Genomic DNA, 455,688 nt, shown 5'->3' on the forward strand with positions numbered 1-455,688 from the left:
TCTCACCGTCGCCGAGGTGGCCGCCCTGATGCGGGTCTCCAAGATGACGGTTTACCGCTTGGTGCACAACGGAGAGCTGCCGGCGGTGCGAGTTGGCCGGTCCTTCCGCGTGCACGCCAAGGCGGTGCACGACATGTTGGAGACGTCCTACTTCGACGCCGGCTGAGCCGGACCCCGCCGCGTGACGCCGGCGGACGGATCGGGACCGACGCGTGGGGCGCGGCCACTCAAGCGGCCGCGCGACCGGCGGTTTGGTGTTCGGTGCGGCCCGCCGGGTAAAGTGACCCCGGAAGTTTTCAAGTCCTTTAGCAGTCCTTAAGAAGCGGTCACAGGTCAGATAGCGGAGTTCATGGGTTCAGTAATTAAGAAGCGGCGCAAGCGTATGTCGAAGAAAAAGCACCGCAAGCTGCTGCGCCGCACGCGAGTGCAGCGCAGAAAACTCGGCAAGTAAGCCCCGCTTCGCCACACTCATGTACTCGCCGACCACTGCGCGGCCGTAGCGCCGCGGATCAGCTCGGCCGTTAGGCTGTTCGGGTGGATTCGTCGAGCGGGGGCGGTGCCGGAACCGGCGACAACGCGGATAACAACGTGCACTACCCGAAGGTGGTGCTGGTGACCGGTGCATGCCGGTTTCTTGGCGGCTACCTGATTGCCCGGCTGGCGCAGAACCCGCTGATCCAAGGAGTCATCGCGGTGGACGCGATTGCCCCGAGCAAGGACATGCTGCGCCGGATGGGACGGGCTGAGTTCGTCCGCGCCGACATTCGTAACCCCTTCATAGCCAAGGTAATTCGCAACGGCGACGTCGACACGGTGGTACACGCCGCCGCGGCGTCATACGCGCCACGCTCCGGCGGTACGGCGGCGCTGAAGGAACTGAACGTGATGGGCGCGATGCAACTCTTCGCGGCCTGCCAGAAAGCGCCGTCGGTCCGACGTGTCGTGCTGAAGTCAACCTCCGAGGTATACGGGTCGAGCCCGCACGACCCGGTGATGTTCACCGAGGACAGCAGTAGCCGTCGTCCGCTGCGCAATGGTTTCGCCAAGGACTCCCTAGATATCGAGGGATACGCGCGCGGACTGGGCCGGCGTCGCCCCGATATCGCGGTGACGATTCTGCGGCTGGCCAACATGATTGGCCCCGCGATGGACACCACGCTGTCGCGGTATCTGGCGGGCCCGGTGGTCCCGACCATGTTCGGGCGCGACGCGCGATTGCAATTGCTACACGAGCAAGACGCGTTGGGCGCACTGGAGCGGGCAGCGATGGCCGGCAAGGCCGGCACCTTCAACATCGGCGCCGACGGCATCATCATGCTGTCGCAGGCGATCCGTCGAGCGGGCCGGATTCCGTTACCGGTACCGGGTTTCGGTGTGTGGGCGCTCGATTCGCTGAGACGAGCTAACCGCTACACGGAGATCAATCGTGAACAATTCAATTACTTGAGTTATGGCCGAGTCATGGACACCTCGAGGATGCGTAGCGAGCTCGGCTACCAGCCGAAATGGTCGACTGCGGAGGCGTTTGACGACTACGTCCGTGGTCGTGGCCTGACTCCCATAATCGACCCACATCGGGTACGCTCCATGGAGGGTCGCGCCATAGCCTTAGCGCAGCGCTGGGGAAGCCGAAATCCAATTCCATGGGGTGGGGTCAGGTAGATATCGTGGCGGGTGAAACCAGAGCGAATGTCATTCCCCTGCATAGCAATAGGAGTCGCGTCGCAGCTCGCCGGAGAGCCGAAGCCTCGCGTCAACATCCTTCCCTGATGTCCGATCCGCACGGCCCGGCATCGGCCGAACAGATCGCCGCGGTGGTCCGCGAGATCGACGAGCACCGTCGCGTCGGCGGGGGGACTTCGTCAACTGAGGCCCCGCTCAACGAGTTTGCGCAACAAGTCGCCGCGGTTGCCGGATTTCTCCGGCAGCGGCTGACGGGTGATTACAGCGTCGACGAATTCGGGTTCGATCCGCACTTCAACAACGCGATCGTTCGGCCTTTGCTGAGGTTCTTTTTCAAGAACTGGTTCCGCTGCGAGGTCAGCGGTATCGAGAACCTGCCGACCGAAGGTCCGGCGTTGTTGGTCGCCAATCACGCCGGGGTGTTGCCGTTCGACGGACTGATGTTGTCGGTGGCCGTACACGACGAGCATCCGGCGCGGCGGGACATGCGGCTGCTGGCCGCCGACATGGTGTTCGACCTACCTCTGGTTGGCGAAGCCGCCCGCAAGGCGGGTCACACGATGGCCTGCACGACGGACGCGCACCGGCTGCTGGCCGCGGGCGAACTCACCGCGGTGTTCCCGGAGGGCTACAAGGGCCTAGGCAAGCGCTTCGAGGACCGTTATCGGCTGCAGAGGTTCGGTCGCGGTGGCTTCGTGACGGCAGCGCTGCGTACCAAGGCGCCGATCATTCCGTGCTCGATCATCGGCTCCGAAGAGATCTACCCGATGCTGACCGACGTTAAGCTGCTGGCGCGCCTGTTCGGCCTGCCCTACTTCCCGCTCACCCCACTGTTCCCGTTGGCCGGTCCGGCCGGCCTGGTGCCGCTGCCGTCGAAGTGGCGCATCGCGTTCGGTGAGCCGATCTACACCAACGACTACGCCGCGTCCGACGCCGAGGACCCGATGGTCACCTTCGAGCTGACCGACCAGGTGCGCGAGACGATCCAGCAGACGCTGTACCGGCTGCTGGCCGGGCGTCGCAACGTCTTTCTCGGTTAGCGCCGAACGTCGACTTCTTGGGCGCCTCGACCACATCTACGCGCAGAAACGAAAACGCCCCGGGCCGAATGGTGCCGGGGCGTCTTGCGTTACGAGTTACTTGACCAGAGTGAACTGGCAGACGTTGGTGTAGCCGTCGCGGAACAGGTCCGAGCAGCCGCGCAAGTACTTCAGGTAGATGTCGTAGGTCTCCTGCCCCTTCAGGGCGATCGCCTCTTCCTTGTGGGCTTCGAGGGCATCGGCCCACGCGGTCAGCGTCGGGACGTAGTTCTTGCCGATGAAGTGGTGTCGCTCGATCTTGAAACCCGCGTCTGTCGAGTATTTGTCGACCAGATCGACCTGGGGCAACTTTCCGCCCGGGTAGATCTCCTTCAAGATGAAGCTGATGAACCGCAGCAGGGTCATGTTCACCTTCAGGCCCATCGCGTTGCCCTCTTCGCGGCTGGGGACCACGATCGAGTGCAGCAGCATGCGGCCGTCGTCGGGCAGCAGGTCGTAGTACTTCTTGAAGAAGGTCGCGTACCGCTCGTAGCCGGCGTCACCGGCACCGTCGGCGAAGTGCTCGAAAGCGCCCAGTGACACGATGCGGTCGATCGGCTCGTCGGGGAATTCCTCCCAGCCCTGGATCCGCACCTCTTTGCGGCGGGGGCTGTCCATCTTGTCGAACTCAGCCACGCAGTGGGCGTGCTGGTTCTCGCTGAGCGTCAGGCCGATGACGTTGACGTCGTACTCGGCGACCGCGTGCCGCATTGTCGAGCCCCAGCCACTGCCGATGTCGAGCAGCGTCATGCCGGGCTCAAGGTTCAGCTTGTCCAGGGCCAGCTTGCGCTTCGCGTACTGCGCCTCTTCGAGCGTCTTCGTGAGATTCTGCGGATCCGGATTTTCGTCGAAATAGCCGCAGCTGTAGGTCATTGACGGGTCAAGCCAAAGCTTGAAGAACTCGTTCGACTTGTCGTAATGCGACCGGACTGCTTCGACTGGCGGCTTGAGCTGGGTGCCACCCGTTTCCCCCTGGGACGTCATTAAATCGACCCTACTTTCGTGCAGATATTGATGCAATCGCGGCGACGGTTTCTTCAGCGCGCGCGTCTGGATGTGAGGCTTCACCGAGCATCGTAACGATGCTGGTGACGATCGGTTTGCCCGCGGCGTCTGTCACCTCACTGCGGATCTCCGCGATGACAGTGCCGTGTGACTCGATGACCGAGTCTAGATACGTATCGAAGTACAACTTGTCGCCGTCCAGGATCGGGCGGTGAAAGGTGAATTTCTGGTCGCGATGCAGCACCCTGGCGATGTTGATCGGGATGCTGAACTTCGTGAAGATATCCAGCTGCACCCGACGTCCGGCGATTGCCAGGAATGTCAACGGGGCCACGACGGCCGGATACCCGGCTTCAGCGGCGTCAATCTCGTTGAAGTGCGTCGAGTGGTCGTCTTGTACCGAGGCCGCGAACTCCCGGATCTTCTCGCGTCCGACCTCGAAGTAGTCCGGCGCCCGGTAATGGCTGCCGATGAGGCCTTGGGTGCCCTCGGGAAGGGTCGTGGCCCCCTCTGATGGTGTCATGGCGTTGCGGACTCCCCACTTAATCGATGCTCAGCGGCGCAGCCTATCAGCGGGATTGGCGCCGGGATGCCAACGCGGCCAGCGCACCGCCCGCGGCGCCGAGCGCCAGTGCCGACGGCACCCCGATCCGCGCGGCCTTGCGAGCGGTCCGGAAGTCGCGGATCTCCCATCCCCGTTCCCGGGCCAGGCTGCGCAGACGGGCGTCGGGGTTGATGGCGACCGCCGTGCCCACCAGCGACAGCATCGGCACGTCGTTGTAGCTGTCGGAGTAGGCCGTACACCGTTTGAGGTTGAGGCCCTCGCGGATCGCCAGGGACCGCACGGCGTGCGCCTTGCCCGGGCCGTGCAGAATGTCGCCGACGAGCCGACCGGTGAAGACGCCGTCCACCGACTCCGCGACGGTGCCGAGGGCGCCGGTCAGGCCGAGCCGACGCGCGATGGTCGCGGCGAGCTCATACGGCGTTGCCGTGATCAGCCACACCTGCTGGCCCGCGTCCAGGTGCATCTGGGTGAGCTCCCGAGTGCCGGCCCAGATCTTCTCGGCGATGATCTCGTCGTAGATGTCCTCGCCGAGACTGACCAGCTCTTCGACCGAGCGGCCTTCGATGAAGGTGAGTGCTTTGCGTCGGCCGGCGGCGACGTCGTTGCTGTTCTCCTTGCCGAGCAGCTGAAACTTGGCCTGCGCGTAGATGAATCCGATCACGTCGCGATAAGTGAAGTAGTTGCGAGCGGCCAGACCGCGACCGAAATGCACCGCGGAGGAGCCCTGCACCAACGTGTTGTCGACGTCGAAGAACGCCGCGGCGGTCAGGTCGATCGGCGGTTGCGGGCCACCCTCCGCGGCGGTCGCCTCCTGCAGGCCTTCGAGCGCGCGGGCGGCACTGGCATTAGCGGCCACGGACTCCAGGTCAACTCGAGTGGCGGGGTCGGCGTTGTCCGACTCATCCGACTCTGAGGAAGTCATCGCCACACCTCCTAGATCGCCGGGCCGCCTAGTGGCCGGTGCTGCGGCCGCCATCAACCCTATCCGGCAGGTGTCATGGTCGGGTTTACGCCTCTGGCATGGCTTGCTGTCACGACGGATGTCGGCGTGGTGACGATCGGTTGACTATGTGAAATAGCCTCGTGCCCTTAGCGTTTGGCCCCGACAGTGCCGATGCGCAACTTGTCGTGCACGCCGGGTCGACACACCGTCTATTCCGGTGGTGGGGCCGGCCCTGTCATCGTCAGGGATGCATTGTTGGACGCCACACCGCCCGTGCTCGAATTAGTACCATTAGCTCACGACCACATCGCCAAGTTCGTCGACATGGCGCCGGTGTAGTTGCTGTGCGCCGTCGCACCGGCCGTTCGCAGCCGAGCCAGCGCCTCACGCATCATCGCCTCGCCGCGAGCCCAGTGTTGATGGGCCTCGGCATGGGCAGCCGCCCCCACACCCGTCCACGTCGTGTGCAGATTGCTTACCAGAGAGTCGATTTCGCTCAACATGCTCTCGGCATAGCGTTGAAATTCCGCCATCCGCTGCACGGCATCCGCCAATGTCTGCGGATCCACCCGAAACGCCTCAGCCACGGTGCACCCGCCGAACCAGTTGCGCGGAGGCGGCCTCATTGTGCTGATATCCCTTGCCGGCTTGGTCTACCGCCTCGGCCAAGACCGACAATCCGGTCTCGACCTCGCGGGCCCCGCGATGCCACAGCTCCCATGCGGCCGAGTAGGCGCTTCCTGATCCGCCCTGCCAGCCGCCGAGCATTTCGCCGACGTGACCGTCCAGCTCGGCCAGCTGATTCCGGAGGCTTTCGGCGCCACCCAGCAGCGCCTGGGCGAATCCAGCCATCATCTGCGGGTCGGCGCGCAGGTCGTTGTCGGCAGCCATAGCCGAAACTTAATTATTGCCGGAGCGCGCCACAATTCACCGTGAGGTGCCCGAGGTCGGCCGGTGACCCAGGGCCGATGCCACACTGGTGCCATGACTGAGCGCCCGAAGGTGGAGCTGCTGACTCGCGACGGATGCACCATCTGCGAGCGGGCCCACACACGGCTGACGGAATTAGCCGGGGAGCTGGATTTCGACCTGGCCACCACCGACGTCGACGCCGCCGCGGCGGCCGGCAACCCCGGGCTGCGGGCCGAGTTCGGCGACCGGCTGCCCGTGATTTTGCTGGATGGCCGGGAGCACAGTTACTGGGAGATCGACGAGCCGCGGCTGCGCGCCGACCTGACTCGATAACGCTGCGGGCTGGCAGCTCGGTGGCCGTGGACGCATTATTTGGTAGCCCACCGAATAAACGTTTACCGTAGACAGCAGTTCAGTTACTGGAGTAGCGAGGGAGCTGGCCAGGTGATGCTGCCGTGAGCATCTTGCTCTTCGGGGTTTCGCACCGTAGTGCGCCGGTCTCCGTTCTGGAACAACTCAGCATCGACGAATCCGATCGCAACAAGATCGTCGACCGGGTTTTGCAGTCGCCGCTGGTTACCGAGGCTTTGGTGCTGTCGACATGCAACCGGGTCGAGGTCTACGCGGTGGTTGACGCGTTCCACGGCGGTTTGGCCGTAATCGGGCAGGTGCTGTCGGAATACTCCGGAATGTCGATGGGCGACCTGACCAAATACGCCTACGTGCGCTACAGCGAGGCCGCCGTCGAGCACCTGTTCGCCGTTGCCAGCGGTCTGGATTCCGCGGTCATCGGCGAACAGCAGGTGCTCGGGCAGGTGCGCCGGGCATACGCCGCCGCCGAGTCGAATCGCACGGTCGGGCGGGTGCTCCACGAGCTGGCCCAACGTGCGCTCTCGGTCGGCAAGCGCGTGCATTCCGAAACGGCGATCGACGCCGCCGGCGCCTCGGTGGTATCGGTCGCGCTGGGCATGGCCGAACGCAAGGTGGACGGACTGGCGGGCAAGACTGCGGTCGTCGTCGGCGCCGGCGCGATGGGCGCACTGTCGGCTGCCCACCTGATCCGGTCTGGTGTGGACCACATCCTGGTCGTCAACCGGTCGCTGTCCCGGGCACAACGACTGGTCCGCAAGATCCGCGAATCGGGCGTGCGTGCCCGGGCGATGACGCTCGACCGGCTCGCCGACGCACTGGCCGACGCCGACGTGGTGGTCAGCTGTACCGGTGCGGTGAGTCCGGTGGTGTCGCTGGCCGACGTGCACAACGCCCTGGCCGCAGCGCCGCGCGACGAAGCGGGCCGCCCGCTGCTGATCTGCGACCTGGGTATGCCCCGCGACGTCGACCCCGCGGCGGCCGGATTGCCCGGCGTCTGGGTCGTCGACGTGGATCGCATCCAGCACGAGCCCTCGGCTCACGCCGCCGCCGGCGACGTCGACGCCGCACGCCACATCGTGGCCGCCGAGGTTGCTGCCTACCTGGCCGGACAGCGGATGGCCGAGGTGACCCCGACCGTGACCGCGTTGCGCCAGCGCGCCGCCGACGTCGTGGAAGCCGAGCTGCTGCGGCTGGAGAACCGGCTCCCGGGACTCGAGAGCGCCCAGCGCGAAGAGGTCGCTCGCACCGTCCGGCGCGTGGTGGACAAGCTGCTGCATGCTCCGACCGTGCGAATCAAGCAACTCGCCAGCGCCCCCGGCGGCGACAGCTACGCCGAGGCCCTACGCGAGCTTTTCGAACTCGACCAGACCGCCGTCGATGCCGTGGCTGCGGGTGAATTGCCAGTAATCCCAACGGGATTCGACGCCGGCACGCAGCAATCCGCCGAGTAACCCGATTGGTGCATGTGATCCGGTTAGGCACGCGGGGCAGTCTGCTCGCTACCACTCAGGCCTCCCTCGTTCGAGACACCCTGATCGCCAACGGCCACCCGGCGGAGTTGGTGATCATCAGCACGGCCGGCGACCAGTCGTCGGCGCCCATCGAAAGTCTGGGTGTGGGCGTGTTCACCACGGCACTGCGCGAGGCGATCGTGGACGGCCGGGTCGACGCCGCCGTGCACTCGCACAAGGATTTGCCGACCGCCGACGACCCGAGGTTCACCATCGCGGCCGTCCCGGCACGGAACGACCCGCGCGACGCGCTGGTCGCGCGCGACGGGCTGGTGCTCGGGGAGTTGCCGGCGGGTTCGCTGGTGGGCACGTCCTCCCCGCGACGGGCCGCGCAGCTTAGGGCATTGGGTCTCGGTTTGGAAATCCGCCCCCTACGAGGCAACCTAGATACCAGGTTGAACAGGGTAAGTAGTGGTGATCTAGACGCCATCGTGGTGGCCCGGGCCGGACTGGCCCGCCTGGGCCGGCTCGCTGATGTCACCGAGACGCTAGAGCCGGTGCAAATGTTGCCAGCACCGGCTCAGGGTGCGCTCGCCGTGGAATGCCGCGCCGGTGACAGCCGGCTGGCGGCAGTGCTGGCGGAGTTGGACGACTCCGACACGCGCGCAGCGGTCACCGCGGAGCGAGCCCTGTTGGCCGAACTGGAGGCGGGTTGCTCCGCACCGGTGGGAGCGATCGCCGAGGTGGTCGAGTCCATTGATGAGGACGGCCGGGTCTTCGACGAGCTGTCGCTGCGCGGTTGCGTGGCGGCGCTTGACGGATCCGATGTGATCCGCGCGTCCGGCATCGGCGCTCCCGAGCGGGCCCGAGAGCTAGGGCTCTCGGTGGCATCGGAGCTGTTGGAGTTGGGCGCGGGAGAGCTGATTGGGGGAGCGCGGCAACACCCCGCGCACGAGAACTAAATGACGTCACAAGGGATGTGTTGGGAGCGACAATGACGACGCGAGGGCGCAAGCCGAGACCGGGCCGCATCACGTTCGTGGGTTCCGGCCCGGGTGATCCGGGATTGTTGACCACGCGGGCGGCCACAGTGCTGGCCAATGCGGCCCTGGTGTTCACCGATCCCGACGTACCCGAACCGGTGCTGGCGCTGATCGGCAAGGACCTGCCGCCCGTTTCGGGCCCGGCGCCCGCCGAACCACCACCCGCGACGAGCGATGGGTCACCCGGCGCGGATCCGCCACGGGCGGCGCCGACCGTGCTGTCCGGTGGTGCCGACATCCGCCCGGCGCTCGGCGAGCCCGCCGAGGTCGCCAAGACGCTGACCGCCGAGGCCCGCACGGGCGTCGACGTGGTGCGGTTGGTGGCCGGTGACCCGCTGACGCTCGACGCGGTGATCAGCGAGGTGAACGCCGTTGCGCGGACGCACCTGCACGTCGAGATCGTGCCGGGGTTGTCCGCGACCAGCGCGGTGCCGACGTACGCGGGTCTGCCGCTGGGCTCCTCGCACACGGTGGCAGACGTGCGCGACCCACATGTGGATTGGGAAGCGCTGGCGGCGGCTCCCGGCCCGCTGATCCTGCAGGCCACGCCGACGCATCTGGCCGACGCGGCGCGCACGCTGATCGAGCACGAGCTGGCCGAGACCACCCCGTGCGTGGTGACCGCGCAGGGCACCACCTGTCAGCAGCGGTCGATCGAGACCACGCTGCACGGGCTGACCGATGCGGCCGTCGTGGCCGGCGCCGGCGACCCGGCGGGCCCGCTGACCGGGCCGCTGGTGGTGACCATCGGCAAGACGGTCAACAGCCGGTCGAAGTTGAACTGGTGGGAGAGTCGCGCCCTGTACGGCTGGACCGTGCTGGTGCCGCGGACCAAGGACCAGGCCGGCGAGATGAGCGAGCGGCTGACCTCCTACGGCGCGCTACCGGTCGAGGTGCCGACCATCGCGGTCGAGCCGCCGCGCAGCCCCGCTCAGATGGAGCGTGCCGTCAAGGGACTGGTTGACGGCCGCTTCCAGTGGGTGGTGTTCACCTCCACGAACGCCGTGCGTGCGGTGTGGGAGAAGTTCGGCGAGTTCGGGCTGGACGCCCGCGCATTCTCGGGCGTGAAGATCGCCTGCGTCGGTGAGTCGACGGCCGACCGGGTCCGCGCCTTCGGGATCAGCCCCGAGCTGGTGCCGGCCGGGGAGCAGTCCTCGCTGGGTCTGCTGGACGACTTCCCGCCCTACGACAGCATTTTCGATCCGGTGAACCGGGTCTTGCTGCCGCGTGCCGACATCGCCACCGAGACGTTGGCCGAAGGTCTGCGCGAACGTGGTTGGGAGATCGAGGATGTCACCGCGTACCGGACCGTGCGTGCGGCACCTCCGCCGGCGTCCACCCGCGAAATGATCAAGACGGGCGGCTTCGACGCGGTGTGCTTCACCTCCAGCTCGACGGTGCGCAACCTGGTCGGCATTGCCGGTAAGCCTCACGCGCGCACCATCATTGCCTGTATCGGCCCCAAGACCGCCGAGACGGCCGCAGAGTTCGGCCTGCGGGTGGATGTGCAGCCCGATACCGCTGCCATCGGCCCACTGGTCGACGCGTTGGCCGAACACGCCACGCGGTTGCGCGCCGAGGGCGCGCTGCCACCCCCGCGTAAGAAGAGCCGCAGGCGCTAAATGAGCTTCCCGCGGCAGCGCCCGCGTCGGCTCCGTTCCACCCCCGCGTTGCGTCGCTTGGTGGCCCAAACATCGTTGGAGCCAAGGCATTTGGTGTTGCCAATGTTCGTCGCCGACGGGATCGACGAACCACGGCCGATCCCGTCGATGACCGACGTTGTGCAGCACACCCGCGAATCGCTGCGCCGCGCGGCTGCCGATGCGGTGGCAGCCGGAGTGGGCGGCCTGATGCTGTTCGGTGTGCCGCTCGACGAGGACAAGGATCCGACCGGCTCGGCCGGTACCGACCCCGACGGCATTCTCAACGTCGCGCTTCGGGACCTGGCCAAGGATCTCGGTGACGCAACGGTATTGATGGCCGACACCTGCCTCGACGAATTCACCGATCACGGTCACTGCGGCGTCCTCGACGCCCGAGGTCGGGTGGACAACGACGCCACGCTAAGGCGATACGTGAAATTAGCTGTGGCGCAAGCGGAGTCAGGCGCTCATGTGGTGGGTCCGAGCGGCATGATGGACGGGCAGGTGGGCGCCATTCGCGACGGCCTGGACGCGGCGGGCTACACCGATGTGGTGATCCTCGCCTACGCCGCGAAGTTCGCTTCGGCGTTCTACGGCCCGTTCCGGGAAGCGGTGAGCTCCAGCCTGTCCGGCGACCGCCGTACCTACCAGCAGGAACCCGGCAACGTCCGAGAAGCGCTGCGTGAGATCGAGCTGGACATCGACGAGGGCGCCGACATCATCATGGTCAAGCCCGCGATGAGTTACCTCGACGTGCTGTCCGCGGCGGCGGAAGTCTCGCCGGTGCCGGTCGCCGCCTACCAGGTGTCGGGGGAGTACGCGATGATTTGTGCTGCGGCAGCGAACAACTGGATCGACAAGCGGGTCGCGGCGTTGGAATCGCTGACCAGTATTCGCCGTGCGGGTGCCGACATTGTGCTGACGTATTGGGCCGCGGAGGCGGCGGGTTGGCTTTCCTAACGGCCACATCGGCGGTAGACAATCAGGGATGAGGCTGCAATGACGACAGCGAGCGATGCTGATCCCGGGCCGTTGTTCTACGAACCCGGCGCCAGCTGGCTTTGGGTGTTGAGTGGCCCGGCGGCGGCGGTGTCGATGGTTCTGATCGAAATGTGGAGTGGCGCAGCGATATCGCTGTGGGTCCCGGCCATTTTTCTGGTGATGGTGTCGGGGTTCATCTCGTTGCAGATCAAGGCGGCGCGGATCCATGTGTCGGTCGAACTGACCCAGGATGCCTTGCGTCAGGGCACCGAGACGATCTTGGTCCGCGAAATCATCAAGGTTTACCCCGAACCGGAGCATCCGGAGAATTCCGACAAGGAGTTGGCGCGCTGGCAGTCGGCTCGGGCGCTCGGCGAACTGTTCGGCGTGCCGCGCGGCCGGACCGGAATCGGTCTCAAGCTCACCGGGGGTCGCACCGCGCAGGCCTGGGCGAAACGCCATCGTCGTCTTCGGGAAGCGTTGACCCCGCTGGTACAGGAGCGCGTGGAGCCGGCCCGATCGGACGCCTGGGACATCGACGACGATGAGCCCGAGCTGTGAGGGCCCGATATCGCGCCGTGGCCGAACTCGTCGTCGCCTGTGCGGCGCTGGTGGGTGTCGGGGTGAGCTGGCTGCACGCGCGACACATCGTCAACGTCGCGCCGATCACCGACGGCCAGCCGTCCACGACGGCGCTGGTGTACAACCCTCAGCTGCTGCTGGTGGCCATGCTGCTGGCGATGATCGCCGGAGTGCTGGCCGTCCTCGGAATCGCCAGGCTGTGGCGCGCTCGACGCGCCGCTACGCCGTCTTCCTGAACAGCGGCAGTGTCAGCCGGCGGCGGCAGACGACCGCGTCGGCCAGGTCGCCGAATGCCTCGGGCACCGAGCCGGCGATCGGATACGCCGCGTCGCCGTCGCTGGCGACCACCTGCTCGATCACGCCGTCACCGGCGACCAGCGTCCACTGGACACCGGCGCGGCGGCAATCCTCGTCGAATGTGTACAGCAGCGAGAAGCCGGCACCGGCGAAGTGGGTCACGGCGCTGATGTCGAGCACCAGGGGATTGTCACCAACGATGAAACGGCGAACGCAGCCACTGACCCGGTCGACATTGACGGCGTCGATCTCTCCCCGGATGGTCACCACCGTGGCGAGGTGGCGGCAGTGAGCCCGAACTTCGGCTCCGCCGCAGTCGAGGCTGCCCTGTCGAGCCGTGGTCATCGCGATCGTCATGAACGCCCCCATTTCGGTGGTGGTGCGAAGGCCGCCCGCAATGCCGACCAAGCTAGTTACTACCGTGCCTGCCAAACTTAAGGAGACCGACAGTTACGTCTAACTGTTTGCTAAAAAGCTGACGGCGACTGTGCCGGCGGAGGTATACGAGCGGGCGCACCGTCGCCATCACGAGATCCGGGCCGCCGCGCTGTTAGGCTGCTCTGGCTACCGGTTGCGAGTCGGGGGGCTTGGCATAGGGCGAAATGCCCGGTCAGCCGGGTGAGAAGGCCAACGAAACTGCAGGGTCCAGAGCGAAAGAGCGTCGTGCGCAGCGCAGAGATCAAGGGTGAGATCAAGGCCCTGACGGGACTCCGCATCGTCGCCGCGGTGTGGGTGGTGCTGTTTCATTTCCGGCCGATGCTGAGCGACATCTCGCCCGATTTCCGCGAGAACCTGGCTCCGGTGCTCAATTGCGGCGCCCAAGGCGTCGACCTGTTCTTCATCCTCAGCGGGTTCGTGCTGACCTGGAACTACCTGGACCGGATGGGCCGTTCCTGGTCGACGCGCGAGACCCTGCACTTCCTGTGGCTGCGGTTGGCTCGGGTGTGGCCGGTTTACCTGGTCACCATGCACCTGGCCGCGCTGCTGGTGATCCTGTCGCTGCACGTCGGCCACGTTCCGCTGCCCGAGGCGAACGACCTCACCGCGGTCAGCTACATCCGCCAGGTCCTGCTCGTGCAGCTGTGGTTCGAGCCGTTCTTCGACGGAACCAGCTGGGACGGACCGGCCTGGTCGATCAGCGCGGAATGGCTGGCTTACCTGCTGTTCGGCCTGCTCGCCCTGGTGGTCTTCCGGATGAAGCTGGCCACTCGGGCGCGGACCCTGATGTGGCTGGCCGTCGCGGCGTCGCTGCCGCCGGTGCTGATGCTCTTGGCCAGCGGCCACTTCTACACGCCGTGGAGTTGGTTGCCGCGGATTGTGACGCAGTTCGCCGCCGGGGCGCTGGCCTGCGCGGCCGTGCGCCGGTTGCGGCTGAGCGATCGCGGTCGCCACATCGCCGGATACCTCTCGTTGCTGTTGCTGGCCGCCGTGGTAGGCGTCCTGTACTGGTTTAACGCCCATCCGATCAGCGGGGTCGAGGAAAACGACAGCGGCGGCGTGGTCGACGCGCTGTTCGTCCCCCTGGTCATCACGCTGGCGGTCGGCGTGGGCAGCCTGCCCAGGCTGCTGTCGACCCGGGTGATGGTCTACGGCGGGCAGATCTCGTTCTGCTTGTACATGGTGCACGAGCTGGTGCACACGTCCTGGGGATGGGCGGTCGAACAATTCGAGCTCACGCCGTGGGAGTCCGATTCCCCCTGGAAGTGGAACGTGCTGGGCCTGTTTGCGATTACCGTGGCGCTGTCCAGCCTGCTCTATCACGTCGTGGAGGAGCCCGCCCGTCGCTGGATGCGCAGGATGGTCGACGTCCGTCCCGCCGCCCAGCCCACCGAGCCGGCCCCGGCCAAGGTTCACCAGATCGACGGTGGACTGGAACCGATCGCCGAGCGCACAGCGTCCTGAGTGCCCGCGAATCATGCTGTGCCGCATAACCTCTCGGACCAGGAGTTGGCCGTGTAGTGGCGCCGCACTGGTAGCTTGGGGCATGCTGGTCGACTCGGTCCCGGATCACGCATGTGCAACATCGCGTTGACCACCGGTTCGGGTCGGTTATTCGTACGATTTCCGTTAGTTGGGGTGCACTTCCGGGCCACGCCGTGTACAGGGGGGAGGTAAGAGTGAGTCGTCTGGCCGCGTTCGTCGTCAACCTCGCTCTGCTGGTAGGCCTGGGCTGTGAAGCCGTGGCACACCCGGCACCCGTGCGGCCCTACCAGGCATTGACGCTGGATGGCCGGCTGACCCACATCGCGGTGGTCGGCGACTCCTACACGACCGGGACCGACGAGGGCGGCCTGGGCCCGAACGCGTGGACCGCCCTTGCCTGGCAGGCACTCACCAAACGCGGCCTTCAGATCGACGCCGACGTGGCGGCCGAGGGCAGGGCCGGTTATGCCGTACCCGGCGACCACGGCAGCATCTTCGAGGATCTGACCGTCAGGTCGGTCAAGGCCGACGACGTGCTGGTGGTGTTCTTCGGCTCCCGCAACGACCAGGGCACCGATCCCGGCATGCTGGCCGGCCGGGCGCGCGACACCTTCCAAGTCGCGCGGATCCTGGCACCGACGGCGAGATTCCTGGTGATCGGGCCGCCGTGGCCGACCGCCGATGTGCCCGAAAACGTGTTGCAGATTCGTGACGTGCTCAACTCCGAGGCGCGCGCCGCGGGCGCGGCGTTCGTCGACCCGATCGGCGCCCACTGGTTCGTCGACAGGCCGGACCTGATCGGCCCAGATGGCGTGCACCCCAACGACGCCGGGCACCGATACTTGGCTGACAAGATTGCGCCGCTGATTCGCACGCAGCTATTCAGGTAGCGAGACACCGAAAGTTTCGGCGGGCTGGCCCCCTCAAAATGCCAGCCGCGCAAGGCTTTACGCGCCAACCCTGAGCGCTTAGTCCTCTGCGTGCCGTTCGTAGTCCCACTGCTCGAGGCGTGCTTGTAGCTGCATCAAGCCGATTCCGACGACTGGCGTAGCAGCCGCGATGCAGACCAACAACAGCGGGGACATTTCAAACCTCCAAAACCCTTATATTCGTAACACGTTCGGATTCGCGGCGGGGTTCATTCGCAAAGAAAGTCATCGCAACGTCATCCGTCCGTTATGGCTCCGTCTGCCAGTGCGCCCAGCACTGGTGCCAACAACTGCGCATATTCGGTTGTGACGTGGTTGTCGTCGCGAAACACCAGGGTGTTACCGACGATCATCGGGCAACGCTGCGCTGTGCAGAACAGGTCGGTGAGGTCGGCGTAGTGGCCGCCATTGCCGGTGGCCGCGGCCCGCTCCGCGGAGATACCGCCGTCGTTGACCGCGACCGAACGGCTTGGCGCGCAGGCGGTGGCGTCGTCCAGGTGTCCGGATAGGCACGTGGGCACCGGGGACTGCGGATCCGGGGCGGGGCCGAGAACCAGGACGGTCGCGCCGGTGCGCCGCAGTTGTGCGACGGTGCGACCCAGCGTCTCGATCCACGCCGGGTCGTAGGACACGAAGCCGAAGTCGCCGCCGTAGCGCCGGCTCATGTCCAGCACGACCAGCCGCGGATGCTCGGCGGCCACCCGGGCCAGGACCTGCGCGCGCCACTGTTCGCACTCGGTGTACTCGCGGCCCAGATACGGGCTGTCGATGGGCAGGTCCTGGATCGGGCAGGTCACTTTGGCCATCGTTTCCAGTCGCCAGTGCCGCTGCTCGGCGACCTGCGCAAAGCCCGGGTTCCACATCGCGGCGTGCGAGTCGCCGATCAGCGCGACCGTCGTCGGCGAGCCGACGTCGCCTGCCGCGCACTCGCTTTGCCCGATGTCGCGCCAGGAGCGCACGCAGCCGTTGACGAAGACGGCGGCCTTGTCGGCCTGCGCGTGGGCCAGCGGCGGATCCAGGTTCGACGGGACGGCCCGCAGGCCGGCGGCCTTCGCGACGGCGTCGCGCACCTGCGCCAGGGCCTGCTGGATGGCTGTTTGCTGCACATCGGCGTTGGGGGCCGCGGTGGGCAGCGCCATGATGGTGGCCTTCGCCGCGGCCGGGCCGTGGCCCACCGGAACCGGTATCACCGTCAGCAACAGCACGCAGGCGGATGCGGTGGCGGCACTGGCGATCCCGGCCACCGCCAGGCTCGTCTTGGCCGAGCGGCGCAGCGCAGCGGCGAATCGGCCGGGATTCTCCACCAGATGGAACGTGATCACTGCGAGCCCGGCGGAGACGGCGGTCGCAGCCAATCGGGCCGCCAGGCCGGCTTCGCCCAGCAGCCGCGGCATCAGCAGCAGCACCGGCCAATGCCAGAGGTACCAGGAGTACGACACCCGCCCGATCGCGCGCATCGCCGGCCGGCACAGCAGCCGGCCGACCCCGAGGCTGCGGGTGACGCAGCCGCCGCCGATTACCAGCGCGGTGCCCAGCACCGGCAGCAGCGCCGCGGTGCCCGGGTACGGCGTGGCGGGGCCCAGCTGCGTGCAGGTCAGCAGGATCAGCGTCAGGCCACCCCAGCCGGCGATCGCCGCGGGCAGCACCGGCAGTCGGCGCCACTGCTCGATCGACAACGCGACGAGCCCACCGACGGCCAGCTCCCAGGCGCGGGTGGGCAACGAGAAGAACGCCCACGGCGGCGAACTGCGGGTCCACAGCACGGCCGTCGCCAGCGAGGCCGCGGCGACCAACGCCAGCACCGTCGCGTACGGCGCCGCCTTGGCCCCGGAATCAGATTCAGCGTCGCGCCGCATGCGCCCGACCAACCATGCGGTGCCGATGATCAGCACCGGCCACACCAGATAGAACTGCTCCTCGACGCCGAGTGACCAGTAGTGCTGGAACGGCGAGGGCGCCTCGGCGTTGAGGTAGTCGGTGCCTTGGTGGGCGAACCGGTAGTTGCCGACGTAGAGCGCACTGGCGATGCCGTCGAGGAATACGCTGCGGGCCTGCAACGGCGGCAGCACGAGGGCCGCCGCAATGGCGGTGGCGACGGCGACGGTGGCCGCTGCCGGCAACAGCCGGCGGGCCCGCGCGCCGTAAAAGCGGCCCAGCGCAATGGTTTTCGCGGTGCTGACTTCGCGCCACAGCAGGCCGGTGATCAGGAAGCCGGAGATGACGAAGAAAATGTCGACGCCGATGAAGCCGCCGGCGGTACCGGGAATGCCCGCGTGGTACAGAACTACGGCAACGACCGCGACGGCCCGCAGGCCCTCGATGTCGGGGCGGAAGCCGCGTCGCCGGATTTGTCGGGTGGGGCTATCGCCCGCTGGTGAGGGCGGGCTCGACGCGGTTTCCTGCCGGACTGCCATGCCTTTGTTGGGATGCCTCGCTAGGTCGCCAGCCAGGAAAGCTCGCCGGGTAGTTGCAGACGCCACCACGTCATGTCGTGGCCTCCGACCGTGAAGCTTACCGCCGGTGGCGTTTTGAGTTGGCTCACGAATTGGCGTGTCGCGGGATAGAAACGGTCGAATGTCCCGCAGTCCACCCGCAGCGGAATCTGGGACAACGCCGGCAGGCCCATCACGCTGTTCGTCATCCAGTCCTCTTCGCTGTCAAACGCTTTGGGTGCCGAGTCGGCGTAGGACATGTACAGCGCCGGGCTGATCGCGCAGATCCCCGCGGTCCGCGTCGGCCCCAGCATGGCGCCCAGGCGCAGTGCCCCGTATCCACCCATGGACCAGCCCATGAAGCCCACCCGCGACGTATCCATGCCCATGGAGCCCAGCATCGGCAACAGCTCGTCGAGGACCATCGCACCGGAGTCGGTGCCGTCGGCCCGCTTATGCCAGTAGGAGTCACTGCCACCGTCGACGCCGACCACCGCGAACGGCGGTTTGCCCTCCTTGACCAGTCGGGCCAGCGCGTCCTCGACGCCGCAGTCCAGCATCATGTTTGCGTCGCCGTCCTTGCCGTGCAGCGCGATTACCGGCCGCAGCAATCCGCTCTGCGACGTCTGCCCGGGCGGCAGCGCGATCACCCAGTTGGTCTTGACCCCGCCGCGCGCCTTGGAGATGAACGAGCCCGTCAGTTTGGTGGTCAGGTTGCTGCTCGCGGTCGACGGTTCGAATGGGGCGGGCAGTGGCGCCGCTTGTGGTTCGAGCGGATCCAGCCAGGCGCTCAACGCCCAGGCACCCGCGGCCGCAACGGTGGCATTGGCGCCCATTCGCAGCACCGCGCGGCGGTTCGGTTCAGGCACGAGCGTCATAATGCCGCGCCCCCAGCGTCATTCCGACCCCGTCGCGGCGTTTGGAAGGGCATTGTGATGCGGCAGTCATCGAGCAGTGACGTGCTGCGCGTCACAGTCGGGCGGATGGAATCTGCGAGGTTTCAACCCTCGCGCGGCGCAACATGCTTCGCGACGCTGGAGCTTTCGTGCACGGTTTCGAAACGAATGCTGACAAGAACGGAAGAGGATTCGATGACTCTGGCATTTCACTGGTTTTTGCCGACGTACGGGGATTCGCGCAATCTCGTCGCCGGCGGGCACGGCACGTCGATGCACGGCGACCGGCCCGCGACTTTGCGCTATCTGCATCAGATTTGCGCCGCCGCCGAGGACAACGGTTTTGAGGCGGTGCTCACGCCGACCGGATTGTGGTGCGAGGACGCCTGGTTGACGACGGCCACGCTGATCGAGCGCACCGAGACGCTGAAGTTTCTGGTCGCCTTTCGCCCGGGCCTGTTGAGCCCCACCCTGGCCGCACAGATGGCCGGCACCTTCCAGCGACACTCGGGTGGACGGCTGCTACTCAATGTCGTCACCGGTGGCGAACCCCACGAGCAGCAGGCCTATGGGGATTTCCTGGACAAGCAAGCGCGCTACGCACGCACCGCCGAATTCCTCGACGTGGTGCGCCAATTGTGGACCTCGAAAGAACCGGTGACGTTCGCCGGTGAGCACGTCCACATCGAGGGCGCACAACTGAACAATCCGCCCGACCCGATTCCCGCGGTGTTCTTCGGTGGCTCGTCCGGGTCGGCCGGGCCCGTCGCCGCGAAGTACTCGGACGTCTACCTCACCTGGGGTGAACCGCTGGCGGCCGTCGGCGAGAAATTGGATTGGGTGCGCGGCCTGGCCGCCGAAGCTGGGCGGACCCTGAAATTCGGGTTGCGGATCCACGTGATCAGCCGTCCGAGTGCCGAGGAAGCCTGGGCCGAAGCCGATCGGCTGCTCGAGGCGATCGACCCGGCGGACGTCGAACGCGTGCAGGCGAGCCTGGCACGCAGCGAATCCGAGGGACAGCAGCGAATGCTGAAGTTGCACGGCGGCAACAGCAGTCAGCTGCTGATCGCGCCCAACCTGTGGGCCGGCGTCGGCCTGGTGCGCGGCGGTGCGGGAACCGCGCTGGTCGGGTCACACGAGGAGGTCGCCGAGCGGCTGATCGAATATGCGGAGCTCGGCATCGACCACTTCATCTTGTCCGGATACCCGCACCTGGAAGAGGCGTATTGGTTCGGCGAGGGCGTGCTGCCGCTGCTGGAGAGTCGGGGCGTCTGGAAGCACCCGAATCGCACGTCCCGGCAGCCGGCCTCGTCGACGCCGTTCGCGGCCGCCTCGGCGCAGTAGCCGTGGCGACGACGCTGCCCGCCCCCGCACCGGCGGACACCCTCGACGAATCCGACGCCGACCGGCGCCGGCGCCTGCGCACCGTCGTCGCCGCGAGCCTGCTCGGCACGACGGTCGAGTGGTACGACTTCTTCCTCTACGCCACCGCCGCCGGGCTGGTGTTCAGCAAGTTGTTCTTTCCCAATGCCAGCTCGCTGGTGGGCACGCTGCTGGCGTTCGCGACGTTCGCGGTCGGGTTCGTCATGCGGCCCGTCGGCGGCCTGGTGTTCGGCCACATCGGCGACCGGATCGGGCGCAAGCGCAGCCTGGCGCTGACGATGCTGATCATGGGAGGGGCGACGGCGCTGATCGGCGCGCTGCCCAGTGCCGCTGCGATCGGGGTGTGGGCGCCGATCCTGCTGCTGGTGCTGCGTGTGCTGCAGGGTTTTGCACTCGGCGGTGAGTGGGGCGGTGCGGTGCTGCTGGCCGTCGAACACAGCCCCGGCGACCAGCGCGGCCGGTACGGGGCGATCCCGCAAGTCGGCCTGGCGCTGGGCCTGGCGCTGGGGACCGGCATCTTCGCGCTCCTGCAGGTCGAGTTGGGTTCGGCGGAGTTCCTCGCCTACGGCTGGCGCATCGCCTTCCTGCTGAGCCTGGTGCTGGTCGTGGTCGGCGTCCTGGTGCGCTGGCGCGTCGACGAGACGCCGGCGTTTCGGGAACTGCGCGACCTCGAGGCGGCGTCCACCGTGCCGATCCGCGAAATTTTCCGCGGCGCCCGTGCTAGGCGAAACACCCTGCTGGGACTGCTTTCTCGGTGGGCCGAAGGTTCGGCATTCAATACCTGGGGCGTGTTCGCAATCAGCTATGCCACCGGTGCGCTGGGTTTCCACAAGGTGCCCGTCCTGGTCGTGGTGACCGTCGCCGCACTGGTGATGGCGGTGCTGTTGCCCGTGTCGGGCGCGCTGACCGACCGGTACGGCGCCCGGCGGGTCTACCTGGTGGGTGTGGTGTGCTACGGGCTCGCGGTGTTCCCGGCGTTCGCGCTGTTCGGCACCAAGAACCTGGTCTTGTTCGGGTTGGCGATGGTCATCGTGTTCGGCGTCGTCCACGCGCTGTTCTACGGCGCGCAGGGCACGCTGTTCTCGTCGCTGTATCCGACCCAGACCCGTTACACCGGCTTGTCGTTCGTCTACCAGTTCTCGGGCATCTACGCCTCCGGGGTGACGCCGATGATCCTGACCGCGCTGATCGCCGCGACCGGAGGCACGCCGTGGTTGGCGTGCGGGTATCTGGTTGCCACTGCGTTGATTAGCGTGATCGCCACAGCGTTGATCCGCGACCAGGATCTCTACCTCTAAGCGCCGTGCACAGTCGCTTTCCTCAGTAGGCTGCACTACTGGAGTTGTCGTTCCCGTCGGCAGCCGCCCAGGAAGCGAGAAGACAGTGACTGACGCGAACGTCGGCGGTTTCGAGTCGTTGTACGACGAGGCAGAGCACACCGACCGGCGGATCCCGTGGGACATCGGCGGCCCGCAGCCCGCCGTTGAGCAGCTGGTGGCCTACGGCGGGATCCGCGGCGAGGTGCTCGATCCCGGTACGGGTCCCGGCTACCACGCCATTCATTTTGCAGCGCAAGGGTATTCGGCAACCGGGATCGACGAGTCACCGTCGGCTATCGAACGCGCCAAGCGAAACGCGGAGCGGGCCGGGGTCCAGGTGGATTTCCAGGTGGCCGACGCCACCAGGCTGGACGGTTTCGAGGGCCGATTCGACACCGTGGTGGACAGCGCGTTTTATCACGTGTTTTTGAATGACGAGGGCATCCAGACCCGGTACGCGCAAGCGCTGCACCGGGCCACCAGGCCCGGGGCTCGGCTGTACATGTTCGAATTCAGCCCCCACAACGTCAACGGCCTGCAGTGGACGGCTATACCGGCCGACAACTTCGAGCGGGTGCTCGGCGGCAGCGGATGGCGTATCGACTACCTGGGCGCCACGACCTATCAGGCCCGCTTCCTGTCCGAGACGTTCGAAGCGATGAAGACGATGGCGTCCGAGCAGCAGGGCGAGATTCTGCAGCGGATGCGGCCCCTGGCGCATCGACTGAGCGTTATCGACCCCTTATTGGAAGATCACCGGGTACACCTACCGGTCTGGTCGGTGGTGGCGACCCGCATGGACTAAACAGGTTCAAGGGCGGGCGCTTGCAACGGCATCGGGACACCGGCGTCGGCCTGGCCCAGCAAGTCGGCGCGGGCCGGCGTGCAGACCGTCTCGCCCAACAGCGCGCTGGCGTTGAGCTGGGGCTGGATTCCCGAGGTTCCCGCCAACCCCGGTGAGCCGCTCGCGACCGCAGCCGTCGGCGCCGCCGGGGCCGTGCCGGGGGCGAGGGGCGTCGCGGCCGGGGTCAGGGAGGTGATCACGAATCCGTCACTCCCGCTGATGTTGGCCGTGCCGCTGCCGACGTCGACGACGGCGGAACTGCCGGCGCTGAGCATCACTGGGGCGTTCGGCTGGACCGCGGTTGGGACGCCCTGCACTAAAGGCATTGTGAAGCCGTCCCCCAGCAGGATGACGCCGTTGCCGCTTTGGAGGGTGACCGTAACGGTGGAGTCGGCTTGCGCCCCGATGATCGCCACGCTCCCTTCGCCGAGGGGGGTTGTCACGGTGTAGGAGCCGGGACCGATGGCGGGGTCGGCGTAGGCGGCGGCGCTCGAGGCGAGCTGGTTGGGGACGCCGCTCGAGTTGAGTTGCTGTGTGGTGGTACTCGAGCTGAGCTGTACCAGGGATTGGGTGCGGGCGCTGGTGGTGTTGCCGGCGGCCTGGGCCACGGCGCGAGTCTGGTCCAGCTGCCCGTCCGGCCGAGCGGTCTGTTGCGGTTGGTCAAAGGGTTGCAGTGCGCTGGCGGCCTCGGAGTCGGCGGCGTAGGCGTACATCGCGGTGGCGTCTTGGACCCACATCTCCATGTACTGGGCTTCGGTGGCCGCGATCGCCGGCGTGTTCTGTCCCAGGAAGTTGGTGGCCACCAACACCATCAGCTGCGCCCGGTTGGCCGCGACGACCGGCGGGGGCACCGTCATCGCGTACGCCGCCTCGTAGGCGGCTGCGGCGGCATACGCCTGTGCGGCGGTTTTCGCGGCCTGAGCGGCGGTGGCGTGCAGCCATCCGACTTGGTGGGCGGCCGCGCCCGCCATCGTCAGCGACGAAGGGCCCAGCCAGCGGCCGGTCAGCTCCGCGACCTGCGCGGTGCAGCCACTCGCGGCCAACTCCAGCTGAGTGGCCACCGCATCCCAGCCCGCTGCCGCCGCCAGCATCGGTCCCGCCCCGGGGCCGGTATACATGAGCCCGGAGTTGACCTCGGGTGGCTGCAGGGCGAAATCCATGGCATGAGCCTCTTTTCGGCCATAAGCGTGCTTTTTTGCGGAGCTACATGCATGCGCAACGGATCTAACGCCGCGCACGTAAACGCGCGGCGACAGCGTGCTTAAGCTCCGTCATAGACCACGGGATTCACGCGTGAAAAAGTCCCCGCTACTGGAATTCCGCAGGCCAGAGGGTTGAATTACGTTCTGTCCCAGCATTTCACGCGATATTCTCAACGCACGTCGAATCCAGCTCGAGCTAACACACCGCGGGTCCGGCTAAGGGTGAGTGGGCCCCGCTCGCATGCCTGAGGCGTGGCGGCTGCCTGCGTATGCTGAGCGCACGTGGTCGGGCGCTTCCGGTTGATGCCACGGCACCCATGTGCTGTGGTTAATCTCCAAGACTAGCCGGGGGCGTGCCGGGAGGCCCGTAGACATGGCAAGACGTGAGTAGCACTGCGCAGCTACGCCAAGGGCTTTCGCAGCGACAGCTGAGCATGATCGCGCTCGGCGGTGTGATCGGCGCCGGATTGTTCGTCGGGTCGGGCGTGGTGATCCGGGACACCGGCCCCGCCGCGTTCCTGACGTATGCGCTGTGCGGCCTGCTGGTTGTCCTGGTAATGCGGATGCTGGGCGAGATGGCCGCCGCCAACCCGTCGACCGGATCATTCGCCGACTACGCCGCCAAGGCGCTGGGCGGCTGGGCCGGGTTTTCGGTGGGCTGGCTGTATTGGTACTTCTGGGTGATCGTCGTCGGATTCGAGGCGGTCGCCGGCGGCAAGGTCCTCAACTACTGGTTCCACGTGCCGCTGTGGGTGCTGTCGCTGTGCCTGATGGTGTTGATGACGGCGACGAATCTGTTCTCGGTGACATCATTCGGCGAGTTCGAATTCTGGTTCGCCGGAATCAAAGTCGCGACAATCATCGCTTTCCTCTGCATCGGCGCGGCGTTCGTCCTCGGGCTGTGGCCGGGCCATCACGGCGGGTTCGCCAACCTGACGTCGCAGGGCGGATTCTTCCCCAAGGGGGTCGGCGCGGTGTTCGCCGCGATCGTCGTGGTGATCTTTTCGATGGTGGGCGCCGAGATCGTCACCGTCGCCGCGGCCGAGAGCCGCGATCCCGCACTTGCGGTGCGGCGGGCGACCAGGTCGGTGGTCGCGCGCATCGCGATCTTCTTCGTCGGGTCCGTGTTCCTGCTCGTGGTGATCCTGCCGTGGAACTCCGTCGAGCTCGGCTCGTCGCCGTACGTCGCCGCGTTCAAGCACATGGGCCTGCCCGGCGCGGATCAGGTGATGAACGCCGTGGTGCTCACCGCGGTGCTGTCCTGCCTCAACTCCGGCCTGTACACGGCGTCGCGCATGCTGTTCGTGCTCGCGGGCCGCGACGAGGCACCCAAGCGGCTGGTCAAACTCAGCGCCCGCGGGGTGCCCGCGGCCGCGATCCTGTTCTCGTCGGCGATCGGTTTCGGCTGCGTGCTGATGTCCTGGCTGGCGCCGCGCACGGTGTTCCTCTTCCTGCTCAACTCCTCGGGCGCCATCATCTTGTTCGTCTACTGGCTGATCGCCCTGTCGCAGATCGTGCTGCGCCGCCGCACACCCGACGACGAGCTTGCCCTGAAGATGTGGTTTTTCCCGGTGCTGTCGATTCTCACGCTGGCCGGGATCACCGCCGTGCTGGTGCAGATGGCGTTCGACCACTCGGCGCGCAGCCAGCTGTGGCTGTCGTTGCTGTCGTGGGCGGTGGTGATCGGGTTGTACTTGGTCGGCCGTGCCCGACGCGCTAAGACGTCTTGCTGAACAGCACCGCCTGCTCGAACGGCAGCCGCCCGAATACCTTCTGCACTCCGCCGCTGACATGCTCGGCGGCCTCGTCACGGCTGACGACCTGCGGGTTGGTGATGCCGAACGTCTTGCCGTGGCGCCGCATCTTCCCGCCGCCGGCGGCCTTGAGGTTCTTCAGCCAGTCGCGATCGGGGCCGTAGGTCAGCAGCACCGCGATGCCGGGCTGGCCGTCGACGGTGGCGTCGAACGCGCTCACCGGCGTGCGGAACTCCTTGCCGGACTTGCGTCCGGTGTGCTCGATGATGGCGAAGGACGGGGCCCAGCCGGCCCACATCTTCTGAATGGGGTTGGTGACGTGGCGGTTAAAGCGGGCCAGGCCTTGAGGAAGTTGCATAACCACCATCCAACTCTTCGTCGGCGGCCGACTTCAAGGCGTCGTCGCTTAATCGGGAGCAAACGGTCGAGGCGCGCAGGCATCCGACCACCAGGACGCCGACTGCTACACCCTGTAGTTGAGCGATCGGCAGAGACTGGGACACTGGTCGGCATGGGCAGCACTGATCAGGCGACCGCGTCGGTGCGCACCTCGGCGCGGCTGTTCGACGACGCCTGCAGGGTCATCCCCGGCGGCGTGAACTCGCCGGTGCGCGCGTTCACCGCGGTGGGCGGCACGCCGCGCTTCATCACCGAGGCGCACGGCTGCTGGCTCACCGATGCCGACGGCAATCGTTACGTCGACCTGGTCTGCTCCTGGGGGCCGATGATCCTGGGCCATGCGCACCCCGCCGTGGTCGACGCGGTTGCCAAGGCCGCGGCGAACGGTCTGTCCTTCGGGGCGCCCACCCTCGCGGAGTCCGAACTGGCCTCCGAGATCATCGGCCGGGTCGCGCCGGTGCAGCGGCTCCGGCTGGTGAACTCCGGCACCGAGGCCACGATGAGCGCGGTGCGGCTGGCCCGCGGCTTCACCGGCAGGGCCAAGATCATCAAGTTCTCCGGCTGCTATCACGGCCACGCGGACGCGTTGCTCGCCGACGCGGGATCCGGGGTGGCGACGCTAGGACTGCCGTCCTCGCCGGGTGTCACCGGCGCCGCCGCAGCCGACACAATTGTGTTGCCCTACAACGATATTGATGCGGTGCGCGAAACGTTCGCACAGTTCGGCGACCAGATCGCCGCGGTGATCACCGAGGCCAGCCCCGGCAATATGGGCGTCGTGCCGCCCGGTGCCGGCTACAACGCGGCGCTGCGGGCGATCACCGCCGAGCACGGCGCCCTGCTGATCGTCGACGAGGTGATGACCGGCTTTCGGGTCAGCCGAAGCGGTTGGTACGGAATCGATCCCGTCGCCGCCGACCTGTTCACGTTCGGAAAGGTGATGAGCGGTGGGCTGCCCGCCGCCGCGTTCGGCGGGCGGGTCGAGGTGATGGAGCGGCTGGCGCCGCTGGGGCCGGTGTATCAGGCCGGCACCTTGTCGGGTAACCCGGTGGCGATGGCCGCCGGGCTGGCCACCTTGCGCACCGCGGACGACGACGTCTACGCGGCGCTGGACGCCAACGCCGACCGACTGGCCGGACTGTTCTCCGAGGCGCTCACCAATGCTGGTGTGCCGCATCAGATTCCGCGAGCCGGCAATATGCTCAGCGTGTTCTTCACCGATACGCCGGTCACCGACTTCGCGTCGGCGCGCAATAGCCAGACTTGGCGCTATCCGCCGTTCTTCCACGCCCTGCTGGACGCGGGGGTCTACCCCCCGTGCAGCGCGTTCGAGGCGTGGTTCGTATCGGCGGCACTCGACGACACCGCGTTCGCGCGAATCGCGGCTGCGCTGCCCGGTGCCGCTCGCGCAGCCGCGAGCGCGACCCAAGAGGGAGAATCGTGATGGCCGAACAAACCCGGGTGCATGTGATGCGCCACGGCGAGGTGCACAACCCCGACGGCATCCTGTACGGGCGGCTGCCCGGATTTCATTTGTCCGACAGGGGGAAAGCACAAGCGGCCGCGGTGGCCGACGCGCTGGCCGGCCGCGACATCGTGGCGGTCATCGCCTCGCCGCTGCAACGGGCCCAGGAGACCGCGACCCCCATCGCGTCCGGGCTCAACCTGCCCATCGACACCGATCCCGATTTGATCGAGTCGGCGAACTTCTTCGAGGGCCGCCGGGTCAGTCCCGGCGACGGCGCCTGGCGCGATCCGCGGGTGTGGTGGCAGCTGCGCAATCCGTTCACGCCGTCGTGGGGCGAGCCCTATCGCGAGATCGCGGATCGCATGTCGACCGCGGTGGACAAGGCGCGGGCCCGCGGCGCGGGCCATGAGGTGGTGTGCGTCAGCCATCAGCTGCCGGTGTGGACGCTGCGGCTGCACCTGACCGGCCGCCGGCTGTGGCACGACCCGCGGCGGCGCGAATGCGACCTCGCTTCACTGACCACCCTGGTCTACGACGGCGACCGGCTGGTCGACGTCGAGTACTCCCGACCGGCCTGCGGCACTTGACCATGCTTCGGCCGATGATCGCCGTGGCAGTGTTGGCAATCTGCGGATTGCTGACCGGCTGCTCGGCTGGTCATGACGCCGTCGCGCAGGGTGGCACCTTCGAATTCGTCTCTCCCGGAGGCAAAACCGACATCTTCTACGACCCGCCTTCGAGTCGCAGCCGCCCCGGCCCGCTGGCCGGACCGGACCTGGCCGACCCGTCGCACACCATGTCGCTGGACGACTCGATCTTCTCCGGCAACGTCGTCGTCATCAACGTCTGGGGCCAGTGGTGCGGGCCGTGCCGCGCCGAAGTCACCCAGCTGCAGCAGGTGTACGACGCCACCCGCGAATCCGGTGCGTCATTCCTCGGCATCGACGTGCGCGACAACAACCGCCAAGCGGCCCTGGACTTCGTCAACGATCGGGCCATCAGCTATCCGTCGATCTACGACCCGGCGATGCGCACCCTGATCGCTTTCGGCGGCAAATACCCGACCACGGTCATCCCGTCGACGCTGGTGCTGGATCGCCAGCACCGGGTGGCGGCGGTGTTCCTGCGGGAGTTGCTGGCGTCCGATCTGCGGCCGGTGGTGCAGAAGCTGACCCAGGAAGCGCCGCCGGGCGTGCAGCCGCCCGGGCAGCAGGGTTCGTCTCGATGACCGGGTTCGCACAGACGGCCGCCGCCGGGCCCTTGCTGGTGGCCCTCGGTGCCTGCGTGCTCGCGGGGCTGGTGTCGTTCGCCTCGCCCTGCGTGGTGCCGTTGGTGCCCGGCTACCTGTCTTATCTGGCCGCGGTGGTCGGCGTGGACGACCAGCCGGGCTCGGGCCCGGAAGCGGGAATGGACGCGGGAATGGTGAAAGCCCCGCCCGCGGCCCGGTGGCGCGTCGCCGGATCGGCGGCACTGTTCGTCGCCGGATTCACGACGGTGTTCGTCCTGGGCACCGTCGCCGTGCTCGGAATGACGACGACGCTGATCACCAACCAGTTGGTACTGCAGCGCGTGGGCGGCGTGCTGACCATCGTGATGGGCCTGGTGTTCGTCGGCCTCATTCCCGCTCTGCAGCGCCAGGTCCGGTTCAGCCCGCAACAGCTGACGACGGTCGCCGGGGCACCGGTGCTCGGCGCGGTGTTCGCGCTGGGGTGGACGCCGTGTTTGGGCCCGACGTTGACCGGCGTGATCACCGTGGCCTCGGCCACCGAAGGCGCGAATGTCCCCCGCGGCATCCTGCTGGTGATCGCCTACTGCCTGGGGTTGGGAATCCCGTTCGTGCTGTTGGCTTTTGGCTCGGCCCGCGCCGTCGCCGGCCTCGGCTGGTTGCGCCGGCACAGCCGGGCCATCCAGGTCTTCGGCGGCGCGCTGCTGATCGTGGTAGGGGTGCTGCTGGTCACCGGCGTGTGGAGCGATTTCATCTCCTGGCTGCGCGACGCGTTCGTCAGCGACGTGAGGTTGCCGATTTGAGACACGTTCTGGCGTGGACGCGCAACACCTGGCGCGCGCTGACCTCGATGGGCACCGCGCTCGTGCTGCTGTGTCTGCTGGCGCTTGGCGCGATCCCCGGGGCCCTGCTGCCGCAGCGCAGCCTCAACGCGGGCAAGGTCGACGAGTACCTGGCCGCCCACCCGACCATCGGCCCGTGGCTGAATCGGCTGCAGGCCTTCGACGTGTTCTCCAGCTTCTGGTTCACCGCCATCTACGTGCTGCTGTTCATCTCCCTCGTCGGCTGCCTGACCCCGCGGATGATCGAGCACGCCCGCAGCCTGCGCGCCACACCGGTTGCCGCCCCCCGCAACCTGGCCCGGCTGCCCAAGCACACCAGCGCGCAGCTCACCCTGGCCGACGAGGCCGACCTGAACGCCGTGGCGAACCGGATCGCCGGGCGGCTGAACGGCTGGCGCACCGCGATCCGCCACGAAGGCCACGCCGTCGAGATATCCGCCGAAAAGGGCTACCTACGCGAATTCGGCAACATCGTCTTCCACTTCTCGCTGCTGGGGCTGCTGGTCGCGGTGGCCGTCGGCAAGCTGTTCGGCTACGAGGGCAACGTCATCGTCATCGCCGACGGCGGCCCCGGGTTCTGCTCGGCCTCACCGGCCGCGTTCGACTCGTTCCGCGCCGGCAACACCGTCGACGGCACCTCCCTGCATCCAATTTGCGTGCGGGTCAACGACTTTCAGGCCCGCTATCTGCCGTCCGGGCAGGCCACGTCGTTCGCCGCCGACATCGACTACCAGGACGGCCGCGATCTGGCGGCCAACAGTTGGCGGCCCTACCGCTTAGAGGTCAACCACCCGCTGCGGGTCGGCGGCGATCGGGTGTACCTGCAGGGCCACGGTTACGCACCCACCTTCACGGTGACCTTCCCCGACGGGCAGAAGCGGACGTCCACCGTGCAGTGGCGCCCCGACAACCCGCAGACCCTGCTCTCGTCGGGAGTGGTCCGCATCGACCCACCGGGCGGCAGCTACCCAGCCGCGGCCGAGCGGCGCAACCACCAGATCGCGATCCAGGGCCTGTTGGCGCCGACCGAGCAACTCGACGGCGTGCTGTTGTCGTCGCGGTTCCCGGCGCTGGACGCCCCGGCGGTGGCCGTCGACATCTACCGTGGCGACACCGGCCTGGACACCGGGCGTCCACAGTCGTTGTTCACCCTGGATCCGCGGCTGATCGAGCAGGGCCGGCTGACCAAGGAGAAGCGGGTCAACCTGCGCGCCGGCCAAGAGGTGCGCATCGACCAGGGTCCCGGCGCGGGCACCACGATCCGGTTCGACGGCGCCGTGCCGTTCGTCAACCTGCAGGTCTCCCACGACCCCGGCCAGGCCTGGGTGCTGGTCTTCGCGATCACGATGATGGCCGGGCTGCTGGTTTCGCTGCTGGTGCGCCGGCGCCGGGTGTGGGTTCGTCTGAGGCCGGTGGAATCGGCCCCCGGTACGGTGAACGTCGAGCTGGGCGGCCTGGCCCGCACCGACAACTCCGGTTGGGGCGACGAGTTCGAACGACTCACCGAGCGCTTGTTGAGCGGGCTGGACGAATCCGGCGCCCCGGCCCCAGACCCAGCGTCCAGAAGGAGTTCTGAGGTGGACGTCACGTGAACACCACACACGTCAATATCGGCCTGGCGCGCTACTCCGACTGGGCGTTCACCTCGGCGGTGGTGGCCCTGGTCGTCGCGCTGCTGCTGCTGGCCTTCGAGCTCGCCTACGCCGGCAGTCGGCGATCCGACAACCGCGAACGGGTGCTGGCCGGCGTTGCCGCCGACAGCGCCACCCCCGGCATCGTCGAGGACGTCGATCGGCGGCCGGTCGACGAACGGGCCGGGCGGGCCGGGCTTGCGGTCGTCTACCTCGGCATTGGCCTGCTGCTGGCCTGCCTGGTGCTGCGCGGCCTGGCCACCATGCGGGTGCCGTGGGGCAACATGTACGAGTTCATCAACCTGACCTGCCTGTGCGGGCTGATCGCCGGCGCCATCGTGCTGCGCCGCCCGCAATTCCGCCCGCTCTGGGTTTTCCTGCTGCTGCCGGTGTTGATCCTGCTCACGGTGTCGGGGCGCTGGCTCTACACCAATGCCGCACCCGTGATGCCGGCGCTGCAGTCCTACTGGCTTCCCATCCACGTGTCGGTGGTCAGCCTGGGCTCCGGGGTGTTCTTGGTCGCCGGCATCGCCAGCATCCTGTTCCTGCTGCGCACCTCGCGGCTGGGTGACCCCGATCAGCGCGCGCAGGGAGCGCTGGCTCGAATCGTGCAGCGGCTGCCCGACGCGCAGACGCTGGACCGCATCGCCTACCGCACCACGATCTTCGCGTTCCCGGTCTTCGGTTTCGGGGTCATCTTCGGAGCGATCTGGGCCGAGGAGGCCTGGGGCAGGTATTGGGGCTGGGATCCCAAGGAGACGGTTTCTTTCATCGCCTGGGTGGTATACGCGGCGTACCTGCATGCCAGGTCGACCGCGGGGTGGCGGGACAGAAAGGCCGCCTGGGTCAACGTGGTCGGTTTCGTGGCCATGGTCTTCAATTTGTTCTTCGTTAACCTGGTGACCGTGGGCCTGCATTCGTATGCCGGCGTGGGCTGACAGTTAGGAAGCGACACCGCAACAAGGGGGAAATGCAAGTGGCTGAGCAGTCATCGAGTGGCGTGGGGGCGCCGGAACATCCGACGGCTGATTTGAATCCGCAGGAGCAACCGCCGGCCGGCGAGACGTCTGCCGATCCCAACGCGGAGGCACCGACGCGGGCCTTCGCCGGCTTCCGCACCGAGCGTCGGGTCCCGGCGACCGAGCGGCGCGAAGCACCGGCGCCGCCCCCGGCCGGGATGCCGCCCTGGGATTCCACGCCGGTGACCGGCATCCCGCGCGTCGACCCGACCGCATACGGCGCCTATTACAACGGCCCCGCCGACGCGCCCGCGGCAGCCCCGGCCCCGTACCGCCGCGAGCACCTGCCGCACACGCCGTATCCGGAACTGTCCACCGGTATGCTGCTGCGCCCGATCAAGCCGCCGCCGTCGGAAGGCTGGCGCCGACTGGTCTACGTGCTGTCCGGCCGGACCATCAATCTGGGGGAGAGCCCTCGAGCCGCGCGGCAGAACAACTTGGTGGCGTCGGTCAACCGGCCGTTGCGCGGCTGCTACCGGATCGCGGTGATCTCCCTGAAGGGCGGCGTCGGCAAAACCACGATCGCCGCCACGCTGGGTGCCACCTTCGCGCAGATCCGCGGCGACCGGGTGGTGGCCGTCGACGCCAACCCCGACCGCGGCACCCTGAGCCAAAAGGTCCCGCTGGAGACCGCGGGCACGGTGCGTCAACTGCTGCGCGACGCCGGAACCGTCGAGCGCTACAGCGATGTCCGCCGCTACACCTCGAGGGGCCCGAGCGGGCTGGAAGTGCTGGCGTCCGAAAGTGATCCGGCGGTATCGGAGGCATTCAACGCCGACGACTACACCCGCACCCTGGGCATCCTCGAGCGGTACTACGGTCTGGTGATCACCGACTGCGGGCCCGGCCTGCTGCACTCGGCGATGTCGTCGGTGCTGGAGAACGCCGACGTTCTTATCGTGGTGAGTTCCGGTTCCATCGACGGTGCGCGCAGCGCCTCGGCGACGCTGGACTGGCTCGACGCGCACGGCCACGAAGCGCTGGTTCGCAACTCGATCGCGGTCATCAACGCGGTGCGCCCGAAGACCGGCAAGGTCGATATGAACAAGGTGGTCGATCACTTCTCGCGGCGCTGCCGCGCGGTGCGGTTGGTGCCCTACGACGCTCATCTCGACGAGGGCGCCGAGATCCATCTGGATCAGCTGCGGCGGGAGACCCGTGAAGCTCTCACCAGCTTGGCTGCCGTTGTCGCCGAAGGGTTTCCGGGAGACCAGCCGAACCTCGGCATCGCTTAAAGGAAGGGTCAGCGGGGGCTGTCGTCCCCGCTTCCCAACCGCCGCATGAAGTCTGGATCGTCGTCGGGTCCGATGACGCGCGTCTTCGGCCGGTGCGCCTGTGATCGCGCCGCGCGCCAGCCAATGTAGATCAGCGTCCCCAAGACCAGGACGACCACCAGGTAGAGCACTGCACACCTCCTGGGAGCGAATATACTCGCGCCGTAGGCTCGAGCTGTGTCAGAAAGGCCGAGCGACAACAGCACTGGGAACCATCCCTCGGACGATGCGCAGCAGCACACCCGAGACGGCGCGCTTGTCGACGTTTTGCTCTACGCGGCGGCGCGGCTGCTGCTGGCGGTCGTGCTCACCGCAGTCATCTATCTCGCGGCGCGGCTGCTGGGGGTCAACCAGATCCCGATCGTCGTCGCGGCGCTGTTCGCGTTGATCATCGCGATGCCGTTGGGCATCTGGCTGTTCGGCCCGCTGCGCCGGCGTGCCACGGCCTCGCTCGCGGCTTCCGGCGAACGCCGGCGCGCCGAACGCGAACATCTGCAAGCCCGGCTGCGCGGTGAGGCGATCGACGACGAACCCTCCGAGAGCTGAGGTCAGTAGTTGGGCATCCGCACGACCTGCGCGGCGTAGCTCAGGCCCGCGCCGTATCCGATCAGCAGGGCCAGATCACCGGGCTGGGACGTCCCGGTGGCGAGCAGCTCGGCCATCGCCAACGGAATGGACGCCGCGGACGTGTTCCCGGTGTGCTCAATGTCATTGGCGACGATCGCTTCGGGGCGCAGGTTCAGATTCTTGGCCAGTACCTCGTTGATCCGGGCGTTGGCCTGATGCGGGATGAATACGTCGATCTGATCGGATCGCACACCCGCGGCGTCCATCGCCTGCCGCCCGACCTTGCCCATTTCGAATGCGGCCCAACGGAAGACAGCGCTGCCTTCCAGCCGGAGAAACGGGCGCGGGCCGGTCGGGTTCTCGGTGTAGGCGATCCAGTCGATGTCCTGACGGATGGCCATGGCCTGCTCGCCGTCGCTGCCCCAGACCGTCGGCCCGATACCCTGCTCGGGCGTCTCGCCCACCACGACCGCGGCGGCGCCGTCGGCGAAGATGAAGCAGTTGCTGCGGTCGAGCATGTCCACGGTGGGGGACAGTTTCTCCGAACCGATGACCAGCATCTTGGCCACGCTGCCGCCGCGGATCATATCGGCCGCGACGCCGACCGCGTAGCCAAAGCCGGCGCACCCCGCCGAGATGTCGAACGCGGGCACACCGGTTGCGCCCAGCGCCGAAGCGACCGCCGGTGCGCTGGCCGGGGTCTGCAAGAACTGGGTGCTGGTGGCGACGATGACGCCGTCGATGTCGGTCGCGTCCAGCGCGGCCTTCGCGATCGCTTCGCGGCTGGCCTCGATCGACATGGACGCGACGGATTCGTCGGCGGCGGCGAAGCGGCGGGTTTTGATGCCGGTGCGCGAGTAGATCCACTCATCGGAGGAGTCGATGTTGCGGCACAGCTCCTCGTTGGTGACCACGCGTTCGGGGCGGTATGCGCCGACGCTGAGCAGTCCGATGTTCCTGGGCCCGCTGGTCGCGGCGATCTGCTGCATTGCGCTCCTCGCTCGGTCTAGCGGTGTAAGGCCTGTCACGTCGACGCTAACGCGTGTTATCGGAATCCGACGACGTCTTCGCGAAGGAATCCCATTATCGGTGTGCGGCTACGGCGACGACACGCCGCCGAAGTCCGCCCTCAGCGCACAGTCACCGCGTCAAGCAGGGTGGGCCAGCGCCAGTGCCGCGGCCACGGCGAGCGCCCAGACCAGCATCGTCAGCCCGGTGTCCCGCAGCACCGGGATCAGCTCCGGGCCGCCGCGCCCGGATCGCACCGGCCCGGCGGCGCGCAGCGCCAACGGGGTCGCGATCAACCCCACCCCACACCACGGCGTCGCCAGCATCAGCACCACGGTCAGCACCCCGGCGGTCGCCAGCAGTCCCTGGTAGAACACCCGGGTGCGGGTATCGCCGAGCCGCACCGCAAGGGTGATCTTGTGCGCCTGCGCGTCGGTCGGGATGTCTCGCAGATTGTTGGCCACCAGCACCGACGACGACAGCGCGCCGGTGGCCACCGCCAGCACCAGTCCCACCCAGTCCACCCGCAGCGCCTGGGTGTACTGCGTGCCCAGCACGGCGACCAGCCCGAAGAACACGAACACCGCGACCTCGCCGAAACCCGCATACCCGTAAGGCCTCGAGCCGCCGGTGTACAGCCAGGCCCCGGCGATGCACACGACACCGACCGCGATCAGCCACGGTGCGCTGAGCAGGGCCAGCGCCAGACCGGCCGCCGCGCCCACCGCGAGCGACGCCACCGCGGCGCTCAGCACCGCTCGCGGCGTCGCCAGTTTGGAGCCCACCAGCCGTGCCGGGCCGGTCCGGACGTCATCGGTGCCCCGGATGCCGTCGGAGTAGTCGTTGGCGTAGTTGACGCCGACCGTCAGAGCGACTGCGACGGCCAGCGCCAGCAGCGCCTTCCACCACACGGCGCCGTGCAGCCATGCCGCCGCGCCGGTGCCCGCGACGACCGGCGCGATCGCGTTGGGCAGCGTCCGCGGCCGGGCCCCCGAAATCCACTGCGCAAAAGTGGCCACCAGGGCATCCTGCCCTATGCACCACAATGGGCGAATGCCCGCCGGCGACGATGCAGAGCGGAGCGTTGAGGAGGTACCTCCCGCTCGCGGGGGAGAGGAGCGGCGTAGATGCTCGGAGTGATCGGCGGCAGCGGCTTCTATACGTTCTTGCACTCCGACGTTCACCACGTCACCCCGGACACCCCGTACGGCCCGCCCAGCGCCCCGCTGACGGTCGGCACCATCGGTGCGCACGAAGTCGCCTTCCTGCCCCGGCACGGCGCCAAGCACGAGTACTCCGCGCACACCGTGCCGTACCGCGCCAACATGTGGGCGCTGCGCTCGCTGGGTGTGCGGCGCGTGCTCGCGCCTTGCGCGGTGGGCAGCCTGAATCCCGCCTACGGGCCGGGCTCCATCGTGGTGCCCGATCAGCTGGTGGATCGCACCAACAGCCGCGCCGACACCTACTTCGACTCCGGCGCGATTCACGTCGACTTCGCCGACCCGTATTGCCCGGCCTTGCGCGAGGCGGCCACCGGCCTGCCCGACGTGGTCGACGGCGGCACCATGGTGGTGATCCAGGGCCCGCGATTTTCCACCCGCGCCGAGAGTCAGTGGTTCGCCTCGGCGGGCTTCACGCTGGTCAACATGACCGGATATCCGGAGGCGGTGCTGGCGCGTGAACTTGAAATATGCTATGCGGCAATCGCTTTGGTGACTGATCTGGATGCCGGTGTCAGCCACGGTGAGGGCGTGAAGACGGTCGACGTGATGGTGGAATTCGAGAAGAACATCGAGCCGTTCAAGAAGTTGGTGCGCGAGGCCATCGCCCGGGTGGCCGTCGAGCGCGACTGCACGCACTGCCTGTCACACACCGGCGTCACGCTGCCGTTCGAGCTGCCGTGAGGGTGCTGCTGACCGGCGCCGCCGGTTTCATCGGGTCGCGGGTGGACGCGGCGCTGCGCGCGGCGGGTCACGAGGTGATCGGCGTCGACATGCTTCTGCCTGCCGCGCACGGCCCAAACGCGTTGCTGCCCAACGGATGTCACCGGATCGACGTCCGGGACGCCGATGCGCTGGCCCCGTTGCTCGACGGGGTGGATCTGGTGTGTCACCAGGCCGCGATGGTGGGCGCCGGCGTCGACGCGGCCGACGCGCCCGCCTACGGCGGCCACAACGACTACGGCACCACGGTGCTGCTGGCGCAGATGTTCGCCGCCGGGGTGCGGCGCCTGGTGCTGGCGTCGTCGATGGTGGTGTACGGGCAGGGCCGCTATGACTGCCCGCAGCACGGGCAGGTCGACCCGCTGCCGCGACGGCGCGCCGACCTCGATGCCGGAGCGTTCGAGCACCGCTGTCCGCTCGGCGGCGAGGAGCTGGCCTGGCGGCTGGTCGACGAGGATGCCGCCCTGCGGCCGCGTAGCCTCTACGCCGCCAGCAAGACGGCCCAGGAGCATTACGCGCTGGCGTGGTCGGAGTCGACGGGCGGCTCGGTGGTGGCGTTGCGCTACCACAACGTCTACGGTCCCGGCATGCCCCGGGATACCCCCTACTCCGGAGTGGCGGCGATCTTTCGCTCGGCGCTGGAAAAGGGCGAGGCACCAAGGGTTTTCGAAGACGGTGGCCAGATGCGTGACTTCGTCCACGTCGACGACGTGGCGGCCGCCAATCTGGCGGCCACCGCTGACCGCGAAGGCTTCACCGCGGTCAATGTCTGCTCGGGACGGCCGATCTCGATTTTGGACGTGGCCACCGCGATCTGCGAGGCGCGCGACGAGGCGGTGTCCCCGGTGGTCACCGGGCAGTACCGCAGCGGCGACGTGCGCCACATCGTTGCCGACCCCGCTCGCGCTGCCGAGGTGTTGGGCTTCCGCGCGGCGATCGATCCGCGTGAAGGCCTGCGCGAGTTCGCGTTCGCGCCGCTGCGCTGACCCGCGCTACGACGGGTAGTGCGGCGGCCGGTAGATCTGCGGCTTGGCGACCGGTAGCTGGCCGCCGGCCGAGTCTTGGTTTTCCGGGCCGCGGAAGATCCGCGGCGCACCGGCCAGTTGCGGTATTGCGGTGGTGGGTGATTCGCCGGTGTGGATCCGGGTCGTCGCATCGGCCGAGGCGGGGGGAGCGCCGGTCGGGATGTGGGTCGTCGGCGCCTCCGCATGCTGCGCGACGGCACGCCTGCGGGCGGCGCGGCGGCGCCGCCGCAGCCGGCTGAAGTGTCCGGTGATGATCGCCGCCACCAGGATGCACACCGCCAGCGCGGACAGCACGACGTCGAAGGTGCTGGTGATCTGCTGAGCGAGATCGTTTCCGTAGACCGGGTTCTGCACCGCATTGGGCGCTTCCTGGAACCGCGGCGCCAGCACGACGCCCACGATGACCCGCGAAACGCTCAGTGTGGCAACAAGTCCGCTCAGCGTCGTGATCAGCCGAGCGGAGGCTGACGCCTTGCCTAGATTGATCCGCAGCCAGCTGGCCAGCGCGGCGGTGGCCACGTCGAACACGGCCAGCACGACGCTGTCGTAGCGCGAGTAGGGGTAGTTCAGGCTCACCGCGACGGCCAGGTCGGTGATCCGCATCGCCACCGACCCCAGACTCCAAATCACGATCAGCAGCAGCCCGGTTCGGGCCGCCGCCCGCCACGCCCCCTCCTCGGACGACACTGTGCGGGCCCGCCCGAACAGCGTGCGCGGCACGAAGATCGCCGCGGCCGCGGCCCACGCCAGATAGCCCTCGAACCCGACGCCCGCCGTCGACGTGTTCTGCGCGATGCCGTGGAACGCGTCGATGTCACGGCCGACCGGGAGCAGCCAGACGATGATCCCGGCGACCAGCGTCGAGGCCCCCAGCGCGATCGTCGCCAGCCGGGACGCCCTGGTGCCGCTAAGCAGCCACCGCGAAGCGACCAGCACCGCGATCAACGCGACCAGGCCGTACACCGTCGCGGTCACGATGACCGCGATGTTCTGCTTACCGAAGTCGCCGGCCGCGTCGCCCAGCGCGTACTTCACCCGCCAGTACAGCGTGAAGCCGACGCTCGAGGCCGCGGCCAGCATCGAGACGTAGCCGATGATCTGGGCGGATCTGGACCGCCCGTCCGCGGTGTCGTCGTCGGTCGCGGCGGCGTAACCGCCCGACTGTGTGCTCAGCAGCGCGCCGGCCACACCCAGCCAGGCGCCCGGCCCGACACCGCCCGGCACGGTCACGGTCCCGCCGAAGCGGACGGTCTCGAACGCGTCGAACCCGACGAAGGCGAGCACCAGTGCCAAATAGGGAACGTTGAGCGCCAGCCGAAGCCCGCTGACCGTCCGCCCGAAACCGGGCAACGCGATGGCGATCAGCGAGAGCAGCGTCACCCCGATCAGGGCCGCGAACACGGACGTGTTGCTGTCGGCGATCGCGATGCCGAAGTACAGGTTCCACGGCAGCAACGCCGCCGCGAGGAGCAAGACGGCGGCGGTCAGGTCGGCCACGACGTTGCGTCGCGGGGCTGGTGCCCCGGCAACCTGCGGGCCCGCGGCCGGCACACCCCTGATGGGGCCGGTAGGCGCCTCGTCGTTGCTCTGGCTCACGGTTCCCCCCGGGTATCGAGGACGGTTACTGACGGCGCACATTCGCTTTGGCGGCCAGGGAACCCCCTGCCGAGGCGGCTTCGTTGCTTACTTGGAAACATAATCTCCGTTTGGACGACGCGGGAGTGACCGCCCGGTTTGGGAACGCGGTTACGCTGCGCCTGTAGGCGAACGGGGTCGCCCGAATGATTGTTACTGCCGACGGTACCGAAGTGTAATGATGCCGGGACAAGCTGGTTGCGGGGTCGGCCAGCCGAAGGAGAGCAGGTATGGACGTCGTTTTGGGGGTCGCTGTCACCGGCCCCGTCGCCCGCTTGGCGCTTGTCGGAGCGGGTGCCGGCGGTAGTGACGTGATCGACCAGTCCGTCGTCGACCTGGCTAACAACCCCATCGAACAACTCACCGAAACCGTGGTCGGGACGAATCGGCTGCTGGCGAACGAGCACCACCGCCTGGTCGGGACCCGGCTGTGCTGGACCGACCATCCCAGCGCCGACCAGCTGCGGCAGGCGCTGGAGGATTCCGGCGTCCACAACGTCGCGGTGCTGTCGCAGTCGCAGGCGGTGACGGCGCTGATGCGCGCGGCGGGCCGGTCCGGCGGCGCACTGGTGGTGGACGACAACACGGCGACGCTGTCGGTGGTGGGCTCGGCCGACGGGGATCCGGACGCGCCGCCGACCATGTTGGCCAGCGAGCTGCTGGGCGGCGACGCCACCGGCACGCTGGACACGATGATGGCGCGCCTCGGTGAGTACCCCGACGCCACCAACGACGTGTTTCTGGTCGGCGCCTCGCCCGATCTGACCGGGGTCGCCGACCAGCTCCGCGACGCGACGATGCGGGTGCAGATTCCCGAAGATCCCACCTTCGCGCTGGCCCGCGGCGCCGCGATCGCCGCCGCACCGCCGCCCGCAGACTCCACCGCAATGGCTCCGGCCCTCGGGCTGACCGGCGACGCGACCGCGATGGCGCCCGCGGCCGGGCTGACCGGCGATGCGACCGCGATGGCCCCTTCCGCCGGGTTGGCCGATCCCGCCGCGGTCGACCAGCTGGCGTACTCGATGACCGACGATGACGACGACCTGTTTGCGGGCGAGGTCGACGATTTCGACGACTTCTACGACGATGACCCCGACGCGGAGACCGGCCCGCTGAAACTGAGCCGCCGGTCGTTGCTGCTCGGCAACGCCGTGATCGCGTTCGCGGTCATCGGGGTGGCCTCGCTGGCCGTCGCGGTGGTGGTCGCGGTCCGGCCGACCGCGGCCCAGGAGCCGGTGGTGGGACACCAGAACGCCGCGCCGGGCAAGTTCATGCCGCTGTTGCCGACCCAGCAGCAGGCGCCGGTGCCGCCGCCGCCGCCCGAAGCGCCCAACGCGGGCTACCAGGGCGGCGTCATTCCGGCTGTGCCGCGGGCGCCCGTGGGCCCGGCACCGGTCGCTCCCGCTCCGGAAGCGCCGGTCGCGCCGGTTGTTCCGGGTCTGGTACCCAACCCGGATGGGCCGATCCCGATTCCGGTGCCGATCATCGTCCCGTACCCGGGCTGGCGGCCACAGCCGCCGTGGTATCCGCCGTACACGCCGCCGACATACACGACGCCGACCACGCCGACGACGCCGACCACGCCAACGACGCCGACCACGCCGACGACGCCAACCACGCCGACGACGCCGACCACGACTCCGTACACGCCGCCGACGACACCGACGACCACGCCGATTACGCCGACGACGACCGTCGCGCCGACGACGACGCCGTACACGCCGCTTACGCCGACGACGACCGTCGCTCCCACCACGGTCGCTCCCACGACGCAGCAGACCCAGACCCAGCTCACCCAGACGCAGCAGACGCAGACACAGCAGCCGACGGTCCAGCCGACGCAGCAACCCACCCAGCAGCCGACGCAACAGCCCACCCAGCAGACGGTGGCGCCGAAGCCGCCCACGCAGCAGCAGACCGCGGCGCCCAAGCCGCCGCCGCAGACCGTGGCCCCCAAGCCGCCATCCAGTGGCGGGGGCGGTCACTCGTCTTCCGGGTTCTGATCGCGGCTCATGGCCGGCGATCTGGTCACGGTGGTGCTGCCGTGTCTGAACGAGGAGGAGTCGTTGCCGGCGGTGCTGGCGGCCATTCCCGCCGGCTATCGGGCACTGGTCGTGGACAACAACAGCACCGATGACACCGCGGCCGTCGCCACCCGGCACGGCGCTGACGTCGTCGCCGAACCACGGCCCGGATACGGCTCGGCGGTGCACGCCGGCGTGGTCGCCGCGACGACTCCGATCGTGGCGGTCATCGACGCCGACGGCTCGATGGATGCCGGCGAGTTGCCGCGGCTGGTCGCCGCGCTCGAGCAGGGCGCGGACCTGGCAACTGGCCGGCGGCGGCCCGTCGCCGGGCTGCACTGGCCGTGGGTCGCGCGGGTGGGCACCGTGGTGATGAGCTGGCAGCTGCGCACCCGCCACGGCCTGCCGGTCCACGACATCGCGCCGATGCGGGTCGCCCGCCGGGATGCGCTGCTGGGTCTCGGGGTCGTCGATCGACGCTCCGGGTATCCGCTCGAGTTGCTGGTGCGTGCCGCGGCGGCCGGCTGGAGTGTCGTCGAGCTCGACATCAGCTATGGCCCCCGCACCGGTGGTAAGTCGAAGGTCAGCGGTTCACTGCGGGGCAGCATCACCGCGATCCTGGACTTCTGGAAGGTGATTTCATGACCGACCTCCCGGCGACGCTGCTCGTGGTCGCCAAGGCGCCGGAGCCCGGCCTGGCCAAGACCCGGCTGGCGGCTGCGGTCGGCGATCGGGTCGCGGCCGAGATCGCCGCGGCGGCGTTGTTGGACACGCTCGACGCGGTGGCCGCCGCCACGGTGAGCTCGCGGGTGGTGGCGCTGACCGGCGACCTGGATGCGGCCGCCGGTGCGGCGCAGATCCGGCAGCGGCTCGAGGCGTTCACGGTGATCGAGCAACGCGGTGACGACTTCGCCGACCGGCTGGCCAATGCCCACACCGACGCGGGCTTGCATTGCGGTGGCCTTCCGGTGCTGCAGATCGGCATGGACACCCCGCAGGTGACGGCCGAGCTGTTGACCGGCTGCGCGCGCCGGCTGTTAGGGGCGCCGGCCGTGCTCGGCCCGGCCGACGACGGCGGTTGGTGGGTGCTCGGGGTGCAGAATCCGGCGATGGCCGAATGCCTGCGCGCCGTGCCGATGTCTCAACCCGACACCGGGGAGCTCACGCGAAAGGCGCTGCACGACAACGGTATTGATGTGCTGCTGGTGCAGCAACTGAGCGACTTCGACGTCGCTGCCGATGTCGCCGCGGTACGAGAGGGCTGCGGGCACGCTAGTCGCTTTGCTCGCGTCACCCGCGCGGCGGGACTGTAAGCCACTGTAAGCCGGCGCTGACGGCTCGGCCTCGGTCGAGGGTGCGCCCCGGGCGGCGACTCGCCGCACTGTCCCGCCGCTGGGGCACCCTCAACGCCGTGCCCAACGTCAGGCGGTATATCCGCCGTCGACGTTCCAGTTGGCTCCCGTCACGAATCCCGCCTCCGGGCCAGCCAGGAAACTCACCACTGCAGCGACGTCACCGGTGTGCCCGTAGTGGTCCAGCGCCATGACTTGCCGCATGGCGTCAGCGAATTCGCCATCGGCGGGGTTCATGTCGGTGTCGATCGGACCGGGCTGCACGTTGTTCACGGTGATTCCGCGCGGACCCAGCTCGCGGGCCAGGCCCAGGGTCAGCGATGCGACCGCGCCCTTGGTCATCGCGTACACGGCCAACCCCGCCACCGGGACACGGTCGGCGTTGATGCTGCCGATGTTGATGATCCGCGAACCCGCGCCGAGGTGACCGATCGCGCTGCGGATCGCCGAATAAACGCCGCCGATGTTGATCGCCACCACGCGGTCGAACTGCTCCTGCGGGTATTCGTCGATCGGCGCCAGGTACGCGGTCCCGGCATTGTTGACGAGGATGTCCAATCCGCCGAGGTCGGCGACGGCCTGCTCGACCGCTGCGCTGACCTGTGCCGGATCGGCGCTGTCGGCGTGGATAGCCACCACCTTGGTCCCGCTGGCGGTCACCTCGGCGGCGAGCTTGTCCGCCGCGGCGGCCGATGACGCGTAGGTGAACGCGACCGCGGCACCGTCGGCGGCGAGCCGGCGCACGATTCCCGCGCCGATTCCGCGCGCGCCTCCGGTCACCAGCGCTCGGCGTCCGGCTAGGGGTGCTGTGCTCATGTCGCTACCTTTCATCATTTCGAACCGATTGGTTACAAAGTATGATCAGCTCAAGCCGGTTGTCGAGCGAAAGATCCCGCTGTGATGTGGATCACGAAAGGCAGAGCATGGCGGTAGGGCGACCCCGGCAGTTCGATTCCGACCACGTCGAAGACATCGCGATGCGGTTGTTCTGGTACCGCGGCTTCGACGGAGTGTCGATCAGTGATCTGACCGAGGCGACGGGGGTGAATCGTCGGTGCATCTACGCCGAGTTCGGCTCGAAAGAAGGCCTCTTCGAACGGGCCACGCGGCGCTACATCAATGGTCCGGGCGGCTACATGGCAACGGCGCTCACCCGCGCGACCGCCCGCGAGGTCGCCGAAGCCATGGTGCATGGAGCGGCCGACGCGACATCGGGTGACCCGGATGGCTGCCTGCTGGTCGGAAGCGCGGCGGGACTGGCCGAGTTTCGTGACGCAGCCGCGCGTGAGCTGGCACGCCGGTTCGACAAGGCGGTGACCGCGGGCGAACTCGGCGATGTCGACACCATGTTGCTGGCTCGCTGGATTAGCGCTGTCTGCCAGGGGATTGCGATCCAGGCCCGTAGCGGTGCCGATCGCGCGCAACTGCACGCGATCGCCAATCTGGCCTTGGCGGGCTGGCCGAAGTCCCAGCAAAGTTAGCCGCGTCCGCCCTTGCCAGTTTCCTCGAGTTGCTTCGGGCAGTATGACTTCGCGGAAATCGTCGCGAACTGGACGGCACCACTGGTGGTCAGCGCGGGATTGTTTTCCTTGAGGTCGTTGAGTAACTGCAGACCGGAGACGCCGCGAGAGATCAATCCGCACACCGACTTTCCGGCGCTTATCGCTTGGCCGGGGTCCTGAAAGCTGATCCCCACCGCGTGCAGGTCCGCCAGGAAGACTTCGTTGTTGTCATCGACGGCCGCTTCATCGACGCCGGTATCGGCATACGCCGGCACCGCGATGACGAATCCCATCGAGATGCCGAGAACGGCTAGCGCCAGCTTCATAATTCCTCCGTCGGTGTGCTGATGTTCCTCGGCGACAAGGGCTTTCCCGCCGCTAAGATTCGGTCGAAATGGCCGGCGCCGGTACGTCGTCGCTGACGTGCACCGCGTGGACGCCGGGCGTGGTCGTCAGCCTGGCAACCAAGTCGTCGAGCCCGGCTTCGTCGACGCTCCAGTGCTGCACCTGGTCGGGCTGTTCCTGCAGTTGCGCGATGACGCGGTCGAGTTTGACCGGACCCACGCGGCGCTCGCCGGTGATTGCGCGGGCCTGGATGCCGGTTGCGCTGACGACGCGAGAGACCGGGCTGCCCAGCGCACCGCCCGCCAAACTGCCCAGGGTCGCCTCGTTGATCAGGCCGGCCGGGAACTCGGCCGCAGGCGCCGTTGCCACGCTGGCCGGCAGCGCGGTGGCGGCCAACCTGATCGCCGGGGTGGCGGTCGCCCAGCTTGGCGGCACCGACATCGAGCCCACCGCCGGCGCGCCGCCCAGAACCGCCGACACCGGCCGCACCGCGCCGACGGCGGCAAGATGCCCCGGCGAAGCCAGACCGGCGCCCAGCGACGACTTGGCCATCGCGGCACTCCACGGCGCGTAGATGAAGAAGTTCTTCCACTGCGAAACACCAAGGCCGATACTGGCATTGGCGACGTTGGTCCACGTGCCTTGACTGCCGATCGACGAAATGGCGGAGTACAGCGCCTCCCACATCGGTGCGACGTCCGAGCTCCCCGTCACTCCCGTGATCAGTTGCTGCCAAAATGTCGCGTACTGGCCGGTGAGCGAATTGATGTAGCTCTCCAGCTCCGTCAGCCATGACGACAGGGATTGAGGTGATGCCGCTGCCGCCGTGGCTGCCTGCGCGGTCGCGGCGGTGGTTTGCGGCGCCTCGCTGAACGCTGTCAGCTCACCGGCGGATTCCGAGGCGCTGGCGTAGCTGAACATCACCTCCACGTCCTGAGCCCACATCTGGGCGTATTCGGCTTGGTTGGCCGCGATCTCGCCGTTGTTTTGACCGAGGACATTGGTCGCCAACAGCTCTTCGAGCTCGACACGATTCTCGATGATCAGCCCCAGGGGCACGGCCGCCGCCAACGCGGCCTCGTAGGCGCGGGCCGCGGCCAGCGCCCGCGACGCGGCCTCCTCGGCCTGAGCCGCCGTGGTCGACATCCACGTCACATACGGTGCCGCTGCGGCCGCCATGGCCTCCGACGACGGACCTGCCCACGACTCGTCGACCAGATCCGAGATCACCGCTGCGTACGAGGCCGCGGTGGAATGCAACTCGGCGGCCAGCGCCTCCCAAGCCGCGGCGGCGGCCAACAATGACCCCGAACCCGGGCCCGCGTACAGCAGACCGGAGATCAGCTCCGGTGGCTGCACTGCGAAATCCCCGAAAACCATTGCCGTGCCTCTCCTTATTTCGCGTTCGGCGGTATGACGATGACCGTGGAGGTCGTCGCGATGTCGTCGAGTGCCACCGCACCGGGAACACGCACGGCGGGGGCAACGGCGCGAGTGGCAGTCCCGCCGACAGCGCGTCCGGCCAGGCTCGACAGGGCCGTCGGGGTGAACATGCCTTCATTGGCGGCCACCGCGGGCGCGGCCTCGAGCATGGTCTCTGGCAGCTCCGAGGCAACCGTCCTGATCGCCGGGACGGCCGACGCCCAATTCGCCGGCACCGACAACGCGCCGACCGTGCCGGCGCGACCGGCCGCGGCCGCCACCGCACCCGCCGGGTGCAATGCGCCGGCCCCGGTCAGCAGGTCGCTGTGCAGCAACGGCGCCAGCACACCGAGGAGCGGCTTGGGGTGCAGTAGCGGGCCAATGCCTTGGATACCCGTGCCCACGGACGGGATGCTGATCGCGACCTGGTACCAGTTCCGGAACAGGCCCGCGATCCCGAGCGGGTTGTATGGCCCGGCGACGAAGTTGGTCATGAATCCGTTGAACGTCTTCAGAATCCCCGTGATGTCCTTGACGCCCAACGGAACCTCACCGGCTGCCGCGTTCGCGGCGAGGGCCTGCACCGCGGCCGGAGCCTGAGCCGATGCTTGTGACAACACCAACTCCACATCGGAAGCCGACTCCACATCGGAAGCCGACGACTGGGCCGCGGCGATGACCGCGGCGGACTGGTCGGCCGTCCCGCTGTCGTTTGTCGTCGTTGGGGGTGCAGTGAACGGAGTCAGCCGAGTGGCAACTTCACAGGCCGCGGCGTAGCCGTACATCGCGCCGGCGTCCTGGGCCCACATCTCGGCGTACTGAGCCTCCGTGGTCGCAATCGCCGGCGTGTTCTGGCCCAAGATGTTCGTCGCGATCAGCGACGCCAACAACGCCCGGTTGGCCGCGACCACCTGGGGAGGGACGGTAGCCGAGAAGACGGCCTCGAACGCGGCGGCCGCGGCCTTGGCCTGCAGTGCCGTCTGATCGGCTTGTGCGGCAGTGCTTTCCAGCCACGCGATGTACGGCGCTGCCGCGGCCAACATCGACATCGACGAGGGCCCCAGCCAACCACTGACCAGCTCGGCGATTATGGACCCGTAAGACGTTGCCGCTGAACGTAATTCGCTGGCCAACCCATCCCAGGCAGCTCCGGCGGCCAGTAGCGGCGCCGACCCTGGACCAGCGTAGATCTTGCCGGAGTTGATCTCCGGAGGTAGCGCTCCGAAATCCATTGCCTTCCCTCCGCCGGCTGCCTGATCACCACGTTCCGCGCGTGTCCTCGCCGACATCGTTGAACGTCAACAACATTGAGTGACTATCACCATCGCGAGACCGCGATTGGTTGTCGGTCGTTGAGCTGCTCTCGTGGCCAGTACGCTAGCCAGCCCCGCCGGAATACTTGGCCGTCGACTTTGGCCGTCGCGACGGTGGCTGAGCATGGGTCGAGAGTCGGCGGCGGGGCATGCCAGACGCCGATGACCCCGTCTACCTCGCGTTAACGTCGAAGCTCGGCAGGGTGAACACACACAAAACACATAGGCGACTTATGCCTGCCGATGATGTCGTTAATTTAAATCTGCCGACCAATAATCCGGATCCTCGCCAGCAAAGGCATCGAACGGTTGGTGCGCACCCGATGGTTCGCCACCTCGGCAGCGGATCCGACGCGCGGCCCGGGACCTTCCGGACCGGCAAAGGCCAGTTGAACACCCCAATACGCGTCGGCCAATGGCACGACGTTGGCTGCGTGTCAGCCGATGGGAGCCGGCTGGCCGGCCTATTGTTTTTCGGCTGTGGTTAACTGCCCGAAGCTCCGTCGCGTCGGCTCAACACGGCCGCGCGCACGGCGATCCCGACGGCGAATACCGCCAGCCCCGCGGCCGCCGATTCCCACGGCAGGGTGGCGACCAGCAGCAGGCACCCGGCCAGTCCACCGGCATTCAGCACGCGGCGCCGGCGCAATGTATACGCGGCGGCGTTGGCGATCGCGTAGTAGATCAGCACCCCGAACGACGAAAAGCCAATCACCCCACGCAGATCCACCGCACTCACCAGAATGCAGACCACTACGCCGACGGCGATCTCGGCGTGGTGTGGCACTCGGTGCTCCGGGTGCACCGCCGCCAGCCAGCCCGGCAGATCCCGGTGCCGGGCCATCGCCAGTGTGGTGCGCCCGAGCCCGGCGATCAGCGCCAGCAGCGCACCAAGGCTGGCCAGCGCGGCCCCGACCGAGATGACCGGAACCAACTCCGGGGCGCCGGCCGCCCGCACCGCCTCGGCCAGTGGCGCAACGGCATTCGCGAGCCGGTCGGGTCCCGCGGCGAGCAGTGCGGCCACCCCGACAACCAGATAGATCACCACTGCGATCGCCAGGGCAACGGAGATCGCGCGAGGGATGGTGCGGGCCGGGTCGCGGACCTCCTCACCCATCGTCGCGATGCGGGCATATCCGGCGAACGCGAAGAACAGCAGCCCCGCCGACTGCAGCACCCCGTAAATCGAGCCGGTGAACCACGAGCCGCTCAGCTGTGCGAGGTCCGGCTTGCTCATCGCGATGCCGATGACCACGGTGGCCAGCGCAATCAGGGTGCACACCAACAGAATTCGAGCCAGCATCGCGGTCTTGGTGACGCCGCGGTAGTTCAGGGTGGTCAGCAGGACCACGGAGGCGATCCCGACGATGCGCTGCACCCACACATCCGCCCCGGGAACCGCGTAGGCGGCGACGGTGAGCGCCATCGCCGCACATGACGCCGTCTTGCCGATCACAAATCCCCACCCCGCGATGAAGCCCCACCACGGGCCGAGGCGTTCCCGGCCGTAGATGTACGTTCCGCCCGACGTCGGATACTCCGCGGCCAGTTGCGCGGACGAGGTGGCATTGCAGTAGGCGATCACCGCTGCCAGCGCCAGCCCGATCAGCAGACCCGCGCCCGCGGCCCGCGCGGCCGGGCCGAATGCGGCGAACACGCCGGCCCCGATCATCGAACCCAGCCCGATGACGACCGCGTCGGTCGTATTGAGTCGGCGCGCCAGTTCGGGTTGGTGTTCCATGTCCGCCTACCAGTGGGTGACCATGACGGTATTGACCAGGAGTGCACCGGCCGCGTTGATCGCCAGCCACACCCGGTGCGACCGCACCGGCAGCAACGCGGGCGCCGCCGTTAGCCAGATCGTGAACGGCAGCCAGATCCGTTCCACCTCAGCCTTACTCAGCATGCTCAGGTCGGCGCAGACGATCGCGGCCAGCATGGCCAGTAACACCAGGTGAAACCCGGAGCGGCGACGGATCGCGGCACCGTCGAACAGCCGGGTGATGCCCGCGACACCGCCGAGGCCGATCGCGCACACCGCGCACGCCAGATTAGCCCACCACCAATACTGGAACGGCCGGTCGTGGGCGATCCCCTGCCAATAGCGTTGCTGGACAAGGGTATAGCCGTCGAACCAGTAGAACCCGGCGACGGCGAAGGTCACCGCGACCATCAACGCGGTCAAGGTGGCCGGGCCAAGTGCCCGCAGCGCCGCGCGAAAATCCTTGGCGGAAACCAGTACGGCCGCCGCGGCGAGCCCCAGCAGCGCCAAGCCGTAGCTGAGGAACACGCACCAGCCGAGCAGCAGCCCGGCGGCGGCCGCGATCAGCGCGGGAAAGCGAACCGGTCGGTGCACCGCCACCGCCAGCAGCGCGATGCCCCACGCCGCGACGCCGGCGAAGTAGCCATCGGCCGAGACCGCCACCCAGATCGCCGTCGGCGCTATCGCGACGAACGGCGCCGCCAGCCGCGCGGTCTGCTCGTCGGCCAACGCGCGGATGGCGATCACCACGGCCGCCGCCGCGCTGGAGCCGACCAGCAGGCACAGCAGTCCCGCCCACGCGCCGCCGTGCAGGCCGAGCCGGTCCAGCCAGACGAACGTCAACAGCGCGCCCGGCGGATGCCCCGAGACATGGGTGATCCAGGAGTTGGGCTGGTAGTCGAGAATCCGGGTGGTAAACGTGCGTACCGTCGCCGGAATGTCGGTGATGCCGGGCACCTGGGTCACATATTCGTCCCGGGTGGTCAGCCGGCCCGCGAAACCGCGCTGCCAGCCGTCGATCATCGCCAGCGCGAATGCCCACCCGCAGGCCACTGCCCAGGTGCTCAGCGTCAGCGTCCGCCACGAAAGGCGTTGAGCGACAACCGGCCCCCACGTGACGGCGGCGATTGCAAGCAGAATCGCCGGACCGGTTCCCCAGCTGGCGTGGAGCTCCCAGGCGCCGAACAGCGGTGCCGCTTGCGCGTGCGTGGCGAAGCGCTCGGGACCGAGGTCCAGCCGCGGCCTGACGCCCAGCGACGGCAGCACCACCGCGGCAGCGACCAGGGCGGCACCGGCCGTGGCGGCCAGCATTTCCCGGCGGGCAATCCTCACGATCGTCCAGCCTATTGATCGGCGCCGAACCGGCGCGCCAGCGCCGCTCGGTCTACCTTGCCGATGCCGCGACGCGGCAGCGCGTCGACGATGTGCAACTCGCGCGGCGCGGCGGTGCCGTCCAGGGTGTTCGACACATGTGCGCGCAGCGCGTCCAGCGTCGGCGGTCCGACGCCGTCGCGCAGCACGATCGCCGCCACCACCCGCTGCCCCAACCGGTCGTCGGCGAGTCCGAACACCGCGCAGTCGCCGACCGCCGGGTGGGTGCACAGCACCGCTTCGACCGGTTGCGGCAGCACCGTCAGCCCGCCCGTACTGATCGCGTCGTCGGCGCGGCCCAGCACGGTCAGGACGCCCGAGTCGATCGTGCCCAGGTCGTCGGTGCGAAACCAGCCCGGCTCGGCGAACGGGTCGGGATCAACCGGGTTGCGATAGCCCTTAGCCACCGTGGCGCCTCCGATTACGATGCGCCCGTTGTCCACCCGCAGCCGCACGCCCGGCAGCGCGACACCGTCGTAGACACAGCCTCCCGCGGTCTCGCTCATCCCGTAGGTGCGGACTACCGCGATCCCCGCGGCCGCCGCGGCCTCGAGTACCGGTCGGGGAGCCGGGCCGCCGCCCAGCAGTACGGCGTCCAACTCGGCCAGCGCGGCGGCTGCCGGCGGATCGGCCAATGCCTTGGCCAGTTGGGCGGCCACCAGCGAGGTGTAGCGCCGGCCGGCGCCCAATGTGCTTATCGCACGCGGCAATTCGGCGGTATCGAACCCCGACGAGACGTCCAGCTCGACGGGCGCCGAACCGGCCAGCATGCTGCGCACCAGCACCTGGATGCCGGCGATGTGATACGGCGGCAGCGCCAGCAGCCAGCTACCCGGTCCGCCGAGACGGTCATGCGTGGCGGCCGCGCTCGCGGTCAGCGCGGCGGCAGTCAGCAAGGCGCCCTTGGGTTTTCCGGTGGTGCCCGACGTCGTCACAACCAGCGCCACGTCGTCGTCGATGACTTCGCCCACCCGCAACGCGCCCAGCTCGCAATTCGGCGGCGCTGCAACGAAAGCCGACTCGCGACCGGCCAGCACCCGCTCCAAAGCAGGCAGCAGCACTGCGGCAGCGGAGCCGGGCGGGACAACCAGCGCACGCAGAACGGCTATGCGTGCGCTCCGCCCTCGAGCTCGTCGTCGTCATCGTCGTCGTGCGGGTCGTCCAGCGGCCAGCCCTGGGCGGCCAGTCGCGCACGCACCCGCTCGATGTCCTCGGGCGACGGCAGCTCGTCGGTGAGCTTGCTGATCATCACGCCGATGTCGATGTTGTCGAAATCGCCGCGTTCCATCAGCGCGTTGGCCACGAGCCGGACCTCATCGTTGGACAGTCGGTTGGCCAACAGCGCCAGCAGGGCGAAGGTATCCGTCGGGGGAATGCCCTCCGGATAACCCGCGCGCAACCACGAGACGACCGAGGTAAGGAATCGGTTCATTCGACAACTCCGCCCGGGGGCTCGGTAGTTCGGTGGACAACGATTCGATGTTACTTAAGCTCGTTTACTTAAGCTTGGCCCCTAGGAAGGGGTACCCGGTGTGATGGGCGATGAAATCGCGCGCGATGAACAACACGCCAATAATGATCACCGTTATAACCAGGGCGTAGATCAGCCAGGCCAGGACGGATAGCACCGGGTTCGGGTGCGACGTGCTGCCGTCGGCGCCGACATTGCCGGAGCCGAGCGCTTGCAGCCGGATGCCCACCGCGAACAGGCCGGGCAGGAAGGCGCCAGCCAACATGCTGAAGAGCAGGATCTTCAGCGTTGCCTCGTAGTTGAACCACTCGCTCAGTTGACTCATCGGACGCTACCCCACACTCACGTCGTCGGAACCGGCAGCGGCGCCGACCTTGGCCCCGCTGGACGGGCTGCTCTCATCGAGGCCGGCGGTCAGGTCGCCCTTCCATTCGTCGTTGACGTTGTGTTGGTCGACCTTGTTCTTGCGAGACCGGATGTAGATGGCGGCCGAGGTCGCGACCAGGAGCCCGAAGCCGACGACGGCGCCGGGGTACCCGCCGATGTAATGGACGATCCAGTAGGTGACCGCACCGACCAGGCCGGCCAGCGGAAGCGTCACCACCCAAGCAACGGCCATCCGTCCGGCGACGCCCCAGCGGACCTCACCGCCGGGCTTGCCCAGCCCGCTGCCCATCACCGAGCCGGTGCAGACCTGGGTGGTCGAGAGCGCGTAGCCGAAGTGAGCGGACAGCAGAATCACTGCGGCAGAAGATGATTCGGCGGCCATGCCCTGCGGCGAGGTGATTTCGACGAGTCCTTTGCCCAGGGTGCGGATGATCCGCCAGCCGCCCAGGTAGGTACCGGTGGCCATCGCTATGGCGCAGCACACGATGACCCACATCGGTGGGACCGCGGCGCTCTTGCTGACCGAGCCGTAGGACATCAGCGCCAGGAAGATGATGCCCATCGTCTTCTGGGCATCGTTGGTGCCGTGCGCCAGCGAGACCAGCGACGCCGAGCCGATCTGGCCACGCCGGAACCCGGCTTCGGTGCGCTCCTTCTGCAAGCCCCGCGTGATCCGGAAGACCGCCCAGGTCGCGCAGGCGCCGACCAACAGAGCCACGAACACCGACACGACGGCCGGGATGATCGCCTTGGACATGACGCCCGACCAGATCACCCCGTGCGCGCCGACGGCCGCCATCGTGGCACCGATGATGCCTCCGATCAGCGCGTGCGACGAGCTCGAGGGGATACCGAGCAGCCAGGTCAGTAGGTTCCAGACCACGCCGCCGACCAAGCCGGCGAACACCAATTCCAGTGACACGATGCTGGAATCGATGAGGCCCTTGGCGATGGTGGCCGCAACGGTGGTCGACAGGAACGCGCCCACCAGGTTGAGCACCGCCGAGAGCGCGACGGCTGTTTTGGGCTTCAGCGCACCGCTGGCGATCGAGGTCGCCATGGCGTTCGCGGTGTCATGGAAGCCGTTGGTGAAATCGAATGCCAATGCCGTGACTACGACAATGATTAGGAGGAACAGTTGTATGTCCACAGCGCCTGATTCTGATGGTTGGGGAATTAAATTGTCGAATGCTCGACGAGGTGAATCGCAGGTATATCATGAGTCGTCGCCAGATGTTACCTGTCAGTTAACCAGCCGTTCCCTGCTGTTCACCTCGGCTGTCGCGGCGTAACGGGTGGTCGCCCGGGACCTCGACAAAGATGAGCGTAATGCCATCCGGATCGGTCACGTGCATCTCTTTGAGGCCCCACGGCTCGCGGCGGGCCTCGCGGGCAATCGGCACCCCGCGGCCCGTCAGTTCGGCCTGGGTTGCCTCGATGTCGCGGACCTGCAGCCACAACGCGCCGGGGAAGGGTCCTATAGCACCCTCGCCGTCGCTCCAGCCGGCGAGCTCCAGCAAAGATTGACCCGCGAAAAACACTGTGCCAGCGCCATAGTCGCGATAGATGGCCAGGCCGATTTCGTCGCGGTAGAACGTCAACGACCGCTGATAGTCAGCCGGCCGAAGCAGCATTCGGCTGAACAGGATCTCCATAAGCTCGTGTCTATCACGTCGCCGAGGCGCATCGGCTTTGCAGCGCGGCCACGCCCGGCCCGGCGAGCTCCGCGCACGCGTTGGCGCGTCCGGTCATGGCAAGCAGCAACGACAGCAGTGGGCCTTCGACGGTGTCGCCCTGTCCGTGCTGCCAATCGCAATCCGTGGCAGACAACCTCAGCCCCGCGATGCGCTTCTTGGCGCCGATGAGCATGTTGGAGCCCTTGTAGAAGTCGATCACCTGACGAACGGTCGCCACGTCGTAGGTGTGCGGGATGCCCAGCGGTCGGCGGATATCGGCGCCGTGGATCACCACCTCACCGAGCCAGGAGGTTTTGGGACCCGGCGGCGCGGAGGTGGAGTGCTGCACGCCGCGGAATTCGCTCAGCGTGGCTGCCGCGTCCCGCCCGAGGTGCTTGGCGATCTGGTCATTGGCGAACCTGTCGAAGTTGAACCGCGCCTTCGCCATTCCGGCAAAGAACGAGGCCGGATTCAGCGAGGCCGTCGCCGACAGGTGCGCGACCACGTCGCGGACGGCCCAGCCCGGGCACAGTGACGGCTGATCCCATTGCGTAGGCGTGAGGTCGGCGAGATCCGTCGCGAGCGCACCGCGCTCGGCAGCAATGGTGGTCCAGAGATCCGACATAGTACTGAGAGGGCAACGCTAACACTTCTAAGACGGTCAGCTCCCGTTATCGCGATTGGGCTGCAAATTCTGGCGCTGCATCAGGGTGTTCACCCAGCGGGGCCCGATGGTGTCCAGTGCCCGGGCCGCGATCGCCATCCGCGGGGCGATCCGCACTGGCCGGGTGCGGGCGGCGGTGACCATCCACTCGGCGGCTTCGTCTGACGTCAGCGCGGGCAACCCGTCGTAGGCCTTCGTCGGCTCGATCATCGGCGTGGCCACCAACGGGTAGTACAGCGTCGTCGAGTGCACACCCCGTCGGCCCCACTCGGTTTCGGCGACGCGGCTCACCGCGGACAGTGCCGCCTTGGATGCGTTGTAGGGCGCGAACAGCGGCGATGCCTCGGACAGCACTCCCCAGGTCGAGACGTTGATGATGTGGCCGTCGCCGCGCTGCAGCATGCCCGGCGCGAAGCCGCGGATCAGCCGCAGCGGCGCGTAGTAGTTGAGCACTATGGTCCGCTCGACGTCGTGCCAGCGCTCCAGCGACTCGGCCAGCGGCCGGCGGATGGATCGGCCGGCGTTGTTGATCAAGATGTCGATCCCGCCGAGACGTTCGTCGACGTCGGCGACCAATGCATCCACGGCATCCATGTCCGACACGTCGCAGGGGATCGACAGCGCCGTGCCGCCCGCCGCGGCGACGCGGTCGGCGAGCGCGTCGAGGCGGTCGCGGCGGCGGGCGACGACCACTACGGTGGCGCCGCGCTCGGCCAGCCGTTCGGCGCCGGCTTCGCCGATGCCTGACGACGCCCCGGTCAGCAGGATTCGCTTGCCGTCCAGGTCGATCGGCTTGATCGCGGGCCGGTTGACCAGCACTTGGGGAGACATGGGCGGTCGCATGCTGGCCAGCACGATCTGGTCCGCGATCCGGCGAATCGGGCTCTTGCTCACGGGGGGAGTCTAGGGGCGGCCCGGAACCCCACCAGCGTCACGCCAGCGTGGCGTCGGCGGCCCCGAACCCGACGAGCGTCACGCCAGCGTGGCGTTGGCGGCCGAGTGCCACGCCAGCGTGACCCCCTAGAAATAGCGCGGGAACGGGCTCCAATCCGGCTCGCGCTTCTCCAAAAACGCGTCGCGGCCTTCGACCGCTTCGTCGGTCATGTACGCCAGCCGGGTGGCCTCACCGGCGAACAGCTGCTGACCCACCAGGCCGTCGTCGAGCAGGTTGAACGCGAACTTGAGCATCCGTTGCGCCTGGGGGGATTTGGCGTTGATCTCGGCCGCCCACTGGATGCCGGTGCGTTCCAGGTCCACATGGTCGACGACCTCGTTGACCGCGCCCATGTGGTGCATCTGCTCGGCGGTGTAGGGGCGGCCCAGGAAGAAGATCTCCCGGGCGAACTTCTGGCCGACCTGACGGGCCAGATACGCGCTGCCGTAGCCGCCGTCGAAGCTGCCGACGTCGGCGTCGGTCTGCTTGAAGCGGGCGTGCTCGCGGCTGGCCAGCGTCAGGTCGCAGACCACGTGCAGGCTGTGCCCGCCGCCGGCGGCCCAGCCGTTGACCAGACAGATGACGACCTTGGGCATGAAGCGGATCAGGCGCTGCACCTCGAGGATGTGCAGCCGGCCGGCGCGGGCGGCGTCGACGGTGTCGGCGGTCTCGCCGGAGGCGTATTGGTAGCCCGAGCGCCCGCGGATGCGCTGATCGCCACCGGAGCAAAACGCCCAGCCGCCGTCCTTCGGGGACGGGCCGTTGCCGGTCAGCAGTACGACGCCGACGTCGGGGGACATCCGGGCGTGGTCGAGCACCCGGTACAGCTCGTCGACGGTGTGCGGCCGAAACGCGTTGCGCACCTCGGGGCGGTCGAACGCCACCCGGACCGTCGCGTCGTCGACGTGGCGGTGGTAGGTGATGTCGGTCAGATCGCCGAAGCCGTCGACCGTCCGCCAGGCCTGGGCATTAAATGGATTGTCGCTCAAGGCTTTTCAACTCCTATACGGGTCCAGGCGGAACACCGCGCAGCGGCCCGCCAGACGCTCGAACTCGTCGGGACTGCCCTCGGTGACGAGTCCGGCCCGCTTCATGAATCCCACACCCGTGGGCACCTCTTGAGGGAACACGCGCAGAATCGGCCGGGCCTCGGCCGCGGATAACTCCACCATCCGCACCCGCTCGGTGCGCCGGCCGCGAGCAACGGTCGCCTGTTCGGCGGCTCGCACGTTGGCCACCCAGTCGGCGCCGGGGAATCCGGCGACGACGTACCGTTTGCCGTCGACGGTCATCGGTGTCACCGGCGTCGAACGTTCGCGTCCCGATTTGCGCCCCGGCACCGTCAGCACAACGGGGCTTTCGCCGCCGAAACTCATTCCCAGCCGCGACATCTGGATGAAGAGTTTGTTCGCCGGCTTCAGCCACCAGGGCGGCTTGATCGGTTTGCCCATGCGACCACAGTAGTCAGCGCTGCGTCGCCTCCGAGAAGGGTTCCACACCGTGCGCCCACGGGTCCGTCCCCGGGGTGGTGATGGCGTCCAGCGCAGCGATCGCCTCGGCATCGAGTGCGACGTCACCCGCGCCGATGTTCTCCTCGAGATGGGTGATCGAGCGTGTCCCCGGAATCAGCAACGTGGTCGGCGCGTGCGCCAGCAACCACCCCAATCCGACCTGGGATGGTGTCGCGCCGATTTCGCCGGCGATGTCGAGCACGACGGGATTGTCGGAGACCTTGGGAAAGCCCGGAAACGCCGACCCGAGGGGAAAGTACGGCACCCAGGCGATGCCCTCGGCCGTGCAGACGTCGATCATGTCCTCCTGCGAGCGGTCGAGCAGGCTGTAGGCGTTCTGCACGCACACGATGCCGGCGGGCAGGGCGCGCCGCAGCACGTCGAGCGGCACGCTGCTGATCCCGATCGCGCCGATCTTGCCCTCGTCGCGTAGCGCGATCATCTCGGCCAGCTGGTCGTCGAGTTCGACGATCTGGTCGCCGTCGGCGCCCACGGCGGGACCCAGGTCCATCCGCCGCAGGTTGACCACCGGCACGCAGTCCAGGCCGAGTTGGCTCAGGTCGTCCTCGACCGCGGCGCGCAGTTCGGCGGGGCGTTGCGCCGCGGCCAGCGGTATCGGCTGTTCGCCGGTGTACCGCGCGCCGACCTTGCTGACGATCACGAGGTCGTCCGGGTAGGGCGCCAGCGCCGCGCGGATGCGCCGGTTGACCTCGCCGGGCCCGTAGAACGATGCGGTGTCGATGTGGTTGACGCCGAGCTCGACGGCGCGACGCAGCACCGCGGCGGCGTCGTCGGGCGAGGTCTCGAACAGCTGCATGGCGCCGTACCCGACGCGGGCGACCGCCGCCGTTCCGATACTGCCCAGGCCGCCGGGCTGTGGTTTGTCCGTCATGGTGCTCCTTATCCCGTGAGACACTGGAGAATGCGGAGGCCCCTCCGCTTGGTCGAGAGTAGCAGAAACGGAGGCCCCTCCGCTTGGCTGGCAGCACCCGGTCCGACGCGCGCCGGAATCGCGAAAAGCTCCTCGAGGTGGCGACCGCGGCGTTCGCCACTGCCGATGGGCGCGCGGTGTCGCTGGAGGCGATCGCGCGCGCCGCCGGTGTCGGAATCGGCACGCTGTACCGGCATTTCCCCAGCCGGGAGGCGCTCGTCGAGGCGGTTTTCCGCGCCGAGCTCGCCGAGGTGGCCGCGGCCGCCGAGCAACTGCTGGACAGGCATCCGCCCCGCATTGCCCTGCGACGCTGGATGGACCGCTACGCAAGCTTCGTGGCCGCCAAGCGTGGCATGGCCGAGACGCTGCACGCGATGTTCGACTCCGGTGCCGTGCAGCGCAGCCAGACCTACGACAGCGTCGTCGGTGCCGTCGAGAGGTTGTTGCGGGCCGGAGCCGACGACGGCAGCCTGCGCGCCGACGTCCGGGCCGACGACGTGGTCAGCAGCCTGATCGGGATCTTTATGGCCACCGGCTCACCGGAGCAGACCGGCCGCATGCTCGACCTGCTGGTCGCCGGCATCGCCAGCTAGCGCCGTCTCACCGTCGAGTGTGCGGCCAGCTTCACACTCGGTCGCGAGTGTGCGCCCAGCTTCACACTCGGTCGCGAGTGTGCGCCCAGCTTCACACTCGGGGCAGACTTCAGCCGACCGAACGGCCGGCGCCCTCCCAGAACTGCGCGCGCACGGCCTTCTTGTCCGGCTTGCCCAGCGCGGTCACCGGGACCGACTCGACGACGATCACCTGCTTAGGCGACTGCACCGAACCCTTGCGCTCCTTGACCGCAGCCTGGATCTCGACGGTCACCTGCGCCACCGACTCCTCGTCGGACGGGTGGTCGGGTCGCAGCACGATCACCGCGGTGACGGCCTCGCCCCACTTCTCGTCGGGGGTGCCGATCACGCACACCTGCGCGACGGCCGGATGCTCGGCGACGACGTCCTCCACCTCGCGGGGGAACACGTTGAACCCGCCGGTGACGATCATGTCCTTGACCCGGTCGACAATGAACCAGAAGCCGTCCTCGTCCTCGCGGGCCATGTCGCCGGTGTGCAGCCAGCCGTCTTTGAACGTTTTGGCCGTCTCCTCGGGCAGGTTCCAGTAACCGCCGCTTAGCAGCGGCCCGGACACGCAGATCTCACCCACCTCGCCCTGCGGCACCGGCTTGCCGTCGGCGTCCAGCAGCGCGGTGCGGGCGAATAGGGTGGGCCGTCCGCAGGAGGTGAGCCGCTTCTCGTCGTGGTCCTTCTTGGCTAGATACGAGATCACCATCGGGGCTTCGGACTGCCCGTAGTACTGGGCGAAGATCGGCCCGAAGCGGCGGATGGCCTCGGCCAGCCGCACCGGGTTCATCGCCGAGGCGCCGTAGTAGACCGTCTCCAGCGAGGACAGGTCGCGGGTGTGCGAGTCGGGATGGTCCATCAGTGCGTAGATCATCGACGGCACCAGCATGGTCGCGGTGATCTTCTGCTCCTCGATCACCCGCAGCACCTCGGCCGGATCGAACTTGGTCAGCACCACCAGCTCGCCGCCCTTGATGATTGTCGGCACGAAGAACGCCGCCCCGGCGTGCGACAGCGGGGTGCACATCAAAAAGCGCGGGTTCTCTGGCCACTCCCACTCGGCGAGCTGGATCGTCGTCATGGTGGTGATCGACTGCGCGGTGCCCAGCACGCCCTTGGGCTTGCCGGTGGTGCCGCCGGTGTAGGCCATCCCGCCGATGTGATCGGGCGCAAGGTCGGCGGCCACCAACGGCTTCGGCGGATACTTCGCGGCCTCGGCGACCAGGTCCACCGCGGAATCGCCCAGCGCTTCGGGGACCGGGCCGATGGTCAGGACCTGCTTGAGGCCGGGCACTTTGTCCAGCAGGCCCAGCGCCCGCTCGACGAACATCGGGTTGGGGTCGATGATCAGCGACGTGACGCCGGCGTCGCCCAGCACGTAGGCGTGGTCGTCCAGCGAGCCCAGCGGGTGCAACGCCACGCGCCGATAGCCCTGGGTCTGCCCGGCGCCGATGATCATCAGCACCTCGGGCCGATTCAGCGACAGCAGCCCGACGGTTGCGCCGGTGCCCGCGCCGAGCGCCTCGAACGCCTGGATGTATTGGCTGATGCGCTCGGCGAGCTGTCCACCGGTCAGCGTGGTGTCGCCGAGATGCAGCACCGGCTTGTCCTTGTTGCGCTTGAGCGCACCGACGGTCAGGTGTCCGGAATGAATGGGATGGCGCAACAGATCGTCACCCATGGCGTCGCTCCTCCTCATCGCTTCGCTCTGCATCGTCGCCGACGCGACTCATGGGGCAAGACTAGAACGTGTTGCAATTCTTGTCTGCCACCCCCTCGGCAGGCGACGGCGGCACTAGGCTTTCTGCCCATGGCGCAGGCAGATCTCGTCGTTATCGGAACCATCCTCACCGTTGATGACGCGAAGCCCACCGCGGCGGCGCTCGCCATCGCCGATGGCCGCATCGTCGCCGTCGGCGACCGGTCCGACGTCGAGACGCTCATCGGCCCGGCCACCGAGACGATCGACGTCGGTGACGGCTGCGTAATGCCGGGATTCGTTGAGGCACATGGTCATCCGCTGATGGAGGCCGTCGCGCTGTCGGACCGGATCGTCGACATCCGACCGGTCACCATCCCCGGCCCCGACGACGTCGTCGCGGCGATCCGTCGCGAGGTCGCCCAGCGCGGATCGACGGGCGCCTATCTGAACGGCTGGGACGCGCTGCTGCAGTCCGGCCTGCCCGACCCGACGCTGGCGTGGCTCGATGACATCGCGCCGGACGGTCCGCTGGTGATCATTCACAACTCCGGGCACAAGGCCTACTTCAACTCGCAGGCCGCTCGGCTTAACGGCCTGACCCGCGACACCCCGGACCCCAAGGGCGCCAAGTACGGTCGTGACACCCGCGGTGAGCTGGACGGCACCGCCGAGGAGATCGCCGCGGTGTTCCCGCTGCTCGGTGGCGCCATCTCGGCCGACAGCTACCCGGCGATGCTGCTGGCCGAGTGTGCCCGGCTCAACCGGGCCGGGCTGACCACCTGTTCGGAGATGGCATTCGACCCGAACTTCGCGCCGATGGTGGCGCAGTTGCACGACCGGCTGACGGTCCGGCTGCGCACCTACGAGGTCTCCAACCCAAAGATGGCGACCGCCGCCGTCCCCGGCCAGGGTGACGACATCGTGCGCCAGGTCGGCATCAAGATCTGGGTGGACGGTTCGCCGTGGATCGGCAATATCGCGCTGTCCTTTCCTTACCTGGACACCGCGGCCACCCGCTCGATCGGTATCGCGCCCGGCTCGTGTGGCTGCGCCAACTACACCGCCGAGGAGCTGCGTGAGATCGTCGGCGCATACTTTCCGCTGGGCTGGCAGATGGCCTGTCATGTGCAGGGCGACGCCGGCGTGGACACCATCCTCGACGTCTACGAAGAGGCGCTGCGCGCCCATCCGCGCGACGACCACCGGCTGCGCCTCGAGCATGTCGGAGCCATCCGGCCCGAGCAGCTGCAGCGCGCCGCCGACCTCGGCGTGACCTGCAGCATCTTCGTCGACCAGATCCACTATTGGGGCGACGTGATCGTCGACGGGCTGTTCGGCGAGGAGCGCGGATCGCGTTGGATGCCGGCAGGATCCGCCGTTGCCACCGGCATGCGGATCTCGTTGCACAACGACCCGCCCGTCACGCCCGAGGAGCCGCTGCGCAACATCAGCGTGGCCGTGACCCGCACGGCGCCGAGTGGCCGGGTGCTGGGCCCTGAGGAGCGGCTGACCGTCGAACAGGCGATCCGCGCCCAGACCATCGACGCCGCTTGGCAGCTGTTCGCCGACGAGGTCGTCGGTTCGCTCGAGGTCGGCAAGTACGCGGACCTGGTGGTGCTGTCGGCCGATCCCCGCACGGTGCCGCCCGAGCAGATCGCCGATCTCGACGTGCGGGCGACGTATCTGGCAGGCCGCCAGGTCTACGGCCAGTGAGGCCCGCTTTAAGCGATCTGCTGGAGCGCCTGCACGTGGTGGCGCTGCCGATGCGGGTGCGGTTTCGCGGCATCACCACCCGCGAGGTCGCGCTGATCGAGGGACCGGCGGGGTGGGGTGAGTTCGGAGCCTTCGTCGAATACGGACCGGCCGAGGCGACGGCGTGGCTGGCGTCGGGCATCGAGGGCGCGTACCGGGCGCCACCGCCGGTGCACCGCGACCGCGTCCCGATCAACGCCACCGTGCCGGCCGTGCCAGCGGCCGAAGTGCCCGAGGTGCTGGCCCGCTTTCCCGGCGCCGCGACGGCCAAGGTGAAGGTCGCCGAGCCCGGGCAGACGCTGGCCGACGATGTCGCCCGAGTCAATGCGGTGCGCGAACTGGTCCCGACGGTGCGGGTGGACGCCAACGGCGGCTGGACGGTCGACGAGGCGATGCTGGCCGCGGCGGTGCTGACCGCCCACGGCCCGCTGGAATACCTCGAACAACCCTGCGCCACGGTCGACGAACTTGCCGAGCTGCGGCGGCGGATCGACGTGCCGATCGCCGCCGACGAGAGCATCCGCAAGGCCGACGACCCGCTGGCGGTGGTCCGCGCCGGCGCCGCGGACATCGCGGTGCTCAAGGTCGCTCCGCTGGGCGGGATTTCGCGCCTGCTGGACATTGCCGCGCAGATTGACATCCCGGTCGTGGTCTCCAGCGCGCTCGACTCGGCGGTCGGCATCGCGGCCGGGCTGACCGCCGCGGCGGCACTACCGCAACTGCGGCACGCCTGCGGCCTGGGCACCGGCGGGCTGTTCGCCGAAGACGTCGCCGCACCCGCCGCGGCGGTCGACGGCCAGCTGGCCGTCGGGCCGGTTGCACCCGACCCGGAGCGGCTGCGCGCGCTGCGGGCATCGCCCGAGCGTCGGCAGTGGTGGATCGACCGGGTCACGGCCTGCCATCCGCTCCTTGTACCGTCGATCGAGTGATCAACCTGGCGTATGACGACCGAGGCAGCGGTGAGCCCGTGGTCTTCATCTCGGGCAGCGGCGGCCCCGGACGCACCTGGTTACCGCATCAGGTCCCGGCGTTCATGTCCGCGGGTTATCGCGTGATCACCTTCGACAATCGCGGGATCGGCGCCACCGAAAACGCCGAGGGGTTTACGACGGAAACCATGGTCAACGACACCGCGACCCTGATCGAGTCCCTGGGTGCGGCCCCGGCGCGCATCGTCGGGGTGTCGATGGGGGCGTTCATCGCCCAAGAGCTGATGCTGGCGCGCCCCGAGCTGGTGACCGCCGCGGTGTTGATGGCCACCCGCGGCCGCCTGGACCGCGCCCGGCTGGGCTTCCACGAGGGCGAGCAGGAGCTCTACGCGTCCAGCACCGTACTGCCGCCCGCTTACGAGGCGAAAGTCCGTGTGCTGGAAAACTTTTCGCGCAAGACGATCAATGACGACGTGCTGGTCGCCGATTGGATCACCATGTTCCGGGCCTGGCCGGTCAAGCGCACGCCCGGGTTGCGCACTCAGCTCAGCGTGTCCCCGCAGACCAGCCGGCTCGCGGCCTACCGCGGCATCAACACCCCGGTGCTGGTGATGGGTTTCGCCGACGACGTCATCACACCGCCGCACTTGGGGCGCGAAGTCGCCGACGCCTTGCCCAACGGCCGCTACGTGCAGATCCCCGACGCTGGCCATCTCGGGTTCCTGGAGCGGCCCGAGGCGGTCAACAGCGTGGCGCTGAAGTTCTTCTCCGACGTTTGATTCGTCGTCCCAACGTCGGCTTGTCGGGCGAAATCACGTCGATTTGCCCCGACAACTCCACGCTCGGCGTGCGGTGAGCGCCCTGTGACACCCTGTAGGAGTGAACCCCTCGACGACACAGGCTCGCGTCGTCGTTGACGAGCTGATTCGCGGGGGTGTCCGCGACGTGGTGCTATGCCCCGGCTCGCGCAACGCCCCGCTGGCGTTCGCGCTGCACGACGCCGATCGCTCCGGTCGGATCCGGCTGCATGTGCGAATCGACGAACGCACCGCCGGCTATCTGGCTATCGGGTTGGCGATCGCGGCGGGCGCGCCGGTCTGCGTGGCGATGACCTCGGGCACCGCGGTCGCCAATCTCGGTCCGGCCGTCGTCGAGGCGAACTACGCGCGGGTGCCGCTGATCGTGCTGTCGGCGAACCGGCCCTACGAGCTGCTGGGCACGGGGGCCAACCAGACCATGGAGCAGCTGGGCTACTTCGGCACCCAGGTTCGCGCCACGATCAGCCTGGGTCTGGCCGAGGACGCGCCGGAGCGACTGGATTCGCTCAATGCGACTTGGCGGTCGGCCACCTGCCGGGTATTGGCCGCGGCCACGGGTGCTCGCACCGCCAACGCCGGGCCCGTGCAGTTCGACATCCCGCTGCGCGAGCCGCTGGTGCCGGATCCGGAGTCGCACGGTGCGGTGACGCCGGCCGGCCGGCCCGACGGTAGGCCGTGGACCTACACGCCGCCGGTCACCTTCGACCAGCCGCTGGAAATCGATCTGTCGCCGGATACCGTCGTCATCGCCGGCCATGGCGCCGGCGCGCAGCCCACTCTCGCGCAGCTGCCGACGGTGGCCGAACCGACGTCATTTTCTGGTCGGCCGCCGCCGAACCCGTTGCACCCGCTGGCCCTGCCGCTGCTGCGTCCGAAGCAGGTGATCATGCTCGGCCGCCCGACGCTGCATCGTCCGGTCTCGTCGCTGCTGGCCGATCCGAAGGTGCCGGTGTACGCGCTGACCACCGGACCGCGCTGGCCGGACGTCTCGGGTAACTCGCAGGCCACCGGAACCCGCGCGGTGACCACCGGGACACCCAGCCAGGCGTGGCTGGACCGCTGCGGCGAGATGAACCGGCACGCGGTGGCGGCGGTGCGCGGCCAGCTCGCGGCGCACCCGTTGACCACCGGTCTGCACGTCGCCGCCGCCGTGGCGGACGCGTTGCGACCGGGTGATCAGCTCGTGCTCGGGGCGTCCAACCCGGTCCGGGACGCCGCGCTGGTGGGGTTCGACACGACCGGCATCCAGGTCCGGTCCAATCGCGGCGTCGCCGGTATCGACGGCACCGTGTCCACCGCGATCGGTGCGGCGCTCGCGCATGAACGCAACGGCCCCGCCGACAACCCGGCCCGCACCGTCGCCCTGATCGGCGACCTGACGTTCGTCCATGACAGCTCCGGGCTGCTGATCGGTCCGACCGAGCCGACGCCACGGCATCTGACCATCGTGGTGTCCAACGACAACGGCGGCGGCATCTTCGAATTGCTGGAGCAGGGCGACCCGAGGTTCTCGGACGTGTCCTCGCGGATCTTCGGCACCCCGCACGATGTGGACGTCGGTGCACTATGTCGCGCCTACCACGTCGAAAGCCGTCAGGTCGAGGTCGACGGGCTCGACGCGGCGCTCAACGAATCCTGCGCCGGCATGCGGGTGCTGGAGGTCAAGGCGGACCGATCGTCGCTGCGCGGACTCCATGCCGCCATCAAGGCTGCCTTGTGAAGTCGCCAAAAGCATTGCTGCGCACTCTGATTCACGGTCGCAGCGATGAACCGCCGAGCACGCCGGCGCGGATTGGGTTGCGGCTGACCCGGATCGCGGTGCTGGTCATCGCCGGGCTGGTGACGCTGCAGTCGGTGTTGCTGGTAGCCGGCGCCTGGCGCAACGACCTCGCGATCCGGCACAACATGGGTGTGGCGCAGGCAGAGGTGCTCAGTGCGGGGCCACGCCGGTCGACGATCGAATTCGTCACACCTGAGCGAGTTACCTATCGGCCCGAGCTCGGCGTGCTATACCCGTCCGAATTGGCCACGGGTATGCGGATATACGTCGAATACAACAAAAGTGACCCGAACCTGGTGCGAGTCCAGCACCGCAACGCCGGGCTGGCGATAATCCCGGCGGGGTCGATCGCGGTCGTCAGTTGGCTCGTTGCACTGGTTGTGCTGGTAGGCCTCGCGCTGATAGACAAGCGACTGGACCGGCGCGACGTGGCCAAAAGTACGGATAGCAAAGCCACATAACGCTTTAAGCAGCAAATTTCGCGCCCCGTATGCCAGTCGGCAACCTTGGCGACAGGCAGTGCTGACAGTATGACCCTGTGCGCGTTGCGATCGTCGCAGAATCCTTTCTGCCACATGTCAACGGTGTCAGTAATTCAGTAATCCGCGTACTAGAGCATCTGCGCCGAACGGGCCATGAAGCTCTGGTGATCGCCCCCGACACCCCGCCCGGTGAACCTCCCGCCGAGCGCATTCACGACGGCATCCGGGTACATCGGGTGCCGTCGCGGATGTTCCCGAAGGTCACCACGTTGCCGCTTGGTGTGCCCCGGCCGCGACTGCTCAAGGTGCTGCGCGGATTCCAGCCGGATGTGATGCATCTCGCATCGCCCGCGCTGCTGGGCTACGGCGGCGTACGAGCAGCGCGCTACCTCGGGGTACCGACGGTCGCCGTCTATCAAACCGACGTACCGGGTTTCGCCGAGAGCTACGGCATCGGGATCACGACGCGCGCGGCGTGGGCGTGGTTCCGCCACCTGCACCGCCTCGCCGACCGCACGTTGGCGCCTTCCACCGCAACGATGGAATCGCTTGTCGCCCATCGAATCCCGCGGGTCCATCACTGGGCGCGCGGTGTCGACATCATGGGATACGCGCCATCGGCGCGCGATGAGGCACTGCGGCAGTACTGGTCGCCCGAAGGCAAGCCGATCGTCGGTTTCGTGGGCCGGTTGGCGCCGGAGAAGCATGTGGAACGCCTCGCCGGCCTAGCCGCCGCCGGGGACGTGCAGCTCGTCATCGTCGGAGACGGCGTCGACCAGCAAAAGCTCCAATCGGCAATGCCCACAGCGCGATTCACCGGTGCCATGTACGGCGCCGAGCTCGCCGCGGCGTACGCGAGCATGGACGTCTTCGTCCACACCGGTGAGCACGAGACGTTCTGCCAAGTCGTGCAGGAGGCGTTGGCGTCCGGGTTGCCGGTGATCGCGCCCGACGCGGGGGGACCGCGTGACCTGGTCACCCCGTGGCGCACCGGATTGCTCCTGCCGGTCCACGAATTCGAGCAGCGGCTACCCGAGGCGGTGGGACATCTGCTGGCCGAGCGGCCGCGTTATTCGCAAGCCGCACGCAAGAGCGTCCTCGCCCGCACCTGGCCCGCCATCTGTGACGAGTTGCTCGGCCACTACACGGCCGTGCAATCACCTATCGCCAGGGCGCGCGCCCGCAACGCGCAACGCAAACTCGCCCAAGGCGAGTGACACTGCGCCGCTGGCCCTGGGCTAGCACGCCGCTCGGCGCACCTTTCCCGACCGGCGCGAACCGGGCCGGGTAGCGTCTTCGTCGTGAGTCGTGCGGCCTTGGACAAGAATCCCCGGGAGGTCGCGTCGATGTTCGACGGCGTCGCCCGTCGCTATGACCTGACCAATACCGTGTTGTCGCTGGGGCAGGACCGGTATTGGCGACGGGCGACCCGCTCGGCGCTGCGGATCGGACCCGGCCACAAGGTGCTGGACCTGGCCGCGGGCACCGCGGTGTCCACGGTGGAACTGGCGAAATCCGGGGCCTGGTGTGTGGCGGCCGACTTCTCGGTCGGGATGCTCGCCGCAGGCGGTGCGCGCAAGCTGCCGAAGGTCGCCGGCGACGCCACCAAGCTGCCGTTCGGTGACGGCGTATTCGACGCCGTCACAATCAGTTTCGGGTTGCGCAACGTCGCCGACCCGCTGGCGGGGCTGCGGGAGATGGCCCGGGTCACCCGGCCCGGCGGACGCCTGGTGGTATGCGAATTCTCCACACCCACCAACGCGCTGTTCGCCACCGTCTACAAGGAATACCTGATGCGGACGTTGCCCCGGGTGGCGCAGGCGGTGTCCAGCAACCCCGATGCCTATGTGTATCTCGCGGAGTCGATCAGGGCGTGGCCCGATCAAGCCGCACTGGCTGAGCAGCTGGCACAAGCGGGATGGTCGGGCGTGCGGTGGCGCAACCTGACCGGCGGAATCGTGGCCCTACACGCGGGGCATAAGCCCCTGCGCTGACGACTAGTTCGGGTGTTGGCCCGCGGCCTGGACGACGCCCACCTGGTCCGGGCAGTAGTGATCGACGGCCGCACCGAGGAACTGGAACGCCTGTCCCTGGCTGGTGCCCCGCGGCAGGTTGTGCTGGATGAAGTTGGCCGACTGGTACGCGTCGTGGTCCACGCCCCTACCCAGCCGATCGCAGGCGATCTTGCCCAGCCAGGCGAGCTGGTCCTGCGGCTGGTAGATGCCGAAGCCGTTGACGGTTTGCTTGAACGGGGCGTCGTAGTCGCTGGGCGGCGACGGCGTCCGCAGCGGCGTCGGAGCCGGAGGTGGCAGCGGCGGCGTCGTTGGGTCGGCCATGGCCGGCGCTCCCAGCGATGCGCCCAGCGCAATGGCGGCCGCCGCCGCGGCGACGCTTGCAAGCAGCTTGGTACCCCTCATTAGCCGGACTATACACCGCGATAACGACTGGTTCACGGCCGATCAGCCAAGATGGGCGGTCAGCAGCCAGGCGCCGACCGACTTCAGACCGGTGGGCTCGTCGCGAATGTCGACGATGCCGGGCATCCCGACCGAATCGTTCGGGAGCTGGGCGTGCAAACGGGCCGGCCGGATCTCGTCGACGACCCAATACTTGGACACGGCGTCGCGAAGTTCGTCGGCGGTCACCGCATTGATCGGGCCGTCGGGCACCGCGGCCTTGTCGAAGACCAGGGCGAAGTAGGAGGCGCCGGGGGCCGCGGCGCGGCTGATCGACTGCTGGTAGCCCTCGCGCGCCTCGACCGGGATGGAGTGGAACAAGGTGCTGTCGACGATGGTGCCGAACCGGCCTTCCGATCCGGGTGGGTATCCGGCGAACGCGCTGATGTCGGCGACCTCGAAGGCGGCGTTGGTCAGTCCGCGTCGCGCGGCCTCGCGGCGGGCCAGGTCGATCGCCGTGGGCGACAGATCGAGGCCCACCGTGTTGTGGCCGCGTTCGGCCAGCGTCAGCGAAATGGCGGCCTCGCCACAACCCACGTCCAGGACGTCGCCGTGGAACCTGCCCTGTTCGATCAGGGCGGCCAGCTCGGGTTGTGGGACGCCGATGCTCCAGGGCGGACGCAGTCCCTCGCCAAACGTGGTGGATTCGCCGCGGTAGGCCGTTTCGAACTCGAAATCAGTTGGCTGAGTCATGCCTCCAGCTATATCAAGTGTGCTGATATATGTCAACGAGATTGATACATTGCGTACGGTGGCTCACCGAGACAAAAGTCGGTTCAGCTGAACGGTGTTCGACGATCGATGAGTCGCGAGAGCCGACCGCCGCCGCGCCAGGCCCGCGCCACCCAGTCCGCGTCGTCGTCGGTGACCAGGTTGGCCATCACCCGCACGGCGATCGTCATCAGCGTGGTCGAACGCATCGCGATGGGGCCGGTGGCGGGCAGGAACCGCTGGAAGGTCAGCAGCAGCGCCAGTCGGCGCGCGACCGAGAATCCGCGGCCGTAGTGGTCGGATAACAGCGACGGCCACACCTTCGACATATCGCCGGAGTCCAGCAACTCCACGGCTAGCCGCCCGGTCTCCAAGCCGTAGTCGATGCCTTCGCCGTTCAACGGGTTGACGCAGGCCGCGGCGTCTCCGATCAGTATCCAGTTCGGCCCAGCCACTCCGGAAACGGCGCCACCCATCGGCAGCAGCGCCGACGAGATCGCCCGCGGTTCACCGCTAAAGCCCCACTCGTCGCGGCGCAGGTCGGCGTAGTAGGAGATCAGCGGGCGCAGCGACAGGTCGGCCGGCCGCTTCGACGTCGACAGCGCTCCGACGCCGATGTTCACTTCGCCGTTGCCCAGCGGGAAGATCCAGCCATACCCCGGCAGCACGGCGCCGTCGGGGGAGCGGAGCTCGAGATGCGATGTCAGCCATGGGTCCTCGCTGCGCGGGGTGGTCAGATACCCGCGTGCCGCGACGCCGTACACCGTCTCTTGATGCCAGCGCCGGCCCAGCTTGCGGCCGAGCGGGGAGCGGGCCCCGTCGGCGACGATCAGCTGCCGGCAACCCACCTCGGTGCCGTCGGCCAAGATCAGCGAGGTCACCTTCCGTGACGAGTCATGATGTGCACCAACGGCTTTGGTGCCAAGCAGCATGCGCGCCCCGGACTCCTCGGCGACCTTGCGAATTCGGTCGTCGAGTTCGAGGCGCGCCACCGCGCTACCGGTCGACGGGAACGAGGGGCCGGGCCAATCGACTTCGACCTCGCCGCCGAACCCGCTCATCCGCAGGCCCCGATGCCGGATGCGGGTGTCCAGCCAGTCGCCAAGACCCAGGTTTTCCAGTTCGGCAACCGCGCGCGGGGTCAGCCCGTCACCGCACGGCTTGTCACGGGGGAAGCTGGCGGAGTCGATGACGAGGACGTCGCGGCCGGCGCGCGCGGCCCAGGCGGCGGCCGCCGAACCGGCAGGTCCGGCTCCCACGACTACCACGTCGGCCCCCGTACCAAGCCTGGTCTTCACGCTCACCAGTATGTTGGTCGCGTGAGTACTCCGGCGAACATGGGTGGTCGGGTCAAGACTCCCGCGACGGTGGTGGCGGGAATTGATTTTGGCGACGCCGCGTTCGCCACGACGGTGCGCGACGGCGTTGCACAGATCGAGCAGCTCATGGATGTCGAGTTGCGCAGCGCCGATGAGATCATGACCGATTCGTTGACCCATCTGTTCAAGGCCGGCGGCAAGCGGTTCCGGCCGTTGTTCACCGTGCTGTCGGCGCAGATCGGGCCGCACCCGGATGCGCCGGAGGTGACGATCGCCGGTGCCGTCATCGAGCTGGTGCACCTGGCCACGCTGTACCACGACGACGTGATGGACGAGGCCGAAGTGCGCCGCGGCGCTCAGACGGCCAATATGCGCTGGAGCAACAACGTCGCGATCCTGGCCGGCGACTACCTGTTCGCGACCGCGTCGCGGCTGGTATCGCGGCTGGGGCCCGACGCGGTGCGGCTGATCGCCGAAACGTTTGCTCAGCTGGTTACCGGGCAGATGCGGGAGACCCGCGGGCGGGCCGACGGGGCCGATCCGATCGAGCACTACCTGAAGGTGGTCTACGAGAAGACGGCTTGCCTGATCGCCGCGGCCGGCCAATTCGGCGCGATGTTTTCTGGGGCCGACGACGAGCAGGTCGCCCGGCTGAGCCGGCTGGGCGGCATCGTGGGTACCGCGTTTCAGATCTCCGACGACATCATCGACATCGACAGCGACTCGCATGAGTCGGGCAAGCTGCCCGGCACCGACATCCGCGAGGGCGTGCACACCCTGCCGATGGTCTACGCGCTGCAACAGCCCGGGCCCGACGGCGACCGGCTGCGCGAGCTGCTGTCGGGTCCCGTCGAGGACGACGACGCGGTGGCCGAGGCGCTGCGGCTATTGCGGGCGTCGCCGGGCATGGCCCAGGCGAAGGAATTTCTGGCGCAGTACGCCGCGAAAGCCCACCATGAGCTGGGGCTTTTGCCTGATGTCGCCGGTCGGCGCGCGCTGCAGACGCTGGTCGACTACACGATCAGCCGACACGGTTAGCGTGAGTCGCGGAACTCGGAAGGTCATCCCGGGCGTTCAATTGACAACAGTCATGCAATGAACGAGTTCTCCCACGTCTTTCTCAAAGGAGGACACCACCGATGACCTGGCATCCGCATGCCAACAAGCTGAAGACCTTCCTGCTGTTGGCCGGTATGTCCGCGATGATTGTGTTCGTGGGTTCGCTGTTCGGCAGGACGGCGATGTTCCTGGCGCTGATGTTCGCCATCGGCATGAACCTGTACACGTACTACAACAGCGACAAGCTGGCCCTGCGCGCGATGCACGCCCAGCCGGTTTCCGAACTTCAGGCTCCGGTGATCTATCGGATCGTGCGCGAACTGGCCACCACCGCACACCAGCCGATGCCCCGGCTGTACATCAGCGACACCAACGCGCCCAATGCTTTCGCGACCGGCCGCAACCCGCGCAACGCCGCGGTGTGCTGCACCACCGGCATTCTGGACATCCTCAACGAGCGTGAGCTGCGCGCCGTGCTGGGCCACGAGCTTTCGCACGTCTACAACCGTGACATTCTGATCTCCTGTGTGGCCGGCGCGCTGGCGGGCGTGATCACCGCCCTGGCCAACATGGCCATGTGGGCCGGCCTGTTCGGCGGCAACCGCGATGGCGAGAATCCCTTTGCGCTGCTGCTGGTTTCGCTGCTGGGCCCGATCGCGGCGACGGTGGTCAAGCTGGCGGTCTCGCGATCCCGCGAGTACCAGGCCGACGAGTCTGGCGCGGTATTGACCGGCGACCCGCTGGCCCTGGCGTCGGCCCTGCGCAAGATTTCCGGCGGCGTGCAAGCGGCCCCGTTGCCTCCCGAACCGCAGCTGGCCAGCCAGGCCCACTTGATGATCGCCAACCCGTTCCGCGCCGGTGAGCGCATCGGCTCGATGTTCTCGACGCACCCGCCGATCGAAGATCGAATCCGCCGGCTGGAAGCGATGGCGCGCGGCTAAGGCCTGGCCCGGCCCAGACCACCAGAGTGGTCTGGACCATGCGTGCCTTTTCATTTCCGATATCGCATGCGCTATCGCGTTTGAAAACGACCGCATGGTCGGAAAGCGGGCGCTCATGCGCATGGTCGGCACAGAGCCGCCAGAACCATGCGTGCCTTTTCATTTCCGGTATCGCATGCGCTATCGCGTTTGAAAACGACCGCATGGTCCGAGAGCGGCGCCGACAGTTCTCCCCAGGTGTGACTGCCGAAATCGATGGCGCTGTGCTACCCGTTCTGCGTGAACCACTACACCTACCGCGCCGAATGGTCGCCCGACTACGACGAGTACATCGGCGTCTGTCTCGAGTTGCCGTTCCTGCAAGAGCGCGCCCCAACTGCGCACGGCGCGATCGCTGCGATCACCGCGACCGTCAATCAACGACTTGTCGAGATGCAGGAGTTGGAACAACCGGTGCCGCCGCCGCTGAGCGAACGCAGCTACAGCGGCACATTTGTGGTCAGGACATCACGGGCACTACACGCCCGCCTGGCCCGCGAGGCTGTCGAGCAACACGTCTCGATGAACCAGTGGGTGGTGCAAAAGCTGAGCGGCCGCGAATTGCCCAGCGGCTTAAGCTTATTCGGGATCGACTAGAACCCAGAGCCGTGCACCTCGTGCCCCGGCACCTCGGCGATCAAGCCGCTGTAGGCCTGCTCGACCGTCGAGCCGTGGTTGATGACACCGTCGACTTCGCGAGCGATCGGCATGCTTAGCCCGAAATCGTTGGCGAACTCCATGATCACGCTGGCGGCCTTCACGCCCTCGGCGACCTGGTTCATCGACCCAATGATCTCGTCGATGGGCTTGCCCGCGCCGAGTTGTTCGCCGACGTGGCGGTTGCGGCTGCGCTGACTGGTACAGGTGACGATCAGATCACCCAGGCCGGCTAGCCCGGGGAAGGTGTCCGGATCCCCGCCCAGTGCCACGCCCAGCTTCGTCATCTCGCGCAAGGCGCGGGCGATCACCAGCGCGCGGGTGTTCTCGCCGATGCCCAGCGAGTAGCCCATCCCGACCGCGATCGCATAGACGTTCTTGAGCGCACCCGCCATCTCGACGCCGACGACGTCGTCGGTGGTGTACACGCGGAATCGCCGGGTGCGGAACAGCCCCGACAGTCGGGTCGCCAGATGCTGGTCGGGCATCGCCAGCACCGCCGCGGCCGCATAACCCTCGCCCACCTCGCGTGCGATGTTCGGTCCGGCCAGGATGCCCGCCGGATGACCCGGCAGCACCTCCTCGATGATCTGCGACATTCGCATATTGGTGCCCTGCTCAAGCCCCTTGACCAACGACACCACCGGAACCCAGGGCCGAAGTTCCTTACTCAGTTCGGTCAGCACGCCGCGGAAGCCATGTGAGGGCACGCCCATCACGAGAACGTCGGCACAGTTGGCGGCCTCGGCGAAATCGGTAGTGGCTCGCAGCGTCTCGCTGAGGATCACGTCGTTACCGAGGTAGCGCGTGTTGCGGTGGTGCTCGTTGATGTCATTGGCGGTCTCCTCGGAGCGCACCCACTGCAGCGTCGGTCCTCGGCGCGCGCAAATGGACGCCACGGTGGTCCCCCAGGAACCACCGCCAAGGACAACGACTTTGGGTTCGCGCTTCTCGGCTGCCATGAAGCTCAGCGTATTGCCGAAACCTCACATTTAGTAGCAGTTCACTCGGAGTGTGGGTCGGCCCCGAGCCGCGGCCTCCGGATGAAGTTAAAACCAACGACCTCCGAGCATGGGACTTCGGTCCCTACCCGATGGCGCTCCGGCACCGGATCGTCAAGGTCATCGCTTCATCGAGGAGGAATTATGTCCCGACGAGCGGACCCGGCGAAAAGACGGTTCGTATCGCGCGGCGGCCGGGCGTTCGCGGCTGCTTTGGTGGTGCTGGCCGGATCGCCGGGCAGCGCCGTCGCCGATGGCGACCGGCCCCAGGTCAACCCGGAGGAGAGGGCGGCGGCGATGATACGGCCCGCCGTGGTCTATCTCGCCGTCGAAACCTTCGGCCAGGTGCAGCTGCCCGACGGGCAGACGTTGTCTCCATTCGGCGCAGGCCTGAATCTTCCCTTCGATGCGACGTGGTCCTGCACCGGTTTCGTCGTCAACCCCGACGGCTGGGTCGCTACGGCCGGCCACTGCGTCGACCCGGAGACCGCAAAAGATGCCATCGCCAAGAGTGCCGCGGACGCCTACATCGAACAGTTTCCGGACTCGCCCACCGGGAAGGACCCCGTCGCAACTGCGGCATGGCTGCGCAAGAACGCGCGAATCGAGGGGAAGAGCCCCGACCGGGGTCCCGAGGTCAGCCTCACGGTGCTCTACGGCGCGGGGACCAAGCTCACCGGGAAGCTGCCCGCCAATGTCGTCGATTTCCGGCCCCTCAGCAAGGGCGACGTCGCTCTGCTAAAAGTGGAACAGCACAACATGCCGTCATCGGAGCTGGCCGGCGACGGTGATGTCAGCATCGGCACACCGGTTCTCGCGGTGGGTTTCCCCGAAACCACCCAACGGGTCACCGGTCCCTCGTTGGATCCAACGAACAAGAGCGGCAAGGTGAATAAAAAGTCGACGATCCGCACCATGCCGGAGTATGAAATCGACGCCGCCGTTTCCGAAGGCATGAGCGGCGGCCCGACGATCGCTCTGGACGGAAATGTGATCGGCGTGAACAGCTTCGCCCCCGTCGGCGAACCGCAGGCGTTCAACTTCATCACGCCGGTGGATCGTCTTTCGGTGATGCTGGCCGGCAAGGCGGTGAAGCCGGAGCTCGGTCCGGCCGACGTGTACTACCGCAAAGGGCTCAGCGATTACTACTCCGGCCGCTACAGCGACGCGATCAAGAACTTCGACCAGGCCGCCGCGTTGTCACCCGATTATCCCGGGCTGGCCGATCTGAAGACGAGTGCGGTGAATCTGCGCCAGCGGTACGGTGACGTATCGGTGTTCCATAGCTCAAACCTGTTGTGGTACATCGTCAGCGGGATTCTGATGATGCTCGTCGTCGGAGGCTGGGTCGCATTCATGGTGCTCAAGAGCCGTCGGCAGCGTCGCGCGGAAGCTGGTGTGGCGGGCTTGCCGGAGGTTGTCGGCAGGCATGAACGCATCGATAGCCTGGTCGCCGAACCTCACTTGGCTGCGACGGAGCCTCACTACTGTGCCAATTGTGGAGCGCAGCACCACCCTGCCGAAAAGTTCTGTCCCAGCTGTGGCAAGCACATCGACTTCTTGCAACCCGAGTCGGAAACCGGCCAATTATTTTGACGACCAGGCCTTTTGGGCAGGTGGAGCTAACCGGCTACCGACGCCCGGTCGGCCACGCGGCCGAATTCCATTGACTCCTCGATCCGGTCGAACCGGTAGTCGAGCGCGTCGGCGAGGTAATTCTGCCGCACGTTCCACGGTCGCTTGGTGCCCGACTTGGGTAGCTGATGCGCGGAACGCAACACGTAGCCGGCGTTGATATCCCAGGATGGCTTCTCCGTCATTTGCTCGTCGCCCAAGTGCGGATAGGCGTGCGTGTAGCCATGAGAAGCCATGTGCGCCATCAGTTTTGCGGTGGCACGGGCGGTGATGTCGGCCCGCAGCGTCCACGAGGCGTTGGTGTACCCAACACACCAGAACAGGTTCGGCACGTCTTCGAGCATGTGCGCCTTGTAGACGAAACGCTCACGGTGATCGACCTTTTCGCCGTCCAGGCTGATCGTGGCCCCGCCCAGCGCCTGCAGTTGCAGGCCGGTGGCGGTGACGATGATGTCGGCGTCGAGATGCGCGCCGGACTTCAGCGCGATGCCGGTGGCATCGAAGTGGTCGATCTGATCGGTCACCACCTCGGCGCGGCCCTCGGTGATCGCGTTGTACAGGTCCGCGTCGGGGATCATGCACATCCGCTGGTCCCACGGGTTGTACCGCGGTTTGAAGTGGACGTCCACCTGGTACCCGTCGGGCAGATTGTCCACCGCCTGACGGCGCAACAGCCGCTTGATCAAACCAGGCAACTTGCGTGACAAGAAGAAGAACACGGCCTCGGTCAGGGCGGTGTACATCCGGATCACGATATGAGATGCCTTGCGGGGCAACAAAGCACGAATGACAGCGTCGAGCGTTCGATATTTCGTTGCAGAGACCAGATAGGTCGGCGAGCGCTGCAGCATGGTCACTTTCGCGGCCCGCTCCGACAGCGAGGGGAGCAGGGTGACCGCCGTGGCACCGCTACCGATCACCACGATCTTCTTGCCGTCGTAATCGAGGTCCTCGGGCCAGCGCTGAGGATGGATGACGGTGCCGCCGAACCGCTCGATGTCGGGGAATTCCGGGGTGTAGCCCTCGTCGTAGTTGTAGTAGCCGGAGGCGAAGAACACGAACCGGCTGCGGTAAATCGTGGTGGCGTCGCCTTGGTCGACGCTGATCGTCCAGGTGTCGGTGGACGAATCCCAATCCGCGGAACGAACGTAGCTGTTGAACTGGATGTGGCGATCGATGCCGTACTTATGCGCGGTGGCCGACAGGTATTCGCGGATGTGCACGCCGTCGGCGACGCCTTCCCTGCGGGTCCAGGGCTCGAAGGGAAACGACAGCGTGAAGATGCTGCTGTCCGAGCGCACTCCCGGATACCGGAACAGATCCCACGTACCCCCGATCTGTTCGCGGCGCTCCAAAATCGCGTACGTCATATGGGGGTTGCGCTCGGCGATCCGGTACGCCGCGTCGATGCCGGAGATCCCGGCACCGATGATGACGACGTCGAAGTAGCCGGCCTTGGCCGGTGGGCGGCCGGTGGCTTCCTGGGGAGTCACGGTCATCGTGAACCTCGCTTGCAGTGTGGGACTCGTCACTACATTAGGCACCGACTGGTTGGTGGAGCTAGCAGGCCGGACCTGTGCGTGTTACGAGGGCTCCATCAGCACGTCGACGTGCAGCGGTGCGCATCGATCGATCAGCCAGAGTTGGTCGGCCGGGCTGGCGAAGATGCGCGCGTGCGACGCGTCCTGGCTGAAGCCCCGCGAGCACCTGTCGCCGAAGAAGACGTATGCCTTGGTGTCGTTGCATTGCCGCGACATCCACACCAGCCCGTCGAACCCGGCGGCATGGGCGGCCTGCGCCCAGCGCACCGTGGTGGCGTAGGTCGATGCCGGGCTGGACGTGAGGTCACCGGCGGTGACCTTGAGCCGGCGCAGCCCGGTCCCGTGCAGTACGGCGAGGCGCAACTCTTGCTCGACTTTGAGCCGGACGAGCACTTTGGTCGCGTACTGGTCGTACGGGAGCAGACCGCCGTCGGCCGGAATATCGTGCAGCAACGTCTCTGCGATCCCCGCGTCTTCGGTGTCCGCCGCGTACATGATCGGCACCACCGGCTTGCCGAAGAAGCCGAACCGCGTTCGCGCACCGAAACCGGGATTGAAGTCGGTGGCGGTTCGGGTGGCCGACAGGACCCGGTAGAGCAGATGGCCCTCCGGCAGCGTGGCGGTGGCCGGGTCGAAGGGGTCCGGCGGACGTCTCACCACGAAACGTTCAGCGCCTCCCCGGCGACTGCCACGACGCGATCCGGATCCGTCGCGAGGTGGTCGACGGGCCGGTCTCCGTCCAGATAGGTGGTGGGGGAGCAGAGCCACTGCACCAGGCCCGCCTCCGACCAGCCACTGTCGTCGGCCACTGCGAGCAGGCGTGCGATCACTGGTAACGGCTTGCCGTCCGGCCCGAACTGGAAGCCGGGGTAGGACAGGTAATTGCCCTGGCGGACCGCGAGCAGCGTCTTGTTGCGGCGCGCGGTGGTGGCCAGGTTGCGCGGGGCGCTGGACCGCGACCCCATCCGCTTGCCCGCTTCGGTGCTGGTCAGCATCCCGAACTCGGCCTCGATGCGGGCATACAGGTTCAGTTCGGCCTGCACGGCCCGCGCGACAGCGGGCTCGGTGTACCCGGTGACCGACGACAGGGCGACGCCCACGGCGTGGGCGCTCTCGCGAAGCCGCCGGTGGGCGGCGTCCAGCTCGGCGACCGTGGGGGTCATGAGCAGCTCCTACGTTCGGTTCGTGCAGTCCAGTTTACCGCACGAATCGAACGCTAGCGGTAGTTGACGAACTGCAGTGCCACGTCCAGGTCGGCGCCGCGCAGCAGCGCTTGGACGGCCTGCAAGTCGTCGCGCTTCTTGCTGCTGACTCGAATCTCGTCGCCCTGAATCTGGGTCTTGACGCCCTTGGGTCCCTCGTCGCGGATCAGCTTGGTGATCTTCTTGGCGTTCTCGCTGTCGATGCCCTGCTTGAGAGTGCCGGTGACCTTGAAGGTCTTGCCGGAGGCCTGCGGCTCGCCGGCGTCGAAGGCCTTCATCGAGATGTCGCGACGAATCAGCTTCTCCTTGAACACGTCGATGGCGGCCTTGATGCGTTCCTCGGTGGAGGAGGTCAGCTCGACGCCCTCGTCGCCCTTCCAGGCGATCGTGGTGTCGGTGCCGCGGAAGTCGAAGCGGGTGGCCAACTCCTTGGCGGCCTGGTTAAGCGCGTTGTCGACCTCTTGCCGATCGAACTTGCTGACGATGTCGAACGATGAGTCCGCCATGCGAACGCCCTTCCTCGTTGCTCCTAGCCGTTTGTGATCTGTCTACCGGTTCGTTGTAACCTGCTAGGCGGCAGGTTGCCCGAGTGGCCAATGGGAGCGGACTGTAAATCCGTCGGCTTACGCCTACACTGGTTCGAATCCAGTACCTGCCACGCTGGTCAGGCCCCGTCATCGAAGGGGCCTGATGCATCTGCGCAGATGGAATTCTCACAGCCTAGGGGTTTCCGTGGTGGCGAATGAGGCGATGTGATCGATGGTGGTGTTCAGCGCGGTTCGTAGCGGCTCACCGTCGCGCAAGGCCTTGGCCAGCAGCAGACCGCCCTCCAGGGCGGCCAGCAGTGCCATGGCCAATTGGTCGACGTCGGCGCTGTCGATGAGTCCGCCGCGGACCTTCATCGCGAACAGGCCGTCACGGATGACGCCCTGCCATCGCCGGTAGCCGGCCACGACGTCGTCCCGAGCCGCATCGTCGCGATCGGCGAGCTCGCTAGCCAACGAACCCAACGGGCAGCCGCCCCGAAAGTCGTTGGCCCGCGCCGTTTCCACGATGGCCGCGGCCCAGCTACGCAATGCGTCGATGTCGTCGAGGCGCGCGAGCAGGGGTTCGTGAAACATGAGGATCGTGTCGCTCCAATGCCCGATGACGGCGCACGTGAGGGAGTGCTTGTCGCCGAAGTAGTGGTAGATCTGTGATGCGCTGACGCCGGCGGCGGCCTGGAGGTCCTCGGTACTGGTGCCAGCCACACCCTGCTGATACATCAGGGCCGCGGCAGCGCCCACGATGCGGTCGCGCGTCGCCTGTCCCTTGCGCGTGATCATCATTCGATCGTAACGGATTTTGGTGTTGACATTCCAGAGTAGCTGAGGTGGGGTGGAATGATCAATCCAAAATACAGAGGGCGATTGTTGGCAACGCACGCCCGCCGACCGTGAGTCGGGCGGCAACGACGGGGGAATTCTCGCAGCTTAAGGGCTGGATCACGGCAAGCAGAGATGTGGTCCGGGGTGGATTGGACCGTGCGTGTAACCACCGCTGCACCGTGAATTTTTGGAGTTGACATTCCAGCGGACGTGGGCAAGGGTTGTGGAGTGACCAATCCAAAATCTCGAAAGACGGTCGCCTGACGACGCCGACACCCGTCGCCAAGACACGACCTCACCGACACCTAAACCAGGGCGCAACGCCCCCGATCTACACACCAACAACCGCACGATAAGGAGACTTCAATGAGCAAGAACCCCTCCCCCAGCGGCCGTTTGCGGGGCCAGACCGTCCTGGTCACCGGCACCACCAAGGGTGGCATCGGGTACGAGACCGCCCGACTTCTCGGCGACGAGGGAGCCACCGTCCTAACGCACGGCCGTACCCAGGAAGCGGCGCGCGCCAGCGTCGAAAGCCTCGTGGGCGACGGCAACGGGGCGGGCAGGTTCATCCCGGTCGCCGCCGATCTGAGCTCGATCGCCGGCGCCCGGCAGCTGGCAAACGCCGCCCGCGCCGCAGCCCCCCAGGGCATCCACGGTCTGGTCAACAATGCCGGTGCCGGGTTCACCGCGCGGCGGCTGTCCCCAGACGGCATCGAGATGACCATGGCCATCAACCATGTCGCGGTAGCCGCCCTGACCGACGCACTCTTGGACCTGCTGCACGCGGGTGCGGACTCCTTGGGAAGACCGTCGCGGGTAGTCAGCATGACCGCGTTGATCGAGGGGCGCGGGAAAGTCGAAACCGACTGGTCCTTTCCGGGCAAGTACAGCCAGACTCAGGCCTACTTCAACGCCAAGTTGACCAACCTGCTCTGGGTCTATGCCCTGGCGCGCCGACTCGACGGCCACGGGATCACCGTCAACGCGGTCAGCCCCGGCAGCGTGAGATCGGGTTTCGGCGCCAAGGCCGGCGGAACTTTCGGGCTGATGGCACGGTTCGGCGCACCGCTCTACGGACCGCCGAGTAAGGGCTCCCGCGGGGTGGTGCGGATCATGACCGATCCCGGCCTGGCCACGGCCACCGGCGGCTACCACACGCCCGCGAAACTCAAGAAATCCTCCAAGAAATCCCGCACACAGCACCTGCAGGAGCAGGTGTACCTGCAGACCGAACGCCTCCTCCGCGCCCACTGCGACAACCAACGGGTTTGACCCCCGGGGCCGGGTGCCGCGGTTCGAGCGTCAGGCGCCGCCGATTTCCGCCACGATCTTGCCGAGGACTTTGCGCCCGCCCAGCCGCGTGAGCGCTTCGGGGATGTCGTTGAACGACACGGTTTCACCGACCGTGTTCGCGATGGCGCCGGTATCGACCAATTCCTCGAGGCCGCGCAGGATCCCTTCGAGATGCGCACGGCTGTAGCCCGCCGCGAGGACGCCGACCAGTGTGGTGTTCGTCATGACCATCATGGCGACGTCGGGGGTTGGCCACGTGCCGCTGGCGAAACCGACGGCCAGATGCCGGCCGTCGCGGGCCAGGGCGCCCATGGCCGCGGTGCCCTGCGCACCGCCGACCGGATCGAAGATCATGTCCAGACCGGCCCAGTCGGTCGCTTCGCGCAGCGCATGTCCGAGTGGTGTTCCGTCAGAAGCGGTTTCGCCGTGGGCGACGACGACGTGGTCGGCGCCCAGGGACCGGCAGTATTCGCCCCGCTGCTCGTCGCTGACGACGGCGAGGACCGTCGCGCCCGTGGCCTTCCCGAGTTGTACCGCCGCGATGCCGCTGCCCCCGGCCGCGCCCAGCACCGCGAGGTGTTCTCCCGCTTTGAGTCCGCCGCGATCGACCAGGCCGACCCATGCCGTCATGTTCGGGATCCAGAATCCGGCCGCGGCGGCGTCGTCCATGCCGGCGGGAGCGGGGAAGACGGTGCTGGCGTGCGCGAGAGCTTCGGTGGCGAAGGACCCGTTGCCGCTGACAAAGTCACTGACACCCAGTACGCGGGTGCCGAGTGCGACCTCGGCGCCCGGCCCGACCGCGGTGATGGTGCCGACCAATTCCTGGCCGGGGGTAAACGGCAGTGGCGGCGTCAACGGGTAGCTGCCCCGACACATCAGCACATCCGGTAGGCCGAGGCCGGCCGCCGCGACGCGGATTCTTACTTGCTCGGCGCCGGGCTCCGGCAGCTCCCGGTCCACTTGGCGTAAGACGTCGGCCGGCTCACCGCTGCCGTGGACCTGCCAAGCTTTCACGTTGTCTCCTCGGCCGGCCGGTGCGTTAAATCAAATAATTACACCGTAATTTCGCGACGAGGAAGGGTGCGCAGGCTCGGTGTCCGGCGCCCTCAACTCCCCGTCGGCACTTCCGCGAATCCGGGAACTCCGGCGTCCGCAACGGAATTGAACCGATGGCGGGTGTCGAGGCTCTCGTTGATGTCGTTGATTGCGCTTTCGGGAAGTGCGGTGACATCGAAGTTTTCGCTGATCCGCCGGAGATTGACGGACGGTCACCTATCTTTGGGTGACGGTGCTAGCAGCGTGCGCCAGGCCCATCGACCACCAAGCCGGAGCAACCACTGCGGCAGCGCATCCGGTAGATGACGCGTCCGACTGTGTTCCCCCGCGAGGAGTATTGATACCAGACCAGCGCGTCGGCTTGGCCCTGGCACTTTCGGCATTGTTCGGTTTCACGTTTGTACATTGGCGTCCTCCATCCAGCGGAGCGGGGGGAATCGTCCAACGGTGGGCGACTTGAATTTAAATTACCGGAGCGTCATTGTTGAGGCGCTTTCCCATGCCGAGAGTTTTACAATCGTAAACCCGCGGCGACACCATCGCAGCTCAACCGCAACATATTTGATACATAGCGCGGCGAAAGGCTATGGGCCTCTGCGGCCTTGAGTGTGCGTCCAGGGTGTTCTCCGTCGGCGTGTCCCCGCCGCCAGTGCGCACTCAAAGCCGGGGGTGCACACTCCAGCCGCGGCGCGGCGTCAGAACCAGGGGCCGGGGTAGTGGCCTTCCTGATCTTGCACCATGACGATCTCCTTGCACTCGCCGCCCGCGGTGGTCTCGCCGCGGCAGACCAGCGTCCAGCCCGATATGCGCTCGAACGGCCGGATGGACCAGTTGGTCGCGACCGGATCCGCAGCGGGCAGTGCCAGCACCGAGTACGTTCCGCCGATGTTCGAGATGTAGAGGTGGTTGCCGAAGAACGCCATCTTGGCGATCGGCATCTTCTTGGCGTCCTCTCGGTTCTTCAGCAGGTCCCAGTGCTGGGTGCGCAGGTTCCACACTCCGAAGCCGAACTGTGAATCGGCCGAGTCGCGGCCGTCGACGAATAACTGTCCGTCCGACAACGTCGCTGTCAATCCGCCACCGGAGATCCGGTCGGTGTCGCCGACCTTGATGATGGCTTTGGAATTCAGGTCGAAGAACATGGTCGACACGGCGGTGGGGGAGTCACGATGAGTGATCTTCACCAATTTGTCTGGCCCGTCGGATAATTCGGCATCGACGGTAACGACATCGTTATCCTGATAGATCGGTTCTCCCGACGGCCGGCGCAATTCTGCTCCAGAGGCATTGCCGGGCGGGGTGTTTCGCTGAAACGACAATACATCCGGCCACACTCGACCGGGTTGCGGGTCGTTCCACGGCATGGACAGGTCGGCGCCGGAAAGAATGACGGTCCGCGGCGGCGACGCGGTCGCATGCCCGTCGGTGAAGGCGTTGAGCCATGCGGCACCGGATGTCGTTGCGCCAAGCCGCCATTGCTTCGGTTCGCTCAATTTCAAGTCGGGCGTTGGTGCTTGCAGGTCTTTCGTCGCCGCCGGCTTTCCGGTCTTGAAGTCGAGGGCGTAGGCGGTGGTCTTGGTGATCTCGGGTGCCGGCGCCTGCGCCGGTTTGAGAGTCGTCACCACATAGATGACTTTCATGTCGTCTGCGGTGCCCGAAAGCGCGCAGATGGCTCCGGTGACGTTCTCGCCGGCGGGAATCGTCGGCAGGGACGGCGCTACGTATTGGCCTGATTTGGTGTCGAATATTTTGGGGCGAATGTCCTCGAGTGCGGATTTGCTGACCGAGAATTCCTCGGGACAGCCGAAATAAGCGGTGCCGCCGTAGCTTTTCCAGTCTTTTTCCAGCGGGCCGGTGATCGGCGGCGGTGGTGGCGCCGAACTGGTGGCGGTCGTCGAAGTAGAAGTCGAGGTCGTCGGCGTTGCGGCTGGTGGGGACGCGGTCTCCGAGCAGGAGGCAAGGACCAGGCAGATTGCCGGCCCGAGTAAGGCAAGCCGGTGTCCGGGCACACTTCGGCCCTTGAACCCACGCATCAGTGAACCCCCGTTAACTTCGTGTAACCAAGGAGCGTAAGGCGGGTTCGCTGGGGCCGCGACTCGTGGGGTCTTTCTCACAATTGCACGATCACGAAACCGGTTGGGCCTCGGGGAATGTCCGCTGCCCATCGAGGACCTCTTGTTGCGGCCCCGGCGAAGTTGTCCGGTGAGACCGGCACCGCGCCGTCGAGTGTCGTCCGCTCTGCCACCATTCGGACCCTACGCGCGCAGCACAGTGCGGACTATCGCTGCATATCGAACTCGATGGGCAGGCTCGTCGGCCCGCTCAAACTCACCATCGGCTTCCACGGCACCGGCCCGGTGATGCGCGGGTGCACCAGTCGCTGAGACAGAACGGTCAGCGCCTCGGCGAGCTCACGGCGGGCCAGGTTGGCGCCCAGGCAGTAGTGAATGCCGCCGCCGAAGGTAAGGATGGGCGGTGCTCCGGCGCGGGTGATGTCGACGCGATTCGGGGCGTCGTACACATCGGGATCGCGGTTGGCCGCAGCGGTGTTCACCAACACCATGGTGCCGGCGGGGAAAAGATAGCCGTCGAGGTCGGCGTCCTCGACCACCAGTCGCAGCGTCCCGCAGGCGATCGGGGAGTGGCGCATGGTCTCCTCGACCGCGCGCATGGCCAGTGCTGGATTCTGCTTAAGCAACTGCCACTGCTCAGGGTGCTCGCACAGGACTTGCACCGAGGCACCCACCTGGTTGCGGGTGGTGTCCGTCCCCGCCAACAACAGACCTCCGGCAAGCATGCGCAGTTCGGCGGCGTTGAGGCGATCGCCGTCATCCTCGGCGCGGATGAGGTCGGACAGCAGGTCGTCGGTCAGGCTGTGCCGGCGCCGGGCGACCATGTCGTCGACGTAGTCGTCGAGCTCGGCCCAGGCACGCATGACGCCGGGCTCGAGCTCGCGGATGTCGGCGCTGAAGGTGAAGGCCTTGAAGATTTCGTCGGCCCACAGCGAAAACTGTTGCCAATCCTCACGCGGTGCACCGAGCAGCGCGCAGATGATCGGGACGGGGTAGGGGCGGGCGATGTCGGTGACCACGTCGCAGCGCCCGGCGTCGGCGACCTGATCGACGAGTTCGTTCATCAGGTCGGCCATCGTGTCGTGCAGGCGCAGGGTCGCTTTGGGGGTGAACGCCTTGGACGTCAGACTCCGCAGCCGATGGTGTTGGTCGCCTTCCAGGCACAACAGGCTGTTGACCACCTTGTCCCACAGCGGGCCCGACGTGATGCCCTGGACCAGCAGATTGATGCCGGGTGGGATCTGGAACCGGGTGTCGCGTAGGACGGCGCGCACCAGCGGGTAGGAGAGCACCTCGGGTCCGAACGGCCCGATCGCGACGGGGCTCTGTTGTTGGACCGCTTCGATGCGCGGGTAGATGTCCGCCGGAGTTTCCGCGGCGTCGTAGCTCAGGGTGGGGAGGTCAGCGTCGAAAACACTTGGGGGAGCAGTACCGACGGCCATGGCGGTCTCCTTAGCCCGGAATCCGCGGGGCACCAGCTCGCGGACAACTTCCGGATAATGTATGGCCATGTTGTACGAGTGTCAACGAGGCGCGTGCCGGATTCGTGCGTTCCATGAGCAGTTTTGGGGCGAATGCCTCATGCGTCGGTGCGGCGTGGAGCCGACAATGGCGTCATGATTGTCAGTAATTTCGAGCCCGTGGCCGCCGCGGTGGCTCCAAAGCGGCGGTGGGACAAGGTGTTAACGGAAGGGCACGCTCCGCTGGTGAGGGCGCGACGAGTGTTTCGCTACCTGCCATCGGCTCCGCGCTGCAAGGTGTGCAACAACCCCTTTGGTGGGCCGGCAGGACGCGTATTGGCCGCGGCAGGGTTCAGTCCGTCGCGCAAGAACCCGAATCTGTGCAGTCGCTGTTGTGACGTTCTTCCCCCCGGTGGCGCCGAGGTGGACATCGCGGTGTTGTTCGCCGACATTCGCGGTTCCACCGCGCTGGGTCGGCACGGCGCGGCCGCGGACTTCGCCGGGCTGCTCAACCGGTTCTACACCGCGGCGACTCGCACGCTGCTACGCCATGACGCGGTGCTCGACAAACTCATCGGTGACGAGGTCATGGCGTTTTTCGTGCGCGGCATCAGTGGGCCCCAATACCGGCGTCGCGCGGTGCTGGCGGGAATGGAGCTCCTTCGGGCGGTCGGGTATGGCGAGGACGAGAAGCCTTGGCTGCAGCTGGGTGTGGCGGTCAACGCCGGGGTTGCGTACGTCGGCAACGTCGGCGGAGCGGTGGTGGATTTCACCGCCCTCGGTGATCCGGTCAACGTCTCGGCCCGAATGCAACAACACGCCGCCGGTGGGGACTTGCTCGTCGCATCCGGAGTGGCCGACGAGATGATGGGGGCCGCACCGCGGCGGCGGTTGGATCTGCGCGGGTACGACCGGCCTATCGAGGCGTACGCTCTCAACGCGTGTAGTCGACCTGCCAGTGTTTGATGCCGTTGATGAACGGTGACCGCAGCCGCTGCGGATCTCCCGCGGAGACCAGGTCGGGCAGGTGGTCGGCGATCGCATTGAACATGATGTCGATCGTCATCCGGGCCAGGTTGGCACCGATGCAGTAGTGAGCGCCGGTACCACCGAATCCCAGATGTGGGTTCGGGCTCCGTAACACGTTGAACACGTAGGGGTCGTCGAAGACCTCTTCGTCGAAATTGGCGGAGCGGTAGAACATCACCACCCGCTGACCCTTCTTGATCGTCACACCGCCGAGCTCGGTGTCGGCCAGCGCGGCGCGCTGAAACGCAGTGATCGGGGTGGCCCACCGGATGATCTCGTCGGCCGCGGTCTTGGGTCGTTGCGCCTTGAACAGCTCCCACTGCTCGGGGTAGTCGGTAAAGGCCATCATCCCCTGCGTGATCGAGTTGCGGGTGGTCTCGTTGCCGGCGATGCCCAGCGTGACCACGAACATGCCGAACTCCGCGTCGGAAAGCCCGTCCCCGTCGGCGCCGGCTGCCACCAGCGCCGTGACGATGTCGTCGCCCGGGTTCTCGGCCTTGCGAGCCGCCAATTGCATTGCATACCACATCAATTCGCCCGCCGAGGTGAGCGCGTCGTGGTCGGCGAACTCCGGGTCGTCACTTCCGATCATCTTGTTGGACCAGTCGAACAGCTTGCCGCGGTCCTCGGCCGGCACCCCGAGCAGCCCCGCGATGGCCTGCAGCGGCAACTCGCAGGCCACCTGCAACACGAAGTCGCCCGAGCCTTCCGCCTTGGCTTGCTGGGCGATCTGCCACGCCCGCTCATTGAGGTCGGCACGCAGCCGCTCGACAGCCCGCGGGGTGAAGCCGCGCGCCACGATCTTGCGCAACCGGCTGTGTTCGGGATCGTCCATCATGATCATCGACGCCCGGCCGGCTTCGATCTGACCCTGCGCCTGGTCTTCCCGGTAGCGCGGCACGATGGATTTCGATGCCGACGAGAAAACGTCAGTGCGCAACGACACCTCGCGAATGTCGCGGTGTTTGGTCACCACCCAGTAGCCGCCGTCTGCGAACCCACCCCGATCGAGCGGCTGCTCATTCCACCAGATCGGCGCCGCCCGGCGCAGTTCGGCCAACTCCTGCACCGGTAACCGGTGGGCGTAGATGTCGGGATCGGTGAAGTCGAACCCCGGCGGGAGGTTGACACTAGCGATGGATGTGCTCCTCGGGGGATCGCGGACCGTGAGGAGATGCTAGCGCTTACCCGCGCCTGGGCATACACATCAGACTAAATGTCGGCTATTTGCCGTGCGGGTCGCTGGCGGTGAGCGCCGCGATCACCTTGTCCTGGTACCCGACCCCGCTGGTCGAGCCCGGGATGAAGATGGTGTTGCCGGAGATGTCCATGCGCTCGCTGCCTTCCTGGTGTAGCTAGAGCTTGCCAACTCCGCGCGTGCGCGAGCCCCGGGGCTCAGCTCGTGGTCGAGCCGGACAGTTTTGGGGTGTCGTGCGCGCCGAGGTTGGTCGCGGCGGTGATGATGGCGCGTTCGATCTGGCGAAGCGCGTGCACCGCGGTGAGGAATCGCCGGGTGTCGGGATGCGGCCCGTCCTCGCCGTCTTGGTGGCGGGCCAGCGCCTCGGCGGCGTCGAGCGCATCGGTCGTGGAGTCGACCGTCACCGCGGTGGCCCCGTCGACGAGGGCGATCAGCGCGTCGATGTTGTGCCGGGTCTGATCGGCGGCGGCGGTGAAGGCTCTACCCAATTCGAACGCGAGCTGTTGGGATCCGACGGTGTCCTGGTAGCGCTCGCTGCTGCGGGCCAGGCTGCGCCCGTAGCGGTCGCACGCGGTGAAGATGCGCAGGCCACGCCGAATGCTGCGGCGCCCGGCAAGACCGGCCACCCCGGCCAGCAGCGGTTTGGCGGTAATCCGGAACTGCTGCAGGTTTCGGTCGAGCTCGCGGGCTTGCGCGGTCGGGCTGACGGCTTCGTCCTCGCCGAACATCGTCGCGGTGGAGATCTCGATCAGCGAGTCCAATGCCTGCAGGAAGGCCCGAGTGTCGTCGCGGATCGCGGTTCTGGTGTTGGTCGGCAGCACCAGGATCGCCACCGTCACTCCGATCACCGCGCCGATCGCTGTTTCTTCGATCCGCAACATCAGTACGCCGACCGAGAATTGGCCCATCAAGCCGTACAGCAGCGCCAGCGTGGTGGTGATCCAGAAGGTCATCAGGCTGTAGGTGACCGGCATGAAATAGAAGGCACAGAACAGGCAGACAAAGATCGCGGCCAGCGATGCGGTCTTGTCACCGGCGAACAGCGTGGCCGCCAGCATGCCGCAGGGCACGCCGAGCATGGTGCCGAACAGCCGCTGCCAGCCCTTGGTCAGCGTTTCGCCCCAGGAGTTGGTGCCGGCGAAGATCACGAATGCCGCGATCACCGCCCAGAACCAGCGGGCCGGCGAAACCAACTCGCCGGTGATGATGGCCAACGACGCGGCGATCGTCACCTGGATGGCTTGCCGGGTGGTCTGCGGCAGCCCACCGTCGGCCTTTTCGGCAACGGCGTTGTCTTCTTGCGGGTCGTCTTGTGCGTCGTCCGGTTCGGGCGGCTCGGTGCTGCCGGGGCCGGACACGGCACCGGTGGTGGCGTGCTCGACGATCGCGCGGACTTCAGCAGTTGCGTTGGCGGCGTTGATGATTGCCAGCGCAAGGCGGCGCACCGCGAATTCGCCGGCGTCGTCGTCGGCGGTGGGCCCGGGCTGCTGGTCGAGGATCCGCTGCGCGCGATTCGCGGCCTGCTGCAGACGGCCGGGCGCCGGAATCCGGATCGCTCGCGCGAGTTCGTCGAGCGCCCCGACCAGTTCGAGGCGGGTGCCGTCCGGGATGGCGGTGGGATTCTCCGCGGCGACGGCTGTCACGGTCCGCCCGGCATTGGCGACCCATTCGATCGCGAGTTCGGCGTCGAACAACCACGGCGCCAGTTGCTGGCTGGTGACTCCAGGCCACAGGACGGCGGGATCGGCGTAATCCTCGATCTGGCCCTGCACCATCAGCGCGGTCTCGTTGAGCCGAATCGTGCGGGCCCGCATGTGGCGTCGGCGCCGTTCGTCGAGCCGGCCGGTACGAACCGCCTCGGCCGTGGTGCCGACCAGGATGGCCATCCGCGCACGCAGCGCCCGAATTGTGGCGCGCAGCACGCGTTCTGGCCGATCGGGCATGACGTAGGTGCTCATCACGAACGTGCACACCGTTCCCACCACCACGGCGCCGATCATCCACGGCAACTCCGAAAGGCTTGCTCGCAGATACAACGTGAAGAAAAAGGCCATAAACGCGACCATGCCGAGCGCCCGGCCGCGAGGCCCGAAGCGACGGACGTAGACCGCGGCGAAGACGACCGCCACGAACACGGCGTCGGCGGCCACCGGGTATGGGGCGAGCACCGCGGCGGCGGTGATGGACAGGGCCGCGGGCACCGGCAGCAGCGCCATCGTGATGCGCTGTTGACGTGGATCCGGTTCGTTGACCGATCGGGCCGCGATCATCGTGATCACGACGCCCAGCAACGCGACGGTCAGCGGCTGCCCCGTCGCCCGAGTCAGCACGAACAGCACCCCCAGCGAGCAGGCCAGCGCGGCCGTCGTGCGAGTCGCCATCCGCAGCCGCAGCAGTCCAGGATCGGAGCCGATCCACCAATTTCGCGCTCGCTCGTAGTGCAACATCGTGGCTGCGCGCAGCCCGCCGGCGGCGTCGAGATCTCGGGTATCGCCGAGGCCGCGCTCGTCCACCTCGCGCCCACCCGACACCCGCTACCGCCTCTCCTCTGCTCCCCCTATGGGCCGCGCCGCTGCCTGACCACTGCCGACCAGGCTAGTCTTCGAACTCGTGACAGCGCCGACGCGGGCGAAACTGGCCGACGGCCGTGACCTGTTGTTCTTCGCATTGCCGGGACACTCGCCCGAACCGGTCGCCGATCGCAGACCCTTGCCGGAGCGCAACCCCGACCAGTCGCAGTTGCGGTTCGACCGCTCGACCGGCCAGTGGGTGATCATCGCCGCGCTGCGCCAAGACCGCACCTACAAGCCGCCCGCCGACCAGTGCCCCCTGTGTCCGGGACCCACCGGACTGACCAGCGAGGTGCCCGCGCCGGACTACGACGTCGTCGTCTTCGAGAACCGGTTCCCCAGCCTGTCCGGCGTCGGCCGGCCGTTGGGCGCACCCGGCGGCGACGGCTTCGTCTGCGCACCCGGCCACGGCCGCACCGAGGTGATCTGTTTTTCCAGTGACCACACCGGTTCGTTCGCGGAGCTGTCGCCCGCGCACGCTCGGCTGGTGGTCGACGCCTGGCGGCACCGCACCGCCGACATGTTGGCCACCCCGGGTATCGAGCAGGTCTTCTGCTTCGAAAACCGTGGCGAGGAAATCGGGGTCACGCTGAGCCATCCGCATGGGCAGATCTACGGCTACCCATACCTGACGCCGCGAACCGCCACCATGCTCGAGCAGGCGCGCGAACATCGAAAGCTGCACGGCGACAACCTCTTTGCTACCCTACTGGCGCATGAGGTCGCCGACGGCAGCCGCATCGTCGCGCGCACCGAGCTGTTCACGGCGTTCGTGCCGTTCGCGGCGCGCTGGCCGGTCGAGGTGCACATCTACCCGAACAGGTTTGTGCGCAACCTGCTCGCGTTGACCGACGACGAACTCGACGCGTTCGCACGGCTGTACCTCGACGTGCTGGGGCGGTTCGACCGGATGTATTCGGCGCCGCTGCCTTACATTTCGGCACTGCATCAGTACACCGACAGCGATGCACAGGCGGACGGCTACTGCCACGTCGAGCTGATGTCGATCAGGCGCAGCGCCACCAAGCTGAAGTACCTGGCGGCTTCCGAATCGGCGATGGGTGCGTTCATCGGCGACGTCCTGCCCGAAAGCGTGGCCGAGCGCTTGCGGGAACTCGCATGACCGTGCGTTACGCGGCGCCCGGCCGGATCAACCTGATCGGGGAGCACACCGATTATAACCTCGGATTCGCGCTGCCGATCGCGCTCCCACAGCGCACGGTCGTGACCTTTGCCCCCGACCGCGGCGATGCGATCACCGTGACCAGCGACCGCGCGGACGCCGCGGTGCGCATTCCGCTGGCCACGGCTCCCGGCGATCTGGTCGGCTGGGCGAGTTATGTGGCCGGGGTGATGTGGGCGCTGCGCCAGGCCGGCCATCCGGTGCCGGGTGGGGCGATGTCGATCACCAGCGACGTGCAGATGGGGTCGGGCCTGTCGTCGTCGGCGGCCCTGGAGTGTGCGGTGCTGGGCGCGCTCAGCACCGTAGCCGACGTCCGCCTCGACAGAAAAGCCCAGGCGCGGCTGGCTCAGCGTGCCGAGAATGAATATGTCGGCGCCCCAACAGGTTTGCTCGATCAATTGGCTGCGCTGTTCGGAGAACCGTCGAGCGCGCTGCTGATCGACTTTCGCGATGTCACCGTCGAGGCGGTAGCCTTCGACCCCGACGCCCGCGGCGTCGCGCTGCTCCTGATCGACTCCCGGGCGCGGCATCGGCACGCCGGCGGCGAGTATGCGGCTCGGCGCGCGTCGTGCGAGCGGGCGGCCGCGGAGCTCGCGGTGTCGTCACTGCGCGAGGTTCAAGACCGGGGGCCCACGGTGCTGTCTGGGGTGAGCGATCCGGTCGACGTGCGCCGGGCTCGTCATGTGCTGACCGAAAATCGACGGGTTCTCGATTTCGTTGCCGCGCTGTGTGATTCGGACTTCACTGCGGCCGGACGGCTGATGACCGACTCACACGCGTCGATGCGCGACGATTTCGAAATCACCACCGAGCACCTCGATCTGATCGCTGACACCGCGGTGCGCGCGGGTGCCCTGGGCGCCCGGATGACCGGCGGTGGTTTCGGGGGTTGTGTGATCGCCCTGGTGCCAACCGATCAGGCGCAGGCGGTCGGTGAGGCGGTGCGACGGGCGGTGTCGGAAGCGGGGTTCGAGCCGCCGACGATCACCCGGACCCGTGCCGCTGCGGGTGCGCGACCCGGCTGAGCCCCTCGAGTGTGCGCCAGGGGCGAGAAATCAGCCCATTTCTCGCCCCTGGCGCACACTCAACGCCTCGTTGCACACTCAACGCCGTCGTTGCACACTCAACGCCGTCGTTGCACAGTCGCAGTCAGGACGACGCCGGGGTAAGCCGGACCGCACCGAGGTGCATGCGGTCGACCGCCTCGCCAAACTCCTCGAGCGTCGGGATCCGCTGATCGCGGAACTTCAGCCCGATCATCGTTTGGGCACGCCGCGGGCCATACCCGTCGGCGCAGCGCTTGTAGAGATCGGAGACGATCGCGCGGTCCCGGATCAGCTCGCCGTTCATCGCGGTCGACTTGCCGTCGTAGAGGACCTGGGCCGGCGCGCCGCCGCGGAAGTTCTGCTTCCACGGCGCACCGGTCAGCGCATATAGACCGTTGTCGATCACATGGGCGCTCACCGGAATAGTAAACGGGCGTCCCGTCTTTCGGCCGGTAAAGCTCAACACCATCAGCTGCTTGCGGGCCGGGCCGGCCAGCGGTGTGCGCAGCAGGAAGCCCAGCATCGGGTTGATGAGCTTGAGCAGGAACGAAGGCGGGTGCCCGGCGTCGATCGCGTACGACTCTTCTGCCATGCCCCCACCGTAAGGCCAATCGCTTGGTTGAGCAGCCTTTTCCGCGCAGCATCGGCGCGAGCTGGGCCAGCGGAATATGGGGTGCGAGCGCGCCGGGTGACCTTCCGCCGGGGTCGCGTCGTGCCGGCAGGTAGAGGACGAGGTCATCGCCGTCCAACGCCCAGGCCCGGCAGCCATCGGCTCACGATAAGGGCTCGCTGAGCGTGCGCCGGTCGCCGGTTGTCGAAATCCATTTGCAAAACGCGCACGCGGAGGCCCGGTTATGCAGTAAGAGACAGCTATGAAGTCGCGAAGGATCCTCATCGCACTCGTTGCGGTGACGGCTGTCTTCATGACGTTCGTCGCGGCCGCCCCGCCCATTGCGTACGACGGTGAACCGGCGCTCGTCGCGAATCCGGTCGAGCATGTCGACACGCTCATTGGAACGGGCACGGGGGGCGAGACGGTGGGCGAGATCAACGACTTTCCTGGCGCCTCCGTGCCCTTCGGGATGGTGCAGTACTCGCCGGACACCGTCGACAACTACGCCGGCTACAACTACCACAATCCGCGCTCGACGGGGTTCAGCATGACGCACGCGTCGGTGGGCTGTGCGGCATTCGGCGATATCTCAATGTTGCCGACCACCACACCGCCTCACTCGCAACCGTGGAACGCTTGGGAACGGATCGCCCACGATGACACGGAGCAGGGCGAGCCGGGTTACTACGCAGTGCGATTCCCCGATACCGAAGTGACGGCGGAACTGACCGCCACCACCCGGACCGGCGTCGGCCGGTTCAGCTACCCGCACGACGGCCGGCCGGCCGTGTTGCACGTGCGCTCCGGCGCTTCGTTGGCGGGCAACTCCCGAGCGGCTATCCAAATCGGAGAAGACAACACCACGATCACCGGATGGGCGACCAGCGGTGCATTCTGCGGCAAAAACAACGCGTACACAGTGTATTTCGCGATGAAGTTCAGCCAGCCGTTCACCTCCTACGGTACCTGGGACGGCTATTCGGTCTCCGCCGGTTCCCGCGTTGCCGTTTCGCCCTTCAGCGGAGGCTACGTCGAGTTTCCGGCCGGGTCGGCGGTCGAGGTCCGCACCGCGATCTCCTACGTCGGCATCGACGGGGCGCGCGCCAACCTGGCTGCCGAAGGCGCGGCGAGTTTCGACGAGGTGCGGGCCTCTGCAACTTCGCAGTGGAACACGACTTTGTCGCGTATTGCCGTGGCCGGCCGCAATACTGCCAACATCGACACGTTCTATACGGCCCTCTACCGATCTCTGTTGCACCCCAACACCTTCAACGACGCGGACGGTAGTTATATCGGATTCGACGGCGCCGTCCATCAGGTCGCCAAGGGACACACGCAGTATGCGAACTTCTCCGACTGGGACACCTACCGAAGCCTGGCACCCCTACAGGGACTGCTCTTTCCGAAGCAAGCCAGCGACATGGCGCAGTCGCTCGTCAACGACGCCGAACAAAGCGGATCGCTTCCGCGTTGGTCCTTTGCTAACGCGGCGACCGGCGAGATGAGCGGAGACAACGTGGTACCGCTCATCGTCAATCTCTACACCTACGGAGCCAAAGACTTCGACACTCGAACGGCGTTGCGCTACATGGTTAATGCGGCGTTGAACGGCGGTATTGGCCTGAACGGGTACGTGGAGCGACCGGGTATCGGCAGGTATCGGGAGTTGGGCTATGCACCGTTCACGTACGAGTTTGGCACCGATGGCTGGATCGCCGATGCGTCCATCACGCTCGAATGGTCGGTCGACGACTTTGCCATCTCCCGATTCGCCGACTCGCTCGGCGACGCCGCGGTCGCGTCCCAATTCCAGAATCGATCGCAGTACTGGCAAAACCTGTTCAATCCGACCACTCGTTACGTTTCTCCCCGAAACGTGCTGGGATTCTTTCCCGCCGGTCCCGGATTCGCGTATTCTGCTTCAACTTTCGGCCAGATCGGATACGACGAGGGTAACGCCGAGCAATACGTGTGGTGGGTACCGCACAATGTTGCCGGCCTGGTGACAGCGCTGGGCGGCCGGCAGGCAGTGGCCAGCCGGCTTGACCGCTTCACCAAGAAACTCAACGAGGGTCCCAATGAGCCGTACCTCTGGGCCGGCAATGAGCCGGGCTTCGGGGTGCCGTGGCTCTACAACTACATCGGTCAGCCGTGGAAGACTCAGCTCACGGTCGACCGGGTGCGCGGGCTATTCGGGCCTACGCCGGACGGTGCGCCGGGCAACGACGACCTGGGCGCGCTCTCCAGCTGGTATGTCTGGGCAGCGCTCGGCCTGTATCCCAGCACTCCGGGTACGCCGACCCTCACGCTCACCGCCCCGCTGTTCGATCGCGTCGTAATCAGGCTTCCGGCAGGCCATTCCATCCAGATATCCGCGCCGGGAGCATCGGGCCCAAACCACCTGAAATACATCAGCGGCCTGACCGTCGGCGGCAAGCCCACCGACAACACCTTTCTTCCCGAGTCGATCATCCATACCGGCGGCGACCTCACGTTCTCGATGGCCGCCTACCCGGACATGGGCTGGGGCGTCGGTAAATACTCGGCGCCACCGTCATTCGGCGTCGGCGGTTCGGCGATGACGCTCAATGTCGCGCAGCCCGTGGCGATTGCACCTGGCGGGACGGCTAGCGTCAATGTCGACGCCCAACGAATGGCCGACGATGTCGGCGGCTACAGCCTCGCCGGGGTGTCGGCTACCGATGGCATCACAACTACACGGGTGACGGGCCAGTTCGCCCCCGACGGGTCATCCGTGGTTACCGTCCCCATCACGGTGGCGCGGTCGGTGCCCGAGGGCTATTACTTCGTCTATCTCACCGCCATAGTGGGCGAAAGTGTCCGGCGGGCAATGGCACTCGTCATGGTGCACGCCGATAGCGACGAATTCTGAGCGTGTCTCTACACCATGTCGTTGTCGGCGAGCCAACGCATCACCGGCCAGCCGATGAACACCGGCAGCCAGCAGGTCAGCACCCGGTACAGCAGCACCGACGGCACCCCGACGGCGGCCGGTACACCGAAGGCCGCCAACCCACCGATCAGGGCCGCCTCGACGGCGCCCACTCCGCCGGGTGTCGGGGCGGCCGAAGCAAGGGTGCCGCCGACCATCGTCACAACGGTGCAGGTGACGAACGTCGCCCCGCCACCGAAGGCCTGCACGCTAGCCCACAGGGCCAGCGCTGCGCCGAGAGTTGTTCCGGTACAACCCATTACGATCAGCGAGAGTCGCCGCGGTTCTCGGACCAGCTCGACGAGATCCTTGGCCACCTCCTGCAGTCGCGGGCGCACCGCCGTCGCCAGCCAGCTCCGGAGCTTGGGTACGAACAAGAATGTCCCGATGATGCCCAGCGCCACACCCGCGAGCAGATAGAGCACCGTGGCGCCCGGAACGAAATGTGAAAGGTCCATCGACGCACCCGCCACGGTGCTGAACAAGATCAGCAACACCAGGTGCATGATCACCTGCACCGATTGCTGCAAGGCCACCGCGGCGGTGGCCCGCATCACAGACAGGCCACCCTTTTGCAAGATCCGGGTACTCAGCGCCAGGCCGCCGACCCCGGCCGGAGTGGTAGTCGCGGCAAAGGTGTTGGCTACCTGCGCTATTGACAGCTTCCAGAAGTTCACCGTGCCGTCCGTGCACGCCCACAACGCCGCGGCTGCACCCACATACGTCGAGGCCGAGACGAACAGTCCCAGCAGCGCCCACCACCAGTTCGCGGTTCGCAGTTCGGAAAAGAATGTCGGCACCGTGCTGATGAAGGGGTATGCGACATAAACCAGCGCACCGAGCAGAACCAGCTGGACGACCTGGCTGCGGGTGAACCGGGTGATGGTTTCCTTCTTGATCTGATCCGCACCGGTCTGGGACTTGACTTCGGCGCGGGCCGCCGAGATGACGGCTGCCGCATCGCCGACCGACTTGCGCACTCGTTTGGGCACAGCGGATTTGGTGAGGCGACGGGACGCGGTCAAGATGGCGTCCTTACCAAAGGTGTCGATCGCCGCCCGCACCGCCGACTTCGCGTCGTAAAGTGCCGTCGTCGTCACCAGAAGCTGCGCCAGGTCGGACTGGAGTTGTGCGTCAGTGGCACCGTATTCGGCGTTGCCGAACCCGCCGAACAGCACCGTGCCGTCTTCGACGGTGATCTCGTGGCAGCGCAGGTCGCCGTGCGAGATCTGATATTCGTGCAACTTTCGCAACGATTCCCATACCCGCGCCACCGGCGTGGTCTTGGTGCATTCGTCGAGGGCGGTACCCCGAACTGGTCTGTGCGCGTACAACGTCCAGCCGCGGTCCAGGGCCGCAAAGGCGATCGTCGACGTGTTCGCCACGCCCGCCTCGCCGATCGCGATGGCCATCAACGCGCGATGCTCGACGGCGCGGCTCATCGACGCTTGGAAGGGCGCGGTCTCCGCGTCGCGCAGCCGCAGCTTGCGCCACAGTTCGCGCAGCGCGCCACCGCTGCGTTGGTGCGGGCCGTACAGCTCGATCGCCGCCGTCGAATTCGGATCCCCGGAATCGGTCGACAGCACCAGTGGACCCGGCCCGGCGGGGCGGACCACCATCAGCCGCGACACAACGAAGCCGCGCTTGGCCATCGCACGGACCGCGCCTACCAACGGCACTTCCAGCGCGGGCGTGCCGACGGCCAGCACCACCAACGCACCGACGAACCAGCCCACCGCCAACCCCAGCAGGGAGCGGGCCGGGACGATGGCGCTGATGACGAGGTGAATCGGGACGAACGCGAGCAGCAGTGTCCACCACCAGTGCCGCCAGCGCGCGGGTAGCCAGGGACCGGAAACCGTCAGCACCGCGGCCAGCATCGCGATCCAGCGCGGATCGTCGAGGAATTGCGCCGGCAGGGTGCTCAGCCGGTCGGAGACATCGAAATGCCAGCGGGGTGCGGCGAGACGGTTGCTGCTGATCGACAAGGGCAGTGCGGCGAGAATCGCGGCGGCACCGTAGGCGCCCAACAGTTTCCATTGCCGGGCGACGATCAGGCCGATCAGGATCATGAACGGCAGTGCCAGAATCGCGAATCCGTACAGCAGGTACACCACATCGGCTTGGGTCGGTGATAAGACCCCGACAATGCGCGAGATGGATTTCTCCAGCCGAATCCAGCGGCTGCGGGTGACCAGCGAACCGGTGATTACCGCCGCCAGAAACGCGGTGGCCAGGATCAGCCGCAGAATATCGTTGGTGCGTCGGTTGACCGGTTGCAGCAAGCTGCCAGAGACGCTGATGTCGCGCCCGTCAACTCGCATGTCAGGATCCTTCGGATCGGGGCCACGCTGTCAGCCGCCCGCCGACAACTTAACCGGATACCTTCGGGCAAGTGCGCATGAACCTGACGGACAGCTTGTTCACCTGCGGGTAAACGGTAGCGGGCGCTCAAGCTGGGCACAGGCTGCAGACAGCTTGCTCACGTAGGGTCGCCGAAGGCGGGTGTCAACCGGGAGGACGTGAGCGTGGCCAGGACCGATAACGACAGCTGGGAGATCACCGAGAGCGTGGGTGCGACGGCGCTCGGCGTCGCGGCGTCCCGCGCGGCGGAGACCGAGAGCGACAATCCCCTGATCCGCGACCCGTTCGCGCGAGTGTTCCTCGATGCGGCCGGCGACGGGGTGTGGAACTGGTACTCCGCCGGACAGCTGCCCGACGAGCTGCTGGAAATCGAACCCAATCTGGCACAGCAGATGAAGGCGATGGTCGGTTACATGGCCTCCCGAACCGCCTTTTTCGATGCGTTCTTTATGGACGCGGCAACGGCGGGTATTTCCCAGGCCGTGATTCTGGCGGCGGGCCTGGACTCGCGGGCCTGGCGGTTGCCGTGGCCGAACGGCATCACGGTCTACGAGCTCGACCAGCCCAGGGTGCTGGACTTCAAGGCATCGACGCTGGCCGAACACGGGGCCGAACCCGCCTGCAACCGGGTCGCGGTCCCGGTGGACCTGCGCCAGGATTGGCCGACGGCGTTGCGGGAGGCCGGTTTTGACGCCTCACGGCCGAGTGTCTGGTCGGCCGAGGGGCTGATGCCCTATCTGCCGGCCGCGGCCCAGGAGCTGTTGTTCGAACGCGTGCAGGCGCTGACCGTCCCGGGCAGCCGGGTCGGCGTGGAGGCGTTGGGGCCGAAGTTTCTCGATCCCGAGGCCCGGGCGCGCCGACGGGCGCGGATGGATCGCGTCCGCGCGGTGTTCGCGAAAGTGGACCCGCAGCGCCAGGTCCCCAGCACCGACGAATTGTGGTACTTCGAGGAGCGTGAAGACGTGGGCGAGTGGTTCGGCCGCCATGGCTGGGATGTGACGGTGACGCCGTCGCTGGACCTGATGGCCGGCTATGGCCGCAGGCCGGCGCAAGAGGTCGAGAACGACGTGCCCGGGAACTTGTTCGTAGCCGCCCAGCGCTCGGGGACGTAATTCGCAGCGCGATCTCACCAGCCCTACAGCGGTTGTTCGTGTCGATGTAACGGCTGATTAGACCTTCATGGCGAATGCTGTGGGCGTAATCGACGCCGGAATGGGCCGGAGTGGGCCGGAATGGCTCGGAAATGGCTCGGAAATGGCGAAGCGCCGACAGGAGAAAGCCATGAGCATTGCCAGGGTCGCGCCCGGTGCCATCACCGAGCAACGCGACGGCACGGCAATCGAAATAGCCTTTTCGGGACGGTTTGGGTTTGGTATCTACCGCTGGGCCTACCTGCCGTTCGAGGTACCACCGGGTGTGCAACAAGTGCGGGTGGCCACCTCCCACGACTCCGGCATGGGCGGGCTGGCGCGAAATGTGTTGGACCTGGGGATGTTTGGGGCAGCTGGGCACGAATTGGGCAATGCCGCCGGATTCAGGGGCTGGTCGGGCGGGGCTCGCGACGAGTTCGTGATCTCCAGCTCCTACGCCACGCCCGGTTACCTAGCCGGCCCGATCGAACCGGGCGGGTGGGCGGTGGCGCTGGGCCCGGTGGTCCTCAGCCCGTGGGGGATGGCCTGGCGGGTGCGGGTCACGTTGGACTACGAGCCGCCCGCCGGGCTGCCGGCGACGCAGAACGCATCGCCGGTGTTCACACCCGCCTCCGTCGGAGCGCGCTGGTACCGCGGTGATCTGCACCTGCATACCGAGCACTCCGACGGTGAGCGCGATCCCGGTGAACTGGTGTCGGCCGCGCACGCCGGCGGGCTCGACTTCATCGTCTCCACCGAGCACAACACCAATTCAGCCAACCGGGTATGGCCCACCTGCCGCACCGGGTCGCTGTTGGTGATAGCCGGAGTGGAGGTCACCACGCGGCATGGACACTGGCTCGCGGCCGGCCTGCCCCCGGGCGGCTGGGTCGACTGGCGCTACGGCCCCAGCGATGGGGTGTTCCCGCGCTTCGCCGCCGAGGTGCGCCAGGCCGGCGGCTTGGTGGTCGCCGCCCATCCCGCCGCGCCGTTGCCGGGCTCGGCGTGGGAGTTCGGCTTCGCCGACGTGGACGCGCTGGAGGTGTGGAACGGCCGATGGAACGTCGATGATGAAGTCTCCCTTCGTATTTGGCAACGACTCTTGCGACAGGGCCGACGCATCGTCGCAGTCGGCGGAAGCGACTCGCACGCCAAACGACAAGTGGTCGGTGCGCCGCAGACGGCCGTGCACGCCGACGAACTGTCTACGTCGGCGATCATCGACGGGCTGCGCCGCGGCCGCTCGTACATCGCGGCATCACGCGATGTCGCGTGCGAGCTGACCGCGTGCTGTCCGAGCGGCGAGGTGGCCGGGCCCGGGCAACGGCTGCGGGTGCGAACCGGCGACGCGGTGACCGTCACCGCGGTCATCAGTGGCGCTCCCGGCACCACCGCCGCCCTGATCACCGCGGCAGGCTGCGCCGGCCGCGCGACGGTAGCCTCGGCGGGGAGCAGGCTGCAGTGGGAGCTCGACGCCGCGTCCGCGCGTTTTGCCCGGCTCGAGGTACGCGACGGGCGGCGCGGTCGCCTCGGCGCGATGGTCGCGTTGACGAATCCGGTGTGGCTAGCCTGAGATAGGGCTTGAAAAAGGCACGGCACACCAGCATTCGCGGCATGGGCGCACGCTGACGAGAGGAACGGGATGGAAACCTGGGACGCGATCTGTGCGCGACGCAATGTTCGGCAATACCAGCCGCAACCGGTGCCCGACGACGACCTGAACAGGATCGTCGAGGCCGGATGGCGGGCACCGTCGGCGAAAAACCGCCAGCCGTGGGACTTTGTGATCGTCACCGACCCGGCTCAGCTAACGGAGCTTTCCACGGTCTGGCGCGGCGCCGGTCACATCGCATCGGCCCCGGCTGCGATCGTATTGGTGGTGCCGGTGCCGCCGGACGAGCGCCGGCTGGTGACCGACAACTACGACGTCGGCCAGGCGACGATGGCGATGATGATCGCGGCCACCGACCTGGGCATCGGGACCGGCCACTCGTCGGTGGGGGATCAGGAGAAGGCGCGTTCGATCCTGGGTGTTCCGGACGACTATCTGGTGGCTTTCATGCTCGGCGTCGGCTATCCGGCCGATCGCCCGATCGCTCCGATCCGCAAGCCGGACCGGCGTCCGTTCGATGAAGTCGTCCACCGCGGACGCTGGTGAGGGCGGCATAGTGGCAGCGGACATGGGGCTGGCGCGCCAGCACCACGGCGAATACGGATACGACGGGTCTTTCCGTAACGTCTCACCGGGTGCGCAGGTGACCGGCGTGATCGGTATCTCCGCCGCCCTGTTCGCGGGCGCCGGAGTCGCCCTGGCTCGCGGTAACCGGCTGGCAGCGGTACTCGGCGCGGCCTCGGCGGTCGAGGTGCTTGCGACAGCCGGCTCATACATCTACGCGACCAGGCGCGGCAAATTCGTGGTGTGGGAGCGGATCTTTGACGAGTTGGGGCTGCGAGGCGACGAAACCGTGCTCGATCTCGGCTGCGGGCGCGGCGCGGTGTTGCTGGCCGCGGCCAAGCGGGTGCCGCGGGGCCGTGCGATCGGCGTCGACCTGTGGCGCGCAGACCAGACCAAGAATTCGCAGCAGTCGACGCTGTCCAACGCGGATCTGGAAAGCGTCGCCGACCGCGTCGAGGTGCGGACCGCCGACATGACCGCGTTGCCGTTGCCCGACGAGAGCGTCGACGCGATCGTCAGCAGTCTGGCCATCCACAACATTGCCACCCACGAAGGTCGGCGAAAGGCTCTGCAAGAAGCGGTTCGGGTGCTACGCCCGGGTGGTCGACTCGCGATCGCCGACCTCTGGGAAACGAACCGCCACGCCGGCTACTTACGTCGACTCGGCTGGCACGACGTGCGGCGGCGCAACCTCGGATGGCGGATGTGGTATGGCGGCCCCTGGTTCGCAACGCGCGTGGTCACCGCGACCAAGCCAGGCTGATTACCGGCTCAGGATTTCGTCGTAGTCGACCGGCAGATGCCGCGGACCGCGGAACACCTGACTGATGCGGTAGGGCGGCGGATCTTCAACCAGCCGTGGGCCTTTCACCCGGCGCAGGAAAACCTCGAACGCGGTGTTGACCTCCAGCCGGGCCAGCGGGCCACCGAAACACACGTGAATGCCGCGGCCCCAACCCACGTGCTCGTTGTCGGCACGCCGCGGGTCGAACGTGTTGGGGTCCGCGAAGCGGCGCGGGTCCCGGTTGGCGGCACCGTACATGAGATAGATGGGCGCGCCTTTCGGGATGGTCGTGCCGGCGATATCGATGTCGGCCAGCGCCGAACGCGTCGGGAAGAATTGCACCGACGACTGCAGGCGCAGCACTTCTTCGATGGCACCGGGGATCAATTCCGGTTCGTTGCAGAGTAATTCGACCGACCATGGGTTGCGCAACACGGTGAGAATGCAATGCGAGATCAGATTGACCGTTGAGTCGTGACCGGCGACGAACAAGAGGATGGTGTTGTTGACGATCGCACTCGTCGACATCTGCCCGTCGGGCCCATCGTCGTGGACCAACTGCGAAATCATGCCGGGGCCTGGGGATTTCGCGGCCTTCTCGACCAGCCCGACGATGTACTCGTTGAGTTCGACGTCGGCGGCTTCGCCCTGGGCGCGCCGGGCCTGACCTTCCTCGGTTTGGATGTCGGGGCCGAGATCGAACAGGCCGGAAGCGATGTCGGTGACCCAGGCGTGAAACTGGGGTTCGTCCTCGACGGGTATACCCATGATTCGGCAGATCACATTGACCGGCAGCGGATAAGCGAACTCGTCGACCGCGTCCATCCGGGTCTTACCCGTTGCCTTGTCGAGCATTTCGTTGACGATCTGCTGGCAGAATGGCTCTTGGCCCGGAATCAGGTCGGGCGAATCCGGTGGCCCGAAAAAGCGCATGCACTGGCGGCGCGCCCGGTCATGGTCGGGCGGGTCCTGCGCGATGAAGCTCGCCTCCCGGCCGTAGGACCCGGTAATTTCCGAGACCATCTCGACCGAGGACTCTTGCGCGCCCAGCCGATTGCGGCCGACGCCCGCCGGGCGTCCCTTGCGCAGGTCGGAACTCACGCGCGGGTCGTGGGCCAGCGCCATCAGCTCCTCGTACCCGGTGACCGCATAGATGCCGCCCGACACCCGCACCACCGGCGTCTTGCGCAACTCGTCGAAGTACGGATAGGGATTCGCGCGGTTTTCGTACCGCATCGCGGCGTCGAAGGCTTCCTCGGGAGTCATGCAGAGGTCCTCACTCATCGGGGCCGGAATTCCGCGCGCCGTTCGCTGGGGTCGTGTCCCGTCAACACCACGTCGGGGGTCTCGGTCGGAACGCCGCGCGCGGGGAAGTCGGCCGGCATCACGCGCATGTTCTCCGGGAAGTCGAAACCCGGCGGATGCGGCGGGAACGGTCCCGAACGCGCGATCTGGTCGCGGTAGAAGTCGATCCATTTCGCATGGTTGAAGGTGACCGCACCGACGATGCGCCCGCGGCGGCCGTAGGCCGCGGCGAACCGGCGCTGTCCGACCGAGCCCTGGGTGAAGACGATCTCGTCGCCGAACGACGGCACGCCAACGGATTTGATGTTGACGCCGAATTGGGCCGACCAGAACTGGGGGACCAGCAGGTGCGCCCAGCGATCGACCTCGTCGCACACCATGTTGTGTGCCGCGACCCGCGCGCCCAGCACGGCGTTGTCCCAGTGCTCCATCGCCAGGAACTCATAGTCGTAAAGGACATGCGGTGCCCGGGCGATGTCACCGGCCACGAAGATGCGGTTGGTCACCACGGCGTTGATATCGAACGCGCGGCACCCGGCGTCGCACCCCACGCCCCAGAACCCGGCCGCCAACCCGGCGCCCTCGAGCCACTCGACGTTGCGGACCGACCCCAGCGACGTCAGCACCACGTCGACGTCGAGGGTGCTGCCATCGGAGAGCCGGGCGCGCCGTACCCGGCCTTCGGCATCTCCATCCAGCGCGAGCACCGAGACCCCGGTGCGCAGATCCACCCCGGCGTCGCGCTGCATCTCGGCAGCGATCGCACCGATCACACCGCCCAACGGACCGCTCAGCGGCGCCGGACCCCGCTCGGTGACCGTGACCTCCAGGTCGAGTTCGCGGCAGACCGAGGCGGCCTCCGATCCGATGAACCCCGAACCGATGATCAGCACCCGGCGCGGACGGGCGGCCAACGCCGCCTGCAATCGCGCGGCGTCCGCCCTGGTGCGCAGGGTGTAGACGCCGTGCAGCGCGGCCTCGTCCGGGTTGGGCCATCGCCGCGACCGCACACCCGTCGCGATCAGCAGGCTGTCACCCGATACTTCGCTACCGTCGGCCAGGCGAACCACCTGGTTGGCCCGGTCCAGCGCGGTCGCGGCCACCCCGAGACGCCAGGTGGCATCCACCGCACGCAGCCGCGGCAGCTTGGTGTGATCGGCTGGCACCCAGCCCTTGAGCACCTGCTTGGACAACGGCGGCCGGTCATACGGCTCGTCCGGCTCGTCGCCGACGATGGTCAGCTCACCCCGAAAACCCTCATCGCGCAGCGCTTCGGCGGCACGCAGTCCGGCCAGCGAAGCGCCGACGATGACGATGCGTCCCTTGTCCTTGAAGCCGTTCGGATTCACGGCCGACCACTACTGCCCGTCGAGCTTGTCGACGATGATCGCCTGCACCGGGCAGGCGGCCGCCGCTCGCAGCACCCGCAGACGCTGATCGTCGTCGGGGTTGGGGTCGTAACTGAGGGCCTCTTCCCCGTTGAGCTTGAGCACCTCCGGGGCCAGCGGCACGCAGTGCGCGTACCCCAGACAGCGGTTCAGGTCGACAACGATCCGCATGGCGCCTCCGATCCCCCGGGGCTGAAGATCCAACGCCTGGCAGCGTACCTCTCCCACGCCTCTCCCACGTGCGGCCAATCGCGCTGTTTACCTAACCCTTTCGCCGCGGCGCACCGCATATTGCTGCGCTATGAAGTCTTCTTGGCGGATCGTGGCGAAAGGAGTGCTAGTGCATGCTGGGTTGATGAACAGAAACGAGATCACCGAGCAGATCGTCGTTGCCCGCCTGACGAAGGGCCTCACGTGGCAGAAGCTGGCCGACGCGATCGATCGGCCGCTGCTGTGGACCACGTCGGCGTTGCTCGGCCAGCATCCGATTCCGCCCGAGCTGGGCAAGGTGCTGGTCGAGATGCTGGGTCTCGAGGAGTCGACGGTACCGGTGCTGGCCGCCCCGCCGATGCGCGGGGGACAGCCCGCCTTCGCGAACGGGGGAGTGCCGACCGACCCCACCATCTACCGGTTCTACGAAGCGCTTCAGGTGTACGGCGGTGCCATCAAGGAGGTCATCCACGAGCAGTTCGGCGACGGCATTATGAGCGCGATCAACTTCAGCGTCGACCTGCAGCGTAAGCCTCACCCCGCCGGCGATCGCGTCGTCGTGACTTTCGACGGCAAATACCTTGCCTACGACTGGGTTTCGGCGCAGGACGACTGATGGCGAGCCGGCAGTCGAAATCCGCTGATCTCGTTCTGTCCGGCGGGGGCGTCAAGTTCATCGGTCTGGTGGGTGCCATCGTCGCCCTGATGGACGCGGGCTATACGTTCCCGCGGGTGTCGGGCGTGTCGGCCGGATCGGTGGTCGGTGCGATCCTGGCGGCCGCGTCCAAGGGCGAGCAGCTGACGGGCGAAGAGGTCAAGGAGCTCGCGCTGTCGGCGCCGCTGAGCCAGTGGCGCGACTCGGGACCCGTCCCGATTCTCGGTGCCGCGTGGGGACTTGTCAGGGACACCAGCATGTTTCGGGGTGACGCCGCGCACGACTGGATTCGCAGCGAGCTGAAGAACCTGGGCGTCACCTACTTCGGAGATCTGCACCTCGATGAGCGCACGATGCCCGACAGGCCGCGTCACAAGCTCGTCGTCACCGTCGCCGACTTGACCGCGGCGCAGTTGGTGCGGCTGCCCTGGGACTACCGACGGCTCTACGGGCTAGATCCCGATGAGCAGCTGGTTGCCGACGCCGTACGCGCGTCGATGGCGATCCCGTTCTTCTACCCCCCGGTCAAGCTGCGCGGCCTCAGCGGGGCAACGTCCACCCTCGTCGACGGCGGTGTGCTGTCGAACTTCCCGATCGACACGTTTGACCGCTTCGACGGAAAAGTACCGCGCTGGCCGACGTTCGGGGTCACGGTCTTGCCCCGCCTTAACGAGGGTTTCAGTGCGGTGATGCCCGCGCTGAAACCGCTACGGCTTTTCGAACAGACGGCGTTGCTGGAAAGCCTGCTCACCACGATGCTGACCGGCCACGATCAGACCCACCTCAACCAGCCGTGGGTCGCAGCCCGCGCGATCCCGGTCGAATCGACCGATGTGGGCGTCCTCGACTTCGATATCGGCGCGGATCGCCTCGAGGCGCTGTATCAAAAGGGCTATGAGGCGGCGCAGGAGTTCTTGCTGACGTGGGACTGGGCGGCGTACCTCAAACGGTTCCGCTGGGCCGTCTGACGCGGCGGTCTCAGGGTGAAGTGACGGCCGGACGCCGTCGTGCCACACTCTGCGGTGGAGGAGGCGACAGGAGGGGAGGCGGTTGCCGGGGCAGCCGCATCGCCTCCTCCCTACAGGCCGAATTCGGCTTCTATGCCGTCGATTCCGGCGCGCAGCGCTTTGAGCGTGTCGGCACGCGCGCGCAATTTCGTTGCGGCGTGGGCGTGTTGGTGCAGGCCCGCGAATTCCTTTGCGGCTTCCTCGGCACGACTGACCACCATCTCGGGCAACACGATCTCGTCGACAAAGCCTGCGGCAAGGGCGGTTTCACCGAAGAAGGTCTTGGCCAGCCCGGTGGCTTGCTGATACGCCGAACGCGTCAGCCGCAGCTTCATGATCTCCAGCGCGGCATAGGGGATCGTCATGCCGATCGCGACCTCGTTGGCCTGGATGTTGTAGGCGTGGGCGGCGATCCGGTGATCACCGGAAGCCAACAGGAACGAGCCCATCGCGATGGCGTGCCCGGTGCAGGCGATCACCACCGGCTTCGGGTAGGACAGCAGCCGGTACGACAACTCGAAGCCGCCCCTGAGCATGTCGATCGCGGGCTGCGCCTCGCCGGAGGTCAGGATCTTGAGGTCGAACCCGCCGCTGAATACCCGGTCGTTGCCGGTGAGTACCAGCGCGCCGACGTTGTCGCTGTCGGCCTGGTCGATCGCCTCGTTGATTGCCGCCTGCATGGTCGGGCCCAGCGCGTTGACCTTGCCGTCGTCCATCCTGATGACCGCGACGGTGTCCTTGCGGCTGTAGGTGACCGGACCGCTCATGCGTAGCTCCTTAAGACGTGGACGCTTAGACGTGCTCGCCTCGGTGTTTACCGAGATCGTTTTGGGAATTGCCCCAGCGCAGACCGACGTCGGTCGGTGCGTCGAGCTGCCGGGCACGCCAGCGATCCTGAGTTTCGGCCACCGCGTTGTTGATTCGTTCGATCTCGGTGCGGAACACGTCGGCGCGCGTTTCCTTGCTCGCGTAGTGGAAGTAGGTCAGCAGGCTGCGTAGTAGTTCCAGTTTCTGCTTTTCCCGCTTGGCCAGGTCGTGCGTCGTCATCAACTCGATGCGCTGCACCGGCGGCAAGGCATCCCAGTCCAGCACCACGTTGGTCTCCAGCGGCTGGCGCTCGCGCTCCCAGAACCGCCACCCGCGCGGCTTGTCGGGGCGGTCGTAGTAGACCACCTTCCCGGTGAAGCGAGATTCGATGCCGCCGCCGATTTCGCCACGGTCGAGAGCGGAATCCCAGACCATCCGCCACTCCTGACCGGGCGCGAGTACCGGCAATTCGCTGGGCAGCTGCAGTTCGACCACTTCGGCATAGCCGTCGGTGGAGTTCTCGTATTCGGCCACCGTCGGCGGACTCGCAAAGGAAAAGCGGATGTCGTAGGCGGCGGTACGGCCGAAATTGCGGACGACCAGCTCGATCACGTGCCAGTCCGCGGCGTGCGGCTCCATCAGCATGCCCACATGGGGCCGAGTCTGCTCGGAGGCCAGTCGGCGGTTGCGGCTGATCTGATGATTGGCAAAGACCAGGGCGATCACGCCGAGCGCAATCGCCGCCCACGCCGCCCATGCCAACCAGATGCTGGACTCAACATCGGTGAACCCGTGCCAGCTGCCCTGGATCCACCCCATGGAATCCATCCCTCCGCTTATATCACAGCGATGTGCACCCGAAATTCTGCTGGCCCGGCTGCGGAATCGCAATGACGATGGCTACTACATGGCTATTACTCAGCCGCCCATCAACATTCGCCACTGATCCAGGTTGGTGGCGCGATACACGTAGTTCGAACGCTTGACCTCGGCCAGCGACGCGCTCGGGTCGGTGGAATACCAGTGCCCCGGAAAAACGGTCGGGTCGCCGGGCAGCGCCGCCAGCTGCTGCAGGCTGCGGTACATCTCGTCGGAGTCGCCACCGGGAAAGTCGGTACGCCCGCAGCCGTCCAGGAAGAGGGTGTCACCGGCGACCAGCCGGCCGTCCAGCAGGAAGCACTGGCTACCCGGCGTATGGCCCGGGGTGTGCAACAGTTCGATCTCGATAGCGCCGATGCTGATCTTGTCGCCGTGCTCGTGCGGGGTCAGGTCGTCGACGCCGATCCCGGTGACCCGCGAAACCCAAAGCGCCTCGTAGGTATTCACATGCACCGGCACACTGGTCCGCTCCAGTAGGTCGGCCAGGCCGTTGAGTTCGAAGCCCATCATCGAGCCACCCACGTGGTCCGGATGATGGTGGGTGACCAGTACACCGGACAGGCGCATGCCGTCGGCTTCGGCCGCGTCGACCAGCTCGCCGGCGGCATATGCCGGGTCGACCACCACGCAGTCGCCGGTCTGACGGTCACCGATCAGATACGCGAAATTGCGCATTTGGGCGGCCATCATGTCGCCGGCGGCGAAATCGCGACCGGAGAGCAGTTGCCGGAAATACAGTCGGTCCGCTGACGAATCTGTCACCGCATCAGACTATGACCCGGCGAACCGACCTGACATTCGGGCGCATCACCGCCCGTCAACCGCGCTTTCGCCGAACGGTTCGGTCGGTGCTGCGTGGGTATTGTTGCTCCATGCTCAAAAAGGTCGAAATCGAGATTGACGACGACCTGGTGCAAGAGGCAATACGTCGCTATCACCTGGCCGATGCGCGCGAGGTCGTGCACCTGGCACTGCGGACCCTGCTCGACGCGGAGGACGCAGATGGCGACCAACAGGACATTTACGACGAGTTCAGCGACCTCAGCGCATGGCAACCACACCGCAACAGCGACGGCGGCTGAACGCCTGCTTGTGGTTTGGTGCGGTCGCGCGTCGCGCTGTACCCTCTTTTAGGCCCGAGGCAAGACTGACCGCTACGGGTTCCAGGCCCCCTTAGCTCAGTCGGTAGAGCGTTTCCATGGTAAGGAAAAGGTCAACGGTTCGATTCCGTTAGGGGGCTCGGCGGACGCCGAACAGGCGGACGGCGCGTACCAGAGGCGATGTAGCTCAGTCGGTTAGAGCGAACGACTCATAATCGTTAGGTCGCCGGTTCGAGTCCGGCCATCGCTACAACACAACAACGTGACGTGTGAAAGAGAATCGAAATGGCTTCCAGTACCGATGTGCGGCCGAAGATCACTTTGGCCTGCGAGGTGTGCAAACACCGCAACTACATCACCAAGAAGAACCGCCGCAACGACCCGGACCGGCTAGAGCTGAAGAAGTTCTGCCCGAACTGCGGCCAGCACCAGGCGCACCGCGAGACGCGCTAATTATCTCTAGCCGTTTAGCTGAAATTGACCAGGTAGGTTTTGAAGCCGTGCCGTTGACCAGAGACCTAGTCGGGATGCATTACCGGTATCCCGACTACTACGAGGTGGAGCGGGAAAAAATCCGCGAGTACGCGGTCGCCGTGCAGAACAACGACGCCTACTTCTCCCAGGAGGAGGCTGCTGCCGAGCTCGGCTACAAGGGGCTGCTGGCGCCGTTGACGTTCTGCTGCGTGTTCGGCTACCAGGCGCAGTCGGCGTTCTTCAAGCACGCCAATATCGCCGTCACCGACGCGCAGATCGTCCAGGTCGACCAGATTCTCAAGTACTTCAAGCCGCTCGTCGCGGGCGACCGGCTCTACTGCGACGTGTACGTGGACTCGATGCGCATCTCGCACGGTACCCAGATCGTCGTGACTAAGAACATCATCACCGACGAGGCCGGTGACATCGTGCAGGAGACCTACACGACCCTGGCGGGCCGTGCCGGTGAGAACGGAGAAGAGGGATTTACTGATGCCACTGCGTGAGTTCAGCTCGGTGAAGGTGGGCGACCAGCTTCCGGAGAAGACCTACCCGCTCACGCGCCAGGATCTGGTGAACTACGCGGGAGTGTCGGGGGACTTGAACCCGATCCACTGGGACGACGAGATCGCCAAGGTTGTCGGGCTGGACACCGCGATCGCGCACGGCATGCTCACGATGGGGATCGGCGGCGGCTATGTCACGTCGTGGGTCGGGGACCCCGGTGCCGTCACCGAGTACAACGTGCGGTTCACGGCCGTGGTGCCGGTGCCCAACGACGGCAAGGGCGCTGAGCTGGTATTCAGCGGCCGGGTCAAGTCGGCTGACCCGGAGACCAAGTCGGTGACCATCGCGATCAGCGCGACCACCGGCGGTAAAAAGATCTTCGGACGGGCAGTCGCGTCGGCCAAGTTGGCGTAACCCATGGCGCTCAAGACTGATATTCGCGGCATGATCTGGCGGTACCCGGACTACTTCGTGGTAGGCCGTGAGCAGATTCGTGAGTTCGCCCGGGCCATCAAGAACGAGCACCCGGCCTTCTACGAGGAAGCCGCGGCGGCCGAACTCGGTTACGACTCGATCCTTGCCCCGCTGACCCTCGTCACGATCTTCGCCAAGTACGTCCAGCTGGATTTCTTCCGCCACGTCGATCTGGGTATGGAAAGCCTGGTGATTGTCCAGGTCGAGCAGCGCTTCGTCTTCAACAGGGCGGTCCAGGCGGGCGACAAGCTGTGGGGCCGGATGGACGTCGAGTCGGTCAACGAGCGATTCGGCGCCGACATCGTCGTTACCAAGAACATCTGCACCGACGACAACGGTGAGGTCGTGATGGTGGCCTACACGACGTTGATGGGGCAATACCGGGACGAATCGAACGACGATGATCCCGTTAAGCTCAGATGGGACCACGAATCCGGGCAGGTCGTCAGGACCGCGTAATTAGTATCTGACTCCCGTGCCGATGTACACTCGGACCTCGGGGTTTTCCCATTACAGCGCGCTGTCCATAGGTTCGGCGATACCGAACGGAGAGCGCGCGCGTCATGTAGGCCCCGGAAGGTAAGCGCAGGTTGGCCTGCCAACCGCGAAGGGGCGTAGCTCAACTGGCAGAGCAGCGGTCTCCAAAACCGCAGGTTGCAGGTTCAAGTCCTGTCGCCCCTGCAAAAGGCGAAACGTGCGACGACGACGCTGGCCGCAACGGCCTGAGGAGGAGTCGGACGCCAGAAGACGTGCCATGCTGGACACTGACCGGTCAGCACGGAACGAATCGCGAGATAGCGAGCGAACAAAGGAGCATGCGGTGAGCGACGAGGGCCTCGACGTCCCTGCTGCCAACGACGCCGCACGCGACGGCGGTGACACCGACGACAGCGCCAGCGGTGGCCGGACAGCCGTGGTGACCAAGCCTGCGACGCGTCCGCAACGGCCAACCGGCAAGCGGTCCCGGCAGCGGGTGGCGGATGCCGGGGACGACGTCGACGTCGAGTCGTCGGACGATGCCGAGGACTCCAAGAAGTCCGCCGCCAAAAAGGCCGCCGCCAAGAAGACCAAGAAGCCGAAGAAACCCGGGGACCGCACGGCCAATCCGTTCGTCTTCGTCTACAACTACCTCAAGCAGGTCGTTGCGGAGATGCGGAAGGTGATCTGGCCGAACCGCAAGCAGATGCTCACCTACACCTCCGTGGTGCTGGTGTTCCTCGCCTTCATGGTGGCGCTGGTCGGCCTGGCTGATTTGGGCCTGACCAAGCTTGTGCTGCTGGTGTTCGGCTGAGCTTAGAGAGATAGAGAGGACTGAAAACCGTGACTACCTTCGACGGTGACACGTCCGCCGGTGAAGCGGTCGACGTAGAAGAGCCTGCCGAGGTCGTCGAGGCCCCTGAGACCACCGAGGACCCCGCGGCTGCCCCGGCCCCGGCAGCGCCCGCGGAGTCGGCCGAGGCGGCCGACGAGGACCCTGCCGCCGCCCTGAAGGCGGACCTGCGCAGCAAGCCCGGCGACTGGTACGTCATCCATTCGTACGCGGGGTACGAGAACAAGGTGAAGGCCAACCTCGAGACCCGCGTGCAGAACCTCGACGTCGGCGACTACATCTTCCAGGTGGAGGTACCCACCGAAGAGGTCACCGAGATCAAGAACGGCCAGCGTAAGCAGGTCAACCGCAAGGTGCTGCCGGGCTACATCCTGGTGCGCATGGACCTGACCGACGACTCGTGGGCCGCGGTGCGCAACACCCCGGGCGTGACGGGATTCGTCGGCGCGACGTCGCGTCCCTCGGCGCTCAAGCTCGACGACGTGGTGAAGTTCTTGCTGCCGCCCGGTTCGGCGAAGAAGCCCGTCAAGGGCGGTACGACCGCCGCCGCCGCGACCGCTGAGGCCGGTGGGCTGGAACGCCCGGTCGTGGAGGTCGACTACGAGGTGGGTGAATCGGTGACGGTCATGGACGGGCCGTTCGCGACGTTGCCGGCCACGATCAACGAGGTCAACGCCGAACAGCAGAAGCTCAAGGTGTTGGTGTCGATCTTCGGCCGCGAAACACCGGTGGAACTCACCTTTACCCAAGTCTCCAAGATCTAGCCAGCCATCCCGTTCGCCGGAACGGCTGGATGCATAAACCAGGAAGGAACGTCAAAATCTCATGGCCCCGAAGAAGAAAGTCGTTGGGCTGATCAAGCTCCAGATCGTGGCGGGACAGGCAAACCCTGCGCCGCCGGTGGGACCCGCGCTCGGCCAGCACGGTGTGAACATCATGGAGTTCTGCAAGGCATACAACGCCGCGACGGAAAGCCAGCGCGGCAATGTGATCCCGGTGGAGATCACGGTCTACGAAGACCGCAGCTTCACCTTCGCGCTCAAGACGCCGCCCGCCGCGAAGCTGCTGTTGAAGGCCGCCGGCGTCGGCAAGGGCTCGGCCGAGCCGCACAAGACCAAGGTCGCCAAGGTCACCTGGGACCAGGTCCGCGAGATCGCCGAGACCAAGAAGACCGATCTCAACGCCAACGACATCGACGCTGCCGCCAAGATCATCGCCGGTACCGCCCGGTCGATGGGCATCACCGTTGAATAGATCTGCATAACCCTCAGCTCCACCCCGTGGGAGGGCTGGCTTCGGCCCGAATAACCACGACCCCAACACAGATTGGATCGATCAATGAGCAAGAACAGCAAGGCATACCGCGCGGCCGCCGAGAAGGTGGATCGCGACAACCTGTACACCCCGCTTCAGGCGGCCAAGCTCGCCAAGGAGACGGGCTCGACGAAGCAGGACTCGACCGTCGAGGTGGCGATCCGGCTCGGCGTCGACCCGCGCAAGGCGGACCAGATGGTCCGTGGCACGGTCAACCTCCCGCACGGCACCGGTAAGACGGCCCGGGTCGCGGTGTTCGCCGTCGGTGACAAGGCCGAAGAGGCCACCGCCGCGGGTGCCGACATCGTGGGCAGCGACGACCTGATCGAGAAGATCCAGGGCGGCTTCCTCGAGTTCGACGCCGCGATCGCCACGCCGGACCAGATGGCCAAGGTCGGTCGCATCGCGCGCATCCTCGGCCCGCGCGGCCTGATGCCGAACCCCAAGACCGGCACGGTGACGCCGGACATCGCCAAGGCCGTCAACGACATCAAGGGCGGAAAGATCAACTTCCGCATCGACAAGCAGGCCAACCTGCACTTCGTGATCGGCAAGGCGTCGTTCGACGAGAAGAACCTCGCGGAGAACTACGGCGCCGCGATCGACGAGGTGCTGCGGCTCAAGCCGTCGTCGTCGAAGGGTCGCTACCTGAAGAAGATCACCGTGTCGACGACCACCGGCCCGGGCATTCCGGTCGACCCGGCCGTCACCCGTAACTTCACCGAGGCCTAGTCACTTCACGTCGAGCGTCGATGCGTTCGGCGCGAGTTAGCCCCCACACTCGGCGATACGTCGTCGCAGGAAGTCGCGCCCCGACTCAGATCCGCCTGCCTCCAACGCCGTTCGATACCAGGTGAGCGCTTCGGCGGGCCGTCCGGCGCGCCGCAGCAGATCGGCCCTTACCGTCGCGACCAGATTCGAGCGGGTCAGCCGGGGATCGCGCGCCACCTCGTCCAGCGCCAAAAGCCCGGCCTCGGGGCCGTCGCGCAAGCCCACCGCCATTGCGCGGTTGGCGCCCGCCACCGGCGAACCCGTCAGCTCCAGCAGCCGATCGTAGGCCGCGCAAATGGTGACCCAGTCGGTCTGCTCCCATGACGGCGCTGTCGCGTGCACCGCGGCGATCACGGCCTGGGGCAGATACGGGCCTGTCGAACCCTCGGCCGTCCGCAACCGGTCCAGCCCGCGCGCGATGCGGCCGCGGTCCCACTTGCTGCGGTCCTGATCTTCCAATGGCACCAGCATCCCGCTGTGGTCGATCCGCGTCGCTCGCCGCGAGTCGTGCAGCAGGGTCAGCGCGGCCAAGGCGTGGGCCTCACGCTCGATCGGCATCAGCGCGCACAACTCGCCGGCCAGCCGGACGCCCTCGTCGCACAATTCGTCGCGGATCGCCTTCGAACCGGTCGTCGACCAATACCCCTCGGTGAAGACCGAATAGATACAACCGAGCACGTGTGGTGTCCGTTCGGGCAGCAGTTGCGCAGGTGGTACCCGCAGCGGGATGTTGGCGTGACGAATCTTGTTCTTGGCGCGGGTGATTCGTTGACCGACGGCGGTGTCCGTCTGCAACAGAGCCCGGGCGATCTCGGCGACGGTCAATCCGGACACCAGCCGCAGCGTCAGCGCCAGTTGCGACTGCCGGTCCAGTGCCGGATGGGCACAGGTGAACATCATCCGCAGCTCGTCGTCGCGAACCGGATGCGGATCGGTGTGCTCGGTGCGGGCCTTGATCTCGTCCACGAACGCCGCCAATTCCTTTCCGGGACGAACAGATTCGCGGCGCAGCCGATCCCGGGCACGGTTGCGCGCAACGGTTACCAACCACCCGCCGGGGCTGTCGGGCACACCGTCGCGGGGCCAGTTGCGCAGCGCCTCGGCGCAGGCCTCCTGGACGGCGTCTTCGGCGACGGTGAGGTCTCCGGACCATCGCGCGAGCGCGGCGACGGCGGGACCCCATTCCCGGCGGAAGACGCCGTCCAGGTTGGTCATTGCGGACGGTTAGAGTCCCGAGATTCCCGCGAGCTGCCGCAACTGCACCGTCGAGGCGGGAATCATCGACGCGATCTTGATGGCCTCGTCGCGATCCGCCGCACCCAATAGGTAAATGCCGGTGGCGATTTCGGCGCCTTCCACATAGGGCCCGTCGGTGATCAGGACCTCGCCGTCGCGCACCCGCACGGTCGTCGCGGTGGACCGATCATGCAACGCGGCGCCGCCGACAATGTGGTCGCCGGCGGCCGCGTGCAGGTCCGCGTGCTTGGCCGCCACCGCGTCCCATTCCGGCGTGCCGGGGGTGTGTGCCTTCTCGGCCGGTTCCAGCAGCAGCGCCAGCCAGTCGTTGCCGGTGAGCGGGCGGGACGGCTCCAGCGCGTGGACCGCGGGCCACACCTCGACGGCCCCATACGTGGCGAGCGGGATATCGCGCGCCAGGGCAAGCGCCTCGTCGAGGTTTTCCGCTTCGAACACGTAATAGCCGCAGGCCACCTCGGCGGACTCGGCGAACGGGCCATCGGTGACCACTCGGGTGTCCGGGCCGCCGGTGATGACCGCCGCGCCGGCGGCGGGCGCCAGCGCGTCTCCGGACTTGATCGCCGGGCCGGCCTTGGCGTGGAAGCTCTCCCACGCCGCCATCGCGGTGGCCGGGTCGTCGGGTGTGCGGTCTTGCTCTTTGCTGATCAACAGCGCGAAATACTGCATGTTCGTCACCTCCGATAGCGAGCGAAGCCTCGTGCTCCACTCTCTACCTATCCGACGAACGACGCAGCCCTAATCCGACAGCGCGGAGAAAATCAGGCCAACGAGGCCTCTACTAGTTTGCGGCACCCGGCTTGAGGTAGGTCACCAGGCTGCAGTCCAGCATCTCGTCGCCGAAGTAGTGCTCGCAGCCGCGTAGATACTTCATGTAGCGCTCGTAGACCTCTTCGGACGTGACCTCGATGGCCTTGTCCTTGTTGGACTCCAGCGTGTCACCCCAGATGTGCAGCGTCTTGACGTAGTGGGCGCGCAGTGAAAACGGTTCGGGGACAACAAAACCCGCCTTCTCGCCGTGCTCGACCATCATCTCGGTGGTCGGCAGGCGTCCGCCCGGGAAGATCTCGGTGACGATGAACTTGATGAAGCGCACGGTCTCGAAGGTCAGCTTCTTGCCGCGGGCGTTCAGGTTGTAGGGGTGATAGCTGACGCTACTTTGCACGGTCATCCGGCCGTCGTCGGGCATGATGTCGAACGTCCGCTTGAAGAAGTCGTCGTAGTTCTCGTGCCCGAAGTGCTCGAACGCCTCGATCGACACGATCCGGTCAACGGGCTCGGTGAAGTCTTCCCAGTTCTGCAGCCGCACCTCGCGCGTGCGGTTGGTGTCTAGTCCGCCCAGCACCTGCTCGCAGCGGGCGTGCTGATTCTTCGACAGGGTCAGGCCGATGACGTTGACGTCGTAGCGCTCCACGGCGCGGCGCATGGTGGTGCCCCACCCGCAGCCGATGTCCAGCAGGGTCATGCCGGGTTTGAGGTCCAGCTTGTCCAGGTTGAGGTCGATCTTTGCGTATTGAGCCTCTTCGAGGGTCAGGTCGGACGGCTCGAAGTACGCGCAACTGTAGGTCCGGGTGGGGTCCTGGAACAGCGCGAAGAAATCGTCGGAGACGTCGTAGTGCGCCTGGATGTCTTCCGAACGCGTTCGGATCTTCGTCGCACTAGTCGGTTGCTCTGCCATTTGCGTTTAATTCTCCTGAATTCACTGCCTTAAACCCATTGCCCGTCGTCACCCGATTGACCGGCAACGATACCCACACCTAATCGGGCTGCTTAACTATCGGTGGCGCTTTACGCCAGGCCCCCCGGCGGCCCGACCCATCAGTCTACTTTTCCAGCGTGAACTGGTTGCAATCGATATAGCCCATGCGGAACGCCCTGGCGCAGCCGGTCAGGAATTTGATGTACCGCTCGTAGACCTCTTCGGATTGGATCTCGACGGCCTGGGCTTTGTGGTCCTCCAGAGCCTGGGCCCACAGGTCGAGGGTTGTTGCGAAGTCGGACTGCAACGACTGGCGGCGGGTGACGCCGAAACCCACCTTCGCGGAGTGCTCTTCCACCTTCTCGATGGACGGCAGCCGGCCCCCCGGGAAGATGTCGTTCAGGATGAACCGGATGAACTTCGCCATCTCGATGGTCACCGGGATGCCGCGCTCCGTCATCTGCTTGGGATGCAACGCGGTGATTGCGTGCAGCAGCATCACGCCGTCCGATGGCATGGCGTTGTGAGCGAACCTGAAGAAGTCGTCGTAGCGTTCGAAGCCGAAGTGCTCGAGCGCCTCGATGATGACGATCCGGTCGACCGGTTCGGTGAACTCCGCCCAGTCGGTCAGCAGTGCCCGGTGGGTGCGGTCGGAGTCGATCGTGTCGAGCACCTCCTGGCAGTAGGAGTGCTGATTTCGAGACAGGGTCAACCCGACCACATTGACGTCGTACTTCTCCACGGCGCGCTTCATCACCGAACCCCAGCCGCAACCGATGTCGAGCAGGGTCATCCCCGGCTCCAGTCCCAGCTTGTCCAGCGTCATATCCAGCTTCGCGACCTGCGCCTCCTGCAGCGACATGCCTTCGCTGGGGAAGTATGCGCAGCTGTAGGTGCGAGTCGGGTCCTGGAACAGCGCGAAGAATTCGTTGGAGAGGTCGTAGTGCGCTCGAACGTCGGCCTCGTTGGATCGCATCCGTGTGGCGCTAGCCGAACTTTTAGACATATATCCCCCCGGTGGCATGGCGTCCCGGCGGGGAGGCCATCTGGGGGACCCTACACCTGGCCGGACGCGGCTATCGGATTTGAGCCGCGATGCCACCAGGTTTCTCGATGGCCGACCCGCCACCCGTCCGGGTGCGCGCGCGACGCTACTTCTCCAGGGTGAATTGGTTGACGTCGATGTAGCCGACCCGGAACGCGTTGGCGCAGCCGGTCAGGTATTTCATGTATCGCTCGTAGACCTCTTCGGACTGGATCTCGATGGCCTCGTCCTTGTGCGCTTCCAGCGCCGCCGCCCACAGATCGAGGGTCCTGGCGTAGTGCGGCTGCAGCGATTGGCGCCGGGTCAACCGGAAACCGTGCTTCGACGAGTGGTCCTCGACCTTCTCGATGGACGGTAGCCGCCCGCCCGGGAAGATCTCGGTGACGATGAACTTGATGAAGCGGGCCATCTCGAACGTCAGCGGGATGCCGCGTTCGACGATCTGCGGCCCGGTCAATCCGGTGATCGTGTGCAGCAGCATCACGCCGTCATCGGGCAGCACGTTGTAAGCCATCGTGAAGAAGTCGTCGTAGCGATCATGGCCGAAGTGCTCGAACGCGCCGATCGACACGATGCGGTCGACGGGCTCGTCGAACTGCTCCCAGCCGGCCAGCAGCACCTGCTTGCTCCGGGGGTTGTCCATTTCGTCGAACGACTTCTGCACGTGCGCGGCCTGGTTCTTCGACAACGTCAGGCCGACGACGTTCACGTCGTACTTCTCGACCGCGCGGCGCATGGTGGCACCCCAGCCGCAGCCGACGTCGAGCAGCGTCATGCCCGGTTGCAGGCCGAGCTTGCCCAGCGCCAGGTCGATCTTGGCGAGCTGCGCTTCCTCCAGCGTCATGTCGTCGCGCTCGAAGTACGCGCAACTGTAGGTCTGGCTGGGGTCCAGGAACAGCCGGAAGAAGTCGTCGGACAGGTCGTAGTGCGCCTGCACATCGGCGAAGTGCGGTGTCAGTTTCCGAGCCATGACCGTTTGCCTTCCTGACGAAAACGCACCTAAAGATACCCCGCCCGCGCCCCGGAACCGGCTATTCGGTCCCGGGGGTCAACGCTGCCGGGTTACTTTGCCAGCGTGAATTGGTTGACGTCGACGTAGCCTTGCCGGAATTTGTCGGCGCAACCGGTCAGGTACTTCATATAGCGCTCGTAGACCTCTTCGGACTGGATCTCGATCGCCTCGGTTTTGCGCGCTTCCAGCGCCGCTGCCCACAGATCGAGGGTCTTGGCGTAGTGCGGCTGCAGCGATTGGCGGCGAGTCAGCGTGAAACCGGCGTCACTCGAATGTTCTTCCACCATAGGGATTTTCGGCAATCGGCCGCCGGGGAAGATCTCCCGCTGAATGAATATGATGAAGCGCAGCAGGTCGATGGAGATGGGTAAGCCCAGGTCGATGATTTCCTGCTTCGTGAAGTCGGTGATGGTGTGCAATAGCATCACGCCGTCGCCCGGCAACACGTGGTAGGCCATCTTGAAGAAGTCGCTGTAGCGGTCGTGGCCGAAGTGCTCGAACGCGCCGATCGATACGATGCGGTCGACGGGTTCGTCGAACTCTTCCCAGCCGGCCAGCTGCACGCGCTTGCTCCGGGGGTTGTTGTCCATTTCGTCGAACGACTTCTGCACGTGCGCGGCCTGGTTCTTGGACAGCGTCAACCCGATCACGTTCACGTCGTACTTCTCGACCGCGCGGCGCATCGTGGCACCCCAGCCGCAGCCGACGTCGAGCAACGTCATGCCGGGCCGAAGGCCCAGCTTGCCCAGCGATAAATCGATCTTGGCGATTTGGGCTTCTTCGAGCGTCATGTCGTCGCGCTCGAAGTACGCGCAGCTGTAGGTCTGGCTTGGATCCAGGAACAGCCGGTAAAAGTCGTCGGACAGGTCGTAGTGCGCCTGTACGTCGTCGAAGTGTGGTTCCAGTTTTTGCGCCATAGCGTTGCGCCCTCCCCCGCGAAAACGCGTCGAACATCCCCCGAGCCCGAGTGGGCAAAATTTTATTACTCCGCATCTGCCCACATTGACGAACGGCGAAACCTCGCAGTTCAACCCGACTGTCATGTCGGGCGTGTCGCGCTACTTGGTCAGAGTGAACTGTCCGACGTTGGAGATGCCCTTCCGGAACAGGTCAGCGCAGCCGGTGAGGTAGCGCATGTAGCGGTCGTAGACCTCTTCGGACTGGATGGCGATGGCGCGGTCGCGATTGGCCTCCAGATTGGCCGCCCACATGTCCAGCGTCCGCACGTAGTGCGACTGCAGATACTGGGTCTGCTCGAGCGAGAAACCACTGGCCTGGGCGTTATCGACGATGTCGGGTTCACCGCACATCTGGCCGCCGGGGAAGATCTCCTTGCCGAGAAATCGCAGAAAGCGCAGATCGGTCATCGTGATCGGGATGCCGTGCTCTTTCCAGTAAGACTGCGGGTGCGTGAAGATGCTGTGCATCAGCAGCCGGCTGTCGTCCGGGAGAACCTCGTAGGCCCAGTCCCAGAACGCCGGCCATCGCTCCTTCTTGAACGCGTCAAAGGCCTCAAAGCTGATGATCCGATCGACGTGCTCGTCGAACTCTTCCCAACCCTGCAGGCGGGCCTCGGCCCGGCGGTTAGTTGGGATCGCGGCAAGACGAGATTTGCTGCGCTCGTAGTGATTTCGGCTGAGTGTGATGCCGATGACATTTACGTCGTACTTCTCCACCGCGCGGACCAGCGCTCCGCCCCAACCGCATCCAACGTCGAGCAGCGTCATTCCCGGCTCGAGCTTCAGCTTGTCCAGGCCCAGATCCAGCTTGGCGCGCTGCGCCTCTTCCAGCGTCATATCGTCGTTCTTGAAGTATGCGCAGGTGTAGACCATGTTGGGGTCTAAGAACAGCGCGAAGAAGTCGTCAGAAATGTCGTAGGTGGCCTGCGACTCTTCGTAATACGGCTTCAATTTCGCGACCATCGCGTCCTCCCAAGTATCAACGCTTCAACTCTGTGAGATCTCGTGAACTCTGTGAGATCTCATGCGAAAGTTGCGACGAACAAGATACAGCCTAAGCCGCCTGCTCGACTCTGGCTCAGCTGGCCTCGGCGAAGTTGCCCGTCAAAACACCGATCACCGGATCCCACAGCTGCTGTGGCAGATCATGGCCCATTCCGTCGAATAACACCAATCGGGCGCCGCTTATTGCGCGTGCGATCGCACGTCCTCCGAAAGGCCGCATCAGTTTGTCGGACCGACCGTGGATGACAACCGTCGGTGCCGTGATGCGCCGATCGTGGTGCAGCAGGCTCCCGCTGCCCAGGATTGCGCTGAACTGCCCGGCGATGCCCTGCGGGTAGTAATTGCGGTCGTATCCCTCGGCGGCCTCCGCGCGGACCTGCTCGTCTGGAATGCGGTAACCCGGACTGCCGATGATCCTGCTCACCCGGACCGCATTGTCGAGGATCACGTCGCGGGGCGAGCTTGGCGGCGGACCTTTGATCAATGCCAGCAATGCGCGCGGTGCGGGCGGGGGCAGGAACGCCGAATTGTTGCTCGAAAAGAGGACCCCGAGAGTCCTTGTGCGATGAGCGAATTTCGCGGCGAAAACCTGGGCGATCATCCCGCCCATCGATGCTCCGACGACGTGGGCCGCCTCGATGTCCAGATGGTCCAGCACCGCCGCGGCGTCGTCGGCCATGTCCTCCAGGGTGTACGTCGCCTTGCTGCGCAGACCGACCCAGGAGCGGCCCAATCGCGTGATCAGCGACTGGCCGACGCTACGCCGCTCGGTCTTGCCGGACAGCCCGACATCCCGGTTGTCGTAACGGATTACCCGCAGGCCGTGGCCGACCAGCCGCTCGCAGAACTCGGTGCGCCACAGCAGCAGCTGGGCGCCGAGGCCCATGATCAGCAGCACGGGCGGGTCCTCGGGATCGCCCATGTCCTCGTAGTAGAGCTTCAAGTCGCTCTCGGGATTGCTCGGGGCGGGTCCGGCACTCGCGTAGCCACTGCGGATTTCCACTAGGCCTCCAGGTCGCTGTCGTGCTCGCGGCTGACCTCGACCATGAAGTTGGCGAAGTACCCCGTCAGCTGCGGGTCGGACATCATCTGCCACTTCGGCGCGAGCAGCTTCATGTACCGCTCGACGTAGAGGAACTGCTTGCCGATCAACACCAACTCGCGGGGCAGCTTGACGTCGTAGGCATCGGCCAGCGTGGACAGCTGCTTCCCGATGTCGGCGTAGGACATGTCGCCCAGCGTCGACATGGTCAGCGGGGTGGCGAATTTCTCCAGATCCCTGGCGGCCTCGGCTTCGGGCTTCACGGTGCCGACGGCACCCATCAGCACGACGATCTTGCCGGCCGCGGCGTGGTCCTTCGTCACCAGCAACGCGTACACCAACTCGCGCAGCAACCAACGGGTGCGCGGGTCGATGCGGCCCATGATGCCGAAGTCGAAGAACACGATGCGGCCCTGGTCATCGACGTACAGGTTGCCCGCGTGCAGGTCGCCGTGGAACAGCCCGTGCCGCAGCCCGCCTTCGAAAAGCGAGAACAGCAGCGCCTTCACCAGTTCGACGCCGTCGAACCCGGCCTTGCGGATGGCGGCGACGTCATCGATGCGGATGCCCTGCACCCGCTCCATCGTCAGCACCCGGTCGCTGGTGAAGTCCCAGTGCACAGTCGGCACCCGGATGTTGCGGCCCAGCGGCGATACGTGCAGATGCGAGACCCAAGCCTCCATCGACTGCGCCTCGAGACGAAAGTTCAGCTCCTCGGCCAGGTTGGCGGAGAAGTCGGCGACCACGTCTTGCGCTGACAGCCGGCGGCCCAGCTTGGCCAGCTCGACGGCCTGGGCGAAGCGTTTCAGGATCTGCAGGTCGGCGGCGACCCGGCGGCGGATGCCCGGGCGCTGGATCTTGACCACGACCTCCTCGCCGGTGTGCAGCGTGGCGTAGTGCACCTGCGCGATGGATGCCGAGGCGAACGGCGTCTCATCCCACTTGGCGAACAGGTCGGCCGGGTCGGCGCCGAGCTCCTCGACGAACAGCTTGTGCACCTGTTCGGAGTCGGCCGGCGGGACCCGGTCCAGCAGGCCGCGGAATTCGCGGGACAGCGACTCGCCGAACGCACCCGGGCTGGACGCGATGATCTGGCCGAACTTCACATACGTCGGACCCAGGTCGGCGAAGGTCTGGGGGAGCTGCTTGATCACCTTCTGCTGCCACGGGCCCCGGCCCGGCAGCTTGGTGACGACGCGAGCGGCGGAACGAGTGACCTGCCAACCGGTGACCGCCACGCGGGCCGCTTCGATCGGCAACGGCACCCGGTCGAGCTTGGCCACGTCTCGGTGTTTGGTAGAGCTCATCCCAGCAGTCTGCCAAACCAGCGCTGTCAAGACCCAATTCACTCTCCGGTGAGCAGGCCTTTTACCGATCCGGCCCAGTGCTCCAGGGTGTCACCCAACCCTCGATCTCCCAGCCTTCCAGCCCGGCGATCAGGTCGTACATCGTGGCTCCGTCGATGGTCTCCCGAACGATGTCGGCGTGCCCCGCATGCCGGGCCAACTCGTTGATGACGTGCAGGATCACCCACCGCACCGACCAGGCATCCAGGTCCTTGGGAAACCACGGAACATCGTGTGGCACCGGCACCGCAGCGTCGAGGTCGGCGGTTTCCACCAGCCGCAGCGACTCCGCGTTCTGTTCCGCGAACTCCCGCAGCAGCCCGTCCAGCGTCTCGTCGGGCCGCATCACGTGCTGGTCCGCGAACTCCTTTGCGTCGAACGGCCGGGGATCCTTCGGTGCTGCGTGCGGCGCGGCCGCAATGCGTGCCATCCAGCTGCGTTGCATCCGTGTCACGTGCTTGACCAGCCCGCCGACCGACAGCGCACTGGCCGACGGTGCCGACCGGGCCTGCTCGTCGGTGAGGCCGTAGGACACCGCGAAGTAGGAGCTTTGGTGAAACGCCAGGTATTCGCGCAGGGCGCTGCGCTCGTCGGTCACCGGCGGGGCGAGGGCTGGCATGATCAATCCTCCTGGTTGACGGTTTGGCGATGCGCGTAAAGGTCGCGCAGGCAGGCGATCTCGGCACCATGGTGGATCGCTTCGCGATTGATGTGCAAGACCAGCTCGGACAGTGGGTAATCGGCGTACGGCCCCTCGGCCGAGCCGCAGCGCCGTGTCAGGTCGGCGGCCGACAGCGAGCGCACCCCGGTGATCCACCCGTCGTCGGTGAGGCCGTCCAGGCGCGGGCGGAGCTGCTCGCGCCAATGCCAATCCAGCTGATCGGCCAGTTGTGTGGTCAGGTCCGTCACCCTGCCCAGCTTTGCAGCAAGGGGTGACAAGTCTGTAGTCGAGCAACGTAAGGTGCGGGCATGCAGCTGATTTCGGCGCGCTCGACCGAACTGTTCGTTGGGCCGCAGAACACGCCGCTACAGCTGGCCCGTGTCGCCGTCGAGGGGGTGACCGAGTCGATCCCGCTACGCATCGACGGCGACGGTCTGCACGGTGAGGCGATCGCCGAGGCAGGCGACGAGGACGTCGAGATTGCGGTGACCGTGCAGCGCCCGATCGTCGGTGAGCGGCGACCCGCCCGGGTGCACGCCGGCGACCACAGTGTTCAGTTCGAGTTCACCGTGGCCGAGCCGGGCTGGACGATGTTCATGGTCAGCCATTTCCATTACGACCCGGTGTGGTGGAACACCCAAGGCGCCTACACCAGTGAATGGCGAGAAGACCCGCCGGGCAAAGGTCGGCAGACCAACGGTTTCGAATTGGTGCACGCGCATCTGGAAATGGCCCGCCGCGAGCCCGAATACAAATTCGTGCTGGCCGAGGTGGACTACCTCAAGCCGTACTGGGACACCCACCCCGAGGACCGCGCCGACCTGCGCCGCTTCATCAACGAAGGCCGGGTCGAGATCATGGGCGGCACTTACAACGAACCCAACACCAACCTCACCAGCCCGGAGACGACGATCCGAAACCTGGTGCACGGCATTGGTTTTCAACGCGATGTGTTGGGTGCCCATCCGGCCACGGCATGGCAGCTCGACGTGTTCGGCCACGACCCGCAGTTCCCCGGGATGGCCGCCGATGCCGGGCTGACGTCGAGTTCGTGGGCCCGCGGACCACACCACCAGTGGGGACCGACCCACTCCGGCGGTGTCGAGGGCATGCAGTTCTGCAGCGAGTTCGAATGGATTTCGCCCTCCGGGCGCGGCCTGCTCACGCACTACATGCCGGCGCACTACGGGGCGGGCTGGGGGATGGATTCCTCGGCGTCACTGGTCGAGGCGCAAGACGCCACGTATGCGGTGTTCGAACAGCTCAAGAGGGTTGCGCTGACCCGCAACGTGCTGTTGCCGGTGGGCACCGACTACACCCCGCCGAACAAGTGGGTCACCGAAATCCACCGCGACTGGGCCGCGCGCTACACGTGGCCGCGATTCGTGTGCGGCCTGCCGAAGGAGTTCTTCGCCGCGGTGCGCGCCGAGCTGGACGAGCGAGGGTCGGCACCGTCCCCGCAGACGCGCGACATGAACCCGATCTACACCGGCAAGGACGTCTCCTACATCGACACGAAACAGGCCAACCGCGCTGCCGAAAACGCGGTGTTGGATGCCGAGCGCTACGCGGTGTTCGCCGCGCTGATGACCGGCGCCGACTACCCGCAGGCCGCACTGGCCAAGGCGTGGGTGCAGCTGGCCTACGGTGCGCACCACGACGCGATCACCGGCTCGGAATCCGACCAGGTCTACCTCGATCTGCTGACCGGTTGGCGCGACGCGTGGGAACTGGGTCGCGCGGCCCGCGACAACTCCCTGGCGCTGCTGTCGGGCGCCTTGAGTTCTCAGGCCGGTGACATGGTCGTCTGGAATTCGCTGACGCATCGGCGCACCGACATCGTCACCGCACGGGTCGATCCGCCGCTGCCCGCGGGGGCGCGGGTGCGCGACACCGACGGTGCCGAGCTGCCCGCAATGGTCGAGCATGACGGACGGTCGGTCACCTGGCTGGCTCGTGACGTCCCGTCGCTGGGCTGGCGGGCTTACCGGCTGGTTCCCGCCCAGGACGCGACCGGATGGGAGTCGGTGCCCGGACACGAGATCGAAAACGAGCACTACCGGTTGGCGGTGGACCCGGCCCGCGGCGGGGCGGTGGTGTCGTTGGTTCAGGACGGCCGCGAGCTGATCGCGGACGGGCGGGTGGGCAACGAGCTCGCCGTCTACGACGAATACCCGGCCCACCCGACTCAGGGCGAGGGACCTTGGCATCTGCTGCCCAAGGGGCCGGTGGTGGGCTCGTCGGAATCGCCGGCGCAGGTGCAGGCTTATCGCGGACCGCTCGGTGAGCGGATCGTCGTGCATGGCCGGATTGGCGAATTGCTCTGCTATACACAGACATTGACGCTGTGGAACGGCGTGCCCCGGGTGGATTGCCGCACCACGATCGACGACTTCACCGGTGCGGATCGGCTGCTGCGGCTGCGCTGGCCGTGTCCGGTGCCGGGCGCCATGCCGGTCAGCGAGGTGGGTGACGCCGTCGTCGGCCGCGGTTTCGCGTTGCTGCACGACGGACCTCGCTCGGTGGACACCGAGCACCTGCCGTGGACGTTGGACAACCCGGCCTACAGCTGGTTCGGTCTGTCGTCGGCTGCGCGGGTTAGGCTGGGAAACAAGGGTATTCGCGCGCTATCCGTAGCCGAGGTGGTGTCGCCGTCGGAAGCGTCCTCCGGACCGCTGGCGCGCGAGCTGATGGTCGCTCTGGTACGCGCCGGCGTAACGGCCACCTGCAGCGGCGCCGACCGGCCGCGCTACGGCAACCTGGCGGTCGACTCCAACCTGCCCGACGTCCGCATTGCGCTGGGCGGCCCTGACCGCAACGCCTTCACCAAAGCGGTACTCGCCGAAGCCGATCCGGAGTACGTCGAGGAATTCGAACGGCAGCTGTCGAAGCGGGGCCGGGCCAGGGTGTGGGTGCCCGCGGCGACGACATTGGCGGCGGCCTGGGTGCCCGGAGCCGACCTGAGCGGGGTGCGCGCGTTGCCCGTGCTGGTGATCGACGGCACCGACGAGAAGCGCCTCAACGCCGAAATAGCCTCGGTGACAGACGATCTCGATGACGCCGAGATCGTCGTCATACAGCGCGCCGGGTCGGGCGCAGAACCCTTCGAATCCCGCACGGTCGCGTTGCTCAACCGCGGCGTGCCGAGCTTCGCCGTCGAGAGCGACGGCACGCTGCACACCGCGCTGCTGCGGTCCTGCACCGGCTGGCCGTCCGGCACCTGGATCGACGAACCGCGGCGCACCGCGCCCGACGGGTCGAACTTCCAACTGCAGCACTGGACACACCACTTCGACTACGCGCTGACCGGCGGCGACGGCGACTGGCGGCACGCCGACATCCCGAACCGCAGCGCCCAGTTCTCTCATCCGCTGCACGCCGTCTTCTGCGATCAACGGCGAGGCACGCTGGCCTCCACCGGGTCGCTGCTGCACGTCGAGCCCGCGGATACGGTGCACGTCGGCGCGTTCAAGGCGGCCGGCAACCCGCTGACAGCCGGTCGCGCCGAGCCCGTCGACCCCGCCGCGGTGGCGCTGCGGCTCGTCGAATCGACCGGTGCCCGCACTCGGGTGTCGATCGGTTCGACGCTGGGCAAGGTGGGCTCGCTACAGCTCGCCGACCTGCTGGAGACGCCGCAGGGCCGCAAGCGGTCGATCGAGCTGCACGGTTATCAGGTCGCCACCGTGCTGGCCCGGCTCAAGATCCCCCAGGCATTCGATGAGCCCACCGCGCTGGCCCCGGAAGCCGAGAACGCCCAGCCGCTGTACGCGCGTTACTGGCTGCACAACCGGGGGCCGGCGCCGTTGGGCGGGCTACCGGCCGTCGCGCACCTGCACCCGCAGCGGTTGACCGCCGAGCCGGGCGGCGAGCTGACGCTGCGGCTCACCGCGGCCAGCGACTGTACCGACGCCGAACTGCACGGCGTGGTCGCGCTGGTGTGCCCGGACGGCTGGTCGGTGACCCCCGCCGAGCTGCCGCTGCGGCTCGGCAGCGGCGAGCACCGGGAAGCCGACGTAGTGCTGACGATCCCGGCCGCAGCTGCGCCCGGCCCATACCCGATCCGGGCGCAGCTGCGCATCATCGGGGACAACATCCCGGCCGCCTGGCACCAGACCGTCGAAGACGTGAGCATCGTCGAAATCGATGCGGACCAGGACACCGAGCTGGTCTACCTCGTCGACGGGCCCGAGGAGATCGCGATGCGCGCCGGGCAGACGACCCGGCTGGCTGTGACGATCGGCAGCCATGCCGCGGCAGACCTATCGGCCGAAGCCCATCTGATCAGCCCCTGGGGCACCTGGGAATGGATCGGCCCGGCCTCGGTCGGTGCGGTGTTGCCGGCCCGCAGCACCGTCGAGTTCGGCTTCGACGTCAACCCACCCCCGTGGCTGGAACCCGGCCAGTGGTGGGCCCTGATCCGGGTGGGCTGCGCCGGACGGCTGGTCTACTCGCCGGCGGTGCAGGTGACCGTGACATGAGCGTGCAGGCGGTTGCTACCGTCGCCGGCGCACCCGTCGCGGTTGAGGAGGTCGACGCGGCCGAGGCGCGATTGCGCAGCGGCCCGCACGCGGCGGCGTTGCCTGCCCGCGGCACCAGGGAGGGCCGCCAACTGCGGCGCTGGCTCACGCAACTTCTGGTGACCGAACGCGTGGTCGCGGCCGAGGTGGCCACCCGCGGATTGAGCGTCGGCGACGCGCCGACCGAGGCCGAGCTGCTGCCCGACGTGACGGCCCGGCTGGAGATCGGCAGTGTGGCCGCGGCGGCGCTGGCGGATCCGCGGGCGCGCGCGCTGTTCGTCGACGTGACGGCCGCGGTCCGAGTCAGCGATCTACAGGTGGCCGACTATCACGCCCGCAATCCGCTGCGGTTCGCCGCGGCGGGCCCCGACCGCCACGGCTGGCGCGCGCCGTCGGGTGTCGAGCCGCCGCCGGTGGCGGTGCGCGCCGCGGTCACCGAGCATCTGCGCGGCGCCGCGCGCCGTCGCGCCTTCCGGCTGTGGCTGGACGAGCGCCGCGCCGCACTGGTGGTGCTCGCGCCCGGCTACGAGCATCCCGGTGACCCCCGCCAACCCGACAACACCCATCGGCATTGATCGGCCGTGCTTACTCTCGGTTTGGACATCGGCGGCACGAAAATCGCTGCGGGACTTGTGGATTCCGACGGCAAGCTGGTCTACAACGCGACCCGTCCGACCCCGCCCGGCGGTTCGGCCGAACAGGTCTGGGAAGTGGTCGCCGCCATGGTCGCCGAGGCCCTAGCGGCGGCCGGCGGTGCGGTCCGCGCGGTGGGGATCGCGTCGGCCGGGCCCATCGACCTGCGCACCGGAACCGTCAGTCCGATCAATATCAAAGGGTGGCAACACTTTCCGTTACGGGACCGGGTCGTGGCTGCGGTGCCCGGGGTGCCGGTGCGGCTGGGCGGTGACGGATTGTGCATGGCCCTCGGTGAGCATTGGCAAGGCGCGGGGCGCGGTGCGGGCTTTCTGTTGGCCATGGTGGTGTCGACCGGCGTCGGGGGCGGATTGGTGCTCAACGGCGCGCCTTACACCGGGCGCACCGGCAATGCCGGGCATGTCGGTCACGTGGTGGTCGAAGAGGGCGGTGAGCGGTGCGCGTGCGGGGGCCGCGGGTGCGTCGAGACAGTCGCGGCCGGTCCGTGGATGGTGCGCTGGGCGCGGGCCAACGGATGGTCGGCGCCGCCGGTTGCCGGCGCTCGCGAGTTGGCCGCCGCAGCGGCGGATGGGGATGCGGTAGCGCTGCGCGCATTCCGGCGAGGCGCCACCGGGCTCGCGGCGATGATCGCTTCGGTGGCGGCGGTCTGCGACCTGGACCTCGTCGTCATCGGGGGAGGAGTCGCAAAGTCCGGCCGCGTGTTGTTCGACCCGTTGCACGCGGTGCTGGCCGATTACGCCGGGCTGGATTTCCTGGCCGGGTTGCGGGTGGTGCCCGCCGTGCTAGGCGGCGAGGCCGGCCTGGTCGGCGCGGCCCGGCTCGCGGGGGCCTAGCCGACCGCCTCGCCGTCACCTGAGATCCGCCGTTTTGGCCGACCGCGTGTCGTCACGCTATCCTTGGTGCCGATCCACCGAAGACCGTCGGTCACCGATCAATCGGTTGAAGGTCCGGGAACATCCCGGCGGCCCACGCAGGAGGACGAGGCATTACCGCCGGCGCTCGCGCCGGTGTATTTCAACGCCCCGTGCCGCTTCCTGCGCCGGGGCGTTCGTCGTTCCTCGGGGAAGCGCAGAAGACACTTTTAACGAGGAGGTTATGCATGGCCAAAGCCGACAAGGCCACCGCCGTAGCGGACATTGTCGAGCAGTTCAGCGCCTCGACCGCGACCGTCATCACCGAGTACCGCGGCCTGACGGTCGCCAACCTGGCTGAGCTGCGCCGCTCGCTGGCGGGTTCGGCCACCTACACCGTGGCTAAGAACACGCTGATCAAGCGGGCAGCGACCGAAGCCGGGATCGAGGGTCTTGACGAGTTGTTCGCGGGTCCGACGGCCATCGCGTTCGTCAGGGGCGAACCGGTTGACGCCGCCAAGGCCATCAAGACCTTCGCCAAGGAGAACAAGGCGCTGGTCATCAAGGGTGGCTACATGGATGGCCACCCGCTGACGGTGGCCGAGGTCGAGCGGATCGCCGACCTGGAATCCCGCGAGGTGCTGCTGGCCAAGCTGGCCGGTGCTATGAAGGGCAACCTCGCCAAGGCTGCCGGCCTGTTCAACGCTCCGGTCTCGCAGTTCGCCCGCCTCGCGGCCGCCCTGCAAGAGAAGAAGGCGGCCGACCCGGCTGCCGCGGCGGCTCCGGCCGCAGAACCCGCTCCCGAGGCGGCCGCTTCGGAAGCCCCCGCCGAGGCGGAAGCCCCCGCCGAGGCGGAAGCACCCGCCGAGGCACCGGCCGACGCCGAATAACCCAAAAACCCAAACCAGGAAGGACCCCACCATGGCAAAAATCTCCACCGATGACCTGCTCGACGTCTTCAAGGAAATGACCCTGCTCGAGCTCTCGGACTTCGTGAAGAAGTTCGAAGAGACCTTCGAGGTCACCGCGGCCGCCCCGGTCGCCGTTGCTGCTGCCGGCGGCGCCGCCGCCGGCGGTGCGCCCGCCGAGGCCGCCGAAGAGCAGTCGGAGTTCGACGTCATCCTCGAGGCCGCCGGCGACAAGAAGATCGGCGTCATCAAGGTCGTCCGCGAGATCGTCTCCGGCCTGGGCCTCAAAGAGGCCAAGGACCTGGTCGACGGCGCACCCAAGCCGCTGCTGGAGAAGGTCGCCAAGGAAGCCGCCGAGGAGGCCAAGGGCAAGCTCGAGGCCGCCGGCGCTACCGTCACGGTCAAGTAGTTCAACTCGCGCAAACCCCCGGGAGCCCCAGTGGCTGTAGTCCCGGGGGTTTCGTGTGTTCAGTCGGGAAACGCCGACCGCACTGACTGTGCCACCCGCTCGGCTGTATCTCCCAGGGCGACAAGCAGATTCGACGTCATCGCGTTGAGCACCGGAGCGATCGCCGATCCGTCGTCACCGTAGTACCCGGCCAACTCCAGCATCACGAACCCGTGCATCAAGGCCCAGAACTGGGCCGCGGTGGCCACGACGGACGCATCGTCGTCCGCGCCACCCACGGTGATCCGGCCGGCTTGCATGCACCGGCGCACCGCACCCACCACATGCGCGAAGCTCGGGTGGTGCTGCTCGATGTCGGCGACCGTGAGCGTCAGAATATTGCCGGCCGGTGCGTTGATGCCGTGCGCACTGGTGCTGCCGAACATCAGGCGATACATGTGTGGGCGCTCGATGGCGTAGCGGCGGTAGGCGGCGCCGGTGACGAACAGATCGGCGACCGGGTCGGCGGTCTGCGGCACCGTTTGGGCCTGGTCGAATTGCCGCAACCCTTCCTCGGCGACCGCTTCGATCAACGCGCGCATCCCGCCGAAGTGGGTGTACACCGACATCGTCGAGGTCCCCGCTGCGCCCGCCACTTTGCGGGTTTGCAGGGCGTCGGGCCCGTGCTCGTCGAGCAGGCCGACCGCGGCGTGCAGCATCTCGTCGCGAACACTGCGCTGAATTTCCGAAGTCATCTCTCCAACCATCTCTGCTGCGGCCTTGCCATCTTCTCATCGCGAGCGTAGCGTCTCAATAACGCTGAAATATCAATGTTATAGGAGTTCAGCAAATGACTTCCACGCAGACAACCAAATCCGAGAACCCCTACCTCGAAGGCTTCCTGGCGCCGGTCGGCGCCGAAGTGACCGCAACCGACTTGCAGGTCACCGGGCACATCCCGGAGCACCTCGACGGGCGCTACCTGCGCAACGGGCCCAACCCGGCCGCGGAGGTGGACCCGGCCACCTATCACTGGTTCAGCGGCGATGCGATGGTGCACGGGGTGGCGCTGCGCGACGGCAAGGCCTGCTGGTACCGCAACCGCTGGGTCCGTACCCCGCCCGTGTGCGCCGCGCTGGGCGAGGCCGAGCCCACGGGGCTGAACCCGCGCGCCGGCATGCTGTCGGTCGGCCCGAACACCAACGTGCTCACCCACGCCGGGCGGACGCTGGCCCTCGTCGAGGGCGGCGGTGCCAACTACGAGCTCACCGACGAGCTGGACACCGTCGGGCCCTGCGACTTCGGCGGCACCCTATTCGGTGGCTACACCGCCCACCCGCACCGGGATCCGCACACCGGAGAACTGCACGCGGTTTCTTATTCGTTCGGACGCGGGCGCACCGTGCAGTACTCGGTGATCGACACCGGCGGCCACGCACGGCGCACCGTCGACATCGAAGTCAGCGGGTCGCCGATGATGCACGATTTCTCCCTGACCGATAAATACGTGGTGATTTATGACCTACCGGTGACGTTCGACCCGATGCAGATCTTGCCGGCCAGCGTGCCGCGCTGGCTGAGCTCGCCGGCCCGCCTGGTGCTGCAGTCGTTGCTCGGCCGGGTCCGGATCCCCACTCCGATGATGACGGCGATGAACAACAACCGGCAGCCGACGAATCGGATGCCCTACAGCTGGAAGGACAGCTATCCGGCGCGCATCGGAGTCATGCCCCGCGAAACCGGCGGTAACGATGACGTGCGCTGGTTCGACATCGAACCCTGCTACGTCTACCACCCGCTGAATGCCTACTCGGAAATGCGCGACGGCGCAGAGGTCCTCGTGCTCGACGTGGTCAGTTACGCGCGGATGTTCGACCGCGACCTGCGCGGACCGGGCGACAGCCGGCCGGTGCTGGATCGCTGGACGATCAACCTGACCACGGGTGCGGTCGCCACCGAGCGACGCGACGACCGTCCGCAGGAGTTTCCGCGCATCGACGAGTCGTTGCTGGGCGGCCGGCACCGGTTCGGCTACGCCGTCGGGTTGGACGGCGGCTATCTGTCCGGTGGCGCAACCGAGATGACCTCGGCGTTCTACAAGCACGACTACGCGACCGGCTCGAGCAGCGCCGCGGCGCTGGAACCGGGCCTTTTACTCGGCGAGATGTGCTTTGTGCCCAACCCTGCAAACGGTTCGGGGGAGCGTGCCGAGGATGACGGCGTATTGATGGGTTACGCGTATCACCGTGGCCGTGACGAGGGGCAATTGCTGATGCTGGACGCCCAGACGCTGGAGACGATGGCGACCGTGCACTTGCCGCAGCGCGTACCGATGGGCTTCCACGGTAACTGGGCGCCGACCAACTGACCGCTTTACCACGGCTGCCAGGGCCATTAGCCTGCCTGTAGGGGTGGGTCTCAGGTCGGCGAATTTTTCGCTGCGGTGCTGTGCAACCATGCTGTGTGGTCCCAGGCGTGCGCTACAGTGACTCATGCCACACAAAGGGGCAGGTGGCAGCATGCGTCGACGGAAGGATTCCCTATGGGCGTCGCTATTGAGGTCAGCGGTCTGACCAAGTCCTTCGGATCGTCGAGGATTTGGGAAGACGTGACCCTCGATATCCCTTCTGGGGAAGTCAGCGTTTTGCTGGGGCCGTCGGGTACCGGTAAGTCCGTGTTCTTGAAGTCCTTGATCGGCCTCCTTCGTCCGGAACGTGGCTCGATTGTCATCGATGGCACCGACATCATCGAGTGCTCGGCCAAGGAGCTCTACGAGATCCGCACGTTGTTCGGGGTGTTGTTCCAGGACGGTGCGTTGTTCGGTTCGATGAATCTCTACGACAACACCGCCTTCCCGTTGCGCGAGCACACCAAGAAAAAGGAAGGCGAGATCCGTGACATCGTCATGGAGAAGCTCGAATTGGTGGGCCTCGGCGGTGACGAGCGGAAGTTCCCCGGCGAGATCTCCGGTGGTATGCGCAAGCGTGCCGGCCTGGCCCGCGCCCTGGTGCTGGACCCGCAGATCATTCTCTGCGACGAGCCCGACTCGGGTCTGGACCCGGTCCGCACCGCCTACCTGAGCCAGCTGATCCTCGACATCAACGCCCAGATCGACGCGACCATTCTGATCGTGACGCACAACATCAGCGTCGCCCGCACCGTGCCGGACAACATCGGCATGCTGTTCCGCAAGCACCTGGTCATGTTCGGCCCGCGCGAGGTGTTGCTGACCAGCGATGAGCCGGTGGTACGCCAATTCCTCAACGGCCGCCGTATCGGGCCGATCGGCATGTCCGAAGAAAAGGATGAGGCGACCATGGCCGAAGAGCAAGCCATGGTCGATGCGGGTCACCACTCCGGCGGCACCGAGGAGATCGAGGGCGTACCGCCGCAGATCGTCGCGACACCCGGCATGCCGGAACGCAAAGCGGTGGCACGGCGCCAGGCGCGGGTGCGCGAAATGCTGCACACCCTGCCCAAGAAGGCGCAGACGGCGATCCTCGACGACCTCGAGGGCACCCACAAGTACCAAGCGCACGAGTTCGGCGACTGACAATCAGCTGATCCCCAGGCCCGATCGCCACGGCTTGCCGTGGTCGGGCCTGGTGGTGCGTGCTGGAAGCCGCGGCCCGCGGAATTCGGTAACAACTTGCCGCCCGTTCCTCTTGACGAAAAGGCGTGCACAGGTCAATCTGTTGGGCAGAATGTACCCACGGGAAATTCGAGATGCCAGCCAGCGTCGACCCCCCTGGATGGGTAGTTGAGGAATGCGCGCGCCTGCGCTATTGTTGGACGTTGCGCTGGCTACTTCCTGCCCACCTCACCCGCCACCTGACACCGTGGTCTTAGCCTGAGCCCCCTCTGCGGTTCAGCTATTCGTTGCGCGCGTGAGGCTTGAGCAGTTCGTTCGCCGGCTTAAACCGAAACAATTTGCGGCGAAACAGGTCCGGTGCCTCCGGTTCTCGTCAGTCGCATGAGGTGCTGGAAGGATGCATCTTGGCAGATTCTCGCCAGAGCAAGACGGACTCCTCTAGTTCTAACAACTCCGTGCCTGGAGCACCTGACCGAGTATCTTTCGCCAAGCTCCGCGAACCGCTCGAGGTTCCGGGGCTTCTCGACGTGCAGACCGACTCCTTTGAGTGGTTGATCGGCTCGCCGCGTTGGCGCGAGATTGCCTCCGGCCGCGGGGACGTCAACCCGGTCGGTGGCCTCGAAGAGGTGCTGTACGAGTTGTCGCCGATTGAGGACTTCTCGGGCTCAATGTCGCTGTCGTTCTCCGACCCCCGCTTCGACGAAGTCAAGGCGCCGGTGGACGAGTGCAAAGACAAGGACATGACGTACGCGGCTCCGCTGTTCGTCACGGCCGAGTTCATCAACAACAACACCGGTGAGATCAAGAGCCAGACGGTCTTCATGGGTGACTTCCCGATGATGACCGAAAAAGGCACCTTCATCATCAACGGGACCGAGCGCGTCGTGGTCAGCCAGCTGGTCCGCTCGCCCGGTGTGTACTTCGACGAGTCGATCGACAAGTCGACCGAGAAGCTGCTGCACAGCGTCAAGGTGATCCCGAGCCGCGGTGCGTGGCTGGAGTTCGACGTCGACAAGCGCGACACCGTCGGTGTGCGCATCGACCGCAAGCGTCGCCAGCCGGTCACCGTGCTGCTCAAGGCGCTGGGCTGGACCAACGAGCAGATTCACGAGCGGTTCGGCTTCTCCGAGATCATGATGTCGACGCTGGAGAAGGACAACACCGCCGGCACCGACGAGGCGCTGCTGGACATCTACCGGAAACTGCGCCCGGGCGAGCCGCCGACCAAGGAGTCCGCGCAGACGCTGCTGGAGAACCTGTTCTTCAAGGAGAAGCGCTACGACCTGGCCCGCGTCGGCCGCTACAAGGTCAACAAGAAGCTCGGTCTGAACGTCGGCGCGCCGATTACCAGCTCGACGCTGACCGAAGAGGACGTCGTCGCCACCATCGAGTACCTGGTGCGCCTGCACGAGGGCCAGCCGACCATGACGGTTCCCGGCGGCACCGAGGTTCCGGTGGAGACCGACGACATCGACCACTTCGGCAACCGTCGGCTGCGCACCGTCGGTGAACTGATCCAGAACCAGATCCGGGTCGGTATGTCCCGGATGGAGCGTGTCGTCCGCGAGCGGATGACCACGCAGGACGTCGAGGCCATCACGCCGCAGACCCTGATCAACATCCGGCCGGTCGTCGCCGCGATCAAGGAGTTCTTCGGCACCAGCCAGCTGTCCCAGTTCATGGACCAGAACAACCCGCTGTCCGGGCTCACCCACAAGCGCCGCCTGTCGGCGCTGGGACCGGGTGGTCTGTCGCGTGAGCGCGCGGGCCTCGAGGTTCGTGACGTGCACCCGTCGCACTACGGCCGGATGTGTCCGATCGAGACTCCTGAGGGTCCGAACATCGGTCTGATCGGGTCGTTGTCGGTGTACGCACGGGTCAACCCGTTCGGGTTCATCGAGACGCCGTACCGCAAGGTGGTCGACGGTGTGGTCAGTGACCAGATCGACTATCTGACCGCCGACGAAGAGGACCGCCACGTCGTGGCGCAGGCCAATTCGCCGATCGACGCCGACGGCCGGTTCGAGGAGTCGCGTGTTCTGGTTCGCCGGAAGGCGGGCGAGGTCGAGTACGTGCCGTCGTCCGAGGTCGACTACATGGACGTGTCGCCGCGCCAGATGGTGTCGGTGGCCACGGCCATGATTCCATTCCTCGAGCACGACGACGCCAACCGTGCCCTGATGGGTGCCAACATGCAGCGCCAGGCGGTTCCGCTGGTGCGTAGCGAGGCGCCGCTGGTCGGTACCGGTATGGAGCTGCGCGCCGCGATCGACGCCGGCGATGTGGTGGTGGCCGACAAGGCCGGGGTGATCGAGGAGGTGTCCGCCGACTACATCACCGTGATGGCCGACGACGGCACCCGGCACACCTATCGGATGCGCAAGTTCGCCCGGTCCAACCATGGCACCTGCGCCAACCAGTCGCCGATCGTCGACGCGGGAGACCGTGTCGAGGCCGGCCAGGTGATCGCCGACGGTCCGTGCACCGAGAACGGTGAGATGGCGCTGGGCAAGAACCTGCTGGTCGCGGTCATGCCGTGGGAAGGCCACAACTACGAGGACGCGATCATCCTGTCCAACCGCCTGGTTGAGGAGGACGTGCTCACCTCGATCCACATCGAGGAACACGAGATCGATGCCCGTGACACCAAGCTGGGCGCCGAGGAGATCACCCGGGACATCCCGAACGTCTCCGACGAGGTGCTCGCCGACTTGGACGAGCGCGGCATCGTGCGCATCGGTGCCGAGGTTCGTGACGGCGACATCCTGGTCGGCAAGGTCACCCCGAAGGGTGAAACCGAGCTGACGCCGGAGGAGCGGCTGCTGCGGGCGATCTTCGGTGAGAAGGCCCGCGAGGTGCGCGACACCTCGCTGAAGGTGCCGCACGGTGAATCCGGCAAGGTGATCGGCATTCGGGTGTTCTCGCGCGAGGACGACGACGAACTGCCCGCCGGTGTCAACGAGCTGGTCCGCGTCTACGTGGCCCAGAAGCGCAAGATCTCCGACGGTGACAAGCTCGCCGGACGCCACGGCAACAAGGGCGTCATCGGCAAGATCCTGCCCGTCGAAGACATGCCGTTCATGCCGGACGGCACACCCGTGGACATCATCTTGAACACCCACGGTGTGCCGCGACGCATGAACATCGGCCAGATCCTGGAGACCCACCTCGGGTGGGTTGCCAAGGCGGGCTGGAAGATCGAGGGTGAGCCCGAGTGGGCCGCGAACCTGCCGGACGGCCTGCGGCACGCGCAGCCGGACCAGACGGTGTCGACTCCGGTGTTCGACGGTGCCAAGGAGGAGGAGCTGCAGGGTCTGCTGTCCTGCACGCTGCCCAACCGCGACGGCGACGTCATGGTGAACGCAGACGGCAAGGCGAGGCTGTTCGATGGCCGCAGTGGGGAGCCGTTCCCGTACCCGGTGACCGTTGGCTACATGTACATCATGAAGCTGCATCACCTGGTGGACGACAAGATCCACGCCCGGTCTACCGGTCCGTACTCGATGATCACCCAGCAGCCGTTGGGTGGTAAGGCGCAGTTCGGTGGACAGCGATTCGGTGAGATGGAGTGCTGGGCCATGCAGGCCTACGGCGCCGCGTACACGCTGCAGGAGCTGTTGACCATCAAGTCCGATGACACCGTCGGGCGGGTCAAGGTGTACGAGGCGATCGTCAAGGGCGAGAACATCCCCGAGCCGGGTATCCCCGAGTCGTTCAAGGTGTTGCTCAAGGAACTGCAGTCGTTGTGCCTCAACGTTGAGGTTCTGTCGTCGGATGGTGCGGCGATCGAACTGCGCGAGGGCGAGGACGAAGACCTGGAGCGCGCTGCCGCGAACCTGGGAATCAACTTGTCCCGCAACGAATCTGCGTCCGTTGAGGATTTGGCTTAAGCCTTTTCGCAAAGCTACTAACCCGTCAAGGGGAAAGGGAGTTACGTGCTCGACGTCAACTTCTTCGATGAACTCCGTATTGGCCTGGCCACCGCGGAAGACATCAGGCAATGGTCTTACGGCGAGGTCAAGAAGCCGGAGACGATCAACTACCGCACTCTGAAGCCCGAGAAGGACGGCCTGTTCTGCGAGAAGATCTTCGGACCGACTCGCGACTGGGAGTGCTACTGCGGCAAGTACAAGCGTGTCCGCTTCAAGGGCATCATCTGTGAGCGCTGTGGCGTCGAGGTCACTCGCGCCAAGGTGCGTCGTGAGCGGATGGGCCACATCGAGCTGGCCGCTCCCGTCACGCACATCTGGTACTTCAAGGGTGTGCCGAGCCGGCTGGGCTACCTGCTCGACCTGGCGCCCAAGGATCTCGAGAAGATCATCTACTTCGCCGCCTACGTGATCACCGCGGTCGACGACGAGATGCGCCACAACGAGCTCTCGACGCTCGAGGCCGAAATGGTGGTGGAGCGCAAGGCCGTTGAGGACCAGCGTGACGCCGACCTGGAGGCCCGTGCGCAAAAGCTGGAGGCCGACCTGGCCGAGCTGGAAGCCGAGGGCGCGAAAGCCGATGCGCGGCGCAAGGTTCGCGACGGTGGCGAGCGTGAGATGCGCCAGCTGCGCGACCGGGCCCAGCGCGAGCTGGACCGGCTCGAGGACATCTGGACGACGTTCACCAAGCTGGCCCCCAAGCAGCTGATCGTCGACGAGAACCTCTATCGCGAGCTCGTCGACCGCTACGGCGAGTACTTCACCGGGGCGATGGGCGCGGAGTCGATCCAGAAGCTGATCGAGAACTTCGACATCGACGCCGAGGCCGACATCCTGCGTGACGTCATCCGAAATGGCAAGGGGCAGAAGAAGCTTCGCGCCCTGAAGCGTCTGAAGGTCGTCGCGGCATTCCAGCAGTCGGGCAACTCGCCGATGGGAATGGTGCTCGACGCGGTTCCGGTGATCCCACCGGAGCTGCGCCCGATGGTTCAGCTCGACGGTGGCCGGTTCGCCACGTCGGACCTGAACGACCTGTACCGCCGCGTGATCAACCGCAACAACCGTCTCAAGAGGCTGATCGACCTCGGTGCGCCCGAGATCATCGTCAACAACGAGAAGCGGATGCTGCAGGAGTCGGTGGACGCGCTGTTCGACAACGGCCGCCGCGGCCGCCCGGTCACCGGGCCGGGTAACCGTCCGCTCAAGTCGCTGTCGGATCTGCTCAAGGGTAAGCAGGGCCGGTTCCGTCAGAACCTGCTCGGTAAGCGTGTCGACTACTCGGGCCGTTCGGTCATCGTGGTTGGTCCCCAGCTCAAGCTGCACCAGTGCGGTCTGCCCAAGCTGATGGCGCTCGAGCTGTTCAAGCCGTTCGTCATGAAGCGGCTGGTCGACCTCAACCACGCGCAGAACATCAAGAGTGCCAAGCGCATGGTCGAGCGCCAGCGTCCCCAGGTGTGGGACGTGCTCGAAGAGGTCATCGCCGAGCACCCGGTTCTGCTGAACCGGGCGCCAACCCTGCACCGACTCGGCATTCAGGCTTTCGAGCCAATGCTGGTGGAGGGCAAGGCCATTCAGCTGCACCCGTTGGTCTGTGAGGCGTTCAACGCCGACTTCGACGGTGACCAGATGGCCGTGCACCTGCCGCTGAGCGCCGAGGCGCAGGCCGAGGCTCGCATCCTGATGCTGTCGAGCAACAACATCCTGTCGCCCGCGTCCGGCCGCCCGTTGGCCATGCCGCGACTCGACATGGTGACCGGGCTGTACTACCTGACCACCGAGGTGGCCGGGGCCGAAGGTGAATACCGCGCGGCCGCCGATGACCAGCCGGAGCAGGGTGTGTACTCGTCGCCGGCCGAGGCGATCATGGCGTCCGACCGTGGTCTGCTCTCGGTGCGGGCCCAGATCAAGGTGCGGTTGACGCAGCTGCGTCCGCCGGCTGAGATCGAGGTCGAGCTGTTCGGCCAGAACGGTTGGCGGCCAGGCGATGCGTGGCTGGCCGAGACGACCCTGGGCCGGGTGCTGTTCAACGAGCTGCTGCCGCTGGGCTACCCGTTCGTGAACAAGCAGATGCACAAGAAGGTGCAGGCTGCCATCATCAACGACCTGGCCGAGCGCTACCCGATGATCGTGGTCGCACAGACCGTCGACAAGCTCAAGGACGCCGGTTTCTACTGGGCGACCCGAAGCGGCGTCACCGTCTCGATGGCCGACGTGTTGGTTCCGCCGCGTAAAAAGGAGATCCTCGACCACTACGAGGACCGGGCCGACAAGGTCGAAAAGCAGTTCCAGCGCGGTGCTTTGAACCACGACGAGCGCAACGAAGCGCTGGTCGAGATCTGGAAGGAAGCCACCGACGAGGTCGGTAAGGCGCTGCGTGAGCACTACCCGGCCGACAACCCGATCATCACGATCGTCGATTCGGGTGCCACGGGTAACTTCACCCAGACCCGAACGCTGGCCGGCATGAAGGGCCTGGTGACTAACCCCAAGGGTGAGTTCATCCCGCGTCCGGTCAAGTCGTCCTTCCGCGAGGGCCTGACCGTGCTGGAGTACTTCATCAACACGCACGGCGCTCGAAAGGGCTTGGCCGACACCGCGTTGCGTACCGCCGACTCGGGGTACCTGACTCGTCGTCTGGTGGACGTGAGCCAGGACGTCATCGTCCGCGAGCACGACTGCGAGACCGAGCGCGGCATCATCGTCGAGCTGGCCGAGCGTCAGCCCGACGGCACGCTGATCCGTGACCCGTACATCGAAACCTCGGCGTACGCACGGACTTTGGGCGCCGACGCGGTCGACGAGGCCGGAAACGTCGTCGTCGCGCGTGGCGAGGATCTCGGCGACCCGTCGATCGAGGCCTTGCTGGCTGCGGGCATCACGCAGATCAAGGTGCGTTCGGTGCTGACGTGCACCACCGGTACCGGTGTGTGTGCGACCTGCTACGGGCGCTCGATGGCGACCGGCAAGCTCGTCGACATCGGCGAGGCCGTCGGTATCGTCGCTGCGCAGTCCATCGGTGAGCCCGGTACCCAGCTGACCATGCGTACCTTCCACCAGGGTGGTGTCGGTGAGGACATCACCGGCGGTCTGCCGCGTGTGCAGGAGCTGTTCGAGGCGCGGGTGCCGCGGGGTAAGGCGCCGATTGCCGACGTCACCGGGCGGGTTCAGCTCGAGGACGGCGAGCGCTTCTACAAGATCACCATCGTCCCCGACGATGGCGGCGAGGAAGTCGTCTACGACAAGCTCTCCAAGCGGCAGCGGCTGCGTGTGTTCAAGCACGAAGACGGTTCCGAGCGGGTGCTTTCCGACGGCGACCACGTCGAGGTGGGCCAGCAGCTGATGGAAGGCTCGGCCGACCCGCACGAGGTGCTGCGCGTGCAAGGGCCCCGCGAGGTGCAGATCCACCTGGTCCGCGAGGTCCAGGAGGTCTACCGGGCACAGGGCGTGTCGATCCACGACAAGCACATCGAGGTGATCGTTCGCCAGATGCTGCGCCGCGTCACCATCATCGATTCCGGCGCGACCGAGTTCCTGCCGGGTTCGCTGATCGACCGTGCGGAGTTCGAAGCGGAGAACCGCCGGGTCGTCGCCGAGGGCGGCGAGCCCGCGGCCGGACGCCCGGTGCTGATGGGTATCACGAAGGCGTCGCTGGCCACCGACTCGTGGCTGAGTGCGGCGTCGTTCCAGGAGACCACGCGAGTGCTGACCGATGCGGCGATCAACTGCCGCAGCGACAAGCTCAATGGTCTGAAGGAGAACGTGATCATCGGAAAGCTGATCCCGGCCGGGACCGGAATCAACCGGTACCGCAACATCCAGGTTCAGCCGACCGAGGAAGCCCGCGCTGCGGCATACACGATCCCGTCCTACGAGGATCAGTACTACAGCCCGGACTTCGGCCAGGCCACTGGTGCCGCGGTTCCGCTGGACGACTACGGCTACAGCGACTACCGCTAGTTCGACGACGATGCGGCGAGGTAGCTCGCGGCTGAGGAGTCGGACAATCGGACCTAGTTCGACGACGACGCGGCGAGGTAGCTCGCGGCTGAGGAGTCGGACAATCCGATCTAGTTCGACGACGATGAAAAGGCCCCGGGTATTGCCCGGGGCCTTTTCGTGCGCCGAGTGTGCGGCCAGCTTCACACTCGCGTCGAACGGACGGCCTCAGCGATCGCGGTCGCCGAGTGTGCGGATCAGCTCGCAGAACTCCGCCGGCGTGTAGTTGCGGTGCCAGTGCCGAAGGTAGACGTCCTTCGGCAGGATCAGCACATCCACCTCGTCCTCCGCGACGACCGTGGAGTTTCGGAAATCGCCCCGGATGACGCCGGTGACGCCCAGCGGCTCCCAGGGATGGACGCGAAAGTAGTCGTAGCCGCCCGACGGCCGGCCGCGTAGACCGGACGACAGCGGGACATACACAAAGCTCGCCCGGGCGCCGACTTCGGTCAGGCATTCGCCGCGCGAAAGGTGGCTCAGGCGAGTGCTTTTGAAGCCGAGTTCGGGATCGATGTGGTCGGTGCGGTAGCCGCGGCTCGCGACGTTGCGCAGGAAGGCCGCGCGTTCCGCAAGGTCCCAGTCGACGGCGCTGGCCGCCAGGAAGCGCCGCCGCTCCGGTTCGGGAGCGTTGCGCAGTGCCGGTACGCACACCACGCGATCGGTCAGCGACGGAGCCCGGGCGATCACCAAAGCGGCTACCAGCGGTGCGAATTCGGGATTGTCTTCGGTGTGTTCGAGGAGCACGCAGGTGCGCCGACCGCCGTTCTCGCCGGTGCTGCCGATGAAGCTCTCGACGACGTCGGCCTGGATGTCGTCGACGATGACCGACGCGTTGTGCGCCGCGCGGCGCACCGCCTCCGCCGATCCGAAGCTGCCCCGGAAGAAGGCGAAACGCAGGTCGCCTTCGTGAGTGACTTCGGAGACCTCGAGGTTGGCCTCGCCGGCATTGATCGGATTGTCGCCCTCGAGAAGATAGGTTCGCCCCTCGCGATCGTGTAAGGCATAGACCGCATTCGCGGTGCGCTGATCGATGAAAATCTGGTAATTGCCGGAGGTCCTCAGATGGGTGCCACGCTGTCGCAGCGCATCCGCGCAGCGCAGGCAGCGGATGGTGTCCACCACGTCGGCGACGAACTCCTGAGCCTGCGGCGCAACGACTTCCAGCCAGGCGAAGGCCGAGTTCTCGAAGTCGTCGTAGTGGCGAGCCAGCAGCTGTGCGCGGTGCTCTTCCAACGCCGCAGGGCTCGCCGCGCGTTGCAGTGCGACCTGGTGATGCGCGCGCTGGTCGGCGGTGCGGCTCTTCATCAGTCGCTTCGCGTGATACAGCGCCTCAAGAGGCTGGCTCAGGATATGGAGCATTCTTTCGCGTAGTGCCGTGCTGTCGTTGAGCATCGCGGCGGGCACCGAGCTCTTGCTGTGGGCATAACCCAGCGACGCGAGCTCACGCAGGATCCGTTGCGGGGGACCTTCGAACACGCCGGTGTCGGTCAGGCGCAGCACCCTCCAGGCCAGGTTCCCGATGTTCTCCTCCCACAGAATGGCGACGATCTCGTCGAAGGCCTCGCCGAAAGCCTCGTGCCCGCCGAACTCCGCATGGACCACTCGCCCAAAGGGATTCAGGTCAGACATCCCGATGTCGTGTACGTAGGCGAGTAGGCAGCCGTAGCTCGTCATGACGTCGAGGCGAAGCCGGGGCCGCTCGGCGATCTTGACTCCCGACACATTCGCGATCATGTCCACGATGCGACGGGCGACATCGCGCATGTGCATCACGCCGTGATCGGTGAACAGTGCGAGGTGGCTGATCGGATCCTCCAGGAAGGTCGGATCCTTGGCCACCTCTTCGAGGGTCAGGCTCGCGTTCACCTTCGAGTAGTAGTTGCGCTCGATGAGTTCGCGAATGCGGGCGGGAAGCAGCAGATCCAGCGTGTCGTCGGTGTCCGTCGGCGTCATACCGCCTCCGCCAATTGCGCGATGGTCATATCAATCAGCTTCGAAATCGTCTCGGCCGGAAGGGAACTGAACTTACGGCCGACACGATCAACGACGATTACGCGCAACGAGCAGGCACGACGCCCCAGCATGTCCGCTAGTCCGTAGCTGTCAGCTGTCGCAATCTCGAGATTCGTGATCCGGTCGGGATTCACGATGAGTTCGGATTCGTCGAGCTGTTGAGTGCAAGGCAATCGAATCCACCGCCGCCGAATCGGTCGAGCATCCGTGTTTGCTCAGACGATCTCACGTTCGGGCCGCGCGGTCTAGTGGTGTACTCGCCCGTCAGTCCTCGAAACTAGACTGGGCGTCGTGCTTATCGGTTCACACGTCAGTCCACAGGACCCGCTGGCCGCGGCCCAGGCCGAGGGCGCTGACGTCGTCCAGATTTTCCTCGGCAACCCACAGAGCTGGAAGGCGCCCAAACCGCGCGAGGACGCCGCGGTGCTCAAGGCTGCGGCGCTGCCGATCTACGTGCACGCGCCCTACCTGATCAATGTCGCGTCGGCGAACAATCGGGTACGGATCCCGTCGCGCAAAATTCTGCAGCAGACCTGCGAAGCGGCCGCCGACATCGGTGCGGCGGCGGTCATCGTGCACGGTGGCCATGTCGCCGACGACAACGACCTCGACGAGGGTTTTCAGCGCTGGCGTAAGGCGCTCGATCAGCTGGAATCCACCGTGCCGGTCTACCTGGAAAACACCGCGGGCGGTGACCACGCGATGGCGCGCCACTTCGACACCATCGCCAGGCTGTGGGATGTCATCGGCGACAGCGGAATTGGCTTCTGCCTGGACACCTGCCACACCTGGGCGGCCGGTGAGGCGCTGGTCAACGCCGTGGAACGGATCAAGGCCATCACTGGCCGGATCGATCTGGTGCACTGCAACGACTCCAAGGACGAGGCGGGCTCGGGCCGGGACCGTCACGCCAATCTGGGCACCGGCCAGATCGATCCCGACTTGCTGGTCGCGGCGGTCAAGGCCGCCGACGCGCCGGTGATCTGTGAGACGTCGGACGAGGGCCGCAAGGACGACATCGCCTTCCTGCGCGAGAACACCTCCGCTTGAGTGAGGACCCGTGTTCTGCCGGATCGCAACGCTTTTCGGGGCAGTTCTGCTGGTCGCGGGTTGTGCCTCGTGGTCGACGCCGCCGTCGGGCTTTGGGACCGGCACCAGCGTGCACACGATCAACACCGGCGGACGCGAGCGCAACTACCGGCTCTACAGGCCAGCGGGCGTAGCGGCGCCGGCCCCGCTGGTGGTGATGCTCCACGGCGGGTTCGGCAGCGCTGAGCAGGCCGAAAGAGCTTATGGCTGGGACCAATTGGCCGACACCGCCAAAATCGTCGTCGCCTATCCGGAGGGGCTGCACCGGGCCTGGAACACGAACGGCGGTGGCTGCTGTGGGCGGCCGGCCCGAGAAGGCGTCGACGACGTCGGTTTCATCACTGCGGTCGTCGCCGACATCGCCAAGAACATCGGCATCAACGCGTCAGCCGTATTCGCCACCGGCATCAGCAACGGCGGGATCATGTCCTACACGCTGGCCTGCAACACCGGCGTCTTCGCCGCGATCGGCCCGGATTCGGCCACCCAACTGGACGCCTGCCCGTCCCCGCACGCCACGTCCGTGATGCACATCCACGGGACCGCCGATCGGCTGATCCCCTACACCGGCGGGCAGGGATTCAGCGTCATCAACGGCCCGTCCGTGCCGGACGTGAACTTGTTCTGGCGCAATGTGGATCGATGCGGCACCCCCGCCGCCACGACCGATGGCCCGGTGACCACGTCGACGGCCAGGTGCCCCGACAACCGCGGCGTCGTGCTGGCCACGGTCGACCAGGGCGGCCACGATTGGCCGCCCTTCGCGACCCGCTCCCTGTGGGAGTTCTTCGCCGCGCATCCCCGCTAGTATTACAGCTCTTGTGCGGTTGTTGGAAAAATGTAATATGAGTGGCATGTCAGACACGCATGTCGTCACCAACCAGGTCCCGCCGTTGGAGAACTACAACCCGGCAACATCACCGATGCTCGTCGAGGCCCTGATCCGCGAGGGCGGCCAGTGGGGCATGGACGAGGTGCACGCGGTCGGGGCGTTGTCGGCCAGTCATGAAGCGCAGCGCTGGGGTGAGCTTGCCGACCGCAATCAGCCCATCCTGCACACCCACGACCGGACCGGGCACCGTGTCGACGAGGTCGAGTTCGACCCTGCCTACCACGAGTTGATGCGCGCGGCGATCGCGCACGGCATGCACGCGGCGCCGTGGGCCGACGACCGCCCGGGCGCGCACGTGGTGCGTGCCGCCAAGACGTCGGTGTGGAATGTCGAGCCGGGCCACGTCTGTCCGATCTCGATGACGTACGCCGTCGTCCCGGCGCTGCGCCACAACCCGGAGCTGGCAGCCGTATACGAGCCGCTGCTGACCAGTCGCGAGTACGACCCGGAGCTCAAGTTGGCCACCACGAAGGCCGGCATCACCGCGGGGATGTCGATGACCGAGAAGCAGGGCGGCTCCGACGTGCGCGCCGGGACCACCCAGGCCATCCCCAACGGCGACGGCAATGGCACCTACAGCCTGGTCGGTCACAAATGGTTCACCTCGGCACCGATGTGCGACATCTTCCTAGTCCTCGCACAGGCGCCCGGCGGCTTGTCGTGCTTCATGCTGCCGCGCATCCTGCCCGACGGCACCCGCAACCGGATGTTCCTGCAGCGCCTCAAAGACAAGCTCGGCAACCACGCCAACGCCTCGAGCGAAGTGGAATACGACGGCGCCACCGCCTGGCTGGTCGGCGAGGAGGGCCGCGGCGTGCCGACCATCATCGAGATGGTCAACCTGACCCGCCTGGACTGCACCTTGGGCAGTGCCACCAGCATGCGTACCGGGCTGACGCGCGCCATCCATAACGCCCAGCACCGAAAAGCATTCGGCGCCTACCTGATTGACCAGCCGCTGATGCGCAACGTGCTGGCCGACCTGGCCGTGGAGGCCGAGGCCGCCACGATTGTCGCGATGCGAATGGCCGGTGCCACCGACAACGCGCTGCGCGGCGACGAGAAGGAAGCGCTGCTGCGCCGGATCGGCCTGGCGGCCAGCAAGTACTGGGTTTGCAAGCGTTCCACCCCGCACGCCGCCGAAGCGCTCGAATGCCTGGGCGGCAACGGCTATGTCGAAGAGTCGGGCATGCCGCGGCTGTACCGCGAGGCGCCGCTGATGGGCATCTGGGAAGGATCGGGCAACGTCAGCGCGCTGGATACCTTGCGCGCCATGGCCACTCGGCCCGAATGCGTCGAGGTGCTTTTCGACGAGCTGGACGAAAGCACGAGCCAGGATCCGCGGCTGGGCAGCCACGTCGAACGACTGCGCCAAGACCTGAGCGATCTGGAGACCATCGCGTACCGCGCCCGCAAGGTCGCCGAGGACATCTGCCTGGCCCTGCAGGGCTCGCTGCTGGTGCGTCACGGTCACCCCGCCGTCGCCGAGGCGTTCTTGGCGACCCGGCTCGGCGGTGCGTGGGGCGGCGCATTCGGTACTATGCCGACCGGGCTCGATCTGGCACCCATCCTGGAGCGGGCCCTGGTAAAGGGCTGAGCCACAAGATGACTCGCGCCATTGACGATGCAGCGGGGGTACCTCCCGCTTGCGGGGGACGAAGCGATGAGGAGGAATGGCGCACGTGACCCACGCCATCAGACCGGTCGATTTCGACAACCTGAAAACGATGACCTACGAGGTCACCGACCGGGTTGCGCGGATAACCTTCAATCGGCCGGAAAAGGGCAACGCGATTGTCGCGGACACCCCGCTGGAGCTCGCAGCGTTGGTCGAGCGGGCCGATCTCGATCCCAACGTGCACGTCATTCTGGTATCCGGTCGCGGAGCAGGCTTTTGCGCAGGTTTTGACTTGTCGGCCTACGCCGATCGCACCGGCTCGGCCGGTGGCACCGGCGCGTACGAGGGCACCGTGCTGGACGGTAAGACTCAGGGCATCAACCACATGCCGGATCGCCCGTGGGACCCGATGATCGATTACCAGATGATGAGCAGGTTCGTGCGCGGGTTCTCCAGCCTGATGCACGCCGACAAGCCGACGGTGGTCAAGATCCACGGTTACTGTGTGGCCGGCGGCACCGACATCGCGCTGCATGCTGACCAGGTGATCGCCGCCGCCGATGCCAAGATCGGTTACCCGCCGACCCGCGTGTGGGGCGTTCCGGCGGCAGGCCTGTGGGCCCACCGACTCGGTGACCAGCGCGCCAAACGTCTTCTGTTCACCGGTGATTCGATCACCGGCGCTCAGGCCGCGGAGTGGGGATTGGCGGTCGAGGCGCCGGACCCGAAAGACCTCGACGAGCGCACCGAACGACTGGTCCAGCGCATCGCAGCGGTGCCCGTCAATCAGCTGATCATGGTCAAACTCGCGCTGAATTCCGCTCTGCTGCAGCAGGGGGTGGCCACCAGCCGGATGATCAGCACGGTGTTCGACGGTGTCGCCCGGCACACCCAAGAGGGACATGACTTCGTCGCCGACTCCATCGAGCATGGCTTCCGCGAAGCGGTGCGGCATCGCGACGAGCCCTTCGGTGACTACGGCCGCCGCGCTTCCGGAGTGTAGCCATGCCGAACATGACGGCTCGGTCCGTGGTGCTGAGTGTGCTGCTCGGCGCACATCCCGCCTGGGCGACCGCGAGCGACTTGATCAGGCTGACAGCCGATTTCGGGATCAAGGAAACGACGCTGCGGGTGGCGTTGACCCGCATGGTCGGTGCCGGCGATCTGATTCGCTCCGCCGACGGGTACCGGCTCTCGGATCGATTGCTGGCTCGCCAGGCCCGCCAGGACGAGGCGATGCGGCCGCAAACCCGGGCCTGGCACGGCGACTGGCACGTCGTGATCGTCACCAGCGTGGGCACCGATGCCCGTACCCGGGCCGCGCAGCGAGTCAGCATGTACCGCAAGCGTTTCGGTGAACTGCGCGAGGGCGTCTGGATGCGTCCCGACAATCTCGACCTCGACTTGGAGCCCGACGTTGCCGACCGGGTGCGGGTGCTCAAGGCTCGCGACGACGCACCCGAGCAGCTGGTCGCCGAACTGTGGGACCTGCCCGCATGGGCGCAGGCCGGGCAGCGCTTGGTCGGCGAAATGGCCGCGGCGTACGACACTCCCGGCCGGTTTGTGGTAGCCGCGGCGATCGTGCGGCACCTACTCACCGACCCGATGCTGCCCGCCGAGCTGCTGCCCGACGATTGGCCGGGCGCGCGGCTGCGCAGCGCCTACCACGACTTCGCGACCGAACTGCTGGAGCGGCGCGATGCAACTCAACTTTTGGAGGCGAGATGAGCGATTCGGTGCGAGTGGAACGTCAGGGCCCGGTGACGACGGTGATCCTGAACCGGCCGGCCGCGCGTAACGCCGTGAACGGTCCGACGGCCGCGGCGTTGTACGAGGCATTCGATGAATTTGACCGCGATGATTCCGCGTCAGTGGCGGTGCTGTGGGGTGACGGCGGAACCTTCTGTGCGGGAGCTGATTTGAAGGCATTCGGCACGTCGGAGGCCAACTCGATCCACACGACCGGACCCGGCCCGATGGGCCCGTCGCGAATGGTGTTGTCCAAACCTGTGATTGCCGCGGTGAGCGGCTACGCCGTCGCGGGGGGTCTGGAGCTGGCCCTGTGGTGCGACATGCGAGTTGCCGAAGAGGATGCCGTGTTCGGGGTGTTCTGTCGCCGCTGGGGAGTGCCGCTGATCGACGGCGGCACCGTGCGGCTGCCGCGCCTGATCGGGCACAGCCGGGCGATGGACATGATCCTCACCGGCCGCGGTGTCAAAGCCGACGAAGCGCTCGCGATGGGGTTGGCCAATCGCGTTGTCCCCAAAGGCGAATCACGACGGGCCGCCGAGGAGTTGGCCGCAGAATTGGCCGCCCTGCCCCAGCAGTGTCTGCGAGCGGACCGGCTTTCGGCCCTACAGCAGTGGGGCCTGTCGGAATCGCAGGCAATCGAAAAGGAATTCGCCAGCATCGCCGAAGTTGCCGCGGAAGCCAACGAAGGAGCCGGGCGGTTCGCGGCCGGCGCCGGACGGCACGGGGCCCCGGCTAGCTAGCCGGTCAGCTCGCCTTGTTGATGGTGTTGCCCGAACCGAGGTTGTCGACCTTCGGTTCGCCGTCCTTGTAAGTGATCGTGTTGTCGAGCCCCAGCACGGTGATGCGGGTATCGACCTTGTCGACGGTGATCTTGTTGTTGGCGCCACCGACATTGACGCTCTGGCAGCTGCCGGTGACGGTCAGCGTGTTGTTGGAACCAGCGACATTCAGCGATTTGCCGGTGGCGCAGTCGAGCGTGGCCGTCGTCCCCATCGAACCGTAGTTCAGCGTGTTCCCGATTTCGACGGAGGCCGTGGTGCTTTCGCTACCCGAGGTCGTCGGCGCGGCCGCGCCCGTGGACGTGGTGGGCGCGCTGCTCTTCGTCGTCGAGCTGGGGTTTCCGGGCGGGTTGGCGGTCGAACTGCAACCGGACAGCACTACTGCCGCGACGGCAGGCGCCAGGGCGAGTACCGCGAGCCGTGGCGATCGGTCAGTGATGTGGACGCGCATTGTTCCCCTCCTCGGTACTGCCAACTGCGGTCGCTGTGTCTCAGGCAGGCACCTGCTGCAGCCGGTTTACCATGCCCAGCTCCCGGCCGCGGTCCCAGAGGATCGGCGAACCGTTGTGAAAGAAGACGGTCTGGTCATAGCCGTACACGGTGATGTCGTGCGTGACCGAGTCCGCGATGATCGTGTTGCCCGAGCCCATCACCGTCACCGCCCAGCAGTTGCCGAGCGCGTTCACCGAATTCCCGGTGCCGTTGACAATCAGCGTCCCGTCGTTGCAATCCAGGGTTTGCGTGGTGTTCTGCCCGATGACGTGAGTGTCGCCGTTTTTGGCTTGCGCGGCCGGGGGCGTGGCCGCCATCGCGATGACACAGGTTGCAAGCGACCCGGCGACGGTCGTCCAGTGCACCGCGGCCCCCTTCGTGTCGGCGGGTATCTGCTGGACTGAGCCTACGTGCATTTGCCTGCTCGATGGCAAATGTTTTTCCTCGCGGCCAACTGCGACCCGCCCCGGTTACGTCCGAGTAGATTGGCGACTCTGTCAACTAGAGTCATTAGTTGACCTTCACCTATTTACCGCATCGAAGGGCGATCGCCATGGCAGTTCATCCGGAACAGCCGTCGGCGGCAGGGCGCCAACGTGGCGGCAGGTCCGGTTCCCGGCCGGGAAAGCTGAGTCGTGACGGCATCGTCGACGGCGCATTGACGTTCCTGGACCGCGAGGGCTGGGACTCGCTGACCATCAACGCGCTGGCGACACAGTTGGGCACCAAGGGGCCGTCGCTCTATAACCACGTGGACAGCCTGGAGGACCTGCGTCGCGCCGTTCGGATCCGGGTCATCGACGACATCATCACGATGTTGAACCGGGTCGGGAAGGGGCGGGCCCGCGATGACGCGGTGCTGGTCATGGCCGGTGCTTACCGCAGCTATGCCCATCATCACCCCGGGCGGTACTCGGCCTTCACCCGGATGCCGCTGGGCGGCGACGACCCCGAATACACCGCGGCGACCCGGGGTGCGGCCGCGCCGGTGATCGCGGTGTTGTCCTCTTATGGCCTCGACGGCGAGGAGGCGTTCTTCGCCGCCCTCGAATTCTGGTCCGCATTGCACGGGTTCGTCTTGCTGGAAATGACCGGAGTCATGGACGACATCGACACCGATGCGCTGTTCACCGAGATGGTGTTGCGGCTGGCAACGGGCCTGGACAGGCGCACCGCGCCCGGCGGCGCCGCGCCTGAATAGCGGTCCAGTGCACGCGTGCGCTGAGCTGAGCGGTTGCGTCCAGCGGCCGCTTTGACCTGCCCGACCAGCGGCGGGTATTGTGGTGGCTCGTGCCTGGCGGCTTACGGCGCCTGACGTAAGGAAGTGGATGCCGGGCTAATTCGCATGTCCACCACGGATCGGATGATTCCGATGCTGAGCGGGTGCGACACACCCGGCCGCGGGGTAGTGCGGCGGGGCAAAACTGCAGTACAGAGACTTAAGAACAGCAAGAAGACTTCGAACACAGAAAGCCGGTAGATGCCAACCATTCAGCAGCTGGTCCGCAAGGGTCGCCGCGACAAGGTCGCCAAGGTCAAGACCGCGGCCCTGAAGGGCAGCCCGCAGCGCCGTGGCGTATGCACCCGCGTGTACACGACCACCCCGAAGAAGCCGAACTCGGCGCTTCGGAAGGTCGCGCGTGTGAAGCTGACGAGTCAGGTCGAGGTCACCGCCTACATCCCGGGTGAGGGCCACAACCTGCAGGAGCACTCGATGGTGCTGGTGCGCGGCGGTCGTGTGAAGGACCTGCCCGGTGTGCGCTACAAGATCATCCGCGGTTCGCTGGACACCCAGGGTGTCAAGAACCGCAAGCAGGCTCGCAGCCGTTACGGCGCCAAGAAGGAGAAGAGCTAATGCCGCGCAAGGGGCCCGCGCCCAAGCGTCCGCTGGTCAACGACCCGGTTTATGGATCGCAGCTGGTGACCCAGCTGGTCAACAAGGTCCTGCTGCAGGGGAAGAAATCGGTCGCCGAGCGCATTGTTTATGGTGCGCTCGAGCAAGCTCGCGACAAGACCGGTACTGATCCGGTGATCACGCTCAAGCGCGCTCTCGACAACGTCAAGCCCGCGCTGGAGGTGCGCAGCCGCCGCGTTGGTGGTGCGACCTACCAGGTGCCCGTCGAGGTGCGTCCGGACCGGTCCACCACGCTGGCGCTGCGCTGGCTTGTCAGCTTCTCGCGGCAGCGCCGGGAGAAGACGATGATCGAGCGGCTGGCGAACGAGATCCTGGACGCCAGCAATGGCCTCGGGGCTTCCGTCAAGCGGCGTGAGGACACCCACAAGATGGCAGAGGCCAACCGCGCCTTTGCGCACTATCGCTGGTAGAGCCCGAACGGGCGCCATTCGGCAGTGCGGCCGGGCGTGAACCGACAGCGAACTAACAACGCAATCGAAAGAGTGGGAAGACTTCTGTGGCACAGAAGGACGTGCTGACCGACCTGACCAAGGTCCGCAATATCGGCATCATGGCGCACATCGACGCCGGCAAGACGACGACGACGGAGCGCATCCTCTACTACACCGGTATCAGCTACAAGATCGGTGAGGTCCACGACGGCGCGGCCACCATGGACTGGATGGAGCAGGAGCAAGAGCGCGGGATCACCATCACCTCCGCCGCCACCACCTGCTTCTGGAATGACAACCAGATCAACATCATCGACACTCCCGGGCACGTCGACTTCACCGTCGAGGTGGAGCGCAGCCTGCGGGTGCTCGACGGTGCCGTTGCCGTGTTCGACGGCAAGGAGGGCGTCGAACCGCAGTCCGAGCAGGTGTGGCGGCAGGCCGACAAGTACGACGTGCCGCGGATCTGCTTTGTCAACAAGATGGACAAGATCGGCGCCGACTTCTACTTCTCGATCCGCACGATGGAAGAGCGCTTGGGCGCCAACGTGATTCCGATCCAGCTGCCCGTCGGCTCCGAGGGCGACTTCGAGGGCGTCGTCGACCTCGTCGAGATGAAGGCCAAAGTCTGGAGCGCCGAAGCCAAGCTCGGGGAGAAGTACGACACCGTCGACATCCCCGCCGATCTGCAGGAGAAGGCCGACGAGTACCGCACCAAGCTGCTCGAGGCCGTCGCCGAGACCGACGAGGCGCTGCTGGAGAAGTACCTCGGCGGCGAAGAACTCACCGTCGCCGAGATCAAGGGCGCCATCCGCAAGCTGACCATCAGCTCGGAGGCCTACCCGGTGCTGTGCGGCAGCGCGTTCAAGAACAAGGGCGTGCAGCCGATGCTGGACGCCGTCATCGACTACCTGCCCTCGCCGCTCGATGTGCCGCCGGCCGTCGGCCACGCCCCGGGCAAGGAGGACGAGGAGATCACGCGCAAGCCGTCGACCGACGAGCCGTTCTCCGCGCTGGCGTTCAAGGTCGCCACGCACCCGTTCTTCGGCAAGCTCACCTACGTCCGGGTGTACTCGGGCAAGGTCGATTCCGGCAGCCAGGTCATCAACGCCACCAAGGGTAAGAAGGAGCGGCTGGGCAAGCTGTTCCAGATGCACTCCAACAAGGAGAACCCGGTGGAGACCGCGTCGGCGGGGCACATCTACGCCGTCATCGGCCTCAAGGACACCACCACGGGTGACACCCTGAGCGACCCGAACGACCAGATCGTGCTGGAGTCGATGACCTTCCCCGACCCGGTCATCGAAGTGGCCATCGAGCCCAAGACGAAGAGCGACCAGGAAAAGCTGTCGCTGTCGATCCAGAAGCTCGCCGAGGAGGACCCGACCTTCAAGGTCCACCAGGACGCGGAGACCGGCCAGACCGTGATCGGTGGCATGGGCGAGCTCCACCTGGACATCCTGGTCGACCGGATGCGCCGCGAGTTCAAGGTCGAGGCCAACGTCGGCAAGCCGCAGGTGGCCTACAAGGAGACCATCAAGCGGACGGTCGAGAAGGTCGAGTTCACCCACAAGAAGCAGACCGGTGGCTCGGGCCAGTTCGCGAAGGTGCTCATCAGCCTCGAGCCGTTCCACGGCGAGGACGGCGCGACCTACGAGTTCGAGAACAAGGTCACCGGCGGTCGCATCCCCCGCGAGTACATCCCGTCGGTGGATGCCGGTGCACAGGATGCGATGCAGTACGGCGTGCTGGCCGGCTACCCGCTGGTGAACCTGAAGGTCACCTTGCTCGACGGTGCCTACCACGAGGTTGACTCCTCGGAAATGGCGTTCAAGATCGCAGGGTCACAAGTGCTGAAAAAGGCTGCGCAGCAAGCCCAGCCGGTGATCCTGGAGCCGATCATGGCGGTCGAAGTGACCACACCCGAGGACTACATGGGTGACGTGATCGGTGACCTGAACTCCCGCCGTGGCCAGATTCAGGCCATGGAGGAGCGGGCTGGTGCGCGCGTCGTTCGGGCGCATGTCCCGCTGTCGGAGATGTTCGGCTACGTCGGCGACCTGCGGTCCAAGACACAAGGCCGGGCGAACTACTCCATGGTGTTCGACTCGTATGCCGAAGTCCCGGCGAACGTCTCGAAGGAGATCATCGCGAAGGCGACGGGCGAGTGAGTGTCAACTCACGAGCACGGAGTCGAGCAATCGTCGGAAGCGAAGGCGACGGGCGAGTGAACACCAGCTCGGAGTAACCTAGCCCGGTTACCACCGCGGCACTTACAACAACATCAACACTGCTTTTCAAAAGCACCAATCAGTCCAGGAGGACACACAAGTGGCGAAGGCGAAGTTCGAGCGGACGAAGCCGCACGTCAACATCGGGACCATCGGTCACGTTGACCACGGCAAGACAACCCTGACCGCGGCGATCACCAAAGTCCTGCATGACAAGTACCCGAACCTCAACGAGTCGCGCGCCTTCGACCAGATCGACAACGCGCCCGAGGAGCGTCAGCGCGGTATCACGATCAACATCTCCCACGTGGAGTATCAGACCGACAAGCGTCACTACGCCCACGTCGACGCCCCGGGTCACGCCGACTACATCAAGAACATGATCACCGGTGCGGCCCAGATGGACGGCGCGATCCTGGTGGTCGCCGCGACCGACGGCCCGATGCCCCAGACCCGTGAGCACGTGCTGCTCGCGCGGCAGGTCGGCGTGCCCTACATCCTGGTAGCCCTGAACAAGGCCGATATGGTCGACGACGAAGAGCTGCTCGAGCTCGTCGAACTGGAGGTCCGCGAACTGCTGGCCGCCCAGGAATTCGACGAGGAGGCCCCGGTCATCCGCGTCTCGGCGCTCAAGGCGCTCGAGGGTGACGCGGAGTGGGTCAAGTCCGTCGAGGACTTGATGGACGCCGTCGACGAGTCGATTCCGGACCCGGTCCGCGAGACCGACAAGCCGTTCCTGATGCCCGTCGAGGACGTCTTCACGATCACCGGTCGTGGCACCGTGGTCACTGGTCGTGTCGAGCGCGGCGTGATCAACGTGAACGAGGAAGTCGAGATCGTCGGCATCAAGCCGACCAGCACCAAGACCACGGTCACCGGTGTGGAGATGTTCCGCAAGCTGCTCGACCAGGGCCAGGCCGGCGACAACGTCGGGCTGCTGCTGCGTGGTATCAAGCGTGAGGACGTCGAGCGCGGCCAGGTTGTGGTCAAGCCCGGCACCACCACACCGCACACCGAGTTCGAGGGCAGCGTCTACATCCTGTCCAAGGACGAGGGCGGTCGGCACACGCCGTTCTTCAACAACTACCGTCCGCAGTTCTACTTCCGCACCACCGACGTGACCGGTGTGGTGACGCTGCCGGAGGGCACCGAAATGGTGATGCCCGGTGACAACACCAACATCTCGGTGAAGCTGATCCAGCCCGTCGCCATGGACGACGGTCTGCGGTTCGCGATCCGCGAGGGTGGCCGCACCGTCGGCGCCGGCCGGGTCGTCAAGATCATCAACTAGTTCCACAGCACGAGGCCCGGACTCGCCGATCGCGGCGGTCCGGGCTTCGTGGTTTCTGCGCGGGCGAAAGCTGCACACCTGGTCAGCGAATTTCCGGTAAGATCTTGCGGTGTCCAGTCTGAAATTGACGGTTGGGGAATTTGACCGTCGCGGCCTGGCCGGGAGGTTCGGATGTCGTTCGTAAACGCGACGCCGGAGTATGTGGCGGCCGCCGCATCAGACCTGGAAAAAATCGGTTCGTCGATCAACTACGCCAACTCGGTGGCGTCGGGCGCGACGTCGGCGGTTCAGGCCGCCGGGGCCGACGCCGTGTCGGCGAGCATCTCGCACCTGTTCGGCGTGCACGCGGCGGCCTATCAGGCGATCAGCGCGCAGGCAGCGCTGTTCCATAACCAGTTTGTGCAGCTCATGAGCGGTGGGGCGCAGCAATATGCGGACACCGAGGTCGTCAACGCCCAGCCGCTGTCGGTCGCACCGCAAGCGGTGGCGGGTGCGGCCAACGTATCCGGCCAGGCAATGAGCAGCCAGCAGTTCATCGGCGCTGCGGCGCAAGCGGGTGGTGTGGCATCGGGGGTGCCGGTGGCAGCGGCGGTGCAGCCAGCCGCCGCGGCGCCGGCCGCTGTGACGGCGCCCGCGGCCGCTCCGGCGGCGACGGTGACACCGATGGCGGCAACCACCACGGTGGCGGCGGCCCCGGCCGGGCCTTCTGCGACGGCGCCCCACGCAGAAACATCCGCTTACGCAGCGGCGGCGGCACCGGCAGCAGCGGCGGCGGCACCGGCAGCGGCCCCGGCAGCGGCAGCAGCCGACGTCGCCGGCCCGGCCACCGCGTCGGCCGCTCCGGCGGATGTAGCCGCCGCCGAACTGTCGTCGGCCACGATGCTGCCCGCGGCGATGCCACTGTCCAACGGGCCGGCCATGGCGCCGCCGCCCACCTCTCCCAAAGGCGCACCACCGAAGCCGTCGCGCTGACTGGCCTGGGCTGATGCCCGGACGCCGGCTATGGATACAGCGCACGCGACAGCGCTAATCTGACACGAACCTTCCGGGCAAGGCGAGGAGAGACACGTGTTGGCGCGGTATCTGAAGACACAGTTAGTCGTTTTGCTATGCGGTGGTTTGGTCGGGCCGATCTTTCTGGTCGTCTACTTCACCCTCGGCCTGGGCAACCTGCTGCAATGGATGTTCTACGTCGGCCTGCTCATCACGGTGGCCGATGTCCTCATCGCACTCGCGCTGACCAACTACGGTGCGAAATCGGCGGCCAAATCGGCGTTGCTGGAGCAGCACGGGGTGCTGGCGCTCGCCCAAATCGTCGGCCTCTCCGAGACGGGCACCCGGATCAACGACCAGCCGCTGGTGAAGGTCGACCTGCACATCGAGGGACCCGGGATCACGGCGTTCGACAGTCAAGACCGGGTCATCGCCAACGTCACCAGGTTGGGCAACCTCACCGCCCGAAAGCTGGTGGTACTGCTTGACCCCACGACGCGGGAATACCAAATCGACTGGGAGCGAAGCGCTTTGGTGAATGGCCTGGTGCCCGCACAGTTCACGGTGGCCGAGGACAACAGGACCTATGACCTCAGCGGGCAAGCCGGCCCGCTGATGGAGATCCTGCAGATCCTCAAGGACAACAACGTTCCGCTCAATCGGATGGTCGACATCCGGTCGAACCCGGCGCTGCGCGAGCAGATCCAGGCGGTGGTGCGCCGCGCCGCCGCCCAGGCGCCCGCGGCGCACGGGGCCCCGGCCGGAGCGGCGCCGGTCGCCACCCCGCCGCAGGCCTCGATCGCCGAGCGGCTCCAACAGCTCGAGACACTGCGCGCCAGTGGCGCTTTGACCGACGACGAATACAACGCCCGCCGGACCCAGATCATCTCGGAGATCTGAGCCCGTTCGCGTCTACGGAGCGTAGTTAGAACACGTTTCAGTTTCGCTGCTAGCCTGTGATCGGCGAAAGGGGCGTGTCGTGTCGGGACGTGAAGGATCACTGCAGGGACGGGTGGCATTCGTTACCGGCGCCGCTCGCGCGCAAGGCAGAGCGCACGCGGTGCGGCTGGCCCGCGAGGGCGCCGACATCATCGCGCTCGACATCTGCGCGTCGGTGTCGGACACCGTGACCTACACGCCGGCCACCCCCGAGGATCTCAGTGAGACCGTCCGCCTGGTGGAGGCCGAGGGGCGCAAGATCCTGGCCCGCGCCGGCGACATTCGCGACGACCCGACCGTGCGTCAGCTGGTGGCCGACGGCGTGGAGCAGTTCGGCCGGCTCGACATCGTGGTGGCCAACGCCGGGGTGCTGGGCTGGGGCCGGGTCTGGGAACTCACCGACGAGCAGTGGGACACCGTGATCGGGGTCAACCTGACGGGCACCTGGCGCACCCTGCGCGCCGCGATTCCCGCCATGATCGAGGCCGGCAACGGCGGATCGATTGTGGTGGTGAGCTCGTCGGCCGGTCTGAAGGCCACCCCCGGCAACGGCCACTACTCGGCCAGCAAGTTCGGGCTGACCGCGCTGACCAACACGCTGGCGATCGAGCTCGGCGAATACGGTATCCGGGTCAACTCGATTCATCCCTACTCGATCGACACCCCGATGATCGAACCGGAAGCGATGATGGAGATCTTCGCCAAACATCCCCGCTTCGTGCACAGCTTCCCGCCAATGCCGATGCAGTACAAGGGATTCATGGCACCCGAAGAGGTCTCCGACGTCGTCGCCTGGTTGGCCGGCGACGGCGCGGCCACCGTGACGGGCATGCAGATCCCCGTCGATAAGGGCGCCCTAAAGTACTGAGCGTCGCGCGTGCTATGAACTCCACGTGAGCAATCAAGGAATCGTGATCGTCGGGGGCGGGCTGGCTGCGGCCCGCACGGCCGAGCAATTACGCCGGTCGGAGTACACCGGACCCGTCACGATCGTCAGCGACGAGGTCCATCTGCCCTACGACCGGCCGCCGTTGTCGAAGGAAGTCCTGCGCAAAGAGGTCGATGATGTCGCCCTCAAGCCGCGTGAGTTCTACGACGAGAACAACATCACGCTGCGCCTCGGTGCGGCGGCCACCGGCCTGGACACCGTCGCGCAGAGCCTGACCCTTTCCGACGGAACGTCGCTCGGCTACGACGAGCTGGTGATTGCGACCGGGTTGGTCCCGCGGCGCATTCCTGCGTTCCCGGATCTCGAGGGCATTCGCGTGCTGAGGTCGTTCGACGAGAGCATGGCGTTGCGCGAGCATGCCGCTAAGGCGCACAACGCCGTGGTCATCGGAGCCGGATTCATCGGCTGCGAGGTCGCGGCCAGCCTGCGCAGCATGGGGGTCGAGGTGGTGCTGGTGGAGCCGCAGCCGACGCCGTTGGCTTCGGTGCTCGGCGAACAGATCGGCGAGCTGGTGTCGCGGCTGCATCGCAACGAGGGCGTCGACGTGCGCACCGGCATCGGCGTGGCGGAGGTGCGCGGCGACGGCCACGTCGACACCGTGGTGCTCAGTGATGGCACCGAGTTGGCCGCCGACCTGGTCGTCGTCGGTATCGGATCGCGGCCGGCCACCGAGTGGCTCGACGGCAGCGGGGTCGACGTCGACAACGGGGTCATCTGCGACGAGGCCGGACGCACCAGCGCGCCCAACGTGTGGGCGCTCGGAGACGTCGCCTCCTGGCGCGATGCGACGGGACATCAAGCACGCGTGGAGCATTGGAGCAACGTGGCCGACCAGGCCCGAGTCGTGGTACCCGCGATGCTCGGTCAGCAGGTGCCGTCTATCACGGTAGTGCCCTACTTCTGGAGCGACCAGTACGACGTCAAGATCCAGTGCCTGGGCGAGCCGGAAGCCACCGACATCGTGCACCTTGTCGAGGACGACGGACGAAAGTTCCTGGCCTACTACGAGCGGGACGGGGTAGTAGTCGGCGTGGTCGGCGGCGGTCTGCCGGGCAAAGTCATGAAGGCCCGCGGCAAAATCGCTGCGGCAACACCGATTTCGGAGCTGTTAGGCTGACATCATGCACCGGGTGGCGATACTCGATGACTATGCCGGTATGGCACTCGAGTTCGCCGACTGGTCGCCGGTGCAGAGCCGGGCCGAGATCACCGTCTTCGATCGGCATCTCGGTCAAGCGGAAGCGGCCGAGGTCCTGCAGCCGTTCGACGTGATCTGCACGATGCGCGAACGGATGGCGTTGCCGCGCACGCTGCTCGAGCGGCTGCCGAACCTGAAGCTGATAACGATCGTAGGGATGAGCCTGCCGAGCCTGGACATGGCCGCGGCCACCGAATCCGGTGTGCTGGTTGCCCATTCGGATTTCGCCAACCCCCGGTTCCGGGCGGTGCGCGACGCCACCCCGGAACTCGCCTGGGGCTTGCTGATCGCGACGGTGCGCAACCTGGCCGAAGAGCACCGGAGGATGCGCGATGGCGGGTGGCAGAACAGCGTCGGCGTGACGCTGGCCGGTAAGACCCTCGGGCTGCTGGGCCTGGGCAGGACCGGTAAGCGAATGGCCGAGTACGGCGGCGTGTTTGGCATGGAAGTCGTTGCGTGGAGCCAGAATCTCACCGCGGAGGCCGCGATGGCAGCCGGGGCGCGCCGGGTCGAGAAGACGGCATTGTTCGAATCCGCCGATGTGGTCTCGATCCATCTGGTGCTCTCCGAGCGGACCCGAGGTTTGGTCGGCGAACCAGAGCTGGCTTTGATGCGGCCGCACGCCTACTTGATCAACACGTCCAGGGGCCCGATCGTCGACGAGGCGGCGCTGATCTCTGCGCTGCAGACCGGTCGTATCGCCGGAGCCGGCCTCGACGTCTTCGACGTCGAACCTCCCGAGCCTGATCATCCGCTGCGCCGTCTGCCGAACGTGACGTTGTCCCCCCACCTGGGATACGTCACCCGCGAGATGCTGAGTGCCTTCTACACGGACACCATCGAAGCGGTCGTAGCCTGGCTGGACGGTGCGCCGATCCGGATCGCCAATCCCGAGGCGTTGAGCTAGACTTCGCAAAATACCCGGGACACAAGCGATTCGGATGAACCGCCCCCCAGTTCGCGGCCAAATCCTGTCGCCTCAGAATTCGCCCAGGTAGAACCGCGCGCCCTGATCGTCGGTGCACTCGGCGCTGATGCCGTAGGGCTGGCGGGTCGGCTCGTCGCGCACCGTGCCGCCGGCTTCGCGGACTCGCGCGACCGCCACGTCGATGTCGGCCACCGTCCACATCGGCACGGTGGTGGGACGCGCACTGCCACCGGCGGCGCCGGCCATCGGATGCGTGTCCACCACCTGCCAGCCGTCGGAGATGCGGCCCGGCTCGAACGTCCACCCCAGCAGCCGACCGTAGAAGTTGCGGAACGCGGCCGAATCCGGCACCTGGTAGGTGACATAAGACAGTTCACCGGGCCCAGAACCGTTGATTTCCGGCCGCTTTCGGCCGGCGATGGGTTGGTGAACCGCGAAGGCCGTGCCTTGCGGGTCGGTGGCGTCGAGTACTACGCCGTACTCGGTATCCCGGATTTCGCCGGGAACGCCGCCGGCTTCGGCTATCGCGATGCGGGCGGCCTGCACGTCGTCGACGGCGTAGCAGCAGAACAAGGTGGCGGGTTCGTCGGTGGCGAAGATGCCGGTCGGCAGGTCGGTATTGGTCACCCGGTGTGACGCGGGGTCGTATGTCCAGCCCAGGACGTGGCCGTAGAAGGCCGCCGCGCGATCGGCATCCGGAGTCCACACCGAGATGTATCCGATGTCGCCGTGTGCGATGCCCGAAACCGGCACGGCCGTCGGCCCGGACAACATCCAGCGGTGCCCGAACGGGTCGAGGATAGTGGCGTTGCGGGTTCCGTGATTCTGGTAGATCTCCCGCTCGACGGTCGCTCCGTGGTCGCGCGCCTGCTGCAGGGCGGCACCGGTGTCGGCGACGTGCAACATCAGACTGACCGAAACCGCTTTCGCTGCAGGTGCTTTCAGGCCGATCTCGGGATATTCGTCGGCCAGGTACAGCACGCCGTCGCCGATCGCGATCTCGGCGTGCCCGATGCGCCCGTCGTCCATCACGATTGGGTCGCCGACGACCAGGGCGCCGAACGCGCCGGCGTACCATTCGATGGCCGCGCGTGCGTTCGCCACGCTGAGGTAGGGCAATGCCGCCGGCCGCGGCGCCCGCGTTGCAACGGGTTGGGCCAGGTCGGTTAGGGCAGTCGTGGTGCCGCTCATGACAACTCCTTCGGGTAGCGATAGTGCGGATTCCAGTTGCCGGCGCAGCCGCGCGGCAAAAACCGAATCGGGTTGAACCGGAAGGTCATTGGTGCGCAACACGCGCAGTGGGTCGTTGCGGTTACGCTCGTTCATGATGTGCCTCCTTCCGGATACTGCTTCTTGAATGCTCGGCGCGCCCGGACCAGCAACGCTTCGGTGGCATGGACCGTGCGCCCGATCAGCTCGGCGCATTCGCCGACGCTGCAGTCGTCCATGTAGCGCAGCACCAGCACCGTGCGGTGCGGCTCGGTCAGCCGGGCCAGCACGGCTTCGGCGACCATGCGATCCAGCTCGGCGTCCCAGTCGTCGGCGGTGTCGACGGGTTCGGGAAGCTCGGCCATCGGCACGCTGAGCCGGTCCTGGCCGCGCCGATAGTGGTCGGCCAGTTTGTGTCGCGCCACGCCGAGCAACCACGCAACCGAGACCGGCGGTGGTGCTGCCCGACGCGCCGCGTCCATCGCCGCGAGGAAGGTCTCCGAGGTCAGGTCCTCTGCCGCGGCACGTTCGCCGCAGCGTCGGACGAAGTACCCGTAAACCACCGGCAACGCCTCGTCGTAGAGCGCCAAAAGCGCGCGTCGAGCGTCGGATTGGTGATCCATTTCGGCGCCCACACCCTTATCGTCGCCGCGGCACCGCGAACTCCGACGGGTTGAGGGCGAAAATTTCCTAATTGCCTGTCGCTATCGCCAGTCCACGGGTGGGCCGTGCGGATGGCATTCACCTAGCACCACACCCTCACCGCCGGGCCAGCGGTGCACGCGCACCAGGAACTTGAGCGGACCGCCCGGGCCGTCGCGCGCGGGTTCCATCGTCAGATGCGCGAACGGCGCTGAGGCGTCGGCGCGTTCGCCGAGCACGTTGACCCCATCGCGCACGGCGCTGCGTTCGTCCTGCGACAGGTACTGCCACGTGATCGAATGCCACAGCACCGTCAGTGCGCCGTCGGCCAGTGTCAGGCCGCCCACGGCGGCGCCCGCACTCTGTCGCACCAGGAGGGCGGGCACCGTGCGGGCGACCGCGATGGCGCCGCGCAGCCGCTCCAGCCGGGCGGCTTGGTCGGGCCAGACGTAGCTCAGCGCGGTCATCTCGCCTTCGGCGCCGGTGACGTCGACCGGCGCGATGTCGTAGCCACGTCGTTCGACGATCCGCACCGAACCGGCCGGCGGCACTCGGCCCTGCCAGGCGTCGTCGATGACCACCGGCGAGTCGATCGGTCCCCATTGCCCGCCGCCGTAGCGGTAGTGGTATTGGTCGGGCCGCAGGTTCAGCCCAGCGCTCGATCCGATCTCGAAAAGCCTGATCGGGAAATCGATTTCGCGGTTGATATGCAGCAGCGCACCGATCAGCGCGGCGGATCGGCCTACCTCATTGGTTTGCGGCGGCTGCCCCAGCGCCGTGCGCAGCGACTCGGCGTGGGCCGCCGCGGCGAGCTTGATCTCCGGCCATGCGCTGCCGGCATCCCAGGTGCCGCCGGTGCTGGGATACCACTGGCGCAACCCCTCGGCCCGCCCGTCGAGCACCAACCGGTGCAGGCCGCCCAGCAGCCGCAGCGGCACCGCATCCCGCGACGGGTCGTCCTCGTGGCCGGACAGGATCGCCGCGAAGATCCCACCGGTTTCGACGTCGGAGGCCACCAGCTCGAACAGCTCGTCGTACATCGTTGATCCGGAGGCACCGCAGAACCGCCCCTGCGACCGCAGGGTGTGCAGCAGGTGTTCGCTGTTGGCGGTCATGCTTTCAGCTTGTTAAGCCCGGGACCGACAACGTCGAAGGCATTGCCGAGTGCGGCCTGCAACGTGACGGACTCGTCGCGCAGCCAATGCTCGTAGGCCGAGAGGGCGACCCCGAGCAGCGTCCATGCGACGGTCTGCGGCGCCAAGTCGGTCGTCATGGCGCCCGAGCGCTGGGCGACGAACGCCGCGATCACCTCGCGCCAGCCGGCGTACATCGTCATCGAATACGCCTGCAGTTCGGCGGTTTGCAGGATGACCCGCATCCGCTGACGGTGCTGGACGGTCTCGGAGTCGTCAAAGGTGTTGAATGCCAGCAGTGCTGCCCGCAGCGCATCGCCCAGCGGAACTCGCGGACCGACGGTGTCGAGCAGCTCGCGAAGATGGGCGAGGTGGCTGTCGAAGTCGCCCCAGAGGATGGCGTTCTTGGAGGCGTAGTAGCGGAACAGTGTGCGGCGCGAGATCCCGGCGGCCTGCGCGACGTCGTCGACACTCACCTCGGCGAATCCCCGTGCGGTGAACAACGCGATGGCGACGTCGGTGATGTGGTCCGGCGTCGTCGAGCGGCGCCGACCGACCCGCGCCTGCGGATGCATCAGACCCGCCCTTCCGTTTCGGCACTCGATGCCATATTCTGACGACGATTGTGGCAAGATCGACCTTCGTTGTCGAGACCGTAGGAGAGGCAATTCATATGGATCGCGAGATCGAAACCGACGCCGAGCTCGTCACCGAGACGCTGGTTGAAGAGGTGTCCATCGACGGAATGTGCGGGGTCTACTGACCGTGCCTGCGCGCGCGCAGGCACGATCGACCGAAAGTCGGTTCGACCCTGATCGCGGTTGGCGATTACACCCGAAGGTCGCGGTCCGTCCAGAACCGTTTGGCGCACTGCTTTATCACTTCGGCACCCGCAAGCTTTCGTTTCTGAAGAACCGCACCATTCTTGCGGTCGTGCAATCGCTGGCCGACCATCCCGACGTCCGGTCCGCCCTGCGGGCCGAGGGAGTCGACGACTCAGAGCAGGGGCCGTACCTGCACGCGTTGGGTGTGCTGGTCGATTCCCGCATGCTGGTGCCCCAGGAGGACCATCAATGACAACAGCGGCTCCGGTACCCCGGCTCCTCGAGCAATTCGAGCATGGGCTGGACGCACCCATCTGCCTGACGTGGGAACTCACTTACGCCTGCAACCTGGCCTGCGTGCACTGCCTTTCCTCGTCGGGTAAGCGCGATCCACGCGAGCTGTCCACCCGACAGTGCATGGACATCATCGACGAGCTGGAACGCATGCAGGTGTTCTACGTCAACATCGGTGGCGGGGAACCGACTGTGCGCCAGGACTTTTGGGAGCTTGTCGACTACGCCACCGCGCACCACGTCGGGGTGAAGTTCTCCACTAACGGGGTCCGCATCACGCCGGAGGTCGCCGCGCGACTGGCGGCCAGCGATTACGTCGATGTCCAGATCTCGCTGGACGGCGCCACCGCCGAGGTCAACGACGCCGTCCGCGGGCCGGGTTCCTTCGCGATGGCGGTGCGTGCGCTGGAGAATCTGGCCGCGGCCGGCTTCAAAGATGCCAAGATCTCTGTCGTGGTCACCCGCCACAACGTCGACCAGCTCGACGAATTCGCCGCTCTGGCAAACCGTTACGGCGCAACGCTGCGGATCACCCGGCTGCGGCCCTCGGGACGTGGCGCGGATGTCTGGGAAGACCTACACCCCACCGCGGCCCAGCAGGTCCAGCTCTACGACTGGCTGGTCGCCAAGGGGGAGCGGGTGCTCACCGGCGACTCATTCTTCCATCTGGCTCCGCTTGGCGCCTCCGGGGCGCTGTCCGGCTTGAACATGTGTGGAGCCGGTCGAGTGGTGTGCCTGATCGACCCGGTGGGCGACGTGTACGCCTGCCCGTTCGCCATCCACGACCGCTTTCTGGCCGGAAACGTTTTGTCCGATGGCGGTTTTGACAACGTCTGGAAGAACGCTCCGCTGTTCCGTGAACTGCGCGAGCCTCAATCGGCGGGCGCCTGCGGAAGTTGCGGGCACTACGACAGCTGCCGTGGCGGTTGCATGGCGGCCAAGTTCTTCACCGGCCTGCCAATGGACGGGCCGGATCCCGAATGCGTCCAGGGGCACAGCCAGTCGGCACTGGCCCGGGATCGGGAGACTCCGCGCCCGCGTGCCGATCACTCGCGCGTCCAGAAGGTCCGCCAGCCGGTGCCGCTGACGCTGTCGGTGCGGCCGCCGCAGCAACCGCCGGCGCGGCTGTGTAACGAAAGCCCGGTGTAGTCGTGGCCGACGAGTGGTTTGAAACCGTCGCCATCGCTCAGCAGCGCGCAAAGCGCCGGTTGCCGAAATCCGTTTATTCGGCGCTTGTTGCGGCCAGCGAAAAGGGAATTACGGTCTCCGACAATGTCGACGCCTTTGGAGAACTCGGATTCGCGCCGCATGTGGTAGGCGCGCAGGAAAAGCGCGAGTTGTCGACAACCGTTATGGGACAAGATATTTCCATGCCGGTGTTGATTTCGCCGACCGGTGTTCAGGCGGTGGACCCGGACGGTGAGGTGGCCGTCGCGCGGGCCGCGGCGGCACGGGGAACCGCGATGGGTCTGTCCTCGTTCGCCAGCAAGCCGATCGAGGAAGTGATCGCGGCAAACTCCAAACTGTTCTTTCAGGTGTATTGGCTGGGCGGGCGCGACGCCATCGCCGACCGGGTGGAGCGGGCGCGCGCGGCCGGCGCGGTCGGTTTGATCGTCACCACCGACTGGTCCTTCTCGCACGGGCGCGACTGGGGCAGCCCCAAGATTCCCGAAGAAATGAACCTGCGGACCATTCTGCGGTTGTCGCCGGAGGCGGCCCTTAAGCCCCGGTGGTTCCTGAAGTGGGCGAAGACCATGCGTCCGCCGGCGTTGTCGGTGCCCAACCAGGCGGCGCGCGGCGAGGCCGGTCCGCCTTTCTTCCAGGCCTACGGCGAGTGGATGGGCACCCCGCCGCCGACGTGGGAGGACATCGCGTGGCTGCGCGAGTTGTGGGGCGGTCCGTTCATGCTCAAGGGCGTCATGCGTGTCGATGACGCGAAAAGAGCTGTGGATGCTGGTGTTTCGGCGATATCGGTGTCCAACCACGGCGGCAACAACCTGGACGGGACGCCAGCGTCCATCCGGGCGCTGCCCCCGGTGGTAGCCGCGGTCGGTGACCAGGTCGAGGTGTTGCTGGACGGCGGCATCCGGCGCGGTAGCGACGTGGTGAAGGCCGTGGCCTTGGGAGCGCGGGCGGTGATGATCGGCCGCGCCTATCTGTGGGGCCTCGCCGCGAACGGTCAAGCCGGCGTCGAGAACGTGCTCGACGTCCTGCGCGGGGGTATCGACTCGGCGCTCATCGGGCTCGGGCATGCCTCGATCCACGACTTGCGCCCCGACGACATTCTGGTGCCGGACGGCTTCACCCGCGCGCTCGGCGTTCCGTCGGCCTGATCTCGGCGCCGCCCGAGTTAATCTGCGGCATGTCGGGCGGCTTTGCCATATTTAGCGCCTCGGGTGCTGCGCCGGACCCAGTCGTGGCGCCGTCGAATTCAGGCGGATGTGGGATTGCGAGCGAAAATCGACGTATGCGAAAATTGTGATACGCGCGTGGCAACCGTGACGGACGAGCCGAATTTCGGCGCCCCGATGAACAGCCCAGAAAAAAAATAACTTTGAACGCTCAACAATTGGTGCACGCCAGGTGAATTCGGCCTACCATCACCGAGTGCCCGTACTCGGCGAATTAGGAGCTGCGACGTCGAACGAGCTATTTCCTACCTCGCCGTCGATAATGGTCCCGCTGGGGTCGACCGAGCAACATGGTCCGCACCTGCCGTTGGATACCGACACCCGCATCGCGACGGCGGTCGCCAGGGGGGCGCGGGCACGCCTGGAGCAGGCCTGGTGGGTGGCGCCGGCTATCTCCTACGGCGCCAGCGGCGAGCATCAGAGTTTCGCCGGAACGATCTCCATCGGCACCGACGCCTTGACAATGCTGCTGGTCGAGTACGGCAGGTCGGCCGGGGACTGGGTCCAGCGCCTGGCCTTCGTCAATGGCCACGGCGGCAACACGGAGGCGTTGCACCGCGCCGTAACCACACTTCGCAGCGAAGGTCGCGACGTCGCCTGGTGCCCGTGCGCGGCCGCCGGCGCCGACGCCCATGCCGGCCATACCGAAACATCGGTGTTGCTGCATATCTCGCCGTCCGATGTGCAGACCGACCGGTGGCTCGCCGGGAATCGGGCGCCGCTGCCGGAGTTGCTTCCGGCGATGCGCACCGGCGGAGTGGCGGCGGTCAGCCCGGTCGGCGTGCTAGGGGATCCCACCACCGCCACCGCGGCCGAGGGCAAGCGCATCTTCTCGGAGATGGTCGACGGATGTGCGCGCCGCATCGTGCGTTGGACGCCCGGCCACGACGGGATGCTGACATGAGCGGGCCGTCGACGATGCAGAACGCGAGCGATGAGGCGGCGGCACCTCCCGCTTGCGGCGGCGAGTGGCGCACATGACCGCGCCTCGACTGCCGGACGGGTTCGCCGTTCAGGTCGATCGCCGCGTGCGGGTACTCGGCGACGGCTCGGCGTTGCTGGGCGGCTCGCCGACCCGACTGCTCAAGCTCGCTCCCGCCGCCCAGGACATGCTCTCGGATGGCCGGCTGAAGGTCCGCGACGACGTCAGTGCCCAGCTGGCCCGCACCCTGCTGGACGCCACCGTCGCCCATCCGCGCCCTGCCGGCGGCCCGTCGCATCGCGACGTCACCGTGGTAATCCCAGTGCGGGACAATGTTTCTGGTGTTCGACGTTTGGTGAACTCGCTGCGCGGACTGCGCGTTATCGTGGTCGACGACGGCTCGCTGTCGCCGATCGAGCAGACGGACTTCGCCGGCACGCACTGCGATATCGAGGTGTTGCATCACCCTCGCAGCAAGGGTCCGGCGGCGGCACGCAACACCGGACTGGCGGCCTGCACCACCGACTTCGTCGCGTTCCTAGACTCCGATGTGACGCCGCGCCGTGGCTGGCTGGAAGCTCTCCTCGGTCACTTCTGCGACCCGACCGTCGCCCTGGTGGCGCCCCGCATCGTCGGCCTGGCCCATAGCGAGAACGTGGTCGCACGGTACGAGGCGGTGCACTCCTCACTGGACCTCGGGCAGCGCGAAGCGCCGGTGTTGCCGCACAGCACGGTGTCCTACGTGCCCAGCGCGGCGATCATCTGCCGCCGCTCGGCTCTCGCTGATGTCGGCGGGTTCGACGAGACGATGCAGTCCGGGGAGGACGTCGACCTGTGCTGGCGACTGATCGAGGCGGGAGCCCGGCTGCGCTACGAGCCGATCGCGCTGGTCGCGCACGATCACCGCACCCAATTGCGGGATTGGCTGGCGCGCAAGGCATTCTATGGCGGTTCGGCGGCTCCGCTGTCGGTACGCCACCCCGACAAGACCGCCCCAGTGGTGATCTCCGGGTGGGCGCTGATGGCCTGGATCCTGATGGCGCTCGGGACCAGCCTGTCGCAGCTGGCGTCGATCGTGATCGCCGTGCTGACCGGTCGGCGCATCGCCAAAGCCATGCGCAGCGCCGATACCGCTTTCTCCGATGTCGTAGTGATCGCGACCCGCGGCCTGTGGTCGGCGGCGCTGCAGCTGGCGTCGGCCATCTGCCGGCACTACTGGCCCGTGGCGTTGCTGGCCGCCATCGTGTCGCGGCACTGTAGACGCGTCATCGTGGTCGCCGCCGTGATGGACGGCGTGGTCGACTGGCTGCGTCGGCGCGACGCCACCGGCGACGACGCCGAGCCGATCGGCCTGCTGACCTATCTGTTGCTCAAGCGTGTCGACGACCTGGCTTACGGCCTCGGGCTGTGGTGGGGCGTGGTCCGTGAACGCAACCTTCGCGCGCTCAAACCGCAAATCCGGAGCTAGCCGGCGCCTTGACAACGCACAGCGATGTGCTGATCGTCGGCGCCGGAAGTGCTGGATCCGTTGTTGCCGAACGCCTTTCCGCCGACCCCGCCCGGGTCGTGACCGTCCTCGAGGCCGGCCCCGCGCTCGCCGACCCGGCGCTGCTGGCCCAAACCGCCAACGGGTTGCAGTTGCCGATCGGGGCGCGCAGCCCGCTGGTGGCGCGCTTTACGAGTCGGATCACCGATCAGCCCGTTCGGGAACTGCCGATCGTGCGGGGGGCGACGCTCGGCGGTTCGGGAGCGGTCAACGGCGGATACTTCTGCCGCGGATTGCCAGGCGATTTCGATCGTGCCGCGATACCGGGCTGGGCGTGGTCCGACGTGATCGACCATTTCCGGGCCATCGAGACCGACCTGGACTTCAGTGGCCCCGCCCACGGCGACAGCGGGCCGATTCTGGTTCGCCGAACACACGAAATGACCGGTACCACTGAGCGTTTCATCGCCGCGGCGCAGACCGCCGGGTTTTCCTGGATTCCCGACCTCAACGATTGCGGGCCTGAGCTGGTCCCGGGCGTCGGTGCGGTGCCGCTCAACATCGTCGACGGCGTCCGCATTGGTTCGGGTGCCGGATATCTGCTTCCGGCGCTGGGGCGGTCCAACCTCACCCTGCTGTCGCAGACTCGGGCGGTGCGGTTGCGATTCAGCGGGACCGTCACCGTCGGCGTCGACGTGGTGGGCCCACCCGGCCCGACGACGCTGACCGCCGACCGAATCGTCCTGTGTGCCGGCGCTATTCAATCAGCGCAGCTGCTGATGCTGTCCGGCATCGGCGACGAGGCGATGCTGCGGGCACTCGACGTGCCGGTGGTGGCGCCGCTTCCGGTGGGGATGAACTGCCGCGATCACCCCGAATGGGTGCTGCCCACCGACTGGACGGTGGCCACCGGGCGGCCCGTGCTGGAGGTGGTGCTCAACGTCGCCGACGACATCGAGATCAGGCCGTACACGGGTGGGTTCGTCGCGATGACCGGTGACGGCACCACGGGGCATCCCGACTGGCCGCATCTCGGGGTCGCGTTGATGCAGCCTCGGGCGCGCGGGCGCATTTCGCTGGTGTCAGCGGATCCGGCCGTGTCCCCGCGAATAGAACACCGCTACGACAGCGAACCCGAGGACGTCGCCGCGTTGCGCCGCGGCAGCGAGCTGGCACGTGAAATAGCCAGTACAGCAACATATGTCGGACCGCCGGTATGGGCGACATCGCAGCACCTGTGTGCCAGCGCCCCGATGGGTCCCGAGGGTGACCCGCACGCGGTCGTCGACCCTCGGTGTCGGGTGCATGGGATGGACAACCTTTGGGTGATCGACGGCTCCATCCTGCCCTTCATCACCAGCCGTGGGCCGCATGCGACCATCGTGATGCTGGGGCACCGTGGAGCGGAATTCCTCGGGTGAAGCGCCCGGACTTGGCGGGTTGATGAATTATAATGTCCGCCAGTAGTTATGGCGTCTGTCATGCTTGATCGTGCCTTCTGGCTATCCAAGTCACGGTAGATGGGCGGGCCGCGCTCGGTTCGTCGAGAGGCCGAGACGAGCGCGACCCGCCTGATGAGACTGCGTTCATGCGTTCCACGTAAACGGCCACGACCAGTGGCGGTGCGCGCGCAGATAGTGGTGCGTCATGCGCGAGTAATGCGTCGCAATATTCGTGGACGGCATGACAGCCGTATCACCGTGTTATGCGATGGCTTGTCTGGCAGATCACCTCCTTCAGCTCGAACGCCCTTGTTGCAGTGGCAATCACGACTGCAGCGGAGGCGATCGCTGGCGCGGCCACGCCGTGGTGACGCGCCAGCGCGTACTTGGTCGACCATGCTCAGCGGACCCCACGTGCAACGTGGGCTGCAGGGTCGCTACGGTGCTCGTTCGACGCGGACACGACCACCCAGCCGGCAGCTCACAGGTTTGGTGACCAACCGGTTCGCTCGACCTGCTCAGGCGTATCCACTCGGCCTCCACTATGGCCGCCGCCTCCATCATCGCCGGGCAGCACGGCTCAATCGTCACTGTCACGTGATCACCGGCCGATCCGACATGGGCATCGATGCAGCGCGAGTTGTCCACCGAGACAAGCAGACCAGCGACGACACATTGGCCGGCGCAACGGCGCGCGGCGCCGGTGACGACCGACGTACTCGTTGCCTGCGTGGGTCAGTACCCATCAACATCACATCCACCTCACCCTGCGAGATGACCTGTCCCTGTCGATATATATCTCTGATACCAGAACGAATTGGTCGTTTCAAGTACCACTCAGGGGTGAATTTCGGCCACCGGAGCGGAGCGCAGGGATCGCGGTCTTAGGCGCCGGCATTGTGTGTCTTTCGTTCTGCTGCCCGGTATTTCGGCCGCGTGCCTAGCGTGGTGATCGGCCGGTGAGCCCGCAATCATTTCGGCAGTCCGGCGGCTACCGAGCGGCCCCGTCGTGATGGACGCCCGGGTGCGCGATCGTCTGATCCGCCGTTGCTTCGGCCCGACGCCGGCGGTACCGGGCCGGGCGCACCAGGCGCAGTTGCCTTCCGTCCCGGCCTGGTGCCCACAGCCCGATCAGCAGCGAAATCACCGCGACGATCACGGCCATCACGATCGTTGACGCATGCATAGCGGACAGGAAGGCGGTCTTGCTCAGCTCGGCAAGCCTGGCTCCTTGCGGTCCGAGCTGCCCGGCCACCTCGACGGCCTTGGCCAGCGAGTCCGTGGCCGGGCCCCGCACCGCCGGCGGGAAGCTCGCCAGTTGCGGCGCGAGCTCGTGGGAATAGCGTCCGGCCAGGATCGAACCCGCCACGGCGATGCCCAATGCCCCGCCCATCTCGCGCGAGGTGTCGTTCACCGCCGAGGCCACGCCCTGCTTTTCGTCGGGAACCGCGCCCATGATCGCCGAAGTCGTTGGTGCCGTGCAGATCCCGATGCCGGTGGCCAGAATCAACGTCGGCCACGCGAACTGGGAGTAACTCGAGTGCAGGTCGAGGGTGTACATGCAGGCGAAACCAACAGCCATCAGCAGTGTGCCGATGAACAGCACCAGCCGCAGCCCTAGCTTCGGCACATACCAAAATGACAACGCCGAGAAGATGCCCAGTGGAATCATGAAGGGGCCGAAGGCAATTGCCGTCGTCAGCGGTGAATAGCCCATGATCTGCTGGACGTACTGCATGCCGATGTAGAAGAACCCGAACGTCGCGCCGAACAGAACGACGATCGCTGCCACCCCGGTGGCGAAGTTAGGGTCGGCGAACAACCGCACGTCGAGAAGCGGTTGCCGCCGGCGGAATTCGACGAAACCGAACAGTGCCGCAATGACCGCCCCGGCGGCCATCCCGCCCCAGACCAGGGGATCGTCCCAGCCGCGAGTGGGGGCTTCCAGGATGGCGGCCACCGCGATCGCGACGGCCGCACCGATCAGGACCGCACCCAGTGCGTCGATGCGGGGAGCGTTGTTGTCGCGCGACGGCGAGACGGTGCACGCCAGAGCGAAGATCACCAGCCCGGCGATGCCCAGTGACCAGAAGATCGCGTGCCAATCCCAGAAGCGCAGCAGCAGGCCGGATCCGATCAAGCCGAAGACCCCGCCGGATCCCGCGGTTCCGGCCCAGATCCCGACGGCCTTCATCCGATCGTCCTTCGGGTAGGCCACGGTCAGCAGTGACAGTGTCGCGGGCATGACGAACGCGGCGCCGACACCGGCCACCGCGCGCCCCGCGATGATTTGCGTGGGAGCGTGCAAGATCGCCGGCGTCGCCGAGCCGAGCGCGAACACCACCAGGCCGGTCAGCAGCGCGCCGCGTCTGCCGTAACGATCACCGATCGCCCCGGCCGGCAGCAGCAGGCAGGCCAACGCCACGGTGTATCCGTCAACGATCCAGTTCAGCTGCGACTGCGTCGCCGAGGTCGCCACCGCGAGGTCACCCAGCGCGGTGTTCAGGGCGGTCATGGATGCGACCACCAGGGCGACCCCCATGCAGGCGACCGCCAGGGTCCAAACTCGCGCGCGCGGGCTACCGCCAATGTTCCCTGCATCAGTACGCTGGTCAGGCCGGATCAAGACATCGACCATGAGATGCGCCTCCCTTCGGGGGCGTGCGAAGTTTCGAGACCAATAGTCTCGTAGATAGACCGACGGTCTTGTTTCTAAACAGGGAGGTGAGTCACAATCACCGAGGGAAGTACGGATCCCCGCCCCGCGCGGTCGCGGGCTCGGTTGCTGGAAGCCGCCGCGACGCTGCTGAACTCCGGAGGGCCCAGTGCGGTGACCGTGGAAGCCGTCACCCGTACCGCCAACGTAGCGAGAGCCACCCTGTATCGCCACTTCCCGAGTGGCAATGATTTGCTGGCTGCGGCATTCAACAGCCTGATACCGCCGTCCCCGATACCGCCCGACGAGGGCTCGCTGCGGGATCGGCTTGTGGCCCTGGTGCTTGCCCAAGCCGAATCAGTGGCCCAAGCGCCCGCGCTCATGACTGCCATGTCCTGGTTAGCCCTGGGTCGTGACCTGGAAGGTTTGCCAGAACCTCACCACGACAGTTGCACCGACAGCCCGGCGATCAGCACGCTTCGCGAACGCATCGCCCAGCAGTACGCGGCGCCGTTCGACGCCTTGTTTGACAGCCCGCAGGCCGCGGAACTCGGCGAGGTGGACCGATCCCGGGCTATCGCCCTGTTGATCGGCCCGCTGGTGCTGGGGCGTCTGTCTACGCTGCCGGATTTCGACTATCGGGAATGCGCGTTCGCGGCGGTCGACGGTTTCCTGCACGTTCAGCGCGCGCAGGCCAGGGCTAGCGCAGCGAGTATCGAATCGGCAGGTGCTTGAGCCCTCCGACGAACGTTGTGGCGATCAGTTCAGCCCCCTCGCGGCCGCGTACCCAACGGGTGTGCTCATGGTCCCCCGGCCCGAATTCGTGCCCCCAAAACTGACGCTAGGTGCCGGGTCGCCGTCGGCGCAGGACCGCTGCCGTTGTAGTTATTCGAAATCGCCTATCTGACCTGGTCGCGAGATTCTGACCGAGAATTCTGGTAGTGGGTCAGTTTGAAGGGCCAGGTCGGCCGGTGCGGGCGGTGCGTGTTACGTGCCGAGGTCGCGGCGGCTGACGCGGCGTTTCTTGCCGAGCTTGCGTAGCACTGCGGTGGGTTCTTTAGCGGCCCGACCGGCACCGCGTCGTTTGTGTGGTTTGCACATTGCGCAGCCGCGCCAAGAGCGCGACGGATGGTGAGCAGACATGCGGGCACCTATCAGGAACTCCGCTGCGAGCGAAGTCGAACAGACTAACACCCATCTACGATTGAGGGGTTATGCGTAGCGAGCACAAGACGACCAACGATGAGTTCGACGCCTTCACGGGATGGCGTCACGTCCTGACGTCTATGCGCCGCGCTGGTGCTCGGAAGGTGATTAAGCGGCGGTCACACAGGAAGGACCGCCGGGCGGCTCGCCGCGTGGCGCGCGGCACCAAAGCAGGCCAGCCGGCGTCTGACTAGCGCATAGCGTGAATGGGTTTGGCGGGGTTCGGCGCGCTACGCTGTGATCTTCGCCGTTGGTGCGGAGTTCACCTCCGATACGGGTGAGATCATCCGCTTCTGCTGCTACGGAGACCTCACCGGCTCATGGCCCGAACGCTGGGAATTCGACTGCTCAACGCGCACGGCGAGATCGATTAGCGCCGACAGCTGGGTGATAGACTCGAAGCACTAGTATGCACGCCGCCCAGGGCAACAGCGGTTTACTCCCGGCGATGTTGTGTGTATCCTAGCCACTGACGGGCTCTTCGGAGCTGACTTGTCCTGCCTTTGCTTCCAGCTTCCAGCGTCTTGCTGCTCACATCTAAACATCTGCATCTGGCATCTTTGTAGCTTTGCATCCGGCATCATGCCTCCGTTCTTCCCTGCATCGACTCTCGTTCGAACGAGATCGAAAGGACAAGGGAATGAGCAAACGCCTATATCTGGCCGCATGTGCGGCCGCGGCGCTTGTGATCACGATGGTGTTCGCCCCCGTATATGCGGGCCACCTGGTGATCGCTCTCTTCATCTTGGTCGTGCAGGAATTCCTGCACACCGGTGAATAGCGAGAGCAGCTAACTTATCCGCCAATGTCGCGGTGAAAGGTGATGGAGCTGCGTAAGCAGCTTCCATCTAGAAGATGAGACTCGGGCCGCCCCGGTTTAGCTACGGGGCGGCCCGATCCATCTTATTGTTTCTGACATGCCGACGACTATCCTCGACCTGACTCGGGCGAATCCGGGCACGGAGTCTGAGCTTGTTCTTGCTGCTCTGACGGCTAGTGCAGGCCAGCCAACCACTTTGATCGGGTATGCACCGCAGCGCGAAGCTGTCCCGGCCGACGCCGACATCAATTTCATCGAATCCGACGGTTACCCGCCCAGCGTGGCGTCGGCTATTGCGACTGCCGTACGAAAGTTGTCCACCGATGATGCCCCGATCTCCGTATATTCCTTTCACCGGAGCGTGGTGCGGCGTGAGGAACCTGAACTCACAGGGTTGGGCTCTCACATCGCATTCCAAACCGGCGCTCGATTGTTGCCAGCCGTACCGCGCGCACGCCGAACTGACGAGTGGCCTAACGAGTTAATTGAGCTCGATGAGGCCCTTAAATATCTCCGCGAGGTGCTGACCGAAAGCGGCGCTACTCGAGAACCGATATATAAAGCAGCAATTCGCAATCTGCTGAAGGCGAAGAGCCATAAGTTTGACTCAAAGAGCGGGTTACCCGGTGCCGACACTCCAAACCTGATGACGATCCTGTTGAGTAATGCCGAAGAGCAGGGAATGATCGATCAGATCGGAAGAGAGCCGTCAGTTCGTGTACGACTCAAGGGCGACTCAACAACCGCATCTCGATCAGATGTCGTAGTCGAATCGATAGAAGCGCCCGGTAAGCGTCGGTCGGATCTCTTCCAGAGCATTCTCATGGACGGAATCGGGTTATTTAGTGATGTTCGTGAGCTCTTCTTGGAGCGACTCGAAGAGATTCTTGCTGCGCAGGTAGGCGCAAGAGAGCGCCCAGCAGGCGTAGTAGTTAAGCAGGCCATCAAGCGCACGCGGGAGGACGCTCCCGATACATTCTTTAGAAAATCTAATAGAGACCTTCCCAAAGATAAGTACCCTTGGCGCAAGCTTGAGGGATTTGCGCTACTGATCCTATCGCGCGCTGGCATCATCGTTGACGCGGACAAGGAACCTTTCTCTGACCCGAGTCCGTGGGCAGTTAAGAGTGGCGAATTCATTACATTGCCAGAGAATTGGAAAACTCGTGTGGATGGCGAACTGATCTTAGAACTTGTTCGGGCGCAAGCTGAGGTAACTTGGGCGGATGGCGTAGATTTGGCAGGAGCTTTATGGTGCAATCGCGAAGACGAGTACATCGATCGGATTGATGCCGCAATTATGTATTTGACTGCCGAAAAGGGTCTGAAGGTAGCCCCAATCACAGGCATACTCGGCAATTAATCTAATCGAGTAGGGCGGCGATGTCGCGGACTATCCAGACACGGTCGGCAACACCGGCTGCCATTGCGGGCGTCGTGGGACGACCGCCAGCAGCCTTGGTCAGAGTTGTGTGGGGCCGCGCGAAGTTGTAGAACATGTAGTGCATTGACACCGCGTGCGCGAGGTTCTCCACTTTTTTGCTGAAACCGTTGGACAGGCGGGTGAATCGGCGCATGCCCATTCGCATGGTGAGGTTTTGGCGCTCCACGTACGAGGTGGAGACCTTGTCCATGTCGGGGTTGCCGTTGACCTTCCGAATGTCGATCCCGGTGCACACGGCGGGGCTGTAGCGGCGTTCGTTGAACTCGATGTCGGGCGACTCGTAGATTTTGTGCAGCTGCGCGTAGTCGATGTCACCGTGGAACACGCTCTCCACTGCATTCACGTACAGCCGTAGACCGTCGGTGCTGAGCTGGACACGGTTGGCGAGTCGAGAGGCCAAGTCCCGGATGAACACTTCGGCGTCATATGCGCTGCGCTCACCCACAAGCCAGGAGGGGACGAGTTTGGTGTCGGCGCAGATCGCCGTCCACGTCCACACATCGCCGTAGCCGAACTCGTCGCGGTGCTCTTGGGGCACATTCTTCTGCTTGCTGTAACAGAAGCTCCAAATCTCGTCGCACTGAACGTTCGTGCAGGGCAAGTCAAATAGCGCTGCGGCTTGGTATTCGGCGCAGGCCCCACCCAAGTCCACCAACAACTTGGTGATGGTGTTCTTCGCGGCCCCGGTCACCCGCACGGTGGCGCGGATGCTCATGCCCTCGCACAAGCACGACACGATCTGTGCCCGCTTGTCCGTGGAGAGCCTGTTGACCATACTGACCATTATGCGTGACCGCTCTACGATGAGTCAATATAAAACGTGTACTAAAACGTACCCCAGTTTCCGCTTTGTCGGATACCATGGTCTCGTGCCACTAATGAATCTGGACAACGCCCGGGAGCTGCTAGCGCCCATCGCCGACGCTCTACTGGTCCAGCCGCGCAAGGCTGCCGTCAGCACATGGAACACCTTCGAGACCGAGAACCCCGCGGACGCGTCCGCGATCACCGCGACCACTCGGGCCGGGATGATCCACGACTGGACCGTGCGCGAGGTTCGGCGCGCACTTGAACGCGACGACGTGAAGGGCCTCGCACGGGAGATGGACTCCAGGCTGGAGTTCTTCACGGTTGGCGTCGGCCAAGGAATGCTGGTGCGTTACAAGCTCACTGCCGCGGGGCAGCCGCGAAATGTCGCCACGGATGTTCAACGGCGCTTGGCGGTGCAGCAGTACGACGAAGAGGTCATGCGCGAGTTCGCGTTGGACGGCATGCCCGAGCCGCCAACCTTCGTCACTTGCGGGTACACCCTCGACGCCGACGGCAAGCTGGGCACCGTTTCGGTGCAGTGCGACTTCGGAAAAACAATTCTCTGGCGCTTAGTTGTCTGGGGTGACAGTGGCGAGGGCTTCGGCAACTTCGAGTCGCTGCCGGTCGACCCCAATTGGACCCTGGACGCAACGGTCGTCCGATCCGCCAAGGAGGACAAGCAGCGCCCTGACGCCAGCTCGGAGGGATGATGGACAAAAGGGTCAACTCTCAAGCCCTCATACTGGCGCGCGAAAGTCGTGGTCATAGTCAAAAACAGGTCGCGGATGGTGCTGGAGTAAGTCAGGAGCTCATTTCCAAGGCGGAGAATGATCTCCGAAATCTCGGGGAAGAGCAGGTGGAGAAAATCGCTCGGTTCCTGGATTACCCGGCATTGCTCTTTTATGAGCCGGGTTTTTTGCGCGATGGCACAAGCACATGCCTTTACCATCGCAAGCGCAAGACATTACCGGCAAAGGTATTGAGCCGCGTAAATGCGACTATGCATATTAGAAATATCAACGTGAACCACATTTTGCATGGAATCGAAGTCATTGGGCCGAGACAGTTCCATACGCTTGATGTTGATGAATTCGGGTCGCCCGCGCTGGTCGCACGGGCGCTGCGGACAGCTTGGCGCGTCCCTGACGGTCCCATAGTGAACATGGTCGCCCTCATTGAGTCGGCTGGTGGGGTGATCGTCACGGCGCCGTTCGGGCACCGAAAACTCTTTGGAATGAGCTGCTGGACCAGTCGCAGTCATCCTCTATTTTATCTGAATTCCGAAATCCCAATGGCGGACTTGAGATGGACCATTGCACATGAACTCGGCCATCTTGTAATGCATGGATTTCCCACCGCTGGCGACATCGAAGCCGAGGCCGATGAGTTCGCGGCAGAATTCCTGACTCCAGCGGCAACGATAAAGCCCGACCTCAAGGGTTTGACGATTGAAAATGCTGGACGTCTCAAGATGCACTGGCGTGTTTCGATAAAGACGTTGATTCGTCGGGCCGAATCAGTGGGCGCTATCACGCGAGAATATGCTATGCGGCTTTATAAGCAATACAGTGCTCGCGGATACAACGCAGCCGAACCCTATCCACTCAAGGATGAAATGCCGACGCTATTAAATCGCGCTATCCAAGTTCATCTGGAAGATCACAACTACACCCACGCCGAGCTACTGGAGGCGATACGGCTATCCGCTGAGGACGACTACCGAGAAGTCGGCGGGATGCCCCCAGGCAAAGGAGGGCTATCGGTCGTTCGCTCTTGACCAGCGCGTTTGTGCCGCCTTTTTGGCGGCAGCGGACCGCTGCTCGGGCGTCAGCTTGTCTGCTCGCGCCTTGCCGCCCTTCAAGCCACCCTTGCGGCCCAGTGCGACAGCCGCTGGGTCTTTATCGGCAGCAACGACGTTCTCCACCAGACGTTCGATACCGGCGCGTGCTTTCGACTTATCGGCCTCAAGCCACGACAGCGACGGGAACTCTGCGCACAAGCCGACCCATTCGTTGTCTTCGTCGGACCACTCGACCCGATACGTATACCTATCGGGCGTCTCGTCGGTCGCATCGCCGACGATGGACGCCGCCAAAGAATTAAGGTCGCGTGGGCGCTTCCGGGACCGATCAGCCATACCGTCCATCATCCCATCACCGCAGACCAGTGCCAGAATTACATCGCTTCAAACTGACCCACTACCAGAATTCTGCGGGATTTTGTTTGGGCCATGATCTAGGGCATACTGTTCGGGTTGCCTTGAGCCGGGTTCGCGCCTGGCCGGGCATACGACCAGCGCCCAAACGGGCGCGTCCGGTCCCATCCTTGGAGCGACTATTTTTGGCCGCGAACAAGGCTGCGTGAGGGTGACACGCCCGACCGCGGGGGCCGGTGAACCACGACAGGTAAACAGCGGCGCAGTATCCGGCGCGGCGCTCGATCGGCCCCAGACGGGCCGGGTCGAGTCGGCGCGTCGGGGGCACCAGGCCCGGACATCCGGGCCTCCAGAGGAGTGAGGGTAGGAGAAGCGTGGCGGGACAGAAGATCCGCATCAGGCTTAAGGCCTACGACCATGAGGCTATTGACGCCTCGGCGCGCAAGATCGTCGAGACCGTCGTCCGTACGGGTGCCAGCGTCGTAGGGCCGGTGCCGCTGCCGACCGAGAAGAATGTGTATTGCGTCATCCGCTCCCCGCACAAGTACAAGGACTCGCGGGAGCACTTCGAGATGCGCACCCACAAGCGGTTGATCGACATTCTTGATCCGACGCCGAAGACCGTTGACGCACTGATGCGTATCGATCTTCCGGCCAGTGTCGACGTCAACATCCAGTAGGGGACCGGCGAACTCATGGCAAGAAAAGGCATTCTGGGTACCAAGCTGGGCATGACGCAGGTGTTCGACGAGAACAACCGGGTCGTGCCGGTGACGGTGGTCAAGGCGGGGCCCAACGTGGTCACGCGCATCCGCACCCCGGAACTCGACGGCTACAGCGCCGTGCAGTTGGCCTACGGCGAAATCAGCCCGCGGAAGGTCAACAAGCCCGTCACGGGGCAGTACACCGCCGCGGGCGTCAACCCGCGCCGTCACCTGGCTGAGCTGCGTCTGGACAATCCCGAGGCGGCCGCCGAGTACGAGGTCGGCCAGGAGCTGACGGCGGAGATCTTCGCCGACGGAGCCTATGTCGACGTGACCGGTACCTCCAAGGGCAAGGGCTTCGCCGGCACCATGAAGCGCCACGGCTTCCGTGGCCAGGGCGCCAGCCACGGTGCCCAGGCGGTGCACCGTCGTCCCGGTTCCATCGGCGGTTGCGCCACTCCAGCGCGCGTCTTCAAGGGCACGCGGATGGCGGGCCGGATGGGTAACGACCGGGTGACCGTGCAGAACCTGGTGGTGCACAAGGTCGATGCCGAGAACGGTGTGCTGTTGATCAAGGGTGCGGTCCCCGGCCGCACCGGCGGGCTCGTTGTGGTTCGCACCGCGATCAAACGAGGTGAGAAGTAATGGCAGCGGTAAAGATTGACGTCAAGACGCCGGACGGCAAGGTCGACGGCTCCATCGAGCTGCCCGCCGAATTGTTCGACGCCCCAGCCAATATCGCGTTGATGCACCAGGTCGTCACCGCGCAGCGCGCGGCGGCTCGCCAGGGCACGCACTCGACCAAGACGCGTGGCGAGGTCAGCGGTGGTGGCCGCAAGCCCTACCGGCAGAAGGGCACCGGACGTGCGCGGCAGGGTTCGACGCGTGCTCCGCAGTTCACTGGTGGTGGCACCGTGCATGGCCCCAAGCCGCGCGACTACAGCCAGCGCACGCCGAAGAAGATGATCGCCGCCGCGTTGCGCGGGGCGCTGTCCGACCGGGCCCGCAACGGCCGCATCCACGCGGTGACCGAGCTGGTGTCGGGTCAGACTCCGTCGACCAAGAGCGCCAAGGCATTTCTGAACACGCTGACCGATCGCAAGCAGGTGCTGGTCGTCATCGGCAGCACCGACGAGGCCGGTGCCAAGAGCGTGCGCAACCTGCCAGGTGTGCACATCCTGGCGCCGGGTCAGCTCAACACCTATGACGTGCTGCGTGCCGACGACGTGGTGTTCAGCGTCGAGGCGCTCAACGCCTACATCGCGGCCGCAACGGGCAGTGCAGAAAACAACGATGGGGCTGACAACAACGATGTGGAGGTTTCGGCCTGATGGCGACCGTCACTGACCCACGCGACATCATCCTGGCTCCGGTCATCTCGGAGAAGTCCTACGGACTGCTCGACGACAACGTGTACACCTTTGTGGTGCACCCCGATTCGAACAAGACGCAGATCAAGATCGCTATCGAGAAGATCTTCTCCGTCAAGGTCGCATCGGTGAACACCGCGAACCGTCAGGGCAAGCGGAAACGCAGCCGGACCGGGTTCGGCAAGCGCAAGGGCACCAAGCGCGCGATTGTCACCCTGGCCGCGGGCAGCAAGCCGATTGACCTGTTCGGAGCACCGGCCTAGCCGCGCGCGAGAGAAAGACCTGATAAGACATGGCAATTCGCAAATACAAGCCGACGACCCCCGGTCGTCGCGGCGCGAGCGTATCCGACTTCGCCGAGATCACTCGGACGGAGCCGGAGAAGTCGTTGGTGCGCCCGCTGCACGGTCATGGCGGACGTAATGCCCACGGCCGCATCACCACTCGTCACAAGGGCGGTGGCCACAAGCGGGCCTACCGGGTGATCGACTTCCGGCGCAACGACAAGGACGGCGTCAACGCCAAGGTCGCACAAATCGAGTACGACCCGAACCGCACCGCCAACATCGCGCTGCTGCACTTCCTGGATGGGGAGAAGCGCTACATCATTGCCCCGCTTGGTCTCTCGCAGGGCGACGTCGTGGAGTCCGGCGCCAACGCCGACATCAAGCCGGGTAACAACCTGCCGCTGCGCAACATCCCGGCCGGTACCTTGGTCCACGCCGTGGAGTTGCGGCCGGGCGGTGGCGCCAAGATGGCGCGGTCGGCCGGATCCAGCATCCAGTTGCTCGGTAAAGAGGGCACCTACGCGTCGCTGCGGATGCCCAGCGGTGAGATCCGCCGCGTCGACGTGCGCTGCCGCGCAACTGTCGGCGAGGTGGGCAACGCCGAGCAGGCGAACATCAACTGGGGCAAGGCCGGTCGTATGCGATGGAAGGGCAAGCGCCCGACCGTCCGTGGAGTCGTGATGAACCCGGTCGACCACCCGCACGGTGGTGGTGAAGGTAAGACCTCTGGTGGTCGCCACCCGGTCAGCCCGTGGGGTAAGCCTGAGGGCCGTACCCGTCAGCCGAACAAGGCCAGTAACAAGCTCATTGTCCGACGCCGGCGCACCGGCAAGAAGCACGGTCGCTAGCGCGTGATGACGATGCAGAGCGCGCAGCGCGATGAGAAGGAATCGCGCCTATGACTGAAGTCGAGGAGTAGCAATGCCACGCAGCCTGAAAAAGGGACCGTTCGTCGACGACCACCTGCTCAAGAAGGTGGACGTGCAGAACGAGAAGAACAGCAAGCAGGTCATCAAGACCTGGTCGCGTCGTTCGACGATCATTCCCGACTTCATCGGCCACACCTTTGCGGTGCACGACGGTCGCAAGCACGTCCCGGTGTTCGTCACCGAGGCGATGGTCGGCCACAAGCTCGGTGAGTTCGCGCCGACGCGCACCTTCAAGGGGCACATCAAGGACGACCGGAAGGCCAAACGGCGATGAGCGCCACCACTACTGAATTTCCGTCTGCCACGGCGGTGGCACGCTTCGTGCGCGTGTCGCCGACCAAGGCGCGCCGGGTCATCGACCTGGTGCGCGGCAAGTCGGTGGCCGACGCGCTCGACATCTTGCGCTGGGCGCCGCAGGCTGCCAGCGAGCCGGTCGCCAAGGTGATCGCCAGCGCCGCCGCCAACGCGCAGAACAACGACGGCCTGGACCCGGCGACCCTGGTGGTTGCCTCGGTCTACGCCGACGAGGGTCCCACTGCCAAGCGCATCCGTCCGCGCGCCCAGGGTCGTGCGTTCCGGATCCGCCGCCGGACCAGCCACATCACCGTTGTGGTGGAAAGTCGCCCAAGCAAGGACCAGCATTCTTCGAAGTCGTCGCGCGCCCGGCGCGCCGAGGGTAGCAAGGCCGCCGCGAAGGCTGGTCCGGATTCCGCGGCCAAGAAGGCCGGTTCGGCCCCGAAGACCACCGCGCCCGCCAAGAAGGCGCCCGCCGCCAAGAAGGCGCCCGCGAAAAAGGCTGCGCCGCAAGCCGAAGCCAAGACGTCTGAGACTTCTGACGCGAAGGGAGGCTCAGACTAGTGGGCCAGAAGATCAATCCGCACGGCTTCCGGCTGGGGATCACCACCGACTGGAAGTCCCGCTGGTACGCCGACAAGCAGTACGCCGACTACGTCAAGGAAGACGTGGCGATCCGCCGGCTGCTGTCCACCGGTCTGGAGCGCGCCGGCATCGCCGACGTGGAGATCGAGCGCACCCGCGACCGCGTCCGGGTCGACATCCACACCGCGCGTCCCGGCATCGTGATCGGCCGCCGCGGCACCGAGGCTGACCGGATCCGCGCGGACCTGGAGAAGCTGACCAAAAAGCAGGTGCAGCTGAACATCCTCGAGGTCAAAAACCCGGAGTCGCAAGCACAATTGGTGGCCCAGGGCGTTGCGGAGCAGCTGAGCAACCGGGTGGCGTTCCGTCGCGCGATGCGCAAGGCCATCCAGTCGGCGATGCGTCAGCCCAACGTCAAGGGCATCCGGGTGCAGTGCTCGGGCCGCCTCGGTGGCGCCGAGATGAGCCGCTCGGAGTTCTACCGCGAGGGCCGGGTCCCGCTGCACACCCTGCGTGCCGACATCGACTACGGCCTGTACGAGGCCAAGACGACCTTCGGCCGGATCGGCGTGAAGGTGTGGATCTACAAGGGCGACATCGTCGGCGGCAAACGCGAATTGGCCGCTGCCGCACCGGCGGGCGCCGACCGTCCGCGCCGCGAACGGCCGTCGGGCACCCGCCCACGCCGCAGCGGCGCATCGGGTACCACGGCCACCAGCACTGAGGCTGGACGAGCCGCGGGCGCCGAAGAAAACACGGCGAATGCCGCGGCCGAGAGTGCGCCTGCACCCGAACCGCAGAGCACGGAGAGCTGAATCATGTTGATTCCCCGCAGAGTTAAGCACCGCAAGCAACACCATCCACGCCAGCGTGGCATCGCCAGCGGTGGCACGGAAGTGAACTTCGGCGATTACGGCATCCAGGCCCTCGAGCACGCCTACGTCACCAACCGGCAGATCGAGTCGGCCCGTATCGCGATCAACCGGCACATCAAGCGCGGTGGCAAGGTGTGGATCAACGTCTTCCCCGACCGTCCGCTGACCAAGAAGCCCGCCGAAACCCGGATGGGTTCCGGTAAGGGCTCGCCCGAGTGGTGGGTGGTCAACGTCAAGCCGGGCCGGGTGCTGTTCGAACTCAGCTACCCCAACGAGCAGACCGCTCGCGAGGCGCTCACCCGAGCAATCCACAAGCTGCCGATCAAGGCACGCATCATCACCCGAGAGGATCAGTTCTGATGGCAGTGGGTACTTCGCCTGGCGAACTGCGCGAGCTCACCGACGAGGAGCTGACCGAGCGCCTGCGCGAATCCAAGGAGGAGCTGTTCAACCTCCGCTTCCAAATGGCGACCGGACAGCTCAACAACAACCGCCGGCTGCGCACGGTGCGTTCGGAAATCGCCCGTGTGTACACGGTGCTGCGTGAACGAGAGCTGGGCCTGGCTAGTGGTCCTGATGGATCCGACGGAAAATAAGGAATCGTGATGGCAGAAGCTAAGGCCGCTCCCAACCAAGCCCCTGCGAAGGATGGCACTTCGAAAGCGAAGGGCCCGCAGCACACTCCGGCGAACCCGAAGACGCGTGGTCGGCGCAAGACACGCATCGGCTACGTGGTGAGCGACAAGATGCAGAAGACCATCGTGGTCGAGCTGGAAGACCGTATGCGTCACTCGCTGTACGGCAAGATCATCCGGACGACCAAGAAGGTCAAGGCGCACGACGAGGACAGCGTCGCCGGGATCGGTGACCGCGTCGCGCTGATGGAGACCCGCCCGACGTCGGCCACCAAGCGGTGGCGTCTCGTCGAGGTGCTGGAAAAAGCTAAGTAACTCCCGAGCGGCACGCAGCGCCCGAGACCGCACGGTCTCGGGCGCTTGTCGTTGCGTTCCCTAGGACCCGGAACTCATGAGCTGGGGTACCACCCGCTCGCGGGGCAATGCCACCCCGAAAAAACGGTCGGAAATTTCGCAGGCGGGTTACGCTCGGCGCATGTCCCCTGACGCGCAAGGCTTTCAAGGCAAGATCGAGCTGGACATTCGCGATTCGGAGCCGGACTGGGGCCCGTATGCCGCACCGACCGCCCCGGAGAATTCGCCGAACATCCTGTATCTGGTCTGGGATGACACCGGCATCGCGACGTGGGACTGCTTCGGCGGCCTGGTCGAGATGCCAGCGATGACGCGGATTGCCGAGCGCGGCATCCGGCTGTCGCAATTTCACACCACCGCACTATGCTCGCCGACCCGCGCGTCGTTGCTGACCGGTCGCAACGCCACCACGGTGGGTATGGCCACCATCGAAGAATTCACCGACGGTTTCCCGAACTGCAACGGCCGGATCCCGACCGACACCGCACTGATCTCCGAGGTGCTCGCCGAACGTGGTTACAACACTTACTGTGTCGGCAAGTGGCACCTAACGCCCCTCGAAGAATGCAGCATGGCCTCGACGAAACGGCACTGGCCCACCTCACGCGGCTTCGAGCGGTTCTACGGATTCATGGGCGGTGAGACCGACCAGTGGTACCCCGACCTGGTCTACGACAACCATCCGGTGAACCCACCCGGCACCCCCGAAGACGGCTACCACCTCTCTAAGGACCTCGCCGACAAAACAATCGAATTCATCCGCGATGCCAAGGTGATTGCGCCCGAAAAGCCCTGGTTCAGCTATGTGTGCCCCGGCGCCGGACACGCGCCGCATCACGTCTTCAAGGAGTGGGCCGACAAGTACGCCGGCCGGTTCGACATGGGCTACGAACGCTACCGCGAGGTCGTACTGAAAAATCAGAAGTCGTTGGGGATCGTGCCGCCGGACACCGAACTGTCCCCGATCAACCCGTATCTTGATGTCAAGGGGCCGGGCGGCGAGCCGTGGCCGCTGCAGGACACGGTTCGCCCCTGGGACTCGCTCAACGACGAAGAGAAGAAGCTGTTTTCGCGAATGGCCGAGGTGTTCGCCGGGTTCCTGAGCTACACCGACGCCCAGATCGGCCGCATCCTGGACTATCTCGAGGAATCCGGCCAGCTCGACAACACCATCGTCGTGGTGATTTCCGACAACGGAGCCAGCGGCGAAGGCGGTCCGAACGGATCGGTGAACGAGGGCAAATTCTTCAACGGCTACATCGACACCGTCGAGGAGAGCATGAAGCTCTTCGATCACCTCGGTGGGCCTCAGACCTACAATCATTACCCGATCGGCTGGGCGATGGCCTTCAACACGCCCTACAAGCTCTACAAGCGCTACGCGTCGCACGAAGGCGGTATCGCGGACTCGGCAATCATCTCGTGGCCCAACGGAATCGCGGCGCACGGTGAGGTGCGCGACAACTACGTCAACGTTTCCGACATCACCCCGACCGTCTACGACCTGCTGGACATGACCGCCCCGGACACGGTCAAAGGTATTACGCAGAAGCCGTTAGACGGAGTGAGTTTCAAAGTGGCCCTGGATGATCCGGCCGCCGACACCGGCAAGCAGACCCAGTTCTACACGATGCTGGGCACCCGCGGGATCTGGCACAACGGCTGGTTCGCCAACACCGTACACGCCGCCACGCCGGCGGGCTGGTCGCACTTCGACGCCGATCGATGGGAGCTGTTCCACATCGAGGCTGACCGCAGCCAGTGCCACGATCTGGCAGCCGAGCATCCCGAGAAGTTGGAAGAGCTTAAGGCGCTGTGGTTTTCCGAGGCCGCAAAGTACAACGGTCTGCCGTTGTCGGACCTGAACCTGATGGAGACCATGACCCGCTTCCGGCCCTACCTGGTGGGGGAGCGGACCAGCTACATCTACTACCCCGACTGCGCGGACGTCGGAATCGGTGCCGCCGCCGAAATTCGGGGGCGCTCGTTCGGCCTGCTGGCCGACGTGACCGTGGACACCACCGGCGCCGAAGGCGTGCTGTTCAAGCAGGGCGGCGCGCACGGCGGGCATGTGCTGTTCATCCAGGACGGACGCCTGCATTACGTCTACAACTTCCTGGGCGAGCGCCAACAGCTGGTGTCCTCGTCGGACGCGGTGCCGTTGGGCCGACACCTCTTCGGCGCCGCCTACACGCGGACCGGGACGGTGCCCAACAGTCATACGCCGCTGGGTGACGTCACCCTGTTCATCGACGACGAGGTGGTCGGCACGCTCGCGGATGTGATCACTCACCCCGGCACCTTCGGTTTGGCGGGCGCCGGCATCACTGTCGGGCGAAACGGCGGATCCGAAGTGTCCAGCCGCTACAAGGCGCCGTTTAGCTTCACCGGCGGCACTATCGCCGCGGTCACGATCGACTTGTCCGGGCGCCCGTACCAAGACGTGGAAACCGAACTTGCGCTTGCATTTTCGCGCGACTGAACGCTCGCGACCGGCCAGGATTATCCCGCTTGCCGCAGCGGGAGTGATCTGTGTGCTGGCAGGGGGGGTCTGCGGTTGCGGGAAGACCACGGGCGGCAACGCCGTTCGGGCGAGCACGACGGCCGCGTCGACGACGACGTCCAGCGCGCCGCGCAAATCCGACCCGGCTGAGCCGGTGCCCGGCGTCGAGGCCACACCGCCCGACCACATTCCACCCAACGCCCTGGCCTGTCTGCCGGCCGCCACCGGCAACGGCCGGATGACCGCGGCGTCGGTGTCCGATCCGGTGGCCCCCAGGCTCACCCTGCCGCTGCCCGACGGCTGGAACTCGGCCCCCGGCAGTGGTGACGTGGCACTGACCGCGACCGGGGCCGACGGGTTATCGGCCAAGGTGACGATCACGCCGACCGACCTCGAACCCGGCGGGGCGTTCTTGCGCTACGGCGCCGATCTGCGCACCGCCAACCCGGGCGTACAGGTCAGCGTCGAGGCGGCTCAGTTCTGCGGCTACAGCAGCCAGTTGCTCGGCGGCAGCGCAGGGGGGGTCGCCTTCGCTGACCGCATCACCCACATCTGGACGAACACCAGGGCATTTCTCGTAGTCGTGCATCTCGAGGGTCCCGCGGGTGCTCCCGGATTCAGTGCGGCGAAATCCACGGTGATGCAGCAATTCGCGGTCGTTATCCCCTGAAGCAAGCCGCTTGACTGCTAGCATCGGACCCCGTGCCTGCCGGGAAAGGCATCAAACTATCCGTTCTACTCGTGGTGGTGATGTTCGATGACCGCTGAAGCCCCGCCGCTGCCGCCGTCGAAACCAGAAACGCGCGGTCGCCAAATCGCAATAGCCTTCGGGATTCTCGTAGCGGTCATCAGCGTCTACGTCCTATCCCTGATTGCGGTGCACCTGTTGGCCAAATCGGCGCCGCCGTTGCCCGCCGTGGACTTCAGCAAGGTCGAGGCCGAAGACAGCGTCGTGCAGGTGAACCTGAGCGAACTGAAAACGGTGGCGAATCGTCTGACGGTGAATGTGCTTGTCTACCCGAAAGATTCGCTGTACGACAAGAACTTCGGTGTGCTGACCACCGACGCGGTAGTGCGACTGTATCCCGATAACGACCTCGGCGACCTGCAGTACCCGATTGGTAAGGCGCCGGCGCAGGTGACCACCACCATCGAGGCGCACGGCGATCCGGGCAACTGGCCTTTCGACTCGTACAAAACTGAAGTCATCGCGGCCGACGTGTTCACTGGAACCGGCCAAAACCGCGAAAAGGCGCCTGCCCGCGTGGAAGTCACCGGAAAGCTGGACGGCTGGGACGCGAGCGTCACCCGGGTCCACGATCCCGATGACGCCGATCCCAACATCATGGACAACGTGGTCATCACTCTGCACCGGTCCAAGGGCCCGCTGATCTTCGATGTCGGTGTGGTGCTGGTACTCATCACCCTGCCGATGTTGGCGTTGTGGGTGGCTATTCCGGTGGCCCTGGGCCGGACTTCGTTCCTGCCGCCGCTGACCACCTGGTACGGCGCCATGCTGTTCGCCATCGTCCCGCTGCGCAATATCCTGCCGGGCAATCCACCGTATGGTTCGTGGATCGACCAAGCCGTCGTGCTATGGGTGTTGATCGCGCTCGTCGCGGCCTTGGCCTTGTTCCTGGTCGGCTGGTGGCGGCAACGAGATCGAAGAACGCCCAAGAAGACCTAGGGCAGACCTAGGGCGCGAAAAGCCTTAGCGCACATTCTCAATTGACGCCGAGGTGATGGCGTCAATAGCGGTGAAGACTCGTGACTGGAAGTCGGGCGGCAACGGGATGTACCCGTTCTTGTCGAGATCGGCCTGGCCTGGTCCGACGGCCGCCTGCAGGAACGCCTTGACCGCTTGGCCGACGGCCGGGTCGGTGTATTTCGAGCAGACGATCTCGTAGGTGACCATCACGATCGGGTACACGTCGGGCTGGGTGGGGTTGTAGAACGGCGTGGTGTCCAGCACGAGATCGTTGCCCTTGCCGACGATCTTGGCGTTGGCGATGGTCTTGCCGACGCTGTCGGTTCCGATGCGGACCGGGCGCAACGATTTCCGGCTTGCCGGGGTCTTGATCTGGGCAGCGAACAGGCCCTGGTCCAACGCGAACGACAGCTCGTTGTAAGAGATCGCACCCTCGGTGTTCTTCACCTCCGACGACGTGCCGACGTTGCCGTGGGCGCTGGTTCCCACGCCGCCGTTGAAGACCTTTCCGGTGCCCTTGTCCCAGGCCCCACCCGATGCGGCCTGCAGGTAGGCCTGGAAGTTGGCGGTGGTGCCCGATGGGTCGGCGCGGTGGATAACGTGAATGTTCTCCGGCGGCATCGAGGCGTTCATGGCGGTGATGGCCGGATCATCCCAACGCGTGATGGTGCCGTTGAAAATCTTGGCCAGCGTGGGCGCGTCGAGTACCAGGGAATCAATGGCGTTGAGGTTGTAGGTGATAGCGATCGGCCCAAACACGACCGGGAGGTTCCACGCGTCGGCGCCGCCGCAGCGCTGCTTGGCGGCCGCGTACTGGTCACCGGAGAGGGGAAGGTCGGATCCGGCGAAGTCGGTCTTGCCCGCGAGGAAGTCCTCGACCCCCGCGGCCGAACCGTTTGCGGTGTAGGACAGAGTTTGTCCCTTGCAGGCCTTCGAGTAGGCATCGACAAAGCGCTTCATCGCGTTTGCCTGCGCGGTCGAACCGCTGGCGGTGATGTCTTGTTTGCCGCCGCAATCGACTCGCGCTCCGTTGGCGTAAGACAGCGAGGTGTGGGGCTTTCCGCATCCCGAGAGCACCAGTGCGGCCGCGGTCAGCACGCTTATGGCGGCAGCCGGTCTGTTGTGCTTCACGTTGAATGCCTCCTTGAGAACGGCAGCGAGTGAGACGGCCTTGGGCTGTGATCGAAGTCTAGCGATGCGGCTTGCTGCGTGGGAGCGGTGACCTGGGGTAACCGCATCGATTGAAACGGGGGCTGGCAGGTGTGCACTCGGTCTCCGGCAGCGTAGCTAGCGCGGCCGAGCGAGACGGCGCCCGGCGTCGGCGGCGAGCCCGGTTTCGGGGTGCATGTCCACCCCGCTTTCGACACACGTCGACACTTACAGCTATCGAAGCGACGCGCAAACAAACATCGGGTGAATTGGCGGTTCGCAACGCCCAACCCGTTGGGGAATGCGTAAGGCAGTTTGCGAAAAGCAGCATTTCGAGCGCGATTGCCGCGGGTTGATTACCATCTGACTTCGTGTCGCCTCCGGTTAGCTGGAATCGCCCAGCGAATTGCGAGACGGCCGCCAGTGTCCACCGTGGAGGTGACCGATGACCGCTCAAGCCCCGCCTACCCACGCCGCCCCGCCGCCACCGCCCAAACCGAAGCGCCGCCGGCTGCTTGGCATTGCGATCCTCGGCGGCTTCGTCGTGGTGTACGCGTTGTCGTTGTTCGGCTTTGTCCTGCTGGGCGAATCCGCCGCGCCGCTGAAGACCCCCGATCTCAACGCGGCCGACGACACCGTGGTTCTGCTCCGCGTCGAGGAGCTCAAGACGGTCGCTAATCGCCTCGGGGTGAAGGTGCTCGTGTACCCGCAGGAGGCCATGTGGGACTCGCGGCTGGACGTCTTGAAACAGGACACCGCGGTGCGGATGGATCCGCCGAACGACCTCGGGGACTTGGTCTATCCGGCGGGGAAGTCGCCGGCACAGGTGGCCACCACGGTCGAGGCCCACGGCGACCCGGAGATCTGGCCCTTCGACTCCTACGAGACGGACACTCTTTCGGCCGACGTGCTCGTCGGGTCCGGTGACGACCGCAAATACAAACCCGCGCGTATCGAGGTGGCCGGAAAATTGGAAGGCTGGGACGTCAGCGTTCAGCGGGTCGGCGAAGGCGGCGACAGCGTGATCATCACGCTGCAGAGGTCCAAGGCGCCGCTGATCTTCGATCTGGGAATCTGTCTGGTCCTCTTCGCCATGCCCACCATCGCGTTGGCGGTCGTCATTCCGATGGTGATCGGTAAGCGGAAGGTGGTGCCTCCGTTCGGCGGGTGGTTCGCCGCGCTGCTCTTCGCCGTCATCCCCATCCGCAACTTCCTGCCGGGGGCCCCACCACCGGGTGCCTGGATCGACCAAGCGCTGGTGATCTGGGTGCTGATCGCCCTTGTCGGGGCAATGGGCTTGTACATGCTCGCGTGGTACCGGCGATCCGACTAACGCAGGGCAGGCGCCGCCTACCCTGAAATGGTGCTCACCGAGTTGGTCGATCTGCCCGGCGGTGCCTTCCGCATGGGCTCGACGAGCTTCTACCCCGAAGAGGCGCCCATCCACACCGTGACGGTGAGTTCGTTCGCGGTGGAACGGCACCCGGTGACAAACGCGCAGTTTGCCGAATTCGTCACTGCCACAGGCTATGTCACTGTCGCCGAGCAGCCGATCGATCCGGCGCGCTACCCCGGTATAGATCACAGCCAGCTCAGTGCGGGCGCGATGGTTTTCCGTCCCACGCCGGGCCCGGTTGACCTGCGCGACTGGCGACAGTGGTGGGACTGGGTGCCGGGCGCGAATTGGCAGCACCCGTTCGGACCGGACAGCGATATCGCGGACCGGGCCGATCATCCCGTCGTTCAGGTCGCGTATCCCGACGCCGCGGCCTACGCGCGCTGGGCCGGGCGGCGACTGCCGACGGAGGCGGAGTGGGAGTATGCGGCCCGCGGCGGAAGTCAGACCACCTACGCGTGGGGCGACGAGCCCAATCCGGGCGGGCAACTGATGGCCAACACCTGGCAGGGCAGCTTCCCGTACCGCAACGACGGCGCCCACGGCTGGGTGGGAACGTCGCCGGTGGGGGAGTTTGCGCCGAACGGATTCGGACTGCTTGACATGATCGGCAACGTCTGGGAGTGGACGGCCACCGAGTTTTCCGCGCACCACCGCCTCGATCAGCCCCCGAAGGCGTGTTGCACCCCGTCGGGGCCGGCCGACCCGGCTGTCAGCCAGGCCCTGAAGGGCGGTTCGCACCTGTGCGCGCCGGAGTACTGCCACCGCTACCGACCGGCGGCCCGGTCGCCACAATCGCAGGACACCGCTACTACCCACATCGGGTTTCGCTGCGTGGCCGACCCCGGATCCGCCGCCGAGCGTTAACGACGGCTTTCGGGCGGGTGACAGTAGTCCCCGGGGCGCGAGGTTTAGTTGCGCGGGCGATGCGGATGTTCGCTACCATCTGCCCGTGTCGCCCCGTCAAGCTGGACTTCGCCAGCGCGCTTCCGGCCGGGACCGATGACCACCGAAACGCCGCCAACGGAGGCGCCCTCGGAGGAACCATCGGCGAAGAAGTCGGGCCTCCTCAGCTATCTGAACCGGCACCGCCCGCGCCTGTCGCTCGGCGCGTTCATTCTGGCCGTGGTGATCGGCGTCTACGTCTTCTCGCTGTTCGGTGTGCACTACTTGCAGCGATCGGAGGGACCGCTTCCGCCGCTGGACCTCAGTGAGGGCGGCGGCAACGACACGATCGTGCAGTTGCGCCTGGACGACTTCAAAACCACGTCTAACCGTCTCAAAGTGGATGTCCTCGTCTATCCCCCGGACACGCTGTACGACAAGCGATTCGACGTGCTGAACACCGACGTCGCGGTCCGCCTGTATCCGACGAACGACCTCGGCGACCTGCAGTTCCCGAAAGGCAAGGCGCCGGCACAGGTCGAAACCACCATCGAAGCGCACGGCGATCCGGCCAACTGGCCGCTCGACACCTACAAAACCGAGAAGATCTCCGCCGACACCTTCGTCGGCTCCGGCGACGACCGCAAAAAACTCCCCGCCCGTGTCGAGGTGACCGGGGGGTTGGACGGCTGGGACGTCACCGTCAGCCGCGACGACGAAACCAGCAACGTGAACTCGCGCGGTCTCGATGACGCCCAGCTGGTCATCACGATGAAGCGGGCCAAGGGACCGCTGGTCTTCGACATCTTCATCTGCATCGTGCTCGTCACGCTGCCAATCTTGGGCTTGTCGGTGGCCATTCCGATGGTGATGGGCCGCAGAAAATTCGTGCCACCCTTCGGGACGTGGTACGCCGCGATGCTGTTCGCGATCGTCCCGCTGCGAAATATCCTGCCCGGGTCACCACCCCCGGGCTCGTGGATCGACCAGGCCGTCGTGCAGTGGGTGCTGCTCGCGCTGGTGTCGGCGATGAGTTTGTACATCCTGGCCTGGATCCGGCAGGGCGACTGACGCCCGCGAGGGCCGGTATCCCCGCTGCTAGATGTGGGTTGCGCGGCAGGTGTGAGTTGACCCGCCAGGAATTTGGCGCTGAGCAGGTCTTCACCTAGACTCTAGGGGTTGCCTTGGGCAGACCTCGGCCGGTGCGTGCAAGCGTCACAGGCCCCGCGTGCCCTTCGGTAACAAAGACCGCGCACGTCAGGTATGTGGTGGGCCTTGCTTTCTCGAGGCTTGCCGAGGTGTTCTCCTGCCGTGCACACGTGAACGCAGTCAGGAGATCGAGTGATTCAGCAGGAATCGCGGCTGAAGGTCGCCGACAACACCGGCGCCAAGGAGATCTTGTGCATCCGGGTGCTCGGTGGCTCGTCGCGACGCTACGCCGGCATCGGTGACGTCATCGTCGCCACCGTCAAGGACGCCATCCCGGGTGGCAACGTCAAGCGCGGTGACGTCGTCAAGGCCGTCGTGGTGCGCACCGTCAAGGAGCGCAGGCGTTCCGACGGCAGCTACATCAAGTTCGACGAGAACGCCGCGGTAATCATCAAGCCCGACAACGACCCGCGTGGAACCCGCATCTTCGGGCCGGTCGGGCGCGAACTGCGCGAGAAGCGATTCATGAAGATCATCTCGCTGGCCCCGGAGGTTTTGTAGATGAAGGTCAAGAAGGACGACACCGTCCTGGTGATCGCGGGCAAGGACAAGGGCGCCAAAGGCAAAGTGCTCAAGGTTTTCCCAGACCGCGACCGCGTGCTCGTCGAGGGTGTCAACGCGATCAAGAAGCACACCGCGGTTTCGACCAACCAGCGCGGCGCCCGCTCGGGCGGAATTGTCACCCAGGAAGCGCCGATTCACATCTCCAACGTGATGGTGGTCGACTCCGACGGTAAGCCGACCCGCGTCGGTTACCGGGTCGACGAGGAGACCGGCAAGCGCGTCCGAATTTCCAAGCGCAACGGCAAGGACATCTAAGGTGACCACAACAGAGGCCCATGTGAAGGCGCAGCCGCGCCTAAAAGAGCGCTACCGCAACGAGATTCGCGACGCGCTGCACAAGGAATTCAACTACGGCAACGTCATGCAGATCCCGACCGTGACCAAGGTCGTCGTCAACATGGGCGTGGGCGACGCCGCCCGGGACGCAAAATTGATCAACGGCGCCGTCAGCGACCTGGCCTTGATCACCGGGCAGCGGCCCGAAATCCGCAAGGCCCGCAAGTCCATCGCGCAGTTCAAGTTGCGCGAGGGCATGCCGATCGGCGCGCGGGTCACCCTGCGGGGCGACCGGATGTGGGAGTTCCTCGACCGGCTCACTTCCATTGCGCTGCCGCGTATTCGTGACTTCCGCGGGCTTTCGCCCAAGCAGTTCGACGGCGTCGGCAATTACACCTTCGGACTGGCCGAGCAGTCGGTGTTCCACGAGATCGATGTGGACAAGATCGACCGGGTTCGCGGCATGGACATCAACGTCGTCACTTCGGCGACAAACGACGACGAAGGACGAGCGCTGTTGCGGGCTCTCGGCTTTCCGTTCAAGGAGAACTGAGTAGATGGCTAAGAAGGCACTCGTTAACAAGGCCAATGCCAAGCCGCGCTTCGCGGTGCGTGGTTACACGCGCTGCAACAAGTGCGGACGTCCGCGTGCGGTGTACCGCAAGTTCGGGCTGTGCAGGATCTGCCTGCGCGAAATGGCGCACGCGGGCGAACTGCCCGGCGTGCAGAAGAGCAGCTGGTAACAGGCGCAGGACGAGAGACCAACCCAGAACAGGTGCGCGACAGGCCCCTTACGGGAACCATCGCGAGGAAGGTTACAGACGCTGTCATGACAATGACGGATCCGATCGCAGACTTTTTGACCCGTCTGCGCAACGCCAATTCGGCGTATCACGACGAGGTGACGTTGCCTCATTCCAAGATCAAGGCCAACATCGCCCAGATTCTCAAGAGCGAGGGATACATCAGCGACTTCCGGACCGAAGATGCTCGGGTCGGCAAGGCGCTGGTCGTTCAGCTCAAGTACGGACCCAGCCGGGAACGCAGCATCGCCGGCCTGCGCCGGGTCTCCAAGCCCGGTCTGCGGGTGTACGCGAAATCCACCAACTTGCCACGCGTGCTCGGCGGGCTGGGCGTGGCGATCATCTCGACGTCGTCAGGTCTGCTCACCGACCGCCAGGCAGCCAGACAAGGCGTGGGCGGCGAAGTCCTCGCGTACGTGTGGTGAGGGGTAACCATGTCGCGCATTGGTAAGAAGCCGATTCCGGTTCCCGCCGGAGTCGACGTAACGATTGACGGCCAGAAGGTCTCGGTGAAGGGTCCCAAGGGCTCCCTGGACCTGACCGTCGCCGAGCCGATCACGGTGGTTCGCAGCGAAGACGGTGCGATCGTGGTCAACCGTCCGGACGACGAGCGGGAAAACCGTTCGCTGCACGGGCTTTCGCGCACGCTGGTGTCCAACCTGGTAACCGGGGTCACCGAGGGCTACACCACCAAGATGGAGATCTTTGGCGTCGGCTACCGGGTGCAGCTCAAGGGCCGCAACCTCGAGTTCGCGCTCGGATACAGCCATCCCGTGTTGATCGAGGCGCCCGAGGGCATCACGTTCGCGGTGGAGACGCCGACGAAGTTCAGCGTCACCGGGATCGACAAGCAGAAAGTCGGCCAGATTTCGGCGAACATCCGCCGCCTGCGCCGTCCCGACCCGTACAAGGGCAAGGGCGTGCGCTACGAGGGTGAGCAGGTCCGCCGCAAGGTCGGAAAGACAGGTAAGTAGCCATGGCGAAAACACAGGCTGAAACGCAAAAGCCGCTGGGGAAGAACATCTCCGCGACTCGCCGCGTCGCGCGGCTGCGCCGGCACGCCCGGCTGCGTAAGAAGATCTCCGGCACCTCGGAGCGTCCTCGGCTGGTGGTGAACCGGTCGGCGCGACACATTCACGTGCAGCTGGTCAACGATCTCACCGGCACCACGGTGGCGGCCGCGTCGTCCATCGAGGCGGACGTTCGCGGACTCGACGGAGACAAGAAGGCCCACAGCGTGCGGGTCGGCCAATTGATCGCCGAGCGCGCCAAGGCCGCCGGCATCGACAGCGTGGTGTTCGACCGTGGCGGATACAGCTACGGCGGACGGATCGCGGCGCTGGCTGACGCCGCGCGCGAGAACGGATTGAAGTTCTGATGACAACTGGAAGGACCGCATAATGGCGGAGCAGTCCGCTGGGGGGCAAGGCGCCCCGGACAGCCGTGACGGCCGCGATTCCCGCGACTCCCGTGACGGGCGGGGTCGGCGCGACGGCGGCGGTGGCCGCGGCCGCGACCGTGACCGCGACGGAGACAAGAGCAACTACCTGGAACGGGTCGTCGCGATCAACCGTGTTTCCAAGGTGGTCAAGGGTGGTCGGCGCTTCAGCTTCACCGCTTTGGTCATCGTGGGTGACGGCGCGGGCATGGTCGGCGTCGGCTACGGCAAGGCCAAGGAAGTTCCGGCCGCGATCGCCAAGGGCGTGGAAGAGGCACGCAAGGGCTTCTTCCGGGTCCCGCTGATCGGCGGCACCATCACGCACCCGGTGCAGGGTGAGGCGGCCGCGGGTGTGGTGTTGCTGCGCCCGGCCAGCCCCGGTACCGGTGTGATCGCCGGCGGTGCGGCGCGCGCAGTGCTGGAATGCGCTGGGGTGCACGACATCCTGGCCAAGTCGCTGGGCAGCGACAACGCGATCAACGTGGTGCACGCCACGGTCGCCGCGCTCAAGCTGCTGCAGCGCCCGGAGGAGGTGGCCGCTCGCCGCGGTCTGCCGATCGAGGATGTCGCCCCGGCCGGAATGCTGAGGGCGCGACGGGAAAGCGAAGCGCTGGCCGCCTCGGCAAATGCGGGCGCGCGTGAAGGAACGGCACAGCAATGAGCCAGCTGAAGATCACCCAGGTGCGCGGCATCATCGGGGCGCGCTGGAAACAGCGCGAGTCGCTGCGCACCCTGGGGCTGCGAAAGATTCGCCAGTCGGTGGTCCGGGAGGACAACCCACAGACCCGCGGGCTGATCGCGAAGGTGAGCCACCTGGTTGAGGTGGAGGAGACCAAATGACCATCAAACTGCACGACCTGAAGCCGGCCCCCGGGTCGAAGAAGGCGCGCACCCGCGTCGGCCGCGGTGAGGGCTCGAAGGGTAAGACCGCGGGGCGTGGTACCAAGGGCACCAAGGCGCGCAAGAACGTGCCGGTCACCTTCGAGGGTGGTCAGATGCCGATCCACATGCGGCTGCCCAAGCTCAAGGGATTCAAGAACCGGTTCCGTACCGAGTACGAGATCGTCAACGTCGGTGACATCAGCCGACTGTTCCCCGAGGGTGGTGCCATCGGCGTCGCCGAACTCGTCGCCAAGGGTGCGGTTCGCAAGAACTCGTTGGTGAAGGTCCTTGGCGATGGCGACCTGGCCGTCAAGGTCGACGTCTCCGCGCACAAGTTCAGCGGTAGCGCCCGCGAGAAGATCACCGCCGCGGGCGGCTCGGTCACCGAGGTCTCTTAGTCACGAGATTCGGCGTCCATTAGCGCGGATGCCGTACGAAGCGCGGAATCCAGTGCTGCGCTTCGGTTTTCGCTGTGCTTGGGCATACCGCTGGAGATCAACACTGATCCGACGATCAAGGCGACGATGCTCCATGCCCGTTGCCGGCGGTCGGATTCATCTCCGTCGAGCAGTTCGGTGATCCGGTCGATCAGTGCGAGCATCTTGCGTTCGTAAGCCTCTTTGACGGGCGGTTCGGCGCGGGATACGTCCGCGCTCAACGCGGGCATCACGCACCCGCCCGCCACATCGTGGCTGTGATCGGTGTTTATGTATTCGTGGAGGAACGCGATCATGTGCGCTCGCGCCTCGGCGTGGGCTGGGTGCCCGAGGTCGACGACGCCATCGCCGAGATCGGCGCCTGGCTGCGGAAGAGACTTAGGCGCTGACTAACCGAGCTGCGGAATCACTTCCGCGGCAAGGCGTTCCATCTGCTCGCGGTTTTCTCCGACGTCGGCGCCCAGCGGATTGAGCAGCAGCGTCTGGGCGCCGGCGTCGAGCACCTCTTGGAGCCCGCGGGCGACGTCGTCGGGCGTTCCGGACACCGGAACGGCCTCGATGCCGGGTATCACGCCGCTGTAGGTGCGCTCTAAGCCATCGAGCACCCGCTCGCGGGCGCGGGCGGGGTCGTCGTCGACCATCAGATAAACGCGCTTGCTGATCGGAAAGTGGGCCGGGTCCTTCTGCTGCTGGTCGAGTTCGCGGCGCACGATCGGAACGGCTTCGGCGAAGGCTTCGGTGGGCGAGGCGCCCGCGCCCATGAAGGCGTCTCCGTGGCGCACCGCTCGGGCCAAGGCCTTGGGGGCCATGCCGCCGAACCAGATCGGCGGGTGCGGGCGCTGCACCGGCTTGGGTTGGAACGGCAGGTTGGCGACCTCACGGAACCGGCCATGGAAGTCCACCGTCGGCTCGTCGGACCAGGCCGCCTTCATCAGGGTGAGGCCCTCGGTGAAATACGAGATGAAGGTGTCCTTTTCGACGCCGAACGCCGCGAGGGTGGGCCCGCCGCGCCCCGGCGCGACACCGATATCCAGCCGGCCGTGACTGATCCGGTCGACCGTGGCCACCGCCGATGCCAGCTGAAGCGGCTCGTGTTGCGACGTCACCAGCACGGCTACCCCCAGCCGCAACCGCTCGGTGAAGGCCGCGCAATACGACAGCAGCTCCAGCGGTGCCAGCAGCGGCGCGCGGCCGATGGTTTGCTCGAGCGTCCAGATCCCTTCGAATCCGAGTTCCTCGGCGCGCATCACATAGGAGCGCATCCCCGCACTGTCGAAGACGTCGTAATCGAACTGCGGGACGGCGATCGAGAACCTCACGAACTCACCCTACGGGCGTCGATCGGTACGCTGCAGAGCATGTTCGCCTTTCTGCCTTCGCTGCCCGGTGTCGACGACGTGCGTGCCCTGGCCGGCCGCGTCGATACGGTCCGCCACCACGGCGTACCCAACGGCTGCATACTCGAATTCAACCTCCGTTCGGTGCCGCCGGAGACGGCGGGCTTCGACCCGGTGGCGTTCGTCACCGGTGCGGAGCGACCGATAACGCTGCGCCAGGCGGTCGCCGCGATCCATCGCGCCGCCGAGGACTCCCGGGTGGCCGGGCTGATCGCGCGCGTGCAACTCGCGGCGTCGCCGCCGGCGGCGGTCCAGGAGCTGCGCGAGGCGATCGCCGCGTTCAGCGCGGTCAAGCCATCGCTGGCCTGGGCCGAAACCTACCCGGGGACGCTGTCCTACTACTTGGCCTCGGCGTTCAGCGAGGTCTGGATGCAGCCGTCGGGCAGCGTCGGTCTGATCGGCTTCGCGAGCAACGCGACCTTCTTGCGCACCGCGCTGGACAAGGCGGGGATCGACGCCGAGTTTGTCGCCAGAGGCGAATACAAGTCGGCGGCAAACGTTTTCACCGAAGAGGGCTTTACCGAAGCCCACCGCGAAGCGGTGACCCGGATGCTGGAAAGTCTGCAGGACCAGGTGTGGCACGCGATCGCCGAGTCGCGCAAGATCGATGCGGCCGCACTCGACGCCCTGGCCGACCGGGCCCCGCTGCTGCGCGATGACGCGGTGTCCTCCGGTCTGGTCGACCGGATCGGCTTCCGCGATCAGGCCCATGCGCGAATCGCGGAATTGATTGGCGTTGAAGGCGTTTCGGCTGACAATGACGACCCCGAAGCGGACCCGGAAAAGCTGGCGCCGCGACTCAATCTGACGCGCTATTCCGCCGCATCCCGGTCGCGGCTGGTGCCGCCGGCGCCGCCGATTCCCGGCCGCCGCCCCAAGCCGACGTTCGCCTTGATCACACTGCAGGGTCCGATCGTCAACGGGCGCGGCGGTCCGCAGTTCCTGCCGTTCGGCAACTCCAGCGTCGGCGGCGATACGATCGCGGCCGCCCTGCGGGAGGCCGTACGCGACGATGCGATATCGGCGATCGTGCTGCGGATCGACAGCCCCGGCGGTTCGGTCACGGCGTCGGAGACCATCTGGCGCGAGGTCGCCCGGGCCCGCGAACGCGGCAAACCGGTGGTGGCCTCGATGGGCTCGGTCGCCGCGTCCGGCGGTTACTACGCCGCGATGGCCGCCGATGTGATCGTCGCCAGTCCGGGCACGATCACCGGCTCGATCGGTGTGATCACCGGGAAGCTGGTGTTCCGCGATCTCAAGGAACGCTTCGGAGTTGTGTCAGATGCGGTGCGCACCAACGCGAATGCCGACGCGTGGTCGACCGATGTGCCCTTTACGGCGCAGCAGCGGGCCGATCGAGAGGCCGAGGCGGACCTGATCTACGACGACTTCGTGCAGCGCGTCGCCGAGGGTCGAAACCTGACCACCGCGGCCGTCAACGCCGTTGCTCAAGGACGGGTGTGGACCGGAGCCGACGCCCTCGAACGTGGCCTGGTCGACGAACTCGGCGGCCTGCGTACCGCGGTGCGCCGCGCCAAGGTCCTGGCCGGCCTGGACGAGGACGCCGATGTCCGGGTCGCCAGCTTCCCGGGATCCTCGTTGCTTGCGCTGGTGCGCCCCCGGGCGTCCTCGCAGCCGGCCGCCGCATCGCTGCCGGACGCACTGGGCGCACTGCTCGGTCGCACGGTTGCCGCGGTGGTCGAGAACCTCGAGCAGGCGGTCAGCGGTGCCAGTGTGCTGTGGCTGGGCGAATCGCGCTTTTGAGTATGTGGTGGCGACCCGCTACGCCCGGCTACGCCGCGCTTGCGATCGCCACTAGCCCGATGGTGGCGACCCGCTGCGCCCGGCTGCGCCGCGCTTGCGATCGCCACTAGCCCGATGGTGGCGACCCGCTGCGCCCGGCTGTGCCGCGCTTGCGATCGCCACTAGCCCGCCAGCCAGCCGCTGATGAAGATGATCTCGCCGAGTGGGTCGTCGTTCTCCGGCGGCGGGACCTCTAGGCCGTTCTGGCCGAATAATTCGGTTCGCGTCACGCCCTCGACGGTCCAACCCTTGATACCCAGATAGTCGACGACGTGATTGCGCTGCCCGGCGTACACCAGCGAGGCCATGTCGATGTCGACACCGTGCTCCCGGAAGGAGCCCGACATCTCCCGTACCCGGTCGGCATCGAAATCCACAATGCCGGGGACGAATTCGGTGGCGATCGTGCTGCCCGGCACCGACAGGGCGGTGATGTTGTCGAACAACAGGTCCTGGGCCTCGGGCGGCAGGTAGATCAGCAGACCCTCGGCCAACCACGCGGTCGGGGTGGTGGTGTCGAACCCGGCCGCACGAAGTGCGGCCGGCCAGTCCTGGCGCAGGTCGATCGGAATGGTGCGCCGGGTAGCAGTGGGATGAGCCCCGAGACCGGCCAAAGTGGTTGTCTTGAAATCGATTACCTGCGGCTGGTCGATTTCGTAGACCACCGTCTCGGCGGGCCACGGCAACCGGTAGGCGCGCGAGTCGAGGCCGGACGCGAGGATCACTACCTGGCGCACGCCGGCGGCGGTGGCGTTGACGAAGTAGTCGTCGAAATACTTCGTGCGCACCGCCATTCCATCGATCATCGCGCGCATGCGGACCGGCGTGGCGTTCTCGATGGCCGAGAGGTCGAGATCACCGTCCATCATCTTGGTGAAGAAATCCACGCCGACCGCGCGCACGAGTGGTTCGGCGAACGGATCGTTGATCAAACCGCGGGGATCCTTCGTCGCCATGGCACGCCCGGTCGCGACCATGGTTGCGGTCGCGCCCACGCTGGACGCCAGATCCCAGTTATCGTCGTGTGCGCGAGGCATGAGACGACTTTAGCCCGACGGCGATGTGCGCCGAACGGCGCGATGAGGAGTTGGGCAATTGGCCTGAGCCAAGCCCTACTTCAGCGTCGCGTCCACATAGCTCATGTCGCCGAAAACGGCCGTCATCTCGTCCGACGGGAACTCAAAGCCGTTGCGGGCATACAGCTCCTTGGCGGGATGGGCCGTCACCTGCCAGCCGTGCGTGCTCAGATAGTCCACTACGACGCTGCGCTCGCCCTGGTAGAACAGGTCGGCCGCGTTCAGATCGAATCCGAAGCTGCGCCACCGGTCGCTGATCTGTTGTAAGCGCTCGTCGGAGAACGCATTGGGGTCGGGCACATGCTCGGTGGCGACGCGGCTGCCCGGCGCGCTGAGGGCGGTGATGTTGTCGAACAGCCGGTCCTGGGCCTCCGGCGGCAGGTAAGGTAGCAGCCCTTCCGCACTCCAGGCGGTCGGTTGCGTGACGTCGAAGCCGGCCGCGCGCAGCGCCGCCGGCCAGTCGTCGCGCAGGTCGATTGCGACGGTACGGCGCTCGGCGCTCGGAGCGGCCCCGATACCGGACAGTGTGTCGGTCTTGAACGCGATGACCCGGGGCTGGTCGATCTCGTAGACCACCGTGCCGGCCGGCCACCGCAGCCGGTAGGCCCTGGTGTCGAGACCGGACGCCAGGATCACCGCCTGTCGCACACCCTCTTCGGTTGCGGCGGTGAAGAAGTCGTCGAAGAACCTGGTGCGCACCGTCATCTGATGGATCCGCGCCCGGCGGTTGAGCAGCGCGTCGTCCTCGAAATCAATCTTGCCGTCGATGACGCGGACGAAGACATCCAGCCCCACGGCCCGCACCAGCGGATCCGCGTAGGGGTCGTCGAGTAGCGCGTCGGGTCCCTGCGACGCCACGGCGCGGGAAGCGGCGACCATGGTGGCCGTCGCTCCCACGCTGTTGGCCAGGTCCCAGCTGTCGCCTTCGGTACGTCCTGAATCAGTGCTCATCTATTTCGCTTTCCTTTCCAGGGTGCCGCTGGTGTAGAGCATCTCACCCATCCGCATGTCGTCGTCCTCGAACGGTTCAAAGCCGTTGTCCGCGAACAACTCCCGGATGCTGCTGCTTTGCAGACGCCAGCCGCGGGCGGCAAGGTATTCGACCGCCTCGTTGCGGTCGCCGAGGTAGACCAGACCCGCCATGTCCAGATCGAAACCGTGTGCACGCCAGTGCTCGGCGATGGTCTGCATGCGCTCGCGCATCCTGTCCTCTTCGCCGGGCTCCGGGTTGGGCGCGCTCTCGGTGGCCAGCCGGCTGCCCGGCGCGCTGAGCGCCGTGATGGTGTCCAGCAGACGGTCCTGGGCTTCCGGCGGCAGGTAGCCGAGCAGGCCCTCGGCGCTCCATGCCGCCGGCTGGGCCGGGTCGAAGCCGGCCGTGCGCAGTGCGGTGGGCCAGTCGTCGCGAAGATCGACGGCCACCACCCGGCGGTCGGCGGTCGGTGCGGCGCCCAGGTCGGCAAGCGCCTTGGTCTTGAATTCGATGACCTGCGGCTGGTCGACCTCGTAGACCACCGTGCCAGCGGGCCACGCCAGCCGGTAGGCACGGGAATCGAGCCCGGAAGCCAGGATCACAACCTGCTTGATACCCGCCGCGGCCGCGCCGGTGAAGAACTCGTCGAAGAACTTGGTGCGCACGGCCATGTTGTCGGCCATGCGCGACATCGCCCCCGCCGATCCGGCCGCGCCGTCCTGAACATCGGCGACGTCGTTCAGCTCGGCGGGGTCCAGCTCGCCGCTGGCCAGCCGGGAGAGCAGGTCCACGCCGACGGCCTTGACCAGCGGTTCGGCGAATGGGTCGTTGATCAGCGGGCGATCGGCACGGGTAGCGATCGCTCGCGCGGCCGCGACCATCGTGGCCGTCACCCCGACGCTGGACGCCAGGTCCCAGGTGTCGCCGTCGTATCTGGTGGAGTTGGTGGAAGAAGTCATTTGGTGCCCCCTCAATCGGATGTATTTAGCTTACCTTCGTTAATACTTAGCCAATATAACAAGCTTCCACCACTGTACGCTTCCCGCGATCGGGGGCACCCTTGACGAATGGCGCACGCAACGCCCTTCGGCATGGCCGGGATGGCGCCCCGGTGAAGGCGCTGGTGTACGGCGTGGCACCGGAGCCGTTCGAGGTTCCCGGCCTGAGCGCCGGAACAGCCAACACGCTGACGACCAACTTGGGCCGCACCCCGACCGCCTTGCGGTCTGTGTCGGATCCGCAACTGCCGCATGAGGATTGGGTGATCACCCGGCCGCGGCTGACCGGCATCTGTGGCTCGGACTCCAAGCAAATCCTGATGGATTTCGGCGAGGACGACGCCGACAACGCGATGGGCGGCTTCTGTTCTTTCCCGCAGGTGATGGGCCACGAGGTGGTCGCCGACGTGGTGGAGCTGGGGGCCGGAGCCCGCGGGCTCGAGGTAGGGCAGCGCGTCGTGCTCAACCCGTGGCTGTCCTGCGGGCCGCGCGGTATCGAGCCGGTGTGTCCCGCCTGCGAAAGTGGTGACTACAGCCTGTGCTGGAGTTTCACCGACGGCGATATCAAGCCGGGTATCCACACCGGGGTGTCGGCCGACGTGACCGGTGGATACGCCGAATTGATGCCGGCGCACGACAGCATGTTGTTCGCCGTTCCCGATTCGATACCCGACGAGATGGCCGTGTTCGCCGACCCGTTTTCGGTGTCGCTGCACGCGATCACCCGCCATCCACCGCCCCGCTCGGGCCGGGTCTTGGTTTACGGCGCCGGTTCACTCGGGTTGTGTGCGGTCGCGATCTTGCAGGCGCTCTATCCCGACGTGACAGTGGCCGTGGTGGCGCGCTTCGATGCCCAGGCGGCGGTGGCCCGAAAGTTCGGGGCTGCCAAAGTATTTGCGCATGAGCCACGCCTGGCCCTGATCGAAGAGTTGGTCGCCTGGGGCGGCGGCCGGCTGCGCCAACCGCTGCTGGGGCTGCCGATGGCGCACCCGGGAGCGATCGACGTCGTCTACGACACGATCGGCAAGCCCGAGACGTTCGAGGTCGGGGTGCGGGTGCTGCGCTCCCGGGGCACGTTGGTCAAGGCCGGCGTCCACGCGCCCGGACGCTGGGAGTGGAGCCCGCAGTACTTCAAGGAGATCGCCCTCGTCGGGTCCAACGCCTTCGGTTTCGAAGAGGTCGACGGGCTGCGCAAGCACGCTATCGCCCACTACCTCGACCTCGTCGCCGACGGCCGGATGGACCTGCGGCCGATGCTGACCCACACCTTCACGCTGGACCGTTGGCGCGACGCGTTTTTGGCGATTGCCAACCAGGGCGAAAGCGGCGCCATCAAGGTCGCCTTCGACCAGCGCTAGTCGGGCGTTCGTCCGGTATCTGATCTATCGAAGAACCGACCCAACAATTCGCGAGCCTCCTCCTGGTCGAGGCAGGTGTAGGAGTTCCACCCCTCCGTCCGCAGCTGATCATCCAGTGGCTTGCCGATGATCTCCAGGATTGTCTGCTTGGCCGATCGAAGCGCTCGCTGCGAGTTGCGCAGGATTTGCCCTGCATCGATCATCGGTCAATCTTGCGCCTCAGCGGGCCGGGTGGCCTGATAGAAGGTGAGTTGGCCGACGATCCGTTGCCGCTTGGTGGCGAGCTCGGTGCAGTCGAATCCCGCCGTGCGCAGCAGTCTGGGCACCGCGTCCCCGAGGTTGCCGGCCGCGTGATGGTTATGCCGGATGAGCCGTGCGAACAGGCCGCCACTGTTCGTGTCGCCGCTGATGTCGACCAGGTGCAGCCTCCCGCCGGGACGCAACACCCGAAATATCTCCGCTGCCGCCGCCGGTTTCGCATCGTCGTTGATGTGATGCAGCATCATCGACGAGAGGACCCGGTCGAATTCACCGTCGGCGTAGGGAAGCCGTTCGGCGTAACCCTGTTCGAACCGAATGCCGGTCAATCGGGTGGCCTTTCGCTTCGCGATCGCCAAGATTCGCGGGTCCGGATCACAACCGATCACGTCCGCCGAAGGCCGGGCGCGCTTGGCGCGGATCGCGAGATTGCCGGTGCCGCAACCTATTTCCAGAACTCGCTGACCGTCGGCGATATCCGCTTGGCCGACTAGCCGTTCATAGACCCCGTCGAGGCCCATCAGCCAGGCGATCACGTCGTACGCGGGCAGAAATGCATCGTGACCGGTGGCGGGAAGGTAGTCATGTGGATGATGTTTTGTCACAACATCCATAGTGGACCGCTGATTTACCGTAGAATTGGGTGATCATCGCCAAAAATAGGACTATTTTTTGCCATCATGACGCAGGCAGCTCGGCTGGTCGGTCACCGTGGTGGTGTCCCGATCTACCAATATCGGACCGATCCGGACACGTCTCCGGTATCGCTGCATCGCCACATGGGCGACCTCGACGAGCGGGGTCGTCACATTCACGACTTCCCGGCGCTGTGGTACGTCCCCGCGGCGGGCCTGGTGTACGTGGCCGCGGCCGGTGAGGTGCTCGACCCGGGGCAGCTGGAAGATTTGGATGCCGGTGTCGCGGTTTTCTTCGATCCGGCTGCTCTCGGTGAGGACGGGCGCTCGCCGTGGCCGGCCTGGCGGGGGCACCCGCTACTCTTCCCGTTCCTGCACGGATTTTCCGGGGGGGTATTGCGCCTGGAGATACCCGAGGACCGAAGACCCATGTGGGACAACGCGATCCGATCGATCGAGACCGAACTCACTGACCGGCAGGAGGGTCATCGACAGGCGGCCCTGGCGCACCTGACGCTACTGCTGATCGAGCTCGCGCGGCTGGCCCGCGACGTGGTGGCCGATCTCAAGCGCAGCGGTGAGCCGCTGCTGGCCGACGTGTTCGCGGTGATCGACCGCCGTCAGGGCGAGGCTTTGTCGCTGCGAGACGTGGCGGGCGAACTCGGCATCACGCCGGGGCATCTGACGACAGTGGTGCGCCGCCGCACCGGACGCACCGTGGGCGAGTGGATCATCGAACGCCGGATGGCCGAGGCGCGCACCTTACTGGAGGAAACGGATCTCCCGGTCGCCGAGATCGCCCGGCGGGTGGGGGTTTTCGATCCCGGATATTTCAGCCGGCAGTTCACCCGGGTGCACCACATGCCACCGCGGGACTGGCGCCGCCGCTCTGGCTAGGCCATCGCGCCGTGAGATCCCATGATCGGCAGATCAATTGGGGTGACGATGCCGGGGTGTGCATCGCAGAGGAAGGGAATGGCATTGACCGCCGCGACGGCGGTGCTGTCCATCAACACCGTCATCGCATCCTGGCCCGGATGGCCGAACCGGATTGTCGCGTCGACGTATGGCTCGCCGTCGATCACCACGCTGAAACCCTCGGGATCTTCCCATTGCGGATCCAGCGCGTCACTGCTCATGGTCCAGCAAATCGCCAGCTCGATCACCGGACGACCGTTGCGGTGACCGCGGTAACTGCGGCGTTGACCGCCGGTCGTGCCGGCCGCGTAGTCCGTCCACCCCAGGTGCAGGTCTCGGGTCAGAACCGCGTTCTCGACGAAGCCTTCCGTCGAGTCGAGCTGCACGCCCAGCATGGTGGCGACCATGTCGAGCGTCTCGAAGTAACCCAGGCCATACCGTTGGGCCTGCGGGTCAATCGACTTCACCCGTTCGCGCGGTGGCTTGCCGAATCCGAGCACCTTCCACACGTCTTGCACGGGATAGGTGGTGCAGTCCAGCGTCTCAACAAGCTTGACGCTGTGTACTTTTCGGCACGCGCCGGTGAGGAAGCCCGCGACGACGTTGATGAACCCCGGCTCGAAACCCGTTCCCAGGAAGGTCGCGCCGCCATGAAGCGCTGCCTCGCGCAGCGCGGCACGCTCGACCGGGTGATGCGAACCGGTCAGGAAGTCTCCGGTGGTCACCACGTTGATGCCGCTACGCAGCAGCCTGTCCACCAGTTCGAAGTCGATGACGCGGGGCATGTAGTTGACGCAATCCGGTGCCAGCTCGATCAACGCGTCGACATCATCGGTGGCCGCTACCCCGATCGGGGGGCGGTCAGCGAGAACTCCTGCGTCACAACCCACTTTGCCGGGCCCGAACGCATGGACGCCGACCACCTCGAAGTCGTCGCGGTCGATCAGGGCACCCAGTGCGCGCTTGCCGATGTTGCCGGTCGACCACTGAACCACGCGGTATCGGTCCATGTTGTTCCTTGCCTGCCGAGTTGGCGTGTCAATTGCCAAGAAAAAGTTAACGCTGTAAAGATTAGCTCGTGAATGCGGTGCCGGCCGACGACTACCTCGAATTGATCGAGTTGGAGAGCAGCAGGTTGATCGAGATCGCCGCAACGGCCTCCGGCGACGTCGGTGTCCCGACCTGTCCGGAATGGACACTGCGCGACCTTGTCGGGCACGTCGGCGGTGCGCATCGATGGGTGAGCACCTGTGTGACCGGCGGTCTAAAGGCGCAGCAGCGGATTCTGCCACTGCCACCTGACGGGGTAAGCCAGCTGCTGGACTGGTTCGGCGAGAGCGTTGACCGACTTCGGTCGGCTTTGTCTTCGGTCCCGTCCGATGAGTCGGTCTGGACACCGCTGACCGGTCCGCAGGCCAGCACGTGGTGGCGCCGCAAGGCTGCGCTGGAGGCGGCCATTCACCGATGGGACGCGGACAACGCCACACATGCACAACCCGAGCCACTGGCCGCCGCCCTCGCCTTGGACGGGATCGCCGAATTCACCGAAGAATTCCTTCCGTTGCTGGTGCAGGCGGCACCGGCAGCGCCTGTGCCTTCAATCAGGCTTTGTCCCAACGACATTGATGTCTGCGTTGATGTCCCCCTGATGACCCCACCGGACGGCGCGGTGGCCGGCCTCTCGGGTACGCAGCTGTCCGGATCGGCCTCGGACCTGTTGCTCTGGATCTGGAATCGGGTAGGTCGGGACAACGTCGTCGTGGTTGGTGATGCCGCGATCCTGCAGTGGTGGACATGTTTGGCGATCTGAACTCCGAAGCGGGGCGGCTATGGCCGTAACCGGAGCGCGACCGTCGCGGAAGGTGCCCCATTACGGGGAGTTGGATCGTGCAGCAATTGTCGCCGCAGCCATGCGCGTGGCGCAGCGTGGCGGTATCCGCAGCGTGACCGTCCGAGCCCTGGCCGGCGAACTCGGGTTATCCACCACGGCGATGTACCACCACGTGGACGGTAAGCGCGAGCTGCTGAACCTGATTGCCGAAGCCACGCTGTCGGCGGTGACGCTGCCCGACCGGGGCTCCTGGCAACGACGCCTGAAGGTGTTCGCCCGCAGCGCCCGAACGGCACTATTACGCATCGACGGCATCGCCGACGTCCTGCAGACCTATCCGGCCGAGGGCGCGGCATTGCAAGTCGATTTGCTCATGCAACGCGTGCTGGCCGACGCCGGGGTGCCCGAGGGACGTCGTGAAGGCACCCGGGTGCTGCTGATGGTGTTCGTGCTGGGTTCGGTTTCGTTCGAGCAGGCGATCGAAGGCTTGCCGACCCAATTGCGGGTCGACCCCGCCGAGCGTTTCGAGCAGGGCCTCGAGGTGTTGATCGCGGGAATCGAATCGATGTCGCGGTAGCCGGCCGGTTGCGATCGAACGGACACCCGAAGTCGGCGTTGACACCCGACTCGAACGCTGTTCTAATCAGAACATTGTTCGAAACGCGATTAGGTGAAACAGCGGAGGAAACCGTGGTGAATGCGCCGGTGCTTCGCCATGGGGCGCTGGATCGGGCGCACCTGACGAAGCACCTGCTGGGACTGGCCAAGCGCGTCGGCGTCAACCGGGTCACTATGCGCGAACTCGCGGCCGAGGCGGGCACGGCGGCCTCATCGGTCTACTACCACGTCCGCGACAAGCGCGAGCTACTCGATCTGCTGATCGAATCGGTGCTCGCTCAGATCCAGGTGCCGCGGCAGGGCGACTGGGAGGCGCGTTTGATCGCGCTGTACACCGACGCGTGGAAGGTGTTGCTTGAGGTGCCGGGTATCGCGGCCTTGCTCCAGGAGTATCCGCACACCGCAGCCGCCACGGAGATGGATCGCGCCTCGCGCCGCATCTTGCGTGAATCCGGTTTGCGGGCAGACGATTTCGAAGCGGCGCACGCCGCGTTGTACATCCACCTGCTGGGTTCGGTGCAGCTCGCTCACATCCGAAACACCGATGCCGCGGCCGACCGGCCGAGCGAGCGGGTGTTCGCATATGGGTTGCGGCTGATTCTCCACGGTCTGCGCCACGAGATAGGGGAGACCGCATCATGACCGAGACCACGATCGACCTGGCCGAACCGGGGATCTGGGCGTCGCGATTTCCCGACGAGCTGTTCGCCGCTTTGCGGGCCCGCACGCCGGTGTTTCACCAGCAACTAACCGCTGAGGTGAAATCTGTTGTGGGGCGCGAGTTCTGGGTGTGTACAAAGCATGCCGACGTGGCCCGGGTGCACCGCGACCATGAGTCGTTCACGGCGACCGGTGGACCGCTGATTCAGGACGTGCCGCTGTTCGACGCCTATCCGGCCATCGTGAGTTTGGACCCGCCGGATCACACCATCCGCCGCAAGGTTATCTCGCGCGCGTTCACCCCACGCGCGGTGGCGAAGCTGGAAGACGGAATTCGCCAGCGGGCCAAACGGATGGCCGGCGCCCTGCTCGAATCCGGTGGGGGTGATTTCGTGGATCTGGCTGCGGGACTGCCGATCTCGGTGATCGGTGACATCGTCGGGATCCCCGAGGCCGATCGACCGCACGTGTTCGGCCTGATCGAGCAGGTATTGAAGACCGCCGGAGCGCAGCTCGCCATGCCCGATGGCGACGACGTGTTGCCCTTCGCCGAGTTGTTTCAATACGCGAGCACGCTGACGGCGAATAAGCGCGAACATCCCGTCGACGACATCTGGAGTGCGCTGTGCACCACTGAGATCACCGCGGACTCGGGCGAGAGTTTCTTGCTGCCTTCCAACGAACTGGAGATCTTCTTCTTCGTGCTCGGGTTGGCCGGCGCCGACACCACTCGCAACGCATTGTGCGACGGGATCCGGGCCTTCGTCGCCAACCCGCATCAGATCGACGTCTACCGATCCGAACCCGACGCGCGGGCCACGGCCGTCGAGGAAGTGCTCCGGTATTCCACGCCCATCATGTTCTGGGTGCGCGGCGCAACGCGGGATGTGATCCTCGGTGACACGCTTGTCCCCGAGGGCGCGCGCGTGGTGACGATGTTGCGGTCGGCCAATCGTGACGAGGACGTGTTCGAGGACCCGCACCGATTCGACGTTCGCCGTGATCCCAATCCCCATCAGTCATTCGGCGGCGGCGGTCCCCATCATTGTCTGGGCGCGATGCTTGCCCGCGCCGAAATCAGGGCCGCGCTGGACGAGATTTTATTGAACGCCGATGTGATCGAAACCGGGGAGCCGACGATGACGCTGCCCGACCTCTGCAACAACATGACCGTTTACGACTCGTTGCCGGTCACCCTCGGCTGAGCGGTTCGATGTCCAGCCATTCGTCGACTTCGAATTGGTCGCCGACGGCGCGCAGCGACGCGCCGCCGTGACCCGGGTAGTGCGCGGGGATCACGGTAGCGCCGCCAGCCGCCGCCTCGGTGAAGATCCGGTGCCGGGTCGCCGCGGCGGCGGTGGCATCCACGTCGAAGGCGCAGGGGTCGGCGGGGCGGCGCACCTGTAGCGGGCTGTGCGTGATGTCGCCGACGAACACCGCGGGTACCCCCGCATCCAGCCACAGCACCGAGGAGCCGGGGGTGTGTCCCGCAGCGGGGCGCAGTCGCAATGACGGGCTGATCAGATAGTCGTCGGACCATTGGACGAGCTGGCCGGCCGCGTCAATCGGCAACACGCTGTCGGCGAACACCAACTGATCGCTACGCTGCGCGGTGGCCTCCTGCTCGGTGCGTGGCGATCGCCGCGCCATCGGTCCGTCAGGTGCGAAGTAGCGGTAATCGGCTGCGGGCGCAAGGTATCGGGCGTTGGGGAACGTCGGCACCCAAGTGTCATGGGAGCTACCGTCGAGCATCGTATTCCATCCGACATGGTCGGAATGGATGTGGGTGTTGATCACCACGTCCACGGCGCCGCGGTCGATGCCGACTGACTCCCACGCGGTGAGGAACCCGGTGTTCAGCCGATCCAACGGCGGCATGTGCGGGCGCTGACGATCGTTACCGACGCCGGTGTCCACGACGACGGTCAACCCGTCGACCTCGACGACCCAGCTTTGCACAGCGATGCGCCATTTCTCGGTGTCGGGGTCGAAGAAATCCGGCACCAGCAGGTCGGCGTTGTCGTGCCAGCCCTCCGGCGGGGTTTGTGCGAAAGACTTTGTCCCCAAATCGAACTGAAATTCCACGATGCGCGTCACACAGGCACGGCCCAGCTGCACCTGGCTCATAGCGGATTGGCGCGCAGGTAGCCGTAAACGCCGGCGAAGTTGCGGTTGACCTCTTCGGGAATCGGCACCGGACCGCCGAGAGCCCTTGCACCCCAGACGATTTGAGCGGTGCGTTCGACGAGTGCGGTAATATGCAGGACCTTGTCCGGGCGGGGCCCCACCGCGACCAGGCCGTGGTTGGCGATCAGCGCGGCGCCGCGGTCTGCCAGCGCCTTGACCGCGTTGATCCCGACGTCGGGCGTGCCGGATGCGGCATAGTCGGCGCACCGTACGTCGCCGCCGACGTAGACCGCGAATTCGTCGATGCAGGCCGGGATCGGCTCGTGGGCGATCGCGAACATGGTCGCCCACACGGGATGACTGTGAATGACGCTGCCGATGTCGTCGTAGGCCTGATAGGCCGCCAGGTGCAGCTGCATTTCCGACGACGGCGCCCGGCCGTCCTTGGCGTGCTGCACCGCGCCTTGCGCGTCGACGAGCACCAAGTCGTCGAGCTGCATGTCTCGGTAGTCGACCGAGGAGGGGGTGATCACGATGTTGCCGTCGCAGCGTCGTGCCGAGATGTTGCCGGCGGTTCCCTCGACGAGTCCGCGACGCAGCATCTCTTTGGCCGCGTCCAGCACCGCGGTTTCCGGGTTGTCGACGAACTTCATGACCCCAGTACCTCCGGGTTGACGATATGGGCGGGCGTGTTTCCGGATAGCAACGCTTCCAGATCGTCGGCGACCATCTGCGCCTGCCGTGCCTCAGTGTCCCAGGTGGCCCCGCCGATGTGGGGGGTCAGCACGACATTGGGCATGCCGACCAACGGATGGTCGGTCGCCAGAAACTCGCCCACGAAATGGTCCAGTCCCGCCGCGGCCACCTTGCCGCTGCGCAGCGCGTCGACGAGCGCGTCGGTGTCGTGCAGTTGCGCTCGGGCGGTGTTGAGGAAGACCACGCCGTCGCGCATCGCGGCGAATTCCTTGGCGCCGATCATCCCGGTGGTGTCGTCGGTGACCGGTGCGTGCAACGAGACGACGTCGGCCTCGCTCAGCAGTTCGTCGAGGCTGTGCTGGGCTTCGTCGTGATACGGGTCGTGCGCGATGACCCGCATGCCCAGCCCCGTCAACCGCCATCGCAGTGCCCGGCCGACGGCGCCCAGGCCCACCAGCCCCGCGGTGCGCCCCGCGATCTCCCACCCCCGGAAGCGCTGATAGGGAATGCTGCCGTCGCGAAACATGTTGCCGCTGCGTACATCCGAGTCGGCGGTCAGCACGTGGCGGGTGGCGGCCAGCAGCAGGGCCACCGCGATCTCGGCGACCGCATCGGCGTTGCGGGCCGGCGTATTCAGCACCGGGATGCCTGCCGCGGTGGCTCCGGCGATGTCGACGTTGTTGGGGTCGCCGCGGGTGGATGCGATCGCGCGCAGGCCCACGTCGAACACCGGTCCGCGCACCGAGTCGCTCTCCACCACAACGACGTCCGCGGCTTCGGCGGTGATCCGTTCGGCCAACTGCTCGGGGCTGTAGATCCGCAGCGGCGCCGCCTCGAGCTCAGTTATCCAAGGGTCATAGATCACATCGGCCAGCCGGCGCAGTTTGGCCAACCCCGGACCGCGCAGGGGGGCCGTCACCAGGGCACGCGGTCTTGATGTCACGAATGCCAATGCTGGCGTACGGTGACGCCCGTGTCACGTAACGGCGTCACAATCGGCATCGACATCGGGACAACGGCGGTCAAAGCGGTCGCCGCCGACGCCGACGGCCGCGTGACGGCGCGGGTGCGCATTCCCCATCACGTTCGGGTGCCCGCCCCCAACCGGCTCGAGCACGACGCCGACGAGGCGTGGCGGCGCGGTCCATTGGCCGCCCTCGACCAGGTGCGGCAGTTGGCTCCCGGGCCCGAGCCGCGTGCGGTGGCCGTTTCGGCGATGGTTCCGTCGCTGACCGCCGTCGATGCCGCGGGCCGGCCGCTGACCCCGGGATTGCTCTACGGCGACGAGCGCGGCCGGGTCGACGGCGATCAGCCACTTCCCGCGCTGGGTGAAACCGCCGAGTTCCTGCGCTGGACGGCCGCCGAAGCCCCGGGGGCGGCCGGGTACTGGCCGGCGCCGGCGGTGGCCAACCACGCGCTGGCCGGCGAGGCGGTGATCGACTTCGCCACCGCGGCCACCTCGTACCCCCTGTTCGACGGCACCGGCTGGAGCCAGGCCGCCTGCGCCGAACGCGGAGCCGCGGCGGTGCAGATGCCGCGGGTGGAGACGATCGGCGCCGCGGCCGGGCAGCTACCGGGGACCCGAACCGTGCTGGGCACCGGTGCCGTCGACGCGCTGTGCGAGCAGATGGTGGCCGGCGCCGATCGCGAGGGCGAGGTGCTGGTGATGTGCGGCACCACCCTGATCGTGTGGGTCACCATTCCCGAGGCGCGCCAGGTGCCGGGGCTGTGGACCATTCCGCACACCAAGGCGCCCAAGAGCCAGATCGGCGGCGCCAGCAACGCGGGCGGGCTTTTTCTCGGCTGGGTGGATCGCGTCATCGGACCCGGCGACCCCGCTGACGATTTCCACCAGGTCGATCCGCGCCGGATCCCGGTGTGGTCGCCCTACATTCGCGGCGAACGCACGCCGTTCCACGACCCCGACCGGCGGGCGGTGCTCGACGGCGTCGATCTCACCCACGGCCCCGCCGCATTGCGCAGGGCCGCCTACGAGGCGTCGGGATTCGTCGTTCGTCAGCTGATCGAGCTCAGCGGAGCGCCGGTGTCGCGCATCGTGGCCTCCGGCGGCGGGACCCGGCTGCAGCCATGGATGCAGGCCATCGCCGACGCCACCGGCCGTCCGGTGGAGGTATCCGCGGTGGCCGAGGGCGCGGCGCTGGGAGCGGCCTTCCTGGCCCGAATGGCGGCCGGGCTGGAAACGTCGATCGCCGACGCGGCCCGCTGGGTCCGCACCGAGCGCATCGTCGAGCCGGATCACGCCTGGGCAACGGCGGTGCAGGACCGCTACCGGCGTTTCCTGGAGCTGGGCGACCGCCCGTCGCGCCCATCAGAGTCGAGGATCTAGCGCGATTCGCGGGTCGGCGTTCTAGTCTGGTGCAATGACTGACCAGGACCGCAAAGCCGCCCGTAGAGAGATCGCAGACGCCCTTCTGAAAGCTCTTGAACGCCGGCATGAAATAGCCGACGTCGTGGTGGAGTCGGAAAACAAGGCAGTCGCGGTCGAGGGAATCGTCAAATTGCTCGACACCTCTCATGTCGCCGCCGAAGCGGTGATGGGCATGTGCTTCGAGCAGCTCACCATCGATTCGCGCCGCAAGATCCTCGCCGAACTCGAAGACTTGAACAAGCAGCTGAGCTTCACGCTGGGCGAGCGGCCGGCGAGCTCGGGGGAGAGCCTGGAGCTGCGGCCGTTCTCCGCCACCGAGGACCGCGACCTGTTCGCAACGCGCACCGCGGAAATCGGCGAGGCCGGCGATGGTTCTCGTGTCCCCGCGGGGAACATCGACGACGAGATCCGGGCGGCCCTCAAGCGTGTCGACGACGAAGAGGCCGCCTGGTTCGTCGCGGTCGATTCCGGCCAGAAGGTCGGAATGGTGTTCGGCGAGCTGCTCGCCGGCGAGGTGAACGTGCGGATCTGGATTCACCCCGAGCACCGCAAGCACGGTTACGGCACCGCCGCCCTGCGCAAGTCACGCTCGGAGCTGGCGTGGTGCTTTCCCGCTGTGCCGTTGGTGGTCCGGGCGCCGGCGGCCAAACCGGAGTAACTGCTTGGCTACTGGCGGACAGCGGTGCGTGCCACGCTCAGCCCCCCAGCGTCGCGGACAGGTATCTGATGTCGCCGAAGGCCGACGGTTCGGTGGGAAATTCAAAACCGTTGTGCGCGTACATCTCCGGAGTGCTGCGCACCGTGGTTTGCCAGCCCCGCTCGGTGAGGTAGGCAGCCACGTCGTTGCGCTCGCCGGTGTAGACCAGTTCGGACCAGTTCAGGTTCAGGCCCATCCGGCGCCACCGTTCGCTCATCTCGCGCCCCCGCTTTTCGACGCGGTCACGCATGTCGGGGACATAGCCGGTGCCGATCCGGCTGCCGGGCGCCGACAGCGCGGTGATGTTGTCGAACAGGCGATCCTGGGCGTCCGGCGGCAGGTACCCGAGTAGGCCTTCGGCGATCCAGGCGGTCGGCTGCGTCGAGTCGAATCCGTTGCCGCGCAACGCGGCCGGCCAGTCGTCGCGCAGGTCCACTGCCACCGTCCGGCGGTCGGTGGTCGGGGCCGCACCGAGGTCGGCCAGGGTGCGGGTTTTGAACTCGATCACCTGTGGCTGGTCGATCTCGTAGAGCACGGTTCCGTCCGGCCACGGCAACCGGTAGGCGCGGGTGTCCAGCCCGGACGCCAGAATGACCGCCTGGCGCACGCCGGCTGCCGCGGCATCGAGAAGAAAGGTGTCGAAATACCGGGTTCGCACCGCCATGCCTTCGCTGAGCCGCTGGGCCGTGAACGCGGGATCGTCCTCGGCGAGTTCGACCTCGCCGTTCATCATCCGGATGAAGGCGTCGACACCGACGGCGTTGACCAGCGGCTCGGCGAAGGGATCGTCGATCAACGGATTGGGGCCCTTGGACGCCATCGCGCGGCGGGCGGCCACCGCGGTGGCGGTGGCTCCCACGCTCGACGCCAAATCCCAGCTGTCTCCGTCGAATCGCTTGCTGTCCGTGCTCGTCATGCCTGCGCTCCTAACCGAGAGTGGCGGTCACCGAGACGATGTTGCGCAGTTGGGACAGGGCCTCGCTGTCGTGGAAATCGCGCCCGTAGTCAGCGAACAGTTCGCGCCGTGGCCGCGAGCTCACCTGCCAGCCGTGGCCGCTCAGGTACTCGATGACGTCGCTGCGATCGCCATCGAAGAACAATTTCGACAGGTCGATATCGCAGCCGAGATTGAGCCAGCGCTGGTTGAATTCCTGCGCACGCTCGGACATCGTCGTTTCCGACGGCGGATGGAACTCGGTCGCCAGCATGCTCCCGGGCGCCGACAGCGAGGTGATGTTGTCGAAGAGCCGGTCCTGGGCATCCGGGGGTAGATACATCAGTAATCCCTCGGCGCTCCACGACGTCGGCCGGGTCACGTCAAACCCGCTGCTGCGCAACGCCGTTGGCCAGTCGTCACGAAGATCGATGCTGACGGTGCGTCGCTCGGCGGACGGTACCGCGCCCAGGCTGGACATCGTGGTGGTCTTGAACTCGACGACCTGGGGCTGATCTACTTCGTAAACGACGCTGCCGCTCGGCCAGGACAGCCGGTAGGCGCGCGCGTCGAGTCCGGCGGCCAGGATGACCGCCTGGCGGATGCCGTCACGAGCGGCGTTGAGAAAGAAATCGTCGAAGAAGCGGGTGCGCACCGCGATCGAGTCGGTCTCGACCTGCAGGTCGCCCAGGCCGCCCTCCGGTGTTTCGGCGGCGGTCAGCTTGCCGTCGACTACCCGGGTGAAGAAGTCCAGCCCGACCGCCCGTACCAACGGCCCGGCGAATGGATCGTTGATGATCGGGTTGTCCTCGTTGCTGGCCACTGCGCGGGCCGCGGCGACCATGGTGGCCGTGGCGCCGACGCTCGAGGCCAAATCCCAACTGTCTTGGTCAGTGCGTGTCATCGTGCTCCTCGTTCCTCGGCAGCAGTTTTGATACTTAGCAAATGCAACGAGCTCTCAAAACTCTACGCCTCGTTGCTGTCCGCTTCCTGAATTTTTTGAGCCCTTTTGGTACGGCTCCACGATGCCCTTTTAAGGATCTGCCGCGACCAGCTGTTAGTCTCGTACACGATTTGACGCGTGACGCCGTACGTCCTGGCCTGCGGGTGTTGAGCGCGCGTAAACGCAGGAAGACCCCCGGCCGCGCAGGAGGATAGAAGTGCTTTCGGCTTTCATCTCGTCGCTGCGAACAGTCGACTTGAGACGGAAGATCCTCTTCACGCTCGGAATTGTCGTGCTGTATCGCGTCGGCGCCGCTTTGCCGTCGCCCGGCGTCAACTTCCCGAACGTGCAGCAGTGCATTAAAGAGGCCAGCGGTGGCGAAGCCGGGCAGATCTATTCGCTGATCAACCTGTTCTCCGGTGGTGCGCTGCTCAAGCTCACCGTGTTCGCGGTCGGCGTCATGCCCTACATCACCGCGAGCATCATCGTGCAGCTGCTCACCGTGGTCATTCCACGGTTCGAGGAATTACGTAAAGAGGGCCAGTCCGGCCAGGCCAAGATGACGCAGTACACGCGTTACCTGGCGATCGCGCTGGCCATCCTGCAGGCCACCAGCATCGTGGCGCTGGCGGCCAACGGCGGCCTGCTGCAGGGCTGCTCGCTGGACATCATCGCCGACCAGAGCATCTTCACCCTGGTCGTCATCGTGCTCGTCATGACGAGTGGCGCGGCGCTGGTGATGTGGATGGGTGAGCTGATCACCGAACGCGGCATCGGCAACGGCATGTCGCTGCTGATCTTCGTCGGCATCGCCGCCCGCATTCCGTCCGAGGGCAAGACGATCCTGGACAGCCGCGGCGGCATGATCTTCACCGCCGTGCTGCTGGCCGCGCTGCTGATCATCGTCGGCGTCGTCTTCGTCGAGCAGGGCCAGCGCCGGATCCCGGTGCAGTACGCCAAGCGCATGGTGGGCCGGCGTATGTACGGCGGCACCTCGACGTATCTGCCGCTCAAGGTCAACCAGGCCGGTGTTATCCCCGTCATCTTCGCGTCGTCGCTGATCTACATTCCGCACCTGATCACCCAGTTGATTCGCAGCGGCAGCGGCGGCGTCGGCACCAGCTGGTGGGACAAGTTCGTCGGGACTTACCTGTCGGACCCGAGCGATCCGGTCTACATCGGCATCTACTTCGGGCTCATCATCTTCTTCACGTACTTCTATGTGTCGATCACCTTCAATCCCGACGAGCGCGCTGACGAAATGAAGAAGTTCGGCGGCTTCATCCCCGGCATCCGGCCGGGCAAGCCCACCGCCGACTATCTGCGTTTCGTGCTGAGCCGGATCACGCTCCCGGGCTCGATCTACCTCGGTGCGATCGCGGTGTTGCCCAACCTGTTCCTGCAGATCGGGAACGCCGGGGCGGTGCAGAATCTGCCATTCGGCGGAACGGCGGTTCTGATCATGATTGGCGTCGGGTTGGATACCGTCAAACAGATCGAGAGTCAGCTGATGCAGCGCAACTACGAAGGGTTCCTCAAGTGAGAGTCGTTTTGCTGGGGCCACCGGGGGCGGGTAAGGGCACACAGTCGGAGAAACTCAGCGAAAAGCTCGGAATTCCGCAGATCTCCACCGGAGATCTGTTCCGCAGCAACATCGGGCAGGGCACCAAGCTGGGCCTGGAGGCCAAGCGCTACCTGGATGCCGGCGATCTGGTGCCCTCCGAGCTGACCAACCAACTCGTCGACGACCGGTTGAACGACCCGGACACCGTCAACGGCTTCATCCTGGACGGATATCCCCGCTCGATCGAGCAGGCCAAAGCGCTACACGAAATGCTCGAACGCCGCGGCACCGACATCGACGCGGTGCTGGAGTTTCGGGTGTCCGAAGACGAGTTGCTACAGCGCCTCAAGGGCCGCGGCCGCGCCGACGACACCGAGGAAGTCATCATCAACCGGTTCAAGGTCTACAACGACGAGACGGCGCCGCTGCTGGAGTACTACCGCGACGAACTCAAGACGATCGACGCGATCGGATCGTTGGACGAGGTATTCGCCCGCGCGCTGCGAGCGCTGGGCAAGTAGTGATGCGCGCGCTGGCGCGGCTGCGCAGAACCAAGGTAGTGCCGCAGCGCAGCGCCGGCGAACTGGACGCGATGGCCGCGGCGGGCGCGGTGGTGGCCAACGCCCTGCAAGCAGTGCACGCGGCCGCGGTTGCCGGAGTATCCACCCTGAGCCTGGACGAAATCGCCGAGTCGGTGATCCGGGACGCCGGCGCGACGCCGTCCTTCCTTGGCTATCACGGTTATCCGGCGTCCATCTGCGCGTCGGTCAACGACCGGGTGGTGCACGGCATCCCCTCCGCGGCGGAAATCCTCGCCCACGGTGACCTGGTCTCCATCGACTGCGGCGCGGTGCTGAACGGCTGGCACGGCGACGCGGCGATCACGTTCGGGATCGGGGCACTCGATCCCAACGACGAAGCGCTGTGTTCGGCGACCCGGGAGTCGCTGGAAGCCGGCATCGCGGCCATGGTCCCGGGCAACCGGTTGACCGATGTCGCGCATGCCATCGAAATGGGAACGCGGGCGGCCGAGGTTCGCCACCGCCGCGCGTTCGGGATCGTCGAGGGTTACGGCGGCCACGGCATCGGCCGGCAGATGCACATGGACCCGTTCCTGCCCAACGAGGGATCACCGGGCCGCGGCCCGCTGCTGGCCCCCGGTTCGGTGCTGGCGATCGAGCCGATGTTGACCCTAGGAACAGGTAAAACGCGGGTGCTCGACGACGACTGGACGGTCACCACCACCGACGGCTCACGCGCCGCGCACTGGGAGCACACCGTGGCGGTCACCCAAGACGGGCCCCGCATTCTCACCTTGAGCTGAACTCGAACTAAACGCCTGTTCCACTCGTTTCAATGGGCAGGAGGTGATCGAGTGGCTCGTGGCGCTGGTACCGCCGCTGCCGAAGCCGCGTTGATGAAGGCGCTCTACGACGAGCACGCCGCGGTCCTGTGGCGCTATGCGCTGCGGCTGACCGGCGACGCCGCCCACGCCGAGGACGTCGTTCAGGAAACGCTGCTACGGGCATGGCAGCATCCGGAAGTCGTCAGCGACACCGAGCGCTCTGCGCGCGCCTGGTTGTTTACCGTCGCCCGCAACATGATCATCGACGATCGCCGCAGCGCACGGTATCGCAACGTGGTCGGTTCGACCGATGTCGACGGAGCGCCCGAGCAGGCCACGCCCGACGAGGTCAACGCGGCGCTGGACCGGCTGCTGATCGCCGACGCGATGACGCAGCTGTCCGCGGAACACCGGGCCGTTATCGAGCGTTCGTACTACCGCGGATGGACTACCGCGCAGATTGCTGGAGACCTCGACATTGCCGAGGGAACCGTGAAGTCGCGACTACACTATGCCATGCGGGCTTTGCGGCTCACTCTGCAGGAACTCGGAGTTACTCGATGACAGCGCGATGCCTTCTCGGGGCACCAATCCGTGTGGTCATCGGCTCCGAATGCTTGAAGGGTGACAGGAGATGGATGAAATGAAGACGCCGATGCGAGGTGTCGGCCCACCCGGCGACAACGAGGTCTTTGGACTGATCATGGGTGACAATCACCGCTACGCGATGTGGGATGCCGCATACGTACTGGGGTCGTTGTCGTCCGTTGACCGCCGTGAGTTCGAAGGGCACATGGCGCACTGCTCGGCGTGCCGGGATGCCGTCGCCGAGCTCAGTGGAGTGCCGGCCCTGCTTTCGCAACTCGATCGCGAAGAAGTTGCCGCGATGGCGGAATCCGGCGACATCCCGCCGGCGACGCCGGAGCCCTCGCCCGAGTTGTTGCCGTCGTTGCTGGCGAAGGTGGCCTGGCGCCGCAGCCGGACGCGGGCGATCACCTGGGTGGCCTCGTCCGCCGCGGCCGCGGTACTAGCTGTCGGCGTGTTCGTCGGTGTTCAGGGTCATACCCCGTCGGCGACCCCACCGCAGCCGGTCGCCGCTTCGGCGGAGATGGCGCAGGTGGGCACCAACCTGCTGGCGTCGACGGTCCAGATCTCCAGTCAGCACTGGGGGACGTCCATCAACTTGAAGTGCGTCTGCTTGGCGCCGCCGTATGCGCATCACGACACGTTGGCGATGGTCGTGGTCGGTCGCGACGGCAGTCAAACCCGGCTGGCGACCTGGGTGGCCGAACCGGGTCACACCGCGACGCCGGCCGCGAGCATCTCAACGCCGATCGAGCAGATCGCCGCCGTGCAGGTGGTCGCCGCCGACAGTGGTCAGGTTTTGTTGCAGCGTTCGCTGTAAAACCTCCTCGGGTGAACCGGCGGCTCACCGGACTCGTGCCTTAGGCATCGTCTCAATCGAACTTAGGTGAGCAGATGCCTCGGAAGCACCGCGTTGTTGACCACATCGTCGAATGCCTCGCGTCAATCGGAGTCGACCACATCTTCGGAGTGGATGGCGCCAACATCGAAGACCTTTACGACGCGGCACATTTCCGCTCCGAGGTCACTGCAGTACTGGCCAAGCACGAATTCTCCGCCGCCACGATGGCCGACGGATACAGCCGCAGCGGCGCCGGACTCGGTGTGGTGGCCGCTACTTCGGGCGGTGCTGCGCTGAATCTTGTTGCGGGACTTGGAGAGTCGCTGACGAGCCGAGTCCCGGTGTTGGCTTTGGTTGGGCAGGCCCCGACGACCATGGATGGCCGCGGCAGCTTCCAGGACACCAGCGGCAACAACGGATCCCTGAACGCCGAGGCCGTTTTCTCCGCGGTGTCGGTGTCCTGTGAGCGGGTGCTGCGGCCGGCCGACATCACTGCGGCGTTGTCCCGGGCCATCGCGGCGGCGCGCACCGGTGGTCCGGCAGTATTGTTGCTGCCCAAGGACATTCAGCAGGCGTTCGTCTACGCCGATCGATCGGGCGTCATCGGCAATGACCCGCGGCCGATCGGAAACCCGCAACCGATCATTCCGGTGCTGCGCGACGCCACCGGGCCGATCACGATCATCGCCGGTGAGCAGGTGGCCCGCGACAACGCTCGGGCCGAGCTCGAAGAGCTGCGAGCATTGCTGCGGGCCCGGGTCGCTACCGTGCCCGACGCCAAAGATGCTTCCGGTACACCGGGATTCGGCTCCTCATCCGCGCTGGGAGTGACCGGCGTGATGGGCCACCCGGGCGTGGTCGAGGCGGTGGCCGCCAGCGCGGTGTGCGTCGTGATCGGCACCCGCCTTTCCGTCACCGCCCGGGCTGGTCTCGACGACGCGCTCGCGACGGTGCGGACCGTCTCGATCGGCTCTGCGCGGCCTTATGTTCCGTGCACGCACGTGCATACCGACGACCTGCGTTCGTCGCTGCGCATGCTGACTCATGCCCTGTCCGGGAGTGGGCGTCCGACCGGCGTGCGGGTGCCCGACGTCGTGTCGCGTTCCGAATTGACACCCCCGTCCTGCGTCGGCGAGGGTCTGCGCTACCGCGATGCGATGACGGTGCTCAACGGTGTTCTGCCCAACGGCACCGACATCGTGGTCGACGCGGGCAACACCGGTGCGTCCGCGGTGCACTACCTGCCGGCCCGGCGCGGCGGCAGATTCACCGTCGCACTGGGAATGGGCGGCATGGGCTACAGCTTCGGGGCCGGTATCGGGATGGCTTTCGGACGGGCCAACAGCGGACGGCCGCATGGGCGCACCGTGGTAATCGCCGGCGATGGAGCGTTTTTCATGCACGGCATGGAAGTTCACACCGCGGTGCAATACCGGTTGCCGGTGACATTCGTGTTGTTCAACAACAACGCGCATGCGATGTGCGTGACTCGCGAGCAGTTGTTCTACGACAATCTCTACAGCTACAACCGATTTCGGCCCAGCCGGCTGGGTGCCGGGCTGGCAGCCATGTTCCCTGGGCTGAGGTCGATCGACGTCGGCGACGCCCGGGAACTCGCCGCCGCGATGAGCACGGCGCTCGGCATCGACGGGCCCGCGGTGGTCAGCGTCGATTGCGCCGCCGACGAGATCCCGCCGTTCGCCCCATTCCTCACCGCGGCCAAGACCGAAACCATTGCTATTGACGAGATTCCGACCGTTAAGGAGAAATGCACCAATGTCGCTGCCAGCGCTTGAAGATATCCCCGATCTCATCGACGGGGTTACTCGCATCGAAACCAGCCCTAGGGAGCAGGCGACTCCGATCATCATGGACATGATGCGGTCGGTGTACCCGCACGATCAGGTCTTCGGGGAATACTGCACCGTAAACGATTACATCGACTGCCCGCCCGATGAGTTGTTCGGGTATCTGTCCGACACGCGCAGCCTCGAAGAGTGGACTTACAGCCTGCGCGGCTTCACTCCCACCGACGAGCCCGGCCTGTGGCTGGCCTACGACCGGCTCGGCTCGCAGACCGAGATCTACACGCGCACCATCGCCAACGAGCAGGCTCGCACCGTCGACTATCACTGCGCGTGGGACCAGGGCAAGCATCTGTGGATGATCTACCTGATGCGCGTTATCGACGCGCAGGTGGTCCTCGACAAGCCCGGTTCGGTTGTGCTGTGGACCAATTGCCACCATCCGTTCTACGACCACAACCCGTATCCGGAGACCGCGCCGGCGCAGCGCCCGGTGTGGGTCGGCGACTTCTGGGACATGTTCGGCGCAGGCCACTCACTGGAATTGAAGAACCTCAAGGCAATCGCCGAGTACCGCCACCACAATGGCCTGCCGGTGACCCCCGAATGGATGAGATGAGCGAATCATGGGTAACCAAACCGTCAGCCTGATCGACGTCTCCACCTATCTGCCCGGCGAGCCGATACCCGCCGACTATTACGCACAGTTCGCCGAATCTGACGAGCTGCGGGAGAACGTCATGTTCCGTGCTCCCAAGTTTCGCCATCACGTTGCGCCGGACGAGAGTTCGATCGACATGATCGAACGCGCGGTGCAGGGACTCGTCGAGCGTCACGGCCACGACGTGGTCGAAGGCGCCGACGTGCTGATCACCCATACTCAGGTCCCCGACATGGCGTTCTACGGGCAAGGCGGCGGCATTGCGCACCGGCTGGGCCTGCGGCCGTCATGGGTGCTCGATCTGAACAACGGCGGATGTGCGGCGTTTGTACTGGCGCTCAACGTGGCCCGCAAACTGCTGTCGTCCGGCGAAGGGCACACCGCGCTGATCGCGATCGCGCAGAACGCGGCCGGACAGTTCTTCGATCAGCCGACGATTCGCCGCAAGGCGCAGTCGGCCGTGCCCGGTGACGGGGCCGCGGTCGGACTCGTCACGGTGGGCGACGAGTCGCCGATTCTCGATGTCGAGTGCCGCACCTTCGGCGAATACGCGGGAGAGATGACGCTTTCCTTCGACCCGCCGCGCAAGTGGTGGCAGGCCGGCCCCGGCGAGGGCAGCATCGGCTTCACCGAAAGCAAGATCACCAAGGTGCTGGCCCGCGGCAACCGGCAGGTTCCCGAGGTGGCCTACGCGGTATGTGACCGAATCGGATTGTCCACCAAGGATATTGACCTGATGGTGACCAATCAGCCGAACAGGGCGTTTCTGCGCAACTGGCGTGACGCGCTCGAGTTGCCGCCGGAACGGCACCGGGACACCTTTGAGGAGTGCGGCAACCTGTTCGGCGCCGGGATCCCGATCAATCTGGATCGGGCAATATCCGACGGCCAGCTCAAGTCCGGTGATGTGGTGCTGATGGCGGGCTTCGCCCACGCCGGTGACTTCGCCGGCGCGGCGGCGGTGCGCTGGGGCGGTCGAGCCTGATGCAACCACTCGTAAGCTCCGCGGTCGCCGAGGTCGACTCGGGTCCGCACGCGATCGATCCATTGGCGTTGTCGCTCAACGAGAATCCATTCCCACCGCTGCCCGCGGTGCGATCGGTTCTGGTCAAATCCATCGACGCGGCCAACCGCTATCCGGAGTTCCTGCCCGAGCGGTTGCGCGACCTGATCGCGAATCGCATCGGGGTCGGCTCGGAGCAGGTGGTGCTGGGCGCCGGCGCGACGGGGGTGGTGCTGCAGACCCTGCAGGCACTGACCGTTCCGGGCGACACGATGGTCATGTCGGCGCCCACCTTCGACGGATACCCGATCATCGCGCAGATGGCGCGGCTGAACCCGGTGACGGTGCCGCTGAACAAGGGCGGCCACAACGATCTCGACCGGCTGGCCGACGCGGCCGCGAGTGCCCGCATTGCGGTCGTGTGCCGGCCGCACAACCCCACCGGCACGCTGGAGCCGACGTCGCACCTGTTCCGCTTCCTGCGCCGGGTGCATCGCGACACCATCGTGCTGCTCGACGAGGCATACATCGAATTCGCTGCACCCGAACACCGGGTCGAGGTGTCGGCGCTGGCGCGTCGATTCCCCAATGTGGTGGTGGTGCGGACGTTTTCCAAAGCGTACGGGCTGGCCGGGCTGCGGATCGGCTATGGGGTGGCCGCACCCGAGCTGGCCGCGACGATGTGGTCGCACCAGCTGCCGTTCGGTATCGCGATGACCAGTCTGCCGGCGGTCGCGGCGTCCTACAACGCTGAAGACGAACTGCTGCAACGGATCCGGATGATCACCTCCGAGCGGCGGTATCTGCGGATGCGGCTGTCCGCGCTGGGGATATACACGACCGACGCGCACGCGAACTTCATGTACCTGCCGTCGAAGACGGGCCGGCCGTGGAGTGAGGTGTTCGCCGACAGCGGGTTGCGGGTGCGCTGCTATCCCGACGGTGGCGCGCGGATTACCGTGGGCGGCCGCGAATCCACGCTCGCGGTGCTGGCCGCGGTGGGTGAACAGCCGACCCGCTGAATCGGGCCAGTTGACCCGCTTTTGCCGCAAGTGCGGTAAGAAAGGGCGTGGCCCCCGACAAGAAGCGCGACCCGATCGCCGCCGCACGCACTAACTGGGAACGTGCGGGCTGGGGCGATGTGTCGCAGGGCATGGTCGCGGTGACCTCGGTGATGCGTGCGCATCAGATCCTGCTGGCACGGGTGGAGACGGCGCTACGGCCGTACGACCTGAGTTTCTCGCGCTACGAGTTGCTGCGGTTGCTCGCGTTCAGCCGGACCGGGGCGCTGCCCATCACCAAGGCGTCCGACCGACTGCAGGTCCACGTCACCAGCGTCAGCCACGCGATCCGCCGGCTGGAGGCCGACGGGCTGGTTCAGCGGGTGCCGCACCCCACGGATGGGCGCACGACGCTGGTCCAGATCACCGAGCTCGGCCGGTCCACGGTCGAGGACGCCACCGTCACGCTCAACGAGCAGGTATTCGCCGACATCGGCATGGAAACCGCCGAATCGCAGGCGCTGGTGTCCTCGATCGAAACGTTGCGCCGCAATGCCGGTGACTTCTAGCCGGCGGCCCACTGTTTGGCGCGCTCGAGGTCGTCGAGCCCGAACACGGCCAGCTCGCCTGGGACCAGCCAAGCCAGCGCGTGCAGGGTATGGGCGACCCACTCCTTGTCGGACACGACCGCGATTCGCTTGAACGCCGAGTGATGCTGGATCAGGCTGCCGAGGCCCAGCTTGAGGTCTTCGACCAAGCCACCGGGGCCGAAGCCCTCGTAGTCGGGGGCGATGACCTCGACGATCCTGATCTCGTCGCCGCCCACGAGCTCTTCCACGGCGGGCTTGAAGTCGCGCAGATCGTCACCGTTCAACCGGCCCGATACGCGGATGCCGGTGACCCCCGCCGGCATGTCGTCCAGCAATTCGATCATCGAATGCCCCTTTCTGACAACCGCATTGCGCGAGACCGCCAGATCCCAGCCTAGCGCAGCGCCTGGATCACCGCGCTGAAATCCAAGGCGCCGTGCGAGGCGTCGGACGCGATAAACGCAGCGTAGATCTCGGCGGCGTGCGTGCCGAGCGGCGCGGTCGAACCCGTCGATGACACCGCGTCCATCGCCAGTCCCAGGTCCTTGTTCATCAGCGCGGTCGCGAAACCGGGCTTGAAGTCGTTGTTGGCCGGCGAAGTCGGAACCGGGCCCGGCACAGGGCAATTGGTGTGTACGGCCCAGCAGTTGCCGGTCGCGCCGGTGATCACGTCGAACAGCGATTGCGCCGACAGTCCGAGCCGCTCGGCCAGGACGAATGCCTCGCCGATCGCGATCTGTTGCACGGCCAGCACCATGTTGTTGCACACCTTGGCCGCCTGCCCGGCCCCGGCGGCGCCGCAGTGAATGATCTTGCCCGCCATAGGTTCTAACACTCGACGCGCTCGCTGCACCGCGTCTTCCTCGCCGCCGACCATGAACGCCAACGTTCCGGCGACGGCGCCTTTCACCCCGCCGGAGACTGGGGCGTCCAGTTGCGCAACGCCGTGCTCTTTGGCCTGCGCATGCACTTCGCGGGCGTCATTGACCGAGATCGTGGAGCTGTCGATGAACAGCGCCCCGGCCCGCGCGGCCGGCAGCACCTCGGCGTAGCAGCGTTTGACCAACTCGCCGTTGGGCAGCATCGTGATGACGACGTCCGCGCCGACCACCGCTTCGGTGGCGCTGTCGAAACCGGTGACTCCTGCCGAGGTTGCCGCGGCCAGGGCCGCGGGGACCGGGTCGAATCCGCGCACCGCGTGGTTGGCGGCAACGAGGTTGGTCGCCATCGGCGCGCCCATGTTGCCGAGCCCCAGGAAAGCCACCGTCAGATGCTCCGTCATTGCTGCCTTTCTACGTGGTGGCTTGAGAAGCCCTGAATCGGCCGGCCTCGGCGCGACCGATGACCACCCGCATGATTTCGTTGGTCCCCTCGAGGATTCGGTGCACCCGAAGATCGCGGACGATCTTTTCCAGACCATACTCGCGCAGGTAGCCGTAGCCGCCGTGGAGTTGCAGCGCCTTGTCCGCGACGTCGAAGCAGGTGTCGGTGACGTAGCGTTTGGCCATCGCGCACAGCTCGACCTTGTCGGGGTCGCCGGCGTCCAACGCGCTTGCCGCCCGCCACAACATCAGTCGCGAGGTCTCCAGCCCGGTGGCCATGTCGGCCAGGGTGAAACGGATAGTGGGTTCGTCGAGCAGTGCGGAGCCGAACGCCTGCCGCTCGCGCACGTACGCCCCCGCCTTGTCGAAGGCGGACTGGGCGCCACCGAGCGAGCACGCCGCTATGTTGAGCCGGCCGCCGTTGAGGCCATTCATCGCGATGCCGAAGCCGGCGCCTTCGCCCTCGGCACCGCCCAGCATCGCGTCGGCGGGAATCCGCACGCCCTCCAGTATCACCTGTGCGGTCGGCTGGGCGTGCCAGCCCATCTTCTCCTCAAGCGCGCCGAAACTAAGTCCCGGCGTGCCCTTTTCGATGATGAAGGCCGATATACCGCGCGGCCCCTCGCCGCCGGTGCGGGCCATCACCACGTAGACATCCGAAGCGCCGGCGCCGGAGATAAACTGCTTGACGCCGTCGAGCACATAGTCGCCGCCGTGGGCGACCGCACGGGTGCTCAACGCGCTGGCATCGGATCCGGCGCCAGGTTCGGTCAGGCAGTAGCTGGCGATGACGTCCATCGGCGCCAGCCGCGGAATCCATTCCTTGCGTTGCTCGTCGGTGCCGAAGCTGTCGATCATCCACGCGCACATGTTGTGGATGGACAGGAACGCGGCGGTGGTGGGATCGGCGATGGCCAACTGCTCGAAGATCCGCACCCCGTCGAGGCGGCGCAGCCCGCTGCCGCCGACGTCCTCGCGGCAGTAGATCGCCGCCATGCCGAGCTCGGCGGCTTCCCGCAAGACATCGGTCGGGAAGTGCTGCGCCGCTTCCCATTCCAGGGCATACGGAGCAATCCGCTTGGCAGCGAATGCCGCTGCCGTCTCGGCGATGACCCGTTCGTCGTCGTTCAGGGCGAACATGGACCTAATCCATTGTCGGGATGACGAATTCGGCGCCATCCTTGATCCCGGATGGCCAGCGCGACGTCACGGTCTTCACCTTGGTGTAGAACTGAATCGATGCCGGGCCGTGTTGGTTGAGGTCGCCGAAGCCGGAGCGCTTCCAGCCGCCGAAGGTGTGATAGGCCACCGGCACCGGGATCGGCACGTTGACACCGACCATGCCCACCTCGACGCGAGCCACGAAATCGCGCGCGGCGTCCCCGTCGCGGGTGAAGACCGCGACACCGTTGCCGTACTCGTGCTCCGACGGCAGGCGCAAGGCCTCCTCGTAGTCGTGGGCTCGCACGATGCACAGCACCGGTCCGAAGATCTCGTCGGTGTAGATCGACATGTCGGTGGTGACATGGTCGAACAGGGTCGGCCCGATGAAGAAGCCGCCTTCGAGGTTGGCGTCACCGAAGGTGAGGTCGTCGCTGCGCCGCTCGCGGCCGTCGATCACGATCTCGGCACCGGCTTGCACGCCCTGGTCGATGTAGTTGCGCACCCGGGCGACGGCAGCCTCGGTGACCAGCGGGCCGTAGTCGGCCTTGGGGTCCAGGCTGTGCCCGACCCGCAGCTGATTGATCCGCTCAACCAGCCTGGCGCGCAACCGATCCGCGGTCTGCTCGCCGACGGGCACCGCGACGCTGATCGCCATGCAGCGCTCGCCGGCGCTGCCGTATCCGGCGCCGATCAGCGCGTCGACGGCCTGGTCGAGGTCGGCGTCGGGCATCACGATCATGTGGTTCTTGGCACCGCCGAAGCACTGCGAGCGCTTGTCGTTGGCCGCGGCCGTCGAATAGATGTAGTGCGCGATGTCGGAGCTGCCGACGAATCCGACGGCCTTGATGTCGGGGTGGGCCAGGATCGCGTCGACGGCTTCCTTGTCGCCGTGCACGACCTGGAACACACCGGGCGGCAGGCCGGCCTCGAGGAACAACTCGGCCAGGCGCACCGGCACCGAGGGGTCACGCTCACTTGGCTTGAGCACGAACGCGTTTCCACACGCGAGGGCGGGCCCGGCCTTCCACAGCGGAATCATCGCAGGGAAGTTGAACGGGGTGATGCCCGCGACCACGCCCAGGGGCTGGCGCAGCGAGTAGACGTCGATGCCCGGGCCGGCGCCCTCGCTGTACTCGCCTTTGAGCAGATGCGGGATGCCGATGGCGAATTCGATCACCTCGATGCCGCGCTGAATGTCACCGCGTGCGTCGGGCACCGTCTTGCCGTGCTCGAGCGACAGCAACTCGGCCAGCTCGTCCATGTTGCTGTTGACCAGCTCGATGAACTTCATCATCACCCGGGCGCGGCGCTGCGGGTTCGTTGCGGCCCAGCCCCTTTGAGCCTCGACCGCCGAGGCGACCGCAGTATCGACGTCGGCCGCCGACGCCATCGGGACTTTTGCCTGCACCTCGCCGGTGCTGGGATTGAAGACATCGGCCGTGCGAGTGGATTGGCCGGCGACGCGCTTCCCGTCGATGAAGTGCGGGATCTGTGTGGTCATGGGGTGCCCTTGGGTCTTGTTCCAGTGCTTAAGCGGATACTTGCATATCCTAGTAACCGCGTTCTGGCCTTGGCAAGGTGGGTGACCTGCGCTGACAACGCGGGTTAGCGCGGGTTAGCGTTGAGCCGGTATGCATACGATCGAGGCCGATTACCTGGTCATCGGCGCGGGCGCCATGGGCATGGCGTTCATCGACACGCTGGTCACGGAGACCCAAGCGACGCAGGCCAGCGTCGTGGTGGTGGACCGCAACGACGCGCCGGGTGGGCATTGGACCACCGCGTACCCGTTCGTCCGCTTGCATCAGCCGTCGGCGTTCTACGGCGTCAACTCGCTGCGGCTGGGCCGCGACACCATCGACCAGTCCGGCTGGAACCAGGGGCTCTACGAGCTGGCGACCGCCGGCGAAGTCTGCGCCTATTACGACCACGTCATGCGCCAGCGGCTGGTGCCGACCGGGCGGGTCCGCTATTTCCCGATGAGCGAGTACCTCGGTGCCGACCGCTTCGCCACACTGGCCGGCGCCGAGTACACCGTCGACGTGGCGCGCCGGGTGGTCGATGCCACTTACATGCGGGTCATGGTGCCCGCGATGCGCCCGCCGCCGTATCCGGTCGCGCCCGGCATCGTGTGCGTCCCACCCAACGACCTGCCGGGCCGCGCTGCTCACGAGCGTTACGTCATCGTCGGGGCCGGCAAGACGGGCATCGACACCTGTCTGTGGCTGCTTGGCCATGGCGTGGCGCCGGACCGGCTGACCTGGATCATGCCGCGCGACTCTTGGCTGCTGGATCGCGCCACGATGCAGCCCGGGCAGACGTTCGCCGACCGCATCAAAGCCGGCTTCATCGCGCAGCTGCGCGCGATCAGGGACGCCACCTCACCCGACGACCTGTTCGCTCGGCTCGAGGACGCCGGCACCCTGCTGCGGATAGACCCGGCGGTGCGCCCCACGATGTACCGCTGCGCGACCGTCACCCAGGCCGAACTCGACCAGCTGCGCCGTATCGGCGATATCGTGCGCAAGGGCCACCTGCTGGCCATTGAGAAGGACAACGAGGACGACAAGATGATCCTCGAGGGCGGTGACGTGGCGATAGGCGCGGGCGCACTCTACCTCGACTGCACCGCCGACGGGGCCGAAAAGCGGCCTGCCAGACCGATTTTCGCTTCCGGACGCATCACGCTGCAAAGCGTGCGCGGTTGCCAGCAGATATTCAGCGCCTCGCTGATCGCCCACCTGGAGGCGGCCTACTCGGATGACGCGACCCGCAACCGGCTGTGTGTGCCGCTGCCGCACCCCGACACCGACCTGGACTGGCTACGCATCGCGCTGGCCGACTACAGCAATCAACTGCGCTGGTTCGACGACCCCGACCTGACCGCCTGGCTGTCCGACTCGCGCCTGGATCTCTTCGGTCACCTCGTGGGCCAGCTGCTGCCGCCGGCCTCGGCCAAACCCCGGGTGCGCGAGCGAATCCTCGGCATGGCAAAAACAGTCCTGTCCGCCACCGCGGCGAAGCTCGACGAACTGGTCGTCGATGATGCTTCGCTCGCGGCGCCCTGAGCCCGTGTAACCCCCGCTGATATTGATCGGGTGAGGGAGACATGTGACGTCACAAAACGAACCCGCGGGCCCGCGCCCCCTGCGCGCGGTACCCGATGACGGCTACACCGACTGGGAAGCCGTGTACCAGGACAATGCGGACTGGGTGTACCGGACGCTGTTCGCCCGGGTGGGCAACCGGGCGGATGCCGAGGATCTCACCGCCGAGGTGTTCCTCGCCGCACTGCGGCCGCTACGGCTGACCGCGAGCGTCGGTGAGGTGCGTGCATACCTGCGCACCACGGCGCGAACGGTGCTGGCCGCGCACTGGCGCGAGACCCTGGGGCGGGAGATAACCTCGATCGAGGAGGACATCGAGCAACCACCCGATAGCGAGGAAGCGATCAGCAACGCGCCGGCGCGGGTCGCCCACGTTCTCGAAAGCCTGCCCGACCGCTATCGCCAGATCCTGGAACTACGCTTCCTGCAGGGTAATTCAATCAAGGAGTCAGCCGCGGAACTTGGAATCAGCGTCGCCAACGCCAAGGTGCTGCAACATCGCGCACTGCGGCTGGCGGCACAGGTCAACGATGGGGGCCAGTCATGAACGCGCGAGGATTGCGTCGCTACGTCGACGATATGCTGCAGGGCCGACGGCCAAAACCATTTGTGCCAACCGACTTTGAGGCTGCCCAGATCCGCACGGCGATCGAACTGCGCGCTGCCGGACAGGGCGCTGCGCTGGGGGCCGCCCCGCGCCAGGAATTCCTCACCGACTTGCACCGGCGGCTCGCCGAACAGATGGCCGGCACACCGCCCGCGCCACCGGCACCCAAGCAGAACACCACGCGACGTCAGGTTATCGTCGGCACGTCGGCCGCGGCAGCCGCCGCGGTCACCGCGGTTTCCATCGATCGAGCCGTGACCGGAGGCGTCACCGAAGGTCCCGCCGTCGCAGGACAACTCACGCCCAACGACGGAAGCTGGCAGCGTGTCGCGACAAGTTCGGACGTGCCGGACGGTCGCATGCATGCGTTCGATCTGGGATCGGTCAGCGGATTCGTTCGCCGCGTCGACGGCAAACTCGAAGCCGTTTCCGGGGTATGCACGCATCAGGGCTGCAAGTTGTGGTTCGACGCGCCAGACGACAGGTTGCGCTGCCCCTGCCATTCGACCTCGTTCTCTCCCGCAGGAGAAGTGCTCACCCATCAACTGCCGATCGCCCCAAAGCCATTGCCCACATTGATGGTTCGCGAGGTCAACGGGGTTGTCGAGGTGCTCGCCCCGCCGCCGTACCCCGAACGTCCGGCCTAGCGGTGTAACCACTCGCCCTATCACTAGGCATGAAGATTGCCACGTTCCGAAAACACCTTGCCTTGCTGGCGGCGGGGACGCTGTTGCTGGCTGGGTGCTCTGCGTCGCGGCCCGATGCGCAGGCGTCGGTCACGATGAAGCCGGATTCCGGTGCCACACCATCGGTCACCGCGCCGTCGGCACCGGCCAGCGGTAACCAAGTCACCATCGACGGCTTCGCGTTCGCCCCCGCAACATTGAAGGTCGGTGTGGGTACCACGGTCACCTGGATCAATCGTGACGAAGAACCCCACACAGTGGCCGCGAGTGACGGATCGTTTCATTCACCCGGCATGGGGACGGGAGCCAGTTTCACCCATACCTTCTCCACCGCGGGGACTTTCGACTACGTCTGTTCGATTCACCCGATGATGCACGGCACCGTGGTGGTGACGCCGTGAATGCGGACACGAACGCGAATCGCGATCCGAAAACGATGAGTCGTCGGCAGCTGATCCGGCACGGGGCATGGTTCGGTGCGGCTGTCGGTTTCGCGGTAGCCGGCGGCGAGGTGGTCTCACATGTCGCCGGGGCCGCTGCGGCCGAGCGCACGAAGATCCGGCCCGCCTTGCGCTTCGCCCAGATCAGCGACAGTCACATCGGCTTCACCGGTGCGCCCAACCCGGACGTGTCCGGCACGTTCGGCCATGCGATCGACCAGGTCAACAACCTTGGCTACACACCGGATTTCGTCGTCCACACCGGTGACCTCACGCACCTGTCCACTCCCGAGCAGTTCGACCAGACCAAGCAGATGATGAGCGGGCTCAAGACGCCGCATGTGTTCACGGTGCCGGGGGAGCACGACTCGGTCGACGATGCGGGGCAGAAGTACCGCAAGGTATTCGGTGCGGGATCGGTAGGCGACGGGTGGTACAGCTTTGACACCGCCGGCGTTCACGTGATCGCACTGGTCAACACGCTGAACATGCGCAAGCTCGGGCATCTCGGGGTCGACCAGCTGGCATTCGTCGAGAAGGACGTCGCGGGCCTGTCCAGCGACACGCCGATCATCGTGTTCAGTCATATCCCGCTGTTCGCGATGTACCCGGACTGGGGCTGGGGCACCGACGACGCCACCCAGGCGCTCAGTTACCTGCGCCGGTTTGCCTCCGTGACATGCATCAACGGTCATGTGCACCAATTGTTTTCGAAGACGGAAGGCAACGTGTCGTTCTACAGCGGTACGACGACCGCCTACCCGCTGCCGCATCCCGGCGACGGGCCGGCACCCAAGCCGGTCACGCTGCCGGCCGGCAAGCTGCGCGACGCGCTCGGCATTCGCGAGGTCAGCTACACCAAGGGCGAGACCGCCCTGGCTTTGAAAGAGCAGAGGCTGCAATGAATATCTTGATCCGGGTCGGCTTCGCCGTGTCGTTGCTCGCCAGCGCCGCCAGCCATGCCTACCTGTATATCCATGGTTACCAACATATTCCGACGATTGGCACGGGATTTTTGGTCCAGGCCAGCGTCTCGTTCGCGGTGGCAGTGCTGATCCTGCTGGGCGGTCCATCGTGGTTGCGCTGGGCGGGGGCCGCGATCTCAGGTGGTTCCCTGGTGGCCTTCGCATTGTCGCGCACCGCCGGTCTTTTCGGCTTTTCCGAGCAGGGTTGGGACCCAGCGCCTTACGCCGCGATCAGCGTGGGGGCCGAAGTGCTGACCGTGTTGTTGTGGACGCTTTTCGACCTTCCCGGGGGCCTCAGGTTCGGCTGGCTTCGGAGAGCTCGGCGCCAACCGGCTTCTTCTTGAATCGAGATTTCAGGGACAGCGCCGGCTTTTCGACCATGAACCAGCTCGCAGCGGCCAGCGGCAGGGTAGCGATCGTCGCAATGACGGCGAACACAAAGGGATTCGTACCGACCAGCCCGCAGATGACGAGCAACTGCTGGACAGGGAAGGCGTAAATGTAGACGCCGTAGGACAGATCCGTCGGCAACCGCAAGTACCTGTTGTGGATCAGCGCGCCGGAGACGATGACGGCGTATGCCAACGGAACGGCGCCGACAAGCCGGTAGTCAGGTAGCAGGCCGGTCAGCATAACGATGCCCACGCACACGACGACGAGTGACCATCGAGCGGGAATCGCGTCCTTCCACTGATACACCAGGGCGCCGGCGGCGAACACGATGGCGAAGCGCGCGATGCATTGCTCGTTGCTCCAGATCCCGGGAAACGTCATGGGCGGCAAGCACGCAGCGACTGCCACTGCCACTGCCAACACCACCGCGGCAGTCCAGCGGCGGGCGGCCAGTCCCACTAGCCCGAGGACGGCCACGCCGGCGTAGCACAGCACCTCGTAAATGAGGGTCCACAGTGATCCGTTCCACATCCCCACAATCGGGACTCCGGTCGGGGTTCCACCGACATCGAACTTGAGCACCGCTACGGCCGCGTTGTCCACCACGTACTCGAACGGCGCCCTGGACAGCAGCAGCCTGGTCGCCGGTCCACCCTGCATCGCCACACCGATCGGCGCGACGACAAACGCGGTCACCGCCAGGCAGACGTAGAGCCCGGGGAGAATACGAAGAGCGCGATGGACGACATAGTCCCGGATTTTCGGGTTGTTAAGCCAGCTCGCGGTGATCAGGAAGCCCGAGATCGCAAAGAACCCGTCGACGCCCACCCCGAACAGCAATTGCCGTATGTGCGCGGACGGCAGCACGCCACCGGTGACGGCGAACGAATGCCAAAGGATCACTTCGGCGGCCATGGCCAGCCGCAACGCGTTCAGTGCATTGCTTCGCGGATCGAATACTTGTCCGAGCTTCATCCGTTATTACCAGCCGTCCCCGTTCCGGCGTTATCCCGTTCCTGCATCTAAGCGCATTGCGCCGCCTTCGCATCGGGTCTTTGGTCCCGAAACGCGGCTTGCCATCCCCGGCGAGCGAGGGCGAAGCAGGCCTGTCTACACCGCGCCCTGAACGTCAGAAGTCGGCTGGTCGGCGGCCGTGGCCGCGGGTGTGCCGTCGGCGCCGAGGCTTGCCGGCGCACCCCACTTCCGTTTGAGACGAGACTTCAGCGCCATCGCGGGCTTCTCTACCCAGAACCAGCTCATCGCCGCCAGCGGAAGGGTGGCCAGGAACGCAACGACGAAGAACAGCATCGGATTTAGGAAGCTCAGCCCCAAGACGGCAAGTAACTGCTGAGTCGGGAACGCGTAAATGTAGACGCCGTAGGAGATGTCCGTGCGCAGCGTCAGGCGTTTCTTGCGAAGCAGCGAACCCGCGGTGATCACGGCATAGGCCAGCGGAAGGGCCGCCACCAGCCGGTAGTCGGGCAGCAGAACGGAAGCGGCGACGACGATGATCACGCTGACCGCGACGAGTGACCACCGAGCGGGAATCACGTCGCGCCATTGGTACATGATGGCGCCGCTGGCAAACATGATGGCCGAGCGCGCGGCGAGCTGTGGGATGGTCCAGGCCCCCGGGAATGTCAGTGGCGGCAACAATGCCGCGCCAATCACCGCGACCACCAGGAGCGCCGGCGAAATCCAACGCCGATTGGCCAGGCCGACGATGCCGATCACGGCAATGGTGATGTAGCACAGCACTTCCCAGATCAGGGACCACAGCGAAGCGTTCCAGGCTCCCGGGGATGGGATATCGCGCGGTGTCCCGGCGACGTCGAACTGAAGCACCGATATCAGGGTGGCGTTTTTCAGGACGTATTCGTATGGCGCGCTGGACTGCAGCAGTTTCGCCGCCGAACCGCCCTGCACCGCCACGCTCAGCGGCGCGAACACGAACGCAGTGACGATCAGGCAGACGTACAGCCCCGGCAGGATGCGCAGCGCCCGAGCGGTCAGGTAATCGCGCACTCGGGGATCGCGGAGCCAACTTGCGGTGATCAAGAATCCCGAGATCGCGAAGAACCCATCGACGCCCACCGCGAACATCAGCTGCAGTGCCGCGCGTGGCGGCATGTGACCCGTGATCGGCCAGGAGTGAAACAACATGACCTCGGCGGCCAGCCCTAGTCGAAACAGGTTCAATGCGTTACATCGGGGATCGAACACCTCCGCTAGCTTCATGCGTGCAAATCCGTATCTGTCGTCGACTCCGCGCGGCCGGCCAGAGTCCCCGCACGAATGCCCAAAGTAGTCGATGAACCCGCGACAAACCTGGGTTTAATGCCAACCCGACGTTGCCGCCTCGCTACGGGCAGGTGGCGACGACGTCGAACGGCTATCGCCGTTGTGACCCGGCAATCAGTATCTCAGGACGTACCGCGCAGCTGTGCGGCAAACGTCTGCGCCTCGTCCCAAGTGGGCAGCAGGCCGGCGGCCCGCACCTCGTCGAAGCTGGGGGCGGCGGCGTCGCGGTCGGACAAACTCGGGGCGGCACCATCGACCAGCGGCCAGTCGATGTCCAGGGCCGGGTCGGTGGCGCAGATGGTGTGCTCGCGCTGCGGGTTGTATTCCGCCGAGCACAGGTACATCACCGTCGAATTATCTTGCAGCGCAAGGAAAGCGTGCCCGAGGCCTTCGGAGATGTAGATCGTGCGCCGGTCCTGGTCGTCGAGCAGTACCGAGTCCCACTGGCCGAATGTCGGTGAGCCGACCCGAATGTCGACCACCACGTCGAACACCGAACCACGCACGCAGGTCACGTATTTGGCCTGGCTGGGTGGGAGCTGGGCGAAGTGCAGCCCGCGCAGCACCCCGGCGGCCGATACCGAGCAATTGGCCTGCTGCACATTCAGCCGATGACCGGCGAACGAGCCGAAATCGGTGTTTTTCAGCCATTCGAAGAACACGCCGCGCGAATCCCCGTGGATTCTCGGGGTGATTTCCCACGCGCCGGGCACCTTGAGTTCGCGAACTTCCATTCTCACTGCCCCCGTTGTTCGTAGCGGGCTTCCGATGCGTCCTTCAGCGGACGCCACCAGGATTCGTTTGCCCGATACCAGTCGATGGTTTCCCGTAATCCCTCTTCGAAGTCGGTGTGCTTTGGCGCCCAGTGCAATTCGTCATACAACAGCGACGGGTCGATGGCGTAGCGCAGGTCGTGGCCGACGCGGTCGGTGACGTGGTCGAAGTCGTCTTGGTCGCGACCCATCAGCGAAAGCAGCGTGCGCAGCACGGTCAGGTTGTCGCGCTCGCCCTCGGCGGAGATCAGGTAGGTCCGACCGATCTGGCCCTTGTCCAGGATCTGCCAGACCGCGCTGTTGTGGTCGTCGACGTGGATCCAGTCGCGGACGTTGGCGCCGGCGCCGTACAGCTTGCACCGTCTGCCGGTCAGCACATTGGTGATCTGGCGCGGGATGAACTTCTCGATGTGCTGATACGGCCCGTAGTTGTTCGAGCAATTGGACAGCGTCGCGCGCACGCCGTAGGAGCGCACCCACGCCCGGACCAGCATGTCGGCAGCGGCCTTGGTCGCCGAGTAGGGGCTCGACGGATTGTAGGGCGTCGACTCGGTGAAGCGCTGCGGGTCGTCGAGTTCCAGATCGCCGTAGACCTCGTCGGTCGAGATGTGGTGCAGCCGCACCCCGCGACGCCGTACCGCTTCCAGGATCGTGTACGTGCCGACGACGTTGGTGTGCAGAAACGGCTCGGGGTTGTCCAGCGCGTTGTCGACGTGGCTCTCCGCGGCGAAGTGCACCACCGCGTCGGACTCGGCGATCAGCTGGGACACCAGCTCGGCGTCGCAGATGTCGCCCTCGACCAGCCTGATGGCGGTCTCGACGTCGGCCAGCGATTCGCGCCGGCCGGCGTACGTCAGGGCGTCCAGCACCGTCACTGAAACGTCGGGACGTTCGCGCACGGTGCTGTGCACGAAATTCGCGCCGATGAAACCGGCACCACCAGTGACCAGCAGCCGCATGGTCAAACCCTAACCGAGGGTGGCGGTCAGCTTGTGGGGGTTAGGCCAAGCGGCTCGGCCAGCGCCCGCAGCGAGGGCAACAGGGTCTCGTCGTCGTACCCCCCCAGCACCTGGATGGCTACGTGGTCGGCGCCGGCGTCGAGGTGCTCGGCCAGGCGCTTCACGATGGCCTCCGGGGTGCCGTAGGCGACCACCGCGTCGATCAGCCGGTCGCTGCCCGGCGCGCGCACGTCGTTCTCGGTGAATCCCAGCCGCAGCCAGTTGTTGACGTAGTTGCTCAGCCCCAGATAGTGCTGGACGATCTGGCGGCCGGCCTCGCGTGCCTTGTCGCGGTCGGTGGTCAGCACCACCTTGTGCTCCGGGGCCAGGAACACCGAATTGCCGAGCTGTTCGCGCGCCCTGGCCGTGTGCTCCGGCGTGGTCAGGTACGGGTGCGCACCGGCGCTGCGTTCCGCGGACAACGCCAACACCTTGGGCCCGAGCGCGGCGAGCACCCGCCGGCTGGTCGGCACCATCGCCTCGTCGAGGGCATCGAGATAGCCGACCAGCGCGGCGTAGGGCTTGACATACTCCTGGGTGTGCTCGGGGTGGCCCACCCCGATACCGAGCAAAAATCTTCCAGGGTAAGCACTTTCGATGCGCTTGAACGACTCGGCGACGGGTGTGGCCGCCGCCGTCCAGATGTTGACGATGCCCGTGGCCAGCTGCAGCGAATTGGTCTGCGCCAGTGCCGGTTCCACCCAGGCCAGATCGGCGTCCGGTGATCCGCCGATCCAGGCCGCCGAATACCCGAGGGCTTCGATCTCGGCGGCCAGCTCGGGTGTGATGGATCGGGTGGGCAGCCAGGCGCCGTAGCGGCCGAGGTTGGGCTTCAGTTCTGCGGCGTCATTCATCGAGGTTCCCCTCCGCGGTTGATTACGAGCGGTTCAGTCCGAGCGGCCCCGCCAGTTCAGCCAAAGCCGAGACCAGGTTTTCATCTTTGGTGAGGACCTGCACGGGCACGTGGTCGGCCCCTGCCTCCAGGTGCTGGCTAAGGCGTGCGGCGATCGCGTCGGGAGTGCCGTAGGCCACTACCGCGTCGACGAGGCGGTCGCTGCCCGGACGGACTACCTCGTCCTCGCCGAAGCCCGACCGCTTCCAGTTGTTGCGGTAGTTGGCCAGGTTGAAGTACATGTCCAGGGCCTTGCGTCCGACCGCGCGGGCCTCGTCGGCGCCCTTCTTGTCCGGGGTGGTCAGCACCACCTTGTGCTCGGGTGCCAAGAACGCCGACGGCCCGATCAGCTCGCGCGCGTGTGCGGTGTGCTCCGGCGTCGTCAGATACGGGTGCGCGCCGGCGCTGCGTTGCGCCGACAGCTGCAGCACCCGTGGGCCCAGGGCGGCGACCACCCGGCGATGGGCGGGCACGCCGTACTCGTCGAGTGCGTCCAGGTACTCGACCAGCGCGTCGTAGGGCTTTCGATATTCGCTGATCACCTCGCGGTGGCCGACGCCGATGCCGAGCAGAAAACGATCGGGGTAGGCCTTGTCGATCCGATGGAACGACTCGGCGACCTCGTTGGCGGGCGCGGTCCAAATGTTCACGATGCCGGTGGCCACCTGCAACGTGCTCGTCGCGTCCAGGATGGGCTCCACCCAAGCCAGCTCCGCGGGCGGTGAGCCGCCTACCCAGACGGCCCCGTAGCCCAGTGCCTCGATTTCTTTTGCCTGCTGTGGCGTTACGCCACGTCCGAACGATCCGAACCGGCCAAGATTGGGCTTGCTTGCAGCTGCATCGGTCATGCCGACTCCAACCCGGCCGCCGGTGAAGCTATTCCGCTTATTGCGGGTCGGCGTCTTATTCCGGGTCGGCGTCGTCCACCTCGTCGTCATCCACGGCGGCGACGTCGGCGATGGGCATCTCCAGCGGCAGCAACACGATGAACCGGGTGTCGCCCGGCACCGATTCCACCCGCAGATCGCCGCGATGTTTCTTGACGACGATGTTGAACGCGAGGTCCAGCCCGAGGCCGGTGCCTTCGCCGAACGGTTTGGTGGTGAAGAACGGCTCGAAGATGTGCTCGCGGATATCGGCGGGGACACCCGGCCCGGTGTCACAGATTTCGACCCGGGCCATGTTGTCGTTGTAGCGGCAGGTGCGGATGGTCAGCGTGCCGCCCTGATCGCGCATCGCGGCGATCGCGTTGTCGATGATGTTGGTCCATACCTGGTTGAGATCGCCTGGGTAGCAAGGGATTTCGGGCAGAGAGCGATCCCACTCCTTCACCAGGTTGATGGTCTTGGCTTCCTTGCCGGCGTCCTTGCCGCCGTCCTTGGTCAACCGATCGGCGAACATCACCAGCGTGCTGTGCAGCAGGTCGTGCACGTTGGCCACCTGGAACGGCGCCCGATCCAGTTGCGAGTACTGCTTGGCGTCGGCGACCAGCGCCGAAATCCGCTTGCTGGCTTCCAGAATCTGGTTCATCAGCAGTTCGCTCTCGATGGTGTAGTTGATCCATCGGACCGCCTGCTCCAAGGTTGCCGACGCGAGTTCCTCGGCGACCGTGGAAATCCGCTCCAGCCAATCGGTGTCGACGCCGCCCTCGACGAGCGTCGGCGCGATGTCCCAGCCGCCGTCGATGCCGTGCTCCTCCAGCCAGTCGCCGATGGCATCCTCGCGGTCGGAGCTCTCCAGCGCGCTCAGGTGCTGCGTCGCCGATTTGGCGACCTGCTCGGCAACCCGCTCCTGCAGGCGCACCAGGGCGCTCAACGCCTCGGGCGTGATGGTGCCGTCGGCGAGCATCGCGAGCTTGTGACGCATGTTGGCCACGCGTTCGCGCAGATCCGCCGCGGCCCGCGAGATCGCCGCGGCCGGGTTGTTCAGCTGATGGGTCAACCCGGCGGACAGCCGGCCCAACGCCAGCAGCTTCTCCCGGTTGTCGATGATGCGGCGGGTTCGGTCGGTGCCCACCGCGATGCCGTCGAGCAGGTGCACCGCCATCGGGAACTGGTCGCGCATGAACTGGGCGAAGACGGGCGCGTCCATCACGAAAAACCGCGACGGCTTGGTCACGTGGACCGAGGCGTCGTAGGTCTTCTGCTTCCCGCCGGTGAACGCCCGCCAGGCCCCGGCATACACGCCGCGTTGCGAGGTGCGGACCGTCTCGATGTCCTGCCCGCCGGACAGCTTCGACATCGCCAACTCGCCGTCGATCAGCACGTAGAAGCAGGTCGCCGGTTCGCCTTCCACGCAGATCGGCCCCGGCTGGTACTCCTGGATACACCCGTTGGAGCACAGCACCGCGAGCTGTTCGTCCGTCAGCGCCTCGAACAGGAACAGGGAGCGCAGCTCGTCGGGCTCACACGGCGTATTGGCGGTCATGACGCGTGGACCCTTCTAGGACTCGGCCAGGTAGCGGTGGACCAGCATCACGGCCATCGACCCTTCACCGACGGCGGCCGCGACCCGTTTGGCGGAGGTGGAGCGGACGTCGCCGGTGGCGAAGACGCCCGGCACGCTGGTTTCCAGGTGATGCGGTGGCCGGTCCAGCGTCCAGCCGCACACGTTGCGCAGGTCCGGGCCGGTCAGGATGAAGCCGTGGTCGTCGCGGGCCACCACCCCGTCCAGCCACTCGGTGCGCGGGGCGGCGCCGATGAAGATGAACATCCGGCCGCAGGCGACGTCCTCGACTTGCTCGGTCCGGTTGTTGACCAGGGTCAGCTTCTCCAGGTGGCCGTCGCCGGTGGCGCGCCGCACCTCGGTGCAGGTCAACACATTGATCTTGGGGTTCGCCTCGATCTGCTGGATCAGGTAGTACGACATCGACGCCTCCAGCGACGGAGCGCGCACCACGATGTTGACCGACTTCGCCGTCCGTGACAGATACATCGCGGCCTGGCCGGCGGAGTTGGCGCCGCCGATCACATAGACCTCTTCGTCCTCGCAGTCCGAGGCGATCGATACCGCGGCGCCGTAGTAGACGCCGCAGCCGGTCAGCTCCGTGAGTCCCTCGGCGGTCAGCTGACGGTAGGAGACACCGGTGGCCAGGATGACCGCGTGTGCGTCGACCGACCCGCCGTCGGCGAACCGCACGGTGCGCTTGGGGCCGTTCACCTCGAGGCTGGTCGCCTTGCGGGCGGTGATGATCTCCGCACCGAACTTCTCGGCCTGCCGGCGAGCCCGCTCGGCCAGCTGGCCGCCCGATACTCCGTCCGGGAAGCCCAGATAGTTCTCGATGCGCGAGCTCTGCCCCGCTTGCCCGCCGGTCGCGGTGTGCTCGATCAGCACCGTGCGCAGTCCCTCGGAGGCGCCGTATACGGCGGCGGCCAGGCCGGCCGGCCCACCGCCGATGACGATCAGGTCGTAGAACTCCTGCGACGGGGTGGAGGACAGGCCCAGTGTGTCGGCCAGCTCGGCGTCGGAGGGTTCCACCAGCGGGTCGCCGTGCTCGGTGACGACGACGGGCAGCCGCTTGCCGTCTTCGCCGGCCGCCTGCAGGAGTCGCTCGCCGTCGGGCTCGTCGGCCATGAACCAGGTGTAGTAGAGGCCGTTGCGAGCCAGGAAGTCACGCACCTCCCAGGATCGCGCCGACCAGCGATGCCCGATCACCTTGGTGTGCGGGATGGGGTGTTCTGGTGCCGCCCGCCAGGACTCGAGCAGCCCGTCGATGACGGGGTAGAACTTCTCCTCCGGCGGATCCCACGGCTTGAGCAGGTAGTGGTCCAGGTCCACGACGTTGATCGCATCGATTGCGGCGTGGGTGTCGGCGTAGGCGGTGAGCAGCACGCGGCGCGCCACCGGGTACAAATCCATCGCCTGCTCGAGAAACTCGATGCCGCTCATCTGCGGCATCCGGTAGTCGGCGATCAGCGTGGCGACCGTTTCGCCGCGCAGCTTGAGCTGCTTGAGGGTTTCCAGCGCCTCGGGACCCGACTCCGCGCGCACGATGCGGTGATTCTCGCCGTATTTGCGCCGCAGGTCCCGGGCCACAGCGCGCGAAACCGCGGGATCGTCGTCGACGGTCATGATCACCGGTTTGCGTGACTGCGCGGCGCCATCAAGGGGACGTGTCATCGTGGTCAAGTATGCCCTTGTCAGGAGTGGTGTGGTGGGTCGAGGTGACGCCCGCGAGCGCCCGGATCGCGGATTTTGGCCACGCCGCACGAGCGGGTACCATGGAGCGACGGTGCGACATTTCGCGCCGGCTTTTTTGTGTGTCCGTTCCCTAGGAATTTCCTGTCACCGGCTCACGTTCCAAAGTCGGTGTGAATGCTGTGCCGTCGTTGGCGCAGACGACAACGAAACTAAACGACGAGGATTTGACGAGTAGTTATGGCCAAGAAGGACGGCGCCATCGAGGTCGAGGGCCGGGTGGTCGAGCCCCTGCCCAATGCGATGTTTCGCATTGAGCTGGAGAACGGTCACAAGGTGCTTGCCCACATCAGCGGCAAGATGCGGCAGCACTACATCCGCATCCTGCCCGAGGACCGGGTGGTGGTGGAGCTGTCTCCCTACGACCTGTCCCGGGGCCGCATCGTGTACCGGTACAAGTAACCAACCAACAGACGAGAACAGGATCGAAAAGCCGTGAAGGTCAACCCCAGCGTGAAGCCGATTTGCGACAAGTGCAGGGTGATCCGTCGGCATGGGCGGGTCATGGTGATCTGCTCCGATCCACGCCACAAGCAGCGCCAGGGCTAGCCACGACCGCAAGCACGGCGTAACGGGTCGGCACAAACGAACCAAGACCCAGGCCGAGCAGCACCTACAACTAAATGCAGACCTCCCAGCACCACTGAACGGCTCGCATCTTTAGAGATGGGTCCGTTCATCTACGCCCGGTCGGAGGCCGGGCCCCGATCGATTCGGGAACGGGCTGGGAAAAGACCTCCGCTTAGAAAAAGAGGAAACGCCACCTATGGCTCGACTAGTAGGCGTCGATCTGCCGCGTGACAAGCGGATGGAGATCGCGCTGACCTACATCTTCGGCATCGGCCGTACCCGCTCCACCGAGATCTTGGAAGCGACCGGCATCGACCGGAATCTGCGCACCAGGGACCTCACCGACGACCAGCTGACCCACCTGCGTGACTACATCGAGGCCAACCTCAAGGTCGAGGGTGACCTGCGCCGCGAGGTTCAGGCCGACATCCGCCGCAAGATCGAGATCGGCTGCTATCAGGGTCTGCGGCACCGCCGCGGCCTGCCGGTGCGTGGCCAGCGCACCAAGACCAACGCGCGTACCCGCAAGGGCCCCAAGCGCACCATCGCCGGCAAGAAGAAGGCCAGGTAACCGCCCATGCCACCAGCCAAGAAGGCAGCAGCGTCGGCCCCCAAGAAGGGGCAGAAGACTCGCAAGCGGGAAAAGAAGAACATCCCGCACGGCGCCGCGCACATCAAGAGCACGTTCAACAACACGATCGTGAGCATCACCGACCCGCAGGGCAACGTCATCGCCTGGGCGTCGTCGGGCCACGTCGGCTTCAAGGGCTCGCGCAAATCGACGCCGTTCGCCGCGCAGCTCGCTGCCGAGAACGCCGCGCGCAAGGCCCAGGAGCACGGCGTGCGCAAGGTCGACGTGTTCGTGAAGGGCCCGGGTTCGGGCCGGGAGACCGCGATCCGTTCGCTGCAGGCCGCGGGCCTGGAGGTCGGCGCGATCTCCGACGTCACCCCCCAGCCGCACAACGGCTGCCGCCCGCCCAAGCGACGCAGGGTCTAGGAGGAGAATCATGGCTCGTTACACCGGACCCATCACCCGCAAATCGCGCCGGCTGCGCACCGACCTCGTCGGTGGCGACCAGGCCTTCGAGAAGCGTCCCTACCCGCCCGGCCAGCACGGCCGCGCACGGATCAAGGAAAGCGAATACCTCCTGCAGCTGCAGGAGAAGCAGAAGGCCCGCTTCACCTACGGCGTAATGGAAAAGCAGTTCCGTCGCTACTACGAAGAGGCCGTGCGCCACTCCGGCAAGACCGGTGAGAACCTGCTGCAGATCCTGGAGAGCCGGTTGGACAACGTCGTGTACCGCGCCGGGCTGGCGCGTACCCGCCGGATGGCCCGCCAGCTGGTCAGCCACGGGCACTTCAGCGTCAACGGCGTGCACGTCAATGTCCCCAGCTACCGGGTGTCGCAGTACGACATCATCGACGTGCGGGACGGGTCGCTGAACACCGTGCCCTTCCAGATCGCGCGGGAGACGGCGGGCGACCGTCCGATCCCGAGCTGGCTGCAGGTGGTGGGGGAGCGTCAGCGCATCCTCGTGCACCAATTGCCCGAGCGCGCACAGATCGACGTGCCGCTCACCGAGCAGCTCATCGTCGAGTACTACTCGAAGTAAAGACCCCCTGCGCTGAACCCGGCGCAGGTCTGAACGGCATCAAATAGCGGGTGCCGAGAAGGAGAAAAGAAAACCATGCTGATTTCTCAGCGACCCACACTGTCCGAGGAAATCCTCACCGACAGCCGGTCCCAGTTCGTCATCGAACCGTTGGAGCCGGGTTTCGGTTACACCCTTGGTAATTCGCTGCGGCGCACGCTGCTGTCGTCGATTCCCGGCGCGGCCGTGACCAGCATTCGCATCGACGGCGTGCTGCACGAGTTCACCACCGTGCCCGGCGTCAAGGAGGATGTCACCGACATCATCCTGAACCTCAAGGGTCTGGTGGTGTCCTCCGAGGAGGACGAGCCGGTCACGATGTACCTGCGCAAGCAGGGCCCGGGTGAGGTCACCGCGGGTGACATCGTGCCGCCCGCCGGCGTCACGGTGCACAACCCCGGCATGCACATCGCGACGTTGAACGACAAGGGCAAGCTCGAGGTCGAGCTCGTCGTCGAGCGCGGTCGTGGTTACGTCCCGGCCGTGCAGAACCGTGCCTCCGGTGCCGAAATCGGCCGTATCCCAGTCGATTCCATCTACTCGCCGGTACTCAAGGTCACCTACAAGGTGGATGCCACCCGTGTCGAGCAGCGCACCGACTTCGACAAGCTGATCCTGGACGTGGAGACCAAGAGTTCGATCACCCCCCGCGACGCGCTGGCGTCGGCGGGTAAGACCCTGGTCGAATTGTTCGGCCTGGCACGCGAACTCAACGTCGAGGCCGAGGGCATCGAGATCGGGCCGTCGCCGGCTGAGGCCGACCACATCGCCTCGTTCGCGCTGCCGATCGACGACCTGGATCTGACCGTTCGCTCCTACAACTGCCTCAAGCGCGAGGGTGTGCACACCGTCGGCGAGCTGGTCAGCCGCACCGAGTCCGACCTGCTCGACATCCGCAACTTCGGCCAGAAGTCCATCGACGAGGTGAAGGTCAAGCTGCACCAGCTGGGCCTGTCGCTCAAGGACAGCCCGCCGAGCTTCGACCCGTCGGAGGTCGCGGGCTACGACGTCGCCACCGGCACCTGGTCCAGCGAGGGGTCGTACGACGACGCGGACTACGCCGAAACCGAACAGCTCTAGCGCACGTCCGGCGACGATGCGGCCGTGCAGCGGCCGCTGAGGAACCGGACACATGCAACACCGTCCGTCCCGGCCCTACCTGATACGGGGGTCGGCCGCTAAATAGGAGATAGTGCAATGCCCAAGCCCACTAAGGGCCCTCGCCTCGGCGGGTCGTCTTCGCACCAGAAGGCTCTGCTGGCCAACCTGGCCACGTCGCTGTTCGAGCACGGTCGTATCAAGACGACCGAGCCCAAGGCACGTGCGCTGCGGCCGTACGCGGAGAAGCTGATCACGCACGCGAAAAAGGGCACGCTGCACAATCGCCGAGAGGTGATGAAGAAGATCCGCGACAAGGACGTGGTGCACGCCCTTTTCGCGGAGATCGGGCCGCACTTCGCCGATCGTGAGGGTGGCTACACCCGCATCATCAAGGTCGAGGCGCGCAAGGGCGACAACGCCCCGATGGCCGTGATCGAGCTGGTGCAGGAAAAGACCGTCACCTCGGAGGCCGACCGTGCGCGTCGGGTGAAGGCTTCTAAGAAGTCTTCCGAGACGGGAGAGGCGCCGGTGGCTGCGGCCGCCGCGCCGCAGGCCGCGGTCGAGCCCGAGGCCGCCGAAGGCCCGACGGCCGAGGAGGCGACGGCTGTCGAAGCCGAGGTCGAGGAGACCACGACCGCTGAGGCCGTTGAGCCGGCTACCGAGGCTGAAGCGACCGAGCAGCCCGAGGCTGAGACCGCCGACGAGGGTGACGAGCCCACCGACAAGTAGCGAAGACGTCCGTCTTAGGCTCGATATCGCCTACGACGGAACCGATTTCGCGGGCTGGGCAACGCAGGCCGGGCAGCGCACTGTCGCCGGCGTCATCGACGACGCGCTGACGACGGTTTTCCGCACGCCGGTCAAGCTGTGGGCGGCCGGGCGCACCGACACGGGAGTACATGCCACCGGACAGGTGGCCCATGTCGATGTGCCCGCCGCCGCCTTGCCTCATGCCTACCCACGTTCGCCGCGCGCGGGCGATCCGGAATTCCTGCCGCTGCTGCGCCGCCTGGGCCGCTTTTTGCCCACCGACGTCCGGGTGCTCGGAATTGCCCGCGCCCCAGCGGGTTTCGACGCACGGTTCTCGGCGCTGCGGCGTCATTACGAGTACCGGTTGTCGACGGCTGCCTACGGTGTCCAGCCGCGGCAAGCGCGCTACATCACCGCTTGGCCGCGCGACCTGGACGTGGAGGCGATGAGCATCGCATCGCGAGATCTGCTGGGGTTGAACGACTTTGCGGCCTTCTGTCGCTATCGCACCGGTGCCACCACGATTCGCGACCTGCAGCGGCTGGATTGGTCGCGCGACGGCGACCTGATCACCGCGCACGTCACCGCCGACGCGTTCTGCTGGCAGATGGTGCGCTCCCTGGTCGGTGCGCTGCTGGCCGTCGGCGAACACCGGCGCAGTGCGCAATGGTGCCGTGAATTGCTCAGCGCGCCAGCACGATCCAGCGACTTCGCGGCCGCTCCGGCGCAGGGCCTGACGCTGGTGGGCGTGGACTATCCGCCCGACGACGAGCTCGCGTCGCGCATCCTGATCACCCGCGATCTGCGCACGCGCTAGTTCGAGGCATCGCCGATCGGGACGACTACAGCTTGCCGGCCGCGAAGCTGGCCGCCTGATCCACCAATCCGGAGTCGATGTACGACGGTTGCAGATGCGACGCCCACACCGCCTTCCCGTTGCCGTTGCAGATCGGGTCGCCGGGCGCGCACTCCTCGATCGTCTTACCGGCGAAGGCCGGGCTGAAGCCGGGGACCGGGCCGAGCACCCGCTGAGTACCGTTGCCGAACAACGCGACTGCCGCGACGTGCTGATCGATGCCCGGGGGCAACGGGTTCTTGAACCCGAACGAGGGCTGGGTCACTGCGATCACCAGGTCGGCCGACACGGCGCCGAGCGAGTAACCGCCGAGCACCTCGCGGGTGTTCGGGCAGTGTTTGGCCATGTACTGGACGTGGTTGCTCATGTCGATGGCGCCCTTGGCCGGATCGACGTCGGCGGGGTAGTTGACCCCGTAGACGCCGAGGGGCAACTGCGTCTTGGACCGCAGCGAGTTGGCGAACGCATCGCCGACCAGGCCGGCGCCGGGCGGCTCCTCACGGCCGCGGGCGAACACCACCTCGGCACCCGGACACGGCGGGCCCGCCGAGGCCACCGGCGCCAGCGTCAAAGCCGAGCCGGCGATCATGGATATCGCGAACAGCGTGTTGCCAAACGGTTTGACCCCCATGAGCCGATGGTACGCATTTTCGGCGGGTACTAGTGAACGGCCGTGATCACTCCGCGATCGCAGTGTGACCGGATCTTTGTGCAGCTAGATCTTGGCGGCGACGAAATGTGCTGCCTTATTGGTCAATCCGGGCACGTAGCTGAGGTGGGCCGGCCACGAGTTGCCGTCGGAGCAGATCGGGTCGCCGGGGTTGCACACGTTGAGGATCTTGCCGCCGAAATCCGTGCTGAGGACGGTCATCAGATTGCCGGCCCGGCCCGACGGATTCCCGAACAGGACGACCGCGACGACGTGATCGGCGGCCGCGGCCGGCAAGGGATCGCGAAAGCCGAGGGCGGGTAGCGGTGCGGCCGTGACGATGTCGATGACGGCGGCGCCCTGCGAGTAGCCGCCCAGCACCAACTTGGTGTCGGGGCAGTGGTCGGCCATGTGCTGGATGTGGCCGCTGGCGTCGTTCGCGCCGTCGGTGGCGGCCAGGAAATCGTCGTTGGCAGGGTAGTTGACGCCGTAAGACCCCACATTGCGGTTGGTCTGCGCGCGCAGCGCGTTGACAAAGGCGCCGCCGACTTTGCCGAGGCCCGGAGGCTCGTCGGTTCCGCGGGCGAACACCACCTCGACGTCCGGGCACCCGGCAAACGCGCGCGGGATCAACGGCGACCCGAACACGATCGCGGCGCCCACCACCAGTGCGGCGACTGCCAACAAGCAAAAGTTATGCGCCCGTGATCTTTTCGCGGCAAGGCTCATGCCGCGATAGTACGGGTTGTTGAGGGTGCGGTTAGTGAACCGCGGCAACCATGTCGGTCTGGGGAACCGTGGGTCCGGGCGCCGCCGGGGCCGGTGATTGCGGCGCGTAGCTGGGGCTCAGCGGGCCGGGGGTCGACAAGCCGGGACCTGGTGCCTGTGTTTGCGGGCCGGAACCGGGCGTGTTGGGGCCAGCACCCGGAGCCGACGGCCCGTGCCCGGGCACCGACTGGCCGGTGCCGGCCATCAGTTTGGACGCGACGAACTGCGCCGCCTGGGTGGTGTAGACGGGGACATAGCCCTCGGTGTGCCCGCTCCACTCGTTGCCGGGACCGGCGTGGCAGATCGGGTCGTTGGGGTTGCAATAGTCGACGGCCTTGGAGCCGAGCATCGCACTCTGGCTGGGCAGGGTGCCGCCGGCGCGGTCGGCGACGTCACCGAAGGTGACGACGGCGGCGATGTTGTCCGCGTACTGCGGCGGCAGCTTGTTGCCCCAGCTGATACCGCCGATCGGCACGCCGGCCACGATGTCCATCACCGACGCGCCCTGCGAGTAGCCGCCCAGCACGATCTTGGTGTTGGGGCACGTTTCCACGCTCTTCTTGACGCGGTCGATGGTGTCGTTGGCCCCGTCGCCGCCGTGCAGCTGCAGCTTGCTGGCGGCGTAGTTGACGCCGTAGGGCAGGATGTTCAGACCGGTCTGCTGGCGCAGCGAGTCGACGAAGGCATCGCCGACCCGGCCCAAACCGGCCGGCTCGTTGGTGCCGCGGGCGAAGATGACCTCGACGTCGGGGCAGTCGAACGCGTGCGCAACGGGGGCCCTCGGCGTGGCGAGCAGGCCCGCGGCCGTCACCAGGGCGGCAGCGCCCAGGCCCACAAAGCGGCCAACTAACCGCATGCTGCCCACCCGACGGGTACCTATGCGCTGAGATTTCACGGCGCAACTCTACCCAAATTGAGGCCTCTCCAAACCTGTGGGCTGTGGATAACCGGCGGCGGGGACGCCGCGGTGCGGTTAACGTGACCAGCGGATTCGCGGACTTTGGGAGGCCAGTGCCCCACCAATCGACGACTTGGGCGCAAGTCAGCGGTTACCGATTCCTGCTACGCCGGATTGAGCGCGCACTACTGGGCGGTGCTTATGGGACTTTCGGTGAACCGCTGCGAGCCCGCACCGGGCCGCTGACGGTGGGCTGGGTACTGACGGCCGTCGCGGTGGTGGGATGTGCGCTCATTGGATTGCTGCGGCCGCACGTCCGGCTGGATCACGCCCAGATCGTGATGGGCAAGGAGACCGGAGCGCTATATGTGCGAGTCGGCGATACCTGGCACCCGGTGCTCAACCTGGCTTCGGCGCGGTTGGTCGCGGCGACAGATGCCAATCCGCAGGCAGTGCCCGAGCCCGAATTACGCCGTACCAAACGTGGTCCCCTGCTGGGCATTCCCGGCGCACCGCAGCTTCTCGGCCCGCAGCTTTCCGGCGATGATGCGGTCTGGACGATCTGCGATACCGAAGGTGCAACGGCCACGACGGTGATCGTCGGGCCCGCCGGCGGACCGTCGGCCCATCGCCTGGCACGCGATCAGGCTCTGCTGGTCGCACCGGGTACGGGTCCGCCCACATACCTGCTGTACGACGGCGAGCGGGCTGTCGTGGATCTTGCGGACACCGCGGTCGTGCGCGCATTACGCCTGGAGGGCCGCGTGCCACTCGTCGTTTCGCAGTCCTTGCTGAACACGATCCCGGAGGCGCCGCCGATCACGGCTCCACGAATCCGTGGCGTGGGGGGCAGGTCGGCCGGACTACCCGACTTTCCCGTCGGCAGTGTGCTGCGTATCACACGCGGAGATGGCGACGAGTACTACGCAGTCCTGAGCACCGGAGTCCAGCGCGTCGGCCAGGTAGCCGCGGATCTCATGCGCTTCAGCGACTCGCGCGGCGCCGCCAACATCATCGCGGTGACACCGGACGTGATTCGGGGCGCTGCGATCGTCGACTCGCTGCCGGTAGGGACCTTCCCGGAACGCGCGCCCGGGGACCGCAGCCTGATCGGCACCACCACCGTGTGTGTGAGTTCGGGGTCGACGGCGTCCGGTGCTGAGATCCTGACCGCGAGTGGCTTGCCGCTTGCGCCCGGCCAGGTCCCGGTGTCCTTGTCGCAAGCCGACGGCCGCGGTCCCGCACTTGATGCTGTCTACTTGCCCCCCGGGCGGACCGCCTACGTGCGGGGCAATGGCGGGGCGAGCACACGCTATCTCGTCATCGACACCGGTGTGCGATTCGCGATTCACGACAACGACGCCGCCCGCGACCTCGGTCTGCAGACGGACCCTGTGCCCGTGCCGTGGTCGATGATCGCGGTCCTTCCGGCCGGGCCGGAACTGAGCAGGGCGGGCGCGTCAGTCGTCCGCGACACTATCGCGGGATCCTCGTAGCCGTTGCTTTGCCGCACCGATGATCAGCGCGCACATCAGAGCGACCAGGCACATGGCCGCTCCGCGCAACGCGATATCCCGCCCAACAGAATTCATCGGCCCGGCTGCCGGCGCGGCGATCGGCACGTGCGCCGGCGGCGGTTTGGCGACATTGGTGGGCGCGCTGGAGTCGGTGCTCACCGCGGCCAGGACGTCGATCGTGCCACTGCCGACGAATGGATTCCATCCGCCTGACGGATGATGCGCCGTCGACTCGATGCGCTGCGTCACCTGCCGCGCCGTCAACGCGGGGAACCGCGCCCGGATCAACGCGGCGAGCCCGCTGACAACAGGTGCGGCGTAGCTGGTTCCGGATAACGCCGCCGAACTCAATGACAGCACCGCCTGCCCGGTAGCGGCGACGTCGACCCACGGACCGGCAAGAGTGAAGGCCGATGGCGTCCCGTCGGCATTCACCGAACCGACGGTCAGCACGTAGTCGTCGTACCAGGCTGGACTGACCGCGACCGAGATGTTCTGCCACGTCGCATCCGGGCGCTGGGCCGGACACTGTCCGCCGCCGGTGTTTCCGGCCGCGGCGACCACGACGGCGTTCTTGACGTCGACCGCGTAGGCCAGCGCGGCGCCCAGTGCCCGGTCGTCGAGCGCCGACGTGACCGGGACGCACGCCACCGACGAAATGTTGATCACCGACGCACCCAGGTCGGCGGCAGTGCGGACCGCTTTCGCCATGGTGACTACATCGCCGATCCCCGAGTTTGACGGGTCGCTGGTCGGGGCGAATTTCGAGCTGGACTGCCGGATGCTGATCAACGTGACGTCGGGCGCGACGCCGCTGAAACTATCTGTCGAATCGGCTGCGGCGGCGATGATTCCGGCGACCAACGTCCCGTGGGCGTCGCAATCCTGAGTGCCGTCGCCGGTGAACACGTAGTCACCTCCGGGCACCACATCGGGCAACCGGCGATGGCGCGCAACGCCGGTGTCGATGACCGCGACTCGTTGTCCCGCGCCGCGGGTCAGCTGCCAGACGTGCGGTAAATCGAGATCTGCGAGCTGGTTTCGCCCCGGACCTGGATCCCCGGTCACCATCGTGCATACCTCGCGTTGCACCGTAGGCCTCGTGGGTGCCGGCAACGCAGGCTTCGGCAACAACCTGTCATCAATCTCTGGCGGTGAAACCGCTTGTGCTGATGGCGTTCCCCAGTGCGATAAGGCCGTCAACCCCGCTGCCGCCACCAGCCGCACGAGGCGCGACGTCCTCATGTCGGATGCAGACCGCGGGCGGCGTCGTAGAGGCCACATATCCAACCGGCCAGTGGCACCGTCGCGATCAGGACCACACACTCCAACACCTCGACGCCTTTTCGCGCGACGGCTGACAGCGATACCGCCGGCGCTACAAACCCGAAGTAGATCGCACCGGCGACACACAACGCCGTCGCCGCAGCGATCCACGGCCCGCGCTCCGGGGCCCTGAGCGCGGCGACTGCGAACGTCGTTCCAATCGTGGCTACACCGGCGATGCCGCTCACCAACGTCCTCCTCCGGTCGACCGAACTGGCGCGCAGCAGCAGCAGCGCACCGATGGCGGCCGCAAGTGCAGCGCACCCGAGCCGCGGTGTACCCGTCGCTACGGTGAGGATGGCGCCGGTGGCCGCCGAGAACGAGAACGCGGCCAGCAGGCTGGCCAACCAGGCGTCGGCACGAACAGCGCCGGCGGCCACATCGTCGGGAACCGGATGTGGGTCGGCCGGCTTTGGTGACAATCCGGCCAGGACGAGCGCCGCGCGTGGCGCAACCGCGAGTAGACCAAGCGACAGCAACGCCAATACCGCACCGACCACGTGCAATGGGACGTCGGTCGCCAGACCTGCGAACGCAGCGATGGCGACGATCGCCGCGAAGCACGACACTGCGGTCAATGTTGAAGTCCCGCAATCGGATACGCGGATCGCTAGCACCGCGGTGGCTGCGGCGGCCGCGGCGGCCAGAAGCACGTTGGGCAGACCCGGGGTGCCGGGTACGGTGAGAAAGCCCGCGACTGCGGAGAATGCCGTGGCGACCAGGCTCAGCGTGAGGGCGGCCATGGCGTCCCGGTACGTGCGATTCGCGAGTGCCGCCAACATCACCGCCGCGAAAGCGACGAGCGCAGTGATTCCCGCGGTGGGGCCGAGGTTGCGGACAGCGTTGGTGGGCAGGGCGTTTCGAATGAGTGTCAGACATCCGATACCACTTAGACAGCCGGCCCCCAGGGCGGCGGCAAGACGTGTTGCAAATTCGTTCTGGGCCGGACTCCAGCTCCTACCGTCCAGCGTGTCCGACACAGCCTCCGCCACGTCGTCGTATCGCACTGAGGGTGGCGGCGTTGCAGACTGGCTCAGGACGAGGACGTCACCGTCGCGGACACCGCTGCGCGCGAGCGTCGTGGACGAATTCAAAGTCGACGCTCCCAAGATCGACAGCTGGTAGCGGGTCGCGATTGGATCGTCGGCGCCGTGGGCCTTCAGGGTGTCGACGATGGGCGATAGCAGGGTGGCAACCGGCATCTCGGACGGCAGAGCCAAGTCGACGATGGCGGTGCCGGCATGCACGGACACGCGGCGAAGCGCCGGATCGGATACAGACAACGCAACCCCTTCAGATTCGGATGATCTTGACGCTAAGGCAATTTCGGAACATCGGTATTCGGCTATCCACAGGTGAGTTGCGGTCAATTCCGGTACTGCCTACCGTCGTCGCACGCGGGGAGGGGCCGGGATGACTGAGGTGTTCGCGCCTGTGGTGCGCCAGCTGCCGCCGGAAGCCGCGACCGCAGACATCGTCGTTGCCGCGCCGCCCGAGCTGCCGCAGCCGACGGCACCGAGTCTGCCGATGCGCCTGCTGCCGGTCGGCATGTCCGTCGTGAGCGTCGCAGTCATGGCGCTGGCCTTCTTCTCCGGCCCGACCGTTGCCCGCAGCCCCGGGTTTCTGGCCTTCCCGGTGATGATGCTGGTGTCCATGGCGCTCACATCGATCACGCAACGTGGCCGTCGGCAGGGTAACGAGATCGGCGCGAGGCGCGCCGACTACCTGGGATATCTGACACGGCTGCGCCGAACGGTAACCGAAATAGCTGCAGCACAACACTTCTCACTGAACTGGAGTCACCCCGACCCCGCTACTTTATGGACCTTGATCGGTGGCCCGCGGATGTGGGAGCGACGAGTGGCCGACCCCGACTTCTGTTCGGTTCGCGTCGGCGTTGGTACTCAGCCACTTTCGGCCAAGCTGGTAGCCGCTGAAATTGACGGCGGGGAGCGCACCGATCCGGTTACCGCCGCGGCCGCACAGCGCTTCATCCGGACACACGGCACGATCGCGGACGTGCCAATCGTCGTTGCCTTGACCCCAGGAGCGTCCGTCACCGTCGACGGTGATTTGGCCGAGGTGCGTGGTCTGCTGCGGGCGATGATCTGCCAGCTCGCCGTGCTGCACCCTCCGGATCAATTGTTCATTGTCGGCGTGATCGCGGATCGGAGCCGGGCCCACTGGGATTGGTTGAAGTGGTTGCCGCACAGCCAACACCCGACCGCGAAGGATTCGGTGGGCAGCGCGCGAATGCTGTATGAAAGCGCTGCGGAGATGCGGCGCGCGCTGGCCGGGACGGAACTCCCGGCGCGCGTGGTGGTCGTCGTCGACCACCAGGGCCGCGGTGACGGCGATAGCGCGGGCGCCATCGCGGGTGCGACCATCATCGAAACAGGGCCTGGCCGCAGTCGCTCGCCGTTGACCATTCGGATTTCCGGCGCAGTTCACGCCTTGACCTACCCCGACCGGATGAACCCGCTCGACGCGCAGATGTGTGCGCGCCGTCTTGCCGGCTACCGGGCGGGTACTGCGTCTCATCCTGGCGGCGATGCAGGCTGGCCGGCCCTCTTGGGGCTTGACGACGTTGCCAGCTACGACCCGATCATGTTGTGGCGCAACCGAGATCCCCGCACTCGGCTGCGCGCCCCGATCGGAAGAACGTCGGACGGAGCTACTCTCGAACTCGATATCAAGGAGTCCGCCGAAGACGGCATGGGGCCGCACGGGCTCTGCGTGGGCGCGACCGGGTCGGGCAAGTCCGAGCTGCTGCGCACCGTCGCGCTGGGCATGATCGCGCGGAACTCTCCGGAAGTGCTGAACCTGCTCCTCATCGACTTCAAAGGTGGGGCGACGTTTCTCGACCTGGCACAGGCTCCGCACGTCGCCGCGGTGATCACCAACCTCTCGCAGGAAGCACCGCTGGTCGCGCGGATGCGAGACGCACTGGCCGGTGAGATGAATCGTCGGCAAGAGTTGCTGCGGACGGCGAGGTGCTCCAGCGTCGCGGCGTACGAACAGGCTCGTCGGGCCGGGACGAAGATGACCGCCCTGCCGGTGTTGTTCATCGTTGTCGACGAGTTTTCCGAACTACTCAGCCGGCATCCCGATTTCGCCGATATGTTCGTCGCGATCGGTCGGCTCGGCCGGTCACTGGGCATGCACCTACTGCTTGCGAGTCAGCGCCTCGACGAGGGCCGGCTGCGTGGGCTGGAAGCCCACCTGTCCTACCGGGTGTGTTTGAAGACGTTGTCCGCCAGCGAATCACGAATCGTCTTGGGCACACCCGACGCATATGAGCTACCGAACACGCCCGGAGCGGGCTTACTACGCTGCGGCAGCGGCGAGCTGATCCGCTTCCAAACCGCCTTCGTGTCAGGGCCGGACAGCTCGGTACGTCGTGTCGCACCTGCGCTTCCGCGGCCGCCGGAAACGGTGCAGGTGTTCACCGCGCACGCCGTCGGACCGATCGCCCGCGTCGCCGAGTCAGGCGCGTCGCCTGCACCCACCATCTTGCGGACTGTGCTGGACCGGCTGTCCGGGCACGGGCCGACCGCGCACCGAGTGTGGCTGCCCCCGCTTGGTCTGGCGCCGCCACTGGACAGCCTGCTGCGCGACGCAGGATCGGGAAGTCTGCTTGTGCCGATCGGCATCGTCGATCGGCCTTTTGAACAGTGCCGGACACCGCTAATGGTCGACTTATCGGGAGCGGCGGGCAATTTCGCCGTCGTGGGCGCTCCCCAAACGGGCAAGTCGACAGCCCTGCGGACGCTGATCACCGCGCTCGCGGCCGCTTATGATCCGAGCCGGGTGCAGTTCTACTGTCTGGACTTTGGCGGTGCAACGTTCGCGTCCCTGCGCACACTGCCACATATCGGCACCATCGCGAGCAGACCCGAACCCCAGCTCGTCGCGCGCATGATCGCCGAGATCGAATCGATCGTGCGCTCTCGGGAGGTCGACTCATGCGAACAGCTCGCTGACGTGTTTCTCGTCATCGACGGCTGGGCGAGTTTGCGTGACGAGTTCCAGAATCTGGAGGAATCAGTCACTGCTGTTGCGGCCCAGGGATTGTCGTTCGGGGTGCACGTTGTGCTCTCGGCCTCGCGGTGGGCCGAGATCAGACCCTCGTTGAGGGATCAGATCGGCACCCGCATCGAACTGCGGCTGGGTGAGCCGGCCGATTCGGAGCTTGACCGCAAACGAGCGCACGAAGTGCCCCGCGACCGCCCGGGCCGCGGTCTGTCCCACGACGGCCAGCACATGGTCATCTGCCGGCCGATGGAGGCAGACGAATTGCGAAGCCGCCACGGTGAGCTGGCCGCCCCTGCCATACCACTGCTGCCCACTCACGTGGACCACTGCGCAGTCGTCGACTCGGCGGCCGACGAGGACGCCACGCAGCTACTCCTCGGTCTCGAGGAGCGTCGATTGCGGCCGGTTGCAGTTGATTTCGAGCGGAATTCACATCTGCTCATCCTCGGGGAAAACGAGTGCGGAAAGACCACCGCGTTGCGGACTCTGTGCCGCGAAATTGTTCGGACCAAGACGGCTGCACAGGCAAGGCTACTGATCGTCGACTTCCGACGCACCCTGCTCGGCGTAGTGGAGTCACCACATCTCGGCGGCTATGCCATGTCGCCAACTGCGCTCAGGGCGCTGCTGCCGGACATACTCGATCTGCTGCAGCGGCGGATGCCCCCGCCGGACGTGACGCAGGCGCAGCTGCGCGCCAGGTCGTGGTGGTCCGGTCCAGACATCTATGTCGTCGTCGACGACTATGACTTGGTCGCCGTGCCGGCCGGAAATCCGCTGTTGGATTTTCTCGAATACCTGCCGCATGCAAAGGATCTGGGATTGCACCTGATCGCGGCGAGGCGCAGCGGGGGTGCGTCGCGCGCCTTGTTCGAGCCGCTGCTGGCGGGCCTGCGGGAGATCGGCTGCATGGGACTGATGATGAGTGCGCGTCCGGATGACGGCTCGCTGTTAGGGGCTCGGCGTCCGGTGCGATTGCCGGCGGGGCGCGGCGTTTTGGTCAATGATGCCGGCGACGAACAGGTAATCCAGGTGGGTTGGAGTCCGGCACCGTGAACGGGCATCACGCCATTATTGCGGCGGGTCCGGGAATGATTCACCGGTTGTGTTGTGCCGCAAGCACAGTCGCCGACGCGAAATCCGAGATCCGCCATGCGGCGCTGAACGCGATTGACGATCAGGTGGCGTTGGTCGACGGGTTGCCCGTGGCGGTCGATCGGTTGTGGCGCAGCGGACTGCGGTCATTGGACTGTGCGAATCCAGGGGCGCGCGGAGCGATTCGGATAGTGCATCCATCCTGGTGGCCGTCGTCGCGGGTCGATGTGGTTGCCGCTGCGGCTGCGGCCGTGTCCGACGACGTGCGGGTGCACCCGCGCTCGTGGTTGGTTCGCCGGGTGTCGAAGGCGGAGCCGGAAGTGCCGGTGGTGGAGATCGCCGAGCGGCTGGTCGCGATCGTGGGCGACGATCTCGTGGCCGTTGCGCGCAGCGCAGAGCCGCAGGCCGTGGCCGAAGAGGTCGTGGGTCTCGTCGACGAAATGACTTGTGGAGCAACAGCAACCGTGCTGATCGATGTGCCTGACAGCGTTACCGGGGCCCGGGAGCTTGCGACGCTGCTCGCCGGCGGCTTGCGCGGACGGGGACACAAGATTGTGCGGGTTGACGACGCCCGGCTATCCCGGTTGGCGCTCTCGGCGACCTCCGACATCATGCTGCCGCCGCGGCCGGGCGACGACGCCCGTCGGGTGGGCTCACGCGTCCGGCTGGTTGGGGGTCTGGCGGCTGCCACCGTGGTGCTGGCCGCGACGGTGCCGGCGATCGCGGCGGGCGGTCATCGCGGTGTTGCCCCCGTGGCTGCGGCGTCGACGACATTTCTGGTGGAAGGCCGGGTCGCACTGACGGTGCCGGCGAATTGGACGAGGCAACGGGTGATCGCGGGACCGGGTTCGGCCCGGGTACAGGTCACGTCGCAGACAGATCCTGAAGTGGCGTTGCACGTCACCCAGTCGCCGATTCCGGCCGAGACGCTCAGCGCCACGGCCGACCGGTTGAAGCACGCGATCGACAGCGAGCCCGCGGGTGTATTCGTCGATTTCAATCCGTCCGGAGTGACCGCGGGACGGCCGGCTGTGACATATCGCGAAGTCCGCGCCGGTCATCACGTGCGATGGACGGTGGTTGTAGATGGATCGGTTCGGATCAGCATCGGATGCCAGAGCCGGCCCGGTGGTGAGGATGCCGTCCGCGGCGCGTGCGAGGAGGCGGTGCGGTCAGCCCACGCGATCCCATGAGCCGCCGCGGTGCCGCGGGAAATTGGATGGAACCGAACCGAGGTGCGGGTGGTCGTACTTGGTATCGAAGAGGAAGGAGCAGGGTGACTACACCGCCAGGTGCGAACTTGCTGAGCACCGATTTTGATCTGATGCGCTCGGTGGCAGGCACGACGGACAGCCGCAACGAAGAGATCCGGGCGATGCTGCAGGCATTCATCGGCCGAATGAGCAGTGTGCCGCCATCGGTGTGGGGTGGGCTCGCCGCCGCACGGTTCAAGGACGTAGTGGATCGCTGGAATGCCGAGTCGCTGCGGCTGTACCACGGGCTGCACACGATCGCGGACACCATTCGGCACAACGCGGCCACGCTGCGAGATGCCGGCCTGAACCATGCCCACCACATCGGCGTTGCCGGCGGCGATCTGTGAAAGGACATTCCTGTGGACCCAGCGCTGTCCTATAACTTCGGCGAAATCGAACACTCGGTGCGCCAGGAGATCCACACCACCTCGGCTCGTCTCAATGCGGCGCTTGACGAACTGCGCTCGCAAATCGCCCCGTTGCAGCAGCTCTGGACCCGCGAAGCAGCCTCCGCCTACCAGGCTGAACAGCTCAAATGGCACCAGGCGGCGACCGCTTTGAACGAAATCTTGGTCGACCTTGGAAACGCGGTGCGCGACGGAGCCGACGAGGTTGCGGATGCCGACCGCCGGGCGGCCGGCGTCTGGGCAAGGTAGCCGCGCCCACGAGCAACTGTGTGGTCCCGGCGGAAGGAGAGCCGTTGGGACCACACAGTCATTTTGACCTGCGGGGATGTGGGTCGGTAAGCTGCTCCGTTGGCGTGCGGTACGCCGGGGACTCGGGTCAATGTCGGTCGCCGAGACCAAACCCCAACCGCAAACCCACCAGGGCCGCCCTGACCGGCACCCGGCTCGAACCGGGATCCACCCGAGAGAAGAGAAGGTAAGCGCTGTGCCCACCTACGCGCCAAAGGCGGGTGACACCACGCGGTCGTGGCACGTCATCGACGCCACGGACGTAGTGCTTGGTCGCCTTGCCGTCGCGGCAGCCACCCTGTTGCGCGGTAAGCACAAGCCGACGTTCGCCCCCAATGTCGATGGCGGCGACTATGTCATCGTCATCAACGCCGACAAGGTCGCCATCAGCGGCGACAAACTGCAGAGCAAGCTGGCCTACCGCCACTCCGGGTATCCCGGCGGTCTGCGCAGCCGCACGATCGGCGAGCTGATGGAAAAGCACCCCACCCGCGTCGTCGAGAACGCGATCGTCGGCATGCTTCCGCACAACAAGCTCAGCAAGCAGATCCAGCGCAAACTCCACGTCTACGCCGGCCCGCAGCACCCCCATGCGGCACAGCAGCCGGTTCCGTTCGAGATCAAGCAGGTGGCCCAGTGACCGAAACCAACGAGGCAACGCCTGAAGAGACCACCGAGGTCGCCGTCGAGGTGGTCGTCGAGGAAGCCCAGGCCGACACCGCCGAGACCCCGGCCGAGCCCGCCGCCGAGGCCCCCGCGGCCAAGCCCAGCGAGCCGATCGTGCTCGAGCGGCCCATTCAGACCGTCGGCCGCCGCAAGGAGGCCGTGGTGCGGGTGCGTCTGGTTCCCGGCAGCGGCAAGTTCGACCTGAACGGCCGCAGCCTGGAGGCCTACTTCCCGAACAAGGTGCACCAGCAGCTGATCAAGGCGCCGCTGGTCACCGTCGACCGGCTGGAGACCTTCGACGTCTACGCGCTGCTGCACGGCGGCGGCCCGTCGGGTCAAGCCGGTGCGCTGCGGCTGGGCATTGCCCGGGCGCTGATCCTGGCCCAGCCCGAGGACCGGCCCCCGCTGAAGAAGGCCGGCTTCCTCACCCGTGACCCGCGCGCCACCGAGCGCAAGAAGTACGGCCTCAAGAAGGCCCGTAAGGCACCTCAGTACAGCAAGCGCTGATCAGCGATCACTTTCTGGCCGCGACTGCGCATCTTTGTGCGTCTTAGTTCCGCCGTCTTCGGCGTGTCGTCGCACAAACGTGCGCGGTTGCGGTCACAAAAGTAAGTGCACTTTGTGCGCATGACGTCACTGTGAGAGGTTTGTCCGATGGCTCGACTATTCGGCACCGACGGTGTACGCGGAGTCGCCAATCGCGAATTGACCGCTGAGCTGGCATTATCGCTGGGCAGCGCGGCCGCGCGGCGGCTGGTGGGTCCGGGAAAACCGGGCCGGCACGTCGCCGTGATCGGCCGCGATCCGCGCGCCAGCGGCGAGATGCTCGAAGCCGCGGTGATCGCCGGCCTGACCAGCCAGGGTGTCGATGCGCTGCGCGTCGGCGTCCTTCCCACCCCCGCGGTCGCCTACCTGACCGGCGCCTATGACGCCGACTTCGGCGTGATGATCTCGGCGTCGCACAACCCGATGCCCGACAACGGCATCAAGATCTTCGGGCCCGGCGGCCACAAGCTGGACGACGACACCGAAGACCAGATCGAACAACTGGTCGCCGCCGGCCCGGGCCTGCGCCCCGTCGGCGCCGCGATCGGTCGCGTGATCGACGCCGAGGACGCCGCCGATCGCTACCTGCGCCACGTCGGCAAGGCCAGCACGCTGCCACTCGACGGCCTGACCGTCGTCGTCGACTGCGCCCACGGCGCGGCATCGTCGGCCGCACCGCGCGCCTATCGCGCCGCCGGTGCCCGGGTCATCGCGATCAACGCCGAGCCCAACGGCCTTAACATCAACGACCGCTGCGGATCGACGCACCTGGACTCGGTGCGGGCCGCGGTGCTCGAGCACGGCGCCGACCTGGGCCTGGCGCACGACGGCGACGCCGACCGCTGCCTGGCGCTGGACGCCAAGGGTGAGCTGGTCGACGGCGACGCCATCATGGTGGTGCTCGCGCTGGCGATGCAGGAAGCCGGCGAATTAGCCTCCAACACCCTGGTCACCACGGTGATGAGCAACCTCGGGCTGCACCAGGCGATGCGCTCGGCGGGCGTCACCGTCCGCACCACCGGCGTCGGCGATCGCTACGTCCTCGAGGAGCTACGGTCCGGCGAATACAGCCTGGGCGGCGAGCAATCCGGCCACATCGTGATGCCCGCGCTGGGCTCGACCGGCGACGGCATCGTCACCGGGCTGCGCCTGATGACCCGCATGGTGCAGACCGGCTTGTCGCTGGCCGACCTGGCCGCGCCGATGCAGTCGTTCCCGCAGGTGCTGATCAACGTCGAAGTCGCCGACAAGACCACCGCGGCCGCCGCGCCGTCGGTGCGCAGCGCCGTCGACGAAGCCGAGGCCGAACTGGGCGACACCGGTCGAATCCTGTTGCGCCCCTCGGGAACTGAGCCGATGATCCGGGTGATGGTCGAAGCGCCCGAAGAAGACATCGCGCAGCGGGTGGCCAACCGCGTCGCCGAAGCGGTCAGCGACCAGCGCTAGTTCCTTTTCGCTGGAACCCCAAGGGCGAGTCCGGCGTCGGACTAGGCATGGGAATACGACACGCCACATTCGACCGCACCGGAATCGACGTCGCTGCGGTACATCGCGTTGCCGATCAACTGCGGGTTGCCGCCGAGGTGGTCGACAGCGCGGTCGGTGATCACTTGGCGGCGTTGGCTTTTAGCGGCGCGATGGCCGGTCGGGCATACACCGCGCGCGGCGATGCGTTGCGGGCGGAGCTGGAGCGATTGACGACGCAGTTGTCGCAGTGGTCACGTGCGTCGGTCGCGATCGCGGTAGCGCTGCGCTCCGGCGCGCAGCGCTATGCCGACGCCGAGCTGTACGCCGCGGCGCGAATCGCCTGACCGTGGCCGATCGGTTGGACGTCGCCGAGCGCCTCGCCGAAGGCCGGGTCGCGATCGAACACACCCAGGCCTACGTACGGGCTTGCCAGACACTGGGATACGAACATCCGGACTTGACGTCACACCCGTCGCAGATTCGCGACTGGTTCGACAGCGAAGACGGCCTCGACCTTCGTGTCCTGGACCGTGACTGTGCGCAGCTGCGTGCGGCCGCCGCCGCGGCTTCGGAAGGCTTGCGGATTCAACAGGATCAGGTTGCCGAGTTGGTGGCGGCGTGGATGGGGGTGGGAGGCGATGCCGCGGTTTCGTTCTTGCAACGTCATTGCGATGCCGCCAACATGGTTGCCACCGAGATGCGGGCTGCCGCGCAGCGGTGCGAATCGCTGCGCGACAACCTGTGGCATCTGCTCGACTCGAAGGTCGGCACTGTCATCGCGATCGACGATCGCAGGCAGGCTCAGCGGTCGGCGTGGTTGGCCGCCGCCGCGGTGGTGACGGCCGGCGCAGGGGAGCGATCGACGGCCGAGCAGGTCGTCCGTGGGCAGGTAATGCCCTACGTGGACAACGACATTCGTAACGACTGGCTGATGGCCGTGCGTTCGTCGTTGAGGGCGTTCGGCACTGCCTACGATATGGTGAACGACCGGATGGCCGGTGCACCCGCGGTGTACTTCGACATGCCCGGCGACCTCGGCCCCGGTTACCAACCACCCCAACCGTCCCCGGCGCAACCTGACCAGACCGTGCCGCCTCCGGCTGCGACGGCGCCTGCGGCTGTGCTTCCCACCGTCGCGCCGGACCCGGCCCCCGCACCAGTAGCCGCCGCTCCCGCTGCGACTCCGACGCCCCCGGGAGCTGACCTTGCGCCACCGCTGTCGGACTTCGGCGCCGGCCTGGGCGATGCTGCCGCCCTACCGACGGCCGGCGGCGGGCTTGGCGATGTGGGTGGCGGAGCCGGCGGTCTGGGCGGCCTCAGCGGGCTGGCCGGCCGAATCGTCGACGCACTGGGTGGTCTGCTGGGTTCGGCCACAGACGGGCTCGGCGATTCGTCGGGGCTCGACGATCCGGTGGGTAAAGACCCGTTCGACGATGACGAGGATCCATTCAAACCCGACGACGAGCATGACGACGCCGACGACGAGCATGACAAACCCGACGAAGAGCATGACAAGGCCGACGCTGAGACGGCCGACGCCGAAAAGGCCGATGCGGCAAGGGAAGCCGAGGGGGCTCAGCCCGTGAACGCGCCGCCGCCTGCCGGGACACCGCCACTACCGGTTGGCGAGCCGGCGCCTGCAGACTCAGCTAATCCGGCGGCAGCGCCCGTGGCCGCACCGGCGCCGCCACCGGACGGGGCAACGCCGTGTGAGATTGCCGCAGACCAGGTTCCGCAGGCGGGGCAGTGACGCCTCAGGCGCCCCGCAGTTCGAGCACCTCTTCGACGAAGCGCACCGCCTCTTTAGGGTCGGCCGCCGCCGGACTTGCCAACAACGTCGTCACTCCGGACTCGGCGAAGGCGGCGATGCGCTCTTTGACGAAACCGCGCGGGCCGATCAACGACATACCCCGCACCAGCTCGTCGGGCACCAGGTCGATGGCCTCACTCTTGCGGCCGGACAGGTACAGCTCTTGGATCTTGTCGGCGACCTCGCCGTATCCGTAGCGCGTGGCCAGGTTGTGGTAGAAGTTCTTGCCCTTGGCGCCCATGCCACCGATGTAGAGCGCCAGCTGCGGCTTGACCCAGGCCAGCCGCTCCTCGACGTTGTCGCCGATGGCCACCGAGGCGTGCACCATGATGTCCAGCGGCCCCAAGGCCGGATCCCGTTTGGCATTGCCGGTGGCCAGCGCCTCGCCCCAGACGGTGTGAGCCTTCTCCGGAAAATAGAACACCGGCTGCCAGCCCTCGGCGATCTCCGCGGTGAGCTCGACGTTCTTCGGGCCCAACGCCGCGATCGTTATCGGAATACGTTCGCGCACAGGGTGATTGATGAGCTGAAGCGGTTTGCCCAAACCCGTCCCGCGGTCCGCGGGCAGCGGTAGCTGATAGTGCTTGCCGTCGTATTGGACTCGCTCGCGCCGCCACACCTTCCGGCAGATCTCCACGACCTCGCGGGTACGACCGATCGGGGCGTCGAACGCGACGCCGTGGAACCCTTCCATCACCTGAGGCCCCGACGTCCCGATGCCAAGCCGGAATCGGCCGCCCGACACGAAGTCCAGGCCCGCGGCGGTCATCGCCAGCAGCGACGGCGTGCGGATGTAGATGGGAACCACGCCGGTGGCCAATTCGATGGTGTTGGTCTTGGCGGCCAGGTACCCCAGCTGGCTGATGGCGTCGTAGGAATATGCCTCGGCCACCACGGCGATGTCGAGGCCGGCCTTTTCGAGTTCGACAATGCGGTCGACGGCTTCGTGAAAGCCGCCCGAATAATCCAAAGCGATTCCGATTCGCATGACCGACACTTAATCACGCCGGATCCAGCGCGCTCAAAGGCCCTCGCATAGTCGCCCAAATGAGCAGCTCGTCGGAGCAACCACTTGGCCGGCCTGGGCGCCGAGCGCGTTGACGTCGCGCCGGCCGCGCAACGCTACTTCAGCAGCGCGACGATCTTCTCTTCGAGGGCGACCGGTTCTGCCTCGAGATCGACCGGAGTTGTCTTGGGCAGCACCACATTTGGATCGGCGAACTCGCGATAGGTTTTGTCACCGGCCAGGGTAGCGAGCAAGTATCCGGTCAGCAGGGCGCGCACCGATCGCTGGGTGCGGCGGTGGGAACCGGGCAGCCCGAACACGGACGCCAATCGCCGGCCTTCGCCGAGCCCACGGGGTTCGGCTTTGCTGACGATGCGCAGCGTGGCCGAAGGCCACACGCTGGAAAGCGCAAGCGCGTTGGCGTTCAACGTCTTTGGGTCTCCCGGCGCGGTCAGGATCAACCCCGGGACTTTCAGCGACGCGGCTGGCTGCTCGGCCGGGGGAGTCGTGACGGTCGGGAACACCGCGACCGCGGCAGCCAGCGCGGCCGGCATTCCGGCTGCGGCGAACACGGCCGCTGAGGCGCCGAATCCATGGCCCACCACGCCGAGTTTTGCGGGGTGCACGCTGATGTTGCCCGGCCCCAGGCGCACACCTGCCACGATGTCGAGCGCGGTGCCCAGATCGGAGGCCAAGTTGAGGACCGACGGCGCCAGCCCCCGCTCGGTGTCGGGCGCGCCCGCCACGATGCCCCACGACGCGAGATGCTCGAGCAGACCCGAATAGCGGGCAATTCCGGTGAGCCAGTCGTGGCCGAACGCGATGCCGGGCAGGTTCAGACCGGACTCGGGGGTGTAGACCACTCCCGGCAATCCGGCAAAAGCCAGGTCACCACGCAAAACCTTATGCGGGCCACGGCGGCTGAGGGCGGTGACGAGCTTGCGGATGCGGGCCACCCGTCGACGTTAGCGGGGATGGGTCCAGTGAGTCCACGCGACACCGTCCCAGTACCGCTGCCCCGGCCCGCCCGGGTTGGGGTACCAGCCCGGCGGCGGCCCGACCGGTCGGCGGACGGCGGCTGGGCGAGGCGCGACGGCAGGGCTCGGTGGGGCGACCGGGCCCCGGGGAGCGATCTGGCCGGTGGCGGCGTAAGGCGTCGCTCCGTAGGGCACGGGAGCCTCCTTGGCCAGGGCCCGCACTCGCCGAATCGCGGTGTAGTTCGAGATCAGCGCGATCGGGTTCAGCACGACGAGCGACACCGGGCCCCACCACCCGGCGAGCAGGCAATGCGTCTGCGCGTTGCGGTATGCCTGCTCACACTGCTCGAGCGTGCCGGTGCAGGTGAAGTCGCGCTGCAGCCACAGGATCACCGCGCCGGTGTGCTCGTGCAGCCTCACGGAGAAGCGGCGGTACGGGTCGGTCAAAAGAAGCCTTTCGCGCTGGTGGGCGCGCCAAACGTTACCGGCTGGGCGTCGTGTGTCACTTCAGTGCGTTGAGTCTGAGCTCAGGGCGACATTTCGGCTCAAAAACCACCCTGAGCGCACGCTCGACGCGCGTTGGGCCTGGCAGTGGGCCGAGCAGCCTGTTCATCTGCACTACCCTGGTCACAATGTGCGGAATCGTCGGCTACGTCGGGCAGGCCCCTGCCTGCCAAGTCGTCATGGACGCACTTCGCCGCATGGAGTACCGCGGCTACGACTCGTCGGGTATCGCACTGGTCGACGACACGGGCAGGCTCACCGTTCGCCGCCGGGCCGGCCGACTGGAAAACCTGGGCAAAGCGGTGGCCGACATGCCACTGGAGGACCTGGGCGCCACCACCGGCCTGGGCCACACCCGCTGGGCCACCCACGGCCGCCCGACCGATCGAAACGCCCACCCGCACCGCGACGCCGCCGGCAAGATCGCCGTGGTCCACAACGGCATCATCGAGAACTTCGCGACCCTGCGTCAGGAGCTGGAGGCGGCCGGCGTCGAGTTCGCCAGCGACACCGACACCGAGGTCACTGTGCACCTGGTCGCCCAGGCGTATCGCGAGGGTGCGACGGCCGGCGACTTCGTCGCTTCGGTGCTCGCGGTGCTGCGCCGGCTGGAGGGCCACTTCACTTTGGTGTTCGCCAACGCCGACGAGCCCGGCACCATCGTGGCCGCGCGACGGTCGACCCCGCTGGTGGTCGGCGTCGGCGACGGCGAGATGTTCGTCGGCTCCGACGTGGCCGCCTTCATTCCGCACACCCGCAACGCCGTCGAACTCGGCCAGGACCAATGCGTAGTGCTCACCGCCGACGGCTACCGGATCACCGACTTCGACGGCAACGAAGACTTGGGACCCGGGGCATATCGCGAGTTCCATATCGATTGGGACCTGGCCGCCGCGGAAAAGGGTGGCTACGAGTACTTCATGCTCAAGGAGATCGCCGAGCAACCCACCGCGGTGGCCGACACACTGCTCGGCCATTTCGTGGATGGCCGCATCGTGCTCGACGAGCAACGCCTTTCCGATCAGGAACTGCGCGAGATCGACAAGGTTTTCGTCGTCGCCTGCGGCACCGCGTATCACTCCGGGCTGCTGGCGAAGTACGCGATCGAGCACTGGACACGCTTGCCGGTGGAAGTCGAGCTTGCCAGCGAATTCCGGTACCGGGACCCGGTTTTGGACCGCAGCACACTGGTGGTGGCCATCTCGCAGTCCGGTGAAACCGCGGACACCCTGGAAGCGGTCCGCCACGCCAAGGCCCAGAAGGCCAAGGTGCTGGCGATCTGCAACACGAACGGCTCGCAGATCCCCCGCGAATGCGATGCGGTGCTCTACACCCGGGCCGGCCCGGAAATCGGGGTGGCCTCGACGAAGACCTTCTTGGCCCAGATCACCGCCAACTACCTGGTCGGCCTGGCGCTTGCGCAGGCCCGCGGCACCAAGTACCCCGACGAGGTCGAGCGCGAATACCGTGAGCTGGAAGCCATGCCGGATTTGGTGTCGCGGGTGCTCGCGACGATCGAACCGGTTGCCGCCCTGGCTTATCGGTTCGCGAAATCCTCGACCGTGCTGTTCCTGGGCCGCCATGTCGGCTACCCGGTGGCGCTCGAAGGCGCGCTCAAGCTCAAAGAATTGGCCTACATGCACGCCGAGGGCTTCGCAGCCGGCGAACTCAAGCACGGCCCGATCGCGTTGATCGAAGACGATCTGCCGGTTATCGTCGTGATGCCGTCACCCAAGAGCGCTGCCACATTGCATGCCAAGCTGATGTCCAACATCCGCGAGATTCAGACCCGTGGTGCGGTGACCATTGTCATCGCCGAGGAAGGGGACGACACCGTGCGCCCCTACGCCGATCATTTGATCGAAATCCCTTCGGTGTCAACGCTTTTACAGCCGCTGCTGTCGACCATACCGCTGCAGGTGTTTGCGGCGTCGGTGGCGCAGGCGCGCGGCTATGACGTCGACAAACCGAGAAACCTGGCCAAGTCGGTCACGGTTGAGTAGCCGACGCGCGATACTCGGCATCGTCGGTGTCGTGTTGTTCGTCGCCGCCTATGCCGTCTCGGTGTGGTTGTACGTCGACGGCGGAATGGGCCATCCCAATGTCGTTGTTCGGGGCGAGCCGGTACCCGACGCGACCAGGGTGACGATCGACATACAAGAAGTCCAGTCGGCCAACAGCCTGGTTGTTTCCAGCATCAACGTTTATCCGGGACCCGGGCTGCTGGATCCGCAGACTCACAATCTCAAGGAAGATCTCACCATCGCGGTCTCCTCCGCGGTGAGCGCGAGCAAGCGCACCTGGCCGAAAGGCACGCTGCCCGACGTGTTTCGCATTTCGCTGGCCCTCGACGGCGAGGTCGCCGCATGGCCGTTCGACGAATACCACTCGGGGCCCGTCGTCGCCCAACTCGTGTCGGGCCCCAGCTCCACCCGGGTGCCCGCGGTAGTGACCATGGTCGACCGCTTGCTGGGCTGGGATGTCGCTACGGATCGCATCCACGAGGACGATCTGGTCGGCCCCTACCAAGTCGACTTGGTCCGGTCGACGAGCACCGTGGCGTTCGCGGTCGTCATCCTCGTTGTGCTGATCGCCCTCGCCTTCTTTGCCTTCTTTGTCGCGGTCCAGACGGTGCGGGACAAACGAAAGTTCCAGCCGCCGATGACAACCTGGTACGCGGCGATGCTATTCGCGGTGGTGCCACTGCGAAATGCGCTGCCCGATTCGCCCCCGATCGGAGTTTTGATCGACGTCACGATCGTGCTCTGGGTGACTGTCATCCTGGTGATCTCGATGGGGCTCTATGTCTCTTGCTGGTGGCGGCATCTGCGGCCCGAACCCGATGAGCCGGCGTCCTTCTCGAGTGGCCGCTTTTAGTCGACGTTTCTACAATCACTCGGGGGCCGTCACTGCCGCAGTTGCATTCGCTGCCGTGATGGGGTTCATCGCCGCGGTAAGCCTAGGCCGGCTTAGCTTCTGGTAGCGGCGCGGGAAGTGTCTAGTATTTCTGGCCGGTAAGGCATCTCGGACAGCACAGTCAGCGGGGGAGGCGACCTTGGCATCGAGCGGCTTCGCTAGAGGCACTGGGTTCATGAAGTTTTCCATCATTGGTTTGGTCATCTTTTTCATCGGCGCATACGTCACCACCGTCGCGCTCTACGCCAGGTCCGGCTGCGGGTGCCCTCTCCAACTGACCCCCGGCAAGCCGGCCGCCGACGGGACCACGGTGACGATCGACTTCCTCGAGACCCAGTCGATGAAGGGCGCGGTGAACGCCAACGTCACCGTCACCCCCGGCCCTGGGCTGCTGGATCCGGTCACCCGGGGCCTCAACTCAGACTTCGCCGTCGTGGTCCACTCTTCGGCCACGCCCAGCAAGCGCGCCTGGACGAAAGGAATGCTGCCCGGCGAATACCCTGTCCCGCTGACGATTAGCGGCGATCCCTCGGTATGGCCGATGGACAAATACCGTTCGGGCCCGATCACGGTCGACCTCATCTACGGCAACGAACGACCCGAACAGGTGCCGGTGAAATTCGTCGACCGTGTCTCGGGCTGGCAGCTCTCTGTTGCTGGGAACGGCAATCCACAGTCGCCGTACCGAGTGGAGATGCGGCGCTCGCCCAGCATTGCGGTGTTCGCGGCCGTCATCGTCGTGGTAATGCTGGCGCTCGCCGGGGTCGGCGCTTTCGTCGCCATTCAGACGGCGCGCGACCGTCGAAAATTCCAGCCGCCGATGACAACGTGGTACGCGGCAATGCTGTTCGCGGTGCTACCGCTGCGCAATGCGCTGCCCGACGCGCCCCCGATCGGGTCGTGGGTCGACGTCACGGTCACGCTCTGGGTGATCGTCACACTGGTGATGTCGATGGTGCTGTACATCTATTGCTGGTGGCGGCATCTACGACCCGAACCTGAAAAGGCGGCATAGCAGTTTGCCCAAGCCGCCGGGCATGCGAAGGTGGACGCCGTGGCGGATGGATCGGTGGGGGCGCGACTACGGAGCTTGGCTATCGGGGTCTGGCACTTCGTCAGCAGCGCCCCGCTGACCTACGGCTGGCTACTCGTGTTGATGATCACAACGGTCATCCAAAACCAACTCTCCGGGCGGCAATTGCACTCGGTTTTGCTGCACCGCTCCACCAACATTCACGAATTGGGCACCGATCCGCTCTCCGTGCTGTTTTCCAGCCTGCTGTGGATCGACGGCAAAAGCCTGGAGCCCTACCTGCTGCTGTTCACCTTGTTTCTCGCCCCGGCCGAACACTGGCTCGGCCACCTGAATTGGCTCACCGTGGGATTGACCACCCATATCCTGTCGACCTACATCAGTGAAGGCATCCTGTACTTCGCGATCGAGGAACACGACGCATCGGAACGGCTGGTGCGCTCACGCGACATCGGGGTCAGCTACTTCCTGGTCGGCATCATGGCCGTGTTGGCGTATCGCATCGAGCGGCCATGGCGCTGGCTCTACCTAGGCGTGCTGGTGGTCATCTTCGGCTTTCCACTGATCACGATGACCAAACACGGGCTGAACTTCACCGCGATCGGTCACTTCACGTCCATCCTCCTCGGGCTCTGCTTCTATCCGATGGCCCGGGCGAGAAAAGACAAGCCGTGGAGTCCGGCCCGCTTCAGAGCCGCAATACGGCGATTCCGCTCCCGCACGGATCCGATTTGACGAGGCGATTTGCTGTTGCGAACGCGATCTGCGTTTAACGCCGCGGTAATTGCGCCGCCATAGCGTGGCTTAATGCGACCTGAGTCGGCCAGAACGCTGGGCGTCGAAGAGGAATTCCACCTTGTCGATCTGAAGACACGGCGGCTCACGGCGCGTGCGCCCGAACTGCTGGCCGAGCTGACCGACGACTATGTGGCCGAGCTGCAGCGGTGTGTCGTCGAGACGAACACCCAAGTGGTTGATTCGATCGGCGAGTTGCGCCAGGAACTCGTCCGTCAGCGCAAGGTTTTGGTCGAGACCGCCACGGAATTGGGGATGGGGGTCGTCGCGGCCGGCGCGGTGCCGCTGACGGTGCCGGCCGAGATGCAGGTGACCAAAACGCCGCGCTATCGGCAGATGCTCGCCGATTACCAGCTGCTGGCCCGGGAGCAGCTGATCTGCGGCACCCAGATACATGTGGGTGTCGCAGATCGCGACGAAGCGGTCGAGGTCGGCTACCGGCTGGCCGCGTATCTCCCGACGTTGCTCGCCTTATCCGCCAGCTCGCCCTTCGCGTCGGACGGGTCTGACACTGGTTACGCGAGTATGCGCACGCTGGTTTGGCAGCGCTGGCCCACAACGGGTCCGGCCGCTCCGGTGCACACGGCCGCAGAATACGACCAACTGGTCACCGACCTGGTGGCCAGCGGAGTCATCTCCGACGTCGGGATGGTCTATTTCGATGTGCGACCGGCGAGCGCGGCGCCGACGCTGGAGCTGCGGGTGTGCGACAGCTGCCCGTCCGTGGACACGGTCGTCTTGATCGCCGGGATGTTCCGAGCCCTGGTGGAGCGCGAGGCCGCGGCCGCGCATGCGGGTACTGCGCCGACGATCCTCTCACCGGCGGTGAGCCGGGCGGCGGTGTGGCGAGCCGCCCGGTCGGGGTTAGAGGGCGAGCTGGTCGACGTCCGCGGCCCCGTCAGCCGACCGGCATCCGAGGTGGTCGGCGAGCTGGTCGACGGACTGCGTCCGCACTTAGAGCAAACCGGTGATTGGGAAACCGTCAGCGAACTGTGCCGCCAAGCCCTGCAGAGAGGAACGTCTTCGGCTCGCCAGCGCCGGGCGCTGCGCCGTCGCGGACGTCTCACCGACGTTGTCGACCAACTGATGGCCGAGACGGCTGCCTCAGGTCCGACCTTGATGACCGTCAGTGACGATCGGACGCTCCTGTTCGGCTACCAACCGGGCAGTAAACCGCCGGTCGAGACCGCTCGTGGCAATCTCGACGACAGCTACGACGAAGCGGTCGACGGCAACGGTCAGCCGCGACCCCACTATCGGAATGTCCTGGATGCCATCGCCCAGATCGGCGTGGCCCAACTGCGTTCTCGGGAAGCGGCCATCGAGCAGGAGCAGCGCGCCGACAACGTCACCTTCCGCGTCAGTGGTCAAAGCCGGGCCCAACTGTTCCCCGTCGACCTAGTTCCGCGCCTGGTGACCGCTCAAGAGTGGGCCCAGCTGTGCGACGGCTTGGCGCAGCGAGCGCGCGCACTGGACGCGTTCCTGCGTGACATCTACTCCGCGCAAGAGATCATGGCGGCAGGCATCATCGGCGACCAGATCCTCGACCGTGCACCCGGCTTCCGCTCGACGGGGCGGCTGGCGGGCGATACCGTCCGAGCCCACATCAGCGGCACCGACATCGTGTGCGACCGAGCCGGCGGGTGGATGGTGCTCGAGGACAATCTGCGAGTGCCATCGGGGATGGCCTACGCCATCGTCAACCATCGCTTGGTCACCAAGCACCTCGGCGAACTGCAACCACCGGTCGCGGTCGAGGACGTCGCCCAGGCACCCGCAATGCTGCTGGAGACGCTGCGCGCCGCGGCGCCGGCGCACGCGCCCGACGACCCGACCGTCGCGGTGCTGTCGGCCGGCTGGGAGGACAGCGCATGGTTCGAGCACACCTTTTTGGCCGAGGAAATGCCGGTGGCGCTGGTGCAGCCGTCAGATCTGTCACTGCGCGACGGCAAGCTGGTCCAGCACGTCGGATCGAGTGTCCGGCGCATCGATGTGGTGTATGCGCGGATGGACGAGGACATGCTCTTGTCGTCGACCGGATACGACGGCGCGCCGCTGCGGCCGGGCTTGCTTCGCGCGATCGCCAACGGCCATCTCACCATTGCGAACGCGCTGGCCAACGGAGTCGCCGACGACAAAGCGATTTATGCGTATGTGCCGGAAATGATCAAGTTCTATCTTGGCGAGAAGCCCAGCCTGGCCCAGGTGCCCACCTGGATCTGCGCCGAACGCGATCAGCGCGACCACGTACTGGCGAATCTCGGCGACCTGGTCGTCAAACCGATCGACGGGCTGGGCGGCAGCGGGGTGCTGATCGGGCCCGACGCCTCCGAGGCTGCGCTGGACGCGCGCCGGCGCGAACTGGAAACTCAACCGGAGCGATTCATCGCTCAGGAGCCGGTGAACTTGTCGACCCATCCCACCTTTGACGGCGATGGCCTATACCCTCATCACGTCGACCTGCGCGCATTCGTGCATCTGCGCGCGGCGGCGAACGGCGCGGTATCGGCACATGTGATGCCCGCGGCGCTGACCCGAGTAGCCAGCCGCGGGTCGCGCATCGTCAACTCGTCATACGGCGGCGGCAGCAAAGATACCTGGATCCTCAGCGAGCCATTGAGCGAAAGCGACTGATATGTGCGGTATTTGCGGTGAGATCCGCTGGGACGGGCACGCGGCGGACGTCGGTGCCGTCGCCCGCATGACGGGGGCGATGACGTCACGCGGGCCGGACGCCGACGGTGTGGTGGCGCACGGACCCGTCGCCCTCGGGCACCGGCGGCTGTCCATCATCGACTTGTCCGCCCGCGGCGCTCAGCCCATGGTGGACGCTGATCTCGGGTTGACGCTGGTGTTCAACGGCTGCATCTACAACTACCAGGAGCTGCGCGAGACACTGCAAGCCGACGGGTACCGATTCTTCTCGACCGCCGACAGTGAGGTGGTGATAAAGGCGTTCCACAAATGGGGGGAGCGCTGTGTCGAGAAGTTCAAAGGAATGTTCGCGTTCGCCATCGCAGACCGGGACTCCGGCGCGGTGACGCTGGCCCGTGACCGACTGGGCATCAAGCCGCTCTATATCGCCTCTTCACCCGGCGGGCTGCGGTTTGCATCCTCGGTGCGCGCATTGCTCGAGGCCGGTGGGGTGGACACGGAGCTCGACCGTGAAGCGTTGCACCACTACATGACTTTTCACTCCGTGGTGCCGGCGCCGCTGACGATATTTCGCGGAGTGCGTAAGCTGCCGCCGGCAACCGTGCGGGTGATCCAACCCGACGGCACCCAAGCCGACACTGCTTACTGGACACCGGAGTTCGGTCGCGATCCGGCGAAAGCGTCATGGTCAGCGCGTGATTGGGAAGCTGCGCTGATGCAGGCACTGCGCACCGCGGTTAAACGCCGGATGGTCGCCGACGTTCCGGTGGGTGTGCTGCTTTCCGGTGGCATCGATTCATCGATCGTGGTCGCGTTACTGGCAGAGGAGGGACAGCAGGGGCTGGCGACCTTCAGCATCGGGTTCGACTCCGCCGACGGGGAGTCCGGAGACGAGTACTTTTATTCCGATCTGGTTGCCAAGACGTACGACACCGACCACCACAAGATTCACATCGACGAATCGCGATTGGTACCAGCCGTACCGAAATGCATCGCCGCGATGAGCGAACCGATGGTCAGCCATGACTGCGTCGCTTTTTACCTGCTTTCGCAGGAAGTGAGCAGGTCGGTGAAGGTGGTGCAGTCGGGTCAGGGCGCCGACGAGATCCTGGCCGGTTACTCGTGGTATCCGCCGCTGGCCGATATCGCCCGTGAGCAGACCACCGAGGCATATGCGAAGGTCTTCTTCGATCGCAGCCATGACGATCTACGGTCAATCTTGGCCCCCGAGTACATGATTGATGCCGATGTTAGCCGCGCATTCGCGGCAGCCCATCAGGGCGCGCCGGGTGCCGACTGTGCTGTCGACGCGGCCCTGCGCCTGGACACCCAGGTGATGCTGGTCGACGATCCCGTCAAACGGGTCGACACGATGACGATGGCGTGGGGCCTAGAGGCTCGCGTGCCGTTCCTCGACCATGATTTCGTCGAGCTGGCCGCAGCATGTCCGCCCGATTTGAAGCTGGCCTCGGGCGGTAAGGGTGTGCTGAAAGGTGGTGCGCGAGAACTACTTCCGTCAGAGGTGATCGACCGGACCAAAGGCCACTTCCTGGTGCCGGGGATCCGACATCTGCACGGCGAGATCCTCGAGATGGTGCGCGATGCGCTGACCAACGATGCCGCGCGCAACCGCGGCCTTTATCGCGCCGACACCGTCGATGCCTGGCTGGCCGCGCCCAACGAGACGCGAACCACATTGGGCTCCAACGCGTTGTGGCAACTGGCGGTGCTCGAAATGTGGCTGCAGGGCCTGGGAGTCTGAGTCGGTGGCGCAACACGTGCGCGCCATCTATGGCGCGTCGCTGTCCCCGGACGCGACGGCATTCGCACACTTGGTCGACGACGGCGGTTATCCCCGCGCGGTGCAACGCTTTCTGCGAGGCCGCCGGGCAAGCTCGTCGCGCGACGTCGTCCTGCCGGTCGAGGGTCCTGTCTCGCGGGTGATCCACTCGGCGGACGGTCAGTGGCTGGCCTGCGAGGTGGCGCCCAGCGGCGGCACCCGCACCCAGATCTGGGTCGTCACCACCGATCCCGACGACCGGATGGCTCGGCGCATCGACGGCGAGCACGCCGGGACTGCTGAGCTCGTCGGCTGGGACGGTAGCCGTGTCGCGGCGATCCTGACCGGTGAGGACGGGGTCGGGGAATCGTGTCTGATCGATCCGGCCGACGGCTGTTGCACGGTGTTGGACCGACGGTCTGGTGGCCGCCTGGTCGACGCCTGGGCCGGAGCGGCGCTGATCCGGGTCGGACCGCGCGGCTACCACGAACTGATAATGCTGCACGGGCCGACCGAGATCGCCTTATTGCCAGCCGATCCCGGGTCTACGACGGCCGATGGCGTGATCCTCGACGACCACCATCCGCGCCGCATCCGCTACGGTCCGGACCGCGATCTGAGCAAGCTTTACTACCCAGGTACGGACGCAAACGGATATGTGCGGGCACTGATCCGCAGCGACAACGGCTGCGAATACGCCCGACTGCTGGAAGTGACGGCCACCCACGACGGCGTCAGTTATTGCGTGGTGGCCGAGCGCCCCGACTGTGAACTCGACGCATTCGCCGTCAGCGACGACCTGTCCACCGTTGTTCTGCTGTGGAACATGCAGGGCCGCAGTGAATTACAGATTCTCGAATATGCCGACAACACACTGAGTGACCCGATCCCACTGCCCGGGGTGGTCGCCAGTGAGCTGTCCATCAGTGCCGGCGGCTCGATGATCGCGATGACCGTCGAAGGTCCGGCGGCGCCGCGCACCGTCGAGCTGGTCGATCCTCGAACGCGCCGATGGGAACTCATCGACCGCGAACCGAGCCACGGCCCGGTCGTTCCCGGATTTTCCGCCGCGACGAGGCCGGAGACGATCACCGCGCGCGACGGGCTGAGCCTGAACGCCTGGCTCTACCGGCCGCCGGCTACAGACGCCGTCAAAGGTGCGGTGGTATACCTGCACGGCGGACCGGAAGGTCAGGCCCGTCCCGGTTACAGCGAGATCTTCGCGCGGCTGGTCAACGACGGGATCCTGGTGCTGGCGCCCAACGTGCGAGGCTCCGGCGGCTTCGGCCGGACCTTCATGCATGCCGACGACAAGGAGAAGCGGTTCGCCGCCATCGACGATGTCGCGGACTGCGTGCGATTCCTGGTGGACAACGGCCTGGCCGACCCGCGGCGTATTGCCTGCGCGGGCTGGTCGTACGGCGGTTACCTGACCATGGCGGCGCTGACGTTTCATCCCGCGTTGTTCGCGGCGGGCATCAGCATCTGCGGCATGAGCGACCTCGGCACGTTTTACCGCCACACCGAGCCGTGGATTGCCGCCGCGGCCTATCCGAAGTATGGCCATCCCGTGAGCGATCGTGAGTTGCTCGAGCACCTGTCGCCCCTGCACCGGGTGGACGCGTTGACGGCGCCGTTGTTGGTGGTACATGGAGCCAAGGACACCAATGTGCCGATCAGCCAATCCGAACAGATCGTCGACGCGCTGCGAAAAGCCGGTCGTCGGGTCGGCTATCTGGTGTTCAGCGACGACGGACATGGCATCGCCAAGCGCGAGAATCGGGTGACGTTGGCGACCTCGATGAGTCAGTGGCTCACCGCAGCATTCGGCGCCGACGACCTTTCGCCGGCATTGCGTGCCATGGGCGAGAAGCCGTTCTAGCGTCGCGTGGCGGTCACGTATTGCAGCGCCGACAGCGTGCCCTGTTTGCCCGGTGCGGCGGGCCGCAGCGGTAGCGAAATGCCATAGTTCGCAGCTAAATCCGCGACCCCGCTGGCGGCTGTCTGCCAGCCGTGAGAACGCAGGTACTCGACGACGTCGTTGCGGTCGCCCGCATACCAAAGGTCGGTCATCTCGATGTCGAAGCCGTGTTCGCGCCACTGCTCGGTGACCTCACGCATGCGCTCGGCCATCGTCTCTACCGCGTCGCCCGCGCCCTGGACGTTTTCGGTGGCCAACTGACTTCCCGGCGCGCTGAGTTCGGTGATGTTGTCCAGCAGCCGGTCTTGGGCCTCGGGCGGCAAGAACGGCAGCAGGCCCTCGGCGCTCCACGCGGTCGGCTTGCCGGGGTCCAGTCCCGCGGCACGCAGCGCGGCCGGCCAATCGTGGCGTAAGTCGACGGGCACCGCGCGCCGGTCCGCCGTCGGGGTCGCACCCAGCTCGGCCATGGTCGCGCTCTTGAACTCGATGACTTGCGACTGGTCGATCTCGAACACCGTCGTTGCGTCCGGCCAGGGCAGCCGGTAGGCGCGAGCGTCCAGCCCCGAGGCCAGGATCACCACCTGCCGAACCCCCGCCGCGGCGGCGGTCACGAAGAAATCGTCGAAGAACCGGGTGCGGATGCCCATCATGTCGGCCATCCCCAGCATCCCGAAGTCGCCGTTGTCATCCACCTCGGCTGGATCCAGTTCGCCGCTGGCGAGCCGGGTGAAGAACTCCACACCGACGGCGCGCACCAGCGGCTCGGCGAATGGGTCGTTGATCAGTGGCTGAGGCGCGCGGGTAGCCAGTGCGCGGCCCACCGCGACGCCGGTTGCGGTGGCTCCCACGCCATTTCCCAGGTCCCAGGTGTCGTCATCCGTGCGCGCCATCGCCCCTCCCATTCGTCGCTGACACCGAATGTACGGACGGCTCCTGAACGAGTGCTGTGCGCAAACACAGACGAGCATGGAATGCTGAATTCGATGCGGCATTACTACTCCGTAGATGCGATTCGCGACGCCGAAGCACCGCTGCTGGCCAGCCTGCCCGATGGCGCCCTGATGAAGCGTGCCGCCTTCGGGTTGGCTACCGAGATTGTCAAAGAGCTACAAGCCCGTACGGGCGCCGTCGCCGGTCGGCGGGTGTGCGCGGTCGTCGGCTCGGGTGACAACGGCGGTGACGCGCTGTGGGCGGCGACGTTCCTGCTGCGTCGCGGGGCGGCGGCCGACGCGGTGTTACTCAGCCCGGACCACACTCACCGTAAGGGGCTGGCGGCGTTCCGGAAGGCCGGCGGCCGCACCGTTGAGAGTGTTTCGGCGACAACCGATCTCGTCATCGACGGCGTGGTCGGCATCTCCGGCTCGGGTCCGCTGCGTCCGGCGGCGGCAGCCGTGTTCGCCGCGGTCGACGCTCACCAAATCCCGGTGGTCGCCGTCGACATCCCCAGCGGCATCGACGTGGCGACCGGGGCGATCACCGGCCCCGCGGTGCACGCCGCGTCGACGGTGACCTTCGGCGGCCTCAAGCCCGTGCACGCGCTCGCCGACTGCGGCACCGTCACGCTGATTGACATCGGGCTGAGATTGCCGGACTCCTCAAAAACGTCAGTGCTGGGCTTCGAGGCCGACGACGTCGCCGCCCGCTGGCCGGTGCCGGGCCCGCGTGACGACAAGTACACGCAGGGAGTGACCGGCATCCTGGCCGGCTCGTCGACGTATCCGGGGGCGGCCGTGTTGTGCACCGGCGCCGCGGTCGCGGCCACCTCGGGCATGGTCCGCTATGCGGGTAGCGCGCACAGCCAGGTTCTCGCGGTGTGGCCGGAGGTCATCGCGACGCCATCTCCCGCGGCGGCCGGGAAGGTGCAGGCGTGGGTCGTCGGACCGGGTTTGGGCACCGACGACATCGGCGCCGCCGCCTTGTGGTTCGCGCTGGGAACTGACCTGCCGGTGCTGGTGGACGCCGACGGGCTGACGATTCTGGCCGCCCATCCCGAGCTGGTGGCCAACCGCGCGGCACCGACGCTGCTGACCCCGCACGCGGGGGAGTTCGCCCGATTGGCCGGGGCGCCGCCCGGCGACGACCGGATCTCGGCCACCCGCAAGCTTGCCGACACGTTCGGCGCGACCGTTCTGCTCAAGGGCAACGTCACCGTCATCGCAGACCCCGGCGGCCCGGTCTACCTCAATCCGGCCGGGCAGTCCTGGGCGGCCACCGCCGGGTCGGGCGATGTGCTGTCCGGGATGATCGGCGCGCTGCTGGCCGCGGGATTGGCGCCGGCCGAGGCGGCCGCCGCCGGCGCCTACGTCCACGCCCACGCCGCCGCGCTCTCGGCCGCGGACCCGGGTCCCGGTGAGGCACCCACCTCAGCGTCGCGCATCGTGCCGCATATCCGCGCCGCCCTGGCCGCGCTGTAATCGTCAACGAGAGGATCCGCCATGACCGGCAGCCATCCGTCCGTCCCCACTCACTCGATCGCGCCCGCCTACACCGGACGAATGTTCACCACCCCGGTGCCGGCGCTACGGCTGCCCGAGGAATCGATGGATCCGGAGGCGGCGTACCGCTTCATCCACGACGAGTTGATGCTCGACGGCAGCTCGCGGCTGAACCTGGCCACCTTCGTCACCACCTGGATGGATCCCGAGGCCGGGAAACTGATGGCCGAGACGTTCGACAAGAACATGATCGACAAAGACGAATATCCGGCGACCGCGGCGATTGAGCAGCGCTGTGTGTGCATGGTGGCCGACCTGTTCCACGCCGACTACCTGCGCGACGACGACCCGTCCAGCGCCTGCGGGGCATCCACCATCGGCTCCAGCGAGGCGGTGATGCTGGGCGGTCTGGCGATGAAATGGAGGTGGCGCGAAAAGGTCGGCTCCGGAGAGAAGGAAGGCTGGAAGGGCCGCACGCCCAACCTGGTGATGGGCTCCAACGTCCAGGTGGTGTGGGAGAAGTTCTGCCGCTACTTCGACGTCGAGCCGCGCTACCTGCCGATGGAGGAGGGGCGCTACGTCATCACCCCCGAGCAGGTCGTCGATGCCGTCGACGAGGACACCATCGGGGTGGTCGCGATCCTGGGCACCACCTATACCGGCGAGCTGGAACCCATCGCCGAGATCTGCGCGGCGCTCGACAAACTGGCCGCCGGCGGCGGTGTGGACGTCCCGGTGCACGTCGACGCCGCCAGCGGGGGCTTTGTGGTGCCGTTCCTGCATCCCGAGCTGAAGTGGGATTTTCGGTTGCCCCGAGTGGTGTCGATCAACGTCAGCGGCCACAAGTACGGGCTGACCTATCCCGGTGTCGGGTTTGTCGTGTGGCGCAGCAAGGAGTACCTGCCCGAGGACCTGATTTTCCGGGTCAACTACCTGGGCGGCGACATGCCGACATTCACTTTGAACTTCTCCCGGGCGGGCAACCAGGTCGTCGGCCAGTACTACAACTTCCTGCGGTTGGGCCGCGAGGGCTACACCCAGGTCATGCAGTCGCTGTCGGCGACCGCGCGGTGGTTGGGCGAGCAGTTGCGCGACGGCGACCACTGCGAGCTGATCTCGGACGGCTCGGCCATCCCAGTCGTCAGCTTCCGGCTGGCCCGCGGTTTGGGCTACACCGAGTTCGACGTCTCCCACGAGCTGCGCGGCTACGGCTGGCAGGTGCCTGCCTACACCATGCCGGACAACGCCTCCGACGTGTCGGTGCTGCGCGTCGTGGTGCGCGAAGGACTGTCCGCCGACCTGGCCCGGGCCCTGCACGACGATGCCCGCAGCGCGCTGGCGTCGCTGGACAAGCTCAAGCCCGGCGGCCACTACCAGGCCGAACACTTCGCGCACTGAATTCGGCCCGCGAGCTGGGGTACCGCCCGCTTGCGGGGAAACGCCAGTGCGACGTTGCGGCGTTTTCTCGCCAAGGCGTCACGCGCGGCGCGCCGCTCTCCCGCTCTGGGACAATGGCGGCCGTGGCCGTTACCCCGATATCCCTGACACCCGGCGTCCTCGCTGAGGCCGTGGTGGATCTGGGTGCCGTCGAACACAACGTGCGTGTGCTGCGTGAGCACGCCGGTTCCGCCCGGGTGATGGCCGTCGTGAAGGCCGACGGCTACGGCCACGGGGCCACCCGGGTCGCCCGGGCTGCGCTCGCCGCCGGGGCCGCCGAACTGGGTGTGGCCACCGTCGACGAGGCCCTGGCGCTGCGGGCCGACGGAATCTGCGCGCCGGTGGCTGCCTGGCTGCATCCGCCCGGCATCGACTTCGGTCCCGCACTGCTCGCCGACGTCGAGATCGCCGTGTCGTCGCTGCGTCAGCTCGACGAGGTGCTCGATGCGGCGGACCGGACGGGGCGCACCGCGACGGTGACCATCAAGGTCGACACCGGGCTGAACCGCAATGGCGTGCCCGCCGCGGAATACCCGGCGATGCTGCAGGCAGTGGGCTCCGGCGCCGCGGCCGGCGCGATCTGCCTGCGGGGGCTGATGTCGCACCTGGTCTTCGCCGATCAGCCGGACAACCCCATCAATGACGTTCAGGCGCAACGATTCCGCGAGATGTTGGCGTTCGCGCGCGATCAGGGCGTGCGGTTCGAGGTGGCCCACCTGTCGAACTCCTCGGCGACGATGTCTCGCCCCGACCTGGCCTTCGATATGGTGCGGCCCGGCATCGCGGTCTACGGCCTGAGTCCCGTCCCCGCGCGCGGCGACCTGGGACTGATACCGGCCATGACGGTGAAATGCGTTGTCGCACTGGTGAAATCGGTGCGTGCGGGGGAGGGCGTGTCGTATGCCCACACCTGGACCGCCGAACGTGATACGACCGTGGCGCTGATGCCGGTCGGCTATGCCGACGGGGTGTTCCGGTCGCTGGGCGGACGGCTCGACGTGCTGATCAATGGCCGGCGACGTCCCGGCGTCGGGCGGATCTGCATGGACCAATTCCTCGTCGACCTCGGTCCTGGACCGGTCGACGTGGCCGAAGGCGACGAGGCGACTCTGTTCGGCCCCGGTGCCAATGGTGAACCCACCGCCCAGGATTGGGCCGATCTGCTCGGCACCATCCACTACGAAGTCGTCACCAGTCCGCGGGGGCGCATCGCCAGGACCTATCGCGAGGCCGAAACCGTTGGACGATAAGGAAACTCGCAGGCACCTGAGCGGAAGGGCTTGGCTTGCGGGAGGGGCGGGGCTGACTGCGGTCGCCACCATTGTCGCCGCTTCGATTCGCCGGTCGATGACGCAACGTGTCACGCGCACCGAGGACCCGTATGCCGACGAGGATTTCGAGCGCCTCAACAGCGACCGCAGCTATGTGGTGACCACGCCCGACGGCGTGCCGCTGGCGGTGCGCGAAGTCGGTCCACTGGACGCTGCGCTGACGATGGTCTTCGTGCACGGCTTCTGTCTGCGCATGGGTGCCTTCTACTTTCAGCGCAAGCGACTCGCTGAGAAGTGGGGCCCGCGGGTACGCATGGTCTTCTACGACCAGCGCGGACATGGGCGCTCGGGCTCGGCTTCGCCCGAGACCTACACGCTGACCCAGCTGGGGCAGGACCTCCAAAGCGTCCTGACCGAGGTGGCGCCGCGTGGGGTGATCGTGTTGGTCGGCCATTCGATGGGCGGCATGACGGTGTTGTCGCATGCCCGGCAGTACCCGGACCAGTACGGTAGCCGCATCGTCGGTGCGGCGCTGATTTCCTCTGCCGCCGAAGGGGTTACCCGCTCGCCGCTGGGTGAGATCCTGAAAAACCCGGCGGTGGAGGCACTGCGGTTCACCGCCCGGTCGGCGCCGAAGCTGATGCATCGCGGCCGCAATGTGTCGCGATCGCTGATCGGCCCGATTTTGCGGGCCGCGTCCTACAGCGATCTACATGTCAGCCGCAGTCTGGACGCGTTCTCCCAGCGGATGATGAACGGCACCCCGATCCCCACGATGGTGGGGTTCCTGCACGCGCTGGAAACCCACGACGAAACCGCCGGCCTGTGGACGTTGCTGCGGATCCCGACTCTGATCGCTTGCGGCGACCACGATCTGATCACGCCGGACGAGTACTCGCGGAAGATGGCGGCCTCGCTGCCGCGCTCGGAGCTGGTCATCGTCAACGGGGCCAGTCACCTGGCCCTGCTGGACAAGCCCGAGGCCATCAACGACGGATTGGTCCGGCTGGTCAATCGGGCCATTCCGGGCAGAATGACCTTGTGGTACAGGCGAACTCGACAACGGCTGCGGCGCCGTGGCTGAGCTCAGATCCGGTTCAGGCATGGCGACCTGCGAGCGCGTCGAGGACACGATTGCGCTCGGGGCGCGGTTGGGACAGCAGCTGCGCGCCGGTGATGTCGTGGTGCTCTCCGGCCCGCTCGGAGCGGGAAAGACCGTGTTGGCCAAGGGAATTGCGGAGGCGATGGACGTCGACGGCCCGGTCACTTCGCCGACGTACGTGTTGGCCCGCGTGCACCCGCCGCGGCGGGCGGGCGCGCCGACGATGGTTCACGTCGACGTGTACCGGCTGCTGGACCACCGGGGCGCGGACCTGCTCGGGGAACTCGATTCACTGGACCTCGACAGCGATCTCGAGGACGCGGTCGTCGTGGTGGAGTGGGGCGAGGGCCTGGCCGAACGCCTCTCCGAACGGTATCTCGACATCCGGCTGGAGCGGGTCAGCGGATCCGACGTGCGGATCGCGACGTGGGAGTGGGGCCGGCCGTGAGCCTGATCTTGACTCTGGACACCGCCACCCCCGCGGTGACGGCCGGCATCGTCCGCCGCGATGGCGCCGAGTGCACGGTGCTGGCCGAACAGGTCACCGTCGACGCCCGCGCCCACGCCGAACGGCTGACCCCGAATGTGCTTGCCGCGCTGGCCGAAGCCGGTCTGGCGATGACCGACCTCGACGCCGTCGTGGTCGGCTGCGGCCCGGGCCCGTTCACCGGTCTGCGCGCCGGGATGGCTTCGGCTGCCGCCTACGGCCACGCGCTGGATATCCCGGTGCGGGGGGTCTGCAGCTTGGACGCCATCGGCGCGCTGACCACGGGCGACACCCTGGTGGTCACCGATGCTCGGCGGCGCGAGGTCTACTGGGCCCGATACAACGACGGGTTCCGCAGGGCCGGCCCGGCGGTCAACGCGCCCGGCGACGTCGACCCCGGACCGGCGACAGCGGTCGCCGGCTCGCCCGCGCACGCTGCGCTGTTCGGTCTTGCGGTCTGCGAACCCGTCCATCCGACTCCGGCCGGCCTGGTCGCCGCGGTTCCCGACTGGTCGCAGCCGCCATTGCCGCTGGTGGCGCTGTATCTGCGCCGGCCCGACGCCAAGCCCCCGGCGGGCCGGGGATGACCGCCGGCAGCGAACCCGTGACGATCGGCGCGCTGACCCGCGCCGACGCGCAGCGGTGTGCGCAACTGGAAGCCCAGCTGTTCGACGGCGACGACCCCTGGCCCGCGGCGGCATTCAATCGCGAATTGGCCAGTGCCCACAATCATTACGTGGGCGCGCGTACCGCCGGCATTCTCGTCGGCTACGCCGGCATCTCCAGGTTGGGCCGCACCCCGCCGTTCGAATACGAGGTGCACACGATCGGCGTCGACCCGCAATACCAGGGCCAGGGCATCGGCCGCCGGCTGCTCGGGGAGCTGCTCGAGTTCGCCGACGGCGGCGTCGTCTACCTCGAGGTCCGTACCGACAACGAGGCCGCCATCGCGCTCTACCGTAGCGTGGGTTTCGAGCAGATCGGCCTGCGCAAGCGCTACTACCGAGTCAGCGGCGCGGACGCGTACACGATGCGGCGGGAAGCACTATGACGACAGTATTGGCCATCGAAACCTCTTGTGACGAAACAGGAGTCGGCATCGCCCGGCTCGACGCCGACGGCACCGTCACACTGCTGGCCGACGAGGTGGCCTCCAGCGTCGACGAGCACGTCCGGTTCGGCGGTGTGGTCCCCGAAATCGCCTCCCGCGCCCACCTGGAGGCGCTCGGACCGGCCATGCGCCGCGCACTGGCCGCCGCCGAACTGGACAAGCCGGACGTCGTCGCCGCGACCATCGGGCCCGGGCTGGCCGGCGCCTTGCTGGTGGGAGTGGCTGCGGCCAAAGCGTATTCGGCCGCGTGGAGCGTGCCGTTCTACGCGGTGAACCACCTGGGCGGGCACCTGGCCGCCGATGTATACGAGCATGGGCCGCTGCCCGAGTGTGTGGCACTGCTGGTGTCCGGCGGGCACACGCATCTGCTGCACGTGCGGTCGCTCGGTGAGCCGATCTTCGAGCTCGGCAGCACCGTCGACGACGCCGCGGGCGAGGCCTACGACAAGGTGGCCCGCCTGCTGGGTCTGGGCTATCCGGGCGGCCGGGTCCTCGACGAGCTGGCCCGCACCGGCGACCGCGACGCCATCGCGTTCCCGCGCGGCATGACCGGCCCGCGAGACGACCCGCACGCGTTCAGCTTCTCCGGCCTCAAGACCGCGGTCGCGCGGTACGTGGAAAGCAACCCCGACGCGGTTCAGGCCGACATCGCCGCCGGATTCCAGGAAGCCGTCGCCGACGTGCTGACCATGAAGGCGGTGCGCGCGGCCACCGGGCTCGGCGTCCACACGCTACTGATCGCCGGGGGAGTGGCCGCCAACTCGCGGCTGCGCGAGCTGGCCACCGCGCGCTGCGCCGAGGCGGGCCTGGCGCTGCGTATCCCCAGGCCACGGCTGTGCACCGACAACGGCGCGATGATCGCGTCCTTCGCCGCGCACCTGGTTGGTGCGGGTGCGGCTCCGTCACCGCTGGACGTACCCAGCGACCCGGGGCTGCCGGTGGTAAAAGGCCAGGTGGGCTGAGCTCAGAGCGTAATTCCGTAGGAAGCAGCGGGGTGGCCTTGAGTGCTAGCACTCTCATGTATAGAGTGCTAGGTGGCAATCGGGCGATCCCCTGTGTCGGCACCCGCGACGACGACCCAAGGGCACGGCCGAATGCCGAAACATCTGGTAAATGGACGGTTCGGGCAAGCCCTGGGCCGACCGCCAACTCCAGTCCGGGCGAGCGTCCCGGACCCGATCCAAATAGTGGAGGGCTCCAATCGTGGCGAAGGTGAAGATCAAGCCACTCGAGGACAAGATCCTCGTGCAGGCCAACGAGGCCGAGACCACGACCGCGTCCGGTCTGGTCATTCCTGACACCGCCAAGGAGAAGCCGCAAGAAGGCACCGTCGTCGCAGTCGGCCCCGGCCGGTGGGACGAGGACGGCGACAAGCGGATCCCGCTCGACGTGTCGGAGGGTGACACCGTCATCTACAGCAAGTACGGCGGCACCGAGATCAAGTACGGCGGCGAGGAATACCTGATCCTGTCGGCACGCGACGTGCTGGCTGTCGTATCCAAGTAACGAACCGTGTTCCGCCCCGGCGATCCCTGTGCGCAAGCACGGGTGATTTCCGGGGCGGCATGCGTTTAAAGGAGCCTGATGAGCAAGCTAATTGAGTACGACGAAACCGCGCGTCGCGGCATCGAGGCGGGCGTGAACAAGCTCGCCGATGCGGTGCGCGTCACGCTGGGACCGCGCGGCCGGCACGTGGTGCTGGCCAAGGCGTTCGGCGGGCCCACCGTCACCAACGACGGTGTCACCGTCGCGCGTGAGATCGACCTGGAAGACCCGTTCGAGAACCTGGGTGCCCAGCTGGTGAAGTCGGTGGCCACCAAGACCAACGACGTCGCCGGTGACGGCACTACCACAGCGACCGTGCTGGCCCAAGCGCTGATCAAGGCTGGCCTGCGACAGGTCGCCGCGGGTGCAAACCCGATCTCGCTGGGCTCCGGCATCAGCAAGGCCGCCGACGCGGTGTCCGAGGCGCTGCTGGCCGCGGCCATCCCGGTGTCGGGCAAGGAGGGTATCGCCCAGGTAGCGACCGTCTCCTCGCGCGACGAGGTGATCGGCGAGTTGGTCGGCGAGGCGATGAGCAAGGTCGGCACCGACGGCGTCGTCAGCGTCGAAGAATCGTCGACGCTGAATACCGAGCTGGAGTTCACTGAGGGCGTCGGCTTCGACAAGGGTTTCCTGTCGGCGTACTTCGTCACCGACTTCGACTCTCAGGAGGCCGTGCTCGACGACCCGCTGATCCTGCTGCACCAGGAGAAGATCAGCTCGCTGCCCGACCTGCTGCCGATGCTGGAGAAAGTGGCCGAATCGGGCAAGCCGCTGCTGATCATCGCCGAGGACATCGAGGGTGAGGCACTGGCAACGCTGGTGGTGAACTCGATTCGCAAGACGCTCAAGGCGGTTGCGGTCAAATCACCGTTCTTCGGCGACCGACGCAAGGCCTTCCTCGAGGATCTGGCGATCGTGACGGGCGGCCAGGTCGTCAATCCCGACGCCGGTCTGGTGCTGCGCGAGGTGGGCGCCGATGTGCTGGGCTCGGCCCGGCGGGTGGTGGTCAGCAAGGACGACACCATCATCGTCGAGGGCGGCGGCGCGAAGGACGTGGTGGAAAAGCGCGTCAAGCAGCTGCGTGCCGAGATCGAGAACAGCGATTCCGAATGGGATCGCGAAAAACTCCAGGAGCGGGTGGCCAAGCTGGCCGGCGGCGTGGCCGTGATCAAGGTGGGAGCTGCTACCGAGACCGCGCTCAAGGAACGTAAGGAAAGCGTCGAGGACGCGGTCGCGGCAGCCAAGGCGGCTGTCGAGGAGGGCATCGTCACGGGCGGCGGATCGGCGCTCATCCAGGCCGGCAAGGTGTTGGAGAAGCTGCGTAAATCGCTGGAAGGCGACGAGGCCACGGGCGTCGACGTTTTCGCCGACGCTCTCACCGCGCCGCTGTTCTGGATCGCTTCCAACGCCGGGCTCGACGGTGCGGTCGCGATCAGCAAGGTTCGCGAGCTGCCCGCGGGGCACGGATTGAACGCCGCCACGCTGGAGTACGGCGACCTGGTTGCCGACGGTGTCATCGACCCCGTCAAGGTCACCCGGTCGGCGGTGCTGAACGCGGCGTCGGTTGCCCGCATGGTGCTGACCACCGAGACGGCGATCGTCGAGAAGCCGGCTGAGGAGGCGGACGACCACGGCCACGGCCACGGTCATCACCATCACTGAGTGAGTTTGTGCGCAGCACCCCCGGTCGTTTGGCCGGGGGTGTTTCGTGTTCGACGTCAGCGCGCCGGTTGCTAGGCTGGCCGCACCATGACGTGGGGGGCACGAGGGTGAACTATCCGCAGCAGTGGCCGCCGCCGCAACCACCGCAGTACCCGCAGCAATGGCCGCCGCCCTACCCGCAGCCTTATCCGCCCCCGCCCAACCCGCCGCCGCCCGCGCCGCGTAAGACCAATCGCGCACTGATCGTCGTGCTTTCGATCGCCGCGATCGTCCTGCTCGTACCCGCGGCGATCATCGGGTTTTTCGTGGTCCGCGATATTGCCCGCGACGGGCGCGGCGAAAGTAGGAAGGCCGCCTCCATCACGGACTTCAATGCGGTATGCGATGGCGGGTCGATCAGCAACGCCGCCACCTACGCGAAGCCGTACCAGATCGTCGCGTTCGCACCAGACGACGAGCCGAACCCGATGCGCGAAATGACAGACACTCACTGGAGTGAAGTGTTGCTCGACTCCCGTGCCGATTATCGGGCGAATCCCGACGACTTCCGGTCGGTGAATGTTGTTGCCTGCCTTACCCGCAAGTCTGAGACCGAGGTTAAGTCACTTACCTGCGACTTCAAAACTGACACGGGCGAACACGTGAGCGTCGACTACTACGCCGTCCAGTACAACATCGAACTTCGCGAGGCGAAGACGGGCAAGCAGATCGAACAACTGGGAACAGTCGACGGTCCCGCGGCCAGCTGCCCCTTCCTGTTATGGGTCAACAAACGCGAGCGGAAAGCCTACGCGGGACCGGATCATGCGGCGGTCGACGCCAAGCTCGCTGAATTCGCGCACGGTTAACAGGCCCGGGGCATGCAGTCCCTTGCATCCGGTGTCAGAGGCCGGCGATGACGATGCCCACGCCCACGACAATTGCCACCGACAGGGAAACCAACAACAAGCTGACAACCGCTTCCTTTGCCGCTGAGGGCCCGTGGTGGGCCGCGCGCGTTAGTCGGGCGCGACCGCGCGCACGAAGTTCTCCGCGAATACGTCGCAAACCGTGTCGACCTCAGGCATCGACCACCCGAGGACATTCGGCAACAACGGCCGAGTGAGCATGTGAATCATGATGGGGCCCAACAGTTGTTGGGCCACCAGTGGTAGGGGCAGGTCGCGGATACGCCCGGCACTGATCTCTGCTCCGAACCAGCCGCCGAGAACGGCGAGCAGGCGCGGTGGACCGTAGGCCGCAAGTGTTTGCACGGCCGGACTGGTGGGCCGCGCGAAGGCTTCGGCGAAAATCGCCGGGGCGACGCGGGGTTCGCGGCTCAGCGCATTCGACACCGTTCGGTAGAAGCCGCGCACCGTCTCGAGCAAGTCATCGCTGGGACGCGCCAGGTATTCCTCGATGTCCAGGATCGGGCTGTGCTGTTCGAAGACCGCTCGCATCAACTCGTCGCGTCCACCGAAAACCGCGTGCAGGCTGTAGACCGAGCAATCGGCGCGGGCGGCGACAGCTTCCAATGTTGCTGCGGCAAGGCCGAATTCGCTGATCAATGCTGCGGCGGCCGCCACCGCCCGGGTGCGAACCGGGGGTAAGCCGCCGGGGTCGACTCCGGCCGCACGCACGGCGTCATTCAGGGCGGTGCGGGATCCGTCGAAGCGCCGCAACAGGGTGCTGCGGGATATCCCCGCCTCCGCGGCGATCATCGCGACGGGAACGTCGGCCACATCCTTGCCCAGCTTTTCGGCGGCGCGTAGTGCGGCCGCCACCACGTCGGGTGTTTCAACCGATCGCGCCATATCGCCTCCCTGGTTCCTTGATACATTACTTGATGTATGCTGCAATAGTATTCCAAACCGGACGAGGAGTCGTGAAGCATGACGAAAGTTCTGCAGACCCAGGTATGTGTCGCCGGGGGCGGACCCGCCGGCATGGTGCACGCTCTGCTGCTCGCCCGCGCCGGCATCCCGGTGGTGGTCTTGGAAAAGCACAACGATTTCCTGCGTGACTTCCGTGGCGACACCGTGCACCCAAGCACCCTGCGGATCATGGACGAGTTGGGGTTCATCGACGATTTCTTGACGCTGCCACACACCAAGATCGACCGTCTGGCCTTCGACACCGGTGGCTCGATTCGCACGTTAGGCGACTTCAAGGTACTCAAACGGCTCGGCTTCAAACAGCCCTACATCGCGATGATGCCGCAGTGGGACTTTCTCGACTTTCTCGCCGAAAAGGCTTCTGCCTATCCGGAATTCACCTTGGTCCGCAACGCGGAGGTCAACGACCTGATCTTCGACGGCGACCGGGTGATTGGCGTGCGCACGCCGGATCTGGAAGTGCGGGCTGAGTTGGTGATCGCCGCCGACGGGCGCAAGTCCGCGGTGCGCGCCGCCGCGGGACTGCAGACCGCGCAGGCGCACTCCCCGATGGATGTGCTGTGGTTCCGGCTGAAGTGGCGTCCCGGCGATCCCCGGGAGCTGTTCGGCGTCGCCCGTAAGGGCCTGATGATGGCCATGATCTACCGGGGCGACTATTGGCAGGTCGCCTACCTCATGCCGAAGGGGGCCAGCCCGCGCGGTGGATCGCTGGAGGAGTTCAAGGAAAAGATCGTCACCGCGCAACCGCGGCTGCGTGCGCACGTCAACGATCTGACCTCGTGGGACGACACCAGCGAGCTCGACGTGCGGGTAGACCGGCTGCAGACGTGGTGGCGCACCGGGCTGCTGTGCATCGGCGATGCCGCGCATGCCATGTCACCGGCCGGTGGGGTCGGCATCAACCTTGCGGTGGCCGACGCGGTCGCCGCGGCCAACATCCTGTGTGCTCCGCTGCGCGAAGGCCGGCTGAACGACACCGACCTGGCCAAAGTGCAGCGGCGCCGCGAGCTGCCCACCCGGATCATCCAGGCAGCTCAGGTGTTCGTGCAGGACCGGGTGGTCGCGCCCAATTTGAGCGGTGACCTGTCGCCGATCCAGATTCCGAAGATCGTCGGATGGGGCCCGCTGCAAGCGCTTCCGCCGATTTTTGTCGGCCGCGGTTTCCGCCCCGAGCATGTCCGCACTCCCAACGTACACGCTGCTTGACGCTTGCCGACGTCCGCGGCGGGGTACACGTCTGCGGTGACGTCGACGGAATCAGCCTGTCCGAAACGCATGGAGTTCGGGCCATGCGGCGGGGTGCGGCCCGACGGGCAGTGCGAAATGCGCCCCGGCGACTGCGCATTCGGCGATGTCGTACGGTGGTCGGGAGTGCAGCCTGCACCGCGACCCGTGCGCGCGCCACTGGTGTTGACCGACTTCAGCGCTACGCCGTTCGACCGCAACGACATCGCGGCGACGGCCGCCGTCCTTGCCTCCGGATGCGATGCCGTCCTGGTCGGTGAGCATCAGAACAAACCGGACTTCCCCCCAACGCTGATGGGCTCACTGTTGCTGGATGCCGGCGTCACGCCCTGGATCACGCTGTCATGTCGGGACCGCAACCGGGTCGTGCTCGAGCAGGAGCTCCGAGGGCTGCACACCCTCGGCGTGGAAACGGTGTTGTGTGTGACCGGAGACGGGCGCGGCTACGACGTGCGGCCGGACGTCACGCAGACCTTCGATCTCGACGGGCCGCGGCTGGTCGCGCTGGCCGCCTCGGTGGGGATGATCGCGGCGGTACCCGAAACGCCGACGGCGCCGCCCGTGCACGCCCGGCCCGATCGCTTGGTCCAGAAGCAGCGCGCGGGAGCGAGTTTGGCGGTGCTCAACCACGTTCCGTTCCCGAAGATGATCGACGAGTTCATGGTCGCGGCGACGTCGGCGGGCTTGTCCATCCCGGTGATCGCGGCGGTCGCGGTGTTCACCGACAGCGTGTCGGCAGCGGTGCTCCAGGGGCTGCCCGGACTCGAACTCGACCAGGCCGTCACCGAACAAGTGCTCGACGCCGCCGATCCGGTGGCGGCCGGGATCGCCGCGGCGGTCGAGGAGGCGCGCGCGCTGCTGTGCATCGAGGGTGTCGACGGCGTCAACGTCTCCGGTCTCGCATCGGCCTCGGGCGGCCGGGTAGGAGCCGAAATCAAAGCCGAGGTGGGTCGTCTGATCCTGGAGGAGGTGTCGTGACCGAGGCAATGGAGGCCGAGTTCGACACGGTTGCGGAATGGACGGCGCAAGTTGCGGTGGACCTCGGCACGCCGTATTACGTACCCGCGGGGTGCCGGGGCAGCGGCAGCCCGGCCGCCTTGGACTGGCTGATCGACCAGATGGGGCTGCAGCCCGGCGCGCGGTTATTGGACTCCGGCGCGGGCGTCGGGGGGCCCGCCGCGTATGCGGCGCAATCGTGTTCGGTGCACCCGGTGCTCGCAGAGCCGGCAGTGGGCGCCTGCCGCGCTGCCCGAAAGCTGTTCGGCTATCCGGTGGTCTGTGCGGATGGGGCCACGTTGCCGTGGCCGAACGAAACATTCGACGCCGCTTGGTCATTGGGGGTGTTGTGCACGACGCCGAATCAACTCGCGGTGCTCGAGGAACTACGTCGCAGCGTGCGGACCGGCGGCACTATCGGGTTGCTCGCGTTCGTCGCGCACCACGAGGATGCGTCCAATCAGCTTGAGGGGAACCACTTTCCGACGTCCGATAACCTGCTCGGCCTGATAGATAGATCCGGGCTGAAGGTCGAGCAGTGGACGGGGACTTCGAGTCTGCCCGCCATACCCCAGGAGTGGAATCGGCGCGTCGACACCGTCGAGAGGGCGCTCGGCGAGCGGTACGGGCACACCGAGGTGTGGCGGCTGGCCGAGCGTCAGAGTTCGGCCATCGGCGACCTGCTGGCCGACGGCAAGCTCACCGGCGAGCTGCTGGTGCTGCGCCGCGCCTAAGAATTCTGCCCAACCCGGAATGCGATGGGTCCCGGGGGCGGTTGTAAGAGGGCGTGACTATCAGACTTGGATTGCAGATCCCGAACTTCTCCTATGGCACGTCCGTCGCCGAGCTGTTTCCTGCGGTAAAGGCGCAGGCCGCCGAGGCCGAGGCCGCCGGATTCGACACTGCGCTGTTGATGGACCACTTCTATCAATTGCCCGGACTGGGTGAGCCCGACGAACCCATGCTGGAGGCTTATACCGCGCTGGGGGCGCTGGCCACGGCGACCGAGCGGGTGCAGCTCTCGACGCTTGTCACCGGAAACACCTATCGCAACCCGACCCTGCTGGCTAAGGCGATCACGACGCTCGACGTGGTCAGCGCGGGACGCGCCATCCTGGGTATCGGGGCGGGCTGGTTCGAACTGGAACACAGGCAGCTGGGATTCGACTTCGACACGTTCACGGAGCGCTTCGAAAAACTCGACGAAGCGCTGCAGATCATCGTGCCGATGCTGCACGGTGAGCGGCCGACCTTCGACGGGAAGTGGTATCACACCGAGAACGCGATCAACGAGCCCCGCTATCGCGACCACATCCCGGTCATGCTCGGCGGCAGCGGCGAGAAGAAGACGTTCCGATTGGCGGCCCGCTACGCCGACCACCTCAACCTGATCGCCGACATCGATGCCCTCCCAGGCAAGCTGGAGGTACTGCGGCAGCGCTGTGCCGAAATCGACCGGGATCCGGCAACTTTGGAGACCAGCACCCTGCTGACGGTGGTGCTCGGCGACGCGCCCGCCAACATCGGCGAGGCCCTTGGCGGCCGGGCGGTGATCGGCACTGCAGACCAGGTAGCCGATGAAATCAAACGCCGAGTGCTCGACGTGGGCGTGGACGGCGTGATCGTCAACCTTCCGACCCACGGCTACACGCCCGGCGTCATCACGAAGGTGGGCGAGGCGCTCCGGCCGCTGGTGGACGCCTAAGCATCCCGGGGGCGGACTAGGGCGAATTGCTAGGTCGCCCAACGGTAGTCGCACCTGCGCAACCGCCAATACGCCGTAATCAGGTGCCGGGCGGAAGGCTCGGCCGCGTCGCGGTGGTCGGCGTGAGCACCGTCGACGGCATGGTCGGGAGGCTGGTGACCGTGACGGTGCTGGTGCTGACGGAAGGCGGCGGCACGACGGCCGTCGTGGTCACCGTCGTCACACTGCTGGTCGTCGTGGTGGACGACGCGGACGGCGCGGCGATCACGCCGCAGGCCACCCGCTTGTTCGATTCATCGGGGGCCGGACTGCTCAAGTTGTCCGCGGCTTGGTGGACGATCAGCGCCGATCCCGCGCTGTTGCGCAGGTTCGCGGCGGTCAGCAAGTTCGTGGTGGTGACGAGCTTCGCCGAGCCGTCAGAGCGCACCTGCAACGCGGTGAGGTCGCCGCTGGCGGGAAAGCCCGTGTGATCCGGCGCCTGGTAAACGCTTCCCGCGGACGCGAACTCCGGTCCGTCGCACCTGCCCACCGCGTGGATCATCAGCGCGTGAAAGCCGGGGCTGAGCACCTGGTTGGGTCCGGCCTCCACGGTCACCGTGGCGTAGCCGTTGGCGAAGTCGATGGTCGCGGTGCCGACCTGCGTCCCGTCGGCGCTCTTCAACTGCGTGGTCATGTGCTCGGCGCCGGGCGGCGAGCTGGTGGACGACGACGTGCCGGCCTGGTTGCCCTGCTGGCTGGTGCAGGCCGCCAGCGCAGCGACGGTTGCAGTCAGCGCAGGGACGGCGAAGTATGCGCCCTTATTCATACGTCCGGCCTACCCACCCGAGCAGTTGTCGAAACGACGCCCTATCCGGCTCGAGGTTGGAGCAGGCAATTGACGCGCTGCTGACGCGGCCTAATCCCGTAGCGAGGTGGCGACCCGTATCTCGGAGGTCAGTGTCTGATGGACCGGGCAGCGTTCGGCCATGAGCAGCAACCGATCTCGTTGCGCGGTATCGAGGTCGCCGGTCAACTCGATCTCGCGATCGATGTGATCGATCCAGCCGGTCTTGGTTTCGCAGTCGGCGCAGTCTTGTGCATGGATACGCTGATGCCGCAACGTCACTTGAACTTTCTCTAGTGCCCAGCCCTTGCGATCGGCGTACATGCGCAGCGTCATCGAGGTGCACGAACCCAGCGCGGCCAGCAGCAGATCGTACGGGGTTGGGCCGGCGTCATTGCCGATCGGCTGCGGCTCGTCGGCGACGAGCCGGTGGCGTCCTGCGGTGATCCGCTGCGTATACGTTCCCGAACCGGCCTGCGTCACGGTCACCGTGCCCTCGGCGGCGTCCTGTTCCGACTCCTGTGTGGTCATACGACGGATCTTTGCACGGCTGTGGGGTGGACCTCAGGGTAATCCGATCGGGGACGGCCGCGGCCGCGAATGCCGCGAATTCCCCCGATCAAACGATGGGGCTCACTGACTCGCCTATGCCCAGAAGTGCCTTCCCGTAGATCTCTGCGCCGATCGCGGCGTTCAGCCCGGCATGGCGTGCGGCGGTGTTCGCATCGCGCCAAATACGTTGCAAGGGATTTTGTTTCGCGAATGACGCAGATCCGTGGACGTTCACGAGAATATTGATCGCGCTGATGACACACTGCGCCGCCATGCTACTTTGTGCCCGAAATGCTGCTCGCTCAATGTGTTTGGGCAGCGTATGGGCGTGCGCGGCGACCTGTGTTACCTGGGCTATGTCGCAAACATGGAGTCGCGCGGTGCGCAGCTTGAGTGCGGCGTCCGCGACCTGCAGTTGCACACCGATAGACTCGGACTGCCGATCGAAGATGGTGTAGCGTATTGCTTTGGCTTCCGCCTTCGCGGTGACCAACTCTAAAGCGGCCCGTCCCATGCCCAACAGCGGTCCAAGTATTCCCACCAGCGCGACCGGCGCGTAAGGCATGCGGTAGACCTCGTCGTCGTGGGGTGTTGGCGCGGCGCCGTCGATCAAGCTGGCAAGATTGAGCATTCGGCGTTCGGGAACAAAAACGTCATCGGCAACGAAGGTGTTGCTGCCAGTGCCGCACATGCCGACCGTCTCCCAGGTATGTTCCAGTGTCACCTCGTCAGCCGGTACCAGACACCAATACGGTGTGGCGGGCTGTTCTGGCGTATCTTGAAGCGTTGCAACGATTGCCGCCCAGTCGGCGTCGTCGGCGCCGGACGCGTAACTCCACCGTCCGCTTACCCGCAGCCCACCGTCGACACGTCGCGCCGGCACTTCGGTTGTGCCACCTGCGATTCGACTGTCTGGAGTGCCTCCGAAAACCTCCTGCTGACCGTCGTCTGAAAGGTGAGCTGCCATCCATGCTCCGGTCGCTGCGACGCCGACCACCCATGCGGCTGACCCGTCTGCGATGCCGAGTGCTTCGGTAACTGCGAGTACTGATTGCAAATCCGTTGGCGTCCCGCCAAATCTGATCGGCTTCATCAGGCGGAACAGACCCGACGCGGCGAGACTTTCGATCACTTCGGGCGTGAGGTGATTCCGCATCTCGCCGCTCGCCGCGTGATACCGGAGGAGATCCTGCAGCGCCTCTGCATGCGCGACCAACTGATTGTCGTTCTGCTCCATCGCCTGCTCACTTTTTGACATTGTTCGTCCTCCCCGGATGCTCTGCTGTGACGGTGGTGTCATTTCCCGTCACCATCGTTGGACGGTCGGGCGCACGACGACCTCGTTGATCGAAACCGAATCGGGCTGATCGATGGCGAAGGCGATGGCGTTGGCGACGGTGACCGATGGGATCGCGTCCGCATAGATTGCCTGTATCTCGTCCCGCTGACTGCCAGTTGTCTTGTCCTGCATGCCGGTAGCGACCGCGCCGGGCATGACCGTAGTCACCCGGATGCCGTGTCCAGCGAGTTCGGCGCGCAGTCCATCGCTGAAGGCACGCACCGCGAATTTGGAGGCGGAATGCGCCGCGCCGCCGGGAAATACGTTAAGCCCGTGGATCGAACCCAGCGTGATGAGGTGGCCAGAACGCTGCTTCAGGAATGTCGGGAGCACCGCGGCGATGCCCCACAGCACGCCCTTGAGATTCAGATCGATGCTGAGCTCCCACTCGTCCGTGCGCAGCTCCGTCACGGGGCTCATCAGCATGATCCCGGCCGCGTTGATCAGAACGTCGAGTCGGCCAAGGTCGTCGAACACCGCGTCGGCGACCTTTCGCACGTCATGGCGTAAACGGACATCGACCTGGTACGTCCGCACGATATGCCCCTGTGACGCAAGATATTCAGCGGCGGCATCGAGCTGTTGCGGGTCGATGTCGGCAAGCGCGACGCACGCTCCGCGGGCTGCCAGCGCTGTGGCTGTCGCCCGGCCGATACCTCCGGCTCCACCGAAAATTAGCGTGCGCTTTCCCGCGACGCCGTCAGGCACGACTGACCGATATCAGAGTCACGACGCCGGGCGTTATCACGCGCAGTCTGTCCAGCAACCCGCGCCGGGCGAACGCCTTCGAAATGAGGACGGCGTCCTCGGTGAGGTGTTGCCAGCCGTCGACATGCATCGGGATCACCACCGGCGAATCGAGGATTTCGGCGGCGCGGGATGCCTGGTCGGCACTCATGGTGAGGTAGGCGTCCATCAACGGGCTGCGGGCCCGTCCCGCGAACAGCACGGCGATGTCGATCGGACCCGCATGATCGACGACATCGCGCACCACGTTCAGGGAGGCGTTGTCACCGCTGATGTAGATGGTCGGCAGTCCGTCACCCGACAGGACGAAACCGCGAACCTCACCGGTCAAATGCTCGGTGCCTGCGGGGCCGTGCTGCGCGGGCACACCGGTGACCGTCAAGTCGCGGCGATCGGGTCGCACCATCCGGTGATGCCGCCAGGGCGGCAGCTCGCGCACGGTGCCGCCGAGTCGTTGAGCCGCGGCCGCCGTGCTCAGCACCAGCGGCATCCGTTCGAGTAGTTTGCGACCCGCTCGATCAAGATTGTCCGGGTGCTGGTCGTGGGATAGCAGCACGGCGTCGATGGCGCCCACACGTCCGACGGGCACAGCGGGATGACTAGTTTTGACCAAGTTTCGCTCGCCGACCGGATGATCACCGGGCGGGTCGAAGGTCGGATCGGTCAATAGCCTCCACCCGCCTAATTCCAGAATCGCGGTTGGCCCGCCGATCATTTGAATTGTCGTCGTGGCACTCGACAACGCCGAAGCCGCATCGGTTTTCGATATGGTCATAGCGCCATGATGCGGCGCCGACGGCCCGGCGATGAGCACCTCTGAGGCTAGCTATCGATCGATTTCGGCCAATCGGCTCGCAGCTCTGGCTGCTGTGGTGCGCCCATGTTGCTTGCGGTAGTGCATCGGGCTGACACCGAGGTGGCGATAGAACTGACGCCGAAGCGACAACGGGTTCTTGAAACCAGACCGTCTTGCGATGTCCTCGATGGGGTCACCGCTTTCTTCCAACAACCGCTGAGCGCGAAACACCCGCTGCCAGACCAACCACTGCATGGCGGGCATTCCCGCGAGGTCGCGAAAATGCCGATCAAAGGTGCGTCGGCTCAGTCCCGCCTTACGAGCTAACTCATCGACGCCGAACGGCTCGGCGATATGGTCCATGGCGAACGTCATCACCTGCGCGACGGCTGAGGACGAACCGGTCTTCGACGGGGCGAGGTAGCGGAGCTGGGGGCGGGTGCCAACTCGGCGCGGAGCCATGATCATCCGTTGCGAGATCACCGTGACGGCGTTCTGATCCCAGATGCGCTCGATCACGTGCAGGCAGGCGTCCAACGCGGCTCCGGTACCTGCCGCGGTGACTATGTCGCCGTCGTCGGAGAACAATGCTTCGCCGTCGACTCTGATCTCTGGATACATCGCCGCCAACGTCGGCGTGTGAAACCAGTGCATGACGGCGCGCCTTCCGTCGAGTAGGCCCGTAGCTGCCAAAACGAAGCCTCCCAGGCAGAAGCTGACGATGGTTGCTCCGTCGGCGTGCGCGGCGCGGATTGCGGCCAAGGCCGGCTCAGGCGGACGCTCGGCGGGATCGCGCCAGCTGGGCAGGACAACGATGGAGGCTTCGCTGAGAGCATCGAGGTCAAACGGCGCCTCGACGATGAGTCCGCCCGTCGTCGTCAAGAGGCCCTTCTCGCCTGCGATCACGAGCAACCGGAATGCGGGCACTCCGGCGTCGGTGTGGTCTGCGCCGAACACATTCAACGGAACCGCTGTCTCGAACATTGGAGCCCGGTCGAAAAGCACGACGGCGATTGCGTTCGCATCCCGAGCCATCGCCAACCCCTCCCTCGACATTTCTTCCGGACGCCGTGCTGCTGCGCCACGCGCCATTGCCAGGGTGCACCGCTGCGATCCGAGGAGCAAGTGGACGCTCGTGATAGCGGAGGCCGACACAGGATGAGCTCGAATAATGCTGTGCGACAACCGCAATCGATGCCCTTGGTGGCCGTCCATTCGTCGGTTGCCCTTAGTCGGCACCTTCACGACGAAGGCTCTGCGACCGGTCGTCGCGCGTGCGGCTGCGAAAGCCGGATCGGTAAGCCTGGGGACTCAGTCCCACCACGCGGCGGAACACGGGTCGTAGCGATACGGCGTTGGATAGTCCAATGTGGTGCGCGATCGCGTCGACGGTGAGATCCGTTTCCTCGAGCAGGTGTTGAGCGCGGAACACGCGCTGATGCAGTACCCATTGGACCGGAGAAAGCCCGGTGGCCTCACGGAAGCGACGATCGAAGGTGCGACGACTTAAATCGAATTGCGTTGCCAGATCATCGATATCCAACTGGCGGTCCAGATTGCGAACGACGTACTCCATTATTTCGCTCAACCGAGCACGGTCGCCGCCGGCAAGGATCGCATCGGGAATCAGTTGCGTTTGCGCGCCGGACCGCTGCGGGGGACTCGCCATACGATCGGCTATGGCCGTGGCGGCTTTGACGCCCCAAAATCGAGCCACGATGTGTAGGCAGGCGTCCAACCCGGCGGTACCTCCGGCGCTGGTCACGACATCGCCGTCGTCGACGTACAGCACCGCGGGGTCGACTCGTACCGTGGGGTAGCGGGCCGCCAACTCGGCTGTATGCCGCCAGTGTGTCACGGCGCGACGGCCGTGGAGCAGTCCGGCGGCCGCAAGCGCGAAGGTGCCCATGCATAGCCCCACCACAATGGCTCCGTCGGCGTGGGCATTGCGGATGGCTTCCACCGTTCGTTCCAGCTGCGCTTCGTCTGCTTCATGGTCTGTTTCGTGCCACGTGGGAACGATGACAATCCCGGCGGTGTCCAGATCTCGCAAGCCATATTCCGCGCGGATCTTGACGCCGCCGGTGCTGATCACCGGACGCCGGTCCGCGGCAATCGGCAGCAGCGAGAATTTCGGCGCCCCGCTGTCGGAGCGGTCCATCCCGAACACACTGATCGGGACCGACATCTCGAATAGGGATGCACCGCTGAACATCAGCACCGCGACATTGGTTGTGCTGCGTGGCATGAGACCTCCACACTCCACTATGTCCGTCGGCTGCAGTGGCCGATGTCGTTGCCTGCTTCATCGTAGGTCGATACGGTTGTGCGCTCGGCTGCTGCTTTCCGGCGTAAGCGCTAGCACGGGTACGTATCGATTCTTCTCGCGTGCTACAGCGCGGTATTTGCCGTATGGCCCGGGCGCATCCGCCGCGCGCTGGAACAGGCGGTCGCGCTCGGCCCCAAGGATCTCTTCGGCCACGAATCGTCCTTGCAAGCGGTGTCCGTAGACTTCGACCTTTGTGTTCACTTTCATGTTGTAGTACCAAGACGGATTGCGCTGGGCGCCAAAGTTTGTCGCGATCAAGATGATGCGCCCGCGGTCCGTGAAATACACCAACGCACTGGTGCGCGTTCGGCCCGACCTGGCTCCGGTGTGGGTGACGAGCACCGCAGGAAACGGCCACACAGACGACAGACGTCCCGCGGTGATCCGGAGAAGTCGGGGGTCTAGCCGATTACCGATATCGCGAATGAAACGAAGACCCAGAGGAGTCATCGCTATTCTGCCGACGACTCGATGGGCGACGGAGTGCCCGGGGCTGACGATGGGGATGGGCGTGGTGTCGGAACCCCCATCAGGCTCGCGAGGGATGTCCCGCGCTTGCGGAGTTGACGTGGCAGGCGATTGCTGAGGGGGCAGGGGTGAGCTGTAGTCCACGCCACGAGTGTGCGCAGCAGTCGCCGGCTAGGAAAGCACTGTGAACGCCGTTCTGCGCTCGAATCCGGCCACGCCTCAGCGTAATCCGATCAGAGATCGCTGCGGCGCGGACCTTCGATCAGGCCGAGCGGCGGATGCCGCGATTGCGGCCGATGTCGCCCTTGAGCAGCATGTCGCGTTCGGATTCGGACAGGCCGCCCCAAACCCCGTACGGCTCACCGACATCGAGTGCGTGCGAGCGGCACTGCTGGATCACCGGGCATTGCCGGCACATCTCCTTGGCGCGCTGCTCACGCTGCATGCGGGCCCGGCCACGCTCCCCGTCGGGGTGAAAGAACATCGAGGAGTCGACGCCGCGGCACAGTCCTTGCAGCTGCCAGCTCCAAATGTCCGCGTTGGGCCCAGGTAGCTGCTCCGGCTGTGGCATGGCTAGTTCCCTCCTGCACGGCGCACCCACGGGGGGTTGGGTTCGCAAAAGTGAGTGTGCAACTGATTTAAGGGTGGCGTCACCGATGACTACCCGTCATTGCTAGAACTTAGGTGGGGCGGTGAATTTACGTCAATAGGCCCTTAGTGTGACAAAGTATATAGAGGTTGGAGGAGAATTAACTCTGCGTTCATCAGCCACGCATTTGGCGTAGGAGAACGGTGCTACCAGGGACTTGATCAAACCGAGATTTCCCAGCTCAGGGCGCAGGGGCGGCTACAAGCCATTTATTACAGAGATGATCGTGATTAACATTTCAGTAACACCAGCAGCACGAACTGTTTACTACTATCACCGTGATTGAAACTGGTCACACTTCGATCAGTGCGCCGGCGCTGGCCGCGGCCGCTTTCGGTGACCAGCCGGCCCGCTGGCCGCTGCCGACGGCGAGGACCCCGAGCGAACTCTGGTTGCGGGCCGTCGCGGCCGGCGGGCAGGGTCGCTACGGCAGCGCCGACCGAGACCTGGCGGTGTTACGCCGCGACCTGGTGTCGGGCCCGCTGCTCTCGCTGGCGCACAGCACCCAGGGATCGTTTCTGCGCCAACTCGGTTGGCACGCGCGGGCTCGGGGCTGGGACGGCCGAGCGCTCGCGCTGGCCGGCACCGATCCCGAAGCCCGCGCCGATGCGCTGATCGGACTGGCGGCCGACGCATTGGGCGTCGGCCGTTTCGCTGCGGCGGCGACATTGTTGGCTCGCGCGGACGCGGAGCTGACGGCGGGCGTGCCGGACCGGCTGCCGGTGCGCCGGCGCTGGGTGGGCGCCGAGTTGGCGATGGCCCGCGGCGACGGCGCGGTCGCGGTCGGTTATGCGGAGGAGGCCGTCGAGCTCGCCCAAGCCATGGAGCGACCCTCGGAGCGGCACCGAGTCAAAAGCGACGTGGTGCTCGCCGCCGCGCTGTGTAGCGCCGGCGAGATCGACCGCGCCCGTGCCGTGGCCGACGCCGCGCTGGACGCCACCGGCCGTCTGGGCCTGATACCGCTTCGTTGGGCCTCGGCTTGCTTGCTGTTCGATATCCAAAGCGTCACGATTTCTGGGCCGAAATTGGCCGAAATTAGGGATATCTGCGCAGGCCAGGTGCGGCGCGCCGGTGGAACCTGGCCTTCCGGCTGAAACGGCTTTCGGCCGTTATTGTCATTGCGAGAGTTAGCCCGCGATGTGCCTCGTTTGTAACGTTGGAGATACCGCCGTCGATGACAATTCAAGCGGAACGTCTCGACGCTGTGGTTGCCGAAGCCGTAGCGGGAGACGGAAACGCCCTACGGGAGGTGCTGGAGACCATCCGTCCGATTGTGGTGCGATATTGCAGGGCGCGAGTCGGCACAGTCGAGCGGGGTGGCCTGACAGCCGACGATGTGGCTCAGGAGGTGTGCTTGGCGACTCTGACCGCCCTGCCGCGCTACCGCGATCGAGGACGTCCCTTTCTGGCCTTTCTGTACGGCATTGCGGCGCACAAGGTGGCCGACGCCCATCGCGCCGCCGGCCGCGATCTCGCCTACCCTTCCGAATCCGTTCCCGAGCGCTGGTCGTCCGAGGCGGGCCCCGAGCAGCGGGCCCTCGAAGCCGATTCGGTCAGCCGCATGAATGAATTACTCGAGATCCTGCCCGCCAAGCAGCGCGAGATCCTGATTCTTCGCGTCGTCGTCGGTCTGTCTGCCGAAGAGACCGCTGCCGCCGTGGGCGCAACACCAGGAGCCGTCCGGGTAGCTCAGCACCGAGCTTTGTCGCGGCTCAAATCCGAGATGGTTGCGGCGGGGGACTATGCCTGAATTTTGGCCTGAATCTGGTTTTACGGACCGACCGGGGCTCGACGAGTTGACCCGGAGCGATCTGCTCCTCGACGCACTCGCCGAACGTGCGCCGATCGATGTCGACGATCCCAACGAGGACGCGCTCACCGCACTGCTGGGGGATTGGCGCGACGACCTGCGGTGGCCACCCGCCAGCGCCCTGGTTTCGCCGGAGGAGGCCGTCGGCGCGCTGCGCGCCGGAATGGTCGAGCAGCGACGTAGCCGGCGCGGCCTGGCGACGATCGGCTCGGTGGCGGCGACGTTGATCGCCCTCAGCGGTTTCGGCGCCATGGTCGTCGAGGCGCGTCCCGGTGGATCGCTCTACGGCCTGCACTCGATGTTCTTCGACGAGCCGCGAAGCAACCAGAACCAGATCATGTTGTCCGCCAAGGCCGATTTGGCGAAGGTGCAGCAACTGATCGACAAGGGGCAATGGACCCAGGCCGAGAATCAGCTCGCGGAAGTCAGCAGCACCGTTGCGTCGATGAACGACAGTGCGGGCCGCAAGGAATTGTTGGACGAGATCGATCTGCTCAACGCGAAAGTCGATTCGCGCGATCCGAACGCGACGCTCCCGCCCGCCGCGCCGACGCCGAACTCCGTGGTGCTACCGGCGCCGCAGGCCCCAAAGGCAATCAGCCCGAGCACAACCCCTTCGGTGCCCCGTAAATCGCCCTAACCGGGCAGCGCGATCGCTTAGTGGCGGCGGTGAAATCCGTCGGCGTCTGACCGGAACTCATTGGCTTCGTTGAGCGACGCGTCGGCGTACCCCCGGCAGTAATCCCACGTCACGTAGGCGTCCGGCTCGGGGTCGTAAGCGGGCTCGTGCGGGCGGACGGTGCCGTCGATCAGCAGCTGCAGCAGGTTGGCGCGCAGCATGTCCCAGTCGTGATAGTGGTCTTGCTGACACTCGTCGCAACACACCACGAGTCCGCGAATTCCCTTGTGCGCCAACAGGGCTTCGTATACGGCCAGATCGGCCAGGTCTGCCTCTACCGCCATCCGCTCTTGCTGATCCAGCGGTTGTCCAGGTTCGACAGCGTCCAGCGCCGCCGACGGGTCACATGGGTCGTCCGCGAAAGGGTCGGGTGGCAAACCCGGGGGGAGGTGGTCACGCACGCCCCTAGCCTACGCAGCCAGGCCGTGGTAACGCCAGCAGGCAGCCGCGCGTCGATTGGGCCGGGCGGCGCGCCAACAGGTGCGACTCCCCGACGTCCGGGACCGATAGGATGAGATTCTCGCTCCGCGCGCGTATGGAGGGTTTCACCGATGTCCCGTGGCACGTCCCACCTCGAAGACAGCTCCGACCTGGTCGCAAGTCCCTACCTGCGGGTCGGCGGTCTGGCCGACGACGGCGTGCCGACCGGGGGAGACAACCCCAACAAGGTGGCGATGCTGGGCCTGACTTACGACGACGTGTTGCTGCTGCCCGCCGCTTCCGATGTGGTTCCGGCCACCGCCGACACCTCTAGCCAGCTAACGAAAAAGATCCGGCTGCGGGTGCCGCTGGTCAGCTCGGCGATGGACACCGTCACCGAGTCGCGGATGGCCATCGCAATGGCCCGGGCCGGCGGCATGGGCGTGCTGCACCGCAACCTGCCGGTCGCCGAACAGGCCGGCCAGGTCGAAATGGTCAAGCGGTCGGAGGCCGGCATGGTTACCGACCCGGTGACCTGCCGCCCGGACAACACCCTGGCCCAGGTCGACGCGCTGTGCGCTCGGTTTCGGATCTCGGGCCTGCCCGTCGTTGACGACTCCGGCGCGCTGGTCGGCATCATCACCAACCGCGACATGCGCTTCGAGGTCGATCAGACCCGCCCGGTCTCCGAAGTGATGACCAAGGCGCCGCTGATCACCGCCCGCGAGGGGGTCACCGCCGACGCCGCGCTGGGCCTTTTGCGCCGCAACAAGATCGAGAAACTGCCCGTCGTCGACGGCCACGGCCGGTTGACCGGGCTGATCACCGTTAAAGACTTCGTCAAGACCGAACAACACCCGCTGGCCACCAAGGACAGCGACGGCCGGCTGCTGGTGGGCGCCGCCGTCGGGGTCGGCGGCGACGCCTGGGTGCGCGCGATGATGCTGGTCGACGCCGGGGTGGACGTGCTGATCGTCGACACCGCGCACGCCCACAACCGGCTGGTGCTGGACATGGTCGGCAAGCTCAAGGCCGAGGTAGGCGACCGCGTCGAGATCATCGGCGGCAACGTCGCGACCCGCTCGGCCGCCCTGGCGCTGGTCGAGGCCGGGGCCGACGCGGTGAAGGTGGGCGTGGGACCCGGCTCGATCTGCACCACGCGGGTGGTCGCCGGGGTCGGTGCCCCTCAGATCACGGCGATCCTGGAAGCCGTGGCGGCCTGCGGACCGCACGGTGTGCCGGTGATCGCCGACGGCGGACTGCAGTATTCCGGCGACATCGCCAAGGCGCTGGCGGCCGGTGCATCGACGGCCATGCTGGGCTCGCTGCTGGCCGGCACCGCCGAGGCGCCCGGCGAGCTGATCTTCGTCAACGGCAAGCAGTTCAAGAGCTACCGCGGCATGGGGTCGCTGGGCGCGATGGCGGGCCGCAGCGGCGGCAAGTCCTACTCCAAGGACCGCTACTTCGCCGACGACGCCCTCTCCGAGGACAAACTGGTGCCCGAGGGCATCGAGGGCCGGGTGCCGTTCCGCGGACCGCTCTCGTCGGTGATCCACCAGCTGACTGGCGGCCTGCGCGCCGCGATGGGCTACACCGGCTCGCCGACCATCGAGGTGCTGCAGCAGGCGCAGTTCGTCCGTATCACGTCGGCCGGACTCAAAGAGAGCCATCCCCACGACGTCACGATGACCGTCGAAGCACCGAACTACTACGCCCGGTGAGCAGCGAACTGAACATGGTCGAGATCGGGATGGGCCGCGTCGCCCGTCGCACCTACGAACTCAGCGAAGTCAGCATCGTCCCGTCTCGGCGCACCCGCTCGTCGCAGGACGTGTCGACGACCTGGCAACTGGACGCGTACCGCTTCGAGATCCCCGTGGTGGCCCACCCGACCGATGCGCTGGTCTCGCCGGAGTTCGCGATCGAACTGGGCCGGCTCGGCGGGCTGGGCGTGCTCAACGGCGAGGGCCTGATCGGCCGGCACGCCGACGTGCACGCCAAGATCGCGCAACTGGTCGAGGCCGCCGAAAAGGAACCCGAGCCCTCGGCGTCGATCCGGCTGCTGCAGGAGCTGCACGCGGCGCCGCTGAACCCGGACCTGCTGGGCGCCGCGGTGGCCCGCATCCGCGAGGCCGGCGTGACCACCGCGGTCCGGATCAGCCCGCAGAACGCGCAGTCGCTCACCCCGGTTCTGCTCCAGGCCGGCATCGACCTGCTGGTCATCCAGGGCACCATCGTCTCGGCCGAGCGCGTCGCCCGGGACGGCGAGCCGCTCAACCTGAAGAGCTTCATCTCCGAACTGGACGTGCCGGTGGTCGTGGGCGGGGTGCTCGATCACCGCACTGCGCTGCACCTGATGCGCACCGGCGCCGCCGGCGTCATCGTCGGCTACGGCTCCACCCGGGGCGTGACCACCAGCGACGAGGTGCTGGGCATCAGCGTGCCGATGGCCACCGCGATCGCCGACGCTGCGGCCGCGCGCCGCGAATATCTCGACGAGACCGGCGGCCGCTACGTGCACGTGCTGGCCGACGGTGATATCCACACCTCCGGCGAGCTGGCCAAGGCCATCGCCTGCGGTGCCGACGCGGTGGTGCTGGGCACCCCGCTGGCGGAAAGCGACGAGGCGCTCGGCGGCGGCTGGTTCTGGCCGGCCGCGGCGGCGCACCCGTCGTTGCCGCGCGGGGCCCTGCTGCAGATCGCCGTCGGGGAGCGCCCGCCGCTCGAGCAGGTGCTCAACGGGCCGTCCGACGACCCGTTCGGCAGCCTGAATCTGGTCGGTGGTCTGCGCCGCTCGATGGCCAAGGCCGGCTACTGCGACCTCAAGGAATTCCAGAAGGTCGGCCTGACCGTCGGCATCTGAGTTTCGGCGTCGAGCGTCACGCCAGCGTGGCCGCCGCCGCCGAGCGTCACGCCAGAGTGACGACCGATAGGGACTGGCTCGTTACTGGTCGGTAAGTTCATACTGGTGGGGATGAAGCCAGATTATGACGTCCTGATCATCGGTTCGGGGTTCGGCGGCAGTGTCAGCGCGCTGCGGTTAACCGAAAAGGGTTACCGCGTAGGCGTTTTGGAGGCGGGTCGGCGCTACGCCGACGACGAGTTCGCCAAGACTTCGTGGGACTTGCGCAAGTTCCTGTGGGCGCCGCGGCTCGGTTGCTACGGCATTCAGCGGATTCACCCGCTCAAAAACGTGATGATCCTGGCCGGCGCCGGGGTGGGCGGCGGATCGCTGAACTACGCCAACACGCTGTACGTGCCGCCGGATCCGTTCTTCAACGACCAGCAGTGGCGCCACATCACCGACTGGCGCGGCGAGCTGATGCCGCACTACGAGCAGGCGAAACGGATGCTGGGCGTCGTCACCAACCCGACGTTCACCGACGCCGATCGCATCATGAAGGAGGTCGCCGACGAGATGGGCTGTGGCGACACCTTCGTGCCCACCCCGGTCGGGGTGTTCTTCGGTCCCGACGGCACCAAGACGCCCGGCAAGACGGTGCCCGATCCGTTCTTCGGCGGGGCGGGCCCCGATCGCACCGGCTGCCTGGAATGCGGGTGCTGTATGACGGGTTGTCGCTACGGCGCCAAGAACACCCTGCTGAAGAACTACCTTGGTCTCGCGGAATCGGCTGGGGCGCAAGTCATTCCGATGACGACGGTGAAGAGCTTCGAGCAGCGTTCCGATGGGCTGTGGGAGGTTCGCACCGTGCGCACCGGAAGCTGGCTGCGCCGGGACCGGCGCACGTATACCGCGAGTCACCTGATTCTGGCCGCGGGCACCTGGGGCACGCAGCATCTGCTGTTCAAGATGCGCGACAAGGGCAAATTGCCGCGTCTGTCAAAGCGGTTGGGAGTGCTGACCCGGACCAACTCGGAGTCGATCGTCGGCGCCGGACGGCTGGAGGTCAGCCCGGATCTGGACCTGACGCACGGGGTGGCGATCACGTCGTCGATCCATCCGACCTCGGACACCCACATCGAACCCTGCCGCTACGGCAAGGGCTCCAATGCGATGGGGCTGCTGCAGACCCTGATGACCGACGGCCCAGGGCCCGACGGCCCCGATGAAAACTATGTGCCACGGTGGCGGCAGCTGCTCGACGCCGGCGGCGAGGACCCACGAAAGATGCTGCGGCTGCTCAATCCCCGGCAGTGGAGCGAGCGCACGATGATCGCACTGGTGATGCAGCACCTGGACAACTCGATCACCACATTCACCAAACGCGGCAAGCTGGGCATCCGCTGGTATTCCAGCAAGCAGGGGCACGGCGAGCCGAACCCGTCATGGATCCCGGTGGGCAACGAGGTCACCCGCCGCATCGCGGAGAAGATCGACGGCGTTGCCGGGGGCACCTGGGGCGAGCTGTTCAACATGCCGTTGACCGCGCATTTCCTCGGCGGCGCGGTGATCGGCGACAGTCCCGAGCGTGGCGTCATCGACCCGTATCACCGCGTCTACGGCTACCCGTCGCTGCTGGTGGTGGACGGCGCGGCGATCTCGGCGAATCTGGGCGTCAACCCCTCGCTGTCGATCACCGCGCAAGCCGAGCGCGCCGCGTCGCTGTGGCCGAACAAGGGCGAGACGGATCTGCGGCCGCTGCAGGGCGACGACTATCGCCGGCTGGATCCGATTCCGCCGAAGCACCCGGTGGTGCCGGCCGATGCGCCCGGCGCGCTGCGCTGGCTGCCGATCGACCCGGTGAGTTCGGTCGGCTAGCTCGCGATCACCTCGAGCGGCGCACCCTTGACCACCATGCTGCGTTCGCCGTGCACGTTGACCGGCACGTCGCCCATCAGCGTGACCCGGTGCATCAGCCGCTTCTGGTCGTCATAGTCGTCGACCGCCCGGTGCTGCGTCGCCCGGTTGTCCCAGATGGCGACGTCACCGGCCTCCCAGTGCCAGCGAATAGTGTTCTCGGGCTTGGTGATTCGTTTTTGCAGCAGTTCCAGCAGCGCGCTTGACTCGTGGCTGTCCAGGCCGACGAAGTTGCGCACGAAGTTGCCCGCGATCAGCGCGCGCTCACCGGTCTCCGGATGCACCCGCACCACCGGGTGTTTGGTCTGGAACTCCTGCTTTTCGAACGCCTGCCGGAACGCCCGCTGCGCCTCGCTCATCGACAGGACCGCTTCGGCGGTCACGTAGTCGTAGCGGTTGCTGTGCACCGCCCACAGATTTTCGACGAGGCACTTCAACGGCTCGGGCAGGTCGTCGTAGGCCGCGACCGTCGAGGCCCATAGTGTCGATCCGCCGTAGCGGGGCAGTGTGATCGCCCGCAGGATCGAGGCCGCCGGGTAGTTCGCGGCGAACGTCACGTCGGTGTGCCAGCGGTTGGCCTTGCCGTAGTCCGAGTTAATCGGCGTGACGACCGGCGTGCCTTTGGCCGCGAGCGCTCCGGCGGCCGGATGGCCGACGGGCGTGCCCAGCAACCCACCGAATGCCAGCTGCTGCTGGTCATCGAGGTGGTGCTGACCGCGGAAGAAGATGACCTTGTGGGTCAGCAGCGCCCGGCGGATCTCCTCGACGGCGGCCGGATCGAGGTCGCCGCCGAGGTGCACCCCGTCGACCCGGGCACCGATCCGGCTGCCCAGCTTGGTGACGGTTATCTGGTTTGTCATGTCTGTCGTCCTTGCCTGAAGCATCGAGTGTAGTCAGTTGACTAACCCGAGTGTAGTCAAATGTATACAGATTCGGCAAGGGGGCGTACGCACGAAAATTCCCACCGCGAAGCAGCAGGTCAGCGAGAAAATTCGGCGAAATCGCCGGTTGTCAGGATGCGGTGGAGTCCAGCGCGGTGGCCACGTCGTTCTGCTCCATCTCCGCCACCTCGAGGTAGACCTCGGCCACCTGGGCCAGTCGATCGCTGCCCGGTTCGCGGCCCTGAAGCAGGGCGGCCAGCGCCGCCACACTACGGGCGGCGAAGATGTCGGCAACCATCACGGTGGGGGTGTCCAGCCAGGCGCGCACGCGTGCGACAAGCTGGGTGGCCAGCACCGAATCTCCGCCGAGGCCGAAGAAGTCGTCGTCGGCGCTCACGGCCTCGACCCGAAGCAGGCCGGCGGTGATATCGGCCAGCACCCGTTCCAGCGGTGTCGACGCCGCCCGCCGGCCCGTCCCGGTGTCCGCGGCCCGCTGCTGCGCGGCACCCGCGAGCAGCGCGCCCGCCGCCCTCCGGTCGATCTTGCCGCCGACGGTGTAGGGGATCTCGGGGACCAGCACGATGAGGTCCGGAACCATATGCGGCGGGACGAATCCGGCCACCGCGGCGGTGAGCTGCGACGGTGTCAGCGCGGGGTCGGTGACCCGGGCCAACGCCGCCAGCTGCTCGCGGCTGGTGTCCCCGGCGACCGGGATCACCGCGGCGACGGCGCCGTCCACCGAGTCGAGCCGGTTGAGCGCTCCCTCGACCTCGCCGAGTTCGACCCGATAGCCGCTGATCTTGACCCGGTGGTCGGCGCGCCCGACGAACTCCAGCGTTCCGTCCGGCAGGTACCGCGCTAAATCGCCGGTGCGATACCACTTCTCGCCGTCATGCTCGACGAACTTGCTCTCGGTCAGATCCGGTCTGCCGCGGTAGCCGCGGGCGATGCCGCGCCCGCCGACCCAGAACTCCCCGGGCACCCAGTCCGGGCAGTCGGATCCGTCCGTGGCGACCACGCGGCAGGTGTTGTTCGGCAACGGGCGGCCGAACGGCACCGCGGCCCACTGCTTCGGCAATTCCGCGGGCTCGCAGATGGTGTTGTGAATGGCCGTCTCGGTCGCACCGCCGAGTCCGGCGACGCGGACCCGCGGCGCCTGGGCACGCAGCGCGCGCACCATCTCGGTACGCACCCAGTCGCCGCCGGTGGGCACCACGCGCACCGACGAGATCCGTCCCGAGTTCACCGCGACCAGCATCTCGAGCCAGCCGGGCAGCCAGTGCAGCACGGTGACCCGGTGTTGTTCGATCATCCGGGCCCAGGCGTCGGGATCGCGCCGCTGCTCCTCGTCCACCACCACGATCGAGCCGCCGGCGCGCAGCATTGCGAAAATGTCCAGCACCGAGATGTCGCATTCCAGGGTGGACAGCGCCAGGCACCGATCGTCGGCGCCGATCTCGAAGTGGGAGTTGATGAACTCGACGGTGTTCATCGCGGCGTCGTGGCTGACTTCCACACCCTTGGGTTCACCGGTAGAGCCCGAGGTGAACAGCACGTAGGCGACGTCGGCCGCATCGATGGCGGCCGGCTCGGTGCCGGTGGCGACCGGAAGACCCTGCGCGATGGCCTCCGACACGGTCAGCGCGGGCACCGGTAGTTCGTCGAGCCCGGGTGTGCGGGGCCCGCACACCAGCGCCGAGTGCACGCCCGCGCCACCCAGGATGCGTGCGGCGCGATCGGCCGGCTGGTCGACGCCGATCGGCAGGTACACGCCGCCGGCGGCGTGAATGCCTAGCAGCGCCGGGATCTGCTCGGCGGTCTTGGGGCCCAGCACCGCGACCGCGTCGCCGCGTCCGACCCCGTGTGCCCGCAACGCCGCACCGACGGCAAGGACTTGCTCGCGCAATTGAGCGTAGGTCAGGTTTCCCAGGCTGCTGTACACCGCGGGCGCATCGGGCTGCGCGGCCGCGGAGCGAAAGAAGCCGTCGTGCAACGCTTCTGCGCTCGGCACCGTGGTCACGCCGTTGAGCTTGGCGCGTAGGGCGCGCTGTTCATCCGGCAGCGCGGGCGGGTCGGGCGCCTCCCAGGCGGCGTCGTCGTGGGCCAGCCGGTTCAGCTCGGCGACGTGGTAGGCGAACATCGCCTCGGCGACGCCCGGCCGAAACGCCTCCGCGCGCACGTCCCAGTTGACCAGCAGGCCGCCGTCGAACGGGGTGGCCTGGGAATCCAGCAACACCTGCGGCCCCTGCGAGATGTGCCAGACGCACTTGCCGAACTGTTCGGTGACCTCGCCGTCGAACAGGTCACCGAGCCCGAGGCCACTGGTGAAGACGAAGGGCGCCAGCGTGGGCACGCCGCGGTGCCGGGTCAGGTCGCGCAGGATCGACAGCCCCGAGTAGCTGGAATGCGCGGCGCTGGCGTGCAGCGACTCCTGCAGGGCGCGGGCCCGGGCCGCCGCGGTCGGCGCGTCGGAGAGGTCGACGTCGAGCATCAGCGACGTGGTGAAGTCGCCGACGAGTTTGTCGACATCGGCGTGGAACGGCTCGCGGCCGAACATCGGCAGGTTCAGCAGGAACCGCGAATTGGTGGACCAGCGCGCCAGCGTCCCGGCGTAGGACGCGGCGATCGCCATCGCCGGGGTGATGCCACGCCGGTGTGCCGCGGCCAACAGCGCCTCGCGAATATCTGCGTCGAAGTAGTGCCAGAGCCGGATGTTGCGGCGCGGATTGGCCTGCTCGGAGGCCGGCACCAGCGGGGGCGACGGCGGTTCGGGCAGGTCGGGCACGCGCTCGGCCCACCACTGCCGGTCCGCCTCGGACACCGACGTCGCGGCCGTCAGCGCAGCCCGGTACTCCCGATAGGTGTAGCCCAGCTCGGCCAGCTCGCCGCCGCGATAGAACACGGCCAGGTCGGCCATGAAGTTGCGGTAACTGACGGCGTCGGCGGCCGACATGTCCATGTCGACGTGCAGGCGCGTGCGCCCGCCGGACATGAGCGTCAGCGCGATTTCGAGCACCACGCCGTGCAGGATCTGATGCGATTTCGCCTCGCGTATCTCCTCGAGCCGCTGTTCGGTCGCGGCGTCGTCGAGGTCACGCAGGTCGACCACCTCGACCGGCAGCGTGCGGTCGGTGATCCGCTGAGTGCCGTCGGGCAGGATCTCCACCCGCAGCATCGGATGACGGCGGGCCAGCGCGGCTGCGGCCACCCGCAGCCGGTCCGGGTCGACGCCGGCGCCGTCGAACTCGACATACAGGTGTGGGGCCACGCCGCCGAGCGCCTGTTCCTCGTTGCGGCCCAGCCACAATGCGTGCTGGATGGGAGCCAGGGGGAAGGTGTCACTCTCATCGTGATCAGCCGCGTTCGGCTCGCTGTCGTAGGGTGCGCTGTCGTTGGGTGCGCGGTCGCTGGGTGCGCTGTCGCGCAGCGCCGATACCAGCCGCGTCCACGCGGAGACGGTCGGGCTCTCGGCCAGCGCCGCGAAACCGATGTCGATGCCCTGCCGGCGCCACCGGCCGGACAGCGACATCATCCGGATCGAGTCGAGTCCGGAGGCGATGAGGTCGGCGTCGGGGTCTACGTCGTCGGGGGCGACGCCGAGTAGCTCGGCGACCTGCTCTCGGACACTGAGTGAGCTTGTCGCGCCGCGGCCCATTGTGTGAAACCTCTCAGCAATTAGTGAAGGCTGCCCTAACTATGTGGAGGCTACCCTATATTAGGCTTCTCTCAGATAACTCACCCCCGGAAGGGCGCAAACCCGCGATGAGCACCGGATTTCATCCCGACGCCGAGGTCGGGCGACACGAAAGTGTCGACCTCGCAACGGGATTCGTGCCGTTCCCGAGCGACCGGGCGGACTCCTATCGGCGAGCGGGCTATTGGGCCGCGCTGCCGTTGGACTCGATTTTGCGCGAGGCCGCGCAACGGTGGCCCGACCGCTGCGGCATCGCGGATGCTCGCGTCAGCTACACGTTCGCAGAATTCGACGCACTGGCCGACCGCATCGCCGGCGGCCTGATCGACCTCGGCTTCGTCGCCGGCGATCGGGCGCTGCTGCAATTGCCCAACTCCTGCCAATTCGCATTGGCGCTGTTCGGGCTGCTGCGAGCGGGTGTGGTGCCGGTGCTGTGCCTGCCCGGCCACCGCATCGCCGAACTGAGTCACTTCGCCGACGTCAGCGGTGCGGTCGGGATGATCATCACCGACAAGGCGGGCGGCTTCGACTACCGTGAGATGGCCACCGCGCTGGTGCGCGAGCGGCCGCAATTGACCAGGGTGCTGGTCGACGGCGACCCCGGCGACTTCCGGGCCTGGTCCGACGTCGCGAACCGCGCCGGCCAGGACGTGCCCGCAAACCCGGCACCGGATCCGGGGCTGCCCGCGTTGCTCCTGGTCTCGGGCGGCACCACCGGGCTGCCCAAGCTGATCGCCCGGACCCACGACGACTACCGCTACAACGCGTCGGCGTGCGCCGCGGCCTACGGGATGACCGGGGACGACGCCTACCTCGTGGTGCTGCCGGCCGGGCACAACTTCCCGCTGGCCTGTCCGGGTCTGTTGGGCGCGATGACCGTCGGCGCCAGAACAGTTTTCACCGACGATCCCAGCCCCGAGGCGGCCTTCGCGCTGATCGACCGCCACCAGGTCACCGTGACGGGATTGGTCAACGCGCTCGCCAAGCTGTGGGCACAGGCCTGTGATTGGGAACCAGTCCTGCCGACCTCGCTGCGGGTGGTCCAGGTCGGCGGGTCGCGACTGCTGCCCGACGAGGCCCGGTTCATCCGGCAGAACCTGACGGCGGGCATGCAGCAAATCTTCGGGATGGCCGAGGGGATGCTGAACTTCACCCGCCCGGGCGACCCCGCCGATGTGGTGGACAACGTGCAGGGCCGGCCCATGTCGCCTGCCGACGAGATGAAGGTCGTCGACGAGAACGGCGCCGAGGTGGCCCCCGGCGAAGAGGGTGAGCTGCTGGTCCGTGGGCCGTACACGATCAACGGCTACTACCGCGCCGACGAGGCCAACGCCCGCTCCTTCAGCCCCGATGGCTTTTACCGCAGCGGCGACCGGGTGCGGATCTTCGCCGACGGCCCACGCGCGGGATATGTCGAAGTCACCGGCCGCATCAAGGACGTGATCCACCGGGGCGGCGAGACCGTCTCGGCGTCCGACCTCGAGGAGCACCTGCATGCCCATCCCGCTGTCGCCGACGCGGCGGCCGTCGCACTCCCGGATCAGTATCTCGGCGAAAAGATCTGTGCGGCAGTTGTTTTCAAGGGCGCACCGGTCGCCCTGGCCGAGCTCAACGGATTTCTCGACGGCCGTGGCGTCTCCGTTCACGCCAAGCCCGACGTACTGGAAGCCATGCGTTCGCTGCCAAAAACAGCGGTGGGCAAGGTGGACAAAAAGCAAATCGTCGTCAGCCTGACGCAGGCATGAACGCAGCTCCCACTGACATGACACTGAATGGTGGCCCTGATGACCAACTTTCGGCACCGAGTGTGACCGGCAGCGCGACACCCGAACCGATCGCCGTCATCGGCCTCGGTTGCCGGTTGGCCGGTGACGTCACCACCGCCGAGGCGTTTTGGGATTTCCTACTCGACGGCGGCAGTGCGGTGCGTGAGGTGCCCGCGGACCGGTGGGCGCCCTACCTGTGGCGCGACCCGCGCAACGCCGCGGTGCTCAAGGACATCACCCGCTGGGGCACGTTCATCGACAACCTCGCGGGTTTCGACGCCGAGTTCTTCGGTGTCTCTCCCCGCGAGGCCGAACTGATGGACCCGCAGCAGCGGCTGGCCCTCGAGGTCAGCTGGGAGGCGCTGGAACACGCCGGGGTGCCGCCCCGGTCACTGGCCGGCAGTGACACCGCCGTGCTGATGGGCGTGAACTCCGACGACTACGGCAAGCTGCTGATGGAGGACCTGCCCGGCATCGAGGCGTGGACCGGGATCGGCACCTCGCTGTGCGGGATCGCCAACCGGGTGTCACACCTGCTCGATCTGCGCGGACCCAGCGTGGCGCTCGACGCCGCGTGCGCGGCCTCGTTGGTCGCGGTGCACCAGGCCTGCCAACTGCTGCGCTCGGGCGAGACGGCGCTGGCGCTGGCCGGCGGTGTCAGCGCGCTGATCGGTCCGGGATTGACGCGGGTGCTCGATCAGGCCGGCGCGACGGCTCCCGACGGTCGCTGCAAGACCTTCGACGAGTCCGCCGACGGTTACGGCCGCGGCGAGGGCGCGGCGGTGGTGGTGCTCAAGCGCCTCGCTGACGCGGTGCGCGATGGCGACCGGGTGCTGGCCGTGGTCCGCGGCGGCGCGGTCGCCCAGGACGGCCGCACGGTCGGCATCATGTCGCCCAACGGCGCCGCCCAAGCGGATCTGTTCCGGCTGGCCTGCCGGTCCGCGGGCATCGATCCGGCCACCGTCGACTTCATCGAGGCCCACGGAACCGGCACTCCCACAGGCGATCCCGTCGAAGTGAGGGCGCTGGCGCAGGTGTATGGAGCCGCCCGGCCCGGCGGCGACCCCGCGCTGGTCGGCTCGGTCAAACCGAACACCGGGCACCTCGAGGGCGGCGCCGGCGCCGTCGGCCTGATCAAGGCCGTACTGGCCCTGCAGCACCGCACCATTCCGCCTACGGCGGGCGTGCGTAACCTCACCCCCGCCGTCGACTGGGCCAGCAGCGGCCTGCGGGTGCCGACCGAGGCGCAGGCCTGGCCGCGGCGGTCCGATCACCCGCGCCGGGCAGCGGTGTGCAGCTACGGCTACGGCGGCACCATCGCGCACGTGCTGCTCGAGGAGGCACCGCCCACGACCGCGCCCGAACCCACGAAAATCACTGGGCCGGTAGTGATTCCGGTGTCGGGCCGTTCGGAGAGCAGGTTGACCGCGCAGGCCGCCGCGCTGGCCGATCACCTCGGCGGCCGCGACGTCTTGCTGAGCGAGGTTGCCGCGACCCTGTGGGCCCGACGCAGCCATGAACCGGTGCGCGCGGCCGTGCTCGCCGAAAGCTCCGGTGAACTTCTCGACGCGCTGCACACGTTGGCCGCCGACGGGCGCGACGCCGCGGTGGTGCGCGGCACCGCGCTGCCCGCCGCGGCCGAGGGCGCGGTGTGGGTGTTCTCCGGGCACGGCTCGCACTGGCCGCAGATGGGCCGGGAGTTGTTGGCCGGCGAACCGGCGTTCGCCGCCGTGATCGACGCGATCGATCCGGTCTTCGGTGCCGAACTCGGCTTCTCCGCCCGCGAGGCGCTGACCTCCGGCGAACTGGGCGGCACCGATCAGGTGCAGGCGCTGACCTTCGCGATGCAGGTCGGCCTGGCCGCGGTGCTGCGTGAGCGCGGCGTGCGCCCCGCCGCGGTGATCGGTCATTCCGTCGGCGAGGTCGCCGCCTGTGTGACCGCGGGCGTGTTCGACCTCGCGCAGGGCGCGGCCGTGGCGTGCTACCGCGCCCGCGGGTTCCGCAAGGTGCTGGGTCAGGGCGCGATGGCGCTGGTGCCGCTGGAGTTCGCCGCTGCCCAGCAGCGGCTCGGTGCTCGCACGGACGTGGTGGCGGCGATCAGCGCGTCGTTGACCTCGACGGTGGTGTCGGGCACGGTCGCGGCCGTCGACGAGGTGACCGGCCGCTGGAGCGACGAGGGACTGATGGTGCGACGCGTCAAGACCGACGTCGCGTTCCACAGCCCGGCGATGGACGCGCTCACCGCCGACCTGGCCCGGCTCACCGGTGCGCTGCCGAAGCCGGGGCCGGCCCGGATTCCGCTGTACACCACCGCGCTGGCCGATCCGCGGTCCGCAGCGCCGCGTGGACCGGACTACTGGGTCGCCAATCTGCGCGACCGGGTCCGCTTCGCCGAGGCGGTTTCCGCGGCGGCCGAGGACGGCCACCGGCTCTTCCTCGAGGTTTCGGCCCACCCGGTGGTGTCGCACTCCATTGCGGAAACGTTGCTGCACTTGGATATCGAGGAGCATGCGGTCGTCGGCGTGCTGCGCCGTGACCAACCGGCACGGCGTTCGGTCGCCGCGGCGGTCGCCGCCCTGCACTGCTACGGCGCACCCGTCGGCGACGGCGGCACCGCGACCGCGCCGTGGGCCGGCGACCTGCCGGGCACGCAGTGGCAACACCGTGACTTCTGGCGCATCCCGAGCGCGCCGCCCGCCGGCCGCGGTGTCCACGACGCCGACAGCCACACCCTGCTCGGGGGTCGACTCGATGTCACCGGCACGGTGCCGTCGAGGGTCTGGGAGACCCGGCTGGACATGTCGACCCGGCCCTACCCCGGCAACCATCCCGTGCAGGGCACCGAGATCGTGCCGGCCGCGGTGCTGCTCAACACGTTCCTGACGGCCACTGAAACGGACGTAACCGGTCTGGCCGAGGTGCATCTGCGCACACCGGTTGCACCGGGCCGCACCCGCGACGTGCAGGTGGTGCTGCAGGACCGGGCGCTGGCGATCGCCACCCGGCTGGTCGACGACGACGGCCCCGACGTCGGTGGCTGGCTGACGCACTGCACCGCGATCGCTGCCGCCACCGACGACCGCGAGGTGCCGCGGCTCGACGAGACCGCGATCCGGGTCCGCTGCGCCGAGCAGTCGCCGCCGAACAGCGTGGTGGACAAGCTCGCGAAACTCGGGGTGGCCGAAATGGGTTTCGGCTGGGAAGTGGTCGATCTCTGGGCCGGTGCCGGCGAATTCCTGGCGCAGGTGCGGGCCGAACCGGACGGGTCACACCCCTCGACGTGGGCGGGGCTCATCGATGCGGCCACCTCGGTAGCGTCCACGGTGTTCGACGGAGCGCCCCGGCTGCGGATGCCCGCTCGCATCGAACGGGTGAGAGTCCTTGGCAAACCCTCTGATTCGGTGCTGTTGCACGTCCGCCGCCGCGATCAGGGCACCTGCACGGACGTCACCATCGCCTCGCTGACCGGGCGGCCGCTGGTCGAGATCGCCGGCATGACGTTCGAGGAACTCGAGCACACCGGTGGCGACGTGTCGCAAGCAGTACACCGAATAGACTGGAAGCCAACGCCTTTCGACGGTGAAGCCGCGCCGTCTGAGGTGGTGCTGGTTGGCGGCGATCCGGCGGTCCGCGCCTGGTGCGAACGCGACCTGAACGCCGCCGGCGTCGCCCACCGGGTGTGCGCCATGCCCGCGGACGTCCCCGCCGATCTCGACTCCGAGGCCGTCGTGCTGGTGTTGCCCCGCGCCGCCGAGAGCCCGGTCGAAGCCGTGGAAACGGTGCTGGAGACGCTCAAAGCACTTCTGCGCAGCAGCATCTCGTCACGGCTGTGGACCCTGACCCGGGGTGTGCACGAAGGTGTTGACGTGAGCCGCTCTCCGCTGTGGGGCTTTTCGCGGGTGGCCGCGGCCGAGCACCCCACGTTGTGGGGTGGGGTGCTCGATCTTGCCGAGGACCGGCTGCCACTGGGTGCGCTGGCCACGCTCAGCGGCCACGCGGTGGTGGTGGTTCGCGACGGCATCGCACAGACCGCCCGGATGGCCAACATCATCGGCGCGGCTGGACCGACGATGGAATGCAGCCCGGCCGGCACCTATCTGGTCACCGGTGGGACCGGCGTGCTGGGCCTGCGTGTCGCCGAGCGATTGGCGGATCTGGGTGCGCGCCGCCTGCTGTTGGTGTCCCGGTCCGGTCTGCCGCAACGCTCGCGGTGGGCCAGCGCGGACAATCAGGCGCAGATCCGCGCGGTGTCCGCGCTGGAGGAGCGCGGTGTCTGGGTGCACTCGGTCGCCCTGGACATCGCCGCGCCCGGTGCCGCCGACGAACTGCGCTCCGCTCTGGCCGACCTGCCGCCGGTGCGTGGCGTGATTCATGCCGCCGGCGTGGAAGCCGGTGTGTTCCTGGCGAATACGACGATCGACGAGATCGCGACGACCATGCATCCGAAGGTCGACGGAGCGCTGGCCCTGCACGAGGTGTTCCCACCCGGGGAACTGGACTGGATGGTGCTGTATTCCTCCTGCGGATACCTGGCCGGCTTCCCCGGGCAGGGTGCCTACGCCTGCGGCAACGCCTTCCTGGATGCGCTGGCCCGGCAGCGGCGCGGGCTTGGCGACGTCACGACGAGCGTGGCGTGGACCGCGTGGCGCGGCCTCGGAATGGGCTCGGACTCGGGATACATTGCCGCGCAACTGGATGCGCTGGGGATGGATACCATCGGCGCTGACGACGCATTGCGTGCCCTGGACGTCGCGATGCGGTCGCAGGAGGCCAACCCGGTGGTGTTGCCGGTGCTGCCGGACGCCGCGTCGGTGCCGATCCTTGCCGACATCGCGGCCGCGGTCGCCGCGGATTCGGTGCTGCAGCATCAGGATTTCGTGGGCCCGGGCGACATGGACACCGAGGAATGGGTGAGCCGGCAGGTCCTCACGGCGGTGGCCGCCGAGCTCGGCCTGTCCGCCGACAGCGTCGACGCCCGGATGCCGCTGGTCGAAATCGGCGTGGACTCGATCATGACGGTCGCGCTGCGGCGTCAGCTCGAGAAGCAGACCGGGCTGGCGTTGCCGCCGACGCTGCTGTGGGAACACCCCACCGCAGCCGCGGTTACGGCGCGCATCGTCGAGCTACTTGACAACGAGATCGCTTCTGCCGCAACCGAAGACGGGGCACCTGTGGTGTAGCTGCGGGTCAGTTGCTGCCGAGCTGGTGGGCCTGCGTCCGCCGGTGCGTGGGCTCGCAGCCGGGCGGCTGCGGCGGTGCCGGGAGCAGTGCTTTGCGCTGCCGCACCGCGATGGTTTTCGGCGAGTCCGTCTTGAGCACGAGTTCCTCGCCGGCGTGCCGGATGGCCAGCTCACCACTGTCCCCGTCGCTGAGGGTGTAGGTGACGTCGTTGTGGTTGGCGTCGACCATCAGCCGGAAGGCACGCCACCGCACCCGGAACCGCAGCCGGGTGATGCCGTCGGGCAGCGCGGGATCGATCTCCAGGATGCCGTCGTCGTCGCGCAGGCCGCCGAAGCCCGCGACGATCGCCATCCAGGCGCCGGCCAGCGATGCCATGTGCAACCCGTCGCGGGTGTTGGAGTGCAGGTCGCGCAGATCGATCAGCGCCGCCTCGTAGGCGTAGTCATGCGCCAGCTCCAGATGCCCGACCTCCGCGCACATCACGGCCTGACAGCATGCCGACAGCGACGAGTCGCGCACCGTGCGCCGCTCGTAGTAGTCGACGTTGCGCGCCTTCTGCTCGGGCGTGAACGCGTGGCTTTGCCACTGCATCGCCAGCACCAGATCGGCCTGCTTGATCACCTGCGCCGGGTAGAGCCGCACATACGGTTCATGCAGCAGCAGCGGATATTTGTGCCGCTTCTCGAAATCCCACTCGGCGAACTTGGTGAAGCCCTCGCACTGCTGGTGAACGCCGAGCTCTTCGTCGTAGGGGATGCTGACCGCGTCGGCCGCATCGCGCCAGGAGGCCGTCTCCTCGTGGGTGACCCCCATCGCCTCGGCCGCCTCGGGGTGACGGTTGCATGCATCGGCGGCCACCACCAGGTTGTGCGCGGCCATCAGATTCGTGAAGACGTTGTCGCGCACGATCGCGGTGTACTCGTCGGGGCCGGTGACGCCCTCGAGGTGCCAGACCCCGTGACGGTCGTGATGCCCGAGCGACATCCACAGGCGAGCCGTCTCGACCAGGACCTTCAGGCCGCAGTCGGCCTCCAGCGACTGATCGCCGGTGACGACGCGGTAGCGCTCGAAGGCCATCGCGATGTCGGCGTTGATGTGGAAGGCCGCGGTGCCGGCCGGCCAGTAACCGGAACACTCCTGGCCGCGGATGGTCCGCCACGGGAAGCTCACCCCCTCGAGGCCGAGTTCCTTCGCGCGGTCGCGGGCCATGTCCATCGTCGACGCCCGCCAGCGCAACGAATCGGCGACCGCGTGCGGCAGCGTGTAGGTGAGCACCGGAAGCACGAAACCCTCGGTGTCCCAGAAGGCGTGGCCGTCGTAGCCCGTTCCGGTCAGCCCCTTGCTGGGGATGGCGCGGCGCTCGGCCCGAGCGCTGGCCTGCACGAGGTGAAAGAGCCCGAACCGCACCGCTTGCTGGGATTCCGAGTCGCCCTCGACCTCGACGTCGGCGTTCTCCCAGAAGTCGTCGAGAAACTCCCGCTGGGCCTTGAGCAGCCCGTCCCACCCGCTGTAGCGGGCGCTGTGCAGCGCGGCGGCGACCTGGTCACGCAGCGCGGGCCGGGAGCGCTGGCTGGACCAGCCGTACGCGAGGTATTTGACGATGCGCAGCTTCTGGCCGGGGCGCAGCCCGCAGATCACGGTGGTGCGCGCCAAGTCCGAACTCGCGTCGTTGGTGACCTCGACCCGTCCGGGCACCTCGACGATGTGATCCATTCCCGCGGCCATCATCAGTTGACTCGCCCGGGTCCGGTGCATCAGCAGCGCGCCGCAGTCGGTCTCGTCGTGTTCGACGGCCTCCAACGGGTTTTCCAGGATGGCCGCCACCCGGGGGTCAGCCGACGTCGTCGGTTGGTCCTCGTTGGTGACGAGCTCGGATTGCACTGTGACACGAACGAACTCGTTGACCGCCTCGACGCAGTACTCGATGGCGGCGACACTGCGGTGGGCCAGTGAGACCAACCGGGTGGACGTCACCTTGACTTCCTTGCCCACCGGCGATCGCCAGTGCGCGTTGCGCGTCAGCGTCCCGGCCTTCAGATCGAGCACGCGCTCGTGCGAGATGAGTTCGCCGTAGCGGACGTCGAACGGCTCATCCTCGACGAACAGCCGCAGGATCTTGCCGTTGGTCACGTCGACGATGGTCTGACCGGCCTCCGGATAGCCGTAGCCGGCCTCCGCGTAGGGCAGCGGCCGGATCTCGTAGAACGAGTTCAGATAGGTGCCCGGCAGGCCGTACGGTTCCCCCTCGTCGAGGTTGCCGCGTAGCCCGATGTGCCCGTTGGACAAGGCAAACAGCGATTCGGACTGGGCGATCAGGTTCAGGTCGAGCCGCGTCTCGCGGACCACCCACGGTTCGACCGGGAAGGCTTCCTGAGTGATCATGGCTGCAACAATTCTGCGAGGTCGGTGACCACGACGTCGGCGCCGTTCTTGAGCAGATCTTCGGCCTGGCCGACTCGGTCAACACCCACCACGTAGCCGAAGTTACCGGCATGACCTGCTGCCACTCCCGACAGAGCGTCCTCGAACACGGCGGCCGCGTCGGGGGCGACGTCGAGCAGCTGCGCCCCCCGCAGATAGGAATCGGGCGCGGGTTTGCCTTTGATGTGTTCCTCGCGCAGCGTCACCCCGTCCACCCGCTGCTGGACGAACCGCTCCAGCCCGGTGATCTCGAGCACCTCGCGGGTGTTGGCGCTCGACGATACGACGGCGATGCCCAGGCCCGCGGCCGAGGCCGCCTCCAGGTAACGCCGTGACCCGTCGAACACCTCGACGCCGTCTCGCTCGAGCACCTTCTGGAACATGTCGTTCTTGCGGTTGCCCAGACCGTAAACGGTTTCGGCATCGCCGGAGTCGTCGTGATCGCCGTCGGGCAGTTCGATGCCCCGGCTGTGCAGAAACGACCGGACCCCGTCTTCACGCTTCTTGCCGTCCACGTATGTCCGGTAGTCCGCGGCGGCATCGAAGGGCACGAACTTCTCCCCGGTGCGCTCGGCGCGCTGGGACAGGTAAGCGTCGAACATGGCCTTCCAGGCCTTGGTATGCACGCTTGCGGTGTCGGTCAGCACCCCGTCGAGGTCGAACAGGCAAGCACGCACCTTCTCTGGCAGACCCAGCACCGAGGATCCTCACTGTAGGAGTAGTTGGGCGATACCACTCCACCATGCTTGACCTCAGGTCGCCAGCGAACTCACATACTTGCCACCCGACGGACGACGCGAACCATCTCGGCGGGGATCGGGATTCGGGTTAGTCGCGGTCGGGCGCCCGGATTTGTCGTACCTCGATGTGATGATGTCGTTATGTCTTCGACCGTATCCGCCGGCGCTGTGGCGGTGAGTCCTGGCGAGCGGCTGGAGGTGTTGTTCGAGGAGTTGGCGGAGTTGACGGGTCAGCGTAATGCGATTGATGGGCGCATCGTGGAGATCGTGGCCGAGGTCGATCGCGACGAGCTGTGTGGCGTGACGGGCGCGCGGTCGGTGGCGGCGTTGGTGGCCTGGAAGCTCGGTTGCTCGTCGGCAAATGCCCACACGATCGCCACGATCGCGGGCCGGCTGGCGGAGTTTCCCCGCTGCGCTCAGGGTATGCGGGAGGGGCGACTGTCGGCCGATCAGGTCGGTGTGATCGCGGCGCGGGCCGGGGCGGGAGCTGATGAGCACTACGCGGCGCTGGCAGAGGTCGCGACGGTCAGCCAGTTGCGCACCGCGGTCAAGCTGGAACCGCGACCCGAGCCTCAGCCGCAACCTCAACCTTCGATTACCAAAACCTGCGACGAGGAGTTCACGTGTTGGCGGATCAAACTGCCGCACCACGACGCCGCAAAGTTCGACGCCGCCTTGGCGTCTCATCGCGATGCGCTGATCGCCGAGTGGAAGCTTGCGCACGGCAAGGGTGACGGCGCGTCAGATCTGCGGCCGCCGGTGCCGGGCACTGTCGAGGCGTTGATGCGCCTGGTCGAGACGGGGTGGGACGCCGAGGCGGCCCGCCGCCCGCATGGGCAGCACACCACTGTGGTGGTGCACGTCGATGTGGAGCAGCGTGTTGCGGCGCTGCATTTGGGTCCGCTGCTGTCCGAGGCCGAGCGCCGCTACCTGAGCTGTGATGCCAGCTGTGAAGTGTGGTTCGAACGCCACGGCGAGGTCATCGGTGCCGGGCGCGCAACCCGGCTGGTCAACCGGCGGCTGCGCCGCGCGCTCGAGTATCGCCATCCCGCGTGCGCGGTTCCTGGCTGTGGGGCCACGCGTGGTCTGCACGCCCATCACATCCGGCACTGGGAAGACGGCGGCTCCACCGAGTTGGTCAACCTGGTGTTGGTGTGCCCGTATCACCATCGGTTGCACCATCGGGGCGTGATCACCATCACCGGCTCCGCGGACGCTCTCATCGTCACCGACCACACCGGCCGACCGCTCAGCCCGGGATCGCTGGCGCGCCCACCAACCCAACCCCCGCCCGCTGTCCCGCCATGCCCCGGGCCCACCGGCGAACGCGCCCAGTGGTGGTGGTATGAACCCTTCCAACCACAACCACCACCAACACACAACCAGACCAATCACCCGGTCCCGTGCTGACCCTCAAACACACTGGGGCATAAAGAAATTCGTTCACCTCACCCGGCTGGCTGTCGCATCGCGCGGCAGTTGACCCGCACTGTCCGCTCGGGCGATGCCCTGGATGACCCGCAGCCGCCCGTCCGACAACGCGGCGGTGAGGTTCTGCGCCTTGCGGGCGAAGTCGGCCACGAAGGCGTGCAGCCCCAGCGGGCCGGCGGGCTGGGCCAGCAGCGCCTGCATGACGGCGCCCGCCTGGTCGGTGAGATCGTTCCACTGTTCGACGACGAATCCGCAAGACTCGATGACCGAACGCAACTCGTCGGGGCACAGCAGATGGCTGTGTGCGGGTTGGTCGGCCCAGGGCAGCGGATAGGAGAGGTCGCGACCATCACCAATGGTGATGTCCCACAAGGCAAGACGGCCGCCGCTAACCAGCACCCGGCGAGCCTCCGAGTACAGGCGTGCCTTGTCGGCCACGTTCATCTGGACATGCTGGCTAATCGCGACGTCGAAGCCGGCATCCGCGAAGGGGAGTGCGGTGACATCGCCTTGATGAACCGATATCCGGTCGTCCAGCCCGACGAGTCGATTGAGCCATCGGTTCGTTTCGCAGTATTCCTCGGTGAGGTCGACGGCCGTGACGGTGCAGGCGAAGCGGTCGGCGACGTAACGCGCGGTGCCGCCGACCCCGCTGCCCGCGTCGAGTACCGCACTCTCGCTGGTGATCCCGGCGAGGTCCACCAGCGCAGCGGTCGCGATGCGGCCCATGGTGTGGAAATCCTCGAGCAGGCCGAGGTCGGCGGGCGCCAGATGCTCGAGGTCTTTTCCGGCGGCGAGCAGCGCCTGCTCGATGTTGTGCTGCGAGAGACCGGTCGAATACTGGGTTCCCTGGCTGGTGGTCATGCTGCAATCCTTTCTAATTGCCGTGCCGGTAGCAGACCCGCGACGACGATCGCCGCGGCCAGTGCGATCCCCGCGCAGACCAGCGAGCCGACTTGCAGGCCGTCCAGGAAAGCGTGGTTGACGGCGGCGCGCACCGGGCCGGCCCGCTCTGCGGGAAGCTGTTCGATCACTTTGTGCGCCGCCGCCATTGAACTGCGCATCGTGGCGGTGACGCTGGTCGGCAAGGTGGCCAGCGCGGGTGCGGTGCCCAGGTGTGCGGAGTAGACCGAGGCGAAGACGCTGCCCACGATGGCCACTCCCAGGGTGCCGCCGAGCTCACGGGTGGTGTCGTTGACGGCCGAGCCGATCCCGGCCTTGTCGGCGGACAGCGAACCCATGATCGATTCGGTGGCCGGCGAAAACGTCAGGCCGAGGCCGCCGCCGAGCAGCAGCATCTGCGTGGCGATCTCGGTGTAACTCGTCGCGGCATCCGCGGTCGATGCCCACGCCAGGCCGGCCGCGAACACGGCCAGGCCTCCGGCCACGACGGCGGTGGTACCGATGCGCTCCACCAGCCGCGGCCCCAGGACGCTGGCTAACGCGATCGAGATGGCGACCGGCAGCAATCGCACGCCGCTCTGAAAAGCGCTGTACTCCTTGATGAATTGGAAGTACTGAGTGATGACGAAGATAAAGCCGAACAAGGTGAGAAAGCCCGCGGTCACCGCCAGGCTGCCGCCGGAGAACCGGCGATTGGCGAACACCGTGACGTCCAGCATGGGATGGGTACTGCGGCGCTCCCACCACGCGAACCCGACGAGCAGGACGGCCGCTAGGGCGAATCCGACCACGGCGCGGGGACTGGTCCAGCCCCACGTCGGCGCCTCGATGACGGTATAGACCAGCGCGGTGACGCCCGCCGCCGACAGCACCAGGCCGGGCACGTCGACGCGAGGTGCCGCGGGGTCGCGAGAAGTCGGCACGAACAAGACGCCGCCGGTGATGGCGATCACCGCGATCGGGATGTTCACCATGAAGATGGCGCCCCACCAGAAATGCTCCAGCAGCCAGCCACCGCTGATCGGCCCCACGGCCACGCCGACACCGACCATCGCCGCCCACAGCCCAATCGCCTTGGCGCGGGGGACGGGGTCGGTGAAGATGTTGGTGATCAAACCCAGTGTGGTCGGGAAGATCAGCGCCGCGCCCACCCCCATGGCGGCCCGCGCCGCGATCAGCTGATCCGCGGAATTCGCCTGCGCCGCAAGGCCTGACGTGATCGCAAACAGTGCGAGGCCGGCATTGAGCCAGCCCCTTCTGCCGTAGCGGTCGCTGAGGCTGCCGGCCGACAGCAGCAGGCCGGACATGACCAGGGTGTAGGCGTCGACGATCCATTGCAGCTGCGCGGTGTCGGCATTGAGTTCGCGCGACAGCGTGGGCAGGGCGACGTTGACGATGGTGGCGTCGACGCTGATCACGAAGACGCCGAGGCAGATGACGGCGAGCGCGAGGTTCTTACGCATGGACGAGACAGTAAACGCGATAGACAAATAAATCAACCATAAGATAGAAAAACATGTCTTCCGCTGGTAAACTGCGGTGGTGCGGACACGCAACTACAACCAGAACTGCCCGATCGCGCGCGGACTCGACGTCTTGGGTGAGCGCTGGACGCTGCTGATCCTGCGTGAGTTGATCGGCGGTCCGCGGCGCTACGGCGATCTGCGCGCCGAATTGCCCGGCATCGCAACCAATCTGCTAGCCGAGCGGCTCAAGGAGCTCCAAGACGCCGGGCTCGTCGATCGGACCGACCTGCCGGCACCGATCGGACGCACGGTTTACACGCTCAGCGACATGGGCTGGCAGCGGGTGCTGCCGATCATGCAAAGCTTCGCCTGGTTCGGCCTGGACTACCTGGACCCGATCGGTGAAGGACCGGTAACGCCGCTCAACGGGTTCCTGGCCGGCATCCTGCTGGGTTTCGACTCAGGCAAGGCGGCGGGACTCGAGGCGGCGTGCCGAGCCGAAATCGATGGTCGCCGTTTCGATTTCGTGGTTACCCAGGGGCGCCTGGCCGCCGGTCGCGGCGAGCCGGCGGTGACGATCACCGCCAGTGCGGCAGACCTCGTGACGGCCCGTCTCGCGGCGAGCGACGCCAAGCGCAAGGCGGCCTTGCGTCGAATCGCCTTCATCGGTGAGCCGGGAGCCGTCGACACCCTTCGTCGGGCGTTCTCGCTGTAGGCCTCAATCCCGGATTTTGAGCAGGGCGTCGATCAGCGCCTGGGCCAGGAACCTGCCGTAGCGAATGGCCGACCAACCCCGTTCCAGGACAAGGAGTTCGTAGAGCTCGGGTGCGTGGTACGTCCACAGCACGTCGCGCGCTTCCTTAGCGCTGACTCGCAACTGACCCGTCCGGGCGAGGTCTGCCGCGAACATCGTCATGCCGTCCAGCGTTTCCTGCCGCGTCTGCTTCCAGACCTCGCCGGCGTCCGGCGACGACGCGGCGCCATCGCGCGCGAGGAGCTGGACCGGAACGCTGCGCGGCATGATCGTGGCCAGGTGTTCGGCGTACATTGCCAGTTTGCGAGCCGCGTCGGTTTCGTCGGCAACGGCCTGGATCACCTCTCGCTGGACCATCGGGATCGGCTCGTCGTCGCCGGCGACGGACACATCGAAGAGCGCTTTGAGCACGCCCGCCTTCGTCGCGAACGCCTTGTACACCGTTTCGACCGATACGCCGGCGTCCCGCGCGATTTCGGCGATTGTCGTCGCCGCGTAGCCCTGGGCCAGGAACCGCTGCCGGGCGGCCGCGAGCACCGCGTCCCTATTGCGCTGGGCCTGCTCGCGCCGCCGGGTCGAGTCGTAGCGGCGGGGGGCCTGCTTGTTGACAGATCCCATAATTAAGTACAAGCTCCTGTATTGAATACTAGTTACTGTATGAAAATAGGGAACGTGACATGACAAGTGCAACATGCCGCGCCGTCAGCCTGTCGAACGGCGCCGATTCCATCGCGGTGGCGCGCGCCCTGGCACCCGAGATCACGCGCCGCGCCGACGAAGCCGAGGCCCTCGGGACATTGCCCCTCGATCTGGTCGAGCGACTGCGCGCGGCCGGCATTTTCCGTGCCATGCAACCGCGCTTGCTCGGCGGGTTCGAAATAGCCCCGGTCGACAACATTCAGATGATCGAGGAACTGGCGCGTGCCGACGGTTCCACCGGCTGGGTGGCCGCCATCGGCGGCGGTGCGCCGGCATTCACCGCCTGGCTTGAACCCGCAGTCGCGGCAACGCTGTTCGGTTCGGACGCCGACTTCCTGTCGGCCACGATCTTCGCGCCCACCGGGCGTGCCGTGCCGGACGGTGGGGAGAGGTTCGGCGTCGACGGGCGATGGCCGTTCGCCAGTGGTTGCCGCCACGCCGAGTGGATACTGGCCGGGGTCTTCGTCTTCGACGGCGACCAGCCGCGAATGATCCCCGAGCAAGGCCCCGACCAGCGGCTCGCGTTCTTCCCGCGAGCCGACGCCGAGATCGTCGACAACTGGGACGTCCTGGGGCTGCGCGCCACCGGCAGCAACGACGTGGCCGCCCAAGGTCTCAAAGTCCCCGGCGAACACACCATCAGCCCGTTCTTCCATTCGGCCCGCCACGACGGCCCGTTGTGGAGAATTCCGTTCTTCACGCTCGCCGGGATCGGCATGGTCGGTGTCCCGCTCGGGATCGCGCGGCGCGCACTCGACGAATTCACCGATCTCGCGACCACGAAGCTGCGTGCCATGGCGTCCGAGCCGCTCGCGAAGGATGCCGCTGTCCAGGTCGAGTTCGCCAGTGCCGAAGCCAGTTTGAGGTCTGCGCGGGCATTCGTACTCGATGAGGTCAATGCGCTGTGGGACACCGCCGTCGCCGGTGACCCGCCGTCGCTCGAGCAGCGTGCCGGCTTCCGGCTTGCCGCGTTGGCGGCGATGCGCGCGGCACGTCAGGTGGTCGATACGACGTTCGAGTTGACCGGTGCGGGCGCGGTGCACGCGAGCCACCCGCTGCAGCGCTGCTTCCGGGATCTGCACACCGTCAGCCAGCACGCGTACTTCAGCCCGTCCGCGCTGAAGCGGTACGCCAACACCCGATTCGGCATTGAACAACCGACCTACCTGATGTGACGCGTGGCGAAGCCCCCCGGCCTCACCACGACACCGGCAGCGTGACGAGCCCGCCGGCCAGCACGTCGCGACGCGTGGGCAGGGTTGCGGGATCGACCGTCAACCGCATCGCTGGAAATCGTGGAATAAGTTGCGTGAAAACGGAATTAAGCTCGACGCGCGCCAACGGCGCCCCGATGCAGTAACGACCGCCGTATCCGAAAGTGACATGGGTGGCTTCGTTGCGTGCGATGTCGACGGCCTCGGGATGAGTGAATGCCGCGGGGTCGTGGTTGGCGGCCGCGAGGTCCAGCAGCACCAGGTCTCCGGTGTGGATGGTGGCGTCGTCGACGACGAAGTCGGTGCGTGCGTAGCGGGGAACGCCGCCCGCCCCGCCTCCCGTGGTCGCCGCCCGCAGGAGCTCCTCGACGGCGTTTGGGATCAGCGCCGGGTTGTCCAGAAGTGCTTCCCACTGTTCGTGATTCGTCAGCAGCAGCAATGCGCCGAGGCCAATGTGGACCACCGTGGTCTCATGTCCGGCGAAGAGCAGGAACATGGACATGGTGGCGGCCTCCTCGTCGGATACGCCGTCGGTCGCGCACAGCCGCGAGATCACGTCGTCGCCGGGGTGAGCGCGCTTGCGCGCAACCAATCCGCGGCCGTATTCGAACAGGTTGGCCAGCCCGCGCTCGGAGCGGGCGTGATTGCGCACGTTGCCGGCATCGTCTGCCCAGCAGCGGAATTGGGCTCGGTCGGAATAGGGCACGCCGAGTAACTCGCAGATCACCAGGATCGGCAACGGCAAGGCCAGTTGTGCGTGCAGATCGGCGGGGGGTCCCTGTGTTGCGAGCTCGTTCAACAGCTCGGTGGTCAGGGCCTCCACTCGCGGTTTCAGCGCCCGCAGGTGCTTGGGCGAGAAATGCGGCTGCAGCAGTTTCCGCGTCCGGGCGTGGTCGACGTCTTCGGTGTCGAAGTTGCCCAGCGGACCACCGAACAGGGCCGATTCCCCGGTGCGCGCTGCCTTTTCGGGTTCGCGATGAGAACGCCCTAGACGATCGTCGTCGAGCAGCTGTCGCACCTGGGCGTAGTCGGTGACGAGCCAGGCTTCGTGGCCTACCGGGGTGCGTACTCGGTGCATGACGCCGCCTCAAGTATAAGAAGACTTATACAAGAATACTTGTACACTATTTCATATACAAGGGGAGGTGGAGATGACGGCCGTTCGATCCGAGTCGACCCCGCGACTGCCCCGCGCCCAACGGCGGGAACAGATCGTCGATGCCGCCACCCGCGCGTTCGCCCGCGGCGGTTTCGCCAACACGGGCCTCGATGCCATCGCTACCGAAGCCGGGGTGACGCCGGTGATTCTGTACCGGCATTTCGCGTCGAAGGCCGAGCTCTACCGGGCCGTCATCGACAGCGGCCACACCCGTCTGCGCGAGGCCACCGGCACCGATGACTTCGACGACGCCAGCATCCCCGCACTGATCCGCGCGGCCGCGGCCGATCCGGACGCCTTCCGGCTGCTGTTCCGCTATGCCGCGCGCGAGCCGGAGTTTCGCGACATGATCGACTCGCTGAGCGAGAGCTCGACCGAGATCACCCGTCGCCACCTGGCCGGGGTCGCCGACGAGCGATGGCGGAGCTGGGCGGCACGACTGCTACCCACCGTGACGATTGACGCCGTGATCGCCTGGCTCGACGCCGGCCAGCCCGACCCCGACCACGCTGCGGTCCGCATCCGGCGCATCGTCGACGCGGTGATCCACGCCGCGACCGAACACTAGACTCGTGCCGTGGCTGAACCTGCTGACCTCGACACCGATCTTGGTGAAGTTGCACCCGCGACCCGACCGGTATTGGTAGTCGACTTCGGCGCGCAATATGCGCAGTTGATCGCCCGGCGCGTCCGGGAAGCGCGGGTCTTTTCCGAGGTCATCCCGCACACCGCCTCGATCGAGGAGATCAAAGCCAAGGATCCGGTGGCGCTGGTGCTCTCCGGCGGGCCGGCCAGTGTGTATGCCGAAGGCGCCCCGCAACTGGACTCCGCGGTGTTCGACCTGGGCGTGCCGGTGTTCGGCATCTGCTACGGGTTTCAGGCGATGGCGCAGGCGCTGGGCGGGACCGTCGCCCATACCGGCACCAGTGAATACGGTCGTACCGAGCTGAAAGTGCTTGGTGGCGAATTACATTCGGGGCTACCAGCGACTCAGCCGGTCTGGATGAGCCACGGTGACGCGGTCACGGCCGCGCCCGAGGGGTTCGACGTGGTGGCCAGTAGCCCGGGCGCGGCGGTCGCCGGCTTCGAGAACCGGGCCCGACGCCTGGCCGGCGTGCAGTACCACCCGGAGGTGATGCACAGCCCGCACGGGCAGCGGGTGCTCAGCCGATTTCTGCACGACTTCGCCGGATTGGATGCGGACTGGACTCCCGCCCACATCGCCGATGCGCTCGTCGAACAGGTCCGCACTCAGATCGGCGACGGCCACGCGATCTGCGGGCTGTCGGGCGGGGTGGATTCCGCGGTGGCCGCGGCGCTGGTGCAGCGCGCCATCGGAGACCGGCTGACCTGTGTCTTCGTCGATCACGGATTACTGCGCGCGGGTGAGCGGGCTCAGGTGCAGCGTGATTTCGTCGCCGCCACCGGCGCCAACCTGGTCACCGTGGACGCGGCCGACACCTTCCTCGAGGCGCTGGGGGGCGTGACCAACCCCGAGGGCAAGCGCAAGATCATCGGCCGTCAGTTCATCCGGGCCTTCGAGGGCGCGGTCCGAGACATCGTGCAAGACGAGGGGGCGGACGGTTCCGGCGTCGACTTCCTGGTGCAGGGCACGCTGTATCCGGACGTGGTGGAATCCGGCGGCGGCAGCGGAACCGCGAACATCAAGAGCCACCACAACGTCGGCGGTCTGCCCGACGACCTGAAGTTCAAACTCGTCGAGCCGCTGCGGTTGTTGTTCAAAGACGAGGTGCGCGCGGTCGGACGGGAACTGGGTCTGCCGGAGGAAATCGTTGGGCGCCAGCCCTTTCCGGGCCCAGGGCTGGGTATTCGGATCGTCGGTGAGGTCACCGCGCAGCGACTCGACACGCTGCGGCGTGCCGACTCGATCGCCCGCGAGGAGCTGACCGCCGCCGGCCTGGACAATCTGATCTGGCAGTGCCCGGTGGTGTTGCTGGGCGAGGTGCGCTCGGTGGGCGTGCAGGGGGACGGCCGCACCTACGGGCACCCGATCGTGCTGCGGCCGGTGTCCAGCGAGGACGCCATGACCGCGGACTGGACCCGGGTGCCCTACGAGGTGCTCGAACGCATCTCGACCCGGATCACCAACGAGGTCCGGGAGGTCAACCGCGTGGTGCTCGACATCACCAGCAAGCCGCCCGGCACCATCGAGTGGGAATAGCTACTCTGCGAATTCGCTTCTGCCGTAAGCAATATCGGCGGCTTGCCAGCTGCCGCCGGCCGCACTGACAAGCCGGCGCGCGAGGTCGCGGTCGTCGTTGGCGGCGATCAGAATCAGGGTGTGGTCGGTCGCGGTGACGGATCCGCCGAGCAGCCGGTCGCGGACCGAAGGATCGGCGGCCAGCGCGGTGGCGAGGCGCTCGATGTCGACATCCGGGACGGTGACGATGATCGCGTTCTCCTGCGGTGCGGTCTGTGGCAGGTAGTCGAAGGACAGCACCGATTCCTGGTTGAACTGACGGCGCACTGCCTCGGCGGCGGTATGCAAGGCGGGCTCGGTGCCGCACAGATGGAATTCATGCGCATGCTCCCGGGTGATTCGCTGCTGCGCGGCGGACCAGTACACCCCGTCGAGCGGCGTTGACCCGGTGACCGTCACGCCGTTGAGGACGATCGTCACGTCGACCTGCTCCTCGAACAGGGGATCCCCGTTGTCGGCGGCGAAGAACTCGGCCGGTTGACAGCTACCGACCTCGCTTCGAGCCGGCGCGGGCACCACGATGGCGCCACAAATAAGCACCAGAAGCCACAACAGCACCGACCGCATAAGCAGCCTCTCCCGTTTCTTGACGGTTGTCGGAGGGTGGGTGTTTACTCGAATCAATCGAACATACATTCGAAAATATTCGAGGAACTGCTGGTAGGAGGCTATATGACGGCGGCTGTCGCCTCCGACCTGGATCGTGCGGAACAGCTCGAATCGCTACGCCGGCAGATGGCGGTGTTGTCCGGGAAATCGCCCGGGAGGGCCGCCGCCCGCCACGATAGCCTGCTGCCCGAATCGGAGTCCGGGCTTCCGGTCCCGCAGTGGCTGGCCGAGGCGTTACCCGCCCAGCTACCCCGGGGGTCGGTGGCTGTGCTGTCGGGAGCGCGGTCGCTGCTGCTGGGCATGGTCGCCGCGGTGACGGCGGCCGGGGGAAACGCGGCCATCGTCGGTCAGCCGGATATCGGGCTGCTGGCCGCGGTCGAGATGGGGGCGGATCTGAGCCGGCTCGCGGTGATACCGGATCCCGGGACCGATCCGGTGGAAGTGGCCGCGGTGCTCATCGACGGGATGGATCTGGTGGTGCTCGGACTGGGCGGGCGCCGGGTGCCGCTGACCCGGGCGCGGGCGGTGGTGGCCCGCGCCCGCCTCAAGGGCTGCACCCTGCTGGTCACCGACGGCGACTGGCAGGGTGCGCCGACCCGGCTGAAGGCCCGGGTCAGCGGCTACGAGATCACGGCGGGTCACCGCGACACCCCGGTCTGCGGATTCGGACGCATCAGCGGAGTGCGGCTGCAGGTCAGCGGGGTGTGCGGGGGGAGACGGGTGACCGGGCGACGAACGCGAACCGGGTGAGTTCGAATGTCTTCCCGGGTGCTGGCCATTTGGTGCATGGACTGGCCGGCGGTCGCGGCAGCAGCGGCGGCGGACAAATCCATGACGACCCCGATCGCGGTCACGCTGGCCAACCGGGTGATCGCCTGCTCGTCGGCCGCGCGTGCGGCCGGAGTGCGGCGAGGGTTGCGACGCCGCGAAGCCGCGGCCCGTTGCCCGCAACTGCACGTCGTCGCCGCCGACGTCGACCGCGACGCCCGCTTTTTCGAGGGGGTGATTGCGGCGGTCGACGACCTGGTGCCTCGCGCCGAGGTGCTGCGGCCGGGCCTCCTGGTGTTGCCGGTGCGCGGAGCGGCCCGCTATTTCGGGTCCGAACAGCAGGCCGCCGAACGACTGATCGACGCGGTCGCTGTGAGTTCAGTGGCCGGGACCGAGTGTCAGGTCGGGATCGCCGACCAGCTGTCCACCGCGGTCTTCGCCGCCCGGGCGGGTCGCGTCGTCCCGCCCGGCGGCGACGCGAAGTTCCTGTCGACGCTGTCGATCCGGCAACTGGCCACCGAGCCGAGCCTGTCCGGTCCGGGGCGAGAGGAGCTCACGGATCTGTTGTGGCGGTTGGGGATTCGTACCATCGGCCAGTTCGCCGCGCTGTCGGCGACCGACGTGGCTTCCCGGTTCGGCGCCGACGGGCGCAGCGCGCACCGGTTCGCCCGCGGGGAGCCCGAGCGGGGCCCGTCCGGGCGGGAGCCACCGGCCGAGCTCGAGGCCGTGCTGGACTGCGATCCGCCGATCGACCGGGTCGACGCCGCGGCGTTCGCCGGACGCTCGCTGGCCGGCACGTTGCATCAGATGCTGGTGTCCGCCGGGGTGGGATGCACCCGGCTGTCCATTCACGCCGTCACCGCCAACGGCGAAGAACTGAACCGGGTATGGCGGTGCGCCGAGCCGTTGACCGAGGACGCCACCGCCGATCGGGTGCGCTGGCAACTGGACGGGTGGTTGAGCAGCCGGACCGCCCGCAATCCTCGCCCGACGGCGCCGGTGACATTGCTGCGGCTGCAGGCGGTGGAGGTGGTGTCCGCCGAGGCGCTGCAGCTGCCGTTATGGGGCGGCCTCGGGGAAGAGGACCGGCAGCGGGCCCGCCGCGCCCTGGTGCGGGTGCAGGGCCTGCTCGGGCCGGAAGCGGTGCGGGTGCCGGTGCTGTCCGGAGGTCGCGGACCGGCCGAACGCATCACGCTGACGCCGCTGGGTGACGAGCCCGTGCCGGATGCCGACCCGGGGTTGCCGTGGCCTGGCCAGCTGCCGGACCCGTCGCCGACGGTATTACTCGACGATCCGGTGGAATTGCTTGATGCCCAAGGAAATTCGATACGGGTGACCAGTCGGGGGATGTTCTCCGCCGACCCGGCGCGCCTGGTCGCCCGCGGCCAGGACGACCCGCTGCGCTGGTGGGCCGGCCCGTGGCCGGTCGACGAGCGGTGGTGGGATCCGGACCCGAACTCCACTGGTTCGGCGGGCCGCACCGCGCGCGCCCAGGTGCTGCTGGAAAGCGAACGCGCGCTGTTGCTGTGCTATCGGCAAAGGAGGTGGTACCTCGAAGGAAGCTACGAGTAAGGGGTGTCAGTACCGGCCGAAAGCCACGGCGACGTTGTGGCCGCCGAATCCGAACGAGTTGTTGAGCGCGTACTGGTAATTGCCGGGCCGCGGTTTGCCCGCAACCACGTCCAGGTCGATCTCCGGATCGAGGTTTTCCAGGTTCAGGGTCGGCGGGATCACCTGATCCCGCAGCGCCTGCACGGTCAGGATCGACTCCACCGCGCCGACCGCCCCCACCGAGTGACCCAGTGCGGCTTTCGGCGCGTACACGGCGGGTTTGTTGCCACCCAGAGCGTTGTTGATGGCCTTGGATTCGGCCAGGTCGCCGACCAGGGTGCCGGTGGCGTGCGCGTTGACGTGGTCGATGTCGTCGGGCGTCAGCCCCGCCAGCTGAATCGCCCTGCTCATCGCATGTCCGGCGCGCGCGCCGTTCGGGTCCGGTGCCACCATGTGGAACCCGTCCGAGGTGATGCTGGCGCCCATGATTCGGGCCAGGATGTTGGCGCCCCGTGCCTTGGCGTGCTCCTCGGTCTCGATGACCATCAGCGCGCCGGCCTCGCCGAACACGATGCCGGTTCGGTCCCGGTCGAACGGGCGGCACGCCCGGGGCGGGTCGTCGTTCTTCGTCGACAACACGATGCGCATCTGCGCAAACGCCGCGATCGCCACCGCCTCGATCTTGACCTCGACACCGCCGCAAATGGCAATATCGGCCTCACCGAGGACGATATTGCGCCAGGCCTGCGCGATGCCTTCCGAGCCGGATGCGCAGGCCGAAATGGGCGTGAGCACCCCGGCCCCGGCGTGTCGTTCCAGCCCGATTGCCGCGGCAGGGGCGTTGGGCATGTACTTCGCCACCGCGAGCGGTGAGACGGCCTGGCCGCCGCGGGCGCGCAGGTCGTCGTAGCTGAAGACGATTTGCTCGGCCGAACCCAGGCCGGTGCCGACGGATACCAGCAATCGGTTGGGGTCGACCTCGGGTGTGCCGGCGTTCTCCCACACCCGACGGCTCAATATGGTGGTCATCTTCGGCAGCCAACCCATTCGGTGCCGCTCGGCGCGCGTCAAGCCGTCGTCGAAATCCTCCAGCAGGTGCCCACCGATGCGTACCGGCAGGTCATAGTGCTCGATAAACGAGTCTTCGAGGGTCCGGATGCCGCTCTGGCTGTCCAGCAACAACTTCCAGGTGCTCTCGGCGTCGGTAGCCAGTGCTGTCGTCATGGCAATACCGGTGACCACTACATTTGGTAACGCTTTCCCCGTAACCAGCTCTGTCATTGCGAAGGTCCTCCCTGCTGACTAACGCAACCCCGCGCAGATATCCAACTATTCCATCGTTTGCTGGCGGGATCTGTCAACGCAAGCCCGCGGTCCAGGCCCCCCTTACCAGGTGAGCTGACGCGCGAAGGGCCCCACGCGTTCGATAAACCGTTCGAAGAATGCCGTCGGATCGACGTCAACACCGATGCGCGCGTTAGGTTCTCGGCGCCAGTCGGTCACCGTCATGCCGCGGGTCAGGGTGCCGGCGAGCTCGACGTCCACCCGGCCCGGACGGGTCGCGACGAGTTCGGGGTCCAGCGCTACCGCCGCGGCCAACGGGTCGTGCAGATGCGCCAGATATCCGTGTCCGTTGTCGTGGTAACCCTCGAGGTAGAACCGCATCGCGTCCTCGATCAGCCGGATCACCGGGTTGGACGCCGTCGAACGGGTGCCCCGTTCGTCGTCCACGCTCATGATGGTGGAAGTCGACCCCGCGGCGGCCGCCAACCTCGCCAGGAGCTGCGGAGTGATCGCGACTTTTCGGGTGAGATCCAGCCCACACAGGATCGGGAGTCGCTGCGACCCAAGGCTTTCGTCGGACCAGGCTGCGAACACCTCGGCGGCCGCCTCGGGATCCACGCTGATGTTCCATTCCGCCACGGCGGTGGTGTTGCCGAAGTGGTCATAGGAGCCGCCCATGATGACCAACCGGCGCAACAGGGTTGGCAGTGCCGGCTCGGCGCGCAGCGCCAGCGCCAGATTGGTCAGCGGGCCGGTCGCGAGGCCGATCAGCTCGCCGGGGAACGCGCGCGCCGCGCGCACCCAGGCGGTCGCCGAGTCGTACTCGGTCAGTGCAGCGAGGCCCGGCGGCAGGTCGGCATATCCCAGGCCGCGCGGGCCGTGAACCTTCGACGGGGTTCGCAGCGGGCCGGTCAGCGTCTCGTCGGCGCCCTTCGACACCGGGATATCGGTGGCCTGGCACAGCTGCAGAAGGCCCAAGTTGTTGGCGCAAACCTGTTGTACGCCAACGTTTCCCCCGGTCGAGGCGATGCCGACCAGATCGGAGTCCGGGCTGGCCAGCAGGTAAATCAGGGCCAGTGCGTCATCGACGCCGGTGTCGACATCGGCGAAAACGGGGTTCACTGCGGCAACGATACCCAGGCTTCAGCGGCCGGCGGTGCATGCCGGCCTACCTTCTCACCAATGAATCCCGGGCACCAGGCGGACCGCCTTTCGGACCGGTCGGGGGACCCCGATGCGGCCCACGGCACGAACCGGCCGCTTGGGCCGACGGCGTACCGCCGTTACGTCGTTGTCGACCGGCGAAACCCCGAGCGCGGCAGCGGAATCGGGGTAGCCCAGATAGACCTGGTGCAGAATTCGCCGAGAGGTCCTGGGCAACAGATAATTGCCGGCCTCGGCCAGGGTGCCCAGCGGAGTGTCGATGCGGGCCGGCTTCTCGACGAGTCCGCGCACCACCATCGCGGCGGCCCGTTCGGGGCTGATCGGCGGCACCGGGTTGAGTCGCTGCGACGGCGCGATCATCGGCGTCTTGACCAGCGGCATATGGATATTGGTGAACGTGATGTGGTCGGACAACGTCTCCGAGGCGACCACGTCGGAGAACGCGTCCAGCGCGGCCTTGGTGGGCAGATACGAGCTGTACTTCGGATTGCGGGCCAGCACGCCCGCGCTGGAGACGTTGACCACGTGACCGAATCGGCGCTCCCGCCAATGCGGTAACAGCGCCAGCACCATCCGGACCGCGCCGAAGTAGTTGACCGCCATCACCCGCTCGTAGTCGTGCATCCGGTCGTATGCGTTGACCACCGAACGGCGTATCGATCGGCCCGCGTTGTTCACCAGGTAGTCGACGTGTCCGAAGCGGCCCAGGATGTCCTTGATGGTGTGCTCCACCGACACCGAATCGGTGACATCGCAGGTGAAGGCGTAGGCCTGACCGCCGTTCGCGCGGATCTCGGCGACCAGCTCGTCGAGCGCGGAGCCGTTGCGGGCCAACGCGAACACCGTGGCGCCGCGTTCGGCGACCGCGATCGCCGACGCCCGGCCGATGCCGCTGGATGCGCCGGTGATGATCACATGCCGGCCCTGCAGCGGGCCGTCCGCGGCGTCGCGGCGGGCGCGGTCGGGATCGAGATGCTCGGCCCAGTACCGCCACAGCTTGGGCGCGTAACTGGCGAACTCGGGCACCTCAATTCCGGTGCCGCACAACGCATTTTGCGTAGTGTCGCTGACGAAAGTGGGGATCAGGTCGACGAGGTCCAGCACTTCGGCGGGAATCCCGAGTTGGGTGGCCGCCATGTTGCGCAACCGTTTGACGCGCCCGCTGGCCTTCAGCACCGGTGCCGCCACCGAGCGGGGCAGCGAGCCGCGCAGCGGTGGCAATCCGGCGGCCTTGGCGACACCGCGGTAAATACCGCGCAGCCCAATGGTTTTCGGCGAGGTCAGGTGGAAGGTTCGCCCATCCCAGGAAGCTGAGCCGTCGGCGTGCATCAGCGCGACGAGTGCGTCGACGACGTAGTCGACTGGGACGATGTTGGTGCGCCCGGTGTCGGGCAGCATGATCGGGGTCAACGACGGCAAGATGGCCAGTTTGGCCAGCACGCCGAAGAAGTAGTACGGGCCGTCGATCTTGTCCATAGCGCCGGTGTGTGAGTCGCCGACCACCACGGCGGGCCGGTAGATGCGGTAGCGCAGCCCGGGTTCGGACCGGACCAGCAGTTCGGCTTCGAACTTGGTCTGGTGGTACGGGGTGGGCAGCTGCTGGCCGACGTCGAAGTCGTCCTCGGTGTACTCGCCGGCGAAGTCTCCCGCCACGGCGATCGACGATATGTGGTGGAACGTGGCATCGATCCGCCGCGCCAGCCCGATGACGGCGCGGGTGCCCTCGACGTTGGCGGCGCGCTGTTCGGCTTCGCCGGCCGTGACGTCGTAGATCGCCGCGCAGTGCACCAGGTGGTCGACCCGGCCTAGTTCGGCCAACTGCTCATCGGTCAGCGTGAGCTCCGGTAGTTCGCCGACCAGCGGTTTGGTGCGTTCACCCCACTGCGCAGCGAGGCGTTCGAAGCGTTCCAGCGACTGGCGCCGGACCAGAACCCACACCTCGGCGTCGGGCCGAGTGTCCAACAGGCGAGCTACGACGCGGCGACCAATAAACCCGGTACCGCCGGTAACGACATACCGCATCCAGTCATGGTAGCGGGGATCAGCTGAAGCTGCGGATGCCGTCCCACTCGACCAGCGTCCACCCGTCCGTCGGGTTTCCGGTGACCACCACGCGGCCGATGTTCGGCAGCGGATGGGTGCTCAGCAGGCTGCTCTTGCCGTTGCGGGCGTTCATCAGCGTCCACGCCATGATCGCCGCGCCCTGGGAGAACACGACCGGCTTGTTGTGCCCGCTGTTGTAGACCTTGTTCACCGCGGCGGTGAACTCCTCGTTGAACTGCTTGCCGCTCACCGAGCCCGGGATGCTGTCCTGGATGTCGCCGTTGATCCAGTCCGCCGGCGCCAACATGTACGTCGTCGCCGCCATCGATTGAGGTTTGCCGTTGAACCAGCCGGCGTTGAGCGCCTGCACCCCGCTCAGGACCTCCACCTGCTTACCGAGTTCACCGGCCAGCGGCCCGGCGGTCTGCTGTGCCTCGGCCATCGCGGAGGCGTAGACGGCGTCGAAGTCGTTGCGACCGCTCTGGTGGGCCAACTGTTGGGCCTGGCCCCTGCCCTCGGCGGTGAGACCGGGGCCGGGCGGATCGGTGTTGATGATGCCGTCGGCGTCGGCTTGGGTCTGGGCGTTTCGGATGAACGTCAACGTGATGGCGCGCGCCTGCGTCGACCCCCCACAGGCACCGACGATGAGCGTTGCGGCGAGTACGGCCCCCGTTTTCCAGAAGGCCTTTTTGATGATGCTGCGCGTGGCCATGTCGATAGCCTGCCCTGCCGACTGCCCCATGGGGAAGGGTTTGCAATGGTTGAGTGCGCAAAAGCGTGAATCTGGTAGTCGAGAGGAGACTCGCATGGCGATTGACCCGAGTGCTGTCGGTGCGGTGACCGAGCCGAAGTTGTTCGACTGGACCGACCGGGACACCCTGCTCTACGCCCTCGGCGTCGGCGCGGGGCTCGACGACCTGTCGTTCACCACCGAGAACAGCCACGGGATCACTCAGCAGGTGCTGCCCACCTACGCGGTGATCTGCTGCCCGGCGTTCGGGGCGGCGGGCAAGATCGGAGATTTCAACTGGGCCATGCTGTTACACGGCTCGCAAGGGATCCGGCTGCACGCGCCGCTGCCCGCGGCGGGCAAGCTGTCGGTGGTCACCGAGGTCACCGACATTCAGGACAAGGGCGAGGGCAAGAACGCCGTCGTGATGCTGCGCGGCCGCGGCACCGACCCGGATTCTCAGCAGCTGATCGCCGAAACGTCGACCACCTTTGTGGTCCGTGGCGCGGGCGGTTTCGGTGGACAACCGGGTCAGCGTCCCATCGCCCCGGAATTCCCGGATCGCGAGCCCGACATCAAGGTCGCCCTGCCCACCCGCGAGGACCAGGCGCTGATCTACCGGCTCTCCGGCGACCGCAACCCGCTGCACAGCGACCCGTGGTTCGCCCGGGAGTTGGCCGGGTTCCCGAAGCCGATCCTGCACGGGCTGTGCAGCTATGGGGTGGCGGGCCGCGCGCTGGTCGCCGAGCTCGGCGGTGGGCAGGCCGCGAACATCACCTCGATCGACTCACGTTTCAGCTCCCCGGTGTTTCCCGGCGAGACGTTGACCACGCTGATCTGGCGCACCGAGCCGGGCAAGGCGGTCTTTCGCACCACAGCTTCTGGTGCCGAGGGCGCCGAGGCGGGGCGAGTCGTGCTCGACGACGGCGCGGTCGAATACGCGCAGAGCTAGCGGGGGCCGGCCAACTGCCGCGCCAGGCGGTCGACGAATTCGGCGGCGGCGGCGGGGCTGTCCAGCGCGAACAGCGCGGCGGTGGCCCGGTCGCCGTCGTCGTTGTGCCGCACCAGGATCGGGATTCCGTCCGGGCGCACCGCATCGAACGCGTCCTCGTCGGTGATGTCGTCGCCGAGGAAGATCGGTGTCACGGCTGCCGATCCGTCCAAGTGCCCGAGCACCCAGTGCAGCGTCTTCCCCTTGTCCCAGTCGATATCCGGGCGTAGCTCGATGACTTCGCGGCCGGTGGTCACCCGAAGCGCATCGCGCTGACCGGCGGCGCGTACTGCTGCCGTCACCTCGCCGACGCGGTCTCGCGCCGCGTTGCGATAGTGCACGGCAACGCCAAACCGCTTGTGCTCCACCCTGACCCCCGGAATCGAACCGAGGCGCTCACGGAGCTGGGCGGCCGCGGACTCCAACACCGGTATGGCCGCGGCCGCGGCGTCGTTTTGGTGATGCGTGCCGTCGGGCGCGGTCAGTTCGAATCCGTGGCTGCCGGCGTACCAGAGACCGGGCAGGCCGACGCGTGCCGTGACGTCGGCGAGGTCGCGGCCGGACAGGATCGCGACCGGGCAGCGCGTGGCCAACTGCTGTAGCGCGTCGGCCGCACCGGCGACCAGCTGGGCCGAGTCCGGGTCGTTGACGATGTCCGAGAGCGTGCCGTCGAAGTCGAAGAACACCGCCGGCCGTCGGGCGGGCAGGTCCTCGCCGAGGAGCTGCGACGCGTCGGGCAGCTGCGACATTCGCAGGTCCCCGGTGCGGACCGTGACGTCCCCGAGGCTTTGGTCCTCGATCACCAAGGCGAACCCGGCGTCGCGCGCGGCCGCGGCCACCTGCGCGTTGGCCGCGACGACGACGCAGCGACCCGCTCGAAACCCGCCGAGATCGTCGGCCGAGCCGAAGGTCCCGGTGCGCACACCGGCCTGCTCAAGTTGCGCTGTCAACGCCGACGGCGGGTCCAGGGCGGGATCAAACAGCACCGCGTCGTGGCGACGTGGGTCGATGATGACCGATGGCTCCGATACTGGCTCCGATACTGGCACTGACCAACCCTCTCACGGTGATCAACGCCGCCCGGGTGGGGTCAGTGGCGCGCTCGCGCGGTCGGGTGGCTCGGGGACACTTTGCCCCGCAGCGCGCGGGCCCGGCGCTTGCGGCGATCCTTGGTGAACAGCAGGACGGAGTCTTGGCTGAGCGCCGTCAGACGCGCCATCTCCCGTTCGATGCCGCTGGCGAGCTGCTGGAGTTCGGGGGCGGCGTCGTAATCGGCGGTGATCCCGAAGATCAGCTCGTCGCCGTAGCTCAGCACCGCGACTCCGCTGGATAGCCGCAAAGCCGTCGGCGGGATCGGCAGCAGGCGTTCCACGGTTGCGCCCATCAGCCCCAGCCGGTGCCGCGGCCCCGGCGCGTTGGTGGCCAGCGTCACGATGCCGGGTTGTGGGAGCCGGCTCATGACCAATCGAACTGCTTTGGCGCACAGCGTGAATGGCATGGAGCTTGCTGCCAGGTCCACGATGCTGTTGTGTTGCCGAACCGGCGTGGGCTGGTTCAAGCTGCTGTGCACAATTCGCAGCCGCTGCACCGGATCGTCGTGCTCGACAGGCAGATACCTCTTCTCCGGGGTGCACAACGAACCCGCGCGCGGCTGTTCGCCGCGGTGCAGCAGCACGGCCCGGAAGCCCTCGGTGATCGCGGCGAGCGCGACGTCGTTGGTGGTCACCCGGAACTTGCCGCAGACCGCGTCGACGGCGGCCAGGGGGACGCGCACCGTGCTGTAGCGCCGCATGGTGACCGCCGGGGCGGTCGACGACGCGTGGGCCGCCGACCAGACCGCCTCGGCCAGCGTGGTGGTGACGGTGGTCGCGGCGGCCGAGGCTCGCCAGAGTGTCTCGGCCCAGCCCTGCTTCCGGGCTGGCGCCGAATCAGCCTCGGGTGCAACGTGATTGGCGAACATCTCGCTGTCGGCGTCGTCGCAGAGCCTGGTGAGAAGGTGGGCCGCGGGCGTGGCGTCGGCGAGGTAGTGGTGGACCTTCATCAGGATCGCCCACTTGCCGCGCAGCCCCTCGATGACCCAGCACTCCCACAGCGGGCGGTCCAATTCGAGGGGGCGTTCCAGGGCGTGCGCGATCGCTCGAGACAGGTCGGCTTCATCGCCGGGGCGGGGAACCGCGACACGGCGCAGGTGATGGGCGAGGTCGAAACCCGGATCGTCGGTCCAGTGCTGGGCACCGCTGAACGGATGCGTCCGCAATACCTGGGTGCATCGGGGGATCGACTGAATGCGTTCTGCCAGAAGCGCTTTGAGGCGTTCCAGGTTCGGCACCGCGCCCTCGACAATGGCGACCGCGCCCGTCGCCATACTTGCCTGCCGGTCGGGGTCCGTCGCGGTGCGAAAGCCCGAATCCAATGCCGTGGTCAGCTGTACCATGTTCAGTTCCCGCCCTAGTTGCCCCGTACCAGTATCTGTCGCCGCGCCCCCGTCGCGGTAGGTCCCAGTCCGTTAAGACTGTGTTTAGAAGTTGAAGACCCGTTTAACAACCGCTTTAACAACCCCGCACCAAATCGAACATGCGTTCGATAGACTGTGGGGTGTGGGCTTCAGCAATGAGCCGCGGAGTTGGGCGGAACTGGAGCGGCTGCTCGACGGCAAGCCGCGCCATGCCGGCGCGCCCACCCCATCCGGCCCGGCGCAAGAGGCTCCCTTCTCGCACAAGCGCCCGGCCTATCGACCACCGGACGGTGGCCGGACGGCCCGCTCGGCGGTCGCTCATTCCGTTTCGTATGCCGAGCTGCACGCGCATTCGGCGTACAGCTTTCTGGACGGCGCCAGCACGCCCGAGGAGTTGGTCGAGGAGGCCGCCCGGCTGGGTCTGCGGGCGCTGGCGCTGACCGACCACAACGGTCTGTACGGGGCGGTGCGGTTCGCCGAAGCCGCCGCCGAACTCGACGTGCGCACCGTGTTCGGCGCCGAGCTGTCGCTGGGCGCTTCGTCGGTAGCCTCTTCGGTTTCGCAGGCCCGTACCGAGAATCCGGATCCGCCCGGCCCGCATCTGCTGGTGTTGGCCCGCGGCCCGGAGGGTTACCGGCGGCTGTCGCGGCAGCTGGCCGCGGCGCATCTGGCCGGTGGCGAGAAGGGCAAGCTGTGCTTCGACATCGACACGCTGACCGAAGCCGCGGGCGGGCATTGGCACATCCTGACGGGATGCCGTAAAGGCCATGTCCGCCAAGCGCTTTCCGATGGCGGGCCGGACGCCGCTGCGGAGGCGCTGGCCGGTCTGGTGGACCGGTTCGGCGCGCAGCGGGTCAGCGTCGAGTTGACCCATCATGGTCAGCCGCTCGACGACGAGCGCAACGCGACCCTGGCGGCCCTGGCGCAGCGGGTCGGCGTCGGCGTCGTCGCCACCACCGGAGCACATTTCGCCCATCCGTCGCGCCGGCGGCTGGCCATGGCGATGGGCGCGATCCGGGCCCGGCAGTCGCTGGAGTCGGCCGCCGGATGGCTGGCCCCGCTGGGCGGCTCACACCTACGGTCCGGCGAGGAGATGGCCCGGCTGTTCGCGCAGTGGCCCGAGGCGGTGAGCGCCGCGGCCGAACTCGGCGAGCAGTGCGCGTTCGGACTGGCATTGATCGCGCCGCAGCTGCCGCCGTTCGACGTGCCCGACGGGCACACCGAGGACAGCTGGTTGCGGCAGTTGGTGATGGCGGGCGCGCGTGACCGGTACGGGCTCCCCGAGGGCGCGCCGCGGGCGTATGCGCAGATCGAACACGAGCTGAAAGTCATTGCCCAGCTTCGGTTTCCGGGTTACTTCCTGGTGGTGCACGACATCGCCCGATTCTGCCGGTGCAACAACATCCTGTGCCAGGGCAGGGGGTCGGCGGCAAACTCCGCGGTCTGTTACGCCCTGGGGGTCACCGCGGTCGATCCGGTGGCCAACGAGTTGTTGTTCGAGCGCTTCCTGTCGCCGGCCCGCGACGGGCCACCCGACATCGACATGGATATCGAGTCGGATCAGCGCGAGAAGGTCATCCAATACGTCTACGACAAATACGGCCGCGACTACGCCGCCCAGGTCGCCAACGTCATCACCTACCGGAGCAAGATCGCGGTGCGCGACATGGCCCGTGCCCTGGGTTATTCGCAAGGCCAGCAGGATGCGTGGAGCAAGCAGATCAGCCACTGGAACGGGCTGGCCGACGCCGCGGACGTCGATGGCATCCCGCCACAGGTGCTCGAACTGGCCAACCAGATCCGGAATCTGCCGCGGCACATGGGAATTCACTCCGGCGGTATGGTGATCTGCGACCGCCCGATCGCGGACGTGTGTCCGGTGGAGTGGGCGCGGATGGAGAATCGCAGCGTCCTGCAATGGGACAAGGACGACTGTGCGGCCATCGGTTTGGTGAAGTTCGACCTACTCGGGCTCGGCATGCTCTCGGCGCTGCACTATGCGAAAGACCTTGTGGCCGAACACAAAGGCGTCGAGGTCGACCTGGCCCGCCTCGATCTCTCCGAGCCCGCGGTGTACGAGATGCTGCAGCGTGCCGATTCCGTCGGGGTGTTCCAGGTGGAGTCGCGCGCGCAGATGGCCACCCTGCCCAGGCTCAAGCCCCGGGTGTTCTACGACCTGGTGGTGGAGGTCGCGCTGATCCGGCCCGGACCCATCCAGGGCGGGTCGGTGCACCCCTACATCCGGCGGCGCAACGGCATCGACCCGGTCGTCTACGACCACCCGTCCATGGAACCGGCATTGCGAAAGACGCTGGGAGTGCCGCTTTTCCAGGAGCAGCTGATGCAGCTCGCGGTCGACTGCGCCGGCTTCTCGGCCGCCGAGGCCGATCAGTTGCGCCGCGCCATGGGGTCCAAGCGTTCGACCGAGCGGATGCAACGGCTGCGGGGCAGGTTCTACGAGGGCATGCGCGAACTGCATGGCGCCACCGACGAGGTGATCGACCGGACCTACGAAAAGCTGGAAGCGTTCGCCAATTTCGGCTTTCCGGAAAGTCATGCGCTGTCCTTCGCGTCGCTGGTGTTCTACTCGTCGTGGTTCAAGCTGCACCACCCGGCCGCGTTCTGCGCCGCACTGCTGCGCGCCCAGCCGATGGGGTTCTATTCACCGCAGTCGCTGGTGGCCGATGCGCGCCGGCACGGCGTGCTGGTGCACGGGCCCGACGTCAACGCCAGCCTGGCGCACGCCACCCTCGAGAACGCCGGCACCGAAGTCCGCCTGGGGCTGGGTGCGGTCCGCCATATCGGCGACGACCTCGCCGAGCAGCTGGTCGAAGAGCGAAAAGCCAACGGCGCCTTCGCTTCCCTGCTGGACCTGACCACCCGGGTGCAGCTCTCCGTGCCGCAGACCGAGGCGCTGGCGACGGCCGGGGCGCTGGGCTGCTTCGAGATGTCGCGGCGGGAGGCGCTGTGGGCGGCCGGGGCCGCGGCCACCCAACGGCCGGACCGGCTGCCCGGGGTGGGTGCCCACGGTGCTGATGGGTCACACATCCCGGCGCTGCCCGGAATGAGCGAGCTGGAACTGGCCGCCGCCGACGTGTGGGCCACCGGCATCTCCCCGGACAGCTACCCGACCCAGTTCCTGCGGGCCGACCTGAACGCGATGGGGGTGGTGCCCGCCGAGGAGCTGCTCGACGTGCCCGACGGCGACCGCGTGCTGATCGCCGGCGCGGTGACCCATCGGCAGCGACCCGCCACGGCGCAGGGGGTGACGTTCATCAACCTCGAGGACGAGACCGGGATGGTCAACGTGCTCTGCACACCCGGGGTGTGGGCGCGACACCGCAAGCTCGCGAACACGGCACCGGCGCTGCTGGTCCGCGGTCAGATCCAAAACGCCAGCGGCGCAGTCACCGTCGTGGCCGAGCGGCTGGGCCGCATCACCCTGGCCGTCGGATCCAAGTCTCGCGACTTCCGCTGATTCCTCGCACCACTTTCATCGCCGAACGTGTTCTCACGGCGAGAGTTCCGCCGATTCTTCGCCGTGAGAGCACGCTCGCGCCTCGTGCCGCGTCGAACAATTCGATATGGTCGCTGCCCGCAGCGTCGTAAACTACTCGAACCCCAAATGTCTTAAGGGAGTTCGGAATGAAATTCACGCACGCTCGCCATGGCACAGCGATACTGAGTTGTGCTGTGGCGGTTGTTCTTTCTCCCGCCATTGCCAGCGCTGATCCACCCGACCCGCACCAGCCGGACATGACGAAGGGCTACTGCCCGGGTGGTCGGTGGGGCTACGGCAATTTGGCGGTGTGCGACGGAGAGAAATACCCCGACGGGTCGTTTTGGCACCAGTGGATGAAAACCTGGATGGTCGGCCCTCAGTTCTACTACGACTGCGTCGGCGGCGACGAACCTCTCCCCGGCCCGCCGCCGCCCGGTGGCTGCGGCGGGGCGATTCCACCCGACCAGCCCGCCCCGCCCCCTACCTGACGCTCGCGAAAGCGGGGAACGTGTAGCCAAGATCGACGACCTGCAGGCCGATATCGATGCGCGGCGGACGGTCTCGACGTCGACCGACCTAGAGTCGGGTGCATGACCCTCAACCTGTCCGTCGACGAACTTCTCACCACCACCCGCTCGGTTCGCAAACGCCTCGACTTCGACAAGCCGGTGTCTCGCGAGGTCCTGATGGAATGCCTCGAGCTGGCGTTGCAGGCGCCCACGGGTTCCAACGCGCAGGGCTGGCAGTGGATGTTCGTGGAGGACGCCGAGAAGAAGAAGGCGATCGGCGACATCTACCTGTCGAACGCCCAGCCCTACCTCAGCGCGCCGAAGCCCGACTACGGCGAGGGCGATACCCGCGGGGAACGGATGGGCAAGGTCGTGGATTCGGCGATGTATCTCGCCGAGCACATGCACGAGGCGCCGGTGCTGATGATCCCGTGCATCGCGGGCCGCGAAGACAAGTCGCCACTGGGCGGCGTCTCGTTCTGGGCGTCGCTGTTCCCGGCGGTCTGGAGCTTCTGCCTGGCGTTGCGCTCCCGCGGGCTGGGCTCCTGCTGGACGACGCTGCACCTGCTGGGCGACGGCGAGCGCAGGGCCGCCGAGGTGCTCGGCATTCCCTACGAGAAATTCAGCCAGGGTGGGCTGTTCCCGATCGCCTACACCAAAGGCACCGACTTCCGTCCGGCCAAACGGCTGCCGGCCGAGACCCTGACGCACTGGAACACCTGGTAGTCAGGGCTGTAGCGGCCAGACTTCGACGACCCCGTACGCCATCGCGCACGGGGTCTGGCTCACCCGCTCGATCGCCGCGTCGAGATCGTCCGCCTCGATCACCGCGAACCCCGCGACCGGCAATGCCGATCGCAGGAACGCGCCCGGCTCGACCCGCACGCCGGCGCCGTCGTGATTGCGTACCTGGACGGGGTCGCCGGCGCGGCCGACCAGCGCGCCGGACGCACTGATCTCGTCATCGCGGGCGTGCGCGGTCCGTCGACGCTCGCCGCTCAATTGGCGGTATCCGGCCGCGTCGCCGTATCCGATCGTGATGAAGGTAGGCATATCAAGGCTGACTCGCGGCCGGCACCGGACTCATCGCTACACCGCGCCGGGATAGCCGTGCTGGCGCCAGGCCTCGTAGATCGCGATCGCCGCGGCGTTGGACAGGTTCAGCGACCGGCGGCCGGCCAGCATCGGGATGCGTACCTGGCCGGTGACGTGGCTGTCGGCGAGGGTTTGCGCATCCAGCCCGTCGGGCTCCGGACCGAACATCAGCACGTCGCCGGGCTGATACGCGACGTCGGTGAACGATGTCGGCGCATGCGCGGTGAACGCGAACACCCGCGCCGGCATCAGCGCCTGCCACGCGGCCTGCAGCGTTGCGTGCACGGTGACCGAGGCCAGGTCGTGGTAGTCCAATCCGGCGCGGCGCACCTTGGATTCGGACAGGTCGAAGCCCATCGGCTCAACCAGATGCAATTCGGCGCCGGTGGCCGCGGCCGTCCGGATGGCGTTGCCCGTGTTAGGCGCGATCCGCGGCGAGTAGAACAGCAGCCGGAACACACCGCCATCTTCACACGGCGATAATTGCGGCATGGTCGAGCAGAGCATCTGGATGCGCAAGGTAGTTGCCGATCCAGGACACTCGGACTGGTACATCGAGCGCTTCCGTGCCATGGCCCGCGACGGCAAGGATCTGGTCGGCGAGGCGCGCATGATCGACGCCATGGCTCCGCGCGGCGCCCACATCCTCGACGCCGGTTGCGGCGCCGGACGGGTGGGCGGGTATCTGGCCACGGTCGGTCACCAGGTGGTCGGAGTGGACGTCGACCCGGCGCTGATCGCCGCGGCCGAGCAGGACTACCCGGGCCCGCAGTGGCTGGTCGGCGATCTCGCCGAGCTGGACTTGCCCGCGCGCGGCATCGCCGAACGGTTCGACGTGATCGTGTCCGCCGGCAACGTGATGACGTTCCTCGCGCCCAGTACCCGCGGGCAGGTGCTCAACCGGCTACGCGCCCATGTCGCCGACGATGGTCGAGCGGCGATCGGATTCGGCGCCGGGCGCGACTATGAGTTCACCGATTTTCTTCAGCACGCGACGGCCGCGGGATTCGCTCCCGATGTGCTGCTGTCCACCTGGGATCTGCGACCGTTCACCGACGACTCCGACTTCCTCGTCGCGATCCTTCGGCCCGCGTAGGGATTTCGCGCCGCGGCCTGTTTGCCAGGCCTGCGTGCCGGTGTGCCTGCGCACCTTGGGGGTGGCTGTCTACTCAGTAACGATTGTGGTGAGCCGGGCCGCGGGCTGTCATACTCGTCGAATTGCCACGCGTTTACCGCTCGCGCGTTTTGGCGCGGGGGGAGCGGAATAAAAGCAGGAAGTTCATGAGCCTCTCGTTTCTTTCGATGCGCAGTGTCGGCGCAGCGGCCGGTCGCGCGGCCGCAACCACATGACGATGTTCAACCGCCCGGCCGGCGTGGCCGAGGCGGCGCCCGCCGAGTTCGCGAAGCCCAAGGCGAGTGCGGCAGCCCCGGCGAAGCGCCCGCCGGCCTGGTCGCCGAGCAACTGGCCGGTCGGGTGGAAGGTGCTCGCGATCGTGCTGGTCCCGCTCGTCCTGGCGGTGATTTTCGGCGGGCTGCGCGTCAACACCGCCATGTCGACTTCCAGCGGCCTGAGGCTGGCCGCCGAGCGCGCCGACTTGCTGCCGGCGCTCACCAAATACATGTCGGCACTGGACGTCGCGCTGTTGGCGAACTCGACCGGACACGACGTCGAGGGCGCGAAGAAGAACTATGACGCCCGCAAGGGTGAGTTGCAGACCCGGCTGTCGAACACCGATGTGACCCCCGATGTCCGGTCGGGGGTGGGCACGCTGCTGGGTGGCGGTCAGTCGCTGCTGGACAAGGTGGCCGACAACAGCATTGGTCTGCGGGACCGGGTGACCACCTACGCGCCGTTGCTGCTGACGGCCGAGGACGTCATCAACGCATCGGTGCAGGTGGACGACGAGCAGATCCGGGCACAGGCACAGGGTTTGAGCCGGGCGGTCGGGGCCCGCGGCCAGATGACGATGCAGGAAATCCTGGTGACCCGCGGCGCCGACCTGCCCGAGCCGCAGTTGCGCACCTCGATGATCACCCTGGCCGGCACCGAACCGTCCACGCTGTTCGGGATGAGCGAGGTACTCGGCGCGGGTTCGCCGGAGGCCAAGACGCTGCAGCAGCAGATGGTGACCCGGATGGCGATCATGTCCGATCCGGCCGCCGTGCTCGTCGACAACCCGGACTTGCTGCGCTCGATCCAGACCACCGACGCGATCGCCGAACAGGTCGTCACCGACGCCACCGCGTCGGTGACGAAGTCGGTGCAAACCCAGGCCCACGATCGGCGCAACTCCGCGATCGTCGACGGCGTCGCGGTGCTGGCCGCCATCGTGATCGCACTGATCATCGTGCTGCTGATGGCGCGCGCGCTGGTGATGCCGTTGCGGGTGCTGCGCGACGGCGCGCTCAGGGTCGCCCACACCGACCTCGAGGAGGAAATCGCACGGGTCAAAGCCGGTGAGGCCGAACCGATTCCGGCTCCGCTGCCGGTATACACCACCGAGGAAATCGGCCAGGTCGCGCACGCGGTGGACGAGCTGCACACCCAGGCGCTGCTGCTGGCCGGTGACGAGGCGCGGTTGCGACTGCTGGTCAACGACATGTTCGAGACGATGTCGCGGCGCAGCCGTTCGTTGGTCGACCAGCAGCTGTCGCTGATCGACCGGCTGGAGCGCAACGAAGAGGATCCCGATCGCCTGGACAGCCTCTTCCGGCTGGATCACCTGGCGGCGCGGCTGCGCCGCAACAGCGCCAACTTGCTGGTGCTCGCCGGCGCCCAGCTGGCCCGCGACCAGCGCGAGCCGGTTCCGCTGTCGACCGTGATCAACGCGGCTGTCTCCGAGGTCGAGGACTACCGCCGCGTCGAAATCGCGGACCTGCCCGACTGCAGGCTGATCGGTGGGGTCGCCGGCGGCGCCATCCATCTGTTCGCCGAGCTGATCGATAACGCCCTGCGCTATTCGCCGCCGTCGACGTATGCCCGGATTTCCGGGGCGCGCGGTGGAGACGGAGGCGTGGTGCTGCGGATCGCCGACTCCGGTTTGGGCATGAACGACTCCGACCGGCGGATGGCCAACATGCGTCTGCAGGCCGGCGGCGAGGTCACCCCCGACCCCACTCCGGACAATGCGCGCCATATGGGGCTTTTCGTGGTGGGCCGCATCGCTGCCCGGCACGGCATCCGGGTCGGGCTGCGGGGCCCGGCGCCCGAGGAGGCGGGCACCGGTACGACCGCCGAGATCTACCTGCCACCGGAGGTGCTGGAGGGCTTCGGCAGCGGCCCGGCCGGAATCTCGGCGGAGCCGCGTGAACGGATCCGGGCGGTCTCGTCACCGAGCGCCAAGCTGGCCAGCGGACCGCCGGACACCCCCAATGGCGTGACGCGTCAGCGCCCCGTCGCGGCCACCCCCGACACCGGCTCGGGCGAGGCGCCACCGATCTCGTTGCTGCCCCGCCGTCCCGGCTCCAGCGGCATCAGCGACGTCCCCGACGCGCCCGCCGCCCAGCCGCCGCTGCCCAAGCGCCGCCGTGAACTGGCCACTGCGTGGTGGGAGAACGAGAACCAGTCGCGACCCCAGCCGCCGTCCCCGCAGGGGACGCCAAAGCCAGCGCAAAAGCCAGCGCCAAAGCAAGCGCCAAAGCCGACCTCGAAGCCGACCCCGAAGCCGGCGGTATCGGACACTTCGGCGTTCTTCGCGGCGCGGTCGCGCGGGACCGGCGCCCCGCCGCCCGCCCGCGCGCCCAAGCCGAGTCCTCCGGCGGCCGGTCCGTCGAAGGACGACGTGATCTATCGGCGGATGCTTTCGGAGATGATGGGTGACCCGCACGACCTGGTCAACAGCCCCGACCTGGACTGGCAATCGGTGTGGGATCGCGGGTGGTCGCTGGCCGCCGAGGCCGACGAAAAGCCCGTCGAGCAGCGCACCGCCGACCACGGCCTGCCGGTGCGTACGCCCGGAGCCCGGCTGGTGCCCGGCGCGGCCGACGACGATTCCCTCGTACCATCGAACGGCGGGCTGCACGCGGCCCGCGACCCCGAGGCGGTTCGCGCCTCGTTCAGTAACCATTTCGGCGGCGTGCGCAGCGGACGGTCCCACGCCCGCCACTCGAGTCAAGGACCCGACGAGGAATGACTTCTGCAGGCACCTCACTCGACTGGCTGGTGACGAAGTTCGCCCGCGAGGTTCCCGGGGTGGCGCATGCGCTGCTGGTGTCCGTCGACGGTCTGCCCATCGCCGCCAGCGAGCTGCTGCCCCGCGAACGAGCCGACCAACTGGCCGCCGTGGCCTCCGGGCTGGCCAGCCTCGCGACCGGTGCCGCGCAGCTGTTCGACGGCGGGCAGGTGCTGCAGTCGGTGGTCGAGATGCAGAACGGCTACCTGCTGTTGATGCGCGTCGGGGATGGCTCGCACCTGGCGACGCTGGCCGACACGTCGTGCGACATCGGCCAGATCGGATACGAGATGGCGATCCTCGTCGAACAGGTGGGCGGCGTCGTGCAGTCCACCCGCCGTTCCGCTACTCATCGTTCGTGAGCCGCGATGGACAAACGCGAAGCCGGGCCGCCCTCACATGAGGCGAGCCTGGTCCGCCCGTACACCCTGACGGCCGGGCGGACGAACGCGGGCATCGACATTCCGCTGGAAGCGCCGGTTCAGACGTTGCCGGCCGGGCAGGCTCACCGCTGGCCGGCCGACGATGCGAGAGGCAAGATCATCGGACTGTGCGTGAAAAGCCCGTCCGTCGCCGAGGTGTCGGCCCGGCTGAACCTGCCGATCGGGGTTACGCGCGTCCTGGTCGGTGATCTGGTCCTGTCCGGTTACCTCCGGGTGCATAGCACCTTGAGCGAGCAGTCGACCCGCGATGAGCGCCACGAACTGATAGGAAGGACCCTGCGTGGCCTTAAAGCACTCTGACTCCGGCGCCACCGCCTCGACGAAGATCGTCATCGCCGGTGGGTTCGGCGCCGGCAAGACCACCTTCGTCGGGGCGGTCTCGGAGATCATGCCGCTGCGCACCGAGGAGATCGTCACCGACGCCTCGGCCGGCGTCGACGTGCTCGAAGCCACCCCCGACAAGCGCACCACCACGGTGGCGATGGACTTCGGCCGGATCACGCTGGACCGCGATCTGGTGCTCTACCTGTTCGGCACGCCCGGCCAGCGGCGGTTCTGGTTCATGTGGGACGACCTGGTGCGCGGTGCCATCGGCGCGATCGTACTGGTCGACTGCCGCCGGTTGCAGGACAGCTTCGCCGCCGTCGACTTCTTCGAGCACCGCAACCTGCCGTTCCTGATCGCGGTTAACCAATTCGACGGTGCGCCAAGGTATCCCGTCGCTGCGATACGCGAAGCGCTGGCGCTGTCCCCGCACATTCCGGTGATCAACGTCGACGCCAGGGATCGCCGGTCGGCCACCGATGCGCTGATCGCGATCAGCGAGTACGCGCTGCAAAGCCTGACGGCTTGACCGCCGTGCAGCAGTGGGCCGACTGCGAGTTCACCGGCCGCGACTTCCGCGACGAGGACTTGGGCCGGTTGTGCACCGAACGGGTGGTGTTCAGCGAGTGCGATTTCAGCGGCGTCAATCTGGCCGAGTCTGTGCACCGTGGATCCGCTTTCCGTAACTGCAAGTTCGAGCGAACAACGCTGTGGCACAGCACATTTGCGCAGTGCAGCCTGCTGGGGTCGGTCTTCGTGCAGTGCCGGCTGCGCCCGGTCACATTCGACGAGGTGGATTTCACGCTGGCGGTGCTTGGCGGCAATGACCTGCGCGGCGTCGACCTGAGTGGCTGCCGGCTGCGCGAGACCAGCCTGGTGGAGACTGACCTGCGCAAGGCCGTGCTGCGCGGCGCCGACCTCTCCGGCGCGCGGACCACCGGCACCCGGCTCGACGACGCCGACCTGCGCGGCGCGACAGCGGATCCGGCGTTGTGGCGCACCGCCACGCTGACCGGTGTGCGGGTGGACGTGCCCCAGGCGATGGCGTTCGCGTTGGCGCACGGGCTTCGTTTAGACGGGGCCTGAACGCCACATCGGACTAGCGCCCGGTTAACGGCGGAGCCGGATCCGCCACCACACGATGAGGGAGTAGAGCACCGACAGCGCGCCGAGCATTCCCATGTCGAGCAGCCACGCGCTTTCCGTGTGCGCCCAGTGGCTGTCCTTCGGGCCGATCGGCACCAACAGCCGCAGATTGACCGTGGCTGCCGACGCCGCGTAGCCCCAACGTGACGGCATCAGCCAGGACAGCTGGTCGAGGAAGAGCCGGCCGGTTACCGGAATAAGGCCGCCGGCGAGTACCAGCTGCAGCATCAGCGACACCACCAGCAGCGGCATGATCTGTTCGTTGGAGCGCGCGATCGACGACAGCACCAGGCCGAGAATCGCCGAGGCCACACACGTCGCGGCGATCGTGACGAACAGCTCCAGGCCGGCATTACCCAACAGCACCGCCGGCTGTTTGGGCGCGCCCTTGCCGATCAGCACGATGCCGGTCGCGATCGCGGCCTGGATGATCGCGAACGCGCAGAACACGGTGATCTTGGCACCGAGGTAGGCCCCGGTGGACAGGCCCACGGCCTGCTCACGCTGGAAGATCGGGCGTTCGCCGATCAGATCGCGGATCGTCAGCGCCGTACCCATGAAGACGGCGGCGATCGACATCAGCGTCAGGATCTGGGCTGCCTCGTCGGGCGTCTCGCTGTTCGGGTCGCCGATGCCGAACCCGCTGTGGCCGGGAACGGTCAGCGAGAGCGCCCCCAGAATGAACGGCAATACCGCCAGGAACGCGAAGTAGGCGCGGTCGGAGATGATCAACCGGATCTGGCGCCGCGCGATCGTGGAGAACTGGCGCAGCATGTTGGTGCGCGACGGGGTGCCCAGATCGGCCGGTGTCTCGGCCCGGGTGGGCGGCGTGTGGTCCTGGCGTTCCAGGAATCGGCGGTTGGCCTCGTCGGGATCGGCGCCGACCTTCGCGAAGATCTGGGCCCAGTTGGTGGTGCCCATCGCGTCCCCGATCTCGCCGGGTGGGCCGAGGAACGCGATCTTGCCGCCGGGCGCCATCAGCAGCACCTGATCGCAGACGTCGAGATAGGTCAGCGAGTGCGTGACGACGAGCACGACGCGCCCGGCGTCGGCGAGCTGGCGCAGCATCGTCATGACCTGCAGATCCAGCGCCGGGTCCAGCCCCGAGGTCGGCTCGTCCAGGATCAGCAGCGACGGCCCGGTCAGCAGCTCGAGGGCAACCGACGCGCGTTTGCGCTGCCCGCCGGAGAGCTTGTCGACCCGGGTCTCGGCGTGCGCGGTCAGCCCCAGCTCCTCGAGGACCTGCGCGACGACCTGGTCGCGGTCGGCCTTGCTGGTGTCGGGCGGCAGCCGCAGTTCGGCCGCATAACCGAGCGCCTGGTTGACCGTCAGCTGACGGTGCACGACGTCGTCCTGGGGGACCATCCCGATCCTGCTGCGCAGCGAGGCGTAGGCGGTGTGGATGTTGTGGCCCTCGAAGGTGACCGCGCCCGCGGTCGGGGTGGTGTAGCCGGCGATCAGCCGCGACAGCGTCGACTTGCCGGCGCCGGAGCCGCCGATGATGGCCGTCAGCGTGCCGGGCCTGGCGGTCATCGTGATCTGCTGCAGCAGATCCTTACCGTTGATCGCGAAGCCGACGTCGTGCACCTCCAGGCCGCCGGTGCGGGTCGCCGCGTCCTGGCGCCGGGCCAGCAGGCCGGCGCTGAACACCAGGTCGACGTTGCCGATCGTGATCACGTCGCCCTCGGAAAGCAGGGCCTGCCCGACGCGTACCCCATTGACGAACGTCCCGTTGATGCTGTTCGCGTCGCGGATCTCGATGCCGGCTTGGGTCGGCTCCAGGAACGCGTGGTGGCGCGAGGCCAGCACGTCGTGGATGACGATGTCGTTGTCGAGTTCGCGACCGATCCAGGCGGTGCCCCGGGCCGGCGCCTGCACACCCGATTCGGGTCCGACGACCTTCATCACCCTGGTCGGAAACTGCGACATGTCCGTACCCGTGGGTTTCGCCACCCGGGTCGCGTCATTCGGGACGGCCTGGGTCGTCACGGTGGGCCGCACGATCGGCACGGCTCTGGTGTGCACCGCGTCGGTGGGCGGGTCCACGTACGGCGTGTGCTGCGGCGGCACCGGCCGCGCACCCGGGTCCGGCGGCGGGATGGTCGGGACGGCTTGCGACGTGGGCGGCAGCACCCCGACGTTGCCCCGGTGGTGGCCGATCGAGAACGCGATCCGCGGGCCGTCGGGGGCGCCGAGGTTGACACCCTGGCCGTCACCGATGTCGAGCATCGGCACCCGCCGGCCGTCGACGAAGACGCCGCCCCGCGAATTGTTATCCAGCGCAACCCATCTGCCGTGATCGAAGCGCAGCAACAGGTGCGCGCGGGCAACCAGCGGATGCGCAACGCGGAGGTCGGCGCGCACGTCGCTGCCGACAATGACGTCGCTACCGGGGGCGAAACTCACCTCGGCTCGGTTGGACCGAACGGTCAGTACCGATTGCGCAGGGGCATTCATCAGGTCAGCGCCGTTTCAGCCGGATCTTCCACCACACGATCGCGCTATAGCTTATGCACAGGACTCCGAGCATGGCCATATCGAACAGCCATGCGCTCTTGGTGTGATTCCAGTGCTGGTCTTTCGGGTCGGTCGGGCCCGGTATCAGTCGGTGCGTGTCGATCGTCGACGCCGAGGCCGCGAAGCCCCACCGCGCGGGCGTGACCCACGACAACTGGTCGAGCACGGCCCGGTTGGTCACCCAGATCATGCCTCCGGAGAACACCAGCTGGCTCATGATCGACACCACCAGCATCGGCATGATCTGGTCCTGGGACTGGGCCAGCGCCGACAGCGCCATGCCCAGCAGTGCCGCACCCACACACGTCGCCGCCACGGTGACGAACAGTTCGAAGTTGACGTCGCCCAGAATCACGGCGTTGGAGATCGGCTTGCCCCACCCGATCACCGAAATGATCGTCGCGATCGCGGCCTGGACGATCGCGAACGTCGAGAACACCACGATTTTCGCGCCCATATAGGCGCCCGTCGAGAGGCCGACCGCCTGTTCTCGGCGGAAGATGGGTCGCTCGCCGATCAGGTCCCTGATCGTCAGCGCGGTCCCCATGAACACCGCACCGACGTTGAGCATCACCAGAATCTGGTCGGGCTGCGCGGGATTGTTACCCAGCGGATCGGACATTCCGTATCCGCTGTTGCCGCGCACGGTGAGGGTCAGAATGCCGATCAGGAACGGCAACAGCGCGAGGAACACCGTGTACCCGCGGTCGGAGATGACCAGCCGGATCTGGCGGCGCGCGATCGTGGAGAACTGGCGAAACGCGTTGGCGTGCGGCGCTTCACCCAGATCGGCCGCCGGGCTATGTTCGGACGGCACCTGCGGCAGCTGATGCTGGTTTTCGGCCAGGAAGCGACGGTTGGCCTCGTCCGGGTCGGCGCCCACCTTGGCGAAGATGTCGGCCCAGTTGGTGGTGCCCATCGCCGCGCCGATCTGGCTGGGCGGACCGAGAAACGCCGTCTTGCCGCCGGGGGCCACCAGCAGCAGCTGATCGCAGACGTCGAGGTAGGACACCGAGTGGGTGACAACCAGCACCACGCGGCCGGCGTCGGCCAGCTGACGCAGCATCATCATCACCTGACGGTCCAGCGCCGGATCCAGACCGGTGGTGGGTTCGTCGAGCAGCAGCAGCGACGGGCCGGTGAGCAATTCCAGGGCCACCGAGGCGCGCTTGCGCTGCCCGCCGGAGAGCTTGTCGACGCGGGTTTCGGCGTGCTTGGTCAGCTCGAGTTCCTCGAGCACCTGAGACACGACCTGTTCGCGGTCGGCCTTGCTGGTGTCCGGCGGCAGCCGCAGTTCGGCCGCGTAACCGAGCGCCTGATTGACCGTGAGCTGGCGGTGCACGACGTCGTCCTGCGGAACCATCCCGATCCTGCTGCGCAGCGACGCGTACTCCGTGTGGATGTTGTGGCCCTCGAAGGTCACCGTGCCGGAAGTCGGGCTGGTGTAGCCGGCGATCAGCCGCGACAGCGTCGTCTTGCCGGCGCCGGACCCGCCGATGATGGCCGTCAGGGTGCCGGGGCGAGCGGTGAGCGAGATGTGGTCCAGCAGCTGCTTTTTGCCCTGCTCGACGGTGTAGCAGACCGAGTTCACCTCGAGGCCGCCGGTGCGCGTCGCCGCTTCGGTGCGGCGTACCAGGGTGTCGCGGCTGAAGACGAGGTCGACGTTTCCGATCGTGACGACGTCGCCGTCGCTCAGCACCGCCGAGCCGACGCGGACGCCGTTGACGAACGTCCCGTTGACGCTGTGCGCGTCGCGGATCTCGGTGCCGAGCGGCGTCTGGAGCAAGAACGCGTGATGGCGTGAGGCCAAGACGTCCTGGATGACGATGTCGTTGTCGGTGGCGCGCCCGATCGTTTGCCCGCCGGTGGGCTTTTGCATCGCGCCCGACCGGGACGGCAGCAGCGCCTGGAACATCTTGGTCGCCAGATTCCCCACCTCCGGCGCCGCTTTGGCCTCGGCGACAACCGGTGCCATCTGCGTTCGGGGTGCGGCCGGCGGGGGCGGGCCGCCGGGCGCAGGCGGGCCACCCGGGGGATACGCGGGCGGTCGCCCCACCGACGTCGGATACACCGGTTGCCCCGGCGGCCCCGAGCGCTGGCCCGGCGGGCCGGGATGCGGACGCGGCGCGGCGCCCCCGCCCCAGGTCGTCTGGCGCCGGGGCGGCGGTCCCGGCGGAGCGGCAAGCGGTTGCCCCGACGCCTGTGACGAAGGCCACGCCGTTGCGGCGGCCCCGGCCGCGACCGCTATGCCCATCGACTCGGTACGCGGCGGCCGCCCGGCCATCCCTTGATGGCGCCCGACCTCGAACGTCAGCAGCGGGCCGTCCGGGTTTCCGATGTTGACGCTCTGCCCGTCGTGGATATCGACGACCGGCACCCGCCTGCCATTGGCGAAAGTGCCGTTGAGCGAACCGTTGTCGATCGCCAGCCACCGGCCCTGGTCGAAGCGCAGCAATAGATGGGCGCGCGAAATCAGGGGGTGCGTGATGCGCAAATCGGCCCGGAGATCGCGCCCCACCACCACGTCGTGACCCGCTGCGAAGGTGCGTTCCGACCCGTCATGCCGGACTGTCAACGTCGGCGGGGCAGGTGGATTCATCGCCACAACTCTAGCTCGTGGACCTATTTCGCCATTTGCACCGACGCGGCACGTCGGGCCGGCTGTGGTCGCGCAATCAGCTGTTGTCGGGCGCTCCGGTGACGACGCAGCGGGTGCGCGTGTAGATCGTCGGCATGCACCGATTGCAGTGCGTACACGCCGAATGGACGCTGTGCTGGGCGCCGTCGGCCACCAGTCGATTGATCAGGTCCGGCTCGGCCAGCAGCGCCCGGGCCATCGCGACGAATTCGAAACCCTCGGCCATCGCGAGGTCCATCGTCTCCCGGTTGGTGATGCCGCCAAGCAGGATCAGCGGCATCTTGAGTTCGGCCCGGAACAGCTTGGCGTCGCGCAGCAGATACGCCTCGCGGTAAGGGTATTCGCGCAAGAACTTCGTACCCGTCATGCGCATACCCCAGCGCAGCGGCGGCTTGAAGGCACCGGCGAACTCCTTGATCGGCGCGTCACCGCGGAACAGATACATCGGGTTGACCAGCGAGCTGCCCGCGGTCAGTTCGATCGCGTCCAGGCCACCGTCTTCTTCCAGCCATTTGGCGGTGATCAGCGACTCGTCGGTGGTGATGGCGCCGCGCACGCCGTCAGCCATGTTGAGCTTGGCCGTGACCGCGATCGGCGTTCCTTCGTCGTCCACGGCGCGGCGAACGGCCATCACAATGCCGCGCGCGACCTTGGCCCGGTTCTCCAGTGAGCCACCGAATTCGTCGTCGCGACGGTTGATCAACGGCGACAGGAATGAACTCGCCAAATAGTTGTGGCCCAAATGAATTTCGACCGCGTCGAAGCCGGCCTCCATTGCGAACCGGGCCGCGTTGGCGTGGGCTTCGATGACGTCCTTGATGTCGTCGCGGGTGGCCTTGCGGGCGAAGCGCATTCCGATCGGGTTGAAGAACCGCACCGGCGCCAGCGCCTTGGCCTGGTTGGACTTGGCGTTGGCCACCGGACCGGCGTGACCGATTTGCGCGCTGATCGCCGCGCCCTCGGCGTGGATCGCGTCGGTGAGCTTGCGCAGCCCCGGCACCGCCTCGGGGCGCATCCAGAGCCCGTTGCCCTCGGTGCGGCCGCCCTGGGAGACGGCGCAGTAGGCGACGGTCGTCATGCCGACCCCGCCGGCGGCCGGCGCGCGGTGGTACTCGATCAGGTCGTCGCTCACCAGAGCGCCGGGAGTGCGTGCTTCGAACGTCGCGGACTTGATGGTCCGGTTGCGCAGCGTGATGGGACCAAGCGTTGCTGGGCTGAAAACGTCGGGGGGAGTGGGCTGGTCAGAGGGCATATCAGGAGACTAGACCTCCGACATGGAAGACTGTGCGGCGTGGGCGCAATCACACTGGACGGCAAGGCCACCCGCGACGAGATCTTCGTCGACCTCAAGGAACGAGTTGCGGCACTCACCGCGGCGGGGCGCACGCCGGGGCTGGCCACGATCCTGGTCGGCGACGACCCGGGCTCTCAGGCCTACGTCCGCGGCAAGCATGCCGACTGCGCGAAGGTGGGCATCACCTCGATCCGTCGCGACCTGCCCGCCGACATCTCCACGGCCACGCTGAACGACACGATCGACGAGCTGAACGCCAACCCCGAGTGCACCGGCTACATCGTCCAGTTGCCACTGCCGCGGGGCCAGTTGGACGAGAACGCGGCGCTCGAGCGCATCGATCCCGCCAAGGACGCCGACGGCCTGCACCCGACGAACCTGGGCCGGCTGGTGCTCAACAACCCGGCCCCGCTACCGTGCACCCCGCGGGGCATCGTGCACCTGCTGCGCCGCTACGACGTCGAGATCGCCGGTGCGCACGTGGTCGTCATCGGCCGCGGCGTCACGGTCGGCCGGCCGCTGGGCCTGCTGTTGACGCGGCGCTCGGAGAACGCGACGGTGACGTTGTGCCACACCGGAACTCGTGACCTACCGTCGTTGACGAAGCAGGCCGACATCATCGTCGCGGCCGTCGGCGTGCCGCACTTGGTGACCGCCGACATGGTTCGCCCGGGCGCCGCGGTGCTCGACGTCGGCGTCAGCCGGGTGGACGACAAGCTCACCGGCGACGTGCATTCCGACGTGTGGGACGTCGCCGGTCACGTGTCGCCGAACCCGGGCGGCATCGGCCCGCTGACCCGGGCGTTCTTACTGACGAACGTGGTCGAACTGGCCGAGCGGCAATGAAGTTGGCGAAGACCGCGGCCAAAGCCCAGTGGCCGATCCTGCTGGTTGGGCTGATCTTCGTGACGGCATTCACGTTGGTGGGCGCCAACTTCTGGCGTCGCGGTTCGCTGCTGATCGGCATCGCCGTCGGGGTCGCCGCGATATTGCGTTTGGTGTTATCCGATGATCGCGCCGGCCTTTTGGTGGTGCGTAGCAAGGGCGTCGACTTCATGACGACCGCGACGGTCGGGGCCGCGATGGTCTATATCGCCTGGACCATCGATCCGCTCGGTACCGGCTAGATCCCCGGGCCCGTTATCTGGGGCAGGTTGGGCACCGCGCCGCCTGGCATGTTGGGCATCACGCCGGGCATGTTCGGCATCACGCCCGGCACGTTGGGCATGCCACCGGGCATCGTGGCGCCCGGCATGTTGGGCAGGCCGCCGGGCATGTTGGCGCCCGGCATGTTAGGCATAGTGCCGCTGGCCAAGTTCGCCATCGCCTGCGGGCAATAGGACTGAATCGCGATCGTGGTGAACATCTGAGCCATCGCCGGCGACATGCCCTGGCGTCTGACGCTGGTAACGGCGCCGGCGAAGCTGCCGCCGGGCTGGGCCAGCATTGGGCAGATGGATTCGCCCACGGCCATCGCGTTTCCGGGCTGGCCGAAGTCGACGCCGGCGTGGTTCAGCGCGTCGATGAAGCTATCGTCGGCGTTCGCGTCCGCCTCGGCCGGCGGCGAACCAAACGCCGCGGCGACGGCGAGTAGCCCGGCCACCGCGGTCAGCACGCGAAGCGGCAGGGGTTGCTGACGGAACATCCAGACCCAACCATGCGCAGCTGCAACTGCTTTCATGACAGCTTCCCCATCTGTCGCGGAGTGCTCGGAAGGCACTCGAATCACTCTGGAAAGACTGATCTATGGCCGTCACGTTTATGACACGGGGAGGTCAAGGTTTGCACACTATGCGTTTTGTGAGCGCGATGCTTCCGAGACATCGGTTATCGCGCGGAAAGCGTTACAGGCGAAGGCGGATCGCGTCCCGCCCAATCGAAGCCACACTGTGATCCGACATATGCGCCGACATCGTGCTCTTCAGTGAGAAATGGTTAAGAATTCGGCATCATGGATCGTGGCATTTCGCGCCAGACGTTTCTCCGCGGCGCCGTTTCAATGTTGGCGACCGGCGCGGTGCTCGGGACCACGCGGGCCGCCGCCGACCCCGGCGCCGCCGTCGCGAGTTGGAACGGCTTGGCCTCCACCATCGGCGGCAGCGTCGTGCTGCCCGCCAACGGCGCCCAATTCGCTTCGAGCAAGCAGGTTTTCAACTCGTTCTACAACAATTCCAGCCCCGCGGCGATCGTCGCGGTGTCCTCGCAAGCCGACGTCCAGAAGGCGGTCGCCTTCGCGGCGGCTAACAAGCTCAAGGTCGCACCGCGCGGCGGCGGGCATTCCTACATCGGGGCATCGAGCGCCAACGGCGCGATGGTGCTCGACTTACGCGGCCTGCCGGGTGGTGCGAACCTCGACGGCGGCAACGTCACGGTGACTCCGGCGACAAATCTGTGGGCGGTACACCAGGCCTGCGCCGGTGCCGGCCGCGGGGTGCCGACCGGCAGTTGTCCCACCGTCGGTGTCGCGGGGTTGACGCTCGGTGGGGGGATCGGCGCCGATTCGCGGCATGCCGGCCTGGCCTGCGACGCGCTGCAGTCGGCCACCGTGGTGCTTCCCAGCGGCGACGTGGTCACCGCCTCCGCCAACGATCATCCGGACCTGTTCTGGGCACTTCGCGGTGGCGGCGGGGGCAACATCGGGGTGACGACGTCGATGACGTTCGCGACCTTCCCGACCGGCGACACCGACGTGATTCGGCTGGAGTTCGCCCCTTCGTCGGCGGTCCAGGTACTCGTCGGCTGGCAGAACTGGTTGAACGGTGCCGACCGAAACGCCTGGGCCATGGTCGATCTCGCGATCGGCGCGGTCCAGCCCGACTGCCATATCCTGGCGACCTGCCCTGCCGGCGGAGCGCCCGGGGTGATCGACGCGATCAAGGCCGCGGTCGGTTTGCAGCCCGTTACGGTGACCAACAAGACGATGAACCGAATGGACCTCGTGACGTATCTGGCCGGTGGCAGCTCGACCTCGCCGCCACGGGGTTTCGTAGCCGGATCCGATGTGATCACCACCGTGAATTCTGCTGCGGCCCATGCCATTGCGGCCGCGATCGGGCAGTGGCCCGCAGCGGGCGGAAAGGCGTCGCTGCTGGTGGATCCGCTCGGTGGTGCCATCGCCGACGTCGCCGCCGGGGATTCGGCGTTTCCGTGGCGTAAGCAGTCCGCGGTGCTGCAGTGGTACGTCGAACCTGCCGCCAACCAGGTCGCGGCCGCGACGCAGTGGCTGAGTTCAGCGCACCAAGCGGTCCAACAATTTTCGGTCGGTGGTTACGTCAACTACTTAGAGCCCAACAGTCCGGCGTCGCGCTACTTCGGCTCGAATCTGTCGCAACTGACCTCCGTGCGCCAGAAGTACGATCCCAACCAGATCATGTACTCCGGCCTTAAATTCTGAGGGCGCACGGCCCGCCTCCGAGCGACAATGCTGCCGACTGGGGCCTGCGAAACCTCGTGTGTCACTTTGGTTTCTGCTCAAGGGTTTTTGGCCACGGCTGGCGGCGGGCGCCGGTGTTCTGGGCCCATGCGACTGTTCGCCCGCCTCCGAGCGACAATCGCCGTGTGTGCGCACTGGTGAATTCTCTTGCGCCACTGTGGTTTCTGTAGTCACACCGCGCCGTTTTTTGTCGGTGGGTGGGTTTAGTTTCGGGGTATGAGTGCAGCGGTGGTGATCGATGGGGACGTCGTCACGGCGGCCTTCGACACGCTGGATGCCGCCCTGGACCAGGTCTTGGGCCTAGACACCGAGATGCTGTGCACCCGGGAGCGACTAGTGCTGCTGGGCCGCTACGAGAAGATCCGACGGCGGCGATTGCCGGCCCTCGAGCATCGGCTGATCAACCAGATTGCCCGTCAAGCCACGCCGACGGAGTTGGGCGGCAAACTGTCGCATGCGATCGCGGAGTGGACGTTGATCAGCCGCGCCGACGCCGGCAGGCGGGTACGCGAGGCGGCTGATCTCGGTGAGCGCCGCGCCCTGACCGGTGAGCCGTTGGCGCCGGTGCTGGCCGCCACCGCGGCCGCGCAACGGGACGGCAGGTTGGGTTCTGGGCAGGTCGCGGTGATCCGGCGGTTCTATCACCAGCTGCCCGGCTGGATCGACACCGAAACCCGCACCCAGGTCGAGGCCACGCTGGCCACCGAGGGCACCCGGTACCGCCCCGAGCAGTTGGCCGGGCTGGCCGACACACTGGCCGACTGCCTCAACCCCGACGGCAACTACACCGACGACGACCGCGCCCGGCGCCGCGGGGTGACCCTGGGCCACCAACAACCCGACGGCATGTCCGCACTGCACGGCTGGATCACCCCCGAAGCCCGCGCCACCCTGGAAGCCGTGCTGGCCAAACTGGCCGCCCCCGGCATGTGCAACCCCGACGACGACACCGCGTGTGTGGACGGCACCCCCAGCCAAGACGCCATCGACCACGACCCCCGCAGCGCGGCCCAACGCAATCACGACGGCCTCAACGCCGCCCTGCGCGCCGTCCTGGCCTCCGGCGAGCTGGGCCAGCACAATGGCTTGCCGGCCGCGATCATCGTGTCCACCACCCTGGCCGAGTTGGACGCCGCGGCCGGCCACGGGATCACCGGCGGCGGCACCCGCCTGCCGATCAGCGACGTCATCCGCCTGGCCCGCCACGCCCACCACTACCTCGCCGTCTTCGACCACAGCAAACCCCTCGCGCTCTACCACACCAAACGCCTGGCCTCGCCCGGGCAGCGAATCGTGTTGTACGCCAAGGACCGCGGGTGTTCCGCTCCCGGCTGCGACGTGGGAGGCTACTACTGCGAAGTCCACCACATCACCGACTACGCCCAATGCCACACCACCGACATCGACAACCTCACCCTGGCCTGCGGACCGCATCACCGACTGCTCCAACCCCGAGGCTGGACCACCAGAAAACACCCCAACGGCCACACCCAATGGATCCCCCCACCCCATCTCGACCGCGGCCAACCCCGCACCAACACCTACCACCACCCCGAGCGAATGCTCTACGACCTGGACGAGTAGCGGAGCGTAACAGCGACGAAAGTCTATGTGCGCCAGGTATTTCGGGCGACGCAGTAACGATTGCCGCCGAGAGTGCTTTGGATATCAGTCGGGTGTCACCCACGCCGACTAAGCGATCCAGCCTTCCGCGCCGTCTCAGCAACCACGGCGAATCCCGATCGGGTTAGGCTGAGCCATGCCTGCAGACGATCCGGTGACCGTGCTCAGCGAAGAAGAAAGCTGGGACTTGCTATCGAGTGCGGCATTAGGCCGTTTTGTCGTCGTCACGAACGGGCGAGCCGAGATCTTTCCGATCAACTACATCACCCAGCGCCGGACGCTGGTCTTCCGAACTGCTCCGGGTACCAAGCTCTACCAGGCCGTCATGAGCGACCAGGTGGCTTTCGAGGCCGACGGCCACACCGACGTCGAGGGGTGGAGCGTGATCATCCAGGGCAGGGCACACCTGCTCACGGCTGCTGACGAGATCCTCGACGCCGAGGAAGCGCCGTTGCTGGCGTGGCCGGCAACGGTGAAGCCCCACTTCGTCCGGGTGCTGCCGATGGAGATCTCCGGGCGCCGGTTCAAGTTCGGCACCGCGCCGGCTCGGTAGTAGCCGTCAGCACCTCGGAAGCCATCGCCGTCGCGACATCGCGCGGGTAGGTACGCCGGGCCACCCCTAACAGCAGCCCCGCAGCGACGATCAGCATGACCAGCATGATCAGAAAGGTGTCGCCCAACGCGCCGGGTGTGCCGCCCAGCGCCGTGGACACCCCGCCGAACACCACCGGCGCTAACCCCGTCGATACCGACACCAGGGTGCTACGCACCGCCTCCGCCGTGCCCCACAGCCGAGAATGCACGATGTCTAGCCTCGCCGCATTCAGCGGCGGGTTCACCCCACCCATTGCGGTCCCCGCGAAGAACGCGAATACCAGCGCCAACAGCAGGCTGTCCGCGAGCAGTGTCGGAAGGATGAACACCGCCGCGGCGAGAAAAGCCGCCCCGCCCAACACAATCCGTGCGCTGATGTAACCCCGGTTCGTCAGCCGGTCGGCCACGCGTCCGGTGGTGAGCACGCCGGTCAGCGCACCGACCCCGAGGACGGCGATCAGCATGGTCGCCGCCGACTGGCCGATCTCGAACCGGCCGCACAGCAGGGCGACACCGAACGTGCTCAACCCGGTGGAGAAGAAGTAGCCGAACGAGGACGCCGCGATCAGAACGACATTGGTGCGGATCGACAGCACCCAGCGCAGTTCCCGCCAGACCGAGCGGCGCGGTAGATCCGTCATCCGGTCGCCGAGGCGGCTGCTACGCGACGGTTCGCGCAGCAGCGTCCCCACCGCAACGCTGAGTATGAAACCCACCGCGGCCAGCCAGCCGAAGCCCAGCCGCCAGCTGAGGGCACCGAGTTCGCCCGCGACCAGCAGCCCGATCGCCGTACAGGTGCCCTCGCCCGCCAGGACGAGCCCGTACACACGACCGCGCTCGGCCGGCTTGAAGTAGTCACCGACCAGCGAGGCGACCACGGGCCCGGACACCGCGATCCCGGCGCCGAGGGCCACCCGGCACGCGAGCAGCCAGCCGTAGCTGGGGCTGGCCGCGCTCAGCGCCATCGCCGCCGAACACGCCAGCAGCGCCATCCACAGCAGGCGCACCCGCACCGTGCGGTCGGCGAGCGGTCCGGCCACCAGCGTGGCCACGGCACCGACGCCGGTCGACACGGTGACCAGTAGGCCAACCTGAATGTTGTTGATGTGCAATGACCGCGTGAGTGGGACAACCAGTGCCCCCACGGTGCCGGCATCGGCGCTTTGCAGCCCAACCACCAAAGCGAGCAGCACGATTGGCTTCCATCGCGGGGTACGCTGAGGATCCGCAACTTTCGCCGTTGGATAATCCCGTACCGCGGAGGCGTACTCTGCGGCCCTCGGCACGAGCCCAAGATACCCTGCGCGACATCCTCATTAGCTGCGACAATGAGCGATTCGCGAGCCCTCGCCGAACTTTAAGATGGAGTTCGGTTGCTGGATGTCCCGGATTCGTCAGTCCGACAGTGTCGCCCGGATACACACTGTGACGTAGGGCATAGCCAATCCGGTCGCATTCGCCAGTGCCGGATGCGTGGCCAGCAGCTGGCGAACCTGGTCGAGGGTCTGCGTACGAACCTCAGTCGGCGAAGTGATGCAGTAGCTGCGCGAAGCCACCAGGTCGATCAACGCTTGCGGCGTAAGGTAATTCGTCCATTCCACCTGATGACGCTGCCGCTCGGCAAACGGCGGCGGCAGCGTCACGTCGAAGCGACGGCCGTCGCCATCGCTTCCGATGATCTGACCGAGTTCTCGCACCCAGCCCAACCGCTCGTCGCGGGTGTTCCACACCAAGCCCAGCCGTCCACCGGGACGCAACACGCGGGCCACTTCGGGGATCGCTCGTTCCGGGTCCACCCAGTGCCACGCCTGGGCGACCAGCACTGCGTCAACGCTGTTGTCCTCCAACGGAATCTCTTCGGCGGTGCCCAGCACCGCACGAGTTTCCGGCAGCGAGGCGCTGAGCACTTCGAGCATGTCCGGAATCGGATCCACCGCCACCACGTCGAGGCCACGTTCCACCAGCCTGGTGGTGAGCTTGCCGGTGCCCGCGCCCAGATCGAGCACCTGACGCGCGCCCCGTGGCAACAGCCAGTCGATCGCCTCGGGTGGATACGACGGGCGGCCACGCTCGTAGGCTGCGGCCGCCGAACCGAAGGACAGGGAGCGGTCGTGCCTCGACCGAGTCACCGCCGACACGCACCTTCGTTCGCCGCCAAATCCAGTGTCTCGCGGATCAATTCGCCCACCGCCTCGGTCTCCACCAGAAACCCGTCATGCCCGCAGATCGAGTCGACAACCTGTAGCCCGCGACAGCCGGGCAGCAGGTCGGCCATCTCCTGCTGCAAGCGCAGCGGATACAGCCGGTCGGAAGTGATGCCGCCGACCACGGCCGGCACCGGACACCTGCGCAATGCCTCGCTCACCCCGCCGCGGCCGCGGCCGACGTCGTGGCTGTTCAGCGACTCAGTCAGGATCACGTAACTGCCGGCGTCGAAACGGGCCAGGATCTTGTCGCCCTGGTGTTCCAGGTAGCTCTGCACCGCGTAGCGCCCGCCGCCAAATGGGGGGGACGGGTCCTCGTCGCTCTGGCTGTCGTTGGCGAACCTGTTGTCGAGCTCGACCTCGCCGCGGTACGTCAGATGCGCGAAGCGCCGGGCGATCGCCAGTCCGGCGTCCGGGGACAGTCCGGTGTCGTGGTAGTCGCCGCCTTGCCAATTCGGGTCTGCCTTGATGGCCGCGATCTGGGTGGTCTGGGTGCCGATCTGGTCGGCGGTGGCTCGCGCCCCGACGGCCAGCAACAATCCGGCCCGAACCCGCTCGGGGTGGCCGACCATCCATTCCAAAGCCCTTGCGCCGCCCATGGATCCGCCAACGACGGCGGCGACCTGGTTTATTCCCAGCGCGTCGAGTGCGGCGATGTCCGCCTCGACCTGGTCGCGCACGGTGATCAACGGGAACCGGGAACCCCATGGCTTACCGTCCCGGGCAAGCGAACTCGGCCCGGTGGAGCCGCGGCAACCACCGAGCACATTGGTCGCTACCGCGCACCAGCGGTTGGTGTCGATCGGTGCGCCCGGCCCCGCGATTCCGTCCCACCAACCGGGGGTGGGGTGCCCCGGCCCGGCCGGGCCGGTGATGTGGGAATCGCCGGTCAGGGCGTGTAAAACCACCACGACGTTGTCGCGGGTCGCGGACAGCTCACCCCAGCGCTGCACAGCGATACAGACGTTGTCGATGACGGCGCCGCTTTCCGTGGTCAGCGAGCCGATGTCGACCAGGCCGACCTCGCCTTCGGCGGGCAACGTTTGCGTGGGGACGTCGGAGATCGTCATGGCGTCGTTCTTTCAGGTCCCTAGAAAGCCGCCACGGACTGCGGGTCAGAAGTCGTCGTCGGGACGGCGGCGAATCCGAGCTCCAGGTCGGCCAGGATGTCGTCGATGTTCTCGATGCCGACGGCCAGCCGCACCAGTCCCGGCGTGACGCCGGTGCTCAGCTGCTCGGCGGGGCTCAGCTGGGCGTGGGTGGTCGACGCCGGGTGGATCACCAGCGAGCGGACGTCGCCTATGTTGGCGACGTGGCTGTGCAGTTGCAGCGCGTTCACGAACGCCTTGCCGGCCTCGATGCCGCCGGCCAGCTCGAACGCCAGCACGGCACCGGTTCCCTTGGGCGCCAGCTTCTTTGCCCGCTCATGCCAAGGCGAGCTAGGCAGCCCCGCGTAGTTGACCGACAGCACGCCGTCATGGCTCTCCAGGAACTCCGCGACCCGCTGCGCGTTGGCGACGTGGCGCTCGATGCGCAGGCTCAGCGTCTCCAGCCCCTGGGCCACCAAGAACGCGTTGAACGGCGACGCGGCCGACCCCAGGTCGCGCAGCAATTGCACGCGCGCCTTCAGCGCGAAGGCCGGCGGCCCCAGCTCGGCGAACACCACGCCGTGGTAGCTCGGGTCGGGTGTGGTGAACCCGGGGAAGCGGCCCTGCGTCCAGTCGAAGGTGCCGCCGTCGACGATGACCCCGGCGATCGCGGAGCCGTGCCCGCCCAGGTACTTGGTCGCCGAGTGCACCACGATGTCGGCGCCCTGCGTGAACGGCTGGATCAGGTACGGCGTCGCGATCGTGTTGTCGACGATCAGCGGTACGCCGTTGGCGTGGGCCACCCCGGCGACACCCGGGGTGTCCAGGATGTCGATCTGCGGGTTGGAGATCGTCTCGGCGAAGAAGGCCTTGGTGTTGGGTCGCACCGCCGCCTGCCACGAATCCAGGTCGTCGGGATCCTCGACGAAGGTGACCTCGATGCCGAGCTTGGGCAGCGAGTAGTGGAACAAGTTGTACGTGCCGCCGTAGAGGCGAGGGCTGGACACAATGTGATCGCCGGCACATGCGAGGTTCAATATGGCGAATGTCTCAGCGGCCTGTCCGGAGGACAGGAACAGTGCGGCGACGCCGCCCTCGAGCGCGGCGATCCGCTGCTCGACGACGTCGGTGGTCGGGTTGCCGATCCGGGTGTAGATGTTGCCCGGAACCTCGAGTCCGAACAGGGCGGCGGCGTGGCTGGTGTCGTCGAAGACGTACGAGGTGGTCTGGTAGATGGGCAGGGCGCGGGCGTTGGTGGCCGGGTCGGGCCGCTGGCCGGCGTGCACCTGCTTGGTTTCGAACGACCAGTGCGCGGTCGGATCGCTGTCGGTATCGGCGCTCATGAGCGGGGCTTTCTGCTGGAAGGGGACGTATCGAGGTGCTGGTAGCCGCCCGGGACGCCTGCATCGAAGACGTCGGCCCGGGGCCGGTGGTTCAGCAACGACACACAATGAGACGCGGATGAGGTGGGTGACTGCACATCACGTTCCCTGTCTACTCAGGGGCCCGTCATGGCGGACCCGCGCTTGCCGGATAGCCGGTGCTATGGCTACTCAACCTGGTCATCACCCGGGGCACCCCACCGCGGTTGGAGGGTTGCCGGCCAGCAAGCCGGGGCTTGATGCTGGCGCTCATGACCAATACGAAGACTATCTTACTGAGCCGACCGGATGCCAATGGCCAGGTCGACATCTGCTCAAACACCCTTGATAACGTGGGCAAGGACAACGCTGAGCCCCCCAAAATCTGATCGGGAGAGGGACTGTCCGTGAGCGCCGATAAGCCGACCGTCATCTACACGCTGACCGACGAGGCGCCGTTGCTGGCGACCTACGCGTTCCTGCCGATCGTGCGGGCCTTCGCCGAGCCGGCCGGCATCGAGATCAAGACCAGCGACATCTCGCTGGCCGCCCGGATCCTCGCCGAGTTCCCCGAGCACCTGACCGAAGAGCAACGGGTCCCGGACAACCTGGCCGAACTGGGCCGACTGACCAAGCTGGCCGACACCAACATCATCAAGCTGCCGAACATCAGCGCTTCGGTACCCCAGCTGGTTGCCGCGATCAAGGAGCTGCAAGGCAAGGGCTACAAGATCCCGGACTTCCCGCAGAACCCGAAGACCGACGAGGACACCGAAATTCGCGAGCGTTATTCGAAATGCCTGGGGAGTGCGGTCAACCCGGTGCTGCGCCAAGGCAACTCGGACCGTCGTGCGCCGAACGCGGTCAAGGAGTACGCGCGCAAGCACCCGCACAGCATGGGGGAGTGGTCTCAGGCATCGCGCACCCACGTCGCGACGATGAAGCATGGCGACTTCTATCACGGCGAGAAGTCGATGACGCTGGACCGCGGGCGCAGCGTGAAGATGGAGCTGGAGACCAAGGGCGGCAAGAAGATCGTGCTCAAGCCCACGGTGTCGCTGCGCGACGGCGACATCATCGACAGCATGTTCATGAGCAAAAAGGCGCTCTGCGAGTTCTACGAAGCAGAGATAGAGGACGCCTACGAGACCGGAGTGATGTTCTCGTTGCACGTCAAGGCGACGATGATGAAGGTCTCCCACCCCATCGTCTTCGGGCACGCGGTGAAGGTCTTCTACAAGGACGCCTTCGCCAAGCATCAGGCGCTGTTCGACGAACTCGGCGTCAACGTCAACAACGGATTGGTCGATCTGTACGACAAGATCGAGTCGCTGCCGGCGTCGCAGCACGACGAGATCATCCGTGACCTGCATGCCTGCCACGAGCACCGTCCCGAACTGGCCATGGTCGATTCGGCCAAGGGCATCAGCAACTTTCACTCGCCCAGCGACGTGATCGTGGATGCGTCGATGCCGGCGATGATCCGCGCCGGCGGCAAGATGTACGGCGCCGACGGACGGCAGAAGGACACCAAGGCCGTCAACCCCGAGTCGACCTTTGCCCGGATCTATCAGGAGATCATCAACTTCTGCAAGACGCACGGCGCCTTCGACCCGACCACGATGGGCACCGTCCCCAACGTCGGGCTGATGGCCCAGCAGGCCGAAGAGTATGGCTCCCATGACAAGACGTTCGAGATCCCCGAGGACGGTGTCGCCAACATCGTCGACCTCGACACCGGCGAAGTCCTGCTGACCCAGAACGTGGAAGAAGGCGACATCTGGCGGATGCCCATCGTCCGGGACGAACCGATCCGCGACTGGGTCAAGCTGGCCGTCACGCGGGCGCGTAACTCGGGCATGCCGGTGGTGTTCTGGCTGGACCAGGAGCGGCCGCACGAAAGCGAGCTGCGCAAGAAGGTCAACACCTATCTGGCCGACCACGACACCGAGGGCCTCGACATCCAGATCATGTCGCAGGAACGGGCCATGCGGCACACCATCGAGCGTGCCATGCGCGGGCAGGACACCATCGCCGCGACCGGAAACATCTTGCGCGACTACCTCACTGACCTGTTCCCGATCCTGGAGCTGGGCACCAGCGCCAAGATGCTGTCCATTGTGCCGTTGATGGCCGGCGGCGGCATGTACGAAACCGGAGCCGGTGGTTCGGCGCCAAAGCACGTACACCAGCTGGTCGAGGAGAACCATCTGCGCTGGGACTCCCTTGGCGAATACCTGGCTCTCGGAGCGTGTTTCGAAGACATCGGGATCAAGACCGACAACGCGCGCGCCAAGATTCTGGCCAAGACGCTGGACGCCGCCATCGGCAAGTTGTTGGACAACAACAAGAGTCCGTCCCGCAAGACCGGCGAACTCGACAACCGGGGCAGCCAGTTCTATCTGGCCCTGTACTGGGCCGGCGAACTTGCCGCGCAAACCGACGATGAAGAGCTGCGCAAACACTTTGCCTCGCTGGCCGATTCGTTAAGCAAGAACGAGGAATCCATCGTGGGCGAAATGGCCGAGGTACAAGGCGAACCGGTCGACATCGGCGGTTACTACCAGCCGGACAACGAGAAGACTACTGCCGTGATGCGGCCGAGCAAGAAGTTCAATGGATTGCTAGCGACTTCGCAGGGCTCCCAAGGCTAGCGAGCCGCAAGGAGGGTCGGGCGACGATGCCTAACGCACCCAAGATCAAAGTCAAGGGCACCGTAGTCGAGCTCGACGGTGACGAGATGACCCGCGTCATCTGGAAGATGATCAAGGAAATGCTGATCTTTCCGCACCTCGACATCAACGTGGACTACTACGACCTGGGCATCGAACACCGAGACCGCACCGACGACCAGGTGACGATCGATGCGGCGTATGCCATCAAGAAGCATGGTGTGGGTGTCAAGTGCGCCACGATAACTCCCGACGAGGCGCGCGTCACCGAGTTCAACCTCAAAAAGATGTGGCTTTCGCCGAACGGGACGATTCGAAACATACTGGGCGGCACCATCTTCCGTGAGCCGATCGTGATCTCGAACGTGCCTCGCCTGGTGCCGGGCTGGACCAAGCCGATTGTCATCGGCCGTCACGCATTCGGCGACCAGTACCGGTCGACAAACTTCAAGGTCGACCAACCCGGCACTGTCGCAATCACATTCACGCCCGCCGACGGCGGCGACCCGGTCGTGCACGAGATGGTGGACATCCCCGAGAACGGTGGCGTCGTGATGGGGATGTACAACTTCCGCGACTCCATCCGCGACTTCGCCCGGGCGTCATTCGCGTACGGGCTCAACGCCAAATGGCCGGTATACCTGTCGACGAAGAACACCATCCTCAAGGCCTACGACGGCATGTTCAAAGACGAGTTTCAGCGCATCTACGACGAGGAGTTCAAGGCGCAGTTCGAAGCCGAGGGGCTGACCTACGAGCACCGGCTGATCGACGACATGGTGGCCGCCTGCCTGAAGTGGGACGGCGGCTACGTCTGGGCCTGCAAGAACTACGACGGTGACGTCCAGTCCGACACCGTCGCGCAGGGTTACGGCTCGCTGGGGCTGATGACCTCGGTGCTGATGACGGCCGACGGCAAAACGGTCGAGGCCGAGGCCGCTCACGGCACTGTCACCCGGCACTACCGGCAGTATCAGGCGGGCAAGCCGACGTCGACCAACCCGATCGCCTCGATCTTCGCCTGGACGCGCGGACTGCAGCACCGCGGCAAGCTGGACGACACGCCTGCCGTCATCGACTTCGCCAAGACGCTGGAATCCGTCGTCATCGCCACCGTGGAGAGCGGCAAGATGACCAAGGACCTCGCGATCCTGATCGGACCCGACCAGAAGTGGCAGCAGAGCGAGGAGTTCCTCGCCTCGATCGCCGAGAACCTGCAGAAGGCTTTAGCCCGATAGGGAGCCGGATAGGCAGCCGGATAGGCGCGGCCTGACTAGCCGGTGGATTGCTGCGTGCGCGAGTCCGCCCGGCAGCACTCGTCAAGGAATCCGGTGATTACCTGGGTGACGCGTTCGGGCGCCTCGAACATCGGGACATGCCCGACCCCGTCGAGCTTGGTGACCTGGTGACTGTCCTTGGGCAGGTGGTTGGTGAAGTGCCGGCTGAACCTGGGTGCGGGCAGGATCCGGTCCTTTTCGCAGACCACCAGGTGGGCCGGAACGGCGTTCTGGGCGACCTCCCGCAGGCCGTGCAGCAGCGTCGCCTTGACCAGCAGCTGGAAGTAGGCGGGGCAGTGCCTGACATCGTCGATAATGGCGGACAGCTGGCGCTCGCTGACGGCGTCCGGTGTGGCGCTGATCGCGTAGGTGGCCAACTGCCGGCTGAACGGCAGGTGCAGCACCCGCGGCCCGAACGCCCAGGCGGCCACCAGCAGCGGGATGCCGAGGATGAACTTGGCGATGACCTCGAACTTCGCCGGAGTCCAGCGCGTCCATCCGCCGGCCGGGGCGATGCCGGTGACGCTGCGCGCGCGCCCGCGCCGCTCGAGTTCGAACGCGACCCAGCCGCCCAGTGAATTGCCCACGATGTGCGCGGTTTCCCAGCCCAGTTCGTCCATTTGCTGCTCGACGTGGTCGGCGAGCACCGCCGAGCTGAGAAACCAGGTCCCGGCCGACGGTCCACCGTTGTGACCGGCCATGGTCGGGGCGAATACCTCGTAGCGGCCAGTGTCTGCCAGCTGCTGCGCGACGTCCTCCCAGACCGTCTGGGAGAGCAGGAAGGGATGCAGCAGCAGGACCGGCTCCCCAGAACCCAGGTGGATCGGATCGCGAGTCGTCATATAGCCGACATTAAATGCGGTACCGCCGGTACCGCAAGCGAGGGCGCCGCGGGGAAAGCCCGCGTGAAAAGATCGGGACATCATGAGCACCACTACCGGACCCAGCCGGATCTTCTCCGGCGTGCAGCCGACGTCTGATTCGCTTCACCTCGGCAATGCGCTGGGCGCGATCACTCAGTGGGTGGGGCTGCAGGACGACCACCCCGACGAATACGACGCGTTCTTCTGCGTGGTCGACCTGCACGCGATCACCGTCGCGCAGGATCCCGAGGCGCTGCGCCGCCGGACCCTGGTCACCGCCGCCCAGTACCTGGCGCTGGGGATCGACCCCGCCCGCAGCACCGTCTTCGTGCAAAGCCAGGTGCCTGCCCACACGCAGCTGGCCTGGGTGCTGGGCTGCTTCACCGGCTTCGGGCAGGCATCGCGGATGACGCAGTTCAAGGACAAGTCGCAGCGGCAGGGCGCCGATTCGGCCACCGTGGGGCTGTTCACCTATCCGGTGCTGCAGGCCGCCGACGTGCTGGCCTACGACACCGATCTGGTCCCCGTGGGTGAGGACCAGCGCCAGCACCTCGAGCTGGCGCGCGACATCGCCGAGCGGTTCAACAGCCGCTTCCCGGACACCTTCGTCGTACCCGACATGCTCATTCCGAAGGCCACCGCCAAGATCTACGACCTGGCCGACCCGACGTCGAAGATGAGCAAGTCGGCGTCCACCGATGCCGGCTTGATCAACCTGCTCGACGATCCGGCATTGTCCGCCAAGAAGATTCGCTCGGCCGTGACCGACAGCGAACGCGAGATCCGCTTTGATGTCGAGGTCAAGCCGGGCGTATCGAATCTGCTGACCATCCAATCGGCGGTCACCGGAGTAGCCGTCGACAAGCTCGTCGACGGCTACTCGGGGCGCGGCTACGGCGATTTGAAGAAGGAGACCGCCGAGGCCGTCGTCGAATTCGTCGCCCCGATCAAGGCCCGCGTCGACGAATTGACAGCGGATTTGGCCGAATTGGAGGCCGTGTTGGCGGCGGGCGCGGAGCGTGCCGACGAAGTGGCCGGAAAAACGATCCAGCGGGTCTACGATCGGCTGGGGTTTCTTCCGCAACGGAGGTAGTGCGCTCACCATGGACGAGCCGGCCAAGCCTGGAATCCTTGACCGGTTGCGGGCCCGATTCGGATGGCTCGACCATGTGCTGCGCGCCTACAAACATTTCGACCAGCGCAACGGCGGCTTCTTGGCGGCCGGGCTCACCTACTACACGATCTTCGCGCTATTCCCTTTGCTGATGGTCAGTTTCGCGGTCGTCGGTTTCATGCTGGCCCGAGATCCAACGCTGCTCGCCAGCATCGATGGACACATCCGCGACGCGGTCTCGGGCGCACTCGGACAGCAGCTGGTGGACTTGATGAATTCGGCGATCAACGCGCGCGCATCGGTCGGTGTGATCGGTTTGGCCACCGCCGCGTGGGCCGGTCTGGGCTGGATGTCGCACACGCGCGCGGCCGTGACCGAGATGTGGTGGGACGAACCGATCCAGTCGCCGGGCTTTCTGCGCGACAAGCTGTCCGATCTGGTCGCGATGGTGTGGACGTTCGTGGTCATCCTCGCGACCGTAGCGCTCACCGCACTAGGGCACGCGGCGCCGATGCGAGCGGTATTGAAATGGCTTGGCGTACCAAATTTCTCGATATTCGGCGAGATCTTCCAGGGCCTCTCGATACTGGTGTCGCTGCTGGTGTCGTGGATGCTGTTCACCTGGATGATCGGCCGGCTGCCGCGACACAAGGTCAGCTTGCCCGACTCGGCGCGCGCCGGCCTACTCGCGGCGATTGGCTTCGAGCTGTTCAAACTGGTGGCCTCGATCTACTTGAGCGTCGTGCTACGCAGCCCGGCGGGTGCGACGTTCGGGCCGGTGCTCGGCTTGATGGTGTTCTCCTACATCACCGGGTATCTCGTGCTCTTCGCCACGGCCTGGGCGGCCACTCGCTCGAGCGACCCGCGCAGCAAGTACGCTCCGCCGCCGGCGCCCGCGATCATCGCCCCGCGTGTCCTGCTCGACGAGGGGATCAGCATCCGGCAGACGCTGACCGCGATAGCGTTGGGAGCCGTTGGTGCGCTCACCTTTTCCCGGCTGACTCGCTGGCTGCGTTAACGCCAGACGCCCCGCGCCATGACGGCCGTGACGCGCAGTTGGCGATCCAGCGCCACAAGATCGGCGTCGAAGCCGACCTGCAGCGCCCCCACCCGCTCGAGCCCGAGCGCTCGTGCCGGTGTGGCAGAGGTCATCTGCGCCGCGGCGACCAGTGCGGCATCGGCGTCCGGGCCGAGCCGCGAAACCGTGCGGAACAGCCGGTCCATCGTCGCGGTGCTGCCGGCGATCGTCGACGTTGCGTGCACCCGGGCCACGCCCGACTCCACGTCGATGCGCACCGCGCCGAGCTGGTAAGCGCCGTCGTCACATCCGGCGGCGGCGATGGCGTCGGTGATGACGGCGACCCGGTCGGGCCCGGCCGCCCGGACGACCGCGTGCACCGCGGCAGGGTGTACGTGCACGCCGTCGGGGATCAGCTCGACGATCACATCGGGATGTTCCAGCAGCGCGAGTGCCGGCCCGGGCGCCCGGTGGTGCAGTGGCGGCATCGCGTTGAACAGATGCGTGCCGACCGTGGCGCCCAGGGCGATCGCCTGCCGGGTGCGCTCATACGTGGCATCGGTATGCCCCACGGCGACAACAACACCCGCGTCCACGAAGCGCCGAATCGCCTCGCTGCTTCCGGACCGCTCTGGTGCCAGCGTGACCATCCGGATGGTGCCCGCACCGGCGGCCAGGACGTCGTCGATCTCGGCGGACTCGGGATCGCGCAGCTGGGCCGGATCGTGGGCTCCGCATCGTGCCGTCGACAGCCACGGCCCCTCCAAGTGGATGCCCGCGACGACGCCGGATCGGGTGGCCTCGGCCAGCGCACGCACCGCCGCGATCAGCTTGTCGGGCGAGGTGCTGACCAGGCTGGCCAGTGTCGTGGTGGTGCCGTGGCGCTGGTGGAACTGCGCGGCTTGGGCGACATGCTCGGCGTCGAGGTAAGAGGCCCCGCCACCGCCGTGCACGTGCATGTCGATAAACCCAGGCACCACAAGACAATCCGGCAAAACCCGGTCGGGCTGCCCGGGCGGCGCACCGGCCCCGCAGGACAGAATCTGGGCACCGGCGATCTGTAGCCATCCCGGCCGGCAGACCTGGCCGTCGAGGATGACGGCGCCCGCGCCGATCAGGGGCACGGTTCGTCCCAGCGGCCGCCGTTCTCCCAGAAGCGCCGAATCTCCTCGAGTTGTCGCCCCTTGGTCTCCGGTGCGAACTTGTAGACGAACCCGAACGCGATCACGGCCAGCACCCCGAATGCCGCGAAAGTGCCTGCGCCGCCCAAGGAATGCAACATGGTCAGGAAAACCGCCGCGACGATCGCGTTGGCGATCAGGTTGGAGGTCAGCATGGTGCTCGACCCGATCGACCGCAACCGGGTGGGAAAACTCTCGCTGGCGTATACCCAGCCCAGCGAGCCGAAACCCAGCGTGTAGCCGATGATGAACAGCAGAATGCCGGCAAACCCGAGCGCCGCGCCGCCGAAGCCCCGGGCGAACACGACCGTCAGCACGATGTCCGCCGCGACCATCATGGCGATGCCGCTCAACAGGATTGGTCGCCTGCCCACGCGGTCCACGAGCGTCAACGCGGCGCCCACCGCAGCCAAACCGGCGACCTGCACCAGTGCCGGCAGGCCCAGCAGAGCGAAATTGCCGGTGAATCCCATGGCTTCGAATATTCGGGGGCTGTAGTAGATAATCGCGTTGATGCCGGTGATCTGGAGCAGGAAGCCGAGCACGATGACGAACACCGTGGCCCGTAGATACGGCGGTCGCAGCATCTCGGCGATGCCGCCGTTCCCTTCGCTCAACGCGCGGCCGACCTCGGCAAGCTCGTCGTCGGCGTTAGCGCTGGGCTCCACGAGCAGCAGCGCGCGCCGGGCGTCCTCGACTCGCCCTTTGAGCAGGTACCACCGGGCGGTGTCGGGCAGCCGAATCACCAACGGCAGCAACGGGATCACCGGTACCGCGGCCAGTCCCAGCATCCAGCGCCAGCTGTGGCCGCTGGCCAAGAAATAACCGGTGAGGTACCCGACGATCAGGCCGCTGACGATCGCCAGTTGGTAGGTCGTCAGCAACGCGCCGCGCACCGCTGCCGGAGCTGATTCCGCGATGAACACCGGGACGACCACGACCATGACGCCGACGGTCGCGCCCAGCAGCAGCCGTGCCGCCAGCAGCATCGGAAACGACGTCGAAAACGCACCCAGCAGTGCGAACGTTGCGTAGGCGACCAGGATCAGCACGATCGATTTCTTGCGGCCGATCGCGTTGGCGAGCACGCCGGCTCCGAGCGCCCCGGCGATCTGCCCGATCACCGCCATCGTCGTCAGCAGTTCTTGTTGGGATGTGGTGAGGGCGAAATCTTCGGTGACGAACAGTTGCGCGCCGGCGATGATGGACAGGTCGTATCCGTAGATGAGGCCGACGCTGGCGCCGGTGAGCCCAATGCGCCGACCTCTCAAGTGATCGGCGACCGATCGCGCAGCAACTCGATGACACGGTCTGGGTCGTCGGGCGTGATGCACGGGTGAACCCGGGCGCCGATGTCGAGAATCAGCAGCTTCTTTTTCCGCGGCCGGCGGATGTCCAGCGGGAACCAGTAGCGCGGATCCGTTGCTCCCCAGATCCTGCCTCCACCGGATGCGAAGGTCATCTCTTCGGTCTTGATGTTGCGGATCTCGCTGTAGGGGATCCGCTTGGCCCCGGCCAACGGAAAGTAGTAGCGCCGGATGGTAATTCCGTCGTCGTCGAGCCGTAGGCCGGAATCCTCGTACAAGGCTTCACTCATCCGCACGACGGTGCCACAGCAAACATTGGCGGTCAACGCTGGCGCGGACCGAGCCTGCGTTGTCCACCGATCGGGGGACGCACAATTCCACCCACGGCACCCGATCGGAGGATGTTATTGATTCTTGACCAACCTTAGATTCTGTTGTTATGCCCGTCGCACTGGTTCCCGCCCCCGAGGCACAGCCGCGCGTGTTCGGGCGGCTGCTTTCCCAGGGCACCTGCTACACCGCGGGTATGCAACTCAGCAATGGCACCGTGATCCTGCCGTTGATCTGCGCACACCAGGGTCTGACCTGGGTGGCAGCGCTGCTGTTTCCGGCCTTCTGCTTCGGCGACATCGTCGGAAACTCGGTGTCGCCACTGGTGCTGCAGCGAGTGGGCCGGATGCGGCACCGGCTGCTGGCCGTGATCGCGGCCAGCGTGGCCGCGCTGACCCTGTGCGACGCGCTGATTCCCTGGCAGGGCGCCACCACCGCGGTGGTCTTTCTGCTGACCTGCGCGATCGCGGGAGTTCTGCTCGGGGTCGCCGGCGTCGCCTACCCCGACATGGTCTCCAGCAAGCTGTCCGGTGCGCGGCGCGGCGAGCTGTTCCTGTTCCAGAGCGCGATCGGGTCGGTGCTGGCCACCGTCGTCACGCTGTTCGTCGTGCCGCTGCTGGCCCACGGCAACGAGATGGCCTATCGCCGCGATCTGTTGTGGTTGGGAGCGGTCGGGCTGGCCGGTTCGGCCATCGCGGCGCTCTTCGTCGGCCCGGTGGGGTCGATCTCCGCCACCACCCGGATGTCGATGCGGGACACCTACCGGGAGGGCTTCGCGGTCGCCCGGTCTCAGCCGTGGTTTGGCCGGTACCTGGTCGCTTGCCTGTTGTTCGGCCCGGTCACCCTGGGCACCACCTTCTACGCCCTGCGTACCGCCCACCACAGCCGCAGCCTGCATGTGCTGGTGATCCTGTCCAGCATCGGACTGGTTTTCGGGTCGCCGCTGTGGCGCAAGGTTTACCGCTTCTTCGGAGTGCGCGGCATGATGCTGGGCAGTGCGCTGCTCAGCGTCGCCGCCGCCGCCCTGACCCTGGTGGCCGAAGTCTGCGGCCAATGGACCCACATCTGGGCGTACGGCACGGTGTTCTTGCTGGCGACGGTGGCCGCGCAGGCTGTCTTCGCCGCGGCGATCTCGTGGCTCAGCGTGGTCGCCGAGGAGTCGCACCGCGGGACACTGATCGCGTTCAGCTCGACGCTGGTTGCCGTCGAAACCATGGCATTGGCAGCGGTGCTCGGGAACATCGCGCAGAATCACTCCACCGTTTGGCCCGATGTCGTGGTGCTGGTCCTGGCCATCGGCGCCGCGCTGGCTTCGCTGGGCGCTCCGCCGTCGGAAACACGGCGGGCGGTCACCGCGATCCGCGTCCCCAACGTGGCACCCGCGCCGATGCTGCAGGCCGCCTAAGGCCGCACTATTTCCGGTGACTTTTCGGCGGGCGGCAGCAATAGGGCGCGTACTAGTCGGCGTGGTCCCGACGACCTGAGCATCAGGCTGGCCGGGCGGGGGCGTACTTGTTGCGGCCACCAGAACCAGCGCCCGAGCAACGCGGCGATCGACGGCGTCATGAACGAACGCACGATCAGCGTGTCGAACAGCAGACCCAACCCGATGGTGGTGCCGATCTGGCCGATGATGCGTAGGTCGCTGAATACGAAGAGCGACATGGTCACGGCGAACACCAGCCCGGCCGCCGTGACGACCCCGCCGGTGCCGGCCATGGCACGGATGATTCCGGTATTCAGTCCGGCGCCGATTTCCTCTTTGAGTCGGGAGATCAGCAGCAGGTTGTAGTCGGATCCGACGGCCAGCAGCAGGATCACCGACATCGCCAGGACCAGCCAGTACAGGTCGATGCCGAGGATGTCTTGCCAGAGCAGTACGGACAGGCCGAAGGAGGAGCCCAAGGACACCAGCACGGTGCCGACGATGACGGCCGCCGCGATCACGCTGCGGGTCACGATCATCATGATGATCAAGATCAGACTGATCGCGGCGACTCCCGCGATGAGCAGATCGTAAAAGGCGCCCTGTTGGATGTCCCGGTACGTCGAGGCCGTGCCGCCCATCGAGATCGCCGCGCCCTGCATCGGGGTTCCCTTGATGGCCTCCTTGGCCGCCAGCTGGATCGGCTCGACGCGGGAGATGCCCTCGGGCGTTGCGGGATCTCCGTCCATGGCGATGATGAAGCGGGCCGCCTTGCCGTCCGGCGACAAGAACATCTTCAGGCCGCGCTTGAAATCCGGATTCTCGAAGGCCGACTGCGGAAGATAGAACGAATCGTCGACCTGGGCGGCGTCAAAGACCCGGCCCATCGCGCCCGGGTCTTTGCTGTTCATCTCCTGCTCTTTGTAGAAAGACACAAGTGTGCCGTGCCAGACGACCAGCATGTCGCGCATGATCGTCATCGTGGAAATCATCGGCAGCATCTGCGCGCGCATCTCCGGTAAGAGCCGGATCAGAACGTCCATATCTTTGACCAGCGACTCCAATTTCTCACTCAGCTGATCGATGTTGTCGAACGTTTCGAATATCGACCTGACAGCCCAGCAGGCCGGGATATCGAAACAGTGCTTTTCCCAGTAGAAATAGCTGCCAATCGGCCGCAGGAAGTCCGACAAGTCCGCAAGGTGATCCCGGATGGTGTCGGTGGTGTTCGACATATCGTGCGTCAGGTGATCCATATCGACGGTGTTGTCGACGATTTCGCCCATGAGTTGATACATGTGCTTCATCGTGTCGATGGATACCGTCATCGCTTCCGCTTGGACCACCATGTCGTCCAGGCGGTCCTTCATGAATTGCATGTTTTCGGCCTGCGAGACTCCTTGCATGCTCATGATGAACGGAATCGACGTATGTTTGAGAGACGTTCCCAGGGGCCGGGTTATCGATTTCACCTGGGAGATTCCGGGGCTGTGAAAGATGGCCTTTGCGACCTTGTCCAGGATCAGCATGTCAACGGGAGTGCGCATGTCATGATCGGTCTCGATCAGTAGCACATCGGGGTTCAGCCACGACTGGGAAAAGTGCCGGCCCGCTGCCGCGTCCCCGACGACGGCCGGCATGTTGGCCGGCACGAATCTGCGCAGATCGTAAGTTGTCCGGTAATTCGGTAGGGCCAACAGCCCGACGAACGCCACCGCGCAGGTAGCCGCGAGCACCGGGCCGGGCCAGCGAACGATCGCGGTTCCGACTCGGCGCCACCGCCGGGTGGCCATCCGGCGCTTGGGTTCGAAGAACTTGAAGAAGCTGGCGACGGTCAGCACCGCCGGCCCGAGCGTGAGCGCGGCGAGGACCGCGACCAACATGCCGACCGCACACGGCGGACCGAGCGATTTGAAGTACGGCAGCCGGGCAAAGCTGAGGCAATACATGGCGCCGGCGATGGTCAACCCGGAGCCCAGAATCACATGGGCCGTCCCGTGAAACATGGCGAAGTACGCGGCTTCTCGATCCTTACCCGCGTAGCGGGCTTCGTGGTAGCGGCCGAGCAGGAATATCGCGTAATCAGTGCTGGCGGCAATGGCCAGCAGCGTGAGCAGGTTGACCGCGAAGGTCGAAAGGCCGAAAACGCCGTGATAGACCAGAAAACTGACGACCCCGCGGATCGCCCCGAGCTCGATTCCGACCATGGCCACGACGAGGATCATCGTGATGAAGGACCGGTAGATGAAGAGCAGCATCGCCGCGATCACCACCCCGGTGATCAGGGTGACCCTGGCGATGCTTTTGTCGCCGGCCTCGGACTGATCGGCGATCAGCCCCATCGAGCCGGTTACGTACGCCTTGAGCCCGCGCGGCGCCGGCGTGGTGTCCACGATATGGCGGACGGCGTAGACCGAGTTGTATGCCGCAGTTTCACTCTTGCCGGCGAGATAGACCACCACATACGCGGCTTTGTCGTCGGCACTTTGCGATCCGCCCGCCGTCAGCGGGTCACTCCAGAAGTCCTGGATGTGCGCGACGTGCTGGATATCAGCCGAAAGCCGCCGCAACAGCTCGTTGTAGAAACGGTGCGCGTCGTCGCCGAGTGGTTTGTCGCTTTCCAGCACAATCGTGGCCGCGTTATCGGTACCGGACTCTCCGAATACCTGTCCCACCCGCTTGAGCGCCTGAATCGAAGCGCCACCCTTGGGGCTCATCGAAACCGAGTGCGCTTTGCCGACCGCTTCCAGCTGCGGGATGCCGATATTGAGCACGGCCGTGAGTCCCAGCCACAACAAAACGATCGGTACTGCAAGACGGCGGATTATCTTGGGTGCCCGGCTCATCCGGCATTCACCTGGCAGAAGGTCAAGGCTTTCGGTCCGGTTTCGGATCGCTCGTCCTTAGTCGTGCCGTTCACCTTGATTCGGCAGCCGATGACGCCGGCGTTGCTCTGTGCCAGAAGGTTGACGGTGACCGAAGTCAGCGTCGTCGACACCGTTTGCGACCACGGCAGCGGAATATTCTCCAGACGCTGCACGCGCGCGTCGGGGTCCAAATACGCGATCTTTGCGGTCGAGGCAGGACCGAAGACTTCATAGGTGACTTGTTTCGGGTCGAACACCGGGTCGTCGAGATCAGCCTTGACCCTGACGACGGGATGTCCGTGAACGCCGAACATGCTATGGAGGCGATAGATTCCGAGCCCCGCGACGCTGGCGATCGCGATAACGGCCAGCAGCAACCACATTCGTTTCACGACTCGGGTAACCGAAACCATGTTTACCCCCGTGCTTTGTCACCGGGTCGCAAAACGATTTGCGTTAGCGACTTACGCTACCGTCAATGCGGTAAAGCATCGAGAGTTTGCTGCTAATTGTTATATGGCGCGGCGGTTCATCGAGCGCGCGACCATGATCAACGAGAACACGACGATCGCTCCGATGATGCCCACGCCCACCCGCACCGGCAACGCGTCGGCCGACGGCAGCAGCCCGGCCGCCTGTGACCCAGCGCCGGGCCGGTCAGCGGCGGGGTTTTGGTTAGGCGTCAGCGACGGGTCGGGTGCGATCAGCGCGCCGACCTGGGTGCCCTGCGCGGTGGCGAAGCCGTAGTCGAGCAGATGCGCCGCCTGCTCCCAGGGCGCGATCGGCTGCCGGGTGCCGTGCAGCAATATCGCCACCAGCCGTCGGCCATCGTGGTTTGCCGCGCCGACGAACGTCTGGCCGGCATCGTCGGTGTAGCCGGTCTTGCCGCCAAGAGCGCCCGGATATTTGTAGAGCAGCTGGTTGTCGTTTTCCAGCTCGTAGCCCGGGTGGTCGCCGTGGCCGGGGAAGTCGAAGGTCTTCGTCGCGACGATATCGGCGAAAGTCGGGTTCTGCCAGGCGTATCGGTAGAACAGGCCGATGTCATAGGCCGAGGTGCTCATGCCGGGTCCGTCCAGTCCCGACGGTGTCGCTACCCGGGTGTCCTGGCCGCCGAGCTTGGCGGCTAGGACGTTGATCTTCTCCACCGCCTGCTGCATCCCGCCCAGCTGCATGGCCAGCGCATGGGCAGCGTCGTTGCCGGAGTGCATCAGCAGCCCGTGCAGCAGCTGATTGACGGTGTAGACGCCGCCGTCGTCCACGCCGACCTTGGTGCCTTCGGCGGAGGCGTCGTCGGCCGTTCCGGTCACCGACTTGTTGAGCGGCAGCGCGTTCAGCGAGGCCATCGCGACCAGCACCTTGATGATGCTGGCCGGGCGGTGGCGGCCATGCGGATCCTTGGCCGCGATCACCGCGCCGCTGTCCAGATCCGCGACCAGCCAGGCCTCGGCCGAGACGTCGGTCGGCAGCGCCGGGGTGTCGGGCGCGGTGACGATCCCGCAGCTGGACAGGGCCTCGCCGCCGACCGGCTTGGCGGGCACCGCCAGCGGGATCGGCGGATCGCCGGCCTGCGGCACCTCCGACGAATCCACCGCGGGTGGAGTGTTGACCTTGTACGGGCAGTTGGGCGCCCCGGCGTTGGCCCCGGGGCTCGGCTCCGCCAGCGCGGCCGGCATGCCCGCAGCGGCCGGGGCGGCTGTCATGAAAACGGCCGCTGCCAGGCAGGATGCAGAACGTAGGCGGGCTCTTGAGCGGGGCATTGCTGAGCAGACTAGGCGATTGGGCCCCCGATTCGCGGGAGCCGCGCTGTGACTGCTGGGGCGTATGTGACAAGTCGATCCGCGGGGCGCCGGCCGGGTCGACGCACTAGGCTGGCAGGGGTCAACAGCGGTCAACCTCGAAAAGGGTGTGCCATTTCAAGCGAGCGATTGTGGTCGAAATGGCGGCGCCGGGGCGGCGCCAACGGGTCTGGCAACTCGCCGCGATCGCTGGAACAGCTGCTCAAGCAGGTGGAGAAGTCCACCCAGGTGCGGCGGACCGGACTCGACCAGGTATTGGCCGAGCTGCAGGTGCATCGCGACACCACGGCCGATCCCGACGCGAAGTCCGCGCTCGCCTGGTTGTGCAACTCGCTGTCGCGGTTCGTGAGCAATCCGAGCGCGGCACACGCACGCCAGCTGGTGATGGCCACCGGGACCGCTAGAGCCGCGCTGAATCGCTGAGCACGCCGCGCAGGATCGATTCGATGGTGTCGAATTCGGCCTGACCGCTGATCAGCGGCGGCGCCAGCTGGACGACGGAATCGCCGCGATCGTCGGTGCGGCAATACAACCCGGCCTCGAACAGCGCCGAGCCCACGCCGCGGAGCAGTGCGCGGCGTTCGTCGTCGGTGAAGGTCTGCTTGGTTGCCTTGTCCTTGACCAGCTCGACGCCGTAGAAGAACCCCTCGCCGCGCACGTCGCCGACGATCGGCAGGTCGTACAGCTTCTCCAGGGTGGCGCGGAAGGCGGGGGCGTTGGCCTTGACGTGGTCGTTGATGCCCTCGCGCTCGAAGATGTCGAGGTTGGCCAGTCCGACGGCGGCCGAAACCGGGTGGCCGCCAAAGGTATACCCGTGTGGGAACATCGTCTCGCCGTCGTTGAACGGCTCGAACAACCGCTCGCTGGCGATCATCGCGCCGATCGGGGAGTAGCCCGACGTCATGCCCTTGGCGCAGGTGATCATGTCGGGCACGTAGCCCATGTCGGCACAGGCGAACATCGAGCCGATCCGGCCGAACGCGCAGATCACCTCGTCGGAGACGAGCAGCACGTCGTAGGCGTCGCAGATCTCGCGGACGCGTTCGAAATAGCCTGGGGGAGCGGGGATGCTGCCGCCGGCGTTCTGCACCGGTTCCAGGAACACCGCGGCCACCGTCTCGGGCCCCTCGAACTCGATCGCCTCGGCAACTCGGTCGGCCGCCCATTGCCCGAAGGCTTTTGCGTCGGTGTCAAAGGGTTCCGGCGCCCGGTAGAAGTTCGTGTTGGGCACCCGGAAGCCGCCCGGCGTGACGGGTTCGAACGGTGCCTTGTAGCGCGGCAGCCCGGTGATCGCGAGTGCACCCTGGGTGGTGCCGTGGTAGGCGATCGCGCGCGAGATCACCTTGTGCTTACCGGGTTTGCCGGTGAGCTTGAAGTATTGCTTGGCCAGTTTCCATGCCGTCTCGACGGCCTCGGTGCCACCGGTGGTGAAGAAGACCCGATTCAGGTCGCCCGGGGCGTAGTGCGCCAGGCGTTCGGCCAGCTCGATTGCGGTCGGCGTGGCGTATCCCCACAGCGGAAAGAACGCCAGCGTGCTCGCCTGCCGGGCCGCGACCTCGGCCAGTTCGGTGCGGCCGTGGCCGACCTGCACGGTGAACAACCCGGACAGCCCGTCCAGGTAGCTCTTGCCGCGGTCGTCGAAGATCATGACCCCCTCGCCGCGGGTGATGATCGGCGGCGTGATGTTCGCGCCGTGCCGGGCGAAGTGCAGCCAAAGATTGTCAGTCATTGTGCCCGTGAGCGTAACGGCTGGGGCGCCGATCACTTCACCAGTACTCCGGCAGCTACGGTCAACGTGGTGCCGGTGATGTAGCGACCCGCACGCCCCTGCCCGAGACCCGCCGCCCGGTAGCCAGCGCGCGCACAGATGTAGTCAGGATGCGCATAGGCTCGGGGCATGACCGCAACGCAGGTCACCGATTTCGAAGCTCTGCGCCCACACCTGATGGCGGTTGCCTACCGGGTGACGGGCACCGTGGCCGACGCCGAAGACATCGTCCAGGAAGCCTGGCTGCGCTGGGACAAACAGAATGGAACAGAGATCACCGACCTGCGCGCCTGGCTGACCACCGTGGTGAGCCGGTTGGGGCTGGATCGGTTGCGGTCGGCCGCCCACCGGCGCGAGACCTACACCGGCAACTGGTTGCCGGAGCCGGTGGTGACCGGCTTCCCTGGCTCGCAAGGCACCGATCCGCTGTCTGCCGTGGTGGCGCGCGAGGACGCCCGCTTCGCGGCGATGGTGGTGCTCGAGCGGCTGTCCCCGGATCAGCGGGTCGCCTTTGTGTTGCACGACGGGTTCTCGATGCCGTTCGCCGAAGTGGCCGAGGTGCTGGGAACCAGCGAGCCCGCGGCGCGGCAGCTGGCGTCGCGGGCCCGCAAGGCCGTCGCGAGCCAGCCGCCCTTAATATCCGGGCAACCCGATCCATCGCACAACGAGGTGGTCGGCAAGCTGATGGCCGCGATGGCCTCCGGTGACCTGGAAGCAGTGGTTGCGCTGCTGCATCCGGACGTGACGTTGACCGGCGATGCGAATGGCAAGGCGCCCACCGCAATCAACGTCATCCACGGGGCGGACAAGGTGGCCCGATTCTTCTTCGGTCTGGCCAACCGCTACGGCCCGGCGATGTTCACGACGTATCAGCTCGGGCTGGTCAACGGCGAACTGGGCGGTTATACCGCGGGTGTTCCCGCCAGCGACGGGTATCGCGAGATGATGCCCCGGATCATGGCGATGACGGTTCGCGACGGGAAGGTCTGTGCCCTATGGGATATCGCCAATCCCGACAAGTTCAGCGGATCCCCGCTGCGTCGTCGGTCGCCCACGGAATACGGCAACTAGCACCGGAATTGAAGCCCTGCTCGGTGATGCCCAGCGCGGAGTTCATCCGGGCCCGCATGTTCTCGAGGCCGATCTGATAGGTCAGCTCGATCACCCCGGCGTCGCCGAACCGCCCCCGCAGGTCGGCCACCTGCTCGTCGGTGACGGTGTGCGGATCGGTGGTCATCGCGTCGGCGTACGCGATCGCCGCGCGCTCGTCGTCGGTGAACGCCGGCGAAGTGGCGTAGTCGTCGATCTCCTTGAGCCGCTTGATGTCCAGGCCGTCCAGGCGCTGCAACATGGACCCGAAGTCGACGCACCACGAGCAGCCGATCGCGCGTGCGGTCCAGTACACGGCGAGCTCACGCACACTGACCGGTAGCGTGCGCGACGCCCGGTCGACCAGGGTCTCGTGCACGGCGCCGGCGACCATCAGCCGGCGATGATGTGCGGCCACCGCGAAGGGTTCGGGAACCTGGCCGTAGCGGCGCTTGGCGATCCGGTACATGGCGCGGGTCACCAGGCCGGCGCTCTTGGGTGGTAGGGGCGCGATCCGTGTTTTCTGTGTCATACCCCTCAGACGACGCAGCTCTGCCAAGTGTGACCGACTGAGGCGATCTTGATCCCAAGAATTTCCCAAGAATCCGATAAGGATCCTCGGCAAATGTGTGGTGATGACTTACTGCTATTTCGACGAGCCGCCCCGCCTGGAAGACATCGAGCCTGCCACCCACAGCGAGGTGCTGATCGCCGAACCGCGGCTGGACCAGGCGCGCGTCCGCGCCGCGGTCGACGCGGTCTTCGCCGCTCACCCCGACCTTGGCACCGTGTTCGAGTCGAAATTGAAGATCTGGATGACCCGACCGGGCGGGGGCTGGGCGTGGGGCGTGGAGCCCCCCGGCGGACGCGTCGCCGACGTCATCGCGCGGCATTTGGCCAGCTTCGATATGCACACCGGTCGGTTGTTCGCGGTCTCGCTCCTGCCGGGCGAACCCGACCGCCTGGTACTCACCGCCAGCCAGCTCTGCATCGACGAAGCGGCCTGGCGGGCGGTGGTCGAGCACCTGGTCGCCGAGTGCAACTGCGCCGGACTCAGCGTGAGAACATCAGCGCCCGCTTGACCTCTTGGATCGCCTTCGTGACCTGAATGCCACGCGGGCAGGACTCTGTGCAGTTGAACGTGGTGCGGCAGCGCCACACACCGTCGACCTCGTTGAGGATGTCGAGGCGCTCACCGGCGGCCTCGTCACGGCTGTCGAAGATGAATCGGTGCGCGTTGACGATCGCGGCCGGGCCGAAGTAGGTGCCCTCGCTCCAGAACACCGGACAGCTGGTGGTGCAGCACGCGCACAGGATGCACTTGGTGGTGTCGTCGTAGCGGGCGCGGTCGGTCGGGCTTTGGATACGCTCGCGGGTCGGCGGGTTGCCGCTGGTGATCAGGTACGGCTTCACCGCCCGGTAGGCGTCGAAGAACGGCTCCATGTCGACGACCAGGTCCTTCTCCACCGGCAGCCCGCGGATCGGCTCGACCGTGATCGTCAGGGGCTTGCCCTGCTTGCGCGGCAGCAGGTCGCGCATCAGCACCTTGCAGGCCAGCCGGTTGACACCGTTGATCCGCATCGCGTCGGATCCGCAGACGCCGTGGGCGCAAGAGCGCCGGAAGGTCAGGGTGCCGTCCAGGTAGCCCTTGATGTAGATCAGCAGGTTGAGCAGCCGGTCGCTGGGCAGACATGGCACTCGAAAGCTTTGCCAGCCACCGGTTTTCGCGAATGCGTCGGGGTCGTCGGGGTTGAACCGCGCGATCTTGAGAGTCACCATCACCGCGCCGTCCGGAACTGCGGGCAGGGGTGGTTCCCCGACCTCTTCAGACATCAGTACTTCCGCTCCTTGGGTTCGTAGCGCGTCTGCACGACGGGTTTGAAGTCGAGCGCGATGTCGCTCAACAGCTCGCTGCCCTGCTTGTAGGCCATCGTGTGGCGCATGTAGTTGACGTCGTCCCGGTTCGGGTAATCCTCGCGGGCATGCCCGCCGCGCGACTCCTTGCGATTCAGGGCGCCCACGACGGTGACTTCGGCCAGCTCCAGCAGGAAGCCCAGCTCGATGGCTTCCAGTAAGTCGCTGTTGAAACGTTTTCCCTTGTCGTGCACGCTGATTCGCGAGTAGCGCTCCTTGAGCGCGTGGATGTCCGTGAGAGCCTGCTTGAGTGTTTCCTCGGTGCGGAACACCGCGGCGTTGTTGTCCATCGTCTGTTGCAGGGCGCCGCGGATGTCGGCGACGCGTTCGTTGCCGTGCTCGCTCAGGATGTCGGCCACCCAGCCGACCACCATCGCCTCCGGATTCGGCGGCATGTCGACAAAGTCGTGGCCCCGCGCGTAGCTGGCCGCGGCAATGCCGGCGCGGCGGCCGAACACGTTGATGTCCAGCAGCGAATTGGTGCCCAGCCGGTTGGCGCCGTGCACGGAGACGCACGCACACTCGCCGGCCGCGTACAGGCCCGGCACGGTGGATGTGTTGTCCCGCAACACTTGTCCGGTAACCGTGGTGGGGATGCCGCCCATCACGTAGTGACAGGTGGGATAGACCGGCACCAACTCATTGACCGGGTCCACGCCCAGATAGGTGCGGGCGAACTCGGTGATGTCGGGCAGCTTGGCCTCTAGTACATCCTCGCCGAGGTGGCGGACGTCGATGTAGACGTAGTCCTTGTGGGGGCCGGCGCCGCGGCCCTCCAAAACCTCCAAAACCATTGAACGGGCGACGATGTCGCGGGGCGCCAGGTCGACGATCGTCGGCGCGTAGCGCTCCATGAAACGCTCACCCTCGCCGTTGAGCAAACGGCCACCCTCGCCGCGCACGGCCTCGGAGATCAGGATGCCCAGTCCGGCCAGGCCCGTCGGGTGGAACTGGTGAAACTCCATGTCCTCCAACGGAAGTCCCTTGCGGAACACGATGCCGATGCCGTCGCCGGTCAGCGTGTGCGCGTTGGAGGTGGTCTTGTACATGCGGCCCGAGCCGCCGGTCGCGAGCACCACGGCCTTGGCGTGGAATACGTGGATACGTCCAGTGGCCAGTTCGTAGGCGACGACGCCGGTGGCCGCCGGCCCGCTGGGCGTCTGGGTGAGCACCAGGTCGAGCGCGTAGAACTCGTTGAAGAACTGCACGTCGTGCTTCACGCAGTTCTGGTAGAGGGTCTGCAGGATCATGTGGCCGGTGCGGTCCGCGGCATAGCAGGCCCGGCGCACCGGGGCCTTGCCGTGATCGCGCGTGTGACCGCCGAAGCGGCGCTGGTCGATCCGGCCCTCGGGGGTGCGGTTGAACGGCATCCCCATCTTCTCCAGGTCGAGCACCGCGTCGATGGCTTCCTTGCACATGATCTCGACGGCGTCCTGGTCCGCGAGATAGTCACCGCCCTTGACGGTGTCGAAGGTGTGCCATTCCCAGTTGTCGTCCTCGACGTTGGCCAGCGCCGCGCACATGCCGCCTTGGGCGGCGCCGGTGTGGCTGCGGGTCGGGTAGAGCTTGGTCAGCACCGCGGTGCGCACCCGCGGGCCGGCCTCGACGGCCGCCCGCATCCCGGCACCGCCCGCGCCGACGATCACCACGTCGTATCGGTGTTGCTGGATCACGGGTCAGCCTCCGACATCGGGGTTGAACGTCATCAACACGTAGGTGCCCAGCACCAACGTGAATCCCATCGACAACAGCAGCAGGCTGTTCAGCCAAAACCGGGTGCTGTCCTTGCGGCTGTAGTCGTCGATGATGGTGCGCAGGCCGTTACCGCCGTGCAACTGCGCCAGCCACAGCAGCGACAGGTCCCAGAATTGCCAGAACGGCGACGCCCAGCGCTGGGCCACGTAGTTGAAGTCGATGCGGTACACGCCGTCGTCCCACATCAGCATGATGAACAGATGCCCGATCGCCAGGAACACCAGCGCGACGCCGGAGAACCGCATGAACAGCCAGGCGAATTTCTCGAAGTTGGGGATGCCGGACCGCCGCCGCGGCGAGCGCGGATTGTCCAGGCTGGGGGGTCGATCGTGGCTGCGCTGCAGAACCGGCGCCACCTCGCCGGGCCCGAGCTGAAGGTCGGGGCTGCTCATCGGAAGTGCTCCATCATGTGGATGCCGATGGCCACCGCCGCGGGCACCATGACCAACAGGTAGATGGCGGCGACGACCCACAGCATCGTCTTCTGGTGGCGGGGACCGTCGGCCCAGAAGTCGATCAAGATGATGCGGATCCCGTTGAGCGCGTGGAATCCCACCGCGGCGACCAAACCGAACTCCATCAGGCCGACGATCGGCGTCTTATAGGTCGCGACCACTTCGTTGTAGGTTTGCGGGCTCACCCGCACCAGGGCGGTATCCAGGACGTGCACGAACAGGAAGAAGAAGATCGTCGCGCCGCTGATGCGATGCAGCACCCACGACCACATCCCCGGATCGCCCCGATACAGGGTCCGTGGTGGCCGCCGCTTGCGTGATGGCTCCGGAGGCGGTGTCGGTAATGCCGAATCTGTGGTCGTCGCTTGAGTGCTCAAACCAGTTCCCTTATTCATCCGCGAAACTAAAGCCGGGTAATCGAGCTTAGCCCGGCAACGATAGGTCCCCAACCAGCCTCATAGTTCGTCAACGGCGTTTTCGTGCCAGGGTTAGGGTGGCTTTCTCGACTGGGCCGATCGGTGATTGGGGTTGCGGTATGCCTGATATTGATTGGAATGCGCTGCGGGACAAAGCAATACAAACAGCGGCGGGAGCGTATGCCCCGTATTCGCAATTCGCGGTGGGCGCGGCTGCGTTGGTCGACGACGGTCGCGTGGTCGCCGGCTGCAATGTGGAGAATGTCTCATATGGCCTTGGTCTCTGTGCCGAATGCGGCGTGGTGTCCGCCCTGCATGCCAGCGGTGGCGGCCGGTTGGTTGCCCTGGTGTGCGTTGACTCACAGGGAGCGGTGTTGATGCCGTGCGGGCGATGCCGCCAAGTCCTGCTGGAGCACGGCGGACGCGACCTGCTGATCGCGCATCCGGCCGGCCCCCGCCGCCTCGAAGAGCTACTGCCCGATCCGTTCGAAGCCGATGATCTCACCCGGGAACGTCCTTGACTGACTTCGCATTCGACGCCCCGACGGTCATCAGGACCAAACGTGACGGTGGCCGGTTGTCCGATGCCGCGATCGATTGGGTTGTCGCCGCCTATACCGATGGTCGCGTTGCCGAGGAGCAGATGGCGGCGCTGTTGATGGCGATCTTCTGGCGTGGCATGGACCACGGCGAGATCGTCAGGTGGACAGCGGCGATGCTGGCTTCGGGTGACCGGCTGGATTTCAGCGCTCTGCGCTCCGGCGGTAAACCGCTGGCCACCGTGGACAAGCATTCGACCGGCGGGGTCGGCGACAAGACCACGCTGGTGTTGGTGCCCGTCGTCGCCGCCTGCGGTGGTGCGGTGCCCAAGGTCTCCGGCCGCGGGCTCGGCCATACCGGCGGCACCCTGGACAAGCTGGAATCCATCCCGGGGTTCACTGCGTCGATATCCAAACATCAAGTGCATCAACAACTCTGCGACATCGGCGCGGCGATCTTCGGCGCCGGTGAGCTGGCCCCCGCCGACAAGAAGATCTACGCGCTGCGCGACATCACCGCCACGGTGGACTCCTTGCCGTTGATCGCCAGCTCGATCATGAGCAAGAAACTGGCCGAGGGCATCGGCGCGCTGGTGCTCGACGTCAAGGTCGGTGGCGGCGCGTTCTTGTCGTCGGAGGCACAATGTCGCGAACTGGCCGAAACCATGGTCGGGCTCGGTGCGGCACACGGTGTGCCCACCCGTGCGGTGCTGACCGATATGGACAGCCCGCTGGGCGCGACGGTCGGCAATGCGCTCGAGGTCGCCGAAGCGCTCGAGGTGCTGGCCGGCGGCGGACCACCCGACGTCGTGGAGCTGACGATCCGGCTGGCCGCCGAGATGCTCGAGCTGGCCGGGATCGACGGCCGTGAACCCGAACAGACCTTGCGCGACGGCACCGCGATGGACCGCTTCCGCCGGCTGGTCGCGGCCCAGGGCGGCGACTTGTCGGTCCCCTTGCCAATCGGTTCACATTCAGAGACCGTGATCGCGACGCGGAGCGGCACAATGGGGAACATCGACGCTATGGCAGTGGGGCTGGCAGCTTGGCGACTCGGCGCGGGTCGATCCCGCCCGGGTGGGCAGGTGCAGCCCGGCGCCGGCGTGCGTATCCATCGGCGTCCGGGGCAGCCGGTTGCGGCCGGCGAGCCGTTGTTCACGCTGTACACCGACACCCCCGACCGCTTCGGCCCCGCGATGGCCGAGCTGGACCCCGGCTGGAGCGTGCGTGACACGGCACCGCGGCCGCGGCCGCTGATCATTGGGGTCGTCTCGTGAGCGCCCCGCTGGAATTACGGCAGATCCAGCAAGCGCCGAAGGCACTGCTGCACGATCACCTCGACGGGGGATTGCGCCCGTCGACCGTGCTGGACATCGCCGGCCAGATCGGCTACGACGAGCTGCCCGCCACCGACGCCGACGAGCTGGCTACCTGGTTTCGCACTCGGTCGCACAGCGGTTCACTGGAGCGCTACCTGGAGCCGTTCTCACACACCGTGGCCGTGATGCAGACGCCCGACGCGCTGTTCCGGGTCGGCTACGAGTGCGTGGAAGACCTGGCCGCCGACTCCGTGGTGTACGCCGAGATCCGTTTCGCGCCAGAGCTACACATCAACCGCGGGCTGTCCTTCGACGAGATCGTCGAGGCCGTGCTGGCGGGCTTCGCCGCCGGCGAGCAGGCCGCCGCCGCGGCGGGCCGCCCGATCGTCATGCGTCTTTTGGTCACCGCGATGCGCCACGCCGCGATGTCGCGAGAGATCGCCGAACTGGCAATTCGCTTCCGGGACAAGGGAGTTGTCGGTTTCGACATCGCCGGTGCCGAGGCCGGCTATCCGCCGACGCGACACCTGGACGCGTTCGAATATATGCGAGATCACAACGCGCGCTTCACTATTCATGCCGGTGAGGCGTTCGGTCTGCCGTCCATTCACGAGGCGATCGCTTTCTGCGGGGCGGACCGGCTCGGCCATGGCGTGCGCATCGTCGACGATATCGAAGTCGTCGAGGGCCGCGGTGTCCAGTTGGGCAGGCTGGCATCGATCCTGCGCGACAAGCGAATTCCGCTCGAATTATGCCCGAGCTCGAACGTGCAGACCGGCGCGGTCAAGAGCATCGCCGACCACCCCTTCGATCTGCTCGCCCGCGCGCGCTTCCGCGTGACCGTCAACACCGACAACAGGCTGATGAGCGACACCACGATGAGCCTCGAAATGCACCGGTTGGTACAGGCTTTCGGCTACGGGTGGAGCGACCTCGAGCGGTTCACCATCAACGCGATGAAGTCGGCGTTCATTCCGTTCGACCAGCGGCTGGCGCTCATCGACGAGGTGATCAAGCCGCGGTATGCGGTGCTGATCGGCTAGAACGGCGGCGGTTCGTCGTCGGATGGCGAGACGGCAACCGCGGCTTGCCGGCGCATTTTGCGGGCTTCGCGGGATGCCCGGTTGTGCTGGCGTTCGGTGGCGATGCGCGCGGTGCGGTTCTGCGCGCGAGTGTGGGTCCGGGTCGGCATCATCGCGTCGCGGTTGTCGCACCGCGTGTCCGGCAGCGCAACGACCGGCGGCGGATCCACACCGGCGCACAGGGCGGGGAACAGCAGGGCGCTGCCGGGTGTGGTGACGCGGGTGTGCCCACCGGGCAGGGTCCAGATAACGGTGCCGTCGGGCAGTTGTTGGTCGCGCCAGCCCCAGAAAGTCTTGAGCAGATGGTGTTTTCGGCACAGGCATTTGAGGTTCGACGGGTGGGTGGCACCGCCATCGCCATGGGGCACGGTGTGGTCGATATCGCACTCGGTGGCGGGCCGGTCGCAGCCAGGGGCCCGGCAGGTGAGATCGCGGGCCCGCACGAAATCCGCCAGTGGCCGCGACGGCAGGTATCCGGATTCTGCGGCCATCGCGGCGGTAATCGGTTGCAGCTTGGCCGTTTTCGTCAGCTCGCGGACAATCTCGGCCGGGATGATGCCGTCGCCGTAGAGAAATCCCGGAGCCGCGCCGGAGCCGTCCACCGTGGCACGGTCGGCGACCACGTGAATCACCACGGAGTTGGACTGCCGGGGCGTAGAACCGGCCGGGCAGCCCGCCTCGTCGCATCCGCACGTCAGCCGGTCGAGGCCGGCCGCGAGTGCGCCCAACGCGTCGGCGCGCAGCTGCTCGATCGTGCGTGGATCGTCGTCGCACACCGTCTTGGCGAGTTCGTCGAGCCGGCGATCGAGCGCTTGGCCCGTCGTCGCGAAAACGGTTCCGTTGATCAATGCCATGCCCGGGTCCATCGCGGTGACCTTGAAATAGCGGTCCTCCGCGTATTCGCGCGCTCGGCGCACCGCATCGGGGTCCATCCTGACGACCATGCGATCGATCTCCGTTGCGAGCTTCCAGCTGGTCATCGACGGCCAGCGCGGTGCTTTGATCGCCAGCTGCGCATCGACCGCGGCCAGCGCCTCGGCGTCGACGATCAGGTCGGTGCGAAACACGATCGTGCGGAACAGCCGAAAGTCGATGTCTCCGGAACGGAAAGCGGCGGCGACGGCCGGCAGCCGCTCCTGCATGGCGCGGGCGTACCGCAGGTTGCTGTGGCCCATCGCCACGCTGGTGTGTAGCGCGGCGGCGATTTCGACGGCTACCGCATCGCTGGTGTCGGCCGCCCACTGCGCGCGTTCGCCGTGCTGGGCCAGCCGCAATGTGTACAGGTCGCCGATCGCCTCCAGGCGGGCCGCGGCGGCCCGGGCCTCCGCGCGTGCGGCGTCGCTGATCCGGGCAAGCAACTCCGATGCTTCGAACATACGTTCGAGTATAGTGGAGGGCTACGACAAAAAGCTCAGCCGTCGATGTGGGGGTCAAAGCCCCCCGGGCCCATCATGTTGCAGGTCCGCTCGGGCACGAAGTAAGAGCTCGCACCGTTGGGCACCAAGTTGTGCGCCACCACGCACCGTTCCCAGGTGCCGTCGGGCGCAATGGGCCCGTCGCACTTACTGATCACGGGTCCGCCGTACTGGCAGCCGGCGCTGGCCGGCGGCGCCGTGGTGAGCAGCCCGCCCGCCAGCAGCACGGCGCCCAATCCGCCGACGATGCAGCGCTTCATGACTCGACGCTACCGCTTACCCCAGGGCCGCCGCGGCGGCTTCTTCTGCGGGAGCGACAAGGCCGCGGGCCCAGTCCGCAAGCCCGTCGGCGTTGAGTTGGGGTTGAATTCCGGCGGTTCCGGCCAGCCCGGGCGAGCTGGCCGCGGTGACGAGGCCGGGGATCGGGCTGGTGGCGGTGTAGGTGACGGTGCCGGTGACGTTGGTGACGGTCGCACCGGCGAAGCCGGCGATGCCGGTGGCGGTGTTGCCGAAGGTGGTGACGCTGGTCCCCGGCAGGAGGATGACGGAGCCGGCGTTGAGGGTGCCCGTGGCGCCGAGGATATGTACCGTCGGGGTCGCGGTGAGGGTGATGGGCGTCGCGCCCACGGTGATGAGGGTGGCGGGCTGGACCGCGACACCCCCCTCCGACCATCCAGAGACGGCCACAAAGACTGTGCCGGGTTGCAGTGTGATGGACGACAGGTAGGAGGCGTGGACCGTCAAGAAGCCGACGGGTTCGTCGGACGCCACGAGGACTGAGCCGGCGCTGACGGACAGCTGTGTTTGGCTCCCCACGGAGATGACGCTGCCGGGCGACACGTTGGCGGATTGGCCGGGCGGCAGGGAGATCGTGTAGTCGAGGGACTGGGCCGTGGGGTTGGTCGATACCTGCTGCACTAAAGATTGGGTGCGCGCGCTGGTGAGATTGCCCGCGCTCTGGGCCATCGTGCGGGCCTGATCGGCCTGCCCGTTCGGGTTGGTGGTCTGCGGGGCTTCGTCATACGGGGCCAGGGTGCTCGCGACCTCGGCGTCGGCGGCGTAGGTGTACATCGCGGTGGCGTCTTGCACCCACATCTCGCCGTACTGGGCTTCGGTCGCCGCGATCGCCGGGGTGTTCTGCCCGAAGAAGTTCGTCGCGACCAGCGCCATCAGCTGGGCCCGGTTGGCGGCGATCACCGGTGGGGGCACGGTCATCGCGAACGCCGCCTCATAGGCCGCGGCCGCGGCATAAGCCTGAGCCGACGTTGCGGCGGCCTGCGAGCCGGCCGCCTGCAGCCAGGCCACATAGGGTGCGGCGGCGGTGGCCATCCGCATCGACGACGGGCCGAACCACGTCTGGCCCGTCAAGCCGGAGACTTCCGAAAAGTAGCCGCTGGCAGCCGATTCCAGCTGAGCGGCCAGTTCGCCCCAGGCCGCCGCGGCGGCGAGTAGCGGGCCCGACCCGGGTCCGGAATACATGCGAGCGGAGTTGATTTCCGGCATGAGCAACCCAAAGTCCATGGCGTCGTTGCCTTTCGGACGGACCAATATGACGGCGAAGCGCTTTTGGTTGAAACCCCCGCCCGAAGAGGTCGACCCCTTGTAGGGATTTCTAGCACGCGCGATTCGCCTTCGGGCGGTTTTGGGCGTCTGTATAAGACCGTGTCGGCCGTTCGTCAGATCAACGACGAGTCGACCGCGAGACCGATCGCGCGCACGGTGCTGGCCAGGTGCGTCTGCACCGCCTGCTGCGCAAGTGGCAGATCACCGTCGCGCAGTGCCTCGGCGATCGCGAGGTGCTCACGCATGATCGTCGCGACCCGATCTTGTTCGCGCAGTGCCGATTCGCCGATCATCCGCATCTGGCGGTCGCGCAGCGAGGAGTAGAAGCCGGACAGAATCGCGTTGCCCGACTCTTCGAGGGTGATGGCGTGGAAGGCGCGATCGGAATCCAGGAATTCGCGCCAGTCGCCCGCCGCCGCGGTCTCGCGCTGCCGTTGCAGCTCGGCGGTCAGCCGCTCGAACACCGCGGCACACACGGCGGGCCCGCGCCCGACCACTCTGCGCGCGGCGTGCTGTTCAAGCAGCAGCCGGGCCTCGATCACCGAGCGAACCTCGTCGGGGGAGACGGGTACGACGAGCGCCCCGCGTTGCGGATACAGCCGCAGCAGGCCCTCGGCCTCCATGCGCAGAAAGGCCTCGCGCACCGGGGTTCGCGACATGCCCAGCGCGGTCGCGACGTCACCCTCGCTGATCAGTTCGCCGCCGGGAAACGCTCCGGTGAGCACCTGGGTCTTGACGTACTCCAGCGCGCGGTCCTTGGCGGTCGCAACCACGGCGCCCCCTTGTAGCTCAGTCGTATCTCAGGCCCAATACCGTACCCGATGACGTGGTTGACACTGAGATACAAGATAGATACGATTTAAACACAAGATGCACCTAAGCATTAAGGAGATGCGCGATGTCCGTCAACTTGGACCCGACGATCCCCGCCCCGATGACCAACGTGGCCGAGTATGGGTTCGAGGGCCGTTTCGCCGACTGGGCCGACGAGGCCCGCTACTTCGAGTACTCGAAGGCTGCCAATCCGATCGGCTCCGGGTATGCGCCGCAGGTTCCGATTACCCAGTTCGGTCCCGAGGTCTACATGGACCAGCCGACCGGCATCGTGCCGCTGGATCTGTCCTCCGACTTGGGCATCAGCGGTGCGGCGACGAGTCCCGCACTGCTGGCCAACTTCCTGCGCATCCGCGCCGGTGAGCAGATCGACACCAGTCCCAACGCCACCTCGCAGCTGTACTACGTGCTGTTCGGGCACGGCTTCGCCGCGGTCAACGGGCAGCTGGTCAAGTGGGAGAAGGGTGACTTCCTGACCCTGCCCGCCGGTTCCCGCTCGGTGTTCTACGCCGACTCGGAGGCGGCCATGTATTGGGTGCATGACGAGCCGCTGCTGCGTTACCTGGGCGCCGAGGCGCGCGAGCCGAGGTTCGCCGCGACAAAGTTCTGCCGCACGGACGCGGTGACCAAGCTGGACGAGATCGCGTCGCGTCCCGGCGCCAACGACAAGAGCCGGGTGAGCGTGCTGCTGGCCAACGAGAACCAGGAGCAGACGCTGACCATCACCCACGTCCTGTGGGCAATGTTCGGCGTGCTGCCGCCCAACCAGGAGCAACGCCCGCATCGGCACCAATCGGTCGCATTGGATCTCATTCTCGATGCTCCACCCAGCGGCTGCTACTCGTTGCTGGGCACTCGCCTCGACGAGCGCGGCGACATCGCCGACCCGATCCGAGTGGACTGGCAGGCCGGTGGTGCGTTCACCACTCCGCCGGGCATGTGGCATGCCCACTTCAACGAGACCGGTCAGCCCGCTCACCTGATTCCCGTTCAGGACGCCGGGCTGCAGACCCACCTGCGCAGTCTCGACATCAAATTCACTGCGCGCCGGGACCTTGTCGCTGGGTAAGTCGCTGGCTGAACCGTGTCGCTGCGGCGCCACGTAATGTGCGTGACATGAAGTTGCCACTGCTGGGTCCGGTGTCGCTCACGGGCTTTCAGCATGGTTGGTTCTTCCTGCTCCTGCTGGCCGTGCTGCTGGTGATCGGGCTCTACGTCGTCCAGCAATTCGCCCGACGCCGACGGGTGCTGCGGTTCGCCAACATGGAAGTGCTCGAGCGCGTCGCGCCCGCGCGGCTGTCCCGGTGGCGCCACATCCCGACGATCCTGCTAGCGGTGTCGCTGGTGCTGCTGACGACGGCGATGGCCGGGCCGACGACCGATGTCCGCATTCCGCTCAACCGCGCGGTGGTGATGTTGGTCATCGACGTCTCGGAGTCGATGGCCGCCACGGACGTGGCTCCGAACCGGCTGGCCGCCGCGCAAGAGGCCGGTAAGCAATTCGCCGACGAGCTGACGCCGGCGATCAATCTCGGGCTGGTGGCGTTCGCGGCCAACGCCACCCTGCTGGTGTCGCCGACGACCAACCGCGGTGCCGTCAAGGCCGCGATCGACGGCCTGCAACCGGCTCCGAAAACCGCCACCGGAGAAGGCATTTTCACCGCACTACAGGCGATCGCGACGGTCGGTGCGGTGATGGGCGGCGGCGACGGGCCGCCCCCGGCACGCATCGTGCTGGAGTCCGACGGCGCCGAGAACGTGCCGCTGGATCCCAACGCCCCGCAGGGAGCGTTCACCGCGGCGCGCGCGGCCAAGGCCGAGGGCGTACAGATCTCGACGATCTCGTTCGGTACGCCCGACGGGACCGTCGTCTACCAGGGCGCGACGATTCCGGTTCCGGTCGACGACCAGACCCTGCAGGAGATCTGCAAGATCACCGACGGCCAGGCGTTCCACGCCGACAGCCTGCAGTCCCTCAAGGAGGTCTACGGGACGCTGCAGCGCCAGATCGGTTACGAGACCGTAAAGGGCGATGCGAGCCTGGCATGGCTGCTGCTCGGTTCGGTGGTGATGGCCGGCGCGGTGCTGGCCGGCCTGTTGCTCAACCGCAGGTTGCCCGCCTGAGCGGTCCTAAGTAGGCAGCCTGCGGTTGATCAGGAGTGCCAACACCGTGGCGACCAGCGCGGTGAGCACCCCGAGGCGCAACCACCCGGATCCCCCGGGGCCGGGCACGATGCGATACCCGATCTCCTGCTGGATGGCTTCGTAGTCCTTGGTGAGCTCGTCGAGGTTGGCCGCGGTATAGGCCTGTCCGCCGGCCAGCTGTGCGACCTTTTTCATCTGGTCGGTCGAGACCGGGACGTTCACCTGCACCCCGTCCAGGCTGATGCTGCCGCTCTTGGTGCCGAACGAGATCGTCGAGATGGGCACGCCCTGATCCTTGGCCAGACGCGACGCCGTGTAGACACCGTCGTGCGGATCACTGGGATCGGTCGGCCTGTTCTCCCCGCCGTCGGACAGCAGCACGATCCGGGCCGGCGGCGGAGTGTCCCCGCCGGTCGTGTTGGTCGCCTCGATCGCGTGCAGGGCGGTGTAGATCGCTTCACCGGTCGCCGTGCCGTCGCCGAACTGCAGCTTCGACAGGGCATCGATGGTCGCCTGGTGCTGCGGGGTCGGCGGCACCAGAAGATACGGCGTTCCCGCGAAGCCGACGAGTCCGAGGTTGATGCCCGGCGTCAGCGCGGCGGCGAACTTGGCGGCGGCTTCTTCGGCGGCCTTGAGCCGACTGGGTTCGACGTCGGTCGCCCGCATGGACTGCGACATGTCGATCACGAGCATCACCACGGCGCGGTTGCGCGGGATCTTCATGTCGTGGGTCGGGGTACCCAGCGCGATGGTCAACAGCGCCAGGCTCAGCAGCGATACGGCTATCGGCAGGTGCCGCCACGGCGACTGTGGCACCTGCGCCTCGGTGTAGCGGCGCAGGCGGTTCCGGCGCCGGGCCGCAACCACGACGTACACGGCCAGCAAGACCAGCGGGATCAGCCCGAACAGCAGCAGGACCGGACGCTGAAATCCGTACAGCGGCAGCGGTCCGATCACGGGAAGCGACACTCAGTTGACCTTCCCGTCGGGCCGCCGCGGACCTCAGGCGGACGCTGCCGCCAGTAAAGAGGAGACTCGGACACCCGTCAAACGAACGCTGGTAGCGCCCTATTCACGTCTGAGCCGGGAATCGACGAACTTCTCCAATTCTTCCCATTCGCGCACGGCCGCCGAGTACGGCGGTGCGGGCTTGCTCACCGAGCCGGGCTCGAGCACGTAGGCCACCAGCTTGCCCAGCGGGTTGCCGGTTTCCAGTGCCTTGTCGACGGTGCTCTCCTCGGAGTAGTCGCCGATATCGCGGAGCAGTTCGACCGCCAGGTCGAGTTGCTCACGATCGACGGCGTCGGGACCGTCGGCGAAATCGTCGGCCAGCCCGCTGAGCACGTAGATGTTCTCGTCGGTGACCTCCACGGCCAGCGATCCGTCCGTCGCGGCGGTCCGGATGTCGTCGTAGGTGCTCAGATCGGACAGGTCGTGGTCGTGCTCGTCGGCGAGGTAGCGGGCCAGGCTGCGCTCGGAGGTGAACACGCTGATGCGTCCGTTGCGGCCCAGGAAGATCGGGCGGTCGTCGAGGTAGCAGCGCAGCGTGTAGAACGTGCCCGAACTCGTCATGATGCGGACCGGGTCGATGCCGACCTGCAGCCAGAAGTCCTCGTCACCGCCGAGGACGACGGTGTCACCGGGCGCGCGGTCCTCCTCGTCGTCCTCCTCGGAGTCCTCTTCGTCGTCGTCTTCTTCGTCGTCCTCGGAGTCGTCTTCGTCGGCCACTTCCTCGTCGGACTCGGAGTCCTCTCCGTCGGATTCGGCGGTCTCCTCGACTTCGTCCTCGGATTCCTCTTCGGACTCGTCTTCGCGCTCTTCGTCTAACTCTTCGGCGGCCTTCGCTACCGCCGCCTCGTCAACCTCGGGAGTGCTGATGATCTCCTCGATCGCGCTGAGCACGTCGTCCCAGCTGCGTGCGATGACCTCGGCTATCGAATTCCAGCGCTTGGCGCCCGCCTTGCCGGTGAAGTGTTCGATGCCGCCGGACACCGTGCCCAGGCTGGGGTTGCCGTTGAAGAACTTCGACACCGCAGGCAGCTCGCACACCGACCCGATCGACGACACGATCGCCAGTGCGCCGGCCAGCGCGGTCACCGATTGCTCGGTCGGCTTCTCGGCCACCAGCTCCTCGACCGCGATCAGGTCGAACTGTCTGGCCTCGGCGGGCTCGAAATCGTGCGCGTGGGCGGTGGTCAGGTCTTTCCACGCCGGGTGGTCGGTGAGGTCGTTCTCGGCGCCGGAACGCACGAATGCGACGAGATCGGCAACGGTCTCGAAGACGTACAGGTCGTCTTCGTTGCCCAGGAACGCCTCCCACTCGTCGCCTGCGTCGCGCCAGCGCGGTGCCCAGACGGTGTAGCGGTCACCGTCGGACAGGCTCAGACGGATGGGTACGAGGTCAGCAGCCATGCGGCACACAATAGCGACGGCCGGGGAAGCGGGCCTATCCCGCCCAGATGCTGGCGATCGCCGGAGCGTTGGCCGCGTTGCCCGTCTTGGGCAACCCGTACATCTGCTCGATGGTGGACAGCAGGTTGTAGTGGCTCATCTGCTCGGTGTAGCTGCCCGGCTGGACGTGGGCGCCGTAGATGATGGTCGGGATCTGGTTGTGACCACTTGGCGAACCGGATCCGTCGTCTTCGTCCCAGGTCACGATCAGCAGGCTGTTGTTGGCGACCGCCCAGTTGGCATATCCGGACATCTGTCGATTCAGCCACGCGTCGCCCTGGGCGATCGAGCCGTCGTGCATGTTGTCGTCGTTGTTGGGAATGACGAACGACACCGTCGGCAGGCTCGCGTAGTTCCCCTGCGGAAAAGCGGAGAACGGCACGGAACTCGTCGGCGGTACGTTGGTGAAATTGGCCCACGGCACGTGCTTGCGCGCGTATTTGCCCGCGCTGCACACGGGCGAGCCGACCGCGGGCAGGTCCTCCGAATAGCCGACGAATGTGTAACCGGCACCGAACAATTCGGAACCGAGGTTGGGGGCGTTGCCGGCGTTGATCGGGCACGAGTCCTTGGTCAGACCGAAGGTATTGCCGGCGAACATCGCCAGATAGTTCGGTTCGCTGGGGTGGGTTTCGGCGAACGACTGGATCATGTTGGCGCCGTGGGAGGCTAGCGCGTTGATGAACGGGTTCTGCGGGCTGCCGATGATATGGCCTTCGGAACGGTTCTCTTCCACCACAATTACGACGTGCGCGGGCCGGGGAAGCGCCGCCGCGGCGGTCACGCGGGGAGCCAACGGGGTGGCTGCCAACAAAGTCAGCCCCACCGCCGCGACCAACCTTGAAAGACTTCGAATCTCGCGAAACACCCGGGGAGCATATGGGCCGACACGCGCGACGGACGGCAGGCGCGCATGCGGGTGAGCTGCACTTTAGCCAACCGAGGTCGGATCGTTATATACCCTCATGCGCATGGAAGTGCGCGTGATCGACCACCCGTTGGCCGCCACGCGGCTGACGGTGCTACGCGACGAACGCACCGACGCCGCCGGGTTTCGGGCCGCGCTGCGTGAGCTGACGCTGATGCTGGTCTACGAGGCCACCCGGGACGCGGCGACCGCGCCGATCAGGATCCGCACGCCCCTGGCCGAGACCTTCGGAAAGCGGTTGGCCAAGCCGCCGTTGCTGGTGCCGGTGTTGCGGGCCGGACTCGGTATGGTCAGCGAGGCGCACGCCCTGATCCCGGACGCTCAGGTCGGCTTCGTCGGGGTGGCCCGCGACGAGGAAACCCATCTGCCCTTCCCGTACATGGAGTCGCTGCCCGAAAAGCTCAAACACCGGCCCGTCATCGTGCTTGACCCGATGCTGGCCACCGGCGGGTCGATGACGTATGCCATCGAACTGCTGCAGCGCCGAGGTGCCACGGCTATCAGCGTGCTGTGTGTGGTGGCCGCGCCGGAAGGCCTTGCGGCGGTTGAGGAAATCGCGCCGGACGCGCGCGTGTTCACCGCCGCGGTCGACAAGGGACTGAACAAGGCGGCGTACATCGTGCCCGGGCTCGGCGATGCCGGCGACCGTCAGTTCGGGCCGCGCATCTTCACCAGTGTTCCACCGAAGCAACCAACTCAGCGCGCAGCGCGGCGGCGTAAGTCCGAGAAGAAGTTAATTGGTCGGAAGCGGCGCAGCCAATCTCCAAGTAGCACTTGAGCTTCGGCTCGGTCCCGGAAGGCCGCACCACCACTCGGATCGAAGTGTCCCCGTCGCCGGCGGTGAAGATCAGCGCGTCGGTGATGTCGGTGAGGGTAGCCGCGAACCCGGCCAGTTGCTTGGGCGGGGCGGCGCGCAGCCGGGCCATGACTGCGGCGGCCACGGTGCTGTCGTCAACCCGGCGCGAGACCGCCGCGACTTCGTGCACGCCGTATACCCGGGCGAGATCGTCGAGTGCGTCGGAGACCGAACGGCCCTGCTGTTTCGCCGAAGCCACCATGTCGCACACCAGCACCGCGGCGCTGATGCCGTCCTTGTCGCGCACCGCGGCCGGGTCGACGCAGTGGCCGATCGCTTCTTCGTAGGCGTAGACCAGGCTGCCGCCGGGCACCGTCGCATCGGCGCGCGCCAGCCATTTGAAGCCGGTGAGGGTTTCGACGTGGGTCGCGCCGTAGTGGCCGGCGATCTCCGCGAGCATCCGGGAGGACACGATGGTGCTGGCAACGACCGCGTTGTCCGATCGATCGTGGGAGAGGATGTAATCGCCGAGTAGCCAACCGGTTTCGTCGCCGGAGAGCATCCGCCATCCCGTCGCGGTGGGGATGCCCACCGCGCAACGGTCGGCGTCGGGGTCCAGTGCGATCGCGACGTCGGCGTCGATCTCGGCGGCCAGGGTGAGCAGCGCGTCGGCGGCACCGGGCTCCTCAGGGTTCGGGAACGCGACGGTGGGGAAGTCGGGGTCCGGCGCGTACTGGGCGCCGACGGTGTGCACCTGCCCGAAGCCGGCGCGGTGCAGCGTCTCGACGGCCACCGCGCCGCCGACCCCGTGCAGCGGGGTCAGGGCCACCCGCACCGAGCCGCTAGCGCGTCGCACCCCGGCCGCGCGTTCGATGTAGTGCGCAACCAGGTCGGTGCCCGCGGGCGCCACCGGCATGCGGGCGATCTGATCCGCGGGAGGCGCTGTGGCCATTGCGGTTTCGATCTCGGTGTCGGTGGGGGAGATGATCTGGATGCCGCCGTCGAAGTACACCTTGTAGCCATTGTCGGCCGGCGGGTTGTGTGAGGCCGTGATCTGGATCCCGGCGGCGGCGCCAGTGTGGCGTACCGCGTAGGCGACCACCGGCGTGGGCACCGCGCCCGGTAGTAGTAACACCGAAAATCCCTCGGCAGCAAGCACTTCCGCAGTCACCGTGGCGAAGATCGCCGAACCGTGCCGGGCGTCACGCCCGACGATCACTTGCGATCCGGCCAGGCCGCGATCCGTAAGCACCTGCGCCACTGCCCAAGTCGCGCGCGAGACGACCGCGACGTTCATGGCATCCGGCCCGCCGCGTACCGGGCCCCGCAGTCCCGCGGTGCCGAACGTCAGGGGGCGGGCGAATCGTGCGCGAAGTTCCTCGGGCGAGCACGCCGCGAGCTCGGCCGCAGTCGTCGGGTCCGGGTCGTGTGCGATCCACTCCTGCGGCGTCACACGACCATTCTGCTAAATCCGGGCGATCCGCTGGATGATCAGGGCCAGCAGCGCGCCGATCCGGGCCGCCGACGCGGCCCCGGCCGCCATCACGTCGGCATGGCTCAGCGCAGCGCCGGTGATCCCGGCCGCCAGGTTTGTTACCAGCGAGATGCCCAGCACCTCGGCACCGGCCGCACGGGCCGCGATCGTTTCGTGCACCGTCGACATGCCGACCAGGTCGGCGCCCAGGGTCCGCAGCATCCGGATCTCGGCCGGCGTCTCGTAGTGCGGCCCGGGCAGGCCGGCGTACACGCCTTCGGTCAGCTCGGGGTCGGCGTCGCGGGCGAGGTCGCGCAGCCGCGGCGCGTAGGCATCGGTGAGATCCACGAACTCGGCGCCGACCAAGGGCGAACGCGCGGTCAGATTCAGGTGATCGCTGATCAACACCGGCTGGCCGACCCGCAGGTCGGTGCGCACGCCGCCGGCCGCATTGGTCAGCACCACGATGCCGGCCCCGGCCGCACAGGCCGCCCGCACGGGGTGCACGACGTGGCTCAGGTCATGGCCCTCGTAGGCGTGCACGCGCCCGGCCAGCACCAGAACCCGGTGCGCGCCGATGCACATCGACAACAGCTCGCCGGGATGGCCGGCCGCGCGCGGGGGCGCGAAGCCGGGAATCTCGGCCTGGGGCAGCACGACGTCGGGGGAGCCCAGCTTCGCGATCGCCGGCGACCACCCCGAACCGAGAACGATCGCGACATCGTGCTCGTCAAACCCGGTTTGCTCGCGGATGGAATTTGCCGCGCGCCGCGCGAGTTGTGCACTCTCGGATGCAACGTCGGTCACACTCCGCGAGCTTAGCCTCGCTATATATGTCAGGATCTCCCGCATGAGTTTTGGTAGGTGGCCGGTTGTCGGCGCGCTTGTTGCTGTCGCGGTCTCGGTGGCCGCGCTGGTCAGTGGTCCGGCACCGAAGGCGAGGGCGGACTGCCCGGATGTCCAGCTGATCTTCGCCCGGGGTACCAACGAGCCGCCCGGGCTGGGTGCCGTCGGCGACGCGCTCTTCGCCGCATTGCAGCCCCAACTCGGCGGGCGCAGCTTCGACAACTACGCGGTGAACTATCCGGCCAGCTACAACTTCCTGCAGACCGGTGACGGCGCCAACGACGCCCGCGACCACATCGCGGCGATGGTCGACCAATGCCCGCGCACCCACCTGATCCTGGGCGGCTTCTCGCAGGGCGCGGCCGCGGTCTCGATGCTGGCGGGAGTGCCGCCGCTGGGCAACACCATCGGGGAGTTCGGCTCGGCTCCGGCGCTGGACCCCGGCCTGGCCAGCAAGATCAGGGCGGTCGCCGTGTTCGGCAATCCCGGCAACCGCTTCAACACCCCGCTGTCGACGGCCGGGCAGTTCGCCGGGCGCGCAATCGACGAGTGCAGCCCCGGCGATCCGGTCTGCGTAGTCGGCGGTCGCGACCGTGATGCGCACCACGACTATTCGATACCGCCCTACCCGGACCAGGCGGCGGGCTTCATCGCCGGACGGGTGTAGCCCGTCAGCCGCGGCTTCGTTCGATGAGATACTGCGAGGATGCCCACACAGACCGCATTGGACAGCGTCGAGGACGCGGTGCGGCGTCGTGGCGTCGATCTTGTCGAGCTATCGCATGCAATCCACGCCGAGCCCGAGCTGGCCTTCGCCGAGCACCGTAGCTGCGCCAAAACGCAGGCACTGGTCGCCGAGCGTGGCTTCGAGGTCACCGGAGGCCCCGGCGGTTTGGACACTGCCTTTCGCGCCGACTTCGGCAGCGGACCGCTGGTTATCGGGGTCTGCGCCGAGTACGACGCCCTGCCCGAGATCGGACATGCCTGCGGCCACAACATCATCGCGGCCTCGGCGGTCGGCACCGCGCTGGCGTTGGCCGAGGTGGCCGACGAGCTCGGTCTGACCGTAGCCCTGGTCGGCACTCCCGCCGAGGAGGCCGGCGGCGGCAAGGCGCTGCTGCTGGAGGCCGGCACCTTCGACGACGTCGCGGCGGCCGTGATGCTGCACCCCGGGCCGACCGACATCGCCGCCGCCCGTTCGCTGGCCTTGTCCGAAGTGACCGTCGACTACCGTGGCAAGGAATCGCACGCCGCGGTGGCCCCACATCTGGGCGTCAACGCCGCCGACGCCGTCACCGTCGCGCAGGTCGCGATCGGCGTGCTGCGCCAGCAGCTGGCGCCGGGGCAGCTGGTGCACGGGATCGTCACCATCGGTGGGCAGGCGGTCAACGTCATCCCCGGCCACGCGGCATTGCAGTACGCGATGCGGGCGGTCGAGCTGGACTCGCTGACCGAGCTGGAGGGCAGGATGTTCGCGTGCTTTGCCGCAGGCGCCTTGGCCACCGGCTGCGAATACGAAATCAACACGCCGTCACCGGCCTACGCCGAGCTCAAGCCCGACCGATGGCTGGCCGAGATTTGCCGGGAAGAGATGCGCCGACTCGGACGGGAGCCGGTGTCGCCCGAATTCGAGATGGCGCTGCCGATGGGCAGCACCGACATGGGCAACGTCACACAGGTGTTGCCGGGCATCCACCCGGTGATCGGTGTCGACGCCGGTGGCGCGACGGTGCATCAGCGCGCATTCGCCGCGGCCGCCGCCGGGCCGAGCGCCGACCGCGCGGTGGTCGACGGCGCGGTAATGCTGGCGCGCACGGTGGTCCACCTCGCCCAGGACAGCGCCGAGCGTGACCGGGTGCTGGCCGGGGTCCAGCGTCGGGCGGCCACATGAGCCTGGTCGACAACGCCGAATCCTGGCTGGCCGCGCACTACGACGACCTGGTCGAGTGGCGCCGGCACCTGCACCGCTATCCGGAGCTGGGCCGCCAGGAGTACGCCACCACGCAGTTCGTCGCCGAGCGGTTGGCCGACGCGGGTCTGAACCCGAAGGTGCTGCCCGGCGGTACCGGGCTGACGTGTGATTTCGGGCCCGAACACGAGCCCCGGATCGCGCTGCGGGCCGACATGGACGCACTGCCGATGGCCGAGCGGACCGGGGCGCCGTACGCGTCGACGATGCCGAACGTCGCGCACGCCTGCGGGCACGACGCGCACACCGCGATCCTGCTGGGCACCGCACAGGTGCTGGCGTCGGTGCCCGAACTGCCGGTCGGGGTGCGGTTGATCTTTCAGGCCGCCGAGGAACTGATGCCCGGCGGCGCCATCGACGCGATCGCTGCCGGAGCGCTGACCGGGGTGTCGCGGATATTTGCGTTGCATTGCGATCCCCGCCTCGAAGTCGGCAAGGTCGCGGTCCGGCAGGGCCCGATCACCTCGGCCGCCGACCACATCCACATCTCGCTGTATTCGCCGGGCGGGCACACCTCACGGCCACACCTGACCGCCGACCTGGTTTACGGGCTTGGCACGCTGATCACCGGGGTACCCGGCGTTCTGTCGCGGCGCCTCGACCCCCGCAACGGCACCGTCCTGGTTTGGGGCGCGGTCAACGCCGGGGTCGCCGCCAACGCCATTCCGCAGAGCGGCCAGCTGTCCGGCACCGTGCGCACCGCCAGCCGGCACACCTGGCTCGAGCTCGAGGAGATCATCCGTCAGGCCGTGGATTCGCTGCTGGCACCGCTGGACATCGAACACACGATGCAATACCGGCGCGGCGTGCCCCCCGTGGTCAACGAGGAGGTCTCGACGCGCATCCTCACCCACGCGATCGAGGGTGTGGGCCCCGATGCGCTGGCCGACACCCGCCAGTCCGGCGGCGGCGAGGATTTCTCCTGGTATCTGGAGGAGATTCCCGGTGCGATGGCGCGGCTGGGGGTGTGGCCGGGCGAGGGCCCGCAGTTGGACCTGCACCAGCCGAATTTCGATCTCGACGAGCGCGCGCTGGGGGTAGGACTGCGAGTGATGGTCAACATCATCGAGCAGTCGGCACTTTTCCCCGAGGGTTAATGGGGGACGGTCAGCCGTCCCATCTCGACGAAGATCGAGTCGCGCAATGCGTCCGCGGATAAATCCCGCAGGCCGAACGCCGAGCGGATGAAGGATTCGAACAGCTGCCAGCCCAGCAGCAAGGCGACGGCGTGCGCGGTGGCCAGTCGGGCCGCGTCGTCGCTGTCGTGTAGGGGCCGCACCTCGTCGAGCAGGCGATCGGCGGCCGGAAAGCTCGTCTGCAGCTGAGCCACCGGATAGCCGTCGAGTAGCGCCTGGCTGAGGATGCGCAGCTGGCGGGTGCCGGCGGTGGCGATTTCGGGCAACTCCGCGCCGGCATCGATCAGCTTGCTCAGCGCTGCGGCCTCGTGGTTGAGCACCGCACCCACCAGCTGTTCTTTATTGCCGAAGTGGCGGAAGACGAGGCCGTGGTTGACCCGCGCCCGGGCCGCGATATCGCGGATGGATGCGGCCGCCGGGCCACGTTCGGCGAACAGGTCCGCGGCGCTTTCGAGGATCGCGGCGACGACCTCGTCACGTCCCGTCGGCACCTCACCTGCTGGGCTTGCACTCGGTGTAGTCACATGTCTACACTACCATCAACCGCACTGTAGACACCTGACTACAGCGCGCCGGATCGGAGGAGCTGGCCCCCATGACATCGACACTCACGGTCGACTACGACGAATTAATGCAACGCGCCGACGAGGTGGAGGCGCCAGTGCCGGGGCTGCCCACCGAAAACGCCCAGGCACCGTGCCTACTTCGAATGGCGATCTCGGCGACCGAGCAGATCGGGTTGTCCGCCGACAACATGCGCACGTTCCTGCGCACGGGCATCGAGCGGGAATGGCCCAAACTGGCCGACACCATCAGACAAGTGGCCAAGGCCTACGAGGAGGTCGACGAGAGCGCCGCGACCGCACTGGACAACGAAACGTCCGTGTCGGCGGCGTCGTACAGCTTCGCGGCCCAAGAGCTGGACCAGGTGGTGCTCACCACCACGCAGGCGGCGCAGAGCTTCCCCCCGGAATACCAGGACCTGAAGGAGCGAGCGTGGCAGGTCGAGCAGACCGACCTGGGCGCCTCGTTGGACAACTTTGCCGCGGCATGGACCGCTTACCAGAGAACGCTGCTGGAAACGGTCGACCGATTCCGCCCGTTCGACACATATGACGGCGAAGCGGCTTACGCGCTCGAGCAAGAAATGGAACAGCAGCGGCAATGGGTATATCAAATGGCGGACCTGTGCCAGACGATGATTGCCCAGGCCCAAACTCTCGCGTCGACCCAGCGCTGGGCGCTGTCCGAGCATATTTTGGATGACTACAAGCTGATTACGTACAGCTATCTCGTCGAATTCGAAGCAATGTATGAAAAGTACCCGGAATACCGCGACGACTATATGCAGTATTACGTCAAATGGCAGGAAAAGTCGGATGAGGTGATGGAGGAATACCAGAACAAGGCGGCTATGCCTTTGTCACCGGTCAATCCGGCGACGCCGCCCTACGTTCGCGCGCCGAGTGACTCCGGCGGCGGCGGTGGGCTGCCGTCCGGCAACCCGTCCGGCAACAAGCCCACCGACGCGTTGCCGACCGACCCGGGTGGTGGGCATGGTGGGACCGGTGCGGCGGCGGCAAACGCGGCCGACACCCCCACCGACGAGACGCCGGCCAATCTTCCGGCGTACCCGGGGGTAGTCCCGCCGTTGTCGGCTGGGCCGGGAGTCAAACCGGCGTCGGTGAGCGGCGGCGGTATGCCGGCGATGCCACTACAGCCCCCGATTCAACCCGACGGGGTGCCGCGGCCCACCGGGGCGGCGCCTGGGACGGGTGTGTTCGGTATGGGCGCCGGCGGACGCGGCGCGATGGGCGGCGGTGGCGGCGGCATGCCGATGGGCGGCCACGGCGGTCAAAACCAGAACGAAAAGAAAGCCAAGCGCGTCCAGCAGGAGGATGAGGTCCTCTACACCGAGGACCGGCAATGGACCGCACCGGTTATCGGCAACCGTCGACGCAACGACCTTCCCGACGGCGGGGAAGCCCCCATGCCGGCGGCCAGCTGAATTGACCACGGACGAAATATGAGTGTCGCCGTTAATTAATACCTGACAAGCATCGAGGAGAATCACGGATGAACAGAATTCGTGCCCGCCGCATCGGCACAGTGAAGTGCGTGCGCTGCGCGGCCAAAACCGCTGGTGTAGAACAAAATTCGCGCACCATGATGGATCGTTACGCTGCTAGGATCATCAACTACCAATATGCGATACCGGCGACATTAGGAGTGTGCGCTCATGCCTGAAATATCGGATTGGGCAAAGGGTCCCTTTGCATTTCTCGGTTCTGTTCCGGCTTTCACCCAAGGCGATTATGAAAAAGGTGCTCAGGGGTTAGTCAACTCCGGCGGCTTCCTCGCGTTTGCGGCCAAAAGGTACCGGGGTGACAAGGAGACCCAGGAGGCCTTCAAAGCAGAAACGAAGGTGCTCTGGTACGGGATCCTCTACATCATGTCTCTGCAGTTGCTTTACATGAAGGCCACCGATACCGGAAAGGAATTCAAGACCGCGAAGGGTGACTTCGAGGCGGCCGGGCAATCGCTCGATGCCGCCACCGCCGAGGACTGGGGCGGATGGACCGGCGATGGGGCGGACAACTACAACACGCAGAATGACCTGCAAAAGACCCGGGCCGAGGCGATGTCCGGACTTGATGCCGATGTTTACGACATCTTGGCGAAGGAGACTAAAGAGGTCAAAAGGGCCGTCCTGAATCTCGGGTGGGAACAGACGGGCCTCACTTGCATGATCCCGATTTGCTCGATGGTTTATAAGACGAATCCAGCACTTTCGCTGAAAACGCAAGTGACTGCGGTAATGTGCGCCGTTTTGGCCAGCATCTCCATCGTCAAGGGCACCGCCGATGATTCGTCGGATAATGCCGGAAAGTTGCACAAACTCCGGGAGACATATCGTTCCGAAGGCGCCGGGGCGGCGGCGTCGCTCGCCGACCTGACCTCAACCAGCAAGAGTGCGGCGGAGGTAGGTCCGACGACGAAGTCCACCGTGGACCAGTTCGAAACACTCAACACGGCCGCTTCCTTTGCCGCTGCGGCGACGACCCCGCTGGCCGCTCCGGCGGCGAGCCCGTCGGCCGCTCCGGCGGCGACTCCGGCGGCCGCTCGCGTCGAAAACATCGGCGGTGGTGTGACGGCGAGCGCCCCCGCCGCCTCCCGCGGGTCGTACCCGGTGGCCGGTGTCAGCCAGGCGGCGAGTCCGGCATCCACAGGGGCCGGAGTAGCTAGTCAAGTCACCTCGACGGCCAAGCCGGCGGTGCCCGCCAAGGAGCAAGGGGCGGCCGGGGGCGACGAGGGGGCCGAGCGGGCGCCCGTCGACGTCGCTGCCGATGGCACCCAACAAGCACCCAGCCCGGTCGGGCGCGTTTAGAAAAGGAGATTAAGCGATGACGGATTTAAGCGTTACACCAAATTATCTCGAGGACCTGGCGAAGCAGCAGGACCGGGCCTCCGGAGAGATCGCAGACGCGACACAGGACGTCGCGGGGACCTCGGACAAATTGTGGTACGACCACGGGGTCCTGTGCGGGTACACAGCGCAAGCACTGAAAGCGCTCCTCAGGGACCGCAAATATACGGGCGACACGATGAAATCGGTGTCCGAGGCGCTGGCGGCGAATTTGCGTCAGGCGGCCGCCAATTATTCCGCCACCGACGAAGAAACCGGTAGCGCTCTCGGTCAACAAGTGCTGCACGGCTGATGAGAAGGGACGACGAGATTATGAAAGATAGTTTCGCAGCGCTGGATTTCGGCGACGAGCCCGGCGACGAGTCAGGTCACGACAGGAGCGCCGCGCTGGACTTCGGCGACGAGCCCGGCTACCAGACCAGTGACGAGTGGGCCTTTGACGCCGTGCCCGCCGACGAGCCGGCCGAGCCCGCCGTGAGCGGGATCGAGCCGCGTGCCATCGACACGCTGCCCGAGGACACCGGCGATACCGCCGACACCGTCGCCGAGGAGGACGAGTTCTCCTGGGAGCGGACCACGGTGACCAACCCGCCCGAGACCGTGTCGGTGACCGCGCTGATGGACGGCAAGACGCTGAGGATCGACCTGGCGGCCGACGCCGCGGGCATGACCGAGTCGGAGCTCGCGGCGGAGATCCTCGTCATCGCGGACGTGGCCAGTCAGAAGGCATCGTCGGTGTTGCACACCTTGTTGCTCGGCAGCATGCAGACGCAAGGGCTAAAGGACGACGGCGCCCTGGCCGAACTCCTGGGAGCGCGCTTCCTGGGTTTGACCTCGGCGACACGGGCAGCCGAGACGCAGGCAGAAGTGTTCACCACCCGCTACCAACTTTCCGCACCCTAAGGAACCCTAAGGACAACCCATGAGCACCGAGAACGCACAGTTGGACGACGTGTTGCGGCACGCGCAGCACATTCAGTCCGCGATGGACGAGCAGCTGCACCAGCTCAACACCAGATCATTCCAAGGGCTGGATGAGGCCAAGACCGTCGCCGCCACCGTCGACGGCCGCCAACGGCTGACCGACCTGCACATCCAGGACGGTCTGTTGCGGCTGGGCCCGCAAGTGGTTGCGCAGCGCGTCAACGAGGCGATGGCGAACGCTCAGGCGGCCGTGACCGCGGCGGACGAGGCCGAGCAGCAGCGGTTCTTTGAGTTGATGGACGACGCTGCCGGGTCTCTCAAGGGCATTCTGGGCTTCGCCTAGGGGGTTCGCTAGGCGGAAGTTCCGGGGCCGATGTTGCGGGCCGGGCGGGTACGCAGATCGTGAACGTATTCCATTGGTGCGCCCGCGATTTCGGCGGCATCGGCCATCACGCCCAGGTACCGTGCCGACGGCAGCCCGCCCTCCCAGGCGTCGAGCACGTAGAGCCACGCCAGCACGGGATCGGTATCGGTGTCCGAGGAAGTCCGTTCGACCCGGCACCTGATCTTTTTGTGGATGCCGAACTCGGAGCCCTCCCACCGGTCCAGGCTCATCTCGTCGGCGGGCGTCATGTCGTACAGCACGACGAACACCTTGGAATCGGGGTCCTCGACGACGCTGGCCAGCGCGCCTTCCCAGCCGATGTCTTCGCCGCCGAAGGTCAGCCGCCACCCGTGCAACCAGCCCGTTCCGGCCATTGGGGAATGGGGTGCCCGCTTCTGCATCTGCTCGGGATGCATGTTCGATCCGTAGGCGGCGTAGAGCGGCACGGGTGAAAGCTTAAACGGACGACGCTCACGCGGTCTTCATCCGGCGGTTCCGGAGCTCCTTGGATAGGTTAGGGCTGTGGTGACCCGCATCGTGATCCTCGGTGGAGGCCCGGCCGGTTACGAAGCCGCCCTGGTGGCCGCCACCTTGAATGCAGAGCACCCCGATACCACCGACGTCACCGTCATCGACTCCGAGGGGATCGGCGGGGCGGCCGTGCTGGATGACTGTGTGCCGTCCAAAACCTTCATCGCGTCGACCTGGCTGCGCACCGAACTGCGCCGCGCGCCCCGGCTGGGTTTCGACATCGACATCGACGACGCCAAGATCTCGCTGCCGCGGATCCACCAACGGGTCAGGGCACTGGCCGCCGAGCAGTCCGCCGACATCACCGCCGATCTGCTCAGTAAGGGTGTGCGGGTGGTCGCCGGCCGCGGCGAACTGTGCGACTCGACCCCGGGCCTGGCCCGGCATCGGGTCAAGGCTACGGCGTCTGACGGCACGGTCACCGAGCACGACGCCGACGTCGTCCTGATCGCCACCGGCGCCAGCCCGCGGGTGCTGCCGTCGGCCCAACCCGACGGCGAACGGATCCTGACCTGGCGCCAGCTCTACGACCTCGAGGCGCTGCCCGAGCACCTGATCGTGGTGGGCTCCGGCGTCACCGGCGCCGAGTTCGTGCACGCCTACACCGAGCTCGGTGTGCCGGTGACCGTGGCGGCCAGCCGCGACCGGGTGCTGCCCTACGAGGACGCCGACGCCGCGCTGGTCCTCGAGGAGGCGTTCGCCGAACGTGGCGTCGACCTGATCAAGAACGCCCGCGCGGAATCCGTCGTCCGCACCGAGACCGGGGTCCTGGTCACCATGACGGATGGCCGTACCGTCGAGGGCAGCCATGCGCTGATGACGATCGGGTCGGTGCCCAACACCGGCGGGCTGGGCCTCGAGCGGGTCGGCATCGAGCTGGGCCGCGGCGACTATTTGAAGGTGGACCGGGTGTCACGGACTTCCGTGCCCGGCATCTACGCCGCCGGCGACTGCACCGGCCTGCTGCTGCTGGCCTCGGTGGCCGCCATGCAGGGCCGGATCGCGATGTATCACGCGCTGGGCGAGGGCGTCAGCCCGATCCGGTTGCGCACGGTGGCCTCGACGGTGTTCACCCGCCCCGAGATCGCGGCAGTGGGCGTGCCGCAAACGATGATCGACGACGGCTCGGTGCCGGCCCGCACCATCATGCTGCCGCTGCGGACCAACGCGCGGGCCAAGATGTCCGGGCTGCAGCAGGGCTTCGTGAAGCTGTTCTGCCGGCAGGCCACCGGCGTGGTCATCGGCGGCGTGGTGGTGGCGCCGATCGCCTCCGAGCTGATCCTGCCGATCGCCGTGGCCGTGCAAAACCGCATTACCGTCAACGAGCTGGCGCAGACGCTGGCCGTCTACCCGTCGTTGTCCGGGTCGATCACCGAGGCCGCCCGCCGGCTGATGGCACACGACGATCTGGACTGACGACAGGCCTGTAAGCGCCCGACGAACTAGCCTTGGTGGAGCACCCGCTACTGACGAGTAACCGACAGGAGTCCGTTCCCGTGAGTGACCTGTTGTCCATGTTGGGCCCGCCGCACCGCGCCCAGGCCTGGGAACGACTCGGCACCGAGCAGTTCGACGTCGTCGTCATCGGCGGCGGGGTGGTGGGCTGCGGGTGCGCGCTGGACGCCGCCACCCGCGGGCTCAAGGTGGCGCTGGTCGAGGCCCGCGACTTGGCCTCCGGGACCTCGAGCCGCTCGTCGAAGATGTTCCACGGCGGGCTGCGCTACCTCGAACAGCTGGAGTTCGGGCTGGTGCGCGAGGCGCTGCACGAGCGCGAGCTGTCGCTGACCCGGCTGGCGCCGCATCTGGTCAAGCCGTTGCCGTTCCTGTTCCCGCTGACCCATCGCTGGTGGGAGCGTCCGTACATCGCGGCGGGCATCTTCCTCTACGACAGCCTGGGCGGTGCGAAATCCGTTCCCGCGCAAAAGCATTTGACCCGCGCCGGCGCGCTGCGGCTGAGCCCGGGGCTCAAGCGCAGCTCGCTGATCGGCGGGATCCGCTACTACGACACCGTCGTCGACGACGCCCGCCACACGATGACGGTCGCGCGCACCGCCGCGCATTACGGCGCCGTCGTGCGGTGCTCCACCCAGGCCGTCGCGTTGCTGCGCGAGGGCGACCGGGTCATCGGGGTGCGGGTGCGCGACTCCGAAGACGGCTCGGTCACCGAGGTGCGGGGGCACGTCGTGGTCAACGCGACCGGGGTGTGGACCGACGAAATCCAGGCCCTGTCCAAGCAGCGCGGGCGATTTCAGGTGCGCGCCTCCAAGGGCGTGCACGTGGTGGTGCCGCGGGACCGGATCGTCAGCGACGCCGCGATCATCCTGCGCACCGAGAAGTCGGTGATGTTCATCATCCCGTGGGGCAGCCACTGGATCATCGGCACCACCGACACCGACTGGAATCTCGACCTGGCCCACCCGGCGGCCACCAAGGCGGACATCGACTACATCCTGGGCACCGTCAACACCGTGCTGGCCACGCCGCTGTCGCATGCCGACATCGACGGGGTGTACGCGGGACTGCGCCCGCTGCTGGCCGGGGAGAGCGAGGAAACCTCCAAGCTGTCCCGCGAGCACGCCGTGGCGGTGCCCGCCCCCGGCCTGGTCGCCATCGCCGGCGGCAAGTACACCACCTACCGGGTGATGGCCGCCGACGCGATCGATGCCGCATCGCAGTTCGTTCCGGCCCGGGTGGCGCCGTCGATCACCGAGAAGGTGAGCCTGCTGGGCGCCGACGGCTATTTCGCCCTGATCAACCAGGTGGAGCATGTCGGCGAACTCGTCGGCCTGCACCCGTACCGGGTGCGTCATCTGCTGGACCGCTACGGCTCGCTGATGGACGATGTGCTGGCGCTGGCCGCCGATCGTCCCGAACTGCTCACCCCGATCAAGGACGCGCCGGGCTACCTCAAGGTGGAAGCGCTGTACGCCGTCGCCGCCGAGGGGGCTCTGCATCTCGAGGACATCCTGGCCCGCCGGATGCGGATCTCCATCGAATACCCGCACCGCGGCGTCGACTGCGCCCGCGAGGTCGCCGAGCTGGTGGCTCCCGTGCTGGGGTGGAGCGCCGGCGACGTCAATCGCGAGGTCGCCAACTACACCGCGCGGGTGGAGGCCGAAATCCTGTCGCAGGCCCAGCCCGACGACGTGTCGGCCGACGAGCTGCGGGCCAGCGCGCCCGAAGCGCGCGCCGAGATCCTCGAGCCGGTTCCTTTAACGTGAGGCCTGCCCCGCTTCCGGTACGCGACGGATTGGGGGCCGCGCGGGTACGGCTGCATGGCGGGGCGGTGCTGGCCGAGCTGACCACCCGGTTCGGCGAGCAGGCCCGGGCCAAGGTCCTGGCCGGCGAGGTCGTCGACGCCGCCGGCGCGGTGATCGACGAGGCCACCGTGTTGCCCACCGGCGCCAGCGTCTACCTCTACCGCGACCTGCCCGACGAGGTGCCGGTTCCTTTTGACATCCCGGTGCTCCATCGCGACGACGACATCGTGGTCGTCGACAAGCCGCACTTTCTGGCCACCATGCCCCGGGGCAGTCACGTCGCGCAGACCGCGCTGGTGCGGCTGCGCAAGGAACTGGGACTGCCCGAGCTCAGCCCCGCTCACCGGCTCGACCGGCTGACCGCCGGGGTGCTGGTGTTCACCACCCGGCGCGAGGTGCGTGGTGCCTACCAGATGCTGTTCGCTCGCGGCGAGGTGCGCAAGACCTACCTGGCCGGCGCTGCGGTCGATCCGGCGCTGGTGTTTCCGCGTCTGGTTAGAAGCCGAATCATCAAGCGCCGCAGTCACTTACAAGCTGTCTGTGAACCCGGCGAGCCCAATGCGGAAACGTTGGTGGAGCTCTTATCGCCGGATGGCCTCTACCGGCTGACGCCGCGCACCGGGCGCACCCATCAGCTGCGGGTGCAGATGGCGTCGCTGGGGTTGCCGATCATCGGAGATCCGTTGTATCCGAAAGTGATCGACGTGCCCGCCGGCGATTTCAGCACTCCGCTGCGATTGCTGGCTCAGCGCATCGAGTTCGACGATCCGTTCACCGGCTCGCGCCGGATGTTCCTCAGCCGCCGCACAATCGAGGTCGGCTCCGGTGGCGGTCACGACGACGCAGGATGACCTTGCGGATCTCGCTGACCCACAGCACCGTGCTGGACATGGCCAGGCACACCAGCCACTGGCCCGGGGACAGCGGCTCGGTGGTGAAGGCCGTATCCAGCAGCGGCAGCTGCACCACAGCCACCTGTAGCAATGCCGAGAAGGCGATCGCCGCCCACAGCCAGCCGTTGGCAAACAGGCCACGGAACACGGTTTGCGTCTCGGAGCGGGCATTGAGGGTGTTGAACAGCTGGCTGAGCACCAGCACGGTGAAGCCGGCAGTGCGGGCCGTGTCGAGCGACGCGGGCATCGGGCCGCCCGGGACATAGAGGTGGATCGTCAGCAGTGTCGCGGCCGCGACCGCCGCGCCGATCACGACGATGTTGTTCCACATCCGCGCGTCGATGACCCGATCGGACGCCGCCCGGGGCGGCAGGCTCATCAAGTCCTCGGTTTGCGGGTCCGCGCCCAAGGCCAGGGCCGGAGCGCCATCGGTGAGCAGGTTGATCCACAGAATCTGGGTGGCCAGCAGCGGGAGCGCCACGGTGTGCGCCTGCGACAGGCCGATCGCGCCGGCCAGGACCACCCCGAAAAACACGGTCAGGACCTCCCCCATGTTGGAGGACAACAGATAGCGCAGGGACTTCTTGATGTTGGAGAAGATGCCGCGTCCCTCGCGGATGGCCCGCACGATCGTCGCGAAGTTGTCGTCGGCCAGAATCATGTTCGCCGCTTCTTTGGCGACTTCAGTGCCGGTGCGGCCCATGGCGATCCCGATGTCCGCCGATTTCAGGGCGGGTGCATCGTTGGTCCCCTCGCCGGTCACGGCCACGATCTCGTGGTCGGCCTGTAGGGCGCCGATGATGCGCAGTTTGTCGGCGGCATCCAGCTGCGTGTACTGCGAGTGCCGGCGCACCGTTTGCCGGAGCTGATCATCGTCCTGGGCGGCGATCTCGGCGCCGGATACCGCCGACTCGTGGTCATCGATTCCGAGTTCGCGCGCGATTCGTGCCGCGGCCCGGGGATGGTCGCCCGTGATCATCACGACCCGGACCCCGGCTCGATGGGCGTCGGCGATGGCCGTCGCGGCTCCTGGGCGAGCGGGATCGGTGATGCCGACCATGCCCACATACGCCAGCGGTCCGCCGGGCTGGTCAGTTGCTGCCGGATAGGCCACCGCGACCGGATGCAACGCGTCGCTGGTGAGCCGCTCTGCGCCGCAACGGATGGTCGCCTTCGTGGAGTCGTCGAGCGGAACGAGTCGATCGCCGATCCGCAAATGTGTGCAGCGGTCCAGCACGGCATTGGGCTCACCCTTGGTCACCCGCGTCGAGGTGCGCTGTGTTGCCGGCCCCGTGCCGAGCTTCGTCTGCGCAACCAGGAAGGCCGCCTCGATGGGATCACCCTCGGCAATCCACTGACCATCCTGTTCTCGCAGCGAGGCAGTTGCGCCGGCCGCGTTGTCGCCGAGCACCAATCGGGTTTGGCGCCAAAGGTTCTCACCTTCCCGAAGCGGGACCCCGTCGTGCTCGAACCTGCCTTGCGGCCGGTATCCGGCACCCGTGACGCTCACCTCCCCGATCGGGGTGAGGACTCGCACGATCGTCATCTCCCCGGTCGTGAGGGTGCCGGTCTTGCCAGAGCAGACCACCGACGCCGATCCCAGCGTTTCCGCCGACGAAAGTTGTTTGACGACGGCGTTTTCCTCGGCCATCCGCCGCGTTCCCAGCGCCAGCACGACCGACATGATGGCCGGCAGCCCCTCGGGCACGGCGGCCACCGCCAGCGAGACGCCGAGTAGCACCGCGGTGACCACATCATGGGCACGGTGGACGCCGAAGACGACGAAAATACTCGCGATCACCACGGCGCCGAGAACCAACACGGCGATCCCGAGAACGCGGCTGGCGCGGTCGATCTCACGCTGCAGGGGCGTCGCGGTGTCGTCGACGGCGCGCACCAGGCCGGCGATCTGACCTGTCTGCGTTGCCATCCCCGTGGCGGTCACCACCGCCCGCCCGACACCCTTGGCGACCGCCGTGCCCTTGAACACCATGCCGGCTTTCTCGTCCAGCGCCGTCGGCTCGGCCAGAGTCCGCGGATCCTTGCGGGCCGGCTCACTTTCCCCGGTCAACGCGCTCTCCAGCACCTCCAGCCCGTCCGCCGTCACCAGCCGGGCATCGGCGGCCACGGCGTCGCCCTCCGTTAACAGCAGCACGTCACCGGGCACCACTTCGCTTGCGGCAATCCTGCATTCGGTCCCGTCGCGAACGACGGTCGCGGTCGTTGCCGTCATCCGCGCCAAGGCATCGACCGCGTGCTCGGCGTGGGCCTGCTGTCCGTAACCCAGGGCGGCGTTGAGTACCAGAATGACGCCGATCACCAATGCATCGACCGGCCATTCGGCGGCTCCCTCGATGGCCCAGACCGCAAGGGAGGCAAGCAGTGCGGCCAGCAGCAGGTAGATCAGCGGACTGCGGAACTGGCTGATGATCTTTTTCCACCTCGCCAGCGGCGGGACGCGTTCGATGTCGTTCGGTCCCACCGCGACGAGTCGGCGAGCGGCCTCGTGCGCGGTCAGGCCAGCTTCGGAATCCGTTCGGAGCCGTTGGACGACGACCGGCGGATCCAGCAGCGCGGGATCAGGCTCGACCAGGGTGAACACCGGTCATCGGCCGCTCGCCGAGCCGGCCGACGAGGCCTTGCGCCGGGACTCGATGATGCGGTTGCGCACGATGTGTTCGACGAGGATCGGCACAAAGGTCTGGACCGGCGCGGAGACGAATTGTTGGGCGGCCTCCTCACACCAGGCCTTGATCTGGGCGGTGCGCCGATCGTCGTCAAGCCCCTCGTGACGGGCCAGCTTGTCCGCGACATCGGCCACGGATCGCGCAACCGTTGAACCACTGGCCGGTGCGGCGTCGGCGGGTACCTGCGTCTCGGCCAACGCTTCGCGGGCAACCTCTTCGTCGGTGTCCGGCCGGATGACGTGCAGTGTGAGGTGACGGCCGTCTTCGCCGATCAGGATGACACTGGCCGGCTCGTCACTGCTGAAGCCCAGCAATTCGATTGGGTGCCCGGCGATCTCGGCCAGCGGCGGCGTTTCGTCCCAGCCGTTACGGCGGTAACCCACCATCACGACCTGCCCCAGTCGATCGGACACCGACGTCACCAAGTCGGGCAACTCGTCGACCAAATTCTGCGACCGCGGCCACCACGCCCCGTCGAGATGCTCCGACAAGGCCCGGTAAGGCTTGAGCTGCAATCGCGAATCACGGTTATCGGCAACCACTTTGGACTCCTTGGGTTAGTCGGGCCACCTCGTCGCCCGAGATTTGTCGTTGGATCACGTCAGACGCCCGCCGCAGCAGGCTGGGCGCAATCGCGGGCAGTGCACTGGCCAACGCAGCCCCGAGCAAGGCCTGACCCCAGGCCAACGGGTCTACCGGGGTGCAGCCGAACAGCTGGCTGAGCCCCGGAGTGCTGACCACCACCACCAGCACTGCGAGCGAACCGACCGACGTCAACACCACCATTGGTGCGTGTGAGTCGATCAGAGTCTGGGCAAGTTGCGTGCTGACCAGCGCGATCAGCCCGACGGTCGCGGCGCGCCGCGGCAGGCCGGTCAGGCTGGCCATCGTCCAGGCCGCCGTGGCGCCGACCGTGGTGGCGGCACCACGAATCCCGATCGCGCGCCACATCGCGGCCTCGTCGCGGTCCTCATCGGCCGTGCCCGATTGCGGGCTGACGGCCAGCGCGGCGGCGGGAAGAGCGTCCGTCAACATGTTGACCAGCAGCATTTGCCGGGCGTTGAGCACCGAGCGCCCGGTCAACAGGGCGGTGATCGTTGCGAAGCACGCCTCGCCGAGGTTGCCGCCCAACAGCATCGACACCGCGGAGTGCACCCGCTGCCACAACTGCCGGCCCTCGTCGAGCGCATCGAGCAGCGCCTCGATCCGTTCGTCGAGCAGCACCACGTCGGCCGCGCTGCGGGCCGCATCGCTACCGCGAGCGGCCACCCCGATGCCCACGCTGGCGGCCCGGATCGCGGCGGCGTCGTTGACACCGTCGCCGACCATCGCCGTGACGAGGCCCGCCCGCTCGAGGGTCTGGACCACGTCGATCTTGTCTTCCGGCGTCATCCGCGCGAATACCACACAGGATGTGACGGTCTGTGCCCGCTGATCGGCCGACAGGGCTTCCCAGTCGCTGCCGGTGACCACCTGATCGGCGTTCACATCGATGCCCAGCTCTTGGGCGATCGCCATCGCGGTGCTGGGATGATCACCGGTGATCAGCCGGACCGCGATATCGCGCTCGGCAAGGCTGCGCAGCAGGGCGCGGGCCATCGGCCGCGGAGTGTCTGCCAAGCCGATCAGACCGACCGGGGCGAGGTCGGACGTGCACACGCTTTCCAGATAGCCGGGGTTGGCCGTGGCGGCCGCTGCTTGGTGCGGGGTGAGTTCGCGCTCGGCAACCGCCAGCACCCGAAGACCATTGGCCGCCATCTCGTCGACCTGCCGGGCCAACGGCTGGTCGTCGTGGCGTAGCGCTGACGAGAGCGCCTCGGGTGAGCCCTTGATGGTCAGTCGAGTGCCCACGAGTGCGGCGGCGAACGGCCGGCCGGACGACTGGAATGGCAGGAACGCGTCACGGCTGCGCCGCGGTTGTGGTGGCATCCCGTCGCTTCGCAGATCCGGGTCGTCGGCGGCTTGGGTGATCGCGTCGTCGGTGGCGTGGTCGACACGGTGGGTGTGCCTGGCGTAGCTGGTGCTGACCGCGGCGTCGAGGACCTGCGCCGGGGTGTAGCCGGCCATCGGGTGCACCGACTTGACCTGCAGCCGGTTCTCGCTGAGCGTTCCGGTCTTGTCGAAGCAGACCACGTTCAACCGGGCCAGCGCTTCGATCGAGTGCGGATTGCGGATCAGGACCGATCGGCCGGTGAGCCGGCGGGCCGCGGACAGCTGCGCCAGTGTGGCCACCAACGGCAACCCCTCCGGAATGGCCGCGACGACCAATGTGACCGCACTGGACACCGCGTCGCGCAGCAGGGTGCCGCGCATCAGGCTGATCAGCCCCACCAGCCCGCCGCTGGCCAGGCTGAACGGCAACGCGCGGCCGGTGATGTGGCGCAACTGCCGCTGCAGGCCGACCTCTTGCAACTTGCGCGGGGCCATCGCCAACGCTCGGCGCATCTCCGAGCGCGAGCTCACCGCGGTTACCACGGCCACCGCCGTGCCCGCGACGATCGTGGTGCCGGCATAGATCATGCAGGTGCGCTCGGCGAGCGGGGCGCCCGGTGTGGGTTCGGTCTGCTTGGCCACCGGCAGCGATTCGCCGGTCAGAGTGGATTCGTCGACTTCGACATTGATCGCGTGCAGCAGCCGGGCATCCGCAGGGACCACCTCGTCGGCACGGACTTCGATGACGTCGCCGAGCCGCAGCCGCCGGGTAGCAACGTTCTCGTGGCGCTGCGCCGCCACCGGCCCGACATGTCGGCGGGCGGGCGGATCCTGCACGGCCAGCAGGCGATCCAGCGTGCGTTCGGCATACAGCTGCTGCTCGGCCGACAACGCCGCATTGGACAACAGGACACTACCCACCAGGACCGCATCCAGCGGGGAGCCGAGCAGTGCGCTGGCCAGCGCGCCGGTGGCCAGCAGCGGAGTGATCGGGTCCGACAGGTCGCCGCGCATCTCGCCGACGAAATCGCGGAGCAGACCCCACGACGGCGCGGCGGCATCGTGCAGCGCACGAACCGCCGGCCGCTGTGACCACCACGTCGGTGCTTCGATCGCGCGTTGGTCGGTCGGGCGGGGCAACAGCCGCTGCACCTCCGCAACGGGCAGCGCGTGCCATTCGTGGCTGGTCTCCGGCTCGGGCAGCGGATCGCGAAACGCCTTCGCGGCGGCCCGGTATCCGACCCACAGGCTGGTGGCCATGCCGACGTTGACCGAGGTCGAACTGCGGCCGGGCACACCGGGAATCAACATCAGGGCGCCGAGTGCGGAAGCCGAGGCGGACAGCCGGACGGCCCCCTCGGTGGCGGAGCGGGCGGCGGGCAGAGCGTGCAGCACCCGCCAGACGCCGGTCAGGTCGGCCACGATCACGTCGGCACCCCATGGCGGAGGCCGCCCGTCGCGGAGCACGCCGATCGTGATGTCGGACCGGTGCGCGGCCCGCATCTCCGCGGTAGTCAGCAATGCGACGGTGGCGCCGCCGGCCTTCAGTTCGGCCACCGCCGCCGCCACCGCATGATCGATCGAGCCGTCGGCGGGATAGAGTTGGTCGAATCCCCTTGCCAGAGAACGTAACCCGTCGTCATCTAGCGAAAAGATCCGTGGTTGTGAGCGCCGCGCTTCGGTCAGCACCGCCGCGGCGAACGGATCGCGAACCGGGCTGATGAGCGCCTCGCCGATACCGCCGGCTCCGGGGATGTCGGCCAGGTGGTGCCATCCTGGCTTCAGGCCGTCATTCTCGAGTGCGGCCCGCACCGCTTCCCATGCGTGGGAACGTACCGAATTCTCCACGCCCAGAATGCGACTGACCATCAGATCATCGGTGTAGAGCGCTCGCGGGTCGATCATGATCGCGTCGATCCGGTCGAGTGAGCGCAGCACGCGAGGGTGCAGCACCAGCGCGTCATGGTGGACGTTGAGGCCGCTGCTCATGGCACAGGCGAACGCCTCGCGCACGGTGCGTAACGGCTTTGGGACGGTACTCAGCGCGGCCGCACCGGCCATGTCGAGATTCCGGGACAGCAGGCCCACCAAGGCGCCGGCGCCGATGCCCGCCAGGCCGATGCGGTTGGCATAGCGTTCCGCGGGGCCGTCGGACGGGCGGGGCCGGTCCCGCGTCGTCCACGCCGCATCGTCCGGAAACGGTTGGCAGCCCAGCGTGGATTCGTGCCGGTACCACGCCAGCCGGCAGGTCCACGCCTCCGCCGCCAGCAGAGTATTGGTAGCGGCCTCGGCGGCCGCCGCCGTCGGCGACACCGTCAGCGCCGCGGTAGCGGCGTTGACCACACCGAACAGCACATCGGTTCCCTCCGGACCGAGGCGTTGTTCCAACTCTCGACGCACTCGCGGCAGATGATCGGCCAGCGTGGGTGCCACGGCCATCAAGTCGGGCATTCTGGGCAGGCGGAGCAGGCTGCCGGTCAGTGAAAGACCAAGGCCCACAGTGGCGGCCGCAACCGCTACCAGCCGTGCTGCCAGTAGCGCGTCATCGCCCGGCAGGGAGGCCGGGTGGTGTCGCGCGACGCCGATTCGGTCGCGCGATTCGGCGTTCTCGACGATTCGGCACAGTTCGGTCAGGGCGGGCGCATCGGCGGTTTCGGTGTCCAGGGTGACCACGACCCGTGCCAGGGCGCGGTTGAGGAAGGCGGTGCGAACGCCTTGCGTCGCGCGGACCGCGGCCAGTACGTCAGTGGCGATGGCGCAGGCATGTGGCCCGCCGAGACCACGCACCTCGATCCAGCACCGCGGCCCGCTGCGGCTGGTACGGCGTGCCGCGGCGCCGCCCAGCGCCTCGATCACCACGCCCGCGCTCGCACGTGCCAGTGACGAAACATCCGGCGCGGCAAGGGTTAACGACTTGCTTATTCTCGCCGCCACGCCGACGCCGCCGAGGGCGGTATGGGTAGCCCCGACCGCAGCGACAACGCCTGCGCTAAGGGCCATTTGAGTGCCGGCGACGGTAGCCCGCAACGGGCTAGTCACCAGGGCCAAGCCTGGTAAACGACGTGGCGCGATCACGTCGTTAGACTATGCGGCGCCGGCGTGAATCAGAGGAGCCGTAAGGCCTCCCTTCGGGGGCTTTCGTCCCTTGCCGGAGGCTCCCGAACCAGACGAACATCGATATCGGGCCGCTCGCGCTTTTCATTCTCCTGCGCGACAACTCGCGTTCAGGGAGGCTTCGCTGATGCGTACCGCCTATCACAGACAGCTGGCCGACCTGACCATGCGACTGGGCGAAATGTGCGGCCTGGCCGGCGTCGCGATGAAACTCGCGACCCGGGCGCTGCTCGAGGCCGACAACGTCGCCGCCGAACAGGTGATCGGTGACCACGAGCGAATCGTGGCATTGCGGGCCGAAGTGGAAAGGGAAGCCTTTGCGCTGCTGGTATTGCAACAACCTGTGGCCAGCGAATTGCGAGCGGTCTTCAGCTCGATACAAATCATCGCGGACGTGGAACGAATGGGCGCGTTGGCGGTGCATATCGCGAAGATCGCGCGGCGAGATCACCCCAAGCACGTCCTGCCCGCCGAAGTCGGCGAGTACTTCGCGGCCATGGCCAAGGTGGCAATTGCGTTGGGCGACAGTGCGAAAAGCGCGCTGATATCGGGCGATCCGCGACAAGCCGGTCTGCTTCACGATCAAGACGACGCGATGGACGACCTTTATCGGGAGTTGTTCGGTGTGCTATTGGATCGGGAATGGCAGCACGGCGTCTCCGTCGGTGTCGAAACGGCATTGCTGGGCCGCTTCTACGAGCGCTTCGCCGACCATGCCGTCGAGATCGGCCGTCGTGTCATCTTCATAACCAGTGGCGTGTTGCCGACCGAGGATGAGATATCCGCGTATTGACGCCGTGAATTCGGTGGCAATCAACCGCCGCGAAGCTCATCGGCGTCTATAAGTTGGTTATGAGCGAAGAACCCGCGCTGGTCATCGTTGCCGGCTATCAAGGCCTCGATGCCGCCCGCCACGACTTTCAAACCCTGACCGACCGCGCCAAGGACAAGAGCCTGCAGCTGCGCGACGCGGTGCTGGTCGGCAAGGACGCCGAGGGCAATCGCGTGTTCGTCGACAACGGCAATCGCCTCGGCCGTCGCGGCGCCAAGTGGGGGGCCGGCGCGGGCCTGGCGGCGGGCCTGCTCTCGCCGGCGTCGGTGGTCACGGCGGCAGCCGGCGCCGCGGTCGGCGCCCTGGCGGGCACCTTGTTGAACCAGAAGGTCAAGGGCGGGCTGTCCGACAAGATCGGCGAGCAGATGGCGGCCGACAGCGCCGTGATCGTTGTCCTGGCGCCCGGCGAATCCCGGCTGGCCGTCCAGCAGGCGCTGGCCGGATCGCCGATGAAATCGGTTGCAGCGCTGGCTCATTCGACATTGCGCGGCTTCGGCGCGGCCCTGGAGGAGGCGATGGGCAAGTTCAACCCGGACCGCACCCGGCTGCCGATACCGCAGCGGCGCTTCGGCGGCACCGTGGGCCGCACCGTCGAGGAGTCGGTGGGGGACTGGACGATCGTGCCGGGCGCCGCCGCGCCCGAGGGCGCGCCGAACGTGCTGATCGTGCTGATCGACGACGCCGGCTTCGGCGGGCCGGACACCTTCGGTGGCGCTATCCGCACCCCGACATTATCCCGGCTGGCGCGCAACGGCTTGGCCTACAATCGCTTTCACGTTACTGCGGTGTGCTCGCCGACCCGCGCGGCGTTGCTGACCGGTCGCAACCACCACCGGGTCGGCTTCGGATCGGTGTGCGAGTTTCCCGGCCCATACCCGGGCTACTCTACGGCCAAGCCGCGCAGTTGCGCCGCGCTGCCGCGGATTCTGCGCGACAACGGTTATGTCACAGGCGCTTTCGGTAAGTGGCATCTGACTCCGGACAACGTGCAGGGCGCGGCGGGTCCGTTCGACAACTGGCCGCTCGGCTGGGGATTCGACCATTTCTGGGGATTCCCGTCGGGAGCCGCGGGCCAGTACGACCCGATCATCAGCCAGGACAATTCGGTGCTCGGCATACCGCAGGGCCACGACGGTAAGCCGTACTACTTCCCCGACGATCTCACCGACAAGGCCGTGGCGTGGCTGCACACCGTGCGGGCGGCCAACGCCACCAAGCCGTGGATGATGTACTACGCGACCGGCGCCACCCACGCGCCGCACCACGTGTTCGCCGAGTGGGCCGACAAGTATCGGGGCCAGTTCGACGAGGGCTGGGATATGTACCGGCAGAAGACATTTGAACGGCAGAAGCAGCTCGGTATCATTCCGCCCGACGCCGAACTCAGCGAGCGGCCCGATCTGTTTCCGGCGTGGGACAGCCTGTCGGAGACCCAGCGCAAGCTCTATGCCCGACAGATGGAGGTGTTCGCCGGGTTCTCGGAAAACGCCGACTGGAATGTCGGTCGCCTGCTGGACGCGATCGACGGTCTCGGCGAGTCCGACAACACGCTGGTCTTCTACATCTGGGGCGACAACGGCGCCAGCATGGAGGGCACCAACACCGGTTCGTTCAACGAGATGACGTTCATCAACGGCCTGGATCTCACCGCCGAGCAGCAATTGGCGCTCATCGAGCAATACGGCGGGATCGAAGCGCTGGGCGACGAGCACACCGCACCGCATTTCGCGAGTGCCTGGGCGCACGCCAACAACACCCCGTATCAGTGGGGCAAACAGATGGGCAGCCACCTGGGCGGCACCCGCGATCCGATGGTGGTGGCCTGGCCCAGCCGGATCCGGCCCGATGCGCACGTGCGCGACCAGTTCACGCATTGCATCGACATTGCGCCAACTGTGTTGGAGGCCATCGGTTTACCGGAGCCGACCAGCGTCGACGGCTTCGACCAGGAGCCGATGGACGGCGTCAGTTTCATCCACACCTTCGACGACTCGGCGGCGCAAGAACGGCACACCGTGCAGTATTTCGAGAACGTCGGCAGCCGCGCCATCTACCAGGACGGCTGGTGGGCTTGCGCCCGGCTGGACAAGGCGCCGTGGGACTTGTCGCCACAGACCATGCAGCGGTTCGCGCCCGGCAACTACAACCCCGACGACGACGTGTGGGAGCTGTACTACCTGCCCGACGACTTCGCTCAGGCCCACGACCTGGCCGCCGAGCATCCGGACAAGCTCGCCGAGCTGACCGAATTGTGGTGGCAGGAAGCCGAAAAGAACCGGGTACTGCCGCTTCTCGGCGGGCTGGCGGTGATGTTCGGCGAGCTGCCGCCGCTGCCCACCACCGCCCGATTCAGCTTCTCCGGCGGTGTGCAGAACATTCAGCGCGGCATGGTGCCGCGCATCTTCGGGCGCTCCTACGCCATCGAGGCGCGGCTGCACATTCCCGACGCGGGAGCGCAGGGTGTGCTCGTTGCCAATGCCGATTTCATGGGCGGGTACGCCTTGTGGGTGGACGAGGAACGCAAGCTGCACCACACGTATTCGTTCCTCGGCGTCGAAACCTATCGGCAGGTATCGACCGAGGCCTTGCCCGTCGGCGATCTCACCGTGCGGATGCTGTTCGAATCCGCGCAGCCTGTCGTCGGTTCGGGCGGACGCGTGACGCTATGGGCCGACGATCGGTTGATCGGAGAGGGCGAGCTGCCTCAGACGGTGAGCCTGGCCTTCACGTCGTATGCCGGGATGGACATCGGCCGCGACAACGGCTTGGTGGTCGATCGTGAATACGAGGACAAGGCTCCCTACGCGTTCACCGGAACCGTCAAAGAGGTCATCTTCGACCTGATGCCGGTTCCGGTGAACGCTGAGCAGGCGCTGCACGAGCACGCCGCGGTCCAAGCTGTCGGACAGGGAGCCGCCGGCTAGCCGTTGTCGCCAGGCAGCACGCGGGTCAAGGCGTCATGAATACCCTGGTTAATGCGATCCGCGGCCAGTGGGCTGGCGAATGGGGGCGGTGCCCCGCAGGTACAGGAAAATTGGTTGAACACCACGTCCGCGTTGGCGGGCGTGGCCAGTCCGACTGTTGCACCCAGAACGAGCGCGCCACCGATTATTATCTTCGCGATCATTTCTAGTCCTCCTTTTGTTCACCTTTTGTTAAAGTGTACGCACGGAAGGAGGCGCAACGGCGTTGGCTCGCCGTTTGTGGTGGTTTGTGGCCGTTTCGTTAGGTCGACGGCGGCGGCGGAGGTGCAGGCTCCGGCGGCGGCTTGTACTGCGGGCAGTAGGCGCGGATGGCCGCGCCGACGAAGTAGCCGGCGTCGTAGTCGGGCAGGCTGCTGCTGTTCATCACGTCGATGACGACCTCGTTCGGCGTCATCCCCTGCGCAAGGTATTCGCAGACCTTCCGCGCTGCCGCGATGGCAGCGGGGACGGACTCGTGGGTGATGCCGTCGGCAATCAGCAGCTGGACGAATTTGTCATCGTTCGCATCGGCGTGGGCGGCAGGGGCCACCCCTGCGCCAAGCACGCCAAGCGATACGGCCATCGCAACGACAAGTCGGGTGCCCGACGGGATCTTCACGGGGCCGGGCTTGGCAATTTTCACGTTTCTCATCATCGCTCAAATCGCGATCGTTGCCAATGTGGGCAAGTCTGGCCGGAAGTTAAACATGGCCGTTTTCAGTGCCGCCATATCGATCACCCGCCCGAGGTGATCGAACCGTCACTGCGGTAGGTAATTTGACCCCCATGCCGTATGGACGATTGCTATCGTCGGCGCTGCTGGCGGTCTGCCTTGTCGGCTGCGGCGTGCAGCACGTATCGGCGGCGACGCCGCACGATCTGGCCGGAATGTTTCGTTCCGGCGGCCTGGACCGCACCTACCTAATGCATGTGCCGCCCGGCGATCCCGTCGGTTTGGTGCTCAGCCTGCATGGAGGCGGCGGCAGTGGAAAGGGCCAGAAGGGTCTGACGGACTTCGACGCCGTCGCCGACGCGAACAACCTCCTGGTGGTTTACCCCGACGGTTACGACAAGAGCTGGGCCGACGGGCGGGGCGCCTCCCCCGCCGATCGCCGCCATGTCGACGACGTCGGCTTCCTGGTGGGGCTCGCCGACAAGCTGCGCAACGACTACAACATCGCGCCCGGGCACGTCTTCGTCACCGGAATGTCCAACGGCGGCTTCATGTCCAACCGGTTGGCTTGCGATCGTGCTGACGTTTTTTCGGCGATCGCGCCGGTGGCGGGCACGCTGGGCGTCGGCGTGGCGTGTAATCCGTCGCAACCGGTTTCGGTGTGGGAGGCGCATGGGACCGCCGATCCGCTGGTGCATTTCAACGGGGGGGACGTACGTGGTCGGGGTGGGCTGAGCCACTCCATCTCGGTCAACAGCATGGTGGACAAGTGGCGTTCGGCCGACGGCTGCCAGGGCGACCCGGTGGCTGCGGTATTGCCGAACGTCGGCGACGGCACCGTCGTGCACCGCATCGAATCGACGGCGTGTGCGGCGGCCACCGAGGTGGTCTTCTATCAGATCGACAACGGCGGGCACACCTGGCCGGGCGGCAAGCAGTATCTGCCCAAGGCGGTGATCGGGCCGACTACGCGAGTGTTGGACGGATCCGAATCGATCGCTCAGTTCTTTTTGGCGCACGCCCGCGACTAGCCGTGGCCGATTCGCATTGTTCGGCAGGATTTCCCGGTCGGGTTAAACAAACTGTTCCTAGCGTTCGTCCGGAGTTTGGGATTCAGCGCTGACACGACGGGCACCAGTAGGCCACCCGGTCGGCGGTGTCGTCGACGTTGATGCGCGTGCCGCAGCGCCGGCAGCTCCGCCCGGCGCGGCCGTAGACCCACAGTTGCCGGCCCGCCCGGGTGTCGCCGGTGGTGCAGCGGTTCCAGCGGAAGCGGTTGGTCCACAGCATGTCCCGGGCTCGCGACACCAGACGGCGCGGGTCGGCGATCGCGCTGACGGGTGCGGTGGGCAAGTGTCCACTGACGAAACACAATTCGTTGCAGTAGACGTTGCCGACCCCGGCCATCACTCGCTGGTCGAGCAACGCCTGGGCCAGCGGCCGGTCCGGACTTGCGACCAAGTTCGCCGCGGCGAGGTCGGGATCCCAATCCGGACCCAGCAGATCGGGTCCCAAATGGGCGACCGCTTCGCCGTCGCGGTCGCGGTCGAGAATTTCGAGCACGCCAAGGTCGATGCCGACAGCACGAATATCGTTGGCTTCCAAAATGATACGGGCGCGGTGGTCTGTGCGCACCGGGCGGTTCCCGACTCGCCAACTGCCGTCCATCTTCAAATGTGAGTGAATGCTGGCCCGCCCGGCCCGGATGAACAGGTGCTTGCCGCGGCTGATCACCTCGTCGACCATGGTGCCGGTGAGGTCGACGGTGGCGAATTGCGGCACCCGGACGTCGCAACGGGTCAGCGTTTGCCCGGCCAGGTGCTCGCGCAGCATGGCCGCGGTGTGCCAGACGGTGTCACCCTCGGGCATCGGTCATCACCGCAGCCGCATGCCGCGCGGGGTGCGCGCGAAGCCCGCTGCCGACAGTGCCTCGGTGACCGGACTCGGGCCGCCGGGCAGCGGCTGCAGTGCCGGCACCCCGTTGATGCGTTCGACGAGGATCGACTCGACGCGCCGGGCGGTGACCAGGTCGGCCAGCCCCTGGGCCGCCGCGTGGTGGGCGCCGGGATCGTCGGTGAACGTCAACAATGACCGGCCGCCGCGCTCGAGGAACCAGGAAAGCCCGCCGTCGACCAGCACGACGAGCGCGCCGGCCTTGCGGCCCGGCCGCGGCCCGTCGGTGGCGGGCCAGGGCAATGCGGCCCCGTACGGGTTGGCGGGGTCGGCGGCGGCCAGCACGACCGCGGCGTATTCGGGTCGCTCCGGGTCGATCCCGTCGAGGTAACTGCGCAGTCGGTCGACGGTCGAGGCGACGGCGAATTGGGCGCCGCCCAGCGACTCGACGAAGTACCCACGCTGGCACCGGCCGGCTTCTTCGAAGGTGCTCAGGACCTTGTACAAAGTGGCGAATCCCCCCGGCACATTTTCCGACACCACCGCGCCTCTGGTCAGCACGCCATGCCGGTTGAGCAGCAATTCGGCTTGGTAGTGGGCGCGCAGGGTGGAATCGGGCTCCGGCGCCGGCACTGCCGACCAGCGCCCGGCCACGGTGGGGTCGGTCGTCCGGGAGTGGGGATGCGCGACGTTGTACCGGCTCAGCCGGGGCGGCCGGCGGGTGCGGTGCGCGGGGGCCGAACGTTTGCGAGTCCCGGTGCCCGTCAGCAGCGCTCGCACCGGGGCGAACGTGTCGCCGGTGATCCAGCCGGCCCAGATCAGTTCCCACAGTGCATCTTTGAGCGCGGTTTCGCCGATCCCGTCGTGGTCGAGCTGCCGAAAGAAGTACGCGCCGCCGCCGGCCAGGGTTTCCAGGATCGCGCGATGGGTGCCGGTGAAGTCGATCTCGTCGGGCGTCGTCAGGGTCAACGGTGCCGAATCGCTGGGGTGCAGCGCGATCCACCCGTCGCTGCCCGAGATCGACCCGGCACCCGACCAGGTGACCTCCCCGGCCGCCAGCAGCTGATCGAGCATCGCCGGTGCATAGTCGGTCACCCGCGACGCCAGCACCAGCGGCTCGAGCGCCGACGCCGGTATCCGCACCCCGGCCAGCTGGTCGATCACAGACATCAGCCCATCGGTGCCGCTGGCGGTGCCCAGGTGATGCCAGGCCGGCAGGAAGCGCCCGTAGGCGGCGGTGCTGACCGGCTCGACCTGAGCGCGCAGCGCGGCCAGCGAACGCCGCCGCAGTATCCGCAAAACGTCTGCGTCACACCATTGTTCGCCACCAACACCGCCGACACCGCCGGAAGCGACCTCGGGAGTGACGAAGTCGCCACGCACCAGTCGGCCTCCAGAAGTCCCTGGGCTGGCCAGCCGACTCAGCACGTCGGCCGTTACCCGCAGCCCCAGCCCGAAGCGGGCGGCGGCCTCGGCGGTGGTGAACGGGGTGCGGGTGCGCGCATAGCGGCCCAGCAGCTCGCCGAGTGGGTCGGCCACCTGCTCGGTGAACGTGGCCGGAACGCCCAGCGGGACGGCCACGCCGACCGCGTCGCGCAGCCGGCCGATGTCCTCGATGGCCACCCACCAGCTGCGGCCGGCGAACGACACCGTCAGCGCGCGCCGGGCGGCGCGCAGGCCTTCCAGCCAGCCGCCCACATCGGCGGCCTCGGACCGCGCGGCGACCTCGTCTTGGGTCAGCGGGCCCAGCAGCCGCAGCAAGTCGGCGACCGCCTCGGCGTCGCGGGCGGCCCGGTCGGCGCTCAGGTGCTGCAACTGGCGGCCGGTCGCGGCGATGACATCCGGGTCGAGCAGTTCGCGCAGTTCGACGCGCCCGAGCAACTCGGCCAGCAGCGTGCTGTCCAGCGACAGGGCTGCGGCGCGGCGCTCGGCCAGCGGGGAATCGCCCTCATACATGAATGCGCCGACGTAGCCGAACAACAGCGAGGCGGCGAACGGTGACGGCTTGGGTGTTTCGGCCTCGAGCACCCGCACCCGGCGGTTAGCGATGCCCGTCATCAAATCGACCAGCGCCGGGACGTCGTACACGTCCTGCAGACATTCCCGGACGGTCTCCAGCACGATCGGGAAGTCGGGGTATTTGCGGGCCACTTCCAGCAACTGTGCCGCCCGTTGCCGCTGGAGCCACAGCGGCGAGCGGCGGCCGGGGTGGCGCCGCGGCAGCAGCAGCGCACGCGCGGCGCATTCCCGAAACCGGGACGCGAACAGTGCCGAGCCGCCCACTTCCGCGGTGACGATCGGGTCGATCTCGTCGGCGTCGAAGACGAAAAGCTCCGCACCAAGCGGTGCGCCCTCTTGGCTGGAGAGCCCGGTGTCGGGCAGATGCACGACGATGCCGTCGTCGGAGGCGGTCGGCTTCTCGTCGATGCCGTAGCGCTCGGCCAGCCGCCGGCCCACCGCCAGCGCGAGCGGGCCATGCACGCGCAGCCCGTACGGCGAGTGCAGGATCACCCGCCAGTCGCCGAGCTCGTCGCGGAAGCGTTCGACCAGCAGGGTGGTGTCGGTGGGCACGGTCCCGGTGGCCGTGCGCTGGTCGTCGAGCAACACCCACAGGTTGTCGGTCGCGTAATCGTTGAAACCCAATGCAGCGCAACGTTTTCCGAATTCCTCGCGGTTCAGCCCGGCAAGGTCGCCGGTGAAGGCGCCCAGCGCCGCGCCGAGTTCGGCGGGGCGGCCGACGTCGTCGCCGCGCCAGAACGGCAGCCGGGCGGGCAGGCCCGGCGCCGGAATCACCAGCACCCGATCGTGGGTGATCTCGGTGATCCGCCAGCTGGTGGCGCCCAGCGAGATCACATCACCAGGCCGCGACTCGTAGACCATTTCCTCGTCGAGTTCACCCACCCGCGAAGGCTTTTCGGCTTCGCTGGCCAGATAGACGGTGAACATCCCGCGATCGGGGATCGCGCCGCCGGACGTGACGGCCAGCCGTTGCGCCCCGGGCCGGGCCGTCAGCGTTCCGCTGTCGCGGTCGTAGACCAGCCGCGGTCGCAGCTCGGCGAATTCGGTGGACGGGTACTTGCCGCTCAACAGGTCCAGGGTGGCTTCGTACACGCTGCGCGGCAGCGTCGAGAACGGCGCGCTGCGACGTACCGTGTCGAACCACCGGTCGGCGTCCAGCGGCTCCAGCGCGGCGGCGGCGACCGTCTGTTGGGCCAGGATGTCGAGCGGGTTGGCCGGCACCCGCATCGACTCGATCTGCCCGGCCAGCATCCGCTGCAAGGTCACGGCGCAGCTGATCAGGTCGGTGCGGTGCTTGGGGAACAGCACACCTTGGGAGACCTCGCCCACCTGATGGCCGGCCCGCCCGATGCGCTGCAGGCCGCTGGCCACCGACGGCGGCGCCGCCACCTGGATCACCAGGTCGACGGCCCCCATGTCGATGCCCAGCTCCAGGCTGGACGTGGCGACCACGGCCTTGAGCAGCCCGCGTTTGAGGTCCTCTTCGACCAGTGCGCGCTGCTCCTTGCTGACCGAACCGTGGTGCGCGCGCGCCAGCACCGTGTCGGCGCCGTAGGTCTGGCCGCTGCCCATGATGTGTGCCGGCGCTCCGCCGGGCACCTTGCGGTTGGCCCTTTGGTTGTCCGGGGCCGACAGTTCGACACCGCTGCGCTCGGCATGAATCTCGTTGAGCCGTGCGGTAAGTCGTTCGGCCAGCCGTCGCGAATTGGCGAACACGATGGTCGAGTTGTGCGCTTCGATCAGGTCGACCAGACGCGCCTCCACGTCGGGCCAGATGGTGTTGTCGGCCAGATTGGCCATGTCGGGCACCGGTACCTGCACGGTGAGCCGGAAGGACTTGGCCGACGGGGGAGCCACGATCGTGGTCGGGGCGTTCCCGGACAGGAACCTCGCCAGCTCCTCGGGCGGGCGCACCGTCGCGGACAATCCGATGCGCTGGGCGGGCCGGCCTTCCCGGAGCTCATCAAGGCGCTCCAGCGACACCGCCAGGTGCGCACCGCGCTTGCCGGCCGCGATCGCGTGTGCCTCGTCGACGATCACGGTCTGCACGCCGGCCAGGGTTTCGCGCGCGGCCGAAGTCAGCATCAGGAACAGCGACTCGGGGGTGGTGATCAGCACGTCGGGGGGTGAGTTGATCAGCTGGCGGCGCTGCGCCGGCGCGGTGTCACCCGACCGGACCCCGACACTGATGTCGGGGGCGGGCAGGCCGTGGCGCTCGGCGATTCTGGTCAGCCCGGCCAGCGGGGTGCGCAGGTTGCGCTCCACGTCGACCGCCAGCGCCTTGAGCGGTGACACGTACAACACGCGCGTGCCGCGCGGCCGTTCGGCCGGCCCGGCCAAAGAGTCCAGCGCCCACAGGAACGCGGCCAGCGTCTTGCCGGATCCGGTCGGGGCGATGACCAGCGTGTTGTTGCCGTCGGCAATGGCGTCCCAGGCCGCCGCCTGCGCGGCGGTCGGGGCGGGAAACGTGCTGTCGAACCACTCGCGCGTAATCGCGCTGAACCGCTCGAGCGCTTCGGTGCTCACCTAGTCATGGTGCCAACAGACACCGACAAAATGTCTACTGCGGTTTATGGCGAGCGGTCGCCATCGCGTGGGCGAGTTCCTCGGGAATCTCGGGCACCCTGGTGATCGCGTCGAGCAGCGTGTGCGCACACGAGTCGGCGAGGCGCTCGGCACTCGTGGTCGGATCCATGATGCGCTGGCGACACAGCTCGAAGGTGAACGCGATCCAGCCGTTGAGGATCACGCGCAGGTCCCGCTCGACATCCGGCGCCAGCTTCGCTCCCGGAACCGCGGCCACGACCTCGTGGATGCGGGTCATGATGTGCTCGAGCTGGCGGTTCTTGGCGTCGTCCTCGACGCCCAGCAGAACCGGGTCGGACCGGCCCAGGCCGACGTAAGCAGCCCAGGCGGCTTCCGGGTTCTGTTCGTGATAGGCCATGTAGGCCAGCACGCCCATCCGTGCCTCTTCGAACATCGTCAACCCGGCCATCGGCTCTTTGTTGGTGGCCTCGTAGAGCCGATCGGCTTCGTCCTTGACGACCGCGGCGAAAAATGCTCGCTTGTCGGGGAAGTAGTGATACATCAGAGCACGGGAGACGCCTGCGCGCTCGGCGATCTCGTCGATGCGGACCTCGTCGTAAGGCCGCTTCCCGAAGACTTCCGCCCCTAACGCAAGCAGTTCGGCGCGCCGATCCTCAGGGGACAGCCGCCTCCTAGCCGTTGGCATGTGTCAGATAGTACTCACGAAGACCGGCAGACAATTCAGCTTGCGTTTATCCGGTGTAAGTAGCCCGTCGCAGGTAGGCCTTCCACGCGTCCGAACCGGATTCCCGCCCGCCGCCGGTTTGCTTCTCGCCGCCGAACGCGCCGGGCAGAAATGGACGCGGCCGCCGCGGCGGTTGGGGACGTGTTGGCGGCGCTGAATGGGGGTACTTGACCGGCAGCCGGGCGCGCAAAGAAACTGCTTATGAAGCTGTAACTAATCCTTCGTTGCGGACGAAACAGTTAACGCAGTCAGCGCGGGATATGAGGTTCTCCAATGCCTAAAGCAGATGAGCGGTCACGGGGTGATCGCCTGGGTTCCGACGACGGCGAGGTGCGCGCCGCCATCCGCTTTACCGTCTTGGCGGCGGCCGCGGGAGTCGGATTCATCGTGATGGCAGCCTTGTGGGTCAGCACCTGTCCGGGAACGGGGGTCGACACGGCGGCCTGCGGGGTGCCGCAGCGAACCCTGCTGGCCGTCGGGGGGCCGCTGATTCTGTTGGCCGGCGGGCTGTGGGCGTTTGTGCGCACCTACCGGGTCTGGCGGGTCGAGGGCACCTGGTGGGGATGGCACGGCGCGGGCTGGTTTTTGTTGACGCTGATGATTGTCGCGATCTCCATGGGTGTTCCGGCAATCGCCGGTCCGGCGCTGGGGGTCCCATAATGAGGGCGCGACGCTAGGAGCAGCCATGCTGCCTTCGGCACCGGATATCAGCACGAGGGCATGACCGCAGGTGTGACGGCGATTGTCGGCACGGTGGTGGGCCTGTTGTGGCTGGGGGTCAGGCAGTCGCCTGACAGCTGATTCCCGGCGCGGCCGGCCCCAAATTCGTGGGTTATGCGCCCCCGCGAGTGGGTATCAGGTCTAAACCATGATGAGCGCCGGTGATGATTCTGCGCGCAGCGCCTACGCGATGAAAGCGATGCGCCTTAGCGTGTGTGTCTCCGGGTTGCCGGTGGTGTCCGGCGCGCCCACGTCGAGTGACATGCCCGGCCGCGATGAGGGCTAACCGGGTGGGCTGTCCCGCCCGGAGCGCTCTTAAGCGAGGGTCTTAAGCGAGGGGTAGTGTGAGCCAAACGTTGCCGGGAGACCATATGACCGATGCTGGATTGCGCGCTGACAAGCGTCAACGCGGCCACAGAGCCGTCGAATTGCATGTTGCTGCGCGCCTGGAAAACTTGGCGATGCTGCGCACGCTGGTGGGTGCGATCGGCACCTACGAAGACCTGGATTTCGACGCCGTCGCGGATCTACGGCTCGCGGTCGACGAGGTGTGCACGCGGTTGATCCGGTCGGCCACCCCTGACGCCACCCTGATCGTGGTGGTCGACCCGCGCGCAGATGAATTGGTGGTCGAGGCGTCCGCGACCTGCAACACCCACGACGTGGTGTCGCCGGGCAGCTTCAGCTGGCACGTCCTGACGTCGTTGGCCGACGACGTCCAAACTTTCCACGACGGTCGGGAACCCAATGAAACCGGCAGCGTTTTCGGTATTACGCTGACGGCGCGACGGGCGGCCGCTAGCCGGTGACAGCGCAAGCTGACGGCGGTTCGGGCTCCTCACGCCCAAACGAATACGCCGATGTTCCGGATATGTTTCGTGAGTTGGCCACCGTCGCAGCCGACTCGGCAGAATTCCAGCGCCAACGGGACAAGATCGTCGAGCGGTGTCTGCCGCTGGCCGATCACATCGCCCGCCGGTTCGAGGGCCGCGGCGAACCACGCGACGACCTGGTTCAGGTTGCGCGAGTGGGATTGGTCAATGCCGTGGTGCGCTTCGACGTCGACGCCGGATCGGACTTCGTGTCGTTCGCGGTGCCGACGATCATGGGTGAGGTCCGCCGGCACTTCCGGGACAACAGCTGGTCGGTCAAGGTGCCGCGGCGACTCAAGGAGCTGCACCTGCGGCTCGGGAGCGCGACCGCCGACCTGTCGCAACGCCTCGGACGAGCGCCCACCGCAACCGAACTCGCCGCCGAGCTGGAAATGGACCGCGCCGAGGTCGTCGAAGGTCTGGTAGCGGGCAGCTCGTACAACACCCTGTCCATCGACAGCGGTGGGGGCGGCGGCGACGAAGAGGACGCGCGTGCCATCGCCGACACGCTTGGTGACGTCGACGCCAGCATCGATCGCATCGAGGACCGCGAGTCGCTGCGTCCGTTGTTGGAGAGCCTGCCCGAGCGGGAGCGAACGGTGCTGGTGCTCAGGTTCTTTGAGTCGATGACCCAGACGCAGATCGCCGAGCGAGTCGGCATCTCGCAGATGCACGTATCGCGGCTGCTGGCTAAATCGCTAGCGCGTCTCCGTGACCAGTTGGAGTAGCGGCCGCGCCTCGGGACCCGCGGGCCACGCGACCCGCTCCAGCAGCGGCTCCTCGATCGGCGTCGTCACAGGCAGGGTGCCGTCCGGGTCGCACACGCGCAACAGCCGCGTCACCGCAGGGCTGGGCACCATCGCCCAACTCAGCTGGGCGCCCGAGCACACCACGTTGATGCGGTGTAGTGCTGAAAAGCCAGCAGTACCAATGAAATCCAGATTGCGCAGGTCGAGGATCACCCGCTTGGCCCGGCGGGCATTGCGCTGGACGTAGATCGCGAGCTGATCCGAGTTCGCGGCGTCGAGTTCACCGTCGACCGTGATGACCGTGCCCGACGCGCTCCAGGTGGCGCTGAATTGGGCTGTTCGGCATTGTTGCCAGGATTGGGTCACAGACATTGCTTCACTCCCTCAAACCGAGGATTGGTGTGAGGACTCGCCAGCGATCCGTAGCGCTGAAAGGAGGGAATTCGCCTTCCGCGCGGCGCTCGCGTAGTCCGGGCGGCTGTGAACTCAACCTGACTCGAACCCTACCCCCGGTACCGGAGGCCGACAACGTTTACCTAGCTCATTCCCAGGAAGCCAGGTCAGGGCCTACTTGATTTCGGCGAGCACCGTGCCCTGGGTAATGGCGATGCCGGCTTCCACGGCAAGGCCGGTGATGGTGCCGTCCTTGTGGGCGGTGACCGGGTTCTCCATCTTCATCGCCTCCAGGACCACCACCAGCTCCCCGACTACGACCTGCTGGCCCTCCTCGACCGCGACCTTGACCACGGTGCCCTGCATCGGCGCGGTGACCGCGTCGCCCGAGGCTGCCGCGCCGCCGTGCGCGCCGCGCTTGCGGGGTTTCGGCTTCTTGCGCACGACGCCGGCGCCGGTCACGCCGGTACCGCCACCGTTGGAGAGCGCCAGATCGCCGGGCAGCGACACCTCGAGCCGGCGGCCGTCGACCTCGACGACCACCTTTTGCCGGGGCTGAGTCTCCTCCTCGTCGAGCGGCTCACCGCCGGTGAAGGGCTCGACGGTGTTGTCCCACTCCGTTTCGATCCAGCGGGTGTGCACCGCGAAACTCTTCCCGTCGCCGATGAACGCCGGGTCGGACACCACGGCGCGGTGGAACGGGATGACCGTGGCCAGGCCCTCGACGTGAAATTCGTCCAGCGCGCGGCGCGACCGCGCCAGCGCCTCCTCGCGGGTGGCGCCGTACACGATCAGCTTGGACAGCATCGAGTCGAACTGGCCGCCGATCACCGAGCCGGCCTCGACGCCGGAGTCCAGCCGCACGCCGGGGCCGGTCGGGATGTCGTAGCGGGTGACCGGGCCGGGTGCCGGCAGGAAGCCGCGGCCGGCGTCCTCGCCGTTGATCCGGAACTCGATCGCGTGCCCGCGCGGTGTCGGGTCCTCGGTGATGTCCAGCTTTTCGCCGTTGGCGATCTTGAACTGCTGCAGCACCAGGTCGATGCCCGCGGTCTCCTCGGTGACCGGGTGCTCCACCTGCAGACGGGTGTTGACCTC

430 protein-coding genes, 4 tRNA genes, 7 pseudogenes and 1 riboswitch (2 of these 442 only partly in view) are annotated in these 455,688 nt (G+C 66.7%); of the genes and pseudogenes, 258 read left to right on the top strand and 183 right to left on the bottom strand.

The features are described 5' to 3' along the window. The 4 genes from MJO58_RS03865 to MJO58_RS03880 all read left to right on the top strand — a co-directional run. Positions 1 to 166 carry the 3' portion of a cell division/environmental response transcriptional regulator gene (locus MJO58_RS03865; RefSeq protein WP_036466538.1) on the top strand. 89 nt of this gene lie to the left of the window's left edge, so only the last 166 of its 255 coding nucleotides appear in the window; its start codon lies off the left edge, out of view; it ends in the stop codon at positions 164 to 166. 183 nt (positions 167 to 349) lie between these two features. Then, positions 350 to 451 (top strand): 30S ribosomal protein bS22, encoded by a 102-nt coding sequence (locus MJO58_RS03870; RefSeq protein ID WP_003402602.1) that lies wholly within the window; start codon positions 350 to 352, stop codon positions 449 to 451. Positions 452 to 534: 83 nt separating this feature from the next. Beyond that, positions 535 to 1,662: an SDR family oxidoreductase gene (locus MJO58_RS03875; protein WP_239722066.1), complete on the top strand. Its 1,128-nt coding sequence runs from the start codon at positions 535 to 537 to the stop codon at positions 1,660 to 1,662. Next, positions 1,644 to 2,723, top strand: coding sequence for a lysophospholipid acyltransferase family protein (locus MJO58_RS03880; protein ID WP_090599830.1), 1,080 nt, complete (start codon positions 1,644 to 1,646; stop codon positions 2,721 to 2,723). The genes MJO58_RS03875 and MJO58_RS03880 overlap by 19 nt, the downstream gene beginning before the upstream one ends. Positions 2,724 to 2,819: 96 nt before the next feature. Here MJO58_RS03880 and MJO58_RS03885 read toward each other — a convergent pair whose 3' ends face one another. The 5 genes from MJO58_RS03885 to MJO58_RS03905 form a co-directional block, all read right to left on the bottom strand. Further along, positions 2,820 to 3,746 carry a cyclopropane mycolic acid synthase family methyltransferase gene (locus tag MJO58_RS03885; protein ID WP_090599833.1) on the bottom strand — a complete coding sequence of 309 codons (927 nt, stop codon included), beginning with the start codon at positions 3,744 to 3,746 and terminating at the stop codon, positions 2,820 to 2,822. Between the two features lie 10 nt (positions 3,747 to 3,756). Next, complete coding sequence (locus MJO58_RS03890) at positions 3,757 to 4,290, bottom strand: FAS1-like dehydratase domain-containing protein (RefSeq protein WP_090599838.1); 534 nt, start codon at positions 4,288 to 4,290, stop codon at positions 3,757 to 3,759. Positions 4,291 to 4,336: 46 nt separating this feature from the next. Further along, the gene (locus MJO58_RS03895; RefSeq protein ID WP_090608424.1) at positions 4,337 to 5,254 is read right to left on the bottom strand and encodes an HAD family hydrolase; all 918 of its coding nucleotides are present in this window, start codon (positions 5,252 to 5,254) and stop codon (positions 4,337 to 4,339) included. A 317-nt stretch (positions 5,255 to 5,571) separates the two neighbouring features. Further along, the gene (locus tag MJO58_RS03900; RefSeq protein WP_090599843.1) at positions 5,572 to 5,862 is read right to left on the bottom strand and encodes a WXG100 family type VII secretion target; all 291 of its coding nucleotides are present in this window, start codon (positions 5,860 to 5,862) and stop codon (positions 5,572 to 5,574) included. Next, the gene (locus MJO58_RS03905; RefSeq protein WP_239722067.1) at positions 5,855 to 6,166 is read right to left on the bottom strand and encodes a WXG100 family type VII secretion target; all 312 of its coding nucleotides are present in this window, start codon (positions 6,164 to 6,166) and stop codon (positions 5,855 to 5,857) included. Before MJO58_RS03905 ends, MJO58_RS03900 begins: the two co-directional genes overlap by 8 nt. 93 nt (positions 6,167 to 6,259) lie before the next feature. On the opposite strand from MJO58_RS03905, the gene MJO58_RS03910 reads away from it, so the two are divergent. The 7 genes from MJO58_RS03910 to MJO58_RS03940 all read left to right on the top strand — a co-directional run bounded on the left by MJO58_RS03910 (position 6,260) and on the right by MJO58_RS03940 (position 12,495). Further along, positions 6,260 to 6,520, top strand: coding sequence for a glutaredoxin family protein (locus MJO58_RS03910; RefSeq protein ID WP_239722068.1), 261 nt, complete (start codon positions 6,260 to 6,262; stop codon positions 6,518 to 6,520). A gap of 122 nt (positions 6,521 to 6,642) precedes the next feature. Next, the gene (locus MJO58_RS03915) at positions 6,643 to 8,010 is read left to right on the top strand and encodes a glutamyl-tRNA reductase (RefSeq protein WP_090599856.1); all 1,368 of its coding nucleotides are present in this window, start codon (positions 6,643 to 6,645) and stop codon (positions 8,008 to 8,010) included. A gap of 14 nt (positions 8,011 to 8,024) precedes the next feature. Further along, positions 8,025 to 8,972, top strand: coding sequence for a hydroxymethylbilane synthase (hemC, locus tag MJO58_RS03920; protein WP_090608426.1), 948 nt, complete (start codon positions 8,025 to 8,027; stop codon positions 8,970 to 8,972). A 32-nt stretch (positions 8,973 to 9,004) separates the two neighbouring features. After that, a complete protein-coding gene (locus tag MJO58_RS03925) occupies positions 9,005 to 10,675 on the top strand; it encodes a bifunctional uroporphyrinogen-III C-methyltransferase/uroporphyrinogen-III synthase (RefSeq protein ID WP_090599859.1) in 1,671 nt (556 codons plus the stop codon). Continuing rightward, entirely contained in the window at positions 10,676 to 11,656 is a 981-nt protein-coding gene (gene hemB, locus MJO58_RS03930) for a porphobilinogen synthase (RefSeq protein ID WP_239722069.1), read from the top strand. 39 nt (positions 11,657 to 11,695) lie between these two features. After that, the gene (gene mce1N, locus MJO58_RS03935; protein ID WP_239722070.1) at positions 11,696 to 12,238 is read left to right on the top strand and encodes a transport-regulating membrane protein Mce1N; all 543 of its coding nucleotides are present in this window, start codon (positions 11,696 to 11,698) and stop codon (positions 12,236 to 12,238) included. Then, complete coding sequence (locus MJO58_RS03940) at positions 12,235 to 12,495, top strand: hypothetical protein (RefSeq protein WP_090599867.1); 261 nt, start codon at positions 12,235 to 12,237, stop codon at positions 12,493 to 12,495. The genes mce1N and MJO58_RS03940 overlap by 4 nt, the downstream gene beginning before the upstream one ends. On the opposite strand, the gene MJO58_RS03945 is transcribed toward MJO58_RS03940, so the two are convergent. Then, entirely contained in the window at positions 12,479 to 12,913 is a 435-nt protein-coding gene (locus MJO58_RS03945) for an STAS domain-containing protein (protein ID WP_090608431.1), read from the bottom strand. The genes MJO58_RS03940 and MJO58_RS03945 overlap by 17 nt on opposite strands. A gap of 306 nt (positions 12,914 to 13,219) precedes the next feature. Here MJO58_RS03945 and MJO58_RS03950 point away from each other — a divergent pair, with 306 nt between their 5' ends. After that, complete coding sequence (locus MJO58_RS03950) at positions 13,220 to 14,458, top strand: acyltransferase family protein (RefSeq protein ID WP_090599870.1); 1,239 nt, start codon at positions 13,220 to 13,222, stop codon at positions 14,456 to 14,458. 215 nt (positions 14,459 to 14,673) lie between these two features. Next, complete coding sequence (locus tag MJO58_RS03955) at positions 14,674 to 15,369, top strand: Rv0518 family GDSL lipase (RefSeq protein WP_239722072.1); 696 nt, start codon at positions 14,674 to 14,676, stop codon at positions 15,367 to 15,369. A 275-nt stretch (positions 15,370 to 15,644) separates the two neighbouring features. Here MJO58_RS03955 and MJO58_RS03960 read toward each other — a convergent pair whose 3' ends face one another. Then, positions 15,645 to 17,822, bottom strand: coding sequence for an acyltransferase family protein (locus MJO58_RS03960; RefSeq protein WP_239722073.1), 2,178 nt, complete (start codon positions 17,820 to 17,822; stop codon positions 15,645 to 15,647). A 20-nt stretch (positions 17,823 to 17,842) separates the two neighbouring features. Beyond that, a complete protein-coding gene (locus tag MJO58_RS03965; protein ID WP_090599881.1) occupies positions 17,843 to 18,718 on the bottom strand; it encodes an alpha/beta hydrolase in 876 nt (291 codons plus the stop codon). A gap of 213 nt (positions 18,719 to 18,931) precedes the next feature. Here MJO58_RS03965 and MJO58_RS03970 point away from each other — a divergent pair, with 213 nt between their 5' ends. The 3 genes from MJO58_RS03970 (at position 18,932) to MJO58_RS03980 (ending at position 22,243) form a co-directional block, all read left to right on the top strand. Further along, positions 18,932 to 20,080 (top strand): LLM class flavin-dependent oxidoreductase, encoded by a 1,149-nt coding sequence (locus MJO58_RS03970; RefSeq protein ID WP_090608433.1) that lies wholly within the window; start codon positions 18,932 to 18,934, stop codon positions 20,078 to 20,080. A gap of 2 nt (positions 20,081 to 20,082) precedes the next feature. Further along, positions 20,083 to 21,417: an MFS transporter gene (locus tag MJO58_RS03975; protein WP_239722074.1), complete on the top strand. Its 1,335-nt coding sequence runs from the start codon at positions 20,083 to 20,085 to the stop codon at positions 21,415 to 21,417. An 85-nt stretch (positions 21,418 to 21,502) separates the two neighbouring features. After that, complete coding sequence (locus MJO58_RS03980; protein WP_090599889.1) at positions 21,503 to 22,243, top strand: class I SAM-dependent methyltransferase; 741 nt, start codon at positions 21,503 to 21,505, stop codon at positions 22,241 to 22,243. On the opposite strand, the gene MJO58_RS28715 is transcribed toward MJO58_RS03980, so the two are convergent. Next, positions 22,240 to 23,442: a PPE family protein gene (locus MJO58_RS28715; protein ID WP_276553187.1), complete on the bottom strand. Its 1,203-nt coding sequence runs from the start codon at positions 23,440 to 23,442 to the stop codon at positions 22,240 to 22,242. The genes MJO58_RS03980 and MJO58_RS28715 overlap by 4 nt on opposite strands. Positions 23,443 to 23,867: 425 nt before the next feature. On the opposite strand from MJO58_RS28715, the gene MJO58_RS03990 reads away from it, so the two are divergent. Continuing rightward, positions 23,868 to 25,217: an amino acid permease gene (locus MJO58_RS03990; RefSeq protein ID WP_090599897.1), complete on the top strand. Its 1,350-nt coding sequence runs from the start codon at positions 23,868 to 23,870 to the stop codon at positions 25,215 to 25,217. On the opposite strand, the gene MJO58_RS03995 is transcribed toward MJO58_RS03990, so the two are convergent. Next, entirely contained in the window at positions 25,201 to 25,596 is a 396-nt protein-coding gene (locus tag MJO58_RS03995; protein ID WP_090608435.1) for a nitroreductase family deazaflavin-dependent oxidoreductase, read from the bottom strand. The two genes, MJO58_RS03990 and MJO58_RS03995, sit on opposite strands and share 17 nt — an antisense overlap. 153 nt (positions 25,597 to 25,749) lie before the next feature. Here MJO58_RS03995 and hemL point away from each other — a divergent pair, with 153 nt between their 5' ends. Genes hemL through MJO58_RS04030 form a run of 7 tightly spaced genes read left to right on the top strand, consistent with a single transcriptional unit; the run spans position 25,750 to position 33,057 of the window. Then, positions 25,750 to 27,081, top strand: coding sequence for a glutamate-1-semialdehyde 2,1-aminomutase (hemL, locus tag MJO58_RS04000; RefSeq protein ID WP_239722075.1), 1,332 nt, complete (start codon positions 25,750 to 25,752; stop codon positions 27,079 to 27,081). Next, positions 27,081 to 27,692: a histidine phosphatase family protein gene (locus tag MJO58_RS04005; RefSeq protein ID WP_239722076.1), complete on the top strand. Its 612-nt coding sequence runs from the start codon at positions 27,081 to 27,083 to the stop codon at positions 27,690 to 27,692. Before hemL ends, MJO58_RS04005 begins: the two co-directional genes overlap by 1 nt. Positions 27,693 to 27,694: 2 nt before the next feature. After that, complete coding sequence (locus MJO58_RS04010; RefSeq protein WP_239723156.1) at positions 27,695 to 28,333, top strand: TlpA disulfide reductase family protein; 639 nt, start codon at positions 27,695 to 27,697, stop codon at positions 28,331 to 28,333. Next, positions 28,330 to 29,133, top strand: coding sequence for a cytochrome c biogenesis CcdA family protein (locus tag MJO58_RS04015; RefSeq protein ID WP_239722077.1), 804 nt, complete (start codon positions 28,330 to 28,332; stop codon positions 29,131 to 29,133). The genes MJO58_RS04010 and MJO58_RS04015 overlap by 4 nt, the downstream gene beginning before the upstream one ends. A gap of 47 nt (positions 29,134 to 29,180) precedes the next feature. Beyond that, positions 29,181 to 30,764 (top strand): cytochrome c biogenesis protein ResB, encoded by a 1,584-nt coding sequence (locus MJO58_RS04020; protein WP_239723157.1) that lies wholly within the window; start codon positions 29,181 to 29,183, stop codon positions 30,762 to 30,764. Beyond that, positions 30,761 to 31,741, top strand: coding sequence for a c-type cytochrome biogenesis protein CcsB (ccsB, locus tag MJO58_RS04025; protein WP_090599918.1), 981 nt, complete (start codon positions 30,761 to 30,763; stop codon positions 31,739 to 31,741). Before MJO58_RS04020 ends, ccsB begins: the two co-directional genes overlap by 4 nt. 32 nt (positions 31,742 to 31,773) lie before the next feature. After that, the gene (locus MJO58_RS04030) at positions 31,774 to 33,057 is read left to right on the top strand and encodes a MinD/ParA family ATP-binding protein (RefSeq protein WP_239722078.1); all 1,284 of its coding nucleotides are present in this window, start codon (positions 31,774 to 31,776) and stop codon (positions 33,055 to 33,057) included. Positions 33,058 to 33,065: 8 nt separating this feature from the next. Here the strand turns inward: MJO58_RS04030 and MJO58_RS04035 are convergent, their stop codons facing one another. Then, positions 33,066 to 33,227, bottom strand: coding sequence for a hypothetical protein (locus MJO58_RS04035; RefSeq protein ID WP_090599925.1), 162 nt, complete (start codon positions 33,225 to 33,227; stop codon positions 33,066 to 33,068). A 46-nt stretch (positions 33,228 to 33,273) separates the two neighbouring features. On the opposite strand from MJO58_RS04035, the gene MJO58_RS04040 reads away from it, so the two are divergent. Then, the gene (locus MJO58_RS04040) at positions 33,274 to 33,642 is read left to right on the top strand and encodes a DUF4229 domain-containing protein (RefSeq protein ID WP_434086301.1); all 369 of its coding nucleotides are present in this window, start codon (positions 33,274 to 33,276) and stop codon (positions 33,640 to 33,642) included. Between the two features lie 2 nt (positions 33,643 to 33,644). On the opposite strand, the gene MJO58_RS04045 is transcribed toward MJO58_RS04040, so the two are convergent. Next, the gene (locus MJO58_RS04045; protein ID WP_090599936.1) at positions 33,645 to 34,652 is read right to left on the bottom strand and encodes a beta-ketoacyl-ACP synthase III; all 1,008 of its coding nucleotides are present in this window, start codon (positions 34,650 to 34,652) and stop codon (positions 33,645 to 33,647) included. 159 nt (positions 34,653 to 34,811) lie between these two features. After that, the gene (locus tag MJO58_RS04050) at positions 34,812 to 35,690 is read right to left on the bottom strand and encodes a 1,4-dihydroxy-2-naphthoate polyprenyltransferase (RefSeq protein ID WP_090599940.1); all 879 of its coding nucleotides are present in this window, start codon (positions 35,688 to 35,690) and stop codon (positions 34,812 to 34,814) included. 108 nt (positions 35,691 to 35,798) lie between these two features. Here MJO58_RS04050 and MJO58_RS04055 point away from each other — a divergent pair, with 108 nt between their 5' ends. Further along, on the top strand, positions 35,799 to 36,575 hold the full coding sequence (locus MJO58_RS04055; RefSeq protein ID WP_239722079.1) for an S-methyl-5'-thioadenosine phosphorylase: 777 nt from the start codon (positions 35,799 to 35,801) through the stop codon (positions 36,573 to 36,575). Further along, complete coding sequence (locus MJO58_RS04060; RefSeq protein ID WP_239722080.1) at positions 36,572 to 37,600, top strand: NAD-dependent epimerase/dehydratase family protein; 1,029 nt, start codon at positions 36,572 to 36,574, stop codon at positions 37,598 to 37,600. The genes MJO58_RS04055 and MJO58_RS04060 overlap by 4 nt, the downstream gene beginning before the upstream one ends. 6 nt (positions 37,601 to 37,606) lie before the next feature. Here MJO58_RS04060 and MJO58_RS04065 read toward each other — a convergent pair whose 3' ends face one another. Further along, the gene (locus MJO58_RS04065) at positions 37,607 to 39,235 is read right to left on the bottom strand and encodes a DUF7937 domain-containing protein (protein ID WP_434086302.1); all 1,629 of its coding nucleotides are present in this window, start codon (positions 39,233 to 39,235) and stop codon (positions 37,607 to 37,609) included. Between the two features lie 269 nt (positions 39,236 to 39,504). Between MJO58_RS04065 and MJO58_RS04070 the strand changes: the two genes are divergently transcribed. The 3 genes from MJO58_RS04070 to MJO58_RS04080 are packed head-to-tail and all read left to right on the top strand — an operon-like array spanning position 39,505 to position 42,611. Beyond that, the gene (locus tag MJO58_RS04070; protein WP_239722081.1) at positions 39,505 to 41,277 is read left to right on the top strand and encodes a DUF7159 family protein; all 1,773 of its coding nucleotides are present in this window, start codon (positions 39,505 to 39,507) and stop codon (positions 41,275 to 41,277) included. Positions 41,278 to 41,286: 9 nt separating this feature from the next. Beyond that, positions 41,287 to 41,943, top strand: a complete 657-nt coding sequence (locus MJO58_RS04075; RefSeq protein ID WP_239722082.1) for a glycosyltransferase family 2 protein — start codon at positions 41,287 to 41,289, stop codon at positions 41,941 to 41,943. Next, positions 41,940 to 42,611, top strand: a complete 672-nt coding sequence (locus tag MJO58_RS04080; RefSeq protein ID WP_239722083.1) for a TIGR04282 family arsenosugar biosynthesis glycosyltransferase — start codon at positions 41,940 to 41,942, stop codon at positions 42,609 to 42,611. The genes MJO58_RS04075 and MJO58_RS04080 overlap by 4 nt, the downstream gene beginning before the upstream one ends. A gap of 108 nt (positions 42,612 to 42,719) precedes the next feature. Here MJO58_RS04080 and MJO58_RS04085 read toward each other — a convergent pair whose 3' ends face one another. Then, the gene (locus tag MJO58_RS04085; protein ID WP_239722084.1) at positions 42,720 to 43,466 is read right to left on the bottom strand and encodes an SDR family oxidoreductase; all 747 of its coding nucleotides are present in this window, start codon (positions 43,464 to 43,466) and stop codon (positions 42,720 to 42,722) included. Between the two features lie 107 nt (positions 43,467 to 43,573). Here MJO58_RS04085 and MJO58_RS04090 point away from each other — a divergent pair, with 107 nt between their 5' ends. Further along, complete coding sequence (locus MJO58_RS04090) at positions 43,574 to 44,131, top strand: TetR/AcrR family transcriptional regulator (RefSeq protein ID WP_239722085.1); 558 nt, start codon at positions 43,574 to 43,576, stop codon at positions 44,129 to 44,131. On the opposite strand, the gene MJO58_RS04095 is transcribed toward MJO58_RS04090, so the two are convergent. The 15 genes and pseudogenes from MJO58_RS04095 to MJO58_RS04165 all read right to left on the bottom strand — a co-directional run bounded on the left by MJO58_RS04095 (position 44,128) and on the right by MJO58_RS04165 (position 57,900). After that, entirely contained in the window at positions 44,128 to 44,478 is a 351-nt protein-coding gene (locus MJO58_RS04095) for a DUF732 domain-containing protein (RefSeq protein ID WP_239722086.1), read from the bottom strand. The genes MJO58_RS04090 and MJO58_RS04095 overlap by 4 nt on opposite strands. A 52-nt stretch (positions 44,479 to 44,530) precedes the next feature. After that, complete coding sequence (locus MJO58_RS04100; RefSeq protein WP_239722087.1) at positions 44,531 to 45,877, bottom strand: PPE family protein; 1,347 nt, start codon at positions 45,875 to 45,877, stop codon at positions 44,531 to 44,533. Positions 45,878 to 45,891: 14 nt separating this feature from the next. Beyond that, positions 45,892 to 47,151 (bottom strand): PPE family protein, encoded by a 1,260-nt coding sequence (locus MJO58_RS04105; protein ID WP_239722088.1) that lies wholly within the window; start codon positions 47,149 to 47,151, stop codon positions 45,892 to 45,894. 565 nt (positions 47,152 to 47,716) lie between these two features. Then, complete coding sequence (locus tag MJO58_RS04110) at positions 47,717 to 48,973, bottom strand: APC family permease (RefSeq protein WP_239722089.1); 1,257 nt, start codon at positions 48,971 to 48,973, stop codon at positions 47,717 to 47,719. Positions 48,974 to 48,979: 6 nt separating this feature from the next. After that, on the bottom strand, positions 48,980 to 50,326 hold the full coding sequence (locus tag MJO58_RS04115; protein WP_239722090.1) for a hypothetical protein: 1,347 nt from the start codon (positions 50,324 to 50,326) through the stop codon (positions 48,980 to 48,982). 11 nt (positions 50,327 to 50,337) lie between these two features. Further along, positions 50,338 to 51,402, bottom strand: a complete 1,065-nt coding sequence (menE, locus tag MJO58_RS04120; protein ID WP_239723160.1) for an o-succinylbenzoate--CoA ligase — start codon at positions 51,400 to 51,402, stop codon at positions 50,338 to 50,340. Between the two features lie 68 nt (positions 51,403 to 51,470). Beyond that, complete coding sequence (locus MJO58_RS04125; protein WP_090599990.1) at positions 51,471 to 51,797, bottom strand: DUF3349 domain-containing protein; 327 nt, start codon at positions 51,795 to 51,797, stop codon at positions 51,471 to 51,473. A gap of 64 nt (positions 51,798 to 51,861) precedes the next feature. Continuing rightward, the gene (locus MJO58_RS04130; protein WP_239722091.1) at positions 51,862 to 52,161 is read right to left on the bottom strand and encodes a hypothetical protein; all 300 of its coding nucleotides are present in this window, start codon (positions 52,159 to 52,161) and stop codon (positions 51,862 to 51,864) included. A gap of 26 nt (positions 52,162 to 52,187) precedes the next feature. Further along, positions 52,188 to 53,373 (bottom strand): annotated as a pseudogene (locus tag MJO58_RS04135) (inorganic phosphate transporter); the annotation flags it as partial. Between the two features lie 97 nt (positions 53,374 to 53,470). After that, positions 53,471 to 53,878 carry a VOC family protein gene (locus MJO58_RS04140; RefSeq protein WP_239722092.1) on the bottom strand — a complete coding sequence of 136 codons (408 nt, stop codon included), beginning with the start codon at positions 53,876 to 53,878 and terminating at the stop codon, positions 53,471 to 53,473. Between the two features lie 13 nt (positions 53,879 to 53,891). Next, a complete protein-coding gene (locus tag MJO58_RS04145; RefSeq protein ID WP_239722093.1) occupies positions 53,892 to 54,524 on the bottom strand; it encodes a maleylpyruvate isomerase family mycothiol-dependent enzyme in 633 nt (210 codons plus the stop codon). Positions 54,525 to 54,560: 36 nt separating this feature from the next. After that, on the bottom strand, positions 54,561 to 55,457 hold the full coding sequence (locus MJO58_RS04150; RefSeq protein ID WP_239722094.1) for an SDR family oxidoreductase: 897 nt from the start codon (positions 55,455 to 55,457) through the stop codon (positions 54,561 to 54,563). A gap of 126 nt (positions 55,458 to 55,583) precedes the next feature. After that, a complete protein-coding gene (locus MJO58_RS04155; RefSeq protein ID WP_239722095.1) occupies positions 55,584 to 56,486 on the bottom strand; it encodes a 1,4-dihydroxy-2-naphthoyl-CoA synthase in 903 nt (300 codons plus the stop codon). A 6-nt stretch (positions 56,487 to 56,492) separates the two neighbouring features. Further along, positions 56,493 to 56,948 (bottom strand): nitroreductase family deazaflavin-dependent oxidoreductase, encoded by a 456-nt coding sequence (locus MJO58_RS04160; protein WP_239722096.1) that lies wholly within the window; start codon positions 56,946 to 56,948, stop codon positions 56,493 to 56,495. Between the two features lie 13 nt (positions 56,949 to 56,961). Next, positions 56,962 to 57,900 (bottom strand): aldo/keto reductase, encoded by a 939-nt coding sequence (locus MJO58_RS04165; RefSeq protein WP_239722097.1) that lies wholly within the window; start codon positions 57,898 to 57,900, stop codon positions 56,962 to 56,964. 83 nt (positions 57,901 to 57,983) lie between these two features. Here MJO58_RS04165 and MJO58_RS04170 point away from each other — a divergent pair, with 83 nt between their 5' ends. Continuing rightward, on the top strand, positions 57,984 to 58,532 hold the full coding sequence (locus MJO58_RS04170; RefSeq protein WP_239722098.1) for a TetR/AcrR family transcriptional regulator: 549 nt from the start codon (positions 57,984 to 57,986) through the stop codon (positions 58,530 to 58,532). A 109-nt stretch (positions 58,533 to 58,641) separates the two neighbouring features. Here the strand turns inward: MJO58_RS04170 and fadD8 are convergent, their stop codons facing one another. Then, a complete protein-coding gene (gene fadD8 / locus MJO58_RS04175) occupies positions 58,642 to 60,276 on the bottom strand; it encodes a fatty-acid--CoA ligase FadD8 (RefSeq protein WP_239722099.1) in 1,635 nt (544 codons plus the stop codon). A 96-nt stretch (positions 60,277 to 60,372) separates the two neighbouring features. Between fadD8 and MJO58_RS04180 the strand changes: the two genes are divergently transcribed. From MJO58_RS04180 to MJO58_RS04210, 7 genes are all read left to right on the top strand, one after another. After that, positions 60,373 to 61,977 carry an amidohydrolase gene (locus tag MJO58_RS04180; protein ID WP_239722100.1) on the top strand — a complete coding sequence of 535 codons (1,605 nt, stop codon included), beginning with the start codon at positions 60,373 to 60,375 and terminating at the stop codon, positions 61,975 to 61,977. A 50-nt stretch (positions 61,978 to 62,027) separates the two neighbouring features. Next, positions 62,028 to 62,945 (top strand): o-succinylbenzoate synthase, encoded by a 918-nt coding sequence (locus tag MJO58_RS04185; protein WP_434086355.1) that lies wholly within the window; start codon positions 62,028 to 62,030, stop codon positions 62,943 to 62,945. Beyond that, positions 62,942 to 63,724, top strand: a complete 783-nt coding sequence (locus MJO58_RS04190; protein WP_090600062.1) for an alpha/beta fold hydrolase — start codon at positions 62,942 to 62,944, stop codon at positions 63,722 to 63,724. The genes MJO58_RS04185 and MJO58_RS04190 overlap by 4 nt, the downstream gene beginning before the upstream one ends. 100 nt (positions 63,725 to 63,824) lie before the next feature. Further along, a complete protein-coding gene (gene menD, locus MJO58_RS04195; protein ID WP_239722102.1) occupies positions 63,825 to 65,483 on the top strand; it encodes a 2-succinyl-5-enolpyruvyl-6-hydroxy-3-cyclohexene-1-carboxylic-acid synthase in 1,659 nt (552 codons plus the stop codon). Continuing rightward, complete coding sequence (locus MJO58_RS04200) at positions 65,480 to 66,004, top strand: DUF3592 domain-containing protein (protein ID WP_239722103.1); 525 nt, start codon at positions 65,480 to 65,482, stop codon at positions 66,002 to 66,004. The genes menD and MJO58_RS04200 overlap by 4 nt, the downstream gene beginning before the upstream one ends. Before the next feature lie 77 nt (positions 66,005 to 66,081). Then, a complete protein-coding gene (locus MJO58_RS04205; RefSeq protein ID WP_090600074.1) occupies positions 66,082 to 67,242 on the top strand; it encodes a glycosyltransferase family 4 protein in 1,161 nt (386 codons plus the stop codon). 84 nt (positions 67,243 to 67,326) lie between these two features. Beyond that, positions 67,327 to 68,019, top strand: coding sequence for a demethylmenaquinone methyltransferase (locus tag MJO58_RS04210; RefSeq protein WP_090600078.1), 693 nt, complete (start codon positions 67,327 to 67,329; stop codon positions 68,017 to 68,019). 3 nt (positions 68,020 to 68,022) lie between these two features. Here MJO58_RS04210 and MJO58_RS04215 read toward each other — a convergent pair whose 3' ends face one another. The 3 genes from MJO58_RS04215 to menJ all read right to left on the bottom strand — a co-directional run bounded on the left by MJO58_RS04215 (position 68,023) and on the right by menJ (position 70,490). After that, on the bottom strand, positions 68,023 to 68,442 hold the full coding sequence (locus MJO58_RS04215) for a DUF732 domain-containing protein (protein ID WP_090600083.1): 420 nt from the start codon (positions 68,440 to 68,442) through the stop codon (positions 68,023 to 68,025). A 42-nt stretch (positions 68,443 to 68,484) separates the two neighbouring features. Further along, positions 68,485 to 69,174 (bottom strand): class I SAM-dependent methyltransferase, encoded by a 690-nt coding sequence (locus MJO58_RS04220; RefSeq protein ID WP_239722104.1) that lies wholly within the window; start codon positions 69,172 to 69,174, stop codon positions 68,485 to 68,487. 83 nt (positions 69,175 to 69,257) lie between these two features. Next, positions 69,258 to 70,490 (bottom strand): menaquinone reductase MenJ, encoded by a 1,233-nt coding sequence (gene menJ / locus MJO58_RS04225; protein ID WP_090600091.1) that lies wholly within the window; start codon positions 70,488 to 70,490, stop codon positions 69,258 to 69,260. 39 nt (positions 70,491 to 70,529) lie between these two features. Between menJ and grcC1 the strand changes: the two genes are divergently transcribed. From grcC1 to MJO58_RS04240, 3 genes are all read left to right on the top strand, one after another. After that, positions 70,530 to 71,549: a nonaprenyl/(2E,6E)-farnesyl/geranylgeranyl diphosphat synthase gene (grcC1, locus tag MJO58_RS04230; protein WP_090600096.1), complete on the top strand. Its 1,020-nt coding sequence runs from the start codon at positions 70,530 to 70,532 to the stop codon at positions 71,547 to 71,549. A gap of 101 nt (positions 71,550 to 71,650) precedes the next feature. Then, a complete protein-coding gene (gene htpX, locus MJO58_RS04235; RefSeq protein WP_090600100.1) occupies positions 71,651 to 72,511 on the top strand; it encodes a zinc metalloprotease HtpX in 861 nt (286 codons plus the stop codon). A 279-nt stretch (positions 72,512 to 72,790) separates the two neighbouring features. After that, positions 72,791 to 73,147: a type II toxin-antitoxin system HicB family antitoxin gene (locus MJO58_RS04240; RefSeq protein ID WP_239723161.1), complete on the top strand. Its 357-nt coding sequence runs from the start codon at positions 72,791 to 72,793 to the stop codon at positions 73,145 to 73,147. Here the strand turns inward: MJO58_RS04240 and MJO58_RS04245 are convergent. Next, complete coding sequence (locus MJO58_RS04245) at positions 73,144 to 74,169, bottom strand: NAD(P)H-dependent glycerol-3-phosphate dehydrogenase (protein WP_090600104.1); 1,026 nt, start codon at positions 74,167 to 74,169, stop codon at positions 73,144 to 73,146. The genes MJO58_RS04240 and MJO58_RS04245 overlap by 4 nt on opposite strands. A 183-nt stretch (positions 74,170 to 74,352) precedes the next feature. Here MJO58_RS04245 and MJO58_RS04250 point away from each other — a divergent pair, with 183 nt between their 5' ends. Then, a complete protein-coding gene (locus MJO58_RS04250; protein ID WP_239722105.1) occupies positions 74,353 to 75,804 on the top strand; it encodes a trypsin-like peptidase domain-containing protein in 1,452 nt (483 codons plus the stop codon). A 26-nt stretch (positions 75,805 to 75,830) separates the two neighbouring features. Here MJO58_RS04250 and MJO58_RS04255 read toward each other — a convergent pair whose 3' ends face one another. From MJO58_RS04255 to MJO58_RS04270, 4 genes are all read right to left on the bottom strand, one after another. Continuing rightward, positions 75,831 to 77,342 (bottom strand): flavin-containing monooxygenase, encoded by a 1,512-nt coding sequence (locus MJO58_RS04255; RefSeq protein WP_239722106.1) that lies wholly within the window; start codon positions 77,340 to 77,342, stop codon positions 75,831 to 75,833. An 84-nt stretch (positions 77,343 to 77,426) separates the two neighbouring features. Continuing rightward, positions 77,427 to 78,041, bottom strand: a complete 615-nt coding sequence (locus tag MJO58_RS04260) for an RES family NAD+ phosphorylase (RefSeq protein ID WP_239722107.1) — start codon at positions 78,039 to 78,041, stop codon at positions 77,427 to 77,429. Then, entirely contained in the window at positions 78,038 to 78,547 is a 510-nt protein-coding gene (locus MJO58_RS04265) for a hypothetical protein (RefSeq protein WP_175364346.1), read from the bottom strand. Before MJO58_RS04265 ends, MJO58_RS04260 begins: the two co-directional genes overlap by 4 nt. A gap of 53 nt (positions 78,548 to 78,600) precedes the next feature. Continuing rightward, positions 78,601 to 79,092, bottom strand: coding sequence for a YajQ family cyclic di-GMP-binding protein (locus MJO58_RS04270; protein ID WP_090600120.1), 492 nt, complete (start codon positions 79,090 to 79,092; stop codon positions 78,601 to 78,603). A gap of 69 nt (positions 79,093 to 79,161) precedes the next feature. Between MJO58_RS04270 and MJO58_RS04275 the strand changes: the two genes are divergently transcribed. Beyond that, positions 79,162 to 79,244: transfer RNA gene (locus MJO58_RS04275), tRNA-Tyr, on the top strand. Positions 79,245 to 79,299: 55 nt separating this feature from the next. Here the strand turns inward: MJO58_RS04275 and MJO58_RS04280 are convergent. After that, the gene (locus MJO58_RS04280; protein ID WP_217493100.1) at positions 79,300 to 79,911 is read right to left on the bottom strand and encodes a TetR/AcrR family transcriptional regulator; all 612 of its coding nucleotides are present in this window, start codon (positions 79,909 to 79,911) and stop codon (positions 79,300 to 79,302) included. Between the two features lie 408 nt (positions 79,912 to 80,319). Between MJO58_RS04280 and MJO58_RS04285 the strand changes: the two genes are divergently transcribed. Beyond that, positions 80,320 to 81,228 (top strand): SDR family NAD(P)-dependent oxidoreductase, encoded by a 909-nt coding sequence (locus MJO58_RS04285; RefSeq protein WP_090600128.1) that lies wholly within the window; start codon positions 80,320 to 80,322, stop codon positions 81,226 to 81,228. Positions 81,229 to 81,258: 30 nt separating this feature from the next. On the opposite strand, the gene MJO58_RS04290 is transcribed toward MJO58_RS04285, so the two are convergent. The 3 genes from MJO58_RS04290 to MJO58_RS04300 form a co-directional block, all read right to left on the bottom strand. After that, a complete protein-coding gene (locus MJO58_RS04290) occupies positions 81,259 to 82,263 on the bottom strand; it encodes a zinc-binding dehydrogenase (protein WP_239722108.1) in 1,005 nt (334 codons plus the stop codon). Positions 82,264 to 83,000: 737 nt separating this feature from the next. Beyond that, entirely contained in the window at positions 83,001 to 84,338 is a 1,338-nt protein-coding gene (locus MJO58_RS04295; protein ID WP_239722109.1) for a hypothetical protein, read from the bottom strand. Between the two features lie 245 nt (positions 84,339 to 84,583). Beyond that, positions 84,584 to 85,819, bottom strand: coding sequence for a cytochrome P450 (locus MJO58_RS04300; RefSeq protein WP_090600136.1), 1,236 nt, complete (start codon positions 85,817 to 85,819; stop codon positions 84,584 to 84,586). 174 nt (positions 85,820 to 85,993) lie between these two features. Between MJO58_RS04300 and MJO58_RS04305 the strand changes: the two genes are divergently transcribed. Continuing rightward, positions 85,994 to 86,803, top strand: coding sequence for an adenylate/guanylate cyclase domain-containing protein (locus MJO58_RS04305; RefSeq protein ID WP_239722110.1), 810 nt, complete (start codon positions 85,994 to 85,996; stop codon positions 86,801 to 86,803). Here the strand turns inward: MJO58_RS04305 and MJO58_RS04310 are convergent. After that, positions 86,772 to 88,004 carry a cytochrome P450 gene (locus MJO58_RS04310; RefSeq protein ID WP_239723162.1) on the bottom strand — a complete coding sequence of 411 codons (1,233 nt, stop codon included), beginning with the start codon at positions 88,002 to 88,004 and terminating at the stop codon, positions 86,772 to 86,774. The two genes, MJO58_RS04305 and MJO58_RS04310, sit on opposite strands and share 32 nt — an antisense overlap. A gap of 257 nt (positions 88,005 to 88,261) precedes the next feature. After that, complete coding sequence (locus tag MJO58_RS04315) at positions 88,262 to 90,511, bottom strand: FUSC family protein (RefSeq protein ID WP_239723163.1); 2,250 nt, start codon at positions 90,509 to 90,511, stop codon at positions 88,262 to 88,264. Between the two features lie 163 nt (positions 90,512 to 90,674). Between MJO58_RS04315 and galT the strand changes: the two genes are divergently transcribed. Further along, the gene (gene galT, locus MJO58_RS04320) at positions 90,675 to 91,757 is read left to right on the top strand and encodes a galactose-1-phosphate uridylyltransferase (protein ID WP_420845311.1); all 1,083 of its coding nucleotides are present in this window, start codon (positions 90,675 to 90,677) and stop codon (positions 91,755 to 91,757) included. Beyond that, positions 91,754 to 92,842, top strand: a complete 1,089-nt coding sequence (locus MJO58_RS04325) for a galactokinase (RefSeq protein ID WP_239722111.1) — start codon at positions 91,754 to 91,756, stop codon at positions 92,840 to 92,842. Before galT ends, MJO58_RS04325 begins: the two co-directional genes overlap by 4 nt. A gap of 124 nt (positions 92,843 to 92,966) precedes the next feature. Here the strand turns inward: MJO58_RS04325 and MJO58_RS04330 are convergent, their stop codons facing one another. Continuing rightward, a complete protein-coding gene (locus MJO58_RS04330; RefSeq protein ID WP_090600157.1) occupies positions 92,967 to 93,455 on the bottom strand; it encodes a hypothetical protein in 489 nt (162 codons plus the stop codon). Between the two features lie 280 nt (positions 93,456 to 93,735). Between MJO58_RS04330 and MJO58_RS04335 the strand changes: the two genes are divergently transcribed. Continuing rightward, positions 93,736 to 96,369, top strand: a complete 2,634-nt coding sequence (locus MJO58_RS04335; RefSeq protein WP_239722112.1) for a GH92 family glycosyl hydrolase — start codon at positions 93,736 to 93,738, stop codon at positions 96,367 to 96,369. Between the two features lie 8 nt (positions 96,370 to 96,377). Here the strand turns inward: MJO58_RS04335 and MJO58_RS04340 are convergent, their stop codons facing one another. After that, the gene (locus MJO58_RS04340; RefSeq protein ID WP_239722113.1) at positions 96,378 to 98,753 is read right to left on the bottom strand and encodes a lysylphosphatidylglycerol synthase transmembrane domain-containing protein; all 2,376 of its coding nucleotides are present in this window, start codon (positions 98,751 to 98,753) and stop codon (positions 96,378 to 96,380) included. A 204-nt stretch (positions 98,754 to 98,957) separates the two neighbouring features. On the opposite strand from MJO58_RS04340, the gene MJO58_RS04345 reads away from it, so the two are divergent. The 4 genes from MJO58_RS04345 (at position 98,958) to MJO58_RS04360 (ending at position 102,862) form a co-directional block, all read left to right on the top strand. Then, positions 98,958 to 99,905, top strand: coding sequence for a class I SAM-dependent methyltransferase (locus MJO58_RS04345; RefSeq protein WP_090608452.1), 948 nt, complete (start codon positions 98,958 to 98,960; stop codon positions 99,903 to 99,905). A gap of 169 nt (positions 99,906 to 100,074) precedes the next feature. Continuing rightward, positions 100,075 to 101,496 carry a CehA/McbA family metallohydrolase gene (locus tag MJO58_RS04350; protein ID WP_239722114.1) on the top strand — a complete coding sequence of 474 codons (1,422 nt, stop codon included), beginning with the start codon at positions 100,075 to 100,077 and terminating at the stop codon, positions 101,494 to 101,496. Between the two features lie 69 nt (positions 101,497 to 101,565). Then, positions 101,566 to 102,081, top strand: coding sequence for a nitroreductase family protein (locus MJO58_RS04355; protein ID WP_090600175.1), 516 nt, complete (start codon positions 101,566 to 101,568; stop codon positions 102,079 to 102,081). A 22-nt stretch (positions 102,082 to 102,103) separates the two neighbouring features. Next, entirely contained in the window at positions 102,104 to 102,862 is a 759-nt protein-coding gene (locus MJO58_RS04360; protein WP_090608454.1) for a class I SAM-dependent methyltransferase, read from the top strand. Here MJO58_RS04360 and MJO58_RS04365 read toward each other — a convergent pair whose 3' ends face one another. From MJO58_RS04365 to MJO58_RS04375, 3 genes are read right to left on the bottom strand one after another with little or no spacing between them, the layout of a single operon-like run. Further along, entirely contained in the window at positions 102,863 to 104,149 is a 1,287-nt protein-coding gene (locus tag MJO58_RS04365) for a cytochrome P450 (protein WP_239722115.1), read from the bottom strand. 14 nt (positions 104,150 to 104,163) lie between these two features. Beyond that, positions 104,164 to 105,537 (bottom strand): NAD(P)/FAD-dependent oxidoreductase, encoded by a 1,374-nt coding sequence (locus MJO58_RS04370; protein WP_090600179.1) that lies wholly within the window; start codon positions 105,535 to 105,537, stop codon positions 104,164 to 104,166. A 9-nt stretch (positions 105,538 to 105,546) separates the two neighbouring features. Beyond that, positions 105,547 to 105,747 (bottom strand): ferredoxin, encoded by a 201-nt coding sequence (locus MJO58_RS04375; protein ID WP_090600183.1) that lies wholly within the window; start codon positions 105,745 to 105,747, stop codon positions 105,547 to 105,549. Between the two features lie 184 nt (positions 105,748 to 105,931). Between MJO58_RS04375 and cynS the strand changes: the two genes are divergently transcribed. Next, positions 105,932 to 106,402: a cyanase gene (gene cynS, locus MJO58_RS04380; RefSeq protein ID WP_090600187.1), complete on the top strand. Its 471-nt coding sequence runs from the start codon at positions 105,932 to 105,934 to the stop codon at positions 106,400 to 106,402. Then, positions 106,402 to 107,409: a patatin-like phospholipase family protein gene (locus tag MJO58_RS04385; RefSeq protein ID WP_239722116.1), complete on the top strand. Its 1,008-nt coding sequence runs from the start codon at positions 106,402 to 106,404 to the stop codon at positions 107,407 to 107,409. Before cynS ends, MJO58_RS04385 begins: the two co-directional genes overlap by 1 nt. A gap of 110 nt (positions 107,410 to 107,519) precedes the next feature. Here MJO58_RS04385 and MJO58_RS04390 read toward each other — a convergent pair whose 3' ends face one another. The 3 genes from MJO58_RS04390 to MJO58_RS04400 form a co-directional block, all read right to left on the bottom strand. Next, entirely contained in the window at positions 107,520 to 108,215 is a 696-nt protein-coding gene (locus MJO58_RS04390; protein WP_239722117.1) for a crotonase/enoyl-CoA hydratase family protein, read from the bottom strand. Positions 108,216 to 108,240: 25 nt separating this feature from the next. Then, a complete protein-coding gene (locus MJO58_RS04395) occupies positions 108,241 to 109,083 on the bottom strand; it encodes a DUF8453 domain-containing protein (protein WP_239722118.1) in 843 nt (280 codons plus the stop codon). Positions 109,084 to 109,173: 90 nt separating this feature from the next. Further along, the gene (locus MJO58_RS04400) at positions 109,174 to 109,824 is read right to left on the bottom strand and encodes an MBL fold metallo-hydrolase (protein ID WP_239723164.1); all 651 of its coding nucleotides are present in this window, start codon (positions 109,822 to 109,824) and stop codon (positions 109,174 to 109,176) included. Positions 109,825 to 110,006: 182 nt separating this feature from the next. Here MJO58_RS04400 and MJO58_RS04405 point away from each other — a divergent pair, with 182 nt between their 5' ends. The 12 genes from MJO58_RS04405 (at position 110,007) to rplA (ending at position 115,065) form a co-directional block, all read left to right on the top strand. Beyond that, a complete protein-coding gene (locus tag MJO58_RS04405) occupies positions 110,007 to 110,216 on the top strand; it encodes a type II toxin-antitoxin system VapB family antitoxin (RefSeq protein WP_090608463.1) in 210 nt (69 codons plus the stop codon). Positions 110,217 to 110,301: 85 nt separating this feature from the next. Beyond that, positions 110,302 to 110,374 (top strand) — tRNA-Thr (locus MJO58_RS04410). A gap of 36 nt (positions 110,375 to 110,410) precedes the next feature. Next, a tRNA-Met gene (locus tag MJO58_RS04415) sits at positions 110,411 to 110,484 on the top strand. Positions 110,485 to 110,519: 35 nt separating this feature from the next. Then, on the top strand, positions 110,520 to 110,687 hold the full coding sequence (gene rpmG, locus MJO58_RS04420) for a 50S ribosomal protein L33 (protein WP_112707785.1): 168 nt from the start codon (positions 110,520 to 110,522) through the stop codon (positions 110,685 to 110,687). 74 nt (positions 110,688 to 110,761) lie between these two features. Then, a complete protein-coding gene (hadA, locus tag MJO58_RS04425; RefSeq protein ID WP_420845404.1) occupies positions 110,762 to 111,214 on the top strand; it encodes a (3R)-hydroxyacyl-ACP dehydratase subunit HadA in 453 nt (150 codons plus the stop codon). Next, positions 111,201 to 111,629, top strand: coding sequence for a (3R)-hydroxyacyl-ACP dehydratase subunit HadB (hadB, locus tag MJO58_RS04430; protein ID WP_090600201.1), 429 nt, complete (start codon positions 111,201 to 111,203; stop codon positions 111,627 to 111,629). Before hadA ends, hadB begins: the two co-directional genes overlap by 14 nt. Before the next feature lie 3 nt (positions 111,630 to 111,632). Continuing rightward, on the top strand, positions 111,633 to 112,148 hold the full coding sequence (gene hadC / locus MJO58_RS04435) for a (3R)-hydroxyacyl-ACP dehydratase subunit HadC (protein ID WP_090600205.1): 516 nt from the start codon (positions 111,633 to 111,635) through the stop codon (positions 112,146 to 112,148). A 149-nt stretch (positions 112,149 to 112,297) separates the two neighbouring features. Continuing rightward, a tRNA-Trp gene (locus MJO58_RS04440) sits at positions 112,298 to 112,370 on the top strand. Between the two features lie 139 nt (positions 112,371 to 112,509). Beyond that, positions 112,510 to 112,980, top strand: a complete 471-nt coding sequence (secE, locus tag MJO58_RS04445; protein ID WP_175364348.1) for a preprotein translocase subunit SecE — start codon at positions 112,510 to 112,512, stop codon at positions 112,978 to 112,980. A 29-nt stretch (positions 112,981 to 113,009) separates the two neighbouring features. Then, positions 113,010 to 113,783, top strand: a complete 774-nt coding sequence (gene nusG, locus MJO58_RS04450) for a transcription termination/antitermination protein NusG (protein ID WP_090600213.1) — start codon at positions 113,010 to 113,012, stop codon at positions 113,781 to 113,783. A 61-nt stretch (positions 113,784 to 113,844) separates the two neighbouring features. Beyond that, on the top strand, positions 113,845 to 114,273 hold the full coding sequence (rplK, locus tag MJO58_RS04455; protein ID WP_090600218.1) for a 50S ribosomal protein L11: 429 nt from the start codon (positions 113,845 to 113,847) through the stop codon (positions 114,271 to 114,273). 84 nt (positions 114,274 to 114,357) lie between these two features. Beyond that, the gene (gene rplA, locus MJO58_RS04460; protein WP_090600221.1) at positions 114,358 to 115,065 is read left to right on the top strand and encodes a 50S ribosomal protein L1; all 708 of its coding nucleotides are present in this window, start codon (positions 114,358 to 114,360) and stop codon (positions 115,063 to 115,065) included. Between the two features lie 36 nt (positions 115,066 to 115,101). On the opposite strand, the gene MJO58_RS04465 is transcribed toward rplA, so the two are convergent. From MJO58_RS04465 to MJO58_RS04515, 11 genes are all read right to left on the bottom strand, one after another. Then, positions 115,102 to 116,319, bottom strand: coding sequence for an RNA polymerase sigma factor (locus MJO58_RS04465; RefSeq protein ID WP_239722119.1), 1,218 nt, complete (start codon positions 116,317 to 116,319; stop codon positions 115,102 to 115,104). Between the two features lie 9 nt (positions 116,320 to 116,328). Then, complete coding sequence (locus MJO58_RS04470; protein WP_090600229.1) at positions 116,329 to 117,027, bottom strand: YciI family protein; 699 nt, start codon at positions 117,025 to 117,027, stop codon at positions 116,329 to 116,331. 112 nt (positions 117,028 to 117,139) lie between these two features. Continuing rightward, positions 117,140 to 118,036, bottom strand: a complete 897-nt coding sequence (gene mmaA4 / locus MJO58_RS04475) for a hydroxymycolate synthase MmaA4 (protein ID WP_090600232.1) — start codon at positions 118,034 to 118,036, stop codon at positions 117,140 to 117,142. Positions 118,037 to 118,181: 145 nt separating this feature from the next. After that, entirely contained in the window at positions 118,182 to 119,063 is an 882-nt protein-coding gene (locus MJO58_RS04480; protein WP_090600239.1) for a cyclopropane mycolic acid synthase family methyltransferase, read from the bottom strand. A 145-nt stretch (positions 119,064 to 119,208) separates the two neighbouring features. Then, the gene (gene mmaA2 / locus MJO58_RS04485) at positions 119,209 to 120,072 is read right to left on the bottom strand and encodes a cyclopropane mycolic acid synthase MmaA2 (protein WP_090600242.1); all 864 of its coding nucleotides are present in this window, start codon (positions 120,070 to 120,072) and stop codon (positions 119,209 to 119,211) included. A gap of 92 nt (positions 120,073 to 120,164) precedes the next feature. Further along, entirely contained in the window at positions 120,165 to 121,031 is an 867-nt protein-coding gene (locus MJO58_RS04490) for a cyclopropane mycolic acid synthase family methyltransferase (RefSeq protein WP_239722120.1), read from the bottom strand. Positions 121,032 to 121,172: 141 nt separating this feature from the next. Then, a complete protein-coding gene (locus MJO58_RS04495) occupies positions 121,173 to 122,036 on the bottom strand; it encodes a cyclopropane mycolic acid synthase family methyltransferase (RefSeq protein ID WP_239722121.1) in 864 nt (287 codons plus the stop codon). 115 nt (positions 122,037 to 122,151) lie between these two features. Continuing rightward, positions 122,152 to 123,081, bottom strand: a complete 930-nt coding sequence (locus MJO58_RS04500; RefSeq protein WP_420845312.1) for an alpha/beta hydrolase — start codon at positions 123,079 to 123,081, stop codon at positions 122,152 to 122,154. Further along, complete coding sequence (locus MJO58_RS04505) at positions 123,081 to 124,427, bottom strand: ABC1 kinase family protein (RefSeq protein WP_175364349.1); 1,347 nt, start codon at positions 124,425 to 124,427, stop codon at positions 123,081 to 123,083. The genes MJO58_RS04500 and MJO58_RS04505 overlap by 1 nt, the downstream gene beginning before the upstream one ends. 61 nt (positions 124,428 to 124,488) lie before the next feature. Further along, positions 124,489 to 125,064, bottom strand: a complete 576-nt coding sequence (locus tag MJO58_RS04510; RefSeq protein WP_239723165.1) for a DinB family protein — start codon at positions 125,062 to 125,064, stop codon at positions 124,489 to 124,491. A 23-nt stretch (positions 125,065 to 125,087) separates the two neighbouring features. Next, a complete protein-coding gene (locus tag MJO58_RS04515) occupies positions 125,088 to 125,375 on the bottom strand; it encodes a DinB family protein (RefSeq protein WP_239722122.1) in 288 nt (95 codons plus the stop codon). Between the two features lie 60 nt (positions 125,376 to 125,435). On the opposite strand from MJO58_RS04515, the gene MJO58_RS04520 reads away from it, so the two are divergent. The 5 genes from MJO58_RS04520 to rplL all read left to right on the top strand — a co-directional run bounded on the left by MJO58_RS04520 (position 125,436) and on the right by rplL (position 132,466). Then, positions 125,436 to 129,605, top strand: a complete 4,170-nt coding sequence (locus MJO58_RS04520) for a glycoside hydrolase family 38 N-terminal domain-containing protein (protein WP_239722123.1) — start codon at positions 125,436 to 125,438, stop codon at positions 129,603 to 129,605. Continuing rightward, positions 129,602 to 130,219, top strand: a complete 618-nt coding sequence (locus MJO58_RS04525) for a DUF7158 domain-containing protein (protein ID WP_239722124.1) — start codon at positions 129,602 to 129,604, stop codon at positions 130,217 to 130,219. The genes MJO58_RS04520 and MJO58_RS04525 overlap by 4 nt, the downstream gene beginning before the upstream one ends. Before the next feature lie 6 nt (positions 130,220 to 130,225). Then, on the top strand, positions 130,226 to 131,131 hold the full coding sequence (locus tag MJO58_RS04530; protein ID WP_239722125.1) for an ROK family protein: 906 nt from the start codon (positions 130,226 to 130,228) through the stop codon (positions 131,129 to 131,131). Positions 131,132 to 131,397: 266 nt separating this feature from the next. Beyond that, positions 131,398 to 132,039 carry a 50S ribosomal protein L10 gene (gene rplJ, locus MJO58_RS04535; RefSeq protein WP_239722126.1) on the top strand — a complete coding sequence of 214 codons (642 nt, stop codon included), beginning with the start codon at positions 131,398 to 131,400 and terminating at the stop codon, positions 132,037 to 132,039. A 31-nt stretch (positions 132,040 to 132,070) separates the two neighbouring features. Beyond that, positions 132,071 to 132,466, top strand: coding sequence for a 50S ribosomal protein L7/L12 (gene rplL / locus MJO58_RS04540; protein WP_085222909.1), 396 nt, complete (start codon positions 132,071 to 132,073; stop codon positions 132,464 to 132,466). Positions 132,467 to 132,525: 59 nt separating this feature from the next. Here rplL and MJO58_RS04545 read toward each other — a convergent pair whose 3' ends face one another. Continuing rightward, a complete protein-coding gene (locus MJO58_RS04545) occupies positions 132,526 to 133,200 on the bottom strand; it encodes a TetR/AcrR family transcriptional regulator (RefSeq protein ID WP_090600274.1) in 675 nt (224 codons plus the stop codon). Between the two features lie 95 nt (positions 133,201 to 133,295). Here MJO58_RS04545 and MJO58_RS04550 point away from each other — a divergent pair, with 95 nt between their 5' ends. The 4 genes from MJO58_RS04550 (at position 133,296) to MJO58_RS04565 (ending at position 143,923) form a co-directional block, all read left to right on the top strand. Further along, on the top strand, positions 133,296 to 134,813 hold the full coding sequence (locus tag MJO58_RS04550; RefSeq protein ID WP_239722127.1) for a carotenoid oxygenase family protein: 1,518 nt from the start codon (positions 133,296 to 133,298) through the stop codon (positions 134,811 to 134,813). A 174-nt stretch (positions 134,814 to 134,987) separates the two neighbouring features. Then, a complete protein-coding gene (locus MJO58_RS04555) occupies positions 134,988 to 135,998 on the top strand; it encodes an ABC transporter ATP-binding protein (protein ID WP_090600281.1) in 1,011 nt (336 codons plus the stop codon). A gap of 443 nt (positions 135,999 to 136,441) precedes the next feature. Continuing rightward, positions 136,442 to 139,927 carry a DNA-directed RNA polymerase subunit beta gene (gene rpoB, locus MJO58_RS04560; protein WP_434086304.1) on the top strand — a complete coding sequence of 1,162 codons (3,486 nt, stop codon included), beginning with the start codon at positions 136,442 to 136,444 and terminating at the stop codon, positions 139,925 to 139,927. 45 nt (positions 139,928 to 139,972) lie between these two features. Continuing rightward, on the top strand, positions 139,973 to 143,923 hold the full coding sequence (locus tag MJO58_RS04565) for a DNA-directed RNA polymerase subunit beta' (protein ID WP_090600289.1): 3,951 nt from the start codon (positions 139,973 to 139,975) through the stop codon (positions 143,921 to 143,923). Positions 143,924 to 144,130: 207 nt separating this feature from the next. Here MJO58_RS04565 and MJO58_RS04570 read toward each other — a convergent pair whose 3' ends face one another. Beyond that, positions 144,131 to 145,915 carry a hypothetical protein gene (locus MJO58_RS04570; RefSeq protein ID WP_090600293.1) on the bottom strand — a complete coding sequence of 595 codons (1,785 nt, stop codon included), beginning with the start codon at positions 145,913 to 145,915 and terminating at the stop codon, positions 144,131 to 144,133. Then, positions 145,912 to 146,109 carry a hypothetical protein gene (locus tag MJO58_RS04575; protein WP_239722128.1) on the bottom strand — a complete coding sequence of 66 codons (198 nt, stop codon included), beginning with the start codon at positions 146,107 to 146,109 and terminating at the stop codon, positions 145,912 to 145,914. The genes MJO58_RS04570 and MJO58_RS04575 overlap by 4 nt, the downstream gene beginning before the upstream one ends. A gap of 157 nt (positions 146,110 to 146,266) precedes the next feature. Between MJO58_RS04575 and MJO58_RS04580 the strand changes: the two genes are divergently transcribed. The 7 genes and pseudogenes from MJO58_RS04580 (at position 146,267) to MJO58_RS04605 (ending at position 152,066) form a co-directional block, all read left to right on the top strand. Next, a complete protein-coding gene (locus MJO58_RS04580; RefSeq protein WP_090600303.1) occupies positions 146,267 to 147,025 on the top strand; it encodes a deoxyribonuclease IV in 759 nt (252 codons plus the stop codon). Positions 147,026 to 147,035: 10 nt separating this feature from the next. Further along, positions 147,036 to 147,872 carry a CE1 family esterase gene (locus MJO58_RS04585; RefSeq protein ID WP_239722129.1) on the top strand — a complete coding sequence of 279 codons (837 nt, stop codon included), beginning with the start codon at positions 147,036 to 147,038 and terminating at the stop codon, positions 147,870 to 147,872. Positions 147,873 to 147,918: 46 nt separating this feature from the next. Beyond that, positions 147,919 to 149,553 (top strand): acyl-CoA dehydrogenase family protein, encoded by a 1,635-nt coding sequence (locus MJO58_RS04590; protein ID WP_239722130.1) that lies wholly within the window; start codon positions 147,919 to 147,921, stop codon positions 149,551 to 149,553. A gap of 14 nt (positions 149,554 to 149,567) precedes the next feature. Further along, positions 149,568 to 149,642, top strand: a pseudogene (locus tag MJO58_RS28890) (hypothetical protein); the annotation flags it as partial. Further along, complete coding sequence (locus MJO58_RS04595) at positions 149,639 to 150,577, top strand: crotonase/enoyl-CoA hydratase family protein (protein ID WP_090608469.1); 939 nt, start codon at positions 149,639 to 149,641, stop codon at positions 150,575 to 150,577. The pseudogene MJO58_RS28890 and the gene MJO58_RS04595, both read left to right, overlap by 4 nt. A 2-nt stretch (positions 150,578 to 150,579) precedes the next feature. After that, on the top strand, positions 150,580 to 151,302 hold the full coding sequence (locus tag MJO58_RS04600; protein ID WP_239722131.1) for a PaaX family transcriptional regulator C-terminal domain-containing protein: 723 nt from the start codon (positions 150,580 to 150,582) through the stop codon (positions 151,300 to 151,302). Continuing rightward, positions 151,299 to 152,066 (top strand): crotonase/enoyl-CoA hydratase family protein, encoded by a 768-nt coding sequence (locus MJO58_RS04605; protein ID WP_090600320.1) that lies wholly within the window; start codon positions 151,299 to 151,301, stop codon positions 152,064 to 152,066. The genes MJO58_RS04600 and MJO58_RS04605 overlap by 4 nt, the downstream gene beginning before the upstream one ends. Positions 152,067 to 152,070: 4 nt before the next feature. Here MJO58_RS04605 and MJO58_RS04610 read toward each other — a convergent pair whose 3' ends face one another. Together MJO58_RS04610 and MJO58_RS04615 are read right to left on the bottom strand one after the other, a co-directional pair. Next, a complete protein-coding gene (locus MJO58_RS04610) occupies positions 152,071 to 152,556 on the bottom strand; it encodes a DUF3060 domain-containing protein (RefSeq protein ID WP_090600324.1) in 486 nt (161 codons plus the stop codon). A 40-nt stretch (positions 152,557 to 152,596) separates the two neighbouring features. Next, positions 152,597 to 152,962: a DUF3060 domain-containing protein gene (locus MJO58_RS04615; protein ID WP_090608471.1), complete on the bottom strand. Its 366-nt coding sequence runs from the start codon at positions 152,960 to 152,962 to the stop codon at positions 152,597 to 152,599. Between the two features lie 188 nt (positions 152,963 to 153,150). Here MJO58_RS04615 and MJO58_RS04620 point away from each other — a divergent pair, with 188 nt between their 5' ends. The 10 genes from MJO58_RS04620 (at position 153,151) to MJO58_RS04665 (ending at position 163,451) form a co-directional block, all read left to right on the top strand. Further along, positions 153,151 to 153,798 carry a TetR/AcrR family transcriptional regulator gene (locus tag MJO58_RS04620; RefSeq protein ID WP_090600327.1) on the top strand — a complete coding sequence of 216 codons (648 nt, stop codon included), beginning with the start codon at positions 153,151 to 153,153 and terminating at the stop codon, positions 153,796 to 153,798. 279 nt (positions 153,799 to 154,077) lie between these two features. Continuing rightward, entirely contained in the window at positions 154,078 to 154,452 is a 375-nt protein-coding gene (gene rpsL / locus MJO58_RS04625; RefSeq protein WP_007767794.1) for a 30S ribosomal protein S12, read from the top strand. Next, a complete protein-coding gene (gene rpsG / locus MJO58_RS04630; RefSeq protein ID WP_025738357.1) occupies positions 154,452 to 154,922 on the top strand; it encodes a 30S ribosomal protein S7 in 471 nt (156 codons plus the stop codon). Before rpsL ends, rpsG begins: the two co-directional genes overlap by 1 nt. An 86-nt stretch (positions 154,923 to 155,008) precedes the next feature. Then, entirely contained in the window at positions 155,009 to 157,114 is a 2,106-nt protein-coding gene (gene fusA / locus MJO58_RS04635; protein ID WP_090600331.1) for an elongation factor G, read from the top strand. Positions 157,115 to 157,274: 160 nt separating this feature from the next. Continuing rightward, positions 157,275 to 158,465 (top strand): elongation factor Tu, encoded by a 1,191-nt coding sequence (tuf, locus tag MJO58_RS04640; protein ID WP_036466681.1) that lies wholly within the window; start codon positions 157,275 to 157,277, stop codon positions 158,463 to 158,465. A 171-nt stretch (positions 158,466 to 158,636) separates the two neighbouring features. Beyond that, a complete protein-coding gene (locus MJO58_RS04645; protein WP_259608742.1) occupies positions 158,637 to 159,437 on the top strand; it encodes a PE family protein in 801 nt (266 codons plus the stop codon). Between the two features lie 96 nt (positions 159,438 to 159,533). Further along, on the top strand, positions 159,534 to 160,358 hold the full coding sequence (locus MJO58_RS04650) for an SHOCT domain-containing protein (RefSeq protein WP_239722132.1): 825 nt from the start codon (positions 159,534 to 159,536) through the stop codon (positions 160,356 to 160,358). A 79-nt stretch (positions 160,359 to 160,437) separates the two neighbouring features. Next, on the top strand, positions 160,438 to 161,265 hold the full coding sequence (locus MJO58_RS04655) for a mycofactocin-coupled SDR family oxidoreductase (protein WP_239722133.1): 828 nt from the start codon (positions 160,438 to 160,440) through the stop codon (positions 161,263 to 161,265). 25 nt (positions 161,266 to 161,290) lie between these two features. Beyond that, on the top strand, positions 161,291 to 162,463 hold the full coding sequence (locus MJO58_RS04660; RefSeq protein ID WP_239722134.1) for an NAD(P)/FAD-dependent oxidoreductase: 1,173 nt from the start codon (positions 161,291 to 161,293) through the stop codon (positions 162,461 to 162,463). Between the two features lie 4 nt (positions 162,464 to 162,467). After that, entirely contained in the window at positions 162,468 to 163,451 is a 984-nt protein-coding gene (locus MJO58_RS04665) for a D-2-hydroxyacid dehydrogenase family protein (protein WP_239722135.1), read from the top strand. A 72-nt stretch (positions 163,452 to 163,523) separates the two neighbouring features. Here MJO58_RS04665 and MJO58_RS04670 read toward each other — a convergent pair whose 3' ends face one another. The 4 genes from MJO58_RS04670 to mftR form a co-directional block, all read right to left on the bottom strand. After that, a complete protein-coding gene (locus tag MJO58_RS04670; RefSeq protein WP_090600354.1) occupies positions 163,524 to 164,798 on the bottom strand; it encodes a VOC family protein in 1,275 nt (424 codons plus the stop codon). Continuing rightward, positions 164,795 to 165,304, bottom strand: a complete 510-nt coding sequence (locus MJO58_RS04675; RefSeq protein WP_090608473.1) for an RNA polymerase sigma factor — start codon at positions 165,302 to 165,304, stop codon at positions 164,795 to 164,797. Before MJO58_RS04675 ends, MJO58_RS04670 begins: the two co-directional genes overlap by 4 nt. Before the next feature lie 81 nt (positions 165,305 to 165,385). After that, positions 165,386 to 166,438, bottom strand: coding sequence for a DUF2332 domain-containing protein (locus tag MJO58_RS04680; protein ID WP_239722136.1), 1,053 nt, complete (start codon positions 166,436 to 166,438; stop codon positions 165,386 to 165,388). Then, positions 166,435 to 167,031 carry a mycofactocin system transcriptional regulator MftR gene (gene mftR, locus MJO58_RS04685; RefSeq protein WP_090600361.1) on the bottom strand — a complete coding sequence of 199 codons (597 nt, stop codon included), beginning with the start codon at positions 167,029 to 167,031 and terminating at the stop codon, positions 166,435 to 166,437. Before mftR ends, MJO58_RS04680 begins: the two co-directional genes overlap by 4 nt. 98 nt (positions 167,032 to 167,129) lie before the next feature. On the opposite strand from mftR, the gene mftA reads away from it, so the two are divergent. The 7 genes from mftA to mftG all read left to right on the top strand — a co-directional run bounded on the left by mftA (position 167,130) and on the right by mftG (position 173,814). After that, positions 167,130 to 167,219 carry a mycofactocin precursor MftA gene (gene mftA / locus MJO58_RS04690; protein WP_036466690.1) on the top strand — a complete coding sequence of 30 codons (90 nt, stop codon included), beginning with the start codon at positions 167,130 to 167,132 and terminating at the stop codon, positions 167,217 to 167,219. Then, positions 167,204 to 167,533, top strand: a complete 330-nt coding sequence (mftB, locus tag MJO58_RS04695; RefSeq protein WP_239722137.1) for a mycofactocin biosynthesis chaperone MftB — start codon at positions 167,204 to 167,206, stop codon at positions 167,531 to 167,533. Before mftA ends, mftB begins: the two co-directional genes overlap by 16 nt. Next, positions 167,530 to 168,723, top strand: coding sequence for a mycofactocin radical SAM maturase (gene mftC / locus MJO58_RS04700; RefSeq protein ID WP_239722138.1), 1,194 nt, complete (start codon positions 167,530 to 167,532; stop codon positions 168,721 to 168,723). The genes mftB and mftC overlap by 4 nt, the downstream gene beginning before the upstream one ends. A gap of 2 nt (positions 168,724 to 168,725) precedes the next feature. Next, on the top strand, positions 168,726 to 169,907 hold the full coding sequence (gene mftD, locus MJO58_RS04705; protein ID WP_090600376.1) for a pre-mycofactocin synthase MftD: 1,182 nt from the start codon (positions 168,726 to 168,728) through the stop codon (positions 169,905 to 169,907). Positions 169,908 to 170,157: 250 nt separating this feature from the next. Continuing rightward, the gene (gene mftE / locus MJO58_RS04710; protein ID WP_239722139.1) at positions 170,158 to 170,889 is read left to right on the top strand and encodes a mycofactocin biosynthesis peptidyl-dipeptidase MftE; all 732 of its coding nucleotides are present in this window, start codon (positions 170,158 to 170,160) and stop codon (positions 170,887 to 170,889) included. 73 nt (positions 170,890 to 170,962) lie between these two features. Further along, positions 170,963 to 172,375: a mycofactocin biosynthesis glycosyltransferase MftF gene (gene mftF / locus MJO58_RS04715; RefSeq protein ID WP_239722140.1), complete on the top strand. Its 1,413-nt coding sequence runs from the start codon at positions 170,963 to 170,965 to the stop codon at positions 172,373 to 172,375. Positions 172,376 to 172,383: 8 nt separating this feature from the next. Continuing rightward, positions 172,384 to 173,814 carry a mycofactocin dehydrogenase MftG gene (gene mftG / locus MJO58_RS04720; protein ID WP_090600384.1) on the top strand — a complete coding sequence of 477 codons (1,431 nt, stop codon included), beginning with the start codon at positions 172,384 to 172,386 and terminating at the stop codon, positions 173,812 to 173,814. A 1,012-nt stretch (positions 173,815 to 174,826) separates the two neighbouring features. Here mftG and MJO58_RS04725 read toward each other — a convergent pair. Further along, positions 174,827 to 176,473: an MFS transporter gene (locus MJO58_RS04725; protein WP_090600388.1), complete on the bottom strand. Its 1,647-nt coding sequence runs from the start codon at positions 176,471 to 176,473 to the stop codon at positions 174,827 to 174,829. Positions 176,474 to 176,617: 144 nt separating this feature from the next. Here MJO58_RS04725 and MJO58_RS04730 point away from each other — a divergent pair, with 144 nt between their 5' ends. The 3 genes from MJO58_RS04730 (at position 176,618) to MJO58_RS04740 (ending at position 179,880) form a co-directional block, all read left to right on the top strand. Further along, positions 176,618 to 177,226, top strand: coding sequence for a TetR/AcrR family transcriptional regulator (locus MJO58_RS04730; RefSeq protein ID WP_259608743.1), 609 nt, complete (start codon positions 176,618 to 176,620; stop codon positions 177,224 to 177,226). A 1,111-nt stretch (positions 177,227 to 178,337) separates the two neighbouring features. Next, positions 178,338 to 178,478, top strand: coding sequence for a hypothetical protein (locus MJO58_RS04735; protein ID WP_239722142.1), 141 nt, complete (start codon positions 178,338 to 178,340; stop codon positions 178,476 to 178,478). 136 nt (positions 178,479 to 178,614) lie between these two features. Next, positions 178,615 to 179,880 carry a hypothetical protein gene (locus MJO58_RS04740; protein WP_239722143.1) on the top strand — a complete coding sequence of 422 codons (1,266 nt, stop codon included), beginning with the start codon at positions 178,615 to 178,617 and terminating at the stop codon, positions 179,878 to 179,880. 1 nt (position 179,881) lies between these two features. On the opposite strand, the gene MJO58_RS04745 is transcribed toward MJO58_RS04740, so the two are convergent. After that, positions 179,882 to 180,736 (bottom strand): glycosyltransferase family protein, encoded by an 855-nt coding sequence (locus MJO58_RS04745; protein ID WP_239722144.1) that lies wholly within the window; start codon positions 180,734 to 180,736, stop codon positions 179,882 to 179,884. Positions 180,737 to 180,830: 94 nt separating this feature from the next. Here MJO58_RS04745 and MJO58_RS04750 point away from each other — a divergent pair, with 94 nt between their 5' ends. Further along, positions 180,831 to 181,481: a hypothetical protein gene (locus tag MJO58_RS04750; RefSeq protein WP_239722145.1), complete on the top strand. Its 651-nt coding sequence runs from the start codon at positions 180,831 to 180,833 to the stop codon at positions 181,479 to 181,481. Next, the gene (locus MJO58_RS04755; RefSeq protein WP_239722146.1) at positions 181,478 to 182,548 is read left to right on the top strand and encodes an ImmA/IrrE family metallo-endopeptidase; all 1,071 of its coding nucleotides are present in this window, start codon (positions 181,478 to 181,480) and stop codon (positions 182,546 to 182,548) included. Before MJO58_RS04750 ends, MJO58_RS04755 begins: the two co-directional genes overlap by 4 nt. Here the strand turns inward: MJO58_RS04755 and MJO58_RS04760 are convergent. After that, entirely contained in the window at positions 182,528 to 182,866 is a 339-nt protein-coding gene (locus MJO58_RS04760) for a hypothetical protein (protein WP_239722147.1), read from the bottom strand. The two genes, MJO58_RS04755 and MJO58_RS04760, sit on opposite strands and share 21 nt — an antisense overlap. Positions 182,867 to 183,300: 434 nt before the next feature. Between MJO58_RS04760 and rpsJ the strand changes: the two genes are divergently transcribed. From rpsJ to MJO58_RS04830, 14 genes are all read left to right on the top strand, one after another. Continuing rightward, a complete protein-coding gene (rpsJ, locus tag MJO58_RS04765; RefSeq protein ID WP_003873519.1) occupies positions 183,301 to 183,606 on the top strand; it encodes a 30S ribosomal protein S10 in 306 nt (101 codons plus the stop codon). A 15-nt stretch (positions 183,607 to 183,621) separates the two neighbouring features. Further along, complete coding sequence (rplC, locus tag MJO58_RS04770; RefSeq protein ID WP_036466700.1) at positions 183,622 to 184,275, top strand: 50S ribosomal protein L3; 654 nt, start codon at positions 183,622 to 183,624, stop codon at positions 184,273 to 184,275. Further along, on the top strand, positions 184,275 to 184,961 hold the full coding sequence (gene rplD / locus MJO58_RS04775) for a 50S ribosomal protein L4 (protein WP_090600406.1): 687 nt from the start codon (positions 184,275 to 184,277) through the stop codon (positions 184,959 to 184,961). Before rplC ends, rplD begins: the two co-directional genes overlap by 1 nt. After that, the gene (gene rplW / locus MJO58_RS04780) at positions 184,961 to 185,263 is read left to right on the top strand and encodes a 50S ribosomal protein L23 (RefSeq protein WP_090600410.1); all 303 of its coding nucleotides are present in this window, start codon (positions 184,961 to 184,963) and stop codon (positions 185,261 to 185,263) included. The genes rplD and rplW overlap by 1 nt, the downstream gene beginning before the upstream one ends. 29 nt (positions 185,264 to 185,292) lie before the next feature. After that, a complete protein-coding gene (gene rplB / locus MJO58_RS04785) occupies positions 185,293 to 186,135 on the top strand; it encodes a 50S ribosomal protein L2 (RefSeq protein WP_090600413.1) in 843 nt (280 codons plus the stop codon). Positions 186,136 to 186,208: 73 nt separating this feature from the next. Next, complete coding sequence (gene rpsS, locus MJO58_RS04790) at positions 186,209 to 186,490, top strand: 30S ribosomal protein S19 (RefSeq protein ID WP_025738376.1); 282 nt, start codon at positions 186,209 to 186,211, stop codon at positions 186,488 to 186,490. After that, entirely contained in the window at positions 186,487 to 187,074 is a 588-nt protein-coding gene (rplV, locus tag MJO58_RS04795) for a 50S ribosomal protein L22 (RefSeq protein WP_239722148.1), read from the top strand. The genes rpsS and rplV overlap by 4 nt, the downstream gene beginning before the upstream one ends. Continuing rightward, positions 187,074 to 187,910: a 30S ribosomal protein S3 gene (gene rpsC / locus MJO58_RS04800; RefSeq protein ID WP_090600419.1), complete on the top strand. Its 837-nt coding sequence runs from the start codon at positions 187,074 to 187,076 to the stop codon at positions 187,908 to 187,910. Before rplV ends, rpsC begins: the two co-directional genes overlap by 1 nt. Before the next feature lie 3 nt (positions 187,911 to 187,913). Next, positions 187,914 to 188,330: a 50S ribosomal protein L16 gene (gene rplP / locus MJO58_RS04805; protein WP_077077568.1), complete on the top strand. Its 417-nt coding sequence runs from the start codon at positions 187,914 to 187,916 to the stop codon at positions 188,328 to 188,330. Beyond that, entirely contained in the window at positions 188,330 to 188,566 is a 237-nt protein-coding gene (gene rpmC, locus MJO58_RS04810; protein ID WP_090600423.1) for a 50S ribosomal protein L29, read from the top strand. The genes rplP and rpmC overlap by 1 nt, the downstream gene beginning before the upstream one ends. Positions 188,567 to 188,575: 9 nt before the next feature. Further along, entirely contained in the window at positions 188,576 to 188,920 is a 345-nt protein-coding gene (gene rpsQ, locus MJO58_RS04815; RefSeq protein WP_239722149.1) for a 30S ribosomal protein S17, read from the top strand. A gap of 160 nt (positions 188,921 to 189,080) precedes the next feature. Continuing rightward, the gene (locus MJO58_RS04820) at positions 189,081 to 191,441 is read left to right on the top strand and encodes an arylsulfatase (RefSeq protein WP_239722150.1); all 2,361 of its coding nucleotides are present in this window, start codon (positions 189,081 to 189,083) and stop codon (positions 191,439 to 191,441) included. 52 nt (positions 191,442 to 191,493) lie between these two features. Further along, the gene (locus MJO58_RS04825; protein ID WP_239722151.1) at positions 191,494 to 192,132 is read left to right on the top strand and encodes a hypothetical protein; all 639 of its coding nucleotides are present in this window, start codon (positions 191,494 to 191,496) and stop codon (positions 192,130 to 192,132) included. Positions 192,133 to 192,219: 87 nt separating this feature from the next. Beyond that, positions 192,220 to 193,149 (top strand): DUF4436 domain-containing protein, encoded by a 930-nt coding sequence (locus tag MJO58_RS04830; RefSeq protein ID WP_090600430.1) that lies wholly within the window; start codon positions 192,220 to 192,222, stop codon positions 193,147 to 193,149. A gap of 24 nt (positions 193,150 to 193,173) precedes the next feature. On the opposite strand, the gene pstS is transcribed toward MJO58_RS04830, so the two are convergent. Next, positions 193,174 to 194,301 (bottom strand): phosphate ABC transporter substrate-binding protein PstS, encoded by a 1,128-nt coding sequence (pstS, locus tag MJO58_RS04835; protein WP_090600431.1) that lies wholly within the window; start codon positions 194,299 to 194,301, stop codon positions 193,174 to 193,176. A gap of 463 nt (positions 194,302 to 194,764) precedes the next feature. On the opposite strand from pstS, the gene MJO58_RS04840 reads away from it, so the two are divergent. The 13 genes from MJO58_RS04840 to rplO all read left to right on the top strand — a co-directional run bounded on the left by MJO58_RS04840 (position 194,765) and on the right by rplO (position 202,170). Next, positions 194,765 to 195,652 carry a DUF4436 domain-containing protein gene (locus MJO58_RS04840; RefSeq protein ID WP_239722152.1) on the top strand — a complete coding sequence of 296 codons (888 nt, stop codon included), beginning with the start codon at positions 194,765 to 194,767 and terminating at the stop codon, positions 195,650 to 195,652. 30 nt (positions 195,653 to 195,682) lie between these two features. Continuing rightward, on the top strand, positions 195,683 to 196,582 hold the full coding sequence (locus tag MJO58_RS04845; protein WP_090608479.1) for a formylglycine-generating enzyme family protein: 900 nt from the start codon (positions 195,683 to 195,685) through the stop codon (positions 196,580 to 196,582). A 135-nt stretch (positions 196,583 to 196,717) separates the two neighbouring features. Next, complete coding sequence (locus tag MJO58_RS04850; protein ID WP_090600433.1) at positions 196,718 to 197,671, top strand: DUF4436 domain-containing protein; 954 nt, start codon at positions 196,718 to 196,720, stop codon at positions 197,669 to 197,671. Positions 197,672 to 197,941: 270 nt separating this feature from the next. Beyond that, complete coding sequence (rplN, locus tag MJO58_RS04855; RefSeq protein ID WP_085233453.1) at positions 197,942 to 198,310, top strand: 50S ribosomal protein L14; 369 nt, start codon at positions 197,942 to 197,944, stop codon at positions 198,308 to 198,310. Further along, positions 198,311 to 198,628, top strand: a complete 318-nt coding sequence (rplX, locus tag MJO58_RS04860; protein WP_090600435.1) for a 50S ribosomal protein L24 — start codon at positions 198,311 to 198,313, stop codon at positions 198,626 to 198,628. It abuts the gene before it with no gap. 1 nt (position 198,629) lies between these two features. Further along, entirely contained in the window at positions 198,630 to 199,202 is a 573-nt protein-coding gene (gene rplE / locus MJO58_RS04865) for a 50S ribosomal protein L5 (RefSeq protein ID WP_239722153.1), read from the top strand. Between the two features lie 4 nt (positions 199,203 to 199,206). Beyond that, positions 199,207 to 199,392, top strand: a complete 186-nt coding sequence (locus tag MJO58_RS04870; protein WP_090600437.1) for a type Z 30S ribosomal protein S14 — start codon at positions 199,207 to 199,209, stop codon at positions 199,390 to 199,392. Between the two features lie 86 nt (positions 199,393 to 199,478). Further along, entirely contained in the window at positions 199,479 to 199,877 is a 399-nt protein-coding gene (gene rpsH, locus MJO58_RS04875) for a 30S ribosomal protein S8 (RefSeq protein WP_036466727.1), read from the top strand. Positions 199,878 to 199,886: 9 nt separating this feature from the next. Continuing rightward, complete coding sequence (gene rplF, locus MJO58_RS04880) at positions 199,887 to 200,426, top strand: 50S ribosomal protein L6 (protein ID WP_096284799.1); 540 nt, start codon at positions 199,887 to 199,889, stop codon at positions 200,424 to 200,426. A 2-nt stretch (positions 200,427 to 200,428) separates the two neighbouring features. Continuing rightward, positions 200,429 to 200,830 carry a 50S ribosomal protein L18 gene (rplR, locus tag MJO58_RS04885; protein ID WP_090600439.1) on the top strand — a complete coding sequence of 134 codons (402 nt, stop codon included), beginning with the start codon at positions 200,429 to 200,431 and terminating at the stop codon, positions 200,828 to 200,830. A 22-nt stretch (positions 200,831 to 200,852) separates the two neighbouring features. Continuing rightward, positions 200,853 to 201,551, top strand: a complete 699-nt coding sequence (rpsE, locus tag MJO58_RS04890; protein ID WP_090600441.1) for a 30S ribosomal protein S5 — start codon at positions 200,853 to 200,855, stop codon at positions 201,549 to 201,551. Next, on the top strand, positions 201,548 to 201,730 hold the full coding sequence (rpmD, locus tag MJO58_RS04895; RefSeq protein ID WP_090600443.1) for a 50S ribosomal protein L30: 183 nt from the start codon (positions 201,548 to 201,550) through the stop codon (positions 201,728 to 201,730). The genes rpsE and rpmD overlap by 4 nt, the downstream gene beginning before the upstream one ends. Beyond that, entirely contained in the window at positions 201,727 to 202,170 is a 444-nt protein-coding gene (rplO, locus tag MJO58_RS04900) for a 50S ribosomal protein L15 (RefSeq protein ID WP_090600444.1), read from the top strand. The genes rpmD and rplO overlap by 4 nt, the downstream gene beginning before the upstream one ends. On the opposite strand, the gene MJO58_RS04905 is transcribed toward rplO, so the two are convergent. After that, positions 202,167 to 202,505 carry a hypothetical protein gene (locus MJO58_RS04905; protein WP_239722154.1) on the bottom strand — a complete coding sequence of 113 codons (339 nt, stop codon included), beginning with the start codon at positions 202,503 to 202,505 and terminating at the stop codon, positions 202,167 to 202,169. The genes rplO and MJO58_RS04905 overlap by 4 nt on opposite strands. A 93-nt stretch (positions 202,506 to 202,598) precedes the next feature. After that, positions 202,599 to 203,528, bottom strand: coding sequence for an LLM class flavin-dependent oxidoreductase (locus MJO58_RS04910; protein ID WP_239722155.1), 930 nt, complete (start codon positions 203,526 to 203,528; stop codon positions 202,599 to 202,601). A gap of 39 nt (positions 203,529 to 203,567) precedes the next feature. On the opposite strand from MJO58_RS04910, the gene sppA reads away from it, so the two are divergent. Then, complete coding sequence (sppA, locus tag MJO58_RS04915) at positions 203,568 to 205,370, top strand: signal peptide peptidase SppA (RefSeq protein ID WP_239722156.1); 1,803 nt, start codon at positions 203,568 to 203,570, stop codon at positions 205,368 to 205,370. A gap of 161 nt (positions 205,371 to 205,531) precedes the next feature. Here the strand turns inward: sppA and MJO58_RS04925 are convergent, their stop codons facing one another. The 3 genes from MJO58_RS04925 to MJO58_RS04935 all read right to left on the bottom strand — a co-directional run bounded on the left by MJO58_RS04925 (position 205,532) and on the right by MJO58_RS04935 (position 208,414). Then, positions 205,532 to 206,446: a class I SAM-dependent methyltransferase gene (locus MJO58_RS04925; RefSeq protein WP_239722157.1), complete on the bottom strand. Its 915-nt coding sequence runs from the start codon at positions 206,444 to 206,446 to the stop codon at positions 205,532 to 205,534. 75 nt (positions 206,447 to 206,521) lie between these two features. Further along, positions 206,522 to 207,436, bottom strand: a complete 915-nt coding sequence (locus MJO58_RS04930) for a class I SAM-dependent methyltransferase (RefSeq protein ID WP_239722158.1) — start codon at positions 207,434 to 207,436, stop codon at positions 206,522 to 206,524. Next, positions 207,437 to 208,414 (bottom strand): class I SAM-dependent methyltransferase, encoded by a 978-nt coding sequence (locus MJO58_RS04935; RefSeq protein WP_239722159.1) that lies wholly within the window; start codon positions 208,412 to 208,414, stop codon positions 207,437 to 207,439. A gap of 152 nt (positions 208,415 to 208,566) precedes the next feature. Between MJO58_RS04935 and MJO58_RS04940 the strand changes: the two genes are divergently transcribed. Further along, complete coding sequence (locus tag MJO58_RS04940) at positions 208,567 to 209,811, top strand: zinc-dependent alcohol dehydrogenase (RefSeq protein WP_239722160.1); 1,245 nt, start codon at positions 208,567 to 208,569, stop codon at positions 209,809 to 209,811. On the opposite strand, the gene MJO58_RS04945 is transcribed toward MJO58_RS04940, so the two are convergent. Continuing rightward, positions 209,808 to 210,014, bottom strand: a complete 207-nt coding sequence (locus tag MJO58_RS04945; protein WP_239722161.1) for a hypothetical protein — start codon at positions 210,012 to 210,014, stop codon at positions 209,808 to 209,810. The two genes, MJO58_RS04940 and MJO58_RS04945, sit on opposite strands and share 4 nt — an antisense overlap. A 3-nt stretch (positions 210,015 to 210,017) precedes the next feature. Beyond that, entirely contained in the window at positions 210,018 to 210,674 is a 657-nt protein-coding gene (locus MJO58_RS04950; protein WP_434086305.1) for a class I SAM-dependent methyltransferase, read from the bottom strand. A 75-nt stretch (positions 210,675 to 210,749) separates the two neighbouring features. On the opposite strand from MJO58_RS04950, the gene MJO58_RS04955 reads away from it, so the two are divergent. Further along, positions 210,750 to 211,601, top strand: a complete 852-nt coding sequence (locus MJO58_RS04955; protein WP_090600460.1) for a helix-turn-helix transcriptional regulator — start codon at positions 210,750 to 210,752, stop codon at positions 211,599 to 211,601. Here MJO58_RS04955 and MJO58_RS04960 read toward each other — a convergent pair. Next, positions 211,598 to 212,632 carry an NAD(P)H-dependent amine dehydrogenase family protein gene (locus tag MJO58_RS04960; RefSeq protein WP_239722163.1) on the bottom strand — a complete coding sequence of 345 codons (1,035 nt, stop codon included), beginning with the start codon at positions 212,630 to 212,632 and terminating at the stop codon, positions 211,598 to 211,600. The two genes, MJO58_RS04955 and MJO58_RS04960, sit on opposite strands and share 4 nt — an antisense overlap. Before the next feature lie 68 nt (positions 212,633 to 212,700). On the opposite strand from MJO58_RS04960, the gene MJO58_RS04965 reads away from it, so the two are divergent. The 4 genes from MJO58_RS04965 (at position 212,701) to MJO58_RS04980 (ending at position 215,936) form a co-directional block, all read left to right on the top strand. Continuing rightward, positions 212,701 to 213,432, top strand: a complete 732-nt coding sequence (locus MJO58_RS04965) for a maleylpyruvate isomerase family mycothiol-dependent enzyme (RefSeq protein ID WP_239722164.1) — start codon at positions 212,701 to 212,703, stop codon at positions 213,430 to 213,432. A 19-nt stretch (positions 213,433 to 213,451) separates the two neighbouring features. Further along, positions 213,452 to 214,030 carry a TetR/AcrR family transcriptional regulator C-terminal domain-containing protein gene (locus MJO58_RS04970; RefSeq protein ID WP_259608744.1) on the top strand — a complete coding sequence of 193 codons (579 nt, stop codon included), beginning with the start codon at positions 213,452 to 213,454 and terminating at the stop codon, positions 214,028 to 214,030. Positions 214,031 to 214,146: 116 nt separating this feature from the next. Continuing rightward, positions 214,147 to 214,713, top strand: a complete 567-nt coding sequence (locus tag MJO58_RS04975; protein ID WP_239722166.1) for a TetR/AcrR family transcriptional regulator — start codon at positions 214,147 to 214,149, stop codon at positions 214,711 to 214,713. Continuing rightward, on the top strand, positions 214,710 to 215,936 hold the full coding sequence (locus MJO58_RS04980) for a cytochrome P450 (RefSeq protein WP_239722167.1): 1,227 nt from the start codon (positions 214,710 to 214,712) through the stop codon (positions 215,934 to 215,936). Before MJO58_RS04975 ends, MJO58_RS04980 begins: the two co-directional genes overlap by 4 nt. On the opposite strand, the gene MJO58_RS04985 is transcribed toward MJO58_RS04980, so the two are convergent. From MJO58_RS04985 to MJO58_RS04995, 3 genes are read right to left on the bottom strand one after another with little or no spacing between them, the layout of a single operon-like run. Beyond that, the gene (locus MJO58_RS04985; RefSeq protein ID WP_239722168.1) at positions 215,923 to 216,858 is read right to left on the bottom strand and encodes an MBL fold metallo-hydrolase; all 936 of its coding nucleotides are present in this window, start codon (positions 216,856 to 216,858) and stop codon (positions 215,923 to 215,925) included. The two genes, MJO58_RS04980 and MJO58_RS04985, sit on opposite strands and share 14 nt — an antisense overlap. Then, positions 216,855 to 217,511: an L-fuculose-phosphate aldolase gene (locus MJO58_RS04990; RefSeq protein WP_090600478.1), complete on the bottom strand. Its 657-nt coding sequence runs from the start codon at positions 217,509 to 217,511 to the stop codon at positions 216,855 to 216,857. The genes MJO58_RS04985 and MJO58_RS04990 overlap by 4 nt, the downstream gene beginning before the upstream one ends. Continuing rightward, entirely contained in the window at positions 217,508 to 218,497 is a 990-nt protein-coding gene (locus MJO58_RS04995) for an NAD(P)-dependent oxidoreductase (protein WP_239722169.1), read from the bottom strand. Before MJO58_RS04995 ends, MJO58_RS04990 begins: the two co-directional genes overlap by 4 nt. A 30-nt stretch (positions 218,498 to 218,527) precedes the next feature. Here MJO58_RS04995 and MJO58_RS05000 point away from each other — a divergent pair, with 30 nt between their 5' ends. After that, a complete protein-coding gene (locus tag MJO58_RS05000) occupies positions 218,528 to 219,901 on the top strand; it encodes a xylulokinase (protein ID WP_239722170.1) in 1,374 nt (457 codons plus the stop codon). Positions 219,902 to 219,935: 34 nt separating this feature from the next. Then, positions 219,936 to 220,601 (top strand): GNAT family N-acetyltransferase, encoded by a 666-nt coding sequence (locus MJO58_RS05005; RefSeq protein WP_090600483.1) that lies wholly within the window; start codon positions 219,936 to 219,938, stop codon positions 220,599 to 220,601. Positions 220,602 to 220,638: 37 nt separating this feature from the next. Here MJO58_RS05005 and MJO58_RS05010 read toward each other — a convergent pair whose 3' ends face one another. Then, entirely contained in the window at positions 220,639 to 221,556 is a 918-nt protein-coding gene (locus tag MJO58_RS05010) for a class I SAM-dependent methyltransferase (protein ID WP_090600484.1), read from the bottom strand. Between the two features lie 10 nt (positions 221,557 to 221,566). After that, positions 221,567 to 222,478, bottom strand: a complete 912-nt coding sequence (locus tag MJO58_RS05015) for a class I SAM-dependent methyltransferase (RefSeq protein ID WP_239722171.1) — start codon at positions 222,476 to 222,478, stop codon at positions 221,567 to 221,569. Positions 222,479 to 222,734: 256 nt separating this feature from the next. Here MJO58_RS05015 and secY point away from each other — a divergent pair, with 256 nt between their 5' ends. The 10 genes from secY to MJO58_RS05065 all read left to right on the top strand — a co-directional run bounded on the left by secY (position 222,735) and on the right by MJO58_RS05065 (position 231,891). Further along, complete coding sequence (secY, locus tag MJO58_RS05020; RefSeq protein ID WP_239722172.1) at positions 222,735 to 224,060, top strand: preprotein translocase subunit SecY; 1,326 nt, start codon at positions 222,735 to 222,737, stop codon at positions 224,058 to 224,060. Then, positions 224,057 to 224,602, top strand: a complete 546-nt coding sequence (locus MJO58_RS05025; protein ID WP_090600488.1) for an adenylate kinase — start codon at positions 224,057 to 224,059, stop codon at positions 224,600 to 224,602. The genes secY and MJO58_RS05025 overlap by 4 nt, the downstream gene beginning before the upstream one ends. 2 nt (positions 224,603 to 224,604) lie before the next feature. After that, on the top strand, positions 224,605 to 225,405 hold the full coding sequence (gene map, locus MJO58_RS05030; RefSeq protein WP_090600489.1) for a type I methionyl aminopeptidase: 801 nt from the start codon (positions 224,605 to 224,607) through the stop codon (positions 225,403 to 225,405). A 51-nt stretch (positions 225,406 to 225,456) separates the two neighbouring features. Beyond that, complete coding sequence (locus MJO58_RS05035; protein ID WP_239722173.1) at positions 225,457 to 225,990, top strand: sigma-70 family RNA polymerase sigma factor; 534 nt, start codon at positions 225,457 to 225,459, stop codon at positions 225,988 to 225,990. 70 nt (positions 225,991 to 226,060) lie between these two features. Next, positions 226,061 to 226,831 (top strand): zf-HC2 domain-containing protein, encoded by a 771-nt coding sequence (locus MJO58_RS05040; protein ID WP_090600492.1) that lies wholly within the window; start codon positions 226,061 to 226,063, stop codon positions 226,829 to 226,831. Positions 226,832 to 226,905: 74 nt separating this feature from the next. Beyond that, positions 226,906 to 228,648, top strand: a complete 1,743-nt coding sequence (locus MJO58_RS05045) for a thiamine pyrophosphate-binding protein (RefSeq protein ID WP_239722174.1) — start codon at positions 226,906 to 226,908, stop codon at positions 228,646 to 228,648. Continuing rightward, positions 228,629 to 229,276 carry a DUF8713 domain-containing protein gene (locus MJO58_RS05050; protein ID WP_239722175.1) on the top strand — a complete coding sequence of 216 codons (648 nt, stop codon included), beginning with the start codon at positions 228,629 to 228,631 and terminating at the stop codon, positions 229,274 to 229,276. The genes MJO58_RS05045 and MJO58_RS05050 overlap by 20 nt, the downstream gene beginning before the upstream one ends. 7 nt (positions 229,277 to 229,283) lie before the next feature. Then, positions 229,284 to 230,303 carry a 3-oxoacyl-ACP synthase III family protein gene (locus MJO58_RS05055; protein ID WP_239722176.1) on the top strand — a complete coding sequence of 340 codons (1,020 nt, stop codon included), beginning with the start codon at positions 229,284 to 229,286 and terminating at the stop codon, positions 230,301 to 230,303. Then, a complete protein-coding gene (locus MJO58_RS05060; RefSeq protein ID WP_239722177.1) occupies positions 230,303 to 231,343 on the top strand; it encodes a pyridoxal phosphate-dependent aminotransferase in 1,041 nt (346 codons plus the stop codon). Before MJO58_RS05055 ends, MJO58_RS05060 begins: the two co-directional genes overlap by 1 nt. Before the next feature lie 47 nt (positions 231,344 to 231,390). After that, entirely contained in the window at positions 231,391 to 231,891 is a 501-nt protein-coding gene (locus MJO58_RS05065) for a MarR family winged helix-turn-helix transcriptional regulator (protein WP_090600501.1), read from the top strand. Here MJO58_RS05065 and MJO58_RS05070 read toward each other — a convergent pair. From MJO58_RS05070 to MJO58_RS05085, 4 genes are read right to left on the bottom strand one after another with little or no spacing between them, the layout of a single operon-like run. After that, a complete protein-coding gene (locus MJO58_RS05070) occupies positions 231,888 to 232,256 on the bottom strand; it encodes a SpoIIAA family protein (protein WP_239722178.1) in 369 nt (122 codons plus the stop codon). The genes MJO58_RS05065 and MJO58_RS05070 overlap by 4 nt on opposite strands. 50 nt (positions 232,257 to 232,306) lie before the next feature. Next, positions 232,307 to 233,194 (bottom strand): 3-hydroxyisobutyrate dehydrogenase, encoded by an 888-nt coding sequence (gene mmsB / locus MJO58_RS05075; protein ID WP_090600503.1) that lies wholly within the window; start codon positions 233,192 to 233,194, stop codon positions 232,307 to 232,309. A gap of 10 nt (positions 233,195 to 233,204) precedes the next feature. Further along, complete coding sequence (locus MJO58_RS05080; RefSeq protein WP_090600505.1) at positions 233,205 to 234,374, bottom strand: acyl-CoA dehydrogenase family protein; 1,170 nt, start codon at positions 234,372 to 234,374, stop codon at positions 233,205 to 233,207. A gap of 4 nt (positions 234,375 to 234,378) precedes the next feature. Then, positions 234,379 to 235,899, bottom strand: coding sequence for a CoA-acylating methylmalonate-semialdehyde dehydrogenase (locus tag MJO58_RS05085; protein ID WP_239722179.1), 1,521 nt, complete (start codon positions 235,897 to 235,899; stop codon positions 234,379 to 234,381). A 130-nt stretch (positions 235,900 to 236,029) separates the two neighbouring features. Between MJO58_RS05085 and MJO58_RS05090 the strand changes: the two genes are divergently transcribed. Genes MJO58_RS05090 through MJO58_RS05115 form a run of 6 tightly spaced genes read left to right on the top strand, consistent with a single transcriptional unit; the run spans position 236,030 to position 240,547 of the window. Beyond that, positions 236,030 to 237,466: an NAD(P)-binding protein gene (locus tag MJO58_RS05090; RefSeq protein WP_239722180.1), complete on the top strand. Its 1,437-nt coding sequence runs from the start codon at positions 236,030 to 236,032 to the stop codon at positions 237,464 to 237,466. Positions 237,467 to 237,509: 43 nt separating this feature from the next. Continuing rightward, positions 237,510 to 238,052 (top strand): RNA polymerase sigma factor, encoded by a 543-nt coding sequence (locus tag MJO58_RS05095; protein ID WP_090600513.1) that lies wholly within the window; start codon positions 237,510 to 237,512, stop codon positions 238,050 to 238,052. Beyond that, positions 238,049 to 238,759, top strand: coding sequence for a Rieske (2Fe-2S) protein (locus MJO58_RS05100; protein ID WP_239722181.1), 711 nt, complete (start codon positions 238,049 to 238,051; stop codon positions 238,757 to 238,759). Before MJO58_RS05095 ends, MJO58_RS05100 begins: the two co-directional genes overlap by 4 nt. A gap of 29 nt (positions 238,760 to 238,788) precedes the next feature. Continuing rightward, complete coding sequence (locus MJO58_RS05105; RefSeq protein WP_090600517.1) at positions 238,789 to 239,199, top strand: cupredoxin domain-containing protein; 411 nt, start codon at positions 238,789 to 238,791, stop codon at positions 239,197 to 239,199. A gap of 35 nt (positions 239,200 to 239,234) precedes the next feature. Further along, entirely contained in the window at positions 239,235 to 240,143 is a 909-nt protein-coding gene (locus MJO58_RS05110; protein WP_239722182.1) for a metallophosphoesterase family protein, read from the top strand. Continuing rightward, complete coding sequence (locus MJO58_RS05115; protein ID WP_239722183.1) at positions 240,140 to 240,547, top strand: hypothetical protein; 408 nt, start codon at positions 240,140 to 240,142, stop codon at positions 240,545 to 240,547. The genes MJO58_RS05110 and MJO58_RS05115 overlap by 4 nt, the downstream gene beginning before the upstream one ends. Here the strand turns inward: MJO58_RS05115 and MJO58_RS05120 are convergent. From MJO58_RS05120 to MJO58_RS05155, 8 genes are all read right to left on the bottom strand, one after another. Next, complete coding sequence (locus MJO58_RS05120) at positions 240,498 to 241,571, bottom strand: acyltransferase family protein (RefSeq protein ID WP_239722184.1); 1,074 nt, start codon at positions 241,569 to 241,571, stop codon at positions 240,498 to 240,500. The genes MJO58_RS05115 and MJO58_RS05120 overlap by 50 nt on opposite strands. Positions 241,572 to 241,706: 135 nt before the next feature. Next, the gene (locus MJO58_RS05125; protein WP_090600520.1) at positions 241,707 to 242,834 is read right to left on the bottom strand and encodes an acyltransferase family protein; all 1,128 of its coding nucleotides are present in this window, start codon (positions 242,832 to 242,834) and stop codon (positions 241,707 to 241,709) included. 185 nt (positions 242,835 to 243,019) lie between these two features. Beyond that, positions 243,020 to 243,631, bottom strand: coding sequence for a dTDP-4-dehydrorhamnose 3,5-epimerase (gene rfbC, locus MJO58_RS05130; protein WP_239722185.1), 612 nt, complete (start codon positions 243,629 to 243,631; stop codon positions 243,020 to 243,022). 2 nt (positions 243,632 to 243,633) lie between these two features. Continuing rightward, complete coding sequence (gene rfbB / locus MJO58_RS05135; RefSeq protein WP_090600525.1) at positions 243,634 to 244,629, bottom strand: dTDP-glucose 4,6-dehydratase; 996 nt, start codon at positions 244,627 to 244,629, stop codon at positions 243,634 to 243,636. A gap of 26 nt (positions 244,630 to 244,655) precedes the next feature. After that, complete coding sequence (locus MJO58_RS05140; protein WP_239722186.1) at positions 244,656 to 245,522, bottom strand: LLM class F420-dependent oxidoreductase; 867 nt, start codon at positions 245,520 to 245,522, stop codon at positions 244,656 to 244,658. A gap of 22 nt (positions 245,523 to 245,544) precedes the next feature. Further along, complete coding sequence (locus MJO58_RS05145; RefSeq protein WP_239722187.1) at positions 245,545 to 246,408, bottom strand: LLM class F420-dependent oxidoreductase; 864 nt, start codon at positions 246,406 to 246,408, stop codon at positions 245,545 to 245,547. A gap of 55 nt (positions 246,409 to 246,463) precedes the next feature. Then, a complete protein-coding gene (locus MJO58_RS05150) occupies positions 246,464 to 247,987 on the bottom strand; it encodes an ATP-binding protein (protein WP_090600529.1) in 1,524 nt (507 codons plus the stop codon). 15 nt (positions 247,988 to 248,002) lie between these two features. Beyond that, entirely contained in the window at positions 248,003 to 249,679 is a 1,677-nt protein-coding gene (locus tag MJO58_RS05155; RefSeq protein WP_090600531.1) for an NAD(P)/FAD-dependent oxidoreductase, read from the bottom strand. 258 nt (positions 249,680 to 249,937) lie between these two features. On the opposite strand from MJO58_RS05155, the gene infA reads away from it, so the two are divergent. From infA to truA, 8 genes are all read left to right on the top strand, one after another. Next, entirely contained in the window at positions 249,938 to 250,159 is a 222-nt protein-coding gene (gene infA, locus MJO58_RS05160) for a translation initiation factor IF-1 (protein WP_003418601.1), read from the top strand. Positions 250,160 to 250,192: 33 nt separating this feature from the next. Then, a complete protein-coding gene (gene rpmJ, locus MJO58_RS05165) occupies positions 250,193 to 250,306 on the top strand; it encodes a 50S ribosomal protein L36 (RefSeq protein ID WP_003879483.1) in 114 nt (37 codons plus the stop codon). Between the two features lie 217 nt (positions 250,307 to 250,523). Next, the gene (gene rpsM, locus MJO58_RS05170) at positions 250,524 to 250,898 is read left to right on the top strand and encodes a 30S ribosomal protein S13 (RefSeq protein ID WP_239722188.1); all 375 of its coding nucleotides are present in this window, start codon (positions 250,524 to 250,526) and stop codon (positions 250,896 to 250,898) included. A 6-nt stretch (positions 250,899 to 250,904) separates the two neighbouring features. After that, a complete protein-coding gene (rpsK, locus tag MJO58_RS05175) occupies positions 250,905 to 251,324 on the top strand; it encodes a 30S ribosomal protein S11 (RefSeq protein ID WP_090600535.1) in 420 nt (139 codons plus the stop codon). A gap of 10 nt (positions 251,325 to 251,334) precedes the next feature. Next, entirely contained in the window at positions 251,335 to 251,940 is a 606-nt protein-coding gene (gene rpsD, locus MJO58_RS05180) for a 30S ribosomal protein S4 (RefSeq protein ID WP_090600537.1), read from the top strand. Positions 251,941 to 252,015: 75 nt separating this feature from the next. Continuing rightward, entirely contained in the window at positions 252,016 to 253,059 is a 1,044-nt protein-coding gene (locus MJO58_RS05185) for a DNA-directed RNA polymerase subunit alpha (RefSeq protein WP_090600539.1), read from the top strand. Positions 253,060 to 253,176: 117 nt separating this feature from the next. Continuing rightward, positions 253,177 to 253,809: a 50S ribosomal protein L17 gene (rplQ, locus tag MJO58_RS05190; protein ID WP_239722189.1), complete on the top strand. Its 633-nt coding sequence runs from the start codon at positions 253,177 to 253,179 to the stop codon at positions 253,807 to 253,809. Beyond that, positions 253,787 to 254,647 (top strand): tRNA pseudouridine(38-40) synthase TruA, encoded by an 861-nt coding sequence (truA, locus tag MJO58_RS05195; protein ID WP_175364353.1) that lies wholly within the window; start codon positions 253,787 to 253,789, stop codon positions 254,645 to 254,647. Before rplQ ends, truA begins: the two co-directional genes overlap by 23 nt. A gap of 25 nt (positions 254,648 to 254,672) precedes the next feature. Here the strand turns inward: truA and MJO58_RS05200 are convergent, their stop codons facing one another. The 3 genes from MJO58_RS05200 to MJO58_RS05210 form a co-directional block, all read right to left on the bottom strand. Further along, complete coding sequence (locus MJO58_RS05200) at positions 254,673 to 255,317, bottom strand: cutinase family protein (protein WP_239722190.1); 645 nt, start codon at positions 255,315 to 255,317, stop codon at positions 254,673 to 254,675. Positions 255,318 to 255,401: 84 nt separating this feature from the next. Then, positions 255,402 to 256,064, bottom strand: a complete 663-nt coding sequence (locus MJO58_RS05205) for a cutinase family protein (protein WP_090608485.1) — start codon at positions 256,062 to 256,064, stop codon at positions 255,402 to 255,404. A 31-nt stretch (positions 256,065 to 256,095) separates the two neighbouring features. Continuing rightward, positions 256,096 to 256,959 carry a cutinase family protein gene (locus MJO58_RS05210; protein WP_239722191.1) on the bottom strand — a complete coding sequence of 288 codons (864 nt, stop codon included), beginning with the start codon at positions 256,957 to 256,959 and terminating at the stop codon, positions 256,096 to 256,098. Between the two features lie 155 nt (positions 256,960 to 257,114). Here MJO58_RS05210 and eccB point away from each other — a divergent pair, with 155 nt between their 5' ends. Beyond that, positions 257,115 to 258,497: a type VII secretion protein EccB gene (gene eccB / locus MJO58_RS05215; protein WP_239722192.1), complete on the top strand. Its 1,383-nt coding sequence runs from the start codon at positions 257,115 to 257,117 to the stop codon at positions 258,495 to 258,497. Here eccB and mycP read toward each other — a convergent pair. Then, on the bottom strand, positions 258,462 to 259,763 hold the full coding sequence (gene mycP, locus MJO58_RS05220; protein ID WP_239722193.1) for a type VII secretion-associated serine protease mycosin: 1,302 nt from the start codon (positions 259,761 to 259,763) through the stop codon (positions 258,462 to 258,464). The genes eccB and mycP overlap by 36 nt on opposite strands. Beyond that, positions 259,760 to 261,127, bottom strand: coding sequence for a type VII secretion integral membrane protein EccD (gene eccD / locus MJO58_RS05225; RefSeq protein ID WP_239722194.1), 1,368 nt, complete (start codon positions 261,125 to 261,127; stop codon positions 259,760 to 259,762). The genes mycP and eccD overlap by 4 nt, the downstream gene beginning before the upstream one ends. A 130-nt stretch (positions 261,128 to 261,257) precedes the next feature. Here eccD and eccCa point away from each other — a divergent pair, with 130 nt between their 5' ends. The 9 genes from eccCa (at position 261,258) to MJO58_RS05270 (ending at position 271,354) form a co-directional block, all read left to right on the top strand. Further along, positions 261,258 to 264,935 carry a type VII secretion protein EccCa gene (gene eccCa, locus MJO58_RS05230; protein WP_239722195.1) on the top strand — a complete coding sequence of 1,226 codons (3,678 nt, stop codon included), beginning with the start codon at positions 261,258 to 261,260 and terminating at the stop codon, positions 264,933 to 264,935. Beyond that, entirely contained in the window at positions 264,932 to 266,167 is a 1,236-nt protein-coding gene (locus tag MJO58_RS05235; protein ID WP_239722196.1) for a type VII secretion-associated protein, read from the top strand. Before eccCa ends, MJO58_RS05235 begins: the two co-directional genes overlap by 4 nt. A gap of 83 nt (positions 266,168 to 266,250) precedes the next feature. Further along, the gene (locus MJO58_RS05240; protein WP_175364354.1) at positions 266,251 to 266,577 is read left to right on the top strand and encodes a WXG100 family type VII secretion target; all 327 of its coding nucleotides are present in this window, start codon (positions 266,251 to 266,253) and stop codon (positions 266,575 to 266,577) included. A gap of 6 nt (positions 266,578 to 266,583) precedes the next feature. Next, positions 266,584 to 266,886, top strand: coding sequence for a WXG100 family type VII secretion target (locus tag MJO58_RS05245; protein WP_090600552.1), 303 nt, complete (start codon positions 266,584 to 266,586; stop codon positions 266,884 to 266,886). A gap of 235 nt (positions 266,887 to 267,121) precedes the next feature. Beyond that, on the top strand, positions 267,122 to 267,565 hold the full coding sequence (gene rplM / locus MJO58_RS05250) for a 50S ribosomal protein L13 (protein ID WP_090600553.1): 444 nt from the start codon (positions 267,122 to 267,124) through the stop codon (positions 267,563 to 267,565). Between the two features lie 50 nt (positions 267,566 to 267,615). Beyond that, complete coding sequence (gene rpsI, locus MJO58_RS05255) at positions 267,616 to 268,098, top strand: 30S ribosomal protein S9 (protein WP_276553230.1); 483 nt, start codon at positions 267,616 to 267,618, stop codon at positions 268,096 to 268,098. A gap of 147 nt (positions 268,099 to 268,245) precedes the next feature. Next, positions 268,246 to 269,583: a phosphoglucosamine mutase gene (gene glmM / locus MJO58_RS05260; protein WP_090600555.1), complete on the top strand. Its 1,338-nt coding sequence runs from the start codon at positions 268,246 to 268,248 to the stop codon at positions 269,581 to 269,583. Positions 269,584 to 269,630: 47 nt separating this feature from the next. Further along, positions 269,631 to 269,948 carry a type VII secretion target gene (locus MJO58_RS05265; RefSeq protein WP_090600556.1) on the top strand — a complete coding sequence of 106 codons (318 nt, stop codon included), beginning with the start codon at positions 269,631 to 269,633 and terminating at the stop codon, positions 269,946 to 269,948. A gap of 2 nt (positions 269,949 to 269,950) precedes the next feature. Beyond that, positions 269,951 to 271,354 carry a hypothetical protein gene (locus MJO58_RS05270; RefSeq protein ID WP_239722197.1) on the top strand — a complete coding sequence of 468 codons (1,404 nt, stop codon included), beginning with the start codon at positions 269,951 to 269,953 and terminating at the stop codon, positions 271,352 to 271,354. 4 nt (positions 271,355 to 271,358) lie between these two features. On the opposite strand, the gene MJO58_RS05275 is transcribed toward MJO58_RS05270, so the two are convergent. The 3 genes from MJO58_RS05275 to MJO58_RS05285 all read right to left on the bottom strand — a co-directional run bounded on the left by MJO58_RS05275 (position 271,359) and on the right by MJO58_RS05285 (position 273,844). Then, complete coding sequence (locus MJO58_RS05275; protein WP_239722198.1) at positions 271,359 to 272,402, bottom strand: LLM class F420-dependent oxidoreductase; 1,044 nt, start codon at positions 272,400 to 272,402, stop codon at positions 271,359 to 271,361. Between the two features lie 134 nt (positions 272,403 to 272,536). Beyond that, entirely contained in the window at positions 272,537 to 273,376 is an 840-nt protein-coding gene (locus MJO58_RS05280; protein WP_239722199.1) for a dienelactone hydrolase family protein, read from the bottom strand. Positions 273,377 to 273,385: 9 nt separating this feature from the next. Further along, entirely contained in the window at positions 273,386 to 273,844 is a 459-nt protein-coding gene (locus tag MJO58_RS05285) for a DUF2510 domain-containing protein (protein WP_239722200.1), read from the bottom strand. A gap of 185 nt (positions 273,845 to 274,029) precedes the next feature. On the opposite strand from MJO58_RS05285, the gene glmS reads away from it, so the two are divergent. The 7 genes from glmS (at position 274,030) to MJO58_RS05320 (ending at position 284,962) form a co-directional block, all read left to right on the top strand. Further along, positions 274,030 to 275,904, top strand: coding sequence for a glutamine--fructose-6-phosphate transaminase (isomerizing) (glmS, locus tag MJO58_RS05290; RefSeq protein ID WP_239722201.1), 1,875 nt, complete (start codon positions 274,030 to 274,032; stop codon positions 275,902 to 275,904). Continuing rightward, positions 275,897 to 276,778, top strand: coding sequence for a DUF4436 domain-containing protein (locus MJO58_RS05295; protein WP_239722202.1), 882 nt, complete (start codon positions 275,897 to 275,899; stop codon positions 276,776 to 276,778). The genes glmS and MJO58_RS05295 overlap by 8 nt, the downstream gene beginning before the upstream one ends. A gap of 214 nt (positions 276,779 to 276,992) precedes the next feature. Then, positions 276,993 to 277,832 carry a DUF4436 domain-containing protein gene (locus MJO58_RS05300; RefSeq protein WP_090600562.1) on the top strand — a complete coding sequence of 280 codons (840 nt, stop codon included), beginning with the start codon at positions 276,993 to 276,995 and terminating at the stop codon, positions 277,830 to 277,832. Positions 277,833 to 277,871: 39 nt separating this feature from the next. Beyond that, a complete protein-coding gene (locus MJO58_RS05305) occupies positions 277,872 to 278,585 on the top strand; it encodes a rhomboid-like protein (RefSeq protein ID WP_239722203.1) in 714 nt (237 codons plus the stop codon). A gap of 72 nt (positions 278,586 to 278,657) precedes the next feature. Continuing rightward, entirely contained in the window at positions 278,658 to 281,279 is a 2,622-nt protein-coding gene (locus tag MJO58_RS05310; RefSeq protein WP_239722204.1) for a carboxylate--amine ligase/circularly permuted type 2 ATP-grasp protein, read from the top strand. Between the two features lies 1 nt (position 281,280). Beyond that, entirely contained in the window at positions 281,281 to 283,062 is a 1,782-nt protein-coding gene (locus MJO58_RS05315; RefSeq protein ID WP_090600564.1) for an N-acetylglutaminylglutamine amidotransferase, read from the top strand. 4 nt (positions 283,063 to 283,066) lie between these two features. After that, a complete protein-coding gene (locus tag MJO58_RS05320) occupies positions 283,067 to 284,962 on the top strand; it encodes an alpha/beta hydrolase family protein (RefSeq protein WP_239722205.1) in 1,896 nt (631 codons plus the stop codon). Here the strand turns inward: MJO58_RS05320 and MJO58_RS05325 are convergent. Then, positions 284,959 to 285,891, bottom strand: a complete 933-nt coding sequence (locus tag MJO58_RS05325) for a class I SAM-dependent methyltransferase (protein ID WP_090600566.1) — start codon at positions 285,889 to 285,891, stop codon at positions 284,959 to 284,961. The genes MJO58_RS05320 and MJO58_RS05325 overlap by 4 nt on opposite strands. 93 nt (positions 285,892 to 285,984) lie before the next feature. On the opposite strand from MJO58_RS05325, the gene MJO58_RS05330 reads away from it, so the two are divergent. The 11 genes from MJO58_RS05330 (at position 285,985) to MJO58_RS05380 (ending at position 296,899) form a co-directional block, all read left to right on the top strand. Beyond that, a complete protein-coding gene (locus tag MJO58_RS05330; protein WP_239723171.1) occupies positions 285,985 to 287,415 on the top strand; it encodes an NAD(P)H-hydrate dehydratase in 1,431 nt (476 codons plus the stop codon). A 21-nt stretch (positions 287,416 to 287,436) separates the two neighbouring features. Next, positions 287,437 to 288,834 carry a glutamate decarboxylase gene (gene gad / locus MJO58_RS05335; protein WP_090600567.1) on the top strand — a complete coding sequence of 466 codons (1,398 nt, stop codon included), beginning with the start codon at positions 287,437 to 287,439 and terminating at the stop codon, positions 288,832 to 288,834. 122 nt (positions 288,835 to 288,956) lie between these two features. Then, a complete protein-coding gene (gene alr, locus MJO58_RS05340; RefSeq protein ID WP_239722206.1) occupies positions 288,957 to 290,123 on the top strand; it encodes an alanine racemase in 1,167 nt (388 codons plus the stop codon). Positions 290,124 to 290,175: 52 nt separating this feature from the next. Further along, positions 290,176 to 291,228 carry an alpha/beta fold hydrolase gene (locus MJO58_RS05345; RefSeq protein ID WP_175364596.1) on the top strand — a complete coding sequence of 351 codons (1,053 nt, stop codon included), beginning with the start codon at positions 290,176 to 290,178 and terminating at the stop codon, positions 291,226 to 291,228. Between the two features lie 19 nt (positions 291,229 to 291,247). Continuing rightward, on the top strand, positions 291,248 to 291,694 hold the full coding sequence (gene tsaE / locus MJO58_RS05350; RefSeq protein WP_434086307.1) for a tRNA (adenosine(37)-N6)-threonylcarbamoyltransferase complex ATPase subunit type 1 TsaE: 447 nt from the start codon (positions 291,248 to 291,250) through the stop codon (positions 291,692 to 291,694). Further along, positions 291,691 to 292,320: a tRNA (adenosine(37)-N6)-threonylcarbamoyltransferase complex dimerization subunit type 1 TsaB gene (gene tsaB / locus MJO58_RS05355; protein WP_239722207.1), complete on the top strand. Its 630-nt coding sequence runs from the start codon at positions 291,691 to 291,693 to the stop codon at positions 292,318 to 292,320. The genes tsaE and tsaB overlap by 4 nt, the downstream gene beginning before the upstream one ends. Continuing rightward, positions 292,317 to 292,784: a ribosomal protein S18-alanine N-acetyltransferase gene (rimI, locus tag MJO58_RS05360; protein WP_239722208.1), complete on the top strand. Its 468-nt coding sequence runs from the start codon at positions 292,317 to 292,319 to the stop codon at positions 292,782 to 292,784. The genes tsaB and rimI overlap by 4 nt, the downstream gene beginning before the upstream one ends. After that, a complete protein-coding gene (tsaD, locus tag MJO58_RS05365) occupies positions 292,781 to 293,806 on the top strand; it encodes a tRNA (adenosine(37)-N6)-threonylcarbamoyltransferase complex transferase subunit TsaD (RefSeq protein ID WP_239722209.1) in 1,026 nt (341 codons plus the stop codon). Before rimI ends, tsaD begins: the two co-directional genes overlap by 4 nt. 241 nt (positions 293,807 to 294,047) lie before the next feature. Further along, positions 294,048 to 294,350, top strand: a complete 303-nt coding sequence (gene groES, locus MJO58_RS05370) for a co-chaperone GroES (RefSeq protein ID WP_090600574.1) — start codon at positions 294,048 to 294,050, stop codon at positions 294,348 to 294,350. Positions 294,351 to 294,428: 78 nt separating this feature from the next. Continuing rightward, complete coding sequence (gene groL / locus MJO58_RS05375; protein ID WP_239722210.1) at positions 294,429 to 296,051, top strand: chaperonin GroEL; 1,623 nt, start codon at positions 294,429 to 294,431, stop codon at positions 296,049 to 296,051. Between the two features lie 248 nt (positions 296,052 to 296,299). Next, positions 296,300 to 296,899 (top strand): hypothetical protein, encoded by a 600-nt coding sequence (locus tag MJO58_RS05380; RefSeq protein WP_090608498.1) that lies wholly within the window; start codon positions 296,300 to 296,302, stop codon positions 296,897 to 296,899. A 34-nt stretch (positions 296,900 to 296,933) separates the two neighbouring features. Here MJO58_RS05380 and MJO58_RS28895 read toward each other — a convergent pair. Both MJO58_RS28895 and MJO58_RS05385 read right to left on the bottom strand, forming a co-directional pair. Next, positions 296,934 to 297,029: pseudogene (locus MJO58_RS28895) on the bottom strand (hydrogenase); the annotation flags it as partial. Positions 297,030 to 297,049: 20 nt separating this feature from the next. Further along, a complete protein-coding gene (locus MJO58_RS05385) occupies positions 297,050 to 297,844 on the bottom strand; it encodes a TetR family transcriptional regulator (RefSeq protein ID WP_239722211.1) in 795 nt (264 codons plus the stop codon). A 78-nt stretch (positions 297,845 to 297,922) separates the two neighbouring features. Between MJO58_RS05385 and MJO58_RS05390 the strand changes: the two genes are divergently transcribed. Genes MJO58_RS05390 through MJO58_RS05405 form a run of 4 tightly spaced genes read left to right on the top strand, consistent with a single transcriptional unit; the run spans position 297,923 to position 301,871 of the window. Continuing rightward, entirely contained in the window at positions 297,923 to 299,131 is a 1,209-nt protein-coding gene (locus tag MJO58_RS05390) for an FAD-dependent oxidoreductase (protein WP_259608745.1), read from the top strand. A 36-nt stretch (positions 299,132 to 299,167) separates the two neighbouring features. After that, positions 299,168 to 300,148: a methylenetetrahydrofolate reductase C-terminal domain-containing protein gene (locus MJO58_RS05395; protein ID WP_259608746.1), complete on the top strand. Its 981-nt coding sequence runs from the start codon at positions 299,168 to 299,170 to the stop codon at positions 300,146 to 300,148. Then, positions 300,145 to 300,900: a class I SAM-dependent methyltransferase gene (locus MJO58_RS05400; RefSeq protein WP_239722212.1), complete on the top strand. Its 756-nt coding sequence runs from the start codon at positions 300,145 to 300,147 to the stop codon at positions 300,898 to 300,900. Before MJO58_RS05395 ends, MJO58_RS05400 begins: the two co-directional genes overlap by 4 nt. A 53-nt stretch (positions 300,901 to 300,953) precedes the next feature. After that, positions 300,954 to 301,871, top strand: a complete 918-nt coding sequence (locus tag MJO58_RS05405; RefSeq protein WP_239722213.1) for an LLM class F420-dependent oxidoreductase — start codon at positions 300,954 to 300,956, stop codon at positions 301,869 to 301,871. Between the two features lie 79 nt (positions 301,872 to 301,950). On the opposite strand, the gene MJO58_RS05410 is transcribed toward MJO58_RS05405, so the two are convergent. From MJO58_RS05410 to MJO58_RS05450, 9 genes are all read right to left on the bottom strand, one after another. Then, positions 301,951 to 302,676, bottom strand: a complete 726-nt coding sequence (locus MJO58_RS05410) for a superoxide dismutase family protein (protein WP_239722214.1) — start codon at positions 302,674 to 302,676, stop codon at positions 301,951 to 301,953. A 90-nt stretch (positions 302,677 to 302,766) separates the two neighbouring features. Continuing rightward, positions 302,767 to 303,225, bottom strand: a complete 459-nt coding sequence (locus MJO58_RS05415; RefSeq protein WP_090600582.1) for an OsmC family protein — start codon at positions 303,223 to 303,225, stop codon at positions 302,767 to 302,769. Between the two features lie 88 nt (positions 303,226 to 303,313). Next, positions 303,314 to 304,504: an acyl-CoA dehydrogenase family protein gene (locus MJO58_RS05420; RefSeq protein WP_239722215.1), complete on the bottom strand. Its 1,191-nt coding sequence runs from the start codon at positions 304,502 to 304,504 to the stop codon at positions 303,314 to 303,316. A 48-nt stretch (positions 304,505 to 304,552) separates the two neighbouring features. Continuing rightward, positions 304,553 to 305,293: an SDR family oxidoreductase gene (locus MJO58_RS05425; protein WP_090600584.1), complete on the bottom strand. Its 741-nt coding sequence runs from the start codon at positions 305,291 to 305,293 to the stop codon at positions 304,553 to 304,555. Further along, a complete protein-coding gene (locus tag MJO58_RS05430) occupies positions 305,286 to 306,107 on the bottom strand; it encodes an MBL fold metallo-hydrolase (protein WP_239722216.1) in 822 nt (273 codons plus the stop codon). Before MJO58_RS05430 ends, MJO58_RS05425 begins: the two co-directional genes overlap by 8 nt. Positions 306,108 to 306,158: 51 nt before the next feature. Next, entirely contained in the window at positions 306,159 to 307,163 is a 1,005-nt protein-coding gene (locus tag MJO58_RS05435; protein WP_239722217.1) for a GlxA family transcriptional regulator, read from the bottom strand. Between the two features lie 193 nt (positions 307,164 to 307,356). Continuing rightward, entirely contained in the window at positions 307,357 to 308,376 is a 1,020-nt protein-coding gene (locus MJO58_RS05440) for a GlxA family transcriptional regulator (protein ID WP_239722218.1), read from the bottom strand. 57 nt (positions 308,377 to 308,433) lie between these two features. Further along, positions 308,434 to 308,907 carry a nitroreductase/quinone reductase family protein gene (locus MJO58_RS05445; protein ID WP_239723174.1) on the bottom strand — a complete coding sequence of 158 codons (474 nt, stop codon included), beginning with the start codon at positions 308,905 to 308,907 and terminating at the stop codon, positions 308,434 to 308,436. 280 nt (positions 308,908 to 309,187) lie between these two features. Then, positions 309,188 to 309,496, bottom strand: coding sequence for a WhiB family transcriptional regulator (locus tag MJO58_RS05450; RefSeq protein WP_036466967.1), 309 nt, complete (start codon positions 309,494 to 309,496; stop codon positions 309,188 to 309,190). A gap of 356 nt (positions 309,497 to 309,852) precedes the next feature. Here MJO58_RS05450 and MJO58_RS05455 point away from each other — a divergent pair, with 356 nt between their 5' ends. The 3 genes and pseudogenes from MJO58_RS05455 to MJO58_RS05465 form a co-directional block, all read left to right on the top strand. After that, on the top strand, positions 309,853 to 310,668 hold the full coding sequence (locus MJO58_RS05455) for a hypothetical protein (RefSeq protein ID WP_239722219.1): 816 nt from the start codon (positions 309,853 to 309,855) through the stop codon (positions 310,666 to 310,668). A gap of 80 nt (positions 310,669 to 310,748) precedes the next feature. Beyond that, positions 310,749 to 311,324, top strand: coding sequence for a sigma-70 family RNA polymerase sigma factor (locus tag MJO58_RS05460; RefSeq protein ID WP_207768468.1), 576 nt, complete (start codon positions 310,749 to 310,751; stop codon positions 311,322 to 311,324). Next, positions 311,317 to 312,021: pseudogene (locus MJO58_RS05465) on the top strand (anti-sigma-D factor RsdA); the annotation flags it as partial. The gene MJO58_RS05460 and the pseudogene MJO58_RS05465, both read left to right, overlap by 8 nt. Positions 312,022 to 312,041: 20 nt before the next feature. Here MJO58_RS05465 and MJO58_RS05470 read toward each other — a convergent pair. Continuing rightward, positions 312,042 to 312,464 (bottom strand): DUF5319 domain-containing protein, encoded by a 423-nt coding sequence (locus MJO58_RS05470; RefSeq protein ID WP_090600591.1) that lies wholly within the window; start codon positions 312,462 to 312,464, stop codon positions 312,042 to 312,044. 150 nt (positions 312,465 to 312,614) lie between these two features. Between MJO58_RS05470 and guaB the strand changes: the two genes are divergently transcribed. The 3 genes from guaB (at position 312,615) to MJO58_RS05485 (ending at position 317,203) form a co-directional block, all read left to right on the top strand. Continuing rightward, positions 312,615 to 314,204: an IMP dehydrogenase gene (guaB, locus tag MJO58_RS05475; protein WP_090600592.1), complete on the top strand. Its 1,590-nt coding sequence runs from the start codon at positions 312,615 to 312,617 to the stop codon at positions 314,202 to 314,204. Between the two features lie 14 nt (positions 314,205 to 314,218). After that, entirely contained in the window at positions 314,219 to 315,346 is a 1,128-nt protein-coding gene (locus tag MJO58_RS05480; protein WP_090608504.1) for a GuaB3 family IMP dehydrogenase-related protein, read from the top strand. A 111-nt stretch (positions 315,347 to 315,457) separates the two neighbouring features. After that, complete coding sequence (locus MJO58_RS05485) at positions 315,458 to 317,203, top strand: GMC oxidoreductase (RefSeq protein ID WP_239722220.1); 1,746 nt, start codon at positions 315,458 to 315,460, stop codon at positions 317,201 to 317,203. On the opposite strand, the gene MJO58_RS05490 is transcribed toward MJO58_RS05485, so the two are convergent. Together MJO58_RS05490 and MJO58_RS05495 are read right to left on the bottom strand one after the other, a co-directional pair. Then, positions 317,200 to 318,102, bottom strand: a complete 903-nt coding sequence (locus MJO58_RS05490; RefSeq protein ID WP_090600594.1) for a TauD/TfdA dioxygenase family protein — start codon at positions 318,100 to 318,102, stop codon at positions 317,200 to 317,202. The two genes, MJO58_RS05485 and MJO58_RS05490, sit on opposite strands and share 4 nt — an antisense overlap. A gap of 151 nt (positions 318,103 to 318,253) precedes the next feature. Further along, the gene (locus MJO58_RS05495) at positions 318,254 to 321,778 is read right to left on the bottom strand and encodes an amino acid adenylation domain-containing protein (RefSeq protein ID WP_239722221.1); all 3,525 of its coding nucleotides are present in this window, start codon (positions 321,776 to 321,778) and stop codon (positions 318,254 to 318,256) included. A gap of 107 nt (positions 321,779 to 321,885) precedes the next feature. Here MJO58_RS05495 and MJO58_RS05500 point away from each other — a divergent pair, with 107 nt between their 5' ends. Together MJO58_RS05500 and MJO58_RS05505 are read left to right on the top strand one after the other, a co-directional pair. Then, positions 321,886 to 323,562, top strand: a complete 1,677-nt coding sequence (locus MJO58_RS05500; protein ID WP_239722222.1) for a (2,3-dihydroxybenzoyl)adenylate synthase — start codon at positions 321,886 to 321,888, stop codon at positions 323,560 to 323,562. Next, positions 323,559 to 328,763 (top strand): beta-ketoacyl synthase N-terminal-like domain-containing protein, encoded by a 5,205-nt coding sequence (locus MJO58_RS05505; RefSeq protein WP_434086308.1) that lies wholly within the window; start codon positions 323,559 to 323,561, stop codon positions 328,761 to 328,763. Before MJO58_RS05500 ends, MJO58_RS05505 begins: the two co-directional genes overlap by 4 nt. Positions 328,764 to 328,770: 7 nt before the next feature. Here the strand turns inward: MJO58_RS05505 and MJO58_RS05510 are convergent, their stop codons facing one another. Together MJO58_RS05510 and MJO58_RS05515 are read right to left on the bottom strand one after the other, a co-directional pair. Beyond that, positions 328,771 to 331,146, bottom strand: coding sequence for a glycoside hydrolase family 65 protein (locus tag MJO58_RS05510; protein WP_090600598.1), 2,376 nt, complete (start codon positions 331,144 to 331,146; stop codon positions 328,771 to 328,773). Then, positions 331,143 to 331,929: pseudogene (locus MJO58_RS05515) on the bottom strand (beta-phosphoglucomutase family hydrolase). The gene MJO58_RS05510 and the pseudogene MJO58_RS05515 overlap by 4 nt, the downstream one beginning before the upstream one ends. 137 nt (positions 331,930 to 332,066) lie before the next feature. Between MJO58_RS05515 and MJO58_RS05520 the strand changes: the two are divergent. Next, positions 332,067 to 333,335, top strand: a complete 1,269-nt coding sequence (locus tag MJO58_RS05520; protein WP_239722223.1) for an HNH endonuclease signature motif containing protein — start codon at positions 332,067 to 332,069, stop codon at positions 333,333 to 333,335. Positions 333,336 to 333,368: 33 nt separating this feature from the next. Here MJO58_RS05520 and MJO58_RS05525 read toward each other — a convergent pair whose 3' ends face one another. Then, positions 333,369 to 334,220, bottom strand: a complete 852-nt coding sequence (locus MJO58_RS05525; RefSeq protein ID WP_239722224.1) for a class I SAM-dependent methyltransferase — start codon at positions 334,218 to 334,220, stop codon at positions 333,369 to 333,371. Then, on the bottom strand, positions 334,217 to 335,722 hold the full coding sequence (locus tag MJO58_RS05530) for a DHA2 family efflux MFS transporter permease subunit (protein ID WP_239722225.1): 1,506 nt from the start codon (positions 335,720 to 335,722) through the stop codon (positions 334,217 to 334,219). The genes MJO58_RS05525 and MJO58_RS05530 overlap by 4 nt, the downstream gene beginning before the upstream one ends. 79 nt (positions 335,723 to 335,801) lie before the next feature. Here MJO58_RS05530 and MJO58_RS05535 point away from each other — a divergent pair, with 79 nt between their 5' ends. Then, the gene (locus MJO58_RS05535) at positions 335,802 to 336,440 is read left to right on the top strand and encodes a winged helix-turn-helix transcriptional regulator (RefSeq protein ID WP_239722226.1); all 639 of its coding nucleotides are present in this window, start codon (positions 335,802 to 335,804) and stop codon (positions 336,438 to 336,440) included. A 3-nt stretch (positions 336,441 to 336,443) separates the two neighbouring features. On the opposite strand, the gene MJO58_RS05540 is transcribed toward MJO58_RS05535, so the two are convergent. Continuing rightward, entirely contained in the window at positions 336,444 to 337,097 is a 654-nt protein-coding gene (locus MJO58_RS05540) for a TetR/AcrR family transcriptional regulator (RefSeq protein WP_239722227.1), read from the bottom strand. Positions 337,098 to 337,156: 59 nt separating this feature from the next. On the opposite strand from MJO58_RS05540, the gene MJO58_RS05545 reads away from it, so the two are divergent. After that, positions 337,157 to 338,353: an acyl-CoA dehydrogenase family protein gene (locus MJO58_RS05545; RefSeq protein ID WP_239722228.1), complete on the top strand. Its 1,197-nt coding sequence runs from the start codon at positions 337,157 to 337,159 to the stop codon at positions 338,351 to 338,353. A 22-nt stretch (positions 338,354 to 338,375) separates the two neighbouring features. Here the strand turns inward: MJO58_RS05545 and MJO58_RS05550 are convergent, their stop codons facing one another. Then, positions 338,376 to 339,470, bottom strand: a complete 1,095-nt coding sequence (locus MJO58_RS05550) for a cytochrome P450 (RefSeq protein ID WP_239722229.1) — start codon at positions 339,468 to 339,470, stop codon at positions 338,376 to 338,378. 73 nt (positions 339,471 to 339,543) lie between these two features. Here MJO58_RS05550 and MJO58_RS05555 point away from each other — a divergent pair, with 73 nt between their 5' ends. Beyond that, positions 339,544 to 340,119, top strand: coding sequence for a TetR/AcrR family transcriptional regulator (locus tag MJO58_RS05555; RefSeq protein ID WP_090608508.1), 576 nt, complete (start codon positions 339,544 to 339,546; stop codon positions 340,117 to 340,119). Between the two features lie 9 nt (positions 340,120 to 340,128). Further along, complete coding sequence (guaA, locus tag MJO58_RS05560) at positions 340,129 to 341,733, top strand: glutamine-hydrolyzing GMP synthase (RefSeq protein ID WP_090600605.1); 1,605 nt, start codon at positions 340,129 to 340,131, stop codon at positions 341,731 to 341,733. Here guaA and MJO58_RS05565 read toward each other — a convergent pair whose 3' ends face one another. Then, positions 341,734 to 342,339 carry a hypothetical protein gene (locus MJO58_RS05565; RefSeq protein WP_239722230.1) on the bottom strand — a complete coding sequence of 202 codons (606 nt, stop codon included), beginning with the start codon at positions 342,337 to 342,339 and terminating at the stop codon, positions 341,734 to 341,736. 105 nt (positions 342,340 to 342,444) lie between these two features. Here MJO58_RS05565 and imuA' point away from each other — a divergent pair, with 105 nt between their 5' ends. After that, positions 342,445 to 343,131 (top strand): DnaE2-dependent mutagenesis accessory factor ImuA', encoded by a 687-nt coding sequence (gene imuA', locus MJO58_RS05570; protein WP_239722231.1) that lies wholly within the window; start codon positions 342,445 to 342,447, stop codon positions 343,129 to 343,131. Between the two features lie 6 nt (positions 343,132 to 343,137). After that, entirely contained in the window at positions 343,138 to 344,721 is a 1,584-nt protein-coding gene (locus MJO58_RS05575) for a DNA polymerase Y family protein (RefSeq protein ID WP_239722232.1), read from the top strand. Between the two features lie 6 nt (positions 344,722 to 344,727). Here the strand turns inward: MJO58_RS05575 and kasB are convergent, their stop codons facing one another. From kasB to MJO58_RS05595, 4 genes are all read right to left on the bottom strand, one after another. Then, on the bottom strand, positions 344,728 to 345,981 hold the full coding sequence (gene kasB, locus MJO58_RS05580) for a 3-oxoacyl-ACP synthase KasB (protein WP_090600609.1): 1,254 nt from the start codon (positions 345,979 to 345,981) through the stop codon (positions 344,728 to 344,730). Positions 345,982 to 346,086: 105 nt separating this feature from the next. After that, positions 346,087 to 347,106 carry a nucleoside hydrolase gene (locus tag MJO58_RS05585; RefSeq protein WP_239722233.1) on the bottom strand — a complete coding sequence of 340 codons (1,020 nt, stop codon included), beginning with the start codon at positions 347,104 to 347,106 and terminating at the stop codon, positions 346,087 to 346,089. 54 nt (positions 347,107 to 347,160) lie between these two features. After that, a complete protein-coding gene (locus MJO58_RS05590) occupies positions 347,161 to 349,170 on the bottom strand; it encodes an SDR family oxidoreductase (protein WP_239722234.1) in 2,010 nt (669 codons plus the stop codon). 19 nt (positions 349,171 to 349,189) lie between these two features. Then, on the bottom strand, positions 349,190 to 349,903 hold the full coding sequence (locus tag MJO58_RS05595) for a histidine phosphatase family protein (protein ID WP_239722235.1): 714 nt from the start codon (positions 349,901 to 349,903) through the stop codon (positions 349,190 to 349,192). Positions 349,904 to 349,997: 94 nt separating this feature from the next. On the opposite strand from MJO58_RS05595, the gene MJO58_RS05600 reads away from it, so the two are divergent. Beyond that, positions 349,998 to 350,873, top strand: a complete 876-nt coding sequence (locus MJO58_RS05600; RefSeq protein WP_239722236.1) for a MaoC family dehydratase — start codon at positions 349,998 to 350,000, stop codon at positions 350,871 to 350,873. On the opposite strand, the gene otsB is transcribed toward MJO58_RS05600, so the two are convergent. Beyond that, positions 350,870 to 351,961 carry a trehalose-phosphatase gene (gene otsB, locus MJO58_RS05605; RefSeq protein ID WP_239722237.1) on the bottom strand — a complete coding sequence of 364 codons (1,092 nt, stop codon included), beginning with the start codon at positions 351,959 to 351,961 and terminating at the stop codon, positions 350,870 to 350,872. The two genes, MJO58_RS05600 and otsB, sit on opposite strands and share 4 nt — an antisense overlap. A 41-nt stretch (positions 351,962 to 352,002) precedes the next feature. Next, positions 352,003 to 353,346 (bottom strand): wax ester/triacylglycerol synthase domain-containing protein, encoded by a 1,344-nt coding sequence (locus MJO58_RS05610; protein ID WP_239722238.1) that lies wholly within the window; start codon positions 353,344 to 353,346, stop codon positions 352,003 to 352,005. Positions 353,347 to 353,509: 163 nt separating this feature from the next. On the opposite strand from MJO58_RS05610, the gene MJO58_RS05615 reads away from it, so the two are divergent. The 3 genes from MJO58_RS05615 to MJO58_RS05625 all read left to right on the top strand — a co-directional run bounded on the left by MJO58_RS05615 (position 353,510) and on the right by MJO58_RS05625 (position 358,104). Continuing rightward, entirely contained in the window at positions 353,510 to 356,845 is a 3,336-nt protein-coding gene (locus MJO58_RS05615; protein ID WP_239722239.1) for an error-prone DNA polymerase, read from the top strand. A 167-nt stretch (positions 356,846 to 357,012) separates the two neighbouring features. Then, the gene (locus tag MJO58_RS05620; protein ID WP_239722240.1) at positions 357,013 to 357,357 is read left to right on the top strand and encodes a hypothetical protein; all 345 of its coding nucleotides are present in this window, start codon (positions 357,013 to 357,015) and stop codon (positions 357,355 to 357,357) included. Positions 357,358 to 357,459: 102 nt separating this feature from the next. Next, a complete protein-coding gene (locus tag MJO58_RS05625; RefSeq protein ID WP_239722241.1) occupies positions 357,460 to 358,104 on the top strand; it encodes a nitroreductase family protein in 645 nt (214 codons plus the stop codon). Here MJO58_RS05625 and MJO58_RS05630 read toward each other — a convergent pair whose 3' ends face one another. Then, a complete protein-coding gene (locus MJO58_RS05630; protein ID WP_239722242.1) occupies positions 358,105 to 358,431 on the bottom strand; it encodes a YciI family protein in 327 nt (108 codons plus the stop codon). Positions 358,432 to 358,467: 36 nt separating this feature from the next. Beyond that, positions 358,468 to 358,932, bottom strand: a complete 465-nt coding sequence (locus MJO58_RS05635) for a tRNA (cytidine(34)-2'-O)-methyltransferase (protein WP_090608510.1) — start codon at positions 358,930 to 358,932, stop codon at positions 358,468 to 358,470. 31 nt (positions 358,933 to 358,963) lie between these two features. Between MJO58_RS05635 and MJO58_RS05640 the strand changes: the two genes are divergently transcribed. From MJO58_RS05640 to MJO58_RS05665, 6 genes are all read left to right on the top strand, one after another. Next, positions 358,964 to 359,569 carry a class I SAM-dependent methyltransferase gene (locus MJO58_RS05640; RefSeq protein ID WP_090600620.1) on the top strand — a complete coding sequence of 202 codons (606 nt, stop codon included), beginning with the start codon at positions 358,964 to 358,966 and terminating at the stop codon, positions 359,567 to 359,569. 250 nt (positions 359,570 to 359,819) lie between these two features. Beyond that, positions 359,820 to 362,606, top strand: a complete 2,787-nt coding sequence (locus MJO58_RS05645; RefSeq protein ID WP_239722243.1) for an ATP-binding protein — start codon at positions 359,820 to 359,822, stop codon at positions 362,604 to 362,606. Further along, positions 362,603 to 363,007: a serine protease inhibitor gene (locus tag MJO58_RS05650; protein WP_090600622.1), complete on the top strand. Its 405-nt coding sequence runs from the start codon at positions 362,603 to 362,605 to the stop codon at positions 363,005 to 363,007. Before MJO58_RS05645 ends, MJO58_RS05650 begins: the two co-directional genes overlap by 4 nt. A gap of 6 nt (positions 363,008 to 363,013) precedes the next feature. Beyond that, a complete protein-coding gene (locus MJO58_RS05655) occupies positions 363,014 to 363,388 on the top strand; it encodes a DUF742 domain-containing protein (RefSeq protein WP_239722244.1) in 375 nt (124 codons plus the stop codon). Next, entirely contained in the window at positions 363,369 to 363,941 is a 573-nt protein-coding gene (locus MJO58_RS05660) for a GTP-binding protein (protein WP_239722245.1), read from the top strand. The genes MJO58_RS05655 and MJO58_RS05660 overlap by 20 nt, the downstream gene beginning before the upstream one ends. A 5-nt stretch (positions 363,942 to 363,946) precedes the next feature. Beyond that, positions 363,947 to 364,498, top strand: a complete 552-nt coding sequence (locus tag MJO58_RS05665; RefSeq protein WP_239723176.1) for a pentapeptide repeat-containing protein — start codon at positions 363,947 to 363,949, stop codon at positions 364,496 to 364,498. 24 nt (positions 364,499 to 364,522) lie between these two features. Here MJO58_RS05665 and MJO58_RS05670 read toward each other — a convergent pair whose 3' ends face one another. From MJO58_RS05670 to MJO58_RS05680, 3 genes are all read right to left on the bottom strand, one after another. Then, positions 364,523 to 367,015, bottom strand: coding sequence for an ATP-binding cassette domain-containing protein (locus MJO58_RS05670; protein ID WP_239722246.1), 2,493 nt, complete (start codon positions 367,013 to 367,015; stop codon positions 364,523 to 364,525). Positions 367,016 to 367,019: 4 nt separating this feature from the next. Then, complete coding sequence (locus tag MJO58_RS05675; RefSeq protein ID WP_239722247.1) at positions 367,020 to 369,674, bottom strand: ATP-binding cassette domain-containing protein; 2,655 nt, start codon at positions 369,672 to 369,674, stop codon at positions 367,020 to 367,022. Positions 369,675 to 369,750: 76 nt separating this feature from the next. After that, complete coding sequence (locus tag MJO58_RS05680; protein ID WP_090600626.1) at positions 369,751 to 370,965, bottom strand: NADH:flavin oxidoreductase; 1,215 nt, start codon at positions 370,963 to 370,965, stop codon at positions 369,751 to 369,753. Positions 370,966 to 371,004: 39 nt separating this feature from the next. Here MJO58_RS05680 and MJO58_RS05685 point away from each other — a divergent pair, with 39 nt between their 5' ends. After that, positions 371,005 to 371,853 (top strand): bifunctional methylenetetrahydrofolate dehydrogenase/methenyltetrahydrofolate cyclohydrolase, encoded by an 849-nt coding sequence (locus MJO58_RS05685; protein ID WP_239722248.1) that lies wholly within the window; start codon positions 371,005 to 371,007, stop codon positions 371,851 to 371,853. Next, the gene (locus tag MJO58_RS05690) at positions 371,850 to 372,134 is read left to right on the top strand and encodes a DUF3017 domain-containing protein (RefSeq protein ID WP_090600628.1); all 285 of its coding nucleotides are present in this window, start codon (positions 371,850 to 371,852) and stop codon (positions 372,132 to 372,134) included. The genes MJO58_RS05685 and MJO58_RS05690 overlap by 4 nt, the downstream gene beginning before the upstream one ends. Here MJO58_RS05690 and MJO58_RS05695 read toward each other — a convergent pair. Next, complete coding sequence (locus MJO58_RS05695; protein WP_239722249.1) at positions 372,131 to 372,688, bottom strand: DUF732 domain-containing protein; 558 nt, start codon at positions 372,686 to 372,688, stop codon at positions 372,131 to 372,133. The genes MJO58_RS05690 and MJO58_RS05695 overlap by 4 nt on opposite strands. Before the next feature lie 270 nt (positions 372,689 to 372,958). On the opposite strand from MJO58_RS05695, the gene MJO58_RS05700 reads away from it, so the two are divergent. The 3 genes from MJO58_RS05700 (at position 372,959) to MJO58_RS05710 (ending at position 376,616) form a co-directional block, all read left to right on the top strand. Further along, the gene (locus MJO58_RS05700) at positions 372,959 to 374,401 is read left to right on the top strand and encodes an FAD-dependent oxidoreductase (protein ID WP_239722250.1); all 1,443 of its coding nucleotides are present in this window, start codon (positions 372,959 to 372,961) and stop codon (positions 374,399 to 374,401) included. Between the two features lie 255 nt (positions 374,402 to 374,656). Further along, complete coding sequence (locus MJO58_RS05705; protein WP_239722251.1) at positions 374,657 to 376,024, top strand: HNH endonuclease signature motif containing protein; 1,368 nt, start codon at positions 374,657 to 374,659, stop codon at positions 376,022 to 376,024. 175 nt (positions 376,025 to 376,199) lie between these two features. Then, a complete protein-coding gene (locus tag MJO58_RS05710; protein ID WP_239722252.1) occupies positions 376,200 to 376,616 on the top strand; it encodes a pyridoxamine 5'-phosphate oxidase family protein in 417 nt (138 codons plus the stop codon). Here the strand turns inward: MJO58_RS05710 and MJO58_RS05715 are convergent. From MJO58_RS05715 to MJO58_RS05730, 4 genes are all read right to left on the bottom strand, one after another. After that, a complete protein-coding gene (locus MJO58_RS05715) occupies positions 376,588 to 377,850 on the bottom strand; it encodes an MFS transporter (RefSeq protein ID WP_239722253.1) in 1,263 nt (420 codons plus the stop codon). The two genes, MJO58_RS05710 and MJO58_RS05715, sit on opposite strands and share 29 nt — an antisense overlap. Positions 377,851 to 378,051: 201 nt before the next feature. Then, positions 378,052 to 378,786, bottom strand: coding sequence for a class I SAM-dependent methyltransferase (locus MJO58_RS05720; protein WP_090608515.1), 735 nt, complete (start codon positions 378,784 to 378,786; stop codon positions 378,052 to 378,054). Continuing rightward, positions 378,783 to 379,931 carry a homoserine O-acetyltransferase MetX gene (metX, locus tag MJO58_RS05725; RefSeq protein WP_239722254.1) on the bottom strand — a complete coding sequence of 383 codons (1,149 nt, stop codon included), beginning with the start codon at positions 379,929 to 379,931 and terminating at the stop codon, positions 378,783 to 378,785. Before metX ends, MJO58_RS05720 begins: the two co-directional genes overlap by 4 nt. 20 nt (positions 379,932 to 379,951) lie before the next feature. Continuing rightward, complete coding sequence (locus tag MJO58_RS05730; RefSeq protein WP_090600635.1) at positions 379,952 to 381,292, bottom strand: bifunctional o-acetylhomoserine/o-acetylserine sulfhydrylase; 1,341 nt, start codon at positions 381,290 to 381,292, stop codon at positions 379,952 to 379,954. 174 nt (positions 381,293 to 381,466) lie between these two features. Next, positions 381,467 to 381,588: riboswitch (SAM riboswitch) on the bottom strand. A 129-nt stretch (positions 381,589 to 381,717) separates the two neighbouring features. On the opposite strand from MJO58_RS05730, the gene MJO58_RS05735 reads away from it, so the two are divergent. Further along, positions 381,718 to 383,964 (top strand): NADP-dependent isocitrate dehydrogenase, encoded by a 2,247-nt coding sequence (locus tag MJO58_RS05735; protein ID WP_239722255.1) that lies wholly within the window; start codon positions 381,718 to 381,720, stop codon positions 383,962 to 383,964. Positions 383,965 to 383,990: 26 nt separating this feature from the next. Further along, positions 383,991 to 385,220, top strand: a complete 1,230-nt coding sequence (locus MJO58_RS05740; RefSeq protein ID WP_090600637.1) for an NADP-dependent isocitrate dehydrogenase — start codon at positions 383,991 to 383,993, stop codon at positions 385,218 to 385,220. 35 nt (positions 385,221 to 385,255) lie between these two features. On the opposite strand, the gene MJO58_RS05745 is transcribed toward MJO58_RS05740, so the two are convergent. Continuing rightward, positions 385,256 to 386,101 carry an alpha/beta fold hydrolase gene (locus MJO58_RS05745; RefSeq protein ID WP_175364359.1) on the bottom strand — a complete coding sequence of 282 codons (846 nt, stop codon included), beginning with the start codon at positions 386,099 to 386,101 and terminating at the stop codon, positions 385,256 to 385,258. An 82-nt stretch (positions 386,102 to 386,183) separates the two neighbouring features. On the opposite strand from MJO58_RS05745, the gene trpS reads away from it, so the two are divergent. Further along, positions 386,184 to 387,215, top strand: coding sequence for a tryptophan--tRNA ligase (gene trpS / locus MJO58_RS05750; RefSeq protein ID WP_239722256.1), 1,032 nt, complete (start codon positions 386,184 to 386,186; stop codon positions 387,213 to 387,215). A gap of 10 nt (positions 387,216 to 387,225) precedes the next feature. Beyond that, a complete protein-coding gene (gene yhjD, locus MJO58_RS05755) occupies positions 387,226 to 388,254 on the top strand; it encodes an inner membrane protein YhjD (RefSeq protein ID WP_090600640.1) in 1,029 nt (342 codons plus the stop codon). Here the strand turns inward: yhjD and nagA are convergent. The 3 genes from nagA to MJO58_RS05770 are packed head-to-tail and all read right to left on the bottom strand — an operon-like array spanning position 388,251 to position 391,032. Further along, on the bottom strand, positions 388,251 to 389,378 hold the full coding sequence (nagA, locus tag MJO58_RS05760) for an N-acetylglucosamine-6-phosphate deacetylase (protein ID WP_239722257.1): 1,128 nt from the start codon (positions 389,376 to 389,378) through the stop codon (positions 388,251 to 388,253). The genes yhjD and nagA overlap by 4 nt on opposite strands. Continuing rightward, on the bottom strand, positions 389,369 to 390,706 hold the full coding sequence (locus MJO58_RS05765; RefSeq protein ID WP_239722258.1) for a sugar porter family MFS transporter: 1,338 nt from the start codon (positions 390,704 to 390,706) through the stop codon (positions 389,369 to 389,371). Before MJO58_RS05765 ends, nagA begins: the two co-directional genes overlap by 10 nt. Next, positions 390,703 to 391,032: a PH domain-containing protein gene (locus MJO58_RS05770; protein WP_239722259.1), complete on the bottom strand. Its 330-nt coding sequence runs from the start codon at positions 391,030 to 391,032 to the stop codon at positions 390,703 to 390,705. Before MJO58_RS05770 ends, MJO58_RS05765 begins: the two co-directional genes overlap by 4 nt. 149 nt (positions 391,033 to 391,181) lie before the next feature. On the opposite strand from MJO58_RS05770, the gene MJO58_RS05775 reads away from it, so the two are divergent. Further along, positions 391,182 to 392,477, top strand: coding sequence for an MFS transporter (locus MJO58_RS05775; RefSeq protein ID WP_239722260.1), 1,296 nt, complete (start codon positions 391,182 to 391,184; stop codon positions 392,475 to 392,477). Here MJO58_RS05775 and MJO58_RS05780 read toward each other — a convergent pair. From MJO58_RS05780 to dacB1, 3 genes are all read right to left on the bottom strand, one after another. After that, the gene (locus tag MJO58_RS05780; RefSeq protein ID WP_239722261.1) at positions 392,474 to 395,344 is read right to left on the bottom strand and encodes an MMPL/RND family transporter; all 2,871 of its coding nucleotides are present in this window, start codon (positions 395,342 to 395,344) and stop codon (positions 392,474 to 392,476) included. The genes MJO58_RS05775 and MJO58_RS05780 overlap by 4 nt on opposite strands. Then, a complete protein-coding gene (locus MJO58_RS05785; protein ID WP_090600646.1) occupies positions 395,341 to 395,778 on the bottom strand; it encodes an MmpS family transport accessory protein in 438 nt (145 codons plus the stop codon). Before MJO58_RS05785 ends, MJO58_RS05780 begins: the two co-directional genes overlap by 4 nt. Positions 395,779 to 395,877: 99 nt before the next feature. Further along, positions 395,878 to 397,122 (bottom strand): D-alanyl-D-alanine carboxypeptidase DacB1, encoded by a 1,245-nt coding sequence (gene dacB1, locus MJO58_RS05790; protein WP_239722262.1) that lies wholly within the window; start codon positions 397,120 to 397,122, stop codon positions 395,878 to 395,880. 168 nt (positions 397,123 to 397,290) lie between these two features. On the opposite strand from dacB1, the gene MJO58_RS05795 reads away from it, so the two are divergent. Then, the gene (locus tag MJO58_RS05795; RefSeq protein ID WP_239722263.1) at positions 397,291 to 397,584 is read left to right on the top strand and encodes a hypothetical protein; all 294 of its coding nucleotides are present in this window, start codon (positions 397,291 to 397,293) and stop codon (positions 397,582 to 397,584) included. On the opposite strand, the gene MJO58_RS05800 is transcribed toward MJO58_RS05795, so the two are convergent. Beyond that, the gene (locus MJO58_RS05800) at positions 397,562 to 398,890 is read right to left on the bottom strand and encodes an aspartate aminotransferase family protein (protein ID WP_090600649.1); all 1,329 of its coding nucleotides are present in this window, start codon (positions 398,888 to 398,890) and stop codon (positions 397,562 to 397,564) included. The two genes, MJO58_RS05795 and MJO58_RS05800, sit on opposite strands and share 23 nt — an antisense overlap. A gap of 32 nt (positions 398,891 to 398,922) precedes the next feature. Beyond that, positions 398,923 to 399,060 carry a hypothetical protein gene (locus MJO58_RS05805; protein WP_239722264.1) on the bottom strand — a complete coding sequence of 46 codons (138 nt, stop codon included), beginning with the start codon at positions 399,058 to 399,060 and terminating at the stop codon, positions 398,923 to 398,925. On the opposite strand from MJO58_RS05805, the gene MJO58_RS05810 reads away from it, so the two are divergent. Continuing rightward, positions 399,059 to 400,000: a sigma-70 family RNA polymerase sigma factor gene (locus MJO58_RS05810; protein ID WP_239722265.1), complete on the top strand. Its 942-nt coding sequence runs from the start codon at positions 399,059 to 399,061 to the stop codon at positions 399,998 to 400,000. The two genes, MJO58_RS05805 and MJO58_RS05810, sit on opposite strands and share 2 nt — an antisense overlap. On the opposite strand, the pseudogene MJO58_RS05815 reads toward MJO58_RS05810, so the two are convergent. Further along, a pseudogene (locus MJO58_RS05815) lies at positions 399,951 to 400,583 on the bottom strand (carboxymuconolactone decarboxylase family protein); the annotation flags it as partial. The gene MJO58_RS05810 and the pseudogene MJO58_RS05815 overlap by 50 nt on opposite strands. Before the next feature lie 70 nt (positions 400,584 to 400,653). Here MJO58_RS05815 and MJO58_RS05820 point away from each other — a divergent pair. Beyond that, positions 400,654 to 401,100 carry a condensation domain-containing protein gene (locus MJO58_RS05820; RefSeq protein WP_090600652.1) on the top strand — a complete coding sequence of 149 codons (447 nt, stop codon included), beginning with the start codon at positions 400,654 to 400,656 and terminating at the stop codon, positions 401,098 to 401,100. Here MJO58_RS05820 and MJO58_RS05825 read toward each other — a convergent pair. The 4 genes from MJO58_RS05825 to sdhC are packed head-to-tail and all read right to left on the bottom strand — an operon-like array spanning position 401,072 to position 404,414. Then, entirely contained in the window at positions 401,072 to 401,851 is a 780-nt protein-coding gene (locus MJO58_RS05825) for a succinate dehydrogenase iron-sulfur subunit (RefSeq protein ID WP_090600653.1), read from the bottom strand. The genes MJO58_RS05820 and MJO58_RS05825 overlap by 29 nt on opposite strands. Further along, positions 401,851 to 403,605, bottom strand: coding sequence for a succinate dehydrogenase flavoprotein subunit (sdhA, locus tag MJO58_RS05830; protein WP_090600654.1), 1,755 nt, complete (start codon positions 403,603 to 403,605; stop codon positions 401,851 to 401,853). Before sdhA ends, MJO58_RS05825 begins: the two co-directional genes overlap by 1 nt. A gap of 3 nt (positions 403,606 to 403,608) precedes the next feature. After that, the gene (locus tag MJO58_RS05835) at positions 403,609 to 404,079 is read right to left on the bottom strand and encodes a succinate dehydrogenase hydrophobic membrane anchor subunit (protein WP_090600655.1); all 471 of its coding nucleotides are present in this window, start codon (positions 404,077 to 404,079) and stop codon (positions 403,609 to 403,611) included. Beyond that, a complete protein-coding gene (sdhC, locus tag MJO58_RS05840) occupies positions 404,076 to 404,414 on the bottom strand; it encodes a succinate dehydrogenase, cytochrome b556 subunit (protein WP_239723177.1) in 339 nt (112 codons plus the stop codon). Before sdhC ends, MJO58_RS05835 begins: the two co-directional genes overlap by 4 nt. Before the next feature lie 263 nt (positions 404,415 to 404,677). Between sdhC and MJO58_RS05845 the strand changes: the two genes are divergently transcribed. From MJO58_RS05845 to MJO58_RS05855, 3 genes are read left to right on the top strand one after another with little or no spacing between them, the layout of a single operon-like run. Continuing rightward, the gene (locus MJO58_RS05845; RefSeq protein WP_239722266.1) at positions 404,678 to 405,079 is read left to right on the top strand and encodes a cytidine deaminase; all 402 of its coding nucleotides are present in this window, start codon (positions 404,678 to 404,680) and stop codon (positions 405,077 to 405,079) included. After that, positions 405,076 to 406,374, top strand: a complete 1,299-nt coding sequence (locus MJO58_RS05850; protein WP_239722267.1) for a thymidine phosphorylase — start codon at positions 405,076 to 405,078, stop codon at positions 406,372 to 406,374. The genes MJO58_RS05845 and MJO58_RS05850 overlap by 4 nt, the downstream gene beginning before the upstream one ends. Further along, entirely contained in the window at positions 406,371 to 407,459 is a 1,089-nt protein-coding gene (locus tag MJO58_RS05855) for an adenosine deaminase (RefSeq protein WP_090600659.1), read from the top strand. The genes MJO58_RS05850 and MJO58_RS05855 overlap by 4 nt, the downstream gene beginning before the upstream one ends. Here MJO58_RS05855 and MJO58_RS05860 read toward each other — a convergent pair. From MJO58_RS05860 to MJO58_RS05875, 4 genes are all read right to left on the bottom strand, one after another. Then, positions 407,456 to 408,874: an HNH endonuclease signature motif containing protein gene (locus tag MJO58_RS05860; RefSeq protein WP_239722268.1), complete on the bottom strand. Its 1,419-nt coding sequence runs from the start codon at positions 408,872 to 408,874 to the stop codon at positions 407,456 to 407,458. The two genes, MJO58_RS05855 and MJO58_RS05860, sit on opposite strands and share 4 nt — an antisense overlap. A gap of 35 nt (positions 408,875 to 408,909) precedes the next feature. Further along, positions 408,910 to 409,173, bottom strand: coding sequence for a CDGP domain-containing protein (locus MJO58_RS05865; protein WP_239722269.1), 264 nt, complete (start codon positions 409,171 to 409,173; stop codon positions 408,910 to 408,912). A gap of 16 nt (positions 409,174 to 409,189) precedes the next feature. Further along, the gene (locus tag MJO58_RS28720) at positions 409,190 to 410,434 is read right to left on the bottom strand and encodes a PPE family protein (RefSeq protein ID WP_276553188.1); all 1,245 of its coding nucleotides are present in this window, start codon (positions 410,432 to 410,434) and stop codon (positions 409,190 to 409,192) included. Positions 410,435 to 410,589: 155 nt separating this feature from the next. After that, positions 410,590 to 411,249 carry a GntR family transcriptional regulator gene (locus MJO58_RS05875; RefSeq protein WP_239722270.1) on the bottom strand — a complete coding sequence of 220 codons (660 nt, stop codon included), beginning with the start codon at positions 411,247 to 411,249 and terminating at the stop codon, positions 410,590 to 410,592. A gap of 125 nt (positions 411,250 to 411,374) precedes the next feature. On the opposite strand from MJO58_RS05875, the gene MJO58_RS05880 reads away from it, so the two are divergent. Together MJO58_RS05880 and MJO58_RS05885 are read left to right on the top strand one after the other, a co-directional pair. Then, positions 411,375 to 412,379 carry a cupin domain-containing protein gene (locus tag MJO58_RS05880; protein WP_090600663.1) on the top strand — a complete coding sequence of 335 codons (1,005 nt, stop codon included), beginning with the start codon at positions 411,375 to 411,377 and terminating at the stop codon, positions 412,377 to 412,379. Between the two features lie 47 nt (positions 412,380 to 412,426). Then, a complete protein-coding gene (locus MJO58_RS05885) occupies positions 412,427 to 413,434 on the top strand; it encodes a VWA domain-containing protein (RefSeq protein ID WP_090600664.1) in 1,008 nt (335 codons plus the stop codon). Positions 413,435 to 413,440: 6 nt separating this feature from the next. Here MJO58_RS05885 and MJO58_RS05890 read toward each other — a convergent pair whose 3' ends face one another. The 3 genes from MJO58_RS05890 to MJO58_RS05900 form a co-directional block, all read right to left on the bottom strand. Beyond that, complete coding sequence (locus tag MJO58_RS05890) at positions 413,441 to 414,424, bottom strand: VWA domain-containing protein (RefSeq protein WP_090600665.1); 984 nt, start codon at positions 414,422 to 414,424, stop codon at positions 413,441 to 413,443. Between the two features lie 99 nt (positions 414,425 to 414,523). Then, positions 414,524 to 415,867, bottom strand: coding sequence for a protein export chaperone SatS (gene satS / locus MJO58_RS05895; RefSeq protein WP_239722271.1), 1,344 nt, complete (start codon positions 415,865 to 415,867; stop codon positions 414,524 to 414,526). Between the two features lie 34 nt (positions 415,868 to 415,901). Further along, on the bottom strand, positions 415,902 to 416,744 hold the full coding sequence (locus MJO58_RS05900; RefSeq protein ID WP_473143320.1) for an alkaline phosphatase family protein: 843 nt from the start codon (positions 416,742 to 416,744) through the stop codon (positions 415,902 to 415,904). A gap of 133 nt (positions 416,745 to 416,877) precedes the next feature. Here MJO58_RS05900 and upp point away from each other — a divergent pair, with 133 nt between their 5' ends. Further along, positions 416,878 to 417,612, top strand: coding sequence for a uracil phosphoribosyltransferase (gene upp / locus MJO58_RS05905; RefSeq protein WP_239722273.1), 735 nt, complete (start codon positions 416,878 to 416,880; stop codon positions 417,610 to 417,612). On the opposite strand, the gene MJO58_RS05910 is transcribed toward upp, so the two are convergent. Together MJO58_RS05910 and MJO58_RS05915 are read right to left on the bottom strand one after the other, a co-directional pair. After that, positions 417,503 to 419,083: a phospho-sugar mutase gene (locus MJO58_RS05910; protein WP_090600669.1), complete on the bottom strand. Its 1,581-nt coding sequence runs from the start codon at positions 419,081 to 419,083 to the stop codon at positions 417,503 to 417,505. The genes upp and MJO58_RS05910 overlap by 110 nt on opposite strands. Positions 419,084 to 419,095: 12 nt before the next feature. Further along, on the bottom strand, positions 419,096 to 419,911 hold the full coding sequence (locus MJO58_RS05915; protein WP_239722274.1) for a purine-nucleoside phosphorylase: 816 nt from the start codon (positions 419,909 to 419,911) through the stop codon (positions 419,096 to 419,098). A gap of 43 nt (positions 419,912 to 419,954) precedes the next feature. Between MJO58_RS05915 and MJO58_RS05920 the strand changes: the two genes are divergently transcribed. The 3 genes from MJO58_RS05920 to MJO58_RS05930 are packed head-to-tail and all read left to right on the top strand — an operon-like array spanning position 419,955 to position 423,016. Beyond that, positions 419,955 to 420,617 carry a cutinase family protein gene (locus tag MJO58_RS05920; protein ID WP_090600671.1) on the top strand — a complete coding sequence of 221 codons (663 nt, stop codon included), beginning with the start codon at positions 419,955 to 419,957 and terminating at the stop codon, positions 420,615 to 420,617. Positions 420,618 to 420,656: 39 nt separating this feature from the next. Next, a complete protein-coding gene (locus MJO58_RS05925; protein ID WP_239722275.1) occupies positions 420,657 to 421,841 on the top strand; it encodes a M20 family metallopeptidase in 1,185 nt (394 codons plus the stop codon). After that, entirely contained in the window at positions 421,838 to 423,016 is a 1,179-nt protein-coding gene (locus MJO58_RS05930) for an amidohydrolase (protein WP_090600673.1), read from the top strand. Before MJO58_RS05925 ends, MJO58_RS05930 begins: the two co-directional genes overlap by 4 nt. Here MJO58_RS05930 and MJO58_RS05935 read toward each other — a convergent pair. Next, on the bottom strand, positions 423,013 to 423,579 hold the full coding sequence (locus tag MJO58_RS05935) for a TetR/AcrR family transcriptional regulator (RefSeq protein WP_239722276.1): 567 nt from the start codon (positions 423,577 to 423,579) through the stop codon (positions 423,013 to 423,015). The two genes, MJO58_RS05930 and MJO58_RS05935, sit on opposite strands and share 4 nt — an antisense overlap. A 71-nt stretch (positions 423,580 to 423,650) precedes the next feature. Here MJO58_RS05935 and espB point away from each other — a divergent pair, with 71 nt between their 5' ends. The 5 genes from espB to MJO58_RS05960 all read left to right on the top strand — a co-directional run bounded on the left by espB (position 423,651) and on the right by MJO58_RS05960 (position 427,749). Then, the gene (gene espB, locus MJO58_RS05940) at positions 423,651 to 425,063 is read left to right on the top strand and encodes an EspB family ESX-1 secretion system-associated protein (RefSeq protein WP_239722277.1); all 1,413 of its coding nucleotides are present in this window, start codon (positions 423,651 to 423,653) and stop codon (positions 425,061 to 425,063) included. A 231-nt stretch (positions 425,064 to 425,294) separates the two neighbouring features. After that, on the top strand, positions 425,295 to 426,443 hold the full coding sequence (locus MJO58_RS05945; RefSeq protein ID WP_239722278.1) for an EspA/EspE family type VII secretion system effector: 1,149 nt from the start codon (positions 425,295 to 425,297) through the stop codon (positions 426,441 to 426,443). 16 nt (positions 426,444 to 426,459) lie between these two features. After that, positions 426,460 to 426,774 (top strand): ESX-1 secretion-associated protein, encoded by a 315-nt coding sequence (locus tag MJO58_RS05950; RefSeq protein ID WP_090600677.1) that lies wholly within the window; start codon positions 426,460 to 426,462, stop codon positions 426,772 to 426,774. A gap of 20 nt (positions 426,775 to 426,794) precedes the next feature. Further along, positions 426,795 to 427,385, top strand: coding sequence for a secretion protein EspD (locus MJO58_RS05955; protein ID WP_239722279.1), 591 nt, complete (start codon positions 426,795 to 426,797; stop codon positions 427,383 to 427,385). Positions 427,386 to 427,404: 19 nt separating this feature from the next. Then, positions 427,405 to 427,749 carry a YbaB/EbfC family nucleoid-associated protein gene (locus MJO58_RS05960; protein WP_239722280.1) on the top strand — a complete coding sequence of 115 codons (345 nt, stop codon included), beginning with the start codon at positions 427,405 to 427,407 and terminating at the stop codon, positions 427,747 to 427,749. Positions 427,750 to 427,757: 8 nt separating this feature from the next. On the opposite strand, the gene MJO58_RS05965 is transcribed toward MJO58_RS05960, so the two are convergent. Then, on the bottom strand, positions 427,758 to 428,237 hold the full coding sequence (locus MJO58_RS05965; RefSeq protein WP_090600680.1) for a gamma-glutamylcyclotransferase family protein: 480 nt from the start codon (positions 428,235 to 428,237) through the stop codon (positions 427,758 to 427,760). A gap of 76 nt (positions 428,238 to 428,313) precedes the next feature. On the opposite strand from MJO58_RS05965, the pseudogene MJO58_RS05970 reads away from it, so the two are divergent. The 3 genes and pseudogenes from MJO58_RS05970 (at position 428,314) to MJO58_RS05980 (ending at position 432,433) form a co-directional block, all read left to right on the top strand. Further along, a pseudogene (locus tag MJO58_RS05970) lies at positions 428,314 to 429,752 on the top strand (NAD(P)H-quinone dehydrogenase). Between the two features lie 84 nt (positions 429,753 to 429,836). Further along, the gene (locus MJO58_RS05975) at positions 429,837 to 431,543 is read left to right on the top strand and encodes a glycerol-3-phosphate dehydrogenase/oxidase (protein WP_090608517.1); all 1,707 of its coding nucleotides are present in this window, start codon (positions 429,837 to 429,839) and stop codon (positions 431,541 to 431,543) included. After that, the gene (locus MJO58_RS05980) at positions 431,540 to 432,433 is read left to right on the top strand and encodes a pseudouridine synthase (RefSeq protein WP_239722281.1); all 894 of its coding nucleotides are present in this window, start codon (positions 431,540 to 431,542) and stop codon (positions 432,431 to 432,433) included. The genes MJO58_RS05975 and MJO58_RS05980 overlap by 4 nt, the downstream gene beginning before the upstream one ends. Here MJO58_RS05980 and MJO58_RS05985 read toward each other — a convergent pair. The 3 genes from MJO58_RS05985 to MJO58_RS05995 are packed head-to-tail and all read right to left on the bottom strand — an operon-like array spanning position 432,378 to position 440,094. Next, the gene (locus tag MJO58_RS05985) at positions 432,378 to 435,077 is read right to left on the bottom strand and encodes a cation-translocating P-type ATPase (protein WP_239722282.1); all 2,700 of its coding nucleotides are present in this window, start codon (positions 435,075 to 435,077) and stop codon (positions 432,378 to 432,380) included. The two genes, MJO58_RS05980 and MJO58_RS05985, sit on opposite strands and share 56 nt — an antisense overlap. Before the next feature lie 3 nt (positions 435,078 to 435,080). Further along, a complete protein-coding gene (locus MJO58_RS05990; protein ID WP_239722283.1) occupies positions 435,081 to 435,704 on the bottom strand; it encodes a DUF5994 family protein in 624 nt (207 codons plus the stop codon). Next, positions 435,691 to 440,094 carry an HAD-IC family P-type ATPase gene (locus MJO58_RS05995; RefSeq protein ID WP_239722284.1) on the bottom strand — a complete coding sequence of 1,468 codons (4,404 nt, stop codon included), beginning with the start codon at positions 440,092 to 440,094 and terminating at the stop codon, positions 435,691 to 435,693. Before MJO58_RS05995 ends, MJO58_RS05990 begins: the two co-directional genes overlap by 14 nt. 241 nt (positions 440,095 to 440,335) lie before the next feature. Between MJO58_RS05995 and phoU the strand changes: the two genes are divergently transcribed. Next, complete coding sequence (gene phoU, locus MJO58_RS06000) at positions 440,336 to 441,001, top strand: phosphate signaling complex protein PhoU (protein WP_090600686.1); 666 nt, start codon at positions 440,336 to 440,338, stop codon at positions 440,999 to 441,001. 59 nt (positions 441,002 to 441,060) lie between these two features. Next, a complete protein-coding gene (locus tag MJO58_RS06005) occupies positions 441,061 to 443,964 on the top strand; it encodes an arylsulfatase (protein ID WP_239722285.1) in 2,904 nt (967 codons plus the stop codon). On the opposite strand, the gene MJO58_RS06010 is transcribed toward MJO58_RS06005, so the two are convergent. Continuing rightward, the gene (locus tag MJO58_RS06010; RefSeq protein WP_090600688.1) at positions 443,961 to 444,167 is read right to left on the bottom strand and encodes a hypothetical protein; all 207 of its coding nucleotides are present in this window, start codon (positions 444,165 to 444,167) and stop codon (positions 443,961 to 443,963) included. The two genes, MJO58_RS06005 and MJO58_RS06010, sit on opposite strands and share 4 nt — an antisense overlap. Positions 444,168 to 444,265: 98 nt before the next feature. Beyond that, complete coding sequence (locus MJO58_RS06015; RefSeq protein ID WP_239722286.1) at positions 444,266 to 444,646, bottom strand: DUF732 domain-containing protein; 381 nt, start codon at positions 444,644 to 444,646, stop codon at positions 444,266 to 444,268. A 143-nt stretch (positions 444,647 to 444,789) separates the two neighbouring features. Between MJO58_RS06015 and MJO58_RS06020 the strand changes: the two genes are divergently transcribed. Beyond that, positions 444,790 to 445,707 carry an extracellular catalytic domain type 1 short-chain-length polyhydroxyalkanoate depolymerase gene (locus MJO58_RS06020; protein WP_239722287.1) on the top strand — a complete coding sequence of 306 codons (918 nt, stop codon included), beginning with the start codon at positions 444,790 to 444,792 and terminating at the stop codon, positions 445,705 to 445,707. Positions 445,708 to 445,789: 82 nt separating this feature from the next. On the opposite strand, the gene nei2 is transcribed toward MJO58_RS06020, so the two are convergent. The 3 genes from nei2 to MJO58_RS06035 are packed head-to-tail and all read right to left on the bottom strand — an operon-like array spanning position 445,790 to position 451,820. Further along, a complete protein-coding gene (gene nei2 / locus MJO58_RS06025) occupies positions 445,790 to 446,545 on the bottom strand; it encodes an endonuclease VIII Nei2 (protein WP_090600690.1) in 756 nt (251 codons plus the stop codon). 6 nt (positions 446,546 to 446,551) lie between these two features. After that, positions 446,552 to 451,114, bottom strand: a complete 4,563-nt coding sequence (locus tag MJO58_RS06030) for an ATP-dependent helicase (RefSeq protein WP_239722288.1) — start codon at positions 451,112 to 451,114, stop codon at positions 446,552 to 446,554. Between the two features lie 34 nt (positions 451,115 to 451,148). After that, on the bottom strand, positions 451,149 to 451,820 hold the full coding sequence (locus MJO58_RS06035) for a TetR/AcrR family transcriptional regulator (protein WP_090600692.1): 672 nt from the start codon (positions 451,818 to 451,820) through the stop codon (positions 451,149 to 451,151). Positions 451,821 to 452,132: 312 nt separating this feature from the next. On the opposite strand from MJO58_RS06035, the gene MJO58_RS06045 reads away from it, so the two are divergent. From MJO58_RS06045 to MJO58_RS06055, 3 genes are all read left to right on the top strand, one after another. After that, positions 452,133 to 452,519, top strand: coding sequence for a hypothetical protein (locus tag MJO58_RS06045; RefSeq protein WP_090600694.1), 387 nt, complete (start codon positions 452,133 to 452,135; stop codon positions 452,517 to 452,519). Positions 452,520 to 452,950: 431 nt separating this feature from the next. Further along, on the top strand, positions 452,951 to 453,388 hold the full coding sequence (locus MJO58_RS06050) for an ATP-binding protein (protein ID WP_090600695.1): 438 nt from the start codon (positions 452,951 to 452,953) through the stop codon (positions 453,386 to 453,388). After that, a complete protein-coding gene (locus MJO58_RS06055; RefSeq protein ID WP_090600696.1) occupies positions 453,385 to 454,179 on the top strand; it encodes an RNA polymerase sigma factor SigF in 795 nt (264 codons plus the stop codon). The genes MJO58_RS06050 and MJO58_RS06055 overlap by 4 nt, the downstream gene beginning before the upstream one ends. Here MJO58_RS06055 and MJO58_RS06060 read toward each other — a convergent pair. Both MJO58_RS06060 and MJO58_RS06065 read right to left on the bottom strand, forming a co-directional pair. After that, on the bottom strand, positions 454,150 to 454,572 hold the full coding sequence (locus MJO58_RS06060; protein WP_090600697.1) for an STAS domain-containing protein: 423 nt from the start codon (positions 454,570 to 454,572) through the stop codon (positions 454,150 to 454,152). The two genes, MJO58_RS06055 and MJO58_RS06060, sit on opposite strands and share 30 nt — an antisense overlap. Positions 454,573 to 454,767: 195 nt before the next feature. Next, positions 454,768 to 455,688: the 3' portion of an acetyl-CoA carboxylase biotin carboxylase subunit gene (locus MJO58_RS06065; RefSeq protein ID WP_090600698.1), read on the bottom strand. The gene runs 882 nt beyond the window's last position; 921 of the gene's 1,803 nt are visible here — the last part of the coding sequence; the start codon falls outside the window, past its right edge; its stop codon occupies positions 454,768 to 454,770.

Origin of the sequence: Mycobacterium lentiflavum, assembly GCF_022374895.2 — a bacterium.
Lineage (GTDB): Bacteria > Actinomycetota > Actinomycetes > Mycobacteriales > Mycobacteriaceae > Mycobacterium > Mycobacterium lentiflavum.

Excerpts from the sequence above, each read along its gene's own strand:
- MJO58_RS04285 (WP_090600128.1), top strand. The coding sequence starts at position 80,320 with ATGAGCAAGAACCCCTCCCCCAGCGGCCGTTTGCGGGGCCAGACCGTC.
- MJO58_RS05745 (WP_175364359.1), bottom strand. The coding sequence starts at position 386,101 with ATGACGACTCGCGATCCGATCCACCTGGGTTCTGGGGAGCCGGTCCTG.
- MJO58_RS04645 (WP_259608742.1), top strand. The coding sequence starts at position 158,637 with ATGTCGTTCGTAAACGCGACGCCGGAGTATGTGGCGGCCGCCGCATCA.
- MJO58_RS04905 (WP_239722154.1), bottom strand. The coding sequence starts at position 202,505 with ATGATCGCGTTCCTCCACGAATACATAAACACCGATCACAGCCACGAT.
- MJO58_RS04030 (WP_239722078.1), top strand. The coding sequence starts at position 31,774 with ATGCAAGTGGCTGAGCAGTCATCGAGTGGCGTGGGGGCGCCGGAACAT.
- MJO58_RS04550 (WP_239722127.1), top strand. The coding sequence starts at position 133,296 with ATGACTTCCACGCAGACAACCAAATCCGAGAACCCCTACCTCGAAGGC.
- MJO58_RS04505 (WP_175364349.1), bottom strand. The coding sequence starts at position 124,427 with ATGAGCTCTACCAAACACCGAGACGTGGCCAAGCTCGACCGGGTGCCG.
- MJO58_RS04745 (WP_239722144.1), bottom strand. The coding sequence starts at position 180,736 with ATGGTCAACAGGCTCTCCACGGACAAGCGGGCACAGATCGTGTCGTGC.
- MJO58_RS03880 (WP_090599830.1), top strand. The coding sequence starts at position 1,644 with ATGGGGTGGGGTCAGGTAGATATCGTGGCGGGTGAAACCAGAGCGAAT.
- MJO58_RS05310 (WP_239722204.1), top strand. The coding sequence starts at position 278,658 with ATGCGACCTGAGTCGGCCAGAACGCTGGGCGTCGAAGAGGAATTCCAC.
- MJO58_RS28715 (WP_276553187.1), bottom strand. The coding sequence starts at position 23,442 with ATGGATTTCGCCCTGCAGCCACCCGAGGTCAACTCCGGGCTCATGTAT.
- MJO58_RS05860 (WP_239722268.1), bottom strand. The coding sequence starts at position 408,874 with ATGTTCGAAGCATCGGAGTTGCTTGCCCGGATCAGCGACGCCGCACGC.
- MJO58_RS04830 (WP_090600430.1), top strand. The coding sequence starts at position 192,220 with ATGACCGCTGAAGCCCCGCCGCTGCCGCCGTCGAAACCAGAAACGCGC.
- MJO58_RS04145 (WP_239722093.1), bottom strand. The coding sequence starts at position 54,524 with ATGTCGGATCTCTGGACCACCATTGCTGCCGAGCGCGGTGCGCTCGCG.
- MJO58_RS04620 (WP_090600327.1), top strand. The coding sequence starts at position 153,151 with ATGGCAGTTCATCCGGAACAGCCGTCGGCGGCAGGGCGCCAACGTGGC.
- rpsE (WP_090600441.1), top strand. The coding sequence starts at position 200,853 with ATGGCGGAGCAGTCCGCTGGGGGGCAAGGCGCCCCGGACAGCCGTGAC.
- MJO58_RS04665 (WP_239722135.1), top strand. The coding sequence starts at position 162,468 with ATGCACCGGGTGGCGATACTCGATGACTATGCCGGTATGGCACTCGAG.
- upp (WP_239722273.1), top strand. The coding sequence starts at position 416,878 with ATGGAAGTGCGCGTGATCGACCACCCGTTGGCCGCCACGCGGCTGACG.
- MJO58_RS05485 (WP_239722220.1), top strand. The coding sequence starts at position 315,458 with ATGAAGCCAGATTATGACGTCCTGATCATCGGTTCGGGGTTCGGCGGC.
- MJO58_RS04470 (WP_090600229.1), bottom strand. The coding sequence starts at position 117,027 with ATGCAGTATTTCGCGCTGTTGATCAGCAAAGAGCAAGACCGCACACCC.
- MJO58_RS06035 (WP_090600692.1), bottom strand. The coding sequence starts at position 451,820 with ATGCCAACGGCTAGGAGGCGGCTGTCCCCTGAGGATCGGCGCGCCGAA.
- mftC (WP_239722138.1), top strand. The coding sequence starts at position 167,530 with ATGACAACAGCGGCTCCGGTACCCCGGCTCCTCGAGCAATTCGAGCAT.
- MJO58_RS05680 (WP_090600626.1), bottom strand. The coding sequence starts at position 370,965 with ATGCCCTCTGACCAGCCCACTCCCCCCGACGTTTTCAGCCCAGCAACG.
- MJO58_RS04350 (WP_239722114.1), top strand. The coding sequence starts at position 100,075 with ATGAGCATTGCCAGGGTCGCGCCCGGTGCCATCACCGAGCAACGCGAC.
- MJO58_RS05205 (WP_090608485.1), bottom strand. The coding sequence starts at position 256,064 with ATGAGCCTTGCCGCGAAAAGATCACGGGCGCATAACTTTTGCTTGTTG.
- MJO58_RS05805 (WP_239722264.1), bottom strand. The coding sequence starts at position 399,060 with ATGCCCCGAGCCTATGCGCATCCTGACTACATCTGTGCGCGCGCTGGC.
- MJO58_RS04490 (WP_239722120.1), bottom strand. The coding sequence starts at position 121,031 with ATGGCGCAAAAACTGGAACCACACTTCGACGACGTACAGGCGCACTAC.
- MJO58_RS05885 (WP_090600664.1), top strand. The coding sequence starts at position 412,427 with ATGAAGTTGCCACTGCTGGGTCCGGTGTCGCTCACGGGCTTTCAGCAT.
- mftA (WP_036466690.1), top strand. The coding sequence starts at position 167,130 with ATGGATCGCGAGATCGAAACCGACGCCGAGCTCGTCACCGAGACGCTG.
- MJO58_RS04985 (WP_239722168.1), bottom strand. The coding sequence starts at position 216,858 with ATGAGCCAGGTGCAGCTGGGCCGTGCCTGTGTGACGCGCATCGTGGAA.
- MJO58_RS04085 (WP_239722084.1), bottom strand. The coding sequence starts at position 43,466 with ATGAGCACAGCACCCCTAGCCGGACGCCGAGCGCTGGTGACCGGAGGC.
- MJO58_RS04255 (WP_239722106.1), bottom strand. The coding sequence starts at position 77,342 with ATGACCGTGACTCCCCAGGAAGCCACCGGCCGCCCACCGGCCAAGGCC.
- MJO58_RS06020 (WP_239722287.1), top strand. The coding sequence starts at position 444,790 with ATGCCGTATGGACGATTGCTATCGTCGGCGCTGCTGGCGGTCTGCCTT.
- mmaA4 (WP_090600232.1), bottom strand. The coding sequence starts at position 118,036 with ATGGCAGAGCAACCGACTAGTGCGACGAAGATCCGAACGCGTTCGGAA.
- groL (WP_239722210.1), top strand. The coding sequence starts at position 294,429 with ATGAGCAAGCTAATTGAGTACGACGAAACCGCGCGTCGCGGCATCGAG.
- rplK (WP_090600218.1), top strand. The coding sequence starts at position 113,845 with ATGGCCCCGAAGAAGAAAGTCGTTGGGCTGATCAAGCTCCAGATCGTG.
- MJO58_RS05825 (WP_090600653.1), bottom strand. The coding sequence starts at position 401,851 with ATGTCTGAAGAGGTCGGGGAACCACCCCTGCCCGCAGTTCCGGACGGC.
- MJO58_RS04010 (WP_239723156.1), top strand. The coding sequence starts at position 27,695 with ATGCTTCGGCCGATGATCGCCGTGGCAGTGTTGGCAATCTGCGGATTG.
- rpsM (WP_239722188.1), top strand. The coding sequence starts at position 250,524 with ATGGCTCGACTAGTAGGCGTCGATCTGCCGCGTGACAAGCGGATGGAG.
- phoU (WP_090600686.1), top strand. The coding sequence starts at position 440,336 with ATGCGTACCGCCTATCACAGACAGCTGGCCGACCTGACCATGCGACTG.
- rplQ (WP_239722189.1), top strand. The coding sequence starts at position 253,177 with ATGCCCAAGCCCACTAAGGGCCCTCGCCTCGGCGGGTCGTCTTCGCAC.
- MJO58_RS04245 (WP_090600104.1), bottom strand. The coding sequence starts at position 74,169 with ATGGCAGCCGAGAAGCGCGAACCCAAAGTCGTTGTCCTTGGCGGTGGT.
- MJO58_RS03905 (WP_239722067.1), bottom strand. The coding sequence starts at position 6,166 with ATGGCTGCCGACAACGACCTGCGCGCCGACCCGCAGATGATGGCTGGA.
- MJO58_RS05105 (WP_090600517.1), top strand. The coding sequence starts at position 238,789 with ATGAAGATTGCCACGTTCCGAAAACACCTTGCCTTGCTGGCGGCGGGG.
- MJO58_RS05600 (WP_239722236.1), top strand. The coding sequence starts at position 349,998 with ATGGCGATTGACCCGAGTGCTGTCGGTGCGGTGACCGAGCCGAAGTTG.
- rplD (WP_090600406.1), top strand. The coding sequence starts at position 184,275 with ATGGCAGCGGTAAAGATTGACGTCAAGACGCCGGACGGCAAGGTCGAC.
- MJO58_RS05300 (WP_090600562.1), top strand. The coding sequence starts at position 276,993 with ATGAAGTTTTCCATCATTGGTTTGGTCATCTTTTTCATCGGCGCATAC.
- MJO58_RS05005 (WP_090600483.1), top strand. The coding sequence starts at position 219,936 with ATGACTGACCAGGACCGCAAAGCCGCCCGTAGAGAGATCGCAGACGCC.
- MJO58_RS04125 (WP_090599990.1), bottom strand. The coding sequence starts at position 51,797 with ATGAACCGATTCCTTACCTCGGTCGTCTCGTGGTTGCGCGCGGGTTAT.
- MJO58_RS03890 (WP_090599838.1), bottom strand. The coding sequence starts at position 4,290 with ATGACACCATCAGAGGGGGCCACGACCCTTCCCGAGGGCACCCAAGGC.
- MJO58_RS04160 (WP_239722096.1), bottom strand. The coding sequence starts at position 56,948 with ATGGGCAAACCGATCAAGCCGCCCTGGTGGCTGAAGCCGGCGAACAAA.
- MJO58_RS04555 (WP_090600281.1), top strand. The coding sequence starts at position 134,988 with ATGGGCGTCGCTATTGAGGTCAGCGGTCTGACCAAGTCCTTCGGATCG.
- MJO58_RS04340 (WP_239722113.1), bottom strand. The coding sequence starts at position 98,753 with ATGCGAGTTGACGGGCGCGACATCAGCGTCTCTGGCAGCTTGCTGCAA.
- MJO58_RS04095 (WP_239722086.1), bottom strand. The coding sequence starts at position 44,478 with ATGAAGCTGGCGCTAGCCGTTCTCGGCATCTCGATGGGATTCGTCATC.
- MJO58_RS05740 (WP_090600637.1), top strand. The coding sequence starts at position 383,991 with ATGCCTAACGCACCCAAGATCAAAGTCAAGGGCACCGTAGTCGAGCTC.
- MJO58_RS04935 (WP_239722159.1), bottom strand. The coding sequence starts at position 208,414 with ATGACTTCTTCCACCAACTCCACCAGATACGACGGCGACACCTGGGAC.
- MJO58_RS04525 (WP_239722124.1), top strand. The coding sequence starts at position 129,602 with ATGAGCGTGCAGGCGGTTGCTACCGTCGCCGGCGCACCCGTCGCGGTT.
- MJO58_RS05630 (WP_239722242.1), bottom strand. The coding sequence starts at position 358,431 with ATGCCTACCTTCATCACGATCGGATACGGCGACGCGGCCGGATACCGC.
- MJO58_RS04465 (WP_239722119.1), bottom strand. The coding sequence starts at position 116,319 with ATGACCAACCTGGACGGCGTCTTCCGCCGGGAATGGGGTCCCGCCGTC.
- MJO58_RS04405 (WP_090608463.1), top strand. The coding sequence starts at position 110,007 with ATGCTCAAAAAGGTCGAAATCGAGATTGACGACGACCTGGTGCAAGAG.
- eccCa (WP_239722195.1), top strand. The coding sequence starts at position 261,258 with ATGACTGAGGTGTTCGCGCCTGTGGTGCGCCAGCTGCCGCCGGAAGCC.
- MJO58_RS04480 (WP_090600239.1), bottom strand. The coding sequence starts at position 119,063 with ATGTCTAAAAGTTCGGCTAGCGCCACACGGATGCGATCCAACGAGGCC.
- MJO58_RS04680 (WP_239722136.1), bottom strand. The coding sequence starts at position 166,438 with ATGACCGCCAACAGCGAACACCTGCTGCACACCCTGCGGTCGCAGGGG.
- MJO58_RS04270 (WP_090600120.1), bottom strand. The coding sequence starts at position 79,092 with ATGGCGGACTCATCGTTCGACATCGTCAGCAAGTTCGATCGGCAAGAG.
- MJO58_RS04165 (WP_239722097.1), bottom strand. The coding sequence starts at position 57,900 with ATGACGGACAAACCACAGCCCGGCGGCCTGGGCAGTATCGGAACGGCG.
- mce1N (WP_239722070.1), top strand. The coding sequence starts at position 11,696 with ATGACGACAGCGAGCGATGCTGATCCCGGGCCGTTGTTCTACGAACCC.
- MJO58_RS05275 (WP_239722198.1), bottom strand. The coding sequence starts at position 272,402 with ATGCGAATCGGAATCGCTTTGGATTATTCGGGCGGCTTTCACGAAGCC.
- MJO58_RS04820 (WP_239722150.1), top strand. The coding sequence starts at position 189,081 with ATGTCCCCTGACGCGCAAGGCTTTCAAGGCAAGATCGAGCTGGACATT.
- MJO58_RS04180 (WP_239722100.1), top strand. The coding sequence starts at position 60,373 with ATGGCGCAGGCAGATCTCGTCGTTATCGGAACCATCCTCACCGTTGAT.
- MJO58_RS04670 (WP_090600354.1), bottom strand. The coding sequence starts at position 164,798 with ATGAACGAGCGTAACCGCAACGACCCACTGCGCGTGTTGCGCACCAAT.
- MJO58_RS05435 (WP_239722217.1), bottom strand. The coding sequence starts at position 307,163 with ATGGCTCGGGATGCGAACGCAATCGCCGTCGTGCTTTTCGACCGGGCT.
- mmsB (WP_090600503.1), bottom strand. The coding sequence starts at position 233,194 with ATGACGGAGCATCTGACGGTGGCTTTCCTGGGGCTCGGCAACATGGGC.
- MJO58_RS05420 (WP_239722215.1), bottom strand. The coding sequence starts at position 304,504 with ATGTCAAAAAGTGAGCAGGCGATGGAGCAGAACGACAATCAGTTGGTC.
- rplA (WP_090600221.1), top strand. The coding sequence starts at position 114,358 with ATGAGCAAGAACAGCAAGGCATACCGCGCGGCCGCCGAGAAGGTGGAT.
- mycP (WP_239722193.1), bottom strand. The coding sequence starts at position 259,763 with ATGAGGACGTCGCGCCTCGTGCGGCTGGTGGCGGCAGCGGGGTTGACG.
- MJO58_RS04300 (WP_090600136.1), bottom strand. The coding sequence starts at position 85,819 with ATGGCCGTCGGTACTGCTCCCCCAAGTGTTTTCGACGCTGACCTCCCC.
- espB (WP_239722277.1), top strand. The coding sequence starts at position 423,651 with ATGACATCGACACTCACGGTCGACTACGACGAATTAATGCAACGCGCC.
- MJO58_RS05700 (WP_239722250.1), top strand. The coding sequence starts at position 372,959 with ATGGATCGTGGCATTTCGCGCCAGACGTTTCTCCGCGGCGCCGTTTCA.
- MJO58_RS05675 (WP_239722247.1), bottom strand. The coding sequence starts at position 369,674 with ATGAATCCACCTGCCCCGCCGACGTTGACAGTCCGGCATGACGGGTCG.
- MJO58_RS05645 (WP_239722243.1), top strand. The coding sequence starts at position 359,820 with ATGACGATGTTCAACCGCCCGGCCGGCGTGGCCGAGGCGGCGCCCGCC.
- MJO58_RS05430 (WP_239722216.1), bottom strand. The coding sequence starts at position 306,107 with ATGACCATATCGAAAACCGATGCGGCTTCGGCGTTGTCGAGTGCCACG.
- MJO58_RS05575 (WP_239722232.1), top strand. The coding sequence starts at position 343,138 with ATGTCTTCCCGGGTGCTGGCCATTTGGTGCATGGACTGGCCGGCGGTC.
- sdhC (WP_239723177.1), bottom strand. The coding sequence starts at position 404,414 with ATGTGGTCGTGGGTGCTGCATCGCATCAGCGGCGCGACGATCTTCTTC.
- MJO58_RS05705 (WP_239722251.1), top strand. The coding sequence starts at position 374,657 with ATGAGTGCAGCGGTGGTGATCGATGGGGACGTCGTCACGGCGGCCTTC.
- MJO58_RS05800 (WP_090600649.1), bottom strand. The coding sequence starts at position 398,890 with ATGACTGACAATCTTTGGCTGCACTTCGCCCGGCACGGCGCGAACATC.
- MJO58_RS05495 (WP_239722221.1), bottom strand. The coding sequence starts at position 321,778 with ATGGGCCGCGGCGCGACAAGCTCACTCAGTGTCCGAGAGCAGGTCGCC.
- hadA (WP_420845404.1), top strand. The coding sequence starts at position 110,762 with ATGCATTACCGGTATCCCGACTACTACGAGGTGGAGCGGGAAAAAATC.
- guaB (WP_090600592.1), top strand. The coding sequence starts at position 312,615 with ATGTCCCGTGGCACGTCCCACCTCGAAGACAGCTCCGACCTGGTCGCA.
- MJO58_RS03945 (WP_090608431.1), bottom strand. The coding sequence starts at position 12,913 with ATGACGATCGCGATGACCACGGCTCGACAGGGCAGCCTCGACTGCGGC.
- MJO58_RS05325 (WP_090600566.1), bottom strand. The coding sequence starts at position 285,891 with ATGGCGCGCACGGATGACGACACCTGGGACCTGGGAAATGGCGTGGGA.
- tsaD (WP_239722209.1), top strand. The coding sequence starts at position 292,781 with ATGACGACAGTATTGGCCATCGAAACCTCTTGTGACGAAACAGGAGTC.
- imuA' (WP_239722231.1), top strand. The coding sequence starts at position 342,445 with ATGACGGCGGCTGTCGCCTCCGACCTGGATCGTGCGGAACAGCTCGAA.
- MJO58_RS04305 (WP_239722110.1), top strand. The coding sequence starts at position 85,994 with ATGATTGTCAGTAATTTCGAGCCCGTGGCCGCCGCGGTGGCTCCAAAG.
- glmM (WP_090600555.1), top strand. The coding sequence starts at position 268,246 with ATGGCTCGACTATTCGGCACCGACGGTGTACGCGGAGTCGCCAATCGC.
- rimI (WP_239722208.1), top strand. The coding sequence starts at position 292,317 with ATGACCGCCGGCAGCGAACCCGTGACGATCGGCGCGCTGACCCGCGCC.
- MJO58_RS05770 (WP_239722259.1), bottom strand. The coding sequence starts at position 391,032 with ATGAGTGAAGCCTTGTACGAGGATTCCGGCCTACGGCTCGACGACGAC.
- rpsS (WP_025738376.1), top strand. The coding sequence starts at position 186,209 with ATGCCACGCAGCCTGAAAAAGGGACCGTTCGTCGACGACCACCTGCTC.
- MJO58_RS05595 (WP_239722235.1), bottom strand. The coding sequence starts at position 349,903 with ATGGCCACGCGCAGCATCATCAAAAAGGCCTTCTGGAAAACGGGGGCC.
- MJO58_RS06010 (WP_090600688.1), bottom strand. The coding sequence starts at position 444,167 with ATGATCGCGAAGATAATAATCGGTGGCGCGCTCGTTCTGGGTGCAACA.
- MJO58_RS05780 (WP_239722261.1), bottom strand. The coding sequence starts at position 395,344 with ATGAGCCGGGCACCCAAGATAATCCGCCGTCTTGCAGTACCGATCGTT.
- MJO58_RS06050 (WP_090600695.1), top strand. The coding sequence starts at position 452,951 with ATGACCGATGCTGGATTGCGCGCTGACAAGCGTCAACGCGGCCACAGA.
- MJO58_RS05120 (WP_239722184.1), bottom strand. The coding sequence starts at position 241,571 with ATGAAGCTCGGACAAGTATTCGATCCGCGAAGCAATGCACTGAACGCG.
- MJO58_RS05655 (WP_239722244.1), top strand. The coding sequence starts at position 363,014 with ATGGACAAACGCGAAGCCGGGCCGCCCTCACATGAGGCGAGCCTGGTC.
- MJO58_RS04075 (WP_239722082.1), top strand. The coding sequence starts at position 41,287 with ATGGCCGGCGATCTGGTCACGGTGGTGCTGCCGTGTCTGAACGAGGAG.
- MJO58_RS04930 (WP_239722158.1), bottom strand. The coding sequence starts at position 207,436 with ATGAGCACTGATTCAGGACGTACCGAAGGCGACAGCTGGGACCTGGCC.
- MJO58_RS04280 (WP_217493100.1), bottom strand. The coding sequence starts at position 79,911 with ATGATCACGCGCAAGGGACAGGCGACGCGCGACCGCATCGTGGGCGCT.
- MJO58_RS04400 (WP_239723164.1), bottom strand. The coding sequence starts at position 109,824 with ATGATGGCCGCCCAAATGCGCAATTTCGCGTATCTGATCGGTGACCGT.
- MJO58_RS04020 (WP_239723157.1), top strand. The coding sequence starts at position 29,181 with ATGGGCACCGCGCTCGTGCTGCTGTGTCTGCTGGCGCTTGGCGCGATC.
- MJO58_RS03970 (WP_090608433.1), top strand. The coding sequence starts at position 18,932 with ATGACTCTGGCATTTCACTGGTTTTTGCCGACGTACGGGGATTCGCGC.
- yhjD (WP_090600640.1), top strand. The coding sequence starts at position 387,226 with ATGGACGAGCCGGCCAAGCCTGGAATCCTTGACCGGTTGCGGGCCCGA.
- rpsD (WP_090600537.1), top strand. The coding sequence starts at position 251,335 with ATGGCTCGTTACACCGGACCCATCACCCGCAAATCGCGCCGGCTGCGC.
- MJO58_RS03965 (WP_090599881.1), bottom strand. The coding sequence starts at position 18,718 with ATGACGCTCGTGCCTGAACCGAACCGCCGCGCGGTGCTGCGAATGGGC.
- rpmG (WP_112707785.1), top strand. The coding sequence starts at position 110,520 with ATGGCTTCCAGTACCGATGTGCGGCCGAAGATCACTTTGGCCTGCGAG.
- MJO58_RS05115 (WP_239722183.1), top strand. The coding sequence starts at position 240,140 with ATGAATATCTTGATCCGGGTCGGCTTCGCCGTGTCGTTGCTCGCCAGC.
- MJO58_RS05490 (WP_090600594.1), bottom strand. The coding sequence starts at position 318,102 with ATGACAAACCAGATAACCGTCACCAAGCTGGGCAGCCGGATCGGTGCC.
- MJO58_RS05730 (WP_090600635.1), bottom strand. The coding sequence starts at position 381,292 with ATGAGCGCCGATACCGACAGCGATCCGACCGCGCACTGGTCGTTCGAA.
- MJO58_RS05010 (WP_090600484.1), bottom strand. The coding sequence starts at position 221,556 with ATGACGAGCACGGACAGCAAGCGATTCGACGGAGACAGCTGGGATTTG.
- MJO58_RS04570 (WP_090600293.1), bottom strand. The coding sequence starts at position 145,915 with ATGACGCCGACGGACACCGACGACACGCTGGATCTGCTGCTTCCCGCC.
- MJO58_RS04375 (WP_090600183.1), bottom strand. The coding sequence starts at position 105,747 with ATGCGGATCGTTGTCGACCTGAACCGCTGTCTGGGGTACGCGCACTGC.
- MJO58_RS04360 (WP_090608454.1), top strand. The coding sequence starts at position 102,104 with ATGGGGCTGGCGCGCCAGCACCACGGCGAATACGGATACGACGGGTCT.
- rplC (WP_036466700.1), top strand. The coding sequence starts at position 183,622 with ATGGCAAGAAAAGGCATTCTGGGTACCAAGCTGGGCATGACGCAGGTG.
- MJO58_RS03895 (WP_090608424.1), bottom strand. The coding sequence starts at position 5,254 with ATGACTTCCTCAGAGTCGGATGAGTCGGACAACGCCGACCCCGCCACT.
- rplF (WP_096284799.1), top strand. The coding sequence starts at position 199,887 with ATGTCGCGCATTGGTAAGAAGCCGATTCCGGTTCCCGCCGGAGTCGAC.
- MJO58_RS05625 (WP_239722241.1), top strand. The coding sequence starts at position 357,460 with ATGACCCTCAACCTGTCCGTCGACGAACTTCTCACCACCACCCGCTCG.
- MJO58_RS05710 (WP_239722252.1), top strand. The coding sequence starts at position 376,200 with ATGCCTGCAGACGATCCGGTGACCGTGCTCAGCGAAGAAGAAAGCTGG.
- mftR (WP_090600361.1), bottom strand. The coding sequence starts at position 167,031 with ATGCATCCGCAGGCGCGGGTCGGTCGGCGCCGCTCGACGACGCCGGAC.
- rplX (WP_090600435.1), top strand. The coding sequence starts at position 198,311 with ATGAAGGTCAAGAAGGACGACACCGTCCTGGTGATCGCGGGCAAGGAC.
- MJO58_RS05060 (WP_239722177.1), top strand. The coding sequence starts at position 230,303 with ATGCAACCACTCGTAAGCTCCGCGGTCGCCGAGGTCGACTCGGGTCCG.
- MJO58_RS04495 (WP_239722121.1), bottom strand. The coding sequence starts at position 122,036 with ATGGTCGCGAAATTGAAGCCGTATTACGAAGAGTCGCAGGCCACCTAC.
- MJO58_RS05920 (WP_090600671.1), top strand. The coding sequence starts at position 419,955 with ATGAGTTTTGGTAGGTGGCCGGTTGTCGGCGCGCTTGTTGCTGTCGCG.
- hemL (WP_239722075.1), top strand. The coding sequence starts at position 25,750 with ATGGGCAGCACTGATCAGGCGACCGCGTCGGTGCGCACCTCGGCGCGG.
- MJO58_RS05810 (WP_239722265.1), top strand. The coding sequence starts at position 399,059 with ATGACCGCAACGCAGGTCACCGATTTCGAAGCTCTGCGCCCACACCTG.
- MJO58_RS05690 (WP_090600628.1), top strand. The coding sequence starts at position 371,850 with ATGAAGTTGGCGAAGACCGCGGCCAAAGCCCAGTGGCCGATCCTGCTG.
- MJO58_RS05440 (WP_239722218.1), bottom strand. The coding sequence starts at position 308,376 with ATGCCACGCAGCACAACCAATGTCGCGGTGCTGATGTTCAGCGGTGCA.
- nei2 (WP_090600690.1), bottom strand. The coding sequence starts at position 446,545 with ATGCCCGAGGGTGACACCGTCTGGCACACCGCGGCCATGCTGCGCGAG.
- cynS (WP_090600187.1), top strand. The coding sequence starts at position 105,932 with ATGAACAGAAACGAGATCACCGAGCAGATCGTCGTTGCCCGCCTGACG.
- MJO58_RS05450 (WP_036466967.1), bottom strand. The coding sequence starts at position 309,496 with ATGCCACAGCCGGAGCAGCTACCTGGGCCCAACGCGGACATTTGGAGC.
- MJO58_RS05775 (WP_239722260.1), top strand. The coding sequence starts at position 391,182 with ATGCCCGTCGCACTGGTTCCCGCCCCCGAGGCACAGCCGCGCGTGTTC.
- tsaE (WP_434086307.1), top strand. The coding sequence starts at position 291,248 with ATGGCGACCTGCGAGCGCGTCGAGGACACGATTGCGCTCGGGGCGCGG.
- MJO58_RS05125 (WP_090600520.1), bottom strand. The coding sequence starts at position 242,834 with ATGAAGCTAGCGGAGGTGTTCGATCCCCGATGTAACGCATTGAACCTG.
- MJO58_RS04755 (WP_239722146.1), top strand. The coding sequence starts at position 181,478 with ATGATGGACAAAAGGGTCAACTCTCAAGCCCTCATACTGGCGCGCGAA.
- MJO58_RS05140 (WP_239722186.1), bottom strand. The coding sequence starts at position 245,522 with ATGAATGACGCCGCAGAACTGAAGCCCAACCTCGGCCGCTACGGCGCC.
- MJO58_RS04110 (WP_239722089.1), bottom strand. The coding sequence starts at position 48,973 with ATGGAACACCAACCCGAACTGGCGCGCCGACTCAATACGACCGACGCG.
- MJO58_RS05785 (WP_090600646.1), bottom strand. The coding sequence starts at position 395,778 with ATGGTTTCGGTTACCCGAGTCGTGAAACGAATGTGGTTGCTGCTGGCC.
- MJO58_RS05695 (WP_239722249.1), bottom strand. The coding sequence starts at position 372,688 with ATGAAAGCAGTTGCAGCTGCGCATGGTTGGGTCTGGATGTTCCGTCAG.
- MJO58_RS04955 (WP_090600460.1), top strand. The coding sequence starts at position 210,750 with ATGACGCAGGCAGCTCGGCTGGTCGGTCACCGTGGTGGTGTCCCGATC.
- MJO58_RS05050 (WP_239722175.1), top strand. The coding sequence starts at position 228,629 with ATGTCGCTGCCAGCGCTTGAAGATATCCCCGATCTCATCGACGGGGTT.
- MJO58_RS04945 (WP_239722161.1), bottom strand. The coding sequence starts at position 210,014 with ATGATCGATGCAGGGCAAATCCTGCGCAACTCGCAGCGAGCGCTTCGA.
- MJO58_RS05410 (WP_239722214.1), bottom strand. The coding sequence starts at position 302,676 with ATGAATAAGGGCGCATACTTCGCCGTCCCTGCGCTGACTGCAACCGTC.
- MJO58_RS03870 (WP_003402602.1), top strand. The coding sequence starts at position 350 with ATGGGTTCAGTAATTAAGAAGCGGCGCAAGCGTATGTCGAAGAAAAAG.
- rplV (WP_239722148.1), top strand. The coding sequence starts at position 186,487 with ATGAGCGCCACCACTACTGAATTTCCGTCTGCCACGGCGGTGGCACGC.
- MJO58_RS03910 (WP_239722068.1), top strand. The coding sequence starts at position 6,260 with ATGACTGAGCGCCCGAAGGTGGAGCTGCTGACTCGCGACGGATGCACC.
- MJO58_RS04385 (WP_239722116.1), top strand. The coding sequence starts at position 106,402 with ATGGCGAGCCGGCAGTCGAAATCCGCTGATCTCGTTCTGTCCGGCGGG.
- MJO58_RS04105 (WP_239722088.1), bottom strand. The coding sequence starts at position 47,151 with ATGGATTTCGGAGCGCTACCTCCGGAGATCAACTCCGGCAAGATCTAC.
- MJO58_RS04520 (WP_239722123.1), top strand. The coding sequence starts at position 125,436 with ATGCAGCTGATTTCGGCGCGCTCGACCGAACTGTTCGTTGGGCCGCAG.
- rpsQ (WP_239722149.1), top strand. The coding sequence starts at position 188,576 with ATGGCAGAAGCTAAGGCCGCTCCCAACCAAGCCCCTGCGAAGGATGGC.
- MJO58_RS05930 (WP_090600673.1), top strand. The coding sequence starts at position 421,838 with ATGAGCCTGGTCGACAACGCCGAATCCTGGCTGGCCGCGCACTACGAC.
- MJO58_RS05520 (WP_239722223.1), top strand. The coding sequence starts at position 332,067 with ATGTCTTCGACCGTATCCGCCGGCGCTGTGGCGGTGAGTCCTGGCGAG.
- MJO58_RS04055 (WP_239722079.1), top strand. The coding sequence starts at position 35,799 with ATGCTCGGAGTGATCGGCGGCAGCGGCTTCTATACGTTCTTGCACTCC.
- MJO58_RS05210 (WP_239722191.1), bottom strand. The coding sequence starts at position 256,959 with ATGCGGTTAGTTGGCCGCTTTGTGGGCCTGGGCGCTGCCGCCCTGGTG.
- MJO58_RS04325 (WP_239722111.1), top strand. The coding sequence starts at position 91,754 with ATGACCGTGCGTTACGCGGCGCCCGGCCGGATCAACCTGATCGGGGAG.
- MJO58_RS04675 (WP_090608473.1), bottom strand. The coding sequence starts at position 165,304 with ATGGATCACCAATCCGACGCTCGACGCGCGCTTTTGGCGCTCTACGAC.
- rplJ (WP_239722126.1), top strand. The coding sequence starts at position 131,398 with ATGGCCAAAGCCGACAAGGCCACCGCCGTAGCGGACATTGTCGAGCAG.
- MJO58_RS04600 (WP_239722131.1), top strand. The coding sequence starts at position 150,580 with ATGCCGAACATGACGGCTCGGTCCGTGGTGCTGAGTGTGCTGCTCGGC.
- MJO58_RS04735 (WP_239722142.1), top strand. The coding sequence starts at position 178,338 with ATGAGCAAACGCCTATATCTGGCCGCATGTGCGGCCGCGGCGCTTGTG.
- MJO58_RS04140 (WP_239722092.1), bottom strand. The coding sequence starts at position 53,878 with ATGGAGATCCTGTTCAGCCGAATGCTGCTTCGGCCGGCTGACTATCAG.
- MJO58_RS04960 (WP_239722163.1), bottom strand. The coding sequence starts at position 212,632 with ATGGACCGATACCGCGTGGTTCAGTGGTCGACCGGCAACATCGGCAAG.
- MJO58_RS05865 (WP_239722269.1), bottom strand. The coding sequence starts at position 409,173 with ATGAAGCGCTGCATCGTCGGCGGATTGGGCGCCGTGCTGCTGGCGGGC.
- MJO58_RS05390 (WP_259608745.1), top strand. The coding sequence starts at position 297,923 with ATGACGAAAGTTCTGCAGACCCAGGTATGTGTCGCCGGGGGCGGACCC.
- rplR (WP_090600439.1), top strand. The coding sequence starts at position 200,429 with ATGGCGAAAACACAGGCTGAAACGCAAAAGCCGCTGGGGAAGAACATC.
- rpsG (WP_025738357.1), top strand. The coding sequence starts at position 154,452 with ATGCCGCGCAAGGGGCCCGCGCCCAAGCGTCCGCTGGTCAACGACCCG.
- MJO58_RS03885 (WP_090599833.1), bottom strand. The coding sequence starts at position 3,746 with ATGACGTCCCAGGGGGAAACGGGTGGCACCCAGCTCAAGCCGCCAGTC.
- MJO58_RS04365 (WP_239722115.1), bottom strand. The coding sequence starts at position 104,149 with ATGACTCCCGAGGAAGCCTTCGACGCCGCGATGCGGTACGAAAACCGC.
- MJO58_RS04220 (WP_239722104.1), bottom strand. The coding sequence starts at position 69,174 with ATGACTCAGCCAACTGATTTCGAGTTCGAAACGGCCTACCGCGGCGAA.
- MJO58_RS04605 (WP_090600320.1), top strand. The coding sequence starts at position 151,299 with ATGAGCGATTCGGTGCGAGTGGAACGTCAGGGCCCGGTGACGACGGTG.
- metX (WP_239722254.1), bottom strand. The coding sequence starts at position 379,931 with ATGACGATCTCCGACGTCCCCACGCAAACGTTGCCCGCCGAAGGCGAG.
- MJO58_RS05265 (WP_090600556.1), top strand. The coding sequence starts at position 269,631 with ATGGGAATACGACACGCCACATTCGACCGCACCGGAATCGACGTCGCT.
- rpmD (WP_090600443.1), top strand. The coding sequence starts at position 201,548 with ATGAGCCAGCTGAAGATCACCCAGGTGCGCGGCATCATCGGGGCGCGC.
- MJO58_RS05925 (WP_239722275.1), top strand. The coding sequence starts at position 420,657 with ATGCCCACACAGACCGCATTGGACAGCGTCGAGGACGCGGTGCGGCGT.
- MJO58_RS05565 (WP_239722230.1), bottom strand. The coding sequence starts at position 342,339 with ATGCGGTCGGTGCTGTTGTGGCTTCTGGTGCTTATTTGTGGCGCCATC.
- MJO58_RS05510 (WP_090600598.1), bottom strand. The coding sequence starts at position 331,146 with ATGATCACTCAGGAAGCCTTCCCGGTCGAACCGTGGGTGGTCCGCGAG.
- MJO58_RS05080 (WP_090600505.1), bottom strand. The coding sequence starts at position 234,374 with ATGTTCGCCCTGAACGACGACGAACGGGTCATCGCCGAGACGGCAGCG.
- map (WP_090600489.1), top strand. The coding sequence starts at position 224,605 with ATGCGCGCGCTGGCGCGGCTGCGCAGAACCAAGGTAGTGCCGCAGCGC.
- MJO58_RS06005 (WP_239722285.1), top strand. The coding sequence starts at position 441,061 with ATGAGCGAAGAACCCGCGCTGGTCATCGTTGCCGGCTATCAAGGCCTC.
- MJO58_RS05525 (WP_239722224.1), bottom strand. The coding sequence starts at position 334,220 with ATGACCACCAGCCAGGGAACCCAGTATTCGACCGGTCTCTCGCAGCAC.
- kasB (WP_090600609.1), bottom strand. The coding sequence starts at position 345,981 with ATGACAGAGCTGGTTACGGGGAAAGCGTTACCAAATGTAGTGGTCACC.
- MJO58_RS04045 (WP_090599936.1), bottom strand. The coding sequence starts at position 34,652 with ATGCAGCAGATCGCCGCGACCAGCGGGCCCAGGAACATCGGACTGCTC.
- rplO (WP_090600444.1), top strand. The coding sequence starts at position 201,727 with ATGACCATCAAACTGCACGACCTGAAGCCGGCCCCCGGGTCGAAGAAG.
- MJO58_RS05150 (WP_090600529.1), bottom strand. The coding sequence starts at position 247,987 with ATGACCGCCAATACGCCGTGTGAGCCCGACGAGCTGCGCTCCCTGTTC.
- MJO58_RS03995 (WP_090608435.1), bottom strand. The coding sequence starts at position 25,596 with ATGCAACTTCCTCAAGGCCTGGCCCGCTTTAACCGCCACGTCACCAAC.
- MJO58_RS04545 (WP_090600274.1), bottom strand. The coding sequence starts at position 133,200 with ATGACTTCGGAAATTCAGCGCAGTGTTCGCGACGAGATGCTGCACGCC.
- MJO58_RS05100 (WP_239722181.1), top strand. The coding sequence starts at position 238,049 with ATGAACGCGCGAGGATTGCGTCGCTACGTCGACGATATGCTGCAGGGC.
- MJO58_RS04070 (WP_239722081.1), top strand. The coding sequence starts at position 39,505 with ATGGACGTCGTTTTGGGGGTCGCTGTCACCGGCCCCGTCGCCCGCTTG.
- rplW (WP_090600410.1), top strand. The coding sequence starts at position 184,961 with ATGGCGACCGTCACTGACCCACGCGACATCATCCTGGCTCCGGTCATC.
- MJO58_RS05950 (WP_090600677.1), top strand. The coding sequence starts at position 426,460 with ATGACGGATTTAAGCGTTACACCAAATTATCTCGAGGACCTGGCGAAG.
- rpmC (WP_090600423.1), top strand. The coding sequence starts at position 188,330 with ATGGCAGTGGGTACTTCGCCTGGCGAACTGCGCGAGCTCACCGACGAG.
- rplL (WP_085222909.1), top strand. The coding sequence starts at position 132,071 with ATGGCAAAAATCTCCACCGATGACCTGCTCGACGTCTTCAAGGAAATG.
- MJO58_RS04725 (WP_090600388.1), bottom strand. The coding sequence starts at position 176,473 with ATGGTCGATGTCTTGATCCGGCCTGACCAGCGTACTGATGCAGGGAAC.
- MJO58_RS05090 (WP_239722180.1), top strand. The coding sequence starts at position 236,030 with ATGCATACGATCGAGGCCGATTACCTGGTCATCGGCGCGGGCGCCATG.
- MJO58_RS05385 (WP_239722211.1), bottom strand. The coding sequence starts at position 297,844 with ATGGCGCGATCGGTTGAAACACCCGACGTGGTGGCGGCCGCACTACGC.
- MJO58_RS04215 (WP_090600083.1), bottom strand. The coding sequence starts at position 68,442 with ATGAGGGGTACCAAGCTGCTTGCAAGCGTCGCCGCGGCGGCGGCCGCC.
- MJO58_RS04080 (WP_239722083.1), top strand. The coding sequence starts at position 41,940 with ATGACCGACCTCCCGGCGACGCTGCTCGTGGTCGCCAAGGCGCCGGAG.
- MJO58_RS05975 (WP_090608517.1), top strand. The coding sequence starts at position 429,837 with ATGTTGGGCCCGCCGCACCGCGCCCAGGCCTGGGAACGACTCGGCACC.
- rplP (WP_077077568.1), top strand. The coding sequence starts at position 187,914 with ATGTTGATTCCCCGCAGAGTTAAGCACCGCAAGCAACACCATCCACGC.
- MJO58_RS05055 (WP_239722176.1), top strand. The coding sequence starts at position 229,284 with ATGGGTAACCAAACCGTCAGCCTGATCGACGTCTCCACCTATCTGCCC.
- MJO58_RS06045 (WP_090600694.1), top strand. The coding sequence starts at position 452,133 with ATGCCTAAAGCAGATGAGCGGTCACGGGGTGATCGCCTGGGTTCCGAC.
- rpsH (WP_036466727.1), top strand. The coding sequence starts at position 199,479 with ATGACAATGACGGATCCGATCGCAGACTTTTTGACCCGTCTGCGCAAC.
- mftF (WP_239722140.1), top strand. The coding sequence starts at position 170,963 with ATGACCGCGCCTCGACTGCCGGACGGGTTCGCCGTTCAGGTCGATCGC.
- MJO58_RS03960 (WP_239722073.1), bottom strand. The coding sequence starts at position 17,822 with ATGGCAGTCCGGCAGGAAACCGCGTCGAGCCCGCCCTCACCAGCGGGC.
- MJO58_RS05480 (WP_090608504.1), top strand. The coding sequence starts at position 314,219 with ATGGTCGAGATCGGGATGGGCCGCGTCGCCCGTCGCACCTACGAACTC.
- MJO58_RS05845 (WP_239722266.1), top strand. The coding sequence starts at position 404,678 with ATGCCTGATATTGATTGGAATGCGCTGCGGGACAAAGCAATACAAACA.
- MJO58_RS04610 (WP_090600324.1), bottom strand. The coding sequence starts at position 152,556 with ATGCGCGTCCACATCACTGACCGATCGCCACGGCTCGCGGTACTCGCC.
- MJO58_RS05545 (WP_239722228.1), top strand. The coding sequence starts at position 337,157 with ATGACAAGTGCAACATGCCGCGCCGTCAGCCTGTCGAACGGCGCCGAT.
- hemB (WP_239722069.1), top strand. The coding sequence starts at position 10,676 with ATGAGCTTCCCGCGGCAGCGCCCGCGTCGGCTCCGTTCCACCCCCGCG.
- MJO58_RS03925 (WP_090599859.1), top strand. The coding sequence starts at position 9,005 with ATGACGACGCGAGGGCGCAAGCCGAGACCGGGCCGCATCACGTTCGTG.
- htpX (WP_090600100.1), top strand. The coding sequence starts at position 71,651 with ATGACCTGGCATCCGCATGCCAACAAGCTGAAGACCTTCCTGCTGTTG.
- MJO58_RS05590 (WP_239722234.1), bottom strand. The coding sequence starts at position 349,170 with ATGCGGTATGTCGTTACCGGCGGTACCGGGTTTATTGGTCGCCGCGTC.
- MJO58_RS04740 (WP_239722143.1), top strand. The coding sequence starts at position 178,615 with ATGCCGACGACTATCCTCGACCTGACTCGGGCGAATCCGGGCACGGAG.
- MJO58_RS04395 (WP_239722118.1), bottom strand. The coding sequence starts at position 109,083 with ATGGATTCCATGGGGTGGATCCAGGGCAGCTGGCACGGGTTCACCGAT.
- MJO58_RS05460 (WP_207768468.1), top strand. The coding sequence starts at position 310,749 with ATGACAATTCAAGCGGAACGTCTCGACGCTGTGGTTGCCGAAGCCGTA.
- MJO58_RS04295 (WP_239722109.1), bottom strand. The coding sequence starts at position 84,338 with ATGCGTGGGTTCAAGGGCCGAAGTGTGCCCGGACACCGGCTTGCCTTA.
- grcC1 (WP_090600096.1), top strand. The coding sequence starts at position 70,530 with ATGGGTGGTCGGGTCAAGACTCCCGCGACGGTGGTGGCGGGAATTGAT.
- MJO58_RS05820 (WP_090600652.1), top strand. The coding sequence starts at position 400,654 with ATGACTTACTGCTATTTCGACGAGCCGCCCCGCCTGGAAGACATCGAG.
- MJO58_RS04090 (WP_239722085.1), top strand. The coding sequence starts at position 43,574 with ATGGCGGTAGGGCGACCCCGGCAGTTCGATTCCGACCACGTCGAAGAC.
- MJO58_RS05015 (WP_239722171.1), bottom strand. The coding sequence starts at position 222,478 with ATGACACGCACTGACCAAGACAGTTGGGATTTGGCCTCGAGCGTCGGC.
- MJO58_RS05640 (WP_090600620.1), top strand. The coding sequence starts at position 358,964 with ATGGTCGAGCAGAGCATCTGGATGCGCAAGGTAGTTGCCGATCCAGGA.
- MJO58_RS05200 (WP_239722190.1), bottom strand. The coding sequence starts at position 255,317 with ATGGGGGTCAAACCGTTTGGCAACACGCTGTTCGCGATATCCATGATC.
- MJO58_RS05330 (WP_239723171.1), top strand. The coding sequence starts at position 285,985 with ATGCGGCATTACTACTCCGTAGATGCGATTCGCGACGCCGAAGCACCG.
- MJO58_RS05445 (WP_239723174.1), bottom strand. The coding sequence starts at position 308,907 with ATGACTCCTCTGGGTCTTCGTTTCATTCGCGATATCGGTAATCGGCTA.
- rpsK (WP_090600535.1), top strand. The coding sequence starts at position 250,905 with ATGCCACCAGCCAAGAAGGCAGCAGCGTCGGCCCCCAAGAAGGGGCAG.
- MJO58_RS05555 (WP_090608508.1), top strand. The coding sequence starts at position 339,544 with ATGACGGCCGTTCGATCCGAGTCGACCCCGCGACTGCCCCGCGCCCAA.
- MJO58_RS05145 (WP_239722187.1), bottom strand. The coding sequence starts at position 246,408 with ATGACCGATGCAGCTGCAAGCAAGCCCAATCTTGGCCGGTTCGGATCG.
- MJO58_RS04870 (WP_090600437.1), top strand. The coding sequence starts at position 199,207 with ATGGCTAAGAAGGCACTCGTTAACAAGGCCAATGCCAAGCCGCGCTTC.
- MJO58_RS05155 (WP_090600531.1), bottom strand. The coding sequence starts at position 249,679 with ATGACACGTCCCCTTGATGGCGCCGCGCAGTCACGCAAACCGGTGATC.
- MJO58_RS05995 (WP_239722284.1), bottom strand. The coding sequence starts at position 440,094 with ATGGCCCTTAGCGCAGGCGTTGTCGCTGCGGTCGGGGCTACCCATACC.
- rfbB (WP_090600525.1), bottom strand. The coding sequence starts at position 244,629 with ATGCGGCTGCTGGTCACTGGTGGTGCCGGTTTCATCGGCGCGAATTTC.
- MJO58_RS05955 (WP_239722279.1), top strand. The coding sequence starts at position 426,795 with ATGAAAGATAGTTTCGCAGCGCTGGATTTCGGCGACGAGCCCGGCGAC.
- MJO58_RS04315 (WP_239723163.1), bottom strand. The coding sequence starts at position 90,511 with ATGTTGCACTACGAGCGAGCGCGAAATTGGTGGATCGGCTCCGATCCT.
- rfbC (WP_239722185.1), bottom strand. The coding sequence starts at position 243,631 with ATGGAAGTTCGCGAACTCAAGGTGCCCGGCGCGTGGGAAATCACCCCG.
- trpS (WP_239722256.1), top strand. The coding sequence starts at position 386,184 with ATGAGCACCACTACCGGACCCAGCCGGATCTTCTCCGGCGTGCAGCCG.
- MJO58_RS05185 (WP_090600539.1), top strand. The coding sequence starts at position 252,016 with ATGCTGATTTCTCAGCGACCCACACTGTCCGAGGAAATCCTCACCGAC.
- MJO58_RS05085 (WP_239722179.1), bottom strand. The coding sequence starts at position 235,899 with ATGACCACACAGATCCCGCACTTCATCGACGGGAAGCGCGTCGCCGGC.
- MJO58_RS05610 (WP_239722238.1), bottom strand. The coding sequence starts at position 353,346 with ATGGTACAGCTGACCACGGCATTGGATTCGGGCTTTCGCACCGCGACG.
- hadB (WP_090600201.1), top strand. The coding sequence starts at position 111,201 with ATGCCACTGCGTGAGTTCAGCTCGGTGAAGGTGGGCGACCAGCTTCCG.
- MJO58_RS04100 (WP_239722087.1), bottom strand. The coding sequence starts at position 45,877 with ATGGTTTTCGGGGATTTCGCAGTGCAGCCACCGGAGCTGATCTCCGGT.
- MJO58_RS04970 (WP_259608744.1), top strand. The coding sequence starts at position 213,452 with ATGGCCGTAACCGGAGCGCGACCGTCGCGGAAGGTGCCCCATTACGGG.
- MJO58_RS28720 (WP_276553188.1), bottom strand. The coding sequence starts at position 410,434 with ATGGACTTTGGGTTGCTCATGCCGGAAATCAACTCCGCTCGCATGTAT.
- MJO58_RS04990 (WP_090600478.1), bottom strand. The coding sequence starts at position 217,511 with ATGAAGTTCGTCGACAACCCGGAAACCGCGGTGCTGGACGCGGCCAAA.
- mmaA2 (WP_090600242.1), bottom strand. The coding sequence starts at position 120,072 with ATGGCTCGGAAACTGACACCGCACTTCGCCGATGTGCAGGCGCACTAC.
- MJO58_RS05530 (WP_239722225.1), bottom strand. The coding sequence starts at position 335,722 with ATGCGTAAGAACCTCGCGCTCGCCGTCATCTGCCTCGGCGTCTTCGTG.
- MJO58_RS04185 (WP_434086355.1), top strand. The coding sequence starts at position 62,028 with ATGCGGGTGCGGTTTCGCGGCATCACCACCCGCGAGGTCGCGCTGATC.
- MJO58_RS04390 (WP_239722117.1), bottom strand. The coding sequence starts at position 108,215 with ATGAGCGGTCCGGTCACCTACAGCCGCAAGGACACCGTCGCGGTCATC.
- MJO58_RS04015 (WP_239722077.1), top strand. The coding sequence starts at position 28,330 with ATGACCGGGTTCGCACAGACGGCCGCCGCCGGGCCCTTGCTGGTGGCC.
- gad (WP_090600567.1), top strand. The coding sequence starts at position 287,437 with ATGACCGGCAGCCATCCGTCCGTCCCCACTCACTCGATCGCGCCCGCC.
- MJO58_RS04130 (WP_239722091.1), bottom strand. The coding sequence starts at position 52,161 with ATGAGTCAACTGAGCGAGTGGTTCAACTACGAGGCAACGCTGAAGATC.
- dacB1 (WP_239722262.1), bottom strand. The coding sequence starts at position 397,122 with ATGCCCCGCTCAAGAGCCCGCCTACGTTCTGCATCCTGCCTGGCAGCG.
- MJO58_RS05500 (WP_239722222.1), top strand. The coding sequence starts at position 321,886 with ATGAGCACCGGATTTCATCCCGACGCCGAGGTCGGGCGACACGAAAGT.
- MJO58_RS04335 (WP_239722112.1), top strand. The coding sequence starts at position 93,736 with ATGAAGTCGCGAAGGATCCTCATCGCACTCGTTGCGGTGACGGCTGTC.
- MJO58_RS05550 (WP_239722229.1), bottom strand. The coding sequence starts at position 339,470 with ATGCACCGAGTACGCACCCCGGTAGGCCACGAAGCCTGGCTCGTCACC.
- MJO58_RS05505 (WP_434086308.1), top strand. The coding sequence starts at position 323,559 with ATGAACGCAGCTCCCACTGACATGACACTGAATGGTGGCCCTGATGAC.
- MJO58_RS04840 (WP_239722152.1), top strand. The coding sequence starts at position 194,765 with ATGACCGCTCAAGCCCCGCCTACCCACGCCGCCCCGCCGCCACCGCCC.
- MJO58_RS04250 (WP_239722105.1), top strand. The coding sequence starts at position 74,353 with ATGTCCCGACGAGCGGACCCGGCGAAAAGACGGTTCGTATCGCGCGGC.
- MJO58_RS05070 (WP_239722178.1), bottom strand. The coding sequence starts at position 232,256 with ATGATCGAATTGCTGGACGACATGCCGGCGGGGGTCACCGGCATCCGC.
- MJO58_RS05945 (WP_239722278.1), top strand. The coding sequence starts at position 425,295 with ATGCCTGAAATATCGGATTGGGCAAAGGGTCCCTTTGCATTTCTCGGT.
- MJO58_RS04005 (WP_239722076.1), top strand. The coding sequence starts at position 27,081 with ATGGCCGAACAAACCCGGGTGCATGTGATGCGCCACGGCGAGGTGCAC.
- MJO58_RS05670 (WP_239722246.1), bottom strand. The coding sequence starts at position 367,015 with ATGAATGCCCCTGCGCAATCGGTACTGACCGTTCGGTCCAACCGAGCC.
- fadD8 (WP_239722099.1), bottom strand. The coding sequence starts at position 60,276 with ATGCAGAGCGAAGCGATGAGGAGGAGCGACGCCATGGGTGACGATCTG.
- MJO58_RS05880 (WP_090600663.1), top strand. The coding sequence starts at position 411,375 with ATGTCCGTCAACTTGGACCCGACGATCCCCGCCCCGATGACCAACGTG.
- MJO58_RS04980 (WP_239722167.1), top strand. The coding sequence starts at position 214,710 with ATGACCGAGACCACGATCGACCTGGCCGAACCGGGGATCTGGGCGTCG.
- satS (WP_239722271.1), bottom strand. The coding sequence starts at position 415,867 with ATGGCTGCTGACCTCGTACCCATCCGTCTGAGCCTGTCCGACGGTGAC.
- MJO58_RS04925 (WP_239722157.1), bottom strand. The coding sequence starts at position 206,446 with ATGCCTCGCGCACACGACGATAACTGGGATCTGGCGTCCAGCGTGGGC.
- hadC (WP_090600205.1), top strand. The coding sequence starts at position 111,633 with ATGGCGCTCAAGACTGATATTCGCGGCATGATCTGGCGGTACCCGGAC.
- MJO58_RS05110 (WP_239722182.1), top strand. The coding sequence starts at position 239,235 with ATGAGTCGTCGGCAGCTGATCCGGCACGGGGCATGGTTCGGTGCGGCT.
- MJO58_RS04265 (WP_175364346.1), bottom strand. The coding sequence starts at position 78,547 with ATGACCCCCACGGTCGCCGAGCTGGACGCCGCCCACCGGCGGCTTCGC.
- MJO58_RS06060 (WP_090600697.1), bottom strand. The coding sequence starts at position 454,572 with ATGTCTGTGACCCAATCCTGGCAACAATGCCGAACAGCCCAATTCAGC.
- MJO58_RS05650 (WP_090600622.1), top strand. The coding sequence starts at position 362,603 with ATGACTTCTGCAGGCACCTCACTCGACTGGCTGGTGACGAAGTTCGCC.
- rpsL (WP_007767794.1), top strand. The coding sequence starts at position 154,078 with ATGCCAACCATTCAGCAGCTGGTCCGCAAGGGTCGCCGCGACAAGGTC.
- MJO58_RS05040 (WP_090600492.1), top strand. The coding sequence starts at position 226,061 with ATGGATGAAATGAAGACGCCGATGCGAGGTGTCGGCCCACCCGGCGAC.
- MJO58_RS05415 (WP_090600582.1), bottom strand. The coding sequence starts at position 303,225 with ATGACCACACAGGAGTCGGAACAGGACGCCGCCGAGGGCACGGTGACC.
- MJO58_RS05315 (WP_090600564.1), top strand. The coding sequence starts at position 281,281 with ATGTGCGGTATTTGCGGTGAGATCCGCTGGGACGGGCACGCGGCGGAC.
- MJO58_RS05960 (WP_239722280.1), top strand. The coding sequence starts at position 427,405 with ATGAGCACCGAGAACGCACAGTTGGACGACGTGTTGCGGCACGCGCAG.
- sppA (WP_239722156.1), top strand. The coding sequence starts at position 203,568 with ATGTTCGCCTTTCTGCCTTCGCTGCCCGGTGTCGACGACGTGCGTGCC.
- MJO58_RS04590 (WP_239722130.1), top strand. The coding sequence starts at position 147,919 with ATGTCAGACACGCATGTCGTCACCAACCAGGTCCCGCCGTTGGAGAAC.
- MJO58_RS05540 (WP_239722227.1), bottom strand. The coding sequence starts at position 337,097 with ATGGGATCTGTCAACAAGCAGGCCCCCCGCCGCTACGACTCGACCCGG.
- MJO58_RS05620 (WP_239722240.1), top strand. The coding sequence starts at position 357,013 with ATGAAATTCACGCACGCTCGCCATGGCACAGCGATACTGAGTTGTGCT.
- MJO58_RS04355 (WP_090600175.1), top strand. The coding sequence starts at position 101,566 with ATGGAAACCTGGGACGCGATCTGTGCGCGACGCAATGTTCGGCAATAC.
- MJO58_RS04850 (WP_090600433.1), top strand. The coding sequence starts at position 196,718 with ATGACCACCGAAACGCCGCCAACGGAGGCGCCCTCGGAGGAACCATCG.
- rplB (WP_090600413.1), top strand. The coding sequence starts at position 185,293 with ATGGCAATTCGCAAATACAAGCCGACGACCCCCGGTCGTCGCGGCGCG.
- MJO58_RS05835 (WP_090600655.1), bottom strand. The coding sequence starts at position 404,079 with ATGAGCAGCCCCGACCTTCAGCTCGGGCCCGGCGAGGTGGCGCCGGTT.
- MJO58_RS04330 (WP_090600157.1), bottom strand. The coding sequence starts at position 93,455 with ATGGCAGAAGAGTCGTACGCGATCGACGCCGGGCACCCGCCTTCGTTC.
- glmS (WP_239722201.1), top strand. The coding sequence starts at position 274,030 with ATGTGCGGAATCGTCGGCTACGTCGGGCAGGCCCCTGCCTGCCAAGTC.
- infA (WP_003418601.1), top strand. The coding sequence starts at position 249,938 with ATGGCCAAGAAGGACGGCGCCATCGAGGTCGAGGGCCGGGTGGTCGAG.
- MJO58_RS05045 (WP_239722174.1), top strand. The coding sequence starts at position 226,906 with ATGCCTCGGAAGCACCGCGTTGTTGACCACATCGTCGAATGCCTCGCG.